370 protein-coding genes, 2 tRNA genes, 1 rRNA gene and 4 pseudogenes (1 of these 377 only partly in view) are annotated in these 461,373 nt (G+C 40.8%); 245 read left to right on the top strand and 132 right to left on the bottom strand.

Going from position 1 to position 461,373, the window contains the following annotated elements; all coding sequences use genetic code 11:
* The 3 genes from J2X77_RS04260 to J2X77_RS04250 form a co-directional block, all read left to right on the top strand.
* Positions 1 to 1,553, top strand: partial view of an ABC-F family ATP-binding cassette domain-containing protein gene (locus J2X77_RS04260; RefSeq protein ID WP_310079265.1) — the 3' portion only. The gene continues 313 nt to the left of window position 1, outside the view; the window shows 1,553 of its 1,866 coding nt (coding positions 314–1,866); the start codon falls outside the window, past its left edge; it ends in the stop codon at positions 1,551 to 1,553.
* Between the two features lie 92 nt (positions 1,554 to 1,645).
* Positions 1,646 to 3,505 carry a tRNA uridine-5-carboxymethylaminomethyl(34) synthesis enzyme MnmG gene (gene mnmG, locus J2X77_RS04255; protein ID WP_310079263.1) on the top strand — a complete coding sequence of 620 codons (1,860 nt, stop codon included), beginning with the start codon at positions 1,646 to 1,648 and terminating at the stop codon, positions 3,503 to 3,505.
* A 168-nt stretch (positions 3,506 to 3,673) separates the two neighbouring features.
* Positions 3,674 to 5,263, top strand: coding sequence for an Ig-like domain-containing protein (locus tag J2X77_RS04250; RefSeq protein WP_310079262.1), 1,590 nt, complete (start codon positions 3,674 to 3,676; stop codon positions 5,261 to 5,263).
* Positions 5,264 to 5,309: 46 nt separating this feature from the next.
* Here J2X77_RS04250 and J2X77_RS04245 read toward each other — a convergent pair whose 3' ends face one another.
* Together J2X77_RS04245 and nadB are read right to left on the bottom strand one after the other, a co-directional pair.
* On the bottom strand, positions 5,310 to 5,816 hold the full coding sequence (locus tag J2X77_RS04245; RefSeq protein WP_209576959.1) for a gamma carbonic anhydrase family protein: 507 nt from the start codon (positions 5,814 to 5,816) through the stop codon (positions 5,310 to 5,312).
* A gap of 5 nt (positions 5,817 to 5,821) precedes the next feature.
* A complete protein-coding gene (gene nadB / locus J2X77_RS04240; RefSeq protein ID WP_310079260.1) occupies positions 5,822 to 7,414 on the bottom strand; it encodes an L-aspartate oxidase in 1,593 nt (530 codons plus the stop codon).
* Positions 7,415 to 10,486: 3,072 nt separating this feature from the next.
* Between nadB and nadA the strand changes: the two genes are divergently transcribed.
* Positions 10,487 to 11,482 (top strand): quinolinate synthase NadA, encoded by a 996-nt coding sequence (gene nadA / locus J2X77_RS04235; RefSeq protein ID WP_209577375.1) that lies wholly within the window; start codon positions 10,487 to 10,489, stop codon positions 11,480 to 11,482.
* A gap of 218 nt (positions 11,483 to 11,700) precedes the next feature.
* Positions 11,701 to 12,753: a thiamine-phosphate kinase gene (gene thiL / locus J2X77_RS04230; RefSeq protein ID WP_209576961.1), complete on the top strand. Its 1,053-nt coding sequence runs from the start codon at positions 11,701 to 11,703 to the stop codon at positions 12,751 to 12,753.
* Between the two features lie 29 nt (positions 12,754 to 12,782).
* Here thiL and J2X77_RS04225 read toward each other — a convergent pair whose 3' ends face one another.
* On the bottom strand, positions 12,783 to 13,571 hold the full coding sequence (locus J2X77_RS04225) for a ScpA family protein (RefSeq protein WP_209576962.1): 789 nt from the start codon (positions 13,569 to 13,571) through the stop codon (positions 12,783 to 12,785).
* A gap of 158 nt (positions 13,572 to 13,729) precedes the next feature.
* Between J2X77_RS04225 and dxs the strand changes: the two genes are divergently transcribed.
* Together dxs and dnaA are read left to right on the top strand one after the other, a co-directional pair.
* Positions 13,730 to 15,658, top strand: coding sequence for a 1-deoxy-D-xylulose-5-phosphate synthase (gene dxs / locus J2X77_RS04220; protein ID WP_209576963.1), 1,929 nt, complete (start codon positions 13,730 to 13,732; stop codon positions 15,656 to 15,658).
* 539 nt (positions 15,659 to 16,197) lie between these two features.
* A complete protein-coding gene (dnaA, locus tag J2X77_RS04215) occupies positions 16,198 to 17,622 on the top strand; it encodes a chromosomal replication initiator protein DnaA (RefSeq protein ID WP_046672557.1) in 1,425 nt (474 codons plus the stop codon).
* A gap of 95 nt (positions 17,623 to 17,717) precedes the next feature.
* Here the strand turns inward: dnaA and J2X77_RS04210 are convergent, their stop codons facing one another.
* The 5 genes from J2X77_RS04210 to J2X77_RS04190 all read right to left on the bottom strand — a co-directional run bounded on the left by J2X77_RS04210 (position 17,718) and on the right by J2X77_RS04190 (position 22,323).
* Positions 17,718 to 18,080 carry a hypothetical protein gene (locus J2X77_RS04210; RefSeq protein WP_209576964.1) on the bottom strand — a complete coding sequence of 121 codons (363 nt, stop codon included), beginning with the start codon at positions 18,078 to 18,080 and terminating at the stop codon, positions 17,718 to 17,720.
* 145 nt (positions 18,081 to 18,225) lie between these two features.
* Entirely contained in the window at positions 18,226 to 19,275 is a 1,050-nt protein-coding gene (gene lpxK / locus J2X77_RS04205) for a tetraacyldisaccharide 4'-kinase (RefSeq protein ID WP_310079254.1), read from the bottom strand.
* A complete protein-coding gene (locus J2X77_RS04200; protein ID WP_293880237.1) occupies positions 19,272 to 19,742 on the bottom strand; it encodes a gliding motility lipoprotein GldH in 471 nt (156 codons plus the stop codon). The genes lpxK and J2X77_RS04200 overlap by 4 nt, the downstream gene beginning before the upstream one ends.
* 52 nt (positions 19,743 to 19,794) lie before the next feature.
* Positions 19,795 to 21,171: a regulatory iron-sulfur-containing complex subunit RicT gene (locus tag J2X77_RS04195; protein WP_209576966.1), complete on the bottom strand. Its 1,377-nt coding sequence runs from the start codon at positions 21,169 to 21,171 to the stop codon at positions 19,795 to 19,797.
* Between the two features lie 6 nt (positions 21,172 to 21,177).
* Complete coding sequence (locus J2X77_RS04190) at positions 21,178 to 22,323, bottom strand: hypothetical protein (protein WP_310079251.1); 1,146 nt, start codon at positions 22,321 to 22,323, stop codon at positions 21,178 to 21,180.
* Between the two features lie 209 nt (positions 22,324 to 22,532).
* Here J2X77_RS04190 and dnaN point away from each other — a divergent pair, with 209 nt between their 5' ends.
* From dnaN to J2X77_RS04145, 9 genes are all read left to right on the top strand, one after another.
* A complete protein-coding gene (dnaN, locus tag J2X77_RS04185; protein WP_088159749.1) occupies positions 22,533 to 23,654 on the top strand; it encodes a DNA polymerase III subunit beta in 1,122 nt (373 codons plus the stop codon).
* A 13-nt stretch (positions 23,655 to 23,667) separates the two neighbouring features.
* Complete coding sequence (locus tag J2X77_RS04180) at positions 23,668 to 24,330, top strand: DedA family protein (protein ID WP_209576968.1); 663 nt, start codon at positions 23,668 to 23,670, stop codon at positions 24,328 to 24,330.
* A 24-nt stretch (positions 24,331 to 24,354) separates the two neighbouring features.
* On the top strand, positions 24,355 to 25,002 hold the full coding sequence (locus tag J2X77_RS04175) for a DedA family protein (RefSeq protein ID WP_209576969.1): 648 nt from the start codon (positions 24,355 to 24,357) through the stop codon (positions 25,000 to 25,002).
* Between the two features lie 289 nt (positions 25,003 to 25,291).
* Positions 25,292 to 25,855, top strand: a complete 564-nt coding sequence (locus J2X77_RS04170) for a CAP domain-containing protein (RefSeq protein WP_310079247.1) — start codon at positions 25,292 to 25,294, stop codon at positions 25,853 to 25,855.
* 84 nt (positions 25,856 to 25,939) lie between these two features.
* Positions 25,940 to 26,815, top strand: a complete 876-nt coding sequence (locus tag J2X77_RS04165; protein ID WP_293880227.1) for a YicC/YloC family endoribonuclease — start codon at positions 25,940 to 25,942, stop codon at positions 26,813 to 26,815.
* Positions 26,816 to 26,817: 2 nt separating this feature from the next.
* A complete protein-coding gene (gene gmk, locus J2X77_RS04160) occupies positions 26,818 to 27,387 on the top strand; it encodes a guanylate kinase (RefSeq protein WP_209576974.1) in 570 nt (189 codons plus the stop codon).
* A 4-nt stretch (positions 27,388 to 27,391) separates the two neighbouring features.
* Positions 27,392 to 27,967 (top strand): nicotinate (nicotinamide) nucleotide adenylyltransferase, encoded by a 576-nt coding sequence (gene nadD / locus J2X77_RS04155; RefSeq protein ID WP_209576976.1) that lies wholly within the window; start codon positions 27,392 to 27,394, stop codon positions 27,965 to 27,967.
* A gap of 186 nt (positions 27,968 to 28,153) precedes the next feature.
* A complete protein-coding gene (locus tag J2X77_RS04150; protein ID WP_209576978.1) occupies positions 28,154 to 28,909 on the top strand; it encodes a hypothetical protein in 756 nt (251 codons plus the stop codon).
* Between the two features lie 97 nt (positions 28,910 to 29,006).
* On the top strand, positions 29,007 to 29,870 hold the full coding sequence (locus tag J2X77_RS04145; RefSeq protein WP_209576980.1) for an SUMF1/EgtB/PvdO family nonheme iron enzyme: 864 nt from the start codon (positions 29,007 to 29,009) through the stop codon (positions 29,868 to 29,870).
* An 82-nt stretch (positions 29,871 to 29,952) separates the two neighbouring features.
* On the opposite strand, the gene J2X77_RS04140 is transcribed toward J2X77_RS04145, so the two are convergent.
* From J2X77_RS04140 to kduI, 3 genes are read right to left on the bottom strand one after another with little or no spacing between them, the layout of a single operon-like run.
* Entirely contained in the window at positions 29,953 to 30,717 is a 765-nt protein-coding gene (locus tag J2X77_RS04140; RefSeq protein ID WP_209577379.1) for an SDR family oxidoreductase, read from the bottom strand.
* A gap of 5 nt (positions 30,718 to 30,722) precedes the next feature.
* Positions 30,723 to 31,844: a DUF4861 family protein gene (locus J2X77_RS04135; protein WP_209576982.1), complete on the bottom strand. Its 1,122-nt coding sequence runs from the start codon at positions 31,842 to 31,844 to the stop codon at positions 30,723 to 30,725.
* A gap of 1 nt (position 31,845) precedes the next feature.
* Positions 31,846 to 32,691, bottom strand: a complete 846-nt coding sequence (gene kduI, locus J2X77_RS04130) for a 5-dehydro-4-deoxy-D-glucuronate isomerase (RefSeq protein ID WP_209576984.1) — start codon at positions 32,689 to 32,691, stop codon at positions 31,846 to 31,848.
* Positions 32,692 to 33,157: 466 nt separating this feature from the next.
* Between kduI and surE the strand changes: the two genes are divergently transcribed.
* From surE to J2X77_RS04090, 8 genes are all read left to right on the top strand, one after another.
* Positions 33,158 to 33,958 (top strand): 5'/3'-nucleotidase SurE, encoded by an 801-nt coding sequence (surE, locus tag J2X77_RS04125; protein WP_209576986.1) that lies wholly within the window; start codon positions 33,158 to 33,160, stop codon positions 33,956 to 33,958.
* Positions 33,948 to 34,208, top strand: a complete 261-nt coding sequence (locus tag J2X77_RS04120) for a hypothetical protein (protein WP_209576988.1) — start codon at positions 33,948 to 33,950, stop codon at positions 34,206 to 34,208. The genes surE and J2X77_RS04120 overlap by 11 nt, the downstream gene beginning before the upstream one ends.
* Positions 34,209 to 34,254: 46 nt before the next feature.
* Positions 34,255 to 35,124: a 1,4-dihydroxy-6-naphthoate synthase gene (locus J2X77_RS04115; protein ID WP_209576990.1), complete on the top strand. Its 870-nt coding sequence runs from the start codon at positions 34,255 to 34,257 to the stop codon at positions 35,122 to 35,124.
* A gap of 256 nt (positions 35,125 to 35,380) precedes the next feature.
* Positions 35,381 to 38,668 carry a preprotein translocase subunit SecA gene (secA, locus tag J2X77_RS04110; RefSeq protein WP_209576992.1) on the top strand — a complete coding sequence of 1,096 codons (3,288 nt, stop codon included), beginning with the start codon at positions 35,381 to 35,383 and terminating at the stop codon, positions 38,666 to 38,668.
* Positions 38,669 to 38,688: 20 nt separating this feature from the next.
* Positions 38,689 to 39,147 (top strand): SPOR domain-containing protein, encoded by a 459-nt coding sequence (locus J2X77_RS04105; RefSeq protein ID WP_209576994.1) that lies wholly within the window; start codon positions 38,689 to 38,691, stop codon positions 39,145 to 39,147.
* Positions 39,148 to 39,162: 15 nt separating this feature from the next.
* Positions 39,163 to 40,353, top strand: coding sequence for a M20 family metallopeptidase (locus J2X77_RS04100; protein ID WP_209576996.1), 1,191 nt, complete (start codon positions 39,163 to 39,165; stop codon positions 40,351 to 40,353).
* Positions 40,354 to 40,362: 9 nt separating this feature from the next.
* Positions 40,363 to 40,941: a hypothetical protein gene (locus tag J2X77_RS04095; RefSeq protein WP_209576998.1), complete on the top strand. Its 579-nt coding sequence runs from the start codon at positions 40,363 to 40,365 to the stop codon at positions 40,939 to 40,941.
* The gene (locus J2X77_RS04090) at positions 40,938 to 41,438 is read left to right on the top strand and encodes a GNAT family N-acetyltransferase (RefSeq protein ID WP_209577000.1); all 501 of its coding nucleotides are present in this window, start codon (positions 40,938 to 40,940) and stop codon (positions 41,436 to 41,438) included. Before J2X77_RS04095 ends, J2X77_RS04090 begins: the two co-directional genes overlap by 4 nt.
* Here the strand turns inward: J2X77_RS04090 and J2X77_RS04085 are convergent.
* A complete protein-coding gene (locus J2X77_RS04085; protein WP_209577002.1) occupies positions 41,435 to 42,739 on the bottom strand; it encodes a M20/M25/M40 family metallo-hydrolase in 1,305 nt (434 codons plus the stop codon). The two genes, J2X77_RS04090 and J2X77_RS04085, sit on opposite strands and share 4 nt — an antisense overlap.
* Positions 42,740 to 42,837: 98 nt before the next feature.
* On the opposite strand from J2X77_RS04085, the gene J2X77_RS04080 reads away from it, so the two are divergent.
* From J2X77_RS04080 to J2X77_RS04070, 3 genes are read left to right on the top strand one after another with little or no spacing between them, the layout of a single operon-like run.
* Positions 42,838 to 43,152, top strand: a complete 315-nt coding sequence (locus tag J2X77_RS04080; protein ID WP_209577005.1) for a rhodanese-like domain-containing protein — start codon at positions 42,838 to 42,840, stop codon at positions 43,150 to 43,152.
* Between the two features lies 1 nt (position 43,153).
* The gene (locus tag J2X77_RS04075; protein WP_209577007.1) at positions 43,154 to 43,453 is read left to right on the top strand and encodes a hypothetical protein; all 300 of its coding nucleotides are present in this window, start codon (positions 43,154 to 43,156) and stop codon (positions 43,451 to 43,453) included.
* A 1-nt stretch (position 43,454) separates the two neighbouring features.
* On the top strand, positions 43,455 to 43,691 hold the full coding sequence (locus tag J2X77_RS04070) for a DUF6358 family protein (protein ID WP_209577009.1): 237 nt from the start codon (positions 43,455 to 43,457) through the stop codon (positions 43,689 to 43,691).
* Positions 43,692 to 43,726: 35 nt separating this feature from the next.
* Here J2X77_RS04070 and gcvT read toward each other — a convergent pair whose 3' ends face one another.
* From gcvT to J2X77_RS04040, 6 genes are all read right to left on the bottom strand, one after another.
* The gene (gcvT, locus tag J2X77_RS04065; RefSeq protein ID WP_209577011.1) at positions 43,727 to 44,809 is read right to left on the bottom strand and encodes a glycine cleavage system aminomethyltransferase GcvT; all 1,083 of its coding nucleotides are present in this window, start codon (positions 44,807 to 44,809) and stop codon (positions 43,727 to 43,729) included.
* Between the two features lie 80 nt (positions 44,810 to 44,889).
* Positions 44,890 to 45,708, bottom strand: a complete 819-nt coding sequence (locus tag J2X77_RS04060; protein ID WP_209577013.1) for a DUF6929 family protein — start codon at positions 45,706 to 45,708, stop codon at positions 44,890 to 44,892.
* Positions 45,702 to 46,394 carry a pseudouridine synthase gene (locus J2X77_RS04055; RefSeq protein WP_209577015.1) on the bottom strand — a complete coding sequence of 231 codons (693 nt, stop codon included), beginning with the start codon at positions 46,392 to 46,394 and terminating at the stop codon, positions 45,702 to 45,704. The genes J2X77_RS04060 and J2X77_RS04055 overlap by 7 nt, the downstream gene beginning before the upstream one ends.
* 1 nt (position 46,395) lies before the next feature.
* On the bottom strand, positions 46,396 to 46,764 hold the full coding sequence (locus J2X77_RS04050) for a DUF4359 domain-containing protein (RefSeq protein WP_209577017.1): 369 nt from the start codon (positions 46,762 to 46,764) through the stop codon (positions 46,396 to 46,398).
* A gap of 138 nt (positions 46,765 to 46,902) precedes the next feature.
* A complete protein-coding gene (locus J2X77_RS04045; RefSeq protein ID WP_209577019.1) occupies positions 46,903 to 47,394 on the bottom strand; it encodes a DUF4112 domain-containing protein in 492 nt (163 codons plus the stop codon).
* Between the two features lie 2 nt (positions 47,395 to 47,396).
* The gene (locus tag J2X77_RS04040; RefSeq protein ID WP_209577021.1) at positions 47,397 to 48,113 is read right to left on the bottom strand and encodes an SIMPL domain-containing protein; all 717 of its coding nucleotides are present in this window, start codon (positions 48,111 to 48,113) and stop codon (positions 47,397 to 47,399) included.
* A gap of 162 nt (positions 48,114 to 48,275) precedes the next feature.
* On the opposite strand from J2X77_RS04040, the gene J2X77_RS04035 reads away from it, so the two are divergent.
* Positions 48,276 to 48,467: a cold-shock protein gene (locus J2X77_RS04035; protein WP_209577023.1), complete on the top strand. Its 192-nt coding sequence runs from the start codon at positions 48,276 to 48,278 to the stop codon at positions 48,465 to 48,467.
* A 171-nt stretch (positions 48,468 to 48,638) separates the two neighbouring features.
* On the top strand, positions 48,639 to 48,833 hold the full coding sequence (locus J2X77_RS04030; protein WP_209577025.1) for a quinol oxidase subunit 4: 195 nt from the start codon (positions 48,639 to 48,641) through the stop codon (positions 48,831 to 48,833).
* A gap of 61 nt (positions 48,834 to 48,894) precedes the next feature.
* Here the strand turns inward: J2X77_RS04030 and J2X77_RS04025 are convergent, their stop codons facing one another.
* The 3 genes from J2X77_RS04025 to J2X77_RS04015 form a co-directional block, all read right to left on the bottom strand.
* On the bottom strand, positions 48,895 to 49,422 hold the full coding sequence (locus tag J2X77_RS04025) for a DUF805 domain-containing protein (protein WP_209577027.1): 528 nt from the start codon (positions 49,420 to 49,422) through the stop codon (positions 48,895 to 48,897).
* 164 nt (positions 49,423 to 49,586) lie between these two features.
* Positions 49,587 to 50,309 (bottom strand): DNA repair protein RecO, encoded by a 723-nt coding sequence (gene recO / locus J2X77_RS04020; RefSeq protein WP_209577029.1) that lies wholly within the window; start codon positions 50,307 to 50,309, stop codon positions 49,587 to 49,589.
* On the bottom strand, positions 50,293 to 50,544 hold the full coding sequence (locus J2X77_RS04015) for a signal peptidase (RefSeq protein ID WP_209577031.1): 252 nt from the start codon (positions 50,542 to 50,544) through the stop codon (positions 50,293 to 50,295). The genes recO and J2X77_RS04015 overlap by 17 nt, the downstream gene beginning before the upstream one ends.
* A gap of 217 nt (positions 50,545 to 50,761) precedes the next feature.
* Here J2X77_RS04015 and rpmB point away from each other — a divergent pair, with 217 nt between their 5' ends.
* The 7 genes from rpmB (at position 50,762) to J2X77_RS03980 (ending at position 59,281) form a co-directional block, all read left to right on the top strand.
* Positions 50,762 to 50,995 (top strand): 50S ribosomal protein L28, encoded by a 234-nt coding sequence (gene rpmB / locus J2X77_RS04010; protein WP_046672597.1) that lies wholly within the window; start codon positions 50,762 to 50,764, stop codon positions 50,993 to 50,995.
* Positions 50,996 to 51,070: 75 nt separating this feature from the next.
* Positions 51,071 to 51,253, top strand: coding sequence for a 50S ribosomal protein L33 (gene rpmG, locus J2X77_RS04005; protein ID WP_002998409.1), 183 nt, complete (start codon positions 51,071 to 51,073; stop codon positions 51,251 to 51,253).
* 51 nt (positions 51,254 to 51,304) lie between these two features.
* A complete protein-coding gene (locus J2X77_RS04000; RefSeq protein WP_070562566.1) occupies positions 51,305 to 51,466 on the top strand; it encodes a DUF4295 domain-containing protein in 162 nt (53 codons plus the stop codon).
* Between the two features lie 138 nt (positions 51,467 to 51,604).
* Positions 51,605 to 52,567, top strand: coding sequence for a signal recognition particle-docking protein FtsY (ftsY, locus tag J2X77_RS03995; protein ID WP_209577034.1), 963 nt, complete (start codon positions 51,605 to 51,607; stop codon positions 52,565 to 52,567).
* An 18-nt stretch (positions 52,568 to 52,585) separates the two neighbouring features.
* Positions 52,586 to 53,923 (top strand): 30S ribosomal protein S12 methylthiotransferase RimO, encoded by a 1,338-nt coding sequence (gene rimO, locus J2X77_RS03990; protein ID WP_209577035.1) that lies wholly within the window; start codon positions 52,586 to 52,588, stop codon positions 53,921 to 53,923.
* A gap of 327 nt (positions 53,924 to 54,250) precedes the next feature.
* Entirely contained in the window at positions 54,251 to 55,840 is a 1,590-nt protein-coding gene (gene bshC / locus J2X77_RS03985) for a bacillithiol biosynthesis cysteine-adding enzyme BshC (protein WP_209577036.1), read from the top strand.
* Between the two features lie 261 nt (positions 55,841 to 56,101).
* Positions 56,102 to 59,281 (top strand): carboxypeptidase regulatory-like domain-containing protein, encoded by a 3,180-nt coding sequence (locus tag J2X77_RS03980; RefSeq protein ID WP_310079193.1) that lies wholly within the window; start codon positions 56,102 to 56,104, stop codon positions 59,279 to 59,281.
* Positions 59,282 to 59,441: 160 nt separating this feature from the next.
* Here the strand turns inward: J2X77_RS03980 and ctlX are convergent, their stop codons facing one another.
* Positions 59,442 to 60,392 (bottom strand): citrulline utilization hydrolase CtlX, encoded by a 951-nt coding sequence (gene ctlX, locus J2X77_RS03975; RefSeq protein WP_209577038.1) that lies wholly within the window; start codon positions 60,390 to 60,392, stop codon positions 59,442 to 59,444.
* Between the two features lie 545 nt (positions 60,393 to 60,937).
* Here ctlX and gcvP point away from each other — a divergent pair.
* Both gcvP and J2X77_RS03965 read left to right on the top strand, forming a co-directional pair.
* The gene (gcvP, locus tag J2X77_RS03970; protein WP_293880126.1) at positions 60,938 to 63,811 is read left to right on the top strand and encodes an aminomethyl-transferring glycine dehydrogenase; all 2,874 of its coding nucleotides are present in this window, start codon (positions 60,938 to 60,940) and stop codon (positions 63,809 to 63,811) included.
* A 254-nt stretch (positions 63,812 to 64,065) separates the two neighbouring features.
* A complete protein-coding gene (locus J2X77_RS03965; protein WP_293886946.1) occupies positions 64,066 to 64,893 on the top strand; it encodes an N-acetylmuramoyl-L-alanine amidase in 828 nt (275 codons plus the stop codon).
* Between the two features lie 200 nt (positions 64,894 to 65,093).
* On the opposite strand, the gene J2X77_RS03960 is transcribed toward J2X77_RS03965, so the two are convergent.
* The 6 genes from J2X77_RS03960 to J2X77_RS03935 form a co-directional block, all read right to left on the bottom strand.
* Entirely contained in the window at positions 65,094 to 66,407 is a 1,314-nt protein-coding gene (locus tag J2X77_RS03960) for a nicotinamide mononucleotide adenylyltransferase (protein ID WP_209577041.1), read from the bottom strand.
* Between the two features lie 78 nt (positions 66,408 to 66,485).
* Positions 66,486 to 67,028: an NUDIX hydrolase gene (locus J2X77_RS03955; RefSeq protein ID WP_209577043.1), complete on the bottom strand. Its 543-nt coding sequence runs from the start codon at positions 67,026 to 67,028 to the stop codon at positions 66,486 to 66,488.
* On the bottom strand, positions 67,028 to 68,764 hold the full coding sequence (locus tag J2X77_RS03950; RefSeq protein WP_310079190.1) for a phospho-sugar mutase: 1,737 nt from the start codon (positions 68,762 to 68,764) through the stop codon (positions 67,028 to 67,030). Before J2X77_RS03950 ends, J2X77_RS03955 begins: the two co-directional genes overlap by 1 nt.
* Before the next feature lie 32 nt (positions 68,765 to 68,796).
* On the bottom strand, positions 68,797 to 69,480 hold the full coding sequence (locus J2X77_RS03945) for a hypothetical protein (RefSeq protein WP_310079188.1): 684 nt from the start codon (positions 69,478 to 69,480) through the stop codon (positions 68,797 to 68,799).
* A gap of 17 nt (positions 69,481 to 69,497) precedes the next feature.
* Entirely contained in the window at positions 69,498 to 70,262 is a 765-nt protein-coding gene (locus tag J2X77_RS03940; protein ID WP_310079187.1) for an enoyl-CoA hydratase/isomerase family protein, read from the bottom strand.
* A gap of 35 nt (positions 70,263 to 70,297) precedes the next feature.
* Positions 70,298 to 72,982: a TonB-dependent receptor plug domain-containing protein gene (locus J2X77_RS03935; protein ID WP_310079185.1), complete on the bottom strand. Its 2,685-nt coding sequence runs from the start codon at positions 72,980 to 72,982 to the stop codon at positions 70,298 to 70,300.
* Positions 72,983 to 73,103: 121 nt separating this feature from the next.
* On the opposite strand from J2X77_RS03935, the gene purD reads away from it, so the two are divergent.
* The 3 genes from purD (at position 73,104) to J2X77_RS03920 (ending at position 76,162) form a co-directional block, all read left to right on the top strand.
* A complete protein-coding gene (purD, locus tag J2X77_RS03930; RefSeq protein WP_310079183.1) occupies positions 73,104 to 74,378 on the top strand; it encodes a phosphoribosylamine--glycine ligase in 1,275 nt (424 codons plus the stop codon).
* A gap of 87 nt (positions 74,379 to 74,465) precedes the next feature.
* Positions 74,466 to 74,537 (top strand) — tRNA-Glu (locus J2X77_RS03925).
* Positions 74,538 to 74,851: 314 nt separating this feature from the next.
* Positions 74,852 to 76,162 (top strand): site-specific integrase, encoded by a 1,311-nt coding sequence (locus J2X77_RS03920; protein ID WP_209577054.1) that lies wholly within the window; start codon positions 74,852 to 74,854, stop codon positions 76,160 to 76,162.
* Positions 76,163 to 76,251: 89 nt separating this feature from the next.
* Here the strand turns inward: J2X77_RS03920 and J2X77_RS03915 are convergent, their stop codons facing one another.
* Positions 76,252 to 76,863 carry a hypothetical protein gene (locus tag J2X77_RS03915; protein ID WP_158656030.1) on the bottom strand — a complete coding sequence of 204 codons (612 nt, stop codon included), beginning with the start codon at positions 76,861 to 76,863 and terminating at the stop codon, positions 76,252 to 76,254.
* A 318-nt stretch (positions 76,864 to 77,181) separates the two neighbouring features.
* Here J2X77_RS03915 and J2X77_RS03910 point away from each other — a divergent pair, with 318 nt between their 5' ends.
* Positions 77,182 to 77,529: a helix-hairpin-helix domain-containing protein gene (locus tag J2X77_RS03910; protein ID WP_070561039.1), complete on the top strand. Its 348-nt coding sequence runs from the start codon at positions 77,182 to 77,184 to the stop codon at positions 77,527 to 77,529.
* Positions 77,530 to 77,684: 155 nt separating this feature from the next.
* Here J2X77_RS03910 and J2X77_RS03905 read toward each other — a convergent pair whose 3' ends face one another.
* Positions 77,685 to 77,885, bottom strand: a complete 201-nt coding sequence (locus tag J2X77_RS03905) for a hypothetical protein (protein WP_158656029.1) — start codon at positions 77,883 to 77,885, stop codon at positions 77,685 to 77,687.
* A gap of 446 nt (positions 77,886 to 78,331) precedes the next feature.
* Between J2X77_RS03905 and J2X77_RS03900 the strand changes: the two genes are divergently transcribed.
* The 3 genes from J2X77_RS03900 (at position 78,332) to J2X77_RS03890 (ending at position 80,432) form a co-directional block, all read left to right on the top strand.
* Complete coding sequence (locus J2X77_RS03900) at positions 78,332 to 79,288, top strand: helix-turn-helix domain-containing protein (protein ID WP_104384698.1); 957 nt, start codon at positions 78,332 to 78,334, stop codon at positions 79,286 to 79,288.
* Positions 79,289 to 79,479: 191 nt separating this feature from the next.
* The gene (locus J2X77_RS03895; protein WP_104384697.1) at positions 79,480 to 79,950 is read left to right on the top strand and encodes a MauE/DoxX family redox-associated membrane protein; all 471 of its coding nucleotides are present in this window, start codon (positions 79,480 to 79,482) and stop codon (positions 79,948 to 79,950) included.
* Positions 79,951 to 80,090: 140 nt separating this feature from the next.
* Positions 80,091 to 80,432, top strand: a complete 342-nt coding sequence (locus J2X77_RS03890; RefSeq protein WP_104384696.1) for a hypothetical protein — start codon at positions 80,091 to 80,093, stop codon at positions 80,430 to 80,432.
* Positions 80,433 to 80,508: 76 nt separating this feature from the next.
* Here J2X77_RS03890 and J2X77_RS03885 read toward each other — a convergent pair whose 3' ends face one another.
* Genes J2X77_RS03885 through J2X77_RS03875 form a run of 3 tightly spaced genes read right to left on the bottom strand, consistent with a single transcriptional unit; the run spans position 80,509 to position 85,853 of the window.
* Positions 80,509 to 81,843 (bottom strand): RagB/SusD family nutrient uptake outer membrane protein, encoded by a 1,335-nt coding sequence (locus tag J2X77_RS03885; RefSeq protein WP_104384695.1) that lies wholly within the window; start codon positions 81,841 to 81,843, stop codon positions 80,509 to 80,511.
* Positions 81,844 to 81,852: 9 nt separating this feature from the next.
* On the bottom strand, positions 81,853 to 85,050 hold the full coding sequence (locus tag J2X77_RS03880) for a SusC/RagA family TonB-linked outer membrane protein (protein WP_104384694.1): 3,198 nt from the start codon (positions 85,048 to 85,050) through the stop codon (positions 81,853 to 81,855).
* Positions 85,047 to 85,853, bottom strand: a complete 807-nt coding sequence (locus tag J2X77_RS03875; RefSeq protein WP_310079178.1) for a redoxin domain-containing protein — start codon at positions 85,851 to 85,853, stop codon at positions 85,047 to 85,049. The genes J2X77_RS03880 and J2X77_RS03875 overlap by 4 nt, the downstream gene beginning before the upstream one ends.
* Positions 85,854 to 86,519: 666 nt before the next feature.
* Here J2X77_RS03875 and J2X77_RS03870 point away from each other — a divergent pair.
* Both J2X77_RS03870 and J2X77_RS03865 read left to right on the top strand, forming a co-directional pair.
* A complete protein-coding gene (locus J2X77_RS03870; protein ID WP_310079176.1) occupies positions 86,520 to 86,903 on the top strand; it encodes a helix-turn-helix transcriptional regulator in 384 nt (127 codons plus the stop codon).
* A gap of 295 nt (positions 86,904 to 87,198) precedes the next feature.
* Positions 87,199 to 88,407 carry a hypothetical protein gene (locus tag J2X77_RS03865; protein WP_310079173.1) on the top strand — a complete coding sequence of 403 codons (1,209 nt, stop codon included), beginning with the start codon at positions 87,199 to 87,201 and terminating at the stop codon, positions 88,405 to 88,407.
* 251 nt (positions 88,408 to 88,658) lie between these two features.
* Here J2X77_RS03865 and J2X77_RS03860 read toward each other — a convergent pair whose 3' ends face one another.
* The 5 genes from J2X77_RS03860 to J2X77_RS03840 all read right to left on the bottom strand — a co-directional run bounded on the left by J2X77_RS03860 (position 88,659) and on the right by J2X77_RS03840 (position 91,670).
* Complete coding sequence (locus J2X77_RS03860) at positions 88,659 to 89,639, bottom strand: DUF5712 family protein (protein WP_310079171.1); 981 nt, start codon at positions 89,637 to 89,639, stop codon at positions 88,659 to 88,661.
* A gap of 8 nt (positions 89,640 to 89,647) precedes the next feature.
* Complete coding sequence (locus J2X77_RS03855) at positions 89,648 to 90,202, bottom strand: BfmA/BtgA family mobilization protein (RefSeq protein WP_209577065.1); 555 nt, start codon at positions 90,200 to 90,202, stop codon at positions 89,648 to 89,650.
* The gene (locus J2X77_RS03850; protein ID WP_209577067.1) at positions 90,195 to 90,512 is read right to left on the bottom strand and encodes a hypothetical protein; all 318 of its coding nucleotides are present in this window, start codon (positions 90,510 to 90,512) and stop codon (positions 90,195 to 90,197) included. The genes J2X77_RS03855 and J2X77_RS03850 overlap by 8 nt, the downstream gene beginning before the upstream one ends.
* Positions 90,505 to 90,783 (bottom strand): helix-turn-helix domain-containing protein, encoded by a 279-nt coding sequence (locus J2X77_RS03845; protein ID WP_209577070.1) that lies wholly within the window; start codon positions 90,781 to 90,783, stop codon positions 90,505 to 90,507. Before J2X77_RS03845 ends, J2X77_RS03850 begins: the two co-directional genes overlap by 8 nt.
* 134 nt (positions 90,784 to 90,917) lie before the next feature.
* A complete protein-coding gene (locus J2X77_RS03840) occupies positions 90,918 to 91,670 on the bottom strand; it encodes a hypothetical protein (RefSeq protein ID WP_209577072.1) in 753 nt (250 codons plus the stop codon).
* A 121-nt stretch (positions 91,671 to 91,791) separates the two neighbouring features.
* Here J2X77_RS03840 and J2X77_RS03835 point away from each other — a divergent pair, with 121 nt between their 5' ends.
* Positions 91,792 to 92,487 carry a hypothetical protein gene (locus J2X77_RS03835; RefSeq protein ID WP_307184356.1) on the top strand — a complete coding sequence of 232 codons (696 nt, stop codon included), beginning with the start codon at positions 91,792 to 91,794 and terminating at the stop codon, positions 92,485 to 92,487.
* 433 nt (positions 92,488 to 92,920) lie between these two features.
* Positions 92,921 to 93,946 (top strand): LacI family DNA-binding transcriptional regulator, encoded by a 1,026-nt coding sequence (locus J2X77_RS03830; RefSeq protein ID WP_104384684.1) that lies wholly within the window; start codon positions 92,921 to 92,923, stop codon positions 93,944 to 93,946.
* 127 nt (positions 93,947 to 94,073) lie between these two features.
* Here the strand turns inward: J2X77_RS03830 and J2X77_RS03825 are convergent, their stop codons facing one another.
* The 12 genes and pseudogenes from J2X77_RS03825 to J2X77_RS03770 form a co-directional block, all read right to left on the bottom strand.
* Positions 94,074 to 95,273: an endonuclease/exonuclease/phosphatase family protein gene (locus J2X77_RS03825; RefSeq protein WP_104384683.1), complete on the bottom strand. Its 1,200-nt coding sequence runs from the start codon at positions 95,271 to 95,273 to the stop codon at positions 94,074 to 94,076.
* Positions 95,274 to 95,327: 54 nt separating this feature from the next.
* Positions 95,328 to 96,152, bottom strand: coding sequence for an endonuclease/exonuclease/phosphatase family protein (locus tag J2X77_RS03820; RefSeq protein ID WP_199768726.1), 825 nt, complete (start codon positions 96,150 to 96,152; stop codon positions 95,328 to 95,330).
* A gap of 47 nt (positions 96,153 to 96,199) precedes the next feature.
* On the bottom strand, positions 96,200 to 97,531 hold the full coding sequence (locus J2X77_RS03815; RefSeq protein WP_209577076.1) for an IPT/TIG domain-containing protein: 1,332 nt from the start codon (positions 97,529 to 97,531) through the stop codon (positions 96,200 to 96,202).
* 19 nt (positions 97,532 to 97,550) lie between these two features.
* Positions 97,551 to 98,357 (bottom strand): endonuclease/exonuclease/phosphatase family protein, encoded by an 807-nt coding sequence (locus J2X77_RS03810; RefSeq protein WP_158656028.1) that lies wholly within the window; start codon positions 98,355 to 98,357, stop codon positions 97,551 to 97,553.
* A 40-nt stretch (positions 98,358 to 98,397) separates the two neighbouring features.
* A complete protein-coding gene (locus J2X77_RS03805) occupies positions 98,398 to 99,102 on the bottom strand; it encodes a DUF3823 domain-containing protein (protein ID WP_310079166.1) in 705 nt (234 codons plus the stop codon).
* 26 nt (positions 99,103 to 99,128) lie between these two features.
* Complete coding sequence (locus J2X77_RS03800; protein ID WP_199768724.1) at positions 99,129 to 101,027, bottom strand: RagB/SusD family nutrient uptake outer membrane protein; 1,899 nt, start codon at positions 101,025 to 101,027, stop codon at positions 99,129 to 99,131.
* 13 nt (positions 101,028 to 101,040) lie between these two features.
* Positions 101,041 to 104,187 (bottom strand): TonB-dependent receptor, encoded by a 3,147-nt coding sequence (locus tag J2X77_RS03795; RefSeq protein ID WP_104384680.1) that lies wholly within the window; start codon positions 104,185 to 104,187, stop codon positions 101,041 to 101,043.
* Between the two features lie 72 nt (positions 104,188 to 104,259).
* A complete protein-coding gene (locus J2X77_RS03790) occupies positions 104,260 to 105,435 on the bottom strand; it encodes a glycoside hydrolase family 130 protein (RefSeq protein WP_233789471.1) in 1,176 nt (391 codons plus the stop codon).
* 162 nt (positions 105,436 to 105,597) lie between these two features.
* Positions 105,598 to 106,875, bottom strand: coding sequence for a sugar porter family MFS transporter (locus J2X77_RS03785; protein WP_104384679.1), 1,278 nt, complete (start codon positions 106,873 to 106,875; stop codon positions 105,598 to 105,600).
* Positions 106,872 to 107,732 (bottom strand): ROK family protein, encoded by an 861-nt coding sequence (locus J2X77_RS03780; RefSeq protein ID WP_104384678.1) that lies wholly within the window; start codon positions 107,730 to 107,732, stop codon positions 106,872 to 106,874. Before J2X77_RS03780 ends, J2X77_RS03785 begins: the two co-directional genes overlap by 4 nt.
* Before the next feature lie 126 nt (positions 107,733 to 107,858).
* Positions 107,859 to 108,629: pseudogene (locus tag J2X77_RS03775) on the bottom strand (IS1595 family transposase); the annotation flags it as partial.
* A gap of 352 nt (positions 108,630 to 108,981) precedes the next feature.
* Positions 108,982 to 109,599 carry a hypothetical protein gene (locus J2X77_RS03770; protein ID WP_209577078.1) on the bottom strand — a complete coding sequence of 206 codons (618 nt, stop codon included), beginning with the start codon at positions 109,597 to 109,599 and terminating at the stop codon, positions 108,982 to 108,984.
* A 695-nt stretch (positions 109,600 to 110,294) separates the two neighbouring features.
* Between J2X77_RS03770 and J2X77_RS03765 the strand changes: the two genes are divergently transcribed.
* The 3 genes from J2X77_RS03765 (at position 110,295) to J2X77_RS03755 (ending at position 111,241) form a co-directional block, all read left to right on the top strand.
* Complete coding sequence (locus J2X77_RS03765) at positions 110,295 to 110,780, top strand: DUF4385 domain-containing protein (protein WP_209577079.1); 486 nt, start codon at positions 110,295 to 110,297, stop codon at positions 110,778 to 110,780.
* Positions 110,767 to 110,907: a DUF2256 domain-containing protein gene (locus J2X77_RS03760; protein ID WP_209577080.1), complete on the top strand. Its 141-nt coding sequence runs from the start codon at positions 110,767 to 110,769 to the stop codon at positions 110,905 to 110,907. Before J2X77_RS03765 ends, J2X77_RS03760 begins: the two co-directional genes overlap by 14 nt.
* Positions 110,908 to 110,998: 91 nt before the next feature.
* Positions 110,999 to 111,241 (top strand): DUF3253 domain-containing protein, encoded by a 243-nt coding sequence (locus J2X77_RS03755; RefSeq protein WP_209577081.1) that lies wholly within the window; start codon positions 110,999 to 111,001, stop codon positions 111,239 to 111,241.
* A 140-nt stretch (positions 111,242 to 111,381) separates the two neighbouring features.
* On the opposite strand, the gene J2X77_RS03750 is transcribed toward J2X77_RS03755, so the two are convergent.
* Both J2X77_RS03750 and J2X77_RS03745 read right to left on the bottom strand, forming a co-directional pair.
* Positions 111,382 to 112,326, bottom strand: coding sequence for a class I SAM-dependent methyltransferase (locus J2X77_RS03750; RefSeq protein ID WP_209577083.1), 945 nt, complete (start codon positions 112,324 to 112,326; stop codon positions 111,382 to 111,384).
* A gap of 315 nt (positions 112,327 to 112,641) precedes the next feature.
* Positions 112,642 to 113,313, bottom strand: a complete 672-nt coding sequence (locus tag J2X77_RS03745; RefSeq protein ID WP_310079156.1) for a DUF6624 domain-containing protein — start codon at positions 113,311 to 113,313, stop codon at positions 112,642 to 112,644.
* Between the two features lie 693 nt (positions 113,314 to 114,006).
* On the opposite strand from J2X77_RS03745, the gene J2X77_RS03740 reads away from it, so the two are divergent.
* From J2X77_RS03740 to J2X77_RS03720, 5 genes are read left to right on the top strand one after another with little or no spacing between them, the layout of a single operon-like run.
* Positions 114,007 to 115,464 carry an IPT/TIG domain-containing protein gene (locus J2X77_RS03740; RefSeq protein WP_310079154.1) on the top strand — a complete coding sequence of 486 codons (1,458 nt, stop codon included), beginning with the start codon at positions 114,007 to 114,009 and terminating at the stop codon, positions 115,462 to 115,464.
* Positions 115,465 to 115,475: 11 nt separating this feature from the next.
* Entirely contained in the window at positions 115,476 to 118,589 is a 3,114-nt protein-coding gene (locus J2X77_RS03735; RefSeq protein WP_310079152.1) for a TonB-dependent receptor, read from the top strand.
* Between the two features lie 11 nt (positions 118,590 to 118,600).
* Complete coding sequence (locus J2X77_RS03730; RefSeq protein WP_310079150.1) at positions 118,601 to 120,658, top strand: RagB/SusD family nutrient uptake outer membrane protein; 2,058 nt, start codon at positions 118,601 to 118,603, stop codon at positions 120,656 to 120,658.
* Between the two features lie 15 nt (positions 120,659 to 120,673).
* A complete protein-coding gene (locus tag J2X77_RS03725) occupies positions 120,674 to 121,657 on the top strand; it encodes a DUF4973 domain-containing protein (RefSeq protein ID WP_209577092.1) in 984 nt (327 codons plus the stop codon).
* 56 nt (positions 121,658 to 121,713) lie between these two features.
* Entirely contained in the window at positions 121,714 to 122,460 is a 747-nt protein-coding gene (locus J2X77_RS03720) for an aspartate/glutamate racemase family protein (protein ID WP_209577094.1), read from the top strand.
* Between the two features lie 233 nt (positions 122,461 to 122,693).
* On the opposite strand, the gene xseB is transcribed toward J2X77_RS03720, so the two are convergent.
* Positions 122,694 to 122,915 (bottom strand): exodeoxyribonuclease VII small subunit, encoded by a 222-nt coding sequence (gene xseB / locus J2X77_RS03715; protein ID WP_209577096.1) that lies wholly within the window; start codon positions 122,913 to 122,915, stop codon positions 122,694 to 122,696.
* 40 nt (positions 122,916 to 122,955) lie between these two features.
* Entirely contained in the window at positions 122,956 to 124,242 is a 1,287-nt protein-coding gene (xseA, locus tag J2X77_RS03710) for an exodeoxyribonuclease VII large subunit (protein ID WP_209577097.1), read from the bottom strand.
* Positions 124,243 to 124,471: 229 nt separating this feature from the next.
* Here xseA and J2X77_RS03705 point away from each other — a divergent pair, with 229 nt between their 5' ends.
* From J2X77_RS03705 to radA, 3 genes are all read left to right on the top strand, one after another.
* Positions 124,472 to 126,196: a serine hydrolase domain-containing protein gene (locus J2X77_RS03705; protein WP_310079145.1), complete on the top strand. Its 1,725-nt coding sequence runs from the start codon at positions 124,472 to 124,474 to the stop codon at positions 126,194 to 126,196.
* Entirely contained in the window at positions 126,193 to 127,353 is a 1,161-nt protein-coding gene (locus J2X77_RS03700) for a dipeptidase (protein WP_209577101.1), read from the top strand. Before J2X77_RS03705 ends, J2X77_RS03700 begins: the two co-directional genes overlap by 4 nt.
* A gap of 142 nt (positions 127,354 to 127,495) precedes the next feature.
* Complete coding sequence (gene radA / locus J2X77_RS03695) at positions 127,496 to 128,881, top strand: DNA repair protein RadA (RefSeq protein WP_293880081.1); 1,386 nt, start codon at positions 127,496 to 127,498, stop codon at positions 128,879 to 128,881.
* 185 nt (positions 128,882 to 129,066) lie between these two features.
* Here the strand turns inward: radA and J2X77_RS03690 are convergent, their stop codons facing one another.
* Positions 129,067 to 129,750: a peroxiredoxin gene (locus tag J2X77_RS03690; protein WP_209577105.1), complete on the bottom strand. Its 684-nt coding sequence runs from the start codon at positions 129,748 to 129,750 to the stop codon at positions 129,067 to 129,069.
* Between the two features lie 72 nt (positions 129,751 to 129,822).
* Here J2X77_RS03690 and J2X77_RS03685 point away from each other — a divergent pair, with 72 nt between their 5' ends.
* Positions 129,823 to 130,971: a methionine aminotransferase gene (locus J2X77_RS03685; protein WP_310079142.1), complete on the top strand. Its 1,149-nt coding sequence runs from the start codon at positions 129,823 to 129,825 to the stop codon at positions 130,969 to 130,971.
* Between the two features lie 145 nt (positions 130,972 to 131,116).
* Positions 131,117 to 133,045, top strand: a complete 1,929-nt coding sequence (gene nagB, locus J2X77_RS03680; protein WP_209577109.1) for a glucosamine-6-phosphate deaminase — start codon at positions 131,117 to 131,119, stop codon at positions 133,043 to 133,045.
* A gap of 136 nt (positions 133,046 to 133,181) precedes the next feature.
* On the opposite strand, the gene J2X77_RS03675 is transcribed toward nagB, so the two are convergent.
* Positions 133,182 to 135,698, bottom strand: a complete 2,517-nt coding sequence (locus tag J2X77_RS03675; RefSeq protein WP_310079140.1) for a family 20 glycosylhydrolase — start codon at positions 135,696 to 135,698, stop codon at positions 133,182 to 133,184.
* 139 nt (positions 135,699 to 135,837) lie between these two features.
* Between J2X77_RS03675 and J2X77_RS03670 the strand changes: the two genes are divergently transcribed.
* Both J2X77_RS03670 and J2X77_RS03665 read left to right on the top strand, forming a co-directional pair.
* Positions 135,838 to 135,909 (top strand) — tRNA-Glu (locus J2X77_RS03670).
* 203 nt (positions 135,910 to 136,112) lie between these two features.
* Positions 136,113 to 136,751: a carbonic anhydrase family protein gene (locus J2X77_RS03665; RefSeq protein WP_310079139.1), complete on the top strand. Its 639-nt coding sequence runs from the start codon at positions 136,113 to 136,115 to the stop codon at positions 136,749 to 136,751.
* A 118-nt stretch (positions 136,752 to 136,869) separates the two neighbouring features.
* Here the strand turns inward: J2X77_RS03665 and J2X77_RS03660 are convergent, their stop codons facing one another.
* The 3 genes from J2X77_RS03660 to prfB form a co-directional block, all read right to left on the bottom strand.
* The gene (locus tag J2X77_RS03660) at positions 136,870 to 138,171 is read right to left on the bottom strand and encodes a nucleotide sugar dehydrogenase (protein WP_293937272.1); all 1,302 of its coding nucleotides are present in this window, start codon (positions 138,169 to 138,171) and stop codon (positions 136,870 to 136,872) included.
* A gap of 34 nt (positions 138,172 to 138,205) precedes the next feature.
* Positions 138,206 to 139,651, bottom strand: coding sequence for a glycosyltransferase family 2 protein (locus J2X77_RS03655; protein WP_293880066.1), 1,446 nt, complete (start codon positions 139,649 to 139,651; stop codon positions 138,206 to 138,208).
* Between the two features lie 420 nt (positions 139,652 to 140,071).
* Positions 140,072 to 141,155 (bottom strand): peptide chain release factor 2 gene (prfB, locus tag J2X77_RS03650; RefSeq protein ID WP_293937275.1). Its coding sequence is split into 2 segments (ribosomal slippage): positions 140,072 to 141,094 and positions 141,096 to 141,155, totalling 1,083 coding nucleotides; the frame shifts between segments, so codons are not numbered across the junction.
* Between the two features lie 215 nt (positions 141,156 to 141,370).
* On the opposite strand from prfB, the gene pgi reads away from it, so the two are divergent.
* On the top strand, positions 141,371 to 143,038 hold the full coding sequence (gene pgi, locus J2X77_RS03645) for a glucose-6-phosphate isomerase (RefSeq protein ID WP_293937278.1): 1,668 nt from the start codon (positions 141,371 to 141,373) through the stop codon (positions 143,036 to 143,038).
* 169 nt (positions 143,039 to 143,207) lie between these two features.
* On the opposite strand, the gene J2X77_RS03640 is transcribed toward pgi, so the two are convergent.
* Positions 143,208 to 145,124, bottom strand: coding sequence for a heavy metal translocating P-type ATPase (locus tag J2X77_RS03640; protein ID WP_310079136.1), 1,917 nt, complete (start codon positions 145,122 to 145,124; stop codon positions 143,208 to 143,210).
* A gap of 169 nt (positions 145,125 to 145,293) precedes the next feature.
* Positions 145,294 to 145,635, bottom strand: coding sequence for a phage holin family protein (locus J2X77_RS03635; RefSeq protein ID WP_209577166.1), 342 nt, complete (start codon positions 145,633 to 145,635; stop codon positions 145,294 to 145,296).
* Between the two features lie 257 nt (positions 145,636 to 145,892).
* Here J2X77_RS03635 and J2X77_RS03630 point away from each other — a divergent pair, with 257 nt between their 5' ends.
* From J2X77_RS03630 to J2X77_RS03590, 9 genes are all read left to right on the top strand, one after another.
* Positions 145,893 to 146,318 (top strand): DUF2147 domain-containing protein, encoded by a 426-nt coding sequence (locus J2X77_RS03630; protein WP_209577168.1) that lies wholly within the window; start codon positions 145,893 to 145,895, stop codon positions 146,316 to 146,318.
* 155 nt (positions 146,319 to 146,473) lie between these two features.
* A complete protein-coding gene (locus J2X77_RS03625; protein ID WP_209577171.1) occupies positions 146,474 to 147,721 on the top strand; it encodes an ABC transporter permease in 1,248 nt (415 codons plus the stop codon).
* 259 nt (positions 147,722 to 147,980) lie between these two features.
* Entirely contained in the window at positions 147,981 to 149,171 is a 1,191-nt protein-coding gene (kbl, locus tag J2X77_RS03620) for a glycine C-acetyltransferase (RefSeq protein WP_209577173.1), read from the top strand.
* Positions 149,172 to 149,249: 78 nt separating this feature from the next.
* Complete coding sequence (gene typA / locus J2X77_RS03615) at positions 149,250 to 151,055, top strand: translational GTPase TypA (protein ID WP_209577176.1); 1,806 nt, start codon at positions 149,250 to 149,252, stop codon at positions 151,053 to 151,055.
* A gap of 146 nt (positions 151,056 to 151,201) precedes the next feature.
* Positions 151,202 to 154,003 carry an excinuclease ABC subunit UvrA gene (gene uvrA / locus J2X77_RS03610; protein ID WP_310079133.1) on the top strand — a complete coding sequence of 934 codons (2,802 nt, stop codon included), beginning with the start codon at positions 151,202 to 151,204 and terminating at the stop codon, positions 154,001 to 154,003.
* A 56-nt stretch (positions 154,004 to 154,059) separates the two neighbouring features.
* Positions 154,060 to 155,703 (top strand): alkaline phosphatase PafA, encoded by a 1,644-nt coding sequence (gene pafA, locus J2X77_RS03605; RefSeq protein WP_310079131.1) that lies wholly within the window; start codon positions 154,060 to 154,062, stop codon positions 155,701 to 155,703.
* Between the two features lie 144 nt (positions 155,704 to 155,847).
* Positions 155,848 to 156,288 carry an Rrf2 family transcriptional regulator gene (locus tag J2X77_RS03600; protein ID WP_209577387.1) on the top strand — a complete coding sequence of 147 codons (441 nt, stop codon included), beginning with the start codon at positions 155,848 to 155,850 and terminating at the stop codon, positions 156,286 to 156,288.
* 212 nt (positions 156,289 to 156,500) lie between these two features.
* Positions 156,501 to 159,287 carry an outer membrane beta-barrel protein gene (locus J2X77_RS03595; RefSeq protein WP_209577183.1) on the top strand — a complete coding sequence of 929 codons (2,787 nt, stop codon included), beginning with the start codon at positions 156,501 to 156,503 and terminating at the stop codon, positions 159,285 to 159,287.
* The gene (locus J2X77_RS03590; RefSeq protein WP_310079128.1) at positions 159,284 to 160,189 is read left to right on the top strand and encodes a GLPGLI family protein; all 906 of its coding nucleotides are present in this window, start codon (positions 159,284 to 159,286) and stop codon (positions 160,187 to 160,189) included. The genes J2X77_RS03595 and J2X77_RS03590 overlap by 4 nt, the downstream gene beginning before the upstream one ends.
* 136 nt (positions 160,190 to 160,325) lie before the next feature.
* Here the strand turns inward: J2X77_RS03590 and metG are convergent, their stop codons facing one another.
* Positions 160,326 to 162,395: a methionine--tRNA ligase gene (metG, locus tag J2X77_RS03585; protein WP_310079329.1), complete on the bottom strand. Its 2,070-nt coding sequence runs from the start codon at positions 162,393 to 162,395 to the stop codon at positions 160,326 to 160,328.
* Positions 162,396 to 162,635: 240 nt separating this feature from the next.
* On the opposite strand from metG, the gene J2X77_RS03580 reads away from it, so the two are divergent.
* Entirely contained in the window at positions 162,636 to 163,538 is a 903-nt protein-coding gene (locus tag J2X77_RS03580; RefSeq protein WP_209577185.1) for an LD-carboxypeptidase, read from the top strand.
* A 39-nt stretch (positions 163,539 to 163,577) separates the two neighbouring features.
* Here J2X77_RS03580 and J2X77_RS03575 read toward each other — a convergent pair whose 3' ends face one another.
* Positions 163,578 to 164,408: a universal stress protein gene (locus J2X77_RS03575; RefSeq protein ID WP_310079126.1), complete on the bottom strand. Its 831-nt coding sequence runs from the start codon at positions 164,406 to 164,408 to the stop codon at positions 163,578 to 163,580.
* Between the two features lie 227 nt (positions 164,409 to 164,635).
* On the opposite strand from J2X77_RS03575, the gene J2X77_RS03570 reads away from it, so the two are divergent.
* A complete protein-coding gene (locus J2X77_RS03570) occupies positions 164,636 to 165,043 on the top strand; it encodes a DoxX family protein (RefSeq protein WP_310079124.1) in 408 nt (135 codons plus the stop codon).
* Between the two features lie 119 nt (positions 165,044 to 165,162).
* Here the strand turns inward: J2X77_RS03570 and J2X77_RS03565 are convergent, their stop codons facing one another.
* From J2X77_RS03565 to J2X77_RS03560, 3 genes and pseudogenes are all read right to left on the bottom strand, one after another.
* The gene (locus J2X77_RS03565; RefSeq protein WP_310079123.1) at positions 165,163 to 165,993 is read right to left on the bottom strand and encodes a universal stress protein; all 831 of its coding nucleotides are present in this window, start codon (positions 165,991 to 165,993) and stop codon (positions 165,163 to 165,165) included.
* 177 nt (positions 165,994 to 166,170) lie between these two features.
* Positions 166,171 to 166,368: pseudogene (locus tag J2X77_RS23675) on the bottom strand (transposase); the annotation flags it as partial.
* A 15-nt stretch (positions 166,369 to 166,383) separates the two neighbouring features.
* Complete coding sequence (locus J2X77_RS03560; RefSeq protein ID WP_209577191.1) at positions 166,384 to 166,740, bottom strand: transposase; 357 nt, start codon at positions 166,738 to 166,740, stop codon at positions 166,384 to 166,386.
* Between the two features lie 362 nt (positions 166,741 to 167,102).
* On the opposite strand from J2X77_RS03560, the gene J2X77_RS03555 reads away from it, so the two are divergent.
* The gene (locus J2X77_RS03555) at positions 167,103 to 167,276 is read left to right on the top strand and encodes a hypothetical protein (RefSeq protein WP_209577192.1); all 174 of its coding nucleotides are present in this window, start codon (positions 167,103 to 167,105) and stop codon (positions 167,274 to 167,276) included.
* 20 nt (positions 167,277 to 167,296) lie between these two features.
* Positions 167,297 to 168,910 carry a fimbrillin family protein gene (locus tag J2X77_RS03550; protein WP_209577193.1) on the top strand — a complete coding sequence of 538 codons (1,614 nt, stop codon included), beginning with the start codon at positions 167,297 to 167,299 and terminating at the stop codon, positions 168,908 to 168,910.
* Between the two features lie 118 nt (positions 168,911 to 169,028).
* Here J2X77_RS03550 and J2X77_RS03545 read toward each other — a convergent pair whose 3' ends face one another.
* From J2X77_RS03545 to J2X77_RS03530, 4 genes are all read right to left on the bottom strand, one after another.
* Positions 169,029 to 169,931: an IS3 family transposase gene (locus J2X77_RS03545; RefSeq protein ID WP_209577194.1), complete on the bottom strand. Its 903-nt coding sequence runs from the start codon at positions 169,929 to 169,931 to the stop codon at positions 169,029 to 169,031.
* A complete protein-coding gene (locus J2X77_RS03540; protein ID WP_307184320.1) occupies positions 169,909 to 170,418 on the bottom strand; it encodes a transposase in 510 nt (169 codons plus the stop codon). Before J2X77_RS03540 ends, J2X77_RS03545 begins: the two co-directional genes overlap by 23 nt.
* A gap of 39 nt (positions 170,419 to 170,457) precedes the next feature.
* On the bottom strand, positions 170,458 to 172,608 hold the full coding sequence (locus tag J2X77_RS03535) for a carboxy terminal-processing peptidase (protein WP_310079120.1): 2,151 nt from the start codon (positions 172,606 to 172,608) through the stop codon (positions 170,458 to 170,460).
* A gap of 174 nt (positions 172,609 to 172,782) precedes the next feature.
* Positions 172,783 to 173,886, bottom strand: a complete 1,104-nt coding sequence (locus tag J2X77_RS03530; RefSeq protein WP_307184318.1) for a lipopolysaccharide assembly protein LapB — start codon at positions 173,884 to 173,886, stop codon at positions 172,783 to 172,785.
* A 214-nt stretch (positions 173,887 to 174,100) separates the two neighbouring features.
* Here J2X77_RS03530 and J2X77_RS03525 point away from each other — a divergent pair, with 214 nt between their 5' ends.
* Complete coding sequence (locus J2X77_RS03525; RefSeq protein WP_209577200.1) at positions 174,101 to 175,381, top strand: replication-associated recombination protein A; 1,281 nt, start codon at positions 174,101 to 174,103, stop codon at positions 175,379 to 175,381.
* Between the two features lie 164 nt (positions 175,382 to 175,545).
* Here the strand turns inward: J2X77_RS03525 and J2X77_RS03520 are convergent, their stop codons facing one another.
* Positions 175,546 to 177,372, bottom strand: a complete 1,827-nt coding sequence (locus tag J2X77_RS03520; RefSeq protein ID WP_310079117.1) for a PepSY-associated TM helix domain-containing protein — start codon at positions 177,370 to 177,372, stop codon at positions 175,546 to 175,548.
* A gap of 289 nt (positions 177,373 to 177,661) precedes the next feature.
* Positions 177,662 to 177,994, bottom strand: a complete 333-nt coding sequence (locus tag J2X77_RS03515; RefSeq protein WP_310079115.1) for a hypothetical protein — start codon at positions 177,992 to 177,994, stop codon at positions 177,662 to 177,664.
* Positions 177,995 to 178,338: 344 nt separating this feature from the next.
* Between J2X77_RS03515 and J2X77_RS03510 the strand changes: the two genes are divergently transcribed.
* The 3 genes from J2X77_RS03510 (at position 178,339) to J2X77_RS03500 (ending at position 183,639) form a co-directional block, all read left to right on the top strand.
* Positions 178,339 to 180,747 carry a TonB-dependent receptor domain-containing protein gene (locus J2X77_RS03510; RefSeq protein ID WP_310079114.1) on the top strand — a complete coding sequence of 803 codons (2,409 nt, stop codon included), beginning with the start codon at positions 178,339 to 178,341 and terminating at the stop codon, positions 180,745 to 180,747.
* A gap of 23 nt (positions 180,748 to 180,770) precedes the next feature.
* A complete protein-coding gene (locus J2X77_RS03505; protein ID WP_209577210.1) occupies positions 180,771 to 181,979 on the top strand; it encodes a hypothetical protein in 1,209 nt (402 codons plus the stop codon).
* Between the two features lie 154 nt (positions 181,980 to 182,133).
* Positions 182,134 to 183,639, top strand: coding sequence for a S41 family peptidase (locus J2X77_RS03500; protein WP_310079112.1), 1,506 nt, complete (start codon positions 182,134 to 182,136; stop codon positions 183,637 to 183,639).
* A 55-nt stretch (positions 183,640 to 183,694) separates the two neighbouring features.
* Here the strand turns inward: J2X77_RS03500 and J2X77_RS03495 are convergent, their stop codons facing one another.
* The 4 genes from J2X77_RS03495 to J2X77_RS03480 all read right to left on the bottom strand — a co-directional run bounded on the left by J2X77_RS03495 (position 183,695) and on the right by J2X77_RS03480 (position 186,073).
* Positions 183,695 to 184,609, bottom strand: a complete 915-nt coding sequence (locus tag J2X77_RS03495) for a hypothetical protein (protein ID WP_310079110.1) — start codon at positions 184,607 to 184,609, stop codon at positions 183,695 to 183,697.
* 173 nt (positions 184,610 to 184,782) lie between these two features.
* Positions 184,783 to 184,998, bottom strand: coding sequence for a hypothetical protein (locus J2X77_RS03490; RefSeq protein ID WP_310079108.1), 216 nt, complete (start codon positions 184,996 to 184,998; stop codon positions 184,783 to 184,785).
* 388 nt (positions 184,999 to 185,386) lie between these two features.
* A complete protein-coding gene (locus tag J2X77_RS03485) occupies positions 185,387 to 185,857 on the bottom strand; it encodes a hypothetical protein (protein WP_310079107.1) in 471 nt (156 codons plus the stop codon).
* Between the two features lie 87 nt (positions 185,858 to 185,944).
* Complete coding sequence (locus J2X77_RS03480) at positions 185,945 to 186,073, bottom strand: hypothetical protein (protein WP_310079105.1); 129 nt, start codon at positions 186,071 to 186,073, stop codon at positions 185,945 to 185,947.
* A gap of 594 nt (positions 186,074 to 186,667) precedes the next feature.
* Between J2X77_RS03480 and J2X77_RS03475 the strand changes: the two genes are divergently transcribed.
* The 19 genes from J2X77_RS03475 to J2X77_RS03385 all read left to right on the top strand — a co-directional run bounded on the left by J2X77_RS03475 (position 186,668) and on the right by J2X77_RS03385 (position 207,422).
* On the top strand, positions 186,668 to 187,252 hold the full coding sequence (locus J2X77_RS03475; protein ID WP_310079102.1) for a helix-turn-helix domain-containing protein: 585 nt from the start codon (positions 186,668 to 186,670) through the stop codon (positions 187,250 to 187,252).
* A gap of 658 nt (positions 187,253 to 187,910) precedes the next feature.
* The gene (locus tag J2X77_RS03470) at positions 187,911 to 189,110 is read left to right on the top strand and encodes an OmpA family protein (RefSeq protein ID WP_310079100.1); all 1,200 of its coding nucleotides are present in this window, start codon (positions 187,911 to 187,913) and stop codon (positions 189,108 to 189,110) included.
* Positions 189,111 to 189,140: 30 nt separating this feature from the next.
* Positions 189,141 to 189,692 (top strand): thioredoxin-like domain-containing protein, encoded by a 552-nt coding sequence (locus J2X77_RS03465; protein ID WP_310079097.1) that lies wholly within the window; start codon positions 189,141 to 189,143, stop codon positions 189,690 to 189,692.
* 6 nt (positions 189,693 to 189,698) lie between these two features.
* Positions 189,699 to 190,847, top strand: a complete 1,149-nt coding sequence (locus J2X77_RS03460; RefSeq protein WP_310079094.1) for an MraY family glycosyltransferase — start codon at positions 189,699 to 189,701, stop codon at positions 190,845 to 190,847.
* A 16-nt stretch (positions 190,848 to 190,863) separates the two neighbouring features.
* Complete coding sequence (locus tag J2X77_RS03455; RefSeq protein WP_310079093.1) at positions 190,864 to 191,865, top strand: NAD-dependent epimerase/dehydratase family protein; 1,002 nt, start codon at positions 190,864 to 190,866, stop codon at positions 191,863 to 191,865.
* Positions 191,852 to 192,739 carry a polysaccharide pyruvyl transferase family protein gene (locus tag J2X77_RS03450; RefSeq protein ID WP_310079091.1) on the top strand — a complete coding sequence of 296 codons (888 nt, stop codon included), beginning with the start codon at positions 191,852 to 191,854 and terminating at the stop codon, positions 192,737 to 192,739. Before J2X77_RS03455 ends, J2X77_RS03450 begins: the two co-directional genes overlap by 14 nt.
* Before the next feature lie 13 nt (positions 192,740 to 192,752).
* Positions 192,753 to 194,210 carry a lipopolysaccharide biosynthesis protein gene (locus J2X77_RS03445; RefSeq protein WP_310079088.1) on the top strand — a complete coding sequence of 486 codons (1,458 nt, stop codon included), beginning with the start codon at positions 192,753 to 192,755 and terminating at the stop codon, positions 194,208 to 194,210.
* A 19-nt stretch (positions 194,211 to 194,229) separates the two neighbouring features.
* On the top strand, positions 194,230 to 195,165 hold the full coding sequence (locus tag J2X77_RS03440; RefSeq protein ID WP_310079086.1) for a capsular polysaccharide synthesis protein: 936 nt from the start codon (positions 194,230 to 194,232) through the stop codon (positions 195,163 to 195,165).
* Between the two features lies 1 nt (position 195,166).
* Entirely contained in the window at positions 195,167 to 196,072 is a 906-nt protein-coding gene (locus tag J2X77_RS03435; RefSeq protein ID WP_310079084.1) for a beta-1,6-N-acetylglucosaminyltransferase, read from the top strand.
* A complete protein-coding gene (locus J2X77_RS03430) occupies positions 196,069 to 196,947 on the top strand; it encodes an SP_1767 family glycosyltransferase (RefSeq protein WP_310079081.1) in 879 nt (292 codons plus the stop codon). Before J2X77_RS03435 ends, J2X77_RS03430 begins: the two co-directional genes overlap by 4 nt.
* Positions 196,910 to 197,965, top strand: a complete 1,056-nt coding sequence (locus tag J2X77_RS03425) for a glycosyltransferase family 2 protein (protein WP_310079079.1) — start codon at positions 196,910 to 196,912, stop codon at positions 197,963 to 197,965. The genes J2X77_RS03430 and J2X77_RS03425 overlap by 38 nt, the downstream gene beginning before the upstream one ends.
* A gap of 4 nt (positions 197,966 to 197,969) precedes the next feature.
* Complete coding sequence (locus tag J2X77_RS03420; RefSeq protein WP_310079077.1) at positions 197,970 to 199,262, top strand: hypothetical protein; 1,293 nt, start codon at positions 197,970 to 197,972, stop codon at positions 199,260 to 199,262.
* On the top strand, positions 199,228 to 200,367 hold the full coding sequence (locus tag J2X77_RS03415; RefSeq protein ID WP_310079075.1) for a glycosyltransferase family 4 protein: 1,140 nt from the start codon (positions 199,228 to 199,230) through the stop codon (positions 200,365 to 200,367). The genes J2X77_RS03420 and J2X77_RS03415 overlap by 35 nt, the downstream gene beginning before the upstream one ends.
* Positions 200,364 to 201,470, top strand: coding sequence for a glycosyltransferase family 1 protein (locus tag J2X77_RS03410; RefSeq protein ID WP_310079073.1), 1,107 nt, complete (start codon positions 200,364 to 200,366; stop codon positions 201,468 to 201,470). The genes J2X77_RS03415 and J2X77_RS03410 overlap by 4 nt, the downstream gene beginning before the upstream one ends.
* A gap of 35 nt (positions 201,471 to 201,505) precedes the next feature.
* Complete coding sequence (locus J2X77_RS03405; protein WP_310079071.1) at positions 201,506 to 202,615, top strand: glycosyltransferase; 1,110 nt, start codon at positions 201,506 to 201,508, stop codon at positions 202,613 to 202,615.
* Positions 202,602 to 203,693: a nucleotidyltransferase family protein gene (locus tag J2X77_RS03400; RefSeq protein ID WP_310079069.1), complete on the top strand. Its 1,092-nt coding sequence runs from the start codon at positions 202,602 to 202,604 to the stop codon at positions 203,691 to 203,693. The genes J2X77_RS03405 and J2X77_RS03400 overlap by 14 nt, the downstream gene beginning before the upstream one ends.
* A 56-nt stretch (positions 203,694 to 203,749) precedes the next feature.
* Positions 203,750 to 204,544 carry a polysaccharide biosynthesis/export family protein gene (locus tag J2X77_RS03395; RefSeq protein WP_310079067.1) on the top strand — a complete coding sequence of 265 codons (795 nt, stop codon included), beginning with the start codon at positions 203,750 to 203,752 and terminating at the stop codon, positions 204,542 to 204,544.
* A gap of 6 nt (positions 204,545 to 204,550) precedes the next feature.
* Entirely contained in the window at positions 204,551 to 206,950 is a 2,400-nt protein-coding gene (locus J2X77_RS03390; protein ID WP_310079065.1) for a polysaccharide biosynthesis tyrosine autokinase, read from the top strand.
* 76 nt (positions 206,951 to 207,026) lie between these two features.
* On the top strand, positions 207,027 to 207,422 hold the full coding sequence (locus tag J2X77_RS03385; protein WP_310079062.1) for a hypothetical protein: 396 nt from the start codon (positions 207,027 to 207,029) through the stop codon (positions 207,420 to 207,422).
* Positions 207,423 to 207,432: 10 nt separating this feature from the next.
* Here J2X77_RS03385 and J2X77_RS03380 read toward each other — a convergent pair whose 3' ends face one another.
* From J2X77_RS03380 to J2X77_RS03360, 5 genes are all read right to left on the bottom strand, one after another.
* Entirely contained in the window at positions 207,433 to 209,061 is a 1,629-nt protein-coding gene (locus J2X77_RS03380; RefSeq protein ID WP_310079060.1) for an ABC transporter ATP-binding protein, read from the bottom strand.
* Positions 209,062 to 209,064: 3 nt separating this feature from the next.
* Positions 209,065 to 209,334, bottom strand: coding sequence for a PqqD family protein (locus tag J2X77_RS03375; protein ID WP_310079058.1), 270 nt, complete (start codon positions 209,332 to 209,334; stop codon positions 209,065 to 209,067).
* Positions 209,335 to 209,502: 168 nt separating this feature from the next.
* Positions 209,503 to 209,967: a S24/S26 family peptidase gene (locus J2X77_RS03370; RefSeq protein WP_310079056.1), complete on the bottom strand. Its 465-nt coding sequence runs from the start codon at positions 209,965 to 209,967 to the stop codon at positions 209,503 to 209,505.
* A gap of 2 nt (positions 209,968 to 209,969) precedes the next feature.
* A complete protein-coding gene (locus J2X77_RS03365; protein ID WP_310079054.1) occupies positions 209,970 to 210,887 on the bottom strand; it encodes a DUF5106 domain-containing protein in 918 nt (305 codons plus the stop codon).
* A gap of 78 nt (positions 210,888 to 210,965) precedes the next feature.
* Positions 210,966 to 212,444 carry a hypothetical protein gene (locus J2X77_RS03360; RefSeq protein WP_310079052.1) on the bottom strand — a complete coding sequence of 493 codons (1,479 nt, stop codon included), beginning with the start codon at positions 212,442 to 212,444 and terminating at the stop codon, positions 210,966 to 210,968.
* Positions 212,445 to 212,682: 238 nt separating this feature from the next.
* Between J2X77_RS03360 and J2X77_RS03355 the strand changes: the two genes are divergently transcribed.
* From J2X77_RS03355 to J2X77_RS03260, 20 genes are all read left to right on the top strand, one after another.
* Positions 212,683 to 215,211: an SLBB domain-containing protein gene (locus J2X77_RS03355; protein WP_310079050.1), complete on the top strand. Its 2,529-nt coding sequence runs from the start codon at positions 212,683 to 212,685 to the stop codon at positions 215,209 to 215,211.
* A gap of 1 nt (position 215,212) precedes the next feature.
* Positions 215,213 to 216,286, top strand: a complete 1,074-nt coding sequence (locus J2X77_RS03350) for a Wzz/FepE/Etk N-terminal domain-containing protein (protein ID WP_310079048.1) — start codon at positions 215,213 to 215,215, stop codon at positions 216,284 to 216,286.
* Between the two features lie 5 nt (positions 216,287 to 216,291).
* Complete coding sequence (locus tag J2X77_RS03345) at positions 216,292 to 216,693, top strand: FdtA/QdtA family cupin domain-containing protein (RefSeq protein ID WP_310079047.1); 402 nt, start codon at positions 216,292 to 216,294, stop codon at positions 216,691 to 216,693.
* A gap of 4 nt (positions 216,694 to 216,697) precedes the next feature.
* The gene (locus J2X77_RS03340; protein ID WP_310079045.1) at positions 216,698 to 217,123 is read left to right on the top strand and encodes an FdtA/QdtA family cupin domain-containing protein; all 426 of its coding nucleotides are present in this window, start codon (positions 216,698 to 216,700) and stop codon (positions 217,121 to 217,123) included.
* Positions 217,104 to 217,637, top strand: a complete 534-nt coding sequence (locus J2X77_RS03335; protein ID WP_310079043.1) for an acyltransferase — start codon at positions 217,104 to 217,106, stop codon at positions 217,635 to 217,637. The genes J2X77_RS03340 and J2X77_RS03335 overlap by 20 nt, the downstream gene beginning before the upstream one ends.
* Positions 217,630 to 218,748, top strand: coding sequence for a DegT/DnrJ/EryC1/StrS family aminotransferase (locus J2X77_RS03330; protein ID WP_310079041.1), 1,119 nt, complete (start codon positions 217,630 to 217,632; stop codon positions 218,746 to 218,748). Before J2X77_RS03335 ends, J2X77_RS03330 begins: the two co-directional genes overlap by 8 nt.
* A 157-nt stretch (positions 218,749 to 218,905) precedes the next feature.
* Positions 218,906 to 220,384, top strand: a complete 1,479-nt coding sequence (locus J2X77_RS03325; protein WP_310079039.1) for an O-antigen translocase — start codon at positions 218,906 to 218,908, stop codon at positions 220,382 to 220,384.
* Positions 220,377 to 221,303: a glycosyltransferase gene (locus J2X77_RS03320; RefSeq protein WP_310079038.1), complete on the top strand. Its 927-nt coding sequence runs from the start codon at positions 220,377 to 220,379 to the stop codon at positions 221,301 to 221,303. The genes J2X77_RS03325 and J2X77_RS03320 overlap by 8 nt, the downstream gene beginning before the upstream one ends.
* 36 nt (positions 221,304 to 221,339) lie before the next feature.
* On the top strand, positions 221,340 to 222,311 hold the full coding sequence (locus J2X77_RS03315; RefSeq protein ID WP_310079036.1) for a glycosyltransferase: 972 nt from the start codon (positions 221,340 to 221,342) through the stop codon (positions 222,309 to 222,311).
* Positions 222,312 to 222,338: 27 nt separating this feature from the next.
* Positions 222,339 to 223,406, top strand: a complete 1,068-nt coding sequence (locus tag J2X77_RS03310; RefSeq protein ID WP_310079033.1) for a glycosyltransferase — start codon at positions 222,339 to 222,341, stop codon at positions 223,404 to 223,406.
* Positions 223,407 to 223,418: 12 nt separating this feature from the next.
* Positions 223,419 to 224,507, top strand: a complete 1,089-nt coding sequence (locus J2X77_RS03305) for an EpsG family protein (protein ID WP_310079031.1) — start codon at positions 223,419 to 223,421, stop codon at positions 224,505 to 224,507.
* Positions 224,504 to 225,400 (top strand): glycosyltransferase, encoded by an 897-nt coding sequence (locus tag J2X77_RS03300; RefSeq protein WP_310079029.1) that lies wholly within the window; start codon positions 224,504 to 224,506, stop codon positions 225,398 to 225,400. Before J2X77_RS03305 ends, J2X77_RS03300 begins: the two co-directional genes overlap by 4 nt.
* 143 nt (positions 225,401 to 225,543) lie before the next feature.
* A complete protein-coding gene (locus tag J2X77_RS03295; RefSeq protein WP_310079027.1) occupies positions 225,544 to 226,617 on the top strand; it encodes a glycosyltransferase in 1,074 nt (357 codons plus the stop codon).
* Positions 226,617 to 227,810, top strand: coding sequence for a glycosyltransferase (locus tag J2X77_RS03290; RefSeq protein WP_310079025.1), 1,194 nt, complete (start codon positions 226,617 to 226,619; stop codon positions 227,808 to 227,810). Before J2X77_RS03295 ends, J2X77_RS03290 begins: the two co-directional genes overlap by 1 nt.
* Positions 227,811 to 227,994: 184 nt before the next feature.
* Entirely contained in the window at positions 227,995 to 229,116 is a 1,122-nt protein-coding gene (locus J2X77_RS03285; RefSeq protein WP_310079023.1) for a UDP-GlcNAc--UDP-phosphate GlcNAc-1-phosphate transferase, read from the top strand.
* Positions 229,117 to 229,184: 68 nt separating this feature from the next.
* On the top strand, positions 229,185 to 229,706 hold the full coding sequence (locus J2X77_RS03280) for a 3'-5' exonuclease (protein ID WP_310079020.1): 522 nt from the start codon (positions 229,185 to 229,187) through the stop codon (positions 229,704 to 229,706).
* Between the two features lie 108 nt (positions 229,707 to 229,814).
* On the top strand, positions 229,815 to 230,279 hold the full coding sequence (locus J2X77_RS03275; protein WP_293937431.1) for an adenylyltransferase/cytidyltransferase family protein: 465 nt from the start codon (positions 229,815 to 229,817) through the stop codon (positions 230,277 to 230,279).
* Positions 230,280 to 230,315: 36 nt separating this feature from the next.
* On the top strand, positions 230,316 to 230,738 hold the full coding sequence (locus J2X77_RS03270) for an adenylyltransferase/cytidyltransferase family protein (RefSeq protein WP_310079017.1): 423 nt from the start codon (positions 230,316 to 230,318) through the stop codon (positions 230,736 to 230,738).
* Positions 230,739 to 230,743: 5 nt separating this feature from the next.
* Complete coding sequence (locus tag J2X77_RS03265; RefSeq protein ID WP_293879944.1) at positions 230,744 to 231,742, top strand: mannose-1-phosphate guanylyltransferase; 999 nt, start codon at positions 230,744 to 230,746, stop codon at positions 231,740 to 231,742.
* 229 nt (positions 231,743 to 231,971) lie between these two features.
* A complete protein-coding gene (locus J2X77_RS03260) occupies positions 231,972 to 232,463 on the top strand; it encodes a hypothetical protein (protein ID WP_310079015.1) in 492 nt (163 codons plus the stop codon).
* A 61-nt stretch (positions 232,464 to 232,524) separates the two neighbouring features.
* Here the strand turns inward: J2X77_RS03260 and J2X77_RS03255 are convergent, their stop codons facing one another.
* Together J2X77_RS03255 and J2X77_RS03250 are read right to left on the bottom strand one after the other, a co-directional pair.
* The gene (locus tag J2X77_RS03255; RefSeq protein ID WP_310079012.1) at positions 232,525 to 233,136 is read right to left on the bottom strand and encodes a DNA-binding response regulator; all 612 of its coding nucleotides are present in this window, start codon (positions 233,134 to 233,136) and stop codon (positions 232,525 to 232,527) included.
* A complete protein-coding gene (locus tag J2X77_RS03250) occupies positions 233,133 to 235,052 on the bottom strand; it encodes a 7TM diverse intracellular signaling domain-containing protein (RefSeq protein WP_310079011.1) in 1,920 nt (639 codons plus the stop codon). The genes J2X77_RS03255 and J2X77_RS03250 overlap by 4 nt, the downstream gene beginning before the upstream one ends.
* 180 nt (positions 235,053 to 235,232) lie before the next feature.
* Between J2X77_RS03250 and J2X77_RS03245 the strand changes: the two genes are divergently transcribed.
* The 22 genes from J2X77_RS03245 to J2X77_RS03140 all read left to right on the top strand — a co-directional run bounded on the left by J2X77_RS03245 (position 235,233) and on the right by J2X77_RS03140 (position 256,483).
* Complete coding sequence (locus J2X77_RS03245; RefSeq protein ID WP_310079009.1) at positions 235,233 to 235,727, top strand: hypothetical protein; 495 nt, start codon at positions 235,233 to 235,235, stop codon at positions 235,725 to 235,727.
* A 222-nt stretch (positions 235,728 to 235,949) separates the two neighbouring features.
* Positions 235,950 to 237,332, top strand: coding sequence for a nucleotide sugar dehydrogenase (locus J2X77_RS03240; protein ID WP_310079008.1), 1,383 nt, complete (start codon positions 235,950 to 235,952; stop codon positions 237,330 to 237,332).
* A gap of 83 nt (positions 237,333 to 237,415) precedes the next feature.
* Positions 237,416 to 237,934: an ArsR family transcriptional regulator gene (locus J2X77_RS03235; RefSeq protein ID WP_310079006.1), complete on the top strand. Its 519-nt coding sequence runs from the start codon at positions 237,416 to 237,418 to the stop codon at positions 237,932 to 237,934.
* A 12-nt stretch (positions 237,935 to 237,946) separates the two neighbouring features.
* Positions 237,947 to 238,915, top strand: coding sequence for an SDR family oxidoreductase (locus J2X77_RS03230; RefSeq protein ID WP_310079004.1), 969 nt, complete (start codon positions 237,947 to 237,949; stop codon positions 238,913 to 238,915).
* Positions 238,916 to 238,945: 30 nt separating this feature from the next.
* Complete coding sequence (locus tag J2X77_RS03225; protein WP_310079003.1) at positions 238,946 to 240,229, top strand: nucleotide sugar dehydrogenase; 1,284 nt, start codon at positions 238,946 to 238,948, stop codon at positions 240,227 to 240,229.
* A 10-nt stretch (positions 240,230 to 240,239) separates the two neighbouring features.
* Positions 240,240 to 241,292 (top strand): dTDP-glucose 4,6-dehydratase, encoded by a 1,053-nt coding sequence (gene rfbB / locus J2X77_RS03220; RefSeq protein WP_310079001.1) that lies wholly within the window; start codon positions 240,240 to 240,242, stop codon positions 241,290 to 241,292.
* Between the two features lies 1 nt (position 241,293).
* Positions 241,294 to 241,848: a dTDP-4-dehydrorhamnose 3,5-epimerase gene (gene rfbC, locus J2X77_RS03215; protein WP_310078999.1), complete on the top strand. Its 555-nt coding sequence runs from the start codon at positions 241,294 to 241,296 to the stop codon at positions 241,846 to 241,848.
* 3 nt (positions 241,849 to 241,851) lie between these two features.
* A complete protein-coding gene (gene rfbD, locus J2X77_RS03210) occupies positions 241,852 to 242,700 on the top strand; it encodes a dTDP-4-dehydrorhamnose reductase (RefSeq protein WP_310078997.1) in 849 nt (282 codons plus the stop codon).
* Between the two features lie 22 nt (positions 242,701 to 242,722).
* A complete protein-coding gene (gene rfbA / locus J2X77_RS03205) occupies positions 242,723 to 243,580 on the top strand; it encodes a glucose-1-phosphate thymidylyltransferase RfbA (RefSeq protein WP_310078994.1) in 858 nt (285 codons plus the stop codon).
* Between the two features lie 10 nt (positions 243,581 to 243,590).
* Positions 243,591 to 244,484 (top strand): hypothetical protein, encoded by an 894-nt coding sequence (locus J2X77_RS03200; protein ID WP_310078992.1) that lies wholly within the window; start codon positions 243,591 to 243,593, stop codon positions 244,482 to 244,484.
* Between the two features lie 9 nt (positions 244,485 to 244,493).
* A complete protein-coding gene (locus tag J2X77_RS03195; RefSeq protein ID WP_310078990.1) occupies positions 244,494 to 245,897 on the top strand; it encodes a lipopolysaccharide biosynthesis protein in 1,404 nt (467 codons plus the stop codon).
* A 59-nt stretch (positions 245,898 to 245,956) separates the two neighbouring features.
* Positions 245,957 to 247,051: an EpsG family protein gene (locus J2X77_RS03190; protein ID WP_310078988.1), complete on the top strand. Its 1,095-nt coding sequence runs from the start codon at positions 245,957 to 245,959 to the stop codon at positions 247,049 to 247,051.
* A gap of 11 nt (positions 247,052 to 247,062) precedes the next feature.
* Entirely contained in the window at positions 247,063 to 247,941 is an 879-nt protein-coding gene (locus J2X77_RS03185) for a hypothetical protein (RefSeq protein WP_310078985.1), read from the top strand.
* A 28-nt stretch (positions 247,942 to 247,969) separates the two neighbouring features.
* On the top strand, positions 247,970 to 249,136 hold the full coding sequence (locus tag J2X77_RS03180; RefSeq protein WP_310078982.1) for a glycosyltransferase: 1,167 nt from the start codon (positions 247,970 to 247,972) through the stop codon (positions 249,134 to 249,136).
* Positions 249,137 to 249,156: 20 nt separating this feature from the next.
* Complete coding sequence (locus tag J2X77_RS03175; protein WP_310078980.1) at positions 249,157 to 250,191, top strand: polysaccharide biosynthesis protein; 1,035 nt, start codon at positions 249,157 to 249,159, stop codon at positions 250,189 to 250,191.
* A gap of 13 nt (positions 250,192 to 250,204) precedes the next feature.
* Positions 250,205 to 250,627: a WxcM-like domain-containing protein gene (locus J2X77_RS03170; protein ID WP_310078978.1), complete on the top strand. Its 423-nt coding sequence runs from the start codon at positions 250,205 to 250,207 to the stop codon at positions 250,625 to 250,627.
* 12 nt (positions 250,628 to 250,639) lie between these two features.
* A complete protein-coding gene (locus J2X77_RS03165; RefSeq protein ID WP_310078976.1) occupies positions 250,640 to 251,755 on the top strand; it encodes an NAD-dependent epimerase/dehydratase family protein in 1,116 nt (371 codons plus the stop codon).
* A 31-nt stretch (positions 251,756 to 251,786) separates the two neighbouring features.
* Entirely contained in the window at positions 251,787 to 252,926 is a 1,140-nt protein-coding gene (gene wecB / locus J2X77_RS03160; RefSeq protein WP_310078974.1) for a non-hydrolyzing UDP-N-acetylglucosamine 2-epimerase, read from the top strand.
* Positions 252,927 to 252,930: 4 nt separating this feature from the next.
* Positions 252,931 to 254,124: a glycosyltransferase family 4 protein gene (locus tag J2X77_RS03155; protein ID WP_310078972.1), complete on the top strand. Its 1,194-nt coding sequence runs from the start codon at positions 252,931 to 252,933 to the stop codon at positions 254,122 to 254,124.
* A gap of 3 nt (positions 254,125 to 254,127) precedes the next feature.
* On the top strand, positions 254,128 to 254,733 hold the full coding sequence (locus J2X77_RS03150) for a sugar transferase (RefSeq protein WP_310078970.1): 606 nt from the start codon (positions 254,128 to 254,130) through the stop codon (positions 254,731 to 254,733).
* A gap of 5 nt (positions 254,734 to 254,738) precedes the next feature.
* A complete protein-coding gene (locus tag J2X77_RS03145; protein WP_293879904.1) occupies positions 254,739 to 255,335 on the top strand; it encodes an acetyltransferase in 597 nt (198 codons plus the stop codon).
* A gap of 11 nt (positions 255,336 to 255,346) precedes the next feature.
* Positions 255,347 to 256,483: a DegT/DnrJ/EryC1/StrS aminotransferase family protein gene (locus J2X77_RS03140; protein WP_293879902.1), complete on the top strand. Its 1,137-nt coding sequence runs from the start codon at positions 255,347 to 255,349 to the stop codon at positions 256,481 to 256,483.
* A 70-nt stretch (positions 256,484 to 256,553) separates the two neighbouring features.
* On the opposite strand, the gene J2X77_RS03135 is transcribed toward J2X77_RS03140, so the two are convergent.
* Positions 256,554 to 257,657 carry a nucleotidyltransferase family protein gene (locus J2X77_RS03135; RefSeq protein ID WP_310078967.1) on the bottom strand — a complete coding sequence of 368 codons (1,104 nt, stop codon included), beginning with the start codon at positions 257,655 to 257,657 and terminating at the stop codon, positions 256,554 to 256,556.
* Between the two features lie 337 nt (positions 257,658 to 257,994).
* Between J2X77_RS03135 and J2X77_RS03130 the strand changes: the two genes are divergently transcribed.
* The 6 genes from J2X77_RS03130 to J2X77_RS03105 all read left to right on the top strand — a co-directional run bounded on the left by J2X77_RS03130 (position 257,995) and on the right by J2X77_RS03105 (position 265,571).
* Complete coding sequence (locus tag J2X77_RS03130) at positions 257,995 to 258,777, top strand: polysaccharide biosynthesis/export family protein (protein WP_310078965.1); 783 nt, start codon at positions 257,995 to 257,997, stop codon at positions 258,775 to 258,777.
* 8 nt (positions 258,778 to 258,785) lie between these two features.
* Complete coding sequence (locus J2X77_RS03125) at positions 258,786 to 261,179, top strand: polysaccharide biosynthesis tyrosine autokinase (protein ID WP_310078963.1); 2,394 nt, start codon at positions 258,786 to 258,788, stop codon at positions 261,177 to 261,179.
* A gap of 131 nt (positions 261,180 to 261,310) precedes the next feature.
* Positions 261,311 to 262,003 carry an outer membrane beta-barrel protein gene (locus J2X77_RS03120; RefSeq protein WP_310078962.1) on the top strand — a complete coding sequence of 231 codons (693 nt, stop codon included), beginning with the start codon at positions 261,311 to 261,313 and terminating at the stop codon, positions 262,001 to 262,003.
* A gap of 27 nt (positions 262,004 to 262,030) precedes the next feature.
* A complete protein-coding gene (locus tag J2X77_RS03115) occupies positions 262,031 to 263,326 on the top strand; it encodes an SUMF1/EgtB/PvdO family nonheme iron enzyme (protein ID WP_310078960.1) in 1,296 nt (431 codons plus the stop codon).
* Between the two features lie 31 nt (positions 263,327 to 263,357).
* Positions 263,358 to 264,341 carry a gliding motility protein GldN gene (gene gldN, locus J2X77_RS03110; RefSeq protein ID WP_310078959.1) on the top strand — a complete coding sequence of 328 codons (984 nt, stop codon included), beginning with the start codon at positions 263,358 to 263,360 and terminating at the stop codon, positions 264,339 to 264,341.
* 267 nt (positions 264,342 to 264,608) lie between these two features.
* Complete coding sequence (locus J2X77_RS03105) at positions 264,609 to 265,571, top strand: sugar phosphate nucleotidyltransferase (RefSeq protein ID WP_310078957.1); 963 nt, start codon at positions 264,609 to 264,611, stop codon at positions 265,569 to 265,571.
* Between the two features lie 49 nt (positions 265,572 to 265,620).
* Here the strand turns inward: J2X77_RS03105 and J2X77_RS03100 are convergent, their stop codons facing one another.
* Complete coding sequence (locus J2X77_RS03100) at positions 265,621 to 266,721, bottom strand: nucleotidyltransferase family protein (RefSeq protein ID WP_310078955.1); 1,101 nt, start codon at positions 266,719 to 266,721, stop codon at positions 265,621 to 265,623.
* A 207-nt stretch (positions 266,722 to 266,928) separates the two neighbouring features.
* Between J2X77_RS03100 and J2X77_RS03095 the strand changes: the two genes are divergently transcribed.
* A complete protein-coding gene (locus J2X77_RS03095; protein ID WP_310078953.1) occupies positions 266,929 to 268,842 on the top strand; it encodes a nucleoside-diphosphate sugar epimerase/dehydratase in 1,914 nt (637 codons plus the stop codon).
* Between the two features lie 141 nt (positions 268,843 to 268,983).
* Here J2X77_RS03095 and J2X77_RS03090 read toward each other — a convergent pair whose 3' ends face one another.
* Together J2X77_RS03090 and J2X77_RS03085 are read right to left on the bottom strand one after the other, a co-directional pair.
* The gene (locus tag J2X77_RS03090; RefSeq protein WP_310078951.1) at positions 268,984 to 269,244 is read right to left on the bottom strand and encodes a helix-turn-helix transcriptional regulator; all 261 of its coding nucleotides are present in this window, start codon (positions 269,242 to 269,244) and stop codon (positions 268,984 to 268,986) included.
* A 102-nt stretch (positions 269,245 to 269,346) separates the two neighbouring features.
* Positions 269,347 to 269,718, bottom strand: a complete 372-nt coding sequence (locus tag J2X77_RS03085; RefSeq protein ID WP_310078950.1) for a hypothetical protein — start codon at positions 269,716 to 269,718, stop codon at positions 269,347 to 269,349.
* A 363-nt stretch (positions 269,719 to 270,081) separates the two neighbouring features.
* Between J2X77_RS03085 and J2X77_RS03080 the strand changes: the two genes are divergently transcribed.
* The 3 genes from J2X77_RS03080 (at position 270,082) to J2X77_RS03070 (ending at position 273,139) form a co-directional block, all read left to right on the top strand.
* The gene (locus J2X77_RS03080; RefSeq protein WP_307184246.1) at positions 270,082 to 270,297 is read left to right on the top strand and encodes a Fic/DOC family N-terminal domain-containing protein; all 216 of its coding nucleotides are present in this window, start codon (positions 270,082 to 270,084) and stop codon (positions 270,295 to 270,297) included.
* A gap of 399 nt (positions 270,298 to 270,696) precedes the next feature.
* The gene (locus tag J2X77_RS03075) at positions 270,697 to 271,653 is read left to right on the top strand and encodes a hypothetical protein (protein ID WP_310078947.1); all 957 of its coding nucleotides are present in this window, start codon (positions 270,697 to 270,699) and stop codon (positions 271,651 to 271,653) included.
* A gap of 547 nt (positions 271,654 to 272,200) precedes the next feature.
* On the top strand, positions 272,201 to 273,139 hold the full coding sequence (locus J2X77_RS03070) for an Abi family protein (protein WP_310078945.1): 939 nt from the start codon (positions 272,201 to 272,203) through the stop codon (positions 273,137 to 273,139).
* A 111-nt stretch (positions 273,140 to 273,250) separates the two neighbouring features.
* Here the strand turns inward: J2X77_RS03070 and J2X77_RS03065 are convergent, their stop codons facing one another.
* Entirely contained in the window at positions 273,251 to 273,748 is a 498-nt protein-coding gene (locus tag J2X77_RS03065; RefSeq protein ID WP_310078943.1) for a helix-turn-helix transcriptional regulator, read from the bottom strand.
* Positions 273,749 to 274,732: 984 nt separating this feature from the next.
* Between J2X77_RS03065 and J2X77_RS03060 the strand changes: the two genes are divergently transcribed.
* The 4 genes from J2X77_RS03060 to J2X77_RS03045 are packed head-to-tail and all read left to right on the top strand — an operon-like array spanning position 274,733 to position 280,294.
* Positions 274,733 to 275,113, top strand: coding sequence for a hypothetical protein (locus J2X77_RS03060; RefSeq protein WP_310078942.1), 381 nt, complete (start codon positions 274,733 to 274,735; stop codon positions 275,111 to 275,113).
* 10 nt (positions 275,114 to 275,123) lie between these two features.
* Positions 275,124 to 275,756: a TlpA disulfide reductase family protein gene (locus J2X77_RS03055; RefSeq protein WP_310078940.1), complete on the top strand. Its 633-nt coding sequence runs from the start codon at positions 275,124 to 275,126 to the stop codon at positions 275,754 to 275,756.
* Complete coding sequence (locus J2X77_RS03050) at positions 275,740 to 278,916, top strand: SusC/RagA family TonB-linked outer membrane protein (RefSeq protein ID WP_310078938.1); 3,177 nt, start codon at positions 275,740 to 275,742, stop codon at positions 278,914 to 278,916. The genes J2X77_RS03055 and J2X77_RS03050 overlap by 17 nt, the downstream gene beginning before the upstream one ends.
* Positions 278,917 to 278,926: 10 nt before the next feature.
* Complete coding sequence (locus J2X77_RS03045; protein ID WP_209579319.1) at positions 278,927 to 280,294, top strand: RagB/SusD family nutrient uptake outer membrane protein; 1,368 nt, start codon at positions 278,927 to 278,929, stop codon at positions 280,292 to 280,294.
* Between the two features lie 58 nt (positions 280,295 to 280,352).
* Here J2X77_RS03045 and J2X77_RS03040 read toward each other — a convergent pair whose 3' ends face one another.
* Together J2X77_RS03040 and J2X77_RS03035 are read right to left on the bottom strand one after the other, a co-directional pair.
* A complete protein-coding gene (locus J2X77_RS03040) occupies positions 280,353 to 280,718 on the bottom strand; it encodes a hypothetical protein (RefSeq protein ID WP_310078936.1) in 366 nt (121 codons plus the stop codon).
* A 322-nt stretch (positions 280,719 to 281,040) separates the two neighbouring features.
* Positions 281,041 to 282,012 carry a helix-turn-helix domain-containing protein gene (locus J2X77_RS03035; RefSeq protein WP_310078934.1) on the bottom strand — a complete coding sequence of 324 codons (972 nt, stop codon included), beginning with the start codon at positions 282,010 to 282,012 and terminating at the stop codon, positions 281,041 to 281,043.
* 491 nt (positions 282,013 to 282,503) lie between these two features.
* Between J2X77_RS03035 and J2X77_RS03030 the strand changes: the two genes are divergently transcribed.
* The 4 genes from J2X77_RS03030 (at position 282,504) to J2X77_RS03015 (ending at position 285,791) form a co-directional block, all read left to right on the top strand.
* A complete protein-coding gene (locus J2X77_RS03030) occupies positions 282,504 to 283,451 on the top strand; it encodes a hypothetical protein (RefSeq protein ID WP_310078932.1) in 948 nt (315 codons plus the stop codon).
* A gap of 158 nt (positions 283,452 to 283,609) precedes the next feature.
* Positions 283,610 to 284,638, top strand: coding sequence for a hypothetical protein (locus tag J2X77_RS03025; RefSeq protein ID WP_310078930.1), 1,029 nt, complete (start codon positions 283,610 to 283,612; stop codon positions 284,636 to 284,638).
* 26 nt (positions 284,639 to 284,664) lie between these two features.
* Complete coding sequence (locus J2X77_RS03020) at positions 284,665 to 285,438, top strand: LytTR family DNA-binding domain-containing protein (protein ID WP_209579324.1); 774 nt, start codon at positions 284,665 to 284,667, stop codon at positions 285,436 to 285,438.
* 74 nt (positions 285,439 to 285,512) lie between these two features.
* Positions 285,513 to 285,791: a hypothetical protein gene (locus J2X77_RS03015; RefSeq protein WP_115045852.1), complete on the top strand. Its 279-nt coding sequence runs from the start codon at positions 285,513 to 285,515 to the stop codon at positions 285,789 to 285,791.
* Positions 285,792 to 285,884: 93 nt separating this feature from the next.
* Here the strand turns inward: J2X77_RS03015 and J2X77_RS03010 are convergent, their stop codons facing one another.
* Complete coding sequence (locus J2X77_RS03010; protein ID WP_209579325.1) at positions 285,885 to 286,064, bottom strand: hypothetical protein; 180 nt, start codon at positions 286,062 to 286,064, stop codon at positions 285,885 to 285,887.
* A 78-nt stretch (positions 286,065 to 286,142) separates the two neighbouring features.
* Between J2X77_RS03010 and J2X77_RS03005 the strand changes: the two genes are divergently transcribed.
* Genes J2X77_RS03005 through J2X77_RS02995 form a run of 3 tightly spaced genes read left to right on the top strand, consistent with a single transcriptional unit; the run spans position 286,143 to position 287,481 of the window.
* Entirely contained in the window at positions 286,143 to 286,721 is a 579-nt protein-coding gene (locus J2X77_RS03005; RefSeq protein WP_310078924.1) for a hypothetical protein, read from the top strand.
* Between the two features lie 3 nt (positions 286,722 to 286,724).
* Entirely contained in the window at positions 286,725 to 287,177 is a 453-nt protein-coding gene (locus J2X77_RS03000) for a DUF5675 family protein (protein ID WP_310078922.1), read from the top strand.
* Between the two features lie 25 nt (positions 287,178 to 287,202).
* Positions 287,203 to 287,481 (top strand): hypothetical protein, encoded by a 279-nt coding sequence (locus J2X77_RS02995; protein ID WP_310078920.1) that lies wholly within the window; start codon positions 287,203 to 287,205, stop codon positions 287,479 to 287,481.
* 426 nt (positions 287,482 to 287,907) lie between these two features.
* On the opposite strand, the gene J2X77_RS02990 is transcribed toward J2X77_RS02995, so the two are convergent.
* Positions 287,908 to 288,966 carry an AI-2E family transporter gene (locus J2X77_RS02990; RefSeq protein WP_310078918.1) on the bottom strand — a complete coding sequence of 353 codons (1,059 nt, stop codon included), beginning with the start codon at positions 288,964 to 288,966 and terminating at the stop codon, positions 287,908 to 287,910.
* Positions 288,967 to 289,160: 194 nt separating this feature from the next.
* Here J2X77_RS02990 and J2X77_RS02985 point away from each other — a divergent pair, with 194 nt between their 5' ends.
* The gene (locus tag J2X77_RS02985) at positions 289,161 to 289,808 is read left to right on the top strand and encodes a hypothetical protein (RefSeq protein WP_310078917.1); all 648 of its coding nucleotides are present in this window, start codon (positions 289,161 to 289,163) and stop codon (positions 289,806 to 289,808) included.
* A gap of 80 nt (positions 289,809 to 289,888) precedes the next feature.
* Positions 289,889 to 290,206: a hypothetical protein gene (locus tag J2X77_RS02980; RefSeq protein ID WP_209579332.1), complete on the top strand. Its 318-nt coding sequence runs from the start codon at positions 289,889 to 289,891 to the stop codon at positions 290,204 to 290,206.
* A 105-nt stretch (positions 290,207 to 290,311) separates the two neighbouring features.
* On the opposite strand, the gene J2X77_RS02975 is transcribed toward J2X77_RS02980, so the two are convergent.
* Positions 290,312 to 291,316: a hypothetical protein gene (locus tag J2X77_RS02975; protein ID WP_310078914.1), complete on the bottom strand. Its 1,005-nt coding sequence runs from the start codon at positions 291,314 to 291,316 to the stop codon at positions 290,312 to 290,314.
* Positions 291,317 to 291,676: 360 nt separating this feature from the next.
* Here J2X77_RS02975 and J2X77_RS02970 point away from each other — a divergent pair, with 360 nt between their 5' ends.
* Positions 291,677 to 293,272, top strand: coding sequence for a TlpA disulfide reductase family protein (locus tag J2X77_RS02970; protein WP_209579334.1), 1,596 nt, complete (start codon positions 291,677 to 291,679; stop codon positions 293,270 to 293,272).
* 176 nt (positions 293,273 to 293,448) lie between these two features.
* Here the strand turns inward: J2X77_RS02970 and J2X77_RS02965 are convergent.
* Positions 293,449 to 293,709: pseudogene (locus J2X77_RS02965) on the bottom strand (RagB/SusD family nutrient uptake outer membrane protein); the annotation flags it as partial.
* A gap of 133 nt (positions 293,710 to 293,842) precedes the next feature.
* Here J2X77_RS02965 and tnpC point away from each other — a divergent pair.
* Positions 293,843 to 294,978 (top strand): annotated as a pseudogene (gene tnpC / locus J2X77_RS02960) (IS66 family transposase).
* Here the strand turns inward: tnpC and J2X77_RS02950 are convergent.
* From J2X77_RS02950 to J2X77_RS02895, 12 genes are all read right to left on the bottom strand, one after another.
* On the bottom strand, positions 294,932 to 295,411 hold the full coding sequence (locus tag J2X77_RS02950) for a type II toxin-antitoxin system death-on-curing family toxin (RefSeq protein ID WP_209579337.1): 480 nt from the start codon (positions 295,409 to 295,411) through the stop codon (positions 294,932 to 294,934). The pseudogene tnpC and the gene J2X77_RS02950 sit on opposite strands and share 47 nt — an antisense overlap.
* Positions 295,412 to 295,413: 2 nt before the next feature.
* Positions 295,414 to 296,439, bottom strand: a complete 1,026-nt coding sequence (locus J2X77_RS02945; RefSeq protein WP_209579338.1) for a hypothetical protein — start codon at positions 296,437 to 296,439, stop codon at positions 295,414 to 295,416.
* A gap of 503 nt (positions 296,440 to 296,942) precedes the next feature.
* Positions 296,943 to 297,158 carry a hypothetical protein gene (locus J2X77_RS02940; RefSeq protein WP_209579339.1) on the bottom strand — a complete coding sequence of 72 codons (216 nt, stop codon included), beginning with the start codon at positions 297,156 to 297,158 and terminating at the stop codon, positions 296,943 to 296,945.
* A 74-nt stretch (positions 297,159 to 297,232) separates the two neighbouring features.
* A complete protein-coding gene (locus J2X77_RS02935; RefSeq protein ID WP_209579340.1) occupies positions 297,233 to 297,604 on the bottom strand; it encodes a response regulator in 372 nt (123 codons plus the stop codon).
* On the bottom strand, positions 297,579 to 299,846 hold the full coding sequence (locus J2X77_RS02930) for a PAS domain S-box protein (protein WP_209579341.1): 2,268 nt from the start codon (positions 299,844 to 299,846) through the stop codon (positions 297,579 to 297,581). The genes J2X77_RS02935 and J2X77_RS02930 overlap by 26 nt, the downstream gene beginning before the upstream one ends.
* Positions 299,847 to 300,101: 255 nt before the next feature.
* On the bottom strand, positions 300,102 to 300,593 hold the full coding sequence (locus J2X77_RS02925) for a DUF3347 domain-containing protein (RefSeq protein WP_310078909.1): 492 nt from the start codon (positions 300,591 to 300,593) through the stop codon (positions 300,102 to 300,104).
* Between the two features lie 65 nt (positions 300,594 to 300,658).
* Positions 300,659 to 303,172: a zinc-dependent metalloprotease gene (locus J2X77_RS02920; protein ID WP_209579343.1), complete on the bottom strand. Its 2,514-nt coding sequence runs from the start codon at positions 303,170 to 303,172 to the stop codon at positions 300,659 to 300,661.
* Positions 303,173 to 303,191: 19 nt separating this feature from the next.
* Complete coding sequence (locus tag J2X77_RS02915; RefSeq protein WP_310078907.1) at positions 303,192 to 304,616, bottom strand: RagB/SusD family nutrient uptake outer membrane protein; 1,425 nt, start codon at positions 304,614 to 304,616, stop codon at positions 303,192 to 303,194.
* A 12-nt stretch (positions 304,617 to 304,628) separates the two neighbouring features.
* Positions 304,629 to 308,237, bottom strand: coding sequence for a SusC/RagA family TonB-linked outer membrane protein (locus J2X77_RS02910; protein WP_310078904.1), 3,609 nt, complete (start codon positions 308,235 to 308,237; stop codon positions 304,629 to 304,631).
* 30 nt (positions 308,238 to 308,267) lie between these two features.
* Complete coding sequence (locus J2X77_RS02905; RefSeq protein WP_310078902.1) at positions 308,268 to 309,431, bottom strand: FecR domain-containing protein; 1,164 nt, start codon at positions 309,429 to 309,431, stop codon at positions 308,268 to 308,270.
* A gap of 56 nt (positions 309,432 to 309,487) precedes the next feature.
* A complete protein-coding gene (locus J2X77_RS02900) occupies positions 309,488 to 310,072 on the bottom strand; it encodes an RNA polymerase sigma-70 factor (RefSeq protein ID WP_310078901.1) in 585 nt (194 codons plus the stop codon).
* A gap of 175 nt (positions 310,073 to 310,247) precedes the next feature.
* Complete coding sequence (locus J2X77_RS02895; RefSeq protein ID WP_209579347.1) at positions 310,248 to 310,589, bottom strand: helix-turn-helix domain-containing protein; 342 nt, start codon at positions 310,587 to 310,589, stop codon at positions 310,248 to 310,250.
* 274 nt (positions 310,590 to 310,863) lie between these two features.
* On the opposite strand from J2X77_RS02895, the gene J2X77_RS02890 reads away from it, so the two are divergent.
* The 8 genes from J2X77_RS02890 (at position 310,864) to J2X77_RS02855 (ending at position 324,257) form a co-directional block, all read left to right on the top strand.
* Positions 310,864 to 311,418 carry an RNA polymerase sigma factor gene (locus tag J2X77_RS02890; RefSeq protein ID WP_209579348.1) on the top strand — a complete coding sequence of 185 codons (555 nt, stop codon included), beginning with the start codon at positions 310,864 to 310,866 and terminating at the stop codon, positions 311,416 to 311,418.
* A 46-nt stretch (positions 311,419 to 311,464) separates the two neighbouring features.
* Complete coding sequence (locus tag J2X77_RS02885) at positions 311,465 to 312,505, top strand: FecR domain-containing protein (protein ID WP_310078898.1); 1,041 nt, start codon at positions 311,465 to 311,467, stop codon at positions 312,503 to 312,505.
* Between the two features lie 159 nt (positions 312,506 to 312,664).
* Positions 312,665 to 315,871 carry a TonB-dependent receptor gene (locus J2X77_RS02880; RefSeq protein WP_310078896.1) on the top strand — a complete coding sequence of 1,069 codons (3,207 nt, stop codon included), beginning with the start codon at positions 312,665 to 312,667 and terminating at the stop codon, positions 315,869 to 315,871.
* A gap of 5 nt (positions 315,872 to 315,876) precedes the next feature.
* The gene (locus J2X77_RS02875) at positions 315,877 to 317,472 is read left to right on the top strand and encodes a RagB/SusD family nutrient uptake outer membrane protein (protein WP_310078894.1); all 1,596 of its coding nucleotides are present in this window, start codon (positions 315,877 to 315,879) and stop codon (positions 317,470 to 317,472) included.
* Positions 317,473 to 317,484: 12 nt separating this feature from the next.
* Positions 317,485 to 318,360 carry an endonuclease/exonuclease/phosphatase family protein gene (locus J2X77_RS02870; RefSeq protein ID WP_209579351.1) on the top strand — a complete coding sequence of 292 codons (876 nt, stop codon included), beginning with the start codon at positions 317,485 to 317,487 and terminating at the stop codon, positions 318,358 to 318,360.
* An 8-nt stretch (positions 318,361 to 318,368) separates the two neighbouring features.
* Entirely contained in the window at positions 318,369 to 319,169 is an 801-nt protein-coding gene (locus tag J2X77_RS02865) for an endonuclease/exonuclease/phosphatase family protein (protein WP_209579352.1), read from the top strand.
* 385 nt (positions 319,170 to 319,554) lie between these two features.
* Positions 319,555 to 322,605, top strand: coding sequence for a SusC/RagA family TonB-linked outer membrane protein (locus J2X77_RS02860; RefSeq protein WP_310078892.1), 3,051 nt, complete (start codon positions 319,555 to 319,557; stop codon positions 322,603 to 322,605).
* Positions 322,606 to 322,610: 5 nt separating this feature from the next.
* Positions 322,611 to 324,257, top strand: coding sequence for a RagB/SusD family nutrient uptake outer membrane protein (locus J2X77_RS02855; RefSeq protein WP_293938646.1), 1,647 nt, complete (start codon positions 322,611 to 322,613; stop codon positions 324,255 to 324,257).
* Between the two features lie 115 nt (positions 324,258 to 324,372).
* Here the strand turns inward: J2X77_RS02855 and J2X77_RS02850 are convergent, their stop codons facing one another.
* The 3 genes from J2X77_RS02850 to J2X77_RS02840 are packed head-to-tail and all read right to left on the bottom strand — an operon-like array spanning position 324,373 to position 330,367.
* A complete protein-coding gene (locus tag J2X77_RS02850) occupies positions 324,373 to 325,299 on the bottom strand; it encodes a hypothetical protein (protein ID WP_209579354.1) in 927 nt (308 codons plus the stop codon).
* 2 nt (positions 325,300 to 325,301) lie between these two features.
* Positions 325,302 to 327,161: a RagB/SusD family nutrient uptake outer membrane protein gene (locus tag J2X77_RS02845; RefSeq protein ID WP_293938645.1), complete on the bottom strand. Its 1,860-nt coding sequence runs from the start codon at positions 327,159 to 327,161 to the stop codon at positions 325,302 to 325,304.
* Between the two features lie 11 nt (positions 327,162 to 327,172).
* Positions 327,173 to 330,367: a SusC/RagA family TonB-linked outer membrane protein gene (locus J2X77_RS02840; protein ID WP_310078888.1), complete on the bottom strand. Its 3,195-nt coding sequence runs from the start codon at positions 330,365 to 330,367 to the stop codon at positions 327,173 to 327,175.
* A gap of 335 nt (positions 330,368 to 330,702) precedes the next feature.
* Here J2X77_RS02840 and J2X77_RS02835 point away from each other — a divergent pair, with 335 nt between their 5' ends.
* The gene (locus tag J2X77_RS02835) at positions 330,703 to 331,704 is read left to right on the top strand and encodes an Rpn family recombination-promoting nuclease/putative transposase (RefSeq protein ID WP_209579357.1); all 1,002 of its coding nucleotides are present in this window, start codon (positions 330,703 to 330,705) and stop codon (positions 331,702 to 331,704) included.
* A gap of 110 nt (positions 331,705 to 331,814) precedes the next feature.
* On the opposite strand, the gene J2X77_RS02830 is transcribed toward J2X77_RS02835, so the two are convergent.
* On the bottom strand, positions 331,815 to 332,879 hold the full coding sequence (locus J2X77_RS02830) for a glycoside hydrolase family 43 protein (protein WP_293938641.1): 1,065 nt from the start codon (positions 332,877 to 332,879) through the stop codon (positions 331,815 to 331,817).
* Between the two features lie 242 nt (positions 332,880 to 333,121).
* Here J2X77_RS02830 and J2X77_RS02825 point away from each other — a divergent pair, with 242 nt between their 5' ends.
* Entirely contained in the window at positions 333,122 to 336,298 is a 3,177-nt protein-coding gene (locus J2X77_RS02825) for a two-component regulator propeller domain-containing protein (protein ID WP_293938639.1), read from the top strand.
* 2 nt (positions 336,299 to 336,300) lie between these two features.
* A complete protein-coding gene (locus tag J2X77_RS02820) occupies positions 336,301 to 337,065 on the top strand; it encodes a response regulator (protein WP_209579360.1) in 765 nt (254 codons plus the stop codon).
* Between the two features lie 88 nt (positions 337,066 to 337,153).
* Here J2X77_RS02820 and J2X77_RS02815 read toward each other — a convergent pair whose 3' ends face one another.
* The 5 genes from J2X77_RS02815 to J2X77_RS02795 all read right to left on the bottom strand — a co-directional run bounded on the left by J2X77_RS02815 (position 337,154) and on the right by J2X77_RS02795 (position 346,422).
* Complete coding sequence (locus J2X77_RS02815; protein ID WP_209579361.1) at positions 337,154 to 338,692, bottom strand: family 43 glycosylhydrolase; 1,539 nt, start codon at positions 338,690 to 338,692, stop codon at positions 337,154 to 337,156.
* A gap of 70 nt (positions 338,693 to 338,762) precedes the next feature.
* Positions 338,763 to 339,764 carry a DUF4973 domain-containing protein gene (locus tag J2X77_RS02810; RefSeq protein ID WP_209579362.1) on the bottom strand — a complete coding sequence of 334 codons (1,002 nt, stop codon included), beginning with the start codon at positions 339,762 to 339,764 and terminating at the stop codon, positions 338,763 to 338,765.
* A gap of 80 nt (positions 339,765 to 339,844) precedes the next feature.
* The gene (locus tag J2X77_RS02805) at positions 339,845 to 341,863 is read right to left on the bottom strand and encodes a RagB/SusD family nutrient uptake outer membrane protein (protein WP_209579363.1); all 2,019 of its coding nucleotides are present in this window, start codon (positions 341,861 to 341,863) and stop codon (positions 339,845 to 339,847) included.
* A gap of 10 nt (positions 341,864 to 341,873) precedes the next feature.
* Positions 341,874 to 344,942, bottom strand: coding sequence for a TonB-dependent receptor (locus J2X77_RS02800; protein WP_310078884.1), 3,069 nt, complete (start codon positions 344,940 to 344,942; stop codon positions 341,874 to 341,876).
* A gap of 88 nt (positions 344,943 to 345,030) precedes the next feature.
* Positions 345,031 to 346,422, bottom strand: coding sequence for an IPT/TIG domain-containing protein (locus J2X77_RS02795; protein WP_310078882.1), 1,392 nt, complete (start codon positions 346,420 to 346,422; stop codon positions 345,031 to 345,033).
* Between the two features lie 359 nt (positions 346,423 to 346,781).
* Here J2X77_RS02795 and J2X77_RS02790 point away from each other — a divergent pair, with 359 nt between their 5' ends.
* Positions 346,782 to 347,876, top strand: coding sequence for an ATP-binding protein (locus J2X77_RS02790; RefSeq protein ID WP_310078880.1), 1,095 nt, complete (start codon positions 346,782 to 346,784; stop codon positions 347,874 to 347,876).
* 147 nt (positions 347,877 to 348,023) lie between these two features.
* Here J2X77_RS02790 and gldM read toward each other — a convergent pair whose 3' ends face one another.
* Both gldM and gldL read right to left on the bottom strand, forming a co-directional pair.
* The gene (gldM, locus tag J2X77_RS02785) at positions 348,024 to 349,559 is read right to left on the bottom strand and encodes a gliding motility protein GldM (protein WP_209579367.1); all 1,536 of its coding nucleotides are present in this window, start codon (positions 349,557 to 349,559) and stop codon (positions 348,024 to 348,026) included.
* Between the two features lie 30 nt (positions 349,560 to 349,589).
* Positions 349,590 to 350,402 carry a gliding motility protein GldL gene (gene gldL, locus J2X77_RS02780; RefSeq protein ID WP_209579368.1) on the bottom strand — a complete coding sequence of 271 codons (813 nt, stop codon included), beginning with the start codon at positions 350,400 to 350,402 and terminating at the stop codon, positions 349,590 to 349,592.
* Between the two features lie 323 nt (positions 350,403 to 350,725).
* On the opposite strand from gldL, the gene J2X77_RS02775 reads away from it, so the two are divergent.
* From J2X77_RS02775 to J2X77_RS02760, 4 genes are all read left to right on the top strand, one after another.
* Entirely contained in the window at positions 350,726 to 351,811 is a 1,086-nt protein-coding gene (locus tag J2X77_RS02775) for a mechanosensitive ion channel domain-containing protein (RefSeq protein ID WP_310078877.1), read from the top strand.
* A gap of 86 nt (positions 351,812 to 351,897) precedes the next feature.
* A complete protein-coding gene (locus J2X77_RS02770; RefSeq protein ID WP_209579369.1) occupies positions 351,898 to 352,980 on the top strand; it encodes an endonuclease/exonuclease/phosphatase family protein in 1,083 nt (360 codons plus the stop codon).
* A gap of 103 nt (positions 352,981 to 353,083) precedes the next feature.
* A complete protein-coding gene (locus tag J2X77_RS02765; protein WP_209579370.1) occupies positions 353,084 to 354,226 on the top strand; it encodes an acyltransferase family protein in 1,143 nt (380 codons plus the stop codon).
* The gene (locus J2X77_RS02760) at positions 354,223 to 355,401 is read left to right on the top strand and encodes an aminopeptidase (RefSeq protein ID WP_209579371.1); all 1,179 of its coding nucleotides are present in this window, start codon (positions 354,223 to 354,225) and stop codon (positions 355,399 to 355,401) included. The genes J2X77_RS02765 and J2X77_RS02760 overlap by 4 nt, the downstream gene beginning before the upstream one ends.
* Here the strand turns inward: J2X77_RS02760 and J2X77_RS02755 are convergent.
* The gene (locus J2X77_RS02755; protein WP_209579372.1) at positions 355,398 to 356,654 is read right to left on the bottom strand and encodes a tyrosine-type recombinase/integrase; all 1,257 of its coding nucleotides are present in this window, start codon (positions 356,652 to 356,654) and stop codon (positions 355,398 to 355,400) included. The genes J2X77_RS02760 and J2X77_RS02755 overlap by 4 nt on opposite strands.
* Positions 356,655 to 357,124: 470 nt before the next feature.
* On the opposite strand from J2X77_RS02755, the gene J2X77_RS02750 reads away from it, so the two are divergent.
* On the top strand, positions 357,125 to 357,571 hold the full coding sequence (locus J2X77_RS02750) for a response regulator (protein ID WP_209579373.1): 447 nt from the start codon (positions 357,125 to 357,127) through the stop codon (positions 357,569 to 357,571).
* Positions 357,547 to 358,383, top strand: a complete 837-nt coding sequence (locus J2X77_RS02745; RefSeq protein WP_209579374.1) for an AraC family transcriptional regulator — start codon at positions 357,547 to 357,549, stop codon at positions 358,381 to 358,383. Before J2X77_RS02750 ends, J2X77_RS02745 begins: the two co-directional genes overlap by 25 nt.
* A gap of 10 nt (positions 358,384 to 358,393) precedes the next feature.
* Here the strand turns inward: J2X77_RS02745 and J2X77_RS02740 are convergent, their stop codons facing one another.
* Positions 358,394 to 359,008, bottom strand: a complete 615-nt coding sequence (locus J2X77_RS02740; protein ID WP_209579375.1) for a helix-turn-helix domain-containing protein — start codon at positions 359,006 to 359,008, stop codon at positions 358,394 to 358,396.
* Between the two features lie 343 nt (positions 359,009 to 359,351).
* Between J2X77_RS02740 and J2X77_RS02735 the strand changes: the two genes are divergently transcribed.
* The 10 genes from J2X77_RS02735 (at position 359,352) to J2X77_RS02690 (ending at position 375,859) form a co-directional block, all read left to right on the top strand.
* On the top strand, positions 359,352 to 362,330 hold the full coding sequence (locus J2X77_RS02735) for a histidine kinase (RefSeq protein ID WP_209579376.1): 2,979 nt from the start codon (positions 359,352 to 359,354) through the stop codon (positions 362,328 to 362,330).
* Position 362,331: 1 nt separating this feature from the next.
* Positions 362,332 to 363,084 (top strand): hypothetical protein, encoded by a 753-nt coding sequence (locus J2X77_RS02730; protein ID WP_209579377.1) that lies wholly within the window; start codon positions 362,332 to 362,334, stop codon positions 363,082 to 363,084.
* 33 nt (positions 363,085 to 363,117) lie between these two features.
* Positions 363,118 to 363,771 (top strand): response regulator transcription factor, encoded by a 654-nt coding sequence (locus J2X77_RS02725; protein WP_209579378.1) that lies wholly within the window; start codon positions 363,118 to 363,120, stop codon positions 363,769 to 363,771.
* A gap of 108 nt (positions 363,772 to 363,879) precedes the next feature.
* Positions 363,880 to 364,629 carry a PleD family two-component system response regulator gene (locus tag J2X77_RS02720; RefSeq protein ID WP_209579379.1) on the top strand — a complete coding sequence of 250 codons (750 nt, stop codon included), beginning with the start codon at positions 363,880 to 363,882 and terminating at the stop codon, positions 364,627 to 364,629.
* Between the two features lie 26 nt (positions 364,630 to 364,655).
* Positions 364,656 to 365,672 (top strand): ParM/StbA family protein, encoded by a 1,017-nt coding sequence (locus J2X77_RS02715; protein ID WP_209579380.1) that lies wholly within the window; start codon positions 364,656 to 364,658, stop codon positions 365,670 to 365,672.
* 3 nt (positions 365,673 to 365,675) lie between these two features.
* Positions 365,676 to 366,755 carry a HEAT repeat domain-containing protein gene (locus tag J2X77_RS02710; protein WP_209579381.1) on the top strand — a complete coding sequence of 360 codons (1,080 nt, stop codon included), beginning with the start codon at positions 365,676 to 365,678 and terminating at the stop codon, positions 366,753 to 366,755.
* 10 nt (positions 366,756 to 366,765) lie between these two features.
* Entirely contained in the window at positions 366,766 to 368,274 is a 1,509-nt protein-coding gene (locus J2X77_RS02705) for a glycosyltransferase family 2 protein (protein WP_209579382.1), read from the top strand.
* A gap of 6 nt (positions 368,275 to 368,280) precedes the next feature.
* Positions 368,281 to 371,151, top strand: a complete 2,871-nt coding sequence (locus J2X77_RS02700) for a tetratricopeptide repeat protein (RefSeq protein WP_209579383.1) — start codon at positions 368,281 to 368,283, stop codon at positions 371,149 to 371,151.
* Positions 371,152 to 371,171: 20 nt separating this feature from the next.
* On the top strand, positions 371,172 to 373,580 hold the full coding sequence (locus J2X77_RS02695; protein ID WP_310078867.1) for an aminotransferase class V-fold PLP-dependent enzyme: 2,409 nt from the start codon (positions 371,172 to 371,174) through the stop codon (positions 373,578 to 373,580).
* A gap of 11 nt (positions 373,581 to 373,591) precedes the next feature.
* Entirely contained in the window at positions 373,592 to 375,859 is a 2,268-nt protein-coding gene (locus tag J2X77_RS02690; protein ID WP_310078865.1) for a DUF4838 domain-containing protein, read from the top strand.
* A gap of 399 nt (positions 375,860 to 376,258) precedes the next feature.
* On the opposite strand, the gene J2X77_RS02685 is transcribed toward J2X77_RS02690, so the two are convergent.
* The gene (locus J2X77_RS02685) at positions 376,259 to 378,211 is read right to left on the bottom strand and encodes a fimbrillin family protein (protein WP_209579386.1); all 1,953 of its coding nucleotides are present in this window, start codon (positions 378,209 to 378,211) and stop codon (positions 376,259 to 376,261) included.
* Positions 378,212 to 378,254: 43 nt separating this feature from the next.
* On the bottom strand, positions 378,255 to 378,422 hold the full coding sequence (locus J2X77_RS02680; RefSeq protein ID WP_209579387.1) for a hypothetical protein: 168 nt from the start codon (positions 378,420 to 378,422) through the stop codon (positions 378,255 to 378,257).
* 1,302 nt (positions 378,423 to 379,724) lie between these two features.
* On the opposite strand from J2X77_RS02680, the gene J2X77_RS02675 reads away from it, so the two are divergent.
* The 20 genes from J2X77_RS02675 to J2X77_RS02580 all read left to right on the top strand — a co-directional run bounded on the left by J2X77_RS02675 (position 379,725) and on the right by J2X77_RS02580 (position 403,733).
* Positions 379,725 to 380,555 (top strand): AraC family transcriptional regulator, encoded by an 831-nt coding sequence (locus J2X77_RS02675; RefSeq protein ID WP_209579388.1) that lies wholly within the window; start codon positions 379,725 to 379,727, stop codon positions 380,553 to 380,555.
* Between the two features lie 250 nt (positions 380,556 to 380,805).
* Positions 380,806 to 383,049 carry an LruC domain-containing protein gene (locus J2X77_RS02670; protein WP_209579389.1) on the top strand — a complete coding sequence of 748 codons (2,244 nt, stop codon included), beginning with the start codon at positions 380,806 to 380,808 and terminating at the stop codon, positions 383,047 to 383,049.
* A 122-nt stretch (positions 383,050 to 383,171) separates the two neighbouring features.
* Positions 383,172 to 383,537, top strand: coding sequence for a PleD family two-component system response regulator (locus J2X77_RS02665; RefSeq protein ID WP_075994586.1), 366 nt, complete (start codon positions 383,172 to 383,174; stop codon positions 383,535 to 383,537).
* Positions 383,537 to 384,733: a sugar transferase gene (locus J2X77_RS02660; protein ID WP_209579390.1), complete on the top strand. Its 1,197-nt coding sequence runs from the start codon at positions 383,537 to 383,539 to the stop codon at positions 384,731 to 384,733. Before J2X77_RS02665 ends, J2X77_RS02660 begins: the two co-directional genes overlap by 1 nt.
* A 47-nt stretch (positions 384,734 to 384,780) precedes the next feature.
* Positions 384,781 to 385,494 (top strand): TolC family protein, encoded by a 714-nt coding sequence (locus J2X77_RS02655; protein WP_209579391.1) that lies wholly within the window; start codon positions 384,781 to 384,783, stop codon positions 385,492 to 385,494.
* Between the two features lie 4 nt (positions 385,495 to 385,498).
* Entirely contained in the window at positions 385,499 to 387,655 is a 2,157-nt protein-coding gene (locus tag J2X77_RS02650) for a hypothetical protein (protein ID WP_209579392.1), read from the top strand.
* A gap of 6 nt (positions 387,656 to 387,661) precedes the next feature.
* Positions 387,662 to 389,107 carry an O-antigen ligase family protein gene (locus J2X77_RS02645; protein ID WP_209579393.1) on the top strand — a complete coding sequence of 482 codons (1,446 nt, stop codon included), beginning with the start codon at positions 387,662 to 387,664 and terminating at the stop codon, positions 389,105 to 389,107.
* Positions 389,088 to 390,002, top strand: coding sequence for a glycosyltransferase family 2 protein (locus J2X77_RS02640; protein WP_209579394.1), 915 nt, complete (start codon positions 389,088 to 389,090; stop codon positions 390,000 to 390,002). The genes J2X77_RS02645 and J2X77_RS02640 overlap by 20 nt, the downstream gene beginning before the upstream one ends.
* Positions 390,002 to 391,183, top strand: coding sequence for a glycosyltransferase (locus J2X77_RS02635; RefSeq protein WP_209579395.1), 1,182 nt, complete (start codon positions 390,002 to 390,004; stop codon positions 391,181 to 391,183). Before J2X77_RS02640 ends, J2X77_RS02635 begins: the two co-directional genes overlap by 1 nt.
* Positions 391,152 to 392,285, top strand: coding sequence for a glycosyltransferase family 1 protein (locus J2X77_RS02630; RefSeq protein WP_209579396.1), 1,134 nt, complete (start codon positions 391,152 to 391,154; stop codon positions 392,283 to 392,285). Before J2X77_RS02635 ends, J2X77_RS02630 begins: the two co-directional genes overlap by 32 nt.
* Positions 392,266 to 392,871, top strand: coding sequence for an acyltransferase (locus J2X77_RS02625; RefSeq protein ID WP_310078855.1), 606 nt, complete (start codon positions 392,266 to 392,268; stop codon positions 392,869 to 392,871). The genes J2X77_RS02630 and J2X77_RS02625 overlap by 20 nt, the downstream gene beginning before the upstream one ends.
* Positions 392,868 to 393,809: a glycosyltransferase gene (locus J2X77_RS02620; protein ID WP_310078853.1), complete on the top strand. Its 942-nt coding sequence runs from the start codon at positions 392,868 to 392,870 to the stop codon at positions 393,807 to 393,809. Before J2X77_RS02625 ends, J2X77_RS02620 begins: the two co-directional genes overlap by 4 nt.
* On the top strand, positions 393,802 to 395,247 hold the full coding sequence (locus tag J2X77_RS02615; RefSeq protein WP_209579398.1) for a lipopolysaccharide biosynthesis protein: 1,446 nt from the start codon (positions 393,802 to 393,804) through the stop codon (positions 395,245 to 395,247). The genes J2X77_RS02620 and J2X77_RS02615 overlap by 8 nt, the downstream gene beginning before the upstream one ends.
* A gap of 118 nt (positions 395,248 to 395,365) precedes the next feature.
* Entirely contained in the window at positions 395,366 to 396,508 is a 1,143-nt protein-coding gene (locus tag J2X77_RS02610) for a glycosyltransferase family 4 protein (RefSeq protein ID WP_209579399.1), read from the top strand.
* Positions 396,509 to 396,535: 27 nt separating this feature from the next.
* Positions 396,536 to 397,387: a glycosyltransferase family A protein gene (locus J2X77_RS02605; RefSeq protein ID WP_209579400.1), complete on the top strand. Its 852-nt coding sequence runs from the start codon at positions 396,536 to 396,538 to the stop codon at positions 397,385 to 397,387.
* A 38-nt stretch (positions 397,388 to 397,425) separates the two neighbouring features.
* Positions 397,426 to 398,610, top strand: a complete 1,185-nt coding sequence (locus J2X77_RS02600) for a glycosyltransferase family 2 protein (protein ID WP_310078850.1) — start codon at positions 397,426 to 397,428, stop codon at positions 398,608 to 398,610.
* Positions 398,611 to 398,623: 13 nt separating this feature from the next.
* Positions 398,624 to 400,441, top strand: a complete 1,818-nt coding sequence (locus J2X77_RS02595) for a HAMP domain-containing sensor histidine kinase (protein WP_209579402.1) — start codon at positions 398,624 to 398,626, stop codon at positions 400,439 to 400,441.
* Between the two features lie 10 nt (positions 400,442 to 400,451).
* Positions 400,452 to 401,510 (top strand): endonuclease/exonuclease/phosphatase family protein, encoded by a 1,059-nt coding sequence (locus J2X77_RS02590; RefSeq protein ID WP_209579403.1) that lies wholly within the window; start codon positions 400,452 to 400,454, stop codon positions 401,508 to 401,510.
* 120 nt (positions 401,511 to 401,630) lie between these two features.
* Positions 401,631 to 402,761, top strand: a complete 1,131-nt coding sequence (locus J2X77_RS02585; RefSeq protein WP_209579404.1) for a hybrid sensor histidine kinase/response regulator — start codon at positions 401,631 to 401,633, stop codon at positions 402,759 to 402,761.
* Between the two features lie 27 nt (positions 402,762 to 402,788).
* Positions 402,789 to 403,733 carry a UDP-glucuronic acid decarboxylase family protein gene (locus J2X77_RS02580; RefSeq protein WP_209579405.1) on the top strand — a complete coding sequence of 315 codons (945 nt, stop codon included), beginning with the start codon at positions 402,789 to 402,791 and terminating at the stop codon, positions 403,731 to 403,733.
* Positions 403,734 to 403,760: 27 nt separating this feature from the next.
* On the opposite strand, the gene J2X77_RS02575 is transcribed toward J2X77_RS02580, so the two are convergent.
* Positions 403,761 to 404,555, bottom strand: coding sequence for a tyrosine-protein phosphatase (locus tag J2X77_RS02575; RefSeq protein WP_209579406.1), 795 nt, complete (start codon positions 404,553 to 404,555; stop codon positions 403,761 to 403,763).
* Between the two features lie 493 nt (positions 404,556 to 405,048).
* Here J2X77_RS02575 and J2X77_RS02570 point away from each other — a divergent pair, with 493 nt between their 5' ends.
* From J2X77_RS02570 to rfbA (J2X77_RS02550), 5 genes are all read left to right on the top strand, one after another.
* Positions 405,049 to 407,049: a nucleoside-diphosphate sugar epimerase/dehydratase gene (locus J2X77_RS02570; protein WP_293879691.1), complete on the top strand. Its 2,001-nt coding sequence runs from the start codon at positions 405,049 to 405,051 to the stop codon at positions 407,047 to 407,049.
* Between the two features lie 197 nt (positions 407,050 to 407,246).
* Positions 407,247 to 408,302, top strand: a complete 1,056-nt coding sequence (gene rfbB, locus J2X77_RS02565) for a dTDP-glucose 4,6-dehydratase (protein WP_209579407.1) — start codon at positions 407,247 to 407,249, stop codon at positions 408,300 to 408,302.
* Between the two features lie 2 nt (positions 408,303 to 408,304).
* Positions 408,305 to 408,859 carry a dTDP-4-dehydrorhamnose 3,5-epimerase gene (gene rfbC, locus J2X77_RS02560; protein ID WP_209579408.1) on the top strand — a complete coding sequence of 185 codons (555 nt, stop codon included), beginning with the start codon at positions 408,305 to 408,307 and terminating at the stop codon, positions 408,857 to 408,859.
* Positions 408,860 to 408,864: 5 nt separating this feature from the next.
* Positions 408,865 to 409,725, top strand: a complete 861-nt coding sequence (rfbD, locus tag J2X77_RS02555; RefSeq protein ID WP_209579409.1) for a dTDP-4-dehydrorhamnose reductase — start codon at positions 408,865 to 408,867, stop codon at positions 409,723 to 409,725.
* A 67-nt stretch (positions 409,726 to 409,792) separates the two neighbouring features.
* The gene (gene rfbA, locus J2X77_RS02550; RefSeq protein ID WP_209579410.1) at positions 409,793 to 410,659 is read left to right on the top strand and encodes a glucose-1-phosphate thymidylyltransferase RfbA; all 867 of its coding nucleotides are present in this window, start codon (positions 409,793 to 409,795) and stop codon (positions 410,657 to 410,659) included.
* A 36-nt stretch (positions 410,660 to 410,695) separates the two neighbouring features.
* On the opposite strand, the gene J2X77_RS02545 is transcribed toward rfbA (J2X77_RS02550), so the two are convergent.
* On the bottom strand, positions 410,696 to 412,630 hold the full coding sequence (locus J2X77_RS02545) for a tetratricopeptide repeat-containing sensor histidine kinase (protein ID WP_310078843.1): 1,935 nt from the start codon (positions 412,628 to 412,630) through the stop codon (positions 410,696 to 410,698).
* A gap of 369 nt (positions 412,631 to 412,999) precedes the next feature.
* On the opposite strand from J2X77_RS02545, the gene J2X77_RS02540 reads away from it, so the two are divergent.
* The 3 genes from J2X77_RS02540 to J2X77_RS02530 all read left to right on the top strand — a co-directional run bounded on the left by J2X77_RS02540 (position 413,000) and on the right by J2X77_RS02530 (position 416,491).
* A complete protein-coding gene (locus J2X77_RS02540; RefSeq protein ID WP_310078841.1) occupies positions 413,000 to 413,611 on the top strand; it encodes a response regulator transcription factor in 612 nt (203 codons plus the stop codon).
* 85 nt (positions 413,612 to 413,696) lie between these two features.
* Positions 413,697 to 415,793: a hypothetical protein gene (locus J2X77_RS02535; RefSeq protein WP_310078839.1), complete on the top strand. Its 2,097-nt coding sequence runs from the start codon at positions 413,697 to 413,699 to the stop codon at positions 415,791 to 415,793.
* A 23-nt stretch (positions 415,794 to 415,816) separates the two neighbouring features.
* The gene (locus J2X77_RS02530; protein WP_310078837.1) at positions 415,817 to 416,491 is read left to right on the top strand and encodes a carboxypeptidase-like regulatory domain-containing protein; all 675 of its coding nucleotides are present in this window, start codon (positions 415,817 to 415,819) and stop codon (positions 416,489 to 416,491) included.
* Here J2X77_RS02530 and J2X77_RS02525 read toward each other — a convergent pair.
* The 3 genes from J2X77_RS02525 to J2X77_RS02515 are packed head-to-tail and all read right to left on the bottom strand — an operon-like array spanning position 416,488 to position 419,229.
* Positions 416,488 to 417,873 carry a hypothetical protein gene (locus tag J2X77_RS02525; RefSeq protein ID WP_293938579.1) on the bottom strand — a complete coding sequence of 462 codons (1,386 nt, stop codon included), beginning with the start codon at positions 417,871 to 417,873 and terminating at the stop codon, positions 416,488 to 416,490. The two genes, J2X77_RS02530 and J2X77_RS02525, sit on opposite strands and share 4 nt — an antisense overlap.
* A 10-nt stretch (positions 417,874 to 417,883) precedes the next feature.
* A complete protein-coding gene (locus J2X77_RS02520) occupies positions 417,884 to 418,687 on the bottom strand; it encodes a hypothetical protein (RefSeq protein ID WP_293938577.1) in 804 nt (267 codons plus the stop codon).
* 20 nt (positions 418,688 to 418,707) lie between these two features.
* Positions 418,708 to 419,229 (bottom strand): hypothetical protein, encoded by a 522-nt coding sequence (locus J2X77_RS02515; RefSeq protein ID WP_209579418.1) that lies wholly within the window; start codon positions 419,227 to 419,229, stop codon positions 418,708 to 418,710.
* A 102-nt stretch (positions 419,230 to 419,331) separates the two neighbouring features.
* Here J2X77_RS02515 and J2X77_RS02510 point away from each other — a divergent pair, with 102 nt between their 5' ends.
* Positions 419,332 to 420,414 (top strand): acyltransferase, encoded by a 1,083-nt coding sequence (locus J2X77_RS02510; protein WP_209579419.1) that lies wholly within the window; start codon positions 419,332 to 419,334, stop codon positions 420,412 to 420,414.
* Positions 420,415 to 420,442: 28 nt separating this feature from the next.
* Here J2X77_RS02510 and J2X77_RS02505 read toward each other — a convergent pair whose 3' ends face one another.
* Positions 420,443 to 421,792, bottom strand: a complete 1,350-nt coding sequence (locus tag J2X77_RS02505; protein WP_310078834.1) for an amidohydrolase — start codon at positions 421,790 to 421,792, stop codon at positions 420,443 to 420,445.
* A 115-nt stretch (positions 421,793 to 421,907) separates the two neighbouring features.
* A complete protein-coding gene (locus tag J2X77_RS02500) occupies positions 421,908 to 422,804 on the bottom strand; it encodes an AraC family transcriptional regulator (RefSeq protein WP_293938573.1) in 897 nt (298 codons plus the stop codon).
* Between the two features lie 283 nt (positions 422,805 to 423,087).
* On the opposite strand from J2X77_RS02500, the gene J2X77_RS02495 reads away from it, so the two are divergent.
* Positions 423,088 to 426,144, top strand: coding sequence for a beta-L-arabinofuranosidase domain-containing protein (locus J2X77_RS02495; protein ID WP_209579421.1), 3,057 nt, complete (start codon positions 423,088 to 423,090; stop codon positions 426,142 to 426,144).
* Between the two features lie 56 nt (positions 426,145 to 426,200).
* Here the strand turns inward: J2X77_RS02495 and J2X77_RS02490 are convergent, their stop codons facing one another.
* The 3 genes from J2X77_RS02490 to J2X77_RS02480 form a co-directional block, all read right to left on the bottom strand.
* Positions 426,201 to 427,220, bottom strand: coding sequence for a DUF4625 domain-containing protein (locus tag J2X77_RS02490; RefSeq protein ID WP_209579422.1), 1,020 nt, complete (start codon positions 427,218 to 427,220; stop codon positions 426,201 to 426,203).
* A 44-nt stretch (positions 427,221 to 427,264) separates the two neighbouring features.
* Entirely contained in the window at positions 427,265 to 427,741 is a 477-nt protein-coding gene (locus J2X77_RS02485) for a DUF4625 domain-containing protein (RefSeq protein ID WP_310078830.1), read from the bottom strand.
* Between the two features lie 114 nt (positions 427,742 to 427,855).
* Positions 427,856 to 430,024, bottom strand: coding sequence for a TonB-dependent receptor (locus J2X77_RS02480; RefSeq protein WP_293938569.1), 2,169 nt, complete (start codon positions 430,022 to 430,024; stop codon positions 427,856 to 427,858).
* 188 nt (positions 430,025 to 430,212) lie between these two features.
* On the opposite strand from J2X77_RS02480, the gene J2X77_RS02475 reads away from it, so the two are divergent.
* The 18 genes from J2X77_RS02475 to J2X77_RS02390 all read left to right on the top strand — a co-directional run bounded on the left by J2X77_RS02475 (position 430,213) and on the right by J2X77_RS02390 (position 459,601).
* A complete protein-coding gene (locus J2X77_RS02475) occupies positions 430,213 to 432,690 on the top strand; it encodes a tetratricopeptide repeat protein (protein ID WP_293938567.1) in 2,478 nt (825 codons plus the stop codon).
* A gap of 7 nt (positions 432,691 to 432,697) precedes the next feature.
* Complete coding sequence (locus tag J2X77_RS02470; RefSeq protein WP_310078826.1) at positions 432,698 to 434,488, top strand: HSP90 family protein; 1,791 nt, start codon at positions 432,698 to 432,700, stop codon at positions 434,486 to 434,488.
* An 87-nt stretch (positions 434,489 to 434,575) separates the two neighbouring features.
* On the top strand, positions 434,576 to 435,637 hold the full coding sequence (locus J2X77_RS02465) for a hypothetical protein (RefSeq protein ID WP_310078824.1): 1,062 nt from the start codon (positions 434,576 to 434,578) through the stop codon (positions 435,635 to 435,637).
* Positions 435,638 to 435,751: 114 nt separating this feature from the next.
* Complete coding sequence (locus tag J2X77_RS02460) at positions 435,752 to 436,225, top strand: hypothetical protein (protein WP_209579428.1); 474 nt, start codon at positions 435,752 to 435,754, stop codon at positions 436,223 to 436,225.
* 213 nt (positions 436,226 to 436,438) lie between these two features.
* Complete coding sequence (locus tag J2X77_RS02455; RefSeq protein WP_293938564.1) at positions 436,439 to 437,167, top strand: hypothetical protein; 729 nt, start codon at positions 436,439 to 436,441, stop codon at positions 437,165 to 437,167.
* A gap of 35 nt (positions 437,168 to 437,202) precedes the next feature.
* Positions 437,203 to 438,780, top strand: a complete 1,578-nt coding sequence (gene lepB, locus J2X77_RS02450) for a signal peptidase I (protein ID WP_293938563.1) — start codon at positions 437,203 to 437,205, stop codon at positions 438,778 to 438,780.
* A 516-nt stretch (positions 438,781 to 439,296) separates the two neighbouring features.
* The gene (locus J2X77_RS02445) at positions 439,297 to 442,230 is read left to right on the top strand and encodes a SusC/RagA family TonB-linked outer membrane protein (RefSeq protein ID WP_293938562.1); all 2,934 of its coding nucleotides are present in this window, start codon (positions 439,297 to 439,299) and stop codon (positions 442,228 to 442,230) included.
* Positions 442,231 to 442,251: 21 nt separating this feature from the next.
* Positions 442,252 to 443,769, top strand: a complete 1,518-nt coding sequence (locus tag J2X77_RS02440) for a RagB/SusD family nutrient uptake outer membrane protein (RefSeq protein WP_293879672.1) — start codon at positions 442,252 to 442,254, stop codon at positions 443,767 to 443,769.
* 14 nt (positions 443,770 to 443,783) lie between these two features.
* Positions 443,784 to 444,455 carry a hypothetical protein gene (locus J2X77_RS02435; protein ID WP_293879671.1) on the top strand — a complete coding sequence of 224 codons (672 nt, stop codon included), beginning with the start codon at positions 443,784 to 443,786 and terminating at the stop codon, positions 444,453 to 444,455.
* A gap of 1 nt (position 444,456) precedes the next feature.
* On the top strand, positions 444,457 to 445,494 hold the full coding sequence (locus tag J2X77_RS02430) for a DUF5007 domain-containing protein (RefSeq protein ID WP_209579433.1): 1,038 nt from the start codon (positions 444,457 to 444,459) through the stop codon (positions 445,492 to 445,494).
* A 29-nt stretch (positions 445,495 to 445,523) separates the two neighbouring features.
* Positions 445,524 to 448,685, top strand: coding sequence for a SusC/RagA family TonB-linked outer membrane protein (locus tag J2X77_RS02425; protein WP_209579434.1), 3,162 nt, complete (start codon positions 445,524 to 445,526; stop codon positions 448,683 to 448,685).
* Between the two features lie 13 nt (positions 448,686 to 448,698).
* Complete coding sequence (locus J2X77_RS02420; RefSeq protein ID WP_209579435.1) at positions 448,699 to 450,201, top strand: RagB/SusD family nutrient uptake outer membrane protein; 1,503 nt, start codon at positions 448,699 to 448,701, stop codon at positions 450,199 to 450,201.
* 11 nt (positions 450,202 to 450,212) lie between these two features.
* A complete protein-coding gene (locus tag J2X77_RS02415) occupies positions 450,213 to 450,968 on the top strand; it encodes a hypothetical protein (protein WP_209579436.1) in 756 nt (251 codons plus the stop codon).
* A 9-nt stretch (positions 450,969 to 450,977) separates the two neighbouring features.
* Positions 450,978 to 452,585: a DUF5008 domain-containing protein gene (locus tag J2X77_RS02410; RefSeq protein WP_209579437.1), complete on the top strand. Its 1,608-nt coding sequence runs from the start codon at positions 450,978 to 450,980 to the stop codon at positions 452,583 to 452,585.
* 20 nt (positions 452,586 to 452,605) lie between these two features.
* Positions 452,606 to 454,339, top strand: a complete 1,734-nt coding sequence (locus tag J2X77_RS02405; protein WP_209579438.1) for a LamG-like jellyroll fold domain-containing protein — start codon at positions 452,606 to 452,608, stop codon at positions 454,337 to 454,339.
* A gap of 15 nt (positions 454,340 to 454,354) precedes the next feature.
* Positions 454,355 to 456,364: a M60 family metallopeptidase gene (locus tag J2X77_RS02400; RefSeq protein ID WP_293938557.1), complete on the top strand. Its 2,010-nt coding sequence runs from the start codon at positions 454,355 to 454,357 to the stop codon at positions 456,362 to 456,364.
* 9 nt (positions 456,365 to 456,373) lie between these two features.
* Positions 456,374 to 458,143 (top strand): alkaline phosphatase family protein, encoded by a 1,770-nt coding sequence (locus J2X77_RS02395; RefSeq protein WP_293938555.1) that lies wholly within the window; start codon positions 456,374 to 456,376, stop codon positions 458,141 to 458,143.
* A gap of 54 nt (positions 458,144 to 458,197) precedes the next feature.
* Positions 458,198 to 459,601: a discoidin domain-containing protein gene (locus J2X77_RS02390; RefSeq protein ID WP_209579441.1), complete on the top strand. Its 1,404-nt coding sequence runs from the start codon at positions 458,198 to 458,200 to the stop codon at positions 459,599 to 459,601.
* Between the two features lie 483 nt (positions 459,602 to 460,084).
* Here the strand turns inward: J2X77_RS02390 and J2X77_RS02385 are convergent, their stop codons facing one another.
* The gene (locus J2X77_RS02385) at positions 460,085 to 460,270 is read right to left on the bottom strand and encodes a hypothetical protein (protein WP_310078815.1); all 186 of its coding nucleotides are present in this window, start codon (positions 460,268 to 460,270) and stop codon (positions 460,085 to 460,087) included.
* Positions 460,271 to 460,729: 459 nt separating this feature from the next.
* On the opposite strand from J2X77_RS02385, the gene J2X77_RS02380 reads away from it, so the two are divergent.
* Positions 460,730 to 461,373: ribosomal RNA gene (locus J2X77_RS02380) — 16S ribosomal RNA — on the top strand; the annotation flags it as partial.

Genomic DNA, 461,373 nt, shown 5'->3' with positions numbered 1-461,373 from the left:
TTTCGGAAAGTAATATCGATGAAAAGAAGCTAGAAGATCTAACGGAAAAAATAAGCTCTTTGAATGCGTGGGAATATGAACATAATATAAAGACGATTCTCAATCGGCTAAATATTATGGATTTTCATCAGGATATTAAAAGTCTTTCAGGGGGTCAACGAAAACGGCTGGCATTAGCCAAACTTTTAATCGATGAACCTGATATCTATATCCTCGATGAACCTACCAACCACTTGGATATAGAAACCATTGAGTGGCTGGAAAAGCTGTTGACAACAGGAAGCAAAACCGTTCTTTTGGTCACTCACGATCGGTACTTTTTAGACAATATCTGTACAGAGATCCGCGAACTGGATAGGGGTAATCTCTATAATTATAAAGGAAACTATTCGTATTTTCTAGAGAAAAAATCAGAAAGAGAAGCTATCGATGCAGTAATGGTAGAGAAGAGCAGAAATCTTCTTCGTCGCGAATTGGAATGGATGCGACGTCAACCTCAAGCACGCGGTACCAAATCAAAATCGCGTATCGATGCATATTATGAATTGGAAGAAAAATCTAAAGCTATTAAAGGAAACGACTCGGTACAACTTAGTGTAAAAGTGAGTCGACAGGGATCGAAAATATTGGAATTAGATAAAGTTTCGAAACGTTATGGCGCAAAAGAAATCATACAGGATTTTTCCTATACGTTCAAAAAAGGAGATCGTATCGGTCTAGCTGGAAAAAATGGAACGGGAAAATCTACCTTTTTAAACTTGATCGCTGGTGAAGAATATCCTGACGCTGGAGTTATCGCTGTTGGAGAAACAACAGTATATGGATATTATAAACAAGGCGGATTGGAAGCAAATGAAAATGACCGTGTATTGGATGTTGTGAAGAATGTAGCAGATTATATTGAGATGGCAAACGGAGAGGTAATCACAGCTTCCCAGTTACTAACTCACTTTTTATTTCCTCCTGAAAAACAGTTTGGTTTTGTAAACAAGTTGAGTGGAGGAGAAAGAAAACGGCTACAGCTCATGCGTGTGTTAATGCGGAATCCAAATTTTCTTATACTCGATGAGCCTTCAAATGACTTAGATATCGACACCTTAAATGTATTGGAAGATTTTCTCGATAACTACAAGGGGGTACTCATCCTGGTATCACATGATAGATATTTATTAGATAAACTAACGGACCAACTTTTTATTTTCGAAGGAAGAGGGAGAGTCCAAATCTACAATGGAAACTATGCTGACTTCAAACTCGAACAAGATGAGATCCAAAAGGCAGAGAAAGAAAGACAGAAAAAAAACATTCAAGAACAGGTAAAGCCAATTTTAAAAGAAGAGAAGAAAAAGCTTTCTTACAAAGAACAGCTGGAGTATAATAAACTCGAACAAGAGATAGAAAATCTCGAGCAAAATATAAAATTGAAAACGGAAGAGCTTAATCAGTTAACAGATCATCTAAAGCTTTCCACACTTGCAGAGGAAATTGAATCGATACAAAAGAAGATAGATGAGAAATCAGAGAGGTGGTTATATCTTGCTGATTTTATGTAAAATTTCATAAAGCGTTTCACGTGGAACGAAGAGAAAGCTTAAATTTGTAAACAAATAAAACACCACGTTTCACGTGGAACAAGAATAGGAAAATGTTTAAAAAATATAATGTAATAGTAGTTGGTGCAGGTCATGCTGGCTGTGAAGCTGCAGCCGCTGCTGCCAACTTAGGGTCGTCAACATTACTCATCACGATGAATATGGGGGTAATAGCCCAAATGAGCTGTAATCCCGCTATAGGTGGAGTTGCGAAAGGTCAAATTGTACGGGAGATTGATGCGATGGGTGGATACACAGGTATCATTGCGGATAAATCTACAATCCAGTTCCGCATGCTTAACCTATCCAAAGGACCAGCTATGTGGAGCCCACGTACGCAAAATGACCGGATGCGATTTGCAGAAGAATGGAGGTTACAATTAGAGTCTCTACCTAATTTAGATATGTGGCAAGATACGGTCAAAGAGGTCATCGTAAAAAATGGTAGAGCCTGTGGCGTCATCACTTCAATGGGAATTGAAATAGAATCCGATGCTGTCGTATTAACCAACGGGACATTTTTAAATGGCGTTATCCATATCGGCGATAAGAAATTTGGTGGCGGTAGAACAGGAGAGAAGGCAGCCACAGGATTGACAGAACAGCTTGTTTCACTCGGCTTCGAATCAGGTAGAATGAAGACCGGAACTCCACCAAGGATAGATGGAAGAAGCCTCAACTATGCGCTGATGGAAGAACAATGGGGTGACGAAAAAAGAGGTAGATTTTCTTATACAGATGTAGATATACCCACAGAACAACGTTGCTGTTGGATCACCTATACCAACGATAAGGTACACGAAATGCTACGGACAGGTTTCGAAAAATCGCCTATGTTCACTGGACGCATCAAAGGACTAGGACCACGTTATTGTCCATCGATAGAAGATAAAATTAATCGCTTTGCCGAACGTGACCGGCACCAGATATTCGTCGAACCCGAAGGTTTTAAAACAGTAGAGATTTATGTAAATGGATTTTCCACATCTCTACCGGAAGATGTGCAGCTAAAAGCATTGCAACTAATTCCTGGTTTCGAAAATGCCAAAATGTACCGTCCTGGCTACGCCATAGAATACGATTACTTTCCACCAATGCAACTAGATCTCACACTCGAAACGCAATTGGTAAAACACCTGTTCTTTGCAGGCCAGATTAATGGAACCACAGGATATGAAGAAGCAGCTGCTCAAGGTTTCTTAGCCGGTATTAATGCGCACCAACGTATCAATGACGATAAGGAACTTATTTTAAAAAGATCCGAATCCTACATCGGCGTATTGGTAGATGACCTCGTAACAAAAGGAACAGAAGAACCTTACCGGATGTTTACTTCTAGAGCGGAACATCGTTTGTTATTACGTCAGGACAATGCAGATATTCGCCTTACCCCATTAGCTTATAAATTGGGACTGGTAGGAGAGGAAAGACTAAAGAAAGTAGAGAACAAAATAGAAAACTCTAATAATATTATCGAGTATCTGAAACAAAACTCCACTAATCTCGAAAAGATGAATAACGTGCTAGCAGAAGTAGGCTCAAGTGCGCTTGCTCAAAAAACTAGATTAAGCAATGTACTGGCAAGACCACAGGTCAGCATTCAAGACATTATAAAAGGAGATGAGAGCTTTGCACAATTTGTATCACAATTCGACAACGATACCATAGAACAAGCAGAGATCAATCTTAAATATGAAAGCTATTTCGAAAAAGAAATAGAGATTGTAAATCGCATGAAAAAGATGGAAGATAGAGAAATAAATCCGGACTTCGATTATAGTTTGTTAAATTCACTGTCCATCGAAGCAAGGCAAAAATTATCGAAGGTTAAACCACGTACACTTGGTCAAGCTTCACGAATCTCGGGCGTTTCACCTTCGGATATCAGCGTATTGATGGTTCATATGAGTTAAATAACTGATTTACAGATTTTTAATCTAAATACATATATAAGCTTAAAATAAGCGATTTAAGACAATATTCTATTTTTTATGACAACTTCTTCAAAAGAAAATAAAAGTAGCTCAGAAAGGCTAAAAAACAGCTTTACGCCAAGATTACTTATTTTAAGCTTGTTTATCATGCTTATTGCCTTATCAATACAGTGTGCTAGTATACAGCAACCAACTGGAGGGCCAAAAGATTCTATTCCGCCTAAGATTCTATTGGAAAATCCGCCGAATTTCTCGAAGAATTTTACAGAAAAAAAAATAGTCATCACTTTTGATGAATACATTAAACTCGCCAATCAACAAAAAGAATTTAGTGTGACGCCCGATATGGGGAGCAATCCGGAATTTAAAGTCAAGAAAAAAAATCTTGAAATCACCCTTCCAGATTCTCTTGAAAAGAATACCACATATAGCATCTACTTTGGTAAAGGACTTGTCGATTATAATGCAGGAAATGCATTGGTCAATTATGCTTACGTGTTTGCTACCGGAGACAAAATCGACTCGCTCAGCATATCTGGTAATGTAAAAAGTGCAATAACTAAAGAGGTACAGAAAGAAGTTAAAGTCTTATTGATCCCCATTAGCCAAGATTCTATTTTTGGTAAAAAGAAGGCAAATATATTTACGACAACAGATACTGCAGGCAATTACAAACTAAATAATCTAAGGGAGGGAACATACCGCATTTACGCACTCCAGGAAAAAAATAATGACAGAATCTATAACGGTGCCGACGAAGAAATAGGTTTCTTAAAAGATTCTATCGTACTAGAGCGGGATCTGAGCAACATTAATCTTGAAATATTCAAGGCCACTCCAAAGAAGTTTAGAACGTTAGAAAAGAAATTTGAAAAAAACGGAAGTGTACTCCTTATTTTTAATAGAAGAGTAGAAAAACCCAACTTAAATATTCTTGATGATGAAGTAAATAATAAAGATAAAATCATACGCTTTGCAAAAACCTCTGATTCTGCGACCTTGTTTATTCCAAATTTAAAAATAGACTCTTTAAAGTTGGTCTTAACGGAAAATGAGAAGCCACTGGATACTATCCTGGTTAGAAAAGGAAACGTAAAAATAGAACAAACAATAGACCCTATTTTTACACCAAATAACGGGAGGGTCGATCGCATCACTCACCTTCAAGTGTCCGCTTTCACACCAATAAAAAATATAGACAAGACAAAATTAAAATTCAAGGAAGATTCGTTGGTGCGGACCAATTATCAGCTGGCTGTGGATACAGCGAATTCAAACATCTACCACATTCGATATAATTGGAGGAAGGATAAAAAGTACCAAATTGAATTTGCAGAAGGCGCTATTACAGGCTATTTTGGAGAACAAAACAAAGAAAAAAAACTGGATCTTACTTATGATGATAGTGAAAACTATGGGGATCTTACCTTTGATTTCACGGACCTCGATAGCAATACAACATACTTAGTCGAATTGATCAATGAGAAAAAAGACAAAGTCTATCGCTTAGACAAAATAAGCACAGATAACCCAGCAGTAGTGTATAAACAATATCCAGGCGGTAAATACAGTTTGCGTGTAATCCGAGACGATAATGATAACGGTATATGGGATACCGGAGATGTAGAAAAAAAGACTTTTCCAGAGCCCGTTGTATACTTAAACAAAGTATTCACGATACGAGCAAACTGGGAGCAAAAAGACAGTTTTTCATTAAGTGGCCTAAAGAAAGAATAATCTAGGCCACTAAAAGAGCCTTTTACATATTGCTAAGTCGTTTACGCTAAAACCAAGAACTGTATAGAACATAATTATGCGGTAACTGTAGTAACAGATCCTTCTGTTCTTCAGTTAGCGCTTTTATTTTTTTTGCTGGCACACCGGCATATAGGAATCCGGACTCACAGCGCGTATTTTCTAAAACGACAGCCCCAGCAGCAATAATTACATTCGATTCGATTACAGCATTATCCATTACAATAGCGCCCATACCAATAAGTACGTGATCTTCAACAACGCAACCATGTACCATAGCTTGGTGTCCTATGTTTACATAACTGCCAATTGAAGTACCACATTTCTTATAAGTGCAATGTAAAACAGCTCCATCTTGAATATTTGTATAGTTTCCTATTCGAATATAATTGACGTCGCCACGTATAACAGCATTAAACCAGACCGAACAATGATGTCCAATCTCAACATCACCTACAATCGTCGAATTAGGCGCTAAGAAGCACTCTTCAGCAATTAGCGGTGACTTATCCAAAACGGGTAAAATAAGTGCCATATCTCTTAGAAAATTGTATCCTGTAATATTTCGGAATGCTCGGGATGGTCAGTTGTATAATGCAATCCTCGACTTTCCTTTCGCAACATCGCCGATTTCGTAACAATGTAAGCTACTTGAATCACATTTCGTAATTCACAAAGTTTGACAGAAAGCCTGGTATTTCTATAAAACTCCTCTGTCTCCTCATATAATAAATGGAGCCGCTTAAGCGCTCTTTCAAGCCTAAAATCAGAACGGACGATACCAACATAATCGCTCATGATCTTTTGGCATTCGCGCAAATTGTGAGTCACCAAAATATCCTCATTAGAACGCGAGGTCTCAGAATCATCCCATTCGGGAACATCACTTATATGACTGATTGTTTCAACCAATTGCGTCGCATCTAAGAATATACGATGGGCATATACAAGTGCTTCAAGCAGCGAGTTGGAAGCCAGTCTATTTGCGCCATGCAAGCCTGTAGAAGAACACTCTCCGCAAGCATAAAGATTGAGAATACTGCTACGCCCAAAATCATCCACATAAATTCCACCGCAAAGATAATGCGCTGCAGGTGTCACCGGTATAAAGTCTTTGGACATGTCAAGTCCAATAGAAAGACATTTCTCATATATATTCGGAAAGTGTTTGATAATATCGTCCTTATCCCTATGCGTGATATCGAGATATACATAATCAATACCAGATTTCTTCATCTCCGCATCAATAGCTCTAGCCACGATATCTCTCGGAGCCAAAGAAGCTCGCTCATCATAGTCTTCCATAAAAGACTCTCCATTGACTCTTCTTAAAATACCTCCAAATCCTCTCACTGCTTCGGAAACGAGAAACGCAGGTGAGTCCTTAGGGTTATATAGTGACGTGGGATGAAATTGCATAAACTCCATATTACGCACCTTCCCTTTGGCTCTATACACCATCGCAATACCATCGCCAGTAGCAATGGTCGGATTAGTTGTGCTTGAATATACATGCCCAGCTCCACCGGAAGCCATTACCGTAACCTTACTCAAAATTTTATCTACGTGATGAGAAAATGTGTTGAAAGCATAGATACCATAACACGTGATATCCGTTTTATTCTTATCTACATATTCACCCAAATGGTGTTGTGTGATTAAATCAATGGCAAAGTAATGTGTTACGATTTCAATATTTGGATCAACATGCGCCTGCTCTAATAATGCCCGTTCTATTTCGTAACCGGTGATATCCTTGTAATGTAATATGCGATGCGCCGAATGCCCTCCCTCCTTTGCTAAGTCATAAAGTCCAGATTCTTCCTTATCAAACGATGTTCCGTAGGAAATCAACTCTGCAATACGATCGGGAGCCTCGCGAACGACGTTTTCCACAATTTCAATATCACATAATCCGTCACCAGCTATCTGAGTATCAACAATATGCTTTTCAAAGCTATCGGACTTATCCACAACAGCAGCTACCCCCCCTTGCGCATATTTTGTATTTGACTCATCCTCATTAGACTTCGTGACTATCAACACTTTACCGAATTTAGAAGCTTTTAATGCGAAGCTTAATCCAGCTATACCTGATCCAATGACCAAAAAATCGACCTTTCTATCTGCCATATATTTTAAATTCACAAACTATCCCCAAAAGTGACGATTCAAATTAACGAAAAATGTGGAAAACGTGTAAATAAAAGGTTAAATAAAAATGAAAAGTATTTAACAATTTCCAAGTCCCCAACTTTCCACCTAAATTTTTGAAACTTTTCCGCATAAAACTCTTGGGATTTCCACAATTTTTAAACACAAACTATTCAACAAAAAAATATGGAAAATAAAAAATGAATAAAATTACCGTTTTAAAAATCAGCTATTTAATCTAAAAATACTGTTGAAAAATTGTTGAAAACTCTATAAAAACCTAAAATCAAAATGAAAGCAACGCTATTTATACCACTTTTCCACACCATAATAAACAATAAGAGATCTTCTATTTAAAATAATTAGTATTTATTGAAAAAAAAGATTGTGGAATACGTTCGAAAATCTTTGTTTAGTTTTGTAAAGTTCAATCAGACGCTTCTACGTTTCGATATTTGGAAATTGTAAAAGATCCCATCGAAATATTCGAATGTGATTGAGTTTGTTTAATTTTTATTCATTCTACTCGCTTTTTAAAGTGGTTTAGAAAGCAATATTTACTTAATTTTTTTTTGATATGGTTTTAATGTGATTTTAAGAGGCTTAATTTCAAAATCTTTTGCACTTTTTGCAATCGAAAGCTTATATAATTCGATATTTTAAGTTTTTAATTTTTATTATGGATTTTATGCAATTCTAAGGGGCTCAAATTGTTAAAAATACTATTTGTAAATTTAGCTTAGATGCTGTTAGGTTTCAATATTCGCTATTTTAAAGAAAATAGTGCATTTTATTGGATTGTAAAGTGCCTGGATCTGTTCCAAATAGTTTATTTGTTGACTTTTTGCTTTAGAAAACTAGTTTTAGTGTGCTTTAGATTTGTCTATTTGTATTTTTATAAAAATGGAAATTTAGTAACTCATTTTGAGCTATTGGATTTTTTGGTATTGCTTTTTCAAGCAATCAAATCATTGAAATTCTTCCAGATTGATAGATTTGAGGTGTATTGATAGAAATTTTTGAGCTTTAAGCACTTTTTAGTTAAGATATTTAACTGTTTTCTACGATGTAGATTTTATATTCAAATCTATAGACATCAAATTTTAATATAAACGCTTTTACAATTGAGTATTTAGTTATAGTCTGATTTAAATACTTTCTGTAAGATTGTAGACGACTTTATTTGAAAATTTGATTTTAAAAGCTGAGGTTGATAATTAAAGGGATTGAGATTTTTAGATAAAATAATTTGTTCGAATAATTTATTGTAGTACAAACAATCTTGTTATATTTGTTGCCCAACGTCAATTTGTATTTGGAATTAGTGGATGCTGGCTTGTGAGATTTGAGTATTCTCAATGATGATTTAGAAGTTTTATTATAAAGAATTCTAAAGGGGTTTATTTTTTAAATAAACGCTTTATAGATCGAATAGATTAATAATAAATGATAATTTTATCCCCTATTCAATCCTAAGCGATTAAGTGTATTTTAGAATTTTAAAAAGTGTTTTCGAATTGCTATTTATTTTAAGTCTAAAATTTATGTATTTAACTTTATATTATTTTTTTAGGTTATTATTTTAAAGCTGCTTTATTTATAGATTTTGGTAAGTAATTGGTGCGCTATAATATTTAATTCCTTTTAATAGCGATTCTATATTTATGTCTAACAGTTTTAGCAATAACAAGCTGCGCCTTTCAGCATGATTTTATAATTCGAGTGCCAGAATAAGCCATTGATCTACAGATTTTGGATTGATTTAGCTCATTTTTTATAATAAACCTCTTTACAATTGATTAATTACCCATTTATTGGATTATATCGTTAATATTCGATTCTCAGAGGGTCTGTTTAGAAAACACACAAAATCGATTTTGTGTAAAAAGCGAGTATCCACTTTTATTTTTGAGAAATAGGCTTTGAGATTAGTTTATAATTGAATTCGTTTTATTTATTTATAAATATTCAATTCTTATCGAGTTTATTATAAATATACATTTACTAGATCCAGTTCCTACCTGGTTGCAATTGATTTGTCCTTATAAGATTATACTATTTACCACACCGCGAGTTTTTTTTCAAAATATGCTCTTTTAGCGCCCTTACTTTATTGCGTAAATTTTGATTGTATAGTATGCAACTAGTTGAATGTGTATTTGCAGTTCAACAGTTGTTAGCGCTGTGTTTAATATTATCTGGAATTTGTTCGAATTACAAAGCACTAATAAATCTGCAGCGCTTAATAGGCAGCTTGCGGTAAACGGAAGTTAGAATGAAAAATAGAGCTACAGACGATTGTCAAGCGCTTTATTCTCCATTTTGCTACACATATTCAGTATTCTTTCTTTTCACCGTTTCAAATTCATAGCGTATTGGCTGATTTAACCCCCTGAGAATTCAATAAAAATTTATTGATCAAGTCCTAGACCATAAATCAGTTTTATAATGACTTTAAATCCGCAAGTCGTATTAAATGTTAATAAATAAAGCTTCGTTTTGTGGCATATTTTTCATTGTTTTGTAATGTGGCGAACAACGTTCCTTAGGCTCCGAAAGAGGAATATTAGCGAAACTGATTTTCTAACATAGAAATAGTTTACAATAAACCCGCTGAGCTTTTGATAAAGGATATATGTCTTAATTACATGCTTTATATTCGATTCTAGAAGGGTTTATTTTGAAATGATCTTTCTTTATTATTTTTTAGAGATAATAATTTAACTATTATTTTTAAATATAAAAGCTTTATGGTTGAAGAACCATTCGGTTTTCTTTCTTGTTTGCTAATACAGATCATAAATGGGAGCAATTATCGGATCAGATTTCGGAATTGGTACCATCCAGTAACCCGGATAATTAATACAAATCAGTTGTAGCCGAAAGAATAATTGATATTTTCATTATCAACGATTAATATCCGAATGCTAGATACTATTTCCTGTTGATATGAAGGGTAAATTGCGATCATTAGATTAATTTGCTTTTAATTGACTTTTATATATGCAACAATGCTTATTTTTGTCATTCACAAAAGTTGAAACTACCCGCATGGAAATTGTAAATTATGAGCTTCAGGCCAAAGGTTATATCGATGCTCCGATCGATCCTTCATTGGATTTGGTTGAAGAAATCCAACGATTGAAGAAAGAAAAAAATGCTGTAATATTGGCTCATTATTATCAAGAGTCTGAAATTCAGGATATAGCCGATTATATTGGAGATAGCCTAGGACTATCACAAGAGGCAGCCAAGACGGATGCGGATTTAATTGTTTTTGCTGGCGTGCATTTCATGGCGGAAACAGCCAAGATACTTTCGCCTACAAAAAAGGTTATTTTACCTGATGCCAAAGCTGGTTGTTCGTTGTCGGATTCCTGTCCACCACATCTTTTTGCGAAGTTTAAAGAACAATATCCAGATCATCTGGTCATCACTTATGTGAACTGTACCGCTGAATTGAAAGCGCTTTCAGATATTGTATGTACATCAAGTAATGCTGTTCAAATTGTGGAGAGCTTGCCTGAGGACCAAAAAATCATCTTTGGTCCCGATCGTAATCTAGGGACATACGTTAAAAAGAAAACTGGCCGGGATCTAGTCCTTTGGAACGGCGCTTGTATGGTGCATGAGATTTTTTCCCAGGAAAAAATTGAACGTTTGAGAGCCGAATATCCGGATGCGAAATTTATTGCCCATCCAGAGTGTGAAGATCATATTCTAGCGAACGCAGATTATGTCGGATCTACAGCTGGAATGCTGAAATTTACTCAAAATGATGCGGCTCATTCCTATATCGTTGCTACAGAATCAGGCATTCTCCATCAGATGCAGAAAGCGAGTCCTCATAAGACTTTTATACCAGCGCCACCCAACAATGCTTGTGCATGTAATGATTGTCCACACATGAAGCTGAATACGCTTGAGAAGCTCTACAATTGCCTTAAGTTTGAATCGCCTGAAATTCTTCTTCCTGAAGATGTTATTTTTCGTGCCCAGCGTCCGATTGAACGTATGCTGGAAATATCGGCGAGCTTGGGACTATAGCGATTAGCATAATCTGGTTATTAGCGATAGAAGAAAAGACTGGTTTTCGATAGCTAGCATGAGCTTTTCTTTTTTCCATAGCAGAAACGAGAATTACGACTCGACAAGTGCGGAAAACTGTTGGATTTTATTGCGACAACTGTTTTGTAATGTCAGTACGATCAATCTTTGAGATGATTGTTTGGCATTATCGATAATAAACTTTTAAACTTTTTAACATGTTTGATTTTGACAATACCGAGCGAACCAATTTGGAAGAAATGGGTGAGTTCGGACTGATTGATTATATAAGCAAAGCTGTGGAATTAACAGAGAAGTCTACCATTAAAGGTATAGGTGATGACGCTGCTGTTTTGGATTTTGAGGGTAAGAAAACTTTGATATCCACTGACTTACTTTTGGAGGGAATTCATTTTGATCTTCGTTATGTTCCTTTAAAGCATCTAGGTTACAAAGCTGTTCAGGTCAATTTGAGCGATATCTACGCAATGAATGGAATAGCGTCTCAGATTACCTTTTCAATAGGCTTGTCCTCAAAATTTCCATTGGAAGCCGTCGAGGAGATTTATCAGGGAGCTTTAATTGCGTGCAAGAAATATAACGTTGATTTAATTGGAGGCGACACGTCTGCTTCAGCACAAGGATTAGTAATTTCTGTCACGAGTATAGGTTACGCTGATGCAGATCAAATCGTTTATCGTAGTGGCGCTCAGGAAGGCGATTTATTATGTGTCTCTGGCGACCTGGGGGCAGCTTACATGGGCTTACAGCTGCTTGAGCGTGAGAAGGATATTTATCTAGAAAATCCAAATGTACAACCTGATCTGGAAGGAAAAGATTACATCGTTGAGCGGCAATTAAAACCTGAAGCCCGTAAAGATATTGTAGCTTTATTTGCTGATCTGGGAATTAAGCCTACAGCGATGATGGATGTTTCAGATGGGCTTGCTTCAGAGATTCTTCACATCTGCCGACAATCGGACAAAGGCTGTCGGCTATACGAAGAAAAAATTCCGCTTGATCAGATGACTTACGATACTGGACGAGAATTTGGAATTGATCCGACTGTAGCGGCGTTGAATGGCGGTGAAGACTACGAATTATTGTTTACAATCGCGCAAGCAGATCACGATAAAATTAAGAATCTGCCAGACATCAGTATTATTGGTTATATGACTCCCAGATCCGAAGGTTGCGAGATGATTTCTAAATCTGGAAATCTTTATCCGATTACAGCGCAAGGATGGAATGCTTTTAAGAAGAAAGATTAAAAAAAAGACCTGTCTTAGACAGGTCTTTTTTATGCTTCTTCAGTTTCTAAGATAAATTCTTCCTCTTCATTTGGATCTCTTCCACCAACGTTGAAATTGTTGTAGCCCAAGCCTACTTCAATCTGTAACAATCGCTGCTGAAGCATTTCAAGAATGGCCAAAAAGTTATAGACGAACTGAATTTTATTTTCTGAGTTTTTAAGAATTTCCTGAAAATCCAATTTTTTGTTAATCTCAATGAGTTCGGCTATTGCTTTCTTTTGTTGTTCAATCGTGTAAGGGTATTTGACAACTGTATGGGTTACTTCTGGCGGACGATTACGGAATTGATACATCATTTGCTCGTAGATCATCATTAGGCCATAAAGGTCGAAGTTATCCAAATTTTCGCCGCTAGAATCTAGCTTAAGTCTTTGCTGGATATCGAAACGTATATTGCCTCGGCTATAGCATTTTAGACGATCCTCTTCCAATATTCTAAGATCTTCACAGGTTTCTTTAAATTGTTTATAGAGAATAAGTTTTTGAACAAGATCTTCCCTAAGATCAATTTCATTCTCATTATCGTCCAAATCTGGACGAGGCAATAGCATTTTAGCTTTAATACGCATCAGCGTTGAGGCAACGAAGATAAATTCACTTGCCATTTCCATATTGAGCGCTTGCATTTGGCTCACATAAGACAAAAAATCATCTGTAATCTTTGAAATTGGTATATCATGGATGTTTAGTTCATCCCGTTCGATAAAAAATAATAGTAAATCAAAAGGTCCCTCAAATTGAGGAAGCTTGATTTCGTAGCCTTCTTCTACTTGCATATCTTATACAAATTTACATATAAAATCTTTTGCAGTAACGCTTATGCAAACTATTCATTATTTTATTTGTTGTACCTCAATATGTAAATGCGATTTATTTTAAAGATTAAATAAATTTGTCGTTACTTTGTGAGTATACATCATGTAAATAGCATACTATGCAGTTTGAGACTGGAGAACTATTAAGTAAAATAAACGATCCCTCTGATCTTAAAAAGCTAAAGGAAGACCAATTAGAACAATTAAGTCAGGAATTACGTCAATTTATTATTGATCAAGTTTCGGTTAATGGTGGTCACTTTGCAGCAAGTTTAGGAGTTGTCGAATTAACGGTAGCATTACATTACGTAATGAATACCCCCTATGATCAATTAATTTGGGATGTCGGTCATCAGGCTTATGGGCATAAAATTCTAACGGGTCGTCGCGATATATTTCATACCAATCGAATTGAGAACGGAATCTCGGGTTTTCCCAACCGTTTTGAATCCCAGTACGATGCATTCGGAGTTGGTCACTCATCGACTTCTATTTCCGCTGCGTTGGGTATGGCAGTTGCATCTCAGATAAAAGGTGAAAAAGACCGCCAGCATATCGCCGTGATCGGTGATGGCGCGTTAACAGGAGGAATGGCATTTGAAGCATTGAATCATGCAGGAATTTCTAAATCTAATCTTTTAGTAATTTTGAATGATAATTGCATGTCGATAGATCCCAATGTTGGTGCGTTAAAGGAGTATTTGACAAGTATTACCACCTCAAAACGATACAATAGATTTAGAGACGATATAGCAGCAGTATTAACTAAGATTTCCGAAGTTGGTCCCAATGCTTTGGGGATTGCCAAGAAATTGGAAAAAAGTATAAAAGGAACTTTACTGAAGAATGCTAATCTCTTTGAATCTCTAAATTTTAGATATTTTGGCCCAGTTGATGGGCACGATGTTAAGAAATTAGCAAAAACGCTTGAAGACCTTAAGCATATACCAGGCCCCAAATTATTACATGCTGTTACTGTTAAAGGAAAGGGCTTTGCGCTGGCTGAAAAAGATCAGACAAAGTGGCATGCCCCTGGTTTATTTGATAAAATTACAGGTGAGATCAAAAAATCGCTCAGTGATAAACCTGTAGCTCCCAAGTTTCAGGATGTCTTTGGACATACCTTAGTGGAGCTCGCAGAACAAAATGATAAGATCGTGGGGATAACGCCGGCAATGCCTTCAGGATCTTCTATGAATATCATGATGAAAGCCATGCCCGAACGTGCTTTTGATGTGGGTATTGCTGAACAGCACGCTGTCACATTCAGTGCGGGACTCGCAACTCAGGGACTATTGCCATTCTGTAATATCTATTCGTCGTTTATGCAACGAGCATATGATCAGGTGATCCATGATGTTGCATTGCAGAATCTGAACGTCGTTTTCTGTTTGGACCGCGCGGGCGTTGTAGGCGCAGATGGTGCGACACACCATGGGGCTTATGACATCGCATTTATGCGCTGTGTGCCGAATATGACTGTCTCTGCTCCGATGAACGAGGAAGAATTACGTAATTTGATGTACACAGCTCAATTGCCGGACAAAGGACCCTTTGTCATCAGATATCCTAGAGGAAATGGTGTTATGCCAGATTGGCGCCGCCCATTTATGGAAATCGAAATTGGAAAAGGACGTCTTATAACGGAGGGAGAAGAACTTGCTATCTTAAGTTTTGGAGCTATAGGAAACGAAGCTGTTAAAGCTGTACAGCATTTGAATGAATTAGGTATACATCCAGCACATTATGATCTTCGGTTTGCCAAACCATTAGATGAATCCTTACTCCATCAAGTCTTTAAGAAGTTTAATAAGATTATTACAGTGGAAGACGGAAGTTTACAGGGGGGCATAGGCTCGGCTATATTAGAATTTATGGCTGATCATGGTTATCACAGCCAAGTAGTTCGTTTAGGTATTCCAGATAAGATCATTGAACATGCTGAACAAAATGCTCAGTGGAAGAACGCACGCTATGATGCAACTGCAATCATCGTAGAAGCTAAGAAACTTTGCGACGGAAAATTGACCAGTTCAATGGTCGGATAAAACCTATGCACTTGAAAAATAAAAAAAGGAGATCCATCTGGATCTCCTTTTTTATTTTTTAAGTTTTAAGTTCATCAGGAACATCACATGTTACAATGTGTTTTTTCTTTCAGGTTATTTATACGGATTTTTATTTTATAGATCTGTATTAATTTGTTGAAATGTACATGAGCAATGATGTTAAGTTGGCTTTAAATTATTATGAATTTATTATTAAAAATATATGAACCAAAGATTGTAAATAGCTATTATTTTGGTTAATTTAGATCAGCATCTTAGGAAGCGAGAAGTAGTAAGTTTACACGTCTTTTGGTTCTTTTTTTTAAATAAATTTGGAATGTTAATAATTATTTTTAGAGATCAATTTTAGCGCTAGTTTTCCACAATTTTACAATGTAAATTGCTGACATATAATCGTTTATTAATTATTTTATATTTTAGTTTTTTAGCTGATATTTTTTTGTCATCTTCGTTCTCAGAGAAAGTTATCAACATATTTTTTGTCGCGTATTGTAAATCAACTTATTAACAATTTTAGAATGGAAAAAACGTATTCAAGTGTCTGGAATAATTGTCTTTCGATTATCAAAGATAATATACCAGCACAAAGTTTCAAGACCTGGTTTGAACCTGTGAAAGCAGTCCGTTTGGAGGGTGACGTTTTGACTATTCAAGTGCCTAGCTTATTTTTTTATGAGTGGCTAGAAGAACACTATGTGGGAATTCTTCGCAAGACCGTAAAGAAATTTTTAGGAGAACAAGGTAGATTGGAATACAATATTGTAGTAGAGAAGTCTTCAGCTTCTCATCCTTATACGACTAATCTTCCATCGAATGGCAATGGAGCGGAGGGGAAAAGGCAATCGATCCCTGTACCGGTATCTTTAAATAGAGATATCAAAAATCCATTTGTTATTCCTGGATTGAAAAAATTGCAGGTTGATCCGCAATTGAATCAAAACTATACATTCGAAAATTTTATCGAAGGTGAATGTAACCGTCTTGCTCGATCAGCAGGATATGCTGTCGCTAATAAGCCTGGCGGCACTTCATTCAATCCGTTGATGATTTATGGAGATGTTGGTTTGGGAAAGACACACCTTGCCCAAGCAATCGGAAATGAGATCAAAAGAAATCTTCCCGATAAACTGGTCATTTATGTGTCGTGTGAGAAATTCTGTCAACAGTTTGTGGATTCATTGAAAAATAATACGATCAATGATTTCGTTAACTTTTATCAGGCAATGGATGTCATTATTATGGATGACGTACACAACTTTGCTGGTAAAGAAAAAACACAGGATATCTTTTTCCATATTTTTAATCATTTGCATCAATCTGGTAAGCAGATTATTTTGACATCAGACAAAGCACCTAAAGATTTAGCTGGTTTGGAGGAGCGTCTGCTTAGTCGTTTTAAATGGGGATTGTCTGCAGATATTCAGATTCCGGATCTTGAGACAAGGATGGCAATTTTGAAGAAGAAGATGTATTCCGATGGTATTGACTTACCAGAAAATGTCGTTGAATACGTCGCAACACAGATCGATAACAGTGTTCGTGAATTAGAGGGGGCAATGGTTTCACTTTTGGCTCAGTCTACATTGAACAAGAAAGAGATCGATTTGGGGTTAGCAAAATCGATGTTGAAGAATTTCGTAAAGAATACACACAAAGAAATTTCAATGGATTTTATTCAAAAATTAGTTTGTGAGTATTTCGAAGTTCCTGTGGATATGGTAAAGTCGAAAGTTAGAAAGCGAGAAATCGTGCAGGCCAGGCAAATTTCGATGTATTTAGCAAAGGCACATACCAAATCTTCACTCAAATCGATCGGAGCATTCTTCGGAGGAAGAGATCACTCAACTGTTATTTATGCCTGTCAAACCGTAGAGGATTTAATTGAAACTGACAAGAAATTTAAAACTTACGTGAGTGACATTATGAAAAAATTAAAATCTTAATGTCGATTACTTTAAGTAGAAAGCAGAAAGGGCTATCCATTTAGGATAGCCCTTTCTGCTTTTTTACCTAAAAGCTCTGTATTACATTAAAAACTCTAGCGTTTAGACATTCTTTCTTTCATTTTTTCTTGTTGTTCATCAAATAACTTAACTTGTTCAGGAGTTAGCCATGATTTGATTTTGGCAGATTGCATCTCTTGAAGTTGCTTAAATTTCTCCATGTTCGCTTTTCTATCCCCACCATCATTTCTTAGTGCAGCCCGTTGTTGAGCCTGACTTAGCGTAAGATTATAGATCGAATCTTTTTGTGTTTGATTGAGGCTTAATAATTTGTCTAAATGCTCTACACGCATTTTAGCTTGTTCTTCCGGACTACGTTGCTGACGCTGTTGAGCGGAAACAATACCTGTAGCGCTTAAAAATAAACACGCTACTGCCATTAAAATTTTCTTTTTCATCGTTGTATAGTTTATATCATGAGTGCTTGTCGTGGCACAATCATTTGTTCATTAAAGACCGAGAAGAACTTTTGAGCTTCTCCGCTTTCATATAGAATATAAATTTGATGAAAAGGTTTAGTATAGCATCTGCTCTTAACAAAATTTAAGGTTGATTAACACTTTGATTCACTGTATCATGCAGTCTTTTACAGAATAAGTCCTGCTGGAGCGCGTCGTGAAATCGAAGTCCTATCGGTAAGTATACCAAATTGATAGCAGCAAAGTATTTTCTAAAAGGTTTTAAACGTTGAAAGTCTTTTTCAGTTGTCAATACTATTTTGTTGCTACTCGTCGAACTGTGGTAAGATTTTACAATGTGATTAATATCAGATTCGTTAAAAGAATGGTGATCTCCAAAGGAGATATGTGTAATTGAATTCGTTTTGTCTTGGAGATAATCTACCATCGGTTCAGGTTTCGCAATACCAGTGACCAAAATAATGTCTTTGCCTTTGATATCAACTACACTTCCCTTACTATCAATGGGTTCGAGATAGTCAATATAACTAAATACGATTAATGCTTCTTTGTTATAATACCTGATTTTGTTTTCTATTTGTCTTTTGTCTTCGGTTGGAAGTTCAATTGGACATTTCGTAATGGCTATGATCTGAGCACGCTTAGCCTCAATAAGCAGATCTCTAAAATTTCCTGTAGGAAATACGAGCATGGGATGTGAAAACGATAGAAAATCAAATAATAATATATTGAAAAGCGGTGATAATTTTCGATGTTGATAAGCATCGTCCAAAATAATGAGTTGATGAGCGGACTCAAGTTTTTCAATTCCGGTGCAACGATCCTCACAAACCGCAACTGTGACATCTGGAAATTTATTTTTGAATTGTAAGGGCTCATCGCCGACATCCATGGCCACTGAATCCGTCTGTACTAGATAAAAACCTTTTGTACGGCGTCCATACCCTCGGCTGAGTATAGCTGTTTTATAGCGACTCTTAAGGATAGAAACCACAAATTCAGTCATTGGGCTTTTCCCCGTTCCCCCTACGGCGAGATTTCCTACAACAACGGTTGGAATATTGAAAGAGCGCGACGCAAGCAGCTTATGATCATATAATCTATTTCTTATCCAGACTACCACGGTATAGATCATAGTAAAAGGAAATAATAGATATCGTAACAAGGTTATCATTTTGGAACAACGGTTAGCCCTACGTCTGTAATTTCTTTCAACGGATTTTCTTTCATGTGCTGTTCGATAGCAATAGTATAAGTTCCTGTATCCGGAAATAGGTAATCTTTATGGATTACGGATTGATTATTGTACAAGCTGCCAGAAGATTTTCCTATCCATTTTCCATCAGCTCTGGCCATTTTTATTTCTTTACGAAAAGTGTATTGCTTTTTATCTGGACCGAGTTGATAAATAAGCACAAAAAGGTTGGAAAAAGCATATTCTGGCGTATGACGGACATCCATTAATACATCATATCGTTTGTTTTTGTCGGCGATATGAAATTTAAAACTGGGCAATGATGTATTTAGCCAAGCTTTATTACCAATAGGTTTATTTTCATTTATAACAAACGGTTGGTCACAAGAATACCCTATGCCAATACATAACAAACCAAGGAGAAGAGGAGTGCGTTTGAGTTTCATGTCTATTTATATAAAAGAATATGCCTAATGGGTTAAAATTAGGCATATTCTTTTATTCTGCTTTCGGTGTATTATTGTTATTACTGCCTTTGTTTTTATTCCGATGACGATTGAAACGCTTTTTTGGTCTATTATTAGATCCTTCTTTGCTGTCTTTATTCACGATTGGGCTAACGGCATCGGTCGCTAGCTGAGGTTTACCACTTTGTTTTGATGGACTCTGTTCGGGTTTTTCAGCTTTTTGTCCAGTCTTATTTTCAGGTTTACCAGTATTGCTTTTGGATTTTCTCTTTTTCTTTCTTTTATTCCGGTCATCAAGTCGAGTTAAGCTATCCTGTCCGACTACATTCTCGTAATCATGCTTGATATTTTTTTCTTCTTTGATTTCATCAGTATCCATTACACTTGAAATTGCTTCCGGTTTAATGCCCTGTTTATTCATTTCTACAAATTCTCTGACTTGTTGAACGGGTAATGCAATCCAATTTTCTGCTCCAGGAAAAGAGAACCACATCAGTTTTTTGAAGATATCAGTTTTTTGAAGATAGGCAACTCCTTTTAGGGTTTCGATGCGATCTATGTTATTAGGAATATCCTTAAGTGCATCCATATAGCTATCCAATTCATAATTGAGGCAACATTTTAATTTTCCGCATTGTCCTGCTAGCTTCAATGTATTCAGGGATAAGTTTTGATAACGTGCAGCCGATGTGGATACCGTTTTGAAATCTGTTAGCCAGGTTGAACAGCAGAGTTCACGTCCGCATGAACCAATCCCACCAAGACGACTGGCTTCTTGTCGCATACCGATTTGGCGCATTTCAATGCGTATTCTAAACGCTTCAGCCATTTTTTTAATTAGCTCCCGGAAATCGACACGACCCTCAGCGGTATAATAGAAGGTAGCCTTCGTTTTATCCCCCTGGTAATCGACATCGGAGATTTTCATCGATAAACCCAAATCCAGGGCGAGTTTGCGCGCCTTGTGCATTGTTTCCCATTCGAGATCTTTTGCTGCGTTATACTTCTCGACATCAACCTCATTAGGCTTCCGATAGATTTTTTTTGTCACCATCTCAGGGGTAACATTATTCTTTTTGAGTTGTAGTCTAACCAATTCACCTGTTAGGGATACATGGCCGACATCATAGCCCCCTGTAGAGGGCTCAACAACAACCATCTCACCCATTTCAAGGTAGATATTGTCTACATTAATAAAGAAATCTTTTCGCGATCCCTTAAATCGTACTTCGACGATATTAAATGGTTTATAGTTTGATGGCATATCCATATCGGAAAGCCAGTCATATACATCTAATTTATTACATCCGCTAGTCATGCAAGAGCCATTGTTCTGACATCCTGCCGGTGTACCATTTGCCGTGGTAGTACCGCAACCTCCGCCGGATGAGCAACTGCCACATCCCATAGTTTTCTATATTATATATTGAGTTCCTTTCGGAAACGTTTTGTACTTGTATATTAATGTTAACTGCAAAGATAAATCTAAAAATAATATTTTGGGATTTGCATTTCTTTCTATAAAATAATGTGTTTCCTCCAATAGATTTATGGTTGCTTCAATTTGTTCAAGGGTATAATGTACTGCAAATTTCTGAACAAAATCCAGTTCTTTTGCCGGTAAGAATACGAGATTGGAAAGTCCCTCTTTGATCAATATGATTTGACGCATCATATTGATTGCATAAAAAAGAAAGCTTTTTTGGTTTTCTCTACCAATTTTTGATAGCTCTTCTTCTACCAAGGAAATCATATTGGTGCCAGCATCCGAGACAATAAAACGGAGCCAGTTTACTAAAATCCCAAAATGATTATTAGTCTGCGCGTGCAATAGGTTCATTGCTTCCTGAAGATTTCCATCTGCAATAAAAGCAATTTCTGCTGCCTCTTGATCTGAAAGCTGATGTGCTTTCTTTAGATGCAGCGTGACCTCACTATGATCTAATTTTTTAATTTTGACTAATTGTGTACGCGATATGATTGTATTTAATATTTTGTCCTGATTTTCTGCAACGAGGATAAAGAGCGTCTTTTCGGGTGGTTCTTCGATCAACTTCAATAAGGCATTGCCTTGCGTATCGAGGTATTCAGGAAGCCACATAATTAGAACCTTATAATCAGCTTCGAAAGATTTAAGACTTAGCTTCTTGATGATAGCATGGGCTTCGGCAATATTGATATTGACTTGTTTATTGTCTGCATCCAATCGGCTGCGCCAATACTCCAATCCCATGTATGGATTGGATAAAAAGGATTTTCTCCAATTGTCTGCATAATCTGTTGCTGTATCTTCCTTATGTTTGGCTATAAAAGGGTACGACATGTGTAGATCTGGATGGATCAGCTTATTATATTTTCTACAGGAGGGGCACTCGCCACAACTATCGGTTTCCTGTCGATTTTCACAATTTAAAAACTGCGCATACGCATAGGCTAAAGCAAGACTGCCCGAACCTTCGGGACCAAGAAATAATTGCGCATGACTCACACGATTGTCCTGAACCGTGCGAACTAAATGTTCTTTGATGTCTTTATGCCCAATGATCTCTTTAAACTGCATACAATACCGCTATTATACAAATGTAATAAATATTGTGATTTATCCGGCCGAATTTGCTTTCTATACTTGTGGCGCTGTGCTTATTGATTGAAATACAAATGCTTATTTGAGCCACTGAAATCTGTTTATGTGGAAAGAAAGCAGCCTATAAAACTGAAAAATATTGATTAATTTGTGTATTATTGCACATAATAATTAGTATTCAGGAAATGAGATTCATTGTATCAACATCAATTTTATTAAAGCAGTTACAAGCTATCAATGGCGCATCCAGTACAAGTACTGTTTTGCCTATCTTGGAAAACTTTCTTTTTGAAATAAAAGACAATAACTTGACTATTTCTGCTACAGATCTGCAAACAAGTATGGTTACTTCTTTACAGATCGAAGCAAAAGAAGAAGGAAGAGTAGCCATGCCTTCGAAGATATTGATTGAGACATTAAAAACCTTGCCGGACCAACCTGTGGCATTTTCAGTAGACATGAATACCTTGGCTATTGAGATCAGTGCGGGTGATGGAAAATATAAATTGAGTGGAGAAAATGCTGATGATTTTCCTAAAATTCCTTCCATCGATAATGGTTCGGTTATTCAGATGCCAGCACCTATCTTGTCAGAAGCTATCAGTAAAACAATCTTTGCTGTTAGTAACGATGAATTAAGACCAGCTATGTCTGGTGTATTGGTGCAATTAGCAGAAAAAAATGTGACGTTTGTTTCTACTGATGCGCATAAATTGGTGCGCTATTCGAGAACTGATATTGGTGCAGAAAAGCCAGCATCCCTTATCTTACCGAAAAAGGCACTCTCATTGCTTAAATCGTCGCTACCATCTGACGATGTTACAGTATCTATAGAATATAATCAAACTAACGCGTTCTTTAGCTTTGGCAATATTAATTTGATCTGTCGTTTAATTGATGAACGTTATCCAGATTATGCCGCTGTGATTCCTCAAGTCAATCCTAACAAATTGACCGTAGATCGATTATTGTTTTTAAATACCTTGAGACGCGTGGTGATTTTCGCTAATAAAACCACACATCAGGTGCGCTTAAAGATCTCGGGAAGTGAATTGCATATCTCAGCAGAAGATTTAGATTTTTCTAACGAAGCGCATGAACGTTTGTCGTGCCAATTTGAAGGTGATGATATGGAAATTGGTTTTAATGCCAAGTTCCTCGTCGAGATGTTAAATAACCTGGAGAGTGAAGAAGTTGTTTTGGAAATGAGTACGCCAAATCGTGCCGGTTTATTGATTCCAGCAGTATCGGAAGATCATGAAGATATTTTGATGTTGGTGATGCCCGTTATGTTAAACAACGCTTAATCTTTATCACGGTTTGGAACTAATTACACATCTCATTGATTTTATTCTCCATATTGACAAACATTTGGTGGAAATAGTCAATGATTATCAGACGTGGACCTACCTTATTCTGTTTCTTATTATTTTCGTGGAAACGGGTGTGGTTGTGATGCCTTTTTTGCCAGGAGATTCTTTATTATTTGCAGCGGGTATGCTAGCCGCACAGCCAAATGATCTCAACGTATGGCTGATGATTTTTATCTTGTTAGTAGCTGCAGTTTCAGGTGATTCCCTGAATTATTCTATCGGAAAGCATTTTGGTATGCGCCTAACAAAATTTAAACTCTTCGGGAAGCAAGTTGTCAAAGACGAGCAGATTGCCAAAACGCACTCTTTTTATGAGAAATACGGTAGTAAAACTATCGTTATAGCGCGCTTTGTACCAATTGTTCGCACGCTGGCTCCTTTCGTTGGTGGTATTGGAAAGATGAATTATGGTACCTTCATCACCTATAATGTTGTAGGAGCTGTATTGTGGGTAGGTGGTATAACCCTTGCTGGATATTTCTTGGGGAATATTCCCATTATCCGCGAAAACTTCTCGAAGGTGGTGTTGATCATTATTTTTTTATCTGTATTGCCCATAATCTTTGAGCTAATAAAAGAAAAAATCAAATCAAAAAAAGGAGTCTTATAAGACTCCTTTTTTTATACATGGAAAATGGAAATCGTTTCACAATTCATTGATTTCATATTGCATATTGATCAGCATCTTTTGCAGCTGATTAATAGTTATGAAAACTGGACCTACCTGATTTTATTTTTAATCATCTTTGCAGAGACAGGATTGGTGGTTACCCCATTTCTACCCGGAGATTCTGTTTTATTTGCTCTGGGAGCTATAGTCGCTCGTCCGGATTGTCATATCTCTTTGTTGTTGATTGTTTTGATACTAATTCTTGCGGCTATTTCCGGAGATTTCGTAAATTATGAAATTGGTAAATATGTTGGAATGAGGGTCTTTAAACCAGGATCGAAGATATTCAGACCTTCTTATCTTCAAAAAACACAAAATTTCTATGCGAAGCACGGAACGAGGACCATCATTTATGCGCGATTTGTTCCCGTTGTCAGGACTTTTGCACCATTTGTAGCAGGTATTGGCAAAATGTCCTACAAAACCTTTGGTAAATACAATATTTTGGGCGGCGCATTATGGGTTTTAGTTTTTACGCTTTCAGGTTATTATTTTGGTCAGATCCCATTTTTCAAGCATAATTTTTCGCTAGTTATTTTGGTCGTTATTTTTATGAGCCTAATACCCATGCTTGTACAGTTTTTATCGGCTAAAAATTCAAAAAAAGATTAAACGTTGGATACTAAATAGCGTCTTTTAAGGTTAAAGGGTAAGGACGAATTATTCTTACTTGAGAAGTACTCAGGTTGATGGACGAGCCATTGTTCTAAAAAGCTTTCAAGTAAACGAAGCAAATAAAATTGCCAGTATATTCGTATCTACCATTGAAAGGGCACTTTTTTCGGTATGATTGGTCCATGTTCGCATCTAAGTAGGGCGATGTGAATGATCTAGATCTTGCTTTATACAAGAAAGTTGTGCATCACGCGCTTATGAAAATAACTATTTAGGCATGAATTAGTTGGTTTTAGCATTTACCTTGTTTTTTACACAGTTCGCTTTAGCACAGCGTGTCGTTGTCGATCATCGTCAAGCCCGGGAGGCCTATGAACTATTGAACAATATTCGTACAAATCCAGAGAAGTATACGAAAGAACTGAACCTTTTTAATTTGCAGAAGATAAAACGAACTAAGCTCAATTGGAATAAACAGTTGACAGAGGTTGCCGTTTATCGCGCAAAAGATATGGCCAAGCGCTCCTATTTTGACCACGTATCACCGGAGGGCTACGGACCTAATTATTTCATAGAAGAGGCCGGTTATAAACTTAATCCCGAATGGTTGTCAAAACGAAGCGCAAACAATTTTGAATCGATTGCTGCCAATCGAGCGAGCGCTATAGCTGCCGTTAAAGCTTTGATTATAGGGAAAGAATCTCCAGGCTATCACCACCGTACCCATTTATTGGGTATGGATCAGTGGAATGCTTCTTTATATGATATTGGAATTGGTTATGTCGAATGCAAAGGGGCAAAGCCCTATGAAAGTTACTTAGTCGTTATCATTGCTAAACACGATTGGTAAATAAGACGAGCCCTAATTTAAGGAGTATCAGCAATTAATCCCTGTAGGGTATTCAATTTTTACTGAAAAGTCATACCTTTGCATATGATAAAATCCATGACAGGATATGGCACTGCGTCTGCCGATAACGGTAAAGTCAAATATAGTGTCGAAATAAAGTCCTTAAATTCAAAATTTCTTGAATTAAATCTTCGCTTGCCCAAAATCGTTTCGGACAAGGAATTGACCCTGCGTACTGAATGTAGTAAACTTATTGAGCGTGGTAAAGTCAACCTGACTGTGATGGTTGAATACACGGATCAAACCGCTAAAGCTTCTTCCATTAATGCTGATTTACTCAAAAAATACTATAGTCAGTTGCAGCAAATTGCTGTAGAACTCAATGATACGAATGTCAATCTGTTTGAACTTGCATTAAATATGCCGGAGGTAATTACCAACAATGATGATTCGGTCGATGATGAAGAGGCTAAAGTATTGATGGATGCTTTTTATGACGCCGTCAAACGTTTCAATACCTTCCGTGAGGATGAGGGAAATGTACTAGCCGGAGACCTAAAAAAGCGCGCAGAGCTAATCTTAACTTATCTTGAAGAAGTAGAATTGTTGGAAGTTGAGCGTATACCTTTGATCAGACAGCGTATCGAGCAATTTTTGAATGATACCATTGGCAAAGAAAATGTTGATCAAAATAGATTCGAACAGGAACTGGTGTACTACATCGACAAATTGGATGTGACCGAAGAAAAAGTTAGACTGCGTTCCCATTGCAACTACTTTTTAAAAGCGTTTGATTCAGCCGATTCAAACGGAAAAAAATTAGGTTTTATTTCACAAGAAATGGGTCGGGAAATCAATACCCTTGGTTCTAAAGCCAATCATGCCGGCATTCAGCAGATTGTGGTCAGAATGAAAGAAGAATTGGAAAAAATAAAAGAGCAATTGCTCAACGTATTGTAAGAATGAGCGGTAAATTAATTATTTTCTCAGCACCATCGGGGGCTGGAAAAACAACAATAGTAAGAGATCTTTTAAGTAAACATGGTGATAAGATTGAATTTTCCATCTCAGCAAGTACACGTGACCCAAGAGGACAGGAAGTGAATGGAAAAGATTACTATTTTATGTCCAAAGAAGAATTTTTACATAAAGTAGCGAAACAAGAATTCATTGAATTTGAAGAAGTATATTCAGGAACATTTTATGGAACTTTGCGTTCGGAAATAGAACGTATCTGGAAAGAAGGTAAACATGTTATTTTTGATATCGATGTTGTCGGTGGTTTACGTTTAAAATCAAAATTTCCTGAACAGGCGATTTCTATTTTTGTCCAACCGCCGTCACTGGAGGTTCTTAAAGAACGTTTGACAGGACGAGGAACGGATTCTGAGGATAAATTAAAAGAACGCTTTGCTAAGGCCGAATTGGAACTTACCTATGCCAATAAATTTGATGTTATCTTGAAGAATTTTGATTTAGCTACAGCCTGTGCAGAAGCTGAAGATATTGTAATGGAATTTATCAATAAATAAATTCATGCGAAAGATTGGTTTGTTCTTCGGATCTTTTAATCCAGTGCACATAGGGCATTTGATTATAGCCAATTATATGGCCAATTTTACTGGGTTGGATGAAGTTTGGTTTGTGGTCTCTCCACAGAATCCATTTAAAAAGAAATCCACCTTGGCAGATCCCTACGATCGATTAGAAATGTTAAATCTAGCATTGGAAGACTGTGATCATCTGCGGGTCTGTGATGTTGAGTTCCATTTGCCAATACCGTCCTATACAATTGATACATTAACACATCTTAAAGAAAAATATCCAAACAGGGAATTTGTACTGCTCATGGGACAAGATAATTTGGATTCTTTAGCGAAGTGGAAGAATGCAGATATTATCTTGCGTGATTATCAGATTTATGTTTATCCAAGGCCTGGGTACGATACCGAAAAATTTAAAGATCACCCCGCTATCACACTGACGGATACTCCATTAATGGAATTGTCATCTACTTTTTTACGAAGAGCCATTAAAGAAAATAAAAATATTCAATTTTTTACACCCCAAAAGGTGATTGAGTTTATCGATAAAAAAGGTTTATATTCTTGATATATAAACGTATACATAAAATATACTATCCCCGGGTTTCATGAAACCCGGGGCTTTTTTTTATGCAGCATGGGATCATTGTAAATACGGTAGGCGGAACCGGAACCTAGCAGATAATAGCATATAAAAGGAATAGTTTTTGTAGCAATAATTTCTTTATTTTTAAAATACAACAAATTATACGTTATGAAAAGGGGACTTTTATTTTTTATTTCTTTCTTGTGTTGGATGAATGTTTCTGCGCAAACGGCTCAAGAGGATGAAAATGGGCTTTATATGGATCCTGCTGCGATTGAAATGCGTAGTAAAATGACCATACCACCCTATGGTCTGACCAAAGTAAAAGCATTAATTGCCAAGATTATTCCTCAGGAAGATAACGAAACAACCGATGCCAGTATAAATGCCATTCCAGCAACAGATTTCAGCAGGTTATCACTGCGCGAAAAGTTTACCTATACCATGATTCATGCAGAGCTATATGCGCAGAATTGTGCTATACCTGAATATCAGACTCAAGTGGAAAAAAAAATATTTGGAACATTATTGGACGGTTTTAATGAAACTTCCTGGTCACAAAGGCAGACCGATTTTTTAAATGAAAATAGGGATTCCGTAATGAAGCTTATCCAGGAATCTGTGCTCCGGAGCAAACGAATGGGAGTAAATTATAAGCATGCACTAGCGGAGATCAATGCTTGGGAAATGATACCTTTTATTATTGATTATGCCAAGAAAACACCAAAAGATAAAGATGCGTTGACGTTGCTGATGTTACTCATGAAGCGTGGCGAATATCAGGAATTTACAACATCTACTTCTTTTACAAAGCTATATGGTGAAAATAGCAACTATTACGCTTATCTAAACTATAATAAAGAGAATGAGGCTTTGATCTTTAAACGGGCCCTGAATTATTACAAAGATAGAAAAGGTAAATAAGCGATTCGGTTTTAAAAATCGCAGTATGATAAATAAGGTCAAATAAAAGGTATAGTATAGAAGCAGTGAAAGTATGTTATAACAAATGCTAAGGAGTATGAAAAAGCTGTGCTATGTGATCGCTTTGATTTTTTTATATCTCCGTTGTGAAGCGCAAGCTGGAAAATATATCCAAATTCCAGCAGGAAATTATCATTTGGGTGAAGTAAGCAGTGTAGAAAATCCCAAAAGGGTTGTACATATTGATTCCTTTTGGATCTCGGAGTTTGAGCTGACGAATGCTGAATTTGAGAAATTTATTCTAGCTACAGGCTATAAGACCTTAGCGGAACGTTATCACAATGCCATGGTCTTTGAGCCTGGCTTGGCGGAGTTTCGTTGGCTACAGGATAGTACGGCTTATTGGCGCTTTCCTAATGGTATAAGTCGCGGCGGAATCGAAACCAAAATGGATCATCCTGTTACCTGTATCTCCTATAAAGATGTGCTGGCCTATTGTACATGGGCAGATTGCAGATTGCCCTCTTTTGACGAATGGGAGGTGGCGGCTAGGGCAGGAAGCGAAGGCCCCTATTTCGACGGTTTCACTAAGGAGAATATGGCCGATTATGCCAATGTTTGGCATGGAAAAGATCATTTGAAAGCCGATTATTCCGATGGTTATCTTTATACTTCACCTGTTGGAAAATTCAAACCCAATCCATGGGGGCTTTATGATATCTTCGGAAATGTTTTTGAGTTTTGCACCGGAAGGCTTGAAAGAGATGGCGACCGTTCTGTTGCCCACGCCCGTGGAGGCTCTTGGTGGTGTAGTAAAAATAGCTGTGCAGCTTTCAATACCGTTTATATAGGTTCTGTACATCCAAATGCATCGTTTAGCAATCTGGGATTTAGAACCGTAAAAAACTCTCATGAATCCTTTGGATCAAAGACGGGCATGAAAGTTCTTTATAGCCGTTGAAAACAGACACTTTAAGGAAAAAAGCCTTTATCCCGAGAGATAAAGACTTTTAAAACAAACTAATCTACTATTGATTGATCATTTATCTCCCCATCCAACCACCATCTACGGTAAGAATGGTTCCATGGACATAGTCGGAAGCTCTGGAAGCTAGGAATACAGCCGGTCCTTTAAAATCATCCGGTGTTCCCCAGCGGCCTGCAGGGATACGACTCAAAATGGACTTCGAACGTTCGGGATCTTCTCTAAGGGCCTCGGTATTGTCCGTAGCAATATAGCCTGGGGCGAATCCGTTTACATTGACACCTTTGGATGCCCACTCATTAGCAAAAGCCTTGACCATAGATCCTATGGCACCTTTCGAGGCAGCATATCCTGGAACATTGATACCTCCTTGGAACGTTAATAAAGACGCTGTAAATATGATCTTTCCAGTTCCACGTGAAATCATATCCTTCCCAATTTCGCGGGTTAATATAAATTGCGCATTTTGATTGATTTCGATGATTTCATCCCAGTATTCATCCGGATGTTCAGCGGCTGATTTTCGGAGTATATTTCCAGCATTGTTACACAGAATATCGATCGTTGGATGGTCTGATTTTACTTTCTCAATAAAGCTGTAAAGCGCTGTCCGCTTAGAAAAATCGCACTGATAGGCATAGAAATTTTTGCCCAATGCTTTTACGGATTTTTCTACTGCAGAGCCTTCAATTTCTAAGGTCGCTGAGACCCCAATAATATCTGCTCCGGCTTCAGCCAATGCCTCGGCAATTGCCTTGCCAATTCCTCTTTTGCAGCCAGTCACCAAGGCTACTTTTCCGCTCAAATCAAAAGATTGCAGTATGGACATTATTTTGAATATTTTATTGTTAATGGTTGATCTAAATTATTTCTGAATGTTTTGACATAGGACTGCCACTGGTCAAAACTTGTTATTTTACCAGCTTTGTTGAAAGCAGCACCTGCAAAATAAATAAGGGGTTTATTGTTTTTCACCGTTGTTGCTAGTAAAAATTGTTTTGGGCTATCCTTAAATACATACTTTACACCTGGAAGAATAACTGCAGTGCCTGTAATCTTGTCCCCTTCGGCAAGCTCCCAATACGCTAAAATCCCATTTTTTTCATCGTTTAAAACTTGAGGTTTTTCCTCTTTTCTTTTAGCGATTCCCACCACAACTGGAGTGGAACCCGACGTTGTGTTTTTGATCGAATAGCTTATTTTATTTAACTGGCTGCCAGCGTCTAAAGAAATCGTTTTTTCAACTTGTAACTGCTGGCCTTTTACACGCTCAGGCTCATGAATAAGCTTGAATGTAGTGCGTAATGGACCATTATCTAATACCTCGTAATGGCGATAATGTTTATGGTACACGACCTCTTGGCCAAAGAATGGCGTTGCGTCGCCAACCCCTAATGTTTGTCCGACGGAATAATAGTCTAAGCCTTTTCCGTGATCAGCGTGATAATCGCCGGTTTTATACCATTCATCAATAACAAGATCATTGGTCCTTTTTGCCCAAAAATCAAAACCTTGTGCATCTTCGGAACTACCCTCTAGTGCCTTTCCATAGGCTCTGAATGCTGCAATGTCATTTTCCCAAGCAAAATCATCCTTCCGCTCGGGGATATATCTTGCGTAGGTTTTGGCAGCAAATGCTGTGGGCTTAATGCCATTCACACCAAATGTCAAGGAACTTTTGGGTGCGATGGCCACCTGGATCAATACGTTTTGTACAGTGGTCTTTCCTAATTTTTCAAGCTGATAAGCGAATTCTTTTTGATCCTTATCGACAATTGTAAACACAGCACCCTTTAGATCGAAATGTTTTTCGAAGGTTGCATAGGGAATACTGATCAGCTCCGTTCTAGTGCTAGCACTGGGGTTGCTTACGGTAATTGTTTTGTTATTCTGCGATAAGGCAACCGTTGAAAGCCCAAGCGCTAAACTTAATACGAATAATTTTTTCATATCACTTCAATTCGGTAATAGCACATTTGTCCATATCATCATAATCTAGATTTTCGCCGGCCATGCCCCATATGAAGGTGTAATTTGAAGTGCCCGCTCCTGAGTGAATAGACCATGGCGGTGAAATGACAGCTTGATCGTTTTGCATCCAAATATGTCTTGTTTCATCAATAGGCCCCATGAAATGCGATACAGCCTGTCCTTCGGGTAATTCAAAATAGAAATAAACTTCCATACGGCGATCGTGTGTATGCGATGGCATGGTATTCCATACGGACCCAGGCTTCAACTCGGTCATTCCCATCTGTAACTGACAAGTTTGTACCACTTTGTTTAATAACATCTGATTAATTGTGCGGTGGTTGGACGTTTCTAATGATCCCAATTCTATTTTATTTGCATCTTCTTTCGTTACTTTTTTAGTAGGGTAACTGCAATGTGCAGGTGTCGAGTTTAAATAGAACTTTGCGGGCTGCGCCGCATCTTTACTTGAAAAATATACTTCCTGAGCTCCCTGTCCAATATAGAGCGCTTCTTTGGTATTGAGATCGTAGGTAACACCGTCAACTTCGACCTGGCCGTTTCCTCCGACATTGATAATACCCAATTCTCTTCTCGAAAGGAAGTAAGTTTCTTTTAATAATGCCGAGATGGTCTCTAATTTGATTTTTGAACTGACAGGCATTGCCCCTCCAGCCATATAGCGGTCATAGTGGGTATAGACAAAATGAATTTTATCTGCCTCAAAAACTTTTTCAATTAGAAAATTTTCTCTTAATCCTTGTGTGTCTAAAGTTTTGTATTCTTTTGGCCCTATTGCATAGCGGGATTCAAAATTAACGCTCATAACTGAATTATTTTTTTGTTTGAATGCTAAATTTAAGGCTAATATTTATCAATAACGATACAATGTTACGCAAACGATGTCGTAGCACCTTTAGGTTTTATTTTTGCTCAGTATGCTTCTATTTAACGCCGGGATGTTTGTATAACAACTTGCCACCAATTCCTATATTCACAAGGAAATAACAGGGGGTTTGCAGGGGGATATCAGGGGGTTAACAGGGGCTTACCCCTGTTAACCCCTTGCTACTACCCTATAAAGATGATTGAATAGCGGGGTTAATGGTAGATTTGCTATTATTTTGATAGGATGTTGGTAGTATTCGCATAGTTAGAAAGAAGAATTGGTGGTTGTATGAATATTATTTACATCTCGGTTTCAGATTTACTAACTTCGTAAATGGGAATAGAGAAATATCGCAATGAGGTAGATATACACCCTGACCCGATGAATAAAAAATAATTTACATATGAAGCCCAATATTTTAGTTGTTAATGACGATGGTATCACAGCGCCAGGTATCAAGGTGTTGTTGGAGGAAATGCAGAAAATAGGAAATGTTGTCGTCGTTGCTCCAGATTCTGCACAATCTGGTATGGGGCACGCCATCACACTTGGCAGGCCGTTACGTTTAGATAAAATCAATTTATATGAAGGGGTTGAAATGTATCAGTGTTCAGGGACGCCGGTAGATTGTGTTAAGCTTGCTGTCAATAAAGTTTTCAAAGGTCAAAAGCCGGATATCTGTGTATCGGGCATTAATCATGGTCTCAATAATTCCATTAATGTTTTATATTCCGGTACCATGTCTGCTGCGGTAGAAGGAGCGATCGAAGGGATTCCTTCCGTTGGCTTCTCGCTGGATAATTTCTCCCGTGATGCTGATTTTAGCCCTTGTAGGCCTTATGTGATATCTATTACTGAACAGGTATTGGCAAACGGGCTTCCTAAAAATACCCTGTTGAATGTCAATTTTCCACAAACTTCGGGTTTTAAAGGCATTAAAATTTGTAGGCAGGCTGGAGGGCATTGGGTCGAAGAGTTTGATGAACGAATTGATCCACATAATCGCGATTATTACTGGACAACGGGTAAATTTGTGTTGCAGGACAGAGGGGAAGATACCGATTGTTTTGCTTTAGCCAATGGCTATGTATCTGTCGTTCCTACACAGTTTGATATGACGGCGCATCATGCCATTCCTGAACTGAATTCGTGGAGTTTTGACCATCTTGAAGAAAAGAGTAGCAGTCGGAAACGTGAAAAATAATTTCTGGATAGGTTTGGGTATCGGTGCTGCATTTCCAGTATTGGCTCATGTATTGGTACGTTTCACGAATATTGCACTTCACTTTTTACCCGAGAAGCCTATGGCTATCTATACCATAGCCGTACTGATAAATTTAGTGCTATTACGTTTTGCTTATCGGTCGGGAAGCGATCATCTTGGAAAGGGAATTATTGCAAGTACTTTTTTGGCGATGATTATCTATCTGATAACGCATAAAATTACGGTTTGATTAAATTTGTAAAACTCATCGGATTGATGGGAAAAATTTGTACAACATGAAATTAACATTAGGATTTTCTCCATGCCCCAATGATACATTTATTTTTGATGCATTGATTCATCATAAGATAGATACTAAGGGATTGGATTTTGAAGTGGAATATCACGATGTGGAGACCTTAAACTTAAAAGCTTTTCAAGGCGAGCTTGATATTACCAAACTAAGTTATCATGCTTTCGCCTATGCTGTTGAGGACTATGAATTACTTGATGCGGGAAGCGCATTGGGTTTCGGTGTGGGGCCTATGCTGATTACCAAGGATCCCAAATTAGCAAAATTGCTGAAACAAAAATTGGAACGGGCAGAAAGCATGGAAGCATTCGATCAATTGAAAGTTGGCTATCCAGGAAAATATACAACAGCTAATTTTTTATTGAGCTTGGCTTTCCCTGAATTGAAAAATAAAGTTGAACTGGTTTTTTCTGATATCGAAGGCGCCTTATTGGATGGTTCTATTGATTTAGGATTGATTATTCACGAAAATAGATTCACCTATGCGGAAAAAGGATTGCATAAAGTTGTCGATCTCGGGGACTATTGGGAGAAAACGACAAAATTTCCGATTCCTCTTGGCGGAATTGTTGTAAAACGTAGTCTACCGGAAGAAGTGAAAGATACATTGAATGCAATCTTGAAAGATAGTGTGGAGTTTGCATTTGCCAATCCAAAGTCTGGTCTTGAGTTTATTCGCGCACATGCACAGGAAATGAGTGAAGAGGTGATGTACAAGCATATCGAACTTTATGTCAATAAATATTCAGTAGCGTTGGGCATTGAAGGACGTAACGCAATTACCAAGATGTTTGAAAAGGCTCAGGAACTTGGCTTTATACCGCATTCGGAAAAGAAATTATTTTTGTCATAAGTTAGCTGCTACCAGTAGGTCCTTATATTGTGTTCAAAAAAGCCTGTAAAAAGCACTAAACGAACACAAATATATCTTAGCCTCCTGATAGCGTTGGGGAACTGACATATTCAAAAAAATAACGTAAAAAAAATGGGTCTAAGCTGTTAGATATCATATCTAATAACTAAATTTGCCCGATTAGTGTCAAATTGTCTGCAATTTTACTTTGGAGTCATTATTGTACAAAATCTTAAGTTGAGATAGAAAAAAAATTATGTTAAAGTTTTTAAGTAAATTATTTGGAAGTAAATCCGAGAGAGATATCAAGGGAATTCAGCCTGTGGTAGACCAAATCAAAGCTGAATATGAGAAGCTTTCAAATCTAACCAATGACGAGTTACGTGCCAAGACCGTTGATTTCAAAGAAAGAATTAAGAATTACCTAGCAGATATTGATCAAGAAATTGATTCGCTAAAGAAGGAAGCGGAGGAAGATGAGGATGATATGGCAAAGAAAACTTCTATTTACGAGCAAGTGGACAAACTGTCCAAAGACCGTGATAAGAAGTTGGAAGAGGTATTGAAGGATATTTTGCCGGAGGCATTTGCCGTGGTTAAAGAAACTTCCAGACGTTTGACGGAAAACGAAGAATTAGAGGTTACTGCCAACGATTTTGATAGAGAACTGGCTGTTTACAAACCTAATATTGTCATCAATGGAGATAAAGCAATTTGGAAAAACAAATGGATGGCAGCTGGTACTGAAGTCACTTGGAACATGGTTCATTACGATGTCCAATTGATTGGTGGTATTGTCTTACATAGCGGAAAAATCGCTGAGATGGCCACGGGAGAGGGTAAAACCTTGGTAGGAACGTTACCTACTTATTTAAATGCTCTTTCTGGTCAAGGCGTGCACATCGTAACGGTGAACGATTACCTTGCTCGTCGTGACTCGGAGTGGAATGCTCCATTATTTGAGTTCCACGGGCTATCTGTTGACTGTATCGATAAACATCAACCAAATTCTCCGCAACGTCGTAAAGCTTATCAATCGGATATCGTATATGGTACGAATAACGAGTTTGGTTTCGATTATTTACGTGATAATATGGTTCAGACTCCGGACGCATTGGTGCAAGGAAAATTACACTTTGCCATGGTCGATGAGGTTGACTCCGTATTGATTGATGATGCCCGTACGCCTTTGATTATATCTGGTCCAATTCCACGTGGTGATCAACATGAGTTTTACCAATTGAAACCACGTATTGAGCGCTTGGTGCACGTTCAGAAAGCATATATCAATACCGTTTTGAATGATGCTAAAAAAGCATTGGCCTCCGGTGATTCTGATGTTGAAGGCGGTGGTTTAGCATTATTGAGAGCTTATAGAGGTTTACCTAAAAATAAAGCTTTAATCAAATTCTTAAGTGAGGGTGCAAACCGATCTATCTTGCAAAAAGTTGAGAATTACTATATGCAGGAGCAAAATAAAAATATGCCTAAAGTAGATGCAGAGCTTTATTTTGTTATAGACGAAAAGAACAATCAAGTAGAATTGACAGAGAAAGGTATCGAGTTGATTACAGCAACTGGAGAGGATCCTTCCTTCTTTATTTTACCAGATGTTGGTACTGAAATTGCTGAAATTGAAAAGTCTTCGTTGACTTTGGAAGAAAAGGCAGCTCAGAAAGAAGACATGTTGCGTGATTATTCAATCAAAGCAGAGCGTATTCACTCGATCAACCAGCTGTTAAAAGCTTATACCTTGTTTGAAAATGACGTTGAATATATCGTTGATGAAGGTAAAGTAAAAATTGTTGATGAGCAAACAGGTCGTATCATGGACGGCCGTCGTTACTCGGATGGCTTGCACCAGGCGATCGAAGCAAAGGAAAATGTGAAAGTAGAAGATGCTACACAAACTTACGCAACGATTACATTGCAAAACTATTTCCGCATGTACCACAAGCTTTCGGGTATGACTGGTACGGCATCAACCGAGGCTGGTGAGCTTTGGGAAATTTACAAACTTGATGTAGTCGAGATTCCAACCAATCGTGTGGCTCAACGGGATGACCGTCAAGATTTGATTTATCGTACTGCGCGTGAAAAATACAATGCAGTAGCCGAAGAAATTCAACGATTGACAGATGCAGGACGTCCAGTATTGGTCGGAACGACATCTGTAGAGATTTCGGAGTTGTTAAGTCGTATGCTCCAACTGCGTAAGATCAAACATAATGTTTTGAATGCTAAGTTACACCAAAAAGAAGCTGATATCGTTGCTGAAGCTGGACGTCCCGGACAGGTGACTATCGCTACAAATATGGCTGGTCGTGGTACGGATATTAAATTGACCGAGGAAGTGAAAAAAGCTGGAGGTCTTGCCATTATCGGTACCGAAAGACACGAATCTCGTCGTGTTGACCGTCAGTTACGTGGTCGTGCTGGTCGTCAGGGAGATCCAGGTTCATCGCAATTCTTTGTTTCACTTGAAGACAACTTGATGCGTTTATTTGCTTCGGAGCGGATTTCTAACATCATGGTGAAAATGGGAGTCGAAGAGGGCGAAGTGATGCAACATAGTATGTTGACCAAATCCATCGAGCGTGCGCAACGTAAAGTGGAAGAGAATAACTTCGGGATCCGTAAACGCCTATTGGAGTATGACGATGTCATGAATTCACAACGTACCGTCATCTATTCAAAGCGAAAAAACGCCTTGTTTGGAGAACGTTTAGACGTGGATTTGAACAACATGATTTTTGATGTAGCCGAAGAAATTGTCGTTGAAGCAAAAGAACAAGGTAACTACGAAGATTTTCAAATTGAAGTAATCCGTATTTTTGCAATCACACCAGAAATTACCGCAGAAGAATTTGCTCAAGGTAAAATTGAAGCCTTGACCGAACGTCTTTTCGAGCATGCACTCGATGCTTATCATCATAAAATTGAAGCCGTTGGTGCTTTGACGGTACCTGTTCTGAATAATGTATATGCAGAAAGAGGTCAAATTGTCGAAAACGTAGTCATTCCATTTACCGATGGTATCCGTGGCATTCAGGTTTCGGCCAATTTGAAAAAAGCGATTGAAAGCAACGGTAAAGAAGTTTTTAAGTCTTTTGAAAAAGGAATTGTTTTGGCCTTAATCGATGAGGCATGGAAAGAGCACCTGCGTGAAATGGATGATTTGAAACAATCCGTTCAGAATGCTGTTTATGAACAGAAAGATCCGATTATCATTTATAAAATGGAGGCATTTGATTTGTTCAAAGGAATGTTGGCTTCCATGAATAAGGATGTGGTAAGCTTTATTTTCAAAGGGGAGATCCCTGGTCAAGAGCCGACTTCAATGCAAGCAAGACAAGTGCAACAGGCTCCAGTTAAAACTGTTGAAACAAAAGCGGAGTTGACATCACCTACAGGTGTCAGTGAAGAAGATGTGAACGATGGACCAAAAGAACCTGTTCGTAATGAAAATACGTTAGGACGCAATGACGAGTGTCCTTGTGGTTCAGGAAAAAAATATAAAAATTGCCACGGCGCAAATAACTAATCGATAAGAAAGGTTAAACTATGCTGAAGAGAGGATTGATTTTCGTACATGTACTTGTGTTGTTTTCTGTTGTTCAATCGAACGCGCAGGAAAAAGGTGGAGTAATTGTAACCAAAGATACGTTGATTACACAGCTTCAAAATTTCAGGGCAGCTATGGGAATCAATCCTGTCGAAAGCAAAGCGACAGTAGTACCTTCTAAGCCCATTGTCCGATCTGCGGCATCGCGGGTCAAAGTAAGAGGCTTCCGTGTCCAGATATTTGCTGGATCGAGCAGAAATCAAGCGTTTTCGGAACAGACACGTTTCCGAAACATGTATAAAGATATTGATACTTATATCACCTATGATGAACCCAATTATCGCGTCAAGGTAGGAGATTTTAGAAGTCGATCGGAGGCAAATGCCTTCATGCGCGAGTTACGTCAATATTTTAGCAATGTCTTTGTATTTTCGGAGAACGTTTTTGTCTATCAATAAATCAATCAACCTTTTATGGCAAGTACGAAAGAAAAAGTCCTGGCCCTAGCTCATCAATATTTTGAAGATACGGTTTCCAATCGTAGACATCTTCATCAGAATCCTGAACTTTCCTTTGAAGAATACAATACCTCGGCCTTTGTAAAATCGCAGCTGGATCAATTGGGAATTCCCTATGAGACTAAAGCAGATACGGGGATTGTCGCTTTAATCACGGGTAACCTATCTTCCAATGAAGTAATTGCATTGCGTGCAGATATGGATGCTTTACCCATTCAAGAAGTGGAGGGGCGTTCATATGCATCCAAAAACCCAGGAGTAATGCATGCCTGTGGCCATGATGTACATACATCTTCTCTTTTGGGGACAGCTAAAATATTGCATAGCCTAAAAGCTGAATTTGGAGGAACCATCAAATTGATCTTCCAACCTGGCGAGGAGCGCCTACCAGGCGGTGCCTCTTTGATGATAAAAGAAGGGGCATTACAAGATCCTGCTCCATCGGCAATTATAGGACAGCATGTAATGCCTTTTATAGAAGTGGGAAAAGTTGGATTCCGTGAAGGTAAATATATGGCTTCATGCGACGAACTATTTATGACTGTAAAAGGAAGAGGCGGACACGGAGCTCACCCACATCAGAATATCGATCCCATTGTGATCACAGCTCAGATTATTACCGCTTTGCAACAGGTAGCCAGTCGCTTTGCAGACCCGCGTACACCAACGGTATTATCTTTTGGAAAGATAATGGCTAATGGGGCTACAAATATTATCCCCGATCAGGTTTATTTGGAAGGTACATTTCGCACATTTGACGAGAAATGGCGGGCTGAAGCCCACGAAAGAATGGTGAAAATTGCTGTTGGAATCGCCGAAAGCATGGGGGCGACCTGTGAATTTGAAGTTCGTAAAGGATATCCCTTTCTAATCAATGAGCCTGAACTCACTAAAAGTGCGCGTGCTTTTGCAGAGGAATATCTTGGAAAAGAAAACGTTGTTGACTTGGATCTGTGGCCTGCGGCGGAAGATTTTTCGTATTATTCGCAGGAAATCGACGCTTGTTTTTATCGTTTGGGTACAGGTAATGCGGCACGAGGGATATCTTCTGCTGTACATACGCCCACATTTGACGTGGATGAGGCTTCTTTGGAGATTAGCACGGGATTAATGGCTTACATCACCTTGCGTAGGCTCGGATATTAAATTCATCCCATGTCATCGCACCATATTGTCCGAGAAAATCAGGAACCGGCATTGCTGATCGAAGATCTTTTCCTTATTGATGGAGAGGATTTGGGCCAGCTGTTGGAATGGAGCCCAACCATTATAATCGAAGAAGGAACAATGGATTTACTGGATGCAAGAGGGTATAAGTTCGATATTGTTTTTACACAAAATGCCATTAACGCGTCTCAGGAAAATCTGAAGGTGATTTCTTATGATGTTGCTTTTCTAAAAGATGCGATCGAATACCTTATAGCACATCATTATAAAGCGGTAAATATCGTTTCGGATCAGTTGGATTTAGGTTATTATCGGGCCTATCTTGAGCAGATAAATATTGTCCTTTTTTCCAACGGCTTTCGTTATTATTTTGTGAAAACAGGGTTTACCAAATGGAAGGCAGAAGGCGAGCGAATTTTGATAGTTAGCGCTGATAAGGACGAAGATATTAAGTATACGGGATTGACTAAGATAAACGATGAGGAATACGAAATGGAAAATGATGGCTTATTTATTCTTGAATTTTCCCATGTAAAATACATTTTAATAGGAGAGAAGATCACATGATAACAATCGAACTGGCGGAGCAAAGTGATATCAGAAGCATTTCCAATATGGCTTTTATCATTTGGCCGCTTACTTATGGTGAAGTACTTTCGCAAGATCAAATAGACTTTATGCTGGAAAAAAATTATACGGTGGAAGCACTTGCGGAAAGTATGGTCAATGGTCAGTTTTTTTATGTATTGAAGGAAGATGGTATTGGGCAAGGATTTATTGCATTGAGGACTCACGAAGATCGCCTCCGTATCGAAAAACTCTACTTGATGCCTGATGTACAGGGTAAAGGGTTCGGAAAAGCTCTGATAGACTTCGCTTCAGAAAAAACAGTCTTAAAAGGCAGAGGTATTCTTGAACTGAATGTCAACAGGAATAACCCTGCTTATCATTTTTATTTGAAGCAGGGCTTTAAAGTGGTTCAAACTGTCGATATTCCTTATTATGACTATGTACTAAACGACTACGTTATGCAAAAGGAAGTCAAAGCGACGGCTGTTTCTTAATCCTTTAGTTTTTCGACTCGGGAAGGAGTTTGCCTGCCTTCTACAATTCCTGAGGCACCTATCGCGATAGCCTCTATACTGGAAATGATATTTTGAACATTTAGCGTAGATACTTCATCTTTTACGGTGTGATAGTATTCATCCTTGTCCATTTGGGAGGTTGAGAACGAATGCGCCGGGACGCCCTTGGCCGCTAGCACTGCATTGTCACTTCGGTAAAACAGATTCTGTTTAGTATAAGGATCGGGGTAGAATTTAAAGGTCGTATTTTTCAGATTCTCCTGCATCAATTCGCCCAGATTGGACTGATCGTATCCGGTAATGTACACTGTATTAGGGCCGAATTTCGAATCTTTTCCAATCATTTCCATATTGATCATGGCAACTACTTGATCGGCATCAATATGGTTGGAAAAATATTTTGAGCCATACATGCCCAGTTCTTCTGCGGTAAAGGCAACGAAAATAAGAGTTCTTTCATTCTTATTCTGCTTTTTGTAATAATCTGCTAGGGTCAGCATTGCTGTCACGCCGGAGGCATCATCATCTGCTCCATTGGCAATCGAATCTTGACCAACAGCCGGAAGAATACCAATATGGTCGTAATGGCCCGAAAAGATGACGTATTCGTTGGGCTTACTTTTTCCGGGAATAATGCCCGCCACGTTGAACAGTGGAAATTTTTGAAGTGCCCTTTTAATTTGAATTTTATAGGTTGTCGGGATTTCCTTTGTCAGGAGATAGACAATTGAAGGTTTCTGTACAGTAGGATCTTCGAGAAATTTAGGAGTGTTAAGCATTTGACCAAAACGGACAAAATAGTTTTCAAAAGAGGGATCTACCAATACAAGTGTATTTTCTTTGGACAAAGAATGTTCTCTAAATACTTTCGAAAAATCATCACCCGATTTTATTTTCACAATAGTTATAGCGCTTTTATTATCCCATTCCAAATCCATCTGGTGGCCAAGTGAAATAATATGATCTACAGGAATAATCTGGTTATTTACCGTTGCAGATTTGCTCACTGGAGAGATTTTATCTAGTTCAAAAGATTGTCTATAGTTTTGTTCCGCATAGGGTGTGAGACCTATTCTTTTCATCTCGCCGGCAATAAAATCTGCTGCTTTTTCAATGTCTTTGGTGAGCGCAGACCTACCACGCATATCGTCAGCAGCCAAGGTAGTGAGTATACGGCTAACATCTTGGCGTTCCTGGTTGGAAATAACCTGTTGTCCATAGGTAATTGCCGAAATTGCCAGCAAAGATAAGGACAAAATAATTTTAGGTATTGAATTCATATAAAGCTTAGTAATATCTGCATGAAGATAAGGAAAATTCTATAAGTGGACAGAGGGCGGAAAAAATGTAGTATATTTGACTATTAAATTGTTTGAAAATGAAAGAAGTATCTGTAGAAGAATTAAAGAATAAAATCGATAACAACGAGGATTTTCAATTGATTGATGTTCGGGAACCTTTTGAATATGAAGTATCAAATCTCAATGGATTGAATATACCCCTTTCGGGCATATTGATCGAGGCGGATAAGATCGCAAAGGATAAGCCAGTTATCGTACAATGCCGTTCAGGAAAACGTTCTGCGCAGGCAATCATGTTATTGGAACAACAGGGTTTTGACAACCTGGCAAATCTAAAAGGCGGTATACTGGCTTGGAAAGAAGAGATCGATCCCGAGTTAGACGTTTATTAAGATGAAGAATTTAGAGCATCAGACTAAACAAGCTTTCCTGTTTAGTCTTGCTTTTTATATCGTCGCTATGTTGGCGCGAATATTTAACCTTGGTATTTTCCCTATGCTAGGGAGCCTTTCGATCTTATTATCGCTGTTATGGGTAATTTTGGTTCTACGGGAAATCATGCTTTCAAGAACGATCTCCAATACTGAAAGGATGGTTATGGCTTTGACGATTGTTTTATTGAATATTGTTGGTGGGGCATTCTATTTCTTTGGTGGATGGAGAGAACGGGTATTAGGAGTAATAAAAAAATAATATGTTAAAGTATTTTTTTCTAAATATAGTTTTAAGTTTAGCCATTGTATTTTTAATCTACAGTGGTTTTGAAGGGTATAAGGCCGGAAACATGCTGGTAACAGGATTGTCTATCGCCTTTTTGGTCGTATTGATCTATCTGCGTGTGGTTTTGAGCAAAAGAGTTCGGTCGCTTATTCAACAAAAGGAGAGCGGTAAACAACAGCCGGCTACAAAGCAAAAGCAAAAGAAAAAGTAAGAAAAAGAAGCCTGCGTCAAGCAGGCTTCTTTTTCTTACTTCACAAATGGTGGTTTTGTTACTTTTGCTTTGATTTTTTGATTACGGATCAGAATGAAGATTTCACTACCATCTTTTGAAAAAGCTGTATCCACATAACCCAATCCAATTGATTTTTTTAATGTTGGTGATTGCGTTCCCGAAGTCACACGTCCAATTACATTTCCTGTGGCATCGACAATTTCGTAATCATGACGTGGAATACCCCTATCAATCATTTCGAAACCAACAAGCTTTTTCTTCAAACCAGCCTCTTTCTCCGCTTTGAGTGCTTTAGAGTTCACAAAGTCTTTTGTAAACTTCGTTACCCACCCCAAGCCACCTTCTAAGGGCGATGTATTATCATCGATATCATTTCCATATAGACAGAAGCCCATTTCTAAGCGTAGGGTATCGCGGGCACCCAAACCAATTGGTTTGATTCCATAAGGCTTACCCGCCTCAAAAATAGCGTCCCAAACTTTCTGAGCATCTTCATTGGCCACATAGATTTCAAAACCACCAGCGCCAGTATATCCTGTTGCAGAGACCAAAACATTCTCTACACCTGCAAATGTACCTTTTGCAAAAGTGTAATATTCCATGGGAGCTAATTCGATATCCGTAAGCGATTGAAGTGCATCAGCAGCCTTAGGGCCTTGAACAGCAAATAAGGAAGTTTGATCTGAGATATTTTTCATCTCTACACCATCCGTATTATACTTTGATATCCAGTTCCAATCTTTTTCAATATTCGATGCGTTTACAACCAAAAAATACGTTTTATCGTCTATACGGTAAGTTAGGAAGTCATCAACTACACCGCCAGTTTCATTTGGGATATAAGCATATTGAACTTTGCCATCGTATAATTTTGACACATCATTGGAAGAGATTTTTTGAAGTAGGTCCAGGGCTTTTTCACCTTTTAGGATGAATTCACCCATATGGCTTACATCAAAAACTCCTACACCTGTACGAACTGTTTCGTGCTCATCATTAATGCCCGTATATTGTACCGGCATGTTGAAGCCTGCAAAGGGAACCATTTTTGCTCCTAAAGCAATGTGCGTCTCCGAAAGGGCAGTATTTTTTAACATAAAAATTAAGTTTTAGTCAGCTGCAAATTTAATAAAATATACGTGATTCCTCACTGTGAATCTATTTTAGAACAATCGATTTAATTGCTTAGCTGGAGCGAATAGATGGTCATATGATCATCTTCGCTATCGGTATCCTCACACAGCAGGAAAACAAGGCCTTGGGCTGTCTTCTCTTTTAACGTGATTCCTTCAAATTTATGCTTTTCAGGAATTTCGAATGTCTCGGGTTTGCCAGAAAGATCTGAAGGTATTTTTCCAAGAAGGGAACCACCGATTTCTCCATCCAGATAGGTCGATTTTGCGTCTTCGGCGGTAGCGATAAAATAGATTTCATTTCCAACCAGTGTCGCATCTGAGAAACCTGTCGAGATGCCATTGAGCTTGGGTAGTTCAATCGGGATACATCGGGACTGGCCAGGAGAAAGCGGGTGATACTCTAAAATGGCATTTGTGCCTTTAGGACCATTTCCCCGGTTAAAAAATAAGATCTTATCTTTTAAATGAACAACGCCTTCAATATTGAAGTCTTCTTTGGAAATACTGAATTTTTCCATTAAGGAAGAATAGATTTTACTGTAGTCTTCCTGAAGGACTGTTTTGCCGTCCCAAATAAAACGATTGTTTCTGTTTGGGGTAGAACCAGAGCCGTAAAGGTAATAGTGGCTTCCATCGAAAGTGATCGATTCCAAATCCATTTTAGCTGCTTTAGCAATGTTTTCCATCGGATCAGACCGCAGTAGTACGGTTTTAGACAACTTTTGGTCTGCGATATTATAGCTGTAGATGTAATTGCTATTGTCAGAAACGATATGGATCTGCCTATCCTGATAGACAATACCAGAAGCTGCGGTAATACCTGAAATGCTTATGAAAGCTTCTAGAATCAATTTTAACATACTTCATTGAGGTTTAATATTTCCAATACCCTGATGAAATCGGGTTGTAGGGGCGCTTTGATATGAACGTCTTCGCCCGATAAAGGATGTCTAAAGGTCAGCTCCGAGGCATGCAACAGCATGGTATCCATTTGGTACGTATCTTTCCAAAACTTGTTTTGCTTATTGCATCCATGCGGACGATCGCCAATAATAGGATGGAAGATATGCGCAAAATGGCGACGCAACTGATGCATACGTCCCGTAATGGGATTGGCCTCAACGAGACTATATCGCGATGTCGGAAATTTTCCCCAAGGAACGGACAGCTCACTTTGAGCAAGCAAACGAAAAGATGTCTGTGCTTCCTGAGTTGTACCATCGTCTCTTTTCAAGGGATAATCAATCAGACCTTCTGCTGGCGCGAAGCCCCTCAGGACGGCGAGGTATTTTTTGTCTACCTTACGCTCCTGAAAACTTTTTTGTAAATATTGGTCAGTCTCCTTATTGAGGGAAAATAGCAGTATGCCCCCGGTCTTCCTGTCCAAACGATGTGCAGGATAAACTGTTTTCCCTAACTGATCCCGAAGTAGCTGTAGCGCAAATTCTGAGGCATCGCGCGCGATAGAAGACCGGTGTACCAATAGTCCATGCGGTTTATTGATGGCAACGATGGATTCGTCTTCGTAAAGTATTTCTAAAGGCATATTAGATCTTTTTGAGCGCTGCAATAATTTCGTCTGCTTTTTCATCAATTTTTGGACTCAGCCAAATATATTTGAAAGCTCCTCCACCGATGATCTGTTCGGTACCTTGCCATTTGATTTTTGTCAAGGAAAATAAATAGTAGTTGTCTACCACGACTGAGGTTTGAATGAATTTATCGACAATATCATTACCAAAGAGCTGCATCCCCAATCCGAAGAACTGCTGATCTTTTGCGTGAAGCTGGCTTTTCAACAGCTGTTCAGCTTTAGCCCGTACAATCTTTTCGTGTTCTTCTTTGCTTGGGTTAGTCAAAATAGCGGTCAACATGACGGCGATTAGAATCAGTGCAAATATTCTTTTTTTACTCATTTTAAAATCGGGATTAAGTTTTTGACAGCATACGAGATGACTATCGACATCAAAATTATTAAATAGATATTGGATATATGCAATTGTTTCCCCAGAAAGGAATCCGTTTTTGCTGGAATGTGTTAAGAATAGCAGTTTCTAGCCGCCATTAAGAAGTGAGAAAGCCCAAGAAAAAAAGGTCCAAATAAGATATAATGTAACCGAGATGAGGAGCAAAAAAACAATTAGTATACTGATGATGATTCCAATGCCCGATCCGGTATGTTTTCCTTCGTAATAGTGTTGTCTGAGTAATTTGATGTTCTTTTCGTTGGCCTTGCTAAAAAAATCGAGCAAGTTTCCGAGAAGTGGAATGCTACCAAGAATCGCATCCAGCGAGATGTTTAAAAGCATCCGTATAACGAGCTTGGGGCTGGCGCCGTTACGCCACATGGCAAGTACAAGGATTAAAGATGTACCAAAGCCTGCTATCGCACCGCCTAGGGGAATAAGATTTAACAGCGGATCTAGGCCAAACCGAAAACCTCCAATTTTAAACTGATTATCCATTAACCAAGATATTCGGTCTATCCAACCGAAATCTTGGTCAATTTGTTTTAATTTATCTGCTGGAGTTTTCTCTCGGTGCATGATTACAATAATTCGAACGAAGCGCTGATCTCACTTGTTACTTTCATCGGTCTGATATTTAAGTCAAGTCCGCCACTGCCAGCACTATCTGCAGCTTGCTCCATCGCACCTTTATACATCGCATTGCGCATCATTGGCTGAACGCCAAAGATAATCTGCTGCGGTGTTTCAGACAATACAATAGCCTTTCCGATTTTTTGCCCTGCTGCTTCTGCTAAAATCTGTGCATTAACTTTGGCATCCAATACTGCTTTGGTTTTTAAGCTTTTTTCCAGTTCTTTTTTCTTCGAGTAATCGTACTCACTGATATAAGTACTTTGGATACCCGCTTTGTCTACGCCATCGAGTAATTGATCCAAATTATTCAAGTTGGTTACCTTAATACGATACTGTCTAGAAAGCAGAATATCGGTGTCTTTTTTCTTTTTGTCCGGTACATTGTAGCTCCAGATGTTTTGGATGGTAAAATCTTCTTTTTTGACACCAGCTTTTGTTGCCGAATCAAACAGATCTTTTTCTAATTTGTCTATTGCCGCTTTTTTCTTGGTGTTACCGTTTTCATAAAACTCTTTTAGCGTCACATCAATATAGATGATGTCGGGAGTTACTTCCTCTTCTGCACGTCCCACCGTGGATACAAACTCTTTATTAACCATTTGTTGCGCATTTAATTGAGTCATAAAACCTAAAAAGGCCAGTCCTAACACTATTTTTTTCATATTTTTTGTCTTAAAGTTTTTCTAATAATACGATTGCTATTACTGCATTGCTACAAGATTGGAGCCAAAGTTGATGAAAAAGTTTAACGGGTAAAAAAAATAAAAAGGTTAAAATTTTTGATTTTATTTCTATACCTTTAGGGAAATTAATAATATAGTGCCATGCAAGAAGGTAAAGTAAAATTCTTTAATGAAACCAAAGGTTTCGGTTTCATCATCCCTAACTCCGGCGAGAGCGAAATTTTTGTTCACGTTTCGGGATTAGTAGACAAAGTTCGTGAGAATGATAGTGTATCTTACGAAGTTGAACAAGGCCGTAAAGGTCTTAATGCGGTAAATGTAAGAGTTATCTAATTAGATTGAAGATATATTTATTGTGAAAAGGCCTATGCGAACAGCATAGGCTTTTTTATTTTTTAGCAGATATTGTTTAGGGTTTTTGTAGCAAAAAAATGAGACTGAGGCTTTGATAATTGAGTTTGGACTGATAATTGTTTATAAAGCACTTAAATTTTCAATTTAAAAATGAAGCGTACTTTAGCATTAGTTCTTTCTGCGGTCATCATGATTTCGATGTCGGCATGTTATTCAACACACCATAGTCACGGTCATGGACGTGGACCGAAAAAAATGCCTCCTGGGCAAGCAAAAAAATACTATGGAGAACGATCTGCACGGGAATTTGCTCCCGGGCAGCAAAAGAAAAAGCATAGACATTAGCAACACAGCATAAAAAAAGCTTCCACATTCCTGTGAAAGCTTTTTTATAAGGTTTTAGAATCTAAGCGAAGGGATCTTTGTCGGGTGCCGGCGGTGTTGGATTTGAAGGCTGCGAACTTCCAATTTGTGAACTTCCAAATGGATCTTGCGTACGAGCAGAACCAAATGGATCTTGGCTTTGATTAAAAGGATGGTTTGAAGCATTTTCAACAGCCTTAGGATCTGGTCCATATTGATTCGGACCTTTATCACCCTCTAGAATTTCTAAGTAAAGTAAATATAGACTTCCAACAAACGGAATTAAGGAAACCAGGATAAACCAACCCGATTTATTTGTGTCATGAAGTCTTCTTACAGTAACGGCTATCGCAGGAATCAATAACGCTAAATACGCTAGCCCCATGATACCGTAAAACAAACTCGCTAAAGTATCGCTTACAACCGACAAAATACCGCCAACGATACCGAGTGCAAAAAATAAAACAAATACAGCTAGAACGAACATCCAATATTCTTTTCGACGGGCTCTACCCTCAAAATTTGCATAGTTGTCTCGAACAACTTTTAAAAAGGCTTCTTTAAGTTCCATATTATTAATACTTTTTTTGGTGAAAATTATGTTAGTAAACTACATGTTATTTCAGCTTTGTTACAATAAATGTACCAATAATTTATCCAAGAGATCAATTATTGTAGACAAGTCGATAGCTAGCTGGAGTCTATATGCTAAATATTCAGTTAAATCGTACACTCTTATCGAAAAATCTCTTCGAGAATGTAGAGCGATTTTATTTCTTTAAAATTTGTACGGTGCAAGCGATAGAAATCAAGTACTTTCTCCAACAAAAATTGTCTATCTGAGCTGCTCATCTTAATTCGATCGCAATTTGAATATTCGGAATCAATTAAATTTCTAAAAATTGACGTATGTGGTTCTTGTAAAACAAGCGGATGTTCGGGGAGACTATCTGAAAAGGTTGCTTCGTGAAGATTGAAATAGGGGAGTACTTGTTTAGATTTGGCCGGATAGAACCCAAGGAAGCGTGTGAGTTTTATTAAAAAGACGAGATGAAAATTGGCCAGGTTTGAATGACTTTGATCCAGCCAAAGTATGGATTGATGAATAAATTCAAAAAGGTAGCTATCATGTTCTTGTTCCTTCAGTATTTTATAAAGTATTTCATTCAGAAAAAGGGCCAGCGAACTTTTGACGATATCGTAAGGTATTTCTTGCAGTGCAGGTGCTTGACGTGCTTCGGAGATCCGCTGTAGCGAACCATTATCTTTATGTGTGGCGACTATTTCCAATAAATGTAAAGGTTGGAGAATATTGGCCTTGATTTTTGCTTTAGGCTTCCTTGCTCCGGTAATAAGATAAGATTGCATGCCAAAATGTTCGGTATATAGCTGGGTAACGAGGCTACTTTCCGAATAGTTTGTTGTTTTTAAAACTACAGCTCTAGTTTTGTTCAGCATTCCCTTCTTTATCTTTTTTATGTCCTTCCCCGCGCATCTCAATAAGGGCATCTCGGTCTACCTTACGAATCATGCGATAGATTAAAGTCAGGAAGCCGACACTAAATACAATGACTCCAATCAGCATAGCGAGCTTATACCAGTTGGAACGTTGTTCCATGAGATAATATCCCCCTATCACCAGTACGACGCCGATGATTATTTCCCTTATACCCTTGCGAAGATATTTGTTCATAAATGTGAATTGTTGAAAACTATTTTTCTTTACAGAGCAAATATAATACAATAAAATCCTTTATTTTTGTCGATACCCATCCTATGTAGAACTATTTTTAAAAATAATTCCAATCATCTTGTTGCTTATCTAAAAAAAAATATAGATATTTGCAAACTCTTTGCAGAGAGTGCAAAGTATTAACATATTGTAATAAAGACAACAAAAAAATAATATCATGTCAAGAATTTGTGATTTAACAGGCAAAGCGGCGTTAACAGGGAATAACGTTTCTCACTCAAACGTTAAAACTAAACGTAAATTCTATCCAAATTTACAAACTAAACGTTTTTACATTCCAGAAGAAGATCGTTGGATTACGTTGAAAGTATCTACTTCTGCTATCAAGACTATCAACAAGAACGGGATTACAGCAGCGATCAATAAATTTATCGTTAAAGGCTCAATCTAATTGATTGTCGCGCCTGTTACATTAAGATTATTCATGAAATTTCAATCCTAATAGGATTCAAAATAAAGTAAAACAATGGCTAAAAAAGGAAATAGAGTACAAGTTATCTTAGAATGTACTGAACACAAAGAAAGTGGTCTTCCGGGAATGTCTCGTTACATCACTACTAAAAACAAAAAGAACACAACTGAGCGTTTAGAGTTGAAAAAATTCAACCCAGTATTGAGAAAAGTTACTGTTCATAAAGAAATTAAGTAAGTCACATATCTTGGCACTTGAAAGAGATGCTAAGTAAAATATTAATATACCATGGCAAAGAAAGCAGTTGCATCGTTACAAAAAGGTGGCGGTAAAGAATTTACAAAGGTTATTATTACTACTAAATCTGCAAAAACTGGCGCGTATACTTTCAAAGAAGGTATGGTTCACAACGATAAAGTGAAAGACGTAGTTGCAGCAGCTCAAAAATAACGAGTAGTATTTTCCTTTTTTAAAGTTTTTCTTTAAAAAGAATTCGATAAAAATAGCCGTTTTGGTATCCTACCGAAAGGGCTTTTTTTGTTGAGGACATTTGTTTATATTTGGACATCAATTTTCACTACACATTCCATGGGATTATTTGATTTTTTTAAGAAAAAACCACAAACACAAGAAGAAGAACAGGCCTTAGATAAGGGTTTGGAAAAAACAAAAGAAGGCTTTCTATCCAAGATTACAAAAGCTGTAGTTGGTAAGTCAACTGTGGATGACGATGTATTGGATAATCTGGAAGAAGTTTTGGTTACTTCTGATGTGGGGGTTACGACGACTTTAAAAATCATTGATCGCATACAAGCCCGTGTTGCCCGAGATAAGTACGTTTCCACTTCGGAGCTAAATAATCTCTTGAAGGAGGAAATTCAAACGTTACTGGCAGAAAACAATAGCGCTGATTTCGAACATTTCAATTATGGTGAGCATAAGCCCTATGTTATTATGGTTGTGGGTGTTAATGGGGTTGGTAAAACAACAACTATTGGCAAACTGGCTCATCAGCTGAAGCAAGCTGGCAGCAAAGTTGTATTGGGTGCTGCGGATACCTTTCGTGCTGCAGCCGTTGATCAACTTAAATTATGGGGCGAGCGTGTTGGCGTTCGTGTTGTCGCTCAAGCCATGGGTTCAGACCCCGCTTCAGTGGCTTATGATACCGTAAAATCCGCTGTCGCTAATGGTGAAGATGTCTGTATCATAGATACGGCAGGGCGGTTGCACAATAAGGTTGGCTTAATGAATGAGCTGACTAAGATCAAAAATGTTATGCAAAAGGTTGTTCCGGGGGCTCCACATGAAATCTTATTGGTTTTGGATGCGTCGACAGGACAAAATGCCATTGAGCAGTGTACACAATTTACGCAGGCAACAGATGTGAATGCCTTAGCATTAACGAAGCTCGATGGAACAGCTAAGGGTGGTGTAGTTATCGGTATATCCGATCAATTTAAGATCCCCGTGAAATATATTGGTGTAGGAGAGAAAATTGGTGATCTTCAGTTGTTTAACAAAAAGGAATTTGTAGACTCCCTTTTTAAATAGAGTCTGCCTTCTAATCATATGAAGACAAAATACGCGAAACCAGCGCCTTTGATCGATAAACCACGTGTCAACGTGGTGACTTTGGGCTGTTCGAAAAATATTCACGATAGTGAAGTTCTGATGGGCCAGTTGAAAGGCAATCAGATGGAAGTTGTTCATGAAGCATCCAATATACAGGCGAATGATATTGTCGTGATCAATACCTGCGGTTTTATTGATAATGCGAAACAGGAATCAATTGATGCCATCTTGCAATATTCAGATCTAAAAGAACAGGGAAAAATCAATAAAGTGATCGTTACTGGCTGTCTTTCAGAACGGTATAAACCAGAGTTGCAGTCTGAAATCCCCAATGTTGATGCTTTTTTCGGTACGAACGATTTGCCGGATCTATTGACGTCCATTGGTGCCGATTATCGGCACGAATTGCTCGGTGAGCGACTATTGACAACACCTTCTCATTTTTCTTATTTTAAAATTGCCGAGGGGTGTAATCGCCCATGTTCTTTCTGCGCAATTCCTTTAATGCGTGGTAAGCATGTTTCCAAATCCATTGAAGATCTTGTGAAAGAAGCTAAATTCCTTGCTTCGAACGGTACCAAAGAATTGATTTTAATAGCGCAGGATCTAACTTATTATGGCCTCGACATCTATGGAAAGCGTAATCTTTCTGATCTCATGCGTCATTTATCTGATGTCGATGGTATCGAATGGATCCGACTGCAGTATGCCTATCCTTCGGGGTTTCCAATGGATATTTTGGACGCCATGAATGAACGTTCAAATATCTGTAATTACTTAGATATGCCACTGCAACATATATCTGATCCGATGTTGAAGTCTATGCGCAGAGGTACAACAAAACAGAAGCAGATTGATCTTGTCCATGCAATACGTGACAAAGTTCCGGATATCGCCTTGCGTACAACATTAATTTGTGGTTATCCAGGTGAAACTGAACAGGACTTTCAGGAGATGTTAGACTGGGTTGAAGAGACTCGTTTTGACAGGTTAGGTTGTTTTACTTATTCTCACGAAGAAAAAACACACGCACATACTTTGGAGGATAATGTACCTCAGGAAGTAAAAGAGGAGCGTGTCGAAGCGATTATGGAGTTGCAGCAAGGGATTTCGTATGATATCAATCAGTCTAAGGTTGGTCATACCTATAAAGTGCTGGTTGATCGTATAGATGGTGATTACTTTATTGGCCGCACAGAATACGACTCCCCAGAGGTTGACAATGAGGTCTTGATTCCTGCTGCAGATTCTTATGCACGTATTGGTGATTTTGTTCAGGTAAAAATTGACCGTGCCGAAGATTTCGATCTATATGGGCAGATTGTAAGGAAATAGTTTTATTAGCTTATATTTGATATTAAAACAAATGGGTCTCCTTTGAATAAAAGGGAGACCCATTTGTTTTTCACGGCAATTGTCAGTAAAATGATATAATTTAAAAGCAGCACAGGCTTTTTGTGAAAATTCAGTATTTTGTCGGGGCAAACTCGATACATTTGTACGCATACAATCCCGATTTAAAACGCTATATAGCTGTTTAAAATCAGGGTCATGACAGCCTGTTGGCACTATTGGGACGATAAAGAGAACCTGCTATTTCAGGTTACTTTAGGAGATTTTCTTTATCGATTGACAATAACAAAAGATTAACACAATTTGCAGATGAAGGCAACTTATATTGAATATAGTGAAACAAATAGTTTCTCCAAGACTTTATTGGCTTATTTAGCACATGATGAAACATTAAAACCTTTTGTTGGAAATTGGCCTACCTGGGCTGGTTTTGAAAAGCAACTGGACGAAAAGAGGCCATTTGAATACAGGAAGATTCTCGTTGAACGCCTTCAAAAGCAATATGGCGAGCTATTAGAGAATTCTCCTAATGTGGCTGCCAATATAGAACTGTTGCTCGACCAGAATTCCTATACGATCACTACGGGGCATCAGCTCAATATTTTTACTGGACCCTTGTATTTCATTTTTAAAATCATGACAGCGATACGTTTGTCAGAAGATTTGAAGGAGAAACATCCCGATAAAAATTTTATTCCAGTCTATTGGATGGCGACTGAAGATCATGATTTTGAAGAAATCAATCATACCAAAGTCTTTGGGAAGAAAATCAGTTGGGATACCCCGGCTGTTTCTGCTACCGGAAGAATGGATACAACGACGATTGTTGACGCCGTGAAGCAGTATACAAATATTTTAGGGCTTTCAGAAAACTCTACTCGGCTTACACGCATTGTGGAAGAAGCCTACCTAAACCACAATCGTTTAGCAGATGCAACCCGATATATGGTCAATGAGCTGTTTAAGTCATACGGTCTTTTGATTATTGATGCGGATGATCGGGAATTGAAGGAACTGTTTAAGCCGATTATTAAGGAAGATATCTTCTCTGAAAATAGCTTTAAGGCAATAACTTCTCGATCGGAGGAGTTGGAGTCACAAGGTTTTTCTACTCAAGTACATGCACGTGAAATTAATTTCTTTTATTTAACGGATGAATTTAGAGAACGCCTAGTGCTAACTGCTGACGGTCGATACGAAGTATTGCATCAGAATATTTATTTTACAAAGGCGGAGCTGGAGCAGGAAATCGAGCATTATCCCGAGCGTTTCAGTCCCAATGTGGTTATGCGGCCGATGTATCAAGAAATTATACTTCCTAATCTTGCTTACATTGGCGGTGGGGCCGAAATGGTCTATTGGATGCAATTAAAGTCTAACTTTGACCAATATCAGATCGATTTTCCAATTTTGATACCACGCAATTCTGCGATGATAACAGACGATAAAATAGCGGCTAAATTATTTCGCGTTGATCTTACGTTTAAGAGTATCTTTCGTTCAGCAGATGTGCTGAAGAAGGAATATGTACGGCGCCATACCAAAGAACGTCTGAATCTCAATGACGAATGGATGGAGCTGAATGCCATTTTTGGTAAGATAAAGTTGCGAACCCATAAAATTGATCCAAGTTTAGGACCGAGTACAGAGGCGGTAAAAGCACGGTTAAAAAAAGCGATCAATAATTTAGAAAAAAAACTGTTGAAAGCCGAGAAACGAAATCACCAACATGCTTTAACCGACATCGATCATGTTAAGGAAAAACTCTTTCCGGGCGGAGGACTGCAGGAAAGATCTGAGAATTTCGCTTTACTTTACATTAAACATGGTGATAACCTCTTTAAGGATCTTTACAAATATTTTAATCCTTTGGATTTTAAGTTTACGATTTTGTATTAGGAAGTCAGCTTCGGCTGACTTTTTTCTGAAGTGTTTTTATGTTATTGGCGACAAAGAACCTTCCATTTAATTTCTGTTGGTATTTGCGTGATAAGGAAGGTTTTACTGCACGTTCCGATAGCACTTTATTTGTTGGAAAACTGATTGCATTCTAGGTATACATCCTTTAAAATGTTTTGTTTATAATTTCATAATATTTCGTTTAGTTTCTGTTAATAGTTTCAGTTTAGTTTTGCTTTCATTATAAAAATCAACAACTAAATGAAAGAATTTCTACTCACAACTTGTGCTGTTGCGCTTGGGACCGGTCTTTATGCCCAAACGACGCAAGCAGGGTTTTCCGGAAAGATCACAGACGAGCACAACAAAGGGGTTCATGGTGCTTCAATTGAAGTGCGTAATGAATCAACAGGCTTTACAACGAAGACATCCACCAATGCAAATGGCGATTTCAACTTTAAGGAATTACCTTTAGGTGGTCCATATACAATTAAAGTCACTTATATAGGATATGGGGAACAGGTTCGTTCGGGATTTAATTTAAATCAAGGAGATATTGTCCGCCTGATCATTCCTATCCAAAATACGTCAAATGTATTAGAAACGGTTGAATTAACAGGAATAAGTACGCTAAAGAATAAAATCGAGAACCTAGGTGCTGCTACCGCGGTTACAGCAAAAGATATAGCGAAATTGCCTGTCAACGGTCGCAATTTTACTTCGTTGATGGATCTATCTCCTTTAAGCAAGGGAGATAATATAGGAGGCCAGCTGGGGTCATCTACCAATTTTACCATTGATGGTATGAATGCCAAAAATCCGACTTCTGCAGGTTCGACAACCAGCCGTAGTGGCGCTCCTTTCTCCATTTCAATAGAAGCCGTTCGTGAATTTAAAGTGGTTACCAATCAGTATGATGTGACTTATGGAAGAGCTGGAGGGGGAACAGTGAGTGCGGTGACTAAACAGGGGACAAATCAAACGCACGGAAGTGCATGGCTTTATTCGAGGGCGGATTGGTTATCCAGTCCATACGATATTAGAGGGAATAAACGGAGTAATGATTTTTCAACGTATCAATATGGGTTTACATTAGGCGGTCCGATCATTAAAGACAAATTGCATTATTTTGTAGCTTGGGATCATCAGCGCGATGCCCGCCCCTTGATTATTGCCGATATCAATTCTGAAGCCGATGAGAAGAGATTTAATGTGACAAACTCGACCTTGGATGAGTTTGTCTCTATTGGACGTAAAAAATACGGATTGGGGAATGAGCGTCAATACGGCGCATTTGATAAGAAGCGAGGGTCTGATGCGATTTTTGGACGAATTGACTGGCAGATCAATGAAAATAACCTATTGACGGTCCGAAATAACTTCACAAGTGACAACAATAAGTTGGGCTTGCAGGATAATAAACCAATAACCTTGTATGAGTCTTATGGGAATGACAAAAACATTGATAATAGTCTATTGGCAACTTTGCGTACGACCATTTCCCCTAAGGTAACTAATGAATTGAAAGTACAGCATCTCTATACCTATCAGAAAAGTAGTCCGGGAGATCTTTTACCAAGTCAAAATATTCCCCGTGCAATTGTAGAAGATGCAGTCTCAAAAATAGCTGGAGAAGATAAAAAGACCACACTGCAATTGGGTGGACATCGTTTTGCGCAGGAATCATTTAAAAACAATGTATTTCAGCTCGTTGATAATATTTATTATAGTACCGACAATATCAATTATACCTTCGGTGTCGATTTGATGTATACCCATGCAAACTCCATTTATGGAAGTGAGGTTAATGGTCGCTTTCACTTTAGACCGAGTGATGGAAAGACGGCCATGCAAAACTTTGACGACATGAAGCCATATGCTTACTATCGTGAGGTTCCTTTGGTAAGTGACCCAGCTGTGGCCGGTAAGATATTTAATGCCGGTGTATATGGGCAATTACAAACGAAGTTGGCGCAGGGATTGGATCTAGTTGCTGGCCTAAGGTTGGATTACGGACATTATCCGACTTCTCCACTAAACGAAGAATTGCTGAAAGAAGTGGGTATTCGTACAGATCATAAGTTAAAATCCTTTGTGGTACAGCCTCGTTTCCAGATGACTTGGGATGTGAATGAAGAGCGAAAGGACTTTTTCCGGGTAGGAGCAGGTGTCTTCGCGTCTGATATTAACAATTATATGACCATCAACAATTTGACTTTCGATGGGAAGCATTTTGCGACGGTGGATGTTCGTGGAAGTGATGTGCCCGCACCTGATTTTGTGGGGTATAGAAAAGATCCGTCAAAAACACCAACCTTAGCACAATTTCAGGTGCCTACGATCAATACCTATGGACCTGATGCTAAAATTCCAGTAGTATACAAGGCCAATGTATCTTATACACATTTCTTTACTGAAAAGTTGAAAGCGAGTCTTTCAGGGTATATGAATTTAGGGCGTAACAACTACATGTATGTGGATCGTAACATGGTTCAGGATCCGTTTTTCAGATTGACGAATGAAGATAATCGTGGTGTGTTTGTTCCCGCAGCATCGATTGTTGACGGAGCACCGGATTGGAAAAAAGGACGGATTTCCAATAAATTCGGACGTGTACTGGAATTAAACTCTGAAGGAAAAGTGAATCAGTTTGCGGTTGTATTGGATGCAAGTTATCAATATTTCAAAGATGGATCTATATCCGTGAGCTATACCTGGAATGATGCCAAAGACAATACTTCTTTCAACGGAAACGTGGCGAATACAGCGACCTTATCGTTGGCTGTGAAAGACGATCCGCGCGATCTGAGCAAGATGAGTTATTCGAATAATCAGTTCCGCAACAAGATTGTAATCTATGGTACCTTGCCAACATTCTATGGCGTTAGTGTGGGGGTACGTTACTCAGGTATTGGTGGTACACGATATAGTTTATTGGCCGGAGGAAATATCAATGGAGACTTTGTGGCGGGAGACAATGATCTGGCCTTTCTCTTTGATCCCAACAGTCCCAATACGTCAAAACAGTTGATTACAGGGCTGAATAATTTGTTGAATAATCCAGAAGCGAGTCAAAGCCTTAAAGATTATATCAAAAAATATGAAGGAAAAATAGCCGAACGTAATGGTGGCGTAAATGGTTTTTACGGTTTAATTGACCTGAGAATTGCGAAAAAATTCAGTTTATATAAAAACCACGCATTGGAGATATCGGGCGATCTTTTCAACGTTGCCAATTTATTCAAAAAGACTTGGGGCGTCAATGAGTCTTTGGGTAATCAAAATCTATATGCTTTGGGCGGAAAGGACGCCGCCGGAGAGAAATTGATTCCTTTTGACGTTACGAAGCAACAGTTTAATTATAATGTAAACAACTCTGGTATCGTATCACCTTCGGGTAACCCGTATCAATTCCAATTGGGATTAAGGTATTCGTTCTAAAAGAATGAAAAATAGGGAACACTATGTTTTAAAAATAAAACGCACCTAGGGGCCGCTGATTGCTCCTAAGGGGCGTTTTATTTGTTTATTAAATAATCCTGATCAGGCAACAAGGGATTACTTAAAACGATTTGCCTTGGTGCATCATTATGCTCGAGGGCTAGCTCAGGACTTTTTCTTTTGGAAGAAAAACTTCGGCCATCATGTGGCGTACACTTCCGCCACCACATGTTTCGATCACGTGGAGATCCTGGTGAATAATTTTACCATGCTTCTCTAACTGCGCGGTTTGGTACAACGTCAGTGAGGATAATGCCTGATTGCTCAGGACAATAAAGCGATTCCCATATTTATTTCTCACCTGGAGGCAGTTTGCCGCAAAAGATTCAAGCTGGTTTTCATTGATCTCGATAATCTCCTTGCCTGTGTCTTTTAAACTCTTCAAGAGGGTGTTTAGTTCAGACGGATCGTCAATTGCCTGTGGACATAAGATGGCAAAATCTTCACCTACCGCGAGCACTACATTGGTGTGATAGATCGGTCTGCGCTGTCCATTGACCGTTTGAAAAGCATGGAATACAACCGGTGTATAGTTTTCGGTCCGGCAATATTCATCGAGCATATCGCGATCTGCCCTTTCTGACAAAGCGCAGTAGGCTACACGGTTGGCTCGGTCGAGGACAAGTGCGCCGGTACCTTCCAAATATTGTTTATTGTTTTCGGCATCACTCAAATCTTTGGTCAGTTTTACATAATAACCGTTCTGTTTCAATGGACCTTCGAAATCCAATAAATGTTCTTTTCGGCGATTTGGAGCGAACATGGGATAGAAGATTATTTTTCCATCCTGATGAAAGGATACAATATTGTTGGGAAAGATACTGTCGGGACTTTCTGATTTTTCGTCGTCCTGAATGACTGTCACTAATATGCCGTGTGACTTCAACTCATTTACTAGCGCATCAAACTCTCCTTGGGCTTCTTTATTGACCTCTTCGATGCTGAGATTTTCAATATCCCTTTGGAAGAAATTGTTGACTGTAGTCTGTTCATTTTTGCGGAAGACAGAGGGCCTTACCAAAAGGACGCTGTCTGTTACCTGTTTTCTCATGATTTATAATCGTTACTTCGCTGTTTATAATTGTTAAATAGAAATGATATTCATTTTTTTTTGATTATTTATCATTTGTCAAAAGAGGGGCTTCCCTCGCTGGATAATGGTTTCTTTGTTAAGATTTCTTGGCAAAAATTACCTATCGTTATTTCCAAGCCACTTTACAATTGGTACATATACTAATTTATTGAAAATTCATTGGCATTGCAAAAAAGAATAGGAATGTAGAGGAAAAAATTCATGGAGATTGCAGCAGATAATAGCACTTTTTTTAAAATTGTAGCAAGTGATCGGGCGGTTGTTTGTTATATTTATAATGATCAATCTTTATTGTTGTGTTTATTCTAAAAATAACGTATTAAACACAATCGATTGCATTTTAATAGTCGAGTAAAACTGACTTTTTATCCACTTTTTTGCTTCGTTTTCAGTCATTTATTTTGCTATCTTTGCTCATCCAAAAAACGACTGTTTATAAGAGAGTTAATTGCCTAATTATTATGTCGCTAACTATCATCTATAAGCGTTAACTTTTTGCACACATGAGCAATATACACTTCCAAGAAAAATTCGAAAATCGCCACAATGGCCCAAGTCCAGTTGAAGCGAATGAAATGTTGGCCAAATTAGGCGTTTCGTCAATTGACCAACTTATTGACCAAACGGTCCCTTCTCAAATTCGTGCTCCAAAACCTTTAAATCTTCCTAAAGCATTGTCTGAGGTCGCCTATTTAAAGCGTATTGCGGAAATCGCTGAGAAAAATAAAGTTTTTAAATCTTTTATTGGTCAAGGTTATTACGATGTAATCCTTCCGGGCGTAATTCAACGAAATGTATTTGAAAACCCGGGATGGTATACGCAGTATACTCCTTATCAGGCGGAGATTGCACAAGGTAGGTTGCAAGCATTGTTGAATTTCCAGACTGTAATTTGTGATTTCACTGGTTTAGAAATAGCAAACGCATCTTTGTTAGATGAAGCAACAGCTGCAGCTGAAGCTATGTTTATGCTGTATTCAGCCCGGAAAAATAAAGATGCAAATGTATTCTTGGTTTCTGATAATGCCTACACGCAGACGGTCGATGTATTGAAGACCCGTGCGTTGTCTTTTGGTATCGAGCTGAAAATTGCGGCTATTGCTGAATCAGAATTGACAGATGATGTATTTGCCGTATTTGTTCAATATCCTGCAGCTGACGGTTCCATTGTTGATTATAAGTCGTTTACAGCATCAGCTCACAGTAAAGACATTACCGTGTGTGCGGCGGCTGATTTGATGAGTTTAGCCTTATTGACGCCTCCGGGAGAATGGGGAGCAGATGTTGTTGTTGGTAATTCGCAGCGCTTTGGTGTGCCGATGGGATTTGGTGGTCCTCACGCAGCCTATTTTGCAACACGCGACAGCTTTAAACGTAACATCCCTGGTCGTATTATCGGTGTTACTTCCGATTCGAATGGCAAATATGCGTTGCGTATGGCTTTACAGACGCGTGAACAGCACATTCGCCGCGATAAAGCATCGTCAAATATTTGTACTGCACAAGCCCTTTTGGCCATTATGGCTTCTTTTTATGCCGTGTATCATGGACCTCAAGGAATTAAAAATATAGCATCACGCATCAATGCGTTGGCCAATCTGTTGGATCAAGCGTTACAATCATTGGGCTATAGCCAAATGAATACAGCTTATTTTGATACATTACGGGTAGACTTAGGTGCTCATGCAGGTGCACTGAAGTCAGAAGCGTTAAACAATGAATTGAACTTTTATTATAATGGTCCAGAAGTTTCAATTGCTATCGACGAAACAACGACTTATGAAGATATTAAAACGATCGTCAAAGTATTTGCTAAAATTCAAGGTAAAACATTGAATGATGTCGATTTCGATACATTGGAAGAAAACTTAGGTTCTTCAATCCCTGCCGATCTAGTACGTACTTCCGCCTACTTAACCCATCCAAACTTTAATAGCTATCACTCTGAACACGAGATGTTACGGTACATCAAATCGTTGGAAGCAAAAGATTTATCACTTTGTCATTCGATGATTCCTTTGGGTTCATGTACCATGAAATTAAATGCTACAGCGGAAATGGTACCCGTTACTTGGGCTAGATTCGGTGGTTTGCACCCATTTGCTCCAGCAGATCAAACTTCTGGATATATGCAAATGATTGGCGAATTGAATGATTGGTTAGCTGAGATTACAGGTTTTGCGAAGATGAGTTTCCAACCAAACTCAGGAGCGCAAGGGGAGTATGCAGGTTTGATGGTTATTCGCGCTTACCATGAGAGCCGCGGTGATCACGGACGTAATATCTGTTTGATCCCTGCTTCAGCGCACGGAACGAACCCTGCGTCTGCTTCTATGGCAGGCTTGAAAGTGGTTGTCGTAAAATGTGATGAATTTGGAAATATTGATATATCAGATTTAAGAGCGAAAGCAACTGAACACGCTGCAAACTTGAATTCACTGATGGTAACTTACCCATCTACACACGGTGTATTTGAAGAGTCTATTATTGAAGTCTGTGAAATTGTGCATGCCAATGGTGGACAGGTTTATATGGATGGAGCCAACATGAATGCACAGGTTGGATTGACAAGCCCAGGTCATATTGGGGCCGATGTTTGTCACTTAAACCTCCATAAAACATTCTGTATCCCTCACGGAGGTGGCGGCCCAGGTATGGGACCTATTGGTGTTGCAAAACATCTGGTTCCTTTCTTGCCTAACCACGAAGTGGTTTCTACTTCCGGTGAAGAAGGTATCTCTGCTGTTTCGGCAGCCCCATTTGGTTCGGCTTCGATCTTACTTATTTCGCATGCTTACATCTCCATGATGGGGGGCGAAGGTCTCACAAATGCAACTAGAACCGCGATATTAAACGCTAACTATATCAAAGCACGTTTGGAAAACGCCTATCCAGTACTTTATTCGGGTAAAAATGGACGTTGCGCACACGAAATGATCTTAGATTGTCGTGGGTTTAAAAACTTTGGTATTGAGGTTGCAGATATTGCAAAACGTTTGATGGACTATGGTTTCCACGCACCGACCGTTTCTTTCCCTGTTGCGGGAACATTGATGGTTGAACCTACCGAGTCAGAGTCTAAAGCTGAATTGGATCGTTTCTGTGACGCCTTAGTTGCTATTCGTGAAGAGATCGCTGCGGTTGAAACCGGGGCGGTAGACCGAGCGAATAATGTACTGAAACATGCACCACATACCGCTTCGGTTGTAACGGCAGATGAGTGGGATAGACCTTACAGTCGTCAAACAGCTGCATATCCGTTGGAGTATGTAAGAGAACGTAAATTCTGGCCTTCAGTGGGACGTGTAAACGATTCTCAAGGTGACCGTACATTGATCTGTTCGTGTCCCTCCATTGAAGAGTACGCCGAAGCATAATTTCGGATACTATATGAAAAAGGGCAGTCCAAAATTTTGTTGGACTGCCTTTTTTTATGCCATTTGATATGTAAGCTCAAATAACAGCCTTAACTTTTTACAACAAGCAACCATTTTTGTTCCTCAGGAGGAGAAGAAGGAGAAGGAGAAGGAGAATAAAATAAGATGTTGTGCGTCTGCAGCGCAACTGGATAAGGGGAATAAATTTGGTTTTGTTGGCAAATTTGTCTTAGTTTGTGCTGAAACATTTCAATATGAACATACTAAAGTTATCCCTCAATTTTTGTGTCGCGGCAGTATTCTTGACTTCCTGTGCAGGAGGAAAATACGCGAAGACTGAAAAGGTATATAAGAAGCAGGCAAAGGAGTTTTCAAAGCTGTACAAACAATCGCCTGTAACCGGTCAATTGGAGAAGGTGAATGTCAAAGATCAACAATGGATTGCATCGATTAATTTTGGTATCCGTAAACCCAATTTTGTCGTTATTCATCATACAGCTCAGGATTCATTAGGGCAGACCGTCCGCACATTTCATTCCGCGAAAGCAGGCGTAAGTTCCCATTATGTGGTCGGTAGAGATGGAAAAGTAGTGCAGATGGTCAATGATCTCTTTCGTGCGCATCATGCTGGATTAGGAAAATGGGGCAACGATACAGATCTTAATTCTTCTTCTATTGGCATTGAGCTGGACAATAATGGGACCACTGATCCTTGGACTGACGCACAGATAAATGCCTTGACGCAGTTGTTGACTTATTTAAAGACGACCTACAGAATTCCGCAGGCCAATTTCATAGGACATATGGATCTAGCACCAACTCGGAAAAACGATCCATCGCGTTTCCCATGGAAAAAGTTGGCCGATCAAGGCTTCGGTTTTTGGTATGAAGACTATTTAGAGACGCCACCAGCAGACTTTAATCCAAAAATGGCATTACGTATCATCGGATACGATGTGAGCAATGTCGATGCAGCAATTAAAGCATTTAAGATTCACTATGTCCAGCAGGATGTAAATACGGCGTTTTTGGGTGATAATGATCTTAAAATCCTTTATTCCATCTATAAAAAATTCTTATAGTCAGTGCCTAAGCATTTTTCTGACTTTTAGCTCGGAGAGCAGCCATTTGTATAAAATCGGACCGAATGATGTTGCTATTATCCACTTTGTCCGTTGTTGTCCTCCAATGATACATTTATTAGCGTCATGAAGGTTCAAAATAAAATAGCCCAATTGAATAAATTGGGCTATTTTATAACTTGTAATTAGTAGAACTCTTATTATACGGTTTTTACAAATTTCTCATCGTAATTTTCAATATCAATGATGTATCCATTTTTAATTAAAAATTCAAAAAGCGGTTTCGCTTCTTCAGAAACTGGCATATTATGCGTGGTAATAATCTTATTTTCTTTTTTAAGGAGGTAAGGATAGGCGTAGAGTTTCACATTTTTATTGAACATTCCCGAAATATAGGAAAGAAGCTCATTGGTGTATAGTTCTTTATTATAATTATCGGAATTGAAAATATTCTTTAAATTGTAAACGTTTGTTGCAATACCGATATTTTTGGGTTTAAAGTTACTTATAAACTCTGCCAAGTGATTGTTTCTTCTAAAGTTGCTGACGATAATATTGTTTCCTGTAGCACATAATTCATCCGCCCTAGAAGCAAATTCTTGCAGATCTTCATCAGTAATTTCATGTGTATCTTCCAAAACATTTCCCATCAGTACCTCAATTAATACAATAGTATCGGTGTCTGTTGCGCCGGTATTTTTTTTGAACTGTTCAACGGCAAGATTGAATAGATCAAAGTTTGGAAGTGATTTTTGACGGTATTTGGTACGGAGTAAAATAATGTTCTTTTTGTACAGGTAATCTTTGATTTGTACTGCTTTGCCATCTGGTTGAAATATTGCAGCTTTGGCAAACCCTTTTGCAATCAGATATAAATTGATGAGACGTTGGTTGACATTTTCAAAGAGTGGGCCGTTGAGTTTAACCAGGTCAATTTCTACAGATCCAACAGAAAGATTGTCAACTAATGATTCAATCATCGTCTGCACATTCTCTGCGTAATAATAAGCAGCAAATAATAGATTGACACCAATAATGCCTAAAACTTTTTGTTGCAATTGGTTGTCGCTGTCTAGCAGTCTGACATGGACAATGATATCATTCGTAGGACCTCCAACTTCATGTTGGAAGCGAAGTCCGATCCAACCGTGAGGTTCATTTGTCTTCGTGAAATTGAGTGTTGTTACGGTATCTGCAAAGGCAAAGAACTTTTTGTTACAGTATTTATCGCCATGAAGCCTTTGTGTAAGAAGATTGAACTCATGGGAGAGCATTTTTTTTACACGCGTTCTGCTGACATATCGGCCATCCGCTTCCTCACCATAAATTGCGTCACTAAATGCCATATCGTAAGCTGACATTGTCTTAGCAATTGTGCCTGAAGCGGCGCCTGCGTTGAAAAAGTTGCGTGCGACTTCCTGTCCAGCACCGATCTCTGCGAAAGTACCATAAATCTCTGGGTTTAGATTTATTTTCAAGGCTTTTCGCTTAGTTTCAAAAATTTCTCTTGCCATGATGCAAAGGTACAAAAATCAAAAGGCTAGTGAAAATTAAAGTATGAACGAAAAAAACAGAATAAAATTAGGCTTGTTTTATAACAAGCCTAATTTATTGAAAGCGTAGAATAAAGCACTAGCGTGTAATGCTTGACTGAATTTATTGTCCAGCAGCATTTCTTTTGCTTCTTCAAGCGGGATAAGGTAAACATCGATTTCTTCGTGTTCATCCAATGCCTGTTCCTGAACTTTTTTACCTCCTGTCATCAGATAGGTATAGGTAATATTGCCACTCGTTGCGGGGTTGGCATAAAGCGTGGCGATCTCTTCAATCTGGTCAAATGCATAGCCTGTTTCTTCAAGCATCTCACGCACAGCTGCATTCCTGGGGTCTTCTTCCGGCTCTGTAGTGCCCGCTGGAATCTCCAACGAAATGATGCCTGCTCCGTGTCGGTACTGTTTAATGACCAAGAGCTCATTCTCCTCAGTAATTCCGACCATGTTTACCCAATCGGGGTATTCCAGTACATAATAATGGTCGTTGATTCTTCCATCAGGGAGCTCACATGCATCTCTTCGCAACGTCGCCCAAGGTTCTTTACAGATATATTCAGAAGATAATAGCTTCCACTTTTCCATTAGTTTACAATATCTTTCATCATACGGTCGACCTTCTCTTCTAAAGCTTTTTGTACATCGGCATAGTCTGCGGTGTCCTTTAAGCTTTCTTTTACAGAACAATAAAATTTGATTTTAGGCTCAGTCCCCGATGGGCGTGCCGAAATGACATCACCCGCGACTGTTATGAACTGCAGCACATCCGATTTAGGCAACGAGATCGCAGTTTTCTCGCCGGTACGCATATCGGTGGTTTGGGACAGTTGATAATCACGGATCTCCTTAACCTGAACACCTCCGAGGCTAGTCGGTAAATTAGCGCGTAATCCCGACATCATCGCCTGAATTTCTTCGGCTCCAGCTTTTCCTTTTTTTGTCAAAGAAATTAGTTTTTCCTGGTAGCAGCCAAATTCCTTATAGATATCCATGAGTACCTCATAGACTGTTTTGCCTTTTGATTTGAAATAGGCGGTCATCTCGGCGAGAAAAGCACAGGCGTTGGGAGCATCCTTGTCGCGTACAAGATCACCGACAAGGTAACCATAGCTTTCTTCCCCGCCCGCCAGATAGTGTGCCGAATCGCCTAATTTGGTCATCAGTTCGCCAATATATTTAAAACCGGTGAGCGTTTCATAGCAGGGCACACCAAAATGTTCTGCAATGTCTGCCTCCAGGTTTGTTGTTACAATCGTTTTAACAATATATGGATTTGATCCCAGCTGCTTAAGATCACTTTTAGCGCTAAGGACGTAGTAGATCAATAAACTACCGATCTGATTACCGTTGAGCAGCTGAAACTGTCCCTGGTTATTTTTTACGGCAATTCCCACACGGTCAGCATCCGGGTCTGTTGCCAATACAAGATCAGCATCAATTTCTTCCCCTTTTTTCTTCGCTAAGGCCATGGCATCTTCCTCTTCGGGATTCGGATAAATTACCGTTGGAAAGTTGCCATCAGGCGTAGCCTGCTCAGAAACAACGGACACATTTTCAAAGCCCCAGGCTGCTAGCATTTTAGGAACAATGGTAATGCCGGTGCCGTGTATTGGAGAGAAAACAATTTTTAAGTCTTTTTGCGCTAATACAGCTTCAGGATGAATGCTTAGTTTTTTATTGGCGTCGATGTAGATCTGGTCGATTTCTTCCCCGACGGGAATGATATTTTGTGTATTTCCGTCAAATTTGATGTCATCGACTGAGCGGATTGCATTTACTTCATCGATTACATTTTTGTCGTGCGGGGCAGTTAGCTGGCAGCCGTCATTCCAGTAGGCCTTATAACCATTGTATTCCTTTGGATTGTGCGAAGCCGTTAGCATCACACCGCTCTGACAGCCAAAATGACGGATGGCAAAGGACAACATGGGAGTTGGTCGTAAAGACGTGAACAGATGCACTTTGATGCCGTTGGCTGCAAACACGTTGGCAACCAGCTGCCCAAAAGCCTGTGAATTATTGCGGCTATCATAAGATACCGCTACCTTGATCTCCTGGTCTGGGAACTGTTTTTTAAGGTAGTTGGACAGGCCCTGCGTTGCTTTACCAATCGTGTACTTATTCATCCGATTGGAGCCTACGCCCATAATGCCCCTCAAGCCTCCGGTTCCAAACTCTAGATCTTTGTAAAAAGAATCGGTAAGTTCTGTCTCCTCATTACTATCGATTAAATCCTGAACTTCCTTTCGAGTTCTTTCATCATAACTGGGGGTTAACCAATCTTCGATTTTCTTTTGTATGTCTTTATCTAAATTTTTCATTATCGTTAAGTTTGGCTAAAATGTACAAAGTATTATGCATCACATCCGGCATAGGCGCGGTCTATCACTGTAATAAACCATTTTTCGCCTTCTTTTGTTACATGAAAAACAAATGGTTCTTCGTGTTCATCAGAGGTCATGATGGCTCTATAACTTCTGGATTCTAAATTTCTTAGGCGCTGCATTTCAGTATTATTTATTTTGGCATCAAGAATTTCATTCATGAATTTTGCCGTTTGCGACAATTCATTCGGTCGAGTTTTTCTATCATAATAGAATCCGAGTTTGTCCCATTTCATCGTACCACAATCAAAAATAGGTAGTTTTCCTGACTTCAATGGTCCCTTGTATATTAACTTTTCATACGCGTGGTATTCCGGTACGGGTTTAGAAAAATTGAAACTGTTTTGATGGACATAAGAGTCTAGTGCGCCTGGGCGATAGATAATGTAAATCCCCAATTTGGGATGTACATACGAATTTATTGTTTTGCTGTCTTGTTCTGAATAAGCCTTTGCAAGTTTTTCGAGCACTTCTTCCAATGTTTCTGAGTTCTGTTTCTTTACTTCTTTTTCAAGAGTATCGCGTTTTTGTATCGTATCCACAGGAACTGAATCCTGAATGATTTTTACAGCTTTATCTTCTTTTTTGTTATTTCTACAGGAGATAGTTGCTGCTGTGAAACAAATAAGAATAAAGAAAAAGACATTTCTCATGATGATTTTGTTTTAAATTACTTCTTTGAAGTCAAGTTTTCGATGATTGACTTTAAAATAGAGCGTGTTGACGGAAGCCACCACTGTTCGAGAATACGCTGGATTGTCTCTTCTCTATTCTCGCGCAATTTAAGGATTATTTCCTTTCGGAAGTTCAGTTTTGATGTCGTCCAGGTTTTTTGGTTGAACTGTGTAATCTGTTTTATTTTTTTTGTTGCTGTATTGAAGAGTATATTTGACGGAACAATATCGTCTACAAGTCCCTGATTTTTGGCTTCTACCGGAGAAAGCAATTTCCCTTCGAGCAAATTCTGATACGCATCCCTTTTTCCGATCCAAAAAGCATATAGCTCAAATATACTTTCGGGGACGATGAGCCCGACAGGAATTTCATTGAGGCCAATTACAAAATTACCTTCGGCCATAATCCGGTAATCGCAGCAAAGGGCGAGTACGCACCCTCCAGCAGGGCTGTGGCCTGATATTGCAGCAACGAGCGGTTTTGGAAAGGCAGCTAAAAGTGATGTCGCTTCTAAAAATAAATTCCAGAACTCCCTAATTTGTTCTTCATCATATTGGAATAAAGTGATTAGATCGAGGCCTGCGCTAAAGAAGTTTTCCTTTCCAATCAATATGGTGCCATAGATAGCTTCATTCTGTTGGGATGCTTCCAATGTATTTATCAGCTCCTTCAGTAGTTGCGTGTCGATGGCGTTAGACTTTCCTCTGTCGAGGAAAATACTTAAAATATGATCGTCTATTGTGGTTTTAATATGTTGCATATTCTTGTTTTAAAGATAACGATTTGTATGCGCTGCTATTGTGGTTTTACCTCTATCAAATATTCGAAGTGCGCAATTTTTCCATCCATGCTTATTCCTTCTACAATTATTTTATAGTTCCCCGGTTCATCCGATGTGAAAAATTCAAACTGTGTTTTTCCGTCTTTGGAAGTAATCAGATTGGGTTCCCAGGCGATTGTCGTTCTTAGATCACGTCGTAGTTCATTTTTGTTTGTCACATCGTATTGAGGTTTGAAAAAAGTTCGGTTTACATGTAATCCCTTGGGTACAATTGTGACGATTCCTGTGGGGGTATAGGATGAAGAAAGCGCATCACCCGATTTGCTTGTTATCACAATCACACCATTTGCGCCATACATGCCATATATGGCCGTATTGCCGATACTACGAAGCACTTCTATACTTGCGATATCTGCCACATTAATCATATTAATTTGATCAGCTTCAATATACATGCCATCAAGGACAATTTGCATAGGGTTACCGCCATTTAATCCCATAGACCTTGTGCTATACGGAACACCATTTCGAAACATAACACCGACTAATCGTCCTGAAAGGCATTGTTCCAGTGTTGTACATGCGGAAAGATCTTCAGCGGATATGACTTGATCGGCGTTTCCCGGACCATTCAGGTTTCTGGAATTCTTGTCAGCTTTAGTTTTTCTTACCCTATTGACCTGAACCTCTTCCAATCGGATACTCTTCTGGATAATGCCTGCTGCTTCTAATTCGCCAAGAAATTGTTGACTATTTTTTAGTTGTGTAAGCAGATTGGTATTGATGTCATTAATCAACAGTGGTTGATCTTTACTTTTATTTATTGAAGGGTTAAGCGGTTCGTCGATGATAATATCCACTCTTTTTTTCTCCTTGGGACCATCGCCTGTTACAATAAACTTGACACTATCAGCAAAGAATAGCTCGTCAAAAGCAAACCGTCCATTTCCATCGGTCAGTGTATCTAAACTTAGCAACATGTTGCTTGTGGGTATAATGGTTACTTTAGCGTTTGGTACAACAGCCTTACGCGCCGTTTTCTTGACGGTTCCCGATACCGTAAGTCCTTTTTCTGGAAGAAACGATGTGGGCGCGGTATTTTCATAGCCTTTCCAATCCAATTTGCGCCAGCCTTGAATCAACATGAGATTGTCCAAATCATTAATTTTGATATTTGTTAAATCCTCGAAATAATAATTAGGGCGTTCGATAAAGCCGCGAAGATCAGCTTTCAGCAAGAGTTCAGAGACAATAGACGAATAATAGCGGTCTGTTGTAGAATCCACCTTATTCAGGTTGACAACCGAAGCCGAGAGTGCGGCAACTTTTGATGTGTCACGATCGTCGTAGTGGACGTTGAGGTTTGCGGTTACCTTATCGCGCGTCGTGAAGCTAGATTTATTGAGAGCTATTGAAACGGGCAGTAAAGTTGATTCGGTATTGTAGTTAAATACAAGCCTTTCTGCAAGGGGCGCCATTTGCGCGCTCAAAATGGTTAGCTGTAATACACCGGACGGAAGGTTTTTCTTCGGAATATTAAATAAGACCTCTGCTGCATTTAATTTTTGTTTGGCAGCATGGAAGACAAGACCATTATATTGCGCGACTAAATAAATTTCTTCGCCATTGACTAAATCATCCGTCGTGGAAAATTGGGCAGCAATCTTATCCTTTAGTGCTGAATTTACCGTTAGCACATACCCCGAGTTTAATACAGCGGGCAAAGAAGTGCTCGTTGAAGATCCGTCTTCAAAAAATGCCGTGGCTATGTATTTTTTTCCTGTCTGCAGCAGTAGGGGGATACTTCCCATTCCCAATGAATTAGTTTCAAATTCGGCAATGGTCGTTTGGTTTTCCTCCTTTACGGTTATTTTTGCCTTTTTTCCTAAGCCTTTAGGTGTGAGAGTTTTGAAGCCTGTTTTGCATAAGATGTTATTGACGAAATCACCACTCTCGGGGAAAATCTGTAGGCTATTTTGGCTGTTTGGGTCAGGGATAATAAAACTTTTTAACACACGTCTTTTGTCTAGAGAAAGGAATTGTAATGATAGCGTTCCCCCCTTAAAGTCATCTTTCAATTCCAGTGATATGGTGCCATTTTCATTTGATTTTAATCGCCCAGATTTTTCTTTGTTATTATTTTGTTGTAGGGTATAACTAATGTTGTTGTTGATTAGGGGCGCTCCTTGGATGGTTTTGAGATTGATCTGGAAGATGTTTTCAGTTCCGTTTTTAATGAGGCTACTTTTCGTCATTACATTATCCGATCGGCCATTTGTGACAGGAATGACACGCTCATAGAAATTAGCTGTCGAGTCATTTTGCATCCATCTGGTGAATGATCGAATTCGATAGGAGCCTTCCTCCAGTGTATCCGGCAAGTTGAGGTCTCCTATGCCAAGGCCGATTGTGACCGGAATTTTGATGCTTTTAATAATTTTATCTGTGGGTGAGATCAATTCTATATTGGCTATTTTACTGATATTGCTCAAATAGTTAAAAGGAGCTGTGGTGCAGTATAATTTGAACCAGATCGTTTCTCCTGCCGAATAGTCATTTTTATCGACATGGAGATAGATTTTTTCCTTCACATGATGTTCGTGGTAGGTTTCTAGCTTTTGTAGCGTTTGGTCGATCTGAGCCGGTGCCAATAAAGCGAATAATAGGAAATTTATTAAAAGCAGTAATTTAGGATACATATGACTAATGTTTTATGAAAATTAGAAAATATTTTTCCTTTAATCAATTTATAAATTAAATATTAGTCTTATTTAAAACCACTGATACCTTAAATTAGCATAAAAAAAATATCTTTGTGTTATGAATATCCTAATAATCGGTTCAGGAGGTCGTGAATCGGCCTTTGCCTATAAATTGTCGAAAAGTCCACGTTTAGATCAATTGTTTATTGCTCCAGGCAATGCAGGAACGGGTGCGTATGGTCAGAATGTAAATATTAAGGTTACTGACTTTGCAGCTCTTGCTACCTTCGTTCTGGAAAATAATGTGCACATGGTGCTGGTAGGTCCGGAAGAGCCTTTGGTCAAAGGTATTCATGATTACTTCTTAAACCGGGAAGATTTAAAGCATATCCCCGTTATAGGGCCACAACAAGAGGGTGCTCAGTTGGAGGGCTCAAAAGATTTTTCAAAGCAGTTTATGGATCGCCATGGTGTACCTACAGCAGCTTCGAGGTCCTTTGATGCGACATCATTGGACGAGGGGCTGGCGTATCTTGAAACGCAAAAATTGCCTATTGTGCTGAAGGCGGATGGTTTGGCTGCTGGTAAAGGGGTACTGATTTGCGAGACCCTCGAGGATGCTAAGGCTGAGTTAAAGGCGATGATTGCAGAGTCTAAATTTGGGGAAGCGAGCCGGGTTGTGGTTGTTGAAGAATTTTTAAAAGGAATTGAATTGTCAGTTTTTGTTTTGACAGATGGCAATTCGTATAAAGTGCTTCCTTCTGCAAAAGATTATAAACGTATTGGGGAAGGCGATACAGGTCTAAACACTGGAGGCATGGGGTCGATATCTCCTGTTCCTTTCGCGGATGAGACTTTTTTGAATAAAGTTGAAGAGCGCATTATCAGACCAACAGTAGAGGGACTTAAAAAGGATGGTATTCCTTATAAAGGGTTTATCTTCATTGGGCTGATGAATGTGGAGGGTGAACCTTATGTGATCGAATATAATGTTCGTATGGGGGATCCGGAAACTGAATCCGTATTGCCACGAATTGAATCGGATCTGTTGGATTTATTGGAAGGTGTTGCTCAAGGCAATTTGGATCAACGCTCTTATACCGTATCGCCTCAAACAGCCGTGACAGTGATGTTGGTTGCCGGTGGTTACCCCGGAGATTATGAATCTGGAAAAGAGATCACCAATATTGAAAATGTCAAAGAATCCATCGTATTTCAAGCAGGTACGAAAGAAGTAGACGGCAAGATCGTTACTGCAGGCGGACGTGTCATTGCCGTGACCACATTGCAAGATACGCTGTTTGAAGCCCTTCAACAGGCTACAGCAGATGCGGGCAGGATCTATTTTGAAGGAAAATACTTCCGAAGAGATATCGGTTTCGACCTTATTTAAAAAATATTTAATTTTTTTTTGGAATACTGATTTTAAGGTCTATATTTGCAACTCCAAAAACAACAATGTGATTGGAGTTGCCTAAAAGGCCCGTTCGTCTAGGGGTTAGGACGCAAGATTTTCATTCTTGAAACAGGGGTTCGATTCCCCTACGGGCTACACATCTAAAAGTCAAAACATACAAAAGCCTGCAAATTAAACATTTGCAGGCTTTTTTGTTTTTCAGTATCTACAAAACTTACACGTATTCCCAAGAAAAAAGTGAGTCATTCAGTGAGTCATTTTCGCTCGTTTGCTTACTCACTGAAATGGCGATAACATTCTAATAATCAGGATGTTTAAAAATCAAACATCTTGATCCGTTTTAGTTGCAAGGCTAATTTTGCATCGAGTTTCATTGTCTTTTTTCAATGGCGATGCAGAGCCTGTCCCGAAAGTCGGGACAGGGTTTGTTTCACTTAAATGATGTTGTCATGAGTACAAATTATTCCTTGCTCTTCTACTTGAAGAAACCAAAAAATCATGTTAGTGGCCCCAAGCCAATTTACATGCGGATTACTGTTGGTGGTATCCCAAAAGAAACTTCCACGGGACGAGAATGCGAGCCATCGAAATGGAATTCTAAAGCCAACCGCGCAAAGGGTACAACAGAAACTGTAAAGACCCTGAACAGTTACCTTGATACACTCGTAACTAAAGTAAGTGCGATCCATACTGCTATGGTGGCGGCAGGAGAAGAAATTACAGCGGAGTCCATTAAGTTGCGGTTTCAGGGAAAGGATATCAAACGCAAAAACTTCTTAGATGTATTCAGGGAGCACAACAACCAGATGGAAGCGCTTTTGGGCAATGGGTTTAAGCCCAATACGCTCAAAGGGTATAAAACCTCCTTTTCCCATGTTGGTGGGTACCTGGAAAAAGAATACAGGTCGCAGGATATCAACACAAGAAGGATTGACCATGCTTTCGTCACAGGATACGAGTTTTTTCTGCGTTCCACAATGGGCTGTTCAGCCGTGTCGGCTGCAAAGTACATGAAACACCTGCGCAAGATCATCAAGATCTGTATTGCACACCGCTGGATCACAGATGATCCATTTGCATTCTACAAGATCAAAGCGAAGGCGAAAGAGAAGGAGTTTCTAACAGATGCTGAACTTCGTAGGATAGAAGAAAAGGAATTCAAAATACCACGTCTTGCGCATGTGCGTGATATTTTTGTCTTCTGTTGTTATACAGGTCTATCTTATGCTGATGTAAAGAAATTAAAATGGATAGATATCGCAGAGGGTGTGGACGGGAAACTCTGGATCTTCACGAGCAGAGAGAAGACTGAAACATCATCAAATATTCCTCTATTGCCAAAGGCACTTGAAATTATTGAAAAATATCGTGATTATCCGCCCTGCGTAGCGAAAGATATGGTATTACCTGTTCTTAGTAATCAGAAAATGAACAGCTATATGAAGGAAATTGCCGATTTATGCGAGATTACCAAAGAGCTAACATTTCACAAATCACGCCATACGTTCGCTACCTCTGTTACACTTGCCAATAGCGTACCTATCGAAACTGTTTCCAAGATGCTCGGGCATACCGACATCAAAACTACGCAGCATTATGCGAAACTCTTGGACAATAGAGTTGCTGTGGATATGGACAGACTGGAAAGAAAGATCGAGAATAAACCGGTACCTGCAAATCAGGCTAAAATGGCTGAGCTATGTACTCCACAGGTTTTTACTTTCATAAAAGCAGGCCATAACGGAAGAAATATTGCTTAATCACAAAGTGAAGCGATACATCAGGTATCGCTTCTATAATAAAATAAAAATATGTTATCCTCCCTTAATAAAGAAACAGCTGTACTTGTTTATTCTTTTGAAAACAGCATTGTCACCTTGGACCGAAAACTATCCTTGTCGCCATAGCTGATTTCCTGCTGTAATTTTAATAAATTTCCATCGAGGAATATGTCCCACCAGTCAATATCTGTCCTGAGCTTTGGGTAATAATCGGCAAGAGAATCAATAATTCCTGTTGCGGAGGTTCCCCATTTCTCTGCCCAAGCGGATGGGTTAAATGTATTAGTTTCCTTTAGCAGAAGTTGGTTTGCTGTGATACGATAATAGTATTTTCGGAAATAGATAGGTTCTCCAATATGGATCCCCCCATCTTTAATACTTACATCTGCACCTGATGGATTCCAATTAGTACCATTCGCGGTAGAGCTGACAAAGTAAGGGGTTGTCAAGCGCAGGGAAGCACTGTCAGGTCCATCAAAACTCAGATATTCGTAAGGAAGATGCTCATTCTGAGCAATACTGTTTTCATTTTTGTCTCCGGTGGACAGGATCGTTTCATAACTGGTTAACTTCCATTTACCTTTAAGGCTGTTGGCCATGTGCTGTCCAGAATTCTCCTTCTTGCAGGAAACAAACAATAGGAGGAAAATGAATAAAATAATCAATCGGTTTCTCTTCATGGCCTGTTATGGTTTGAGTGGCTAAAATAAATAATTTAAATCTAATTTTACAATCTATGAGGGTTTAAGTGTCGGACTGTGATAGCCCGCATATAGAACTTTATCATGAGGCCTTCTTGTCGGTAAAATTTGTGGTGGGTTTGGCCTACAAGTTTAATTAATCGAGCGTATTAAATGCTTGGGCATGGTCAAATGGGAGTTGGTCGAATAATTTTTGAATTATTATCCGAGTTTATCTAATTTGAATATTGTTTTTTTGAACTGGACAACGGTCAGAATAGATAGCCATAATTACAGAACTGGACAGCCCGAATAACCATGAAAGAATTCGAAATTGATATTTATCTAGAAGGAGTGAAAACGAGGATCAATCTTCGCAAGATGGATTATACCTCGCTTCGGAACCTTTCCCTGAAATTGCAGCGGCTATTGGGAGATAACAGGTATATCCATGAGTTGGTCCTTGAAAGCGACCTCTTTTATTTCCGGCAGGAGCTCAGCGGAAAGACCGTCAGTGCCCTTCACAAGAATGGAATAATAACTGTTGCGGACCTGATGGCCTGTTCGTATGGGGATCTGGCTGCTATAGGCGGATTGGGAAACAAATCCCTTTCAGAAATATCCGGCTTTGTTAAGGAACTTGGAAAATGGCCCATCGAATTTTGAAAGATCTTCCGAAAAGTGTAATTTGATATTGTTTTTCAAACAAATCCCATAAACTAATCCTTAAGCGGCTGCCCCGAAAGGGTGGCCGTTTTACTATGGATACCCCTCAGTGGACAGTCCATCGGATATAAGGATCATGGTATGGGGCGACGCTTTTATAGGTCTGGATTTTCTTCCCCTTTATCCCTTCTCCATTTTTTCTCGGTAATGGAGTTAAAATTTGATTTTTTCCATTTGGTCAGGTGGTAGCCCCCGCAATGTGTACAGTAATATGCACGCCGCTGTACAGGCCGTCCCTGCCTGTGCTTGATGCGGCGGCCTGTTTCGTTTCGTCCCTTTTGAAAAAGTAGTTCCACTTAATGTCGAGCATGACGAGCCGGGCCTCTATCGAGGAAGCAAATATCACCTTTCCGGTTTCCCTGCATTTTTTATTGGTCGCCATAGAAATAAGTTTTGTTTTTCAGTATTCCCTTCGGTTATATTTTGGTCCTTTGAGGCAATAGACTACGAAAATATTTCTCTGCCCGTTAGCATGTCCAGATCGCTCCCTATTTTGACCGTAGGTATTGACCGCTTCTTAAAGCTAACCAATTTGCTGCTGAAAACGAGGCAGACAGCTATCTGGTCAGGAGAAAGGCTGTACGAAAAAGTCAGATATCGAGGAAATCGTAGAACTTATAGTGGTCAGACCTCTGTTTGTCGAAAAAATTTGCTAATGTGAAATGTAACACCCTACATTTAATGTATTTCGTACCCCTAAAGTAGTCCAAGTAGAACAGTATACAATTATTTTTTTGCGTTTATGACGGATCATTTTAATATTATTTTTCCCACTGAGCCCCTTTCCGTACTTGATTTAGGTAGCTGTCCTGCTGACTGGACGGAAAATGCTTTGAAGTCAGCAACTTCGTCCTTAAGGTATTTTTTTCCGAAAGCAGAAGTCCTCCGTGAGAAGCTACTCCTAAAAAAATACCATATTGAGCTTTTACAGATCCGTACAGAAGAACCTTTCAGACTTCGATTTCAGTTGGACCGTGACAGGCTGTTCCTTTTATTTACGATGCAGGGAGATCTCAGGTTTTCAACAGAAGATGGTACAGAAGTTACCACGGCAAACGAAAACAGTTTTTATCCCTCACATAGTAGGGCCGGAGTCTACCGAGGAGAAATTGTAGAAGAGTCTGTAGTAAAGGCTCTCATTATTTCATTTGATCCGAAATGGACAGAAAGTATTGTCCGGCCCTATAGGGTCCTATGGGAGGCGTTAAGTGAAATAGCGCTTTCCGATAGACAGTTCAGCATCCTTCCGCGCCTTAGGATTGATCATGTGCTGGGAGAAGAACTTGACGAGATACTGGACTTCAATGATGCCAATATCGGGATCGTCAAGCTCAAAATGCGCAAGAAGATTGCTATGGTCTTGAAGTCTTACCACGAAATGCTGGTCAGCTCGGGACTGGACAGGATCTATCTGGCAGGATTATATATAATGAAAAATTTTACAGATCCAGAAATTGATATCCAGTCGCTGCTACAGGATCTACCGATGAGCGATAAAACTTTTCGCAGAAAGTTCAGGGTCATATTTGGAACTACGCCCTATGACTATTGTGTAAGGCTAAGAATGGAGAGGGCCCGAAAATTCATCGATGAACAGGGACTGACCCAAAAAGAAGTATTTTCCCTGGTTGGCTACACGGATCTTGGTAGCTTTTCACGTATCTATCGTAGCTACTACCGAAATGGAGGAAAGAAATAACCTCATGTAGATCTTTTCTATTGTATCTCTTTTGTTACCCAGAAAGAGAATAAACGGACATTTTTGATCAAAAGTCTCCAAAAATTGTCCGTTTTTTCCTTTTTCAGGCTATACCCAAACCTGAACTTTGTATTAAAGGTTTTGTAACCGGCTATCCCTGAATAGGGAACAGCGATATAAACAATAAGGAAATGAGAACAAAAAAGAAAATAGAGACTATCGCGCAATACGGCTTTTTACTGCTCTGGGGAGTTACAGCTGCTGTCAAGCTCAGTAGCTGGGATACGACCAAAAGTGAAATGGCATTGCAGTCATTTCCCTACTGGATGGAGCAACTGCTTCTTTGGGGACTCCCGGCCTTGTATATAGGCCTGACCTTAATTTTGCTATATAGACCTACAACGAAACTGGGCCTGAGGCTGTCTACGGTCGTGATTGTTATTTTTACTATCTATCTTTTGGTTGGAGTTTCGGGGGTACTCGGTTATACGCCCTGCGCCTGCGCTGGGATATGGCCGACAAACAACCACTGGCTGCATATTGCACTGAACAGCATATTTATTACCATAGGTATCATATATTGGGTGTCGGCCCACAAAAGCCATACGGAAAAAGACGTCGTTTCCGATCTCGGCAGGAAGGAGGATACCATCTTATCATAACTCAGCCGATAAGGCAGGTTGAAGGTCTGCCCTGCCAAGATCAAGGAATATCCCCAGGCCAAGACCTCGGATGGTATATGGGGCAGGCCATGCAATGGGCCTGATGAAATCAGCGCATGCTAACCATTAAATTTTTTGTTATGAAATCATTATTTAAAAATTTGAACTTTGGCGCATTAGTGGTACTTCTATCAGTTGTGGCCCTGACAGTTTCCTGGAAAAACCATGAAAGCAAGCGATTGACTTTCCAATGGTTTGAGGTTTCCGATAATGGATCAGGCAATACCAACAAGGTTATTGACGGTCCTTATCCCGGAGGAACACCCGGAACTGAATGTCAGGAGCCTGAAGGTAACATGTGTGCCGTTCCTATCGACAGACAATCCTATACCGGCCCGATCAATACGTTGGCCCATGCTTACCAGCTACAGACAGAAGGTAAGATCCTTGTAGGTGAACCTGTTTATAGAGAAGAGGAATAAGCAAATTAACATATTTTTTCACAGGGCCCGATCCTTTAGATGGCGGATATAGCTATCCGCCATCTATCATTTCTGATCAATAGTTTTTCTCACTGTCCGGCCATTGCCAAACCCATCGGGCATCATCAGGGAGCAGTGAATACGTTTTTCCGCCTGCCTGACGTGTCAGGGTGATCCCATCGTCACCTGTTAAGTTCTGTTTCCTGATGTCCGACCATCTGGTTCCCCGCATATAAAGTTCTTTTATCCGTTCGTCATCGATGCGCTCCCGAAGGGAATTTTCATCTGAGGCGATTGAGCCAAAATCGCCGTTCCTATACCGATGGGACAGTAGAAACTCCAGGTCATCTTTTGCTTTTTCGGGCAGGCCTTTTTTGAGATAGGCCTCAGCACGGATCAGGACAACTTCATCCAGGGCCAGTCCGTTAAAGAAGATGCTTCCCGCATAGGAACCATAAAACCGTCGCCCATTCTTAAAAAATAGGGCTTTTCTCAGATCATTTTGTTCATAGGACCTCAGGATATCTTCACTGACGATCCCCTTGCTCATAATGGGAGCTCCGAAGGACTGGCAATAGAAAAGGATCTCGCTGTTTTTCATTCCTTTTTTCATGGCGTCAAAAGGATATGAAGGGGATCCGCTGATCTTGTTATAGTCAAGCAGGTCTTTCTTTACCGAAAGGATCTTTTCACTATATTCAAGGGCCTGATCCCAACGGTCCATTTCCCTGAAAATTCTGGCCAGCAGTGCGTACGATGAAAGTCTCGACGGTCTATAATTATTAGCTGCTGTTTCCGGTAGCAGGCTGGCTGCTTCCAGCAGATCCGATATTACTTTATCGTACATATCTTCAAGGTTGCCGTATTGCGGACTGACCGCTACATCATAATCCAGACGTAATGGAATGGCCCTGTCCAGCTTTGCTGTTGCAGGGACATACGGTCTGCAGAATGCCTGCGCCAGTTGATAATAGGCAAAGGCACGATGAAATAGCGCCTGTCCCTGAATATTTTTCCAGCTCTCAAGGTTTTGGGCATCAGGTTTTAGTTTCTTTATGTCCAGTGCGAGATTGGCATACATAATCACCTGATAAGCATTGTTCCAGTCTGCAACCTGTTTTCCTTCATAGACATCATCGGCCCAGATGTATCCGTTTTTATAATAAAAATAGGATATTGGGCTCAGCGTTTCCCATGCGTCGTCGGGATAAATATATTCATCAGACCCGATGGACACCAGACGGAATGCTGCCTGTTTGTTCATCACGGTACTGTTGTCCAATATCGCCTGATAATCGTTTATGTTGCTTGGTATAACCTGATTGGTCTCCCTTTTCTCATTCAGAAAATCCTTTCCACAGCCGGCAAAAAAAAGAAAGCAGCAGGGGAATATAAAAAGTATCTGTTTCATAATGTTTTATTAAAAGTCCAATTGCATTCCCAATGTGATTGTTTTTGGCGCTACATATTCCGCTCCGGAATAATCGGGATCAACACTGCGGTCACCGGACTGCCATAAAACACCGAGGTTACGTGCCATTGCATAGAAGCGCATATTATTGAATTTAAGCTTTTTTGCCACCGAAATCGGCAGGTCATAAAATAACCGGATATCCTGAAGACGGATCTGGTCTCCCCTTTTGATCAATATGGCAGAATTGCTATATATGATATTCGAATAGGGAATGGTTTTGCCGATCTCCTGAGTGGCAGGAACATCGGTACTGTTTTCGTCTCCGGGTTTCTGCCACCGCTTAAAATAATCCATATTATAGTCAAGCGTATACTCGCCCCCGGAATTCATTGAATTTGCACGAAAGGAATGGCCTGTTTTCCAGCTCAATGTAAATTCCAGGCCAACCCCGTTATAGTTAAGGGCATTTCGGAGCGTTCCATAGAATGGGGGCACACTTAGGCCCGCTGCTGTTAGGTCATTAAAAGCCAGCCCCGAATAAAATTTGGTATAGTCCCTGCTTTCCCTGCCATCAACATATACAATGGGCAGACCGTCCGTATTGCCCAGTCCATACCATGGAAGAGTGAACATGGCGTCCCTGCTCATGCCGGCTACGGGAACCTTTCCGTCCAGGTAATCGGAAATCACCACATTATTGTTCTGCGCATATCTGGTGACACGGTTCCTGACAAGATTCAGCAGAAGTGCAGAGGTCCATTTTAGCCTGCCATCCGTATTTATGGAATTTAGCTGCAGTTCATACCCGTTTGTAACCAGATCCGCATAATTTATAAGCCTGGAATTATTGGCGCTCCCACCTTCAATAATACCAGTGTTGGGGGGGAGTATATCTTCGCCGATCAGGTCGGAAGCGTTCTTTCTGAAATATTCGGCAGTACCGGACAGCCTATTTCCAAATGAACGAAAATCAATGCCCATATTGAATGTATTGACTCTTTCCCACCGGAGCGACGGGTTCCCGACAGATAATATCTGAGCATTGTCCACCCCCGTTGTCAGGTCGGCCCCCATGTGCCTGACCGTTGGATATACGCTCACGGATTTATTGACATTTCCGGCACTGCCATAGGTTGCCCGTATCCGGAGATATTCCAGATTTCTTACCGCAAACCAGTTTTCCTGCGAAATGTCCCAGCTCGTACCAAGGGAATACAGCGGTGTTCCTTTCTGATTTGTCTTTACACCAAAAAGATTGGAGCCATCCCATCGCAGCGAGGCTGAAAGGATATACCGTTTTTTAAAGGTATATCCCACATTCCCGAAATAGGAAAGATAACGGTCCACAAAAATTCTGTTTGTATAATCGGGAGACGATATATAGCCGTAGCTGTCAGGACGCAGGTTGTAGCCCTGCGAATAGTCCAGATTTGTCAGGCCCATTGCTATATCGGGATTGTAGCCATAAAGTGTTGAGCCCGGTGTAATGGTCCGCCTGAATTCCCGTATCTCGCCGCCGATCAGCCCGGAGACCTGATGGTCTTTCCCATAACTGCCGTTATAGTTCAGCTGTCCCCTTGCCGAATGGCTCAGAAGCGATTCAGGGGATTCATTTATGAATATCCCACCATAGGGTATGATTTTTTTTCCGTCATCCTGCGTGAAACGATTGACCATATCCCGCACAAAATAACTGTCCCTGTCGTATAACACACTGCGAAAAGAACTTCCTTTTGTGTACTGATAAGTAATGTCCAGATGGAAATCTTGAAGAAAATCATACCGGAGGCCGGCATTTAACCGCAGTTCCTCACTTTTTCTACGTTTATCTATCAGGTCACGCTCCCGTAAAGGATTGTACTCCCAGTCCAGCAGTCCATCAGCTTTGGCCCGATCAATATAGCTCTGGCGATATTCCTTTATCAGGGTCAGGCGATTCCCGTTTTCGTCCATCAATCTTGTATAAGGAGACAGGCCTACGCTTGTTACGTGTCCTTTTAGGTCGTTCAGGGTGATCCCGTTTTCTTTTCCATGCTGCTGACTATACCACACCGAACTCATCACCTCGAGGTTCCTCAATGGCCTGAACGTGTTCTGTGTACTAAAGCTGACACGGTTCCCTGTATTTCCGATTACTTCGCCCCTATTTTTGTCATAGCCTCCCGATAGGAAATAAGTATAATTTTCTCCCCCTCCGCGGGCATTCAGCGCATATTGCTGGACGACTGATGGCTGGTACAAGTACCGCATGGCCTCTTTTCTGACTTCCGTTTTCTTGAGCATATTCTCCTGGCCGAGAAACTCCTCTTCCGTCATGGAACCATTGTCCCGGGCGATCAGCATTTCCACGTACCTGGGGAATGGTACCTGATTATCAGTATCAATATAGAATCCGCCATGAAGGTATTTTTCCTTTTCTATCTGCATTACGGTTTCACTCGGCAGCCGGTTTCGGCTGTACATCAGGTCGGGTTTCCGGCCGATGGACAGATTGCTGTTAACGGAAAGTACTCCCTTCTGATTATACCGCCCTTTTTTTGTTGTAATCACGATCACTCCATTGCCGGCACGTGCTCCCCAGATAGAAGCGGATGCTCCATCTTTTAGAACTGTAATATTATCTATGTCATTCGGATTGATGGATGTGATATCGCCATCGTATGGGAAATTATCCACGATGATCAGTGGACTGGCATCCGATTGGATCGTTGCGAGGCCCCGAACACGGATATCCGAAGGTTTTGTTCCGTTCGGTGTGACAAACTGAACCCCTGAGGCAACACCGTCGAGCCTTTCAAGTATGTTCGCTCCCACAGAGCGGTTTAAAAGCTCATTGTTTATGGTAGTAAATGATCCGGTAGCTCTTTCTTTGGGGATCTGGTAAAACCCTGTGTTTACGACCTGTACTTCACTTATTGCCTGCGTTGCATGGACCAATCGGATTTGCAGATTCCGGCCTGCCGAATTTACCGCGACTTTCTGTTCAATGTATCCAACAAAGCGGACGGATAATGTATCGGGAAAGGATACTTTGCCGAAAGAAAAATGGCCATTTTCATCAGACAGCATCGTTTGCCTAGCCTCTTTGAGGGCCACAGTCGCTCCAGATAGCGGAATATTATTTTCTCCGATGATCTTTCCGGCTATCTGCGCTTTTCCTTCCAGAAAAGAGATTAAAAAAAAGAAGAGTATTATTTTTTTCATAGCTCCTCCTTTCCCTTCTTTAGTTTGCGGTCTCCATTTTCCGAGAATGAGGGTGGTAGACCGAGCAATAGGTTATTGATAATTTTTTCGCTGTCAGCCCTGGCATCAGAAAGGCCAATGAATTTGCCTTTGTTGATCCAAGCTGACGGACCGGTAACTGGCGTTCCGCAGAAATAGTAATTCAGTAAATATACCTCCGGTCCGATCAGCTGCGGCATATTCCAGCCCATTTTATGGATCATCAGTTCGGCTTTGTAATCCCAATCGAGCATCAGCCCGACCACCTGGACCTCCCCTTTATATTTTGGCTGTAGTTCTTTCCACTTATTCATGGATTTCAGGCAGGGAGAACACCATTTCGCCCAGAAATCGAGCACGAGGATCTTATCTGCCGCAAGTTCCCGCAGGGTTATACTATCTCTTCCCCGGATGTCACCAACAATCCTGACCGGCAGATCCCATATTTCGTCGGGGACATTTTTACCGACCTTTAAAGGTCTTATTCTATCTATTTTTGCGCGATACTGAAATACCGGATACTTCTCCAGATCGGCATTTGGATAGTACATTAACTGTTCCCGTGAATTTTCCTTTTTGTCGATTATATCGACGAAAAAAGGAATGTTCTCCCGTGTTATTTTCTTAGCGGATTGCCCGGCATCAGCCCGTGTTTCCACGGACTGTGCGGAACATAAACTAAACATAGAAACGAAAACCGCCGTTAACGTCTTTAACAGGCTGTTTCCCTTATAAAGACCTGTTTTTAGAATATCTTTTATTAGTAATAGTATGATTGTGAACATAATCTGGTCTGTTTATGATCGAAAAATTACCGATACGGAAAGGACGTATTTATCCCATTACGCTATTTTGCGTTTATTTTTCGATAGAAAATGGGTTTGTTTTTGGCTTATAATATAAAAAATAGCCGCTCCCAGCCCTTGGAAAATTTATGACGGATTCGGTCGGGACAAAGAGGGAGCGGTATATGGTTACTATACCTCACTATTCGGGTGGGCACGCTAAATTTTGAAGTAATTGTTTTTTTTGATTCATGGCTCATTAAGTTTTGAGCCGTATCAATACCGATCAAAAAACATTGGGTCGGGGCTTATTGAATTGCCCAAGCTCCCATGTAGGAATGGGGAGTGATCCGAAGATCACCCTAGACGCAACCAATAAGTGCCCCGACCCAATGCAAATGCCTTGGCGTCGGGTGTTCACTTACTCCTCGCGTCCTTGAAATTTCCTACATTGCTTGGACGAGGCTCTTTATTGTGAACACCCTCTAGAGAGTGCAAATATAATATTTCTTTTTTTTTGCTACTTTTTTAATATTTCATTTATTCAATATATTTTTAACAGGAATTTTATCCTTAATAAAGGTAGGAATTTGTATTTCGGAATTAAGCCTACTTTTAGTATCTTTAAGGATACTTTTAGTGTCTATTTGATTAAATATGTAAGAGATGGGAGCTATACAGTCAAAAATTAAGCGGTTCAGAGAAGCTGAGGGTATTACACAGCAAGAGATGGCAGACAAACTGCATATCCATGTGAAAACTTGGCAAAAAATCGAAAATGGAATTACGCGTCTGGATTTGGAAAGATTAAAACAGATTGCTAATGTTTATGATATACCAGTTGAAGATCTAATCAATACTGATGATAGTATTTATATTAGTGAAATAAAAGATAATAAAGTCGGTTTTAATAATTCACATGTAACCATTCAAGATAAATCGGAAAATGAAACCAAATTATACGAAAAATTATTGGAAGAAAAAGATCGCATGATAGATATGCAATCCAAATTTATCGCAGAATTGGAAGAAAAACTAAAAAATAAATAGATTATATTTAATTAAAAGCTGAGAACTTGGTCTCTATCCTCCGGGATGGGGGCCTTTTTATTTTCAGTTTTAAACAAACACTGTAAAAGGTTTAGACTCATCTTGCCAATTTTGAAATTGAGAGTCTTTTTCTATGATATATGCTTCACATTCTGATTACAGATAAACTGATGGACCCAACTTCAAATCTTAATTGTTGATAATATATCTTATTTTTATTAACTTAAGGAATATTTAAATTCTCTATTGATAGGACAGGGGGCATATTTGGAGGATTTAAGTCAAATGGAAGGGTATGACTAAATCGAGCCATCGAAAAATCAGTTACGGCCAGAAGGAACAGGCCCGCCGACAGGTGTTTTACCACAGGTTACGCATTATCTGTGAGAAAATGGTTGGCAAGGGATATTTTGAGCTTCTTCCTGAAAGTAGCCTCCGACTTTTATATCTATATAGATATCCCGATATCAAGGTGATCGTACGTGGTAAACGTGTCATGAATGAAGAGGAACTCAAAGATTATAAGCAGACTTTGGCCGAGCTGCTCAGCGGTCAATATATCGAAACCCTATTGGGAGAAAAGATCTCTTATGCACGCTTTCTGACCGATGCGCTTGTCCTGATCCATTATATACAATATAGGGTGGGTACGAGAATCAAAGGGTTTTCTAAGTTACGGGAGGTGTTCGCACCTTATTTTACCACTACAGAGTGGTTCAATCAGCAGCGCACGAACATTATACAGATCATGAGCATCAACGATCTACAGCTCTATGATTTTTACAGGGGTACAGTACGGTTCAGTTTTGACCGGATGGCGATAGAACAATTCGGTGGGACCAATGAAATCTATATTCACCGTCTGGCCCATAGCACAGCTTTACAGGAAATAGACGGAAAGAAAAGGATAATTGTCCGTATGGGTGTTCCCTCTGCGGCCAAAATAGATGAATTTGACTGGATTTCTATCAGACCGAGCCAGTTGGGACTGACCAATGTTGATGACGATATGCCTCTTCCAATCTATGCCCAGCAGCATGCCCTCGACCGCTTTGAAGAACGCGCCGTGTTTTGGAGAGGATATGTACAGGCCTATATTGGATACATAATACGGGAAGGAAGTGCCCGTACCATTGTAAAAAAGGATTATTTGCTGCTGGAATGTTATCTCGCTACCCACAAGGTGGGTTACTTTGTCATATCGCTCCAACGGGACAAGTGGCTGATCCGGACTTTCCTGTTCCTGACCAACTCAGGAACACCAGAGGGCAATAAACTTGAAGAGATGACCAACCTGAAATTGCTCGACAGGAAGCACCTGATGATAGACTGCATGGACGCTTTTTTGCTTTACGATATTGCAGGAGATAAAGGGCTACGCAAACTCTTTAACAAAGCTGGATGTGGATCCTTGATGAAATATGCTGATCAGATCAATAAACATGGAAAGGAGAGCCTCAAAAGTCCTGATTTTATATACCGTTATATGGCTATGCTGAAATAAAGAAAATACCAGAGTTTTTCTTCTTAACGGTACTTTGATTTGAACATACGATCCTATTGCCAGCGCTTAGGCCACCAAAAGGCAAGATGGTACAATTGGGGCAGGGGCGCTAGCAGGGCCAGTGTGACTGGGCGTTCACTATACCCTAGACCTTTGGACCATCTTGGATAAATTCGCCCAGGCGGTGACAATGGATATCCACATGTACTGTTATCTATATTTGCTGATATATAGAATAAAATTCTTTATTGTTAGCGCATACCGCGACCCCTGTTTTTCTTTTTTCGCTTTCTTTTTCTTTCCTCCTCAGCAGCAACGGTATCATGTCCTCCGAAATCCTGAGCTGGAGCAAGTAAAATATCCAATAGCCCCCAACCGGCTTCTGCAAATGAAGGTACCCGTCCTGTTAACTGCGGAAATTTCTCTAAATCAACCTTTGAAAGAATCGGTTCCTTCTGTTGATTTTCTCCTGTTGTATCTGCTCCGTTCTTCAATTGTCTGTCAAGTGTATGCAGTGCCGCCTGCTGGTCAATATTTCCGTTCTTCATCGTATTTGCGTAGAGCAGTGTATCTTTCAATTTTCGGTCAAAGCCGAACATCCTATCGAAAACTGTTTCACCTGACTGTTTGAAAGCCATCTGGTCAAACTGTCCCATTTTTTTTGAATGTTCCACATTCCTTCCACGTGACCTGTTCTGGGGACTTAACTTGATCCTGTTTGTTAAATCTTTTCTGCTAACGATGACCTGTACATGGAACTGCGGTCCTTCTTTACGATCCCTCACTTTTTTTGTGCCATTTTTTACCTCTCTGTCCTTATGGATGTAATACCGGTAGTTTTCCAGTTTGCCAAACCACAAAAGATCCTTATTGTTTTCTATTCCCGGGCGCCTGAAATTGCGTGCATATTCATCCATGATCCTTACGGCATATTCTTTCAGCTTTTCCCTTGCGCCCTGCTCGCCATAGGTAGCCAGTAGAAAGTCGATCTCTTTCCTGCTGGGGCTGATGTTGATCAGGAAGAATTTACTGTCATCTTTTCCCAGCTTGGCGACATTGCCATCTATACCGATACGGACTTCATGAGGCCTGATGTTATTGCTATCCCCATTGAACCAATGCTGGGGTACTTTGTTTTCGGCAAGGCGGTTTTCCTTTTCAAGATAAGAAACTAAATTCCCGCAGCTTCCTTTGTTGTCTCCCGTCGCTGAGTCTGTGATGTTGATATACATAGCAATGTCTAAAGATTATCCAGTGCTTCCCGGACCTGTTTGGCCAGTTCTTCCTTTCTGGCGGCGGATACTGGCCAGCCAAGCGTTTCCCGCTGACTGATGTAATGTTCAAGGATCTTTCTGAAATTATCTTTTAGCTCCTGCTTTTCTGCGATCCCCAAAAGTAATTTCTTAAGGACTTTATCGAGGCTCCCGAGATACTCCGTATTTGCTTTCAGAAATTTTGACGATTGCTGCTGTTCATCAGAAATGACGTCTATCGTTCCTGATTGCTGTTTGTTTATGGCAATCAGCTCATCCAGCATGGAATAGACAGGTACCAACAGGTCGGTTTCCTGCTTTCGGATAAAGGAAAGTATACGGCTTACTCCACTGGAAAGTTCCTTTTTCAGCACCTCATCGTTCAGATCGGCCGGATCCTTCTTGTTCCTGTAGAAATAATCGACCATCTGTATCACCAGCAGGCGTTTTGTCCGACCGAGTTTAAGGGAAAGATGTTCGAGTTTGCCGTCCACTTCCATGGGGAAGCGGACGGACCTTGTGTTTTCATCGGACCTAGCCATTGCTGTCGGGAATATTGTCCATGATAAACCTGAACCTGCTTGCCCTGGTCGGATGCCATGAGGGGATATACTCAAGATAACCAAACCTGACAAGTTCGGAAAGGCATTTATGATAGGTAGCAATGGAACGTATGCGCGAAAAATGCATCAGTTTCCTGCGGCTAGAATGAAAAAAATCATTGTAATTATCCTGCTGCTGAAAATAGCATAGGGCCATGACAAGCCCGATATGTGAAGGCAGTAGTCTATCATCCTGCGTGATGTATTTAAAATAAGCGCTAAAGTTATGGTCATGCTTATTATTAACCATTGCCGTCACCTCCTTCCATCATCATATCTACATCACTACTGCGATAATACATACTGCCGCCGATCTTTTTGAAGGGCAGTAACCCGGTTATCCGAAGGTTCTGCAATGTTCCGGGGGATATGTTCAGTTTCTTTCTAACCTCCCGGCTACGGAGCCATTCTCTTTCTCCGTTTTCCGCTAAGGTCTTTCCTTTTACGATCTGTCTGATTTCATCGAGCAGCTCTTTTTTAAATACCTGTAAATCTTCTTTTGTCAGAATGTCTAGTAGCATAGTAAACCAATTTTATGAACAATATGGGATCCAGCTATATGCCGGGCCAGTGCTACAAAATTGGGGGCTGGGAGAGGGGTTTGGATGACCATTGGACTGCGCTGGTCATGTTTATTAATCGGACAGGACTGTCATTAACTCTGATTTTTGGGAATAATCTCGAACAGTTTTTTTTCCTCCGGGATCCTGACTCCTTTCATGGAATCTTTCGGGTCTTTCTGTACAAAATAGTTTCGGGCGGTATTGACCGGTATATCTTTGCCATTGTAGACAAAATATTTTGAGACCATTTTATAATATGGGCTTTCGTGGTCACTGACCAGTAGTTTTCTTCCGTTGGGAAGGGACAGGTTTTTCATCTGTTGCAGCAGATCGATAAATGTGGGAAGATGGTCGTCCTGTATCATTGGCTTTACGGAGACTTCATATTTCTCCAGATCGGCAAGTTTGTTCCGTAAGATCTCTTGCTCTGAACGTAGTTTTACGATCTCTTCGTCTTTCTCTTTTAGCAGCATGTCATTGGGCCGGATGTTCCATTTGTCGAGCGGTGCGAGGAAATCCAGGAATTCACCCAGCTTCTTAATATTTGAGATATGGAGCGCGTGCTTTGATGAAAACGGATCCTTTCCCTTAAAATAATCTATCCTATCCGAAACGACATGCCAGGCATGGGAAAAGAACTCCTTTTCTGAGCGGTTGCTACCGGAGAGATAAAATTTCAGATGGTATCGGTAATAGTCACTAAAAGCCCCTTTCTCTAGACCATAGATCTTCAACAGGAAGTGATTGTCTTCATAACCCATTTTGAGTCCCAAAATATTTCCTAAATCAAAAGGGTTCGGATTGAAATCAAACGCTTTTCTTGCTTTAAAGTAAGTTGCTGTCATATAACTAATTTAATAAAATCATCACAATAGATATGAATCAATCCTTTGGATATGGATAATATTATCTGGTGACGCTCTTCTAACGAGAAACAATAAGTAAATTTGGTAAACGACCAATACTATGCATGATTTAGACAGATTAAAAATGTTGATCGGATTGTACCAGAAGGAAGCAAGGGACTTGAAAAAGTTAATTTCTACCAGCATTAAGGAATGGGAGTATATGATGGCAGATTATTATGCACAGAGGTTGCGACAGGTCAATAGGGAGTTACAGATATTGCAGACAATCCTTGACCCCGATTATGGTGAAAAACAGATCCTGATTAGGCAGATTACCCACTATAAAAAGAATCGCTCATTGGCGGGTCAAAAAAAATTAAGGGAACTTTACGAGCAGTGGATAGGAGATGCCGAGAAGAAGTTGGAGGGACTGAATAGTAATGTGAACCCAGACTCGCCCTTTTCCAGGGTTTTGGCTGATCTACTAGAGAAATTGAAACGGAAGGAAGTTCAAAAAGTCGTACTGATGTTCGATAGTGAACAGGATCTTGGTATCATAATTACCAGCGGTAGAAAGTTATACCTACGAATTCCCAAAATAAAAACTCTCAGAAATAGAAACGCTATCGGAAACCATCAGATCAGCCTTCTGCAGCGAATGGGGTTCCAATGGGATGCAAGAGAAACTTTGTTGTATTTGGGATTGGAGCTTAACACCTTAACCAATCAAGTGATGGAATTATTGTCAAAAATTGTGTTCAAAGTTTTCATATTCGAAGAGATGGGGGGTAAAAGCTACATCAGATATAGCTAAATGAATGCTTATTCAGATAACCAGCGATATATTTATCTATATTGATAGCCTAATAGATATATTGTCTATTCTATATACAGCCTATTATTTCCCATGTTGGATTGAATTATAAACTATACTGCGCAGTATACTAAAAAAGGGCTTAATGAAAGTATTAAGCGAAGAGAGTATCCCCGGAGGATACTCTAACCCCCATTTCTAGAGAATGGGGCAAGAAAAGTAGGGCTCTGCCCAACTTCTGCTTGCTCTAATGTCTCGTCCTACTATGGGGTTTACAATTGTTTAATAAGATAATTGAATTCCTTTACAATTTGATTAGCATTCAAATTATATATATTTATCTATTGAAATGTTTCTGCAAAATTAATGGGTGTAAATGCAACTCAACTTCCATTTTTGAAATAAAAATGTATATTTTTAAGCTTCAGAACTTATGGAAAATAAAAAGATCTCAATAAATGACATTGCGAAACACTTAAATATTGCAAAGTCAACCGTGTCATTGATCATTAACGGAAAAGCTGATGAGAGACGCATCAGTAAAGAATTACAGACTAAGGTATTAGATTATGTCAGAGAGGTTCGTTTTTATCCCCATCACTTAGCGCAAAGCCTTGCAACAGGACGGAGCAACAGTATCGGACTTATTGTTGAAGATATTTCTGACTCATTCTTTGGACCAATAGCACTTATGATCGAAAATCTAGCCAAAACGAAAGGTTATAGAATAATGTATAGTAGTACGCTCGGTGACACCAATACAGCCATTGAGATTATCAATTTTTTCAGACGGAGCCAATTAGATGGTTATATTATTGCGCCAACCAAAGGAATAGAAAATATAGTGAAAGAAATGGTCGATGAACATATCCCAATTGTTCTATTTGATCGGGATCCGGTCGAAGGGGTAGATTTCGTCGGAACGAACAACAAGGAAGCAACGATAGAAGCTTGTATGCATCTTTATGATAGGGGTTTTCGTCAGATTGGATTCGTTACACTCGAATCTACACAAAGCCAAATGCATGAGCGATTATCAGGTTATGAACAGGTTATGGTGAAATTAGCTATTGATTCTAAAGTGGCCTTTATACCGTTTGAATCAAAAAAAGCAATCAAACAGCAGCTTATTAAAGATTTTCTTGAGAATAATCCGGAACTGGATGCTATCATCTTTGCAACCAATTATCTTTGTCTAGCAGGATTGGCTGCAATAAATAACCTAACGACTAACACGAAAACGGATTTCGGAATTGTGTCCTTTGACGATCATGAGGCGTTTAACCTGATCTCTCCAACGATCACCGCCGTACGCCAGCCGTTGGAAGAACTAAGTAATAACATCATAAAATTATTGCTAAAGCAAATAGAAAAGCCAACAAGGGATAATGCTAGTCATGTGGTATTGCCCTCAGTGATAAAAACAAGAAAATCATCTGAAAGAAAAAGTTTTACATAGAATCGTATTAAAGGGAAAAAAAGACTCCTCAAATTTAAGATATCATGAGTACTAAAATAATCTTCTTCCGATAGGTAGCAATAACTAATCGAAAGAAGATTATTAAAAAAAAGAGTGTAATCAGTTATTATTGCACTTTCATTGAAGAGGCCTTATCATTGCCCGATGGTGTTAATTGAGAAAACAGTGGTGTATCCGTCGTCAACACCCAGTTGATCCCTAAGAAATTCTGGTGTTCATAGATCGTCAAAGTAAGCCCATTTGGTACTCTAGCCGAAGATGCCCAGTCATTTTCAATGCCTCGGGCATTGAGATCAGCTAAGTTATAAGTCCCTCTCGGTAAGAAAACTCCCTTACCACCATAGTGTGCATCTTTGAAAATACTTACCCCGTCTACTTGTAGTCGCGCAATAACAGGAAAATGATCAGAAGGCAATATTCCTCCGGGATCTTTATGGTACCAATCGACTAACCTGGAGGAAACTGACCATTGACCGGTAACAAAGATATGGTCGATCTGACTATCCCCGCTTGGGCTAATGTTCCATCCATTACCGGTAACACGTAATGCAGGCGACTTAGAACCAGCGATATTCCAGCTTTCTTCTAACCATGACGGACTATTAAGCACACTATATGCGGCAGAATTTTGATTTGCATTTAGGTCGCCCATCAGTACCGCCGGAAGATCGCCGATTTTGTTTTGCATATAGGTTAACAAAAGATTCGCACTATTAACCTTAGCATCAGCACCTTTATGATCAAAATGCGTATTAAATACATAAAAGATCATTGCCGTCTGTTTATCCTGAAGCTTTATCCAGGTACAGATGCGCTTGTATGCAGCATCCCAGGCTGGTCCGGCCGGAGCTGTAGGTGCTCCAGGCGCCAGCCAAAATGTACCGCTTTCCAAAGCATTAAATTTTGTGTTTTTATAAAATATGGCAGAGTGCTCAGAAGAACTATTTCCTTCTCGTCCTGTGCCCACTTTGCTGTAGCCTTGCAGATCTGAGGCCATATTGTCCATCTGATTTCCTAAAGCTTCCTGAACTCCGACTATATCACAGTCATGTTCCAAGATTCTTTCTTTGACCAAAGATCGCCTGACCGTCCATGCACGGTTTCCCGCATCGGGTGCATCCTGCCGGATATTAAAAGTCATCATGACGTACCCCCCGCTTCCGGCTATTGTTGCTGAACTTTGTACTTCGGTTGGTAAGGACAGCGTTTCGTCAGCCGGTGATGACTTTGCTAAATCTTTCGCACAAGCTGCAAAGATGCAGCCGGACAGAAGTGCCAGCTGCAGTCCATAAATTAATTTTCTCACAATTTATATCTTTTGGTTAACATGAAACAATTACGACGATAGCGTTCACTAAGACTATTTCAGATTAAATGTTCCCACAACTGGATAGTGGTCTGACTCTTTGTCCGCCCAAAATTGAACCGCGTAGTCCTTAACTTCAAAAGCCTGGTGAGGTGCATATATTAACCAGTCACAGGTATATGTAGGCTTTGGAGTCGGTACGGTCCATTCACAATTTGAGATTTGACAAGGCAAAGTAAACCATTTCTGCAAAGCCGGCATCGTCTGCGAATTAGGCCGAGAATTCAAGTCAGCCCCTAAAATGATCGGCTGCTTTAAATTTTTAATTTCCTTCAAAATCTCGTTGATCTGTTTTAAACGGGTGGCATCGTCCTTTTTATAGCCCAGGTGAGTCGTGGCGAAATAAAACTGTTTACCATCCTTTTCCAGCAACGCATATCCAAAAGATCGCGTATCATCCCCATCATCAGCAACCCCCAAATGAATGGACTTTGTTTGCAAAAGCGGATATTTTGAAAGGATAACATTTCCATAGTCTCCTTTCTTCAGGGTGAGCGCATGTGCAAAAAAATAATATTTCATTCCCGTCAACGCCGCTATTTCCTTTGGAAAATCCATCGGATTCACATCGGTATTGCGTTCTACTTCTTGTAGAGAGACCACATCGGGGTTGACCTTTCTGATTACCGCTGCAATAGCTTCAATACCCATTTTTCGAGCACTGTAGATGTTGTAGGTCATCGTTTTGATCTCAACTTCACCGCTCAATTTTTGAGCAGAAGTTTCATTCGCGCTTACAGCCACCAGAACAGCAGTGATTAAAGCAAACAGTAGAAGACGCAAGTTTAGATTTCTTGCTTTAGACAAAGCTATCATCATGATCCTATTCTTTAATTTAAGTAAGAATTTGGTAAAACATATTTTAGTTATTCTATAACTATTTTTCGAATAACGTGATTCCAGGTGTCAGCGACGTACAATGCGCCGTCAGGACCAAATTGCAGGCCTTCGGGCTCATAAAATTTTGCTGATAAAGCGTTTCCGTTCTGCAGGCCATTTGTACCCGCAATACCCGCGTAAGTAGTTACCGTACCGGTGGTCGTAATTTTTCGAATGCAATGGTTTTTACGATCGGCAACATATAAGTTTCCTTCGTTATCCAGATCCATCTGTGCAGGAGTGTTAAACCGGGCAGATTCTCCATTTCCCACCGCATTCCCTGTTGTATTGGCATTTGGTCCAGCAAGTACCTGTACTGTTCCAAAACTCTTGGTGCTTATGTCATAAGGAACACGATAAACACTGTGTGCATTGTAAGCGCCAGAAATATACATGGTTTGACCATCCTTAGAGAAAATGATGTCCATGATATTCACGTTTTTTGAATTGACACCAAACAGTCCCTCCAGACTACCATCGGGTTTTAATCGACATATCTTTCCCCCGGAATATACTCCCACGAATACCTCATCTGTCACTGGGTTAGTTGCGACAGTGGTTAATCCCCCTTGCGCTGACAAAGCTGTCAAATTGTTGTACTTACCTGAAGATTTCGTCATTTTGCCCAGGCCCATGGAGCCATTTGCGTTATTGTCATTAGTAAGAAACAATGTACTCTGATCCATTGAAAAGTCAAAAGCCCGGAGGCGTTCAAACAGCGTACTTTCAGAAGCCTTGAGTAAGGTCGTCACATTGTTATTTGATGCTACACGGAGTGCTGCGAAGTTATCTCGGCTGCTTGCCCCCTCTTCGACAAAATAAAGCGCATTATCCTTGCTCCATTTCAAATATCGTGGCCCCGACAATTTGGCTTGGGCATAGTCCCCATCCATATCGTCCTTGGTACTTCCCAAGTACGTATAGACTACAGTCTGGTAGCCATATTCAAAAGCCTGTTTGTAAATATATTCTTTCCCGCCAATGGTCAATTTGACTTTTCCAGAACCGGCATTCTGTGGAATGCGGGCCGTAATGATACGTCCATTCGAACTCAATACCGCCGCTTCCTTATCATTTATGGTCACCTTAATTTTTGTCAGATCTGTTTCAAAGTTGCTTCCGTACAGCGATATCTCAGTTGCGGACCCTCCGGAGATCGGCGTATACTGTGTAATTTGAGCCCCATCAGTTTTATCAGGGTAAGACATGTCACTGCCTTGATCTTTATTACAGCTCACAACGCCCATGCTGAATGCCATCAATGCCGCAAAGCAGAGGTTTCTGGCACCTGACCGTTTAAAAAAACTAATTATTGTCATGGTTTGTTAGGTAAAAATTTTATGGATTTTTGATCAAAAAGTTTGCAACGACCGGAAAATGATCAGATTGCGAATAAGAACTATAATCAACATCATATGTCTCTGTCACTGCTGCATCTGTAGGCGCATACATCAGATAATCTATGGTTCCATCAGGCTTAGGCGTCCCAGCCGTAAAACCGCAATATCCATTGAGGCACCCAGATGTAAACCATTTGGTCAGCACTTTATAGGCTTCTTCCGTAGGTTTGGCATTTAAATCTGCGGACAGAATGACCGGCAATGCAAGATCTTTGGTATATTGGCGGATCAGATCAATTTGATGGAGCCTATTTGCATTATCGGACAAATGGTCCAGATGGGTTACGGCGAAATAAAAGTCCTTATTTTCTTTGCTTACCTTGACAGTTCCGAGCGCCCTAATGTATGCATTGGCTTCCGATGTAAGTACATCCAGCAAATATGTTTTCGTTTCTTTGAGGGGAAATTTAGACAGGATCAAATTTCCATACTCACCTTGTGCCAAGTTACGTGCCTTAACAAAATAATAATAAGGCATTCCCGTGAGTTCCGAAAGTCGTTTACCAGTATCAAAATTCAGATTGGTAGAATTTACCTCTACCTCCTGTAGTCCTACGAGTTCGGGGTCATTTTTCTTGATCACTTCGGCGATGGCCTCAATGCCTCTTTTTTGCGCCGCATAGATGTTGTAAGTCATAGTTTTGACAGAAACACCAGTGACAGGTGGCTCTTCCACCTTGGTATCATTTTTACTGCATGATGCCAATAAAAAACCTAGGATACTTAATGTTATAATTTTTTTCATCAGTGACTTTTTTGTAGGTTTCACTTTGCGTGTTATTTGATCAGTCATTTGCTATCAATTCTATGGTATCACTATAATTCACGACACCGTTTACCGTCGCACTTACCCTGACGTAGATTTTGTTGCCATTTGCCTTGATTTTGTAGAAGTTCTCGACAAATTGTTTGTCATTGGCCAGTTCAAAGACATGTGTACCTTCTTCTATTTTGCCTTTCGCGGTCTTTGTGACATAATTAGCATTATTTTCATCTACTCGCGGTGTATAGTTCCACATGACAGATACATTGGTAAACGTAAAGGATTCATCCGCCTTATTGACTTTAAATGCTATTTCGACCTGATTTCTTGCGGAAATGGTCGCCGACGCTGCAATACGGGAAAAAGGGGTAGCTTTCAAATCGTACTGCGTCTGCCCATTAACCGTGGTATAGCCTTCACAAACCCCTATAAAAGGACCATTTACGAACACCCTATACTTCCCGTTAAACACTTTATTATTGGTATAAGATCCGTCTGCATTCGCTCTGAAATCGACAGAAGCAGTCGCATTTGTCCCTATTTCAAATAAAGAAACCAGTACGCCACCCGATCCCTCCACGGGCAGCGGAATAGGCTTGTTTGTTTCCATATCATAAACGGTTCCGTGCAGTCCGCCATTTGGAGCCTCCAGATTATCGATCTCATTTTCACAACTGTTCATGACAGCAATCAGCATAACACCGAGCATAAAAAAAATATTCTTCATATTTATCATAATTTTATACATCTCAATTAATTACCGTATCCCGGATTCTGAACCAGTTGCGGGTTTGTGCTCAAGTCCGTCGGACTGATGCGGATATAATAGTTTCTTTCCAGAAATAATCTCTTTTGCTTAGGAGGAACTCCGGTTTCGAAAGTAAACTTCTTACTTTTGACATTGAACCAAGGGTATAATGCGGTCCCCCTATAGTTGGTAAGTCCGCCCTGAGATTCATCCAAATGGGCCACCCGCCATCGTTTGAGATCCCAAAAACGCAGCTTTTCAAAAGCGAGCTCTACCTTTCGCTCCTGTCTTACTTTAGCGGTGGATATCGCTTCAAGAGGCTGGATCCCGGCCCGCGAACGAATGGCATTAACCGCCTGGAGAGCCTCTGCGTCTCTTCCGCCGAGCTCTACACAGGCCTCGGCAAGATTGAGGTAAATTTCACCAAGGCGAAATACTACCCAAGGTGTTTCCGAGCGTTTGGCATCAATATTAGTCATATCCGTAAGCGTTTCATCAAAAAACTTTCGCATATAAAACCCCGTTTTTGAAGCATCTCCCACGTCTGCACCACCATCTTTACCTGAAGTATTGTACCTCACGCCATCGATTGTAGCCACATTATCTTTGTCCGGCTGATTCTGTGCCTGATATTTTTGTCCCGAGCCATTTTGTCCATTGATCACCCCCCGTATCCATTCGACCTTGCTGCCCTTTAAAGGAGCTCCGGGTACATAGATGGAAGCAAATAGACGCGGATCCTTGCCAGCGAAAAGATCATAGGGACTATCAAAACTACGTGGTGTCCCATCCGTATTTTTTAAGGCCAATTTACCGGGGCTTCCATCGCTGTATTCAAATGCTTCGACCATTTCAAGCGTAGGAGTTACACCACATCCCCATCCGTCACCACGATAGGAAAAAGGAGCATTCATCTTATCCCACATGTGACCTTTTCCCGCTGAAACATTGAATGTTTTCTGAAAGATATATTCCCCATTATTACCATTAACACTTTTGGAAAACAGTTCATAGAAATTCTCCGCTTTGTCGGCATTTTTATTGTAAAGGCTATAGGTACCTGCGTCCAGCAATGCTTTTGAAGCATTGTATGATTCCGTAAAATACCGCATTGCCTCACTGGATGCTATTCCCACGTATCCACGTGTGACCGCCTCACCGCTTAAATTGGCGTTCGAACCATATTTTGCAATTGAACCAGCATAAAGCGCAGCTCGCGAACATAGAGCAAGCGCGGCACCTTTAGATGCCCTATATTTACTTTCAGCAGTTCTGGATGCGGGAAGGATATCACTGATTGCCTTACACTCAGCGATAATAAAATCATACACTTCTGACTCCTTATTTCTAGGTACCTGCAATCCTTCAAAATCTCCGGGCACATATTCCTGCGGCGCTGTCAGCAGAGGAACTCCTCCATAGCGTTTAACCAGTCCGAAATATTGCATTGCCCTTATCCAGCGTGCTTCAGCGTCGATCACACGTTTTTCTTCCGTACTCAGGACAGCAGTCTCGTTCAGCTTCTTGAGGAAGTCGTTGGTGCGGCGTATCTGTACGTATCTGGTCGCAAACGGATCTTCAAATACATAATCACTATAGGTATATATCGAATTGGCATTACTGAACGCATAATCCTTCTGGTACGCCCCTGTGGCTTCGTCCGACAAGGAAGTCAAGTTGAGCAGATTAGATTTTCCTGTAAACCAGTCGTCAAATTCATCTAATCTTAATCCTTCATCGTACATGGTGACCAGCACGGACTGTATCGCCTGCGGGCTTTCCCAGATCAAATCAGAAGTTATGACACCGCTAGTGAGTTCCCGATCCAGATAATCATTACAGCTATATAAACTCAGTGTAAGTGCACAGCTCACAAAGAGAGGACTGAAATATTTCATTTTCATAGTATAACGGTTTTTATAAAACTAAATTAACACCCAAGTTGAATGTTCTCAATTGCGGATAATAACGTAATCGGCTTTGATTGCTTTCAGGGTCGATATTTTTTAATAATTCATCGCTTCCCGTAAAAGTCAGCAAGTTATTGGCATTGAAATAAATTCTGCACCGGTCAATTTTTAAAGACTGTATCCAGCTTTTTGGGAGCGAGTATCCGACTTCCAAAGTTTTTAAGCGCAGATAATCCGCTTTATGTAAGGACCATGAGTTATCGGATCTGTTGTCTACCTGCCCTGTTACACGAGCAGCCGGCATAGTTCCGGGGATCCACTCACTATTGGGATCCGAAGGATCTGCTCGATGCCATCGGTCGGTCATAAAAGCAAAGCCATTGCCGAGTCCCTGCTGTATAAATGGATCGAGGATATCACCGCTGATGTAGATGTCATGACCTGCGGCCCCCTGAAAGAATAACGTCATGTCAAAGCCCTTATAATTAGCTCCTAGATTAAGACCATAATACATTCTTGGCGTTGCACCGTGCCCAATTGGTTCCACATCGTTGCCGTCTATGATCCCATCGCCATTTACATCTTTGAACTTTAAATCACCCGGAAGCAGAGAACGGTTGCCATTATTATCCTGAACGGGAGAGTTTAAGATATCCTCATAAGATGAGAATTGGCCTAAGACCGTCTTTCCCCATCGGATATCTTTATTTCTATCGTTATTATTTTTCTGCCAGTTATCGTAAAGATTGGTTGACGCGGCACGTTCAACATAGCCATATCGAATCCGTGTAACGGAAAAATTAGCCGAAACATTATAGGCAAAATCAGCGATCTTGTTTTTATGGCCGACAGTCCATTCAAATCCAGTATTGATATCAGAATTTAGATTTTCCTGTGGCATAGACTCGCCAAATGTTGTCGGAAAAGTACCTTGTCTTGTCGCCGGTAATCCAGAACGTTCCCTTCTAAACCAGTCGAACTCGGTATTGATCAATCCATTTTTAAAAGAAGCTTCAAACCCTAAATTCATGATATTAGATTCATACCATGTCAACCAAGGATTAGCCATCCCACTGCTTCTCAGCCCCGAAGATAAGCCACCAGTCCCAAGTACATAACTTCCGCCATAAACATATCCATCCAGATATTGGAATGCAGAAAAATCTCCCTCATCGCCGACTTTGGCGTATGAACCCCGGATTTTTACATTGTCAAAGTGGGAGAGGTTTTCCTTGAAGAATTTCTCTTCCGAAATCCGCCAGCCGGCCGATACCCCCGGGAAAAAACCCCATCTCCGGTCGCGTCGAAATTTATAAGACCCATCATAGCGAAAATTCAGTTCAAGCAGATATTTTCGATCATAGGCATAATTAAACCGTCCCACAAGACCAGCGTGAGCCGTTTCCACACTTTTGCCGCTTGTATTCTGGTTCTCGGTGTCCCCCTTACTGATATCGTCAATGATACCGATGGAAGATTCCCTAAATCCTAGAATATCGGTCAAGCGGTCATGATAAGCCTCCCATAACAGTAAACCGCTTACATCATGTTTTTGTCCAAATACACGGTTGTAATTGATCGAATACTGCTGTGTGGGCATATACAGATTTTCCATCTTGGACTCTAGACTGGCCTTTTTTCGCAAAGCGACCTCCGTATACTGTTCATTCGTCTGATTATACTGGTAATCGCTCAGAGCTTTTTGCCAGGTTTTCCATTCGCTATTTTTGTAGTCATAAGCCACCATGGCGCGCAATGAAAGACCGGATACCCAAGGCAGCTTCCAATTGAGGTCCAGCGAGCCATTGAACTCTCTTCTCAGGCGTGACTCATAGCCACTATTATCAATGTAGGAACTATGGATAGGATTGGCCATATTTCCGATTGCCTGCCAGTAATCCGGATTATTGTTGGCATAAATATTATAAATCGGAATAGCCATCTGAGCCTGGGTAAACAGATCATCAGCGCCATATGGTTTCTCACGGTCTTGAAGACGCCCTGTCAATTTAAATCCGACCGTAAAATTTGGCGCGACATTCAGGTCTATATTGGAACGTAAATTATACCTTTTGAAGTTCCAGTCATCTGATCTCAAAATCCCCCCCTGATCTACATATCCGACGGAATTATAATATTTGACCTTATCATTCCCGCCATAGATGCTGACATTGTGCGAACTCTGTGGAGCATTGTTCCGTACCATGGCATCCCACCAGTCGGTACCTTGCGATCCGCTTTTATAACTATCGAGCTGTTCTTGGCTATAGGCAGGCACCCCTGTATACGGATTGGTGTTATAGATCGCTTCATTATACAGTGATGCATATTCGTAAGCGTTCATCATGCGTGGATAGCGGGTTACCTGCTGGATGCCATAATACCCATTGTATTCCACTTTGGTTTTCGCGTTAGTCCCTTTTTTGGTGGTGACCAGTAATACTCCGTTTGAGCCTTTAAACCCGTACACCGCAGCAGCAGCGTCCTTTAATATCGATATAGATTCAATATCATTTGGATCGACCTGCGCGAAATCCCGTTGTACACCGTCGACGATAACAAGCATGCTGCCGTATCCACGGATATCCACCGAGGCACCATCATCGCCCGGAGCACCGCTGCGCTGTACAGCGCGGATCCCCGGCAGTCTGCCTGCCAGCATATTTGTTACATTCGGTGTTTTCACCTTGATCAGTTCATCGGCCTGTATCGAAGCAACAGCGCCTGTTACGGAAGCACGTTTCTGCACACCATATCCCACCACGACCACCTCGTCCATCATCGCTACACTATCCTGCAATATAATGGATAAGTTTGTTCTTCCCCCCAGCATGATTTCCTGACTTTTATAGCCAGTGGCAGATATCAGCAGCGTTTCATCGGGTTCTGCTGCAATGGAAAATTTCCCAGTACCGTCCGTACTGGTTCCGATGGATGGCGTACGCTTTATTTGTACAGTAGCTCCTGCAATCGGATTATTGGCGGCATCCACAACTTGTCCGTTTATCTGGACGGGAGCTTTGGCAATGGACACGTGTATGGGACTATTGTCCCAACGCTCATGTCCGTAAGCCGCGGATGTCATTAGTGCAATCCCTAACAAGCTCGCTTTTAAAGCTTTTTTGTAGGGTACATTCAAATCACGCTGTATCATACTATAAGATTTCTATATGGTTATTATTTTGTAAACGTAGATGTTCTTCAATTTGGCGATATACATCTAAACTTATTTCACTTTAGGCAGCGGATCCAGAGCAGCTGGCTTCTCAGGATCAAAAATGGCCACTCCTACTTTTGAGTCAGCGCAGCCATAGTAGAGAAACCATTTCTGCTGAAAATATACAAGACCTTCAATAAACACTGTACCGTCTACATACTGTCCGCTTTTTTCAAACGCTTCCATGGGCCTTAAAAAAGGCACGTCCATCCTTGCCAATACTTTACCCGGATCTTTGCTGTCGAAAAGAACCTGCCCCGCCGAATAAGTGCCTCTGTTAAACCGCTTATCTCCTTTTTCAGGATGGTTTTTACCGTTGTACAATAGCAGGATTCCTTTATCTGTCAGGATGGCTGGCGGGCCGCATTCGGTTAAAGAACTATCAAAATACCCCTCCCTGGGAGAGATGAATGCTTTCAGTTCACCCCTTTCATCGACAATCGGTTCCCAATCTACCAGATTGTCTGAGGTGGCGCCATATACCCCATGCTCGCCCCAATACATCCAGTACTTCCCGTTTACTTTAGCAATCAGCTGCTTGCCGTGCTCCAGTTTGGTGACGATCGACGCTGATTTATGCGATCTGTTGACCAGGTCAGGCAGTACTTTCGATTTTTTAAAAATAGGGCCATATTTCGTCCAGTTTTTAAGATCCCTTGAGGTGGCCACACCCAAGCGGGGTACTTTTCGGTTCCACTGCGTATAGAACATCACATAGGTGCCATCCGCAGCTTCTGCTATCCGGGGATCCTCAGTTCCGCCTGGCCACTCAAATTCACGCTGACTATCATTTCCGGGATAAAAAACAGGCGTATGCCGGCGATTAAAATGTGTCCCATCCGCACTCGAGGCAAGTCCAAGCCGGGAAGTCCGATGTCCGATTTTTATACCAGTTTTATCTTCGGCCCGATAAAGCACATAAATGCTATCGCCTTTTACAACGGCCGCAGGATTGAAAGTGTCATTATTCTCCCAGTGCACTGCTTTTCCATACATGGGATCCATAAAAGTTGTCGTACTATCCGGCTCAATGACTGGGTTTACTCCTATTGGACGAACAAAACCGCCCATCACCCAGTCTTGGGCAGGATGGGTTTGTTGTTTTTGCGTGCTGCAGCCCCAAAAAGTGAACATAATCGTCATTATGGATAGGGGCTTGTACAGATTTTTAATTTGTTTTATCATATTTCAGCTAATTTAATATAGGGTGTTATTGAAAATATATTTATCGTCATCAAAACAAGTAAACGACTATAGAAAACCGGTTTTGCAAAGCGAAACTAAGAAGTTTATACTACACTATCGCATCATGATGGAGAATTAATAATTATTTAATATGGATAGGGCTCAATTTATTTCCTCAAGTGCTTTACCTTTCGTTTCGGGCATAAACAGGATAAAAACGAACGAAGCAACGACCATCAGTGCATAAAAAAGAAAAACATAATAACCGCCGAGCACGCTCCCTTCTACGATAATGGGAAACACCCAGGATATAATGGCCGCGAACAGCCAATGCGTCGTACTTCCCAGTGAAGAGCCTTGTGCGCGGACCTCATTGGGGAAAATTTCGGCCAGAAACACCCAGATAACAGCCCCCTGTGATAAGGCAAAAGATGCTATAAAGCCCATGATATAAAAAAGTAAAAACTGCGGATTTACTCCTTTTAGGCCAAATGCAGCCAATAGCAGGAATAAGAACATGCCGATTGCGCCCGTCAGCAGCAATTTCTTCCGGCCAAAACGATCGATAATGCTCATGCCGGCCAAGGTGAAGAGCAAATTGGTACCGCCGATAAAAATAGGCTGAAGGTAGGCCAGCTCTGCATTAAAACCAGCCATTTCAAAGATCCGCGGGGCATAATATAAGATCGCATTGATCCCTGTCATTTGATTGAAGAATGCCAGCAGAACAGCAAAAAGTATCGGCCTGGCATATCTTTTTTGAAAAAGGCTGACATTTTTAGCTGGTATTTGGGACTGGTTGCCCAACATCTCAGCCGGCGTTTCTAGCCGCAGATAACTTGCACGCGCTTTATCGGCCTGTCCCCGCTGCAGCAGCCATCTGGGACTTTCGGGAATGAGATTCAATAAGAGCACAAATAATAGGGCAGGAACCGCCATGATACCGAGCATGTATCGCCAGCCGCCAGATTCAACGCTCATAAAGAGAAAATTGGTCAGGTAGGCAGTAAAAATGCCAAGTACGATCATAATCTGAAAGGTTCCTGTAAGTTTGCCCCGGTCTTTTGCTGGTGCTATTTCAGACGTATATACCGGTCCGACCACAGAGCTGATGCCGACAGCAAGTCCGCCCAGCAAACGGAAGAGCAGGAAAAGTTCCCATATGGAAGCTAATGCACAGCCCAATGCCGAGAGCAGATATAAAGAGGCAACAAAATAAAGCACGGGTTTGCGCCCATAACGGTCGGCCATACGTCCGGCGACTATGGCTCCTATAATGGTCCCGATCAGGGAGATCGATACGGTAAGTCCATGACGGACAGCATCCAGATGCCAGAGTTTCTGTATAATCTGTTCTGCACCCGAGATGACGGCTGTTTCAAAACCGAACAAAAAGCCGCCCAAAGAAGCGATTAATGTAAATTTCCAGATGGGTTTCATATACTAAATGTCTTAAGGGTTAATCCAAGAAATAAGTTGCGTTCATCAAATGATGCAATGGACAGATCCACATCAAGGGCAGACCGGAGCTTATCAAAAAAATAGATGTGTGCTTTGGCAATACTGCCTCCAATGATAATTGAGTCAGGGTTTAATGGACAGATATATTCCTTAATGAAAGCAACCAGCTGCTCGCTTAAGAAACCAAAAGCTTCCTTTCTGTACTCATCCAGGCCATCCAGGTGTACCAAGTCTTTTATATTGCTTACCGGCGCGGATCCAAATACTTCTTTTAAATGCGACAGCATCCCGCGGGTTGAGAGCACATCTTCAACGATACCTGTATGAAATATTGCTGATCCTAAATTGAGATCTACGATTGTCCCATTTTCATAAAGCGAAGAGCCCAGTCCTGTTCCTAAGGTCAGGCCTACAACCCGCTTAGTTTCGATTTTTTTATTGACAACTTCACCCAGCAGAAAGGCCGAAGCGTCATTATAAAAGTAGATCGACGCTACATCAACACCAGTGATAGCCGAAAAAAAATTTTTTAGATTAACATGTAGCAGGGCTTGATATTTATTCATGCCGTCCATTAAAGATATGCCATTTTCATAATCGAAAGGACCGGGACAGGATATAAAAATTTTGGATGGACGAACCGTGGCTGCTCTCAGCGTCTTATCAATCGTTTCTTTTATCTCAGACAAGATCTGCCCTCTTTCCGCATGGCTATTTACATTCCCCCGGAAATAGGATCCGTCAATGACATACCCAGATGACACCTGCACAAGACCCGATGAACAATGTGTACCGCCTAAATCAGCACATAAAAATAAATTGTCAGTATGAGGCATTTTGTTTTTAAAATTGGTTATTAGTAAAAGATATAGCAAAACCGGTTTTGCTATATATTGCGAATATAGTATATAAATTTTAAAAACAAATATTTTTTATTTTTTTTAACGATTTTTATAATATTCCTAACTGATTCTTCGTTTAGCAGCATTAATATTTGCCACAATGAGTCTATCAAAAAGTATATCACCAAAATATTTTCTGTTCAGCTTGTAAATAAACTCATCCAAGTGCAGCTGTAGATACTTTTGATTATTTTATGATAGTTTCCTAACAAATTTCCTTTTTGCGTTAACGATCGCTATGCGCACATATTTAAGTGTTTCTTTGATGGTTTTGGCATCCGATTTTTCAGTGATATGTAATTCAACAAAACTAGGGATATCTACATAAGAAGAACTTTTATCCGTAAATACGATACAGGATCATTTATTGATTCTTTGACGACTTCATTGATCTCTTTTCCAAAATGGCTTTCCATCACTTTAGCCTTGAAAAAACGGACGTTTCTCTTTTTTGCCTGTAGAAAGATCTTCTAAAGTTACACTTTCCGCCATGATAGCCACGTTTTGCTTGCCCGCTTACCCTGTCCCTTTTTATTTCCTTGCTCGCAACAGAAAAATATCCTTCGTCAAATTCTATCCTACCTTCTAAGGTATATCTTGAATCTCGGTTACGCATAGTTCTACGTATTTCGTGAACCATGGCCCAGACTGGTTTGTAACGCTTTAGCACCAGTTGCTTCTGAATCTCATTGGTCGAAAACCCCTTCTTGGTACAACTCATCAAAAACATCGTCTTGTACCAAATCAAGAAGAATAACTTCAAACTCTCCATTATCGCACTGCTTCGTAATGAGGTCCTAAAATGGCAATCTTGCACTCATAGCTCCATTTGCCTAAACGCTAATATTGATTTACCTTTAAGATCTAAATTATAGTCTCTTAGTAATAGGCTGCAAAGAAAAATTCATTATAAATAGTTTATTTATTTGAATTTTCTTAATTTTAAAGTTTAAAGCGCTTGCAACTAAAACGTATGTCAAACCAGTGAGTTATTCGAGGAGTTAGATCTTGATAGGTTTGTAAATTATTGATAAATAGATTAATGTAAGTAGGGTTCGATTCCCCTACGGGCTACAGATCTAAAAGTCAACACATACAAAAGCCTGCAAATTAAATATTTGCAGGCTTTTTGGTTTTTCAACTTCTTCTTGCAGAGCATACGGGTAGAAATAGTGGCCCTTCTCTAATCTCTTGAAAAGACCATTATTACTTTGGAACGAAAGCTATCCTTGCCGCTATAGCTGATTTCCTGCTGCAATTTTAATGAATTTTCATCGACGGATATATCCCACCAATCTATATCTTTCCTAAGCTTTGGGTAATAATCTGCGAGGGAATCGACAATTCCTGTCGCAGGGTTTCCCCATTTCTCTACCCATGCGGATGGATTAAATGTCTTGTTTTCCTTAAGCAAGAGATGGTTTCCTGCGACCTGATAATAATATTCGCGGTAATAAATAGGTTCTCTGGTCTGGATGCTACCGTCTTTAATGCTTACATCTGCGCCTGGTAGATCCCATTTTCCGCCATCTTCGGTACTAATTGAACCGATAAAATACGGCTCCATCAACCGTAATGAAGCACTGTCACGACCATCAAAAATCAGATATTGGTAAGGCAGGTTGTCTGTCTGAACATTACTGTTTCCATTTTTATCACCGGTGGAAAGGGTAGTTTCATAACTTTTTAAGTTCCATTTTCCTTTCAGGAGGTTAGTCATATCCTGTCCAGAATTTTCTTTTTTGCAGGAAACAAACAATAGGGCAAAAACGAACACAAGGATCAATCGGTTTCTCTTCATGGCATAATAACGGTTTTTGAATGGCTAAAATAAGAAACTTAAATATGAGTTCAAAATCTATGGAGACTTAGCTTTTGGGCTGCGGTAGTGGGGATAGAAGATTTTTTAATTGGGACGCTTTTGGTAGGTATAATTTTGAAATTTATTATTTAATTTATCGATTAGAAAAGGGAAGCCATGCCATATCTGCGATTAAAACCTACAGTCAACCAATACCCGACCAATTCCTGCTCTTTTCCCAGCATTGCTCGAACTTTCTTCGGGCGGGCTTCGGATCTGCCTCGGGAAAAATTCGAGGAAAAGCCGATTAAAAGCCGAGTCCAATTCGATAAAAGGTAGAAGTTAATAGGGAGTTAGTGATGAAACAGTCCCCTGAATGTGATATCGCTACCCCGTCGGATAGCCGTTGAAACCGCCTCTGGATTTCTTTGAGAAGCGTTCGAGACAAGGTTGGCTCACCTTGTTCTGTAGAGATTCCCGTATATCAATGTTCTGGTTATAGGAGCTGATTTTGTTTGCAAAAAAATGAGCAGAATCAAAATAAGGTAGCTCTAGCCAAACTATTTGGGCCGAAATGCAGTTTTTTACATAACTAAATAGGGGTAGCTTTATGAAATGAGCATAATATAGTGAACATAAACTTGCACAAAACACACAGCCCTATTAAAAGAAAGGTAAAAATCTAAAATATACGTATGAGCACCCCAAAGCCGAGCTACCTGAACTTTGATAAAAAGCACTACCCGTGGAAGCCCGATATTGATTATCGTTTGAAACCAGCCGAATACCGAGTTGGTAAAGGAGAACAGGGAGTGTTGATATGTGAACCGTATAAATCGGAAATTGGTCGTTATTGGCGCTTTAAAACTGAGGCCATTGCCGAGGAAAGCAGTGAGAAGATTTTCAATTTGTTCGAAAATTATCTAAAAGCGGATGACTTTGTTGGAGCAGACATGGCACGCAAGTATCTGCAGATGGGATACACGCGTGCACGTCGCTACGCCAACTATAAAGGAGGGAAAAAGTACGATAAAGAAGATGATTATGCGCTATTGGAACGTGGAACGGGTGATAGGGAGAAGGCTGCAGCGGCAGAAGTGTTCTATAAACGATGGAAGCAGGCAGAAGCCAATGTGCAATACGGTTCGATGAAAAAACGATGGAAAGATGAAAGGGGTTAAAAAGCAAAATCTACCGCAGAAGATTTGCGCGGCCTGTGGCAGGCTATTCACCTGGCGTAAAAAATGGGAGAAAAATTGGGAGGACGTCAAATATTGTTCAGAGCAATGCAAAAAAAAGAAGACATAATAACTTGTCTATTCACTCTACGACATACTTAAAAACGATACCTAAAGTGTTCTATTAAAAACTTCAAGAAGCTTTTGTCTGTTACTACACTATGAAGCAAGAGGCAATAATTGAAAGCATCTTATCAGCTGCCGAAGCCCGTGGTCGCGAAAAGACATTCTGTCCTTCTGAAATTGCCAGGGAACTTTTTCCAAAGGATTGGCGTGCACATATGCAAGAAGTTGTTGATGTAGCAATTTCATTGCAGAAGCAGGGGAAAGTTTTAATCACCCAAAAAGGAAAGACCATTGATATCAATCATATAAAAGGTCCCATTCGTATAAGAAAAACTTAGCGTAATCAAACTCAATCTGCCTCTAGAATGACCCATTGCCCGCAAATGGTTCTTCTCCTTTTTACATGAATTCGCTAAACAAAAATCACTAATACCAAAAATAATATAGAATAATCTTTCATAGCTCTCTTTCTAAGGTATTAATACGGCAGGTTTTTAATATATGGGTTTTTAGGGATCTCGATCAATCTATATCCTTCGTCGATAAGTGATTTCTTCAGGGATTCATTCGGCATATTCTTAAAAACGGCAATGGAAAGTGTCTGACTAGGCATTATACCCCAACGGGAAAAAAAATCACGTATTTTCTTTCGGAAAAGAATACGCCTGAAAGCCTTCTCTTTTCTATCAGCTTTGATATGTTCGCTTCCGGGAAACCAAAAATTTGGATTAAGTTTTTTTATAGCAATCATGGGAAGATTGAGTCCGGCAGCGAATTTTTCAAATTCCCGTTCTGAAACTTTGTAGACAAAGTTTCCCACCCTTTCATAAGAAAACCTATTTTTCCAGATCTTATTGATCTTTTTGTCGTTGATTCTTGCCAGCAGATTGGCTAAATACAATAAGGTTGGCATTTTTGATATCGGGTCCTGCGGTTCTATAATTATGATGGCTTTGCTGGCTACTCGGATCATTTCGTAGAGTGCTGCGTAGGGGCGGGGAAAGTGGTGGTAGCTTTCCTTGCAGAGTATATAATCTACGCTATCGTCTTCCAATGTTAATGATTCAGCGTTTTGGGCTGAGAAATCCTTAATAAATTCTTGTTCATGGGAGATTTTCAGGAAACTGTCATCTAGATCACTGGCGGTGACATGGTGGATATTTTGGTCCAGGAGGTAGCGCGCGTCATGTCCATAAGCATCACCAAGAGTAAGCCATTTCGCATTTTTGTCCTTCGTGAAAGGAGTGAGGCATTTGAAAAAAAGTTCCTGCAGCCAGTGATTTATACTTCCTTTATAGTTATTTAGTGAATTGATTACTTTTACCTTTTGTTCTTTTTCAGGATAGAGGTTGTTGTACCAATTGGCATGAAGGTCATAGCTATGTTCATTGAATAGATCCTGTTTTTGTAAATTATTTTCCATAATAAAGTTTATAGTAGTTACATTATCTGATATTGATCAGACAAATAAATGATCCCCTCTTGGTCTTAACCTTATTTTAGGTTTATTTATTGTAACGGATAATTATTTGAAAATGCTACAGGCGTATTAAAATATTGTAAACAATATAAAATGTAGGAGATATCGTGGGTATATATTCCGTTTATTTAGCTAAAGTGCTATAAATTTGCATAATGAGCGTAATTAGAACATTTAAAGGTCACAAACCATAATTTTTGGAAACGAAAATAACATTGTTTAAAAGAGAATTGTATTTTTCAATGCATTGATTCAATTTTAATATTTACCAAACATGTGTGAAGGAACTTTATAAAGCCAAGGTTTTTTGACCCCGGATTTTAGATTTATAGAGTCCCTTAGTGCAAAATGTGATTCTGTTGTGGTATTCAAATAAATTTCGAGAGCTTCTAAACCCACAGCTTTTCTTCGCTTATTAACTGTTTTGATATCTACAATTGGATATGGAAATGTCCTGTGATATCTGACATCATACCAAATCTGCGTACCATATATTTGCAATTCCCCCTTGTTAAGATTTATTCGGTCCAATAAATATGCGTACTTATCCGGTGAAGCATTTTTTTTCTTTACTTCAGCTTCCATCTTTTTTAGTACCAATTTTTGAAAATCCGGCCATTTATTCAAGTGTTGTACGACCAGCCAAAACTTATCCGATCCGTCTTTCCCGACCCTATTATATCCCGGAAAACCAAACTTTGAAAAAATCACTTTTGCGTCGTCATAGTTTTCTTGATATATCTCTTCCATTCTTTGAAAGAATTGACTGTTATCATGAACATTTTTCGGTGGATTCATCATCCAGTCTTGATCTTTATTGGCCATTTGAATGATTTTGTCTCTTAAAACAGTATCTATTTGACCGTAAGCATTTATGGTCGCAAATATTAATGCAATAAACAAAACAATTAGTTTACCTAAATTTTTCATCGTGATCTTGAGAGGCCGAATTCTTAAAGCTTAAATAATCCAGTTTTTGGCAGATATAACACTGTTGATTTTGAAAGTGCTTAATAAATTATCTCCGAAAGCTTAATATAAAACAAATACAATAATTAATCAAAAAAAACATTTTTTAACTACCCCGCTTAATGTAGTCATGATACAAATCCGCATATTATTGAGATAATTCTATCCTATCAGAATCGTTACAATATCTAAATTTGATTAATCAATTATAGAAAGAAAAAAACCTTAGAGAAGCAGTTAGAAAATCGAGTTATAAATTAATCATCCATCTTCTTTGTGAAGAAGCTAATGCAGACCTTGGGAAAGGTATTGTTGGAGGTCAATATGAATAGCGGGAATCAAATAGAAAATTATTAGAACTATAAATTTAAAAAACCAAAAGACTTTGAAACTATTGTCGTAAAGTCTTTTTTTAGCTTAGGATAGCTAATACCATTTAGCTTTTTAAAAAATAACCAATTATGTATACGTCAAAATTAAGCGTTCGCCCAATGATGGGGCGGGCATCAATCCGTTCGTCCTAAAATTACCCTAGAATAGCTGGTATGTATTGCTAAAAAACGAATGAATATGTGTCAAATCGGTGAGTCTAGGATTCATGGAAGGTGATATACTCATGTTTATAAAAATAAACTCTAATCAATTAACAACCTTATGAGAACTAAACAGATAGCGGCTAATAATGGATTCCTAAATCGGTTGATTTGCGCCATTACAGTGCTTATTTTGGGCTTTGGAAGCTGTAAGAACGATAATGTTGGCAGCATTTCAGAGGGTATGCCCTTTGATCCTTCACAACCTGTTGTTGTCTCGGACTTTGCGCCTAAATCAGGTGGTATGGGGCAACGACTGGTGATTTACGGGAAGAATTTTGGAAACGATCCAAAAAATGTACAGGTATTTATCGGGGGTAAAAAGGCTGTGGTAATCAACACTTTGGGTGAATCCCTTTATTGTCTGGTACCAAAACAGGCGTTTAAAGGGGATATCGAAGTGCGCGTTGGAGCTCAAGAAAAGCCTGTTATCGGTAATGCACAAGAGCCTTTTGACTATCAGCGTAAATTGGTGGTGTCGACCCTGGCAGGTTATCGAAATTCACGTGGCGATGAGCCTTGGAAAGACGGGAAGTTTAAAGATGCTGATCAGACCAAGATGGCAAGTGGTTTTTGGCTTTCTTCTTTTATGAAGTTTGATCCCCTAAACCCCAAGCATCTTTGGATGACCTTCGATAATAATAATGGCCTATACCTGATCAATTTCGAGGATAGCACAATTACTAAAAAACGTTCGGATTTTGATCGCCCCCGTAGTGTCGACTTTTCTGTAGACGGCAACTATATGATTGTTTCGCAGGACCGTGGTGGGGAAAATGATGAATCTACCTTGTTGTTTTCGCGAGCAAGGAATTTCCTCGATAAGGAAGTCCTGACAAGAAGTAAACAATGCAACGGTGCATCCATTCATCCCGTGAATGGTGAAATGTACTTTAATAGCTACGCAAAAGGGGAATTTTACCGCTTTGACCTCAATCAATATTTCACAGATAAGACAACGAAGGCAGAGTTTCTTTATGTTATTCAGGATCCACAATGGGAGTACCGGGCTATTATTCATCCCAGTGGAAACTATGCTTATATCTTGGTGATCAACCAGGGCTATATGATGCGTGCCGATTACAATTGGGAAAAGAAACGTTTTAATCAGCCTTATCTGGTTTGCGGAAAAGTTAGGGAATCGGGGTACAAAGATGGTGTGGGGTCGTCCGCTCGTGTCAATGAACCATACCAAGGTGTATTCGTGAAAAATCAAACCTACGTAGAAGCGGGAAAACCTGATCAGTATGACTTTTATTTTACGGACCAGATGAATCATGCGATTCGTGTGCTTACACCAGAGGGAGCTGTAACCACATTTGCTGGTCGAGGAAGCTCAAGCCTCAATAGCAACCCTTATGGTTATGTCAATGGTGATTTGAGAGAGGAAGCGAGATTTGACCGTCCATCAGGTATCGCTTACAATGAGCAAGAGGGAGCTTTTTATATTGGCGACCGCGAGAATCGACGCATCCGTAAAATCGCGTTAGAGGAGATAGATGAAAATAACCAAGATTAACCTGTGATAAGATGATGAATAAAATAGTATTTACATGTATGTTACTCCTCTGTGCCACTTTCGGTGCGCTGGCACAGGATGTTTTGGAAGTAACGGGTGTCGTTGTCGACGCCCAAAAGGCACCAATTGTTGGTGTTAGCATCTTTGTGAAGGATGCGCCAGGTTTAGGAACAACAACAGATAATAAAGGGAGTTATCGGATAAAAGTAGAGCGATACAAGACGCTGGTCTTTTCATCTGTTGGTTACAAAAAGCAGGAAATACTGGTGAAAGATAATCGCGTTATCGATGTGACACTGAATGAATCGGAGACCAGTGTGCTCGATGAAGTTGTCGTAACCGGTACGGGTACACAAAGAACACTGACATCGACTGCAGCGACCAGTAGTGTTGACGTCAACACGATGAAAGGAAATCCAACATCGAGTATTAGTAACGCTTTAATTGGAAATGCGCCTGGAGTTTTAGGTATGATGCAGTCTGGTCAGCCAGGAAAAAATATTACCGAGTTTTGGATCCGCGGTATTTCGACCTTTGGTGGAGGTGCTTCTGCTCTTGTTTTGGTCGATAATATCGAGCGGAATATCAATGACATTAATATCGAAGATATTGAAACCATTAATATCCTGAAAGATGCCGCTGTGACCGCAATCTACGGTTCCAGAGGGGCAAATGGTGTCATTTTAATTACAACAAAGCGCGGTAAAGATGGTAAGATCAGTATTAATTTTAAAGATGAGAATATCTATAATAGCCGTACCATTACACCTGAATTTGAAGACGGCGTTACCTATGCAAATCTATTGAACGAGGCACGTATTACACGAAATTTTGCCCCGATTTATCAACCTGAAGAATTGGAAATACTACGTTTGGGATTGGATCCGGATCTCTATCCCAATGTAAATTGGAAAGATTTATTGCTCAAAGACGGAGCGATGACTTACCGGGCGAATCTGAATATGACAGGCGGTGGAGCCACAGCGCGTTATTTTCTGTCGGGAAGTTATATCGATGAAGGTGGTATGTATAAGACCGACGAAACGCTACGGAATGATTACAATACCAACGCAAATTACAAAAGGTATAATTATCGGTTGAATACAGATATTAACGTAACTAAAAGTACCGTGTTAAAAATAGGTATTGCAGGCTCCCTCAATAAAAGAAATAGTCCAGGTTTAGGAGACGATGATTTTTGGGGTGTGTTATTCGGATATTCTCCTATTCGCACGCCGGTAATCTATTCAAATGGTTATGTTCCTGCCATTGGAACAGGAAATCAGACCAATCCTTGGGTAGTTGCTACGCAGACAGGATACAATGAAAATTGGCAAAACAATATACAGACCAATATCTCCATTGAACAAAATTTTGACTTTATAACTAGGGGGTTACGTTTTAGGGGAATTATTGGATATGATACCAATAACGATAATACAATATCGCGACGTAAATGGCCTGAACAATGGCGCGCAGAACGCGCCCGTGATGAGAATGGTAATTTGATCTTTACACATATTTCAAATCCGCGAGAGTTATATCAGGCCAGCAGTGCCAGTGGCGAGCGACGCGAATTCTATGATATGATGTTTAACTATGATCGTAGTATCGGGAATCATACTGTTGGTGCCGTGGCCCGTTTTACCCGTGATGCACTTATTCGCACAGTCAATCTTGGCGATGATATCAAAAATGGAATTGCAAGAAGAAATCAGGCCTTAGCTGGCCGGGTAACCTATAATTGGAAGTCACGTTACATCGCTGATTTTAATTTTGGCTATAATGGTTCGGAAAATTTTGCCCCGGGTCGACAATATGGTTTTTTTCCTGCGGTTTCTGCAGCCTGGAATATCGGCGAAGAGCCATTTGTGAAAGATAATATTTCGTGGATGAATATGTTCAAGATCCGGTACTCCTGGGGAAGAGTAGGTAACGATCAGTTATCCGGTGGCGCACGCTTCCCTTATCTATCGACAATTAGTGAAATCGGACGTTTTGAAGACCAGGTATGGATTCCCGAAGGGGGGTATCAGTGGGCAGACTATGGTTTCGACCGATACTATGGCGGAATGAAATATAGTCAGGTATCTTCCTCCAATGTGACCTGGGAGATGGCGACTAAAAAGAACCTGGGATTTGATCTGGCGCTTTTTAAAGATAAGATAGTTGCTAATTTAGATTTCTTCAATGAGGAACGCACGGGCATATATATGGCTCGAAATTATTTGCCTGCACTGGTAGGATTAGAATCTATACCAAGCGCGAATGTGGGAGCGGTAAAATCAAGAGGTTTTGATGGACGCCTACTATATAACCAGAAAGTGGGCGAAGTCAATTTAACTGCCAGAAGTAATATTATCTATAGTAAGAATGAAATCACGGAGATCGATGAGGAATATAACGTGTATGGCTATCAAAACCAAAAAGGGTATCGGGTTGATCAGGCAAAAGGACTCATTGCTTTAGGCCTATTCCAAGATTATGATGACATACGCAATAGTCCTAAGCAAACATTTGGCAACTACCAACCAGGCGATATTAAATATAAGGATGTTAATGGTGATGGCATCATCGACGACGGTGATCGTGTCGCTATCGGAGCAACAAGACGTCCTAACCTAGTTTATGGTGTGGGGGCGTCAGCAAGCTGGAAGAACCTGGATATTAGTGTGCACTTTCAGGGATCTGGTAAATCGACGTTCTTTACCTATGGGAAAACAGTTTATGCGTTTAGTGAAGGTGAATGGGGACAAGTGTTGAAGGGGGTAATGGGCGATAACCGTTGGATTTCGGCTGATATATCCGGTGATCCATCGACAGAAAACCCGAATGCTTCTTATCCGAGGTTGAGTTATGGTCCTAATCCGAATAACTTTAGAGAGTCAACATTTTGGTTGAAGAATGGGCAATACCTTCGTTTGAAAACCTTGGACATCGGGTATACCCTGCCAAAGCAAATGACCAACCGGATAAAAATCAATAGCATCCGTTTGTTTTTAGTTGGTTCAAATTTGCTGACCTGGTCAAAATTCAAACTTTGGGATCCGGAGCTAGCGACGCCGAGGGGTGAAGACTATCCATTACCTAAGTCGTTTACATTTGGTATCAATGTCAACCTATAAAATCAAGAAAGATGCAAAGAAATAAAATATGCATGGCCATGTTGCTTGTGCTAGGAGCAAGTTTTGTCTCATCCTGCAAAAAGGATTATTTGAAATCGGATCAATATTTTAAGGATCGACTTAATATAGAGAAGACCTTTAAAAGTAAGGTATATTCGGAAGAATGGCTAGCGCATGTATTTGAAGAGTTTAAAGGAGAGAATGCTGATGTTGCCAGTAAAGGAATGACGCCGCATTGTTATGCAGACGACATGTATTACGGTGATCGAGATAGAGATTATGATCCCTCAAAAAATGAGCTCTCTTACAATATGTTCAAAATGGGCCAATATACTGAAAGTGATAAACAGGGTACATGGACGCAATCCTACCGGGGCATTCGTAATGCGTCGACCTTCATTCAGAACATATACATGAACAGTGAGATGTCGGCAACTGAAATTTCGGATTATCGTGGGCAAGCACGATTTGCACGGGCATACCTTTATTGGCTGTTGCTCCGTAAATATGGCCCCATTCCGCTGTTGCCGGATGAAGGACTGGATTATACGGATAGCTATGATGATCTGGCGATTCCGCGAAGCACCTATGAGGAGTGTGCAAGCTATATCAGTGATGAATTGCTACAGGCAGCTAAAGAAATGGAGTCTTTAGGGATGAAGCGCGGACAAGACGGCTCTGCTCGGCCAACTGTTGGGGCGGCTTTAGCTGCCCGTGCCAAAGTGTTACTTTATGCCGCTAGTCCATTGGCTAATGGTAATAACTCCGGTTATGCAGCATTATTGGTCGATAAACAGGGCAAACGCTTGCTTTCCGCAGAATTCAAGGAAGAGAAATGGGCGAAAGCTGCAGCTGCCGCACGAGACGTAATCGAGCTCGGCGTGTATAAGCTGTATACAGCACCTTTTCAGGAGACTGGTGACGATGCCACCGTCAAACCTCCCGAAGATCACAATTTTTCAGCTAAAAGCTGGCCCGAAGGGTGGGCAAATATTGACCCCATGAAATCATATGCACAGGTTTTCGACGGTACGTTGTCTGCCTCAGGCAATCCGGAACTGATATTTACCCGTGGTAGTAACCAGCCCAATGAAGGGATTGACCAAATGGTTATTCATCAATTGCCACGCTCGGCGACAGGATGGAATACCCATGGACTGACACAGAAACTCGTTGATGCGTATTATATGAGTGATGGTACAGATGTACCGGGTAAGGATAAGGAAATAGGTCGAGGTAATGGCTCAAACAGAAGTACGGGATATGTTACCCAGGACGATTATAATGCAAAAAAATACCGACCACTGCGCGCAGGAGCTTCTCTGCAATATGCGAATCGTGAACCCAGGTTTTACGCTTCAGTAGCTTACAGCGGAAGTTTTTGGACGCTGCTGAATGAGACAAAAGAGGAAAATCGTAATAAGCAAGTTTTTTATTACAGTGCAGATCCCAAAGGCAATGGCTTTAACTCTGCCAATGGATATTGGTTGCGTACGGGGTTTGGTGTTAAAAAGTTTGTTCACCCGAGTGATACTTACGAAGGTGGTGTAGGATCACGTGTGGTACCCAAGGCAGAGCCTGCAATCCGTTACGCAGACATATTATTGATGTATGCCGAAGCATTAAATGAATTAAGTGGTTCTTTTACAATTCCATCGTGGCGGGGGGGAAGTTACACTTTAAGTCGTGACATCGCTGAAATTAAAAAAGGTATTCAGCCTGTACGGATCCGGGCGGGAGTTCCGGATTATTCGGAAAGTGTATATGGCAGTAAAAACGAATTGCGTCGTACAATTAAGCGTGAACGTTTTATAGAGCTGATGGGCGAGGGACAACGTTATTATGATTTACGTCGCTGGATGGATGCTCCAGTGGAAGAAGCCCTGCCGGTTTATGGCTGTAATGTCTTAATGAATGAAAAAGAACGTGATCTCTTTTACCAACCCGTTGCGATTTGGACACTGAAAACGACCTTCGCAGACAAAATGTGGTTTTGGCCAATCAGTCATACAGAACTTAAACGCAACAAGAATTTAACACAAAATCCTGGTTGGACTTATAATGATTAATCAATTATAAAATTTATGAAAAAGTCATCTATACAGCTTTTTTTCCTGATGGTGTTATTCGTCTGCAACGCCTGCAACGACGAATGGAAAGAGGAGCAATTTGAACATTATGTCTCATTTAAGGCCCCTCTGGAAAGTGAGGGAGTCGCCAATATTTATGTCCGTTATAAAGACGGACAAAAAACTACATTTTTACAGCCGCTGGAAGTGAGTGGATCGACAACAAATGATATGGATCTTTCCGTACGCGTTGGGGTAGATGCTGATACATTGGGCATATTGAATTATGAACGTTTTCAGAACAGGCAAGATTTTTATTACAAGCAGCTGGATAATAGCTATTTTTCTATTCCCGAAACGGTGAATATAAAAACAGGAGAGAATACAGCATTGATGGCTATTGATTTTTCGTTGAAAGGAATTGATATGGCCGAAAAATGGGTGCTTCCGCTGACGATTTTGGAGGATCCTGCTGCGCAATACAAAATCAATCCCAGAAAACATTACAAAAAAGCATTACTACGTGTCAATCCATTTAATAATTATTCAGGAACGTATAGCGGGACAGCCTTAAAAGTTGTGATGGATGGGCATGAAAGTGAAACACCGATTGTGAAAAGTCAAATAAGAAGTTACGTGGTTGATGAAAATACGATTTTCTTTTATGCGGGAAATATCGATGAAGATCGTAAAGACAGGAAGAATTATAAAATCTTTGCAACCTTTAGTGAAACTGGAGGGGTTACTTTTCGAGCCGAAAATCCAAATATGAAGTTTGCTGTTAAAAAAGATGCAAGTTATACGATTTCGGAACAAATGGATGCTGTCCGTCCTTATTTATTACATCGTTATATTACTTTAAATAATGTCGATTATGAATTTACCGATTATACCTTAGTTTCTACCACAGCAATTAAATTTAAAGTTTCAGGATCATTAATCTTAGAGCGGCAGTTAAATACACAAATTCCTGATGAAGATCAATCGATAGAATGGTAATTTCTCCAAACCATTTTTGATGCTATTGGTTATATCATCGATATAATAATAGCATTATGATTGGTATAGTCGGTGGACTTGGCCCTTATAGCGGCCTAGATATTACAAAGAAAATTATTGATGAAACAGCGGCAAGATCCGATCAGGAACACTTGCCGCTATTATTGTTCTCATGTCCTCATTTAATCCCGGATCGGAAAGCCTATTTATTGGATACATCCAATGAAAATCCTGGAAAGGCCATCGCTTCGGTGCTACAAAAATTGGAAATGGCGGGCGCGACCATCGCAGCAATTCCATCAAATATCGTACATGCAGAGCCTATTTTTTCTGTCGTTAAAGAGGAAATTGCACGCACCGGGAGCACGTTACAACTATTGCATATTGTTCATGAGACTGTGCGATTTGTGGACGAGAACTACCCTGATAACATGGTGGGTGTTATTTCTACTGCAGGCGAGCAGCTATATAGTTTATATCGGCAGGCTTTTATTGAAAAGGGCTTTGATGTCGTCACACCAGAAGGAACGGAACAGGAAAAGGTAAATAATGCAATCTATGATGCTGAATATGGAATAAAAGCGCAGCCTGTACCGATTGCGAATAAGGCGAGGGAGGATTTATTATCGGCCATGGATGACTTGAAGAAAAAGGGCGCACAAGTCATTATCTTGGGATGTGCGGAGTTACCTTTGGCTATTCCGGAACGAGATTACAATGGTATGATCATCATAGACCCGAATAGAATTTTAGCGCGTGCACTCATTCATGCGGTTGCTCCCGATAAATTAAAGCCCTTGTAGTCTATTCTTTGGTTCGCAGAAAAGTGTACATCAAATGGTTGAAGGTCTTCTATAATCTTATATAATTTTGATGAAATTTCTTCTTTAATAGAGAGGTCATTTGATAGATCTCTCTATTTTTCTTCAATTGGATGAAGAAGAAATGAACGTATGGATAGCCTATTTCAACTGCTTGAAACCCGCGATGTCATACTTATTATGGTATTATCAGTATTAATAGGTCTGCTGGTTGGCTATTCCTCTTCATTGGTCTCTTCTGCTGGTGATATTTTCTGTAATAAACTATTCACCTCTTCCTCTGTCGCCGTTAATTTGGCTTTACAGACCTGAATAAGGTCTGATGCTCTTTTAATCTTTTCGGCGAGTTCATCAATGTTTGTTGAACCATTCTCAATCTCCCTTACAATAGTTTGTAACTCGTTAAAGGCATCTGTATAGGTATAATTCTGTTCCATTATGATATGCTTTCTTTAATTTTTTTTGCCAATCGCTAAATTATGCATCGTCTTCGTCCAATTCCGGTTTTGGAAATTTATCCGTCACTGTGCTTAGCAATTCTCCATCTTCGAGTATGGTTTGTATGACATCGCCGGGTGATACTTGTGTAATCGACTGCAACAGTTTTCCATTAACTTTTGTAATTGAAAATCCCTGTTTTAATAATCGAATTGGATCAGCCAGCTGAATAATTCGCTCGGTATGCGCCAGCGCTGTCTTATGCTCGTAAAAGCGCAATTTTATCAAGGAGCTAAGTTCATGCTGAAATTGCTGAATGGCTGTTCTAGCGCTTTGTATTTCTCTTTTTCCGATCCATTGAATGTGCGTTGCGGTTTGAGATAGCATGTTGCGCTCTTCTTTAAACCGAGTAGCAATAAGTTGCTGTATTCGCTCCGCTGCCTTATCGACCGGAATAGCGAAATTGTGAAACTTTTGGATCAAAAAGTCGGCGAGCTCACTGGGGGTGATCGCATTCTTATAAGCGACCATTTCGCTGACCGTATAATTTGTCGAATGTCCAATACCGGTTAATACTGGAATGGGAAACATCGCGATAGCCCGCGCCAGTAAATAATTGTTATAACTAGAAAGACCGACTTCACCACCCCCGCCCCGGATAATGGCAACGACATCGTACAAGCTGATTTTTTCGGCAATAACGGCGAGTTGGTTGATAATGGAAGGCACTGACTTGTCACCCTGTAATAATGCGGGGAAGAGTGTGCATTCGATGCGGTAACCCCAAAGGTTTTGATTAATAATCTTGTAAAAATCAGAAAGCCCCTTACTTGTTTCTACCGAAATGATCGCTAGTCGTTTGGGAACGGCTGGAAAGGCCAGCAACTTATTAGACTCATAAATGCCTTCTGCCTTCAGCTTTCGAATACTGTCCAACTTCTCCTTTTCAAGTTCGCCTAAGGTAAATGTCGGATCGATGTCAACAATGCGCAGGCTCAATCCGTACATCGGATCATAGGAGATACTTGCCTGAAATAACATCGTAATTCCTTCTCGTAACGGTTCTTGAGCAATCTTAAGAAAACTGTTGTTGATACGGTTGTAATCGGTTTTCCATAAGATAGACCGCATTTCAGCGACAATTTTACCGTCCTGTTTTTCTACTAGCTCGGGATAACAATGGCCAGAATGGGTATAATGATTGAGCTTGTTCATTTCCGCTTTAATCCAGTACAAACTCTTGTACCGCTCTGCAAGTGTCTTTTGGATACTGCGGCTAACTTCCAGTAAGGAAAATATGGTTTTATCTTGAATCAATTCTGGCATTAGTCAAACTTACAGAAAAAACCTTCAGGATGCAATCGGGCCCTGGCTAATCAAAGGCTATTTGAAATTCGCTTAAAGATTACTTGTACCTCTAAAGTTAAAGGAAAAAGACATTTTAATTCGAAGACAGTTTAACGTAACAAAATTGATTTTTTTTAACCGTCCTGTATTCCTTGTGTATTTAATTCGTATTTTTATTTGATAGAACCTAAAAAACGATAAAAGCAGAATGAAAAAAGGACTTTTTAGGGTGTTATTTGCAGGTTTGTTCTGTATTAGCCCCCTGTTTGCTCAATATAAATCCACCGTTAAAAATGAAACGATACTGTTTAATAACCGCGATCAGTTGCTGCCTTTGAAAAATCTAGATCGGCTTCGCATCGCTGTTGTTGTTCCCAATGCAGTAAAATATAATGTGTTTACAGAGCAGTTGGCCCGTTATGCAGACACTAAAGTTTTTGATTTTAGTAAATTCGATGAAGATATAAAATACTATAATACAATTATTGTCGCTGGAAAGGAAGATGACTTGGATGCAGATTGTCTCGCCCAGTTGAAACAGGCGGTATTAAACAATAAAAAAGTCATCCTTTGTCATTTTTTCGAAAATGAAAAAAGCAAAAAGGCACTAACTGAACACATATCGTCTGACTTGATCGAATTATTAGCCCCTTTTTCAGAAACTGGACAACGTCACGTCGCAATGTCAGTTTTTGGTGGAGTTCCCATCACTGCTGGTGATGTCAAAACTACACAAACAAGACTGCAGTACGGCTCTGCGTCAAGCGCTCATCTGAATCTGGCGAAATTGACCAAGAAAATTGATGCTATTGCCCAAGAAGCCATTGATAAGCAAGCAACGCCTGGAGCTGTTGTCATGATCGTAAAAGATGGACAGGTTCTGCTGGAGAAATCTTATGGATTCCACAGCTATTCGAAAGCTATTCCTACAAAAACAAATGATATTTTCGATCTGGCATCTGTCAGTAAGATAGCAGGCACAACACCTGTAATTATGCGCCTTACAGAGCGGAATGTGATCAATTTGGATAGTACCATGGGCCATTACTTATGGCAGGCCAAGTATACCAATAAAAAGGACATTAAACTGCGTTCCGTCATGTTGCACGAGGCCGGTTTTACACCCTTTATTCCCTTTTATAAATATCTGAAAGCTGGAGACGTCGTTTCAGTTCCGGATGCTAACCATCAAGTAAAAATGGCGGATAATAGCTATATCCTCAACGATTATTACCGTGATTTTATGTGGCCAGAGATGTTAAAATCTCCCGTAAAGCCCACAGGAAACTATGTATATAGCGATATCAGCATGTATGTGATGAAGGAAGTTGCAGAACATCAGACGGCTGAGCCGATGCAAGATTACGTGCAGGAGAACTTCTATAGACCATTGGGCATGACGCGTGCTGGTTATCTTCCCAGAATACGTTTTGCAAAAGAAGAAATTGTTCCTACCGAACAAGATACCTCTTTTCGAAAAACATTGTTAGAAGGCTATGTACACGATCAAGGTGCGGCAATGGCTGGAGGTATTGCCGGGCATGCCGGACTATTTGCTACCGCAAACGATTTGGCGATCTATGGTCAGCTCTTACTCAATAGAGGAGAATACGGTGGAGAGCGCTACTTTAAAACGGAAACAATAGACTTATTTACATCCAGGCAATCGACAAGCAGTCGCCGGGGGTTGGGTTTTGACCGTTGGGATCCCAATCCTAAAAATGAATATCCATCGAAGTTAGCAAATAGTTCCGTCTTTGGTCACACAGGCTATACTGGAACATGTATCTGGATTGATCCACAAAATCAATTGATCTATATCTTTTTGTCCAATCGGGTACACCCTCAAGTGACGACCAAGCTTTTGGATCTGAATATCAGAAGCAGAATTCAGGATGCTATTTATGAATCGATCAATGAAAGTCAACGATGATTAAGAGCCTCATATTACTAGGGCTAGCAATGACAGCAGGTACCTCTATTGGATATAGCCAAAACTATAAAAAAATCCACCAGAATATGGTCGTCGTCGATGGACACAATGATGTGATTTATGCATCCATTTTTCAGGGGAAAGATATTGGCCAACGGTTAAAAACAGGTGCTACTGATTTGCCGCGGCTGCGGGAAGGGGGTGTCGATGTGCAGGTATTTGCGGTATGGTCCGATGATGCTAAATGGAAGACCGGTGCATTCAAGCACGCAAATGACCAGATAGATGCCTTGGAAAAAATGATTGCGGCAAATACCGATAAAATAAGTCTGGCAAAGTCTTCACAAGCTATCGATTCGATAGTAAAAACAGGGAAAATAGCCGCTTTGATCGGTGTGGAAGGTGGAAATATGATTGAAGAAAGTTTGGATAATCTTGAGCGACTTTATGCCCGTGGTGCCAAATATTTAACCTTGACCTGGAATTATAATTTGTCTTGGGCAAGTTGTGCCGCGATGGAATCGGACAAGATGGATTCCAAGGATAAAGGGTTGACGGAGAAAGGTCGAACAATTATCCGGAAGATGAACGAACTGGGCATGATGGTTGATTTGTCCCATGGTGGCGAACAGACCTTTTATGACGTATTGGCGGTATCGACAAAACCGATCTTGGTTTCCCATAGTAATGCCTTTGAATTATGTCCACATTTCCGAAACCTGAAAGACGCACAGTTGGAGGCGCTGAAAAGCAATGGGGGTGTGGTTGGTGTAAATTTTTATTCGGGTTTTTTGGATCCTGCCTATGAAGCTAGGCTTAAGAGTTTGTATCTAAGCAAATTTGGTGATGATGGGACATCAAAACTGAGTACTTGGTCTATGTATGAGAAGTTGCCAAAGAAACTTCAGCGACAGGCGGATGCTCCATTGTCGAAATTATTGGATCATATCGATTATCTGGTCAAAAAAGTTGGTATTGATCACGTTGCGGTAGGCTCAGACTTCGATGGCATAGAATCCTCACCGCAAGGTCTGGAAGATGTTTCTAAATTTCCGCTATTGACTAAAGCACTGCTGGAGCGAGGGTATTCACATGTGGATATAGCGAAAATTATGGGACAAAATTTCTTGCGGATTTTGAAAGAAAATGAAGAATAAACACTTCTTTTTTTTAAGGCTTTTCAGTACGTTCCGGTATACATGCCGCATTATTGAGGGATGTGTAATGGCTTGGGTAAGATGTAATGCGTGCGGCCATGTGATTACGCTTTTAACAGCTATAAATTTGTAAATTCGTAGCATGGCAAAATCAAAATCAGCATACTTCTGTCAAAATTGTGGCTATGAATCTCCCAAATGGATGGGACAATGTCCTTCCTGTAAGCAATGGAATAGCTTTGTTGAAGAAGTGGTCGAAAAAGGGAGTTCAAAAGTCCCCGAATGGCGTAGTTCTACAACTGGAGGCAATACGAAAAGGGCGAATAAAGCGGCTATTATTCACGAAATTGTTTACCAAGATGAGTCTCGTATATCCACGCCTGATCAGGAGTTTAATCGGGTTCTTGGTGGCGGGATTGTTCCGGGGTCACTGGTGCTTATCGGTGGAGAACCTGGGATTGGAAAGTCAACGTTAATGTTACAGTTAGCTTTATCCATTCCACAAGTCAAGACACTTTATATTTCCGGGGAGGAAAGTGAGCAGCAGATCAAGATGCGGGCCGAACGACTGTCACAGTCATCCAAAGCTAATTGCTATATCCTGACGGAAACATCCACGCAAAATATTTTCAAGCAGATCGAGACGGTACAGCCCAATGTCATTGTTATTGACTCGATACAGACTTTACATTCCGCACAGATTGAATCCGCTCCGGGTTCGGTTTCTCAGGTTCGCGAATGTACCGCTGAATTGTTGCGGTTTGCCAAGGAGACAAGTACTCCCGTCTTTATTGTGGGGCATATCACCAAGGATGGATCGATTGCTGGTCCCAAGGTATTGGAGCATATGGTGGATACCGTACTTCAATTTGAAGGCGATCGTCACCATGTCTACCGCATTTTGCGAGCCGTAAAAAATCGCTTTGGATCGGCTTCAGAACTGGGCATTTACGAAATGCAGGGGTCAGGACTGCGGGAAGTGTCCAATCCTTCTGAGATTATGATTTCGCAACGCGACGAGCCAGTCAGTGGAGTTTCCATTGCGGCAATGCTGGAAGGGATGCGGCCGATGATGATTGAGGTGCAGGCGCTGGTGAGCAACTCAGCATTTGGTACAGCACAGCGTTCTTCTACGGGGTACGATACGAAACGGTTAAATATGCTTTTGGCCGTTTTGGAGAAACGCTTTGGCTTTAGGCTGAGCGCACAAGATGTATTCCTGAATATCGCCGGTGGACTGCGCGTAGAAGATCCTGCAATCGATCTGGCCGTAGTGGTAGCGATTATTTCTTCACAACAAGATATACCGATTCGCTCTAATCTGACTTTCGCAGGTGAAGTTGGATTATCGGGCGAGATAAGAGCTGTAAATCGGATTGAACAAAGAATACAAGAGGCTGAAAAGTTGGGTTTTGATGGTATATTTATTTCTAAATTCAATACCAAAGGCCTGGATGCGAAAAAATATACTATTGCAATTCGGCCTGTCGCCAAGTTAGAGGATATATTCAGTGCCTTATTTGGTTAGTAGAAGCGCCTTGTTTGGCTGGTAAATAAGCGTCTAGTAAGGATTACGGGATGTGTTTTACGCATCAGTTTGTGCAGAAAACCTTTTGCTGTAGTTTGCGTTGAGAAACACCGTCGTCATTAAACCTAAAAAGACCATGCGCTTTTAAAGGCATGGTCTTTTTATTGGAATTGATCATCTATAGGTTACTTTTTCAATACTTCTTTCAATTTTGCACGTAAAGCATCACCGTGTAAATTTTTCGCCACAATTTTTCCATTGGGATCAATCAAGACGTTCTGGGGAATAGATTTTACACCATATAGCGTTCCGACATCATTCTGCCAACGTTTTAGATCCGAAACATGTCTCCAGTGTAGTTTATCGGCATGAATGGCTTTAATCCAGGAGTTGCGGTCCTTATCAAAGGATATTCCCAATATTTCAAAGTTTTCACCTTTGAATTGTTGGTATGTATTTACAAGATCTGGACTTTCTACGCGACAGTCCGGACACCAGGAGGCCCAAAAATCAAGAAGCACATATCTCCCTTTAAAATCCGAAAGTTTGACGGGGTTTCCGCTGGTGTCATTTTGGGTAAATGCTGGTGCTATTTTTCCAATTTGAACGGTTTCTAACGTATTTAAATAATCTTGAAACTCTTTCCCTTCACTTGAGTTTTTTACAGTATTACTCAAGGAATTATAAAGTGCCTGAAGCTCTGTGTAAACAGGATCATAACCTCCGACTCTACGCAAGTCAACCAACGTAGAAATAGAATCGGGAGCAGCCTTAACACGAGCAATATACTCTCCTTTGGTAAGTTCCTTTTTTTGCGCTGATCCGAAGAATGGCAGAATCAAAAAAAGTAGTGTGATGTATTTTATCATATTACTATTCTTATATATATTTACAAATATAAGAAAATCCACTAATTTAGTAGATTAATAAAATGTCAAAAAATGAACTTCAACCTAACCTCTAAACTTCCGCATGTTGGTACGACGATTTTTACTAAGATGACCATGTTGGCCAATGCGCATCAGGCCTTAAATCTTTCCCAGGGTTTTCCCGATTTTGAAGCCGATCCGAGGTTGGTAAAATTGGTTACTGAGGCGATGCAAAAGGGATACAACCAATATGCACCAATGATCGGAGCACAGTCTCTACGGGATGCAATCGTCAAAAAATATAATCAGATTTATAACGTTGAGGTCGATGCAACGGAAGAATTAACCATTACCTCAGGGGGGACGCAAGCCATTTTTACAGCTATTGCTACCGTAGTTAGACCGCAGGATGAGGTTATTATATTTGAACCTGCATACGATTGTTATGCACCAACCATCGAACTGTTTGGCGGTAAGGTTGTGCCCGTCCGATTATTGGCGCCCGATTTTCAGATTGACTGGGATTACGTAGCAACATTAATGAACAGTAAAACGCGACTGATTATTATCAACAATCCGAATAATCCAACGGGGAAAGTATTGGGTAAGGAAGAACTGATTAAGTTGGGAGCGCTATTGGAGGGGACTAGCATCCTGTTGCTGAGCGATGAGGTATACGAGCATATTGTGTTTGACGGGGCATCGCCGCAGTCGGTACTGGAAATACCTACTCTGCGCGAACGAAGTTTTGTTGTCGCCTCCTTCGGTAAGTTGTTGCATACTACAGGCTGGAAAATTGGTTACTGTATTGCCCCGCCGAAATTAACCCACGAATTCAGAAAAGTACATCAGTTCAACGTATTTAGTGTCAATACCCCTATGCAATATGCTATAGCAGAGTATCTAGCCGATATAAGTTATGTAAAAAGTCTATCGGGCTTTTTTGAGCGTAAAAGAAATCTACTGAAAGAAGGATTAAAAGATTCACGTTTTACGATTCTCCCTTGTGAAGGGACTTATTTCTTGAATATAAATTATAGCGGCATTAGCAATGAAAAGGAATTTGAATTTGCCTGCTCCTTAACAACACAACATAAGATAGCAACAATTCCACTGTCCGCATTCTATAAGGAGGTTACAAATCAGCAGGTTTTACGCGTTTGCTTTGCGAAGAGGGAGGAAATATTATCAAAAGCGATAGCGATTTTGAATCAAATTTAAAGGTATTTGAGTCGCTAAAAATGTAGCTAAAAGGTTTTATTTAAAATATTGCTAAGAAAGAAGTACTTTATTAAAATTTTACTTCAACTTGAGTCACTAATTTTATAAATTTGTAATTCACGTTTATCAATATACCCATAAAAAAATGGCTAGATTAAATTTATTGGAAGAGACACGCTTCGAAAGAGTCCCTGTGAGCGTCTATCCAGATCAAAATTCAGCTTCGAAAAACGTTGCAAATCGTATAGCTGAAATTATTCGTGCAAAGCAAGAGAAAGGTGAGAAGGCTGTTCTAGGCCTTGCTACTGGCGCCACACCGGTAAAGGTCTATCAAGAGCTGATTCGCTTGCATAAAGAAGAAGGTTTAAGCTTTAAGAACGTGATTACCTTCAATCTTGACGAATACTATCCTATGCAACCTGATGCCGATCAGAGCTATGTTACATTTATGAACAAAAACTTGTTCGACCACGTAGATATCGATCCGGCAAATGTAAATATTCCAGATGGTACCTTAGCTCCTGACCAAGTAAATGCATTCTGTGCGGCTTACGAGCAGAAGATTACAGCGGCAGGAGGTTTAGATATTCAATTACTAGGTATCGGCCGTACAGGCCACATTGGGTTCAATGAACCAGGCTCTGCGCCTAATTCAGGCACACGTGTGGTCACCTTAGATGATTTGACTCGTCGTGATGCTTCCCGTGCTTTTGGTGGAAAGGAAAATGTACCAACAAAAGCAATTACCATGGGAGTGGGAACAATCTTCAAGGCAAGAGAAATCATTTTAATGGCATGGACTGAAACAAAAGCTGAGATTATTAAAAAAGCCGTTGAAGGCGAAATCTCCGCAGAGATTCCTGCAACTTATCTTCAATTGTCTGACCATGTTGAATTTGTATTGGATGAAGCCGCTGCTTCGTTGCTGACACGTTTTGATCTTCCTTGGTTGGCAGAAGACGTTACTTGGACACCTTCGCTCATAAAAAAAGCCGTTGTTTGGTTAGCGTTAGAAATCAAAAAACCAATCTTGAAACTTACCGATGAGGATTATAATGCACATGGTATGGCGAAGTTGGTTACAGAGACTGGCCCTGCATATAATATTAATATCCGTATTTTTAATGAACTTCAGCATACGATCACTGGATGGCCCGGGGGCAAACCCAATGTCGACGACTCACAACGTCCTGAGCGTGCCAATCCAGCGAAGAAAAATGTGATTGTATTTTCTCCACACCCTGATGATGATGTGATCTCTATGGGGGGGACATTTATTCGTCTGGCAGATCAAGGACACAATGTCCATGTTGCCTATCAGACGTGTGGTAACACGGCGGTTTGGGACGATGATGTGATACGTTATCTGGAGTTTGCCGAAGATCTCGCTAAACAGATCGGAGCGGACTCAGAGGCGGCCCAGATTGGTCGGATTTATGATGAGGAGCGAGCAATTTTTGCAACAAAAAAACCGAATCAGATTGACACCGAATTGGTCCGTAAAATCAAAGCATTGATTCGTAAAGGAGAGGCTATCGCGGGAGCTCGTTTGGTAGGTTTGCCGGATGAAAATATCCACTTCCAGGATCTGCCTTTCTATGATAGACAGAAGTTTTCGAAAAATGTATCTTTCGAAGACGATATTCAGCAAACAATGGAGTTATTGCGTCATGTAAAACCACATCAGGTATTCGCTGCAGGTGATTTTGCTGATCCACATGGTACACATAAAGTATGTTTTGACATTTTGTTTGAAGCATTAAATAGGTTGAGCAAAACAGATGAGTGGACCAAAGATTGTTGGTTATGGTTATACCGAGGAGCATGGCATGAATATCCTATTCATGAAATCCAAATGGCTGTTCCTTTATCTCCACAAGAAGTTTATCGTAAGCGTTTGGCTATCTTTAAGCACCAGTCTCAAAAAGACTTACCTGTATTCCCTGGTGATGATCCACGTGAATTCTGGGTACGTGCAGAAGATCGCACGAGCGAAACAGCAGCTTTATATGATCAATTAGGTCTAGCAAATTACGAAGCCATTGAAGCATTTGTAAGATGGAAATTTGATTAGATTAACACGTTAGTTTATACGCAAGACTATCTATAAACAAAATCCCTGTTTCAAGATCGAAGCAGGGATTTTTGTTTATGTGACCATTAGTATTGGTTCAAAAGTACGCTACAAGTGGAATAGGGCACATTGTAAACTAGTAGCTGATTACATCGCCGGATCGTCCTTTGGCGTCATATACTTTAAATACGTATTTCTTACCAGTCTGGAATGGTATCGGGCCATTCACTGTTTTGGATTTTTGTGTTGGTGTACTGCCGTTGTCGCTATAATAGACTTTAAAACCAGGATAATCGGTATTGATAAGGAGTTGGTTGCCCTCTTTCTTAATTCCAATTTTGGGAAGTCGATAAGTATAGCCTCCATTTATCCTATCCAGTTTTCTCAATTCATCCTCGCCCAGCTTTTTGATAAAGGCAGTATACGATTTGCGATACGTAGCTTCGTCAAAAGAATTCCCTTTTTCCCAAGCTTGTTCTGGGGCCCAGGCGCGATCGGCGATGGCTATTAAACGTGGAAATATCATTTCTTCGAGACGTTGGTCAGTAGAGATCTTTTCTGACCATAAAGCACCTTTGATCCCGAGGAGATTTTTCTTCCCTTCCGCTGTAAGCTGTTCTTTATTGGTGTATGCCTCTGGTTTAAAGTCTTTTCCCGTATCATCCTTTCTTAAGTTGATGAAGAAATTTTCAGGGGAGAAGGAATAAGTTCTATTCAGATTGACAGTGCCCACCCAACTATGTCCGGGATCTGCAAAGTCACGATCCCATGACATATCCAGGTAGTTATTTGCTGCACTCGTATAAACAACTTTATAGCCAGCATTGGCCAATCGATAGGCGAGGTCTTCCTGTCCTTGTCCGGGTAGATTGTTCCATACATTTAAATGGATGCCTGATTTTCCCAGATCCGCATTTACAACCATGCCATTACCTTTGTTGCGCATGCCCATCTCTTCCCATCCCGACATCGTCAGTCCTTTTTCTTGAACCAGGGCATTAATCTTGGAAATATACAGTGGCCATACGTCGAGTACATTTGCGATATTATTTTCCTTCATAAAGGCCAATATTTTCGGCGATTTCTCCCAAACACCACTTGGAGTCTCGTCACCTCCCAAATCGATAATTTTCAGTGGAACCCCTGCTTGATCGTGTATCGCTTTAATTTCATCGATCACCTTGCTTAGGAAGCGGTATGTTGAAGGTAGCGCTGGGTTCATAACGTTATCATTCCAGTTTTGTGCAGAATTGTAAACGGATTTGTCTTCTGCATCATCCAGTAAATATTCTTCTGCCTTTTGCTGATCGCCAAGTTTTGAATAATGGGCAAAACGTGCACGCATGGCTTTGATCGCTGCGCGAGCATGGCCGGGGGTTTCCACCTCTGGAATCACATCTATGTGTCTTTCCTGAGCATATTTTAAAATTTCGATGTAGTCGTTCACACTATAGAATTGATGCGGCTTGGCTGTTGCTCCAGATCCATAAGCAGGTTGTATTGCTTTACCATCTTCAAAATTAGCCGAACGGTTGGCTCCGACAGCTGTGAGTTCAGGTAGGGATGGAATTTCCAGTCGCCACCCTTCGTCGTCAATGAAGTGAAAATGGAACTTATTCAACTTATAAGCAGCCATAAGATCCAATATTCTTAAAACCTCGGCCTTACTATGAAAATTACGGGCAGCGTCCAGCATAAATCCACGGTACCCATAACGTGGGCTATCTTCGATATTGCTGTGCGGTAAAGCAATGGATTTTGTAGCTTTATTCCACTGATCATGATTGATAAATGATTTTAAAGATTGAATGGCATAGAAAGCACCAGCTTTATCTGAAGCTTCTATTTTTACACCATCAGCAGTAATCGATAATCGATAGGATTCGGGCTTTAAGGTGTTAACTTTTACGATTTCAATACCGCGCTGCGGGCTAGTTGAAGCCGTTAGCTTAATACTTGAATATGTTGAAAAGAAATCTGTCAGGAATCTCGCTTCGCTAGCAAATTCATTATCTACAAAAAGTTTTGCACCTGTTGATAAATTAAACTTTTCGTTGATGTTGACATTAATGTGGCTTGGTAAGGGGATGATACTTTGTGCGGTGACACCTTCTACGAGCTTGTTTTGGTCGTATTTATATGCGAAGTAGTCTGTTTTTTCAGCTTCTGATTGAGGAGCAGTTTTAACAGCAGAATAATCTGAAATAGTGGTGGCAAGCCCAGTCTGGTTATTTTTTAGATATAGACCAATGGGTCCATCTGTGTAATTGACTAGCCCCGTCGTTATAAAATCGATGTGGACACTATCCTGAGCTTGCAGTACAAAGTTGTTTTTCTTAAAGCTTACCTGAAAAAGATCGCCGTTTCGGTGGTCTATTGCGAAACGTTTGTCGACCTTGCCGGGATCAATTGATCGGATAAAATTAAACCAAAGGCTCCAGTCGTTGAGTTGAACAGCACTTGTTCCTTTGTTTTTTAAGATAATGGTGGATACCGGATTTTTACGGATATGGTGTCCTTCCTGAACCCTCCAGGTGAGTTGCAGCTGATCTGCGATTGCTCCCGTTTTTTGGGCATAGGCTTCCTGACTTAATAGAGCCAAGCCCAGTCCAGCATAGAGTAGCGGTTTTTTAATTTTTTTAAAATTAGTCATGTTGGTTACTTTTTCAATGACTTTAAATATAGCTATTCTAGGGAGTTTAATCATCTATTTCAAAAAAATGAATAAAAAAAACAGAATAATTTTGGCAGATTTATAAATATTTCTATATTTGCACACCGAAACAAAAATCGGCCCGTTCGTCTAGGGGTTAGGACGCAAGATTTTCATTCTTGAAACAGGGGTTCGATTCCCCTACGGGCTACGAGTCGAAAGATTAAAAATTAAAAAAGCTTGCAAATTATATTGCAAGCTTTTTTGTTTATAGCACTTTTATTAAATCCTTTACTTTATTTTCGCACTATAGTGCGGTGGAAAGAACCGTAAAAATTACACGTATTTAGCCCTGTTGGTAATTAAAATGTAACATATTAATTTTACTTTTAATATTCCAAATAATAAAATCTTATGAAGGCACATACGTACGAAACACAATCGACGATTACACCGGAAAAGGCATTGGATTTCTTGAAGGAGGGAAATCAACGCTTTGTTAATAACCTAAAAGCAAACCGCGATCTTCTGGAACAGGTGAACGCTACTCGCGAAGGGCAGTGGCCATTTGCTGTCGTGCTGAGCTGCATCGATAGCCGCACATCAGCAGAACTTATATTTGATCAGGGATTGGGCGATATCTTCAGTATTCGTATTGCAGGAAATTTTGTCAATCAGGATATTTTAGGTTCGATGGAATTTGGTTGCAATGTAGCGGGCTCAAAACTTGTTGTTGTGCTTGGTCATACCAAATGCGGGGCATTAAAAGGAGGATTAGATGCTGCGAAAATCGAAGGAATGGGGATGGATAATCTAAACCACCTAATTAATCATTTTGATCCAATCATCAATGAAGTGATAGACGAGGGTGAAGAGCGTTCGTCAAAGAATAGTGAGCTGCTTGAAAAGCTCAATCAACAAAACATTAAACATGCGATTAGAGACATCCGTAGACAAAGTTCGACACTCCGTAAATTAGAAGAAGAGGGTAAAATTAAAATTGTGGGAGCAAATTATGATGTTGAAACCGGTAGCGTAAGCTGGTTATACTAGCTGGCCGCCGGTTTTTTATGATACTGAGTAGAGTAGCGCCTTATCTAACTAATGGAAGGTTAGATAAGGCCTACTTGAATTGAAGTTGAACTATTCAACGATCTTCTGCAAAAATTTCTTACAATCGTGCATCTACCAATTTTCGATCAAGTATTCCCTTGATATCAAATACAACAGAATTCTCTTTTTTCAGGTTGCTGAGGTCTAAATGTAAGAATTCTCTATGGCCTACGGCGAGTATAACAGAATCATAGTCACCAATTTCTGGAAGAGTTGATAATAATTCAATATTGAAATGTGATTTTACTTCCTCTACATTCACCCACGGATCGTAGGCGTCTACCTTTAAACCGAACTCTTGAAGGTCGTGGATCATGTCAATAACCTTACTATTTCTTATATCAGGACAATTTTCTTTGAATGTAACACCTAATACCAAAGCTTTGGCTCCATCAAATTTGATGTTTTTCTGAATCATCAGCTTCACAACTTTTGAAGCAATGAAAGAAGCGATCTGATCGTTCACCTCCCTTCCAGATAATATAACGTGTGGATGATAACCCAGTTGTGTAGCTTTTTGAGCAAGATAATAGGGGTCTACCGATATACAGTGCCCACCGACTAATCCTGGCTTGAAGCGGAGGAAATTATATTTTGTGCCCGCTGCATCCAATACATCCTGCGTATCTATACCTACACGATCAAAAATCAGAGCAAGCTCATTCATAAATGAAATATTTACATCGCGCTGTGCATTTTCGATCACCTTGGCAGCTTCTGCTACTTTAATTGAGGGCGCTAAGTGGGTTCCGGCCTCAATAATTTTTTTATATAGTCCATCCACTGCTAACCCCGCTTCCGGAGTGCTTCCTGAGGTTACTTTGACCACTTTCTGAAGCGAGTTAACCTTATCGCCCGGATTAATCCTTTCAGGAGAATAACCAACATAAAAGTCTTGATTGAACGTTAATCCCGAATATTTCTCCAAAACCGGTATGCATTCCTCTTCCGTACAACCAGGGTAGACTGTGGATTCATAAATAACTAGATCGCCAGCAGTTAATAATTCGCCTATCATTTTTGATGCTCCGATCACTGGCGATAGATCGGGTGAATTATAGCGGTCTATGGGAGTTGGTACAGTAACGATATAGACATTTGCATCTGCAATGTCTGCAGTTGAGCTACTTGCATCATAGCCCTTACTTTGATTTGATGTAGCATATAAATCTCTAACGCGAGCCAATTCTTTTTTATCGGTCTCTAGTGTACGGTCAACCCCCTGCTTAAGTTCCTCAATACGTGTTTTATTGATATCAAATCCAATCACCGGGAAAAAATCTGAAAATGCTATTGCCAATGGCAACCCAACATACCCCTGGCCGATGACGGCAATCTTTTTTACCTGAAAATCTCTCATATATAGCTATAAATATACGTTCTTTGCATTAATTTTATCCCCTTGTCAACCAACCTCTACGTCCTGCTGTTGCTATCGCATATGGTGTAATCCAAAATAAACTGAAAGCATAGAATATACTGTAGCTATAGGCCCAGAAAGCTTCTTTGGCGTTTGCATTTTTAGAGGCAAAGAAATATGCCTGGATACTGGAGAATATCAAGATACCAACCAATGTTGAACTTAAGAACATCAGTGGATAATGAAATACAGTCCACAGCATAAGTAACAGCATTGGATAAGATAACAATACTTTTTTCCATTGCATAAGCAATAAGATACGCGCCCCCCATTTAGGACCTTGACGAAAATTCTTAAATGCGAATTTACTCATGGCGATGTTCTCGCGAACGTTGCTTCTTTCCCAACGGATAAACATCTTGTATAGATTTTTATAACGTACAGGTGTGTCTGTGTAAACATATGCATTTGATTGAAATAAGACATGATATCCTTGTTTCAAAATCATATTGGTCATCGCACGATCTTCACCGATATCAGAAGGCTGCCCCATAAATGTTTGGTTGATCCAATCTTCTAAACAGTTCATAACAGCTTCTTTGCGGTATCCCGAAAGGGCTCCTGGTGTACACATGACAGTACCAAGCATACTTTGTGCAGAACGTACAAATTCAAAGCTAAATACGAAGCTAACATTTAGCATACGTGGAATGATCGCTTTTTTGGTATTTAGTACACGCACATTTCCAGCTACTGCCCCACATTCCTTGTTTGTTACAAACGGGCTTGCCATATTACGTATGGTGTCTTTTTTTACAATAGAGTCACTGTCCACTGTAATAAAGATTTCTCCTGTTCCTAACTTAAAACCACGGTATAAGGCATGTCTCTTACCCATATTTTTAGGCTGTTTGTAAATCTCAACACGCTCGCCCAGTTCCAATTTGGCACGTTGTATCCATTCAAAAGTATTATCCTTACTACCGTCGTCAATCGCAATAATTTGCAGCTTTTTTTCTGGATAATCGCTGCTTGCTAAACTATGTAATGTATCATAAACCAGTTGTCCCTCATTATACGCCGGCACAATAATAGTACACGTTGGCAATTCTTCATCCGACACCGATGCTATGGGCTTGTATTTACGGTGAAGTACAATCAGAAAAATCAAAAAGCTGATTGCAATAACGGCAAGAAGTATACCGAAACCGATCAAAAATGTTCCTCCAATACTATCTAAACGTTGGAAACGTAACGCATCAAAGTCGGGCTGAAGCATATATACGCCAAAGACCGACGCAAATAAAATGAAAAATGTTGCTCCAACAATACCATACTCTTTAGGACCAAAGTTACTTTCTTCCTCTTTGCGAACTTTATTTTCAGATCGCTTTTCTGCTGCATTTACATCGTATACAGCAGGCTGCCATTGCTTGGTCATCTGCTTGGATACGATCGAGTTTTCTTTCATGTAATTCATAACCGTTCTATTTTAGATACACATTCGTTTTTTCAATCTTTAATTTAATATCGCTTTCGATATCTTTTGTAATGAAAATATTACGATTCCATAAACGCAAAACACATGCCTTTATTTCATGCCAAAAACATTATGCAATCCATAATTGTAACGTTATTGATACAAAAAGATTATATGTAAGATATTGGTTATTAGTTGTTTGATTTTGAATTGTAAAGGAAATTACTTAAAATGTGACTTCATTCTAATGGATGGATTTTTAAGATTTTTTAACATTTGCTACCTTTTTGTTAAACGAAATTGACAGTTTTTGTCACTAACTGTGTAGGAAAACGGCCACCATTATAATGGAAAGAAGAAGGAAAAAAAAAAGACGCTCGCTAATGCGGGCGTCTTTCGGATCATCAATTTTTAATTTTTTTATCCGCCAAATTCCATCAGGTAATTTTTCAGAAAATCATTGAGATCACCGTCTAACACAGCTTGTGTATTGGATGTTTCGTAATTTGTCCGTAAATCTTTAATTAACTTATACGGATGTAGGACATAGTTTCGAATTTGGGAACCCCATTCGATTTTCTTTTTGTTTCCTTCAATAGCAGCTGTAGCTTCCTGACGTTTACGCATTTCAATCTCATATAACTGTGATTTCAATAAACGCATCGCATTTTCCTTATTTTGTAATTGCGATCTGGATTCCTGATTCTTAATAATAATGCCCGTGGGTTTGTGGTGTAATCGAACTGCGGTTTCTACTTTATTTACGTTCTGCCCACCTGCACCACCAGAGCGGAAAGTATCCCATTCAATTTCAGAATCCTTCACATCGATCTCAATATTATCATCGATCAATGGATAAACGTAGACTGACGCAAAAGAGGTATGGCGTTTTGCGTTAGAATCAAATGGGGATATCCGAACGAGCCTATGTACACCATTTTCTCCCTTGAGGTAGCCGTAAGCAAAATCACCCGATATCTGCAGGGTAACACTCTTGATGCCGGCTACATCACCTTCCTGAGAATCTTGCTCGGTTACTTTATAACCATTTTTCTCGCCCCACATAATATACATCCGCATCAGCATGGCAGCCCAGTCGCAGCTTTCAGTACCGCCTGCACCGGCAGTAATCTGTAAGATTGCATCCAGCTGATCCTCTTCAGCACTAAGCATATTTTTAAATTCGAGCTCCTCGACTTTTTCTAAGGCGAGTTGATATTGGTCGTCCACTTCCTTTTCGCTGGCGTCGCCCGATTGATAGAATTCATACATGACATAGGCGTCTTCAACCGCCGCTGCAACTTCGTCGAAGTGGTCTGTCCATACCTTTTGGGTTTTTATGGCCAGAAGTATTTTCTCTGCCGCTTTGGAATCGTCCCAAAAGCTTGCTTCAAGCGTAATCGCTTGATCTCTCTCTATTTCTTCTTTGCGTGCATCGATGTCAAAGATGCCTCCTCAGGGAAGTCACACGATCCCTCAAGTCTTGAATTTGTTCTTTTGTCATATCCGCTAAAGTATAAATTTTAATTAATAAATTCATGCCTCTACCGAAGAACTTAACGTTGAATATCCGTTGGTAAATAGGGATATGTGACCTTTTTTTTTTAGTTTTGGTATTGTCAGCAGAATAAACCTTCATGTGAGGATCTACACTCGGTGCAATATTGCGATCTAGAAGACTTTTGTTGACGTTTAAAACAAATATTTTAGTAAAAACAGATGTTTCCAAAAATTAACTTTACACAGACGCAAGCCTATAAGGATCTCACCCAGCATTTTGGATCTTTATTTGGGCCATATAGTAATGAATTCAAAGATTTACGCCAACTTTTTGCAGAAGATCCTGCACGCTTCGATAAATTTTCAATAGCATTTGAAGACATTCTTTTAGATTATTCCAAGAATAGCATAACGGAAGAGACGAGAGCACTCTTGGTGCAGCTGGCTAAAGAATGCGGTCTTGCTGAGGCAATAGAGGCGATGTTTTCGGGCGAGCGTATTAATGTCACCGAGAATAGGCCCGTGTTACACACGGCCTTGCGGAATCAATCTGATCAACCCGTTTACGTGGATGGTCAAGATGTGATGCCTGATGTTAAACGTGTATTGGCGCAGATGAAAGCTTTCACAGAAAACATCCTATCTGGTCAGTGGAAAGGATATACGGGCAAAGAGATTACCGATGTGGTCAATATCGGGATTGGCGGTTCAGATCTTGGTCCCGTGATGGTAACAGAGGCCCTTAAGGCTTATAAAACACGTTTAAATGTACATTTTATTTCTAATGTGGACGGGACACATATTGCTGAAACTTTGAAAGCTGTAGATCCTGAAACCACGTTATTTTTGATTGCTTCAAAGACGTTCACCACACAGGAAACGATGGCCAATGCCCATACAGCCAAAGACTGGTTTTTGGCAAGTGGCGCTCTTGAGGAAGACGTCGCTAAGCATTTTGCGGCATTGAGCACCAACACACAAGCAGTACAAACCTTTGGAATTGATACTCAAAATATGTTTGAATTTTGGGACTGGGTTGGCGGACGTTATTCGCTTTGGTCTGCAATAGGTCTTTCTATCAGTCTGGCAATAGGTTTTGACCGTTTCGAGGAGCTGCTAAAAGGTGCCTACGATGCCGATGTTCATTTCAAAGAAACTGCTTTTGAATCCAATATTCCGGTCATATTGGCTTTGCTTGGCGTATGGTACAATAATTTTTTCAAATCCGAAAGCCATGCAATTCTTCCCTATGATCAATATCTACACCGTTTTGCTGCCTATTTCCAACAAGGGGATATGGAAAGTAATGGAAAATATGTAGATAGGAATGGCGAACAAGTGCAATATCAGACCGGCCCAATTATCTGGGGTGAGCCCGGTACAAACGGACAACATGCATTCTATCAATTAATCCATCAGGGAACCAAGTTGATTCCATGCGATTTTATTGCGCCTGCAAATAGCCTTAATCCAATTGGAAATCATCATCAATTGTTATTGTCCAATTTTTTTGCGCAGACCGAGGCGCTAATGAATGGTAAAACAGCTGAAGAAGTGGTTGACGAATTAAAGAAAGCTGGGAAATCAGATCAAGATATAGAAGCGCTTAAAGCTTATAAAGTTTTTTCGGGTAATCGCCCGACGAATTCCATCTTATTGAAAAAAATGACTCCACGCACATTGGGAAGACTTATTGCATTTTATGAACATAAAATCTTTGTCCAAGGTGTGATCTGGAACATCTATAGTTTCGATCAATGGGGCGTTGAACTAGGTAAACAGTTGGCCAACCAAATCCTTCCGGAATTAAATGATGACAACACGGTGTCAAGCCATGATTCTTCTACTAATGGATTGATCAATGCGTACAAGGCTTGGCGGAATTAAAATTTCTTACTCGATCTGAAGTAGATCATGGATGAAACATAGGAAGCGGGGCTGTTCAATTTTGGACAGCCCCGCTTTTTTTTCAATTATGGATGTATTACACTACAGTATTTTTCAGTGCTCTAATTTCTACAAGTGTTACGATCTGATTTTTTGGATAACGTCATTTTCATACTTTTTTATGCTGTATTCGGATAGCATTTAAAATCGCCAAAAGGGCGACTCCCACATCCGCTATGACCGCTTCCCAAAGTGTTGCAACACCACCGGCCCCAAGGATCAAAACAATGACCTTTACTCCCATTGCCAAGATTACATTCTGCCAGACAATATTTCGGGTTATTTTTCCGATTTTGATGGCCGATAAGATTTTCTTGGGCTCATCGTTTTGGATTACGATATCAGCTGTCTCTATCGTCGCATCAGCGCCGAGTCCGCCCATTGCGATGCCTACCTGTGCTAATGCAACTACTGGAGCATCATTTACACCATCACCGGCAAAGGCAACATGGCGTCCTTGATCGAGCAGTTGCTGTACATGGCTAACCTTATCCTCGGGGAGGAGGTCGCCATATGCCTCGTTTATCCCCAGCTCTTTGGCTACCTTGCTTACTACCGCTGTTTTATCGCCAGATAACATGACCGTATAAAGACCTTGCGCACGCATTGCCTGAATAACGGCCTTCGATCCTGCTTTGATCCGGTCTGCAACGGTTATATAACCGGCATACTTGCCATCGATGGCAAGCATCACAATGGAATATACCATTTTCCTCAAATCATCCGGGTAGCTAATGTTGTATTTGTCCAATAGCTTGCTGTTGCCTGCTAGTGTTTGCTTTCCATTCACCGTGGCACAAAGTCCATGGCCTGCAATTTCCTGAATATTTTCCGTTTTTAGGGCTGTGCTGCCTGGATTATAATTGGCTATCGCCTTCGCAATGGGATGTGTGGAATGTACCTCTATCGCTTTCGCATAATCCAATAATTCTTGTGGCTCTCCATTGACTGCAACAACCTCCGTTACTTCAAATACACCCGCTGTGAGTGTACCTGTTTTATCCATTACTACAGTATCAACAGCGGTAATGGCATCGAGGAAGTTGCCTCCCTTAAATAATATTCCGTTTCGCGAGGCTAAACCTATTCCGCCAAAATAACCCAAGGGGATAGAAACAACTAGGGCGCAGGGGCAACTAATCACCAAGAAAACCAAACTCCGGTAGAACCAGTCTTTAAAACTATAGTCTTGCACAAAGCATAGGGGCACAATAAGCACCAATAGTGCAAGACCAAAGATTATGGGGACATATACTTTAGCAAATTTGGCAATAAACAACTGCGTTTTGGATTTACGCGCTGTAGCATCTTGTACCATTTCGAGGATTTTGCTCAACTTGCTATCCTCAAATTTGTTGGAGACCTCGATTTCTACAACCGTTTCCAAATTAATCATCCCCGCAAAAACCGTTTCACCCCTATATTTTGTATCAGGTTTACTCTCTCCCGTCAAAGCGGCGGTATTAAATGCGGCTTTTTCTGTATTCAACTTACCATCAAGAGCCACTTTTTCACCCACTTTTACAAGGATTATTTCGCCAGTTGTGACAGTCTTTGGGTTTACCTGTCGCTGTTGGCCATTTCGTAATACAGTAACGGTATCGGGACGGATATCCAAGAGTGATTTGATCGATTTCTTGGCATTGTCTACGGCGGTGTCCTGAAACCATTCTCCGATTTGGTAGAATACCATTACCGCAACACCCTCTTCAAATTCTCCAATAGCGAATGCACCTAAGGTTGCCACAGTCATCAAAAAGAATTCATTAAAAATATCAGCCCTTTTTGCCTTACGGAAAGCCATCAGGATAACAGGTATTCCCGCAAGCAGGTAAGCGATGCTATTTAGGGCTAAACTGATGCCAAACGGAAGAGTGATCTTGAAAGCATATTTCAATAAAAGTAAAGTAAGCAGGATGACAAGAGCGATGAGCAACTTGCTCTGGGCAATCCACCAAGGCTGCTCCTTTGTGGTAAGGGAGTGCTCTTGTGTGGCATTGCTATGCTCATGGTTGTGTTCACACATATATCAGCGTTTCTTTTTAAAAAATTAAATTTAACGATTTCTGCCGTAAATAGCGAGAGGAATGCGGATGGGTGTGTAATGTCAGTATGCTGAGGTAAGGAATAAGAAATAAAAAAGGCGTTCGTATCAATTGATTTGAACACCTTTAACTACGTAATATAATGTATCTTTAATCTTTTGACATACTGCCAACGATCATCTCTAATACGGCAACGACAATGGCAAACAGCGCGGCAGTCCAAAAACCATCTACATCAAATTTTGAACCAAGTAGCCAATCGGACAGCAGAACCATTAATACTGTAATAATAAAGGATACCAAACCCAGTGTTAGCCAATTTAAGGGGAACGTAAATAACCGTAAAATCGATCCTACAGTTGCATTGACAACTCCAATCACGAGTCCGGTAACAATGGCCCAGCCAAATCCAGCAACATGGGCTCCAGGTACAAGCCAGCAGGCAACCGCCACGACCAACCCGGTAAGTAAAAGACTAATAATAAATTTCATAATATGTGCTAATTTTTGTAAATAGTTAAAAAAGAAATAATATGATTATAATGTTGCAAACCCAATGCCAAACTTTATTGACGTATGAATTCTAGGTATTACGAAAAAAAGGCTTTTTGCAGGTTAATGGCCAGATACATTAAGGATATTTTGTTGTTAAATAAATGCAGTTTTGATATTAAATATATGCGAGCATAGTAAATATTTCTTATCTTTATTTATAACGAGCTTCACATGCTCATAAAACTAATAAACCCATGAAGAAAATTATGATGTCATTCTTAATGTTGCTGACTACAGTAACATTATTTGCGCAAACAGATCCCATCATCGGAAAATGGGAAAATCCAAGTGGCGAAGGTCGTGTTGAAATTTACAAAAAAGGCGATAAGTTTTTTGGTAAGCTCTATTGGCTGAAATTTCCTAACAACGAAGCAGGTCAGCCAAAGAAAGATATAAAAAATCCAGATAAAGCCCTGCAGGGCAGGAATGTGCAAGGACTGGAGATCTTGACCAATTTTGAAAAAGATGGCAGTACTTATGTCGATGGAAAGATTTATGATCCAAAGTCAGGCAAAACATATAGCTGTAAGATGACGCTAAAAGGAGATAAGCTTGATATCAGGGGCTATATGGGCGTGAGCCTGCTCGGACGTACAGAGACATGGAAAAGAATTCATTAAGAACTATAGCAGCTGCTAAAATGGTGTAATCCGCTAGCATGCACAGCTGAGGTCACACCCAAAAAGGCAATTTATTCCATAGCAGTAAATTGCCTTTTTGGTTTTGTGCGGGAATTACAGTATTTTCATCCCTACAAATCATACATATTAGCTTTATGGCCGTAAAAATGTCTTATGTTGAGAATGTCAAGCTTGCACTACAGTCTATTGTAGGGAATAAGCTGCGTACATTTCTAACAGCACTGATTATTGCCATAGGAATGATGGCTCTTATAGGGGTGTTGACCTCGATAGATGCCATGAAGAACTCCCTGACAGACTCCTTTTCATCGATGGGGTCAAACTCTTTCAACATCCGCAACCGCGGGCTCAATGTTCGCATCGGGAATGAGGGGACGCGATCCAAAGTCTTCGCTAATATAACGTATGCACAGTCCGTTCGATTTAAACAAGATTTTCACTTTAATGCATTGACATCAGTCAGTGCCAATGTGAGCTGGAATACGACTGCAAAATTTCAATCCAAAAAGACAAACCCCAATATTGGCCTGATAGGCACCGACGAAAATTATCTGCAGACATCGGGGTATGTTGTCAACGAAGGCCGTAATTTTTCCACTAGAGAGGTAGAAACAGGTAGTGGTGTTATTATCATTGGCAGTGAAGTCAGTAAAATGCTTTTCAATGAAATCATTGATCCGATAGGGCAGTTTATTACCGTTAACAATATCCGTTATTTGGTTATCGGCGTATTAAAAAGTAAAGGTTCTTCTGCGGGGATGGGTGGCGATAGGGCATGTTTTATTCCGCTGATCAAGGCAAGGGCAGTGATGCAGGGTGCTGAACCCTCCTATGTGATAACAGTTTCATCCAACGATCCTATGCGATTGGAAGCGGCGATTGGTGAAGCTACTATCGTATTTAGAAATATCCGCGGATTGGCCTCAAGGCAAACCAATGATTTTGAAATTACCAAGTCCGATGCGGTAGCCCAGATGCTGATGCAAAATATGGCAATGGTGACTTTAGGGGCTGTAGTGATTGCTTTTATCACCCTGGTGGGCGCTTCAATTGGATTGATGAATATTATGCTTGTTTCGGTCACGGAGCGGACACGCGAGATTGGTATACGTAAGGCGATCGGAGCAACACCGAGTGTTATCCGTAAACAGTTTTTGATGGAAGCGATTGTGATTTGCATGATCGGTGGTGTTGCCGGGATCTTTATAGGTATTCTGATCGGTAATATCCTGGCCCTGCAGCTCGGTACATCTTTTATTATACCGTGGGGAGCAATTATTATGGGCTTTGCAGTATGCGGACTCGTCGGTATGCTGTCGGGTTATTACCCAGCTTCAAAAGCATCTAAACTGGATCCGGTCGATGCGCTCCGATACGAATAACCTTTGCCTCTGCTTTCAGTACTTTAATTACTTTTAAGAAAGATAAGACCTGTTGTTACACGATGGCTTGTATGCGTATTCGTGCTTTTTTTAATTGGAGATGCAGAGATGGGACAAACGCGTATTTTGTGCAATCGGTTTAATGTTACCAAATCATTGATTTGGGATAAATTCTCCGTGAATAACGTCCATCAGGGAAGGTAACACAAGTTATTCCAATGAAAAAACTGTAATATTGTATAAAAATTAAAATCGAATTATGTACACAACATTACAACCAGTTTTAGCAAAGGAATTGGAAGCAATCAAAGAAGCGGGATTGTATAAACAAGAGCGAGTGATCGTTACTCCGCAGGGAGCAGATATCAAAGTAAGTACAGGGCAAGAAGTTGTCAATTTTTGTGCTAACAATTATTTGGGTCTGTCTTCGCACCCAAAAGTAATCGAGGCTGCTAAGAAAGCGATTGATACGCACGGTTATGGAATGTCCTCAGTACGTTTCATCTGTGGTACCCAAGATGTGCATAAAGAATTAGAGGCAAAAATTTCTAAATTTCTCGGAACAGAAGATACTATTTTATACGCGGCTGCATTTGACGCTAATGGTGGAGTGTTTGAACCCTTATTTGGTGCTGAAGATGCCATCATTTCAGATGAATTAAATCATGCCTCCATTATTGACGGTGTCCGTTTGTGCAAAGCTCAGCGTTTCCGCTATAAAAATGCAGATATGGCAGATTTGGAAGCTCAGTTGCAGGCAGCATCTGGTGCGCGGCATAAGATCATTGTTACAGATGGTGCATTTTCAATGGATGGGTCAGTAGCTCCATTGGATCAGATCTGTGATCTTGCAGACAAATATCAAGCATTAGTGATGATTGATGAGTCGCACTGTACTGGATTTATCGGAGCGACGGGACGTGGTACACATGAGCTTTTCAATGTGATTGATCGTGTAGATATCATTACGGGTACGTTGGGTAAGGCATTAGGAGGAGCATCAGGTGGTTTTACATCCGGTAAAAAAGAAATTATCGATTTGTTACGTCAGCGTTCACGTCCTTACCTATTTTCAAACACACTAGCACCGGCTATTGCTGGAGCTTCCGTTGCGGTATTGGACATGCTGAGTGAGACTACTGCATTGCGCGACAAGCTGGAATCAAATACCATCTACTTTCGTGAAAAAATGACGGCTGCGGGTTTCGATATCAAGCCAGGTTTCCACCCGATCGTGCCTGTTATGCTCTATGATGCGAAATTAGCGCAGGAGTTTGCATCAAAAATGTTGGAGGAAGGAATTTACGTGATTGGCTTCTACTATCCCGTTGTACCTCAAGGAAAAGCTCGTATTCGGGTGCAGATTTCAGCTGGACATGAGCTTGCACACCTAGATAAAGCAATTGCCGCCTTTACTAAAGTAGGTAGAGAATTAGGTGTAATTAAATAAAATACACATAGTTATAAAATTTATGGTGCAAAATGTTTATCTTTGCACCCTGAATTTAAAAACAAATTTACTTGCTAGATGCAAAATATTAGAAACATAGCGATTATCGCTCACGTCGATCACGGTAAAACTACGTTGGTAGACAAAATCTTACACTTCACAAATCTTTTTAGAGATAATGACGGTACAGGTGATTTAATTCTGGATAATAATGATTTAGAACGTGAACGCGGTATTACTATCGTCGCTAAAAACGTTTCTGTAGAATATAAAGGTGTAAAAATTAACGTTATTGATACACCTGGTCACGCCGATTTCGGTGGTGAGGTTGAGCGTGTATTGAAAATGGCTGATGGTGTTGTTTTGCTAGTGGATGCTTTCGAAGGTCCAATGCCACAAACACGTTTCGTTACTCAAAAGGCATTATCATTAGGTTTGAAACCTTTGGTAGTTGTGAATAAAGTTGATAAAGAAAACTGTCGCCCTGAAGAGGTGTACGAAAACGTATTTGATTTATTCTATAGTCTGGATGCAACAGAAGAACAATTGGCATTCCCAGTATTATACGGTTCATCCAAACATGGTTGGATGTCAACAGATTGGAAAGAAAAGAAAGAAGATGTATCTGAATTATTAGATGCTATCATCAGTCATTTCCCACCTTCCCCATTTGTTGAGGGTACATTGCAAATGCAGATCACATCGTTGGATTACTCTACGTTCGTTGGACGTATCGCTATCGGTCGTGTAGCACGTGGTACAATCAAAGAAGGTCAACCTATTTCGTTGGTAAAACGTGATGGCAAAATCGTTAAATCACGGGTAAAAGAACTGCATACATTCGAAGGCTTAGGTCGTCGTCGTGTGGAAGAAGTTAAATGTGGAGATATCTGTGCAGTAGTTGGTATTGAAGGTTTTGATATCGGTGACACCATTGCAGATTTCGAAAACCCAGAGCAATTGGAGGTTATCAGCATTGATGAACCGACAATGAACATGTTGTTTACGATCAACAATTCTCCATTCTTTGGTAAGGAAGGTAAATTGGTTACTTCAAGACACATTCACGATCGTTTACAAAAGGAATTAGAAAAGAACTTGGCTTTACGCGTTGTTCCTACGGAATCTCCAGATGCTTGGTTGGTATACGGACGTGGTATTCTTCACTTATCTGTATTGATCGAAACAATGCGTCGTGAAGGTTACGAATTGCAAGTAGGTCAGCCGCAAGTAATCTTGAAAGAAATTGATGGCAAAAAATGTGAACCTATCGAGGTATTGGTAGTTGATGTGCCTGCAGAGGTTTCTGGTAAAGTTATTGAATTAGTCACGCAACGTAAAGGTGAACTTCTAGTGATGGAGACGAAAGGCGAAATGCAACATCTTGAGTTTGAAATCCCTTCTCGTGGTATCATTGGTCTACGTAACAACGTATTGACTGCTACTGCTGGTGAAGCTGTAATGGCTCACCGTCTGAAAGGATACGAGCCTTGGAGAGGAACAATTCCTGGACGTCTGCACGGTGTATTGATCTCCTTAGATAAAGGTACAACTACAGCATACTCTATCGATAAATTGCAAGATAGAGGTAAGTTCTTTGTTGATCCAGGTGTCGATATTTATGAAGGCCAGATCTTAGGCGAGCATATTCGTGACAATGACTTAACGATCAACATCGTTAAAGGTAAACAGTTGACAAATATGCGTGCATCGGGTACAGATGATAACACACGTATCGCACCAGCGATTAAATTCTCTTTAGAGGAGTCTATGGAGTATATCCAAGCGGACGAATATATTGAGGTTACACCACAATCTATCCGCTTACGTAAAATCTATTTGACTGAAAATGAGCGTAAAGTAAACGCGAAGAAATTCCAATAGTCAATCGTAGAACAGGATACATAAAAAAGCCATCGAATATTTAGTTCGATGGCTTTTTTATGTACTAAAGAAAACCGAACTGCTTTTTAATTCGCAGGAATATAATCAGCCAATAATACGTAACTTTGTGTGAGATAAGGATAATTATGAGTAAAAAGGTGGAGCATACTCCAAAAGAATATATTCAGATAAAGGGAGCAAGAGTTAACAATTTAAAGAATATTGACGTTGATATCCCTAAAAATAAATTAGTTGTTATCACTGGAATGTCGGGCTCAGGAAAATCCTCCTTAGCTTTTGATACACTATATGCAGAAGGACAGCGGCGCTATGTCGAAAGTCTTTCTTCGTACGCCAGGCAGTTTATGGGGCGTATGAACAAACCTGAGGTGGATTACATCAAAGGCATTGCTCCAGCAATTGCCATCGAGCAACGTGTCATTACCTCCAACCCGCGCTCGACGGTAGGCACATCGACGGAGATATATGACTATCTTAAATTGTTATATGCCCGTATTGGAAAGACAATTTCTCCTATATCTGGTCGTGAGGTGACTAAAGACAGTGTGAGCTCAGTGGTGGATTTTGCGCTGAATTTAGGTGATGATACCACCGTGACGCTTCTTGCACCGCTTATTCCCTCTCACGGGCGTAAATTAAAGGAAGAACTTTCTTTACTCTTGCAGAAAGGTTTTGTGCGTATTTTCTACGAAGACCGTATGCAGAAAATTGAAGCTGTGATAGAGGATAAGGCCATCGCCAATAAAGACCTCCAAGATGGAGAAGTCCTTATTGTTGTCGACCGCGTGCGTATTGAACAGGATGATGATACGGTAAATCGGCTTTCTGATTCTATCCAAACTGGTTTTTTCGAAGGTAAGGGTGAACTCTATATGGAAGAAAATGGTCAGCGACATCATTTCTCCCATAAATTTGAACTTGACGGAATAACATTTGAGGAGCCTACTCCAAATTTCTTCAGTTTTAACAACCCTTATGGTGCCTGTCGCCGATGTGAAGGTTATGGGAAAATCATTGGTATTGATCCGGACCTTGTTATTCCCGACAAAAGTCGGTCGGTATACGATGGCGCAATAGCACCTTGGCGAGGAGAAAAAATGGGCGAATGGCTACAAAAGCTTGTTAAAAGTTCATTGAAGTTCGATTTTCCGATACATCGTGCCTACATGGATCTGACCAGGGCTCAAAAGGAGCTCTTGTGGACAGGAAATAAATATTTTGCTGGTCTTACACAGTTCTTTGAAGAGCTCGAATCCCAGACCTATAAAATTCAATACCGTGTAATGCTTTCCCGCTATCGCGGGAAAACAGATTGCCCAGACTGCCGTGGCACCCGATTACGGAAAGATGCTACTTACGTCAAGGTAGGCGGAAAATCCATCACAGATGTTGTATTGATGCCTTTGGAAGAGGCGCTGGAATTCTTTAAAAATTTGCCACTGGTCGGTAATGAGCTGGTCATTGCAAAAAGACTTCTTGCCGAAATTAATAATCGACTGCAATTTCTTTGCGATGTTGGTTTAAGCTATCTGACTTTGAATCGGCTGTCAAATACGCTTTCAGGCGGAGAGTCACAGCGAATCAATCTGGCGACTTCCTTGGGAAGTTCGCTCGTAGGTTCTATTTATGTGTTGGACGAACCGAGTATTGGTCTCCATCCGCGTGATACACAGCGCCTGATTTCGGTGCTGAAATCATTACGCGATGTCGGTAATACAGTGGTTGTAGTCGAACATGAGCAAGAGATGATGGAGTCTGCGGATTATCTGATTGATATCGGCCCTGAAGCAGGTATCAACGGCGGGGAGATGGTCTTTGCGGGTACATATCAGCAGATTCTACAAGATGCTAAAAGCTTGACAGGTCAATACCTGAGTGGAAAAAGCCGGATTGAAGTACCTAAAAAACGCCGTTCGTGGTCGAGTAGCGTTACCATTAAGGGAGCCCATGAAAATAACCTAGAAGGAATTGATGTACAATTTCCATTAAATACGTTCGCTGTCGTAACCGGTGTTTCGGGATCCGGTAAGACCTCATTGGTTAAGCGTATCCTTTATCCTGCATTGCAGAAGTCTATCGGTAATTACTCCGGTGAACAAACGGGGATCTATGATGCGATTGAGGGAGACATTGCCCGAGTTGAACAAGTTGAAATGGTCGATCAAAATCCGATTGGCCGTTCGTCGAGATCCAATCCGGTCACCTATGTCAAAGCCTGGGATGAAATCAGAGCTTTATATGCCAGCCAAGCACCAGCTAAAGCTGCTGGATTGAAACCTGCCGCATTTTCATTTAACGTTGAAGGCGGACGATGTGATGTCTGTCAGGGTGAAGGTGAAGTTAAAATTGAAATGCAATTTATGGCTGATATTGTTTTACCCTGCGAGGCCTGTGGTGGAAAACGATTTAAGCAGTTTGTACTTGATGTACAGTACAAAAATAAGTCAGTAGCGGATGTTCTTGAGTTGAGCGTGGATGAAGCCATCACATTCTTTGCAGACCAGCCTAAAATATTGGCCAAACTGCAGCCTCTACAGGATGTTGGACTGGGCTACGTTAAACTCGGTCAATCGTCGAGTACGCTATCGGGAGGTGAAGCCCAGCGGATTAAATTGGCTTCTTTCTTAATTAAGGGAAATAATAGCAAGAAAACACTTTTTATCTTTGATGAGCCAACGACAGGCTTGCATTTTCAGGATATCAAAAAGCTCTTGAAATCATTTGATGCACTGATTGCCTTAGGGAATAGTATCTTGGTGATTGAACACAATATGGATATGATTAAATCGGCAGACTGGGTCATTGATATTGGTCCCGAAGGCGGAAATAAAGGCGGTAAACTTGTTTTTGCGGGGCTTCCTGAAGAACTTATTCATTGTAAAGATTCTTATACAGGGCAATTTTTAAAAGCACATTTAAAAGATTAAACCCTACTTTAGCCTGTGAAATTGATAAAACAAATATTTTAATACTTAATACGATTATGATTAAAAGATTTTTTTTAAGCGTCGTCCTTGGAATAGCAGCGCTTTCGTCCATGGCGCAACAGCCAGAAAAACCAAAATTGGTTGTCGGCCTGATGGTGGACCAAATGCGGTGGGATTATTTGTATCGTTTTGCAGATCGATATGGCAATGATGGTTTCAAACGACTTTTGAAAGAAGGATTCTCCTGCGAAAATACATTGATTAATTATATCCCGACCTATACGGCTATTGGGCACAGTTCGGTCTATACAGGTTCTGTTCCCTCCATCCATGGGATTGCGGGTAACGACTGGATTGAAGAGCAGACCGGAAAGAATATGTATTGTACGCAGGACGACAATGTTGTCGGTGTAGGTACTACCGCAAAGGAGGGGCAACAGTCTCCACGCAATTTGCTTGCATCTACTGTAACCGACCAATTGAAATTAGCCTCTAACTTTAAGTCCAAAGTGATCGGTATCGCGATTAAAGACCGCGGTGGGATCTTACCGGCAGGGCATTTTGCGGATGCGGCCTATTGGTTTGAAGCAAAATCCGGTGATTGGGTTACTTCCAATTTCTATATGGACAAACTTCCAAAATGGGTGGTGGACTTCAATAAGAAAAAGTTAGCCGAGAAATATCTGAAAGGCGACTGGAAGCCGATGTACGACATCAGTACATACGCTGCCAACAGTATTGCAGATGACAATATCTATGAAGGCAAATACCCGGGTGAAGAGAAACCGACACTGCCTCGCGCCACTTCCAAGTTGATGAAAGACGAGGGCTATGAGCTGATCAAAACCACGCCAATGGGCAATCAGTTTACATTGGATATGGCCATGGAGGCAATCAAAAATGAACAGATGGGTAATAACCCAACTAACAATACCGATTTTCTTTGTGTGAGTCTCTCTGCGACAGATTATGTGGGACACCGCTATTCATTGACAGCCGTGGAGATTGAAGATATGTATCTGCAACTTGATAAACAACTTGCTGAATTCTTCAAATACCTCGATAACACCGTGGGCAAGGGTAATTATACGTTCTTTATGACGGCAGACCACGGCGCTTCTTATAACTCTCGGTTCTTTATGGATATGAAAGGAAACGGTGGTTATTTCTATTCCCGTCAGATTATCACCGGACTTAACAAAACCCTTAAAGAGAAATTTGGACAAGAGAAGCTTGTAAAAAGCATGATGAACTATCAGGTTCATTTAAATAATCAGTTGATCGATTCTTTGCAGCTGGATCGTGATAAAATAAAAGAGACCATCATTCGTGAACTTCGTCATACCGAAGGTGTGGCCTATGTTGCTGATATGGAGAAGGGGGAAAGCCTAATGATTCCAGCGCCTATTCGCGAAAAAATGATCAATGGTTATAACTTTAAGCGTAGTGGTGCTATCCAGATTGTTTGCGAACCACAATGGTACGATGGTACGCCTCGCTCGACCGGTACTACCCATGGAACATGGTCTGCCTACGATTCCCATATTCCTTTGGTATTTATGGGCTGGGGTATCAAGCCAGGAGTATCCAATACAGAGGTACATATTGTGGATATTGCACCCACAATTGCAGCACTTTTGCACATTACCGAACCAAATGGTAGTATTGGAAAACCCATCACGGCGGTATTGGGGCAATAAGGAAATGCAGTAGATACGTTTCCAGTATAGGGAGGTGAAGCTTCCGTTTGGGGTGTTTACAGCTGGTATAGGCATGAAATGGTGCGGGTTTTATTCTATTGAATAAAAAACGTAAATTTGCGATTCAACAGGGGGTTAATAAGTATGCTTTCCAAAAAGACAAAATATGCAATAAAGGCACTAATGGTGCTTGGTCGTAACTACGGTAATGAGCCTATGCAAATCGTAAAGATTGCACAGGAAGAGAATATTCCCAAGAAATTTTTGGAACAGATTCTGCTCGAAATGCGAAATGCCGGAATTCTCTATAGCAAGAAAGGTGCTGGGGGCGGGTATAGCCTCAATAAGGCACCAGAAGACGTTTTCTTATCGCAGGTTATGCGCTTGATCGATGGGCCTATCGCGTTGCTACCCTGTGTAAGTTTAAATTTCTACCGCTCGTGCGAAGAGTGTACCCAAGAGCATGCCTGTGGCATACGCGATACGTTCGTTGAGGTAAGAAATGCCATGTTGCAGATATTGAATGATACGAGTATTGCCCATTTAATCAATAAGGAAAAAGAATTGAATTTAAATGTAGAATAAAGAAAATAAAAATTTTTTTTCATTTTCAATGGAGGCCTGACAAATAAGTCAGGCCTCTTTTTTTTGTCATGATATTTTGGTATCCAGTGTCTTAGCTTGATCTTTTTTTTAATGTTAACGTGTTTTTTAATTATATAATTATTTAACATTATTTTACGAATTTTCCGTAGCATTAGCGTTATATTTACCCGACAATATATAAACGTTAATTTATGAAACTAACCTATTCCCTAGTTTTGTTTCTTTTGCTAGCTACCCTAAGTTCAAAGTCCTATGCACAACATAAGCTTTCGGGGTCGGTTGTGGATGGCAAGGATCTTGCAAAACTACATCAGGCTTCAGTCGCACTGCTCAACCCGAAAGATTCGGTCTTGATTACCTTCGGTCGGACAAAAGAAAATGGAACGTTCCAAGTAGCAAATCTGGATACAGGAACTTATAAAATGGTCGTTTCCTATCCCCAGTATGCAGACTTGGTAAAGGATATCAGAGTGAGTGCTGGAGATTTAGACATTGGATTGGTCAAACTATCCAAAGCAGCCCTACTATTGGAGGAGGTGCAGGTGAATGGCAAAATTCCGGTGGTTATTAAAGGGGACACGATTGAATACGATGCCGGTAGTTTCAAAGTTGATAAAGATGCCAAAGTGGAGGACCTGTTAAAAGTATTGCCCGGCATTACGATGGATGGATCTGGCAAGATTACCGCTCAGGGCAAAGAGGTGAAAAAAGTACTGCTCGATGGGGAGGAGTTCTTCGGTGATGATCCAACGTTAATTACTAAGAATATTCGGTCCGATATGGTCAGTAAAGTGCAGGTTTATGAAAAGAAATCAGACCTAGCCGTTCGAACGGGGGTGGATGATGGAGAGCGTACGCAGACCATTGATATCAAACTCAAAGAAGATAAGAAGAAGGGACTATTTGGGCAAGCTGTTGCCGGAGCGGGTACGGATCACTATTACGGCGGTAAAGTGATGTTCAATAAGTTTAAAGGTTCGCAAAAAATTGCCGCGTATGGCATTCTTGCCAATGACGGTATGGTCGGACTGGGCTTTGAAGATAGCCAGAAATATGGCGTTGGCGGAAGCAGCAATGTGCAGATGATAGAAGGTGGAGGTATTATGATTACCTCGGGTGGCGACGGTTCTGATGGCGACTGGGACGGTACGTATTCCGGTGGAGGAGTACCTAGAGCGATCAATATGGGAGCTAGCTATTCCGATAAAACTAAAGATGATAAGCACAAAATCAATGTCAACTTTAAGCGTAATCAGATCCGTGTAGGCAACACCAGTACCTACAATGCACAAAATAATCTACCTGAGCGGGCGCAGGTAGACAATAACGTGACGCGGTCGGAGAACGAAAGTAAATCCAATACTGCTAATTTGAGGTATGATTTGAAGTTGGATTCGATGTCCGATTTGACCGTTAATATGGGATTTATGAAGTCTAGCCGTGATAATTTCTCTGGTTCTGAAGCTGATCAACGTACACTGGATGGAGTCTTGATCACAAAGACGACATCAAAAAATGATTTGAATGCTGATCAGGATCGCTTTAATGTCAATGCGATGTTAACACGCCGCTTCAGAAAAGAGCGCCGTTCTGTCACCTTTAATATGAATGCAAATACGGATCAGAATCGTTCCAAAATCCAATATTTTTCTGAAAATATTTTTCAAAATTCAGGTGATACCACCCTGATTGATCAATTTAAAAATGATAAGCTGGCCAACAATACCTACGGCGCCTCTGTAACTTATTCGGAGCCCTTGTCAAAACGGCTGACTGCCGCCGTTGGATATGCATTCAACAGCAGTAAATCGGAAACGCTGAATCAGTCTTTTGATAAAGATCCCGTTACAGGTGAATATACTGTGCTAGATCAGAATCTATTAAATGATTTCGATTACACCAGCTTGAAAAGTGCAGTGAATACTTCGCTGAATTACAAATCTAGTACGTTGACTGTCAATGTAAGCAATAGGGTGGATTTTGAGGATGTGAAGAGGACGTATAATAATCTGAATACAACATTACAGCGCAATCAAACGTCAGTTAATCCAGTTTTCTCGGTGAATTATAAAATCTCTAAAAGTAAAAATATCAATTTCCGTTACAGTGGACATACCAGTCAACCTTCTTTGACACAGATAGAACCCCTAAAGCAAAATGCACAGCCGCTTATTGAATATCTGGATAATCCAAACCTAAAAGCCGGTTTTAACAATTCGTATTCAATTGATTACAATAACTATAAGCAGTTGAAAGATCAGAGCATCTATTTTTATGTAAATGCAGATCAAGGTAAAAATAGCATCAACAATAGTGTGCGGTACGATTTGGATAGAGGTACACAGCAGATTTCCTATGTCAATATTGACAAGGACAATTGGCGGATGTATGGCGGTAGTGGATACAGTTTTGTATTACAAAAAAAATGGGGGTTGAAAATGAATCTAGGGATGCAGGTGCAGTACAATAGCCAATTTAGTTACCTATCATCGTATACCGAAGAGCCAAAGCTCAATAGAAATCAAACGTGGAGTGTTTCACCGAATATCGGTTTTAGTCGCTATAAGGCGAATAAGATGGATTTCTATATTTCCATCAGGCCAGGTGTTCAGCAAATGAATTCCTATTTGCAGCCCGAGTTAAATCGTTCCACTTTTACGTTGAGGACCTACTCCGAGCTCACGTATTACTTCCCAAAAGATTTCAAAATCTCTTTAACGACCAATCAAAATTATCAGGCTGCTACGAAAACATTACAGTCGATTAACATTGTCAATATGAATGGTTATGTTTCCAAAAAGCTATTGAAAGATAAATCGTTGGAAGTGCAGGTGTTCGTCAATGATATTTTAAATAAAAATAATGGCGTGTACCGATATCAAAATGGAACGTCATTTATTCAGACGAGCAACGACGTATTGCGCCGTTATGGCATGCTAAAAGTAATCTATAATTTTACATCAATGAACCGCCCATGATAGCAATATCCAATTTTTTGTCCAAAGTTAAGGTGAATATTAATTCTGATAAGCTCCATCTGACCAATGGAAAAAATATTTTGTTTACAGATGAAAGGAGATACCAAATGAGTAAATATACGAAGTTGATGATTTGGGTTTTGTTGCTGTGCATGAGCACAGCCCAGGCGCAGCATGCCTATTTTCCGAGCAGCGGAATAGTGACCTATGAACGGAAGTTTCATGTGCAGAACTTCTTGAAGCGTAATTACCTCAACAAACCAGATTTAGATACCTGGGACAAGTTAACGGTCGACAATGCCGTCAAAAATGGTCCTACAGAGGTGGTGACACATCATATGTTGAAATTTTACGATCATGAAACCCTCTTTGAGACTATTCAGGAAGACTATCCTCCGAGTTACCGCAATGTCACACGATACCAGTCCATCCTTGCAGATTCAAAAACTTATATCAATTTTCAACAGCAGGAGTTTCTCAAATTGCTTCCATTTGGTGATGATCAACTTTTACTTAAAGATTCATTGCCTGCTGTAAAATGGAAGTATACCGATGAATATCGAAATATTGCCGGATACGACTGCCGAAGAGTCAATGGAATTGTGCAAGATTCAGTGTATGTCGTTGCTTTTTTTGCAGGACAAATTCCTATTTCCGGAGGTCCGGAACTTATTCATGGGTTACCAGGGCTAATCATGGGGGTGTCCATTCCAAGTATGAATGTCAATATGTTTGCAACCAAGGTGGAGATCACGAATGCTCCGGTCTCAAATGTGCTCACCAAAAAGAAAAAAGTGGTGGCCGAATCTCGAGCAGAGATCCTAAAAAAGCTAAAAGATACCGTTTATGATTATTTGGATGAAAAGGATTTTAAGAAACGTATGCAGAGCATATTCTTTTAATCAGCCAACTATGCTAAAGGAAAAAAGATAGGCTACTACCAGAAAAGCGGTGGCCTCGAAGTACCTATCAAAAATAGCCTATAAAAAAGCCTGTCCAGACGAACAGGCTTTTATTATCATGGTATGACGTTTGGTATTAACGCACCGTACTCCCTACTTTAATTGTTGTATCTGGTTTTACGAAATCCAGTCTTCCATCGGCATCTTCTGCCATAAGGATCATTCCCTGCGACATAATCCCTTTTATTTCCCGGGGTTCAAGGTTGACCAATATGGACACCTGACGCCCTACAATTTCTTCAGGGCTAAAGAATTCTGCAATACCCGAAACTACCGTCCGTGTATCAATACCCGTATCGATGGTCAATTTCAATAATTTCTTTGTTTTGGCAACTTTTTCAGCTGCTGTAATGGTTCCGACACGGATATCCATTTTAACAAAATCGTCGAAGCTGATATTTTCTTTTGCAGGAGCAACCTTGGCATTGTCGGCTATGTTTTTGGCTTTTGCTGCTGTAAGTTTATCGAGCTGAAAGTCGACCTGTTCATCTGTTACCTTTTCAAATAACAATTGTACTTCACCCAATTGATGGCCCACTTCAATCAACGCATCTGAACCCGCGTCATTCCAGTTTCCTTGAGGAAAATTGAGCATTTCAAATAATTTGGTTGCTGTTTTAGGCAAAAACGGCTGCGCAAGGACAGCGAGGTTTGCAACGATCTGTGCCGCGACGTTTAATATTGTTTTAACCCGTTCTTCATCCGTTTTGATGATTTTCCATGGTTCCTCATCCGCAAGATATTTATTGCCAAGGCGGGCAACATTCATAAATGCTACCAAAGCTTCGCGGAAACGGAATTGTTCCAAAGAAGATGTAATGGCAACCGGAAATGATTTTAATTCATCCAATACCGCTTGGTCTACCGTAGACAAAGCAGCTCCCTTCAATACCTGACCATCGAAATATTTGTGAGAGAGTACCATTACCCTGTTTACAAAGTTGCCCAAAATAGCTACCAGCTCATTGTTTATGCGTGCCTGGAAATCCTTCCAGGTAAACTCAGCATCGGAGGTTTCCGGTAATATCGACGTTAATACATAACGCAATTCATCCTGTTTGTCAGGGAATTCCTGTAGATATTCATGTAGCCAAACCGCATGGTTCCTAGACGTAGACAACTTATCGCCCTCCAGGTTAAGGAATTCGTTGGCTGGAATATTTTCAGGCAAAATGTAATCGCCGTGAGCATGAAGAATAGCGGGGAAAATAATACAGTGGAAGACAATATTATCTTTTCCGATAAAATGAATCAACGTAGAATCATCGGCAGGGTTATCATGCGTTTTCCAATAGTCCTCCCAGTTTTTGCCATGGTCTAATGCCCACTGTTTGGTTGCTGAGATGTAACCGATAGGCGCATCCAACCAGACATAAAGTTTTTTACCCTGTGCTTCTTCCAGCGGTACATCCACACCCCAGTCAAGATCACGGGTCATTGAACGCGGTTGTAAACCCGATTTAAGCCAAGACTGGCATTGCCCAAACACGTTGGATTTAAGGATATTTTTCTTTCCTTCGATCAGCCATTTTTCAAGCCATGGCTGGTATTTATCCAAAGGGAGGTACCAGTGCTTTGTTTCTTTCAATACCGGTGTCTTTCCGCTCAATGTCGAAATCGGATTGATCAGATCTGTCGGGCTCAGGGATGTTCCACATTTTTCGCATTGGTCACCATAGGCACCTTCGGACTTACAATTTGGGCAAGTACCTGTAATATAGCGGTCGGCCAAAAACTGGTGGTACTCCTCATCGTAATACTGTTCGGAAAATTTCTCGACAAATTCACCTTTGTTGTAAAGGTTCAAGAAGAAATCCTGCGATAACTGGTGATGTATGGGCTCCGATGTGCGGTGGTATATATCGAAGGAAATGCCAAACTCTTCAAAGCTCTCTTTAATTTGTTGATTGTATTTATCAATGATTTGTTGTGGGGTAATGCCCTCTTTTTTTGCACGGATGGTAATCGCCGCACCATGCTCATCTGAACCACATACATAAACGACATCTTTTTGATTCAGACGCAAATAGCGGACAAAGATATCCCCAGGGATGTATGCTCCAGCAAGGTGTCCAATATGTAAAGGACCATTGGCATACGGTAATGCCGATGTGATGGTATAACGTTTTTTATCTAGAATACTCAATGCTTGAAAGATATTAAAGTGTGTACTTGTTTTCTTTGGCAAACTTAGATAAATTGCTGTTTATATGCAATATAAATGCGTATCATATCAAACAATCGCAAAAATATTATTCCAAATAGCGGTAGAAAACTCAGATAAATTTACGTTTATTTGTAGGGATAAGCACATCGTTTTCCCATAATTTTTTTATTGGAGACTAGCCTTTGTGCTTCCGGTTGTTTGATCATTAGCGATAAAAAGATGTCCAAAATACCTGATTTTCTGAAAGTAGGCGATAAAGTTGCGATCGTCTGTCCTGCGAGTTTTATCCGTGGATCTATTGATGTAGGCCTAAAAACATTGGAGGGCTGGGGATTGGAGGTTGTGGTCGGAGAGACTGTCAGCACATCGTACCACCAGTTTGCCGGACAAGACAGTTTACGAGCAGCTGATCTGCAGTGGGCACTGGACGATCCATCGATTAAGGCGGTATTCGCCGCACGTGGCGGCTATGGTTGTGTTCGAATTGTCGATGAAATCGATTTTTCGAACTTCGAAAAACACCCCAAATGGCTGGTGGGTTTTAGCGATATTACCGTATTGCACAGTCATATTCAACGGAATTTTAAAGTAGCCACAATACATGGACAGATGCCCAAGTCTTTTGAGACGGGCACAGAGGCCTCTTTGGAGACCTTGAAAAATGCATTGTTTGGTCATAATATGGACTTTGCCTACGAGCAAACCTTATTTCCCAACCGTGCAGGCAAGGGGGAGGGAAAACTGGTGGGTGGAAATCTGGCTATCTTACTTTCTGTACTGGCGTCCGATTCGGATGTCAATTACAAGAATAAAATTTTATTTATAGAGGATGTAGGGGAAGCCTATTACTCCATAGACAGAATGCTATGGGCATTGAAGCGTGCGGGAAAATTAAAAAAATTGAGCGGTCTTATTGTCGGCGGTTTCTCTGCCATGAAGGACAACGACCCCGCTTTTGGCCAAAGTGTGGAAGAAATTGTGTGGGATAAAGTTAAAGAATATGATTTTCCGGTAGCGTTTGCCTATCCGGCAGGTCATATTGATGACAATCATGCCCTCGTACTAGGCCGAAAAGTGGAATTGAAAACCACGGCTAATGCTGTTCAGCTAACTTACTTGTAGGTATAGCTGAACAGCATTTAGCTGCAACGCCTATTCTGATTAGCCGGAATGTACCGGAATGACCATCATTGCCGCCTGACTCTTCCAAGCCATCTTCTGGGCTAAACTGGTGTTGAAAATTCGGCTTAACAAGCCCTTGTCGCGGTGGAAAGTAACCATCATATCGATATTATTTTCGTTAATGTATTGGTTAATCCCAAGGGCGATGTCTGTATGAAGGATATAACTATACAGGGGATTGTAGGGCGCCAGCAGATCTTTCATGATCGTTATTTCAGCATTTACAGCTTTATTTGCAGGATCTTCTTTGGTGACATGTACCACATATACCTCACTTTTGCGCAATACTTCAGATGCATTGACCAACAGGCGGTTCAATTTTAGTTTTACTTCCTTAAGATTTGAGGCTATCAGCATCTTTTTCGGTACCCTAAGTTCAGCCCGTGCCGGGACCACCAATAAGGGCGTGTGACAATTTTCGATCAGCTTGAGCGTATTGCTTCCGAGTAGTAGTTTCTTTAGGCCACTTTTGCCCGCGGTGCCGACGATGACGAGGTCAATATCCTCCTCTGCACAAGTACGGTTTACGCCGTAGCTTAGTTCATATTCTTCAAGCACAGATTTCCAGGCTATCCCTTCCGGGAAAAGCAGCATGAGCTCCTGTTGCCAGGTATTGAGGTCTTTTTGTTTCTCTTCTAGAATTTCTGAATTGCTGATGACAACAGGCTCGGTACCTACGGTAGGGATTACTTCGTACGTATGGTACAAGACAACCTTTTCAATACCCCATAGCGGAGCTAATTGCGCGGCGTATCGAGCAGCGGCGTAGGCATTGTCCGAAAAGTCTGTTAACAAGAGTAGGTTTTTCATCCTTATTAGTTATTTGTTTATGCTATAATCCGTCGCTAAGCTATACCGGACTTTTCTGTTGCAGCTCACAGAATTATCATCGGTTCTATAGCTTTTAAATTACGCATAAAGTATTAAAAATGCAATAAATTTATTCCTAGAATAGAAGCTACAGGACTTTCAATTTAAATAATTTCATTAATTTAGGCCGAGTGGTAATTCATTTATTAATAATTTAACCGTTTTATATGGCAATTTGGAATTCATTGGGTAAGTATAGAGATACAGGACTTTTGGTCTTGCGCATTGGATTGGGCGTGATGATGATTATGCACGGTTTGCCCAAGTTACAGGGCGGTCCCGAGCTTTGGTCAGGCGTGGGCAAGTCAATGGGGAATATTGGTGTTCATTTTATGCCTGCTTTTTGGGGTTTTATGGCTGCTGCTACCGAAACTGTGGGCGGACTATTTTTATTACTTGGTCTTTTTTTCAGACCAGCAGCACTATTGCTTGCTTTTACAATGGTTATCGCCGGATTAATGCATCTTTCCAACGGAGATGGTATCTCTGGTGCATCCCATGCGATTGAGCTCTGTTTTGTGTTTTTAGGACTCATTCTTATCGGTCCCGGTAAACACTCCGTTGATAAAAAGTAAACGGTTTTTCCTAGAAAGATATACGTTATTGAAGCCACGGTTCCTGAAGGATTGTGGCTTCACCATAACAAGCACCTTTCACTTTCATTGCGAAGGTTTTTTGTAAAAATATACTGTATTTATGATCTATCCATGGGAATAACCAATAAGTTGGCGGCGCCATTCCAGGCGATCTTTTTTGAGATGCTGCTTTTGAATAGGCTAGATAATAGGCCCTGCTTTTTATGGAATGAAAGTATGAGGTCTATATGTTTCTCTTTTGCATATTCTTCAATACCGACTGCAACATCATCGTGACTAATGTAGTCATAAATAGGATGGTATTTGTCCAGGCGTTCATGGAGGTGCTTTAATTCCTGCGCCAGGTCTGCAGCAGACGCCTCTTTTTTCGCGACATTCAGGACATATAATTTTGCTTGGAAGGTTTCCAAAACTTGGTCCAAATTAAATAAATCCAGTTTGCGATCTACCTCTTTCAGATCCGTAGTTGCCAGTACATTTTTGGGGACGGCAGGATCTACCTTATGCGACACGATAAGCATCGGCTTGGGGCATATATCCATTAACGTAATGGCATTGCTTCCTACCAGGATTTTAGCAAAGCCTGTTTGACCTGTAATACCCAATGCCACAAGATCAATAGCTTGGGCACGACATATTTCTTGAACGCCCATCGGTAAATCCACGTCTTCCATTTGATAGGATAATGCTACTTGTGGTGGGAACAACAGTCTAATTTCGTCGAACCAGTCCGCAAGTTCCTTTTCTTTGGCCGCTTTTACTTCTTCATTGACAACAACAATAGGTTCATTGTCGACGACGGTAACACTATTGTACGTGTGATATACAATCACCTTTTGCGTTTTCCATGCTTCTGTACATAGTGCAACTTGCTTTGCTGCTAGAAGAGCATTTTCTGAAAAGTCAGTTAACAGGAGGATATGTCTCATGATATTCTTTTTTATACGTTTAACTTGATAACCCACTGCTATGTCATCCCGATCCTTCGCTTAAGTGGATCTATAGGGTCTCGTATAGCGGCGGTATATTACCAAAACAATCAATCTAGCGATAAGTTACAAATAAAACGTGAATTTAATGTTAAGATCCCTCCACAGTGATGAGTATCATAAAAAACGATGCTGTCCAAACACTGTTTCTACCTCTATCGGGCGTTTACTTCGGTGATCCAGTCCTTTTTCACTCTTAAAAAGCCCTCTTGCGCTCGTTTTCAGTTCTCTAAGACGGTGATTTAATGCTATTCTGCGATTCCCTTCTGCCTGGTGGCACTTTCCGCGTAGCGAACATCCTTCACAACTTTTCGCCTGATAATAAGCGACCTAGAATTCATAACCATTGCTCGAAGTTCGTTTTCCCATGTGGATATTTTCCATTTTTGCCCCCATCGGACAGACGTAGAAATCCTCCATGGTGTTATAGAACAGGTTCTGGACAGAGAATGGATCATTCTTCATCTTTCTTTTCTGTTCCTTATGAAAATAATTGTACTTCACATAAGTTTCGATCTCCTTGTCCTCAAGCATTTCGTAGTTTTCTTCGCTGCCATAACCGGCATCGGCAACAACTTCAATGCTCTGTTTACTGTAAGCTTTCTCAAACCCATCCAGATGAAGTTTTAAGGTAGTGGTTTCAACCGGCTTCTGATGGATGGAAACGTGCGTGATAAACTTCCCCATATCTAGCATCTGCTAGATTGATTTCCACAGTGGATGGTTTTCCATTTCCCTCTTCGGCAAGCTCATTTACACGTTTACATGATTGAAAACTTGGGATGGTCAATAAAGGTATTGTCTATTTTATAGATATTCAGCATACGCGTCTTTGTTTTATTATTTGAGCAATATTTTTAATCGGACAATATATATATATATATATATATATTTAGGTAACTCTACATTATGTAGTAGCCTAGCTACAGGTATTTTTATATTCTAGTATTTGTTTGTATATGAAATATTTGGGGGATAATTTTGGACTGTTTAAGAACCTCGTTTATATATATCTTAGATTCTATTAAATCCTTTTAACATCATTTATCATGAAAAAGCAATACGTAAAACCAAAAATCGAACTATTTTTAATCGATCTTGAATCGGGTATAGCCGCTGAGTCTGCGACTGTACAGCCTCAAAACTCTAATGGTCAGGTAGTTGAACAATGGACGAAAGATAATGATGATATTAGAAACTTAGACTGGGGAAGTTATAATTAATCAAAAATATCATGAAAGGAATGGATTTAACTATAAATAGATTATTGTTTGGGCTTTGCATGGGTTTAGTTCTTTTGCAATCCTGTACCAAGTCAAACAATGTGCCTGTCGCAGAACAGGAAGGATTGGCAATTGTTACCGTAGGAGTATCGGTAGGGGATCCCGAAGAAGAAACTGTGGTATTGGCATCCAACAGAAAAGTCACAAATAGTAAATTAGCCGAGCAGGTGTCAGAAGTGGCTGTTTCAGAACACATGACATTGGGCGTAACATTAAGAGATCAACAGAACTCCCAATTAGATGCTTCCTTTAAAAGAAGCGATTATGTCGATCCTGCTCTTAACACGCGATCATTGAGGGCAGCTTCTCAGGTGATCACTAAAACGCTTGATACTAATGTAAAATATCGAATTGTTGTTTACGATGCCTCTGGTAATTATTTGCAATCAACTGACTATAGCTACGGATCTAATGCGCCACAGCTCAATTTGGATGCTGGAAAAACTTACACGTTTGTGGTGTATTCTATTAATAGCACTTCTGTCATTCCAAATGTAGACGGTATTTCCAATTTGTCAACCGCTAAATTGAAAGATGTCAATGGCGATCTGATGTACTTTAAAAAAACGATGCAGTTAGCATACGGAAATAACAACTTAGCTGTTATACTGACGCATCAGTTTAGTCAGATTACTACAACAGTGCAGATGGACAATAGTATGACTGGATCTATAGCGGCTTTATCAAATATGGTTGTCAGTCCTGCTAAAAGTTCTGCAACATTTAGCCTAAATGACGGTAGTCTTGTATATGCCTCTACCAATTCGAGCGCGGCAATTACATTTGCAGCGATCTCTTCTGGATCACGTTCAGTGACGGCTTTTCCAACGCTAGTGATCAGTCCGAATACAACTACGGCCAGTCTCACCATAGGTTCCATTACACTTGATGGTGATACGAAGAATAATATTGTTGTCCCAAATATTAAGATTATACCTGGGCACAAATATAATTTAGTATTGAATTTCAAAGCCTGTACGCAAAGCGTAACCTCAGATGCGCTTAATTGGAATTATGAGCGGGCGACTTGGACGGCTAATGGCAACTCATACAGTGGCATTATTAAAGATGGTACGCGCTATGCTAATAATGAGGTAATTACAAATACGTTTAGCGCGCCGCAGGCAAATTACGGTTTTCAATTTGATATTACCGAATTCGACAACGCTTTCAATATGCGCGTAAATGGGCAATATATATTTGGAAGCAGTACGAACGATCAGGTTCAATTTCAGACCAATACTAGTCTTGGAACCGTGCGGAATATTCAGTTTGTAGATGGTACGGAGTATGCTGTAAATGGTATACCTGAAGTTTATGATATGAAGGGTACAAGTAATGCGCCATTACTCCGGATATTGATTAGCCGATATGGGGAGGTAACATTACTGGGAAGTAAAAGTAGTGGAGGGCCTCTGGTTCCGCTAAAATTGAAAAATGGATTATCGTTCAATACCGTTAATTGGAGTGCATCGGGAAATAATAGTGTTGTCATCAGCCAAAAGGTAGACGGAAGAACGGTGATTATTGGCCAAGGAAATGGTCGAAAGCTGATTTCCTGTTCAGGGTCTTAATTGCGAATTTACTTAAGCTGCAAAATTTAGAAGAGGCTTTCCGAAAATGGACTGCCCCCAAAAGTTGGACAAATTTAGTTATTAGATTTTTAGAAATGAGCTCGATATTCTGTCGGGCTCATTCCACATTTAAATTGAGTTTGATCCGCTTTTTATTGTAGTAGAAGATGTAGTCTTTTATATCGTTTTTTAACTGCTCAGTTGATTCATATTCTTTCATATAGAAGAGCTCTGACTTTAGTGTTCGAAAGAAATTTTCAATCACAGCGTTATGCAGACAATTTCCTTTTCTGGACATACTTTGGGTGATTCCGTTTTCCCTGAGCAATTGTCGATACTTATGCATTTGATATTGCCATCTTTGATCTGAATCTAAAACCAACTCTGAGGATACTTTTGCACAAGGAAGAGATTTTTTCAACATGTCCATTACAACCTTGAAGACCGGTATGTCAGTAAGCTCATAACGGATAATTACCTGATTGAACAGATCAATGATCGGGTTAAGGTAGAGCTTTCCTTCCCTGACTTTGAACTCTGTAACATCAGTAGCCCATTTTTGGGATGGTTTGTCAGCCTTGAATTCCCTATTAAGGATATTGAGAGCCATCTTGCCCAGGTCACCCCTGTAGGATCGGTATTTTTTCACCCTGATCAGGCTCTTCAGCTTCATTTCTCCCATCAGAATAAGCACGACCTTATGGTGGTTAATACCTACTCCATATCGTTTGATCATCAGCACGATACGGCGATAGCTAAAGCGCCCCTTTTGATCATGGTATATTCTGCTGATTAGGTTTCTTACCTGTTCATATTTGTCCGGTTGTCCAGATTTCCCGGAGTAATAATAAAAAGTACTCCTTGCCATTTTAATACAGTTCAACATGGTAACCAGGTCGAATTGATGCCTTAGCTCCATTATGGCTTGCGCCTGTTTTCTTCTTGAGCAAAGGCTTGGAGCTTTTTTAGCAAAGCATTTTCCGCCCGTAAATACTCGTCTACTGCAAAAATTCCTCTTCACGCGTGAGTGGTTTATTCGTTTTCCTGGCCTTTCTCTTGATCTGTTGGTTTGCTTTTTTAGTCATAGGTTGTCTTCCTTTAGCCTGCGGCTCCAATCCTGCCGGACCAAATTCATCCAGTCTTTTTTGCCAGTTGATGATGTGGACATACGAGAAAAGGTCGAAGCGTAAGCGGGCCTCTTTCAAAGATAAACTTTCTTCACGGATTGCGCTAAGGACTGACAACTTAAAAGACGGGCTAAAGATCCTTTTCCCTTTTTTGGGAAGAAGTCCTGCATATCCATGATACTTATATATCCTATGCCTAGTGTCAAGTAATGAATAGGTGATTCCTAATTCTCTACCAAGAGATTTTGCAGAGCGATAATGCTCATCCATCTGTTTAACACAGCTCTGCTTAAATTCAAAACTGTGCTTCTTTTTCTTATTCATAAAAAAATACCCCCAGAAAGTGGTTAACTTTTTGGGGGCAATGCACTTTTTGGACACCCTCTTGCTATTTACGTTACAGTTTTAGTTTTGGGCAAATTACATCGGTTTTTTTGTGCCAAAGTTGATGATATAATCGGTCATCACTTTTGCACTTTCGTCTTTCACGAAATCCAGGTCGATTTTAGGCTGTGATTTGCCTTCTTCCCAAGCTGGTTTCCCCTGCAATTTCAATAAAGCGTTGATGCGGTCTCTATTTTTCTTGAGGTTGTCATCTTTATCTTTCTTGAATTTGTTAAATTCCAATGGAATTTTAACATCCTCATCCTTTTGAGCTTCTTCGATGTCCTCTTTCAGATATTTATATTCCAATGAGTTTTTGATGCGTGCCTCATGCATCGCTTCCAATTTTTTATCGATTGCACTCAGATCAGCTACTTTTTTGAAGTTGCTTGATTGGATTTGATCCCAAGGGAGCGCTGATTTTTCTGAGCTTTCACCAAATTTCTCTGCAGAAAACTGAGAAGGGAATACGATATCTGGTGTCACACCTTTATGTTGTGTACTACTTCCGTTAACCCGATAAAATTTACCCAATGTAATATTGATCTGTCCATACTGAGGAGCGCCTTCTGGGGTGTCTGGATCTTTTTCACCCGATGCCTTTAACAGCAATCGGCTGGTTGGGCTGATGACACGCGACATGTCTATTGCCGATTGCACCGTTCCCTTGCCGTAACTTTGAGATCCTAAGATAATCCCTCTTCCATAATCTTGTATAGCACCAGCAAAGATTTCAGAAGCCGAAGCCGAGAAGCGGTTGATCATGATGCCCAGTGGACCATCCCAGGACACACCCGCATTTTTATCTTCTTCAACATCAATGTTGTTTTTTGTATCTCTCACCTGTACAACAGGACCTTTATCGATAAATAAACCGGTCAAATCAATTGCTTCAGGTAAAGAACCACCACCATTAAATCTTAGGTCGATGACCACCGCATCCACTTTTTGTTGTTTCAGCGTGTCTAATATCATCCTAACATCTCTCGTGGTGCTCTTATAATTCGGATCGCGTCTTCTGTAAGCCTCAAAATCCATGTAGAATTTAGGAATGTTGATGATACCTACTTTATACATTTTTCCGTCCGCTCCTTTGACGTTCATGATCTCTTTTTTCGCAGACTCTTCTTCAACGACGATTTTCTCCCGTACCAGGGATACAATACGTGGATGAGAGTTCATGGGCTGGCCGGCAGGAATAATTTTCAGACGAACGATTGTTCCTTTTGGACCTTTGATTTTTGCTACAGCCGCATCAAGTCTCCAACCAATAATATCTTCAAATTCACCATCTTTTCCCTGCGCTACAGCAATGATTTTATCATTGACGTGAATGCTCTTGTCTTTGAAAATAGGTCCACCGGGGATAATTTCAAAGATACTTACGGCTTCGTTATCGATAGATAATCTTGCACCGATCCCTTCAAAAGTATTGGCCATTCCTTCGTTAAATGCCTGGGCAAAAGAGGGATTAAAATAAGAAGTATGCGGATCTACAGCATCTGTCAGCGCTTGCATCACGATCTGAAAAGCATCGTTTGCGTTGCTTTTTTTGGCTTGAGAGATCAAATTGACATAGCGTTTTTTTAATGTCTCTACCTGTTTGGTCTTTGCACTGTCGGTAGATTTGCCACTGGCAGTTTCTAAGTTGAGCAAGTCGTATTTCACACGTTTTCGCCATTGGTCATTGGCCTCCTCTGCCGTTTTGAACCAACCTAATTTTTCACGGTTAGGCTGGTAATACTCGTCTTTCGTATAATCCTGTTTTTTGCCGATTTCGGAAAGCGCATATTGCATTCTGTCCAGGTATCTCTTCGAATACACGTTGAAAATATGGAAAGCGGCCGATAGATCCCCATTTTTAATGTCCTGGGCAAGATTATTTTTGTAAGACTGAAATTCATCAATATCTGACTGAAGCAGGTAATTTTTTCCTTGATCCAAACTTTTGATCAGATTATCGTATATAATGCCCGATATTGAATCGTTCATTTTGACCTTTTTGTAGCTTGCATTTTCCAATAATCCAGAGACTTCCTTAGCGATGATCTGATGCTGTGTGCTTGGTTTAAGCCCTTCGTCATCAGGAAGTGCGACTCGTGGTTTTGAACCACAAGATACAATGGATACAACAAAAAGTGCAAATATGAGTTTCCTAAACATATTTTCGACGGTTTTATTAATCATTCTTTTTAAAAAATATTCAGCTCTTTTTGATAAGCGTGCTAAATTTAGTGAAATTCATAGCACATTACCGCAGAATCTAAAAATTAATTTGATTTATCTTTCAATATTTACAAAAAGCTTAAAGTCGCTCTGTAAACTGCTCTTTCAGTAGACCAGCAGAAGGGGTAGATTGTTTTATTTATACAGTTCATTTTTTAACTGTGTATAGGCTTTGTAGGTCTGATCAGCCGATGGATAGTCTTTTAAGACCAGATATACTTCTCCGAGTTTGTCCAGTATTGCCAACGACAGTTGCTTATTATTTTCCGCTGCGGCCAACTCTGCGGCCTGCACAAACTCTTTGATTGCCACCTTAAAGTTACCATCCTTTTGTTTGGAGGAGGCCAGCAAATATTCAATTTCTGCAAGTTCGCTACTTAGTTTTTTGGCATTGGCCAGGTCACGGGCCTGCAGCAGAAACCATTGGGCCTCTGTATATTTATGCTGATTAAAATAGATTTCCGCAAGCATTTCCCAGGCAAAAATCTTTCCTTCATAAGCTTTAGCCTTATTGAATAGCGGTATCGCACTGCGAATGATGTTGTTTTCGGCTGTTTTATATTTTCCCTGTCCCGCTCGCGCCATAGCAATTAAAAGCCAGGCGTTTGCCTGCTCCACATAACTTTTGCTCTTCATCACGTACGTATGATAGTTTTGTGCACTTTCTTCGGCTCGCTCAAAGTCCCCGCTGTACAGCTGAAAATTGCTGATATTTAAATTGATGGTTGCAATATCATCCCTGTTATCGGTGCGGTTAGCCAAAGAAAGTGCCTGATATAAAAATGCTGACGCATTGCTGCTGTCGTTATTTTTAATGGAAAATAGGGCGGCTTCATTTGATAAAGCATAGCCTGCCGTCCAATTTTCCGCTTTCTTTTGCCCTTCAATTGCATCGTTCCAGGCGTTGGCAGTCGCTGGCATCGGATTCATTAAGTAGTTGAAATGCCCAAGGTTATTGGTGCTTCGCAGCTGCAGTAGCAAACGTTGGAGTAAGAGTTGCCTCGCAATTTCTTTGCTAAAAAATTTCTTTTCAGCATAGTTTTCTGCAAGTATTTCATTGGCTGTTTTAGGTGGAGGTAAGAAGTACACTTCTGGTCCGATACCCTTAAACGAAGCATCGTATTTTTTAATCGCGCCCGTATAATCTTTTTCTGCATTTTGTGCCACGGACCGACGCGGTATATTCATGAATATGGTCAGGGTGGTCAAGATATAAAACCAGTATTTTGTCATTCTCATTGATGATTACATCACAATTAATGCTTACTATAAACTTCACTATCGGAGCAATTCAGCGTTGTTTTTGCACAACTTTCAATACTGCTCATGCGTTGTGAAAAGCAATTTACATAAATAATAGAGCAAATATGACGAAAAATTGTGTGAAAAAATGTTAAAGCGTTAAACTAAAATATTTAGTCCCTGTGCTATTTTTAATTTATAACTTTGTACTATGGCGACACGAATTCCATTAGCAGAACGACTTAGACCGCGGCAATTGAGCGCTTATGTAGGGCAGCAGCATATTGTCGGTCCCGACGCAGTGCTTTATCATGCAATCCAGCAAAAGAATATTCCTTCCATGATTCTTTGGGGACCACCGGGGGTGGGTAAAACAAGTTTAGCCTTGCTGATCGCCAAAGAACTGGATCGACCTTTCTTTTCATTAAGTGCAATTCAGGCAGGGGTGAAGGATATTCGTGAAGTGATCGAAAAGGCCGAAAGGCTGATGAACTTCAACCAAGACCAGCCAATTTTATTTATCGACGAGATTCACCGTTTCTCCAAATCACAGCAGGACTCCCTGTTAGGAGCAGTTGAGCGCGGATTGGTGACACTTATTGGTGCCACCACTGAAAATCCATCGTTCGAGGTTATTTCAGCCTTGCTCTCGCGGTGTCAAGTGTATGTATTGGAGCATCTTTCCGAGCAAGATCTCATTGGTCTGATCGAGAAAGCATTGCATGAGGATGAATACCTGCAGAAACAGACGATCGTTGTTGAGGAGTATGAGGCACTCTTGCGGCTGTCCGGTGGCGATGCACGTAAATTATTAAATGTGCTGGAGCTGGTTGTCAATGCGGCCATACTACACCGAGAGCCGATCACAAATGCCTTTGTACTGAAACAGGTACAGCAGAATATGGCGATTTATGACAAAGCAGGAGAGCAGCATTACGATATTATATCCGCCTTTATCAAATCCATCCGTGGTTCGGACCCAAATGCAGCGGTATATTGGTTAGCGCGGATGATTGAAGGCGGCGAAGATCCATCCTTTATTGCACGGCGGCTGTTGATTTTGGCCTCGGAGGATATTGGTAATGCCAACCCGAATGCCTTATTGTTGGCCAACAACTGTTTTCAGGCGGTTAACGTGATTGGATGGCCCGAATCGCGTATTATTCTTTCGCAGACGGTGATCTACCTGGCTACCTCGGTCAAAAGCAATGCTTCTTATGAGGCCATTAATAAGGCACAGGCTTTGGTGAAACAAACCGGCGACCTGTCCGTACCCTTGGCTATCCGTAATGCCCCAACAAAGTTGATGAAAAACCTAAATTATGGTGCTGAATACAAGTATTCGCATGCCTATCCAGGAAACTTTGTTGTCCAGGAATTTCTTCCGAAAGAAATCAGCGGCGTCAAATTATATGAACCTGGTAAAAATCCACAGGAGGAGAAATTAAGGCAGAGTTTACGGGACAAGTGGAAGGAGAAATATAACTATTGATTCTGGTCCAGATTTAAACACACGGGCGGCGCTGTGCGAGATTTCATCAATAGAATTGTCGGACGATAGGAAAAATTTAGCGTCAATAGAATCATAAATTAGCGTCAACACTATAGCAAAGGCGAGCGATAAAGCTCGCCTTTGCAACGATGAACATCGTAACTTTAGTATTTTGTAGCAGGTTTGTTTTTAAGGGCAAATGTGCTCTTAAGCGGCATGCGACTGGCTGTGCCCGTCGTACGGCCAACAACGCTGTCATCGGATGAGTCCGTTTTACCATTCGCATTTTCCTTTTTTTGGTTTTGCAGCATCTTTTTAAAGATGAGTAGGCCGATGATGCCCAAAGACAACCAGAGGAGATCCACCAGTAAAATATCGTTTGCTCCTGAGCGATAAGTTTCCCAGATCCAGTTCCCCGTTTTTACACCATTCGCAATTGGGATTGCAAGAGACAATATCGAGCCGAGTAGGAGTGTTTCTAAGTTTGTTTTTGCGATGTTGCGCCGGATCACATAAAAAACAGCCAGGGCCAGCCAGCTATAGAAGTAAACATGGAATATAAACGACTGATCTACTTTCGTCGCCAGCTTGACTGCAATAAAGCACATTGCTGTGATTGGGAACATCGTCAGGCAGCTCGCCATAAATACATTGGCCGCCCAGAAATTAAAGATGCGTTTGCGTTTGGGGATATTATTTTTATCCCTTGCGACGAGCCAGATCAGAATACCCGATATGATCACAAAGCAGCCCATGATACCCAATACAAAATAGATAATCTTGACGGGATAGCCACCAAAATCTGCTAAATGGAGTCGGTAAATAAACCCCTTCATATAATCTAGATAAGAGCCATTTTCTGCCGTCGATTTTTCAAAGAGGATTTTATCATCGGCCACCCGATAGATAATTTTCCCCGAACCGGCAAAATTTTTATCGATATCGGCATCATATAGCGCTACCACATGCATGCTTTTGTCTCCATAATTTTTGATAAAGATGCGGTTCATATGGCTATTTGGCCATTTGCTTTCCAGCTTGTCCAAGAAGTTACCCATGTTGAAGCTTGTCTTGAGCGGCTCATACAAATACGTATATTGTGTATTGTCGCTATAGCCAAGGGCTTCATATACTTGATCCTCCTTTCCATCATAGAGATATTTGCTAAACGGAATAATCAATACGGAGTTTACGATCAGTACGATTCCCGTCAGGGCATACATAAACTGGTATGGAAAGCCGATCACACCCAGGGCCGTATGCATGTCTGTCCATACCGTTTTCCATTTGTTGCCGGGCCGGAAGACAAAGAAGTTGGATTTGATTTTATCCCAATGGAGCATCAGACCAGAGATCAGCGCAAAGAGGAAGATAAACGATACCAGCCCAGCAAGGGTGTAGCCAAAGGGTCTGCCAATATTGATCCCAATTTGGTTGAGCGGCGCTAAGAAGTGAAGGCGATACAAAAATTCACCCATGGTATAGCCATCGCTATAATCTGACGATTTTTTAGTAGCCAGGTCATAGGAAAAATACATCGAATCTTCGTTTCCACGTCGGCCGCGGCCACGTCTTTTCTTTTTTTCATCTTTGGCCTTTGCATCTTTTACCGCTGCACCTTTATTTTCCGTCGCGAGTCGTTTCTTTTCGGCCAATTCTTTTTGCGCCGCTACCGCTTTCGCTTTATTGGCCACCAGGGTATCCTGCGATGCGCCGATATTGACATAACTCGCATGACCGTTGTGCTGCATGTAAAAGGTAATATCTCTTCCTTTTAGTTCTTTAATCTGTGCAATAGAATCTAGGAGATGATCAAAAACCATATTTTGGTAGCTTCCACCTTTGTCGGACTCGTTTTTTTGCCAGGCATTGATTTCATTTTTAAAAAATGAAAAGGATCCCGCGAAAAAAATCACATACAAAATAGCACAAATGATTATCCCAGAGATTGTATGCGTATTGAAGTAGATATTATAACGTCTTAAATTCATGATAAGGATATTATAGGTACATAAAGATGCTATAGAATACAGCGATCAGAAACAGGTATATGCCCCATATCAGCCAACCACTTTTTGAAAGAAAGGCGACGAGCAATAATATTGCCCATGCGATAAACCCCGTGACGTAAGCCGTAATCAAAATGTCTGTTTTATCGCATATTTTCGTTAGGCAAAGATGGAAGTATAGCATCACAAAATAGCCCCCAAAGAAACCAGCGGTCAATTTGAGGAAACGTTGTAAAGGAGAGCTTAGGTATTTTTTATTGGCAGGCATGTCTTAAAACACAAAAAATTCAAAAAACAGAGAAAGAAGCAGGATAACGGTCAGTTGTTTCCATTTAAAATACCGATAGGGCCACAAAAGTACGATGAGGCTAAAGAATCCCATGGTATAGGCTCCAAAAGCCAATGTTCCCGAAAGAGCACCCTGCAAGTACATGGTCCATAGCCATGAAAGACCGAGCACAGCCATGGCCAGTAACCTCGCACGGCTCTTATTTTGTATAAGAGCGATCATGAAAGATGAACCTGGTTTGATATGGACCTTTGCCGAGGAACAGTACCAAAAAAAGCTACCGGTGAAAATAAATAGGAGTAAAAGCGTATACATTGTTGACTATTTATAGTGATTAAATATCACTTCTTTTATTTAGATTCATTTTAAACTATGCAAATATATCAATTTTATTTATTCTTACAACTTGTCTAAAAATTTATCCGCTTTATTAATCACCACTCTTTTATATGTGTATATATCTCAGTATGAGTTTACTTGTTTTCAAGTGAAAAATAGAGGTTAATTGAAATTATTATTTGTAATAAATCTAAATAAATCTATATTTGTGCCGGCGATGAAAATAGTCTCCTTCTAATGATCGAGATGGCTTCGAGATTTTTCAATGAATAGACTATTTAAACGTCATGATAAACAACTGAAATTATTACCAAACGAACATGTTTAAGTCTTCCTACATCGTTTTTATATTGTTATTAGTTTTTACGAACTCAGTCCAAGCACAGCGCATCCTTACAGGTTATGTAAAAGATTTGTTTGGAAAAGGAATTGAAGGTGCTACCGTTAGTATACTGGGCACAGAAAACCGAACCTCTACTGATTTGGATGGGTTTTATAAGTTGCGTGTAGACGCTAAGCCACCCTATAAGCTAGAAGTAACTTCTATCGGGTACATTGCACAGAGCGCACTTTTAAAAGGCAATGAGAATTACAAAGATATTCAGCTCAAGAGAGATGAACGTGTTCTTGAAACGGCCAATGTTAGGGGGCAGACCGAAAACCAACGCCGAGTTAACGAAATAAAAAGATCCGGGTTTAATGTCAGCGTGATTGATATGAACCGATATGCCAATCAGACAGCCAATGTCAATCAGATTTTACGTACTGCGCCCGGTGTCACCATCCGAGAAGACGGCGGACTGGGATCCAATTTTGTTTTTCGCATTAACGGGTTGGCTGCAAAAATTTATATAGACGGTGTTCCGATGGATGATTTTGGGCCAGCTATGTCGTTGAATAATATCCCTGTCAATCTGGTGGACCGGGTGGAGATTTATAAGGGGGTAGTTCCGGCATTTTTGGGATCAGATGCTCTTGGTGGTGCCGTCAACATCATTACTAAACAACGCAATAGGCACTTTCTTGATCTGAGTTATAGTTATGGATCCTTCAATACACATCAAGCATCATTAGTAGGGATGTACACCAATCCCAAAAGTAAGCTGTCGATTCGTACCAATGCTTTCTATAATTATTCCGACAACGATTACAAGATGTATACGGAGGAGAAGTATGGAATTCTTATTCAAAAAGTAATCGATAATAAATTTGTCACTATTGACGAAGCAAGACGATTTCATGACCGTTATTATTCAAGCATGGGTCAGATTGAGGTGGGGCTGCGGGATAAAAGCTGGGCCGATCAGTTTTTCGTAGGACTGACGTATTCAGGTAACAATAAGCAAAATCAACTCGGCGCCACAATCAACAAACCTTTTGGTGGCAACTGGACCGAATCGGCTTACATTATGCCGACCATTAGTTACAAAAAACAAAACTTTCTAATAGACCGCCTGTACGCCGATATGTATGCCAACTATGGTTATGACGTCACCCGCAACAGGGATACGGCAAAATATAACTATGAGTGGGGTGGTCGTCCAATTAGCAATTCCACTGGAAATACCCCTAACCGAGAGAAATATATAAGAGATAATACCAGTAGTTTACTTGGAAGAATAAACTTGAATTACGATTTTGACGAGAGCCGCACGCAGAGCTTAAACCTGAATTATAATATCAGTACCAATGACCGTCAAACCTATGATAAAATCTTAAATCACAATACTTCGGGATTACCAAAGAATATGATTAAACATATTGCGGGTCTAGCCTGGCAAAGTCAATGGTTTGACAAACGACTGGTTGCCAACCTTGCCTTTAAATACTACGGTATTGATACCTACCAAAAGATTGACGAACGAAAATACGACGATAATAATCAGTATTTGAGTGGTGACATCGTGACACAAACAAACTATTTGGGCAATACGGGCTATAGTATCGCTGCCCGTTATCGGATATTCAAAGATGGTGGCGTAAAGTTCTCTGCAGAAAGAGCCTATAAATTGCCTGAGATGACAGCAATATATGGTAATAATTTTAATATTCTTTCCAATTGGGATTTAAAGCCCGAGAATAGCGATAATCTCAATGGCGGTTTTTACTACAATACCTTTTTTGACCAAAACCATTTTATCAATATAGATCTTTCCGGTTTTTATCGCTTGGCAAAAGACTATCAAAATACACGCATTGTAACAGACAATGGACAGGACAAATTTCAGTACTACAACATTCCGGGTGTAAAGATCTACGGCGGAAGTTTCGAAGCACGCTACGGGTATAAAGATGTTATTACTGTCGCCTTCAATGGTAGTTATGACCGAGCCATCGATAATCAGAAATACACCAATGAAAATAATCAACAAGTGAGCGCGACTTATGGGTACCAGATCCCAAACCGGCCATGGGTCTATGGAAATTTGGATTTGGGTTTTGCACAAAACGATTGGTTCAGTAAAGGCAGCCGTACACAGATCAACTGGACGACACAGTATACCAAATGGTTTTACCTAAGCGACAGCCATTTGGGCTCGCTGGCTTCCAAGAATTATATTCCCACACAACTCGTACACAGTTTGCTGCTTAGCTATTCCTGGAACCGCAACCGCTATAATCTCTCGGGTGAGGCGCGTAATATCTTTGACGAACGCGCTTACGACAACTTTCGTCTTCAAAAACCGGGGCGTGCATTTTATGTAAAATTTAGAGTTTCAATCCTATAATTAATAAAATAACATTTATAATCATGAAAAAAAATAGATTATTTGGTTTTTGTGCATTCGCTGCACTACTGCTATCTTCCTGTAAAGATAGTCCAAATGTGCCTGAGGTAACAACGCCCGAACCGACAGAATATTCGGTATGGGTTGCTACGGCAAATGGCTCCTATCTTTTAACGACGGATGAGATCATGAAGGATACCTTGTTATCGCCAGCCAACAATAAGGGCGTAGACATTACCGGCAACTTACCTCAAGCTCGCTATGCTGGTTACGCGTACATCTTTAATGGTTATTATTACCTGTCCAACGATGGTACACGTTTCAGTAAGCACCAATTGGTACAAACCCCTCAAGGGCTTTTATTCAAAGAAGTAGATAATTATGCGTTTCCAAGTGATTTTTACCTTGGAAAAGTTGCCAGCCAATTTAGCACAAACGACGAAATTGTCTTTACAAGTACAGGAGCCAGTGATGCCAACCTAGAGAAAAAAATATTTGAAAAAGATATTTACTTTATGAACACAAAGGATATGACGCTGAATAAGACTTTAAAAGCGCAGATCCCGATGTTGGATTACACCGTATATAAGAAAGATGGAACGGTCGATCCGACGATCCTCAATGTGACCAGTATGCGCGTTGCTGGAGGCAAGGCCTATTTTGGATTTTTCTACTACGATTCCGATTATAAACCTGTCAACAAAAAAGCTTATGCCTATATCTGTGATTACCCAAGTATGGCCAATGGTCATATCATGAGCGACGACAGAGCGAGCTACGTAGCTGGTCACTGGCAGCGAGAAAACTATTCTTTCCTTGATGATAACAACAATCTTTACCTTTTGACGCGTGGTAAAACAGATGGTACTTTTGCGATCTTGCGCGTCAATAATGGACAGACGGAATTTGACAAAAGCTACTTATACGATCTGAAAGATTATGCCGTAAAAGGTGGTGATCTCGCCTGGTTGGGTGATGGTAAAGCGTATATCAGGCCCTATGTTATCGATGTTGCCAATAAGAGAATCGTCGCCAACTTAGCCGAGATGACAGGTGGCGACCCTACGACTACCATTAATTTGATTCAAGACGGCAATCTCTATACCGCAGTGAAAACGCCCGCATCAAAGTGGTTTATCTACGAATATAACATTAAGAACAATAGCGTTAAAAAAGGTGCTGAAATTGATCCTGGAGTTACGCAGGTCTATCACATCAATAAATTGAAATAAAGTACAAACTTTTTAAAACCTTTCCCTATGACAGATTGTTATTATAACGTTTTTCAATAGGTAGTAAACACGCTGGCACTCCCCAAGGCTAGCGTGTTTTTTTTATTGCAGATAGGATTAAATTTTTTATGTTTGTTTTACAAATGTTTCAACTATGAAATTAAAGACTTTAATCTGCGCAGGACGTTTGGCTGCCATAGCGCTGACAGGACTGGTTGTCATTTCCTGTAAAAAGGATAACCCTAAACCCGAGCCAGAACCCGAGCCCGTTGTGACCGAGCGTACCGAAGCGCAGCTAATTAAGGATGATATTTACAAGTATTATAAATTATATTCCCTTTGGGAGACATCCATTCCTGACTATAAAGCCGATCCTTCCAAGTTTACCGATCAGTATTCCTCGGCGGGTCAGGTTTTAAGTGCGCTTAAAAAAATGACTCCTTCATATCCAAAATATAAAGAAGGTGTAATAGATCGGTTTTCATATTTTGTAGGAGCAAATGGATATAATATTAGCAGTTTTGCTTCAAATAAAATAAAAATGGATACGTACAATGGTTATGGATTTGAGATGTTTAATGTCCATTTTGGTACTAGTGATAACAAGACGGTACAACCAATAATAGATTTTGTAGAAGGGGGATCTCCTGCTTACTTAGCTGGATTCAGACGTTCTGACATTGTGACAGCAATTAATAATGATAATAAATTCTCAGTGGGGATTGATGATTCTGAAGCAAAAACTGATATGTTAAATCGTCTTTCAAGCGCTTTAAGCTCACCTAAATTTACTTTGGAAGTTATTCGTAATGATGGAAGCGTGCTAAAAAGAGAGTTAACTTATGGAGAATATGTTATAGATCCTGTTTATAAAGAAAGTATTTTTAATTTCTCCAATAATAATATTGGGTATCTCGCTTTATCTTCCTTCGAGGAAATTGAAGAAGAAACTACAGGAGGAAAGATAAATAAGAAAAATATAGACGCTGTATTTAAAAAATTTCAGGATCAAAATATTAAAAGTCTTATTGTTGATTTAAGATATAATGGAGGAGGATATGTAGATGCAGCAGTATATATAGCAGACAAGATTGGAGGTTCAAAGCTTAAATCTAAACTTATGCTGACTTACGAAACCAACAAATACCTACAATCTGATGCTACGTCAAGTTTAAGAAAGGAATTGAATATACGGGATACATACTTTCAAGGGCTTAGTACATTAAATCTAGATAAAGTGTATTTTTTAGTAAGCGAACACACAGCGTCAGCAGCAGAAATGTTAATCAACGTTATTAGACCTCATAATATTGCAGTCAAAATTATAGCGTCAGGAACACATACATTTGGTAAGCCTGTCGGTTTCTTTAGACAACTCATACAAAACAAGGTTTATTTCTGGCCCGTATCTTTTAAACTCAGAAACAAAGATGGAGTATCAGATTATTGGGATGGTTTATTAGCAGATGAACAAAATATTATAGATTACGTATTTGCAGATTTAGGTGATCCAGAAGAGAACATGTTGGAAGCTGCTTTGAATGATGCTGTTCCAAACCGGCAGAGTAAAGCATCATCACGTAAAAAAACCAGTTTTAAATATTCATTACCAATAGGAAAAGTTTATTCAAGACCAGAAATCGGAATGTTTAAAAAGTGATAAAGTGTAAAAATCCCCTAAGCAGCGCAAACATCTTAGGGGATTTTTTAGGGTATTAGTCGTTCGGAAAGATAGCCGAATGGCACAGCTCAGCCGCGGCAGCATTTGGCAAACATTTCAAATAACCGACAGGAACCTGTGCAATGATTTTCTCCAAGATGGTGTTCATGCTTGCGAAAAGGTCTTTGTTCCACCGGATGGATGTACAGCTTGGCAACACGGCAATAAAACCCTTCAGCCCCGTTTGCCATTCAAACTCATTTTCAGGTGCCTGTTGTAACCGTACCAGACCCTGTAGCGGCAAACATTCGTTCTTATAACACGAGGTTTTGCCACTCCATGGAGTCCCATAGATCACAATTCCTTCAGGTTTTATTTGGATCGCAGGATTATCATCATTGAGCAAAACACTGTCTGGAATGTATTGTAGCCATAGACGGCTATGCGTACTTTTACCAGTTCCACTCTTGCCTAAAAAGGCCACGCCTCTACCCTGATGGTTCACTACAGATGCGTGGATCATGATGGTGTCATGTAAGAGGCTCGCTTGTCCAAAGATCATCATGGCCATCCAGGTGATCACCGCACCTTGTTCTGCTGCAGCACTACTCGGTATATACAGTATGGACTTTTCAAAATTACGTTCACTATGGAGATACCATAGGCCGTCGCCCTTTTCGTTTACGATTGTGGTGACAAAACCATCTTCCCTTTCATAAAAGCGAAACCGGTTCCCCCATGCGATAGACTCATCTGTGCGGAGCAATCCCATATCCTCCGGTATCGGCGCTTGCGCAAAGCTGATCGCGACGCTAATGTCAGTTTTCTCGGTGGAGGCTAGCCATTGGAAGTTCTTAAAAGAGGGGAGAAGGTTTACCAGCGGATAATCTACGGGATGTTCAAATTCCAACACTAATTCGGCAATGCGGTAGCGCGTTTGGGATAATGTCGTTGAAGCTGGTATCTGCATAGTGCAATATAAATAAAATTTGTCTCTAAGAGTTGTAATAGAATAGGTTGGTCGCGAAGCACAACATATTCTGTAAAGGGCAAATTACGAAAGAATATTAAAATTCTCCATCAAAAAAACATATTATCAAAGCGTATAGGCTCAAAATAAAGACAATTTTTTAGACGCTTAAACTATTTATTTTTCTTTTTTGGCGGGCACGATGCTTTTTTGAGTTTTTGTATCCTTCGTAGTTCTTGAATGATACTTGATGGAAGTATGTTATATTGTTCTACCGCTTCTTCGATAAAAAATCGACCTTCAAGTATACTGGACACCGCCATCTGAAGCCGTTCTCTAAAAGGAGGCTTTGGCTCGCCAAGGTTTTCCGTTTCTCGCTTAGTTTTCATTTTTTTAGACAACAATGTGTTTTTATTTAATTAATCATTTTATCAAAAAGACCTTATTTTTCTTTTAAAGAAACATTAGAGGTTCTAGTTTAGATGAATTCGTTTATTTTCAATTCGTAACACATCTATCATGATGTAGTGTGAATAGCGGTTTTAATGTTAGTATACTAATCGATAGTCTATCGTACTATTTTAGGCTATCCAGTTTTTACTTACTCCATTTTTACATGCGGCTAGTTATTGACGATTTGTCTTACACAATGGATATTTCTTCCTTCATTTTATCCAGGTGAGGATAGGTAACATTTCCCCAGGAGAAAAGCCAGGCTACTCGGCTAAACGATGATTTAACGGAATACGCTTTGTTAATGTCATAATTATCTGCCGTTCAATAATGGTATTCACCCGCTGCCAAAGCAACTAATAGCACTCTGGCGGGACTTCCCGATACCGAACTGCCGCCAACAGAGTATGCCTTTGTTCGGTAACCTCCAAAGGAAAGCGTAAGATTATCTTCATCATAAGCGGAGTTTGCTGTATTCTCTGCTGTCTGTATGGTGGTCGAAGTCTGCGAAGTTGCCGCTATATTTCCTTTTCGGGATTTTATGAGCGCGTCTACTTCAACCCGTGAGACAATTGATTGTGCAGGTGTACTTTCCGTATTGTTTCTGCTCGCTTTGATGGAAGACATAACCTGGCTTTTTGAAACGACTTCTTCATTACCTTTGACGCCCACATTTAATATGGCACCATTGGTTGAGGGAAATTGCTCTTCCTTTGATGAGCAGGAAGCAAACGCCACCGTTATGCCGAGCATAAGCCGGGGCTTAAATTGTTTATATATGTTTTTTAATGACATAAGTGAAATTTTCTTTAGATTAATATGCCTATATATCAAAAATCCTTACTGTTGTTGCTCTTATCAGTCCAGTCCTCGGCTGTAGGGTTATTTGCTGTGGTGAGCTTCCAGGATTGATCGTTCCTGTTGAAGTCGCTGCAAAGCTCCTTTCCTGTCAATCACCAAAATAAACAGAAAAGTAGTTTTGTAACGTTTACGTGTTAGTTTTCTTTTCATTTATTAAAAATTTAAAATGATCGTTAGCTTATCGCTCTGTATTAAAATGGCCGTTATTGTTTCGAAAGTATTAATATATCTCTTGAATCAATTGTTAATCAATGCTTTTAATTTTTTTGATAACTGATCGGCTACAAGTTGTAGCGGGACAACTACAATATGAGGGATAGCTGCCATCTATCTTTAAAAATGAATTTAACAGTTCTTTAATCTTTCAATTACATTTTCTTCTTGGGTAATATGGTTAAGGAATATATCGTTTAGCATAGCGACTAACTAGCCGATTTGGGCAGACAAAATCCTTTTGTTCGCTTTATAAATTAATCCATTTACATGATAGACAAGAAAAAGGCGTGTAAATAAAGATTAGACGTCTTAGCTCGCGTTGACCGTAAGTGGTAGAACTCTTTTTTGTAGCTATTCAGCTACAGCATAGTAGCGTATCTACTACAAGATTACCTGTAAATAAAAAAATCTATGCTGGTATTTCTTATTTAGTGCAAATTAGTGTCGTCTATATTATTTTGATTGCCCTTATGCAGCTAGTTAAGGTCATTCAATGCTACTAATCAGGAGCCAAATTGACGTCAACGCATGAACTTGAAAATGGATTATAATGACCTATTTACGCTGATCAACTGTATTCTCTCGGTTGTGAACTTACTGTTATTGCTATTTTTTGTATTACGGTACAGGCAATCGCGGAAAAGCGCACAGGTGATTGCCTTGCCATTAGATGATGATATAAGGATTGAAAATAACGACGGAGAAGAGACTATCTGTTCAAAAGATGAGCTGAAGTGTGCAGATGTGCTGATGAGTAAAATAACGGAGGATCGTTTGGTAGAGCAGTTTGAAAGGGCTCAAGCGGCCCGATTTTTCTTAAAAAAGGGCGTTTCTCTACAAGATTTGGCAGATCTGCTCGGTACTAATCAACGTTATGCATCTTATATTTTAAATCGCCATGTTGGATTGGATTTCAATAATTATATCCAACAGGCGCGAATAGAATATTTAATAAATAGTGTAGAACTGAACCCAGATCTGCTTAACGTGAAATTTTCTGTCTTAGCTGAAAAGGCCGGTTTTTCAAGTATCAGCAAATTCTCCTCTGTATTCAAAGCGGTAAAAGGTATCCCCCCTTCTGAATATTTTCAACGCTTACGGATGACCCTTTGATTGTTATCTTCTTCCTTTATACAATTTCTATTTTTATCTCTGGATAAGAAAGTGTCTATTAGATTTCTATTCGATACTCTAGGCTACCGTACACTTTACAATCAACATTAACCCTCGCTCACATCCTTTTTAGGTCATATTCTCAGGCTTCTATCTCCTATTGGTATTGTGTACCCAGCCGATTGCTGTGAATTTCATGATATGATACAGCATTACTGACTACATCCTTGCATTTTATTGAATTCTTTTTAATTCCTGCTTTATTGTTCGTTTTAAATTTCTCTATTATAAAATAACGCACTTACCGAGAAGTCGTGCATACGCTATGTTTTTAACTTTTGTAGTGTAAGCACTACATCTTTAGTAAGTTACATTTTTTTTAAAGTCACCTTTACTTATCATTTGTAGAAATTTGATTTCCATTAAAGGAAAATGTGTTTTTTTTATCCTCAAATTACCATTCCGAATCTCTTTAATCTACCGTTAGATCATGCTTTCCTTTAAATTAAAGCCTATACGCTTTATTTTTTCGGAAAATGGAAAGTCTCAGGTATACATCCCAATAGTATACCCAAAGTTTGTTTTATCCAATTTTGTTGAAGCTAACAAAGCAATATTATCAACTATCATTCAACAACAATTTTGACCGATCATGATTTTGAAAAAGACACTTTTACTACTTACAGCTGTAGCAGGAGCCCAGGTTGCCCTGGCACAGCAAATTGATGTAAAGCCAGATACAGTCGTTTCCGTATCTAAAGATCGCTATCGAACCGAGAGCAACCGCTTTTGGGACAACTGGTTTATCAATGCCGGCGCAGGTGCCCAGATTTATTTTGGTGACCACGATAAGCAGATGAAATTTTCCGAACGCCTTACCCCAAGCTTTGAATTTAACCTAGGAAGGTGGTTTAGTCCCGGCATAGGTGTGCGTGCAGGTGTTACAGGGTTTAAAGTCAAAGGATTGACCCAGAATGGAAGCCACTCTACCGGGGTACAGTATACAGGTAAACCCTGGGATGGTTACTGGCTATACAATCAGGAGTTTAACTATTACCACATCCATGGGGACGTATTGTTCAATCTATCCAATATTTTTTCGGGCTATAAAAAAGATCGTTTTTATACCATCAGTCCTTATGCTGGCTTGGGTTGGATGGTCACGAATGACGCTCCATCGCAGAAAGAATTAAGTGCCAATATCGGTATCTACAACAGTTTTCGTTTGGGCGATGCGGTGGATCTAACGTTCGATGTACGCGGAGCGATGGTCAACGATCGCTTCGATGGTGAAACGGGAAACCGGAAGCAGGATGGTAATTTAAGTGCGGCGCTCGGGCTGACATATAAATTCAAAAAACGGGGCTGGGAAAAACCAAGTTCTGTCGTGATCAGCTACAGTGATGCGCTATTGAACAGTTTACGCGAAAAGGTACAACAGCTTGCTGAAGACAATGAAGCGTTAAAAGCACAATTGGCTTCAGCCCAAGGTAAAACGATTACCGACATTCGGGTAGAAGAAAAAATATTGGCAGCACCTATCCTGGTGACCTTCCCGATCAATCAAAGCACCGTCAGCAATGAGGCGCGTGTTAACTTGGGCTTCTTTGCTAAAGTGATCCAAGCCGGCAATATAGACATTACCTATAAAGTAACGGGCTATGCCGATAAAGGAACCGGTACCAAAGCCATCAACGATCGTCTGAGCCGTGAGCGCGCCCAGGCTATTTATGATGTATTGGTGAAAGAGTTTCATGTATCGCCGCAGCAGCTTGAGCTGGCTTATAAAGGCGGAGTCGACAATATGTATTATGATGATCCTCGTCTTAGCCGTGCAGTCATTACCATCGCTAAATAATCTGTCACTTAAGTAGCCACCCACGATCAAATGAAGTCCATTTATTTATATCTCGCTTGTCTGCTGTCAATTTCCTTGTTCGCCTGTCAGGGCAATGGCCGTTATCCTGATGCGCAACAGGGAAAATTGATTGCATCAGCATCCGCGTATGAATTTATAGACATTGATGGTACCCGGCATCTGTTGAAGGATATGAAGGGGGCGTACAAAATCTTGGTTTTTTATGACTCCGAGGCGGAGGAAAGCCTCAGGTTGATTGCCGCCATGAAACAATCTGTGCCTTTGGCAAAAGGGATTGCATCGGGCAAGGTCAATGTGGTGGCCATCTGCGTTAACGGCGATTTAAGCCAATGGAATACCTACCGAAAGCATATTCCTTCGCAGTGGATCAACGGGTTCGATCTGAAAGGGGAGAGCGGGGTAGAATCCTACTTTATTCTGCCATCGTTTCCGAGGCTCGTGTTATTGAACGATGCCAACGAGGAGGTGAAAACAGCGGTGGGATTGGATGCGCTTATTCCATTCCTAGAAAAGTCAATATACCCTAGGCATGGAGCGAAAATTTTACAACAACTAGATTAGATTACCATGAACAGTTTGGATTTGATGAAGTATGGCACTGTACTATTGCCTTTTCTTTGTGCGATGTTCTTGAGCTGGGGGATGCTCCCCTATATCTTACTGATTTCCTACCGGAAGCGTCTGTTTGATCCGGTCGATTCCCGCAAACTCCACCAGCATATTGTCCCGAGACTCGGTGGTGTTGCTTTCGCCCCCATTCAATGCTGCATCCTGGTCATTACTTTTGTCAGTTTATACAAACTGAATATTGGCAATATCGATCTTCAGGTGGCGTCGTGGATTATCCTGCCGAGTATGGCCTTGCTGGTCTGCGGTCTTGTGATCTTATTTATGATCGGTATTGGAGACGACCTGATCGGGGTGAGTTACAAATGGAAATTTGTCGCCCAGATTATGGTGGGTTGCCTGTTGCCCCTGAGTGGTGTATGGATCAATGACCTGTATGGACTGGGCTTCGTTATTGGTATCCCAGCCTGGCTGGGTATGCCGCTTACGGTATTTGTCGTGGTGCTGATTATCAATGCTATTAATCTGATTGACGGCATCGACGGTCTCTGTTCGGGCGTGGTAACGATCGGTTTGGCTGTTTTAGGCGCCTTGTTCGCTTATTATGGCGCCTGGTTGCATGCCATTTTCGCTTTTATCACGGTCGCCGTGTTGCTTCCATTTTTTTATCTCAATGTCTTTGGGACGACACGCCGGCGGCGGCGCATCTTTATGGGCGATACCGGAAGTATGACACTCGGTTTTTCCATTGCTTTCCTGGTGGTCAGTTTTTCCATGAATAACCATTTTATCAAACCCTTTTCGGATGGTGCTATTGTGGTCGCTTTTTCCACCCTCATTGTGCCGGTGCTGGATGTGGCCCGGGTCATGTTTGTGCGCTGGCGCATCGGCAAGCCAATTTTTAAACCCGATCGCAATCACCTGCACCACAAGTTGCTGCGGGCAGGATTGAGCCGGCATAGTGCCCTGCTCTTTATCCTGCTGATGACACTGCTGTTTTGCCTCTTTAATATCATGGCTGTACGGTACGTCAGCAACAACCTGGTTGTGCTGGTCGATCTGCTCTTCTGGGGGGGCTTTCATTACCTGTTCAACTTACTGGAAAAAAGACAGCTCATCGCCAGACTGCAATTATTTATCAATCTATAACAAGTAAACACTCGAGATGAAAATAGCTTTAATTGGAGGATCCGGTTTTGTAGGAACAAGACTGACCGACCTCTTGCTCCATACCACAGCTCACGAAGTCGTGATTATCGATAAAGTCATCAGTGAAAGATATCCGCAGTTGTCCCGTATCGGGAATGTGCTGGATCGGGATACGCTGTGTGATCTGCTCCGAGGGGTAGACCAGGTGGTACTTCTGGCCGCAGAGCACCGGGATGACGTTACTCCCATAGCCAAATATTACGAGGTCAACGTCAACGGGATGGAAAATACATTGTACGCCATGCAGGCCAATGCGATCACACGTATTGTTTTTACGAGCTCTGTTGCTGTGTATGGACTGGGGAAAGAAAATCCGAATGAAACGACGGCGGTAGCGCCCTTCAACCACTATGGAAAGAGTAAGCTACAGGCCGAGCACGTGTTGGAAAAGTGGCACGCTGCCCATGCCAACTGGAACATCCAGATCATCCGGCCCACGGTCATTTTCGGTGAGGGCAACCGGGGCAATGTCTATAACCTGTTGCAACAGATTGCTTCGGGTAAATTTATGATGATCGGCAAAGGAGACAACCAAAAGTCAATGTCCTACATCGGCAATATTGTGGCATTTATTGCCTACCTGATTGCCGACCAGTCAACCGGATACAATTTGTACAATTACGGTGATAAGCCCGATCTGACCACCAACGATCTGGTGTATTATACCGGCAAAGTACTTGGTAAACCTATTCCTACACTGCGGATACCCTATTCGCTTGGCCTCTTGGGCGGTTACGCTTTTGATGCCCTTGCTTTTATCCTCCGCCGCAAATTGGCGATCAGCTCCGTTCGGGTCCGCAAATTTTGCGCTGTTACGCAGTATGATTCTTCAAAGGCCCTAGCGACCGGATTCCAACCTCCTTTTGCGTTGCAGCAGGGGCTTCGCCGTACGCTAGAAAGCGATTTTTTAGCCTATATAAAAGTTAATAATCAGTTCGCGAGCTATGAAAACGGTTAATCTGATCTACTGGGATGGAAAGAATTTTGGCGATGCACTCAGTCCTCGTTTGATCGAAGAGCTGACAGGTCTTCCCGTGCAATATAAAAGCTGGAATCCTTCTGCGATTGACCGATTGAAAAAACTGAGCATGCAACTTATCCGTTTTCGCTTTTCGGCGTGTCGCGGCATTCTTTGGCCTTCACAGGATTCTTTGATTGCGGTGGGATCTGTTATCCGCTGGGGAAATCGTAAATCGTCGGTTTGGGGTGCAGGGTTTATGAATGCCGACGATCCATTTGGAGTTGGACGCGTGTATGCCGTCCGCGGCAAATATACCAGTCAGAAGCTGGAGGCCATGGGGTATCCGCGCTGCGATACCTTCGGTGACCCGGCGGTGTTGCTTCCGCTCTGGATTCGGGGTAAGGAAAAGAAGACCAAGCAGCTCGGTGTGATTCCGCATTGGAAAGAGGTCGATGCTTTTCGCGAAAAGTTTGGAACCGATATCAATCTAATCGATTTTCGGACGGTCGATGTGGAACGTATTATCGACGAGATTACAGACTGCGCGTATATCCTTTCCTCTTCTTTGCATGGGCTGATTGTTGCCCACGCCTATGGGATACCGGCATTGTGGATCAAAATGGGCTATATCGATACCGACGGATTTAAGTTTGACGATTATTTTAGTTCCGTTGATATCCCTTCCTACAATGGATTTGATCAGCTGGATGACATTTTGACCAGCGAATCGGGTTGGAGGAGCTTGTTTGCGTCCCATTGGGAAAAAGCACACTGTCAGGTAGATCTTAGCGCGCTGCAGCGCCGGCTTTTAGCGGCTTTCCCCCTTCCTTTAAAACCAAAGTACCAGGCGCTGACCAAGCAACTGGCTTAATGACCGATTTCACATGGAGCTAAAGAAACAAGTCGCAACGGGAGCAATCTGGGTATTTATGGATCAATTTGGCGTACAGCTGGTGTCCTTTGTGGTCAACTTGGTGTTGGCCCGCTTGCTGATGCCGGCAGATTTTGGGACGATAGCACTGTTTAATGTGGTGATCAATATATGCTCCGTTTTGATCAACGGCGGAATGAGCAGTAGCCTCGTACGGACGCAATCGGTAGACGAACGCGATCTGTCCACCGTTTTTTGGTTCAATATGGCAACGACAGCCTTATTGTACCTGCTTGTATTTATTGCAGCTCCCTGGATAGGTCAGTTTTATCAGTTACCCATTTTGGGCCCCATCATTCGGGTCTATAGTATTGTGCTCATCATCGACAGCTTTGTGCATGTACAGGCCGTGCTATTTGATAAGAAACTGGATTTTAAAACCACCTTCAAGGTGCGTTTACCCTCGGTCATTGTGGGTGGGTTGGCAGGTATTGGCTTTGCGCTGGCCGGAATGGGGGTGTGGTCATTGGTCTATTCAGCCTTGCTGCAAAATCTGCTGTATACCCTGCAGTATTGGTTTTACAGCGAATGGCGGCCTACCTTTACATTTGACCGCGATAAATTTAACACGCATTTTGCTTTTGGTATCCGGCTGACCCTCTCTGCGCTGCTCAACGTTATTTTCAATAATGTGTATTCCATTGTCATCGGCAAACGATTTTCGGAAACAACCTTGGGCTACTATAACCGGGCCGAGTCGCTGAAAAATCTACCGATCAACAATATTTCGACCGCATTGAACAAGGTAACGTACCCCTTGTTTGCCAAGTTCAGCAACGACGATCAGCAGTTGCGCCATGCCTACCGGCGTGTGCTCAAGCTGGTTATCTTTATTATTGCCCCTACGATCTCGCTGATGGTCATTGCGGCCGAACCCATTATCAGGCTCTTGCTCGGTGCAAAATGGCTACCTGCGGTCCCTTATTTTCAGCTGATGGCCTTGGGAGCCCTCTTTCAGCCCATTCACAACTACAATCTCAACGTATTGCAGGTCAAAGGACGTTCAGACCTTTATCTCAAGCTCGAAATCATTAAAAAGATCTGCATTGTCGTTGCTGTGGTGGTGGGGTTGCGGTATGGCGTTTATGGTTTAATATGGGGGCAGGTGGCCGTGTCTGTGGCCTCCCTCTTTATCAATACCCACTACACGGCCAGGTTTCTTGATTACTCGATGCGCCAGCAGCTGTATGATCTGCTGCCCAGTATATTCCTATCGTGCGCCCTTGGCTGCGCAGTCTGGTGGGGCACCACACTGCTGCCCTATGAGCTCACGGACGGGATGGAAGCCTTCCTGCTTTTCTCCAGTTATATCGTGGCATTTGCAACGGTATGCTGGCTCATTCAATTGGAGGAATACCGTTTTTTTTGCGGCATACTCCGCAGTGTATGGAAAAAACGAATTAAGATTTAACTACTAGCGCACCTATATCATGAAGAAGTCGATCGTAAAAACAGCCTGGAGCATGCTCCGTGAACAGAAGATCTTGCGAAAACACCGCAAGGTGGCTGCTTTCTGGAATCAGATGATCGCGCGGGAAGCGGCCGGGCAGCTCGAACATTTTCCACTTCGGGCCAAGATGGACCTCCCTGCCAATAAAGTGATCTGGCAATATTGGGGACAAGGTATACAGCCCGACCGCCTGCCGGATGTCGTCAAGCTCTGCTTTCAGTCGGTGGATACCTACCGGGGTGACTACACCGTCATTCGGGTAGACGATAATACGTTGCCACAGTACCTCGATATACCCGATTTTATAGGGTCAAAACGGAAGGCAGATATCATCAGCCGGACATTTTTTTCGGATATCATCCGTCTGGCGCTGCTGCAGGTTTATGGCGGTGTGTGGCTCGACGCCACGATTCTATTGACGGATGAGTTGCCCGCCGAGTTTTGTGAACAGGACTATTTCGTGTACCAGCGGGACGCGCAGGAACCGTACACCGATTATTGGAAAAATAGTTATGCCTACTATTGGGGCTGGCACGAAGATCATCAAGTGAAGATGCTCAACAGTATTATTTTCGCCAAGAAAGGGCATGCACTGCTCGGTCAGCTGTGTCAGCTGCTTTTCAATTACTGGAAAGCTGCAGACGGGGCACTCGACTATTTTTTCTTTCAGATTCTGCACGAGCAGCTGCTGCCCGCTGGAAAATCGGCAGGTGAGGGCCTCCATGTGAGTGATGTTTACCCCCATCTCTTGCAGACCAAGCTGTCGGGCGGCAATTACCCAATGGCCTATCCGGATATTTTTTTGCGGACCAGCCTGCACAAGCTAACGTATTTCCCCGAAGATACCATCGCTCAACTCCAGCAGATTCTGCGCCAGACTAAAACGGCAGCGCCCGCTAGAAAGGAGGATAGTTAATATGGACAGCTTAAAACACGCTTACCTTATTTTGGCGCATAACGAGTTTGATGTCCTCCAAAAATTGGTGCACTGCTTAGACGATAAGCGCAACGATATCTACATCCATTTTGATCAAAAGGTAGCGCAATTGCCCGAGCTCAGCACGCAACATGCACGGCTTTGTGTATTGCACGCACGTGTTGATGTGCATTGGGGCGATGTTTCTGTGGTGGCAGCAGAATATCGGCTTTTTGAAACCGCGGCTGCACAGCAGCAGTATGCTTACTACCATGTATTGTCGGGCGTAGATCTTCCGCTCAAAAGTCAGGATGAGATTCATGCTTTTTTTGCGGCACATCAGGGGCAGGAGTTCATCGGTTTCCAAAAGGGTAACTGCGACAAGGAGATCGACCGAAAAGTACGGCGGATCCATTTTTATCCAAACCGATTTAGAGCCGGCAAGGGTCTTTCTGCCTACTGGTACCGGGCTGCGCGTGCCTTCAGTTTGCGCTTGCAGGGACTGTTTGGCCTATACCGCAACCAAGATGTGATCTTCAAAAAAGGTACCCAATGGGTCAGCGTGACCGATGCATTTGTCCGTTATCTCCTGACCCACAAAAGTGCAGTGCTCAAGATGTATCAACATACCTTCTGTAGCGACGAAATCTTTATCCAGACCCTTTGCTGGAACTCCCGTTTTCGGTTGAAGCGGCACCATACCAACAGCGAATATCACGATTGCCAACGGATGATCGGCTGGCATAAGGGCGAACTGATTGAATGGACCGACGCCGACTTTGATCGCCTGATTGCTTCCGATCTGCTATTTGCCCGCAAGTTTAGCGGAAAGAACATGGCGCTCGTGGATCGGATGGTCGAACGGGTATGTGGTAAACAGACTTCAAATTCAACTGTAGTACAATGAATATAATAAGACGTTGCTATTTGACCATTCGGTATCGCCTGTTCAGGTTGCTATTGCCTTTTCCAAAGATTCACACCCCTATGGAGACTTTGGATAAGCTGCTCCAGTCCAACCTTTCGATGGCCCGATTTGGCGATGGCGAATTTCATATGATCAATCAGACCGAGCACCTGGGTTTTCAGGATATGGACGACGAGCTCTCGCAGCGTCTCCGTGCTATTCTGAGCAGCAACAGTGCGGTATGCATGATCTGCATCCCTTATGGCCTGCGTTCGGTACAACATCTCAATGCGCAGGGAAGTTTTTTCTGGCGGCAGTTTGTGGTGTTTCATTACCGAAAATATATCCCTTACTTCAATTACTCGAGGCCCTATTACGATGCTTGTGTGACACGGCCTTATATGGATTGGCAGGATAAATCGCATTGCGGTAGCTTCTTTTCGAAGCTTAAGCAACTCTGGCAAGACAAGCGCATTTTAATTGTCGAAGGTGAGATGAGCCGCCTGGGCGTGGGCAACGACCTGTTTTCAGGGGCATCGGCTATCGGCCGTATTATTACCCTGTCGCAGCAAGCCTTTAGCTGTTACGATGCCTTGCTACTGGAAACGGAGCGCGTAGGCAGAGCCTATGACCTGGTGCTGCTGGCACTTGGCCCCACGGCTACGGTGCTTGCTTATGATCTTTCGCACTTGGGGTTACGCGCGCTGGATATTGGGCATGTGGATATCGAATACGAATGGTTCCTGCAGCGTGCTTCCAAAAAAGTAGCTATCCCCGGCAAATATGTCAATGAGGTCAAGGATGGAAACACGCAGCATGACCGGGCAGATCAACGGTATGAGCAAGAGATTGTTAGCCGAATTTTTACACCCTAATGTATCCAACACGCATATGATGAAAATTTTACCCTTAGTCAGCATTATCACACCCGTCTATAACGCACAGGACACCCTCGAACGCACGTTACTGTCTTTACGCCGGCAGACCTACGGGCATATCGAATTTATCTGTGTAGACGATGCCAGTAGCGACCTCAGTTTGGCGATGCTCAAGGTTTTTGCCCATGCTGTGGACGGTCGAGAGGGGTTTACAGCCAAAATTATTTCCCATCCGCAAAACAAAGGCGTGTCTGCAGCCCGTAATACGGGGTTGGATCATGCTTCGGGCGAGTTTATTCTATATGTCGATGCCGATGACAGCCTGGAGACCGATGCGGTAGAAAGTTGTGTGCAAGAAGCCTTGCGTACTGGAGCGGACATTGTATACTTTCAGTGGTGCCTTGCTTTTCAAAACAGCGAGCGTACCATGCAGCAGCCCACATGTGCAACTCCTTTGGAAGCCATACAGGCCATGCTGGCGGGGCGTATGCGCTGGAATCTGTGGTTATTTATGGTGCGTCGATCGCTTTATGAGGCGTATTCCATCCGCTTTATACCCGGAGCCAATATGGGCGAAGACCTCTTGGTTACGCTAAAATTATTTGTCCATGCCGCGCACATCTGTTTGCTGGACCGCGTATTGTATCATTACCGGCAGGATAATACCGGCTCGATCAGCAAAACGTTCTCCACACAGCATATGCGCGAAGTGGAAACCAATATCGGCGAGATTGAGCGCTACCTTGGGGCAAGTCAGTATGCATCGGCTATCGGGCCTGGAATCGACTTTCTCAAATTGACGATCAAATTGCCTTTGCTGGTGACGGGGCAAAAATCAGATTATATCCGCTGGACCAACTGGTTTAGCAGTTCCGACCGCTATATCCTGCAAAACCGCTCGGCGTCGCTGCATACACGCCTCTTACAATGGTTTGCCTCCAAACGGCAATATTGGGCAGTACGGATGTATCATCTGCTGTTGCTACGGGTTTTCTATGGTATCATCTATAAATAGCGCTATGATAAAAGGATTACTGATTTTTTTTGTTGGCCTGTTGGTCAGCGGCTATTTCTTCTCGTTCGGTTTTACATTTCTACCGCCCAGTGTCAATACCAAAATTATTTTGGCCGGTATTGGTGCACCCTTGCTGTTTGTGCAACTGTTTCGCGCCCAACGGGTCGAAATTAGCCGGCCACTGTTTTCGGCGACTGGCTTAGCTCTCGTTTTTTCGCTGGTCTGTTACATTGCTACCGATGTCAACCGCACCGATGACTTTGCCTATGCTACCTACTACCTCAGTTTTGCGATATGGCTTCTTGCGGGTTATACCGTCGTTATGGCCATCCGTCAGGTGCATGGCTATATCAATTTTCATATCCTCACGTATTATCTCGCGGCTGTTTGTCTGGCGCAGTGTATACTGGCCTTATGGATCGATAGCTCGCCGGGGGTGCAGTCGCTGGTCGATCGCTATATCGAGCAGGGGCAGGCTTTCGCGCAGGAGGTAGACCGCCTGTATGGCATCGGTGCTTCCCTCGATAATGCCGGGGTGCGGTTCTCGATCGTTTTGATCATGCTTTCCGCGCTGTTTACACGAGACCTGTTTCAGAAAAAGCCCCTATTGCTGACGGCCCTTTTATTGATTGTTTTCTTTGCCATCTTTATTCTGGGCAATATTATGGCGCGGACCACGTCCATTGGCGGGGTGATGGGGCTGCTGGCGATGTTTTTTTCCACGGGGCTATTCCACCGTATTATCCGGATAGAGTTTGTCCGTTTTTTTACCGTTCTTACTATTCTGCTGCTGGTGGCTATTCTGATCTCCATGTACTTCTATGCGCACAATGAGCTTTTCCGGGGATATATGCGCTTTGCTTTCGAAGGCTTCTTCAATTATTACGAGACGGGGGAGTTTCGAACCGATTCGACCGACAAACTGAGCATGAACATGTGGGTATGGCCCACAGATACCCGCACCTGGCTCATCGGTACCGGTCTTTTTGACGGGTGGATCTTTAACACCGACATTGGCTATTGCCGCTTTATACTCTATTGTGGCCTAATTGGATTTAGTGTCTTTGCCGGTTTTTTTATTTTTCATGGATTGTCATTCCTGTCGAGGTACCGCCAATATAAGCTGTTGTTTCTGTCTTTATTTGCCTTCTCGTTTGTCATCTGGTTTAAAGTCTCTACCGATATATTTCTGATTTATGCCCTGTTTTATTGCGTCGAAGGCGTGCAGGGCGCTTTGTTTACTTCCAAATCTACTGTCGAAAATGAAAATAGTCTATTGCATCTTGGGAACATATAATGCTGGCGGCATGGAACGCGTATTGGCCAATAAGGCCAACTACCTGGCACGGATGGGGCATGAACTGACTGTTGTAACGACAGACCAAAAAGCACGTGCACCTCATTTTGAACTCGATCCTTTGATCTGTCAGGTAGACCTTGCGATCAATTATACCGACGATGCGGGACTGGGCATTTTTCGTAAAATACTTTCCTATAAGCGTCGGCAGCGTATCCATCGGGAGCGGCTTGAAGCACTTCTTATGCCCGTGAAGGCCGATATTGTCATTTCCATGTTTGATCACGATGTCAGTTTTCTGCACGACATCACCGATGGGAGCAAGAAAGTCCTTGAAATTCACTTTTCAAGATTTAAACGGCTGCAATACGATCGCAAAGGACTCTGGAAATTAGTCAATACCTGGCGCAGTGGCCATGATCTGGCCTTGGCCAAAAAATACGATCGTTTTGTGGTGCTCACCCATGAAGACCTGACCTATTGGAAGGGATTGAAAAATAGTGTCGTTATCCCCAACGCCAATACCTTTTCGTTACCCCGGCGGGCAGCGCTTACCGAGAAACGCGCTATTGCTGTGGGTCGGTTTGATTATCAGAAAGGATTTGACCAGCTGATCGCGATCTGGAAGGATATTCAAGCGCGCTGTTCCGACTGGAAGCTCGATATCTATGGGCAGGGTCCCTTGAAAGCCGATATGTTGGCCCAGATCCATGCTTTGGGATTGGACGGGCAGATTGCACTCCACGCGCCGGTCAAGCACATTATGGACGCGTATATGCACAGCTCATTAGTCTTGATGAGTTCGCGCTACGAGGGGTTGCCCATGACACTGCTGGAGGCTCAGGCCTGCGGTCTGCCCATGGTCGCCTACGCCTGCAAATGTGGGCCCCGAGATATCATTAAACCCGGCAAGAATGGCTATTTAATTGCCGAAGGCGATCGTGCAGATTTTGCCAATAAGGCCTGCCGGCTGATGGAAAAAGGTGCGCTCCGGCAGCAGATGGGCCAGGCAGCATGGGAAATGGCCGAAAATTTCGATGCGGAACGTATTATGCGCCAATGGCTCTTATTGTTTGAGCGCTTAGTGAAAGGAGATAGGCGATGAGCAAAACGATCGTTATTTCTGCCGTCAATCTGGTGGAGGCAGGCCCATTGGCCATCCTCAAGCAATGTTTGGCTTGCCTTTCTGTGCTGGCTCAGTCGGGCGACTACCGTGTTATTGCACTTGTATACAAGCGTTCACTGGCCGATTTCCCGCATATCGAATATATCGAAACGCAGTGGCCCAAAAAACGCTGGGTCAACCGCCTCTATTATGAATATGTGTCCATGCGCTCGATATCAAAAGAGATCGGTCCCGTTTACCTTTGGTTTTCGCTGCACGATACCAGTCCGTCGGTGATTGCCGAGCGCCGGGCCGTATACTGCCATAATGCATTTCCTTTTTATCGCTGGAAGGCGCACGATCTATTTTTTGCACCCAAGATCGCGTTGCTTGCGCTCTTCAGTACGTATATCTACAAGCCCAATATTCGGCGCAATAATTATCTGGTGGTGCAGCAGCATTGGTTGCGCAAAGCCTTTCATCGGCTGTTTGCAGTGCCTACGGCTCACATTATTGTTGCCCCACCCGAGATGGCGAACAAGCAGGTTGCGGTTTCCCAAAAAGAGGAAGCGCCGGGCGGTTTCACCTTTGTATTTGCCGGGTCGCCCAATAGTCACAAAAATTTTGAGGTGATCTGCCGGGCAGCAGCACTGCTTGAGCAGCAGGACACGGTGCCCTTTAAAGTTCATCTTACGGTGAAGGGCGATGAAAATGCATACGCCCAGTGGCTGCACCGCAGGTGGGGACATCTGCAATCCCTGCATTTTATGGGCTTTGTGAGCCGCACGCAGCTCGAAGATTACTATGCCGGCAGCGACTGTCTGATTTTTCCATCAAAGGCCGAGTCCTGGGGACTGCCCATTACCGAGTTTTCCGCTTATGACAAGCCGATGCTTTTAGCCGATTTACCCTATGCACACGACACGGCGGCAGGGAGTAAATGCGTGTCATTCTTTGATCCCGACGATCCGAAGGCTTTAGCAACACAAATGGGTGCACTGATGCGCGGCGACCGGTCTTTTTTGAAGGCTGTGGCTAAGGAACCATTGGACCAACCCTTTGCGCTAAACTGGACGGATCTCTTTCATACGCTTTTAAAATAATAGCTATTCATAAACTGTTAAACGCAAAAAAATTGATGAGAATATTACAACTTGGAAAATTTTATCCCATACGCGGCGGTGTAGAGAAAGTGATGTACGACCTGATGCTCGGTTTATCCGAGGGCGGCGTATGCTGTGATATGCTTTGCGCATCGACCGAAGATCATCCTGCCGCCGAAATACAGGTAAATCCCTATGCGCGGTTATTTGTTGTGCATACCTCCGTTAAAATTGCAGGCACCATGTTGGCTCCGGCAATGATCGCCAAACTCAGGAATATTGCTGGGCAATATGATATCATTCACATTCACCATCCCGATCCGATGGCCAGTCTGGCGCTTTACCTGTCGGGCTATCGGGGGCGGGTTGTGTTGCATTGGCATTCGGATATTTTAAAACAAAAGAACCTGCTCAAACTGTATAAGCCCTTACAAAGCTGGCTGATCAACCGTGCCGAACAGATTGTGGGTACCACCCCCGTTTATGTCGAGCAGTCGCCCTTTTTACAACAGGTAAAGGCCAAAATCGACTTTATTCCCATCGGTGTCAACCCGATAGGCTACGACGGGGCAGCCGTTGCAGCACTCAAAAGCCGCTATCCGGGCAAGACCATTATCTTTTCCCTGGGTCGGCTGGTGGAGTACAAAGGCTATGCTTACCTCATCCAGGCGATGCAGCAGCTGGATGCGCGTTTTCACTTGATCATTGGTGGTAAGGGGCCGTTGGAGGAGCAGCTTCATCAGCTTATCGCGGACCTCAACCTGCAGGACCGTGTCAGTATGGTTGGCTTTGTGTCTGATGATGACATTCCGACCTATTTTGGCGCTGCCGATATCTTTTGCCTGAGTTCCATCTGGAAAACCGAGGCTTTTGCCATTGTGCAGATCGAGGCCATGTCTTGCGGCAAACCCATTGTGTCGACCGCAATACCGGGCTCCGGTGTCAGCTGGGTCAACCAAGATCAGGTATCGGGACTCGTCGTTGCCCCCGAAAATGCAACAGCGCTGGCTGCAGCCATTCAGCAGATCGGCACCGATTCGTGGTGTTATCAAACCTATGCCGAGGGGGGACGGAAGAGGTATCTAGCAAATTTTACACGCGAGAAAATGATCGCAAAATGTAGGAGGATTTATGAAAAATACTAAAATTCAAGCGGCCTTCTTGTTCCTCTTGCGCAGCGGACTGTGGGGCAAGAAGCAGCAACATAACGAAAAGCAATTCTTTCCCTTATCCGATGCGGAGTGGAGCGGGCTCTATCGCCGGGCGAACGAGCAGACCGTCCAAGGGATTGTTTACGACGGACTTTTGTGCCTAGACAAGGACCATTTGCCGCCGCGTCAGCTGCAGATCAAATGGTCGGTGCAGATTGACCGGATCGAACGGAGCCATCGCCGTACCAATAGCCAGATTGCCGAGCAGTATGCCTTTTTCAAAAAGCGTAAACTCAGGCCACTGCTGTTGAAGGGGCAGGGCGTCGCGGAGAGCTACCGATTTCCCGAGCATCGCGTCTGTGGCGATATCGACTGGTATTTTGAAACCACGCGCCAGTGTACCCTGGCGGGCCTCCATCTCATCAAAAACCGCATCCCTCGCGTCCATGTTGGCGGGCAGGTGTATCGTTGGACAGCGAGTGAAATGGATCTGCATGACCGGCTTTTCGATCTCCACAATCCTTTTTGCAAGCGATTGTTGAACCAGTACAGGAAGGATTTCCCGGATACCACCCTGTCTATATCAGGGCAGGATGTCGCCGTGTTGGCGCCACAGGTTCAAGTTGTACAGGTGACGGCGCATATTCTCAAGCATTCCCTGGCTTTTGGCATTGGGCTTCGTCAATTCTGCGACCTGGCATCACTTTATCACCGTTACCGGCACCTGCTGGACGGCGTGCGGTTAGAGCAGCTTTACCGCAGGATCGGCCTGTTGCGCTGGATTGCTCCGGTGCATCAGTTTTTGGTCAATGAGCTTGGCTTGGCAAAAGACAAACTTCCGTTTACCAGCCCTGCTGGCGGCTCCGGAATGGATATCCTTCAGGAAGTGTGGCAGAGCGGCAACTTCGGTTTTTATGATGAAGCTTATGTACAACGTATTGACGGTACTTTTTTGGGGCGTAAAGGACGTACCGAAGCCATACTGCGACGTATTGTCCGCTATTTTCCCTACGTTCCGAAAGAAGCTTTCTGGTTCCCGATTATTCATTTTTTAAACCGACTCGGCGCATAATCCAATTTAGAAGCCGCGTACGGCATATGCATATAAAAACAAACGATTATTACGATATGAAAAGACAAATTTTAGCAATGATTTTACTTGGTGTTAGCCTACTGAGTTCGTGCATGTCACCCAAGAAAGTGGTCTATGTCAATGACATGGTACCCAATATAGCCTACCGGGCGCTGGAAGTACCGATGTTAAAATTACAGCAGAGCGATCGGCTTAGCATTTCCGTGAGTGCGAAAAATCCTGAGCTCGCCGCACCTTTCAATGTGATGGGCGGTAGCTACACGGTTGTAGAGAAAGAAAATAGCTTGAGTGGCGGCTCGGCCGGTAGCGGCGGTCCAAGTTACCTCATTGATCAGCAGGGCAATATTACCTTTCCGATCCTGGGCAACCTGCACCTCGAAGGGTTGACGCTGGAGCAGGTCCGCGATCTGCTGTCCCAGCGCTTGTCCGACGGTGGCTATATCAAAGATGCCATTGTGAAAGTCGAACTGCTCAATCTTAAGGTTAACGTCATGGGCGAAGTCAACCGTGTAGGCATTATCGATGTGCCCGACTCCCGTATCAATTTGCTTGAAGCCATTTCCAAAGCTGGCGGGCTCACCCGCAATGCTGCTTCAGACCGTGTAACGGTGATTCGGGAAGAAAATGGCGTCCGAAAAAAGATGCTGACCAATGTGGGGTCGCAGGATATTTTTGATTCCCCGGCCTACTACCTGCAGCAAAATGATATCGTGTATGTAGAGCCTATCGCTGCGGAGAATACACCGCGCGAAGATCGGAGCTGGCGCTTCACCACCATTGCTACAGGTATCGTTACCGTGATCTTGACCGCCATAAACCTGCTTAAATAGTCAACGATGAAAACAACACACTATAATCAGTTACAGAAAGACAAATCGATCAATGTGCTGGATGTTTTGGCACATCTGCTCTACCATTGGAAATGGTTTGCACTTTCCATTCTTGTTTTTGGGTCGTACTACTATTATCAGTATGCCAAATCACCGTTTATCTACCGCAGTGCCGAAACGATTATCATCAAAACACCGATGAATACCCCGCGTACGGCACGCATCTCGCGCACCAATGAAGCCTATAATTCCATTAGCGTGGCCAGTGAGATCCTGCAGCTCAAGTCGAAAGAATTGATGCGGCAGACGGTTACCCGTATCGGGGCCGAGATGAGCTATTCGGTTGCCGCAGGATTGCGACGCAACGAGCTTTACACGGCTAGCCCGATCAAGGTGAGCGTACCCCACACAAAGCCTGAGGATTCCTTTTCCTTTACGGTCACACCAGTTGGCGGTACGGCAGTATTGTTGAGCAATTGGAGCCACGGTGAAGCCACGTTGGAGGTGAAAGCCACCTTAGGCAAACCGGTTAACACCCCCCTTGGGCAGGTTACGGTGCAGTCGGCCCTAACCCCCGGCAAAGCACTTCCGGAGCAAGAGATCAAGGTAGAGAAGTTTGCGCTGGAGCGTATGGTCAATTATTTTATCTCGACCATTACCATTACCCAGATGGAAGAAGATGCCTCCCTGCTGCAGGTGGTTGCCGAGGATACCAATCCGCTGCGTGCCACCGCCCTTATTGGGGAGATGATCAATGTGTACAATGAAGTCGCCTTGCAGGACAAAAACCAGATTGGCGTAAACACCGCTAATTTTATTCGGGAGCGGCTGGCCATCATTGAGCAGGAACTGGGTTCCGTGGAATCAAATATTGAAAATCTGCGGACACAAAATCAGGGTATGGATGCGTCCACGGTGGGCACAGCCTATTTTGAAGACAGCCGATTGTATCAGGCCGAGCGCAGCAAAGTAGAGACCGATATCAACCTTGCGCAGATGATGCGCGGCTATCTGGCCGACGGCAGTAAAAAGAATGAACTGATTCCAAACAATACCGGACTGGTAGATGCCAATGTAGAAACCCAAATCAACGATTACAACACGACCTTGCTTCGTCGCAACCGCCTTATTGAAGGCAGCAGTGATGCCAATCCGGTGGTTCAGGATCTGGACCGGGCCTTGCAGTCCATGCGCGGCAATATCGGGCGGGCAGTGGACAACGCCATCGGCGGATTAAGGATCAAGGCCGGCAATATGAAGAAAGAAGAGCAAGCTGCACGCGGCAAAGCGATGCAGGTACCGCAAAAGCAACGGGTGATGCTCTCTGTAGAGCGGCAGCAAAAAGTAAAAGAAGAACTTTATCTGTATTTGCTGAACAAGCGCGAGGAGAATGCCATTAACCAGGCCATGACCGAAGACAACATCCGCGTTATCGATCCAGCCATAGTGACGTACGATCCCGTTGCCCCGAGCAAGATGCGCAAGTTGGGCTTAGGGATGGGCATAGGCCTGATATTGCCCGCGATTGTGATTATGACCCTGTCCATTCTCGACACCGGTGTTCGGCGTCGGCAAGATATCGAGGAAGCCATTGATGTACCGCTGTTGGGCGAAATTCCATTGGTGAACAATCGGCGTTTATCTCAGCACAACATTTTGGTGAGCGGTATGGGCAGAGACCCCCTCACGGAGGCTTTCCGCATCCTGCGTACCAATATGAGCTTTATGTCGCGGGAGGGTAAGCATCCGCAGACCATTACCCTGACCTCCTTTATTCCGGGCGTGGGGAAAACCTTTACGTCGCTGAATCTATCCAGCACCTTATCTTTTTTAAATAAAAAAGTGATCGTTGTGGATATGGATCTGCGTAAGGGAACATTGAGTGACCGCATGGGCATTATACACGGCAAGGGGCTGAGCCACTATCTTTCCGACATCAACCTCGAACTGGACGCCATTATCCATTACAATTTGCATGGTGAAAACGTAGATTATATCTCCATTGGCATGGAGGCACCCAATCCAGTAGAGCTCTTGCTGAGCAAGCGGCTGGACCAGTTGATTGCCGATTTGCGTAGCCGCTATGATTACATTATCATCGATGGCGTACCCACCGGCATTGTCGCCGATGCCACAGTGGTAGACCGTGTTTCTGACCTGACTTTATTTGTTATCCGGGCAGGTAAAATGGATAAGCGGCAGTTGCCGGAGATCCAAAAAATCTATGCCGAGAAGCGACTTTCCAATGTGGCGATTATTCTGAATGGCCTCAAGTTGGGGCAGTCCGGTTACGGTTATGGCTACGGTTACGGCTATGGGTATGGCCGGGATGAGCGAAAAAATGGCTGGGGTAAACTGCTTCGTTCCATTCGAAATAGCTTTACCGGCAGCAAAAAGCACCGATAAATATGCGCACCGCGACCGTACCCTACCGGTCGGTTGCGGCTTTTTAGCACATTAGACAGTAAAAGAAACCATGCTAATGAAAGATAGAAGAGCATTTATGTTACAAGTTGCCCGTGAAGTGCTCACGGGGCGGATTTCCGTTCAGGAAGCCATGCAGCGAAGCCACGTTAAAGATAAGCGTACCATTGTGAGCTGGCTGAAACGCGCGATGAAAGAGCATCCGGCGGAGCAAGAGCTGGACCTGACGCTCGATACGGATTGCTGTGCAGCCGATATCAGCAGTAAGTCGACCGAAGAAAAAATCACAAAACTCGAATCCGAACTGGCGGGTGCCAAGCAGCGAAATGTAGAGATGCTGCATTTTCAGAAGATTTTGACCAATAAAATTAACGATCTTGAAGTATTGATACAGCATGCCGAAGAGACCTATCAGATCGATATCCTTCCGGGCAAACAGAAGAAAGTCAAATGACTGCGCTGTTTTAATCCAGGTAAATGCGCTGCTGGCACCGCTCTGCCAAATGAAGGTCGTGTGTCACAAAGAGGCACAATTTATTTTTGCCATACTCCAATAGGCGCTGTATCAGTGCATCAGCGGTTGTGCGGTCTAAGGCCGAAGTGACCTCATCGAAGAGCCAAATATCGCCATCATGCATCAGGCCACGCGCTATGGCAATGCGTTGCGCCTGTCCTTCCGATAGGCCGATACCAGACTCGCCGATGTGGGTGTTTATACCATCGGGGAGATCAAAGACAAATTCAGCCCCTGCAATGCGTAACGCCTCCTGCATATCCAAGGAACTATTTTCGTTGGCGTGTAGCATTATATTTTCACGAATTGTGCCGCTAAAGAGCGAATTGCCCTGCGGGATATACGCAAAATTGATGCGGTGGCTGGCAGACAGCGGCCTTTCGCCATCCCCATCCCGAAGTGTAATCTGCCCCTTTTCCGCTTTCAGTAGGGCAAGCAGCAACCGGATCAAGGTTGTTTTTCCCTTTCCACTAGGCCCGATAATCGCGGTAGGTTCACCTGCTTTCAGGGAAAGATTTAAATTTTGCAGCACCCATTTATCTTCATAGCGGAACGACAGATTGTTGATGCGGAGCTCCTGCGTATGCTGCAGACGTTGCTGTGGCACTTGCGGTTCCATTTCACCTGCCTGCAGTTCCAGTAGGCGATCTGCGGAGACGCGGAACCGGACGAAGCCCGGGATATAAGCGATCAAAGCTAGTATGGGCGACTGTATGCGGGCCACCAGCTGCAAGAAGGCCGTCATGGTACCAAAAGAAATCAGTCCCGATTGCAAGCGGTAGATTCCCCAACAAAAAGCCACGAGGTACCCGGCGTTCATGGCCACCTTCATGGCACCCTGTGTGTACGTGGAGAAGTTGATCTGGCGCATTTTTAGCGCGAAAAGTTGCTGTTGGCTCTCGGTTAATTTTGCCCTTCTTTTCGGAAAAGCGCTCATCGCCCGGATGAGCAGCCGAAAGCGTAGATTTTCCTGCAGCACGTTCGCGAAGTTACTTTCCTCCGCTTTGACTTCCTGGCTGAGCTTGCGCATTTTGCGGAAATAAAGCTTCGAAAAGACAAAGAGCGGTGATATGGCGAGGATCATCAGGGCCAGCATCGGATCCATATACCATAGAAATCCGACCGAGGCCAGTAACTGGATTGCAGTTAATACAAAAGACAGTAGGGTATTGGCGATGGTATTGGCCACTTCCTCGCAGTCCGTCTGAATACGGATCTGTATATCGCCCGTATGCCAGTTTTTGATCAGCTTCCAGACGGACAGCATTTGTGCGTCGAGCATGTGGCGCTGCAGTTCGAGCGTCAGCATCAGTTTGATTCGCTCCATCAGTCGCCCGGAATAACCTTTGATGACAACGTTAAGGGCAATAGTGCCTATGATGCCGATCAGCAGCCATTTTAGCGGAAGCTGACCCGGCGCTGTTGCCGTATCGACCGCTTTTTTGGATAAGTACACAAAGAGCAAGGAGAGGATGATGCAGATCAGCTCCAATATAAAATAAAGCGACAAGCGGCTTCGATACCCTTTGCTGATGGACCATGCCCAGTGCAGGTGCTGTTTCAGGCTGCTGCTGATCATTTGCTATTCTTCGAGCAATCCCTGTTTTTGAAAATCCTGGAGTAACACTGCTGCATCAGATGCAGCCTGATCTTTACTGACCTCATAATTTTCAAGGAGTAAGTCTACGATGGTGTCCGTATCAAAATCTTTTCCTTTGAGTTCTTCCCAAAGCCAGGCCGCCGAACTGTTGAGTGTATATACGGTTGACAGGTCTACCATGTCCTGGCTGGGGTCAACTATCAAATGATCTGAACCTATGGTTCTTAAAATTAAATCTGATCTTAATTTCATAACTATTTATTTTGTATTCGCATAGCAGATCCAGGCAATTTAAGGCTTGTGCATACTTTATACCTGGATGCTGTTAATTAATTCTACTGCTTAAAGTAAGCATATTCATTCAAATATAGGCGAATTTCGATGCTTTTTTTATTTTTTTTAAGCTAAAGTTAATGCTTTTTATATCATCCTTTTCAGTTTGGCAACAATTCGGCGTAGCAAGCGGGTGTGATACCAGGCCAAGCCCCGCAGTCTTGGCCAGGGCCGGTGTATTGCTATTGCCGCCTCACTATCTTTTGGATAATGCATATAGGCAACTGCGATGATGTCGGATTCCGCTATGTATTCGTGGAGGGCAAGATTTCCATCGCCGGCCAATAGATATTCGCCCTTTCTCTTTGCTACCAAGCGGTGAAAGACAAATTTTCCTTTGTCTTTGGCGAGTATATTACTGCCCAGTGGGAGCGGTTGCCCCCGGTAGGCCCGTAGCATGACCGTATCTCCGTCATCTATAAATGGACGCATACTTTGCCCCTTAATGCGGATGCGTACTTCTTTGCCTTCCTGCAGCATCCGCTGCACTTCAGCGAAATAATCTGCGTTGGAGACAATTTTTGATTTACTTTTTCCGGTCTGGTCTTCCATTACTATTTGGCATTGACAAAATACTGAATTACGGGTTCCAAATACGTATCTTTCAATAGGACTTTTTTGTTTTCATCCAAAAGATAGATCGTTGGCGATGCTTTGAGGTCATATAGGTTGGCCGACAAAATCTGGCGATCAGTATCCAATCCATTGATCCATTGATACGACAACTCCGATTGGTACTGTTTCCATTTGTTGTGGTCACCCCACGGGTCTATGGCCAACACCTGTATCTGCAGCTGTGTAAACAGCTGGACGAGCTGCGGATTGTCCCGAAGCTGGTGGATTGTTTCTTTACAATGCGAACAGTCCGGATCGTAGAACATTAACAGCATAAATTTTGCATCCGTCTCCGACAACTTTTGCTTTTGGCCGTTGGGCAGTTCAAAGCTGAAGTCAGTTGCTGTATGCCCAACGTTATTTTGGCGTACGAGTGTATAGATTGGGCGGTAAGCCTCTTTTTCCAGATCAGTGAGCCTATCTGTGCTGATCAAGTAGCGCAATACCGATTCATAGGCCCTATCGTTTCGCATGGGCGAATTGCCATCATATAGGTAGTGTTCGTATTGTTTGATGAAATAGTCAAAACTCGTACGGTTGACTTTGGCTTTGTCAAGCATCATCGCCACCGCCTTATCCCGCGTGGCCGAGTCAGGTGTCTTTGTCAAAAGCCCCAGAAAATCGGCCAGTTGCTGTTCCCCTTTTTCCGGATTCTTGACCAGCGCCGTATCCTGCATGTCAAATTGATCCCAAAAATGAAACAAGGCGCTATCTGCCGCACTGATCGATGTTACATTTTGGGCGCCTGCTTCCTTCTTTTCCTTGATGGTACCCGCACAGGACCAGAATAATAGGGCGAGTGCGCCAATCGCTAGGAAGAGTGTAGTCGATAAACGTTTAAAATTAATCCTATCCATGTATTTTAATCCCAATGCTATATCCGTTTAATACAATATAATCATAAATTTTCAGTGCGCCGCAGCTGGCACCTCTCTTTACTCAGCTCCGAGCGCGCGAAGCAGGTTTTTCTTCCCTTCCGAATCTTTTAGCGCATTGACATGATACTTTGCATCTAACAGGTTTGCGGCAGATTTTTTGGCGAGATAGCGATCGACATAGTGTGTCGCATGTTGCTGTATAAATCTGCGGCAGTCTATATTAACGCTGATGCCCTTGTCAAAATTGCCATAGGTAAGGCCTGTTATGGTTTCATTCGACGAGATTGATTTTATGCTGTTCGTATTCAATCCATTGATATTAAGGGTGAGTGCCGGGTAGTAGAAGTCAGATTGATTGGGAAATTTGACTTTCACGATCAATTTATTCCCATCGATACGGCTGCTGATTCGGCTGTTTTGTCGGTTGTAATTGTATTCGTAATATTCCTCTTGCGAAGGAAACCACAAGATGTCCTTGCCGTCTTTTCCATAGGTATCGTTGAGCCAGAGCAGGAGCTGGGCCCAGTCATGATCCGTTTCGTGCACACCAATGTGGACTGCCTCGCGGAGAGCGACATCTTTTGCTGCAGCATCGTTGACCAGTTTTTCTACCTCGGCGGCGCGATTGACAAATACCCGGGCCAAGGTCTTATGCTGCAAGGGTGAGTTGACCTGATACGGGATGAGCTTATCGGCACCGGTCTGTGCAGTCATGGTTTGGATCGTCGGAAAACCAAGCGCAGCCTGCAGGTATGATTTATTTCCATTGGGCTCGGCCAAAAACTTGATGTTTCGCCCATTCAATCTTTTTTTTGTGATTTGTTGTGCCAGGTCAAAATGCTTGATCAGCGAGTCGACATTGTTGACAGCGGCGGTATTGAGGTCGTGGAACGCAATCGCATTGCCATCGTTAAGCATTTCGATCACATTGTTCCATCGAAGACCAGATTTCATGTAGAAGCGAAAGAAGTTTTCCGTAAAGCCTTTCTTTACGACAGTTGGGTCGTTCATAAACTCCCATTCCGGGGCCAGCGTGGTGGTAAAATGGAACCTGACCTCATTGCCAAAACCATCCGTACTGCCCAGTGTTTTGCCGAGCAGGTAACTGTTGGGTGGAATATCATCAGCCTCCAGGTGCTCAATGTCAAAATAATATTTCCGTTTAATGTCCGATCGATCAATCGGTTTACCATTAATGGCTGCCCAGGTCATGCTGAATGCCGATTGCTTACAGTCGTCCTGTGTGAGCATAAATAATAAGCTCTTGTTATATTTTAGTGGCGGAATGTTTACAATTGGCGTTTCTGTTATCCCTTGTCCAGGTTGAAGTTCGATCATGATCTCCGCTTCTTGTCCGGTCTTTTCCTCAGCAAAAGGATAGGTATACCGGGTTGTATTTCCGCCATTATCTGGCGGTGATACCTCTTTTCCATCTCCGTTTTTACTGCCCGGGTAAAGATCTTTTTTTAGGCAAGAAGACAATAGGCTACATCCTAACGTAAATAGGATAGCTTTTGTGTAAATAATTTGGCGCATGCGCAAATATAGGCCTTATTAATGGATTAGCTATTTCGCCAAATAAAAAAAATAATCAAATGATTCCCCGCTACACTATTGTGTAGCAATCGGAACAGATTTTACGTATTGTTACAATAGACTTTTTCGAAGTCACGTTGAATAACAAATGAATTGCCCTAGAAAAGCCGATTCAGGAAATATTTCAATCATTTAATTAAATAGTTTTACTAATTTTGCGGCAAATACCGCAGTGTCGATGAAAAGAATAATATTATGGTTATGCATAGCAGGATTTGTGAGTACAGTACACGCACAGACCAATCCTGCGAATATAAAAGTAGACAATCTAAGTGACGCACAGATTGAACAGTACATTAAACAGGCCGCTTTAATGGGGTATGACGAAAGCCAGTTAGATGGCTTTGCACGTGCACAAGGCGTTTCAGCTGTCGAAGTCCAAAAATTAAAAGAACGTCTGGCGAATATCAAACGTAAAAAGCAGCAGCCAAATCCGTCACAAGGATCTTCCAACCAGTCGCGCAATACGCGCAGCAATGGCCGCCAGGTGGATGGTTACTCCAATGCAGATTCTTTGCAAAATAAGCAGACGAATAGAAGGGATTCGACGGATAATGAAGAGGGTAAGCTCAAGATTTTTGGCTCAGACCTCTTTAAGAATAACGCCATTACCTTCGAGCCCAATCTGCGTATGGCTACACCTAGCTCCTATATTATTGGTCCAGACGATGAAATCCTATTAGATATCACAGGCGATAACGAAGCCTCTTATCAACTTCCTGTAAGCCCAGATGGAACGATTAAAGTTGAATATGTCGGCCAGATCAATGTGGCTGGTTTATCCATTGCTGCAGCCAAAAGTAAAATAGAACAACGTTTGAGCGGTACCTATCCAGCAATACGCTCAGGAAGAACGCAGGTGAGCGTTAATATTGGTAACATCCGTACTATCCGTGTTACTTTAACGGGGGCTGCCACCAAACCGGGCACCTACAGTTTACCATCGTTGGCGACTGTGTTTAATGCACTTTACGCCGCAGGCGGTCCCAATAAAAATGGTACTTACCGTAAGATCCAGGTGATCCGCGGCAACCGCGTGATCAGTACGATTGATGTATACGATTTTTTAGCCAATGGCATTCAACAAGGAAATATCCGTTTACAAGATCAAGATATTATTCATATTCCCGTTTACGGTGCCAGAGTGCAATTTGAGGGCGAAGTCAAACGTCCTGCCATTTTTGAGACTGTACCCGGAGAATCCCTTTCCGATATCTTGCGTTATGCCGGCGATTTTACCGAAAATGCCTATAGCGCCAAGGTTAAAGTTTTGCAGACCACAGGCCGCGAGCGCAGTGTACAAGATATCTACGCCGACCAGTTTGCAAACTACACCCCCAAAAGTGGCGATCAATATATCGTAGAACCTATTTTGGATCGTTTTGCCAATCGTATCAGTGTTTTAGGAGCAGTGTTTCGTCCCGGTATATTTGGTTTAGAGCCAGGCATGACGTTAAGACAAGTGCTGGAGATGGCCGATGGCGTGCGTGAAGATGCTTTCTTGGAACGCGGTATTATTAATCGTCTTAAGGCAGATAATACCTCCGAATTAATCAATTTTAATGTACGCGATGTCCTTGCCGGAACTGCAGCAGATATTCCATTAAAAAGAGAAGATAAGATTGAGATTTCGTCCATCTTCGATTTAAGGGACGAATATAAATTTACTGTGCAGGGAGAAGTGCGTTTTCCCGGTGATTTCCCATTTGCCAGCAATGCGACACTGGGCGATCTTATTCAGAAAGCAGGCGGATTGACGGAGGGTGCTAAGAATGCCAGGGTAGAAATCGCCCGACGCATCAAAAATTTGGACGTAACCGATCACCGCTCATCGAAGACCATTTTGGTGGATATTAAAGAGGGTGTATTGACCGATCCTAATATGACATTACAGCCTTATGATGTGATTTCTATTTTAGGTGATGCCGGTTTCCGTACGCAGCGTCAGGTGAAAATTGAGGGCGAGGTGCTTTATCCTGGTTTCTATACCATCTCACGGGAAGACGAACGCATTTCCGATATTATACAACGTGCTGGTGGTTTAACTCCCTATGCCTATACAGAGGGTGCATCATTAAAACGCACAGGTATGTCTAAATTACAGGCAGCAGAGAAAAAGGAACAAGAGCGATTGAAAAGGGAGCTTGAGAAAGACAGGCTGGATGAAGAAGGCAATCAGAAAGATACAAGCTTAGATCAAGATACTGAACGAAACTATGATGGTACGAAAGCAAAAAGTGCGGCTTTGGCAAAAGTATCACAACAAGGCACTTCAGAATCTGATATCGAGCCGAGTGACCTTGTGGGTATTGAATTGAATAAAATCTTAGAAAAGCCTTACGAGAAAGGTGACCTTTTGGTTTTGGATGGCGATATAATCAATGTTCCAAAGGAATTGGAGACAGTTAAGGTTGTGGGTGAGGTGTTGAATCCAAACAATGTGGTCTATGTGAAAGGCAAGAATTTAAAGTACTATGTGAACCAAGCTGGAGGGTTTACTGATAATGCGTTAAAGAAACGTGTTTTTGTACAATATGCGAATGGCGCCGTAAAAGGGAAAGCCGGAGGATATCCAGAAGTTAAACCAGGCGCTGAAATTGTGGTGCCTAAGCGTGCGCCAAGAGAAAGGTTAAGCTCACAAGCGTGGATTGGTATTGGTACAGGTATCGCTTCCACTTTGGCTATTATTATTAGTTTATTCAAATAGTATGAACGAGATAAATAATCCTGAGAAGATTAGTTTAAAGGAAATACTTTTAAAACTTAGAGCGATATTTCGCTATCTTGTTTCTAAATGGTACGTAATAGTGATTGCGGGTGCTATGGGCGGAGCGTTAGGTTTTCTTTATTCTTATTCGAAAGATCCAATTTATACGGCTACTACAACTTTTGTTTTAGAAAATGGAGATCAGGGGGGCAATATTGGTCAAATCGCTGGTTTAGCTGCATTAGCAGGCGTCGACATATCGGGGGGAAGCAATAATTTATTCCAAGGTGATAACCTATTTGCGTTATATAAGTCTCGTGCAATGTTGGAAAAAGCTCTGCTCAGTCCAAATCCATTGGATACAACAGAATTATTAATAGATCAATATATTCGGTTTAATAAATTAGAGTCTGTAGAGGGAAAGAATAATAGTATAGCAAAAATTGATTTTAAAATTGCTCCAGCTGTTTTTAACCGTTCTCTATTGAGGCAGCGTGATAGCTTGTTACGCATCTTTACCCAAAATATTTCTAATAATAATTTAACGGTGGACAAAGCGGACAAGAAATCAACCATCATAAAAGTTGAGGTGAAATCAAAAAATGAGGATTTTTCCAAGTCGTTTAATGAAGTTCTTGTCAATGCGGTCAATGAATTTTATATCAAAACCAAAACAAAAAAGTCTTTGGATAATATTGCTATCCTACAACATAAGACAGATTCCGTCAGAGCGGTGTTGAATGGAAGTATAAGTTCAGGAGCAATTGCTATTGATGTAACCCCTAATTTGAATCCAACACGACAGGCACAACGAACGATCCCAATTCAGCGTTCGCAGTTCTCCGCTGAAACGAATAAGGCGATTTTAGGACAATTGGTTCAAAATCTTGAACTGTCAAAGATGAATCTAATGAAAGAATCTCCATTGATTGAAAAAATTGATGAACCTATATATCCTTTGCCGGTTTTAAAAATTGGAAAAGTTAAGGGCTTTGTAATAGGCTTTATACTTTTTTCCTTCATCACATTAGCATTGTTATCTTTCAGAAAGTTTCTTTTACAGGTTTTAAGATAGAAAATATGAATTCAATTAGAATAATTGATTTACCCCAAGTACTAGATAAAAGGGGAAATCTCTCTTTTTTTGAAAATTGCGATCAAATTCCTTTTGAAATAAAAAGAACATATTGGATATATGATGTTCCAGGTGGAGAAACACGAGGAAGCCATGCTTTTAAAGAACAGCAGGAGTTTATTGTAGCACTATCCGGAAGTTTTGATATATGTATTCATGATGGAAATAAAGAGTGTAGGTATGCTATGAATAGATCTTATTACGGATTATATATACCGCGTATGATGTGGAGGAAGATCGATAATTTTTCTACGAATTCGTTGGCATTAATTGTGTCTGATCGGCAATTTGATGACACTGATTATATCAGAGATTTTGAAGAATTTTTGAAAATAAAATTAAAATAAAATTATGCATAGTGTTTTCGATTGTTCGATAGTAGATTTACCAGTTGTACATCGCGAAAATGGAAATATTTCGGTGTTAGAGAATAACCAAAATATTCCTTTTGATATCAAAAGAATATACTACCTATATGATGTTCCTTATGGATCGGAGCGGGGGGGGCATGCACATTATGAACTCGAGCAATATATCATAGCAGCGTGTGGCTCATTCACATTTATATTAAATGACGGGAATAATATCCGAGAAGTTTTCTTAAATAGTCCTCAAAAAGCATTACATATTAAGCCTGGAATATGGAGGGAAATTAAGGATTTTTCTGGGGGTAGTATCTGCTTGGTTTTAGCTTCTCATCAGTATTCTGAGAGTGATTATATGAGAAATTATGAAGATTACTTAAAATATGTAAATAATGATTCATCCATCAGCTGAAGTTCAGACTAATCATATCGGTGAGGGCACAATGGTTTGGCAATACACTATTATACTTGCCGGTGCAAGAATCGGAAAAAATTGTAATATTAATTTCAATGTGTTTATAGAAAATAAGGTCAAAATTGGGGATAATGTAACCATAAAATCAGGTGTTCAAATTTGGGATGGCGTTTCTATTGAGGACAATGTGTTTATCGGACCCAATGTTACTTTCACCAATGATCTTGTCCCACGCTCAAAACAGTATGATACAGTTTTTCAGGATACAAAAATTTGTAAGGGTGCTTCTATCGGAGCGAATTCGACAATTATAGCTGGAAATACTATAGGCGAATATGCTTTTGTTGGTGCAGGAAGTGTGGTCACGAGATCAATTGCTCCATATCATTTCTATTTTGGTAATCCTGCTAGACACAAAGGTTACATAACAAAAGATGGAATACTTTTAAATATGGATTTCAAAGATAAACAAGGTGTTTTACATAAAATTAAAGAATTAGGTAATGATTAAGTTTCTTGATTTGCAAACTGTAAACATGCAATATAAAGCTGAAATTGAAGAAGCAATATTGCGAGTTTTCCGTAACGGATGGTATTTATTAGGAGAAGAAGTAAAGACTTTCGAAGAGAATTTATCTAATTACATTGGTGCCCCGCACGCTGTAGGAGTGGCGAATGGTTTAGATGCCCTGCGATTAATTTTTAGAGCATATATAGAATTGGGTATAATGAAGCCCGGCGATGAGGTAATTGTTCCTTCAAATACTTATATCGCCTCGATCTTAGCTATTTCAGATAACGATTTGATCCCGGTATTGTGTGAACCAAATATAGAGACATATAATATTGATATTGATCATATTGAAAAGCTAATTACGCCTAAAACAAAAGCTATACTTATTGTGCATTTATATGGGCGAGCTGTATTTTCAGAAGATTTGATCGATTTAGCTGATAAATTCCAATTGAAGATTGTTGAGGACAATGCCCAAGCTATTGGGGCGGAATGGAAAGGCAGGAAAACGGGGAATCTTGGGGATGCAGCAGGTTTTAGTTTTTATCCTGGGAAAAATCTGGGAGCATTAGGGGACGGCGGTGCGGTAACCTGCAGAGATAATCTCTTAGCAAATACGATTAGAACTCTCGCTAATTATGGTTCTAATCAAAAATATGTCAATATTTATAAGGGGTTAAATTCCAGATTGGATGAAATTCAGGCTGCTGTACTTGATGTAAAGTTAAAGTATTTGGATGGAGATAATAATGTAAGAAGAGCGATCGCTAAACGATATGTCAAAGAAATAAGCAATGACAGAATAATACTTCCTAATGTTCCGGAAGATTGTAAAGAACATGTATGGCATCTTTTTGTAATTCGTTGCCAATCACGAGATCTGCTTCAGAAATTTTTGCTTGAAAATGAGGTCCAAACATTGATACACTATCCAATACCTCCACATAAGCAGAATGCTTATAAGGATTGGAATAATTATGATTTTCCTTTAAGCGAGCTTATTCACGGTGAAGTTCTCAGCCTGCCAATTAGTTCAATATTAGAGGATTCAGAAGTAAGTAAAATAATTAGTTTGTTGAATTCATATAATTTGAGCTCTGTATTTTAAGTATTTTAAATGCTTTATTATTCGATTTTTTTGTAAGGTAATTGGGTCTTACGTAAAGTTGTGGAGAAGATTTAGTATTTTTTATGATATCATAAATCATACTAATTATGTTAAGAGAGTGGAAGGTTTATATAAAAAACTTGCGGGAATATAGATAATGAAAAGTAGCTATAGATCTATGCTTAAGGGGTCTGTCATCTTTGGCGGATCACAACTTTTTACCATAGTCATTGGTCTCCTGAGAGCCAAGTTGGTCGCAGTTTTCTTAGGTCCGGCTGGGATGGGAATCTCATCATTGTTGAACAGTACAGTTGCAATGTTACAGCAGTTTAGTTCATTTGGTGTGAATTTAAGTGCTGTTAAAAGTATTGCACAAGCAAAGGAAGACCAATCCTTGTTGAGGCGGCTAGTATTAAACTATAGATTTCTTTTGGTGCTATTGGGTGCATTAGGATCGAGCTTGTCTCTTTTATTTTCCCCACAGCTAAGTTTGTATACTTTCGGAAACTATGACTATACTTCCTCATTTCGCTTTCTTGGTCTTTTTATTTTTTTTACCACCTTATCGGGCGGTGAATTATCAATTTTACAAGGAAAACGTGAACTCAAAAAAGTCGCACTATCTTCAATCATTGGATCTCTAATAGGAGTGATACTCGGTGTGCCATTTTATTATTTTTGGGGCATGGGTGGGATTGTTCCCGCTATGATAGTTATGGCAGTATGCAATTATTTAGCTAACAGGCTTTTAAGTTTTAAAAGTTCTTTTAGTTCAGAAGTTAAATTTGAATGGAATTCTTTTAAAAGCAGTTCAAGAGACATGATGGCTTTAGGTATTGTTTTAATGATATCCACCTTACTGGGTACCATTGCGACATATCTGTTAAATGCATATATCAGTAGGCAAGGAGGATTTGTTGATGTTGGATACTTTCAGTCTGCCAACTCTTTAACCAATCAATACACAGGTATCGTATTTACCTCGATGGCAATCGATTATTTTCCTAAGTTGGCGGCCAAATCAGATTCAATTATAGATGTTAATCGTTTGGTAAATGAGCAGCTAGAAATAGCCCTTTTATTGATTGCTCCTATCGTAGTTTTGTTTATAGTATTCTCTTCTCTAGTAGTTCACCTACTGTTAACAAAAGAGTTTCTAGTAGTGGTTCCATTATTAAATTTAATGGCTTTGGGTGTTTTTGTCAAAGCTGTTTCGTACCCTTTGGGTTATATTTCCTTCGCAAAGGGGGATAAGAAATTATTTTTCTGGTTGGAGGGAGTTTTTGCAAATACTTTACAGTTGTCATTAAACATTCTGTTTTACAATTATTATGGATTAATGGGATTGGGCTTTTCTTTTATCTTAAATTACTGTATATATGCCATTTTTCTGTTTTTTGTCGTAAGAAAAAGGTATAGCTTTAAGATTCGTAGAGAAGTCTTAAGTATTTTATTTATTTTTTTGTTTTTCATTATCTCTGTTTTTTCAGTAAACTATATTGATTATTTTCCGTTAAAGCTGGGTTTACTCTTAATATTATTACCATCATTATTTTATTATGCCATTGGTGAACTTGATAAGAGAATCAATATTATCGGATTAATAAAATCTAAAATATCTAAGCGAAATGGATAAAACTTTAGTTTCCATAGTTGTTATTACCTATAACTCATCCAGATATATTTGTGAAACTTTAGACAGTATCCATTGTCAAACGTACCAAAATATAGAATTAATAATTGCTGACGATTGCTCAACAGACGAAACGCTTTATTGCTGCGAAAAATGGATTAGCAAATATGGAGAGAGGTTTAGCGCTGTAAAATTACTCCCTTCCCATGAAAATTATGGCATTCCGGCGAATTGTAATAAGGGTATAGTTGCTTGTGAAGGCGAATGGATAAAACTAATTGCTGGTGATGATATCCTTTTAAAGGATTGTATTGAATTAAATTTGGACTTTATTCAATCAAATAGGAATCAAGGAATACTATTTCTTGTTTCAAATATGATTTCTTTTCTTGATTGGGATTATTTAAGCGAGGAAAATGTGAATGTTTATAATTCTCGTATTTTTAGCGGTAAATATAGTGCTAAAGAACAGTATAATGAGGTTTTGAAGGGTTTCTTTGGGAATTCACCAACATTCTTTGTGAATCGGTCAGTATATGAACTAATTTCTTACGATGTTTCTTATCCCTATATGGAAGACTATCCTTTTGTGTTGAATGTATTAAAAAATGGAATCAAAATTCATCTTATGGACTCGGTTACCGTACGTTATAGAATAAGAAATAATTCTGCATATAATGAAGATGTTAAATTTATTTTCTCTCGCTTTTATAAAAAGCAGAGAAGTTTTGATAAAAAAGAGCGGCTTCCTTTTATGAGTTTCAGTCAAAGGGCGTATGAGAATTGGATATATTATAAAAAATTGTTTTTTGATAAATTTAAACTAAATGTAAAAAATCGTTTCAACGTTTTTCTCTTTTTATATATCGACCTTCTCAACCCATTTTATATATACAATAGATTTAAAGAAATTTTGAAATAATCCATAATTTCTATTCATTTAATTAAACTTTTTGACATGAAGCCCTTAGTTTCCATCATCATTCCTGTTTATAATGTTGCTGAATTTTTACCAGCGTGCATCGATTCTTTGGTTTGTCAAACTTATGAAAATTTAGAAATTCTTTTGATAAATGACGGCTCTTACGATAATTCTGGCGACATTTGTGATGAATACGCCAAGACGGATTTCCGTATTAAGGTTGTGCATAAGGAAAATGGTGGGCTTTCAGATACTCGAAATATTGGATTAGATATCGCAGAAGGAGAATATATCTCATTTATCGATTCAGACGACGTAATCCACAAACAGTTTATTGATACCTTATTAGGGATTTTAATAGCTTCAGAAGCAGAGATTTCGATGTGCGATTATACTAAATTTTCAAGCATTTTGCCAACAACGCTGCGTGATAATAAGGTCGATTTTGAAACCTATTCAGGCGAGTATATGTTAAATAACTTGTACAACAAACATTGGGTTCCTAAAAATGTAATTGCTTGTAATAAATTGTATAGTAGTAGAGTTTGGGAGGATTTACGATATACTTCGGGAGTATTACACGAAGACGAATATATTATTCATGAATTGTATGCTAAGGTAAAGAAAGTAGCATATTGTCAATTGCCCCTTTATTATTACCGACAGCGGCATTCAAGTATTACGAATGAAATTTCGCCAAAGCGGATCCATGACACACTAAATATTTTTAATAACCGTGAAGCATTTTTTAGACAGCATGGATATAACCACCTCATTCAAAAAAATATCCAAGCAAGATTGTTGAATATTATACTATTGGCAATAAGTTACAACAATAGTGAAACCGAGCGTCTTTTAAGGAAAAATTTAACGAGCATACTAAAGCAGCCAAATATTTCGCCCCAACTGAAATGCTCCAGCATGATTTTGGCAGCATTTCCAAAACTATTTTGGGCTGCCAAAAGGGTGAAACGAGCAGTTTTTAAAAGTCGTGAGCATTCTATTTAAATATGTTATTAAAGAGCGAAAGATATAATGAAATTTTACATTAAACATTTTAGAGGCGTTGTTTCGGAGGGTGGAGCTGTTCGTAATGACGCTTTCTATAAACATTTTAGACTTCTTCCCAATGTAAGAATAATGAATATTGCTTCGGATAATTTTCTTTATAGGATTGTTTGCACAATAAAGTTTGTCTTTTATTTTGCCTTTAGACGCAATGATCAGATTTATATGCATATTGCCGCAATTTTTGTACTGTTCCCTACTATCTTGTTTCGGTTGGGTATGGTGGGTATTATATTTAAATTTATAGGTCAATTATCGAAAAGACACACTTTGCATATTGAAGTTAACGACTTACCATTCGAACAAAGTCGCGACTTGGAATTGCCTAACTTTTCCTACTATCGCTCGTTACAAGAAAAGCTTTTCAAGCTTGAAAATGTTGGATTCGATTTTGCTTCCTATGGTATGCGAAACTATGCAATAGAAAAATACCATTTAAAGCCACATCAAGGTCAAGTTGTACTAAATGGAGCGAATCAAGTGATGGACTTCGATCCATCCGTGTATACAGCATTGCTGGGCAGGAACTCAACTAAATTGAAGTATGTCTATGTTGGAACTTTAAACAAGGGACGCCAAATTGAAGATTTGATCCGTGCTTTTGAAAAGTCCCCAAATGAGTTGTTTTTGTTGGGGCCAGGTGGGGAGTGGATAAATGATACTGTGCAATCTTTAGGCATGGAACATGTCCGATATTTAGGTGCTTTTAGTGATATGGAGGCATTACAAATTTCTTCACTTTGTGATGTTGGCGTAATTCCATATGACGAAAGTAGGTTTTATTACAATATATGCTACCCTACAAAAGTTTCATTTTATTTAGCAGCGGGTCTCCCAATTCTATCAACAAGATTAGAAGAAACTCAACGAGTATTAAAAGATAAAGATGTAGCTTGGTTTTTACCCATGTCATCTTGGAAACATATGATTATCAAATTGAAAAAAAATGATGTTCGTGAATTGAAACATAACGTACTTTTGCATAGGCCGCAGTTCTATTGGTACTCTCTTTTAAGTAAGCTAAAATTTAATTAGTCAATTGCAAATATGGCGGTATATTACATTATTTTTGCAATAAGTTATCTACTTTGTATTTTTGATTTCGCGGAATCAAAAACGACTAAGTTTTTGATTTATTTTTCCTTTTGTACATGTATTACTTTGATAGTTGGATTTCGAGCTGTTAACGTAGACAATGATAGTGCACTCTACCAAGAAATGTTTGGTTCATATTCTGAATCGTCTGTCAGTCAGATTCTTGCGGGCGGATATGGGTATGTTGAGAAAGGATATGTCTTTTTAAATAAGATAGTGGCTGTTTTAGGAGGAAACTATAGAGTGCTTTTCATTGTTATGGCAGCGGCTACGGCTTTATTTAACTATATATTTTTCTGGAAAAAATCAGATTATATATTTTTAAGCTTGTTATTTTACATTAGTTTTTTTTATCTATATAGGGATTTTACTCAGATCCGGTATGGTTTGAGCGCTGCTATATGTATGTGGAGCTTGTATTATTATTTCAATAGGAAATATGTATATTCAATTTTAACATTTATCCTCGCAGTGAGTTTTCATAATGCTGCTGTGATTCTTCCCGTTGCAATTCTCATAACTTACCTTTTTAAGCGTCATATGTGGTACGTTATTGTGCCGATACCCTGTATTTTCATTGGAAAAATACTAACTTTACAATTACTTTTTTCCATTTTCGGTAATGGAACCGACCATATGAACATTTACTTAAAAGATGAGAGTTTGGGAAGTGCTTCGATTTCTTTAGTAGGGTATTGTATATGCTTATTTTATTACTTTTTAATAAATTATAAAGCGGATTATTTGAATAATGACTCTTTGCTTATTCAAACAGGAAATTTTTATTTTAAATTAGTTTCTATGGCGATTGCTATAAATTTTCTTTTTATAAATATTTCGGTTTTTCAGCGATTTTCTTTCATTCTATTTCAGTTCTCGAGTATCTTAATTTCCATCTCTATAAGTCTGATGGCTGAAAGGGTAAAAGAAAGATACCTGTTTCTTATTTATTACTTTTTGATCGCATCATTTCTACTATTTTATGGTATAAGAATGATAGATGTTGAATTGATTAGACCTTATGAATTTACGTTAATATGATTGATATATTACTTGCAACTTATAATGGCGAAAAATTTTTAGAGAATCAACTACTCTCAATTATTAGCCAAAATTTTAAGGACTGGCGTCTCGTGGTCCATGATGATGGTTCATCGGACAACACCATAGCAATATTAAGAAAATATCAGTCACTTGACTCTAGAATAAGTATCATTGAAGATGGTGTTGTCTGTGAATCTGCGGCGAAAAACTTTTTGCATTTGTTATCCTATGTAACTTCAGAGTATATTATTTTTTGCGATCAGGACGATATTTGGTTTGAATCCAAACTTCAGGTACTATTTGATTTAATTAAGAATGAAAGTGGACCAGCAGCTGCATACTGCAATGCTTATGCCTACAACGGTATAAACATTACAAAAAATAAAATTACACTTTATGAACGAGATTCTTTAGAAAATAGTTTGTTTCTTAATGGGGGCATACAGGGGTGTTCACTAATGTTTAATCGAGCTCTTTTAGATGAAGTTATTGATTTTCCTGATGATATTTTTATGCATGATCATTTTATTACGATGGCAGCGGTTTCTTTCGGTAAAGTTATCTATAGTGACCATTCATTAATGTTATACCGACAACATGCAAATAACGTTACAGGAAATGTACCGATTACGACATTAGATCGTATTCGTAGTTTTATAAAAAAGGATGTACCCATAATTGACCGTCATCATTATGAAGCGAACAAATCTTTTTATATAAAATATAGACAAAAATTGACGCCAAACCAAGATATTATTTTTAAAGCTTATTTAAGATTTCCTGATATGAATTTTATGCGTAAGATTTTTACTATTATTAGGTATAACTTCCGGATTGGTGATCATAAAGCATTTCTGTTGCTTAAGATTTTTTTCAAGCGTGCGATATAATTATCTTTTAATTCCTTAACTATTGTGGATTTAAGAAAAGTGGAAATCATATTTCGATTGAATCGTGTATAAATTTATGATTTAATATTTGAATAATTAAAGGTCAATTTTTACAAAACTATAAGGAAGTTAGAATAGTTAGTATGAAAGTATTGCATATTATAAACGGTTTAGTGGTGGGCGGGGCCGAAAGTTTACTTGTCGCGTTGTTGCCTCTATTGAAAAAGCAAATAGAAGTGGAGGTCTTATTGTTGGATGGTAGTGAGAGCCTTTTATTGGATACGCTTAAAAAATATAATATTAAGATTATTACATTATCGAATAAGGGATTGTACGATCTTTCAATTGTTTTCAAACTATATCCAATTTTAAAAAACTATGACCTGGTACATGTTCATCTTTTTCCGTCAATGTACTATGTAGCACTCGCTAAATTATTAAGTAGGTCAAAGGTTAAATTAATATTCACCGAACATAGCACAAGTAATCGACGATTGAAATCTTGGTTTTTTAGAATTATTGACCGACTTATCTACTTAAATTACGAAAAAGTTGTGTGTATTACTCCCGAAGTTAAGGATGTGCTAATACATCTTGGAGTTAGTAAAGAGAAGTTATGTGTTGTTTATAATGGTATAGAGCTATCTAAGTTTTCCGAGGCAGAAGCGTATGATAGAGCTCAATTTGGACTTAATGAAAATGATATTATTCTCGTTATGGTAGCTGCATTTAGAAGAGAAAAGGATCATAGTTTGGTTTTTAAGAGTTTACACAAATTAGATGGTAGATATAAATTGATGCTTATCGGGGACGGTTATTTGAGAAGCCAGAGAGAGTCGGAAGTGAGGGAATTGAATTTGATTGATAGGGTTGTTTTTCTTGGAGCTCGGGATGATGTGAGTAGACTTTTAAAGACTTGTAATATTGGTGTTTTAAGTTCCCATTGGGAGGGTTTTGGATTAGCAGCTGTAGAGGCAATGGCTGCGGGTTTGCCAGTTGTTGCTTCTAATGTGCCGGGACTTTCTGATGTTGTAAATGGTGGCGGAATATTGTTTAGAAAAGGGTCTGCAGCAGATTTTTCTGAAAAAATCTTAGCATTAGAAGACGGGAGTTATTATAATAAGATTAAAGAAAGGTGTATTAATAAAGCCAAAAATTACGATTTGCAAAGCACAGCCGACGAATTAATACGGTTGTACAAAAATTTGGATAGATAATGATGGAATATAATTTTAGAAGTGATAATGATGTGATGAAAGTTGTGTTTATCATAACAGATTATGGTGGATTTAACAATTTTTTAGGGGAGTTAGCCATTGCCATAGTTAGAAAATCTGTTTCAGTAAATGTTATTTGTTCTTCGAACAAGGTTATTGATATTAATGATAAATATAACTACAAACAAGAAGGAATCAATTTCTTTTTTGTAGATTTTCCAAGGGGATTCAACATCTTCAAACATATTCTTATATCAAATAAGATTAAACGAATTTTGAACAATATAGCTCCATCATTCGTATTTATTCACTTTACAACGGGTATTTTCACAACGACCTTTACGGGCAGACTCAAGTTTTACACAGCAGGGATGTTTCATGGTCTTGGATATCCTGCAATGGAAGGTATGTTTAAAAGATGGATGTACAAATTTATCGAAACGCGTAGTGTTAGGCGTATTGATGATGTATGGGTGCTAAATCGTTCTGATCGTGATATGTTGAAGTTGGAATTTCCCAAACGTGATGTTAATCTATTGCCGACAGCGGGTTTAGGATGTGATTTGGAAAGGTTTGACCCAAATAAATTTTCAAATGAGTTTAAATGCCAACTGCGTAAATTATTAAATATTTCTGATAACGATTTTGTAATAGCATTTACAGGAAGATTTGTTTTTTTTAAAGGTTTCGGAAAGCTTGTAAAATCTATACTACAGCTCGTAGAAGTCGGTGGCTATCATCATGTCAAGCTTTTATTGATTGGTGGAGTTGATCCTGCGCATAGTACAGGATTGTCTGAAAAGGAGATGGACAAGATGAATAGCTGTAAAAACATAATAAGGCTTGGATTTGAAAGTGCGGTAGAAAATTTTTTGAGTATAGCGGATCTATTTGTTTTTCCTAGCGAGAAAGAAGGTATGCCAGTCTGTATTATCGAAGCTTTGGCTATGGGAATTCCTGTCATAACGAATAATTCGAGGGGATGTAATGATCTTGTTAAAAATGGTGTTAATGGTATGATTCTTGAAGAGAGTTCATCAGAGGCAATTTCGAATGCTATTTTATCAATGATGAATAATTTGCCTCTCTTGGATGAGATGAAAATAAATATTCTACAAAATAGACATTTATTAGGACGGCAGAATTTTGTAGATAATCAGGTAGAATATATTATTAAAAAGACTATTAATTAAATGAAAATATGATAATTATTTTTCCGTTATGTTAGAATCATAAACTATTGTATATTCAGTATTATTGAAAGTTTTTGTAATTAATACACAAAAGTGTAGCGTTTATAATACCATTTACGTTTGTTGAATAAAGATTAAAATTATTATATTTGCACATCTTTATGTGACTCACTAATTATATTTTATGACTTATATTTTTACGCTGATAATCCTTTTTTTGCTAGAGCTATTGTATCTGAGGATTGCTAATAAGTTTAATATTATTGATAAACCTAACGAACGTTCTTCGCACACGAAGATTACCATACGCGGCGGTGGTATTATTTTTTATGCCGCATCGATTATATATTTTATTTCTTCCGGCTTTCAATATCCTTGTTTTTTTTTAGGGCTTAGCCTCTTAACCTATATTTCATTCGTGGACGACATCCGAGGGGTACATCCCACTTGGCGTCTAGCAGTGCATTTTACATCTGTTTTGTTAATGGTATATGAGTTTGGTGTCTTTAACTATCCTTGGTATTATTTGGTGTTGGCTTTTGTTTTTACAATAGGTGTAATCAATGCCTACAATTTTATGGATGGGATAAACGGTATGACTGCTTTTTGCACTTTGGTGATGGGAGGGCTATTAACATACGTAAATACCAAGATCAACTTTATCGAGCAGGACTTCCTTATCTATACGTTATTGGGAGTTGTTGTTTTTGGATTCTTCAATTTCCGCAAAAAGGCAGCGTGCTTCGCTGGCGATGTTGGCCCTGCAGTATTATCTTTTATGTTGTTATTTGCCTTGGGCAAATTGATTATGAAAACTGGTGATTTTACCTATATCCTTTTTCTAGCCGTCTATGGTATAGAAATAGGTTGGTCGGTAGCGCGCCGCGTTTATCAGGGTTACCATATTTTCGAGCCACACCGCACGTTTTTGTTACACATGCTAAGCAATGAAGTGGGACATAGTAGCTTAAAGGTTTCTGTTGGATACGGCCTAGTCCAATTGGCTCTTGGGGCTGCTGTGATTTATATTGTACAGTTTGGTGCCTCCGTCCAATGGTCATTCTCTATTACTATACTTTCTGGTTTAAGTGCCTTTTATCTTACCTGGAAGCAACATATTTTCAATACCTATTATATCAAAGGCGAGGAGCGCCATGCCATTCGACACCGTCGGTTAAAGCAGCTTAAAGCCCATAGAAGAAGGAAGAAAGTTCTTGCGCCCCAGGTTAAGTTGACACCAGAAGCAAAAGTTATTGAAATGCCGCAAAAAGAGGTTGCAGGCAACTTGCTGCAACGTGGTGTTTGATTTAGCGCACGAAGTTTGGGTAGAATGAAAAAAGTAGTAATTTTACCTCAACTTTAGAAGAGGGGACTATGCAATCTGGATTAAGTTTTACCGCAATAGATTTCGAAACAGCTACAGCGAATCAGAATTCAGCATGTGCCGTAGGGCTGGTCGTTGTTGAGCAGGGAATTATTGTGGATGAATTTTATTCTTTAATACAGCCACCTCAAAATCACTATATGTGGCAGACCACGCGCGTTCACGGCATTCGGCCTAGGGATACAGCACAATCGCCTACCTTTAAAGATATATTTCCTCAGATTTATCCGCTGATCAATAATCGGGTTATGGTTGCTCACAATGAGCTGTTTGATCGCGGAGTGCTTCGCAAAACCATGAATTATTACAACTTACCTTACGACCACCTTGGTTTGCAGGAAAAATGGGAATGTACCTTTAAAATTTACCAAGGAAAAGGTTTTAAGCCCGCTCGTTTAAATGCCTGCTGCGAGGTACTTGGTATTGAACTCAACCACCATGAGGCACTTTCTGATGCGCGCGCTTGTGCGCACTTGTATATTCGGCATCATGAGATCGGAATGGTACTATAAATAAACGATAATTATTGAACCAAATATCCCTCCGTTTGTTATTAGATATATCTTATCTTTGATAGATGAATACAATAAATTTTCTATTCCATTAAAATCAATGTGACTATGATGAATATTCCAGAAAAAGGGATGCGTATCGGTATTACGTTCAGTGCATTCGATCTGCTGCATGCAGGGCATATCAAAATGTTGGAAGATGCAAAAAGACAATGTGACTATTTGATTTGTGGATTGCAGACAGATCCAACACTTGACCGTCCAGAAAAAAATAAGCCTGTTCAGACCGTTGTTGAGCGTTATGTACAGCTTAAAGGATGTAAATATGTAGATCAAATTGTCCCTTATGCTACTGAACAGGATCTCGAAGATATCTTACGCTCCTTTAATATTGATGTACGGATTGTCGGTGATGAATACCGCGAGAAGAACTTTACGGGAAGAGCATACTGTGAGGAAAAAGGGATTGAGCTTTATTTTAATAGCCGAGATCACCGCTTCTCAAGCTCTGGCTTGCGACGGATTGTGGCAGATGCCAGCTCAGACCATGAACCTGCCCTCAAAACTATCTAATGCACGCGCATCAACCTTTTAAGAACTGATTGTAAGATGAAAATTGGAATTACCTTTGGCGTGTTTGACTTACTGCACGCTGGCCATATTATGATGCTTGAAGAAGCAAAAAGAAATTGTGATTACCTGATTATTGGTTTAAATACGGATCCATCAGAAGTTTTTCCCGAGAAAGCAAAACCAACACAGACCATTGTAGAACGTTATGTACAATTGGAAGGCTGCCGTTATGTGGATGAAATTATCCCCTATGAGACCGAGCAGGATTTGATTGATATCATCAAAGCTTTTCCGATTGATATCCGTATTATCGGTGAGGAATATCGGGATAAAGATTTTACGGGGCGTTCTTATTGTGTGGAGGAAAATATTGAGATCTATTACAATAAGCGGACACACCGTTTTTCCAGTGCAGGTCTGCGCCGGGTGGTTGCTGAAAAAGAAAGTGAGAAAAAATAAAGATTATGAGCAATATCATTCACGTTGTTTTAACAGGTGGAGTAGGGAGCCGTCTATGGCCACTTTCACGGAAAAGTTACCCCAAGCAATATCTTTCGCTTTTTAAGAATGGATCGTTGTTCGAAATGACTGTAAAGCGCAATCAATCGTTGTGTGGACAGGTGATTGTGGTTGGAAATCGCGACAATCATAACTTGAGTAGAGAAGTGATGGAAAACAATAAGATTGATTACATCGATATTGTTGAAGCGACTCCGCGTAATACCGCTGCTGCAATTGCCTTTGCTGCCTTTGCTGCGCAGCCAGATGATATTTTGGTCGTTACACCGTCCGATCATGTCATTGTTGGGGATGAAGCGTATGCTGCGGCCATAAAAGAGGGCGTTGAAAAAGCCAATAAGGGGTATATTGTTACCTTTGGTATTCAACCAACTCGCCCTGAAACGGGGTATGGCTATATCGAATATAAGGAGGACAAAGTATTGTCTTTTCGTGAGAAGCCAAACCAGGATACGGCGGAGGATTTTATAGAGCGTGGCAATTTTCTTTGGAATTCGGGAATGTTCTGTTTTCGGGCAGATACCTTCTTAGCTGAACTTCAAAATTTTGAGCCTAAAGTGTATGCAACAGCCTATAACGCTTGGAAGCATCGCCAGAATGGCGAACTCGATCTTCAGCTTTCGAAAGATATTCCATCCATTTCCATTGACTATGCAGTGATGGAGCGCTCGAAGAAAATTCGCGTGGTTGCTACAAGCTTCCAATGGTCAGATTTGGGCTCTTTTGAATCGATGTATGATTACTTGAAGCAGACAGGTCACTCTGTAGATGAGAACGGCAACATGGTTATCGGTACGGATATCTATACTGCATTTGTGGGATTGCGCGATAGCATTTTGGTACATACCAAAGATGCGATTTTGGTGTTGCAGAAGGAAAAATCCCAAGATGTTAAAAAGATTTATAACACATTAGAGCGTCATCAGTCGAAGTTGATTGATTAATGGGCGCCATTATTTTCAATTTTCGAATTATACTCACGTTTTTTGTCAATTAGTTGAGCTAGTATAACAGCTTAAATCACTAAAAGGCCTGTCCCTCGGATAGGCCTTTTTTGCTCTGTTAAAGCCTAATTTGTAATTGTCCCCTTTTTGTCCCCTTTCCATTTTCGTGTGCTATAGGCGATTACCTTATTTTTGGGTTCACCTATTCCTATTCATTAACTATTTTATTATGGTAACTTTTATAGCACTTACGGTATTTCTTTTGAGTTCCATTTATCTAATCTTAAAGTCAAAACAAAAGCAGAAGCTCTTTAACGAGGCTGTTTCGATGGAGGTCAATTACCTGTTTCAGGATAGACCGGGGCAATATAGCGGCGACTATCGGACAAAAAGTGGTGTATTTGTTTTTCGTACGGAACCCAAAGACAGCGAACTTAAAAATTTAGTGATCAAGGAGGTAAAGCCTAGCCATCCCGCTTTGGTTGTCAATCTGGAACAGATTGTGGTGGTGCCTTTTGAGCAGAAGAAAATAGGTGACTCGGCTGTTTCTGTCCGATTTAAATTGCTCAAAAGGAAAGGTGAAGTCACCGCGTTGGAGGGTAAGCGGATACGTGTTGCTGGTGTATTGAATTATGCCAACAGAAAGCCCAAAACGTTCAGTACCTTGTTAAAGATCGGGGAGCTTTATCAATCTAAAAGTCAGCTTGATCAGACGACATAATTTGCGTAATTTTTATTTTATGGGAAAGGGTTTGCTTCATTGCAAACCCTTATTTTTTGTCTCAGAATTTGAGTAGATGCTGATGTTCAATAGCCCAGGATAAGAGGGCATTGTTTTCTTCATTGAGATCCAGTTTTCGGCAGATGCGGTGTCTTGTATTTTTGATGGTATATGGACTCAGGAATAGTGATTCGGCAATATATTTGGTGGTATGGCGGAGTGCAATCAGCTTAAGAATATTTAACTCGGCCGGAGTCAATGTTTTCAGCTTTTCCACGGCCTGACTTTTATTCTTTTGTTGCTGCAGCCGCTGGATCACCATGTGCGTGCCTGCATAGAGTCGGTTTTCTCCCAGCGGTTTAATGATGTAATTTTCAGCATTTAGGGCTGCTGCGCGATCTATACTGCTTTTCGACTGATAAGAAGTGATAAAGATTAGACTGAAATGCTTCGTGGCTGTATATTTCTCCATTAACTCAATGCCATCCAATCGATCATTGAGCTGAATATCACAGAGTACCAGATCGGGTGAATTTTGCGCCATGTACTGGTCCACCTCGTCAACAGTGAGTGCAATATGCAATTCCAAACCTGTATAAAGGGTGTGAAGCTGATATTCAATAAATCGGGCAATAATCATTTCGTCTTCTACAATTAATACTTTAAGGCTCATATCATGTTGTTAAATTCAAATATATACTGAAATCCTGGCTTTTGCTGGATTGTCACGGATCCCTTGATCTGCCTGGTGAGATCTTTGACCAGGCCGATTCCAAAAGAAGTGGATAAAACGGCTTCGGATGCTCCCACGCCGTTATCTTCAACGTACATGGTCGTCACGAATTTTTTCTTAATGATACGCAGATTAATAACTGGAGCGCTTATACTTCCTTTTGGAAAGGCATATTTATAACTATTGGTCAATAGCTCTGTGATAATCAATGCTAACGGAATTGACGTGTTTGTGGAGATAAACCTGTCCTGTTCAATATCGACGTTGACGCGGACTGTTTTTTCCGGATCATGCATCTGGCGGAGATAATTGACTGTTTCAATCACCAATGCTTTTAACTTTAACTGGCTATTCTGGTTATAGACCAGGAGCTGGTTGACCAGCATCATGGCGTGAATGCGGTCCTGCATCGACTGAATGGCCTGGTGATATTGTAACCCATGGTTTTCTCCCGTTTTATACAGACTACCAAGGCTGTATAAAAGCTGAAGATTGTTTTTGACCCGATGATTGACTTCGTCAATCAGGGTTTCGATATAGCGATTTTTTTGCAGTAATTGGATTTGCTGTTCATAAAGCGCATTGTTTGCTTTCTTCAGTTCGGTTGTTCTTTCCAGCACGATTGATTCGGTCGATTGATGGTAGTCAATTTCATTTTTACGCAGTTTTAAGCGTATTCCGATCAATAGCAGCATGGTAACACACAGCGCAAAAAACTGCGTCAGCATAGATACATACTGTATGGCCTGTTCCTGTAGCGTAAGCGCACAGTACACCATTGCAGTAATGCCCGTGACAAAAAATACACTCCCATAGGCCAGGAAGCGCTGCATCAAATCGATCTTTTTCCATAAGGAAATAAAGAGGTTCGAAAAATAAAGCATGTGGATAATACCCAGCGTAATATTGATCCAGTTGCTCTGTTTATAATTGACAAAATAAAAGTTATTGACAAATGTAAATAGTGCTGTGAGGCCAATGGCCGCAATAATATAACAGGCGGCTTTATAATAACGGGTGTGCAGTTTTCTCAATTGGAGAAAATCGATGGTCAGCAAGTAGAAGCTGATGGCAGCAAACCGGCTAAAAAACGATACGGTGCTCCAGCCCAGTTGGGGTCTGTTATAGAAGAAGTAATCGACAAAGAAGTTTTGAAGTGCTACGCTATATAGGCCAATGGATAGCAAGAATAGAAAGATCCAGATATAGGGACGATAGCGCGATACCATCCAGGCCAATGCCATATAGAGCAGCAGTACGATAATGGCTCCTTCCATAAAGGCGTGGACAATACGGCTACGCTGCTTCTTTTTTATATAATTCAGTTCCGTCTGCAAATGGAAATTATATACGGGTGTGTAGCCTTTATTGTGTTTAACCCGGAGCAATAGGGTATACGGCGTTCCAGCTTCCAAGTTTAACACAAAATGTTCACGTCCATCCCGCGGTGCGAGTTCGTAACGTTTACGGAATAGACCCGATTTTCTGCTATACGCTATTTTCCCTTTGGCATCGATCACGGTAAGATTGACATAGGTTAAATAATCGAAGGATAGTACATAACTGCCTGATGATAAGCTGTCTGAAGGGTATATCTGTTTTTTTAACCAGAAAATGCCCTTTTCTTGATCGACATCCCTCTTTATCTGGTTGAGGGGAACAAAGAGGTCCGGATGGTTATAGTAATATGCTGGATGGGTATAGGCTGGATTTTCTTTTGTAATGCCAATAGGTGAGTGGTTGGCCACGCAAGTCTTTATTGACGCCAGATTATTGGCTACCAGCGCCTCCCTTCCGAAGCGGATGGTTGCTATGCTAAGGAGCAACAGGATGGTTACAATAATATTTGGCTTCATAAGGCAAACAAAAGTGCATTATTTTCATTAAATCTAATAAGGTTTTATTTTCCTAATTGTAAATAAGACCCTAGGGTCTCTGTTCGCATAAACATTTACTTTTTACATTTGCTTCACGCACTTAAACAAATATCTACGAACGCAAGGATATTGACATTCAGATAGAATGATGAGTTGACTATGATGTATTTATATATATTCCTGTTAGTTGCTTTTATGTACGCGCTATTTCGGTTATTTTCTTCTAGAAGGAAAAGACCTACAGATGTCTCGATGAATGTTTACTACCGTTTCCAGGAACATCCTGGGCAATACAGCGGCAGTTTGCGGGCGACCCACGGGGCGCTGGTGTTTCGTGGAGAACGATTTCGGGACGACGTTAGCAATATTGTGGTGAAAGACGTCCGATCGACAGATGCCAAAGTAGAGATCAAGCTGCAGCAGATCTTGGTGCTACCTTTTAAGGAGAATGAAAATACTTCTTATGAAGTTTCGGTACGGTTTCGGATCGGAACAGATAGAGGGAAAGAAGTTGATCTGACACATTATAAAGTCAGAATACAAGCGGTAATTAACTACCAAAATGGGGAGAAGAAAGCATTTAGTACGGTTCTTCCCATGATGGGGGTATATCATATTCATTCCGAAAAGTCGGACGATTTAATAAATAAATAATTTACGTGTTTTTATTCCATATTACATACCTATTTAACCCGAAGGGACCCTGCTTGCCGGGGTTTCTTCATTTTAATGGGAATGTTCCACGTGGATATACACCATGCTCATGTACTGAAATTTCTTTTTAACAGCTAATTCGGCGCATATTCCTATCTTTAACGGTATAAAGCTAAGGGAAGTTAAAAGAAAAATTGATAAGTAATAATTTGAGCTGATTATATGAAAGAAATAAAAAAAATAGCTTGCATTGGAGCAGGGTACGTCGGCGGGCCAACGATGTCTGTGATTGCACAGAAAAATCCAAGTATTCAGGTTACCGTTGTTGACTTGAATCAACAACGTATCGATGCGTGGAATAGCGAAGATTTTGCGCAGCTTCCGATATATGAGCCTGGACTTGATGCGGTGGTGGCAGAAGCACGCGGAAGGAATCTGTTTTTTTCGACCGATGTTGAAAAGGCGATCGACGAAGCGGATATGATTTTTATATCCGTCAATACCCCGACGAAAAACTATGGTAAAGGGAAGGGGCAGGCAGCAGATTTAAAATATATCGAATTGTGTGCGAGGCAGATTGCCCAAGTGGCCAAAGGGGATAAGATCGTTGTCGAAAAATCGACCCTTCCTGTCCGTACGGCTGCTGCATTAAAGAGTATTTTGAATGATACCGGGAATGGGGTGAATTTTGATATTCTATCCAATCCGGAGTTTTTGGCAGAGGGAACAGCCGTAGCAGATCTACACCATCCCGATCGCGTATTGATCGGTGGGGAGAATGAGGATGCTATTCAGGCGCTCGTGCAGATTTATCAATCGTGGGTGCCGCAAGAGCGGATACTCACCACAAATCTATGGTCTTCTGAATTATCCAAATTGGTGGCCAATGCTTTTCTCGCGCAACGGGTTTCTTCGATTAATGCCATATCAGAGCTGTGTGAAGTGACAGGTGCCAATGTCGATGAAGTATCGCGCGCCATTGGACACGATAGCCGTATTGGCCCTAAGTTTCTAAAAGCATCGGTGGGTTTTGGAGGATCCTGTTTTCAAAAGGATATTCTCAATCTGGTTTACATCGCGCGGAGCTATAATTTAACGGCTGTTGCCGATTACTGGGAGCAGGTGATTATTTTAAACGACCATCAGAAGCTGCGCTTTGCTGAAAAGATCATTCAGACCATGTACAATACGGTCAATGGGAAGAAGATTGCCTTGTTGGGCTGGGCATTTAAAAAAGATACCAACGATACACGCGAGTCTGCCGCAATATACGTAGCCGATCACTTGCTGGACGAGGAAGCGCAGCTTGTGGTTTATGATCCGAAAGTAACTGCAGAGCAGATTTATAAAGACCTGGATTATTTAAAAACGCGATCGCCAGAAGAAAATCGTCGCTTAGTAGCCGTCGTCAACGACCCTTATGAGGCGTTGCAGGATGCGCATGCTGTGGCTGTATTGACGGAGTGGGACGAATTTAAAAGTTATGACTGGGAGGCGATTAAACAGATGATGAAAAAGCCTTCGTTTGTGTTTGATGGGCGGAAGTTATTGGATAGCGAGCAGTTGAAAAACTTAGGTTTTGACTATTACGCGATTGGTAGTTAGTGAATTGATGATTGTTTAACACTAATTTAATTTGATAAATAAAAGCAGATTGAGTACTTTTGTTACTCAATCTGAACTATACCATGCTAGATACGTTAATTACATCGAAGACGCGATTGAAATTACTGATTAAGTTTTTTGTCTCCGCTAGCAATCAATCCCATTTACGGGGGCTGGCTGACGAATTTCAAGAATCGACCAATGCCATACGAAAAGAACTGAACCAACTGTCCGAAGCGGGCTATTTAGAAAAGACTACAGCTAAAAATAAAATACTATACCGTGCCAATACAAAACACTCTTTATTTGGCCCCCTTCAAAAATTAATTCATACCTATTTGGGGATTGATGACATTGTAGATAATATCCTACATCAAGCGGGCGATATACAGGAAGTTAGTCTAATTGGCGACTATGCGGAGGGCATAGATTCGGGTAAAATAGATGTGTTAATTTTAGGGGAAAATCTAAATCAGGCATATTTATTGCTGTTAGCGGACAAGGTTGGAAAAAAATTGGGAAAGCAGGTCAATCTTTCTTTTCAGAAGACTATTGAAGAACAACGTTATATTATTTTATATACAAATCATTCTACCATATAATTACTTCAAAAGATGAGTAAAATATTAATCACCGGTGGGGCCGGTTTTATAGGTTCAAATCTCGTAGAGCATTTTTTAGGTAAAAACCATCAAGTGGTCGTATTGGATAATTTTGCTACAGGCCATCGCCACAATATCGCACAGCATGACAGCAATCCAAATTTCACCTTAATTGAAGGTGATATTCGGAATAATGAAGATTGCCAGAGGGCTGTCGAAGGGGTTGACTATGTATTGCACCAAGCTGCTTTAGGGTCAGTTCCACGTTCGATTAAAGATCCTCAAACTTCCAATGAGGTAAACGTGACGGGGTTCTTAAATATGTTGGTTGCAGCGCGCGATGCCGGGGTAAAGCGTTTTATCTATGCCGCTTCTTCATCCACGTATGGCGATTCTGCAAGTCTTCCGAAAGTGGAAGATGTAATTGGTAAACCATTGTCACCCTATGCCATTACCAAATACGTCAATGAATTATATGCGGATATTTTTTCGAAGACCTACGGTTTGGAGACGATTGGTTTGCGCTACTTTAATGTATTTGGCCGACGTCAAGACCCAAATGGTGCCTATGCTGCAGTGATTCCATTATTTGTTAAGAAATTTATGAATCACGAGAGCCCTGTTATAAACGGTGCTGGTGATTATTCGCGTGACTTTACCTATGTCGATAATGTGATCCAGATGAACGAGCGTGCAATGACTACATGCAATCCAGACGCCATTAATACGGTGTATAATACCGCTGTTGGCGACCGTACCACCTTAAATCAATTGGTTGGCTATCTAAAAGAATTTTTGACTGAGTACGATGCCGCAATTGCAAATGTAGAAATTGTGCATGGACCGAATAGACAGGGTGATATTCCACATTCGTTGGCGTCGATTGACAAAGCCCGTCAATTATTAGGCTACGAGCCTACACACGTAATCCGTGAAGGTCTTAAAGAGGCAGTAAGGTGGTATTGGGATAATTTAAAATAAAGATTTAATCATTATAAACTCAAAATATAAATGAAAAAAATTGCTGTCATTGGATTAGGCTATGTAGGCTTACCCTTAGCGAGACTGTTTGCAACAAAATTTCCAGTATTAGGATTTGATATCAACCAAAAACGTATTAATGAATTGCGTTCGGGTAAAGATTTAACATTGGAGGTGGAAGATGATATACTTCAAGCTGCATTGGTGAGTGAAAACCCTTTTTCAACCAATACAACTGGTTTATACTGTTCCAATCAGTTAGCTGATATAGCAGACGCAAATTTCTATGTGGTTACTGTCCCTACACCGGTTGATAAAAATAACCGTCCGGACTTGACACCATTATATAAAGCGTCAGAAACAGTCGGTAAAGTATTGAAGAAAGGTGATATTGTCGTATACGAATCTACTGTTTACCCCGGTGTTACAGAAGAAGAGTGTATTCCAGTTTTAGAAAAGATTTCCGGCTTAAAATTCAATGAAGATTTCTTTGCAGGTTATTCCCCAGAGCGCATCAATCCGGGCGATAAACAACACACTGTTGAGAAAATATTAAAAGTGACATCGGGTTCGACTCCTGAAATCGGGGCTGAAGTAGACGCCGTTTATAAAGAGGTGATTACGGCAGGTACACACTTAGCGCCTTGTATTAAGGTTGCCGAGGCCGCTAAGGTGATTGAGAATTCACAACGTGACATTAATATCGCTTTTGTGAATGAATTGGCAAAAATCTTTAATATTTTGAATATTGATACCCATGCCGTATTGGAAGCAGCAGGTACCAAATGGAACTTTTTACCATTTAAACCAGGATTGGTTGGTGGACACTGTATTGGTGTAGATCCTTATTATTTGGCGCAAAAGGCACAGGAGCATGGCTACCATCCAGAAATTATTTTGGCTGGCCGTCGTTTGAATGACTCGATGGGCGAATATGTAGCTTCTCAGGTTGTTAAAACAATGATCAAAAAGGGAATTAATGTAAATGGTGCCGAAGTATTAATGCTGGGTGTAACATTTAAAGAGAATTGTCCTGATGTTCGCAATACGAAGATAGTAGATGTAATCCGTGCGCTAGAAGATTATGGAATTAAAGTAACGACTTATGATCATTGGGCAAACCCTGCTGAAGTACATCACGAATACGGTATTGAAAGCGTTAGTGAGTTGCCAAATAAAAGATTTGATGCCGTTGTATTAGGAGTAGCGCACAATGAGTTTCTGAATATTGATTTTGAAAAATTAAAAAAGGAAAACTCCATTATATATGATGTAAAAGGAGTAGTTTCAGAATTGGCTGATTCCCGTTTATAAGCTTGTGCAGATGAAAAAAACAATTATAATTACAGGCGGAGCCGGGTTTATAGGTTCACATGTTGTCAGGGAATTTGTACTTAAATATCCTGATTACCATATTATTAATCTTGATGCATTAACGTATGCGGGTAATTTAGCTAATTTAAAGGATATTGACCAACTACCCAATTATACTTTTGTAAAAGTTGATATCACCGATGCAGAGAAAGTTTTAGCTACATTTAAAGAGTACCAACCTGATGGCGTCATTCATTTAGCCGCTGAATCACATGTAGATCGGTCGATTACCGATCCGTTAGCATTTGTAATGACCAATGTCATTGGAACCGTCAATCTATTAAATGCAGCGCGAGCTATTTGGAAAGGTAACTTCGAAGGTAAGCGGTTCCATCATGTGTCTACAGATGAAGTTTATGGTACATTGGGGGAAACAGGACTATTTACCGAAGAAACCTCTTACGATCCACATTCACCTTATTCCGCTTCTAAGGCTTCTTCAGACCATTTTGTACGTGCATACCACGATACATACGGCTTACCTATCGTTTTAACGAATTGTTCAAATAACTATGGGCCAAACCATTTTCCTGAAAAGCTAATTCCGCTGTGTATTCACAATATTTTAAATAATAAACCCTTACCGATATATGGTGATGGGAAATTTACCAGAGATTGGTTATTTGTGATAGACCATGCCCGAGCGATCGATTTGGTATTTCACAATGGCAAGAATGGAGACTCTTATAATGTTGGTGGCTTCAATGAATGGAAGAATATTGATTTGGTGCAAGAACTGTGTAAGCAAGTGGATGAAAAGCTTGGAAGAGCACAGGGTACTGCTGCGCAACTGATTACTTTTGTTAAAGATCGTCCGGGGCATGATTTGCGCTATGCTATTGATGCATCGAAGATCAATCGAGAGTTGGGTTACCACCCATCCGTTACGTTTGAGGAGGGGCTTTCCAAAACCATTGATTGGTACCTAAATAATCAGGAATGGTTAGATCAAGTCACTTCGGGAGAATATCAACATTATTACCAACAACAATACCAAGGTTAATATGAAGGCTACAGAAACAAAATTGAAAGGATGTTTTATCTTGGAGCCAATAAAGTATGGCGATAGTCGAGGGTATTTTTTCGAGAGTTTTAATGATAAAACCTTTCGTTCGCTTACTGGTACGGAGACAACATTTGTGCAAGACAATCAGTCCTTTTCTTCTAAAGGTGTTTTAAGAGGGCTTCATGCGCAAAGTGGAGAACATGCACAAGCAAAATTGGTTCGCGTACTTAGCGGTAAGGTATTGGATGTTGCGGTTGACGTCCGTCCGAATTCACCTACATTTGGTGAGTATATTGCTGTAGAGCTTTCGGAAGAAAATAATCTTCAGCTTTTTGTTCCTCGAGGTTTTTTACATGGATTTGTTGTTCTGAGTGATACGGCTACGTTTTTTTATAAATGTGATAACTTCTATAACAAAGACTCTGAGTGTGGGATTCACCCTCTAGATTCAACTGTTGGCGTTAATTGGCAACTGTCGGAGGAAGAATTGATCCTTTCAGATAAGGACAAGGATGCTCCAAGTTTCCAAGAGATATTTGGTGCTAAAATATAAAATATGAAAATACTTGTTACAGGTGCATCTGGTCAATTAGGATCGGAAATTAAAGAGCTTTGTGTCAACTATACAAATGACACTTTTATTTTCGTAGATCGCGAGGAAATGCCTTTGGATAATTTGACACAAGTTTTGAGTGTTATCGAAGCTATTGATCCAGATTTAATCATAAGTGGCGGAGCGTATACAGCGGTAGATAAAGCAGAGTCGGAGGCCGAGTTGGTGGATGTTATTAATCACCAGGCTGTAGCAACAATGGCGAAATGGGCCAAGCAAAATAATAGGAAGCTTATTCATATCTCTACAGATTATGTATTTCAAGGGACTAGTAGCACAGCTTTGAAAGAAGATGAGCCAACAAACCCGATCAATGTATATGGTTTAAGTAAACAAAAAGGTGAGGAAGCTATAATCACTTCTGGTGCTGATGCTATTATCATTCGTACCGCTTGGGTTTACTCGAGCTATGGGGCAAATTTTGTAAAGACAATGATCCGATTAATGACCGATCGGGAAGAAATTTCTGTTATTGGAGACCAAGTAGGATCGCCGACTTATGCGCATGATTTAGCACAGGTTATTTTGGAGATTGCACATAGTGAAAAGTGGGCTAAAGGTATATACCATTTTTCTAACGAAGGAGAAATCTCCTGGTATGATTTTGCCGTTGCTATCAAAGAATTGAAGAATTTGGCGTGTGATATTAGACCAATTACGACGGCGGAGTATCCTACTGCTGCAAAGCGTCCTAGTTACTCATTACTGGATAAAACAAAAATTAAACAAACTTTTGGAGTCGCTGTGCCCGAATGGAAGCAGAGCCTATCCAATATGTTAGCGAAAATATAAATTACAACAAGCATAAAGAAACATGAAAGGAATAATTCTAGCAGGGGGATCAGGTACCAGACTACACCCATTGACATTGGCTGTTTCGAAGCAATTAATGCCGGTGTATGATAAACCAATGATTTATTATCCATTGTCTACTCTTATGCTTGCAGGAATAAATGAAATCCTTATTATTTCTACTCCGCAAGATTTGCCAAATTTTCAAAAGTTACTTGGCGATGGGTCTCAAATTGGTTGTAAGTTTTCATACAAGGAGCAACCGAGTCCAGATGGCTTAGCGCAAGCTTTTATTTTGGGTGAAGAGTTTATTGGGAAGGATAAAGTTGCACTGATCTTAGGGGATAATATATTTTATGGATCTGGCATGTCCAAGTTGTTACAATCTTGTGCAAACCCTGAGGGAGGCGTAGTATTTGCGTACCCGGTGCACGATCCGGAGCGATATGGTGTAGTCGAATTTGATCAGAATAAGAATGTGGTTTCTATTGAGGAGAAGCCAAAAGAACCTAAATCAAGTTATGCTGTTCCTGGTGTCTATTTTTATGATAATGACGTTGTAGAGATTGCGAAAAATATTGAACCATCACCAAGAGGAGAACTTGAAATTACCGACGTGAATAAGGAATATTTGAAACGCGGGAAGTTGAAGGTTGGAGTTTTTGATCGAGGAACAGCATGGTTAGATACAGGTACAATACAATCGCTCATGCAGGCAGGGCAATTTGTTCAAGTTATTGAAGAGCGACAAGGTATGAAAATTGGCGCTATTGAGGAGGTTGCATACCGTATGGGATATATCGATGCTGATCAATTGAGGAAGATCGCCGAACCATTGAAGAAATCGGGTTATGGGGATTACTTATATAAGATATTATAAAAGCTAAGGCATGGATAATAATAAAACCATAGTAATATATAATTCAGTAAGATATTTCTTGCCTTTCTTTAATTCAAAAGGGATAAGGACATACATGATCTATAAAGATACTGGATTTGTTTCTCGTGCATTTAGAAAATTATTTGGCTATTTTGGACTAAATCGCACCCATTGGTATGGAGAGTGGTATAAAGAGTTGAAAAAAGAGAATATTTCCCGGGTTATCTTGTTTGCAAATGATGAACAAGATTTATGGTCATGCATTAGAAAATCTGGGGCTTCTGTGATTTTTTGGTATTGGAATCCGACAAAGATATATTCCAAGGGTACACCTAACAATTTGCCCGAAAATTTTAAGCCATACTCTTTTGATCCTGTCGATTGTAAAGTGTTTAATATGAAATTCAATACAACACTATATTTCGATAACATCATTTTGCCTAATAGATCAAAGAAATATGATGTGTTATTTGTGGGTATGGATAAAGGAAGGAAGAGCCAATTGGAAGATTTAGAGGCTTTATTCAAAAAAATGGGTATTAGTAGTTTGATTTATATTGTTGGTAACAGAAATTTATTAGGTGATCATTCGGGAAATAAACCTATAGAATATAATGATTATTTAGGTCATATTGCTGAATCAAGTGTTATTTTAGATTTATTACAGGAAAGGCAAAGCGGTTTAACTTTAAGAGCAATGGAATCACTTTTTTTTAGTAAAAAATTGATAACAAATGATCATACCATTGTTGAGCAACCATTTTATAATGAACATAATATATTTATAATAGGCAAAGATAGTCTCGATAATTTGAAGACATTTATTCAAACACCTTTTGTGCCTGTAGATACTGAAATTGTAAGATATTATGATGTAACAGAATGGTTAAAAAGATTCAAATAATGTGCTAGTATGAAAGATCTTCTTAAAAATTTCTTTTCATTTGGACTTGCTACAACCATAGAGAAGTTATTATTATTTCTTTTTATACCCATATATTCGAAGTATTTACTTCAAGCTGAATTGGGGGTTGTTGACTTACTTCAGGTTTTGGCGGAAGGTGGTACCATATTAGCTCTACTTCAGATAGAATCGTCGTTTCAGAGATACTATCTTGATTTCAAAGGGAGGTTAAAGAATATATTTATTTCCTCGACATTTATTTTTGTAGGAATATCATCAATTCTTATAACAATTTTATTAATGGTATTCTCTAAAGAACTTTGTTTTTTATTATTTAAAGATTATAAATATGTCGAGGCCTTCAATTGGTCCGTAGCTAAGATTCCTTTATCAAATTTTAGTGTTTTAATTTTTGTAATGCTAAGATTCGAAAATAAAACAAAGCTATTCTTTTTTTATGTACTCTTTCGTGCTCTTAGTTTGCTTATTTGTACATATGCTTTTTTAAACTTTATGGAAGACAGTGTAATTGCGATATCGTCAAGCCAATTTGCTAGCGTTGTGTTGACATTTATCGGCGCTTTATTTTTTTTGAAAAATTATTTAGCGAAAGGTTTCTCATTGCGTATTATCAAACGTTCTTTGAATTTTTCATTACCAATGGTTCCTGCCAGAATAGGAAGTTTTACTGTAACTTATGCTAACAGGTTTTTTTTGGTTTCACTTCTTTCTTTGTCGGCAATAGGGATTTATTCTCTTTCTTTAAAGTTTGCCTCTTCTGTACAAATTGTTTATACTGCTTTTATAATGGCTTGGCCGCCATTTTTATTCAGTACTGTAAAAAAAGAAAATTCCAAAGATATTTTTAAAAGTATACTACCTTTAATTGCATGTCCAGTTTTTCTTATAGTGTGTGGGATATCGATTTTCTCGGCTGAATTAGTGAAATATTTTTCTACACCTACCTATTCTGAGTCTTCCAAGTATATCGGTGGCTTATCACTATTTTTTTGTCTCTTAATTTTTAAAGAGGCTGTAGATATTGGTCCAAAAATTAAAAATAAAACACAGTATATTACTTATAGCTTCTTTGTATCGGTAATTATTAATGTTATTTCTCTTTTAGTCTTTACAAGATATTTAGGTATTCAAGGTGTGGTTTTGTCGATGATATTGACTAATACTGTACTATTAATCATGAGTTGGGTAATATCAAATCGACTATTTTATATTTCCTTCAATGTATTCCAATTTATTTTGTACGCATTTCCTGCATATTTTATTTCAATTTTTTTTATGTTTTATTCTGTTGGTCTAACAGTCAGATTTCTAATTTTGGTAATTATAAGCGCTTTTTATATCTATAATTTTTTGGAAAATATAAAGCAAAGTAAAAATTTGATTAAAGTTTAGAAAGGATGATATATTTTTTTCTGTCAATATTAATTCTGATGTTAATCTTAACATATGACTTGAAAAGCAATAAAGCAGGTAGAAACCTTTGGTATTGTATCACATATGTTTTTTTTGTATGTATCTCTGGATTTAGATACAAAGTTGGGGGAGACTCCTTGGAGTATTTTAATTCGTTTGCAAATCAGATCCCTACGTTAAAAGACCTAACAATAGATCATTTTTTTACAATTCGATATGAACCATTTTGGATAATTTTAAACTCAATATGCAAAACAATTCTAAACGACTTTGCCATTTTACAACTTATACATGCTATTTGGATAAATCTTGTAATTTTTAGATTTTTTAAAAAAAATACAAAATTTCTATTTACTGCAATATTGATTTATTGGCTGTTTTTCTATTTCTATTTTAATATGGAGATCCTGAGGGAATCTGTAGCTATTAGTTTCTTTTTACTAGCATACCCATATTTATCTAGTAAAAAATGGGTTAAATATTATTTACTAGTGATTTGCGCTATAATGTTTCATACCTCTGCATCCTTTCTTATTGTTTTACCTTTATTTCGTAATCAAGTTTTAAATAAAACGAATTTTATAAAAATTGGATGTATTGTAATCGGAATAATAGCTTTATTTGGAGTCGCTCCAAATTTGATATTGGGGGGCGCACTTCAACAGAAATTTTTAATTTACCAATTATTTACCCCAACTTTCGCGGGCTTCACATATTATGTATGTTTATATTTTTTTGGTCCCCTTTTTATTTATCGACATTATACAAAGTATAGAGTCCCATTATTCCGTGACATAGCGGTCGCTTACTTCGCCATTGCGGCAATTGTTAGCTATCTCACAGGATTTTCTCGCTTTGTAAATTATTTCACACCATTTATGGCTGTCTTTTTAACAAATTATATTGTGTTGATATTTGAAATAAAAAAATTCCGACAAGTCAGATCAGCAGTGATTTTTTTTATAATTCTAATCTCTTTTATTCCAAAGCTTCTTTATTATACCCAAGATACTTCTGACTTAGTTTCAGATACGCACAAATATGATTTATGGTTTCCTTACAACAGTATATTTGACAAGGAAGAAAATATTAAAAGAGAACAACTGTTTTATCGATCGTTCAATAAACAATAATATCATGTATTATGAGAAACAAGCTAATAAAAAAAGGAACTATTTTCGCATCGATAATTATTTTAATTTCAATATGTATTTCATTTGGAGCAATAAAGGCTAGGAATGTTAAGAACAATAGTAAATCAAATTTTAGTATTATCAATAAGAAATTCGTGATTTACGATGGGATTATGCATTCAAGGCCGGACTTGACAAAATTTGGACTAAAAAATATCAATATCATTTACGAAGATAGCTTGTTAGATGCAGGGGTGATTAATTTTAAAAAAATGGATAGGGCTATTTCAAGAGTTTCAAGAAATAATGATCCTATATGTTTGGATATCGAAAGCTGGGATTTAAGAGATGAAAAGTATAAGATTAACGCGAAGAAATATATTGAGGTATTGAAATATTTTAAAATGCGGCTTCCAAAAAGAAAAATTGGTTATTTTGGAATGTTGCCGTATCGGGATCTTTTATTATATCAAGAAAAATTAACTCCAAATAATTTATCAAAAAATAGCTATCTCGAAAAGTGGGGGAGAATGAATGATCATATATCATATTTTACCAAAACTCAAGACATAGCATTTCCCTCATTTTATACAAGAAATAAAAATATGGAACTGTGGAACTGGGTTAAAGAACAACAAATATCCAAGTTAAAAGCATTAGATCCGAGTATTCCCGTTTATGGTTTTATGTGGCCCCAATATTGGAATAGTGAGTTTCTGTCGGGTAGTGATTGGGCTTATCAACTGGAGAGTCTTTATAAGATATGCGACGGAGTTGTTATTTGGAGCCCTCCGTTTAATTCAGACGATAGAAAGACCATTAAATGGGACAGTGGAAGGGCATGGTGGAAAGAGACGCTTAAGTTTATCAGAAGACATAATATAAACTGATAGTCGGAATTTTATTTTAATTATTATTATGAATGTATTGATAGACGCATCAAACATTATTTCAGGCGGAGGCCTTTCGCATTTGATTGAAATTTTAGAAGCAACAAGTTTAGATTTGTTAAATTCTAACGATATCGATAAAATTTATGTTGTGGGGATAGATGCAACTTTGAAGGTGCTTCCACAGCGAGATTGGTTAGGGGTCATTTCGATGGAAAATAGTGATGCTAATTTTCTGAAACGATTTCTTTGGAAACAGAGAAATTTTAAAAGGCTGTTTAGAGATTATAATATAGATATTGTATTCAACCCTGGAGGAAGCTATTTTGGCGGGCCATTGCCATATATAACCATGTGTAGAAACATGTTGGTTTTTGAAACAAAGGAAGCTAATAGATTTGGTTTTACATTTTACAGATTGAAATTCTTTTTTTTAAGGATGTTTCAGTCCATTTCTATGAAAAATTCCTTAGGAACAATTTTTATTTCGGAATATGCTTACAATTATATCTCAACTTTCTATCCTTCTATTCGTCTCAGAAATTATGACGTTATAAATCATGGGGTTTCAAACCGCTTTAGAAGTGAAGTTAAGGAACAACAAGAAATTAAAGATTATTCAATAACTAAGCCTTTTAAGATATTATATGTATCAATCCTAGATGTCTACAAACACCATGACAAAATAGCAAAGGCTATTCTAAAATTAAGACTTAACGACGCCTTGCCTGTTGAATTTATAGTTGTTGGAGGAAAGGCCGGAGGATACAAAAAATTTGATATTATTAGATCTCAACATCCTAATATTATAAAATATCTAGGAAAAATTCCTTTTGAACAAATTCAAGCGCAATATAAGGAAGCAGATCTATTTGTTTTTGGATCTACTTGCGAAAATATGCCAAATATCTTAATTGAAGCAATGTCTAGTGGCGTACCCATTTGCTGTAGTGAAAAACAGCCTATGCCTGAATTTCTTAAAGATGGTGGCTTGTATTTTAATGTCGAGGATTCGGAATCAATATATAATTGTATTCGAGGTGCCATTTTAGATAAATTACAAAGAGAAAATATAGCTAAAATCTCAAGCAAATTGTCGTTACAATACTCGTGGGAAAAATGTGCTAAAGAGACTTTTAATTTCATAGCAACTTGCTACAAAAAGCAGTTAGGTGGTTCAAATAAGGAGCTTTAATAAAGAATAGTTTAAATAAGATGAAGATAGAAAACAAAATATTATTAATTACGGGCGGAACCGGTTCGTTTGGCACAGCGGTGTTAAACAGATTTCTGCAAACAGATCACTTTAAGGAAATCCGTATCTTTTCTCGCGATGAGAAGAAACAGGATGACATGCGCAACCTTTATAGAAACGATAAAATCAAATATTACATCGGCGATGTACGTGATTTTACTTCGGTTGAGCCCGCTACTAGAGGCGTAGACTACATCTTTCATGCGGCTGCATTGAAGCAAGTTCCATCCTGTGAATTTTTTCCAATGCAGGCTGTGAAGACAAATGTTGAGGGCACGCAAAATGTGATCCGAGCCGCAGCCTCTAATGGTGTAAAAAAAGTGATTTGTTTAAGCACCGACAAAGCGGCTTACCCTATCAATGCGATGGGTATCTCTAAAGCCATGATGGAAAAAGTCGCTGTTGCGGAAGCTCGCAATTTAACAGATACTGTAGTATGTTTAACACGCTACGGAAACGTTATGGCCTCTAGAGGTTCTGTAATACCTTTATTCTTAAATCAGATTCAAAAGGGCGAACCTATTACGATAACTGATCCAAATATGTCTCGTTTCTTTATGTCTCTGGAAGATGCAGTCGACCTAGTATTGTTTGCCTTTGAACATGCTAACCCAGGTGATTTATTCGTAAATAAAGCGCCGGCTGGTTCTATTGGTGATTTGGCAAAAGCTTTAATTGAGTTGACAGGTAAGGAGGTCCCAATTAAAATTATCGGTACCCGCCATGGAGAGAAGCTTTATGAAACGCTTTGTACACGTGAAGAAATGTTGAAAGCGGAAGACATGGGAGATTTCTACCGCGTTCCGGCGGATAACAGAGACCTAAATTATGCGAAGTATTTTTCCGAAGGCGAAGAGGACGTTTCAAGAATTGAAGATTACCATTCTCACAATACTGAACAACAAGGTGTTGAGGGACTGAAGAATCTTGTCTCACAACTTCCTTTGATTCGTAAAGAAGTGTTCGGTGAAGATGTAATGCAATATCCATACTAAGTCGTTTTTAATTATGTTAGATTTTATTCAAGGCGGGATAGCTCAGGATCACCGTGGCCACATTCGATTTGTCAATGATTTTGACATGTCCCAAGTAAAGCGTTTCTATATTATTAAAAATACGGATCTTGACCTTGTAAGGGGATGGAGGGCCCACCGGATAGAACAACGCTGGTTTTATGTGTTGTCTGGAAAATTCTCAGTTGACGTGGTTCAAATAGATGACTGGGATCAAGCATCTACCGATCTTCCAGTAGAAAAAATCATACTTGACAATACAGAAAATAGGGTATTGCACTTGTCGTCAGGTTACGCGACTGCCTTTCAAGCTTTGGAACCAGAATCTGAATTATTGGTTTTTGCAGATTATGGTATTGAAAATGCTAAAAATGACGACTATACATATCCGCTAGATTATTTTATAAATAGAAAGTAACTTGTTTTAAATATGAAAATCGGGATAACTGGCCAAAATGGATTTGTAGGCCGCCATCTATATAATACAATTGGACTGCTTGATACAGAATTTGAGCGAATAGAATTCGATAAAAGATTCTTCGAAAGCGATGCTGAACTGGACAAATTTGTAGCGCAATGTGATGTAATTGTTCATTTAGCAGCAATGAATAGACACGAAAGCGAACAGGTAATCTATGAAACCAATGTTGGTTTGGTAAAGAAACTGGTGGGAGCATTGGAAAGGACAGGATCTAAGGCGCATGTATTGATTTCATCTTCTACACAAGAAGAACGCGATAATCTTTATGGACGTTCTAAACGAGAGGGACGCGAGGCATTAAGATCTTGGGCAGAAGGAAATGGTGGTAAATTGACAGGGTTATTGATTCCAAATGTATTTGGTTCTTTCGGTAAACCTTTTTATAACTCATTTATAGCAACATTCTGTTATCAATTGACACATGGAGAAACACCTAGCATCGCCACTGACGGTCAGGTAGGTTTGATCTATGTCCAAGAGTTGGTCGATTTTATTATTGAAGAGATTCGTAAAGGAATGCATAGTCCTTTATGTATTGTCGAGCCAACTTCGTCAAAGAAGGTTTCTGAGGTATTAGAACTTCTGGAAAGTTATAGAAATTTATATCTAGAAAGAGGTGAAATTCCCACATTGAAGGATCGCTTTGAACTAAACTTATTCAACACATATAGATCTTTCATGGATCATCGTGCGGTTTATCCGCGCAAATTTCAGTTACATACAGATCCAAGAGGAACATTTGTCGAAATTATTCGGATGGGTATAGGTGGTCAATCTTCTTACTCCACAACAGTACCCGGGATTACAAGAGGTAACCATTTCCATACGCGCAAAATAGAGCGTTTTGCTGTAATACAAGGAAAGGCACGCATTCAGTTACGTAAAATGGACAGTGATGAGGTAATGGATTTCTACCTGGATGGAACTGAGCCTTCTTATGTTGATATGCCCATTTGGTATACGCATAATATAACGAATGTGGGTGAGGAAGAATTGATAACAATGTTCTGGATTAATGAACCTTACGATCCAGCAGATCCAGATACCTATTTTTTAGAAGTGTAGAAAAATAAAAGCTTTTTAGCTCAATTAGTATATGAAAAAATTAAAAGTAATGACGGTTGTGGGGACACGACCAGAGATTATCCGATTGTCAAGAGTGCTGTCAGCGTTAGACGCTTCAGATGCTGTAGACCACATTATTGTACATACGGGACAAAATTATGATTACGAATTAAATCAAATCTTCTTTGAGGATCTCGGATTACGCAAACCAGACTATTTTTTAGATGCGGCAGGGAAGACGGCTACTGAAACTGTCGGTAATATCCTAATAAAGATAGATCCGCTATTAGAGGAGCTTAAACCAGATGCATTTTTGGTATTAGGGGATACAAATTCTTGTCTATGTGCAATTCCTGCTAAAAAACGTCATATCCCTATTTTCCATATGGAAGCGGGAAATCGTTGTTTCGATCAGCGTGTGCCCGAAGAAACTAATCGCAAAATAGTAGATCATACAGCAGACATTAACTTGACCTATTCTGATATTGCAAGAGAATATTTGTTGCGTGAAGGTCTGCCGGCAGACCGGATCATAAAAACTGGTTCTCCTATGTTCGAAGTACTTAACCATTATTTGCCCCAAATCACTGCTTCTGACGTATTGACTAAATTGGGTTTAGAAGATCGTAAGTTTTTTGTTGTTTCTTCGCATCGTGAAGAAAATATAAATAACGAAAAGAATTTTAAGGGATTGATGGAATCACTGAATACAATCGCAGAGCAATATGGTTACCCTGTAATTGTGTCAACTCATCCGCGTACACGTAACATGATTGACAAAATGGGGATTCAGATGCGGCCTGAAATACAATTTTTAAAACCGTTGGGTTTTCATGATTATAATGCATTGCAAATGCGATCTTTTGCTGTTCTTTCAGACTCCGGTACAATCTCTGAAGAATCATCAATCTTAAATTTCAGAGCGCTAAATATTCGTCAGGCTCATGAAAGGCCAGAGGCTATGGAAGAAGCTTCGGTTATGATGGTCGGATTGTCTCCAGAGCGTGTATTGCAAGGCTTAGTTCAAGTACTAAGACAAGACGTGGATGGCCAGCGAAATTTCCGTCAGGTCGTCGATTATTCAATGCCTAATGTTTCTGAAAAGGTGGTAAGAATCATCATTTCCTATACGGATTATATTAAAAGAACGGTTTGGTCAGAAGAAATCTAATAAAATGAATATTGTCTTTTTAACGCTAGTAGAGATTAACTCCATAGAAGAACGTGGGATTTATCAAGATCTGTTACGGAAATTCCGTGATGAGGGGCACAGTGTTACCATAGTAACTCCTGTGGAAAGAAGACGGAATATTGCGACTAATTTCAAAAAAAAGGACGGGGTAGAAATTCTGCAGGTTAAGACGTTGAATATTCAAAAAACAAATATAATTGAAAAAGGTATTGGTACGCTTGCCATAGAATACCAGTACCTTTCTGCAATTAAGAAATATCTTTCCGATAGAAAATTTGATTTGGTTTTCTATTCTACTCCTCCTATTACTTTTGCAAAAGTCATTGAATACATTAAAAATCGAGACCATGCTAAATCTTACCTTTTGTTAAAAGACATATTTCCGCAAAACGCAGTGGATATGGGAATGTTAAAAAAAGGAGGTATTATACATCGCCAGTTTCTAAAGAAAGAAAAGAGATTATATCAGATATCTGATACGATCGGATGTATGTCTCCCGCAAATGTTAACTTCTTATTGCAGCATAACCCCGAAATATCTTATGAAAAAGTCGAGGTTAATCCAAATACGATCGAGCCTGTCACTGTGGATTATACAGATGAACAAAAGGTGAACATAAGAGAAAAATATGGAATACCAATAGATAAAAAGGTATTCGTATATGGGGGTAATTTGGGCAAGCCACAAGGGTTGGGTTTCTTGTTGGAAACAATAGAGGCTACAAAAAATGAAGAAGTGTTCTTTTTAATTGTGGGAGACGGTACCGAATTTCCAACGATGAAAGCTTGGTTTGATAATCGTCAACCAAACCATGCGAAATTGCTGCAAAGATTGCCAAAAGAAGATTATGATAAATTACTTGCTGCATGTAATATCGGATTGATTTTTTTAGATAGAAATTTTTTAATTCCCAATTTTCCATCGAGATTATTATCATATCTTGAAATGAAAATGCCGGTATTAGTGGCTACAGATCCAAATACAGATATCGGCGATATTGTAGAGAAGGCTAATTGTGGATACAAAGTATTGGCTGGTGATCAAATCGATATGCAGGCCAAAATTAGCAATTTATTAAAAGCTGATTTGAAAGAAATGGGATCTAACGCTGAAAAATTGCTAAGAGATGAATACCTAGTCAACCGGTCCTACCAATTAATCATAAAAAAAATATGAGATATGTATAAGCTATTTTTAAAAAGATTGATTGACTTTATTGTAGCATTTCTAGCGCTCTTGATTTTGAGTCCTGTTTTTATGATTGTAACTATAGGTTTGTATTTTGCTAACGATGGAAAACCTTTCTTTTTCCAATCTAGACCAGGCTTAAATGAAAAGATCTTTAAGATCATCAAGTTTAAGACAATGAATGACAAAAAGGATGCCGATGGAAATCTTTTGCCGGACGCTGACCGTCTAACTCCGATTGGCGCATTCGTTCGAAAAACTTCGCTGGACGAAATTCCTCAACTTATCAATGTACTTAAAGGAGATATGGCGATAATCGGACCAAGGCCATTATTGATACAGTACCTACCGCTATATAATGCAGTACAGCGGAGACGTCATGAAGTTCGGCCGGGGATCACGGGTTGGGCCCAGATTAATGGACGAAATGCAATTTCATGGAGTAGAAAATTTGAATTAGATATATGGTATGTTGATCATGTTAGCTTCAAAACAGATTTAAAAGTTTTCTTTTTAACCTTCAAAAAGGTATTTAAAAGTGAAGGAATATCTGCCGAGGGACACGTGACGATAGAACCCTTCAATGGAAAGAATTAAGTTTTATGTATTTATTTGGCGCAAGTGGACATGGCAAAGTAATTGCTGAGATTTTGGAGAGCAAAGGACTTGGGGTCGATGGTTTTATCGATTCAGACCCGAATAAGTCACTTGTATTAAATTATAACGTGGTAGATAGTATTCCATCGAAAGAAGTGGAGTTGATTATTGCCATAGGGAATAACCACATTCGAAAGAAAATTGTTAACGAAAACCCAGATCAGTTATATGGTATAGCTTTCCATAGAAATGCGAATATTTCGCCAAGAACGACTATCGGAAACGGGACCGTAATTATGGCGGGTGCAACTATTAATGTGGATGCTTTAATTGGAAAACATTGCATTATCAATACGAATGTGTCTGTTGACCACGACTGTATCATTGAAAGTTATGTTCATCTATCGCCCAATGTCGCTTTAGCTGGGAATGTTTCAGTGGGAGAAGGTACACATATTGGTATAGGAGCATGTGTCATTCAAGGCGTTAAGATAGGCTCTTGGTGTACTGTCGGCGCCGGAGCTGTCATCATAAGAGATATTCCTGACGGTTGTACCGTTGTAGGGAATCCCGGCAGAATTATTAAAAATAGCAAGAATTAATTTTATATATCATGTCAGATAAAATATGGTTATCTTCTCCTCATATGGGGGGGAATGAATTAAAATACATTCACGAGGCATTTGATGAAAATTGGGTTGCTCCTCTTGGACCTAATGTGAATGGATTTGAAGAAGATCTTGAACGATTCTTAAATGAAGATGTTAAAGTGGCCGCACTTTCTGCTGGAACTGCAGCCTTACATTTGGCTTTGATAGAGTGTGGGGTAGGGTATGGCGATGAAGTCATTTGCCAGTCGATGACTTTTTCTGCTTCGGCCAATCCAATTGCCTATCAAGGGGCGACTCCTGTATTTATTGATTCTGAAGAAGATACCTGGAACATGTGCCCAATCGCTCTGCGTGAGGCGATAGAAGATCGAATTAAATTAGGAAACAAACCGAAAGCAATAATAGTAGTTCATCTATATGGTATGCCTGCCAAAATGGATGAAATTATTGAAATAGCAAGGGAATTTGATATTCCTGTCATCGAAGATGCAGCGGAAGCATTGGGATCATCATATGACAATCGCTCTTGTGGTACGTTTGGACGTTTTGGTATTTTAAGCTTTAATGGGAATAAAATCATTACAACTTCTGGCGGTGGAGCGTTAGTTTGCCATACAAAAGAGGACAAAGATAAAGCGGTATTTCTTTCTACACAAGCACGTGATAACGCACCACATTATCAGCATTCACATATTGGATATAATTATAGAATGTCGAATATCTGTGCTGGAATTGGAAGAGGGCAAATGGAAGTGTTGAAAGATCGTGTGTCTGCGAGACGTGCAATGACAGCATTCTATTTGAATTTGTTTACTAATATAGATGGAGTGGAAGTATTATCTGAGCCAGATGATAAATTTTATTCTAATCATTGGTTATCGGCAATATTAATTGATCCTGATAAAACCGGTGTAACACGTGAAGATCTTCGCCTAGCCTTATTGGAAGATAATATAGAATCCCGTCCTTTATGGAAACCGATGCATCTTCAGCCTATTTTTGAAAATGCTCCTTATTATGGCGGACAAGTTGCCGAGAAACTTTTTGAAAACGGCCTATGCTTGCCGTCGGGTTCTAATTTGACAGATGAGGAAAAGCAACGCATACAGACAGCAATCTTAAAGGTGTTTTCTAAATAAAGATCGTTTTTAATTGAGGAAGGAGTTTTTGGACCATGATCAAAAACTCTTTCTTTATTTTATTGAACTATTAATCCTTGTCAATTCCAAACCATTTGGAATAAAGATACGTAGTTTGCATAAACAATGCCTCCTGAGGTGCATAGGGGAGGTAGCGAAAAAGGTTATTCCATAATCTCTTTAGTCCATTAGGATGACTCGATATAGCAGAAATTACTTTTCCATTACTATGACGATCATCATAATAGCCAAAATTCCCGCCATGCCATATTTCTTCCAACATCCAGTCAGCCTCTTTTCCTTCAAGTAATGGAAATGGCAGTGATGATTGGGGTAGGCCTAAATATTTTACCAAGAGGATATGAAGCAAATGTATCCAATTCAATATGCCGGATCGTTTATAGATTGTTTTCAAAGCATCAGTGTCTATAGCAGATATCGTTTGCGCATAGAGGCGTGCAGAATCACAAAGTTGTCGTAACCCCACGCCATAAAAAAGTAAATGTTTTAATATGTGAGCATTAATTTGAAATAATTGGAGCTCCGGAGCGAGAATCTTAATAGGAGTTTCATTTATAAAAATAATCTGTTGTTTGTCACGAAATGAAACCTGTAAATTTTTCAAGTACCTACTCTTAAGTGGGCTTGAAATATCAAAAAGGTCTTTGTGATGTTCGATTGATACATGATTTAGGAAATAATCCAAGCTGAATCCAGATTTGTCATTTATAGTGATTTCTTTCTCTTTTAAGAATTTACGGGCTTTGTCGTAGGTGTTATTTTCAAAATACCAGTCGATGTCTCCGCAGATCCGATGCTTTGGATTGTTGTAAAAATAGGCCACGCCTTGGCCTTTCATCAATAGGGGATGGATATCTTTCGCGGTAAACTCCTTATATTGGGAAGATAAAACACTATTCATTCGCTCATTTTCCCGCTCGATTTGATCAATTCGAACGGTCCATTTTAATAGTAAACTTTGGGGCGGAAGCTGATCCTCATTTAAATAATTGAAACTGTCGAAAATAATCCCCTCTATGGTATGTTTACTAGCATAGAATAAAATTTGTGACCAATCTTCCTTTGTCAATGGTTTTTTAAGAGACAAGGTTCCTTTTTGCCATAATCCAATACGTAAAAGCTGAAACAGAATCTCTCTAAGCAGTTTATCCATCGGTGTAAGTAAAGTTTAGTCTCAAATATAAAGATAATTGTAAAATGAATGCTTGTATAATACTGAATTTATGTTGAGCTAATATAGTTTTGCAAAACCTTTCGTATATTTAAAAACAAATTCATGTATTTAGTATAACATTTGCAATAAATGATTAACCTCTAAATTTAGAAAAGTAAAAAATAAAAAGTATGAAAACATGAATTTAGGCATAAATATTGATGTCGTGATGCCATTCGTTAGATAGCTATTTAAAATTGGCTGTTTTCCGTTGTTTAAAGGAAAATGTATATTTTTGTCCCGGGTGAAAAATCAATTTTGTAATTTAAAATAGAACATGCGATTATTTTTTAAGTATGGTTTTACATTAGCATTTTGTGTATTTATGCTAATGATGTTGAATTCCTGTGGATCACGCAGGAGTATGGTGTATTTTCAACCAGACTCGAGTCAAATTAATACCGTGTATGAGCAATACGTCCCAAAGATTCAACCCAATGACATCTTGACGATAGTAGTCACAGCAGCTGATCCAAAGGTGACTGCCCCATTTAATCCTTTAAGTACAATGATGTCAACGAATCTGACACAACAGACTGACTTAGCTCTTCGTCCAACATATACTGTAAATGAAAATGGAAACATTTCATTTCCCATTCTTGGAGAAGTTCACCTAGCTGGTATGACACGGACTGAAGCTATTGAAAAGTTACGTAATGACTTGGGGCAGTATATTAAGGACCCTGGGGTAAATATAAACTTCAATAATTTTAGAGTTTCAGTTTTAGGGGAAGTTGCAAGGCCGGGTTCATTTGTAATGCCTACTGAAAGAGTCACTGTTTTAGAAGCATTAGGCATGGCTGGCGATTTAACTATTCGCGGAGTGAGAGAGAATGTTTTGCTGATCCGTGAAGTTGATGGACAAAAGACTATGCATAGGTTAGATCTTACTCAACAGAAGACTTTAAGTTCACCCTATTATTATTTGGCTCAAAATGATGTAATATACGTTGAACCAAATAAAGCACAAATCAATAATTCTAAGCTAGGCAGTAATACAAATGTGATTATTTCTATTGCTGGACTACTAATTACTGTAATTTCAGTATTGACTCGTTAATCAAATTCATGGAACATAAAACTATACCTTCAAAAGAAAATCAAGAAGAAGATATTAATTTAAGACAGCTCTTCGAACAATATATGTACTATTGGAAATGGTTTATCATTTCAATAGTTGTTATGATTGGCTTGGCTGTAGTTTATTTGCGTTATGCTCAAAAGAGTTATAGCACAACTGCCAAAGTTCTATTGAAAGACGAAAAAAGTGCTTCTGCAGGTGAGCTTGCTGGAATAGCAGAGCTTTCTAGTAGTCTAGGTCTTGGAGGAACGAGAGCGGCTTTTGTCACAGATCAGATTGAGGTTCTTTCTTCAAGAAGATTAATGCGCAAAGTGGTTGATCAACACCATTTGAATATAATTTATGCCGTAAAAGGTAATATTCGAACATCTGAAGTGTTGGAGCGTGACATGCCATTTACTGTTGAACTTGAAGGAAATGCTGACAGTGCAAAAGTCAATATCCAAGTAACGTTGAAAGAAAATCTTAGTATTACTGATCTTATCTCTGGAAAGAAGTCAGCGGCTGGTTTTGACAAAGCCATCAAAGTTGGGAAAAGCACTCTTATTTTTAGAAAAAATGGAGGAAAGTCAATCTCTCCAGAAAACGAGTATGTAATTAAGATCGTACCTACGGATTGGGCTATTGATGAAAACTTAAGTGCTATCGCTATTGCACCAAGTAAAGAAATGCAATCTTATATAGTCAATTTTTCCATGGTATCAACCACCAGGAAAAAGGCAGAATTAATTATAAATACGCTGATCGACGTTTATAATGCAGATTTGACTAACGATAAAATGCGGATGACCAGAGCAACATCCGACTTTATCAATAAGCGTTTAATGCTGATCTCCAAAGATCTTTCTGGTGCCGACGAACAAGCTGCTGAGTTTAAATCAGCGAATTCGATGGTAGATATGGCGACAGAGGCAGGTGTCTTTTTAAACACGGCTTCTGATAACGATAAGAAGGTGTTAGAGTATCGTACGCAGTTACAGTTGGTAGATCACATGAATGATTACCTGAAAGGCCAAGAAGTGGGAAAATTGCTTCCTTCAAACATCGGTTTGCAAGATGCTTCCATTGCAGGATCTATTGAGGCTTATAACAAGTTGGTCTTGGAGCGTGACGATTTATTGAAGTCTGCGTCTGATCAGAACCCTACTGTTATAGCTTTAAATGAAAATATAGCAGAAAGTAGTAGCAATATTCGGAAATCACTCCAAAATTACCAGCGAGTAACCAAATTGGCCCTGAATAGTATTCAACAAAAAGCTAATGAAATAAAAGGCCGGATTAGCTCTATTCCTAATCAGGAGCAAGGTTTCAAAAAGATTTCAAGACAACAGCAAATAGTAGAATCATTATATTTGCTTTTATTACAAAAAAGGGAAGAAAGTGAAGTTAGGGCCGCTGCCACTCCAGATAATTTAAAAGTAATCGATGCCGCATATGAAAATGGTGTACCTGTAGCACCTAAAAAATCATTTATTCTTGTCGGTGCATTAGTATTAGGTTTTTTAATTCCATTCATAATTCTCTATCTGAAATTTTTGCTCGACAACAAAATTCACTCGCGTAAAGACATTGAAGATATTGTTAAAATTCCAGTTTTGGGGGAAATCCCTACGGCCGAAGATACAATTGTGCATCTAAATGACCGTTCGTCGCTGGCAGAAGCATTTCGGATTTTACGCACCAACATGAGCTTTATGTTCGGGGCTGAAAATAAAGATGCGTCTAAAGTTGTTTTCGTAACATCTACGATCTCTGGAGAAGGAAAATCATTTGTGACAACTAACCTTGCTCAAATTCTATCCATGTCTGGTAAAAAAGTGGTTTTGATCGGTGCCGATATTCGAAGCCCAAAAGTATTGGATTATTTGGGCCTGTCACACCTACAGCATACTAATGTGGGGATTACACAGTTTTTGATCAATCCGGAGATGGATGTTGATAATATTATTATTAAAAAGCCCGGAAACTATGATTTTGACGTGATTTATTCTGGCTATATCGCACCAAATCCGGCAGAATTATTAATGAATGGACACTTTGATGATGTGATCAAGTATGCGCGTGAGCAGTATGATTATGTATTGGTGGATACAGCGCCAGTGAGTTTGGTAACAGATACCTTATTAATTGCCCATAATGCTGACTTAACGTTGTATGTATCCCGAGTAGATTATCTAGACAAACGCCTACTTCAAGTGCCACGCGAACTATATGTAGATGGCAAATTGAAAAATCTTGCATCTGTCGTAAATGATGTCGACTTTGCGCGTGGTTATGGTTACGGTTACGGTTATGGCTATGGTTATGGCGACAAAGGGTCTAAAAAAACGGGCTTTGCAAAAGTTTGGCAAGGTTTGAAAGATCGCTTAAATATAAAATAATGGTCTATATAAACTAATTTTGGCCTTATTGTTGTTCAATCCCAAGTCGTAGAAATCGGCTTGGGATTTTTTATTTGATACTATTATAAAGGCTAGGCCGTTCTTATTAATATCTTAATACATTCAACCAAATGAAAAAACTTCTATTATTTAGTTTTATTGCTGTGTGTTGCCTTATATCCAGTTCTGTTTCTGCACAATTCTCCAAGCCAGTAAGCATTGGAGCAGGTGCTGGTGGAACAATCAATTTGACAGATTTAGGTAATGTAGAATCTAAATTCGCTTTTTATGGGGAATTGGACTATTTGATCACGCCATTTATTTCAGTCGGGCTGCATGGCGAGAAAGGAACTTTAGCAGGGAATGGTTACGAGAGCGATTTCAAAAATCGCTATTTTGCAGGTAACATCAACGGAAAAATCCGCGTGGGTCAATTTTTGGAAGGTGCAAAAAATTATAGCTATTACACCTTGCAGGCAAACACACTGTCTCGTATCCTTTCAAACGTGTATGTAGGCGCGGGAGCTGGATTGGTTAAAAACCGAATCTCAAGAAATATTTCAACGCTTTATGCCAATTATCTGGAGTCGGTAGGAGGAGAGATCAGCAAAGATGCAGGTGAAATTCATTTTGTGGTCCCATTAAATGTTGGGGTCGATATTCCTTTCGGACGTACATTATACGGACCGCAATGGGCAATTAATGTGAATTACCAGCATACATTGACATTTAACGATAACCTGGACGGCATAATAAATAAAAATAATGATCAATATGGATTTGTTTCTGTGGGAGTGAAATATGCATTGTTCAATCGTAAATAGGCCAGTTTAAATCTAAATAAAATAATAATGAACATACTAAAAAGTTATAACGGGAATCGTTTCCTCGCGCTTTTTTCTTTTGCTATATTAATAGGTTTTACAGCGTGCAAATCGAATACAGCGATTTATAAAGCGCCAAAAGTAAATGCTTTTAAAGGCGGAAAATTACCACCCCCTCCTGGAATGGTTTACATTCCGTCAGGAACCATTTTGTTCAAAGGATCGTTGGATAGCGGCAACGTGGGTAAAAATGTAAGTGTGAGCGCCTTTTTTATAGATGAAGCGGAAGTAACGAATAAACAATACCGTGAATTTGTTAACTGGGTGGCAGACTCGGTTGCTGTAACCGATTATCTAAAAGATGACCAATATTTTTTGGATATTGCAGGCGAACAGCTGGGACAAAAGCGGATCAACTGGGCGAAAGTAAAGAAGATATCCCCAATTTGGAAAAGTAACGATCCTGCTATCCAAGAGCGTATCGTTCCGATGCTTGAAATGCAGGGGAATAGACGAGCACTCAATCCAGAGATGATCAGATATCGTTTCTCTTACCTTCAATCGAAAGGGAATGTAAAAAAGAAATATGTAACGGATACTGTGGCCGTAATGCCGGTTGAAGATATTTGGACTAAAGATTTTCCGAATGCTCAACTAGCGTCCTTAGATGCAAATTACTTTACCCATCCCTCTTTTGATTATTATCCGGTAGTGGGGGTTACTTGGAGACAGGCGCGTGCATTTACGGACTGGCGCGCAAATGAGATGGCGGCTACCGTATTGAAAAATTCCTATCTTAATGGGTATCAGCTGAGCTTGAGCCTGCCAACAGAAGCGCAGTGGCAATATGCGGCATCGGGTAAGTTGGATCCGCAAGATACGATTGCGGGATCGCGCATGACGATTGATGGAACAGAGGGTAAAAAGAAATTGGCGGTCAATTTTAAACAGGGTGAGGGAACGTATTCGCGTGACGGTGCCACGTTTACGCTTCCGGTGAAATCGTATATGCCGAATGCATTTGGTGTGTATAATATGGCTGGTAACGTATCGGAGTGGACGCTAGATGCGTATAGCCCTTCGGCAGTTGTTTTTGTAAATGACTTAAATCCGGCGCTACTGTATGATGCTGATGAAAAGGATGGCGATGCTCTGAAACGTAAGGTGGTGCGCGGTGGATCTTGGAAAGATAACGGTGAACAGTTAAATAGTGAAACCCGAAACTACTCAGTAGATTATGAACCGCATTCTTACATTGGTTTCCGTTGTGTGATGTCGGCTTTTGAAATGCCAACCGTACAAAGTAAAACACGTAAATATTAATTCGCTGTTCTATATATAAATATCGATAACGATGAAAAAAGAAATAGTATTGATAGCGGCGATGGCTTTTGGAATTGGGTCATTGTTCGCGCAACAAGAAACCACAATAGATACTGTACCTGCGCAGCAGCGGATGTTGCAAACGGGTACCTCGACGCCTATCCCTGCAGGAGAGGTAATCCAAGACACCATTCCGCTAACGGATGGCTTTTACCAGGCCAATAGTATGGAAGATGCAGTACCGTTTGCGTACCCCGAGGTAAATAAAAAGAATATCCGGTTTTACAAGCGTGTATGGCGCGATATTGACCTTAAGGATGAAAAGAATAATCTATTGGCCGTACCGGGCAACTCATTGATTGAAGTGATTATGAAAGCCATTGAAAAAGGAAAATTATCCCTCTACAGTCCGGATGATGATTCGTTTAAAGGGCGGTTAAGTGCTCAAGAAGGGATGGCTCGCTTTGCAGATAGCGTGCTGGTTCCAATTTTTGATGGCGAGGGTAATCAGATTGATTCGAAAATGGCGCTGAATGAATTTGATCCTGCGCGCGTAACCAAATTTAGAATAAAGGAAGATATTTTCTTTGATAAACAACGCAGCCGTTTGGAGACACGCATCATTGGAGTAGCGCCCTTAATGAATATCACTACTTCAGCAGAATTAGCAGAATCTGTGGGGGCAACGCCGGCATTCTGGTTGTATTTCCCGCAATTGCGTTATAGTTTGATACAGGTCGATATTTCTGATCCGGATAAGGGTCTGTATGATATGACCATGGACGATTTCTTTGTACAGAACAAATTTGCAAGTACAATCGTGAGGGAATCATCGCCTGGTATGTTGCAAAATCTGAAAGATACGGAAAATGGGGGCCAGCAGCTGGACGGTAAAAAAGTGGAGGAGAAGCTGGATGCCTATAAGAAAAGACTGTGGAGCAATCCGAAAGGTGTAAAGGCGGAGGAGCTTGAAGGAAATAAGGCTGAAGGAAAAACAACAGAAGAGAAACTGTAAATATAAAAAGGTTCTTTGGGGATGCCTCTCTTTACAAAAGATGAGGCATCCCTATTTTAGGGTCCTATAGGGTCCTTTTTAATCAATTATTCATAGTTTGTTAACGGGAAAGGACATATAGTGGCATATGTTTTGTTATTTTATGCTGCTATTTATCCTATAAATTTTCAAATACAAACAAATAAAATAATCGTGTATTATAACGTTCATCGTGTAGTATACAAAGTGATATTTAAAACAACAAACAAACAGAAAGATCAAATCGTCATGCTAAGAAATGAAATGTATTCCAAGAAGCCAATTTTAGTCATCTTGGCTGCCGGGATGGCCAGCCGCTATGGTTCGGCAAAACAGGTAGAGTGCTTTGGCCCCTTTGGTGAAAAAATTATCGATTATTCAATTTATGATGCGATAAAGGCTGGCTTTGGGAAAGTCGTTTTTGTGATTCGGGAGGAATTTTTGGAGGTGATGAAAACGAATGTAGGGGATAAGCTCCCAGACTCCGTTGAAGTTGCTTACGCCTATCAGGATTTTGACTTAAAAAAATTTGGTGTGGATCGCGTTGTCGAACGTCAAAAACCTTGGGGAACAGGTCATGCTGTAATGAGTGCCGAGCAAGAAGTGGATAGGCCGTTCTGTGTGATCAACGCTGATGATTTTTACGGCTATGATGCCTTTCAGAAAATGGCTACTTTTTTACAGCATCAAGCGAATGATACGGAAATGGCATTAGTTGGATTTGAGGTTGGAAATACCCTCTCAGACTTTGGGTATGTGTCTAGGGGTGTCTGTGAAGTAAATGCTACGAATCATTTACAAAGTGTTACGGAGAGAACGAACATTTATCGAAAAGATGAGGCTATTGTCTACGCGCAAGAAGAGGAAGAAACTGTATTACCCGACAATACACGGGTTTCGATGAATTTTTGGGGATTTACGCCTAAAATATTTGAAATTGCACGTGCCTTATTTCCTGACTTTGTGGAGCAAAATCATGATAACCCGAAGGCGGAATTCTTTATTCCTGATTTGCCAGATTATATGGTGAAGCAAGGTATCGCGAACTTTTCTGTGCTTCCAACCGATGCAAAGTGGTTTGGTGTGACGTATAAGGAAGATAAGGATCAGGTGCAACAAAGTATCCATCAATTAATTGAGCGCGGTGATTATCCGCAACGCTTATGGCCGGAGAAGAAGGTTGTCGATGAAAGTATTTATTTAGACTTTTAATACAAAATGGTAGCGTCTCTGGTTCTAGTTTTGCATCGGAGACGCTTTTTTAATCACTATCTTTTCCTAGAAACTTGGAATATGCTTGAACGAAGGGAAATGCGATAGCTTCCTGTGGAGCATATTTAAGATACCTTTTAAAATTTACCCAAAGACGTTTACCAGAATCTGGTCGATAGAAAAACTTTGATTTTTCCCCTTGCTTAAATCTTTCATCATTGAACCCAAAATTTCCGGAGTGCCATACTTCATCTAGCATCCAATCGACACGGATGTCTTTGGGATAAGGAAATGGAATGGCAGTTTGTGGAAGCCCAATATATTCGACAAGCAATTTATGAAGCAAGTGAGTCCACTTGAGCATCCCGGTTTTCTTATAAATCGCATACAATGCCTGACCATCAATACTGGGAAGCACACTATAATATAATCTCGCGGAATCGCAAAACTGACGCAAGCTAATCCCATAAGTAATCAAATGTTTTAAAATATGGATATTAACCTGAAGTATTTGAAGCTCTGGAGCCAGCACACGAACATTTACGTTGTTTATCATAACTATTTGCTGTCGATCTCTATATAGAGATAAAAGTTTCTTTAGATAACTGCTTTTTAATGGACTTCTAAAATCAAATGTTTTCTTGTGATGCTCAACGTGAATACTTTTCCAATAGTAATGAAGACTGAAGCCTGCTGTATCCTCAAAATCAGGATGATTTTCCTTGAGGTAATTTCTTGCTTTACTATAATCATCTTCTTCAAAACACCAATCAATATCACCACTGATCCGATGCGTAGGAATGCGGTAATAGGATGCGACACCCTGTCCTTTTTGTAAAATTGGGCGGATACCATTTTGCGTAAACAACGAAAACTGTTCGGCAATCACTGCATTCATCTTTGCATTATGACGTTCGATCTTGTCCACACGGACAGCCCATTTTAAACGTAAAGAAGCTGGTGGTAATTGATCTTCGTTTAAAAATGCGAAACTGTCATAGATAATTCCTTCAACCGTGTGATTATTCGCATATTTTAGGATAGTATTCCAATCCTCATCGGACAATAGTTGGGTGAGGGAAAGTTTCCCTTCTCCCCAAAGACCGATCCGTAATAATTGAAAAAAAATATCCTTTAGTTGATTGTCCATTTGGTTTTATAAATAGAGGTTATTCCAAATATAATAATTTATAGGCTATACTTAATGAATTACTAGTAATAATTAAAAGCAATTTAAAGCTACTAAATCTCGAATTAGCGAGATCTAGATTGACAAAATCTTTTCATAAAACATCACTTTTATTTTGGTACATTTACGCAAACTTGAACCTCGGAAGGGAATTTTAATAGATTTTAAATGAGTAATTTATGGAGGGAGGGCTTGTCCATTAACAAGCCACGTTGGGTTATTCTTTTAATAGATATGATCATAGTAGTGGTGTCCTTTCTTGCCAGCTATGTGCTCATCTTCAAACACAGGGGTGGCGTTGAGCCTGATGCGCTGCGCATACAACTCATTTTGGTCTCTACCATTTATCTGATCTGCTTTCTTGCGCTCGGAACATTTAAGGGGGTTATACATAAAACCGGCCTCCGAGAATTACAACGGATGGTATTTGCGATCGGACTGGGCTATTTTTCTTCTGTCCTTGTATGCAAGCTGTTAGAGTGGACGCAGCCTTCTTTCTTGCATGAAGCCTTTCCTTTTTCTGATACCCAGCTGCTTTTTCATGCACTGATAGCGGGATTCGGAATGACGTTTAGCCGCGTGCTTTACCGGGCATTGTACCATGAGCTGATGTGGGGAGGTAAAGATAATCGTATTCCCGTAATCCTTTTTGGCGCCGGAAATATGGGCAATACCACCTTTCACTTTATCCATACAACATCACGTACCAAATACCGTATTGTGGCCATTATGGACGATAATCCGCATCGCATTGGCAGCCGTATCCAAGGATTTAGAATCCACGATATCAATAAATTGAATAAGGAATTTGTCAATCGGCATGGAAATGCAGCTGAGCTTATTGTTGCGATAGACAATAGAGCGCCTGAAAGATTAAATAAGGTATTTAAACTGGCTGAGCCGATTCCTTTGGTTGTTAAGATTATACCAGACACGGCTCGTCTGTTGGCTGGCGAAGTAGCGACAAGACAAATACGTAGTCTGCGCATCGAAGATCTACTGGGGCGAAAAGCCATTGATCTGAACAACCCGTCCATTGCGGCAGAGATGAAGGATCAAATTGTATTGGTAACGGGCGGTGCGGGTTCAATTGGTGGTGAACTGGTGCGACAGCTTGCACATACGGATCTCAAACAGCTGATCGTGGTGGACCAGGCAGAATCTGCGCTGTATGATATTCAGCAGGAACTGAGCGCGTCGGCAAATTTTGATCGGTGCCTGTTTATGGTAGGTAATGTCAGGGATGCGCTATTTATGGAAACTTTGTTCCAGGTTTACGGACCGACTTACGTCTTTCATGCTGCAGCATATAAGCATGTTCCGCTGATGGAGGCCAATCCTTACGAATCAATTTTAACGAATGTATGGGGGTCTTATAATGTGGCACAATTGGCGGACAAGTATGGGGTATCTAAATTTGTGATGGTGTCTACGGATAAAGCCGTGAATCCGACAAATGTGATGGGAGCAACAAAACGTGTCGCTGAAATTGCGATATCCACCGTCAATAGCAACTCCAAAACGAACTTTATCGTGACACGCTTTGGCAATGTATTGGGGTCTAATGGTTCGGTCATCCCGCTATTTGAAAAGCAGATGCTCAAAGGAGGGCCACTCACCATTACCGATCCAAATATTACCCGCTATTTTATGACCATACCCGAAGCTTGTCAATTGGTACAGGAAGCTGCAGTAATGGGTAAAGGTGGGGAAATATTTGTTTTTGATATGGGTGAGCCGGTCAAGATCATAGATCTCGCCAAACAGATGATTCGTTTAAAGGGCTACAACTACCCTGAAGATATTGATATTAAGTTCGTCGGTCTGCGCCCGGGAGAGAAAATTTTTGAGGAGCTGCTGGCGAATGGCGAAAACACCGAGAAGACCTATCACGAGAAGATCATGATCGCAAAGGTGAATACACCCGATTTGGATGTGCAAAAGGCGAGAGTAGAGCAATTGTGTGCGCTGGCAAAAACCGCCGATCCGAATACTGATAAAATGAAATTGGTGCAGCTGGTGAAAGATATCGTGCCGGAATACCGTTCTCAGAATTCTGTTTTTGAAACGCTGGACAAATAGCCATTCCGAAAAGGAATGGCTTTAATGCGACAAATTTCAGCTATAACAGCATTTAGTGCAGCTGGTATTTAAACAGTATCTTTTTTGTATAGTTCCTCATAGAGTTGTATAATCTTCGTCTGAATTTGCTTGATTTCTTCTTCACGTTGTCGTATTTTTTAAAATTTCAGCACACTCATCTCTTTCGTTTGCGGTACCTGTGTTATGTTGAGCTAATAACTGTGCAGTTGTCAAATTAAATACGCTTGCAATCTGGTGTAAATGAGAGAGCGTAATCGTGGTAAAGCCTGTTTCGATCTTTGAAACAGCGGGATTAGATAAGTTCAATTTTTTGGCAAATTTTACTTGTTCCCAGCCTTGCTGTATCCGAAGTAATCTAATTGTCTTCCCTATGTTTTTCATGAAAAAAATAATTTATCGTTAACTTATAAAAAATAGCTTTGACGCTGTACAGCTCAAAAAGCAATACCTCTGACGCTGATCGGAAAAACCGCAAGCAAATAGCTAGAAAATATAGGTTGGCATCCAATTATAGCCCGCTATTAGGTCAGGATGTTCATTCCAATCGAGATGAGGATGATAATATACGAAAGTCCTAAATAATACATGCTTATAACCAAATCCGTAACGATAGGGAACTTTGTGCGCCTTTAAAATGCCGTCAACAACGATCTTTCTTAAAATGGAGTTAATCCGTTCAGCTGTAATTTCGAAACTATATTCCTTCGAAAAGTCCGCAGCCATTTGATAAATTGTCCGTGGCCGGAAGAAATAATTGGTTTTTGTAGCGACAAATAAGACAAATTCATTTTCTTTTTTAAACTGCTCTCGTTTCTTTTTATTAATACTATTTTTCTTTTCAAGCTTCTTTTTCATATGTTTAGGAACTGCGCGTTTTAAATTGGAAATAAATACCTCAATTTGCTCACAGCCTTGTTTAGCCACCACCTTTTTGGGTTTGACATAAATCGTGTGCATAGTAACCACGAACCAGGTATCGTCGATAGGACACTCCGGATCCGGATCTGGATGAGCAAGTACGGTAATTTATAATCTAAGAATAATTTTAAAGATAGTTATAATAACTGAGAGTTATTATATGCTTGATTATTTATTTTGTTAACCAGTATTCTTTTTAATACCATCTTCCTTTTTGAGACCAAAGAGTACTTAATTTAGGCGTTATGATTAGCGTTTAGTTCTTAGTGCAATCTCAATCCTTTCTATGGCATTATTAGCATGTATGTGGCTAAGGAAGCAACACAAAGTAGTAAGATTGAAGGTACACAAACTAATATAGAAGATGCTTTTTTAGATAAAGAAGATTTAGTAGTTGAACGTAGAGACGATTGGGTAGAAGTTCATTATTATATTGATGCAATGAACCAAGCAATGGTTGAAGTTTTTTCTGGTAGGCATCATAGAAACTGCAAAGAATGGAATTGCAACATTTGATGCAATTCTCAAATTAAAAAAAGAATTCAGAAAGGAAAGCGGGAAGAAGCTATTGCCATTGCACTGGAGTTTAAGAAAATGGGTTTACCTATTGCTGATATTGCTAAAGGAACCGGGCTTTCGATCGAAGAAATCGAAAAACTGTAATCAAATACTTTTAAAGTTTATAGATATTTATTTTGAGCCATTTCCGGAAGGGAGTGGCTTTTCATTTTAAAGATCAACAATAATCCTCTTTTACCGATTATAAAGGGAAGCCAATTTTAAATACTAACTATATTATGAATGATTACATCTAGCGGTTCATGTTATTGAAAATAGCTAAAATAATGCTAACTATATTAGTATTTTGTGTTGATAATTCCTATCTTTGTGCTGTTAACCAGTTGATAAATAATTATGAGTCCAAGAAGAAGGCGTATAGATGATCCCTTGTGGAAATCTATTTTGGAGCAAACATTTTCGCATTTTCTACGATTTATTTTTCCGGATGCAGATGCTGTTTTTGATTTGAATAGACCCTTTGATTATCTTGACAAAGAGTTTGAGCAATTATTCCCTCCGGAAAGTAACGGTAAGGGAGTTCGTTATGTCGATAAGCTCGTCAAAGTCTATTTAAATGATGGGAGCGAACAGTTTGTGCTCTGCCATGTGGAGATACAGAGCAGCAAAGGAAATGGTGATTTGGCCGAGCGCATGTTTCGTTATTTTTATAGAATATGGGATCGTTATAAAGTTCCTATTACGGCTATAGCTATTCTGGCCGATGAAAATGGACGCTATCGGCCGGAGGTATATAGGCAAGAATTTATGGGCACGTCATTGCGCTATGATTTTAACAGTTACAAGATCATGGATCAGCAAGAGTCGGTATTGCGATCAAATAAGAATCCATTTTCTGTAATTGTTCTTACTGCTCTTTTGGCTATCAAGAACAAGAAAATAAGCGACGAAGGCCTGAAAGCGATTAAACACGATCTTTATGATGAAATGATAAACCGGGAGATGGATAAGGATACGCGACAAGGGTTATATGATTTCCTAACTTACTACGTAAGTTTTGATAATGAGGAAGTTTTGGGTATATTTGAAAAAGAAATAGAAACAAAAATAGGAAGGAGCGATACTATGGGCACTCAAGAATATTTATTAGATAAAGCTGAAAAAAAGGGAATTCAAAAAGGCATTGAAAAAGGTCTTAAAACTGGCATTGAAAAAGGTCTTAAGACTGGCATTGAAAAAGGAAAGCGGGAAGAAGCTATTGCCATTGCACTGGAGTTTAAGAAAATGGGTTTACCTATTGGTGATATTGCTAAAGGAACCGGTCTTTCTATCGAAGAGATCGAAAAGCTGTAATCAAATACTTTTAAAGTTTATAGATATTTATTTTAAGCCATTTCCGAAAGGGAGTGGCTTTTTTCATTTTAAACTGCGGAGTCTTAAAAAAGCTCTCCTTTCCTCAAGGGATGTGAGAGGAGTGTCCTTTAAAACTAAATATATTATGAGAAAATCTTATCACTTATAATAAAGCCTCCAAATGTAACTCAGGAGGCTTAGCTAGAAGTTGGTTATACTTTAACCGGCAAGACTAATTTAAGGATAAATATGTAAAAATCAAAGCTTGTAAAGGCTTTTCTGCTTAATATGTAATATCAGAGACAGCGTTTACTTGGAAGAAATAATGCCAATCATTGGGCGTGGGCCATCGCCGTAAAAGTAATTGAAAAGTTTATTAGCCTTGAGTCTAGCTGGAATACTTAGCTGAAAGGCTTTGAAAGCAATGTTGTTAAAATTATTTTTATATTTTTTGGAATATATTGCTTTGTTAGTATATTTGTTTCGTTATACCCTCGCACGCCTCTGTCTCAAGCGCATCTTGCGAGGTTTTTTTTTGCCTAATTTTATGAAATACACCAAGAAAGCTTGTACTATAGATGAGCATTTAAAGATATTAATTGATCGTGGATTAACTATTGATGATACCGATAGAGCAAAAAGGTATTTGGGAAGCGTTAGTTATTATCGTCTAAGCGGCTATATGTTCCATCTTCAAGATAAGGGCAACGCATCGAAATTTTATGAAGGAACTACATTTAGTGATATTATAAATTTATATACTTTCGACAAAAAGCTAAGATGCATATTCCTGGAGTATTTGGAACGCGTTGAAGTGTGTCTAAGAACACGCATACTTAATGCATATTCTGAACTCAAGGGTTTTTACTGGTCCGTGCATCCGGGGAATTTTCTGGATAGAAAAGATTTGAGAGATGATGGAAGTGAAGTTTTAACCTATCATTCCTATGTTTTAGAGTCAGTAATTACGGATTTTGAGAAGCCAAAAGAGCAATTTTTGAAAGCATTTAAGTTAAAATATACGGATGAAACTTACCCTCCTGAAAATATGTATTTTGAAACATTATCATTTGGTAAGTTAATTAAATTATATACTTGTCTTAAAAATGACAATACTAAAAATTCGATTGCTACAGCATTTAAACTACCCTCTGGGAAAACCCTTGTTAATTGGTTACTTTTTCTGAACGATGTACGCAATGTTTGTGCTCATCATTCTAGATTATGGAATAGAAAATTTACTGCAAACAAATTGATTTTTCCTTCACGGAGGGATCATAAGATCGATGGTGAGATTCCTGAAGCCTCTAATAGTAATATTTATGGTGCCATAATAGCTATAAATCAATTATTGTTGACTTTTAATCCTCATAATTCTTTTGTTGATAAACTTGAAACTCTTATTGAATCGCATGCAATGGATGAAAGAAATTTAGGTTTTCCTCCAAATTGGAAGGATCAGGCTCCTTGGCGGATAAAAAAATAAAGCCTCCAGACGTAGGTGAGGAGGCTTAGCTAGAAGTTGGTTTTACTTAAACCGGCATACCTAATTTAGTAATAAATAATTTAATATCAAAAGGTTTTGAAATTATCTAAGTTATTTTTCTTTGTTAGGATCTATTAGTTCCAGCTTTAACAACAATTCTTTGTTTTCCCCATACAAATATTCGAAAAGTAAGCTAGGTGATATGTTGAATGATTTGGCTAGAGCATATACTTCATCAGCATATATTTCTTGAACCTCTCCATTTTGAAGTCTACTAAACCTAGATTTCTCTATTCCTGATGCTCGAGAGATATGATTGTTTGAATTTGCATAAATCATAATAAATGCTTGTAATTTAGTCTTGGCTGTTGAAAAATCAATCACTAAATTAAATTTATTATCTTTAAATACGTTATTGCAGAGGCTTTCAATCTCTATATTAACAATTTGTGCGACTGTATAAAAGGCTCGCCCCGTAACAAATTTTCGATCACCTATTATTGAATCAATGCGACCCTTAACATTCGATAGTTCATTATTTTTATTTTCTTCTATTAGAATCCTTTCTAATTTATTTTTAAAATCTGTGGAATCGAGATGTTCAGTCATTATGATTTTTGTTGTTTAAAAAGTGCAACGTTTGTTGTTGTTTTTGTTTTTGTTTTGTATCTTTGTTTAGATCAATAAAATGATTGAGTCTTGTCATCGAAAACGACCAAAATTCAGAAGCACAAGACGTAGGGTTTCCTGATCCCCTCATTTTTTGTATTTTTACAAAAAAGGGGAAGGTCCCCTATTGGAAACTGTGCTATGGTGCTTGGTCGTGCCACGATGACGGTGGAAAATAGTGGGCCTTCCTCTTCTATATTTTAGAGATTGAACTCTACACCCCACGAGACTCTTGTTGATAACCCAACTATTAAATTATGAGACAAAAAGAGTCATTAACCACAACAAAATCACGGCAGATCAAGGATCAGCTTCGGCAACATGCAGTAATCCTGCTTATCAAGAACAAATACTCTCCACCAGAGTAGTATCAAAGAGCTTAAAACCAACAACACGCAATACCTATAGTATTAAAATGCTCATTAAGAAAGGCCCAAAAAGCCGTTCTTATTGGCACAATGTTGTTGATTTTGCCGACCTAATTTTTTCAAGATCAATGCACGACAATTGCCTGATCCTCCATTCTATTAAACTCGCACTTTAAAAGTACGGAATTCGCAAGTCAGATGCAAAGTTTTAGAAAAAATAGATATAGATTTTCTATAACAAAGGTCGGTTTTTCATTTTTCCAACGGATGCGGTATCGTCTCTATCAAATCACGTGTAATTGTCCTGCACCGCATCTGAAGACCTATTAATAGTTCTATTTATTTATCGGAGTGGCTCAGGTCAGACCCTGGGATGAAATTGCTGATTCCGATCGGACAGGAATACCTCGGCCTTAAACCACTCCATTAACTCTTGAAAAATGAAATATTTTTTTAGGGCAGGAGAGATCTTGCCTAATTCTGGGCTAATCACGGGAATAGCATTTTGCTTGTCGGCTATCACAACCGCATTATTTATTATAAAGGCTAAATTGATATGGAAAAAGTAAATATCCCTTTGTTGCCGATCGAGATTGCATTCTACGAACTTAATGATAAAGGGTATGATCCTCTCGACGTTATAAATGAGTTTTGGGCAAGCTACCATATCAATATGTGCCATGATAATATAGAGGATGTGATGCAGGGGTTTTTACAGAACACAGAGGTGTTCAATGTATTTGAGAAAAGCAAAAAGTATGCTTTTTTTCTGGATATGTTACGTTTGTTAATCGCTTATTTTCAAGTTCATTATCATAAAATAAAGATTGATGACCACAAGTTTTCTCTTTTTAAAATTCCTGAAGAACAGGAAAAGGAAATGGGAATAAGAAATATCATCTATGATTTTTTCGATAGAATATCTCAACAACCTTAACGACTATATTATGAAAAATAGAATTTTACAGATTTCCCTGTTTGATAGGGAAATATTCAGATTTACAATAAAAGTATTGATTTTATTGATACTATTTTTAGTTTCTATGTTTAGTTTATCTGCTCAGACGCCCCGCAAGGACAGCGGGGCCAATGGGTCTGATACCGTGGAGCCGGTGCTCGTCGGAAATAAATTACCTCAAGATTTCTGGTCCCGAAAAGTGAAAATCTATAATCAAGGGGATACAGCATCCTTAGAACTATCTAAGTACAAAGGCAAATCTTTTATTCTTGACTTTTGGTCTACTACCTGTGGCGCCTGTATAGCTGCTTTTCCAGACTTAGTCGAGCTACAAAAGCAGTTCGGGAATGAATTAAATATTTTGTTAGTAAACTCCTACGGTGAAAAAGATACTTATCAACGGATACATAATATGCCTAATGATATCCTTCGAACAAATGACCTTACCTCAATATACGCTGATGATTATTTAATTAAGCTGTTTCCGCACGATGTATACCCATTTTATGTTTGGGTAGATGCCAATGAAAGAATAGCGGCAATAACACTAAAAAGATTGATTGGTCGGGCATCTGTTAACTCCTTTCTAAAAAATTATTATCGCTATGACACGAATAATTAGCTCCATCTTGGCAACTCTTTGTTGCTTTACTTTATTTGCTCAGGGTAGGTACAGTGGGAAGGTTATCGACCAGAAGATGCATCCAATTGCTGATGCGAATATTAAATTGGTGGGTTCTACATCAATTTATCGAACGGATTCATTGGGTAAGTTTGAAATAAGCAGTATAGTTACTCCACTTACGGTCTCCGTCTCAGCAATCGGCTTTGAAACCCAAAAGGTCAGCTGGAATAGTTATAGTGCAAACTTGATAATTTCGATGCAGACTAAAGAAAATAAACTGAATGAAGTTCAGGTGAACACGGGATATCAAATTATGCCGAAAGAACGGTCCACGGGTAGCTTCGGAGTGGTATCGAATAAAGACTTCAATAAAATCCCGAGCAGAGGGATCTTGGACCGTATAGAAGGTAAAGTTTCCGGACTGCAGTTTGATAGAAGGAGCGGAAAATCGGTGTTAAATATACGGGGGATAAACACCTTTTCTGAAATAGCGGCTCAGCCCCTCATCGTGGTCGATAATTTCCCTTACGATGGTACGTTGGACGATCTTAATCCTAATGATGTGGAATCTGTCTCCGTATTGAAGGATGCGGCAGCTTCCAGTATATGGGGATCTCGAGCAGGAAATGGAGTGATCGTCGTGACCACCAAAAAGGGAAAGGTGGGCGGTAAGCCTACTATCAATTTCACAACAACAACAATGGTCAGCAGCAAGCCTGACCTATTCTATAACAAAGTGATCAATAGTAAGGATTTTATCGATGTGGAGCGTTTTCTCTTTGATAATAAGTATTACGATGATGCATACAATAGCGCCTACAATCAGACGACGATATTTTCGCCTGTTGTGGATATGTTGTATGCCAATAAGGGGGGGCGCTTGTCGGATATTGATCTGAATACGCGATTGACAGCGCTAGAAGGTAACGATTATCGAAATGACCTGATGAAATATGTTTATCAAGCTACGGTCAATCAGCAGTACTTTTTGGATATTTCCACAAGTAATGCAACCAATAGAAACCGCTATTCGGTTGGCTATGATCGTGGTAAAGGTGATACGAAAGGGGCAAATAATGACCGGTTAACCTTGCGGGCCGTAAACAGCTGGCAATTGGGGCAAAAGTTATCCATAGAGAACACGCTTTCCCTGATCAATGGTCGAGACCGAATTTTCTCTTCAACGCCACGTTATCCTATGGTGCCCGGTGGTGGAAGAAATACGTTATACCCTTATGCTTCATTGGCTGATGCGGAAGAAAACTTCCTGTCGATTCCGAGATTTTATAATTCATCTTTTCTCGAAAAGGCAAATGCTGACGGTCTATTGGACTGGAACTACCGACCTTTAGCGGATCGGGATAAGTCGACTTACAAGGCCTGGAATAGGCATCTTTATTTAAATTTTAACTTGCATTATGACATCCTCCCGTTCTTAAAGGCCGATTTGATATATGGTTATGAGCATAGTAATACCAAATCAGAATCGCTTTCGGGAGAGAATTCTTTTGAGGTGCGGGATTTGATCAATAAGTATACGCGAATTGTCAATGGGGCAAAGTTGTACGATTTTCCATTTGGAGCTATATTGCGCAATACTGACAATGAGATGCAATCGCATCGTGGAAGGGTACAAGTGAGCTTTAACAAGTCTTTTGGGGGCGACCATGTTTTGAATGCACTGATCGGTACAGAGCTTTATACCAGAAATGCCGACCAGCGCTCTTCGGGATCTTATGGTTACAATGCCGAAGTTCTCAGCCGCAAAAGCATGGATTATAATACTATCTATCAGCTCTACGGTGGGCTCGGCTACGGGTTTGTGACGCCCTTGGATTCGTATGCAGGAACATTGTCGAGAACCGTTTCCATATATTTTAATGGCTTATACGAATATAAGGGGAAATATGGGCTTTATTTTTCTGCGCGAAAGGATGCCGCGAATTCCTTCGGGACGAATGTCAACAGCCAGTGGAATCCACTATGGTCGGCAGGACTTTCTTGGCAGATAGCAAAGGAAAAATTTATGAAAGAGACCGATTGGATAGATCATCTTAAAATGCGGTCAACCTTCGGTTACGGTGGTGTACAACCTTATGGGGCACTCAATAAAACTGTGATCGGCTACGTCGGTAATTCAAATTACAGCAATTTGCCTTATGCTCTGATTGGAAGCCCGCCAAACCCGGGACTCAAATGGGAAACGGTACGTACCTTAAATTTCGGAATGGACTTTTCAATCTATGGTGGAAAATTAATGGCTAATCTAGATTATTATCGGAAGAAGTCTTTTGACCTGCTTTCTGATGATCCCTTAGATCCGACTTCGGGTTATTCGCTGTTGACAAAAAATGTAGGTCAAATAGCAACGCATGGCATTGATTTAACGCTCGCATCAAGCGGTAGGTTCGGAAAAGGTTATTGGCAATCTTCCATTAATTTTTCCTATAGCAAAAATAAAGTGACTGATTATAGAGGGACAATCGGAGCGACAAACCTGTATCTGGATGGTGGGAGGACGCTTATGCCGTTATTGGGTAAATCTCTGTACCCAGTTTTCTCTTATAAATCCGCTGGGCTGGATCCCGTCAATGGCGATCCGAGGGGATATAAAAATAGCGAAATATCGAAAGATTATCAGGCGCTGACGACAGATTCACTGCAATACCTAAATTATCATGGCACTGCCTTACCTCCAATATACGGAGCATGGAATAATACCATAGGTTATGGCAAGTTTTACCTAGATTTTAGTCTACTCTTTAAACTTGGCCACTATTTTAAGAAGAAATCCATTGTCTATGGTAGTCTATTTGACTCCTGGGATGGGCATGCTGATTTTGCTAAAAGATGGCAGCAACCGGGGGACGAATTGGCGACAGCAGTTCCATCGATGCAATACCCCAACGATAGTTATCGCGATCTTTTTTATCAGCATTCTTCCAATAATATCGTCAAAGGTGATCTCATTAGGATGCAAAATATTAGACTCGGCTACAACTTTGGCCTAAACGACAAAAAGATCAAAGGCCAACTTTACATTGGAGCAAATAACGTGGGATTGATCTGGCGAAAAAATAAGGAAAATCTCGATCCTGATTATTTGGATTTGCCTGCTCCGCGCGTAATTTCAGTTGGTGGGAATATTAATTTTTAATACTTGTGTCATGAAACAATATATTTACAAACTACTCATAGTAAGCCTATTTTGTATGGCTTCCTGTACTAAATTTCTAGAGGATAAAACAAATAAAACAAGCACAGTGCCATCCACATTGGAGGATATGCAGGCACTTCTTGATGCAGGTAATCAGCTCAATTTGGGGAGTTACCCTTTTTTGCTCGAAGCTTGTACAGATGATTTTTTCGTTTCGGATGCGGGTTACAATAGGCTTTACAATTTTGAACAACAGGTGTATACATTTCAAAATCCGGCGCTCTATGGAACAATTGAAAACATGGTTGTGTGGCGCAACGCGTATAAGGCTATTGCTGTAACAAATACGGTGCTGGATGGACTTCCTGATATTAAAATTTTGAAAGGACTTGATCCTTCTAACATCAAAGGACAGGCGCTTTTTCATCGGGCATTGATGCATTTTACTCTTTTGCAGCTATATGCTGCGCCTTTTGATCAGAAAGGTGATAATAATGGGGCTGGCATACCGCTCAAGTTGACTGCTGATATCAATGACAAAACCAAGCGGTCAACAGTTGGGGAATGTTATGGTTCGGTTATTGAAGATTTGGAACAAGCGAGTGACTTGCTGCCACATGAACTGGGTATACTGACAAGACCCAACCGGATTTCAGCCTTTGCTGCACTTTCACGCGTGTATTTGGCGATGGAAGATTATGTGCAAGCAAAAAATTATGCGGATAAGGTATTGGGCAGTTATAAGACTTTGATGGATCTCAATACAATGAATGTCGATGCAGCTTATCCTTATCCAGCGATGAATGCTGAAACGTTATTTTTTGCATACTCAAACGGCTCGACCATGTTTATTGGGAGTCGAGGGTCGTACTTGACAATGGATTTACTTCAACTATATGAAGCGCATGACTTGCGACTTCGGGCAAACTATAAAAAAGGAACAGATGGCTTCTCTACATTTAAAGGGCAGTATATGGGAACGGGGGCAGGGCTCTTTTTTGTAGGTATGACGACTTCTGAAGTATTATTAAATGCCGCTGAATGTAACGCACGATTGGGAAATGTTACCAGCGCATTGGAACAGTTAAATTATCTGTTGCAAAATCGGATTGAGAAGCAATTCTTTGTGCCTGTAACAGAAACTAACTCAGAAGCTTTGTTGAAAATAATAATTAGGGAGCGGCGTAAAGAGTTGGTTCGTAGAGGGCTAAGGTGGTCGGATTTGAGACGGTTGAATAAAGACGAACGTTTTAAAAAGGAAATTGTCCGTGAGGTGACCGTTGACGGTAATACTGAACAATTCAAACTCTTGCCCAATAGCAGCGGTTACATTTTTAATATTCCAGCTGAGGTTAAAAATATGACCAATATGGAATAATCGTAAGAAAATAGCGAAGGATAGTTCCCTCGCTAATTTCTTTGAGCTATAGCTTGAATTAAAACGGCCTGAAATCAGTGACAGTTTCATTCGGTGTTTTACTACTGTTGGCAGTGCTGATGCGAAGGGCGATCGTTGTTGGGGTCGATGATCCCGGCGGGGTAACCAGCGCCGTCATATCGGGTTGTGATGGATTTGATGGATTTGCAGGTGCATTGATCTGGCAGATGGTCTCGCTTAGTGTTCCGCATTCATCACTTGGTCCCAGGCTGTATTTGCTGGGATCCGTAGGAGAGTCTGAGGATGTGCCATGGTATGACCACACCTGATTCGCCGCTACTGTATTTACTTCTTTCTCTCCTTTAACTTCTTTTTCACTTTTAATACTTTGCGCATTCGCGCTGAATGAAATTCCTAACGCCATCACACCAATACTCATGGTGCTGATGAATCTTTTTACTAATGTTCTCATGTTTTTGTTTTTATATGGTTATACTTTTGCTTATCCTTATTATCCTCCTGGATCGGCCGTGGAGTTGTTTTCTGTTGTCTTATACCAAAGTTACTGCAGTGATCAGCTTAAGATGTATGACTTTTGGGGCGCTCGTTGTATGATTTTTTGTGCGATGGCGCCCCGTCTCTTCTTTAAGGGTTGTATTTCTATTAATGAATGGTAGCGCTCATTTTTGGGACGAGAGGTCTAATTTCAGGGGCGAATGCCGAATATGGGGGATGGATAGGGATGTTTATTTATAAGCGCTAGGACAGATGCCCGTCTGTTTCCGAAAAAAAGCTGAAAAATTCTGCTGGGACCCGTAGCCGCAATAGTTTGAAACTTCCTTGACCGAATGCCCTGCAAGAAGTAGATCTTTTGCTTTTTGAATTATAAGCGTGTTCCAGGTCTGTCTGGGAGTCTCACCATAGACGGTTTTGTACAACTTATCCAATTTACTAATGTCAATCTGTAGCTGGTCGGCAATAACCTGTATGGAACAAGTGCTAAAAGTCTGCGTTACCTGATCCCTAATCATTCTCTTGGCCCTTTCGGCCAGGAACTGATCGGGATCTATCTTTTCATAGTGTTCAAAATTTTTGTAGATGGCGATATCAAATAGGTCATAGATAAGTTTTACAGCCATAGCTTCATTGTCTTTGTGATAATTGAAAAAATGCTCTTCAATTCTAGATAGCTGATAGCTTGTCTTTTCTTTGATTGGCCATGCGGCACTTTGATAGAGTCGTTTCTTGTCGCGGAGATGTGCTGTACTGAATTTGAATAGAAAATGGTCTTCTTTAAATATGGCTGACCGGATATATCCTATATCGACCAGAACACCGTAGATCAAATATTCTCCCTGCACCAGAAGCGTTTGCATCTTCCCTTTGGGAATGTAGGCATAAGTGTCATATCCAGCAGGCAGTTGCAGGTGACTATTATTTGCTGCATGTTCTATTTTAATGGTCGAAACGGAATGTCTATTATACAGCAGATGATAATCGGGTTTATTGGTTTGCACGGACAAATGAAATGTTCTTTGCACCTGAGCCTGCACGCGATAAAATATGACGCTATGATAATCAATGTATTCTTCTATCAATTGGATGTTCGCATCCTCATAGCGCTGTAGATGGGAATCGGGCAACTTAGGTGAAAAGGCTTTTACTTGCCTGGTAAATTGGGCCACCTTGGGCAATATAAAATCAAAAGTTTTGATCATTGGATATACGGTCAATCAGGTTTTATAAAGGGCTCAATCCATGTTTATAAAAGTAATATCGAGGTTTGAGAAGTAGCTAAAAAAATGATATATGACGTATTTCTGAGGAAATCATGCACCAAATTAGGGATATCTGACCTGTTCTCGTGTTCTTTATGACATCACTGTCAATTTGCTTTCTTTTTTTGTAACCTATCATTCTTTTTCTTTTTTTGAAGGATTTCAGCCACATTTGATCGTTAGCTTATACAATTTTAGTGGATACACAGCCAGCGGGAGTGGCCTGACCCGTATCGTTGCAGGCCGGTATTTAATTCAAATCAACATGAACGAGAACATGCAGACAAGTGATCAGATCGTCAATGTAGGGTTGATTTTGTCTCAGATGATGCAGCTATTTCCGGAAATGGGGGATGTCGTTGACGATGAAAAATGCTGATGCTGTTGACTGATTGAACAAGAACCTAAATTTTTTTTTAACCACAATTTAAATGAACAATAACCAATTGACCAAACCGTTTTGGTTTGCCAACGTATGGAATTTTTTTCCGGAATTTACTGTCGAAGATCTTGAACTGAATTACCTGAGATGGAGCGCTTACCGACAGTCTTTTGCCAAGATGCTGCACCCCGTCCACCTGGACCAAATGCTGGATGCCACGTGTCTTGAAAGGCTTCCAACTGATCTTACCGGGATTGTCATCTCTTTCCATTATGGCCCATACCGTCTGATACCGCGCTATCTGCTTGCGGCAGGCTATAAAATTACTGTACTCGCTTCGCCTAATATTATTAAAGAGGAACAAAAAGAGACTGAACAGCTGCTGCTGTATAACAATCTCGAAGCAGACAGCCTACGCTATATCGATGCTTCAAGACGTACAGTGCTCAAAAATATACTTTCGGCCCTAAATGAAAAGCGTTTGGTCTTGGTATACCTTGACGCGGACGAAGGGGCAAATCGCTTGGCTGTCAAAGAGCCCCGGGCCCTGTTAAAGGTCCCCGTTGCAGCTAGTAGACTGTATTTCCACGCGAGTATCGCCGAGCTTGCCTTCCGGTTTCATATTCCCCTCTCTTTTCTGCTGATGGAAAAAAATGTGAACAATGGCCTGTGGAATCTGGCTTTTTCAAAAAGGCTGCGCTGTAAAAGAGGGGAGCAACCCAACGGGTTTATGAAGAGGTTTAAGGGACAATTAAACAAGGTGATCACTAGGATCGTTATGAAGGATTGGACGGCATGGGAAAACTGGCCCTTGATTCATATTTATCATCCGGATTTTGAGGATAGAACGGTCGTTTTACAAGATGCACTGAGGTGGGTAATGCCTATATATGTACAAGAGCGTGCTTTCTTTTTCGACGTGAAAAACCGGGAATTTTTCGAATTAAAAAACGAGAAATTTGCTGAAAGGGTAAAAAGTATAAAATCAAGTAAATGAGGTGCTGTATAATTTCTTGATAAGGATTATGTTTCCTTTTAGCGAAATATTATTTTTAATTAATTTATTATTTATGTTTTGTTTTTTGTAATTTAAGTGTTCAAAGTACATTAATTATAGGGGAAAAATAATTTCGCCAACATTTTAAAGAGGATATCATGGAAGATAGACGGACCAAAATAACCCAGTTTTTCACGCGTAGATACATCTTATTTTTTATCGGAACAGGATTCTTGGTGCTGCTGCTGCTCAAAATGAATATTCATGTATGGCATCGATTGACCATGCGACATCTATTGGCCTTGACCGGACCCTACCTGTTTTCATTTACGCTCTATTGGCTTGCCATAAAAGTATTCCAAATGAGCGGTTTATATGGCAAGCTGCTCGTGGTCTTGTTGACTGGTGGTTGGTACTACCTGAGTATGGACTTTTGGGTCTATTATACCTATTCATGGCTCCCAGCGCATAGTATTTCTTTTATCGGTAAACTGACCGATTACCATTTGATGAAATTTCATGATCGTATAGCGATAGGCAATTTATTGGCACTGGAAACAGCCTTGCTTGTACATATCGTTTATAAATATTGTTCCTTTCGGCTAAGATTTCAATTGCTCACAATGGAATTGGAGGTCGGCAGGCTGGCAGGACGTCTTTCTAAGCACTTTGTGAAAGAATGGATCAAGATCGCGCAGCAGAATAAATTGCTGAACCGAAACGATACACTGGAACTATTCCGATATATCATCGCAGTGACAGCAAACCGAAAAGTCAAAGTAGCTATTGCTGAAGAATGGAAGCAGCTCAAGGTGATGGCCTCGTGTTTTACGGACCGCCTCATGCTATTTAAAGGGGAAGAAGTGCTCCTTGCGACCGATTGGAGCCGCTCTATCATTGCTGCATCGATGCTCTCGTGGTTTGAAAATGCGCTGAACTACAGTCCGCCGGGAACACAGGGCCAAATTATCATGGAATGGACCCGGGTAAATGGTCAGTTGCATTTCCAGATGATCAATCATGTCTGCGGAAAGCGCTCGGAAGGGCATACAGGGGAGGGCAATAAGTTGCTTCGGGAACTATTTGCTGCGGTATTGCCCGGAGCCTATCGGATTGAATATCGGGAACAACATTCCATTTTCAGTGTCCAGCTAACGCTGCTCCACAACTACCGGAAAGCGATTTAACGGAGTATTTTAAAAAATAATAGCGTATGCCAATAATCCCTATTCTTATCGTTGAAGATTTTCGACCTGATGCTGAGAAACTAAAAGCTCTTTTAGAAAAAACAGATTTGGATCTGCTAATTGATGTGGCGGATAATAAAAAAGATGCGTTGCGAAAAATCCACTCAGGCAAGTATGATGTACTCTTTATGGATATTGTGCTGAATCGGAGCGCTGAGGATATTGTGCTCAATGGAATGGATCTTTATGAGTCTATTGATGCGAAGAGAAGACCCGAGGTCGTATTTGTGACGGAGCATGAAGCGTTTTCGCTGCGCTCTTATCGTTTGGATGCGGCGGACTTTATGCCCAAACCGGCTACATTTGCGATGGTCTGTAGAGCGCTAGAAAATGCTTTTCGACGTTTGGCTGTTCCGATCAATCTCACGTTTAGGCCACAACCTGAATTTGCCTTTATCGAAATGTCTGATAAAATGTGTCAAAGAGTACAGTTCAGTGATATTTATTTCGTGCAGAAAGTGAAAGGGGACAATGAACTGGCTTTTTTCGAAAGAAATATGCGATTGGATGGGTTTGGCAAACCAGTGCCGAGAAAGGCAAAAAAGACCATAAAAGAAATTGTCGATTTTCTACCGGCAACCGAATTTGTTCAGGTGGATCAATCGACCCTAGTCAATATGAACTTTATTGTTTCCTTTTTGAAGAATAAAATTGTGATGAGTGAGGGTCCTCAGCGCTCGTTTGCCGTGACCCGTAGCTATATCAAGGAACTTCGGCAGAAGCTGCACGTGTTTGAATGAGCAGACGGATAAGTAGGGAGGGATGAATTAAACTGAATTAATAAACCGAATGATAGTCCAAATAAACAAAGATTATGGAAAAATTTTTTGAAGAAGTTCGATCCGAATTACGCGCGCTCGTACAGGCTGTGCAGGTAATCGCCACGGAAGCGCAGCATTTAAGCCAAAACCTGGCCGATAGCGCGGTGGAAATATTGGATAATACCGATCTTAAGGCATTGCTGCATATACGGGATACTAAATTGGGGCAAATCAAAGCCCAGCTCCCGATTTACAATCTCGACGGCAAAGATTATTACTTTAAAAATGAGATTGCAGCTCACATCAGGGCAAACCCCAAAAAGCAGAAATAGCAAAGGAGATCTAATTGCCCGGATTTTATATGGACCGGATCTGGGCAATTATGTGCTTCACCCTAGCCTCGCACAAGAAACATACTACAACAACTAAACGATGACCCTTTCTAAGCCCTTGTTAAGCACAAGGATAACATAAGCCAGGGGCATCTCGCCGCCACATACCGTTGGATTCATCTGTTTAACCGTTTTTAAACATTTTCCGTCAGATTTAACCGTATTTCCCCGCATCTGTTTGACGCTATTGACATCGCTTGATTTCGAGTGCATATTTGTATCGTCAAGGCAATGATGGGCGCCCTTCGTTTTGACATTAGACAGATTATTTAACATTTAGAAACAAACGTAATGGCAAAATCAAAAGGTAATATCGTCATGGAGGGAGCATCGGGGACAGTAGGCAAAATGCTCGTATTCCGGCAACGTGGCAATCAGACAATCATTGCCCGCAGACCGACTTTTCAAAATAAGAAAGCACCCACAATTAAACAGCTTGCTGTACAGAATCGCTTTATTGATGCATCGTTGTACGCCCGTACGGCGATACAGGATCCTGACCTAAAGGCGGCCTATCAGGCCAAGGCAAATATTAATCAGACGGCCTATAATGTAGCCTTTAAAGATTACTTTACGGCACCGGTGATTCGTCGTTGGGACGATAGTAGTTATCAAGGTAACGAAACGGATCAGATCTTTTTTATGGTGAAGGATGTGATGAAGGTGGTGAAAGTAGAGGTCGGAATTTTCGATTCAAATGACTTGGAGCTGGAGGTAGGGATGGCGCAGGACATGGACGGACAAGGGATATCGTGGATGTACCAGGTGCAGACCGATAATCCGAATTTCGAAAATGCGAAGTACCGGGTTACACTGACGGATACGCCCGGGCATGAATATACGTATGAATTAGTATATGGCAATCCGTAAGGTATGGAGCTGACACTAAAACGTTTTCGGCAGGGGAATAATAGTACCCTGTCCGAACTCTACATCGACGGAACCTTCCAGTGTTATGGTCTTGAGGACACCGTGCGCGATGTAAAGATAAAAGGTCGGACAGCTATTCCCGCGGGAACCTACAAACTCGGGATCAACAGGAACGGCGGGATGAATACCGCTTACAAAAAGCGTTTTCCGGATATGCACGAAGGTATGATCGAAATTAGGGCTATTCCCAATTTCAGTCTCGTTTACATCCATATCGGCAATACGCATGACGATACGGAAGGCTGCCTGCTGGTTGGAACCTATTTTCATAAAAGTTATGACGACTGGGGGGTATATCAATCGGCCGAAGCGTATAAACAGTTGTATAGGACAATTATTGAACGGGTAAAAATTGGGCAGGTCACTTTAAAAATCGAGAATAAATTTTCGCGATAAGGCTGACCAAGAACACGTAAGATCAATGAAAAGAATCGTAAATAAAATCGCAAAGGTGCTGCAGGTAATTCTGCTGGCACCTGTTAAATTGCCAAATAAGGCGTTGAATGTTGTTAAATATATCGCGCTAGGGCTTGGCATTGTGGAGTCCGTTCTAGAAAAAGATACGGACAGACCGGCGAATGAAAAGACAGCTGCTTCGGCAGATTTGCTGGACGGGAGCCGACAGGACGACGATCCGGATAAGGATAAAAAAGCGGTCAAACGGATCCGCAGGAAGGGGGGAGCCGATGCGCTGGAGTGATATTAAACTTTCTACCATTGGTGGAACCGTTTGTGGGGTCTGGGCATCATTTTCAGTGGGCGGGCTACTGTACAGTGCATTGACAGCGCTTGTAGGGACACTAGCCAGCTTTTTGTTGAGCCGGTTGTTAAATCGTATGTTCAGGAAGAAATAGAATTTAGGCATCTGCATAAGCAGGTGCCTATGCCTTTAAAATCAGGTACCCTTACCTCATTTTGTAAATCGCTGTATTGGGAAATGATTGTATTAATTCATGAAGCTCATTCCTTAAAGAGTGACCAGAGGAAATTTTATCATAGTTCAAAATGACATTCGTCAGATTTGATGGCCAAGCGTACCTTGTTATCAAAATTCTATCAAACGCTTTTATTGAGGCAAAAAGGAGACTAAATTGATGCGCTAAGATTACCTGATACTTAAACCAGATCAATTTTCCTGTTTCAGATGTTCGATTTCTTCGATCAGCTCGCCTGCTGTCTCTTGCTTCAATACCCTCATGACATAGATCTCATTGACAAAATTGACGATAGCGACCAAGATCGGGGTAGCAAAAAGTAGGCCTAAGGGGCCTGTGAGTGTGCCCATTAGCAACTGAAAAAAGAGTACCATAGCAGGCGGTAAGGACAGCATTTTCTTTTGGACAAAAGGTGCGAATAGGGCAGATTCTATAATTTGAACGCCAACAAAAATGGCTATAATATACAAGGCCGTTGCGGGGCTATCCAGCAGACCGACCAATGCAGCGGGTACCAGTGCCAGTGTAGGACCTAAATTGGGAATGAAGGTCAACATTCCTGCGATCAAGGCCAAAATTAACCAAAGGTCGATACCTAAAATAAGCAATGAAATCGCGGTGAGTGTAAAAACAAAGAGCATATCCAACAGCTGTACTTTCAACCATATTTTCAGTTGCTCTCCTACTTTATCTAACACCGTTTCGACGGTTTGCTTGTTTTGATCTGGAAAGAGGCTGAGGATGCCGATCATATATTCTCTGGGGGAGATCATAATAAATATGCCCAAAAATAGGAAAGCGTAAAGGTCTCCAAAAAAGCCAAAGGTGCCGCTGAACACCTGGGGCAAATGCTGAATGACGGTATTCACCTGATCTTCGGCACTGTCAATGTTGTCGATGAGATAAGAACCCCAGTTTGTATTGGCAAGGTAACGCTGTAAATTGTCAATCATTTCGGGTAATGTGGCAGCAAGTTCTTTATACTGGGTTACCGCAGTATTGCCAATAAAATAGGATATGCCACTACAGAAGACAACCACCCAAACGATAGCGAGTAACAAGGATACCTTGGTATGGCAGCCTGTCCATTGCCTTATTTTGGCAGAGATGGCATGAAAAAGTATAGAAAATAGTATTCCACCAAATAGCAAGAGTAATAACGTGGTTGCTTTGACGAATAGAACGGTCATCATCAAAAAGAGTAAAACAACGATACATACAGCTGCAGTTTTTTTGTAAATATAAGTCATAGGCAATTTGAGCATAAAAATGAATTTGTTTTCTACGAAATACGGATGATTGAAAAAAAGGTGAACTCTACAGATAACATGCTACCGTTAGGATTTGTTTGAATAGATCGCAAAACGCAGTGGTTTGCTAAATATATTAGTTTTTTTTATTGTTATTTGTTATCTTAGTATTGTTAACCAGTTAATAAATCAAGATGAGCCAAAGATCAAGACGGGTAGATGATCCCTTGTGGAAATCTATCCTGGAGCAAACATTTTCGCATTTTTTACGATTTATTTTTCCGAATGCTGATGCTATTTTTGATTTGAGCAAACCCTTCGATTATCTGGACAAAGAGTTTGAGCAATTATTCCCTCCGGAAAGTAATGGCAAGGGGGTCCGTTATGTAGACAAGCTTGTAAAAGTTTTCTTAAAGGATGGCAGGGAACAGTTTATACTGTGTCATGTAGAGATACAGAGCAATAAAGGCAGGGGCGATTTGGCCGAACGTATGTTCCGTTATTTTTATAGAATATGGGATCGTTACAAAGTTCCAATTACAGCTATTGCAATCTTGGCAGATGACAACAAAGGTTATCAGCCGGAGGTCTTTACCCAGGAGTTTATGGGAACATCATTGCGCTACGACTTTAACAGTTACAAGATCCTCCATCAGGAGGAGTCGGAATTAAGAGCCAATGAGAACCCATTTTCTGTGATTGTCTTAACCGCACTTTTGGCCATATTAAACAAGAAAGTGACCGATGAGGGATTGAAAGAAATCAAGCATGATCTCTATGATGAGATGATGAAAAGGGAGATGGATAAGGACACTCGGCAGGGGCTATATGATTATCATTGATTTAATTTTTTTTAATAGGAAATGATGCTGTTATGAGCTAAGCTCATAACGGTTTCTAACTTACTACGTAAGTTTTGATAATGAGGAAGTTTTGGGTATATTTCCTCAAAAGATTAGTTCAAAATGGCAGAGGAGAGATCGATAAATTACTTTTTGTATGCAATTTATCTAAGTTTGAACAAGAGATAAAAACAAAAATAGGAAGGAGCGATACTATGGGCACTCAAGAATATTTATTAGATAAGGCTGAAAAAAAAGGCATTCAGAAAGGCATTCAGAAAGGTAAGATTGAAGGTAAGATTGAAATGCTTAGAGAGCTAGGTTTTACTATTGCTGAAATATGCCAAAAACTTGGTCTTTCCAATGGTGAGGTTGAGAAATATTTCAAAGGAGCATAGAAACTGTATTGGTCTCCATCTTTCAGTTAGATCAGATGTAGGGCTTGAAAAAAGTAGATAACGTAGGCATAGAGAAAGGCAATATGTAACGAGATCTGGAAAGCATCATTGAGATGCTTTCCAGCTTTGAAATAATTTAAATTTTTCCGTTAAAACGGTAGAAATATCGCTATACAGCGTTTCATCAAATAAAATATCATTTAGAAACTGATCTGTGGCGCTAAAATTCTGCTCATAAATCTGTTCAAACACTTCATCCTGATTTAAAATATCTAATATGATAGTGCGAATGTAAAGCGATACACGATTACCTTCAGGATCTTTTAGTATTCTATTTGTAGTAATATGATATAAAAAACTGGAGAGCTGATCAATAGCTACCAATTGATTTTTCCAAAGATGACTCTTGAGATCATGTTCAACAAAATCCAAAATAGTTTCTGCATCTCCTTTTAGTGGCAACTGATATACATCATCAGTAAGTCGTAGAAACCGGCTGTCAAACAACCATTTGATAATCGAAGTGTGTGCTCGTCTTAAAAATGGAAAGTTCTCAAAATTATTTTTTCGATCATAGAAAACTCGGCTTACAATTTCTGATTCTTGACGTATCGATATCCAGCTATTATAGGATAGCTGGTTTTTTGAACTTTTAGTATAGTTCAAAACAAGGATTTTTTCTTCCTCTATGGACAATTTATAGCTCCAGGTGTCATCATTAATATGCACTGGTGGACCCATTGACATTTCTGTCTCTTCCCGAGATGCGCTCGGTGGAGGGAGTACATCCCAAAATTCTTCAGGTTTGGGATCAGGATGTTTATCAGAATGTTCTCTATGAGTGAAAATGATGCTGGATAAGTAAGCTTTAAATTTATAATTGTCGTTACGAGGGCTAATTGGTGGCTGATAATGATCATTAATAATATCGTAAGCAAACCAAAATGATATATTTAATGATTTAGAAATAATGCTTTTTGTCCCCTGATTGCTAGTGATTGTTTTTGGCAACTTTCCTAAACCATGATGTTCAAAAAACTGTACCAAAGAGGTATCTGTTGAGGCTAGCCCAACTAATTTGATTAACTCGCTCTGTTTAAATCCACTCATAAATATGTTTATATTTTTAAATCAATACATTATTTAACATAAGAGCTTAATGATTTGCAGCGGATACACTCATCATATGGAGTGTGAAGACACGCAAGCTCTTTATCTGAGTAATACAATAATACAAAATGGCAAGTTTATCTGGGCTTGTTAATCTACAATTGGTAAGGTTGAATTTGTATTTGGTATATCCCAAGCGATTTTCTCGAGCATGCTAATAATATTGAGAATTTTGAAGGTTATACGTAAGCTGTTAAAACCATCTCCGAAAAGGAGTGGCTTTAATGAATTCAAGCTTCTGTAATTTATATTGCACATAGGGATTAAATGATTAACTTTAGGAAAACCAACAGCCTAGATATGAAACTTACATTACTTTCTTTTTTTTATTTGTTCTTTTTATCTTTTGCTACGGCACAATTATCTACTGAAAAAACGCCGAAGGCCGATCCAAATGGCTGGATAACGCAGCAGTTGGCTAAAGCTAAAGTGAAAAAAAGTCTTACTTCGTATAAAAAGAATTTCTTTCAATTTGATACTGTGCGCATCATCGGATTTATCGAAGATTATAGTCCTGCATTAGAATTTACAAGTGGTATTATTTATAGCAGTAATGAGCTGACGCGGGAAGATTATCCTACCACTGTAAAGATTCATCCAGATGGCCGTTTTGAAGCGAGTTACTTAGCGACCAACCCAAAGCTCGCTTATATTCGGTTTAAAGATAACCTATTTGATTATTATATCGAACCAGGGCAAACACTAGCCTTGCGATTTAAAATGACTACAGATCAAAATGTAGCACTAATAGGTTATGAAGGTCCGCTTGCTGCTGATAATCAGCAGTTCAAAGATTTCAATTGGGGAAAGAATCCACGCGCCTTTTATCAAGGTCTGGAAAAAATGTTGAAAGAGCATACTATTTCAGCAAGCAAAAAGCAGGTTGTTGCGGAATGGGATTCGGTGCAAAATGATGTAAACAAGCGTTTGGCAAAATCCAACTTCTCCGTCAAGTTAAAAAACCTGATCCGAACGGATGTTGCGCTCTATTATGCGGTTCAATTAATGAATATGGATATGTATCGAAGTAGTTATTTAAGGAGCAATCCGACAAATACCTTCCTGCAAGAGCCACTCCCCAATGATTATTTTGATTTTATAGGGCGCTTAGACCTTAATGATCCGGCTATTTTGTCACAAAATGAATTTTCTACCTTTATCAACCGATTCGAGTATTCAACACTATTTAGTCGTGATGCCTTAAATGGTAAACGCCAAAAGGCTTTCTATTTTGTATTGGATTCGGCAAATCGAAAAGCAAACCTTACTATAGCCAATACGTTGGTCTCTGAAGTAGCAAAACTACGTACATTACAATCTGCACTAAATGGGGCTACCGATGCAGCCGCGATAGCAAAAACTACTGATCAGTTGCGGGCCATATTGACGAACGAGGATCTACAAGGTGAAGCGCTCAGTCTGGCAGACCGTGTATGGAAGTCCAGAAACGGCTATGTACTGCCCCAAACCGATGCCGCCTCCGTTTTTAAAAAAATGACAGATAAGTATCGTGGTAAAGTCGTTGTTGTGGACTTTTGGGCACAGTGGTGCGGTCCCTGCCGATCGGGTATCGAATCAATGCAGGGGAAACGCCTAAAACTCAAAGATCATCCGAATGTGGTGTTTGTTTTTATAACAGATAGTGAAGGTACTCCTGATATGGAGTTTTATAAAGACTATATTGTTAAAAATAGTATGTTTGAATCTTATCGGGTTTCTGCCGATGAATATAGGGCATTACGCGAATTATTTAAATTTAACGGAATTCCGCGCTACGTACTCATGGATCCGGATGGCAGAATTAGAAATGATAATTTTCAAATGCATAACCTGACAACTGAGCTCCCAAAAAACTATCCGCAGCTGTTTACGTATCAATTCATGGAAGGGATTTGATTTCCTGTTTTTTATTATGGGCCATTTCCCAAACGGATTGGCTTTGCCTACATCATGACTTGCTCAGAAGAAACAGGGATGATTGAATCAAGGGTTGAACGTAAAAACGACGAAGAGCCCAGTTGTACTTAAAATCAGACTGGGCTCTATTCGTTTAAATCGGTTTTTTACGTCCTTTAATAACCTGGATTTTGTGTCAGACTATTATTGCCGGCAATGGCTTGATTGGGTACGGGAAAACGATTCAGATGTGCCGAAGTACTTGGATTATGATCCCACCATTTTTCTGTGGTGAATGCTTTCCATCGGATCAAATCGGTACGCCGGCGTCCTTCGCCTAAAAATTCAATACTCCATTCATCCAGAATACGGTACTTGTCTATATTGGCTACAGTTACGGGATTAGGATCCTGCTCTTGCGCAAAATTCCGTTTTCGGACGGTATTGAATAGTGCTGGAAAATCTCTCGAAAGAAGACCTTCTCAAGGTCATTTCCAGTCGTGACCACGCTCTTTCCGAGCGAGACGAAAAGATAGATTATCTGGAAGCGCAGCTTGCCATGACAAACGTATGCAGTTCGGTCAGAAGCGCGAACGTTTTGAGCCTGATCCCAATCAGACGATGCTTCCATTTGAAGCTCCATGTGCAGAAGTAGAGCAGCAAGAGCAAGAAATCAAGGAAAAAATCGAATACTTACGTAAACGCCCTAACCATAAAGGACGTGCGAAATTGCCCGCACATCTTCCTGTGGAAGAAATTGAGATCCACCCAGAAGGCGAGCTGTCTGAAATGGTGTGTATCGGCAAAGAAATCACCGAAGAGCTGGAGTGTGAACCGGCAAAGTTCTATATCAAACGTTATATCCGTTATAAATATGCAGCCAAAGATAAATCTGGCGTATCCATGGCAGAACTTCCTGAGCGGGTAACCGATAAAGGCATCCCCGGGGCAGGCCTGCTGGCGATGATCCTAACACATAAGTATATGGATCACCTCCCATTATACCGCCAAAAGCAGATCTTCGCAAGGGAAAACATACAGATCCCCTCATCAACGACCGAGGGTTGGACAAAACAGGCACTCGAAAAACTAGCCCCCCTCTATGAGCAGCTTATCTTCCAGAGCAAAACACAGGGATATTTACAGGTTGATGAGACACCGATAAAAGTACTGGACAGCGATAAAAAAGGAGCTGCCCATACCGGTTATTATTGGGTCTATCACGCTCAATTGGATGGTATCGTGCTATTTGATTATAGTCCCACCCGTGGTGGCGCTGCTGCCGTGCCCATGCTTGGAAACTTTAAAGGATATCTCCAGACGGATGGATATGGTGTTTATGAAAAGTATGCCAAAAGAAAGAGGTGACACACCTGGCCTGCTGGGCACACGCGCGCCGTGAGTTCGAAAAAGCTTTGGAGAATGACAGACCCAGAGCAGAAAAAGCGCTGTTGATGATACAGCAGCTATATACTATCGAGCGAAAAGCAAAACAGGATAATCTTTCCCCAGAAAAGATAAAGGAACTACGGCTGGAAGGATCCTTGCCTATAATCAATGATCTGGGCAAGTGGATCTTTGAAGAGACAAAGAATACGCTCCCTAAAAGCCATTTCCGAAAAGGAGTGGCTTTTTCGATGCTCTTATTTATTGGGGTATTTAAAATTCATTCCCTTCTAATGAAGACTCATTATCTTCTTGATTAGTAATAGTTTGTAAAGCACTTAAAATTTTGAGTTTCAGGGATTCATTATAATCGTCTTCAAATAAAATTGATTGAATTATTTCTTCCAAAAAATCACGGTCGATTATGTTGTCTGCAACGCAAACCGCTATATTTTCCATTTCCCTTATAAATTTCGTGACTATATGGTCGAAGCCATTTAATTCTAAAAAACTAGCCCCAACTCCTATAGAAGTTCTTTTATTTCCATCATGGAAGGCATGTAACTTATTGATTGAAAAAACCAAGTGGGTAAGTTTGTTCTCAAATTCTGGGTAATATAGGTCGTCTTTCACCTTTTCTATTACGCTAGCAATATAGCCTATATTTTTTACTCCAGGTAATCCGCCAGAAATTGATATAATTGTATCATGAATGCCGATGACTTGTTCGATAGTCTCAATGTAAATATACATAGTTAGCGATCTTTTAGTCTCTTAAATACGTCCTGATTTTCTTCTAGTCTTTTTGTCAAAAAAGCACTCTGCTCTCCAAGAAATTTATCGAAATCTTCCTCCGAAACTTCCTTGACGTATTCGATCAACCTTTCGTGTAATGCATCACGAAAGGCAAGATCCCTACTCGCCATTTTGCTCCGGGCTTCACCTATTGAAGCTTCCATCATATCTTCTGCTCTTTCAGCAAAATCATTGAAGAGTTCGTGGGCTTCCGTTAAACTTAATTTTTCGCCTTTTTTATTAAATGCTCTTTCCAATTCTTTTGCAAAGGCATTTTCATAATCTGAAACAATTCTTAAGACATCTGAATAAAACGTTGATCGGACGCTTTCTTTTGATCTTAAGCGTAAAATTTTTTTATATTCACTGGCATTCTCCTTAAATATGCTCTTATATACTTTATCTGTTAATTGAGAATATTTGAAGTTGTTTGGGTGAATATAATGATCTATTGCATCGGTGAATTTTTGCCTGTAGTTAAATTCATCCATTGCAGTTATAATGTATTGTTGCTCTCTTTGATTAATGTATTTTGTATGACCATTAGTTTTTTGATATAGGACATCGATTACAATATCTAGAATCATAGATCTAATTTGACGGGCTTTATCAGAGTCATTTAGCAACATGCCTATATTTAAAAATGCTTTAAAATTAAAGATACCTAATGACGGGGATTTGTTAATTTCGTCTTTATTTTTAACATTTTGGGTACCTAAGTATTGAGCCTTGAATATGCGTAACCGCTCGTTAGTTAATACCTCATAGCCATTTTCTGTGATTTCCCCCTCATTATTTTCCAAAATTCTTTCAATTGTTCGTATATCAACTTCATAAAAATCAGAAACTTGTTGTTTTGTGAATCTATACTTTTTTTCAAACATAATTCCTGGATAATCTATTTGTTGATAGATCTCTTTTATGGCGACGTTGTTATTAAGTATATTTCTTCTTTGAATCAGAGATGTTGTTAAGTCGGATATCATGTGAAATCAATATTAGGATATAAAAATACGGTTAAAATATTGGAAAACAAGTTATTGTGTCATTTGGTTGGGGGATGTCTCCGACATCTGTGTCGGGGACATCATTGTTTTTAAGTGTAAGATGCTAATTTTCAGATGATTAATTGGAGCGTCGTCACACTTCTATTCTCTTACTAATATCTCTTCAATTGAGCGTTCTTAGGAATGCTAAAATACCCATGTCAGGATGAAAGATAAAAAGCCTATTTCATTGAGATAATGTTGAGCAATTGTTCGACATATGTTTAATTATAAAGCGCTCTAATTGATTAAGTTGCTTCGTTGCATTTTGTGTATTTCATCCAGCTAAAATGATATAGGAACAGTTTGCTGAAATTGAAAAATTAAAAATATCTTTTTGGAGTTTGTTTTTCCTCGTTTTTGGGGCTGTCTTAGCTGAGTCTAATTATTGGGCGCTTACTGTGCAGTACATATAGTCGAAAAAGTTGACTAGGGGACGCTTGCTAATCTATTTCACCTAAATAGCATAGAGCATGTTGTGTCGCGAAATCAATTAAGCATTTTTCTTCTTCACCTTTGAAATACTCTTGTTTTTCAATTCCTTGGCTTGAGATCGCATTTTCTCTAAGGAAATGTTGGACTTGCTTGAGTTTGCTTGAACTGCCAATTGGTCCATCTCCAAAAATGATATTTTGTAGTTCATTTTTAATATTTTTCATTTGTATCTTCCTCAAAGATACGAATTTGTATTCAAACTTGTGCTTGTTAGGATATATCCATTCTTGACCAACAGCTACTGTTCAACAGGTATCGATCGTAAAACATCCTTTGTTAAAGGCTTTGGTAGATAAGAGAGCACCATGGTATTGTCTGCTGCGCGACTCTGGTCTCGTAAATCTACGGAAGAGGTTAACATATGTATGCGCAGGTTGTCCTTGTTTGGAAAATCTTGCATCGCTTCCAGAAATTGCCAGCCATCCATAATGGGCATATTGATATCCAAGAAGACGAGATAGGAATTTTGTTGGTTTTGTTGTATGTAATCCACCGCTTTCTTCCCATTTTCTAAAATAACCACAGTCGCATCTGGATAGACACTAGCAATGATTTTGGTATGTATAAAATTGATGACAGCGTCGTCATCTATGAGTAGTATCTGTTCCATGTTCGTGATGAATAAGGTTTGTTTTAACGGTGATCTGCGCAATCACATCATCTAATTCTTGTGCGGAATCCATAATCAGATCCATAATTTCATCGGGCGATTTTCCGCCACCATCTAATTCCTTTGATAGGTAAATTAGGCTCATGATCCGTGTTAGTGGAGCGCGGATACTGTGAGACTGCAGCCAGGCGATTTCACGGAGTGTGTCATTCTGCTTCTTAATTTGATCCATAGCCTGACGGGAAGCTGTAATGTCTTGTATCGTGCCTTCAATTTTAACGACATTCCCCTGCTCATCGGTAACTAATAGTACTTCCTGATGCACCCATTTCAGCCTTCCCGACCGGGTAACGATTTTATGCTCAAAGCTCTTGGTCGTTCCGGGCTGGAGATGAACGGAGGGGTCTTCTTCCATCAAATGCCGATCGTTGGGCAGTAAGGCTTGTTTTACATTTTCTACGGTGGGAATAAAAGTGTCCGGTGAGCAGTCATATATCGTATAAACCTCCTCACTCCATTCGGAGATATCGGAATCTATGGGTCTAAACCAATAGCCTAGCTTAGCGATTTTTTGTGCTGTCTTTAACTTTTCATAGGCCGTTTGTAACGCTTGTTCTGCAAGCTTTTGCTTGGTAATATCCTTTCCGACAGCGACAATCGTTTTAGATTCTGCTGCGACAGTGGCCGACCATTGTAACCATTTAATTTCGCCCTGAGCAGTTAAAAACCGACCCGAAAAACGTTCGGTTAAATGACCGCTTATTAATAATGATAGCGCTTCAGCTGCACGTGATCGATCATCGAGACAAATGAAATCAAAAATTGCTGTAGCATATAAATGGGATTTTTGATACCCCATTAGGTGGGCAAAGGCTTTATTACATTTCTTGATATAGCCATCAAAACCAACGATGCAAAGCGGATCTGAAGATATATTAAACACATTACGATATTCTTCTTCTGTCACTTTTTGTTTGACAATTGGGCCAAGTTTTTCACTTAAATGGGTCAATAAAGTGATCTTCTCCGCAAGGATCTCGGGTGGCGATGTAGAAAAGCATACGATGCAGCCCAGAAATTCATCGCCATACATGATCGGTAGACCGATGCCTGTGGAAAGACCCGTCATTTGGGCGGCTTCAGCGCGTAGAAAATGTTTATTTTGGACGAGATTGTCCCAAACAATTACCTTTTTTTCTTTCCAAACGCTACCTGCTAACCCTTCTCCTTCTGTACAGGAAGTAAATTCTTGTGTGTGTTGATAAAATAGGTCGAATTTACGCTGCTGCAACGATGTCGAGACTAGGTGTAACTCACTGTGGTCTGGAGCGACTAACCATATTTCGCTCACGCGTATTTTGGGGAGCAGGACAAGTCGCTGAAGGGCTTTATCCAGCGAGGATACCAAGGAAAAAGACTTCGCAAATGTTAGCGTCAGTTCGGTAAAAAGATCGCTGACGATTTTCTCTTTAATTTCGGCGGTAACTTCGTGTGTGTTGGCAATAATACCTTCAATCAGCGGTATGTTGAGATGGTTTGATAACTCGGTTTTAAACCAGCGCAGATCGCCGTTTACATCAGGAAATCGATACGCTTCAATGGATACGGACTTTGACTCCTGCATTTTGCCAAGTTGCTCCATTACACGCGGAGCATCTTCTTCATAGATAAAATCAAACGCATTTTTGCCCAAGAATGCCTCGGGCTCAATTCCCAATACTGTTGTGGAAGTCGGTGCCACATATTTATAGTTGCCTGCTAGATCGATAATGGCAACCAGATCGCGACCATTTCCGATTAACGATCTATACCTTTTCTCGCTGAAGGACAGTTCCTCGTAAGCCTTGTTTAAATTGCGTTCTTTCTCATAGAGCTCCGTTAAATCTGTCGCGGTAACAATTTCCGCTTTTTTGCCCTTGAAATTGATGGTGTTGCCCTTAATCTGGACATACATGATAATTCCATCGCGTCTTTGGTGTCTAAAGATACTTTTCTTGAACTTCGTACGTCGACTTTTGGTTCTTTCTACGGCTTCCTCCAATTTGGGTACATCCTCTTGCGGACGAATATCTCTGATTGTCATCTGCTTAAACTCTTCCTCGCTATATCCGTATTGATGAATGGCTTCTTTATTTACTGCCAGAAAATGCAATGTATCCAGGTCGTATATCCACATGGGAAGAGGCACAAGGTCAAATATGGCTCGGTCAAAATCAGATTTTTCGTTAGTTACACTAGGCATATAGATCGTAAGTAGATGTTTTAGACAGTAAAAAGTCGTGTTGCTAAATATAACAAAAAAACGGCCACAATTAAATGACATGCCGAAAGTAAATTATCAGCCAAGTTTAGAACGCTTTAGCGTCTGTTTTGATAAAAGGGAAAATGTTGGTTGGAAGTAGCGGTTGGAAATGTACGGACATCAAAAAGAAAGAGGCTATAGAGGCTATCTTGGATAGCCTCTAATTGGAATCTTTATAGGGCTTTTAAGATACCATTAATGGCAGGCCACTGGCTCGGGATAATCGGCTGTTGCCATTCCCTTGACCACTTGGCCACAATTGCGCATCGAGGCTGCGTACGGATTTTCTATCGTCTTGTCGTAGCTTAACCAATAGCCTTTTTCCATGGGGCAGTACTGTAGGTAGAGGGCATCATCTGTACATTTCATGGTCTCCATAATGGTAAATAGGGATTGTGTGACTGCAGAAAAAGACGCTTTCATGGCCGTTAGATCTTGTGCGGCTTTGAGGCTGGCAGCATCGGCCTTCATGGTTTGACTTACCTTCTTGAGACGCATCATGTCGTCGAGCTGCAATCCTTTCAGCCGAAAGTTCTGAACTTCTTTTTCCAACTGAACGGCATGTGCTTTGCCGCTGTCAAAGTTTTCATCCTGGATGTCCTTTTTTACCTCCATGTAGTTTTTAAATAATCGGTCACGTTGTGCCTGTGCGACATCTTGTCCGTGGCTTGATTGACAGGAAATCATGAGAAGACTGATCAAGCAGGTGATGTAAATTCCTTTTAGTTTATTTTTCATGTTCTTATTTTCTTTTAAATATCTGATGAGCGCTCGAGTAAGCTTTGATTTTGAATGCGTTTTATTTCGAGCAGCATCAGCTCGAGGTGTTGCTTATTTAAAGGATCTTTTTGTTTTGCGACAAGCTGGTTAATTTCGGGTACTAGAGCGATCAGGTAATTCCGTACATACAATTGGATATCACTGCGCTGTGCCTGTGAAATGATATCGGATCCCTGTCCAACTTTGGGATTGATGATCTGATTGACTTTTTCGAGAAAAAAGCGTTGTTGTGCACGTTTAAAGACGGCAACCCGGGGATCTCCAGCAGGTAAGGTCCAGATCGCTCCGCCCATATCGTTTAAATATTCGTTGAGGCCATAGGGATTTGTACTGTTGAAGGACTTCATGTACACATTGTAGAGCATGCCTGGACTCATCAACATGTTCAGCATCTGTTCGTGCTGCTCGACGATTTCCTTGTTGGCATCTTTGCCGATCAAATCCTGGATGTCCTGCGGATATAACCATAGGGGTGGGGTGAATACATGGTCATTCACATACTGCATGGCTGCTTTGACTTTCTCTCTCGGAACTGCTGCATAAACGGCTCCCTCCTGGCCGCGTACTTTCTTGGTTATTTGCTGACTACCGATGTTTTTGAGGACATGGTAAAGATAACGGTCAAACTGTGCGCGCACCGATTTGTGCATATCCTTTAGGTTGCTGTAATCATCGCCGGGTTCATTCGTCCATTCGACCAAATTGGAAACGACCCGTTTTAAATTCTTAATTCCATAGTTGCTTGCCAATACGGCATCATCGCCAAGGTCTTCCCGTTGTGACCGTGGATCCTCATCGTTCCCTTCGCCGCCAAACCATAGCTTGGGGTTGGCGCTGAGGCTGTCTGTTACTTGTTTGCTGAGGTAGAGTTGCTCGTCTTCACCGCTGGTAAATTGTGGGAGGTATTGGTATCCCCATTGGATGGCCCATTTATCGTAGCTGCCGATGCGTGGATAGATGCCTGCCAGGCCAACACCGTCTTCGGGCTGCGCCACATAATTGAAGCGCGCATAATCCATAATGGATACGGTATGCCCATTCTTTTCGACCCACTTTTTGTCGCGCAATTTTTCTACTGGCGTTTGGCTGCTTGCTCCCATATTGTGACGGAGGCCCAAACTGTGCCCTACTTCGTGCGACGACACAAAGCGGATCAGCTGCCCCATCACTTCGTCATCCAACTGCATTTTTTGTGCAGCTTTGTTCAATGGGCCCACTTGGACCATAAACCATTGCTGAACGAGTTTCATGACATTATGATACCAGCCTACATGGGCTTCGATAATCTCGCCACTTCGCGGATCGGATATGCGTGGCCCATAGGCATTCGCTTTTTCGGAGGCAAAATACCGGATCACCGAGAATCGGGCATCCTCGAGGCTCATGGTGGTATCTTGCTCAGGCCATTCTTTGCCTACAATGGCGTTTTTGAATCCGGCTTGTTCGAATGCCTGGTTCCAGTCGTTGATGCCGGCAATCAGATACGGGCGCCATTTTTTTGGGGTCGCCGGATCGATATAATAGACGATCTGCTGTTGAGGCTCTACCAGTTCGCCTTTTAAGTAGCGTTTTAGATCTTTCGCTTTGGGCTCGAGACGGTAGCGCTGTATAAAATTCAGGGCTTTGGACCGCTGGTTTTTATCGGTGAATAGAATATACTTGTTGGCAAAATATCCTACGCGGTCATCGTAAATCCGTTTGTTCATCGGTACTTTTGGCAACAGGACCATGGAGGTGTTGGTGGTAAAGGTCAATGAACCGGTTGCGGTTGCTGCGGGCGTACCTGATGTGGAGCTGTAGGTTTTGGTGGTCTTTACTTCCAGATTGATGGGGAATACCTTCATATCGGTAATGAAAGAACGGTCATCTGCCAGGGAGGATAGCTTATTTTCGCTTTTTATTCTGCTGTCAAAGGAAAGTGCGGCGTTGTCTTTTCGGAAAAGGTCGGTCACCTCCACCAAATAACTGTTGCCCCCTGCTTGTAGTCCTTTGATATCCAAAATAGCGATAATGGGATCTTCCTGCGACTGGATCAATGCCGTACGAATGGCATCGTTTTCGGGCGCGTCCTGCTTGTAAATCGCTGCCCGCAGCTGGATACGGTCGCCCAGGCCTTTTTCGAAGTAAAGTGTCTGCTCATTCAGCTTTTCGCCTCCATACATCGTAAATCCCTGTGGAGCCGACACCAGACGCGTTACGGTCAGAAAATAACGGTTCAATATACTGTCGGGTATTTCCAGGTACCACTTCTTTTCGGATTCGATGACATTAAAAACGCCTGAGCGGGAAATTCTTTTTTTATTTAAAATTTTACTGTAGGCCTCATAGAGGTCATTTTTTGTTTTCAGGGTATCTGTTTTAGCCGCTGTCTTCGTATCGGTCTTACTAGCCGTTTTATCGGCTTTCTTTTCCACGGGTTGCTGCGCTTGGATTATACCGGCAGACAAAAGCAGGGCGAGGGTACTAAAGATAATTTTGTTTTTCATGTGTTTGTTATAGCATCTATTAAAACGGTACGGCTTCGTCTGTATTTAACCGTAAGTTTGGGTTTAACTTCATGGCATCCAATGGAAATGGAATGATGTACATCCTGGAGTTTGGCGCCAGCGTATAGGTCTTTTGCTCGACCGTCTTATTGACAATCGGGAAGACACGGACGAGTGTTTTGGCATATTCTTTTTCGAGATTTAAGCGTTTCAGATCAAAGAAACGGTGGTACCCGATCGGCAGCTCGCGACGGCGCTCGTTAATAACCAGATCCATCGCTTCCTTGCGTGTCGTCGGAACTGGCAAGATCGCCTTGTCGCCTTCAATGCGGGTTTTGCGTAAGCTATTCAATAGGCTGATGGCTTTGGCATATTGATCTTGACGGGCATAACATTCGGCCAGCATCAGGTAGATTTCCGGTGTTTTTAATCCTACGGTAGGGAAGAAAAATGCGGTATACCTGACATTGTAATAACTTGCTCCGGCCCCGATATCCAGAAAGCTGGCATTGGTCTTGGTATAGAATAGGCTAAAGCGCTTGTCTTCTTTATCGAACATGCTCGTCAGTTCGGGGCTCAACATGTAGCTGTACCCAAAGTTCATTTCGGTGTACCCGTTGATATACATGTAGCTCAATACTTCGGGATTATTTTCGGCGATGATAGGCGTCTTGCTTGGTCCGCCTAATTTTTCGTACTGCACCAGGTCAATGAGCTGCCCATTCAGCTGCATGGCTTTTTCGGCAGCCGCCTGTGCTTCGGCAATTTCCCTTTTAAAAAGGTGCACCTTGGCTTTCAGTGCATAGGCAAAGGCCAGCGATGGGTGATAGGGATTGGCGGGTTTTTCCTGCAGATGGGGTATAGCGTCGTCAATATCCTTTTGGATAAAATCGTATACCTGCTGCACGGTTGCTTTGGCTGGTTTGGCCTCCAGGTCATATTTGTCCATAATGCAGACACCGCCGTCCTGCGCTGCGGTGCTGGCATCATAGGCCTTGGCGTAGACATTGATGAGGTGGAAATAATCAAAGGCCCGAAACATCTTGGCCTCGGCTTTGGCCAGGGTTTTCAATTGGCTATCACCTGTACTCTCGTCGACCAAAGAAATAATCATGTTCCACTGTGCAATGTATTTGTAGCACTGGTTGTAAAAGCTCGATGAGTTGAGTTGACTGACCCTGTCTTCCTTTTCTTGAAACAAAAAGTTGATGGTATTGATGTTCGGCGTCAAACCGATCACATTGGATTCTTTGAGGTATTGGTCATCGACCAGGTACTGAAAATTATTGACGGGGTAGCCTCTATTGGGATAGGCCACCAAATCGTAATAATCTTGCGTAGTGCTTACCAGTTGGGATCCTTTTGGTGTAATGTCGAGGTATTTATTGCAGGCGGTAAAGACTGCCAGAGTCGCACATGCCGCCATTATGGTTTTTATAGTCATCGTAGATTCGGGTTAAAAAGTTAATGAAAGTCCCATCAGGAATGATTTTGCCAGGGGCAAGGTGCGTGTTCCACTATTGAGCGAATAGGATTCTGGATCGATATCATTGCCGGCAGCGCTCCATGTCCATAAATTGTTGACCTGCGCCGTTAATCTGACGTTTTGCATGCCGGCTTTATGGGCCAATTGCTTAGGCAATTGATAGCCTACGGCTATATTTCGCAGCTTGATGTAATCTGCCGAAACAATCTGCTGATCGCTATAGCGCCATAATTTTGATAGGGTGCTCGCCCCACTCCGTAGGTTGTCTGGATAATCGACCAGTAACCGGGGATAGTCGTTATTGGCCCCTTCTGCCCAGCGGTTCACCAAACCCGCGTTGGTCAGTTCATCGCTTGCGAAGTCGATGGCATCTTTGCGCAATTTATGTCCACCGGAGAAGACAAACATCGCCGAAAGATCAAACGCTTTATAGCGCAGACGCTGATTGATGGATCCTGTATATTTTGGAAACAATGTCCCTAAGTTGACCAATGCATCGGGTGAATTGATATCATTGATCTTTGTAGGGGTGCCATTTTCATCATAAACAACATTGGAGTCGCCGTTTTGATCCAGAAAATAAGGGTAACCATTCATCATGCCGGCATAGCGATAGGCGAGTACAGCATTATAGCTGTTGCCTTCGAAAAAGTAATTGCTAGGTGAGCCAACATAGGACTGCGCGGTCGCTGTTAATCCGTTTACTTTCTCGACCTTGTTTTTGTTGAAGGAGAATACCAGTTGGGTGCTTGCTGTTAAATTTTTCTTTTTGAGCCACACGCCATTGATGTTAAACTCGATCCCTTTGTTGCGTAAGGCCCCATTGTTGATAACACGTGAATTGGCTCCGACGGTTGGGTCAAGTATAGCACTGATCAACAAATCGGAGCTGTAGCGATTATAGGCATCGATAGTCGCGGACAGGCGGTTGTCTAAAATTGAAAAATCTACACCGAAGTTTGTCGTTGCTGTTTTCTCCCAGCGCAACATGGGATTGGGCAACGATTTTTGTTCAAGATACTGTAGGTAGGGAAACAGCTTATCCGATTTCCAGGTGGCCGTACCATAGCTGGAACTTTCCTGGTCGACGTTGCCGGTAATACCGTACGTTGCGCGCAGCTTGAGCGAGTTTAGCCAGTCGCTGTTTTTCATAAAGTCTTCGTTGCTGACATTCCACCCTGCTCCGACAGACCATAAAGGGCGGTATCTAAACTTTGGATCTACCCCAAAGAGATCAGCCTGATCGACACGTATGCTTCCCGTAAGGTTGTATCTGTTGTTATAGGTATAGCCGGCATTGGCATACAGCGAGGTATAGCGGTGTAAAGTTTCTTTTTGTGCACCGCCGTTTAAGTCGCCCAAGCGGACATTGCCCCCATAGATATAACTCGATATACCGGTTTTACTCAATGTGGCCCAGTCGATGGTGGTGGAGGTCAATGTAACGGGATTGTACCCCACAAGCAATTGTTGGATAGGACGCGGTGTATGCGACTGACGCATCTCGAAGCCGGCCAGGGCGGTTAGCTGATGCTGGCCATATTGGCCAAAGGTATTATCATAATTAAATTGATTCCGGAACGTATAGTTGTACCGTTTGGATTCGAATTGATAGTAACGGCCTCCGGCTGGCAGGTTTTTGGTGTATACTCCCGTCGCCGCATTGTAGCTGACCATTGCATTTGAGGCAACACGCATCATGTAGCTATCTTCGTCGTAGAAGCTTTCACGGGATGTTTGCCCCAGTTCATAGGAAAACTGTGTTTGAAAAGAGAGTCCTTTGTAAATAGTGGCCCGCAAAGCCGTAAATGCGCGAAGATTCAAATTCTTTCTGCTCTCGATGCCTTCGCCTAAGGCTTCAAGCACATTAAAGGCCGTACTTTTTAAATTTGGGTTTGCAGCAATCTGTTCTGCTGTCTCGCCGTTAATGGCCGATCCGGGTCCGACGGAACTTGAAAGGTCAACGTAAGGCGCATACACGAGGTTGCCATTTTCATCTTTGATGCGTGTATACCGTGGCTGTAAAAACAGATCATTGTAGACACCATCAGTTTGTTTGTTGACACCGTAGGTACCATTCAGTCCCACTGTCGCATTTAGCCATTTGGTGACGTTGAAGCTGGATTTCAAATACAGGTTGAATTTCTCATTCTTCTCATGGCGTACTAGACCTTTTCCTTTATCGTAGTTGAACGAAACAAAGGTGTTGCTTTTGGACGAATTCTGTGAAATGCTGGCGTTATACCGTTGGCGTGATTCATTCTGCCAGATATTGTCGGTAAATTCTTTAATATAATCGTTGTTGCGCCAGGTATTGATCGTAGCGTCGCGTTCTTGCTGGCTAATGGCCCCGGTAGATTCTTTACGGAATAGATCGTACAGTGGCGAATAGTATTTTAAATTGCCGCTGCCCAGCTTTCCATAGTAATTGAATAGCGATTCGGTGTTTGCGTAGCGTGAACGTTCTTTGTTGTAGACATCGATTTCGTAATCGATCAGATCGGATGTGCTGGCGTAATGCATCTTGGCGATATCCGGTTTTTGCGTGATGAACTGATCGACATTGAAGTTGACGGAAACTCCTTGGCCTTTTCCTCTTTTTGTGGTGACGACTATAACGCCATTGGCTGCGCGGGCGCCATAGATGGATGCTGCCGTTGCGTCTTTGAGTACGGTAACGGACTCGACGTCATAGGGGTTGATGTCGCTCAGGGTGAGTTCGGTGGGTAAGTCGTCCACGACGATAAGCGGATTGGTAGTGACACTATTGGAGTAGGTACCGATACCACGAAGGATAGGTTTGTCGGCGTCAGAACGTGTTGGGTTTTTGATATAGGTCAATCCGGCCACCTGGCCTTCGAGCGCAGAAACTAAGTCGACGTTGATCTGTTTGTTTAACTGATCATTGTTGACCATGGTATATGCTCCAGGGCTACGCTCTTTGCTGATGCGTTGATATCCTGTGATCATAATTTCGTTGAGCATAGACTCTTTTGCGCTCAGCATGACCCGCACAGGCCGCGCCATTTGCTCTGGACTGAAGCGCATGACCTTTTCATTAAAAGACACATGGCTAAAGGACAGCTGGATGTCGGCGGAGCTGGCAACATTCAGTTCAAAATCGCCATCTCCGGAACTCATCGTCTGGCTATTATCCTGTAGATTATGAATAGACACGCCGGGAATAGTATGGCCCAAACTGTCGATTACTTTACCGCGTACAAGCTGACCAGTGGTGGATGCCGCTTTGCGATAAAGGATGATGCGCTTGTTTTCCAGACGGTAACTGAAGGGTTGATCCTTAAACAAAATGGACAACGCGTCCTCAACGCTCGAGAGTTTGAGGTTGACACTGATTGGACGGGCTGATTTTAACAGGTTGCCGTCAAAAACAAATTCGTAGCCGTAGCGATCCGATAGGCTTGTAATCACTTCTTTGACCTCGGCATTTTTAAAATTTAATTGAACCTGTTGAGCATGTAGTTCGTAGGGATCAATCATGCTCATCAGGGCAATTCCAGCGACCAAACTCAAGTATTTCCGCAAAAATACCGGTCGCTTTGGGGTTAGGTAGGACATGGTAGATGTAGGTTAATGTAAAATTTAGTTTTATTTTTTATACGTAGTTTTTAAGGTGATTTTTTTATTGTTCAATTGAAAATGGAGGCCGCTTGCTTCGTTTAAGAGGTTCAACATTTCCTGTAACGGTATATTTTTTCGGACCTTCATATAGATCGATTGATCGGTAGGTAGTGTGATGGTATCGACTTCGACGCCATACCATCTGGACAAATCAGCGAGGATGACACGGAGCGACTGATCGCGGTAGTCAAAGTAGCCTGCGGTCCAGGCGGTAGCTTGCTTTGGCGCGACCTGCTCCCGATGTATGCCATTGTGGTCGGTGATGGCTGTTTCCCCGGGATGAAGCACAATGCGCTGAGCCGTTCCGGATTTGCTCAACGCGATCCGGCCGGACAGCAGGGAGGTGGTGACCTGTCCGTCGCTCGCATAATTTCGTACGTTGAAAACGGTGCCCAGCACTTCGACGTTTGCGGCTCCAGCGTGTACAGTAAATGGTCTTTGTGCTTGGTGAGCTACATCGAAATAACCTTCTCCTTCTAAAGAAACTTCTCTTTTGACAGCATCAAAAGGAACCTGAAAGGTGAGGGTAGATGCTGCATTCATCGTAATCTTGGTGCCATCTTCCAAAATAATCCTAAAGTCGGAATTGGGGGTGTAGATGGTTTGCAGACTTGGGGTTTTTCCTGTTGCGGTGACTTTTACCGTTTGGCTGTCGATACGAGCAAATGCGATTTCGCCGATCTGCCATGCCGAATCTGTTTTTGGTAAAATGGCGATTTCTTTGCCAGACTTATCTTTAACATATAAGGTAGGTGCTGATGGTGCAGCAATATCGGAAGGTGCCACGTGCTGTGCGAGGTAAAACCAGGTGGCCAATCCGGCAACCAGTAGAATAGAAGCGGCAGCCCACGACTGCTGTTTGTATCTTAAACGAAGCGGTTGTTTGTTCGTTTGGTTTAATCCTTCTGATTGGTTTAGCCTATCTTCCAATCTTTCTTTAATACGGGCGATATGGGACGCAAAAGGTTGATCGATTTGATGTTCGTCAATATCGATCGAGGCCAAAGAAGTGAGCTGTTCGAGCTCTTCGTCGCTGGCACGTTCAAAATAGTGGAGCAGTCTATCGAGGTCGACACGATTGATACTTCCATCTAAATAGTTCTTGTAAATATTTTCTATTTTTTTTGCCATATCTATAAGTTAATACGCAACTTATTAGCAAAAACACTATCGTTGTGGTGTTTTTTTTAAAAAAAATAGAATGTGACAAGAATTGCTAAAATCTCTTCATAATGGTCTTGCACAAATTGGCGGATATGTTGGTTGGATTTGACCATGGCATTACTCACGGTGGATACTGAAATATGCAATTGCTTAGCTACCTCTTCGTAGCTTTTTTGCTCTATTTTGCATAGCACAAATATTTCTCTTCTACGCTCACTTAGGGTGTTGAGCGCTTTTTCTAATAATGCGGATTGTTTTTCTTCGATATCAACCTCTTTTTCCATCAGGTAGAGCTGCTCAAAATGCTGGTATAAATTTTCCTGCATCGCGGCTTCCTTCGCTAATTTTCTATACCAGGAGATCACATCATTTTTAGCAATTGTAAAAATCCAGGATTTAAAACTTCGAGTGGGGTCAATGGTCGATCTTTTTTGCCAGACTTTTAGAAATACATCCTGCACGATCTCTTCACTGACCTGCCGATCTTTGACCATTCGAAAAATAGTGGAAAATAGGGCATGGCTATACTGATCATATAAGGCAAAAAAAGCTTGTTCGTCGCCATGGGAAAGCGAAATCAATAGCTTATTTTCTGCAGTAATATCCATAGTAAACTTTTCAACGGTCAGATCCTATGCGGTTTAAATCTGAAGCCAGCTGTCAAATTTACAACTTTTCGGCTTAATACTTCCTATTGCTGGCAATAGTTTTCTGCCGACAGTACTATGCTGTAAAATGTGGATGGGCTGGCTGGAGAGGACTGTTGACTTCCTTTACCGGAGCTTATGGCGTTGGATTATCTTTTTCTAATTGCTCATAGAGCGCAATGATTTTTTTGCGGAGCTGGATAACCTCATCGCCTTTTTGTTGTAGCTTTTCGTTCAGGAGTCTTATTTCTTTGGTGTAATCTTTAACGTCGTCTGTCTCCGAATTGGATACCAGCTGCACCAATGTCAAATTAAATAACTTGGCGATTTGATTTAATCGAGAGAGGTTAAGATCTGTAATCCCTGTTTCCATTTTTGAAAATGCAGGAATTGAAACGTCCAATTTCTTTGCTACATCTTGTTGCGTCCAACCTTTTTGTTGCCTGAGCAACCTGATCTTTTTGCCTAGTGTTTTCATTTGAAGATTTGTGGAGGGGTAAGATACGAAAAAAAATGCATAAACAATTTTTTTGGTGCGGTATTAAAAAAGTAAGGGCTTAAATCTGGATAGGGAGCAGACACTCGGCAGGGCTTATTTTTAGTTTGATTATTGATTTTAAATTTGTTATACTTGCCATGAGGGTTTCCAGCTCTTGTCTTGATGAAATAGACCTAAGTGATAACATAACCATTATTTCATGTAAGATTAATATTAAAAAGAGGAAATTAGCGAAAAATTTCTACCAGCTTTTATGTCTTGGATTGGATTTATACAGGGTAACCGAAGTTCATTTGAGGAAATCTACGATACTTATATCGATGATTTGTACAGCTATGGTAAGCAGTATCATTATGATAAGGATACCGTGTTGGATTGTATCCACGACCTTTTTGTGCACTTATTTGATAATCCAAAAATAGCGAAGGACGTTCAGGTGAAATATTATCTTTTCGCGGCGTTGCGGCGGAAGCTGCTGCGGCTGAAGGTGGAGACTGTGGCTATCGACTCGCTTTCGGAAGACATGTATTGGACGAATAGCCACGAACTTGATCTCATCAACGATGAGGTGGAAGCCGGTGTCGTGAAAGTAATCAAAGAAAAGGTAGATGCATTGCCGAAGCGGCAGCGGGAAGTACTTTTTTTGCGCTATTACCTCGATTTTTCCTACGACGAGATTGCGCAGATGATGGGGGTGAATGTGGAGACCTGCAGGACATTGACCTTTCGGGCTATCAAGCAATTAAAAGTGGAATTGAAGCCCATTGAACTTTTTACTATTTTTTATATTTTTTTTAATAGATTTTAGTCTATGTTTTTGAAAATTATGCTCTATAGTTATAAAAGCATAGTTTGTGAAAACCAAGAAAGAAAAATTTAAGCACATATTCAACCTCACGCCAGAGCAGGGCCTGTCGAAAGAAGATAAGGCCAAGCTCTTTGAGCGGATTGTCCGCAGTACAGCCAAAAAACGTACTCGTAGGTTGCTATTCTATATTGGGCCGCTCGCCGCTGTGGCGTGCCTGTTAGTCTGCTTCAAGCTGTTCTTTCCAAGGGATGCAGCAATGGAGCCGAAGCTTGATATCGAAAGGGTAGCATCCATCAGCCAGACGTTGAATACACACAAAGATAGCCTCCAGCTTATTTCTGTTGATCCGCATACCGAAAGCCATGCGATTTCATTTTTGAACGTAAAAGGTTCATCTGACATACTCGATTTGATGGAGCCTGAGCCTAAAGCAGCTACACCTCAATACCATACCCTATTTGTTCCTTACGGAAAAAGGCAGGAGTTTACGTTGCCAGACCACTCCAAGGTATGGCTCAATGCAGGTTCATACCTCACCTACAGTCCAGATATGCTGGGCAAACCCCGCGAAGTATACCTCAATGGCGAAGGATATTTTGATGTTGCTCATACGGGTACAACGTTTATCGTTAGAACAAAAAACGCATCCGTAAAAGTTTTGGGCACCAGCTTTAATCTATCGTCGTATGAAGAAGATAAAAAAATGGCTATTGAATTGATTACGGGCAAGGTCGAACTGAGCAGTCCGCATTTCAAAGACATCACCATGGTGCCAGGTCAATTGATTACATATGATCTGCACCGGCAGAAAGTCATCGTGGATAGTAAAGCGGAAGGGAATGAAATTTTATGGACTAAAAAACAGCTTGTACTAGACCGTCTGTCTACGAAAGATCTGATCAAAAAATTGGAACGTATTTATAATGTGCGCATTCATGCTGACCCATCGGTGCTGGAAAATGCAACGGTCTATTCAGGCAGGATCAATCTGGATGTTGATATACTGACTTCGCTAAGTACGATATATGCGCTGAGAAACTATAGGATAACACAAGTAGAAAAGGAGGTGTGGATAAAGAACAATTGATTACTAACCATAAAATTGGATAAAGAGGAATTGCGGTCCCCTTTATCCGTTTAAATTAAACGTTTCTAAAAATTTAATTTCATCAAAATTATGAAAAAAAAACAGGTGGGACAAAATCTCTCCTCTAGACAATTATTGTCACCTAAAATTAGGTATAATATGAAGATAGGATCCCTTGCCATTACAGGAGTTTTACTTTCTGTCAGTGCACTCGCGTTTCCCCAGCGAATAACGCTCAAAATGAAAAATGTACCCTTGAAGCATTTTCTGCAGTCTGTTCAAAAACAGACTGATATTGCGCTGCTTTACCCTGAAAATTTATTGGCCGACAAACGGATAAACGTCGATATTGACAAAGAGGAGCTGGTGCCAGCGCTAAGGCAGGTGCTCCGGAAATTTAATTTGACGATTGCACAGGGGGCTGGGCAAATCACTGTAATACCCGACCTGACTGCCCGCAGTCAGCAATTTAACAGACCGGTTGTTTTCCAGGGAAAAGTAACTGTCAAAGGACGCATTTTTAATACGGCTGAACCCCCTGTTCCTCTTTCGGGCGTTACGGTAGCTGAAAAAGGCGGGATGGCCACGTCGGTTTCGGACGATGAAGGCTATTATTCGATCACGATAGCTAAAGGGAGCAGGTTGTCGTTTTCGGCAGTTGGCTTCTTGACCAAAGAGGTGCTGGTGAATAAGACCGAAGCGAACCTTACGGTATCGCTTAAGGAAAATGTCTCGGATCTGGATGAGGTGGTGGTCGTGGGGATGACGGAAATGCAGCGAAAACATATAGCCAGTTCTGTCGCTTCATTGGATATTAAATCCAATATCGAAGGAAAACCTATTACCAATCTTTCGCAGTCGCTGCAGGGCGGTGTTACAGGACTTACCGTTCAGCAAGGCTCAGGCCTGCCGGGTGGTGATGCGGCCAGTATTAAAATACGGGGTATTTCGACGTTAAATAATTCGGACCCGCTGGTGCTTGTCGACGGCGTACCCATGGATATGAATCATATCGATCCGGTAACGGTGGAGAGTGTAACCATATTAAAAGATGCGGCTGCAGCAGCTATATATGGTGCCAGGGCAGCGAACGGTGTTATTTTGGTGACGACCAAACGCGGAAAAGCGGGGCAGATCAATGTGCTCTACGACGGTTCCTACGGACAGCAATCGCCGACAATCCTCCCTGAATTTGTGGACGCGCCTACTTACATGCGTATGTATAACTATGCGCAGGTAGCCTCCGGAGGACAAATATTGTATACGGATGAGCAGATTAGCAAAACCGAATCTGGGGAAGATCCCATCAATTATCCGAATACCAACTGGACGGATATTGTTATCGATGATTATAGTCCGCTAACCTCCCATTCTTTAGCTGTGAGCGGTGGAAATGATGTTGCGCGATTTGCGGTAACGGGCAATTACATGTACCAGAAAGGGATGTTGCCGCTCAACAAGATGGATCGCTTTAATATCCGAGCGAATACCTCCGTATCACTTTCGAAGCGGTTTTTGATTAATCTGGATGTCTTGGGTATCAGACGGAATACGTTGTACCCAAACCGAACCATCGATAATGGGGGGAGCAGAATCTTGGACGACCTTTATCGGCTGCCGCCTACGGTACTGCCCAAATATCCACAAGAGGAGGGATGGCCAACCATCTATGGTCGGTATGCGGATATTGTCAACCCACTGGCTTATGAAGAGGTTGGCGGTACCATTGGGTATCAATATGATCAGGCAACAATCAATCTACAGCCAAAATGGTCTATTACTGACAATTTAAACTTGCGGGGGCAGTTTAGCTATAGGCTCAACAGTGATGTTTATAAGCAAAACCGGGATAATTTCTATTTCTTCGATTATTATACCAAACAGTTGGTACAGACCTGGGCGGTACAGCGGAATGCATATTCGGAGACCAGAAATACCTATTATTATTTGAGCGGCGCGCTGGATTACAACAAGACGTTCAAAAAGCATAATCTCTTTGCCATGGGTGGATTTTCTGTTGAAAAATTTAATGAGGGTTATTGGAAAGAATCGTCGTTGGTGTCGAGCTATGCGAAAGCAAATTATTCGTACGACAACCGCTATCTTGCCGAACTATCCTTTCGTGCAGATGGTTCTTCCAAATTTGGCCCTGGAAAGAAATATGGTTATTTCCCGTCCATCGCATTGGGATGGAACCTACATAATGAAGCCTTTTTTCATGTGGATGCGATCAGTAATCTGAAGCTGAGGGCTTCGTATGGACAGCTGGGCAATGAGAATATTGGTTTATATCTGTACCAAAATCTTATCAATGCGACCAATGGAACAGAGTCTGTATGGGGTAATCCAAACATTACCTGGGAAAAGGTGAATATCCTGGATGTGGGCTTGGATCTGTCGGTTTTCAAAAATAAGCTTTCTTTGACCTTTGATTATTACGACAAAAAAACGAAGGATGTGCTTCTGAAACCTACTGTGGCACCCTCCGGCGCTATTGGTTCGGCTCCTTTGAATGCAGGTAAGGTGAGCAATACCGGAATGGAACTGTCGCTGAATTATAACGATAAGCTCGGCGATGACTTTAGTTTTTCGATAAGACCGGGTATCTCTTACAATAAGAATAAGATTACTGAACTATTGGGTGGTCCGTACTATTCGGGTATCTCGACGAATGAGGTGGGGTATGCTATAAAGAGTCATTATGGTTATGTAACGGATGGTATTTTGCAGTATGCTGATTTTGCTGCTGATAAAAAAACAGCATTGGTTCCGGCGCTCGCAGGCGAAGGCCCGGGCGATATCAAGTATGTTGACCTTAATGGCGACGGTATGATTGACGAGAGCGACCAAAAAGTGATCGGTGACCCTACGCCGAGGATCAATTATTTTAGTAATGTAAGTTTCAGTTACAAGAACTTCGATTTTGAGTTTTTGTTGCAGGGGGCAGGTAACCACGATTATTCGGCAAATCTCGGGGGTAAATCTGCCGGTTACTTATGGCATCCGCTGAATTTGAGTGCCTCGGGTGGTATCCCGACAACCTATCGGGCGGCGAATACCTGGCGCGAAAATAACCAGGATGCCATCTATCCTCGTTTGCTGGCAAATCCGGCAAATAACGTGCTGCGCAGTGACTTTTGGTTGTTTAATGCGAAGTACCTCCGTGTCAAATTTATTCAGGCTGGGTACCGATTGAATAGCGCCTACCTCAATAAATACGGAATTAAAAATGCGCGCTTTTACATCAATACGCAAAATCCTTTTCTCTTTACCAAATTGAAAATGGCTGATCCGGAGTCGCAAGGGGGATCGTGGACCTATGGTATGATGCGTATATTTTCTGTTGGGTTAACGGCTAATTTCTAATAAACATGAATACAATAAAAACTAAGATAAAATTACTGAGCCTACTTGTGGTGGTCTTGTCAACTAGCTCATGTGAAAAATTCCTGACTATCGACAGTCCGGACGGTGTATCGGACGAGCAATGGTGGAATACAGAAACAGATGGGTATAATGCCTTGGGAACTGTTTATGCGGGAATACCGGGGGGCAGCTCTGGGCGGAACATCATGTATTATGCTGGACTTACGGACGAAGCCGTGCAGCGCGGTGACTTTAAGGGTGATTACGACGGTTTCACCCGCGGTCTGGCCTCTAGCCGCTGGGGGGTGTCGAATAGCTTATGGGCAGATGATTATACGTGTATCCGTCGGGCCAACAGGTTTTTGGAAAACATAGACGGGGCTTATATTGATACCGAACTGAAAGAAAGGATGAAGCTGGAGGCTAGGGCATTGAGAGCGTATTATCACATGGAATTGATGTTGGTGTTTGGTGATATCCCCTTATTGACCCAGTCTTTGACGCCGACGGAAAATCAATCTTTTCGAACCGCTCAAAAAGAGGTATACGATTTTATTGTAGCCGAATTGAAGGACTGTGCTGCCAAGCTGCCGGCAAGTTATGTGAATGCTGATCGGTGGCGGATGACAAGCGGTGTTTGTCTGTCGCTGCTGTCGCGACTGGGATTGTACTATAAAGATTTTGAACTTGCGAAGGCTTCGGCAAAGCAGGTGATCGACTCCAAAGTATATAAACTCTGGATCAGTACGGCAAATAAAAATGACAGTTATTCGGAGCTCTTTAGCTACGCGGGTGAACTGAATGATGAACGGATATTTTTTAAAGAAAATGGCTGCGCGAATGCCTGGACATCTTTTGCTCCTTTTGGTATCGGTGGCGAAACTTATCTGTCGCCCACCAATACGGTAGTCAATAATTTTGAAACCAAACAGGGCAAGACCATCCAGGAGCTTGGACGTGACTCGGTGCTGATCTATCAGCGTAATCCAAATTATAAAAACAACAGGGATCCACGGTTGGCAGCGTCGGTTTTTTCACCGAATGATAAATTTCAGAACCAATATACCCTTGATCCTTTTTATAATCCGACAGATAAAATCGGTGAAACGAAGTCTACTGCCACAGGGTATTGGATAAAGAAATATATTGATGCCAGAGATCGTCAGGCTAAGAGCGGAAGTCTGGATTTTATGATCATACGCTATGCTGAAATATTGCTCAACTATGCGGAGGCAATGATAGAGACGGGGCAGTGGAGCAATGCTGAAACGCTTGCTGCGATCAATGAAGTGCGGGCAAGGGCAGCGATGCCTGCGGTTAACAGTGGGATATACGGCACGCAGGCAAAAATGCGCGAGCTCATCCGTCGGGAGCGGCAGGCGGAACTTGCTTTTGAAGGAGGCCGTTATTTCGATATCCGCCGTTGGGGGATCGATGAAGCTGTAATGAACGGTGAGGTCTTTGGGGCAACAAACCCTAAAACAGGAGAACTTGTGCGGGTACAGAGCCGGACGTACAAAAGAAATCGCGAGGGCCTGTGGCCTATTCCAGAGGCTGAGATCATTGCAAATCGCAATATGGTGCAAAATCCAAATTATTAATATTTGATACTGATGAAAAAGAAAATAAAGATCGTTTTGTTGGGCTTGCTCCTACTGCAGGCTATCGTGGGTTTGCAGGGATGCCGCAAGACTTATAGTCCGGGTGATTGGAATTTGCTGCCAGCGAAAGAGCCGGAGCAACCTCAGGAACCGGATGATACGCCAGCTAAAAATGTGAAAGTGATGTCACTGAATATGAACGTGGGTACAACTGTTGCTAACTTTGATGCTATGTTGGATCTGATTAAAGAATATGATCCTGACCTATTGTTTTTGCGGCAGGTGGATAGTGCGACGACCCGGGCGGGGAAGGTAGATCGTCCGGCTGCCATTGCTAAGGCATTGGGTATGGTATCCTATTTCAAGAAAAATATAGATTACCAGACGGGGGGATTTGGGAATGCCGTGTTGTCCAAATTTCCGGTGAAGGAGAAATATAGCCAATTGTTGAGTCGTGAGGAGGGGAGTACGGCCGAGCTTCGGAGTATGGTGATGGTTAAAGTGGAGGTGCAGGAAGGGCATGCACTGTATTTTGCGGGCACTGAGCTGGATCCATCGGTTGCCAATAACCGAGCGCTTCAAGTCGTTGACTTGCTCAATGCGACGGAGAAATTGATGCAACCCGTGATTTTGGTCGGTAATCTCAATGAACAGGAGTCGGGCAATGGTCCTGTACTATCTTATCTTAAGGGCAGCTTTACCTTTGCGTGTTTAGGTACTGGGTGCCCCTGGAATGCACCAAAAGATAAACCCACAGGTGTATTTGACTATATCACCTTTAAGAATACGGACGATAAGCTCCAACTCAGTAAATATGGCCCTTTTTCTAAATCGGCCAATAACTTTCTGCCGATGACTGCTGAGTTCAAATTAAAACTTCCTAAATAAATTATACCATGAAAAAAATAATCCTTGGGGCTATGGCCCTGTTAAATTTAATGAGCTGCAGTGGGGATGAGAAAATAGATCTTACGCCCCCTGCAAAGAAAAAGTTGGTCACCATGACGTACAATATTCACCATGGGGCACCTGAAAATTCGGAGGTGGTCAATCTGGCTAATATTGCTGCGGTGATAAAAAGCAGTGGAGCGGAAGTTGTTGCACTTCAGGAAGTGGATGTCAATGTGGCACGTTCGGGTAAAGTGAATCAGGCTGCGGAGCTGGCAAAGCTACTGGGAATGGAATATCATTTTTCGAAGTCCATTGATTATAATGGTGGTGAATATGGTGTGGCTATTTTAAGTAAGTATCCAATGACCAACAAGCGGCGGGAGTTGCTGCCCATGCCGACAGCGGGCGAACAACGCAGTATTGCTGTGGCCACGGTGACTCTTCCCGATGGTAAAAGCATTGAATTTGCATCGACGCATCTGGATCTGAATGTGCCTAATAGGACCGCACAGGCTGAATTTTTGAACCAGCTGAGCACTTCGTTAAACAAGGCGCTTTTTGTAGGGGGAGACTATAATGCAATACCGTCGAGCAGCGAAATGCTCAAACTTAAAGAGCGGTTTACTTTTTCTTGTATGAGCAGCTGTCCGCTTTCATTCCCGGTTAAGACACCGACGAAAGCCATTGATTTTGTTTTATTTAATGCTCAGGCCGCCAGTAGCTATACCTTGGTTTCATCCGTTGCGCTGACCGGTCAATATGCATCAGATCATTTACCTGTATCGGTTGTATTTCAATACGATTAAGAAACAGCCAAGAACGCTGGATAACAAGAAAGATGTGGCGTCAGTAATGAGCAAGATTAGGCCTTGATAAAGAGAAGATTGAGACGTTGCTCATGAGGAATTGGCGGCCTAGTAAAAAGGGTGCAGTAAGGGAGTCTTGTATTGGACTCCCTTTTTTATGTACTGATGTAGACTGCTTTTTTCTATAAAATTTTTCATGCAAAACCGATTTTGCCAAACGAAATGGATTTGAGATTTGTTTAATTCATTGTTGTAAACCTGCAAAACAGGCGGCGCAGATGTGCCTGAGTTATTCCAACGAACTATTTATATATAATGCTAACTATTAAACAAGATGCGATTTTGGCTAAAAGCTAAAACGTTTTAAAACCAACAATTATTAGACATGAGCAATGTTGATTTAAAGACAATGGTGCGCTTGACCGGGAAATCCAGGTTGTTTTTCTCACTGATTGTGCTGGCCGGTACGATCACTCACGCACAATCAGCTCCGAGAGCCATTTTGGAGAGCAGTTTCCTGAAGGAGACACAAACTAACCAACAACAATTAACAGGTAAAGTGCTGGACAGCAATGGGAAGCCAATTGCAGGTGTGACTATCACCGTCAAAGGAACTGCTAAAAGTACACAGTCTGACGCATCGGGAAATTTCACGCTGGATGCGAAGGCGGGGCAAGTACTGGTGGCGACTTCCATCGGCTACAAAACCAAAGAAGCCTTTGTGGAGGACAGCAGTGTTTCGATTCAACTGGAGGCTGATCAGAGTCAATTGGATGAAGTGGTCGTTGTCGGATACGGTACACAAAGGCTAAAGGAGGTCACTTCCTCCGTTGCGCATGTGAGCGCAGACCAATTTCGTCAAAGTGGTGCGCGAAATCCCTTAGATCTTATACAGGGTAAAGTGGCGGGTTTACAGGTGTCCAGAAGCGGTTCTAACCCAAATTCAGGTGTAGCGACGCAATTGCGCGGAGCAATTTCTGTGACCGGAAGTGCAAGTCCTTTATTTGTAATTGATGGAATACCTGGCGGAAATCCGGATCTGCTCCAACAGGATGATATCGAGTCTGTGGATGTTTTGAAAGATGGTTCGGGCGCGGCGATCTATGGTACCAGTGCCAACGCAGGTGTCATATTGATTACGACCAAGCGAGGAAAGCCGGGAAAATCGGTATTTAACTATTCCAATTATTTTCGAAAGGAATTTTTGTATAATAGACCCGATTTTTTGACTCCACAGGAATTCAGGGATAAGATTGCATCGGGCGAATTAAAGCAGCCGGATTTTGGCCACTCAACTGACTTTTTTGAAGATTTGATCAACAAGGATAATTTTTCACAAAATCACAATCTATCCCTTTCTGGTGGCAATGAATCGACCACATATCGTGGTAGTGTAAATTTCAGAAATCTGGAAGGTATCGCCAAGGAAAATTCGCGGAAGGAATATACGGTGCGCGCCAGTATTAATCAGAAAGGTTTGAACGACCGATTGAATGTGTTGATGAACATCGCGACGAATACCAACAATGCGAATCTGCTGGGCGGGGGGGGCTGGGAGAGTGAGGCGACTAAAAATCCCACCTTGTCAAATTTTAATGACGATGGATCGTATCGTTACGACCGCACAAGCACAAATGAATTTGCACGCTTATTTACGGAAACCAGTTACCGGAAGCAACAAACATCGTCGCTGGATGGAAAGGCGGATCTTACCATCATTGAGGGACTAAAAGCCAGCGTGTTTGGATCGGTGCAACGCAACTCGTATATCGATGGTTCGTATCGGGCATTGAACAGTGAAGCGTCTATGGAAGATGAGGATTATCCGGGTGGAGGCTATGCTTCGAAATCGAACTTGCTGAATGAGCGGTATGCGTTTGAGCCCACGCTCCAATATAACACAACCCTTGCTGAGAAGCATAGCATAACAGCATTAGCTGGCTATAGTTATCGTTATGAGAAAGATGAGGGGCAGAGTGCAGATAATAGGGGTTTTATAAATGATCGTTTTCATGAGGATAACCTTTCGGAAGGGCAAGCATTACGCGATGGTCGTGCTAATATGGACAGCTACAAGAATGACAATACGTTGATTGCTTTTTTTGGAAGGGTAAATTATACGTATTCCGATAAGTATATGGCTCAGTTTATCCTTAGACGAGAAGGTTCTTCTAAATTTGGTGCAAACAATAAGTGGGGCAGTTTTCCTGCCGTATCGATAGGATGGAATATCAGCAATGAAGACTTTATGCAGGATGTTGATTTTATCAACAATTTGAAACTTCGTGCGGGTTATGGAGAAACGGGAAATACAGGGTTTTCCAACAACGCTTCCCGATTGACATTAGGGGGCGGCGGAAAGTACCTATACCCCGACGGAGCCTACCGGGAAACTTACGGTCCTGATCGTAACCCCAACCCTAACTTGCGTTGGGAGACAAAAAAGGAGACGAATATCGGTGTCGATTTCACGCTATTCAGCAACAAACTTTCGGGTTCGATTGATGTTTTTCAGCGTAAAACCGTTGACCTGTTGGATACGTACACTACACCTCAACCTCCTTACATACGAAATAATATCTATTCTAATGTGGGTACGCTTTCTTCCAAAGGTATCGAATTGGCGCTAAGTTATCGCGCTATTGAACGTGACAATTTCAAATGGAATATGGACTTTACAGCGAGTACGTTGAAGAATGTAATGGATAGTTACTCGAATGATATTTTTACGGTTAAGTATAAGGAGTTTGGGGACATCGGCGGAGCGGGTGCCCTCGGCAACGCATTTACCACCTATGAAGGACATCGCATCGGGGAGTTTTTCGGTAAACGATTTGCCGGATTTGATGCGGATGGGAAATGGCTGTTTTATAACCGAAATGGTGAGGCGGTAAGAAATGATCAGATCAATAATTCGCGGGATGATCTCAACGCTTCGGATTTATCGGTGATCGGAAATGCTGTACCCAAATATTATCTTTCGTGGACAAATAACTTTTCGTATAAAAACTTTGACCTCAGGGTGTTTATGCGTGGGAAATTTGATTATGACATCTTAAATACGACTGCGCTTTCGTATGGTAATAAAGTGTGGTCGGGCAACCTGTTGAGAGATGCTTTCACCAAATACAAAGATATCAACGATACCTATATGTATTCGGACTACTACCTCGAAAGTGGAAGTCACTTAAAAATTGACGAAGTCACCTTGGGGTATCGATTTAAATTAAAAAATGACAGCTGGGTAAACAACCTGCGTGCTTACATGACTGTACAAAACCTGGCGACGATAACCGGTTACTCGGGCAACGACCCAGATTTTGTATTGGATACGGGTTTGGGGAATGAAGTGAATGGGCAGCGCTTGGGGATTGACAGCCGCGGTCCTTATCCGAATACGCGGTCGCTTTTGTTTGGTGTAAATTTTAGTTTCTAATTCCTATGAAAAATATTTTTAAAATTTTAATGCTGGCATGTGTCGTCAGTGCGTCAAGTTGTACAAAATTGGATGAAAATGCTTACGATGTTATTGTCGCAGAAGATTTTTATGCAAATAAGAATGAAGTAATTTCTGCTGTATTGCGACCGTATACCCATGCCAACGCTTGGATATCGCCCTCGGGACAGGATGGCTGGTGGCGTCCAGCCGAATTATCGGCCGATCAATTGGCCTGGCCAACAAAAGGGCGGCATGGAGAAGATAATGGAAAATGGAAACGCCTTCATTACCATACCTGGACGGTCGATGAAGGTGGGTTGAATCAAGCCTGGGTACTGATGTACTGGGGGGTAGGTCTATGCAATAGCCCCATCGATATTCTTGAAAAATCTGACGTGGCCAGTATGGGGATTACAACGGAAGAAAAGAATCAATACATTGCCGAGCTTAAGCTTTTACGTGCGTTGCACTACCTGAAGCTGATGGATCTTTTCGGAAATATTCCGATAACCACAAAAGCGCCGACCACTGCTGAAGAACCTCTTCCGGAGCCCTCTTCTACCAAAGAAGTGTTTGAATTTATTGAGAAAGAAATTCGAGATAATATTGACTTAGCCCCAAAATTATCGCGGGCGATGTTGGGTCGGGTGTCGCAGGCTACAGGGTACGCGATGCTAGTCGAACTATATTTAAATGCTGAGAAATGGTATGGACAGCCGAGATGGGACGACTGTATCGCGGCCGCTGATAAGTTGATATCGGGTGACGGGGGTGGTTTGAATGGCGCCATGGAATTAGATCCGAATATTAAGGACGCTTATGTTCCGACGAATGATCTCTCCAAGGAAACCATTTTTTCTATCGCGTACGATTATAAAAAAGCTGATTTTTCGGCGGGTTTTCCGAGTGAGTTCTATCATTTTGTGCAGAGTGAAATCTATGGTGGCGGCAGAAACGGAAATAATGGGATTGTATTGGTTCCCGGTGTTTTCGGTCAGTATGCAGCAAATGATCTACGGAAAAAGGAATGGTTTTTAAGTGGCCCAATGGTGAAATTTGTGGACGGTAAAATGGTTGAAGGATCGGAAGAGTATAAAGGTGAACAGCTTGTCTTTGTGGATTATATTCGTCGGGCAAAATCGGGGGGTACATCGTCTACCATGAGCGACGGTGAAGAAAACAGTGGGATCCGATTTAATAAATATAAAATTGGAAATAACGTCGAAGGGAATGTGAATGGCGTTGTTATACCTGTTAATGAAAATTACAACAATACCGATTGGAATGTGTATCGCTTGAGCTGGATTTATTTTGCGAAAGCCGAAGCGCTGATGCGCAAAAGCGGCGGTACTGCTTCACAAGTTGCAGTAGACTTAATTAATATGTGCAAAAAAAGGGCATTTGCTGATGCCGACTGGGCGGCAGCACAATACAATACGAGTACGCTGACGTTAGATGAGCTTTTAGCGGAGCGTGGGCGTGAGTTTATTTTTGAGGGGTTCAGAAGGCGTGATTTAATCCGTTTTGGTAAATTTCATACCGCAACGTGGTGGGATCATAAACCTACTGCTGAAAACAAAACGGTGTTTCCGATACCTCAACAGCAGATATCGATGAATCCCAACTTAAAGCAAAATCCTGGTTACTAAGATGCTTTGGGTTAGGAGCGGTTAGGGGGGTAATTTACATTTGAATAATGTTATTATGTTAGGGGTACCAGCAGAGCTGCGGTACCCCATACTATAAAGGGATAAAAGGGACAAATTAGTTTTGACGTTTAATGCTGATGTTTAGATAGCGACTGTTGTCATATCCGCTCAAAGCATTGACGATAACGACACCATATTTTTCGTCTGGTGTCTTAAAGTAGAACATGCTGCCCACTTTAAGATCATTTAGCGAAAGGTTGGTCGTTTTGCGGGAAATTGCATTGTTCTGAATAACTGTTCCAGATGTTAAGGTGTTTAGAAATGTGGAGGCCTGATTGGTCTGTATACCGGAAAAATAGGTTGCCCGGCCTTTTCCGGATAGATCCGTAAAGTCGAAAGCTTTAAAGGGAATTGGACTGGCTTGTAGCGAATAGATATTATAGGAATAGGTAATGGCTCCATTGGCTTCTACTTTATAGGTGCGATACATCCCCAGATCGATTTTTCCTGCATTCGCTTTGGCTTCAGCATAGGTATATGTTTTCCCTTCCATCAGATCAATAAAGCAAGCGCTGCTTTGCGCTGTGCTATCTGGCATATAGAGCACGCGATTGTTCAGATGGGCGTAATCTGATAGCACATTATAGGTCACTGAAGTATAGCCATCGCCCATAAATACGCCTTCGCTGTCCACCGCCATTATTCGAAAAGTGGTAAGACCCACCTTATCGGCCTTAATTTTATAAACATAGCGGAGGCTTCTTTTTTCGCCGTCTGCCAATGGGATTTTGAGCGCTGCTGCACCGGCGCCATTGTAAAAGATCCATACCTGATGCATGTCTTTGGAAGCTGAGCTAATCGTAAAATCGACATAGATGGAGTCTCCGGAAGCAACATCCTTGTAAGTACCAATACTAAATTCATTTTCTTGGTGCAGCGTCACTTTAACATCCGTAAACTGATTGAAAATATTGTCGCCTTCCCGTTTGCAGGAAAGCAATATGCTGAAGAGGATAAGGAGCAATAAATATTTCTTTTTCATAATTAGTTGTTTAGTGGATCGAATGTACCGCCTTCATAACCGATTGTTTGTTCGAGCAATGGAGAGGAGCTCATAAAGGTATTTGGCAGTGGGTAGAAATAATAATAATCACGGAAAGCAAAGGCTCCATTCGCGCTTTCTGCGCGTAAATTATAGGGATATTTGAAGTAATTCAATACGGTATCTCTATTGTTCATGTCCAAACGCTCGCGATGCATGATCCCGGCAGCGTTCTTTGCTTCTAATATTTTCTTTAGAGCATCGGATTTGGTTTCGAACAGATACGTTTGGATCGTTCCTTCGAGGGTATGCATGCGACGCGTCCGTCGTAGGTCGTGATAGCGCTTGCCTTCAAAAGCGAATTCAATTTGCCGTTCGTTCATCAGTAGATCGCGCATCTGTTCTTTGTTGGCAGCAAGGGACAAACCGTAATCGTATTTCCCCTGTTCGATGCCGGCGCGTTGCCGGATACTACGGATCAGTTCTTTAGCGAGCGCCAGATCGCCTGTTTCATTTGCTGATTCAGCATAATTCATCATGACTTCGGCAAATCGGATTTCAATCCAGTCCATACCATTGCCGCCTATGTCATTGAAAATGCCCACAGATGCAGATGAAAGTGATGGATTGACAAATTTTTTGCAATAAAAGGATTTTATGGAGGATTCTCCGTCTGCATTGGTGTAGTTCCACTGTTTTCGTCCTGTCTTGCCGCTCAATGGCCAGTCTGCACCGTTATAGACGATGGTGTTTTTGAACCGTGGATCTCTGTTTTTCCAAAAAAGCGCATCATCATACAGGAGGTTATCCCCGTTGGCGGGTGTGCCATCTTTCATGCGATAGGCTTTGAGCAAAAGGGTGGTCGGAACATAATAATCTGCTGGTGCTCCGCCTTCGGAGGCGGGGCGCGATGCGCGTTCGACAATAGTGTAACGCTTAGGTGATGTGGCAGAATAGGAACGAAGTAGTACCGCTTCTGTATTGGCTATGCCTTCTTTTAAAAAGATTTCATTATAGTTGGGCATTAAGGCCCGCCCAGTAGCTTGACAGAGTTCATAGGCTTCTTTGCTTGCCTGAAAAGCAGTTTGCCAACGTTGTGCTTCGTAGGGATGCGCTGCATTGTCGGTTGGATTAAACTGTGGACTGGCCCAGTATAGCAGCGCTTTGGCTTTCAGCGCTGCTGCTGCTGCTTTGGTAATTTTACCGCGGCCAGTGCCATCGTCCCAGGTTACGCCATCTAAATTCGTCATTGCAGCATCCAAGTCGCTGACGATTTGTGTAAAGCATGCTTTTGCGGATACCCGACCACTTAACTCCAGTTTGTCTGGATTTTGAGGGTCGAGTACAAGGGGCACGCCACCGTAGAGCCGTGTAAGCTCAAAATATACTATGGCGCGTAGGGCATAAAACTGTCCTAAAAATTTCTTCTTGACCTCTGGTGGCAGGGTTCCTGCTGGAATATAGGCGATCGCATTGTTGCAGCGTGCAATGTCAAAGTAGCGGTTATCCCCAATATTGGTACCCTGGTATTTGGTGGCAATGTATTTGACATCATTAAGTGTGATTTCCCCACTCAGACCCAATACTTTTTTGCTGGCTGCATTCGTTCCCGAAAAGTAGTTTTCGTCACTGGCATAGTGCATCTGCATATCGTTTGTTGTGACTTCATGCGGATGGGTAGGCATGATCATGCTATAGGTACCAGCCAGATAGTATTCAATGGCACCTTCGTTGTCCCAAATGCGGGCGTCCAGACCACCATGATCTACGAGCTCAAAAAAATCATCTTTACAGCTCTGTGTCATCAGGGCTGTACTCGACGCCACCAATAAGGCTATTATGTATGTAAAATGTCTTTTCATGTCTTAAAATTTTAAATACCAAAGTTTAAACCAAAGGAAATCGTACGGATTGTGGGATAATTGTACAAAGAAGAGGAATAGGGGTCGCGGTGTTTAAATGGTGCGACAATGGTCCATAGGTTATTACCCGACAGCATCAGCTTGAGCGAGCGTACATTGATCTTATCTGTAAAGGTTTTAGGGACACTCCAGTTGAACACCATATTGTTGATCCGGATGGTTGTACCATCTTCTGCCCAGAAGGTAGAATTCCACTTTTTCATCATCGCAGCATCGTCATATCGTGGGAATTTTCCATTGGGGTTTTCCGACGACCAATGGTCTTCCCAAAAACTTGGAACATTCACGAATGCAGTAGGAGCGGTCATGGCTTGGGACTCATAGAATACCTTTCCGCCAAATACGGCCCTGAAATTGGTGTTTAAGGAGAACGATTTATAAGCCAAGCCAACGGTGATCCCTGTTGAAAAAACCGGCGATGTATTATCAAACATGGTGGTTAGGTCTTTTTCGGTGATCTTGCCATCGCCATTGGTGTCTTCGTATACGGTCCAGCCGACCTGTGGTACTTTGCCGTCGATGGTATAGTTGGGGTTTTTGGCCAAGAAATTATCCACTTCCTGTTGTGTACGTAACATATCCTGATAGATCAGTCCATAATTTGAACTGTTGTATTTACGGGAGTCTGTTCCCATTTCCACCTTCCAGTCTGGATAGGAGAAATCCCATAGCTGGAATTTGTTGAAGTACATTTGGGTCGTGTAACTTGCCGAATAGCCAAAGTTCATATTGGTGGAAAGTTTGAATCCGTTGGAGAAGGTGTTTTGGTAACCCAAGGAAAATTCGGTACCCCAGCCTCTTCGTTTCTGGTAGTTGACGACTGGTGCTTTGAATCCGGCGTACATCGGAAAATTCTCGTCGTTACCTTTGTCAAATACATCGTACGAGTTTCGGAGATAGTATTCGAACCCAAAGCTCAGTTTGTTGTCAAACCAGCGGGATTCTATTCCGAAGTTGAAGGTACGGTGTTTCTCCCAGGAGATATCGGGGTTGGCAATAATGGTTGGGTTGAGTGATGCGACCGGTGTTTCGCCGTAGAGATAGCCTGTATTAACGAGGTCGACACTGAACCGTTCTTGCCATAGCCGCGCTAACACACGGTCTTCACCTACCAGTCCATAGTTAGCCCTTAGTTTTAAGTAGCTGATATAATTGAGGTCTTTAAAAAATTCTTCGTCACTGACCACCCAACCAGTCGCGACCGTGGGGAATACCCCCCAGATATTACCTTTCGCAAAATTGGAGGAGGCATCGACACGGGTAATCACTTCAAGTAGATACTTTTTCTTGTAATCGTAATTGAGCCTTCCAAAGAAGGATCGTTTGACGGCTTCGGTGATTGATCGGTCGGACCGCGTGAAAGTCGATTGGTCGAATGCCCAATATTCATCTAAATTTAGCAGCTGTTGATTGGTCCAGTAAGCGGATAATCCTTCTGCATTGGAAGCCGACTGCTCTGCACCTACCATGAGATCAAGGCTATGCTTTCCAAAAGTATTTGCATATTGTAATACGATATTTCCCTGGTAACTATTCCCTTTACCCAAGGAGGGTAAAATCCTTGTCTTGCTACCATCCATACGAAACACTTTGTCTACGGTGTTGGTGTAGAGCTTGTTGTTGTTGCCTGTGCGTACAAACTCGTATAGATCGTAAGCCGGGAGGTATTCTTGGCCACTGGAAGATGTTCCCGAATTGGAGATCTGTATGCGGGCGCTGAATCCTTTGAGGTATTCTGGCGCATAATTTAGGGAGGCGTTAATGTTATAATTTGCGTTGCTGCGTTTTTGGTAGTAGCCTGAGTTGATGATTGCCAGTGGATTGGTATTGCTATTGGCATTGATGTTACTGAAGTTTACCGGTAGGCCATCGATCTGTATGGGTACCCATTGCGGCGTCGTAATCAGGGTTTGATAGAAGTTTTGATCGCGGTCGTCGGATAGGCTGTTTTGGCTATTGGTCTTTGTATTATTTACATTAAAGGCAATATCAGCTTTTAAACCGTCAATAATTTGTGTATTGAAGCCGGATCGGAATGAATATTTCTGTTGGCTCATACCTGCATAGTTACCGTCTTCTTTTTGATAGCTTCCGCCTGCAAAGAAGGTTATCTTTTCACTTCCACCGGAAATGGATAGGTTATGGCGTTCCATTTTAGAGGGTTTCCAAAGTTCATCATACCAGCTTTTATACGGATTTGTTTTTAAATAGGCTAAGTCTTCATCCGAAAAGAAGTCTGTGGGTTGGGCATTATTGAGTGCGTAGGTTTCGTTCAGTAATTTGGCGTGTTGATAGGCTGAAAGCATTTTTGGCTTTACCGTAGCGTCTGAGATACCGAGGTAACCGTTGTAGGTGAGCTGTGTCTTTCCTGCCTGCCCTCTTTTGGTGGTGACTAGGATAACCCCTTTTGCTCCGGAGGCTCCATAAATGGCTGCGGATGCGTCTTTAAGAATCGAAATGTTTTCTACCATGGACGCATCTAGGTTTTCAAAGACATCGGATGATGAAATAATACCGTCAATAACATACAGTGGCTCATTGGTTACCCCTTGCAATTTGGCTTGGTCTGAGGCGAAAGCATTACGAACATTGAGGGTAACTGCTGCTCCTGGCCTGCCCGAAGACTCGCTTACGCCCAATCCTGCGACGCGGTCGCGTAGGGCTGCGGCAATATTGGCTGCCGGGATGTCCTGGATTTCTTTTGGGTCAACAGAGGCCACGGCACCCAAGACTTCGCGCCGTTTTTTTGTGCCGTATCCGACCACGACAACCTCATCTATGCTGGTATTGGACTCGAGTCGGATTGTGATATTGGTTTTGCCCTTCGTGTCTATTTCTTGTACTTTATAGCCCACATAGCTCACAACAATAACTGTATTGTCTGCAGGAAGGTTGATATGGAACACCCCATCTTCTCCTGTTTTTACGCCGGCTTTGCTGCCTTTGACCAGAATAGTTGCGCCGTGGACAGGCTTGCCGTCTTGATCAAGCACACGGCCGGTGACACCAGCAAATTTTGTGGAAAGCAGAAGTGGAGAATTTGTTGTTGGCAATGCAAAAACCGGGGCTGGCGAGAGCGCAAGCAGGGGGCAAAGAAGCTTGATACTCCGCTTTAGCAAAGATTTTTTGAAAAATGGATAATTCATACATTTAACTTGTTTATAATAGGTTTTAAAAAGCGTTTTACGGCAGATTAATTGGTTATCGTGCAAACCTGAACAAGTTCGTATTATCCACTATTTTGCGTGGACGATATTCCATTAAAGAATTGCTTTGTAACAGGTTTGTTGGGTAATGATAGGGGTAATTTTTTAATCAACTGTCCTGAACTGTTGGCTCGGCTGTAAATGAAATGAGCGCAGCTACTTAAAACATTTTTTGGAATGGCCAAAATAAAGGAAGTGATATATTAAACTTATTTACTAAATATTTTAGTTTTTTTTTGTTATATTTGTATTGATAACCAAAAACTTAAATTATTATGGCAAGATTAAAATCGATTGGTAAATATGTTGATCCCCGTACTGACTTTGGTTGGAAGCTTTATTTCGGGCGAGAGGAAAATAAGATTCTTTTAATCGAATTCCTCAATAGCTTATTTGAAGGTGAGAAAATAATTTCCGATTTATTTTATAAGTCTATAGAGTATGACGGTGATCAAGAAGATATGCGAAGGGTTGTTTTTGATTTACATTGTATCGGTACAGATGGAGAGATATTTATTATAGAGATGCAGCAGTTATTTCAGGAATATTTCAAGGATCGCGCTGTCTATTATACGTCACGTTTGATTAATAAGCAATTGTCAAAGGGGAAGAAGGGTAATGATTACTGTTTACCTGTGATTTATTTTATAGGGGTTTTAGAATTTAAACTTCATGGGGAGGATGAGGCTTTTCTTTTGCGCAAGACTGATCGTCCTTATTTCTATGATGTCGCATTATGTGATAAGACAACGCATGAAATCTTTTATAATAAGCTGGGGTATAAACTAGTGTCTTTGCCGATGTTTAATAAAAAGCCCGGGGAGCTTCAATCAGTCATGGATCAGTGGTTATATGTACTTAAACACTTGAGTACCATGGATAAATTACCGTCTTTTTTGGATAAAAGGATATTTGGCCTTATCTTTGAAATAGGAGAAATAGGTAAATTAACAGAGGAGGATCGCATGTCATACGAATCGAGTTTAAAACATAAGCGTGATGCAGAGAGCGTTTACAATTCAGCTATTCGGTCTGGCGAAGCAATGGGTCTTAAGAAAGGTCTTGCTAAAGGTCTTGAGAAAGGTCTTGCTAAAGGTCTTGAGAAAGGTCTTGCTGAAGGTCTTGAAAAAGGTCTTGCTGAAGGGCTCGCGAAAGGAGAGCATAAACAGGCTTTGGAATCTGCTCGAAAGATGCTAGTGAAGGGTTATAACAAAGCGGATGTTAGTGATATTACAGGTCTTTCTATTGAAGAAATTGAAAAACTTAAAATGGTTTAGTCATTTTGATCTAATAGGTGCATGATTTTTAAATCCAGTTAATAAGAGATTTTGTCTTTATATAAGCGATGTATTTCTACTGTGTAGGAATACATCGCTTTTTTGTGTTATCACTTTTTTAATGTGGGTCCATGTACGATAAGCTTGCCGTCAGCGGTAATTTCCATCGGGTCTATAAAAACCAGTCGTTGATGCCCCGTTGCTTCGGTGCGACCGTGATAGACACAATACCGCTGCTTGCCATCCCGCGAATAGGCTATGCTATTGTGACCAGTACCTGTTACCAGCCCATTTTTTTGTAAAATGGGATTGTTTGAGGCTTTTTTAAATGGGCCTAATGGACTTTTCGAAGTGGCATAACCGATTGCATAATTTTTGCCATCGAAATTATTCGCCGAATACATCATATAATACGTGTGGCCTTCTTTAAAGAGATAAGAGCCTTCTGTCCACCGCCGATTTACTTCTCTGCTGGTTACCGATCTGCTCTCCCAATCGTCGGAAACGCCCATTGTTAGTGGCGGACGCAACAGTAATTTTGGCTCGCCAATGATACCGGAAAAATCAGGTTTAATTTCTACGCCGTATACCCAGCTTTCTTCCACCTTATCATACCAGCCTTTCTTTTTTGCCCAGGTGGCCACCTCGCTTTCGACCGGATGTTTGTAGCAACATCTGGAATAATAGAGGTAAACCCGGCCATCTTCAAACCAAAGATTGGCATCGATAATGGGATAGCCTGGATCAAAAATTGGCCGATCGTAGCAGTCGATAAATGGCCCCGTGGGCTTATCTGATACGGCAACACCGATCCTGAAATTCTCAAGTTCTCGCGTCGGATTATCTTTCCACTGGGCGCTATACAGCATATAGTAACGACCATTTCGCCGGTATACTTCAGGTGCCCAAAATGCATCTATTCCCCATCCGTTTTTATTGTCATGATGATAAACCTGCCCTTCAAAAGTCCAGTCTTGCAGGTTGGTGGATGAATAGGCTCCAAAGCCTTTGTGTACATCGCCGCCGGTGCCATACATATAATATTTCCCATCGGAATCCGTCAGGACGAAAGGATCACCGAAAGCGATTGGTAAAGGATTTTGTATTACGGTCTGTCCCTTTAACACAAAAGATAATAGTAGGATAAATAACAATAGGGGAAATGGTCTTTTCATCGTCATGTATAATTGGTGTTAAATTCTTCAAAAGAAGTCAAAATTTCATTCCTTTTTTGCTCAATCTTTTGTCGTTTTGTCTCAAAGTGAATAGACTTAGCTAACATTTTCTTGATTTAGACCGCGCTGTACCATTTTTTGTTTCACACGGCTATTGGCTGTCCGTAATGTCATCATATGTGCTCTTGTCATTTTTTGGTACATTTGATTATATTTGAAAGAACCGATTGCCAACATAGATTATGTCTTATCCTACTTTTTTTGTTTGGCTGATCCTGCAGTTTAGCGTGGTTGTTTGTCATGCCCAATATTATTTCAAGCACTATCAGACGCAGGATGGACTTCCTCATCAGGCTGTTCGCTCCATCTTACAGGATGGCAAAGGCTTTATGTGGGTTGGCACGCGTGCTGGTCTGTGCAGATTTGACGGCTACAATTTTAAGCTTTGCGAAAATAAAGATGATCCTTTTAATAACATCGGCAACAATGTAATCAATACATTGACCGAAGGGCAGCCAGGAATACTATGGATCGGCACAGGAAAGGGAATGTACCGGTACGATACCATTGGTGAGGTGATATCGCCGGTTGATCTGATTCCGCAGGTGTATATCGAACAGGTAATTGCCAATGGGGATGATATCTGGTTTATTGCCAATTCGTCGCTTTGGCGCTATAGCATAAAAAAGAGCATGGTCAAAAATTATCAGATACAGACTACTGCCTTATTTTTGGATGGTGCCACAAATCTGTGGACGGGTAATAAGCAGGGGGAACTCCGTATTTTCGACTCGCGTGGGGTGCTTGCGAAAACCATGAAAACGGTGAACTTTAACAGGCCTTCGAATATGAATACCATTAGTGCTATTTTCCCGCTTGATGATGGTGCCGTACTCGTTGGATATTTTGGAGCTGGGCTTAAGCGCTATGATTTGGATAAGCAAACAACGACAACGATTGTGCTTAGTGAAAAGGAGGATAGCGCTATTTTTGTGCGGGATATCTGTAAGGGAAATAATGGCGATTATTGGGTCGCAACTGAATCTGGGGTGTATATCTATAATGCCAATATCAAAAAATGCCGGCATCTTGGTAAGCGTGCTGATGACCCGTATGCTATGACGGATAACGCGGTCTATAAAGTGTGCAGAGATAAAAGCGGGGGGATGTGGCTGGGTACTTTTTTTGGTGGCCTGAACTATTGCTCGCTTGAAAACGCACGTTTTCGGAAATACTACCCTATTGTGGGACAGAATTCGATATCAGGATATGCCGTCCGTGAGCTAGTTCCTGATCGGGATGGTCACCTCTGGATTGGCACGGAAGATGCCGGTCTCAATAGGTTTGATCCACAGAGGCAATTTTTTAGGCACTATCCAACAACAGGTGAAAATGCGCTTTCCTATCCGAATATCCACGGTCTGCTCGCTGTGGGAAATGATCTTCTTGTGGGGCCCTTTCATCGGGGATTGGAGATTATGGATATTCGGACAGGGCTAATCCGTCAGCAGCATCGTGCTATCGGTCTACCCGCCGAATCTGGCAACGATTTTGTGTTGAGCATCTTTCAGACAAGTGACAGCACGGTATTAGTGGGTACTGCTTATGATGAGAACGCCGGCCTGTTCAGGTACGACCTCAAAAGAAAGACTTTTGATCGCATCAATCATATCCCTGGTCGTCCTTATGTGCTGAGCATCCGGGAGGATAGAAATGGGTTTATTTGGGTGGGCACCATGTCGAACGGTGTTTATTACTATCATCCCAAGTCGGGTGTACAGGGGAATATTCGATTTGGGAGCAGCACTAAAATAGGTCAGATTCCCGAATTTCCGGTATATGGTATCCATGAAGATAGCATGGGGGCGATCTGGTTTGCCACAGAAGGTGGTGGGCTGATCCGCTTAAGTCGAGACCGAACGTCAACTAAAAGATACGACACTGCTGCGGGCTTTCCGACCAATGTGTATTTTAGTATACTGGAAGATGATTTTCAAAACCTTTGGATAAGTTCGTTGAAGGGAATTTTGTGCCTGGATATTAAAACGGGGGCCTTTAAAAACTATCAGCAAGCCAACGGATTGATCACTGATCAGTTTAATTTTTGTTCGGCTTACAAAGACAGGTCTGGTATCTTGTATTTTGGGTCAGTGAAAGGGCTGATCGCCTTTGATCCCAAAGATTTTTTAAACACTGGACCTCGCCCGGCTTTATTTATTACTGGCCTGGAGATAGACAATAAAGCTATCCATCCTGGTGTGGATAAAAGTCCAATCAAGCGTTCGGTAGTGTACCTCGACAGTATTTGTTTAGCTTATAACCAAAATAACTTCAGTATTGAATTTGCTGCGCTCAATTATGCTTCTCCGGCCGTTACCAGATATGAATATATATTGGAGGGGTTAGCTCAAAAACGCACAATTCTTGCTAGCAATAGAAAGGCTTATTTTACGGATATACAACCGGGTAAATATATTTTCACTGTGCGGGCGAAAAGTAATACGGGCAGCTGGAGGAGTATTGAACGTAGGCTTGTGATTATTATAACGCCGCCATTTTGGAAAACTTTTGCCGCATACAGCTTCTATACTTTGCTGGTGATCGTTCTTTTGGTTTTGATTGCTTTTTATTACCATCGATGGACCATTCGAAAAAATGTGGCTAAACTTATGCGGTTTGAACATGAAAAGGAACGTGAAATCTATGCGGCTAAAATTGAGTTTTTTACGCATATCACGCATGAAATACAAACGCCGTTGACATTGATCCTCGGTCGTGTGCAAGGCATGCTACGAAAAATTACGGATAGCGACACTATCCGTAAAAACTTGTTACAGGTTGAAAAAAATACATTGAGACTGACCGAACTGACAGCGGAACTGCTGGATTTTAGAAAAACAGAATTGCATCAATTTGGGCTCAATTTTGTGAAAACAAATATTGTTGATTTGTTAAAAGAAGTGATGTCTTCTTTTGAACAGATCGCCGAACAGAATAATATCCGTTTGAACAGTGCTTATCCGGAGGATGATGTCATCGCTTTTGTCGACCGTGAAGCTACGGTAAAAATATTGAACAATCTACTCTCTAATGCTATAAAATATGGTCTCACCTACGTGAATGTGCGGCTGGCAGATCCAGATATCGAAAAAAACAGTTTTAACATTACGGTAGAAAATGATAGTGAACCTATTCCTGATAAATATGCAAAAAAGATCTTTGAGCCGTTTTTTAGGATAGAAAATAGTCTTGGGTTTGGAACCGGGATTGGTCTTTCGCTGGCCAAGTCGCTCAGCGAGCTGCACAAGGGTACGCTCCAGCTTATAGAAAATGGTGGTAGCCTTGTTGTATTTGAATTGGTGCTGCCGCTACGGCAGGAAAGGGAGTTTGAACTTAGCAGTTGGAAAAAAATCAGATAATTATGAGACAGCACATATTGATTATTGACGACAATTTAGAAATTCTGGAATTCTTGTCTGAAGAATTGAATGAAAATTATTGTACACACACCGCTGACAACGGTGAAAGTGCAAAACTTATCTTAGATAGCGAAATGATTGATCTGGTTATCTCGGATATTATGATGCCGGGAATCGACGGTTTCGAACTCTGTAAATTCATAAAATCGAATCTGAACTATTGCCATATACCGGTACTATTGCTGACTTCAAAGAACAGTTATACTGCGCATATCGAGGGGCTTGAAGTGGGTGCCGATGCTTATGTTCAGAAACCTTTTCCTTTGGAACTTTTATTGGTGCAGGTGGACAATCTGCTAAGAAATAGGGTGAATGTAAAAACTCATTTTGCTCATGCGCCGTTTGAAGATGTCCGTTTGCTGGCGCCTTCGAAGCTGGACGCTGAGTTTTTGCACAAGCTGGATGCTTATATCAAAAAAAACTTTAGGTATCCGGAACTTGGTATTGATGAACTTGCTGAACATATGTTGATGAGCCGGCCTACATTTTACCGAAAAATAAAGCAGCTTTCTGCGCTTTCGCCCAAGGAACTTGTCGATAAAACGCGTTTAAAGAAAGCGACTGAACTCATGGCGCAAAATGAATTTAGTTTACAGCAGATCGCTACCCTGGTCGGGTATAGTTCACAAAGTATCTTTAATAAGAACTTCCAAAAATATTATAAGGTATCTCCATCGGCTTACCTGAAGTCAATGCCGAGATCCTGATTCGATGTAACGATAGGGGATTAAAAAGGGGCAATCCAATAATTTTGGACTGCCCCTATAGTTTTCAGTAATCATCGTTTAGGGTATACTAATCGCTATTGCGGAATATACCGACTTCCGCCAGGCCGGGCTGCTGTTGATTGTCGTAGCCTGACTTTGGTACGAGTTTAAAATAGCGAAATTGCTTGGTCTGCGCCAGGTCGATAAACTGCCGCAGGAGATTGACATCGCTCAAGGTAAAGGTGCCCAGATTTTCCCAGTTTTGATTGTCATTGCCGACATGGATTTCCAATTCTTTGATCTTTCTGTCGCCATCTTTCTGATGGATTACAAAACCATCTACGGGTTGGGCTGCTCCGATGTCGATGGTGAGGTAATGGTCGGGGTACTTTGTTGGATTGACTGAATAGCGGGTTATCCATATGGAGTTGATATTGTCATCGATCACTGCTGCAGCCGACCGGTTGTTATTGGGTTCTTCGGAACTGAAGTCAGCGACCGTCCACCCTTTCTTGGTATACATTTTCCGCCATTTTTCTCCTGCTGGACGCTTTTGTTTGAGTGCAGGATTGGCCGGTAGACCGAAGTTTGGGGAGCCATCTGTATGCCAGGAAAATCGCTGGATATAGGGACGTCGTGTGGCATTGCCGTCGTTGGCTACATTACGTGCGTGATAAATCATCCAGTCTTCTTTTCCATCAGGAGATTTAAAAAAACCGTTGTGGCCGGGACCATAAATGCTACTTTCGGGTCTCATGGAAAATACGGGATGGTTGCGTTTTGTCCAATCTGCTGCCTGTAGTGGGTCTCCGTCATCTTTTAGCGTGAGCAGGCCGAGGCAATAGCCGTCAGACCAGTAACCGCTGCCCGAATAAACGATATGGACTTTGCCCTGTGGATTGATCAACACCTGGGGGCCTTCGTTGATTGGATTTCCGTTTTTCTCCCATGCATAGTTGGGCGTGGCAATCATGACCTTTGGTCCGGAAATGGTCCAGGGGTTGCTCATGGGCGCTATATAAATGTTTTGGGGCGGTGCACCGGCATTCCCGCCCGACCAGATCATATACATCTTTCCGTCATGCCGCAAAATGGTTCCGTCAATGGCCCACTCGCTTGCACTATCGGAAATCTTACCTTTCATTTCCCAGTTGCCCTGAACGGGGGTGGGAGAAGAATTTTCGAGCACATACATTCTGTGGTTGGCATTGCTGCCATTATCTGCTGCAAAATAGAAATACCATTTGCCATCGATTTCATGCAATTCGGGCGCCCATAAATTCTTTGAATAGGGCTGATCTGCAGGAGGGGTATAGACTTCATATCGCCGTGCGGAGGCAAGTTCGGACATGCTTTTGGTTTCGAGGATGACGAGCTTGCTTCCCTGGGTATAGGTATAATAGTAAGTACCGTCTTTTTGGATTACCCAAGGATCGGGACCACCTGGCATGAGTGGATTGGAGAAGGTACTATCTACCACTACTGTATTGTCTGTAGCAGAATCTACGGGTTGGGTATTGCTTTTTGGGATGGGATCTAAATCGTTTGTGGGATTGTTTTTTTGACAGGCAGATACCCATAACATGCTGCTCATCATAAAATAAAAGGTCACTGTCATTCTTTTCATGGATGTGTTTGTTTAAAGATTTTCAATTGGATTGCATCGCTTGTTTGATCAGCATTTACCTGGACGTATGCTACCACTGTATTGCCTGGTCTTCATCTGGAATAAGGGTGTTGCGTGAGCGTTCCATCGTCATGCTTCCTTCGGCGCGGTAGCGCACGGGCACACCGGGCATGGTGGTGATATCGTCATATTTGTATTTTAGGTTGACGGTGCAGTACTGTTTGACCAAATATTTTTTGGTGGCATCTGCGATTTCCCTTAATTGATAGGTGGGCTGCCCGAGCATTTCAAAGTTGATGGATTTGTCGGCGGCATACACATGAAGGGTACCCGATTTTATACCGTTAACATCCTCCGAGGGTTCCATAAACTCCATGATAATCTTGTAACGGCCTCGATCTTCTGATTTCTCTTCCAGAACTCCGGCGTAGAAAAATACCGCTTTTTCGTCTACCACCCACGATGTTCTGACGCTAGATACAAGTGGGTTTTTAGTTTGCCCGTCGGCATAGACATTCATGGATGTGGCGGAATAATTGCCCGAATAATTATTAAATGGTTTGACATAGAGCAATGCTTTGCGCCATCCTTTGCGCTTATTGGTCACATAGGAGGGGTCTTCCTGAATGGACAGTGGAAGTACATAGCGTTCGACAAGATCGAGGTTGTCAAACTTAAATTTGATCGGATAATTTTCGGTATGTGCTCCTTTGGGAATTAGGCAGCTCTCGTTGGGCAGTGCAAAAAACTGTTCGGGAAGCTGTTTAAAATATAAATCTTTGCGGTACTGATATTTTTCCTGGTTAAAAGTGGCTAGTGTATCGCTATCCACAGCCACCTTGACATAGCGGTCTTTATCGTTCTCGCGGGAGCCGCTCAGTATGATAGGCAATTTATAGGTGACTTCACCGGTCTTGTTGTAGCGCAGATAGACTTCGGATACACCTTCACTTCCAATTGGGGCTTTAAAAGACACCATCTGTGTATACAATTCTTCTTCCCATTCATCGTTGCACCCCGTTTGGAACAAGGCCAAGACTAGGGTTAAAATATAGATATAAATCTTTTTCATGTGTTTTTATTTCTAATGCTTAAATAAGTATGCAATGTTTATTGCGGTATTTTCTATCTAATTCTTTCTGGCTGGTTTCATTAATCGAAAGAAGGCCATCCCGGTGCCTGCGTCATGCGTCTGTTTTTGCGGAGCTCATCCCAGTCGACGGGCCAGAAGTACATTTTTTTAGAAAATATAGTCTGGAGTTGCGGTACGCGCACAGGGGTGTAGAATAGGTCCGCATTGTCTTTGGTCATATATACATTGTAGCCGTAGATCTGTTCTGCCTCATCTATTGGAGCATCTTTCCATCGGCGCAAGTCGTAGTAGCGCTGATTTTCGCCCAGCAATTCGATCTGCCGCTCACCTTTGATTTGGCGGCGTAACGCTGCCTGATCGGTATATATGGCGTTGTCATAATTGGGCACTCCCGCGCGGATACGAACCATACCTATACTGTTTTTCATCTGATCAATATTTCGAGTGATCTGATGCGTAGTTTTGCCGTCCCAGCTGGCAATCATATGGGATCCATTGATCTCATTGAGCGCTTCAGCATACATGAGCAGCAGGTCGGCATACCGTATGGCGATTTCCACTTTGGGGTATATCTTGCCGCCATTGCCTGTGGCATTATCTTTTGGGTTGACAAATTTCATCATGCCTATCCCCGTAGGTAGCCAGCGGTCACCATTGATCATGCCCTCATTTTCACCCCGATAATAGAAGATCTGTTTGTTCGTGACATTGGATAAGTTGGAGGTGGCGCTAGACATGGTCCACAGCGTGCCACTATAGGCCACTGAAGCATAAAATCGTGGTTCTCGATGGGCAAAGTCTTTCCAGACATTTTCCAGGAGTGGCTTGAATTGATCAAGTTCAGCCTTTTGCACAAACATATTTGCTCCGTATTTCTGCCGGATTTGCTGTCTATTAAATGTGGTTCCGTCATTCATGGCGTACGCATCACATTGTTTTAAGGTAATGCCATGGCAGTTGTATCCGCCGCCCACCTGGGGCATCTGGTGCCTTGTCAGCGCGATAATACCATGGTTTTCATCGGTTTGATTTTCCCCTCTGGTAAAGATCATCTCTGGATTTTCGGACGCATATAGATCACCGTTAAATACGGCGCGATAGGATTCGAAGGGATCAATATTGGCCCACCCTTCCGGAAAGTTCTTGTCGGAGTATTCTGGATGATGTGGGGGTGTGATGGTGGCTGGATAGTCGGTAGTACCTTTGGCTTTAAAATCGGCTGTATAGAGCTTGTAAGCATTTAAATCGATCACATCTTTGGCCGCCGCTGCTGCGCGTGCCCATTTATCTTCGTTGTATTGTGCCGAAATCAGCGCACGGCCTTTATCGTCGGTAAAGTCGCTCATTTCTGCGTTACCATTGGCCAGGGGGCTTGCCGCAAATAATAATGCTTTGGCGCGTGTGGCCAATGCTGCTCCACGCGTAGGACGGGCGATATTGCGATTGTCGCGTTTTAGGGGTAGATCTTGCGCTGCCAGGGCCATTTCTTCGGCAATAAAGGTGGCTACTTCATCGTAGGTGTTGCGCGGGTAGGCTAGTTTGTCGTAGCTTTCGTCGTAGTCTACGCCTTTGTCTGGCATAATTGGTACTGGACCATACTTGCGTAGGAGTAGCCAGTACAGGTAGGCACGGATAAAGCGTGCCTGCGCCTTGTAATCTGTTACCTGTTTTGGTGTGAAAGCTCCGCCTTCAGCCATGCTGTGTATCATGACTGAGGCTTGACGGATTCCGCCATAGGACTGTGCCCACGATTGACGCTGCCAGGTATAATCGTACTCTCCAAATTTAAATCGCCGGTACTCATCGCCGTTGCCCCCGGCGGATTCATTGTAGAACATATCGTCCGAGTAGTTGGAGATGGTATAATTTCGATGGCCCATTTCGAGGTTGTAGTCCAATAGTTTGTTGTAACAGTTTCCGAGCCATTGCTCGGTATAATCCTTGCTTTTAAAAATGCGATCTTCGCTCTGTCGGTCATCAAAAAAATGCTCAACATCCAGGTATTTGGAGCAGGAGCTGATGGATAGACATAAACTGACGCTGAGCAGCAAGGGTGCGAGTAGTGTTATTTTCTTCATGTTTCTATCGTTAGAGGTTGATGGTAAGTCCGAGGGTGATTGTTTTGGCCAGTGGATAGGCTTGACCATTGGAACTGTTCATTTCGGGGTCCCACAATTTAAATTTGGAGAAGGTCAGCAAGTTGGTGCCCATGGCATAGAGTCGTGCCGATTTGACGCCTATTCTTTTTGTGAATCCGTTGGGTATGGCATATCCTATATCGAGGGTTTTGAGCCGTAGGTACGAACTCTCGCGGAGCCAATAGGTTGAAGCGCGGTAGTTATTGGCGCTACCGCTGTAACTGAGTCTGGGGTATTGGGCATTTACATCTTCGTTGACGCCAAGTATCCAGCGGTTGGATTCGACAACATCGGTCAGAATATTTCCCCAGTCGCCCTGGCTGAATGGGTATACTGTATACCCGTTAATAAAGAAGGAGGATTTTCCGGCACCCTGGAAATGTACGCTGGCATCAAATGATTTGTAGTTTGCTGATAAGCCAAAGCCATAGACGAGGTTAGGGTAACGCGTAGCGCCGATGGGTACGATATCGGTGTCGTCGATTTTCCCATCGCCATTAATATCCTTGTATTTGATATCTCCGGGGGCAGTACGGCCAAAGTTTTGGGTAGCACTGTTTCGGATATCTTCATAGTCTTTAAAAAGTCCTAAGGCGATGAGCCCTTTGTTCTGATTGACCCGAAAGCCGGAAAGGGTGGTGTATGGATAGTTGCTGAACTGATCGTCGGCTTCGAGGATGGTGTTTTTACTGTAGGTCAGGGTGCCACGCGCCGTTAGACTGAGCTGATTGATCTTTTGGGTAAACCGCATCTGGCCATCAAAGCCTTCGGATCGTGTAGAACCGACGTTGGCCCTGGGATCTTGTCCTTGTAGGCCGACCACAAAAGGGATATATTTACGTTCCATGTATATTCCATCACGTTGTTCATGAAAGTAGTCGAGCTGTCCACCGAATTTGTCATTGAAAAAAGAAAAATCGAGTCCGAGGTCGTGTTTGGTGGCAATTTCCCAGGTAATGGAATTGGAGGCTATACGGGAATAGGTGAGTCCAGGGTAAAGGTTTTTGCTTTCGATATCGCCCCAATTGTAGCCGAGATTTTCATCGGTGCTAAAAGAAGCTAGATAGGGGAAGCGTACGGGCATGGCGTCGTTGCCGACCTTACCAAAAGAGTACCTGATCTTGAGCATATTCATCCAGCTAAGCCGCTCTTTGATGAATTTTTCTTCTGCTATATTCCATGCTCCGGAGACGGCTGGAAAGAGGTCAAACTGATGGCCTTTGGCAAAATTCTCTGATCCGTTGTAACCGAAATTGAAGTCGAAGAAGTAGCGCGACTGATAGCCATATGTAAACCGACCTGCGAGCCGCTGATTTCGGCGTTCTATGCCCTGCATAATATCCTCGCCATAATTGGAGGTGTTGACGCGTTTTTCTTGTGTATACTGTACTACTCCGCCGAGGGTATGATCTTTGAGTTGTTTGTTATAGTGTAATTCACCTTGCATGGTCTCAAAGCGGTCGCCGGTGGCATTGGAGCGCTGTGTGAGAAGCTGCTCGGTAATTGTTCTTTTGAGTACAAGCTCGCCGTCGGAGTTGCGCAGCCGTTCGGCCATCCAGCCTTCTGGCCATTTCATTCTGCGGATATTATTGTTGTTGTTGATGTCGTAACCAAAGCGTCCTACAAAACGTAACCCCTTGGTCAGCACATCGAGGTTTTGCTCTAGTGTAACGTTGGTCTGCAGTTTGTTTTCCCAATTTTCGATATATCCCTGCTGTGTGATCAATACCCAGGGGTTCTGCTTTTCTGCCCCACCTCTGGATGCAACACGTCCATCGCTGTATTTAATGGGAATAGAAATGGGATTCTGCCCCATGAGCGAGGCCCAGATTTCATCATATGTGCCGCCGGGAAGGTTTTGTTTGCCCAGCGACCCGCTGATACCCACGCGTAGCAAAGTGGATTTGGTGAGGTTCATATCGATATTGGCGCGGTAATTCCATCTTTTATAATTGGCGTTGGTATTATAATTTTTGAGGTTTTCGTCGGTTTCGTACATTCCGCCTTCGTTGATGTAACTTCCGGAAACAAAGTATCTTGCCAGTGAGCCGCCACCGTCGAAATTGAGCGAGCTACGTTGTGTAAAGGCACCGTCCTTTAAAAACATGTCCATCCAATTGATGTCGGGGTATAGATCAGGATCGAGTCGATTTTTTATGAGGAAGAGTTCCTCGTTGTTGTAAAATGGCTCTTCGTTGCGGGTGATACGTGATTCATTCATGAGGCTTGCATAGGTATGCCCATCGACATAACTCGGTGTAAATGTTCGTGTATTGTAGGAGGCCTCGTGTTTGCCGTTGATGCTCACGCGATCCGTTTTTCCTTTTTTTGTGGTGATCAAAACAACACCATTGGCTCCCCTAGAACCATATATCGCGGTTGTGGAGGCGTCTTTGAGGATCGAAAATGATTCGATATCCTCAATACTGATTTCGTTTAGGCTACGCTCGAATCCGTCGACAAGGATTAAAGCTGAGGTGCCGGCGCCAAATGTGGAGATACCTCTTATCCAAAATTCGGACATGTTACTTCCGGGCTGACCACTAGACTGCATCGCCATTACGCCCGCCACATTTCCTGCTAGTGCGTTGGTAATACTCGAGGTTGGTGTCTTTAGCTGGGAGAGATCGACAGTAGTGACGGCACCGGTGACTGTGGCTTTCTTCTGTGGTCCGAGCGCGGTGACGATGACCTCGTCCATGGCTCTATGGTCCGCTTCTTTTAGTATAATATCTATTTTGAGGTCATCTTTGATTAATATTTCCTGTTTTTCGTAACCGAGCATGGCAAAGACCAGCCATTGGTATTTGGATGCTTTGATGGTATAGTTTCCTTTGTTGTCGGTGGCTGTTCCGAGTCCGGGTTGGTCTTTTATGGTTACCGTGACGCCGCTAAGCGGTTCCTTCGCCTTGTTGCTGACAGCTCCGGTGATGGCGACCGGAATGCGCGAGCCATTTTGCGCATGGTTGAGCTTAACGGCGATCAGAGCCAGTAGGAGCAGTAGAATTCTTTTTTTCATTGGTTTATTATTGGTCAATACGCCTTTCGGACGCTATCTTTAGATTATAGCGTACGGAATGGATCTGTTTGTATGCTTTTAAATTTTTTTATTCGATCGATATGGTGCGGATACGTTTATTATTGCGCTCGGCAATGTAAAATATCTTACGTTCTTCGTCGTAGGCGATTCCGGTGGGATCGGCAAACCGGGCTTCCTTGCGCGGGTCGCCATCAATATAGCCGCTTTTACTACCATCGGGGGTGGGGCTACCCTTGCCTGCGAAAGTGCTGACCACACCTGTGGGGGCTAACGTGCGGATACTTTGATTGTACTGGTCGCAGAAGTAAAAATCATATTCATCGGCCTGTCCTGCATAGTCGGGATTCTTGACAAATACACCTTGATAAGCACGCTCGATCCTGGCGGAGGTGCCGATGGCATCGACATCGCCTTTGGCTGTAGGACTACCGGCAAAGATAATGGGCGGTTGTAATTCTCTGGTCGTCCAGTCGTACACGCTTTTATAGATACAACCGTAGGAAACGATGTATGCGTAGTTACCTGTTGGATGAAAAAAGATCAGGGAGCTGTTATTGGTATTTCCGCCGATTTTAAAGAGTTCCTTGGGTCCGAGTTCGTTGAGGAAAGGGTCAAATACAGCCTTTTTGATGGCTATACCGGCATATCCATTGTAGAACATGTTATTGTGAATGGGGTGTGGGGCGCAGGAATAGGCGGCAGGATCATAGAGATATGGATGTACCCGGCGGTAGTTTTCGGAGCGGAGGGAATAGGCAATGGCGACCTTGGTTCTGGCCGTCAGATTCTGGTTGTCGTCGGTGAGGAATAGGGTATCTGTATTTGCACTCAATGTGGTGGTCTGCATTTTCGTGAAGCCGGCCTGTCCATTGGTAATCAGTGTGGAAACTGTTTTTGTTTGCAAATCTACGCGGCGGACGGCTCTGTCCAGTTCGGTTACGAAGAGTGCATTGCTTTCGGGCTCGTAGGTGATATAGGCTGGATAGGCAAATCTAGCCTCATCAAAATTACCATCTATAATGGATGAATTACCGTTTTCATCCACATTGCCGACAAGGGTGCCGACAGCGGTACTTTTAGCATACTGGAATTCCTCGGGGAAAATGTGTTCAACTGCTTCTCCTGCGCTGCGGGTAATAACCACTTTTACTTTTCCGGAGCTGGTGTACCGCGGGATCATGCAATAAATCTGGCTGCCATTTGACCCAACAACTTTGAGTTCCTGCTCACCAATAAAGACCTTGATTTTGTTGACATCGCTGCCGAAATTACTTCCTTCAATATACAGCCTTGTGCGGACGGCTCCTTTTTTTGGGGCGAAATCGGTAAAAACGGCCTTGCCTGAGATGCCCTTGTCTGGATCTTCACTGGCACCTTCTTTTTCCTTGCAGGAATTAAAAAGGAGACCGAAAATCATAGCTAAGCTGAGGTACATGAAATGCTTTTTATACTTTTTCATCATTCATTCGGTTAAATTCTGCCGATTTTCAAACTACGTGAAGTATGTGTTTGATTTTCTCTAGATTCGCGTTTGTGGACAGCGAGAATTAAGAGTAATCGTGAATTTGGTTTATAAATTGGTTTATCTAATACTGCTAATTTCGGCGAATGCGCAATATCAATCCATTCAATCTTTTGTTGATTTGTCTCAGGCCGCGCGCGCGGCTAATTTGTTAGGATGCTGGTATATGCGTTTTTTGCAGCTATTTTTTAATTTTTCTTTGTGTACAGGAGTGCAATAATGGCATTATTTCTGTTGCGTAAATTTGTTTAGAATTCCCATATATTTATTGATACACGAACATTAAATTTTTGTTTATGCCTTTTGATGAGCACCTTTTGCTTTCGGTACTGGAGCAGTCTCCGCTAGCTACGGCTATCTATGATAGTGCGGACTTGAATATTGCCTTTGCCAATCAGGCGATGTTGAATACCTGGCATGCAGACAGCTCGATTATAGGACGTACTTTAAGCGCTTGCTTTCCCAGTTTTGAAAAAGAAGGATTTTCATCTATTTTAAAAAATGTATGGAAAACCGGAATTAGCTATCGGGCCAAGGACACACCTGCCGATATCGTATCCGGGAAAAATATTATCAGACGATACTTTGATTTCGAGTATAAAGCGTTGCTGGATGAGAAGGGAAATACCTATGCTATTTTACATTCGTCGTGGGATGTTACCGAAAGAAAGCTTGCCTATGAGAAAGCCGAAAGCCAGAAGGAGCAAATCTCTTTCAATAGAAAATTGGATCTCCTGTCCAATACGCTTTCCCATGATTTAAAAAATCCCTTGTCTATTTTGAAGATGGGAAACGATATGTTGCGTCAAAAGGATATCACTTTACCGGAACATGTTCAGCAAAAGTGGTATGAAAATATGCGCGGTGCGATAGAGAATATTCAGTCTATCATTAACCAAACGCTGCAGATCAATAAAATACGTGCTGTCAATCCCGTTAAGGAATGTATCGAGATGGATAAGAAACTTGTTGAATGGGTTGCTGAAGCGAAGCTTATTTATCCGGCTTCGCAGCTGGCATTTAGGTTGGGGAATCTCCTCAAGTTGGAAGCAGACTGTGGTGTGGTGTATCAGATTTTTTTTAATTTGATTGTTAATGCTGTAAAATACGCCAAGCAGACAGAGCAGGATTATCTTGCTATCTATAGTGAAAATACGAGCAAAGGGACTGTCTATTATTTGGAAGATAATGGGATTGGTATTCCGGAAGAAGATTTGGAGCTTGTATTTAAAGCGCATGAGCGTGCGAGCAACACTGTTGAAGCGCAGGGATCGGGAATAGGGCTTTCATTGGTAAAGGAGTTGATGGAGCGTTTGAACGGTACTGTTAATCTCTCCAGTAAGCCAGGTAAGGGAACGGTTATTCGCTTGTTTTTTCCGCATCATTCATAGAAACTATGGTATTAACAGAAACAACTATTTGATATAGTTTTTCGCGTTCAATCTTTAACATAAAAACAGGGCTACCTATTTTTGGCAGCTCTGTTTTTGTAGTGTTTAATAGCTAAAAAAATTTAAATGCAAGTATATTTGGCGACTTTAGTTTGCCGTTAACGCGACAGCATTCAGCTGGCGCGATGTACCGTCAGGACCTACGGCAACAATATTGTCGAAGATCACGCGGGTGCCAGGTACAATACCATTTAGTGCCGAAGACATGCTAGAACTCAGCTGCCCTCCGGACGTCGATAATACGATGGCATCGGCCCGTGGCTTAGCAATGATCATCGTAAATTTGGTCACCCTGAAGGTAGCGTCGAAGTCAAAGTTATCCAATTTTGCGAACAGTGCATTTTGCGCTTTAAGGGCCACGGTAGCCATGGATCCACCTGTTTTGCCCGCAAATTTGGCAATGGGGTCTGGAATGCGTTTTACACGAAATTCGGTCGAACTCAATGTCTGTGTTTTTCCAGGTGCTACCTCAGCAGAGACTGAAATATGTGCTGTGCCCGGAGAGCTTACCTTCACATTGTATTTGCCGCCACCAGCACTAGAAATGCTGCCTCCGCTCATGCTGACACGGATTTTATCGGCTGGCGTTCCTGGGGCTGATACCGAAATGGGGTTGTTTACACCGATATATAGTACATTCATCTTGTCGGGCGATACGACGGCCGATGGACGTGCTACTTGATAGGTCTGTACAGGGGTGCGATACTCTTTATATGATCCGTCGGTCTGTTTGACTTTGATCACGCCGGTCCAGGTATAGATTCCTTCACGGCTGGTATTGACTGCATATACCCCTTTTCCATCAACTACTTGAAGTGTCGATCCATTGACCGAGATTGCGGGTTGAGATTTGGAATCGGATGCTGTCAGAAATACTTCTGCTTTGTAGGGCTGGCCCTGTACTAAGTAGGATGTTGGGGCAACAGCAACTGCTGCAAATTTATCTAGATTGACCACCGCCTGATCCATTTTGCCCAAGATAAGTTTAACTACATCAGATTCTGCATTCTGCGCGTCTGTTTGTATTTTCGTTAAAATGGTCATCGCAGCGGTTAAAGGGGTGCCGCTACCGAAATTGATTTCCTCCCATGATTTTTTGCCATTGACGGCTTTTTCTGGATCTTTTGCCTCCAAGGAAAATGATACCATCTTTTGTTCTTCAGGTGTGAGCAGGGCGAGCAATTTTGTGCGCGTAGCATTGATTTTGTCTTTTAACACGGTGCCTTTTTTCTCATTGATCATAAGATTTGGGGAGATGTCTTCGTTTTCACGCTGGGCTAGATCGCCTTTTTCTTCGTCATATCCACCGCCCTGTTTGACAAATTCTTCTTTTAAGGAGGCGATATACTGGTTGAGTTCGCCGATAATTGCCTGAGCTTTTTTTGCCTTGTCATAGATGGGCTTCGCACGTGCGGGCTCTTCTTTCAGTTTGGTGTTTTCAAATGCATTGAACAGTTGCTGTACTGCTGTGCTGACATTCGATTTGGATGTTTCGAGACTGTTGTTGATATTTTTGAATGCATCCAAGATAGAATCCGGTACATTGAGCGCCAATAAGGCGAGCAGGACCAGATAGAGGATGCCTATCATCCTTTGTCTTGGAGTTTCTCTTCCTAATGCCATTGTTTTTGATTTAAGTAATACAAGAATTAATTACACACGCGGCTGATTCATCGCGCTCAACATATTTCCATAGATGGCATTCAAGGCATTGAGGTTTTTCGCAAGTTTGCCTACTTCATCTTTAAATGCTTTGGAGTCATCCAGTGATTCATTGAAGTTTTGCATGGTAAAGCTTAGATTCTCATAAAACTTGTTCATCGATTGTAAATGGGAGGCCGAATCGCGCAATTCGCGTTCGTACATCTCATTCAGCTGGCTTAGGTTTGTTGTCAAACTTTTTACCTGCTGGTGGTAGTTGGACGTATCGCCTGAAGTATTTGACATTGCGACCAGGTTTTCGGATGCTTTTTCGAAGGCGAGGCTTAGGTTGTCAAACTTAGAAGTCGCTGTTCGTAGCTTATTGGTGAATTCTTCTGTTGCTAATGAGACATCAGAAAGCTTGTTTATGGCAGCTACTTTTTCACTAAAGTCACGTAGGCCACGGCCTAGGTTTTCAATGCTTGCTGGTTCGATATTGGCATCGGCAAACATTTTATCTAAAGCTGCAGTTGCTGAGGGGCCGGCCGGCTGGGCGACAACAGTTGTTGCTCTTTGTGGCAGTTCACCATTAAATTTTTCGTCCAATTCAGGATAGACACGGGTCCAGTCGGGCTCGGGTGGGGGCGGATTGAACCCCATTAAAAAGAAAAGGAAAGCCTCTACGCCCAAACCGATTCCTATCATATAATTGGCTGTGGTGCCACCGATATGCAGGATCTTAAACAGTACTCCAATGATGACGATACTTGCTCCCCAGGATATGGCCACATTTAGCCATCTTGAATTGTCTTTTTTCTTGCTCATTTTTTTATTAGTGTTTGGTTTAATTTTCTTGGAAAGTTAATTGTGCTAACCTATTTCCATCATCAATAAACGGTAAATGTGTTTTCTGTAGTATATCTTCTTGCTGATGTACATATTTTGTTAGTTGCCTTGCAATAGGCTGTCTAGACTCAAAAAACATACCAAAAAGAGTTTCCGAGCTGCTGCAAATTTAAACAGAACGATGGTGTTCAAAACCGACATGAGAAGTCTGAATTGATCTTTCTCAAATTAAAGCAAACGTTAGCCCTTCTTAACAGTTATTCTTTCATAAGAATAAAACATAAACACAAAGATAGAACAGCATGATGAACGAAACATTAATTCAACTTTCACAGCAATGGCCTGCCTGGCTCTGGAATATTGCATTAATTCTATTTTCATTTTTAGTAGGTTTTTTGATTAAACTGATTTTTATACCGCTTTTGCGACGACAGGCCATTCAGCAGGAGTCTTACAGTGTGTTCCGTTCCTTTGTCAGAAGATTTAACCGTGTACTGAGTGTTTTTATACCTTTGATTTTATTTAACAGTTTGTTGCCTTTTGCTCAATTTAACGACCGGACGCTGCGTGTGGTGAGTAAAACAAATGAACTTTTGCTGGTGAGTTTCTTTGCACTAGTATTGATACAGGGGATTAAGGTTTTTGAAGACTATCTTTACCATCGTTTTGATATCAACAAAGAGAATAACCTGCGCGAAAGAAAGATCAGAACTCAGATTGTCTTTATCCGAAAAGTGGTTGTTACGCTGATTATTGTGATCTCTCTGGCGATTATTTTGCTAAGTTTTGATAGTATGCAAAAAATTGGTGCTGGTCTGTTGACGGGCGTGGGAGTGGGCGGTATCATCATTGGGTTTGCAGCCCAGAAGTCTCTAGGGAATCTACTGGCAGGCTTTCAGATTGCTTTTACACAGCCCATTCGCATGGACGACGTACTTGTTGTTGAAGGCGAGTGGGGTCGTGTGGAGGAAATTAACCTCACTTATGTGGTTGTTAATATCTGGGACAAGCGCCGCTTGGTATTGCCGATTACTTATTTTATTGAAAAGCCTTTTCAGAATTGGACGCGGACTACTTCTGAGATATTGGGGACTGTATTTATCTATACAGATTTTACTGTACCTGTACAGCTATTACGTGAGAAACTCACAAGCCTACTCAGCGGCCACCCGCTTTGGGATGGTCAGGTCAATGTACTACAGGTGACCGACTTCAAAGAGCGTACCATGGAGATCCGGTGTCTGATGAGCTGCCGCAATTCGGGCCAGGCTTTTGACCTACGCTGTTACATCCGGGAAGAAATGATTGCGTATATCCATACGAACTTCCCTCATACGTTAGCCAAAACGCGGGTGGATTATCAGGAGGGTTTGCGCAAAGATTCCTAATTTCTGCGGAGCAGTCGAAGATGATGGTCTCTTGAAAAAATATGCATAATTTGTTTAAGTTTGTTTAAAATGTTAGTGCTAGCGATATGCTGATTTTCTATATTGTAGTCTCGAGTATATTGATTATACTGAGTGTATTGCCCTTTATCCAAAGCCAACACTGGATCTTTCGGGTAGCTGAGTTTGTGAAGTTGCAGCTGTTGGTCTTTCAGGTGCCCGCCCTTGCGTTGGGCTTTTATTTGGTAGGCGATGATCCTTGGATTTGGTGGCTTCAGGGTATACAGATCACTTTGGTTGTATACCATAGCTATATATTGATACGCTATACCAAATTTTGGCGGAGGGAAACGTATCAAAAGGGCGAGGATGCATCGGATAGCATTAAGGTGATCTCTTGTAATGTATTGCAATTCAATACAGCGTATAATCGCTTTATCGAGCTGATTCAGAAGGAGAGGCCACATATTTTTTTGACCATGGAAAGTGATGCTGGATGGGAAAGAGCCCTGCGTGTGTTGGAAAAGGATTACCCTAATTATGAGAAGGTAACATTAGACAATACCTATGGCATGCATTTTTATACTAATCTGAAAATCAATAAAAGTCAGGTACATTATTTTGTAGCTGATGATATTCCTAGTATTGAGGCCGAACTGGAAACTCCTGATGGGCATCGGTTTGTTTTTTTTGCTGTTCATCCACCGCCACCAAGTCCTACAGAAGAAGAAAATAGCAAAGAGCGTGATGGCGATCTGCTCAGTGTGGCGAAACGGGTAAGAGATTATAAAATGCCGGTGGTTGTGACCGGAGATTTTAACAATGTAGCCTGGGCTAAAACTTCACTGTTATTTAAGAAAACCAGCAAATTGATTGACGCACGTATTGGTAGGGGCATTCTATCTACTTTCCATGCCAATTATTGGTTTTTCAGAGTGCCATTGGATCTTTTATTTCACAGTCCAACGGTATTTATCGATAAACTGTTTATTTATCCGTCTGTAGGCTCGGATCATTTTCCAATGGGCTGTTCATTCTTTATCGACCGCTATTCTGAGGAACAAGCTGAGGCGATCGAGCATCTGGAAGCTGGGGATATGGCCGATGTTAAAGAAATGATTGCTGCTGGAAAAGAGGAGGAGAGCGATAATCGAGTTCCTGATGAGGGATAATGAAGTTGCATTTGGAACGGGTTTCTTTTAATGAAAAAAAGGATGGAAGTTGCCGGAAAATGTTTAATTTAACGGTAATAATCAAAATAACCGAATCCAATTTATGGAAAGAGAACATTCTCCCCCTTCGACTTTAGGTTATTTGACTTCAGAGCAGCTGTTGTCGAAAACAATCGATTTTTTGCGTTTTCCGTTGATTGTTGGGGTTGTCTTTATTCATACAGATTTTTCAAACATTATCATTCAAGGCTCGAAGCAGGTTGATTTGCGTCAATTTGCTGTTTTTGCGCAGGTTTTTCTTCTCTTTTCGAAGCTCGTGTTTGAGGTGTGTGTACCTCTTTTCTTTTTTATCTCCGGTTTTCTTTTTTTTTATGGTACAGCGTCTTTCACGTTTTCGGTTTATTTTAATAAGTTACGGAGGCGGGTACATAGTTTGCTGATTCCATATATTTTTTGGAATTTGGCGGTACTACTTTTTTTCTTTTTGGCACAGACTTTTTTTGGAGGCCTTTTGTCGGGTGTCAATAAACCTATAATCCAGTATAATTTGACCGATTGGCTTTGGTCTTTGTGGGACACGTCACATGTGCATGTGAAGGCAGCAAAAAATTTACCTATCAATTCGCCTTTTTGGTTTATCCGTGACCTTATGGTGGTTTTACTGCTATCTCCGATCATTTACTTTTTAATTAGGAAAGTGGGTGTATTTGCCGTACTGATACTTGGGGTAGTCTGGCTTTTCAAACCCTATTTTTATCTGCCTGGATGGAGTACTGTATCCTTTTTTTTCTTTTCGGCAGGGGCTTATTTTAGTTTACATAATAAGAACTTTGTGCTCGTTATGCAGTCATTTTTACCCTGGTCTGTTTTATGTTATGTGCTGCTGATCATAGCAGCATTTTATGGTTTTGGAAAAGGTGGGTGGAGTTATCTGTATTGTGCCAATGTATTATTGGGATTGCTATCTGCGGTTGCAGTGACAGGCTACTTTATTGAAAAGGGTAGCTGGCGGCCAAATCACTTTTTGGTTAGTGCGAGTTTTTTCATATTTGCTTACCACCGTTTGCCGCTGGTCTTTATTATCAAATTTTTGTTTATTCAGGTTAGACCGCAAACGGATGTCGCTCTGCTGTTTTTGTATTTCGTTTGTCCAGTCTGTGTTATTCTTTTGGGCTTATTATTTTTTTGGGTTATAAGCATGCTATTTCCCCGCTTTACTGCTGTTATCTGTGGAGGTAGATTATGAGAAAAAAACTAAGAAAACGGATCGTATTAGCCATCGCAGCTACTATTTTGGTAGGTATTGGACTTTTTTATAGATTTTATTATCTGCAAAGTTCACCATTATTGCGGTCAGAATTTGTCTTTACTGATTTGATCCGGTTGAAAAGTACAGCAGTAAAGAACCAGGGTGCCTCCAATACCTGTTGGTCTTATACTGGGAATTCCTTTCTTGAATCAGAAATGATCCGAATGGGTAAAAACCCTGTGGCGATTTCGCCGCTATTTACGGTCCGGATGGCTTATCTGGAACGTGCGCGGAATTATCTTCGCCTGCATGGTGGATTAAAATTAAACGAGGGCGGGCAGCTTCATGATGTGATGGATATGTTGCGTTTACATGGGGCGATGCCGACAGCTGCCTATACTGGTATTAAAGCGGGGAAAAGCCCGGGGGATTTTAAGCGCATGCGCGCTGTTTTGAATAGCACACTATCTGGGATGGTAAAGACAAGGATATTGAAAAGCAGTTGGGAGCGAGAAATTGATGCTGTGATGGACGACCATCTGGGGAAGTTGCCTGTTCATTTTGACTATCAGGGTAAAGAGTTTACAGCGCGTAGTTTTGCTGATCAGGTTATTGGGATTGATCCAGATCAATATATCCATATTGCTTCCGTTATGACCGCACCTTACTACAAATCTTTTGTGTTTTTGATTCCCGACAATTGGTCTTTCAGTCAATTTTACAATATGCCTATGGAAGATCTATCCACTGTCGTTGATGGGGCTTTAAAAAAAGGTTTTACGGTAGCGTGTACGATCGACATCTCGGAGCCAGGTTTTTCTTGGCCTTATGGCATCGCTTATGTCCCCCAGAAATCAGTGTCAATGATGACAGCGGAAGAAAAGAGGTATCAATTTGTGCGGCCTCAACCTGAACGCAAAGTCGACGCTATGATACGTCAAAGAGCATTTGACGCGTGGGAAACAACAGATGATCATGCACTACATATTATAGGCTTAGCAAAAGATCAACATGGGAGAGCATACTATGTCGCTAAGAATTCTTGGGGCAGGGGCAATGCCTTCCGGGGGATTGTTTACCTCACGAAAGAATATTTTCGCTATAAAAGCACAGCCTTAATGGTTCATCGAGATGCCCTTGATGCGTCTCTGAAAAGCAAATTTTACAATTAGCTGCTTGGATGTCTTTGTTGCAATCTGCTTCGATCTTGATACATGTTTTCTAGGTAAGTTCCTAGGGAGCGGGTGCGTTCGGTATCCACATTGCTAATATACCGTTGAAACATTTGTTCGGTACTATGTCCTGTGGCATCCATCAGCAATGCTGTCGGAATTTTACCATAAAAGTTTGTGGCAAAGCTTCTTCTTCCGATGTGGCTGGTAATTGCATCACATTTTGGGATGAGTTGTTCTGACGCCCGGAATCCTTTGCGCTTCCTTACCTTGACGAGTGTTGTAATGCCTGCAAGGCGTGTCACCTCTTTGATTTGCTCATTATATTTTTGGGCGGTCATTTTGTGAGGGAAACTATGCCCATTATTTGACATAATGATTAATGCAGTAGGGTGAAGTGGGAGTAAGATGTTTTTCTGTGTTTTCTGCTGGGTAAAGGATAAGCAGGGTTTGCCATCAAGAATTTCCATCATATCGAGATTGAAATTCATAAAATCAGAGACACGTTGTCCTGTGTAACAGCTGATTATCAGCCAATCTTTAGCGGCCTTTAGATGGACGGGTACGTCCACATTTTTTATTGTGCTAATTTCGTCTTCATTGAGGCTGATAGCACGGTTTATTTTTCTGACTTTGGGTAGTTCCAATTCGTAAACAAATGTTCTGACGCCTCGTTTCTCCAAAAAATTAAGCACTGTTCGCACAAAATGTATCGTGCGGTGGATGGTGCTGATACTATAGTTTTCAGCTTCCCCATATGCAATAAATTGTTGTACAAATAAGCTATTCACTTGCTCTAACATAAGATGTTTCTGCTGAAATCCTTCAAATCGTTTCAATAAACGAAAGAAGACCAGGTAGCGTTTGTGTGTGGTTGGGGTAATCAGGTGTATTCGGCTTTTAATAAAATTGTCGACACTTTGCAAGAGCCCTCCTGCTGGCAGTGAGGGTTCGTGGTCTATACAGCATTTTTTGACGAAACGGTTGACTGTCCGAAGGGAAAATTCTTTTTTATTGGACTTTAATTCAGAAAGATACATTGCTATTGAAATCTTTAGTTCGTCCAGCTTTGTATTGAGCTTTTTGAGACTTTTTAAATAAATATTACTGGGTCTTTGTTTTTCTTGATCCCATTGAGACGGCTTAATTTTTAAAGGAGTTTTAATAAGGATTTGCTGTTGTTGCTCGTCAACGAATGCAAGGTAGATGAAAGATATTGAAGTAGGATTCAATAAGATAAAATTAAAAATCATGAGGTAAACTTTTTGCTATTGTCTGAGCATAAAGATACTAGATTATACAGATTAGTCTAATTCAGACTACAATTCTATCTATTCAAATATAACTATTTTTTTTTAACTAATTACAAGATATGCCTTTAAAATAACCATTTGGTCATTGAATGTTTTTAATTGTATAAAATACACGTTGAAAATCAAAAAGTTTTCCACGTATCTTATTTGTAATCAGATTGTAATGTTTTTTTTCTAGTCTGAATTAGACTAATAATTTACAATTAAAATAGCTCATATAAGCTTGTTGAATAAATTGATAGACCGAAATATGAACAGTAAACAGAGATATGTCGCGCCGAAAATTGAGATGCTTTTAATTGTACAGGAAAGTTTTGACAAGACGATAAACATGTATTTCAATAGTAGAGCAAAGTACAGCCAAAGTATAGATTATAAGGCGTCAAATTTATAAAGTAACAATTACCTCCATGGACAAGAAACTAAAACTTGCATTTGTAGATGATAATGTGTTGCACCTAAAAGTAATCGAACATTTGGCCAGGGAAATGGGAAATTATGAGATGTTATATTCTTGTCACAATGGGAAGGAGCTGGTTCATTTCCTTGATAAGAGTATCGATCACCCAGATGTATGCATTCTGGATTTGCATATGCCGGAGATGGATGGTATGGAAACGGCTCGTTTATTACGACGTCGATATCCGATGATTCGTTTATTTGGCTATTCTGCTAGCGAAAGTGCAGATGAAAAAAAGAGATTTCTGGATAGTGGCGTCAAGCTTGTCTTTTCAAAACAATCTCCCCGAAAAATGTTAACATCCATCTATCATTATACCATGCTCTGTGAAAATCTGGATATTATTGATTTTGAGAAAAATTTATTTAGGAAATGGAATTTTGTAAGCCAATTATAGGAAAAGAAGAGCGACAGTTTGATGTGCTTCATCTCGCTGAGTATCGTGGTGAGCAAACTAAAAGGCTACACAATGCGTCGGTATTTTCAATCATTCGAACCTGTTTGCCTGTCCGTATAAAAATTGGTCCCATGTTATATGATTTTGATGCAAACGAACTCATATTTATCGGACCACAATACGAAGTTGAGCTTGCTGAAGCTAATGCTGCTGACGGATATTTGCTGTGGTTCACCGCAGATTTTTACGAAAGGTCCAAAGCTGATACAGAAATACTACATTCGGGATTATTTTTTGGAAATTATCCTTTTCTGTCTATGCGTGAATGCAGATCGGATCTGGTTTTTAAGCGACTCATCGTGGAGCGTTTGAAGGAATGTGCTGCGGATTGTGGAGTGGATATGATGATTGCGCATCACTGCTTTGAATCGTTGTTACTGGATGGGTATCAAAAAATGTTAACGTTGAATACATCGACGTCATCTGTAGAAACTCCTTCCATTCAGTTATTTAACAGATTTTCGATTCTGCTGCATAAGCACTACCGCGAATATACCAGTGTACAATATTATGCAGACCGTCTACATCTTTCGCCACGGAAGTTGACGGAACTGTGTTTGTCAGTTACCGGCAAATCGGCTAAATGTGTGATATCTACTGTGGTGACTCAGCAGGCATTGCGCTATATACAGCATACTGATCTATCGATATCTCAGATTTCTTATGAAATGGGTTTCTCGGATGAGTCGAATTTTCGCAATTTTTTTAAAAGACAGACAGGGAACAATCCGCTTTCCTTTCGTCAGATTTAATTAGGGGAATCTATTCTTGCTTTTTCGACTCTTTTTTAAAGTAGAGGTAAGGACGTTTACTGGCGGGCATTCTTTGAGTTACTTTCGGTAAAGCCTTTTTGTCGAGCAGCCCACTGCCTAAATGTTTCAAAAGTAAGGCGTACAATCTGTCAGTCGTGAAGGTCATCTGATAATCTTTTCTGAAATCAATGATCATTGCATCAATTGTCTTTGGGCTATCAAAATAGTCTGATTCGTGGACGATCTTGGCAATTAAATCACGCTGCTTGCGATGGTATTCGCTTCGATTAACCCTTTCATCCATCGGTAATTTTAAGTGTTTTAATTCTGTACTCGCTGTGTAAGCCTGTTTAAGTCGCTTTAAATGGGACAGGTTTTCTTCTTCGATTTTTAAAGATAAAGCTGGATCAAAAAAGTCTGTAAGGCTAATAGTAAATGGCGTGCAGATTTTTGAAAGACTGTCTACGGATAGCGAGCTCGTTTTGCGGTAAGCACTCCTAATCGTGGATGTGGAAACGTTTGCAAAGCTTGCTAGGCTTTCTATCGTCAATCCAGTTAAATCAATAATTTCAAGTATTCTTTTTGAAATTAATTCTGCTAATTGCTGATCTGATATTTTTCCCATACTTAATCTTTTCTCTGCAATTTTATCTCAAGAGCGTATTATAATACTATTTAGTCAATAAGTTCAATAGGTACACTAGGGTCTAATGTGGCATGTTTTGAAAACTAATGGACAAAGCTAGTTGAATTAAATGAATAACAGCGTGTAAAAATTGGGGATTATCGTGTGTAAATTCCCTATTGTGAAAAGATTCTGGGTATTATAACCATCATTAGCTCTGATTTTGTTATTTCTACAGATTTTTAAAATCTCTTTGGAGGAAAATTTTATGTCGATTATTAATATATAATTATTTTCAAAATAGCTATATTTGATTTGTCCATATTATTGAACTTAGTCTATTGTGTTTGAAAAAGCGCTCAAAATTCTATTGCTGTTAAGCACTTATTTTGCTATGCCTGTGTTTAATATGGCATGGGCATCGGGCTATCATGAAATTGAAATTATTTCAGGAGTCGATCCCTTTCACCGTAATATCGAGTCCGCGAGTCGCGATAAGCAGGGGTTTATCTGGTTTGTTGCCGGAAGTGTTCTTTATCGATATGATGGTGTTGCAATAAAGCCTTTCCATGAACTTTATATAGGGCCGTTAGCTTTTACAGAGGTGAACAAACTTACCGCTGATAATCGTGGGAGGCTGTGGTTGGAGACGCGGGATGGTCTGTTTATCTTTGATACCCAGCAATGGCAATTTATCAGGCAAAATGCGTTTTCAAAAGGATTGTGCGGGGAGCATGTTATCGCCATTTTTAACAAGGGTAATACTCTTTATGTGGCCACCCGATCGGGGGTTGTCTGGCAGATTATCGGTTTTAAGAAACGGAAAGTTCTAGAATTTAAACCTGCATTATCGGAGTTGCGGCGGCCGGTGGGGCACTGTATGCTCGCCGATGAAAATAGGCTTTGGTTTGCTTACAACAGCTCACTTTATTGTGTAGACTTAAAAAAGGGTGAAACGCAGCGTTTTCAAATGCCTAAAACGGTATATCAGGGCTTAGATGATATTTTTTTATTGCAAAATGGGCTGTTGTTGCGGAATTATGGTTTAGGTTACATGACTTTTGACGGGCAGCATTTTGCTAAAACTCATCTGAAAGGGCTCCATACAGGCGACATGCGCGATTGGGCGCACTGGTCGTTTGCAGATGGGGAAAAGATTATATTCGTTTTTGGTGACGGCCGTTATTTTGAGTTTAAAAACAACCAAGAAATGACTGCTTTGCGTCAAGATCGGCACGCTATCCGTAAGGATCTGTTTAAGTCTAAACTCAATCAGCTTGATTTCCATGATCATGAGGGCCTTTGTGCTACGGAGCATGGCTTGTATAGCCTGACAAGAATTGCTTTCGACCTGAACTATTGGAACACTGGTACGGCTAGATCAATTGTCAAACAGCAGCATGTGTATTATGTGGGTGGCTATGGGCCGTTGAAATATTTTACACTGAATGACTTCGCTATTCATGAATCGGCTCCGTTGAATAATTATTATGCTTTCCTGCCTTTGAGCCGCGATACGACGCTAGTAGGACTGGAGGGTAATTTTCTTGGTTTGTTGGTGCACGGAAAATTTAGCTCTTTATATTATAAAAAAGCCAAGGGCGTTATCGAGGACTTGTCCACCATGGTGTACAGCCTCTGTCAATATCGGGATGGCAACTATCTGGTGGGGACATCCTGTGGGATTTGGGTTTATGATCGGGATACGGGAATTGTGAGTCCGTTAAGGGATAAAATGGGAAAGCTGGTCGGCATGGGTGAGCGGATCAATTCCATTCAGCTACGGGGACAAATCATCTCCTTCACTACTGAAAATGGTTATTTTGAATATTTAGCGGGTGGACTACGTAAAATCTATCCGAATAAGCGTGAGAAAATCCAGGTATATAGCCATTCCTTTCGGCACAACAAGGTCTATCTGGCAACGAAAGGAAAAGGGCTTGTAGCGATTGATGCTATTACGGGTCAGGTTGACAACTACAACATGCGTATTGGTCTGGCACATAATGTGGTCTATAATATGGCTTGGGTAGATGACTTACTATTTTTGGGAACATTCAGGGGCTTGTCGGTTTGGGACGGTAAAAATTTTTATAATGCTTATGCCATGCACGGTCTTCCATTTGAGGAGTTCAATCAGCCTTCCATATTAGAAGATAGACCGAATGGACAGTTGTTTATCGGTGGGGTATTGGGATGCATTTCCATTAGACCTCAGCAATTTTTGTATAGTTTGAAGCAGCAAACTGTACCGCAACCGGTATTGGGTACAATTTCTATGGGCAGTGGCTCGAGCAATATCATTCGTTCATATACTCCAAATGCTGGTCAGGATACTGTGCTGTTAGACAAGCAAATTGAATTTGTCAACCTCCGGATAGCCAAAATAGATGCTTATAAGCAAAATTACAAAATTTACTTTCGCCTTCGCCCCCTCATAAAATCCTATCAGGAATTGTCGGCATCGGGGGAAATCAGTCTTTCCGATCTGAAAACAGGGGAGTATGAACTTGACGTAAAGACGGTAAGTGACAATGGGCTCAGTGTGAAAAGCAAACGATGGCTTTTTTATAAAAAGCCGAATTTTTATGAGACACAGCTTTTCTATGTGCTGATTACTTTGGGGCTTGGAGTCCTACTTTATATTCTTGCCATTATGCGATCATCCCAACTCAAGAGAGACAAAAAGCTACGGCTGGAACTTGCACGCGATTTGCATGATGAGGTTGGAGGCTTGCTTACTGGAATCGCTATGCAGACAGATCTGATGACGATGGATCAGCAGATTGGAGGTCGACATCGGTCTTTGGAAAAAATTGCAGTTTATAGCCGGGAAGCGGTTCAGACGATGGACGATGTAATCTGGGCGATAGACTCACGCAATAATGGCGCAGGAAGTTTAGAAGACCGGATGAGGTTTTTGGTCTCGCAGATTTTACCCATGCAAGATGTGGATGTACAATTTGATATCAACTTGCACAGTGCTGGACAACTGCCCCAATATGTTCGGCAGAATGTATACCTTATATTTAAAGAGGCTTTACATAATATATCTAAGCACAGTCCCGAGGGGAAAGTGGATGTATTTTTAAAAATTGATGCTCATCAGCTGATTTTAAGACTTTCCAATACCCTGCAATTTACGGGGGGAGCTGCATCGGATACGAGGTACCCTCGGCGTGGTCAGGGGATATCCAACATGAAACGCCGGTCTGAGGCTATAGGTGCTAAATTAGATGTGGAAAGGAGCGGCAGCTATTATCATCTGCAATTAGTTGCGAAGCTGAATGTGAAAAAACTTTTTTTTAACCTATTTAATTGATATGATGCAGCATAATCCTCAATTCTGGATAAGTTTAGGCTTTGCTATGCTTGGGGGATTGTTTTGTGCATCAGCCCTATTATTCCGTCTTTTTCGCTTCATCAAATACCGGGAGGTGGGGGAGTTGCTGCTCTGCGTGGGTGTGATGGCCTTGATCTGGCATGTGTTGATTTATTGCATGATCTATACCGGAGAAATTCAATATTATCCGCGAATTTATAACAAAGGTATTCCTTTTTACTACTTGGTGGGGCCTTGTTTTTATTTCTATGTTTGGCTCAAATTTACGACGAACGCAACTTTGCCGAAATTTTGGATCCTGCATTTATTGCCATTTTTCTTTGGATTGGTTGATATCATCCCTTATGCACTAGCACCTGTAGCGGAACAGAAGCAACTGCTCAAGATGCTTGTGGAGGATATCCCTTTGGGTTTTAAGCACCACTATGGTTTTGTAGATCAGCAATTACATTATATGTTACGATTTGCACTCGCGATAGCCTATGCTATCGGGCAATGGCGGATGTACTATATTTCTGATGCCGCTTCTAAAGCAGTAAAAAGAGAAGTGCTGATTTTTAATTGTGTATACAGTACCTATCTTTTGCTTCAATGTAGTATGGTATTGGCTATTATTTTTAACAGCAGTCAGGAAGCCTATATTCTTAAGAGCCTGGATAAGCTGGTGTGGGTAAGCTTTTGCTTTCTATTGTTTAGTCTGTGGTTTGTAGTGGATGGCATAAAAAAAAAGTAACTTATTCAACTCATATATACCGATATTATTCTTATGCCGAACACAAAATTTAGATTAGCTATCATTGAAGACCGTATGCCGGTACTTGAATCATTACGTTCTTATTTTGATGATAATAATACGCAATTTGATCTATTGATTGCTGCCCGTGAATTTGATGAGCTGGTGTATGCCGCCTGGAGTCCTGAATGTTTGGATGTGTTGCTTTGTGATATTGGATTACCGAATAAAAGTGGTATCGAAGTGACTTGGTATATAAAGCGTAAGTTTCCGCATATACAGGTGGTCATGTTTACTGTGTTTGATGATAAGGAACATATCTTTCAGGCACTTTGTGCGGGTGCGTCCGGTTATCTGCTTAAAAGTACGCCTTTACCTGAGATGGAACAATTGTTGGTGGAAGTGATGAAAGGAGGCTCTGTGATGAGTCCGCAGGTGGCTCGGCTTGTAATTTCCCATTTTAACCCTGCACTCGACCATAAAATTGATTATCGGCATCGGGAACAGCTTACTCCGCGTGAGATCGAAATTGTTTCTCTGTTGCAACAAGGATATACCTATAAAAAAGTTGCTGAAACTGCGTTCATAAGCGTGGATACGGTAAAATTTCACATTAGAAATATCTATGGAAAATTACAAGTCAACAGTAGGTCCGAGCTTATGCTGAAATATAATAAGCCAATTTGACGGTTATTTTTTTCTGAAAAACCACCCGAATGGGTAGGTAAATACTTTGCTTGTATTTTTAAGTTTGTGATGCCATTTTAAAGCAACTTAATCTATTTAATTAAAAGTATGCAAATTCATGATGTCAAACCTAAGCAAACCAGGGTGTTTTCGGTATTGCATGCAGATAGCGATCTGCTTATGCGAAAAATAATTTCCAATGTTTTTTCTAACGAAGCATTTCAGCTGGATTCTGCTGCGAATGGAAAAGAAGCATTCGCTCTTTTGGAAGCGCGGGATTATCAGTATGATATTATCATTACCGAAATGCATATGCAATATGCAAACGGGTATGAGATTATCAATAAGGTGATGAAAGAATCTCCCCGGACGCGGACAATTATCACATCGAACATGAGCTACCTTCATATCCGTGAAGGGCTGGAGATTGTGCGGGAAGACTGTTTTAAAAAGCCACTCGTGGTGGGCAAACTACTCGAGCGGGTGAAGCATATCCTGGGGGGAGATCCGGAGGTCATTCCTGCACCTGAGATGTGCTACAAATCGACCGAGGTGAATCAAATAAGGTTGGAAACTTGTGATGAAGCGCAAGAACTAATGGATGTGCCCGTATCAGGAAATGTACAAGATATAGTAAATGTGCAAGAGTTAGCTCCTGTATTGGAGCTTCTGGAAGAGCAGGATTTCGTTCATGTACAGGAGCGGTTGGATGCGCAAGAAGCTGTCATGAGTGAGCTTTTTGTGGCTGAATTTGTGGCGAAGGAAGAAACTTTAGCTATAGATGTCGCTACAGAGCCGCATGTTCTGCTTGCTTTTGAGCCGAAAGCACAGGTGACTTCAGGTAGAAGATGGTGGTAAAATAACGCTTATATACGAAAAATTATATGTATACAATACAGTCTTTCTCAAGCCTGATGCAGGCGACCAATTCACCATTGGTAAATACGGCCAACTCGCTATTGACGGGATTAAAAATAAGGATGGGCGAGCAATGGTATATATGTGGTAAATTGGCCCTAAACGAAGGGAACAGCCCAAGGAGGCCATTAAATGCATCTCCGGACTCATTGGAATGCCAATTGCTTTTTAAAGCAGCAATTTTGTCGAGCGGTGTGAGTGCCAACACCCCGCTGATGGTTACCGTAGGCCTGCCCAATAGTACCTACCGCCTGTATCGGGAAACTGCAGAACAAACGCTTCGTGGAAAGCATATCATCCAGTCGGATCCTGGAGTGTATGGTGAGGAGGGATCTGGCACGTTGCCGATAGATGTTACACAGGTGGATGTATTGCCTGAGATTGTGAGCTGTATGGTAGCCCTGCGCAGAGGTGAAAGCTGTGAAAGGGGTGCTTTTTTTATTTTTAGCTTTGGCTTTGGGACATTGGAAACAGGGTTGAGTACAGATGAGGGCGTGGTGGAAAATGCTATGGGAAGTGCTCCGGGGATGCATTATGCTGTTAATATACTACGCGAACAACTTCAGCAGACTCATGATTTATCCTTCCAGAGCATGCAGCAACTTGATGAGGCTTTTCGAAATGGCTATCTCTATATCAACCGCAGAAAGTATGATCTGCAAGAATTGCGTAAAAAAGCTATACAGACGTATTATGCTGAAATTGTTTCACCCGCTTTAGGAGAGGTGGTCAATGATAGAAACCTCGCTAAATCAAATCGCATATTTTTATGTGGGGGCGGTGCCCACTATGGCGATCTGATCGACTGCATTTTGGAAGAGTTTGGCGATATTGCAGGGGTTAAAATTGTCGAGCATCCAGAGTCGCTGGCTGTCAAGGGTTATCTGCTGAACTCCATGCGTTACATTCAGGATCAGTCCAAACTGCCGATGGGTATTGATATTGGGAATATCCAAACACGTGTAGCCCTAGCTGAAAACTAAGGTATGACGGTAGACCAAACATTTATTGCAGTAATTCAGGGGATTGTGGTCACTTCCTTTATTGGAACTTTTGTTGCTTATGCAGTGATTATGATTCTTCGTTTTCGAACAGCAAAAGCACAGCGTCGTCAGGATAAGCTGGACCAGCTGATTGAAGATCGTATCTTGCCGCAGTTTATCCAGGAAATGGGCACAGAAAGTGTACAGGTGTCCATTGACCAGTCCGTTTTGGATGAGCTTGCGCTGATGGACAAAGGGAACCGTCAAACCCTAATTGATACCTTGATCCGGCTTCGATGGCATGTGGCCGGAACAAATGCGCTGATGCTGCATCGCATTTATGTTTTACTTGGGCTGAATCTGGATTCGCTCCAAAAGATGAAATCGCGGAAATGGTATCGAAATGTTCAGGGGTTGCACGAACTGACGCTTATGGACTATGCGATTTCGGACATTGATATTCTCCGATTCAATCTGAGTGAAGTGTCTGAGCTGCGTTCTGCAGCCCGAAGCGCATTTATGCGTTTTAGTAAAAATGAACCTTTTCGCTTTTTTGATGAAGTTCGGGATCCATTGAGTATCTGGGAATTGATTGGATTTTTTCGGATTCTCGAACAATCCCGCGATACGGTAAAATCAAACTTTGCAAATTGGATCCGTTATTCGCGCAATAAAACGGTTGTTATTTGTTGTATGAAGCTTGCGGCACACGAGCAGAGTGTGGAGGCTATCGATAGTATTGAAGGTTTGCTGAATGTGAACGATCATAGCTTGCGCTCGCATGCCATCAATGCGCTGGGACATTTAAGAGCTGTGCATACACAAGAAATACTGATAAAAATGTATCCTAATCAGCCGGTAGACTGCCAGTGCGAAATCCTGTTTTCACTTGGCATGTTCCGGACGCCACGAGCGATGGAATTTCTGACGGAACAATTTCAGTCGGCCTTTGATTTTGAAATCGAAAATCATGTTGCGGCAATACTCGCCCGGTTAGTTCGCAACAATCAATTGGTATGGAATCCGCTCAATTTGCCTTCCCGCAAACAGCGTATTCTAAACTATTATCTGCACGAACAATAACTTATACGATATGATCCAAGACATAATTGACGTTTTCCAACTTTTTATATTTTCCTACAGTAGCCTGACCATGGTGATCTACGTCATCATGGCGGTGCTATCGTATAAGGGAATTATGCTGTATAGGCGTAAAAATAGAGAGCATTATACGCAAAATGTGATTTCGAGTCCACTCTCGCCCGGGATTTCGGTCATTGCCCCGGCTTACAACGAGGGTTTGACGATCATAGATAATGTTTATGCGTTAATGCATCTGAATTATCCTTTGTACGAAGTCATTATTGTTAATGACGGTAGCACGGATGATACCTTGGAGAAGTTGGTGGCGCATTTTGAACTTAGGGAGGTAGATCTGCCCTACAATGAAAAGATCAAGACGAAAACTGTGAAGCGTTTTTTTCGCTCTACTGAGCGCGCTTATGAAAAGCTGCTAGTCATTGATAAGACGAATGGAAAAGGCAAAGCAGACGCTTCGAATGCAGGTATCAATGCCTCAAAATTTGATTATTTTCTCTGTACAGATGTGGATTGCATTCTGCATGAAGATACTCTTTCCAGGCTTATGCGCCCCATTTTAGACGAAAAGAGCCGGAGCCGCTTAAAAGACATTCAGGTAATTCCCGATACGGGGTATATCCATGTGGAGAACAATCAACGCCGTGTCATTGCAGTGGGTGCACCCTTGCGAATGATCAATTCTTCTGAAGTGGATAATGGTGTGATCACCCGTTTTAAACCGCCCCATAAGGTGCTCCCACGTTTTCAGGAGCTGGAATACATTCGGGCTTACCTGCTTTCTAAAATGGCTTGGAGTTCAATTAATTGTGTTCCAAATGTTTCGGGGGGACTTGGTCTTTTTGATAAACATATTGCGGTTAAGGTTGGTGGGTATGATCCACGTTCATTTGCGGAAGACATTGATATGGTAACCCGCATGAGTGTTTATATGATACAGAATAATCACAAATATGCAATTCGCTATATTCCGGTCTCACTTTGTTGGACTGAAGGTCCCCAAACCTTACCGGTTTTTAGCCGGCAACGTGTACGCTGGGCACGGGGACTGATCCAGATCATGCTGCTTCATCGGCATGTTTTGTTTAATTTTAAATTTAAAAGGCTCGGTCTTATCGTCTTTCCTTACAACTTTTTATTTGAATTTTTGGCGCCTATATTCGAAGTATTGGGATTATTGTTTTACATCTATCTTATTGTTATCGGTGCGATTAATTGGGAAAATACATTTACATTACTGGCTTTTCTTTATATGTTTTCTGTACTGGTAAGTTCGATTGCTGTGCTGTGGGATCAATTAATTGAAAGGCATTATCGGAATACAGGTGAGGTGATGGGACTTTGCCTCACGGCATTTGCCGAGCCGTTTATTTATCATCCGCTCATCGTTTTTTTTAGTATCAAAGGCTATATTCAGTCGATGTTCCGACAAAAGCTGGTATGGGGGAATATGCAGCGTAAAGGTTTTGCAAACCAAAAATCGACCGTCAAAAATCAAGTTTAAGCTACCATGAATTTCCGTTATCCTATTTTTATTCTTTTGCTACTGTCGACTCAGTTGTTGCGAGCACAGACCTGGAATTCTGTACGTGCCGAAAAATTGTACCAACAGGCTGTTATAGAAATTAAATCTTCCCAACAGCATAAGGCATTAAAGTCACTGGAAGATGCAATAAAGCTAAATCCGGCGCATATTGATGCGCAGGTTCAACTTGCTCGTATTTATATGGCCCAGAAACGCTATGATCAGTCCATTCGTACGGCACAGCTGGTACTGCGCGCGTCGCCTGGATATGAAGATGTATATTATTATATCATTGGTTCTTATTTATCGAAAAATAGACCTGGGGAAGCCTTGCGGTACGTCGAAATGGGATTGTCGCGTTTTGCTGCCAACAAAGATTTCGGAATCAAAAAGCTCAATATATTGGATATGCTCAAGCGCTATCAGGATGGAGACTCTTGGGCGGAGGTGCTTATGCGGCGGTTTCCGACTGATCGGAACGTAAGGCTCGCCATGGCAGGGCATTATGAAGCAAAAGCGGACTGGTATAAAGGGAATAGAATGGATAATCTGGCCAATTCTTATTATGAAAAGGCGCTCGAGCTTGCACCAAAGAATACTGATCTCATTGAAAAAATGAACAACCTTGTATCTCAGGGTGGCGACTACGACGCTCGTATTGCCAGGGTAAATGCGCTATTGAACAGCGACAGTAAATCGTACAATGCGCTATTTCAAAAGCTCAGCCTATTACAGGAATCACATCGTTATGCTGAGGCTTTAGATGTGATTCGCGTGATCTTACGCTATTATCCTAAAGATAAAAAAGCCCTTGACCTCAACAATAGTTTACGAAAAGAAGCCGCTGGTTATTATCAGAATACGGATACTTATGCGCTTTACCAGTCGATTTTGGATCAGAATCCGGGAGATCGCGAAGCCTTGGAAAAGGTAGTTGGCATTGCTGCTTCTCGTGGGGAGACGACGCAGGCGCTGTATTGGGTAGACCGTGCCTTACAACGAAATATAGGTGATCGTGTACTGCTACGTCGAAAAATGGATTTCGAATATCAGTTGCACCGTTATCAAGCCGCGGCAGATATTGCTGTTAAGCTTTATGGAAACAATAGCGATAAAGCTTTCCGGTCGGAAGCCATACAGATGATCAACGCCTGTGGTCATTATTACCTGCAACAGCAACAAGCGGATAGCGCCATGGTTTACTATGATCGTACGCTTGGGCTGGAACCTAAGAATATGGCTGCTCTGCAAGGACGTATTTCGGCGCTCCTTGTTCAAAATAATATGGCGGAGGCCTTGCGGGAGCTGGACCAAGCGATCAGTTATTATCCCAACGATATCGATTTGCAGTTGAAAAAGGCCGGTTTTCTGGCGCAGTCCGGTAAAATACAACAAGCTGTGGCTTTAAGTGAAAAATTGTACGTCCGATATCCCGAGAATTCGAAACTTAAATCACTTTACCTGGAACAACAGTTGGCCGCAGCCAATGCCTGTATACTCGTTGAGGAGTACGGTGAAGCGGAAACGCATCTTCGCCAACTGCTGGGTGAAGATCCTGATAATAAAGAAGCCCTACACTACCTGTCTAATATTCTTGACCTTAGACGACGCTATCCGGAAGCTTTGCTCGTTGTCCAGCGGTCCCTGCAAAGTTATCCGGGTGACCGTGACTTTCTTCAGAAGAAAGCTTCTATACTCTACAACAGTGCACAGTATATGGCAGCTGCTGAGGTTGCCACCATGCTTCGGACAGAATATCCCTACAATCAAAAATATCGTGGTATGGTACAGGACGCCTGGATGGCGGCTGGATTGGTTTTTCAAAAAAAGGCATTGGTCGATAGCGCGATTTTCTGTTACAACCGCGTGCTGGAGGGGAACCGGACAGATTCGCTCGCCCACATGAATAAAATAGGTCTGTTGATGGGAAAAGGAGATTTTGCGTATGCCCTGCGTTGTGTGGATACGGCGTTACAGCGTTTTGAATATGCCGAACCTTTTCTACTAAAAAAGGTAATTGTACTTGATAGTTTAGGGCGATTTGCTGAGGCTGCTCAGTATGCCGACACCCTTTCCAAGCGCTTCGATCAGCGAAAACATAGGGAATATGCTGCTTTTTTGCGCAGTAAGACTATGCAGCACGCTTTTGGACTTTCTTTGCTGAACAGCTCCTTTTCGGGTGTTGATGATAATCCGGCGCCTCCTGCTTACCGTATTGCAACTTTATATTACACCCGTCGTTTGTCGCCAAAAATAAGTTATGGTGCACAGCTATTATTCACAGGAAGGCAATCGGGTACGGGAATTATGGGCGAGGGAGACCTGACATATACGGCGAGTAAATTGCTTTACTGGAAGGCTTCGATCGGTATTTCCAACAATGTGTTGCTTCCTAAATATAGGTTAGCCTACTCGCTTTACCGGCAGTTAGGAAAAGGTTTTGAAGGGGAGATTGGTACTCGTTTTCTCGAAGTTGTGGAGGTCAAAGCTTTATCCCTTGTGGCGGGTGTGAGTAAAAGTTTTGCCCCTTTTCTGCTAAATGCAAGAATATTTGCCATCAAGGAAGAGAAGGATTTTTACCTAGCTTTTCAGGCTGGCGCAAAATATGAGCTTACTGAGGCTGATTTATTACAGGCAAATTTTGGAATGGGAACGTCGCCTGATGACAGAAGCAGGCTTATTCTATTACCTGAATTGGGTGGTGTTATGAGCCGAAGTTTAGGGGCAGGGTATAGGCGTACGATAAACTATCGCACTTCCTTAGGTCTCAATGGTACTTATACGAGTCAAAAAATTGGTACGGCAACATTCCGTAATCAATATGATCTACTGTTGGCTTTACAGGTGAAATTTTAACTCTAGCCGATAATTGAACAATGAATGGTACAATTTTAATTTTAGGTGCCGAAGGGTACTTGGGTTGGCCGTTGGCCATGAAAGTTGCCCTGCATCATCCTGACCAAAAAATTATATTGCTAGATAATGGCTGGCGCAAAAGCACGGTTGCCCATCTGGGATTTGGTCCTTGGCTGCAGATTGGAGACCTTTCCAGTCGTATTGAAGCATTTGGCCGAAAGTACGGTTTAGGGAATATGTGCGGTGTGCATATTGATGTTTGTACGGATGAATTGACGGATCTGATTCGTCGCGAAAGACCGCATACAATCTATCACTTGGCTCAACAGTGTTCGGCCAGTTACTCGATGTTGGGGTTACAACAAGCGCTTTACACGATACGAAACAATGAAGAAGGTAATATGCGTCTGCTTTGGGCAGTACGTGAATATGTTCCGGAAGCGCATATCATTAAGCTTGGGTCTTTTGGCGAATATGCTAAGGGTGGGTTACCAATAGCTGAGGGGTACTTTAAGCCGGGTTATAAAGGACAGCTTGCTTCCACGCCATTGCCTTACCCCAGAGCGGCCAATGATATTTATCATGTTTCGAAAATCAATGATTCAAATTATGTGGCAATGGCTGCACGTACCTGGGGGCTTCGTATCACCGAGGTAATGCAAGCAACAGTTTTTGGTCTGTTAACGGCAGAAATGGATGCTTCGCCAGATCTATTTACTCGTTTTGATTATGATCCGATATTTGGGACTGTAGCCAACCGTTTTATCGCGCAGGCAGCTTCTGGGGCTCCGATGACAGTATACGGAAGTGGAAAGCAACGTACAGGGCTGATGGCTCTGACCGATGCGGTTAACTCGCTGGCCCGATTTGTGAAAGATATTCCATCGCTGGGCGAGCACCGTGTGGTGAATCATGTTACAGAAACGCACTATTCCATTCTTGAACTTGCCCAGGATATTGGTGACATCGCTGGGGCTATGGGTTTGGATCCTGCGATTTCTTTTGTAGCTGATCTTCGGGGAGAAAGTGCTGTTAAAAAGGCTGTATATACGATTGAAACAAGCTTGCAGGGAAGTAGTTTATATCATAGCAATTTTCCTACGGTAATTGAACAATCCATCTGTCTTTTGCAACAGTATAATAATAGGCTTCAATCGCATCATTTTACACCGCATAGATCCTGGAACGAACATGTTTATGGGCGAAATTGTTGTTCCGAAACGCAAGGTCTGGCAAAAAAAATAGCGGATGAAGCGTATTGGGATCAGATCAGAGTGAATATATTTTCTTCGACCAAGGTAAATCTGAATCCGGGCTGCCTGGCTACCTTGCCTCAGGATCAGCTCGAAACGATTAGTTATCAGGTCAATGGTAGTCCACTCGCTTTATATGCTTTGGGAAGGGAAGCTTTTGATTCCATACAAGATGAATGTGCGCAATTGTTTCCATCTGATGGATATCGCTGTAATGTGACTTCTAGCACATCTCAGATGATGAATTTATTGGCATTGGCGCTTTTACGAAGACTTCGAGTGGATGGGAAGGGAAGTTTTCAGGTACTGACGAGTGAGCATGAACATCCGGGGGGGATTGGCCCCTTTGAACAATTGCCAGAATATCAGCTCACTTATGTATCTGATGTTATCCTTAATGATGCTGCGGAATTTGAGCGATTTTTGCACGAGATGAAACCAGATGTCGTTTTCTTGTCGCATGTCTATTATCCTACAGGACAACTGATGCAGGATAAGCAGCGTCTGAGCAGTATAAAAAGGGTTGTCCCGAATGCAATTCTAATTCTTGATATTGCTCAGTCATTGGGTATTCAGCAACTTCCTTTTGGGGATGCTGATGTGTTGATCGGAAGTACACATAAATGGCTACACGGTCCTTTGGGAGGAGGCTTAGCTTGGTTCAAAGAGGAATTTGCACGTTGGCTGGGCGCTTTATACTGGAATAAGCAGCATCTTTTTGAACATCCGCAAACACATGGCTTCAGTATTCCAGGGGGGCAGGATTTCTTATTGTATGAAAGGTTGAGGAAAAGTCTAAAGCGTTATGGGGAAATTGGACCAAAAGCTATTTTCGATCGTAGTACCTATCTGGCGACTTATTTTAAAAGTGAGCTTGACAGTATTCTGAACGATGCAGACATTACGCATTGTTTTAAGGGTGATGATGTATCTCCGGTCGTATGTCTGTTTTTGTCCGCTTATGATCCTTATCCGCTATACGAATTTTTGAGAAAGAAAGAAATCCATATAAAATGCATTAAGCATTGTATTATAGAGGGGCAATCTGGGCATTTGCTCCGGTTTGGAATACCTTATTATGAAAACTTGCGCCGGCTGCGCATGGTGCTTGATACGATAGCTTCTTTTGTGCACTGTGTTGTTATGGACAAGCGGGCGGAAGATTTTGTTGTTTAGTTTAATGACAAATGATGAAAGATACGAATTATAGACTGAGCTTGTTCATTGTTGTTGCTGTGTTTTTAATCAGCAGCTGTATGGCACAGCAACTGGACATTGTACGGGATAGGAAAGCTGAAACTGAAATTGTTATTTCTGAGCATCCCTCAGTTTTGGAGCGTAAAGCTGCGCAGGTACTACAGGATTATGTCAAACGAATTACTGGCGCAGAGTTAGCGATATTTTCGAGCCCTTCTGGGACGAAAAAACACGTAGTATATATAGGGAATACTTTTTATCAGGAGGCGATGGGAAAGAAGGTTGTGCTTGGTCGGGAAGGTTTTGAAATTATTGTTCGGGAAGGTCAGATTTACCTAACAGGAGGTTCAGGGAAAGGTTTACTTTATGGTGTATATGAGCTTATTGAAAAACAGTTTGGTGCACGGAAATATGATCAAGGGCCAGCTTGGGTTCCTAAGCGGTCGAACCTGTCGCTTCCTCTGAATTTCCATTTTTGCTATGAGCCGCCACTACGTTATCGGGAATCCTATTATCCGGCTTCCGCCGACAGTGAATATCTAGATTGGCATCATTTGCATCGATTTGAAGATTTGTGGGGCCTTTGGGGGCATTCTTTTTTTAAAATTATACCACCAGAGAAGTATTTTCGTCAACACCCTGAATTTTTCGCTTTCACAAATGGAAAGCGTAGCGCAACGCAACTCTGCCTGACAAATCAAGGAGTGCAGAAAATTGCACTAGACTATTTTCGGCGTGCAATTGCTGATCATCCTGATGCGGTCTATTGGTCTATTGCACCAATGGATGGTAGGGGAGGCTGTACCTGTGATCGCTGTAGGAAAGTCGATCAGGAAGAGGGAGGCCCCCAAGGCACGCTGATCCGATTTGTGAATGGCGTGGCAGCCCAATTTCCGGACAAATATTTTACAACGTTAGCCTATGGCTATACTGCGGAAGCTCCCAAAATCACAAGGCCATCTTCCAATGTTTATGTGATGTTGAGTACGATAGACGCAACTCGGGAGCGGGGGTTGGGGGATAATCCAACAGCTGCATCTTTTCGGAGGCAGCTCAACGACTGGTCAAAAATTTCTTCCAATATTTTTGTGTGGGATTATACTACACAATTTACAGCATATTTAAGTCCTTTTCCGATGTACGATCATTATCAGGGCAATATTGCCTTTATGCATCAGCATGGGGTGAAAGGTGTTTTTGAGCACGGATCAGGACATACGCTGGGTGATATGTCTGCATATGCGAGTTATGTGCAGGCTAAGAGTCTGTGGAATCCTGAGGTGGATCCGATTGAGGTTGAAAATGATTTTCTGGAGGGGTATTATGGTCTAGCTGCAAAAAGTATTAAAAAGTATCTCAATCAGCTATTGAATGCACGAAATACGAGTCGCTCCACTCTCGATATATACGGTAACCCGATTCTTTCTCGCCGTGGATATCTAGGGCCGGAAAAGATGACAATGTATAAAGATCTTGTGGATGACGGGCGGAAAGCGGTAACTGGAGATCCGAAATTGTTAAGCCGTGTCAATTTGATTGCCTTAGGTCTGGAGTATGCATCGTTGGAGCAGGCAAAGGCGTATGGAGAGCATCCACTCGGCTTTTTAAGCAAGAAAGATGCTAATCAGTGGATGGTTAATCCCAATTGGATGAAACGGATTGATCTGTTTTTGGACAGTGCACTTCGCGGTGGAGCTATCGAGTTGGCTGAAGTTAACGGCAGCCTCGAGCAATATCGGAAGCAATGGTTAACACTATTAAATAAACCCTATCTGCCTTCCTTGCTGCAGGGTGTACATCCCTTTTTCAAACCGCTATTTTTGCAGGATTTCCCCGCTAACGGAAAAACAACATTGAATGATGGACTATCTGGTACGATCGATTACAGTTACAATTGGCTCTTGTTTGATGGCAAGGAGGTGGAGATTACCTTTCCCTTCTCGCGGGAATCACAGCCCGCGCAAGTTCATCTTAATTTTCTGTTGGATCCAGCACATTATCTTTTTCTGCCGGATGAAGTAAAGGTGGAGAGTTCAAACGATAATGTATCTTATGGGCGCATCGGAACGCATAAGATCGATTCCAGTTTAATCCGGGAAGGTCCAAAGTGTTACCCCGTTTCATTTGGATTGAAAACGCAACCTGCACGTTTTTTAAAGGTAAAACTTTCTTTTTCACAAGAATTTCCAGCTTGGTTTGAAGGTTCTCGGCATCGTAAGCCGCTTTTTGCTATAGATGAAATTCGTGCGAGCGATTAGATGTAGCTGGGCTAAAAATTTATTTAACCACTAAGCTAACCTAAGAAAAGCTATGATGTCATTAGGGAAAAGTTTTCTGCCGGGGTATTTTGTGTTTAGAATTTGATCAGTCGGATGTATGTAAAGGCAGGTGCTGTACAGGCGGGTGAAAAATAAATGGGGCGAACGCCTTCGCCCCATTCTATCCATTAATATTATCAAGTCGAACGCAAAAAAAATGACTTGATGGTGTAAATTTAAAAAAATATTGCGGAATTGCTCCTGTTAAAAAATGCTAAAATCATGTAATAATTTTCCGGGTAGTCTAAAGACTACATTTTCAAAAAAAAAAGACGGCTAGAATTTCTAGCCGTCTACATTTGGTCGCCGAAGCTCCAAAAATTATCCTGTGCTTATTTTTTAGTTTACACGTACGCAGCGAACATTCTTAAATGATGTACTCAATACATTTGCTCCTAATGCACTCACACCATTGAGAAGTTGTCCTGTATTGTTTGCCATATGGAACCGAGTACCTAATGAAAGAGGAACTAGGCTTAATCCCCGGCCGGCATTACCATAATATCCCCAGGTACCCGCGCCTACTAAGCCGACGATATTTGTACCTTGTTCATTTGTCCAAAGTGTAGTCGCTCTGCCGTAACTACTGAGTAAGGGGAGATTTAAGTTTGCCACTTGGAAGTTTGCAATGTCAACACTAAGATCATTCAAACCAACATTTGCTAGCCCTCCATTTCCAAGTAGGGGCAAGATATTGACATTTGAAATCTCACCATTGTAGTAGAAGCGCAATCTATTAGAAGCGCTATTTACGTCGCCAAAGGCATTAGATCCTGAAGTAGGAGCTCCATTTGCACCAGATGCTAATGTGTATTGACCGTAATTGTATGGACTAGATGGTGTTAAAGATGAATTCGGCGCTGCAGTATTTACCAGCAAAGATGTTGTATTCGTCAATAAATTTGTAATGATGTTTAAAAGTCCAGTTGTTCCTGTTGCATCAACCACCTGGCCCAGGCCTCCTAATGCACCCGTGAGTTGATTTACTTCAATATCCCCGCGAACCATATTGGTAAAGTCTGCTTTAGCCGGTTGTTTCCAGAGACCTGCGGGATATACCAAGGCGCAAGGATCACCATTATTGGTGGTGGTCGTCGCAAATTGTCCGGGAACAATACTTCCAAAAGCGAAATATCCATTAGCCCTAGCCGTCAATTGATTATTTGCATAGAATGCGTAGTTGCGACCATTGCCATTGTTGCCTCTGTAAAACAGGTTAGACCGAGCCCATTTTACAGTGCGGCCCCCGTAATTTGTGACTAATGGAGATTCCACCACGTTCAACAACAAGCGATGACTGTTTCCTAGTTGCGGTGTTACCGAAAAGGGGAAGTTAGAAGCGGTAGCAAAATAGGTGCGAGCTAGGCTTCCGTCGACATGGCTAATATTTAAATTTTGGACTTGTACATTAATTGCATTTTGAGCAGCAGTAGATACTGTATACACGTAAGCAATTTTTGCATCATTAAATGCCGGATCGATGTTTGTAAAGTTGGCGTAAGTTAACGTTGGGGTGAAGCTCGCGCCTGCTGTGATAGTTCCATCAAGCAATGCAATGCTACCTGTGGCTAAGTTTAATCCGGTAACATTAACTGTAGGATTACCTGTGATATTACCAAAAACCCCTTTGGTGTTCAATTCAATTCCAATGCGTGAAAACTTATGGCTGAATTGGATATTGATGTTTGAATTTGTCGCCAGATTTACTGTTCCGGAAGCATAAAGCACATCTTTATTTTGTGCAAGGGCAATCGATCCATTTGTTGGTGTAAGTGCAGGTTGATCGTTATCTGAAGTGTTGTAAGAAAGGGCTATCCATGTGTAAGATGTGGCGGGATTAAGCCCTTCGATAGTACCTGCTGTACCTGCTACCAGCTGTTTGGCGGTAACCAGTGTTGTTCCCGAATAGATATAGACAACATATTTTGTACCTGATACCATATTTTCAGTAACGCCAGGGGCGACATCCGCGGCTAATCCGCCAGATCGCTTTACCGCTATCGCATCGTTGGTAATGGTTGGTAAATTGTTGTCAGTGGAAACAACCATGTCTACATCGGAAAATGAATGGATTTTGCTCGTCGTTGTGCTCGGTTTCGCCGAGCCAACTTTCACTGTGCCATCATTTCCGCTGGTTTTGATGCCTCCCACCGCGACAGTGAGGACATTTGTTTTGTTGTCGACATTTTCAGTCTTGTTGTCCTTGGAGCAACTCGTGATTAATGTACCGGGGATTGCTAGCATTGCCATCGCAACAACCCAGTGAGCTCTTTTAGTCAGATGAAATCTCATTTTAGTGCTTTTTCGTGTTGTTAAGTAATGTGATGATCATACGTTAAGCACCCTCTCCGGTAGTAGTACCGTCTGGACCTGCTCCCCAACCGTCGGTTTGTGGTGTTGAACCTGGTTGTGCCTGAGAACCTGCAGCAATGCCTTGCTCAAGTTCAACTACGTGCTCTTTAATGGACGGAGCTACGTACATTTTTTTTGCGTTCTTATTCATGATGATATTATTTGGATATTCCGCACTATTACTAGTGCGGGTTTAAATTTAATGGACAATTTAACCCTGATATCTTCAGAAATGCCTAGGATCTAACGGCTTGCCTTTGCGTATAGGCAATTATATTGCTATTGTAGCCTGGGTATTTCTAGTTATTTTTCTGTTTTTTTGGTTTCTAATTTAATTGTTAATACTTTAATTGCTTATATGTTAGTTGTACTTTTTTGAATCGAATTGTAATATTACGACTTAATATCAACTTGTGCAAAAAAAAATTGTAAACTTTTTATAAATCTCTGTTGATTGTACAATAAAACAACTTTCTTCATCGTTATGTATGTATCTGTTATTTATGATAAATTATTATTTTAAGGCAATATGTCTTCATTTTTAAACAGATATGGCCAGCTTTCTTTATGCTAACTTTCCATTGAACAACTTGTTTTATATTTTGTTTGGTGCTTTATTGATTTATTTTCACCTATTTTTTTTTCTGTAATTAATTTGTTTTAACATTAATGCTGTTTTAAATGCTTTGAGTCTTTTTTTTCTGTAATTGTAGGCATATATTTCTCGTGTTGATATTTTTAGTGTGTTTTTTATTTTTTCTTGACAAGTATAAATACGCGTTTTCAGCACTTAACTTAACTGGGTGGGTTTTTTTATTATGTAATAATTGTTATTTAGTTGTTCTTTTATAAAATAATATAATTTTTGATTTAAATTTGAATAGTCTATATTCTCTTCTGTGCTGTTTCATTTTAGGAAAAATTGTATTGACAACCAATCTGTTTTTCTTTTTTGCTTATTATTATGCGTGTTAGAACAATAGTCGTTCTGTGCCATTATACTTTTTGAAATTCACCTTAGATTCGCTGATTTTTGGAGGTTTCGTTACTTTTTTGTTCATTTTACAAGTGTTTATCTTTTAAATTATCATGCATATAGGTCTCTATATCCTGGCTAATACAAGTCGTGCAAAATAAGGATGGGGGCGGTGATAGGTTTGCTTGATAGATTAGTTGGTTAGGAAACAATTTGCGGATATATCTGCATGTCAAAACCAATTTTAACCATTACTTGTTTCTTGCTGTAGCTACACCTTTTGTAGTTTTCTAAATGTAGTTAGTGATTGCCTGCTTAGGAAGATGTTTCAGGGGGATGTTATATAGCAAATGTACTTGAAATGCGTTTCATGATTTGAAAATGCATTTTTTTGTGTTCCGGATTTATTTGCTAAATTGCTCCCTATTTCAGCATTACGAAATGGTTGTCAGGCCTTATATGCAGTAAATAATAATTATGGAATTTGGAGTTCAGCGGGTCATTGGTGTAGCGCAGGAGCCTTCGGAGGTGACGGATGCAACAGCAAAAGAAAATTATGTGGTTCTTTTTGTATCAAAGGGCGGTTGTAGTATGCGGATTAATAAACAGATTACGGAAATTGAAGAATACTGTTTGGTTTTGATTCCGAGGGGAATAAAAATTGAAGCTAACCCAGATGAGTCGCGACCTTTTCTAATTATTTATTTTTCGGAAAGCTTTTTTGCCCGTACAGCGGTTGATACTGCGTTTCTGCGGAACTTCAAATCGTTTAATACAAACGAATATAACTACCATGTGCTGCGTGTGCCTATGGAATATGCGACCTACTATGAATTTGTGGGTATGCAACTTAAGCTATCCAAGCAGAATTATAATCAGGTGATATATCGCGATTTGGCTCACAATATTGTTAAGCAAATTGTACTCTTGGCGGCAATATATGCTGAAGACAGACAGTCGGATGAACTGGTGGGACAGAGTGAAGATATTAAGCTCGTAAGGCGTTTTCAGGAGTTGGTGGAGCAGTATGTAAAAAAAGAAAAACGTGTAGCTTTCTATGCTGAAGAGCTAAATATCGCAACTAAAAAATTAACTAACTTAACGAAAGAGTTGCTGGGGGCTACGCCAAAAGAACTGATTACCGAAGAGTTGCTTCGAGTGAGTAAAAAGCTGATTACCGAATCATCACTCAGTATTAAGCAGATTGCTTGGGAACTCGGTTATGCAGACGTTAATAACTTTAGTACATTCTTTTTGAAAGAAACGGCCTTGACGCCAACTGAGTACCGTAAACGTTGGCATGGATAATATTCCTAACTTATTATCTTTCTGTTGCTATAACCTAATTTTGTAGTTTGTTATGCGACAGTGTAGTTGAACCGCTACAAGATTTGCAATTTATACTGGAGTTGCGCATTTTGTCATCTACTCACTAAAATTAGTTATATCTTTGCTTCAAGCAGTTCGGCATTAATAGTATTGTATATAAGCCAAATATTAAAGTCCTGTTTCGGTCAACCGATAGAGCTGTTTGATATTGATCTATTATTATTTAATTATGTATAACATAAAAAGCTTTAATCTCTTCTTGGTGGGTCTTGCAGGGATTACGCTCTTCGGGGCAAGTTGTTCAAAAGTGAAAGATTTGTACAACGACACTGCTGCGGCCTCCGATTCTTCATCCTTATTTCCTGGTGGCGTTAAGGTGCCAACTGATTTTATGTGGAATTCGACACGTGCTGTGGATGTGCGCGTTGCTGTAGACGATCAATTTAGCGGTAAATATTTTTATCGGGTTGAGATTTTTGATAATGATCCGACTTTGTCTAGTGGAGCAAATTTGCTGGCTGCCGGTCAGGCTAAATCAGGTCAGGATTTTGTTGGCAAGCTGATGATTCCGACAATTGCGAAATATGTCTATTTGAGAGAAACTAGTCCTCTGGGTATTGCGGCTATCAGCATGATTGAAGTTGGACAACAAAATACAATCACTGTCGACGGTGCGAAAGCGGGATCAAGCAGCAAAGCGAGTGTTTTGCGTGCTGCGACCACGACGAGTGCGTTGGCTAGTAGTAGCTTAAAGGCAGCAGCGGTTGAAGCTACACCAGTAGTGGTCCCTTCGGACGCGATCGCGCTATCGGGCAACTCGACAATTTCGGTCGAGTCGAATAAATCTTATGTAGTCAAATCTGGTGTTACTTTTACAGGTAAGATCGATGCTAACAACGGTACAAGTAATGTGAAGATTTACATTCAGGGATCTTGGAAAAATACAAGCTTTGAGCTAAACCTTGGAAGCAATAATGGATTGTATATTATGCAGGCGGGTTCTATCGACCTCGTGAATGTAACGCAGAACACAGTGGGAGGCTTTATTAATTATGGATCGGCTTCGCTTTCCAAAATGGAAACAAAAAACAATACCTTGTATGTGAACTATGGTACTCTTACAGCTGATAAAGCGGATATCACAAATGGTAACTTTACCAATTATGGGGTAGCGACAATCCAAAATCTGAGCAGTACGACAAACGGTACAGTCGTGCGCAATGAGGGGACTCTTACTGTACAGAATGCGACTTTGACCAATGCGACTTTGGAAGCTGTTTGTCATACGGTGATCAATTCATTAACAACCAATGGAGCAACTATTTCGGTTTCTCAAGGAGCTTTATTGAGTTTAGATAAATTAGATGCGGGGGGCACAAAAATTAATTTGGCCGCATCGTCTATTTTAGATGTCAATACCCTGGCCAAATTTAACAGCCAGTCGAGCACCATGACTGGACCAAGTTCAGGTCAGGCTTTGGCCCGTCTGAAAAAGGTTGATGTAAATAATCAATGGATGGCTATTACCTATGGTGGCAACTTAGAGGTGGCTTGCTCAGATCATACTGCTAATGCTCAATGGAGCACCTATTATGTAATCAATAGTCCAGCAAAATTGGTCCCTTACGATAAATCGACAGTGGTGATTGCGGGGACTTCTTGTAACGCTGGCGGAAATAACTCTTCAGGTGGTAATCCAACAGACCAAACCGTAACTGAAGTTAATTTAGGAACGTATTCTTATATCTTTGAGGATAAATGGCCGAGTAAAGGTGATTACGATATGAATGACTGTGTGTTGGATATGAACATCACCAAATATCAAAATACCGCAAATAAGGTGACAAAAGTGGCTCTGAAAGCGAAATTGCGTTCGATTGGTGCTTCGATCCGTTTTTCAACCGCAGTACAGCTTGATGGTATCGCAACAGGAAATGTCAAAAATGTGACGTATTCTCGCAAAGATTTGGTTGGTACTGCCTTGCCTCTCGGAGCAAATGGTACGGAATCCGGACAAACGTATGCAGTGCTTCCATTATGGGACGACGCGCATAAAGCTTTTGGTGTGTCGGATACACGTTTTATCTCGACTCAATCGGGCCAATATGCACCAGTAGAGGTGATCGTAACTGTTGAGTTTAATACACCAATAGATAATTTTACCTATGGCACATTAAATGCCTTTATTGTCAACTTCAATCAAAACCTTGCTGGCCGAAATGAGGTGCACCTGGTTGGTTATAAAGCGACCGATAAAATCAATAAAAGTTTGGTGTTAAAGGAAACAGGTAGCCTGCTGTCAGCTACGGATCCATTTAAGACAAAAGCGAATGAGCCCTTTGGTTTGTTAGTTCCTGTTTCTTTTGTGTATCCATCCGAAGGACAGGCTATTACCGCTGCGTATCCGCTCTTTGAGTCTTGGGCAACAAGTAGTGGTATTCAAAATACAGATTGGTATCTGCATAAGAAATAATAAAAACAGCAATATCTCCATGTACCAAAGTAGTAAGTCTAATAGGAACGAATGCTCTGGTATATGGAGATCGCCTAAATAACGCAATCCATACGCCTAAACCATTATATTCTAAAGACGTCATGAAAAAAAAGATTCTAATAATTGATGACAAACCAGCAATTGGTCAGTTAATTACACTTTATTTAAGTGCAGATTATGACTTTCGTTTCTTTAGTAATGCGATGGACGCCTATAATTGGCTGAAGGAAGGGAACAGTGTTGATTTAATTTTATCGGATTATACCATGCCGGAGATGAATGGATACGATTTGCTCATTATGATTAAGCAAAACGAGTTTCTAAAGAATATTCCGGTTATCTTTTTGTCTGGTGAGGATAATTCCAATACACGTATCAGTCTGCTCGAAGCTGGTGCCGATGATTTTATCTTAAAACCATTTAATCCCCTTGAGTTAAAATTACGGATTAAAAAAGCATTAAAATAATGCCCCAATATAGCGATTATATATACTTTGGCGATAATCTCGAAACTTTTGATTGTTTTCATCAACAAGTCCAAGACATCTTGGGTGTTGACTTGAGGTTTTTTGATTCATTTGAAGCCATGGATATGTATTTTCAAGAACAAGAAGGGCAGTTTTTTTCTGTAATATTCTATGAAAAAAGTAAAAGTCTAAGTAAAGACTTATCACGGTTGAAAAAGCTTGTCCAACATGGCAAAGATACATTATTGATCTTGATTGGAAATGATCTTTCACGTTTTGAGAAACAATCTTATTTTGAGGCTGGTATCACAAATACCATTAGTCCACGCGCCAATGCAGATGTTTTTGAGTCAATTAGAAAATACATAAGGCTATATTTTGAGGCGACAACGCAGACTGAAAAATTTGAAACAGCAAACACTTCTTTTCCTCAAATAGGAATTCCGCTGGGAAAAAGATTGTTTGATATTGCAGTTTCTTCGATTTTAATCCTCCTACTTTCCCCGATACTGGCAGTCGTTTATATTGCCATCAAATTGGAAAGTAAAGGTTCGGCAGTATATAAGTCGAAACGGATAGGATCTGGCTATTGTATGTTTGATTTTTATAAATTCAGATCCATGTACCCGGATGCTGACAAGCGTCTAAAGGAATATATGGCGCTTAATCAATATGCGGATGCATCGTTGAGCGTTAATCGTAGCACTGTCGCGACTATGATAAGCGATGGTGATGCGCAACTTTTTACGACAGATGAGCTACGTGATGTACTTATTGATGATGAACGTGTTGTAAAAATTTCTGATAGCGCTGGAAGGCAAAAAAAAGCGGCTTTCTTTAAACTTGAGAAAGATCCACGTGTAACCAAGGTAGGGCGTATTCTACGTAAATATAGCATTGATGAACTGCCCCAGTTGTTTAATGTACTTAAAGGTGATATGTCTATTGTGGGAAATAGGCCCTTGCCACTCTATGAAGCCGAGATGCTGACGACAGACGATAGCGTTGAGCGATTTATGGCTCCGGCAGGTATAACGGGCCTATGGCAGGTAGAAAAGCGGGGCGATAATGGAAGTATGTCCGATCAGGAAAGAATAAAACTAGATATTGACTATGCACAGCATTATTCGGTCTGGATGGATTTAAAAATATTGTATAAGACTTTTTCCGCATTCATCCAAAAGGCGGATGTTTAATAACATAAATATTAATTTCGATGAACTTATTGCTTAAAAGGGCTTTTTTGCTGTTAAATTTAGTTACAGCAAGCCTATTGCTAAAAGCACAATCTGTGATGGACCCAACGGATATGGTTGATTTTACAAAGCTTAAACTTCCGCCTTTGGAAATCCTTTATCAAAATGCCAAGCAAAGTCCAGGAGTGGAAATGTACGAGGCAAAAATGGAGGCTCAGGCTAATCAGTTGATAACAGAAAAGAGAAGCTGGTTAAAATATTTCAGGGTTGGTGGATCTTGGCAGTATGGCAATATCGCGATTAATTCAGCGTTTACGAATGAATATACTCCTCTTTTTTATCAGTCTTCTGGCGTAACCCAAAGCTCCTATTACGGAACTGCCGGAGTGAATATTCCTTTGGATGATCTCTTCGATCGAGGCAATAAAATCAAACGTCAGAAGATGGAACAGCGGTTTACGCAGCTGGAATTGGACAAATGGCTTGATGAGCAACGGATCCGTATCGTCAACTCCTATACGAAAGTAAAAACAGCTCTTTCTACACTCAAGAAAAAAATTGAAGATTACAATATCGCCTTAGCGAATTACAAAATGACTGAGAATGAATTTAAGTCAGGCAATGCAAATATAAGCGATCTTAATACAGCAAAGAAGTTGGAGACAGAGGCTTATGAAATTCTGAAAACCAACGAATCTATTATTACCAATGAAATCCTTACCTTAGAAATCCTGAGTAAGACAAAAATTATAAGCCAATAGCATCATGAATATTTTCCATTATATCTTTCGGGCCATTTTCAGAATTAAGTGGTGGCTGTTGATTTTGCCGCTAGGTTTTGCCTTGCTGGCGATCTACCTGACTCGTCAAATGGACCGGCAGTATAAGACTGATATTACAATCTATACAGGTGTTATTTCAAGTTATGGAAGTGATCCGGGCGAATCCAATGCTTCGCAAGACTGGAACGTATTAAACAATTCGATCCAGAATATTATCAATACCATTAATTCGAAGGAAACGATCAAAAGGCTTTCCATGCAGCTTTATGCACGGCTTATGATTCACGGTGATCCCACTAAAGATAATGTATATATTACCGCAAAACATTATAAGGAGCTCGTCGCAATTACCCCAAAAGACGTACAGAAGTTGATTGACAAAAGTTCGGAAGAGAATACGGTAAAGAATCTGGAAAAATATGAGAAAGCAGACCGCAATAATTTTGTCTACGGTCTTTTCAACTGGAACCATCCTTATTTCAGCTATAATGCTCTCCGCGAAAATATTAAGATCAACAGGGTAGACAATAGCGATATTTTACAGATCAACTATCAGGCAAACGATCCAGGGGTTGCTTTTCAGACATTGGATATTTTGAGTAAAGTTTTTGCGATCGAATATACCAATTTGCAATTCGGCAGTACCAACAATGTCATCCGGTATTTCGAGGCTGAGCTTGAACGTATAGGCCGGGAACTTCGCGGACAGGAAGATTCTTTGACAATGTATAACGTTGAAAACCGGGTGATCAATTACGATAAACAGACGGAAGCAATTGCTTTATTGGATAAAGAGTATGAACTACGACATCAGGATGTCTTATTTGTTTATAACAGTGCACAAGCAGCTATAAAACAATTGGAGTCGGGAATGGATGCCAATATGCGTGCGATCAAAAATAATACGGAGTTTTTGGCACGCATGAATCAGATTGCAGACATCAACTATAATATTTCAAAGATACGGACGTTGAGTGTAGATTCTCTTAAGCAAAAACAGGGCGGAGCTGATCTAGATGTACTGTCGCATGAATTGGATCAAAAGGAGAAGGGCTTCCGTTCGTTTATGGATCAATATACAGCGGAAAAATATACTAAAAACGGCTATCCAAATGCAAATTATGTAAAGCAATGGGTAGAAGAACTTCTACGTTTCAAACGCTCGGAGGCGGAACTTAATGTCGCCCGTGATTTTAAGCAGGAACTGGATCATAAATACACCCAATATTCACCTATTGGCTCTGTCTTAAAACGTAAGGAACGTGGTATATCCTTTACCGAGCAGTCTTATTTGTCAATCTTATCCAGTTTAAATGCCGCTCGGTTGAGATTAAAGAGCTTGGAAATGAATTCGGCTACGCTAAAAGTGATCAACCCGGCAAGCTTTCCGTTAAATGCACTTCCGCATAGCAGAAAATTGATTGTATTTGCTGTCTTTTTTGGGACTGTGGCATTTATACTTGGAATATTACTTATTATTGAACTTTTTGACCGTACGCTAAGGGATAAAACACGAACCGAACGGATTACAAAAGGAAAAGTGATTGCAGCGCTACCTAAGCTTGGGAAAAGTGGTGTCAAACAGACTAAAATTGAAGAAAGAGCGATCCATGTTTTGGCCAATAGATTATATGGTTTTTACAACAACGCAAATCCTATAAATTTTATCAATATCGTCAAGTTCTCTTCAACACTAGATTTGGGCTCACTGACAGACATTTTAACAGCCTACTGGCAGGGATTGGGTATTAATGTACTGGCCTATAAAGAAGGAACTGATTTTAGTGCAGAATCGAGGGAATATTTAGTGGATGGTGCCTGGGCTGAAAAACTCGGTAATTATGATATTTCATTAGTCAAGCATGGCTCTATGGCATTGCGTCCTATCCCTTCTCTATTTCTAGAGCGGGGGATGGCTACGTTATTGGTATTAAGGGCTGACTCGGTATGGAAAACAGAAGATGAGTTGATGTTCGCAGATCTATTGCAACGTTCTGCCGGTAAACCAATCGTAATTTGCCTGATGAACGCTGAAAAATATGTTGTGGAAGAGTTTACAGGAATGTTGCCTCCGTTTACCTTTTTGAGACGCCTGGAATATCAATTGGGTAATTTTGGTCTGACATCGCTGGGAAAATAGTTGGATATGATGCAGTATGATCATATAAAATCGATGATAACCAGTCGGCATTTGCTCCTGCTTTTCCTCATACTCGGGGGATTGGCAGGAACTTGCATTTTTATTTTTGCCGGTGTGTCAATGGCTATGGCGTTCTATATGTTGCCGGTATTTCTGTTGGTTATTATGGTCCTGTTATCTTCACCAATAAGTTGTTTCTTTCTTCTGTATATTGTATCCTACCTGGTGATGGGTTTTGGGCGTTATATTACATTTCCACTTCCCGTAGGCGTCATACTCGATCTTTTGATCTTATTCAATTTTCTCTCATTAGCTTTACATTTTATTCGGGGAAATCCCTTAGGCAAGGTTTACTTTAATACTTTTCTCCTGCTTTCCATCCTTTGGATGCTATATTGCATGTTGGAAATTGTAAATCCTATGTCCACTTTTGCAAACTGGATTACGACGGTCCGTAGCATTGGAATGCATATTGTCTTATTTCAATTATTGGTTTTTATTAGTCTGGATAACATTCCCAAATTGCGTTTATTTTTTAGAGTTTGGGGTATACTTGTTCTATTGGGAGCTTTAAAGGCGATAGGCCAAAAATATATTGGTTTAGACCGATTCGAGTCTGCTTGGCTATATACATTCGGCGCTCATACGCATGTTATTTATAGTGGGATCCGTTACTTTTCATTCTTCAGTGATGCAGCAAACTTTGGCTGCCATATGGGCTTGGCTGTGGTAGTTTTTACGATCTTAGCTATTTATGAGAAGCAGGCAAAAAGACGTTTTCTTTATATTTTTGTTGTCGCTTTTGCGGCTTACGGGCTAATGATATCCGGGACAAGGGCCGCTATTGCTGTTCCTTTTGCAGGCTTTGCTTTTTTCATTATTCTTGTGAAGGAGTGGAAGTGGATAATCTTTGGTCTTTCTTTATTAATAATGGCTTTTGCTTTCTTTAATTTAACGACCATTGGCAATAGCAGTTCCGATATCCGTCGTATGCGGACAGCTTTCTCTTTTTCAAAGGATGCTTCCTTTAATGTTCGCTTGGAGAACCAGAAAAAAATGCGAACCTTTATGGGCGACCATCCGTTTGGTATAGGATTGGGCGGGTCTAAACATGCGAATGAAGGAGATGCAATACATGGTATCGCAACAGATTCTTCCTTCGTTTTTATATGGGTAGAAACGGGGATCTTCGGTCTTTTTTGCTATATTATTTTATGTCTCACGATATTGGGATATGGCACATTTTACGTGCTCTTTCGACTGAAAGATAGGCGGATCAAGTCTATTGCGATGGCGGCTACATCTGGTCTCGCAGGAATTATGGTCGCGGGCTATGCAAATGAAGTGCTCCATCAAATGCCTACTGGGCAGACCGTATACATTCTAATGGGGGTTATTATGCTTTCGCCTTATTTGGACAAAAAACTGAGCGATGACATCAGAACCGTATAAAATATCTTTCATAACGGTCAATTATAATGGATTGGCTGATACCATTTCCCTATTAGAAAGTATTCTGAATGCAAGACTATCTTTTGCATATGAGGTTATTGTCATCGATAATGGTTCGTTAAAAGATGAATATAGTCTGATCAAACATCAATTTCCTAATATCAAAGGCTATTATAATCGAATGAACCTGGGATTTGCAGGAGGAAATAACTTGGGGCTGGAAATAGCTACTGGCGAATTTATTTATTTCTTAAATAATGATACACTGCTTCCAGAAAACGCCGATAGCGAAATTTTGGGCATGTTAGAAGTATTTGCGCTAGATTCACAAGTAGGTGGAATTTCACCTAAGATAATGTATTATCAACCCAAGGGAATGATCCAATTTGCCGGCTGTACACCGCTGACATCAATTACCCTACGTAATAAACAGATCGGTTATCGGGAAATGGATAAAGGTCAATATGATACAAGCATCGAGATCCCCTATTTGCATGGTGCAGCTATGGTGGTACCCAACAGAATTATCAGAGAAATTGGTATGATGTCGGAGCTTTTCTTTCTTTACTATGAGGAGTTGGACTGGAGCTGTCGGATCAACAAAAAGTATAAATTAGTGTATTTTGCAGCTGCCCATATCTATCATAAAGAAAGCGCTTCCACGGGCCAGGACTCCCCATTAAAAACATTTTATCTGACACGTAACCGCTTGTTATTTGCTTATCGAAATAGGTCGGGGATAAGCCGGATTTTGGCTGTTTTTTATCTTATTGGGATAGCGAATAGTACAAGATTGATTAAATTTGTTTTTTCGGGTATGTGGAGTCATATTGGTGCAGTATGTTCAGGGACATGGTCTGGGATTAAATTATTTTCTAAAAAGAATCTAAGCTGATGGAGACGGTTTTGTTTATTATTGAAACATTGATTTTTATTCCTTTCCTGGTCTGGATCATGTATTTCTTTGTTTTTTCAGTCGGTTATCGCATTCCTAATAAATTATTCTTTGAACGATCGAATATTCAACATCGATTTCTTATTATATTTCCAGCATATAAAGAGGATGCAGTAATCGTTGATAGCATACGCTCGTTTTTAAAACAAGACTATCCTCAACAGCTTTTCGAAATTATCGTTGTTTCTGATAGTATGACGAGAGAGACAAACCAGGAACTTGAAGATTTAGGCGTTCGAGTACTTATTCCTACGTATGAAAAAAGATCCAAAGCCGCTGCTCTAAATCTGACAATGAACGTTATCAAAGAAGAAGATTTTGATGGCGTGGTTATATTGGATGCTGATAATTTAGTTTCTCCAAATTATCTAGCACTTGTCAACGATTGCTTTGCATCTGGCGCGGTTGCCATCCAAACACATCGCATAGCAAAAAACAGCAATACCGATACGGCCTATCTGGATGGGATCAGTGAGGAAATAAATAATTCAATTTTTAGGCAGGGGCATGTGAACCTGGGGTTACCCGCCGCATTGACGGGCTCGGGCATGTTGTTTGAAATTAAGTGGTTTAAAAATACGATGGCTAAAATAAGCTCCATGGGTGAGGATAAAGAGCTGGAGTATTATTTGCTCTTAGATAAAATATTTACGGTGTATTTGGAAGATGTGTATGTACTAGACGAGAAAGTACAGAACCGTCGCGATCTGTCCAATCAGCGAAAAAGATGGATTGCTGCTCAAATTGACACTTTTTTGATTACTTTGAAGCGATTTCGCACAATAATTCGTACCCGTAACTGGCCTATGCTCGACAAACTGATCCAATGGTCGATTCCACCCCGTATTATTTTGCTCGGAATGGTTCCTATTTTGGGCTGTATCGTCTATTTGGTAGCTCCAGCATTGGCCTATAAATGGCTTATACTCTATGGCTTGTTTATCGTGTCACTTGCTCTAGCCATACCAAATAAATTTTATACGAAGAGGACTCTGCTCTGCTTTTTAAAATTACCATTTATTTTTATGGCAATCTTACGTAGCTTTATGGGAATCAAATCGGGACGTAATACTTTTGTGCATACACCGCATGGCGAAAAAAAAGAAGACTATAGTAATTGAGGCACAACGAATCTTTCGCCTTAATAAACACGGAATGGATTTTGTGGCTTTGGAAGTAATCCGTGCGCTTCAAAAGTTGGATACCTTTAACCGGTATATTATTGCTGTCGGACCGGGAGAGGACCGCTGTTTGGAAGGTTCAGCAAATTTTGAGATTAAAGTTTTGGAAAGCTCTAATTATTTTATTTGGGAGCAACTTCTCTTACCTAAACTTATTAAAACCAGCAATGCGGATATCCTGCACTGTACCTCCAATACTGCCCCATTGGGGTTATCTATTCCACTGGTACTTACGTTACACGATATCATCTTTATGGAGAAAAAGATTGGTAGTAATTCGTCCATGTACCAAAATTTGGGACGTATCTATAGGCGTTGGGTCGTGCCGCGTGTATTGAAAAAGGTTCATACCGTGATCACTGTCTCTAACTTTGAGAAAAGAAATATCGAAGCGGCCTTTCCACATCTACATAAAAAAATTATCACGGTCTATAATGGTGTAAGTTCAAGATTTAAATCGATGGATATACCTTCAGAAAGCACATTTTTAAAGCTTGAGAAGGGGGCTTTTTGGCTTCTTTTAGGTAATACCGATCCCAAAAAAAACCTGAGGAATACCCTGATGGCTTATGCTTTTTATTTGGAGAGAAGCAAATACAAAAAAAGGTTGCTCCTAGCCGATTTAGATCACATATATTTGGAAAAACTATTAAAAGAACTTGATCTGTTGACAATAAAAGATTTTATTGTAGTCGAAGAATACATAGCTCATGACAAATTGGTTGAGGTTTACAATGGTGCTTTTGCTTTTTTGTATCCTTCGGTCCGGGAAAGTTTTGGACTTCCGTTGCTTGAAGCTATGGCTTGTGGCACACCTGTAGTTACTTCCAATACATCTGCTATTCCTGAGGTAGCCGAGGATAATGTGGTATATACAGACCCGATGGATATCAAATCCATTGCAGCAGGCATGTTGAAATTGGAAGATGAACCGCAGTTATATAGCTCGCTTGTTAGTAAAGGTTTGGCGCGAAGCGAAGCTTTCAGTTGGCAACATACAGGGAAACATACATTAGCAATATATGAAAGCGTACATTCATAATCATCCTAAATTTAAGCGCTTACTGCACTGGTTTATCATGAATCCTGTGCGTACACGGCCGCGCTGGTATGTTCGCATGCTGCAGTTATTTTATGTTAAACGGGGGGCTGGTTCAGTCATTTATCGTAGCGTAAGACGGGATCTTGTTCCTTTTCGTACATGTATTATAGGATCACGATCCGTGGTCGAGTCATTTGCTGTATTGAATAACGCTGTCGGCGACTTGTTTATCGGCAACAATAGTCGAATAGGAATTTCGAATACGATCATAGGGCCAGTGACGATTGGTAATAAAGTGAATATCGGTCAAAATGTTCTTATTTCAGGATTAAACCACGCATATCAAGATGTGACCAAAGCTATTGCAGACCAAGGAGTCAGCACCGCTCAAGTGACGATTGCTGACGATGTCTGGATCGGCGGGAATGTCGTTATTTTAGCAGGTATTAACATAGGTGAACATGCTGTTATAGGTGCGGGCTCCGTGGTAACAAAAGATGTTCCGCCATATAGTGTTGTCGTTGGAAACCCCGCAAAAATTGTGAAAAAGTACGATTTTAATCTTAATGTCTGGATCAAACCATGAATGAAAGACCGTTGATTAGCATTATAATGCCTGTTTATAATACAGCTATGTATGTTGATCAGGCTATACAGAGTATTATTCATCAGGAATATGCTGATGTTGAACTTATATTAATCAACGATGGTTCGACCGATCAAAGTCTCTCCATACTGGAAAAATGGAGTTCATGTGATAACCGTGTCAAATTATTTTCCCAGGAAAATCAAGGTCTATCTGCTGCCAGAAATAGAGGCCTTTCTCTTGCGAACGGCCAGTATATTTATTTTATGGATAGTGATGACCTGCTGCGTGCAGATGCACTATCCATGTGTTTGGATTATTGTGAAAAGAAAGACCTCGATTTTGTTTATTTTGATGCTTCGGTTTTTGCGGATAATTCGGATAGCTCAATACTAAATGATTTTAATTATTCCCGACAAAAAATGCCGGCTTATACTGTTTTAAGTGGGCCGGACGCATTGCAACAGCAACTGAACGCAAATGACTTCTTCTCTTCAGCTTGTATGTATTTAATTCGTAAAGACATACTTGATCGTAATGGATTTGGATTTGAACCCGGTATTGTGCATGAGGATGAGTTATTTACAGTCTTATTGTATCTAGCGGCAGCTCGAATTGCTTATATTCCAGAGCAATTTTTTCAGCGGCGTGTCAGGCCGGATTCCATTATGACAAGCCGATTAAAGCTTTTTAATATAACATGTTACTTCACAGTTGCCCTGCGTTTGAGGAAGTATGGGCAAAAGCATTCGGATAGCAGACAAATTATTGAGTTGTATCTGCATCGTATGTTGGACGCAGTGGTATGGAAAGCACATGTGCTATCGATCGCTGAGCGCTCGAAAGTATTTCTCTTGGTTTTGAAGCATTGGCGAAGATATGTTTCATTTAAAACTATGGGAGTTCTACTGTTTAAGAAAGGCTTTTTGCATGGATAACATAAAAAAGGAAATCGTTTCTGGAGTATTTTTCACGGCATTGGCCAAATACGCGAATTTGGTGATTTCGCTGGTCGTTACCGCAGTTTTAGCACGATTGCTCGCACCAGATCAATTTGGTGTAGTGGCCATAGCTACGGTGGCCATTGCTTTCCTAAATTTAATAGCCGATTTCGGACTGTCTCCTGCAGTTATACAGTACAAAGAGCTGGATCGAAAGGTATTAGGCTATTTATTTTCCCTTTCTGTATATATTGCTATCACTTTGTCAGTACTATTCTTTTTGTCTGCTGAAATTATCGAAAAATGGTATGCACAGCCCCAGTTGAAACCAATCTGCCAATTACTGGCGCTAAGCCTATTTTTTTCGGGAATTACCGTAGTTCCTAATGCCTTATTTTTTCGCGATAGGTTATTTAAATCGATCGCTTTACGAAGTTTGGTTGTTCAAATTATCGGCGGCGGTCTATCTATAATTGCTGCCTTTAAAGGAATGGGGGTCTACGCGCTTATCTTAAATCCGATATTCTCATCACTATTGATTTTTATTATTTCATATTTAAAGTATCCATTAAAATTTAGCCTACGTTTTCCATTTCAACCTCTTCGGCCTTTATTTTCTTATTCTATTTTTCAGTTTTTATTTAATATTATCAACTATTTCAGCAGAAATTCGGATACCCTATTAATTGGTAAATACCTGGGCATGGTACCGCTGGGGTTCTATGATAAATCTTATCGACTAATGTCCCTGCCACTTCAGAATATTACGCAGGTAATTACACCGGTAATCCATCCGATATTAAGTCAGAAGGGAAAGGATAATGAATATCTTTATGAGGCAAATCTAAAATTAACCAGTTTATTGTCGCTGATCGGATTTCCGCTTTCTGTTTTCCTTTTTTTTTCGGCTGAAGAACTCATTTTATTATTTTTTGGACCGCAGTGGGGATTAGCTATTCCTTCCTTTAAAATATTGAGTCTAACGGTCGGGATCCAATTGATACTATCCTCATCGGGCTCCATTTTCCAAACAGCTGGTGATACCAAAAGTCTGTTTATATGCGGTTTGTTTTCGGCCGTATTAAATGTTGCGGGAATACTATTTGGTGTATTTTACGCTAAAAGTATTGACGCAGTGGCCATGTGTTTATTGGTTACATTTAGTGTCAATTTTGTACAGGCCTACTGGCTAATGTATCGCGTGGTTTTCAAACGGAGTATGGTTGGCTTTTTTTATGGCCTATGGCGCCCGATCTTTTTTGCACTCCTACTTGGGCTCATTTTTCATTTGGTCATAGGTTACCAGTTGCCCGATAGTTTGGGGTTTCGCTTAGCACTCAAAACAGGTATCTATGTTTTTTCTATGATATTAATGATTTGGTTCGGAGGGTATCGCAATCTGCTGTTGGCATTTTTACGTAAGTCATCACTTTAACAAGATTAAAATAGCTTACTACGCATTTTAATCAAAGCATTTTGATCATTTTTTCTTGTATTGATATTCTTTTCGTATTTTCCAGTCCAGCAGCAAAAGTATTTAACAACAATCGAACGTGAAGGTTCCAGTGAAAGATAAATCGTATAAGGTACTTTTTTTAGTATTCCATGGTTTTAGTGAACATAATGGTGTAAGTAAAAAAATATGGGGTCAAATTAATGGTTTGAAATCCAATGGCGTCGATGTGCAGCTTTGTTATTACACTGTAGAGAGGAATGGATCACGTGTATGGAAGATCGGAGACGAGATTCTTATGGATTTCGGTAGAGGTCCAATAGCAAAAATACGTAAACGTATAGACTATCGGGCGATTTCAGAATACGTACGGAAAAATAAGTTCCAACTGATTTATATCCGGTCTGACCATAATGCCAATCCTTTCACATTAAACATGGTGAAGATGATGCGGCTTTCGGGCGCAAAGGTGTTATTGGAGATTCCGACTTATCCTTATGATCAGGAATATGTAACCTTGCGCATGCGCCTCGAATTGGCAATCGATCGTCTTTATCGTAAAAAGCTTGCAAAGCAATTGGACGCTTTGGTGACTTTTTCTGATGCCCGAACAATTTTTGGGCAGCGAGCGATACGTATCTCCAATGGGATAGACTTCAGTGCCATTCCAGTTCGTAAACCACAGGAAGGAGTAGAAAAACGAATTATCCATTTGCTTGGTGTTGCGGAAATACATTATTGGCACGGATTTGATCGACTGGTTCGCGGACTTGGTATTTATAAACAAAGTCACCCTGATTGCCAAGTCATTTTTCACTTGGTTGGCCGATTCAGCGGCGAACGTGAACGTTCATCTATTTTGGAGCCGATAACGCAATTCAATCTTCAGCAAGAGGTAGTCTTACATGGCCCGCTTTGGGGTGACGAATTGGATGCCATGTTTAATCTGGCAGACTTTGCAATCGGTAGTTTAGGCCGTCATCGCAGTGGTATACAGGTCATAAAAACCTTAAAAAATAGAGAATATGCAGCGCGTGGAATTCCCTTTATCTATTCGGAAACTGATGCTGATTTTGACGGCCGACCGTATGTGATTAAAGCGGGTCCTGATGAGTCCGCTATTAATATCACTAAAATACTGGAATTTTTAAAAAAGGAAAAATTTGACCCAGCCTGTATTCGCAATAGTATTTTGGACTTATCATGGGCCGAACAGATGAATAAAGTGCTGCAAGCAATTTAATGTTTTAACAAAATAATTGACGCTAGGATGGCTAAATGGTATACACAATATGCGAAGGTCTATGACCAAGAAGTGGGGTCTGTAGATAATGATGTTATCGAGAAAGTTCGGGCACAGATCGAACTTTCTTCAAGTTTTGACCCGATTATAAGTATTGTGGTCATCGCCTATAATGAAGAAAAGAAGCTTTTGGCATGTCTCTGGTCTTTAGCAGAACAGCATTGTTATTTGCCCATGGAATTAATTGTCGTTAACAATAATTCGACGGATCAAACAGAATCAATTTTGAAACGACTTGGTGTGACTTATCACAATGAACTAAAGCAGGGTCCGGGCTTTGCTAGACAGTGTGGTCTTGATCAAGCACGGGGCAGATTTATACTTTGCGTAGATGGAGACACCATGTATCCCCCAAGTTATGCTGAAACGCATATGAAAGTATTAGATAGGCCAGGGATATCCGCCACATGTAGTTTGTGGAGTTTCTTGCCCCGAGCTGGGCAGTCGAGGACTTTGCTTTGGTTTTATGAAGCACTTCGGGATATTTACCTGAACCTGCAATTTATAAAAAGGCCTGAATTGTGCGTGCGGGGGATGGTCTTTTCCTTTAAGACCGAGCTGGGGCGAAAGGTTAATTTTAGGACAGATATAAAACGTGGCGAAGACGGGTCAATGGCTTTGGGACTTAAGGCCTATGGAAAGATTCATTTTATTCGAAGTCCAAAAGCGCGGGCGATGACGGGACAGAATACAATCGCTGCCGACGGATCTCTTGCAAATAGCTTTTTTGTCAGGTTGCGTAAAGCAATAACATCCATGGGTGGGCTATTTTCAGGGAAAAAGCATTACCAGGATGAAGATTCCAACAAGATTCAGTAAAAATAATTGTCTATTTTTGTCTAAAATCTATCAGGCCTATGATTCAATTTGTCTTCTGGACTTGTATATTCTTGGTGCTATATACCTATATCGGTTATGCTATCGTCATTTTTATACTAGCTAGGTTATTTCCATACCCCATTCAGAGAAAGGAGGGCGAGCAAAACAGCGAGGGAAAGCAGTTTCCTCCGTTGACGCTATTTATTACCGCTTATAATGAGGCGGAAATTATCCCTGAAAAAATGTCAAATTGCCTTGAACTTGATTACCCAGTAGACAAGTTACACATCCTATGGGTTATAGATGGAAGTACCGACCACAGTCGTGAGCTATTGAAGCAGTATCCGATGGTAGAGATTGTCGGGTCACCCCTTAGGAGAGGCAAAACCGCTGCCGTTAATCATGGCATGGAATATGTGAAAACTCCAGTTGTTGTGTTTAGCGATGCAAATTGTTTGCTGAATGCAGAGGCTTTGAAGATTATTGCCGACCAATTTAGTGATCCAACAATCGGTTGTGTCTCTGGCGAGAAAAGGGTGGCTTTTAGCAGTGATGATACTGTTTCTTCAAAAGGAGAGGGAGCTTATTGGAAATATGAATCGCTGCTAAAAAGGCTAGACTTTGAGTTCTATTCTGCTGTAGGAGCTGCGGGAGAACTATTTGCAGTGCGTAAAGAATTATTCGATTCAATGGAAGAAGATACCTTGTTGGATGATTTTATGCTATCGATGCGTATTGCACAAAAAGGGCATCGGATTGCCTATACATCGAATGCCTATGCTGTCGAGTACGGGTCGCTGAACATGGAAGAAGAAGGAAAGCGGAAAAGACGTATCGCTGCAGGTGGATGGCAGTCTATAGGAAGGTTACTTCCGTTATTAAATGTGTTTAAATTTGGGAAGCTGAGTTTTCAATATATTTCACATCGTGTGCTGCGGTGGTCTGTCACACCTTTTGCCCTTTTTGCGCTCTTCCCCCTGTCGGCCATTCTTGGATACCGAAGTTCATCATCTTTCAATGTGTTTTACGTCATTTTTGCGCTTCAGTGTCTCTGCTATCTTTGTGCGGCTTTGGGATATGCGCGGCGAAATAATCCCAATAGTTCGAAATTATTTTATATCCCGTACTACTTTTTGTTTATGAACATCAATGTGATGCGTGGAATTTACTATTTATTTAGCAGGCGCTTTGTTGGCGGGTGGGAGAAATCTCAAAGAAAATAAACCTATGAATGTTATGGAGAAAAAAATATTACATGATTTAAAGTTCTTGGAGAAGATACTGAATATAACTTGCGATACGTTATTGTTAATCAACCGTGATAACATTTGCGTAGATGCAATAATGAAAACAAATAATCCAATTTTAAACCCCGACGTCGATGTAATTGGCAAGAATATTTTGTCCCTTTTGCCTCAACCGACATCGAGGCTCATTGAACAGGAATTTGCATTTTGTCGTCAAACAGGGGAAACCTCCAATCTAAATTACGATCTTCCAACAGATGAACAGATGTATTATTTCAAATTTCTGATTCACAAATTTGATGACGAACATTTAATTTGTCAGTATCGGGATATTACTCAAAGGAGTAATATGAAGTACCGTCTTAAATCGGCACTTACCGCACAGCTTGAGGTAGGAAAGGTCGCCATGATTGGCCATTGGACCTATGATATGCAACATCAGGAATTAACACACAATGGTTATTCTAATTTACTTAAAAGGAATCTGGAAACACCTGAGAAGATCACTTTGGCGGAGCTGCTCACTTCTGTCCATCCAGATGACAGAAAGGGAATGGAGGCATTTCTACATAATGATTCCATTGATTATAGTACATTTGAATACCGTATAAAGCAATCTGGTGCTCCCATAACCTATGTGCGGGCGACAAAATATGATAAACGCCTTGAAAACAATGTATATATAATAGAAGGTTTTTCGCAAAATGTAAGTGATTTTATTAAGAACAGAAATGAACTTGAAATGGTGCTTGCAGTTGTTGACAATGCACCGTATAGTATTTTTGCATGTCATAAAAATGGAAATATGGCTTTCGCAAATAAAGCATGCCGGCAGCAAAACGGTCTTAATGAACTGGAAGATATTACTGGCTTAAAAATCTTTGAATGTCTGCGTGAGTTCACAACACAAGAAGCTTGGGATTTATCGGTACAAAAAATCATTTCAGCTTCGGGTTATTATCAATACCGCTGTGATACGCTATATCCAGAACTTGATATTATCGGCTCAGAATGCAGTTCGCTGATGATCAAAAATGGCAATGGTGAAGATATTGTCTGGACCATCAAGCGCGATATCTCTGATCAGTTACGTTATGAAGAGCAACTCTTGCGTTCAAAAGAAGCAGCAGAGGAATCCGAACGGTTAAAGTCTGCCTTTATCTCCAATATGAATCATGAAATCCGTACGCCGCTTAGCGCAATCATGGGATTTGGAAGTATTATTGCAGATACGCCAGATCCTGAATTGCGAAAGGAATATGGTGAGCTCCTCAACGCTAATAGTAGCCAGTTGCTGCGATTGATAACCGACGTACTTGAAATGTCACAAATGGATGCAGGTAGAGTTAGGCTAAGGAATTCGGATGTGTCTCTTAAAGGAATATTGAATGAATTATCATTGAGTTTTCTGCCCAATGATGAGCAGCCTGCTATAATTTTTGACATTCCTGAAAGGGAGGTCGTGGCGAGACTGGATCGTGGTCGGGTCATTCAGGTCCTGGTCAATCTTATTAATAACAGCTTAAAATTTACACCGCCAGAAGGTGCTGTCCATGTTGGTTATACGTTAAAAGATGATCATATAGAATTCTATGTAAAGGATAATGGTATAGGAATAGCCAAGGAAAATCATGAGTTGATCTTCAATAGGTTTTATAAGATTAACTCGTTGGATAAGGGTACGGGTTTGGGTCTGGCGATTTGTAAGGGTATAGTTGAGCAAATGAATGGGCAGTTAAGTGTCGAGTCGGAGCTTGGAGAGGGAGCTACTTTTAGCATAAAATTTCCCCTATTTGAACAGGTTTAAATAACATATTATGGCGCAAGAGTTTGAATTTAGACCGTTTAGTATATCCGGCGCGTTAATTAGAATTGTAATTGTTATCGTGTCACTGCTTACCTCATTGTCCTTTTTAGCGTTGTTTATCTCGCCACAGACCACTGTTTTTTTTCAATGGATTGGTGTGTTATTGCCAGCACTTGTCTGTGGTAATTTGCTTTTCCTTATTATTGGCCTTTACAGGCGTGGTTGGTATAGTATTTGTCCGTTAATAGCACTATTGGCCAACTTTCATTATTTCGCAAAGATAATTCAAGTAAACTCAATGGAACAGAATGAAACGGCAGACATACGCTTAGCGTCGTATAATGTCCGTGAATTCAAAATGATTTATAATTTATCTTCCATGGAACAGATTGCTTCCTATATTGAATCACAGCAAGTAAATACGTTATGTCTGCAGGAGGTACCGGCCGAGTGTTCGGCGTCGGAATTGAAGGAGGTATTTGGCCAGTTTCCATATTTAATAATGACGGAAAGCAATTCAGGAAACAATCAGCTTGCTATCTTAAGCAAGTTTCCGTTGGAATCGGTTCAGACTGTATCATTTGAGGAACGTCCGAATTGTGCGATTTTCGCCGATCTTTCCTTTAAAGGTGAAAGGATCCGCATTGGAACTTGCCATTTGCAAACGACAAATTGGAACCAGGTGAAAGGAAATCTATTGGCTGCCGAAAATATAGGGGTAAAATGGTTGAGTGCGATTAAAACAATGTCTGGAAATTTCAGATTGAGGGGTGCTCAGGCAGATCTTTTACGGAGTTTAATCGATAAATCGCCTTTTCCTACACTTATTTGTGGAGACTTTAATAACAGTCCTAATTCATATAGTTATCATAAAATTAAAGGAAATCTAAAGGATGCGTTTTGCGAAGCGGGTAATGGATATGGCTATACCTATGCCTATTTAATGAAGCTCTTCCGGATTGATTTTGTCTTCTTTTCCGGCAATGAATTCCGGGCTATAAATTATAGTACTGGCAATGTTGATTATAGTGATCATCTTCCTGTACTGGTTGATTTAAAGGTAAATTGATATTGTATAATATTTTTGCTACACAAATTATTGCAGCAATTAATAACGTAATATTGGTTTATGAATGGTAAAAAATGATTGGATCCTTCTATATAATATCTAAGTAAGTTATAATGATCTATGGAAATTGATTTTTCAACGTATAATATTCTCGTCGTAGAGGATTCTGAGCTAAATCTTTTTGTATTAAAAGAAATCTTAGAACGCGAACATTTCAACGTCTTCTCTGCCTCGGGTGCTAGAGGAGCATTCGAAAATTTGGAAAATAATCGAATCGACCTTATTTTAATGGATGTTGTCATGGGCGAAACAAATGGATTTGATCTGACAGCGGAGTTGAAATCCATGGAACAGTATAAACATATTCCAGTATTGTTTATCACGAACTTAAAATCTGCTGATGATGTTGTGCGTGGATTTGACAGCGGCGGTGTTGACTATGTTTCGAAGCCCTTTAATAAGAAGGAATTGCTTCAACGTATCAAACATCAGGTTAAGCTGATTGAATCGGGCAATACCATTTCCAAACAGACGGCACAGCTTCAGGAAGCAATATTAAATCGGGATAGAATGTATGCTATTCTGGCACATGATCTCCGAAGTCCAATATCTTCATTAAAAATGATTTTAAATATTTTGACCATGAGCCCCGAAAGCAGCAATACTGGGTATGCAGATATGGTCAATACGGGTAATGATATCGCTGAGCAACTTTTTAGTGTTTTGGATAATCTGCTCAAATGGACTAAAAATAGTTTGGGTGTGCTAAGTTACATGCCCCAGGAAATTGAGTTTGATGAAATGATCAAAGGTGTAGTGGAGACGCTTCAACCGACAGCCAAGTTGAAAAATATCGACATACAATTAACCTTACAATCCAGTTTGCAGATCTTTTTTGATGTGGATATCATGAAAAGTATGTTGAGGAATCTTTTGATCAATGCTGTGAAGTTTAGCCACGAAGATTCCCTGATCAAGCTCAATTTATATCGCGATAAAGATGATGCTGTTGTCGAATTTATTGATACAGGTGTGGGAATGAGCTTGGATGCACAGCGTCAGCTACAAGCCCAAATTATGGAAGAAGGTAAGATTACGCCTATGCGGGAGAAAGGTAAGGGTTTGGGACTGTGGGTTGTTTACCATTTTATCCAACAAAACGGTGGGGTCTTCTTTTTCGAGTCGGAAGAGCATATTGGCTCACGTTTCGGCTTTCGTGTGCCACTTTTGAATAAGCCGTCTAACCATTAAAAATTCGACAGTATAAATCACTAATTTATGTATAACCTAAAAAAAAGAGTACTAGTCTCGGGAGGAGCTGGATTTATAGGTTCACATCTTTGTGAACGTTTGCTTAAGGACGGGAATGAAGTCATCTGTATGGATAATTTCTTCACTGGGGATAAATCTAACATCGTTCACCTGTTGAAAAACCCGTATTTCGAGCTTGTGCGGCATGATGTGACAGAACCTTTTTTGGCTGAGGTGGACGAAATATATAATCTTGCCTGTCCCGCCAGCCCAGTTCACTATCAGTATAATCCGATAAAAACGATTAAAACATCCGTTATGGGGGCAATCAATATGCTTGGACTTGCAAAGCGGGTAAATGCACGTATTTTACAGGCTTCTACAAGTGAAATATATGGCGACCCACACATCCATCCACAGCCCGAGAGCTATTGGGGAAATGTGAATCCTATTGGTATCCGTTCCTGCTATGACGAGGGAAAGCGATGTGCCGAAACGTTGTTTATGGATTATCATCGGCAACATCATATTGCGATAAAGATCGTCCGGATTTTTAATACCTATGGTCCACGCATGCATCCGCAGGACGGGCGAGTAGTATCCAATTTTATTATGCAGGCCTTACAAAATAAAGATATTACCATTTATGGCGAAGGAAATCAGACCCGAAGTTTTCAATACGTAGATGATTTGGTGGATGGAATGATAAGAATGATGGCTGCAGAACCATCTTTTATAGGGCCAGTAAATATAGGTAACCCCAATGAATTTACTATACTTCAATTGGCGGAACAGGTGATCTTACAAACCGGTTCAAAATCGAAGATTAAGTTTTTGCCATTACCTCAAGATGACCCACAACAAAGGAAGCCTGATATTGAAGTTGCCAAGAATTGCTTGGACTGGAATCCCACGATCCAACTGGAAGAGGGATTGTCAAAGACAATAGATTATTTTAAAACATGTTTATAAATAATTTATAGTGATTGTATCTGCCGTTTATACAGCGATCACTTGACCTTTATGTTGATCGATATGATCAAGAAGTGTTTCATTTAAGATGGGTGAAGTTCTTAACATCTCACGAATGGGGTATTTTTCAACTATATTTTTTAAAGCATCAAGATGACGTTGATGATGGAGGTCGGTACCGACAAAATCATACATACCGGATTTTAATAGGGTCATCGCGATGGCTTTAACATCGACCCCATAGTATCGGCTCAAGGAAAGTAGATTTAATTGGAGTAAGCAGCCTGCATCTTTGATCTGCTTATAAATGTTAAAGTTGCTATGGTAATAATTATAACGTTCAGGATGAGCTAGAATAGGTTTGTAACCTAATTTTTGAATATTTAAGATGGTATGAAACAAAGCTTTCGATTCGGATAGATAAGACATTTCAATCAATACATAACCGCCTGGCATCACGCAGAGCTCATTTTCACGGATCAATAAAGAAAGATTTTCATCAATCATATGTTCAGCTGCGCCGAATATATCCACATCATTGCCAGATTTCTTTAATCCCGCCACCAGTGAATCTTTCGCGTGTTCAATACTAAACTTGGTGTTTTGATGTACGCCGGCCATGATATGTGGGGTACAGATAAACTTTTTAAGGCCTAAACGCTGCAGCTCTTGGATATAATGTAAGGATTGTTGCACAGAATTACTTCCATCATCAATACCTGGTAACAGGTGGTTGTGCATGTCTACTTCTAAAAATTCCAACTGCGCTAAAGAGCGGATTGATGAAGTCTTTTTCCCAAACAAATTACTAAAAAATCCCATGATGCAAATCTTATTATTGTTGTGCAAATAGTGCAGTAAAGGAGTGGCGTTTCAAGCTATATAAAGTGAAGGGTAAGTTACAAATTCCTTTCCATGACTACGAGGTACCTATTACAAACAATATGCCAATAATTATATTGATATGCATAAGGTCGAATGGTATGCTATAAATTTCCGACAAGTGATGTTAGAGAATTATTTTTTGTAAGTCTAATCTGTTAAATATGATGCGCTGTTCTATGAATTATAATCTATTCATGTTATTATTTTTTGAATGTAACAGTTTCGGTATAATAGTTGCTTAGTCCACGATGATAAATTGATCGAATGAATAGGGTTCTTTTTAATGATATTTTATCGTAGGAGCAATTTGAGTGCGAAAATTTAACTATCTTGCATTTCCTTTATAAAATATTATAACAAAGCCATATCAGATAGTGTCCGTTTGTCGCAGACACGGTCAGTAACATTTAATAAAATAAGAGAAAAAGCTATGATGGGTTCTCTAGGAGATTTAAGAAGGCGCCTGAGAAAGGACAATCCAAGATGGGTCATTTTAATGATCGACATGTGGTTTGTGTTTGCAAGCTATGTGTTTTCTAATTATGTGGTCAACAACTTCAAGGGAGTATTTGATATCGAATTGATGTTAAAAAAAGTTGTCGTTATATTGCCAATTTACCTCTTGATGTTCTTGTGTTACGACACCTTTCGAGGGATTGTTCGACAAACAGGCATTCGTGACACTATTAAAATATTTAAAACGGTGGGATCCGCCTATATCCTGTTGATGATTTTCACGTTTATTATCAAAACTATCTTTGATAAAGGAACTTTGGCGGGAGATTATCTTAGATTGTCGTATGGCGTATTGACTATGCAGGCTACAATTTTGCTGGTCATTATGGTGGGGGCGCGTGTAATCTATCGGACTATATATGAATATCTTTTTTTGCCGGGTAGGAAAGGGGAGAATGTGTTGATATTTGGTGCTTCGAGACCAGGGCTAGTATCGTTTTCTCTCTTAAAAGAAGACCAGCGGACGAAGTATCAGGTGGTCGCTTTTGTCGAAGATAAAATATCACGGATAGGTAAGCGCTTGGCAGGTTTAAAAATTAAAGATATTACCGAAATTACGAAAGAATATGTTGAGAAATGCCAGATTACTCAGGTAATCATTGCGGTTGAAAATAACGATCCCGAACGGCTGGAATACGTCTCAGATTGGTTTCAAAATCTTGGGCTTGAACTGAAAATAATGCCACCAGCCCGGATATTACTTAACTCCGGCGCCAAACGTGAAATTCGGCCGTTAAAGATAGAAGATCTATTGGGGCGTAAACCGATTAAGTTAGATCATCCAGAAATTGAAGACGAAATGCGTGGTAAAGTTATTTTAGTAACAGGTGCAGCTGGATCTATTGGTTCGGAACTAGCTCGACAGATTGCAAGAAGGCATTATAAGAAGTTGATCCTGCTTGATCAGGCAGAGTCCGCAATTTATGATGTACAGCAATCTATTAAGGCTACCTTTGCAGAGCATTTGCATTGCGTCGTTGGGGATGTACGGAATTTTGCATTTATGCAACGGATATTTGACGAGTATAAACCTGATTTGGTGTTCCATGCAGCGGCTTATAAACATGTGCCGTTGATGGAAGCTAATCCTTACGAGTCCATCCAGACTAATGTATTAGGGAGTAAAATCGTTGCGGATCTCTGTATGCGATATGGTACAAAAAAGATGGTCATGGTATCCACAGATAAAGCGGTAAACCCCACAAATGTTATGGGAGCCACCAAACGTATGGCTGAGATTTATGTGAGTAGTTGTAGCGGTAAGTCTGATACAAGCTTTATTATCACTCGGTTTGGTAATGTACTCGGGTCAAATGGTTCGGTTATACCGCTATTTGAAAAGCAGATGGCTGAGGGAGGTCCGTTGACGTTAACTCATCCAGACATCACACGTTTCTTTATGACTATTCCTGAAGCTTGTCAACTTGTTCAAGAAGCGGGTGTGATGGGGAAAGGAGGTGAGATTTTTGTATTCGATATGGGCAAGTCTGTTAAAATAATCGATTTGGCCAAACGGATGATCAAATTAAAGGGATATCGTTACCCTGAGGATATTGACATCAAAATTGTTGGATTGCGCCCCGGAGAAAAGATTTATGAAGAACTTTTGGCAAACAATGAAAATACTGTGAAAACACATCATCCAAAAATCATGATCGCAAAAGTAAATCATGATGAACTTTCACTTAAAGCGGATCGTATTAATGCCATCTGCCAACAGATTTTGGATGCCGATACACTGCTGCCCGATTTTATGGGCCTTGTCGCTGCGATGAAGGAAGTAGTCCCAGAGTTTAAATCTCAGAATTCGGAATATGAAGTGTTGGACACGGTCGCGGATAAGAAAGAAATCGAATTAGTTCATGGGGAACCTATAGAGGTACCCGTATATTCTTTGGTAAAGAATGTGTTGTAAATTTTATTTTAGGCAGTTAACATTTTAGTTTGCTGATACGATATCAAAAAAGCTCTCTTATTGAGAGCTTTTTTGGTTTATTCGGTTTACTTATGGATTAAAACTTGTCAATTCACAAAAATCATCCTAATTTTAACGAACTATTTAGCGAAGTTATCACTTGTAGGCGAATGGTCTAAACTATCGAGAGTCATTATATGAATAAAACAGTTTTAATTACCGGGGGGGCCGGATTTATAGGTTCACATGTTGTACGTGGGTTTGTGCTGAAGTATCCAGAATATCAAATTATCAATCTGGATGCATTGACCTATGCCGGCAATCTAGAGAATTTAAAAGATATCGAGCACTTACCAAATTATACTTTTGTTAAAGCAGATATTACGGATCAGCAGCTCATTTTGGATATTTTTCAAAAATATCAGCCAGATGGAGTTATCCATCTGGCAGCGGAGTCTCATGTTGACCGTTCGATTGTTGATCCAACGGCTTTCGTGATGACCAACGTGATTGGAACTGTCAATTTATTGAATGCAGCCAATGCAATTTGGAAGAATAATTTTGAAGGGAAACGTTTTCATCACGTATCTACCGATGAGGTATTTGGTGCGCTTGGCGATACGGGATTTTTTACGGAAGAAACAAAATATGATCCCCATTCACCATATTCCGCTTCGAAGGCAAGTTCGGATCATTTTGTCCGGGCTTATCATGATACTTACGGTTTACCTATTGTTTTAACAAACTGTTCAAACAATTATGGACCTAATCATTTCCCGGAGAAATTGATTCCTCTTTGCATTCATAATATTTTAAATAATAAGCCTCTCCCGGTTTATGGTGATGGAAAATATACCCGCGATTGGTTATATGTGATTGATCACGCAAAAGCTATCGATCTCGTTTTTCATGAGGGTAAAAATGGTGACTCTTATAATGTCGGTGGATTCAATGAGTGGCAAAATATAGATCTGATCAAAGAGCTATGTAAACAAATGGACGAGAAATTGGGACGTGAAGAAGACTCTTCGATGCAATTAATTACTTTTGTTAAAGACCGTCCCGGACACGATTTGCGTTATGCAATTGATGCAACCAAGATCAATAAGGAATTGGGATGGTATCCTTCAGTAACTTTTGAAGAAGGTTTGTCGCGGACGATAGATTGGTTCTTGTCTAATCAGGAATGGCTGGAGCATGTGACATCGGGCGATTATAAAAAATATTACGACAATCAATATAAAGACGCATAAGCATGACGTATACGGAGACAAAACTGAAAGGATGTTTTATACTTGAACCGACAGTTTATGAAGACGAAAGAGGTTATTTTTTTGAGTCATTTAATGAAACAAAGCTAACAGCAATACTTGGTTATAAACCTCATTTTGTGCAAGACAATCAATCCAAATCACAGTTTGGTGTCGTGAGGGGGCTACATTTACAGGCCGGCGATCATGCTCAGGCTAAGTTGGTTCGAGTCGTTGAAGGAAAAGTGCTGGATGTTGCTGTCGATGTTCGCCCGGGATCAATCACCTTTGGACAACATATTACTGTAGAGCTTTCAGCTGAAAATAGAAAACAGCTATTTGTTCCGAGAGGTTTCTTACATGGCTTCTCTGTATTATCAGAACATGCAGTTTTTTTCTATAAATGTGATAATAACTATCACAAAGAATCGGAAGATGGCGTAAATCCATTAGATTTTGAATTGGGTATAGACTGGCAAATACCCCATGAAGAAATGATTCTCTCACAAAAGGATCAGGAAGCACAATCTTTTGAAAAATTGCGCCTGAAATTAATTTAGATGATATGCGAATTGTTATAACAGGAGCTTCAGGTCAACTTGGTTCGGAACTAAAAGATCTTTTACTGTATAATACAGTAGATGAGTGTTATTTCTTAGATCGAAAGCAATTGCCATTGGATCAAATTCAGATCATACAGCAAATTTTGGGGATGTATCAACCCGATTTGATTATTCATGCAGGAGCATACACAGCGGTGGATAAAGCTGAGACGGATCAGGTTACGGCAAATTTGGTCAACCATTTAGCTTGTGAAGAGATTGCTCAATACTGCCGTATCCATAATGCCAAACTTATAGCTATTTCTACAGATTACGTTTTCGATGGATCATCTGCTTCTCCTTTGACTGAGCATGCGACCACTAATCCCATCAACGTATATGGACAAACTAAGCTTGCAGGGGAACTGGCCATTCAGAAATGGCATCCTGAAGCAATCATTATACGGACTTCCTGGGTGTATTCCTCCTACGGTAAAAACTTTGTAAAAACCATGTGCCGTCTAATGACCGAGCGACATGAAGTTAACGTAATCAGCGATCAAATAGGAAGTCCCACTTATGCAAAAGATCTAGCCCTAGTAATTTTGAAAGTTTTGGATTCTGCCGAATGGAAAGCTGGTATTTACCACTATAGTAACGAAGGCGAAATTTCGTGGTATGACTTTGCTGTAGCAATACGTGACTTCCGTTCGTTCGACTGTGAAGTCAGGTCAATTCCAACAACTGCATATCCGACGCCTGCTCGTAGGCCGATGTATTCCTTGCTTGATAAATCAAAAATAAGAAGTACGTTTGGAATACAAGTTCCAGACTGGAAAATAAGTTTGGGCAACATGCTTACTGAAGAATTTAAAGATAAATAGATTGACGATAACAAGAGGCTTTGTCGACATTAGTATCGTAAAGTCTTCTTCCCTAAATAACATTAAAATGAAAGGAATTATATTGGCTGGCGGCTCAGGCACGCGATTGCATCCGCTGACGCTTGCTGTAAGTAAACAATTGATGCCCGTATATGATAAACCCATGATATATTATCCGTTGTCTACCTTGATGCTGGCCGGAATACGTGAAATTTTGATTATATCCACTCCACAGGATCTACCTAACTTTGAAAAGTTATTAGGTGATGGATCACAATTAGGGTGCCGTTTTGAATATAAAGAGCAACCTAGTCCAGACGGGCTTGCACAGGCATTTTTGCTGGGAGAAGAATTTATTGGTGATGATAAAGTAGCCCTGATTTTAGGGGATAATATATTTTACAGCTCTGGACTTTCAAAGCTATTGCAGTCTTCTTCAGACCCTGATGGCGGAGTGGTCTTCGCCTATCCAGTGCAGGACCCGGAACGGTATGGAGTAGTTGAATTTGATGAAACAAATAATGTGATTTCTATTGAAGAGAAGCCGCAATCACCCAAATCGAATTATGCTGTTCCGGGAATTTATTTTTATGATAACGAAGTGGTTAGTATCGCAAAAAATATAGCACCTTCCCCCCGTGGAGAACTGGAGATAACAGATATCAATAAAGAGTATCTACGCCGCGGTAAATTAAAGGTCGGAATTTTTGATCGTGGTACAGCTTGGTTGGATACCGGAACGATCCAGTCTCTTATGCAAGCAGGGCAATTTGTGCAAGTGATAGAGGAGCGGCAAGGAATGAAAATAGGAGCAATAGAAGAAGTTGCCTACAGAATGGGTTACATTGATAAGCAGCAGCTACTGAAAATTTCTGCGCCACTCTGTAAGTCAGGTTATGGAGAGTATTTGAAAAGAATTGTTAAAGGCTCTTAACTATCCCTAAATAGCATTCTGCTACATAGCACAATGCTATTTAGGGATATGAAGGGTAAACGTACTTCCAAAACCTTCGCTGCTCTCCACTGTAATCGAGTAGCCCATTCGGTTTGCAAACTCATGACAGAGCATTAAACCGATACCAGCACCCTTTTCTTCAAATGTGCCTTCTAAACTAGTTTGTTGTTTCTGCATACTTTTAAGTGCGGTAATTTTTCGCTCGTCCATTCCTACACCCTGATCTGTAATCGATATAAGAACTTCACTATCGGTTTCACGCTGATTAAAAATAATGGATTTGCCACTAAAGCTAAATTTGATTGCGTTGTTGAAGATATTTCGAATGATAAATTCAAATCGTTTAAGATCACTACGAATGGTCAATTGCGGGGAAATACGGACATCTATAACTAAATTTTTTAGATTAATCCGATCAATGAACAACTCCTCACATTCTTTTACAATTTGAAACGGTACAATTTCCTGCATGTCAAGCTTTTCATTCGCCATCTGCTGTGAAGACCAAACGAGTAAACTGTCGAGCATTTTGGACGCTGTAGTGACTTGATTACCAATAGTAATCAACATGCTTTTGATTTCGTGAGCTGGAAGATCGACAATTTTTGATACAGAAAGTAGTGCTTGAAAAGTTGATAAAGGACTTCGAAGATCATGGGATACGACGGAAAATATAGTGGATCGAAATCGGTCTGCTTGAACCAGTTCTTCATGTTGATGCCTGATCTCAGCAGCTTGATCATCGACCTTTTGTTTTTCTTTTCGTAATAACCGGTTCTTTTTGACCAATAGCAGAACCAACACCAAAAAGATTAATAGAACAAAAAAGGTGGCCAGCCACATTAATTTTACCCAATGTGCTTCACGTTCGATGGAAGCGTTTTCCAATATTAGATTTTTATTTTCGAGCTCTTTCTTTTCGCTTTCATATTTCTCCCGAAGTTCTTCCCTAATTCTTACACGTAAGACTTCAGCATCTTCATGGAACTTTCGATCCGAACTATCTTGATCGCTGAGAATTAAATGTTCATCTTGCTCTTTAACAGCCTTCGCTATTTTATCAAAATCAACTTGAAGTTCTTCAGTTAGATTGCTAAGCCCACTTTTAGCAATGATGCTTTTAATGAGGGTAACTTCTTGTGTAGCCAAATCAAAGCGTTTTTCTTTGACGTAGATATTTGCACGATTGATCCTGGCATAACTTTCACCTACGGGATCTTTTTTCTTTGAAGTAATGTTGATGGCAAGATCGGTATAGTATGTGCTCCATTCGAGTTTGTCTGCTTTTAGGTAAAGGTAGCTCAATAAAATGTAGGTATTGAACAGGTCAACCTCAGGGGCGTTTGCTTTACAGAATTCAACTGTTTTAACTAAATAATCGATCGCATTGGATACATCTTTCTTTTGCTCACCATTTAGTGCTTTCTGCGCATAAATATTGCCTATATTGGTCGATATGTTTGCACGATTTCGATTATCATGAATTTCTTTGGCCAGATCTAATGCGCGTTGGTAATATTTTAAGGCTTGTTCTGGATCATAACTCTTATTGAATACATTGCCAATATTCAAGAAAGAAAGCATCATCCCCTTTTTGTCATTTCGCTCTTCTCGTCTTTTGAGCACCCTAAAGTGGGTTTTAATACTTTCGTCAAAGTTGTTTAATTTCAGGTAAATAACTCCTTGGAGGTTGAGCAGGTCAATTGCCAATGCCTCAAATTTCTTTGTTTCCGCCAGATCTAGTCCCTTGGATACAATCTCCTGCGCGTCTTGAGGGGTACTCTTATAAATTTCTGATGCGACTTTGTAATAGACTAATATGCGTGCAGAATCACCACTAACTGTTTCAAGCTGTTTGTTTACTTTTTCCCATCCAGTGCTTTGTGCATAAAGACAATTGGGTATTAAAGTTAAAAAATTAATAAACAGAAAGATATAGATGTGGTTCATTGGATTTTTTTTGTCAAATATAAATAAGATTCTTAAAAATACAACCTACGATTTATGGTTTTAAAAACCCCTGAAATATGAAATATTGATATTTTTCTTAGAGTGAAATATGAGTTCTTAGAAAATAAATATTATATTGTAGGCGCTCGTTTTCTCTTTTTGTTTTTGCTTAGAATATAAATTATTATTAATTTTATATCTAAATATCAAAATTTAATTCTTTTTCAAATTTTATTTTAGGTGTAGTTTTTCTTTAAAAATAATTAAAGGTTGCAATTGTTTATATGTTTGACAATTGTTTTTTGGAGTTAGATTATGATATTTTAAAAGAGATCCTATAATTTTCAGTTTAATAAATTGTAAAATATCATGATTACAGTTGGGATAATTGACATAGATAAGCAAGAACGGGCAGAGACAAAAAAGATCATCTCGAAAAAAAATAAATCTGAATCAGCTATACCAATAGAGGTGCTTTTCGATCAGGGGACACTTGCAACTACAGCATGCGATCAAGTGCCGGATGTGATGATTGTGGATATTGATCATCCGGATAGTTTAATTGTTGAACGTGCTAAAAGTGTATTTCCAAGTGCTGAAATACTAGTGTTGACCAATAATTGTGATATCAAGAAGGTACGTAGTTGCTTTAGGCAGGGCGCTGTGGGTTATATGTTAAAGAAGACATGTCTTCAATCTTTAAAAAATCCAATAGCAATGACTCTGGGAAATGGTTCTTTTATTAGCCCTTTTGTGAATCGCGCTTTAATTGAGCAGGCTTTTAGTGCCAAACAATCGGAAAATTTACTTACTGCGCGGGAATTACAGATCGCCAATGGTATTCTTGAAGGCCTCAGCTATAAAATGATTGCCCAAAAATATGCCATATCATTGGACACTGTCCGTATTTACATCAAACGAATCTATAGAAAGTTTCAGATTAATAGCAAAGGTGAATTGATTGCGCAATTGAATGCTTGATAATTCATTACATGAACATGTGACTGCCTAAATTTCGATCTCAATAATTTTAGCCTCATTTTTATGGTTACTTGAATGATATGCTATGTCAATAAGAAGCCATTTGATTTTTGCGTTTCTTTTCTGCAGCTCGGCTTTTTTCTTATCCATAGCTAAAAGTCAGCAACGATATGATGTTGCCTACCATTTCGAATACGACTCCATCTCTATCTCAGCATCCAAAACCTTTTCCAATAAGTTAACCATTGTCAACTACATGGATAGAGCCATTGAACTCTATCCCGAGGCTAATGATACGAAAGTTTTGCAGGGATTAATAAAATTACCACCATTTATACCGCTGAAACCCCATGAAACTAAAACTTTTCCGTTAAAATACATAAGTGATAGGCAGACGATCTCCGAAGCAAGACAAGAATTTAGCATCAAGCTCAATTCGGAGGAGATTTCATTAAATATACAACCAGGCCGAGTTTTTTTTACAAAACTGGATCTTCAGGCATCACTATTGATTCAGCCTGAACAACCAGAGTATTTTATTGATCAGTCAACGGGACTGACACAGTTTATGGTGCGCATCGTCAATACAGGTTTAATACCGCTTACTTTTCAGCTGCAGTTTGCTAACTTGCCTTCCGAAATGGAGATCGTGGGTGAAACTTTACCGATGACATTGCCTGCTGGAGAACAGTCGTTATTGACCTTTACAGCCCGTATGCGGACAAAAAGGATTGCCACAGATGTTAACCTGACGGTAACAGCGCTCGAAGCAGGGGGCAAGCAGCTTGCGACCTGCAGTATACATATCCTGACCGTAGGAAACGTAACGAGGTTCGGCTCAGCGATGAGCTTACAGAATCAGCCTTACAACAATATGTTTGCCTTACGCTATCTTAATATGGATCAGAATATAGCCATTTACCAGCTTCAGGGATATGGAAATCTTGGGCTAGGTAATGAGAAATCCTTGACCTATCGTATGAACATGGACTATTTTAGAAGCCAACGCGTGTTCAATATATATGATAGTTATTTGAATTATCAGACGGAAAAATGGGGGGTGAAAGCTGGTAATATTTACGAAAATCTAGATCAATATGTGAACGGTCGTGGAGTGAGAGCAAGCTATAAATTTGATAAGTTGCGTTCGATTAGCGCATATGCAGTTCAAAACAATTATTTCCTTTGGAATGAGATGAACACTTTTTCCCACCGGGGTGGGGTTTTAGGACTTAAGTATGCTTTTAAATCAGAAAAAAATCAAGAAAGTAGCTTGGTCTATTTGCACAGCAAAGATAATTACCGAACTGTCCGAAACCATCTGTTTAGTGGAAAAGGCTATAAAGACTGGAGCGAAAAACAACACCTCCTCTGGGAAGGTGGGGTTAGTATCGAACAGCTGGATGCTGACGGGCATCAGACGGGTTTGGCCGCCGGCATAAATTATACTGGAATATTCGCCGGCTTCCAGGTTTCCAGTAACAATTACTACAGTTCTCCCTATTATGTAGGCCTCAGAAGAGGGCTCTTGCAGTCGGACTCACGTGTCCTCATTCCGCTCGAGGAAACGAAGAGTGTCTCCGTTAGGATGAGTTTTATGGATAATAGGCCCAGTTACCAAGCTGGAGATAGGAATTACTTTTTTAGCAGCAGCAGTCGAATTGAAATTTATGAGCTTGGATATCGTACTGCGCTCGGGCGAATAAAGGTTGATTTAAGACCTTATTGGATGAATCAATTTGCAGATTACCACAGTTGGTTGGAATTGGGAACTGATGCGGCAAACTGGAAGTCCAGTTCGTTAAGAACTGTTGCAGATCTTAATTTTTTTACCAAGAACCATCGCTTCTCGCTGCATACAGATTATGGTTACACCTATAAAAATACAGCTGAACTGCCTATCGCTCCTTTTCATTCATTGCGTGTATCAGGTAATTATGATCACGCGCTTTTTGGGATTAACACGTTTGTGCAGATCAACCCCTATTATTTGAGTGATCTTTTCGCTACTTATGCGAATGCTAACTATAGGATGTATTCACTAGGACCAAACACGCACTTTGACGCATTTGCACATAATTTACAAGTTCAGCTTGCAGCGATGTATAGTTATTACGGCTTTTCGAGAAGTAATAATTTTTCCTTAAATGGGAACGTCCGTTGGCGGATGAAGAATAGCTGAAGCTGCTTTTTAAGACCGATCCAGTGACTTCTCCTGTGCAGCAGCCACTAGATCGGTATTCATTTAATAACAGACAAATCAGAATTGGAATTGAAAAGAGTTTTGGTCATAGGGGCCACGTTAGTGGGTATCGTTTGCAGCTGACCTGTTTTGATGATAGAAATAACAATGGCATTCGAGAGAATGACGAACCACTCGTAGAATCTATGCTGATTCGCGTCGGAAAGGAAGTTGCCATAACAGATGAAAAGGGACGAGTCAAGTTTGTTGACATGGAAGCGGGCTCTTTTTCCATTCGTACAGAAAACCATCAAGGCTGGATTTTTCAGGGACCATCGACCATTGTACTGACGAAAAATCAGTCGATGGACATCCCGCTGGTCAAAACAAAATCTGTAAAAGGGAATATACAATTAGTTGCCAGTAAATACTTGGAGTCTAAGCCTGATTTGAGCGGTATCAGAATTACGGCGAATGATAGGCAGGGCAAGAAATATAACACCTTGACCAACGAAGCGGGAGAATATGTTTTTTATCTGCCTATCGGTTTTTATAGGCTGACGGTCGAAACAGAAGGAATGCCTTTTGTCATTGAAAATTCGAATTGCGAAGTAGAAATAAACGCCGAAGGATTGATTGAGCTACCATCCTTGCGCTACCGGGATCAGAGGCGCAAAGTCGGTATTAAAAGATTTTAGGGAGCGACAAAGCTATAGACGATGTTCGCGGTATATGTGCCGGCAGGTTTGCCCAGAAGATTGCTAGTCTGCGATGCGGGGATGCTGTACTGCATATCGAGTGTTCGATCGATGATAGGATCGGCATTTTGGATAAGCTGTTGAGCTGTTGTGGATAGCGTAACTGTATTTACTCCAGTTTGCCCAGCCATTGGACCGATACGCAAAACACTTAACGGGATGCTATTGACTCCTGAGGTAAAACTAGAAGAAGTGGCCCGTACATACAAGTTGTAGGGTGTGGTCTTACTCAGCTTTAAGTGGGTAGCCATATTCGTACTGACACCGTTAATATAATTACTGGTCGTAGTAAAAGGAAGATTAACGGATTGCTGATTTGCGATTATTTCTCCGAGGTCGCTGACCACAATATTCAAGCTGCCAGTAGCCTGCGCCTGCACTGGAGCTGTAGGATAGGCTGAAGATAATTTGTTCCAAGTGTAGGTGAGAGGAACTGTGTAAGTTCCGGCTTGTTTAAAGTTATTTTTTAGGGACGTGTTGCTAATGGTGTATGTGTGTGTGATTGAGCTGCTGTTATTGGTAGGGACAGCTATTCCGGCAGCGCTTGTAAGCGCCTGATCGTTGGTCGACAAATTGGTGGCAGTTGCTGTTCCGACTCCGCTGAGTGCGGCGCTCACTGTTGAGACAGGTGGAACAGGCAAGGCGTTGTAGGGAAAGGTTGTGTTAAAATTAAATTGGGCGTTACCAGTCCTGACACTAGGAATATAAGGTACGGTACTTGATACCAGTATAATTTGACTGGCAGTGATTCCATTAGCAGAACGATAAAAATTAAGATTGTTTACCATGATAGTTGTTTTTCCTATGTTGCCTGGAGGACTGATAAATCCGGGTACGTTGATGGATAGCGTGAAGCTGGCGGGAGAGATTGACCCCGCCAACAGGCCTTGCGTGTAAAAGCTGACAGCATCAGTAAATACCCCTGCCGTCCAAGTCTGCCCTGCTGTAAAAATGCGTGCATTGGCGGCTATCGCACCGGAAGCAACACTTGCCACCGCCGTATAGAGTAAACCGCCCCCGGGTGATAGGGCAACTTCATTGTTTCCTGTTAAGCCAAGTAATACAAGGCTACCAATACTCGAAAGTTTCATATGCACTGCACCGACTGGAAAACTGCCACTAGTGGTGCTGTTAAAAATTGAGGTATTGGATTTTACTGAAAAAGAAGGAAGTAAGGTAATTACACTGGTATAAGTGCCAGCGTTGATAGCTGTATTATAGTCGGTTCTAGCCTGTATATTGGCTTGAGGCAGCGTGAGAGATGTCGTCTGCCCATAAGTACTATATCCATATAGGCTTAATAAGCCTAGGAAATATACCACAAAATTCCACTTAATATGTAATCTCTTTTTCTGCAATTTTCAAATCATATTGGCTACCGGCATCTAATATTGCAACGGCGAGATAATTTCCTGCGACAAGTTTCTCTGGAAGGTCGATTTGCACCCATTGATCCGAGTGGGGGAGCATCGCAATAGCGACAGTCTTAACGGGTATTTCTTCGCCTGTCTCTGTATTGGTCAGCTCAAAGCGCACATAGGCATCCTTATTAATCTGCCCTGTGTTTTTAACGTGTATGTCCATCCGGCGAACCGGCTGACCTGTCTGACCTGGAATGACATGCCTGTCCTCGAAAGCAAGGAATTCCAGATCCCCGGGGTTTAATCCTGAAGGGGTATGGTAAATTTGGATGCCTACTTCGATTAGTACGTTCATATGAAGACCATTTTGGAGTGCAGCTTTCTGTTCCTTCACCTGTGTAAAGAAGAGCATCGTGTTGGTTAGCTGCAGGGAGCCTGGGTTTTTTGGGATAGTCATGGAAAGATTTACCGATTTGGTCTCTCCTGGAGCCAAACGTACCGTATTTTCCGATAGCGTGAGCCAAGCCGCATTTGATTGCGGTTTTTGGCCTTGAGAATAATATTTTTTTACCCCAATCGAATCGCGATCCCAATCTTTAAGATGGGCGACAAAATAGAGTTCAGTGTTCGAGGTGTTGCTAAATGTAATGATCTGAGAAACTGTCTGCCCTGGATCGCCAGTAAAAAAAATGCGGGATGGAGAAATCGAAATACCCTGTCCATAGATCAGGGTATTACAGATACAAATGACGAATAGTGTTAAATAATATCTCACGGATAAAATTATCTTTCCAGTTAGAGTTGTGTTGCGGTATAAGTGACTGTTGTACTATAGGCCGATGCACCAAGATTTAAAAGCGATGCAGGATCTGCTATAGTATAATCCACGGTATAGCTAGCTCCCGTGGTTGCAGTCGAACCGTTGACTAAAGCGGCCGGGGTTGTACTTAATGGTACATTCGCTTCTGGAGTACCCCCATTGGCCGAAGCGGAAGGTACATTCACCGTTACAATATCCAAGGCGGGCCCCCCTGCAGGCGTAAATGCGGCAGTTGCCGCAACAGTGAGGTTATACGGTTTATTGCTCACGACCGTAAAATGACCTGCTTTCTCAATAGTTTTTGAAGCAGTATAATCAGCCGCAGTTGTATACGTAAAATTAACTGTTGGGGTTGCACCTAGGGTGATTGAAATGGCATCTGTCAAGTTGATATTTACAGTAACAGGTTGGGAGGTTGCCGTCACTTGGGCTTTGGCTTGATTTCCAAAACATATGGCTACAAGCGCAGTGAGGGGTATAAATAGGTTCTTTTTCATAATTTCCTCTATTTTATTGGATTAAACTCTAGTAAAGTTAATTAGCAACTGCGCTAAATGCAATGAGCAGAAGTCACATGATGATGTTATAAAGTTGAGTAGATGGGAGAAACCGCGTATATTTGCAGCCAAATGTTGGAGTCCAAAAGAATTTATCAAATCGATCTGTTTCGATTTATTGCAGCATCAGCAGTAGTGTTTTATCATTATATGTATCGCGGGGCTGCTGCTGGAAATATGTCTCTTTTACGTTTTGATGGCGTTGGTGACTATGTCAAATATGGTTATCTGGGCGTCGACCTATTTTTTATCATCAGCGGTTTTGTGATCGCTTTCTCTATCAAGCATCTATCGTTGCGTAAATTCTGCTATTCTCGATTTAAGCGCTTGTACCCTATGTATTGGATCTGCTTGCTGCTGACCTGTGTGATTACCTATTTTTTTGGCGCGCCGCGTTATCATGTAACATTTACTCAGTTACTGGCCAATCTGACGATGACGCAGAAATTATGGGGACAAGGCGATGTAGATGGTGCCTACTGGTCACTTTATGTTGAGTTGAAATTTTACCTGGTCATAGTCTTATTCCTGATTCTAAATCAATTTAAAAGAGTAGGATTAGATTACCTTGTTTATTTTTGGCTGCTATTGTCAAGTCTACGTTTTTTTTTCGGACCGTCCGAAATGTATGATGGACTCCACGAGTTTTTTTTACTCGATTGGAGTGCCTACTTTATTGCGGGAATTATATGTTGCCAAATTTTTTTGCATGGAGTAAAAGCAAAGCATATGATCGCCCTACTTTGGTGCTTGTACATTTCGATCGACAGCGCTATTGGTCGGATTCACTGGCTGGAGCGTACTTTTCATAGTGATTTTTCTCCTTATATCATTGGGACCGCCATTGTCGTGTTTTACTTACTTATGTTACTGGTTTCCTGTAAAAAACTTCAGTTTATTAATTCGTCCAAGTTTGTTAAAATTGGCATGTTGACCTATCCCCTGTATTTAATCCACCAGCATATAGGGTTTATCATTTTTAATCAGCTCTATCTGTATATCAATAAATACGTGCTCCTTTCGGCTGTTGTAATGCTGATGCTAGCACTTGCTTATTTCTTAAGTGATCGTATTGAACCGTGGATTATAAAACGTTTTAAGAAATTAATAGGCGGCCGAGCGTAGGATCTATAAAGGAAATATTGTCTTCCAACTAGAAGACAATATTTCCTTTATAGATCAGCGATTTCACTGGCGATATTCTTGAAACTGCTTCTGCGGAACAGCTGGCTTCGAGTAAGGCAATATCTGCACTATCTCCGACTTTGGGCCATTGCATATTGCCTTTGTCGTCCAAAGGAGTGGGGCCAGCAGTGGCAAGCTTGAGCATGCGAGATAAGCCAAATTCAGTTGTTTGGCCATAAACCTGAGCTGCAAGATTGGCTTTTTGTAAGACACTACCCGTACCAAATGTGTTCCAATGGTCTACAATACTGTCATTTCCCGTCATCACTTCAACGTTGTTCTCTAGTAAGGTTGGGATTGGCATAATTAATCCACCGAATGGAATTGTAGAAATAATGCCAATTTGTGCGTCGCCTAGTTTTACTGCCATTTCTTGTTGTTTGGATTTTTCCAATCGACCCAATACAAAACAATGGCTGATGTAGGTCTTACCTTTAAGAACTGGATTCTCGTTCACTTTGTTAATTAAGTATTCTACGGTTTTCAAGCCTGATTCACCCGATTCGTGCAAATGAATGTCAATTCCCTTGTTATGATCTAATGCCAGCTGAACCGTAAAATCCATTGTTTTTTCAATAGCTCCATCAATGGAAAATGGATCGACTCCACCGATAAAATCAATATTGGTTTTGGCGGCTTCCTTAAGGTAGCGAACCGAGTCAGTATAGTATACACCGTGCTGCGGAAAAGCAACCAGTTCAGCCCCGAATCCATCTTTCTTGTTTTCCAGTGCCAGTTGTAGCTTACTTAAAGCGTCTAGTTTGGATGTCGGTTCGATATTAACATGACTGCGTGCGAAAGTAGTACCGTTACCTTGTAATAGTTCGATCAGCTTTTCTGCTTTATAGGTTGCATTTTTTAATAGTTCGGGCAGAATTTTCTCTTCGAGGGCAATCATGCCTTTTACACCTCCGGTCCTTTGCCTTACTGCCTGCCACTTGTCACCATAATAGGTTTTGTCCAAATGGATGTGCATATCGCGGAAAGAGGGTAGCATCAAAAGCCCTTTTGCGTCGATAGCATGGAAAGCATTAATATTGGAACTTATAGCCTTGATCTTTCCGTTTGCAATCTGAATAGAAAATAGGCCTGTCGTTGTTGAAATCACATGGCCATCAGTATCGTACTCAAAGCCCGTTTCTAGCAACACATTTTTTAATGTATAGTTTTTTTGAATTGCGGAGTCGCTCAATAGGTTTTGGTTCACCATTTTATGGCGGTTTTCTGCAAATAACATTGCTGGTATAAGTGTAGAACCCGCAAGTGCTAACGTAGAGTTTCTAATAAATTCCTTGCGGGTAAAGGCCATTGATTTCATAAGCGCATAGTTGTCTAAAAAAAAGCATCTGGTATTGTAGGTTACAAATTTATAGGACTGTCGTGCTATTTTTGCTGGGAGATATCTGCCATTTCTTGTGTAATTTATCTATTTTTCATTTTCCTCTTAACAAACTTATTGTCTCCCCAGCTTGACGATTGTCTCTAAAGTCACTGGGACTGGTACCTATCTGCAGTTTAAAGAAATTTGAAAAATAAGCTTGATCTGCGAAACCCAACTCAAAGGCAATTTCTTTGATGGAGCGTTCGGAGCTTTGTAAAAGCCGTTTTGCTTCAATGTTTATTCGTTGGTGGATAAGCTGTGTAGCAGATATTTTTAAATGCTTTTTACATAGAATATTAAGATAATTAGGTGAAATATTAAGTTTTTCGGCATAAAATGCCACCATTTTCTGTTCCCTGAAGAATTCGTCAATTAGCATATTAAACTTAGCAAGTCGCGGAACAGATTGATAAACCTTGAATTCGGTGAACGCAGACTCTGCCTCTCGACTTACAATCGCGGCAATGACGCCCGCTCGGGCACTAATTAAAGGAATAAGTGAGTTTTCTCTTTTCAATTCTTGTTTGACGGATTCAAATTCATAAAGTAATTGTGCAAAGGAATCTGCAGTGAGATCAATGACAGGATGGTTTTGATAATTGGTAAAAGAAAAGCGAAAAAAAGGTGCAAAATGTTCAAACAGAGGGCGCTCAATCATGAGTTGGTAAGCTATAGTATCGGCATAGATATGCCACTTGTGCATTTGGCCTGGAAAGAGAATATGGACCTGATGATCTTTTATCCTATAATCGATAGAATCGATGGTATGTACGCCAGAAGCTTTATGGAACAGATTAATGATAAAAAAATCATGCTTATGGGGTTTTTCGATAAGCCGTTCGCCATGGAGTTCGTTAAATAGGAGTTCTTCCCGTCCTGCTGTCTGTTCTTTTCGGAAACCATCCAGACCAATAACTGGCACCCAAATTTTTGAATTTCGCTTTTCCATAGAATATCTTATCAAATCTAAAATACAAAATACCGTCGAGTATTTGGGAATACGTGGTATTATTGCGTTTTCTTTCAATTGAGGATAGCGTTATTAGAAGGAGTGTTAGTTAAAATCGGGAGAATATCGGCTAAAATAAACCTATATATAATGAGCTTTTGTGATTAATTTTAAAAAGTCAGGGAGACATCAATGAAGAGTGTCCGTCATGTAGCTAAGCACACTCAATTGGGCCGGGCAATACGTAAACCGAAGATTATGAATACACGAAATAGATAATATTATGAAAAGATATAAATTACACGTCGCAATACTTTTTACGATTTTTATCAAAACGATAGATGTCGCGGTAGCGCAAGGTGGAGATCAGATATTGGATGGAATTGGTGAGACAGGAATGGTGGCCCGTTATGTCTTTGATGAGGATTTAAAAGATTGGTCAAGAAATGGTCTGCATGGTAAATTTCAAGGAGAGAAAGCATTATTTGTAGCTGATAAGCAATTTAAAAAGGTATTGTCTCTAGCCGGGGGAAAAGATGATTTTGTCGTATTACCGTCGCAAGTACTCTCGGATTTGGAGTCTATTAGTATAACAGGCTGGTTGTACTTGAGGGCAGCGCAGCCTGAACAATATCTTTTTGACTTCGGACAAGATCTTGCGAGGCATTTTGCAGTAACACCGACAGGAACAGCGCAAAAAGCTGGATATTTGGGTGTTATTTCCCAAAAGAAGACTGAAGTAAAAAGTGCAGCGTCTCCTTCGGTTCCGTTGAACAAATGGGTGCATCTGGCCATTGTGGTCGATGTTACTACAGGGTCTTTACAAACGTATTTGGACGGAAGGCCCGTTGGAGAAGTCAAAAATATTCCGCAAGAACTGAGCGCAGTTTTTGGACAGCCGGGAAGCAAAAAGAAATTACAGATTGGAAAGCCCCTATTAGGCGGCAATTCGAGTTTAAATGCTTTGCTCCATGATTTCAGGGTCTATCGGGTGCCACTTAGTCGAGCCCAGATTGCCACGGTATATGGCAATGCATTGAAAGGCGTACACGAAGATACAAGCACCAAAGGCAAGCCCGAGGATGATTTACCTAGATTTCCGATGAATAAAGCAGAATTGTATAATGCTTATTTAATTGGAGTCGCAGATGTCAGCGTAGAAACGGAGGTTGGGGAATTGCCACGATTGCCTAATTATGTCGTCGGTACTTATAAAGATGGTATGGTAGGGCCGAAAGTACGGGTGCTATGGCCGTCTCCAACAGATAATAGCACAGTTTTACAGCAGACAGCCTACACGATAACTGGACGTATCCCCGGAACGGATCTTCAACCAAAAGCAATTGTTAGTGTCAAGGGAAAGATAAAGTCTAACATCCCTAACTTAAAATTGGAACCCTTCCATTTGGATCAGGTGACTCTTAATGTAGACGAAGGACATCATCACACCAAGTTTATTGAAAACCGTGATAAGTTTATGGATACATTGGCTACATCAGATCCCAATTCTTTTCTTTATATGTTTCGTCACGCTTTTGGACAAAAGCAACCAAAGGGTGCAAGGCCTCTGGATGTATGGGATAGCCAGGATATCAAATTACGAGGTCATGCAACTGGACATTACCTAACAGCAATTGCGCAAGCTTACGCCAGTACAGGGTATGACAAAGCCCTTCAAGTAAAATTTTTGGGTAAAATGGATACGATGATCAATGAACTTTACGCTTTGTCAAAATTGTCGGGTGTACCGAAGCAATCGGGGCAGGCATATGTCGCTGATCCAGCGGCAGTGCCTATTGGTCCTGGTAAATCAGCGTATGACTCTGATTTGAGTGATGAAGGAATTCGTACAGATTATTGGAACTGGGGGCTGGGATTTATTAGCGCCTATCCTCCCGACCAGTTTATAATGCTTGAACATGGGGCCAAATATGGGGGGCAGAAGAACCAGGTTTGGGCACCTTATTACACCCTGCACAAGATCCTGGCCGGTCTGATGGATGTTTATGAAGTAAGCGGAAATAAAAAAGCATTGGAAATCGCACAAGGCATGGGCAACTGGGTGTATACGCGTTTAAACAATATCCCGACCGAAACATTAATCAACATGTGGAATACCTATATCGCAGGTGAGTTTGGAGGGATGAACGAAGTGATGGCAAGGTTGTATCGTGTTACGGGGGAACAAAAATATTTAAAAACCGCCCGTTTATTTGATAACATTGATCTGTTTTACGGTAATGCAGCACATACACATGGACTGGCAAAAAATGTGGATACTTTTAGAGGATTGCATGCCAATCAGCATATCCCACAAATTGTAGGCAGCATGGAGCTATACCGTGTATCAAATGACCCTCAATACTATAAGGTAGCCGACAATTTTTGGTATAAAGTCACCAGCGATTATATGTATAGCATTGGTGGTGTGGCGGGGGCGAGGAATCCGGCCAATGCCGAATGTTTCATCAGTCAACCTGCAACATTATATCAAAACGGATTTTCTGCAGGGGGCCAAAATGAAACCTGTGCAACCTATAATATGCTGAAATTGACGAGTGATTTGTTTATGTTCGATCAGCGTGCAGAGCTGATGGATTACTATGAACGTGGACTATATAATCACATCTTAGCTTCCGTTGCGGAGAATAGTCCAGCAAATACCTATCATGTTCCTTTGCGTCCTGGTTCAATCAAACAATTTGGAAATGCAGATATGCACGGGTTCACCTGTTGTAATGGGACGGCTATAGAGAGCAGTACCAAATTGCAGAATACGATTTATTTTAGAAGTAAAGATGATCAATCATTGTATGTTAATTTATATATCCCTTCTACTTTGCAATGGAAAGAGCGGGGAATCAGGATTGAACAACAGACAAATTTTCCAAAAGCAGATCATACATCGTTGACCATACGCGGTAATGGCAAATTCGATCTTCATGTTCGGGTACCAAGTTGGGCGACAAAGGGATTTTTCGTTACTATAAATGGAGTTGACCAAAAAATTGCCGCCGATCCTGGAACGTATCTTAGCATAAACCGTAACTGGAAAGATGGTGATGTGGTTAAGCTAAAAATGCCCTTCGATTTCCATCTCGACCCGGTTATGGATCAGCCGAATATCGCAAGCCTATTTTATGGCCCCGTTCTCTTGGCGGCTCAGGAACGTACCGCAAGAAAAGATTGGCGTAAAGTAACTTTCGACGCAAAGGATATTGGTAAATCTATTAAAGGAAACCCAGAAACATTGGAATTTTATATAGACGATGTGCTTTATAAACCGTTTTATGATACCTATGGGCGTCATTCGGTTTACTTGGATGTGAGTTTAAAGTAACGGTAAAAAGGTACACCTTGTCATTTCGCAAGTTGACAAGGTGCGTTTTTATGTTATTAATCTTCCCCTGCCTCTGCATGCAGTTCGAAAGATAGCTTAACGAGGTCTTGACCTGCAAACTTGGCTTCATAATTAGACAAGTTCCAGTCTGTGCGTGTAATGGTTGCTTTGGTGGAAGCATCTTTTAATTTCCTTAATACAAAGAGCACTTGCTTTTCGCCAGCATTGACGATACCGGCGGTAAAGTAGGTGATTATTCCGGTTGTTTCTGTAGCATCACTAATTGTTGTTCCATCGGCATATTTTGTTTCACGCGTCTGAAATATCGCACCATTTTCACCAGTGGTGTTGGGATTTAAAATAAATGATCCGCCTAATAGGAATGCTTTGTAGTAATCTGCAGTAGCCTTATTGAGGATGTACTGATTTTGAATCTCCTGCGCTGATAAATCGTATTGTTTAAATTCAATCTTATAAATTTTGGATGGATGCAGGTGCGCATGACCACCGGATAGGGCTTGACCTTTTTCGTTGAAGTTGATGGTCATAGGTTCTGCATTGCTCTTGTCAGCTAGATCGTGAAAATGGTTTCCATGCGCTGTCCCAGTTACTTCTGTGAAGACAAGTTTAAAGCTCGGTTTTACATCGGCGGCCGTAATCGTTAATGCTGATTCTGCTGTAGTAGCATTTCCGGCTTTGTCGGTGACAGTAAGATGAAAATGATAAGCCCCAGCAGGAGCACCGGCAGGAACATCAATGTGTTCATGGAAGGTAACATTTTTTACGCCGATATATTTACCGTTAGTAAAGGCTTTTGTGAACTTATAAGAGCCACCACCTTCTTGATGAACCTCAATGTCGATTTTAGCAATCAGTCCTTCGGCGACAATTTCACCTTCTAGGTGCAGATCTGAACCTGCTTGCACGGTTTTAGTGTTTCCACTCCCGATTTCGAGTGCGCCTATCTGAGGTTTTGCAAGTGCTGAAATTTCCTCGTTATCTTTCTTACAGGACGATAGTAAGCCTAAAAGAACAGTACTTAACAGGAAGAGGAAGCGAATGTTTCTAGTTTTCATGTAAAATGGATTTAATTAATTTGAGTTGATAAATAAGTATGGTATTATTCGAGTATACGGATGCTAATTCCCTTTTGACTGCTCCATCCTGTGAGGTCGGTCACCTGGATCATAAAATGATAATTGCCCGGATCGATATCAGCAGGGACATCAATTTGTAACTCGGCATTATATCGCTGTGGCTGCGCGGGAATATTAACTGTTTTAACCAAAACAAAAGGCTTTACGGGCTTTTTGATAGCCTCTATTATACACTCTCCGATTTCGGTACTGTGTGAATGATGGTCAAAGTTATGGTGTATATTGATGCTATAACTTCCTAACGCCACATTGTCGGATAGTGTGCTGCTAAAAGTAAAACTGGTGCCTCGCTTAATTGTGCTACATTGTTTTGGGAAAGCATTTTCGGTATCGATGGCAATGGTCGGTTTTTCGGTATCGATGTTTTCCTTATTTTTCCTACAGGCCACAGTCATGGCAAATATGACTGTAATGATTGTGTACTTTTTAATTGTTTTCATGTATGAATAGTTATTGTTCTATCTTCCTCAATTATCTGTTGTGGTGTACTTTCCGTAATCGGCTATTGACTGACGTTGGTTCATTGCGGAGAAAGATTGTAGTTGTTGATAATCTTAAGAGCGAGGCTTTTTCCCGAATGGTATTCCGATGGACAGCATAAAATTTCGCCCTTGTTCTGGTAATGCTATCAGACGATAAAAGCTGGTATGATCCATATATTTTTTATCAAAAAGATTTTGAATCTGCAGGCGTAGTTGGATGTCAGAACCCGAAAGATTCAGCTGCGTTCCTGTCCGAAAGTTAAACACCTGATATGCAGCTGTGATCTCCTCTGGAGGAACAATGTGATGCTGAGCTGCCGTCCATTTACAATCAAGGGAAAAGTAAGTATCTTTAAAACGCTTGCTATTTTTTGCTGTCCAGCTGATGTCTATCAAAGCGGAAGGCGCAGGAGAAAAGGGAAGTGTATAGCCTTTCTTTGCTCCCGATAGCTGTTCCGAACGGATGTATTCAGCCAATAATTCTAATTTCCATTGTTTCAGCGGCCGGTAGCTAAGTTTGAATTCTGCACCATGACGACGTACCCGACTCTCCGTATATTCAAAAATTTGATTGCCAGCCCCGTAGTATTGATCGTAGCTTGAGGTCGGATTGAGGTAGATATAATTCGCAAAGTAATTAAAAAATGGTGTGAAGGCAACATTGGCCTTTTTCCCACTCCATGTTAATGATAAATCCATCTGATAGGACTGTTCGGGCGACAATGAGCGATTGCCTTTTTCATAACTGAAGTAATGATAATTGACTCCATTGGCAGCGAGTTCCTGCGCAATTGGAGCCCTAAAACTCTTGCCTATATTGATTTTTGTCTCCAAAGAACCAAATTGACGAGCCGCCCCAAAAGACCAGACCAAGCTATTGAAACTTCGGCGGAGTGCCGATGCCCTAACAATCCTTGTGGTCATGTTGCCTTCCTGCTGCGAATCGAACCAATCTTGATAGGATGACGTATGAATATGGCTATAATCGTACCGCAATGCACCAAACAAGGTGGTATAATCGGCCACTACAAATTGATCATAAACGAATAGACCCATTGCTTTTTGCGTAAAGGATGGAATCAGGAAACCCCAACCGTCAATTTGATTGTCCTGATATTCTCCGTTTAAGCCAATCGTTAGCCGATGCGCCGCCAAATCAAATTGATCTTTAACAGTAATATTATAGATCTGTTTGTCATATAATCTTTCCAAACTAGCGGGGATAGTCATATCTTTTGGATAGACGGGGGGCATATAGCCATGTGCCGTGTAATTATTGAATTCTTGACGATAGTTCTTTTGATACCCCAAGTCAACCCAAAGTTTATGCTTGTTTAGGTCGATAAAGTTGCGGTTAATCAGCTTCAAATGATTCACAGTCTGTTTTGGAAAACCAATGTCCCGGCTCGATCTGTCATAGAAAGCTGTATCTACACCCCGAGGTTCCAAGCCGTGCGCATTCGCAAAGAAGCCGAACTTAGTATGGTAATTACTCAGATACAACATGGAGGAAAAACGATCTGATATGTAGCCTCCGCGTAGTTGAACATGTGTTTCTCTTCCGGCTGTATTGCGTACATGGCGATCTTTTAGACGTACCGCATAATTATAAACATAAACAGTGTCTGTAGGGACGCGATAATCTCCATAGTCTAAATGTGTAAAGCCTCCGCCGAAGACCCAATTCCCCTTTCGGCCTTGTGCTTGAAGCGATCCGCCAAAGGTAGCGTTGTTTGATTTGGTCAATAAGTTAAAGTGCCCCCTAAAACCTGTGTCCTGTAGTTCCGATGGTGGCAATAGTCGGATGACGCCACCAATGGCGTCTGAGCCATACAAAAATGAGCTGGAGCCTTTAATTACCTCGGCACTTCCTACGCTGAATTGATCGATTTCCAATCCATGATCCAATCCCCACTGTTGTCCTTCATGTTTAATTCCGTTTTCTACCGTAGCGACACGATTGAATCCGAGTCCTCGAATCTGAGGTTTGGACTGATTGGCACCTATGCCTATGGCATTGACACCAGAAAGTCGGCTTAATGTCTGCATTAAGCTTCCTGCTTGATATTTTTGTATAGAGTCGGCATTGAGCATCTGGATCGCTAGTATCCCTTCCGCTGCCCGATGGTAACGTCGCCGGCCAACTTTAACTTCTTCAAGCTCGATGCTTTTTTCCTGCCCGTAAGATGGGAGGCACATGTGGTGTGCGACTACAAGTGAAAAAATGATGTACCTATTCATCGGGTTGGATTTATTTGTTGCAATTAAGTTGCAACAAATATAGGTAAAAAGATTTTAAAAGCAATTAAGTTGCGTTGTTGTTTTGTGTTATTCTCGTCGTTCCCTCTACAGTGGCAAAGTTTTTGTTACTTTTTAGCGCCTTCAGGGCACAAAAAAGCTTATTTTACCACATACTACAACGATTATATATGAAGTTAAGTGAAGAATATTTCAGTAAAGTTGCTGCATTGCAATCCGCTGAACCTCAATTGACAATTGATCTGTCGAAACCCATTACACCTGATATATGGCTTGATGCTCTCATTCATTTTGAGTATAATATGCAGCAGCCCAGTGCAACCACTCTTTACGATGCATTGTTTGAAAAAGGAACTGATTTTGCTGCAAATGTCTATTTAAACGATGAGGATTATACTTTTTTTATCGATAAAATCAGGGCAATATTGGAACGCTATGCCACTATAAATCCGCAAGCATGGGTCGAGTTGGGGCTACAACATGTTTTATGTCGCCGGCATGCTGTAGAAAAGGAAAAAGCGTCGTTGTATTTAAATAGAGGTATGGAGGCTGGGGTTAAATGGGCGAGACCTCTTTATTTATATTATAATTATTTAGGTGTGTTGGCTGATATTGACCGGGAAACCGCCAAAGCTGAACTTGAATCGCTTGCTTTGGGAGGCGATCTTTATGCAACCGCGTATATTGCCCATATCGATGTATGGACCGATAAATTTGAAGAAGTCTTTGATCGAATTCAGGTGCTTAGACACGCTCAGGAGAAAAAACTATTACGCCATTATTATGAAGCGTTACAATTTTACTACGCTCGTAAAGACAATAAAGCCAAACGCCTGGAGATCCTGGAAGAGGGTATCGCCTTGACCGATTCCCGATACTGCAGGTTTGTTCTGAATGATATAAAACGCGCAGATGCAACTTCTTCCGTTGAACTGGAACGTCTTATACCAGAATATCACGAATTATTTGAATATGGAATGATGGACGCTGCAGTGCAGATAGCGCTCATCAAACTTCAGGGATTAAGTAACACTAATCAGGTAAAGGAGGATTTCGAGCAGCCACTATGGTATTTGCAGAAAGCATACGACTACAATAATATTTATGCAGGCTATCGTCTAGCTTGTCTTTACCTCTATAATGACACACTTCAGGATATCGAAAGGGGCCTATCTTTATTGCAGCTACTCGACCAGCGAGATGATTATGTCGAAGCGCAGGTTGAACTTGCGGAAATACTGTTAGAAGGAAGATTTCTGCCGAGAGATGAAAAATCTGCCTTCCAGAAATTTAGTGCACTGGCACAAAAAAATATTGCCTATGCAAAGTTGCGCATGGGCAATATGATAGAATCTGGCTATGATGGAATAGATCCCGATTACAAGGTAGCTTTTGCCTATTATCAAGATGCCGCAAAAGATAAACTCCCGCAGGCTCTATATCAGGTCGGCAGGTACTTGAAATATGGCATTCATGGCGAAGAACCTGATTTGGCAGCTGCAATCCCTTACTTCGAAGAAGCGGCCGCTTCTAATAATGTTACAGCACTAACGGAAATGGGATTAGCGTCCGAATTGAAGGCCGAACCAGACTACAAATTGGCTTTTGATTATTTTTCACGTGCAGCTGATCTGGGTTACCCATATGCTTATTATCTGAAGGGAATTTATTTAGAAAATGACTATCACCAGACAGGCGCTCCTCAGCCAGCAGCTGCTTTTGCCGCCTTTGAAGCAGGTGCTAGCATGCAGGATTTAAATAGTATATATGAACTAGCTCGATGTTACCGTGGTGGCATAGGTACGGAAATAAATCTAGATCGGATGATCGATTTATACCAAAAGGCTGCCGAGCGAAACCATGTGCAGGCGTTGACTGATCTTGCCCTTTGTTATGAATATGGTTATGGGCTGAGTAAAGATGCTTTTAAAGCACAAGAATATATTAAAAAGGCGGCTGATTTAGGTTTTCCGTATGCAATCTACGTGATGGGAAGATACTATTTGACCGGCCTTGTGAAACAGGATGTGCCCCTTGGTCTTCAATTGCTGGAAGAGGCTGCACAAAAAAATGTAGGTGAAGCATTGTTGCTGCTAGGCGACTATTTTTTCTTCGACTATGATCAGCGTGAAGAATATGATAAAGGCTTTGATTACTATACGCATGCTGAGAAGCTTGGATATTTGACAGATGGACTGGGTATGTGTTATGAGTTTGGTATCGGAATAGAAGCACAGCCAGCAAAAGCATTTGAGTATTATAAACAGGCCGCAGAACGAGGAAATCAGGAAGCGATCTATCGACTGGGTCGCTGTTTGTATTTCGGAATAGGTGCCGAGATCGATAAAACAGCTGCTTATAGCCAATTTATTGAAGTAGCACAACAAGGAAATGTTTATGCCTGTTATTTTGTTGGCTTACAACTGCTGGACGGAGAAGGTGTACCGACAGACCTTCATGACGGTATTGAATGGCTGATGAAAGCTGCCGATGCTGACCATGCTGATGCGCAATATAAACTGGCCAACTGCTACCTCATGGGAGATGGCGTGGAAGAAAATGAAACGCTTGCCTTGGAGTGGTTTGAACGAGCGGCAGATAATGGACATGAAGAAGCTATTCGATTGACAAAGAAAACGAGAAAGTAACAAAAACATGCAGGAAGAGAAATCATATTCCTTTCAGGTAAACTTGAAAGGAATGATCGCGCTGCTCTCAGAGCACCTATATAGCGATCCCAACACATTTATTCGGGAACTGCTTCAAAATGGGGTGGATGCAATTACAGCATTGAAACACTTGGATGAACATCATCAAGGAAAAATCAAGATAGAATTACCAAACGTTGAGCAACCTAAATTTATGTTCCAAGATAATGGAATAGGTCTCAAGGAGTCTGATATCCACCAATTTTTGTCGGTTATTGGCGAGAGTTCGAAAGGTAAGGACATCAAGGATGCACAGGATTTTATTGGAAAGTTTGGCATTGGACTGCTCTCTTGTTTTGTCGTCAGTGATGAGATTATTGTGGAAACAAAATCGGCGCTTGAACAGCAGCCCTTACGCTGGACGGCTAGAGCTGAAGGCGACTATAAGATTGAGCGCCTGAGTGATGATGATATTCCTGTGGGAACGAAGGTAATTTTAAGCCCCAAAAAACAATACAATTATATTTTTGAAGCGGACTATTTCGAGAAGAAAATTAAGTTTTATGGAGATGCACTGCGAGAATCCATTTCAATCGTGGTAGGAGGTGTTGAAAAGATCATCCATAAGGATGAACCTAAATGGCTTGCTTCATCGGTTTCGAAAACAGATTTGTTAGCGATAGGGAAAGAGCTATTTCATGTCAACTTTTTGGACGCAATTCCATTTGAAACGACTGCGGGAAAAGCAAAGGGCGTGTTGTATGTTTTACCTTTTCGTACGCAATTTAGCAGCAAGCAGCGTCACCGTATCTACTTGAAGCGCATGTTTCTCGCCGAAGAAGATCAATCGATTTTGCCAAACTGGGCATTCTTTGTCCGTATGCTTGTCAATACGGAGGAACTTAGTGCCACCGCATCGCGGGAGTCTCTGATGAAAAATGATTTGCTGCGGCAGGCGAGAAAGGAAATTGCTGCCGTTTTGAAGACGTACCTGCAGCAAGTGAAGAAGATTGATTACGATATTTATATACGTATTATCCAAACGCATTATCTTCATTTAAAAGCATTCGCCCTAGAAGATCCCGATTTCCTAGCAATCTTTTTGGCGGATATCCCATTTGAAACCAACCGTGGACAACGAAGCTCTCAAAATATAATTGATTATCAGCAACAACTCTATTATTGCGCCGACTTTGAAGATTTTAAACAGATTGACCGAATGGCTGATACGCAGGGGATAATGCTTATTAATGCTTCTTATACGTTTGATACCGAGCTACTCCGTAAGATCAAACAAAAATATCCCGAGTATAATATTACAGAGATGTCGCCAAATCAGCTACTAGAGACCTTTCAGCCGATTCATGAAGACGAGCATCATCAATATTTTTCTTTTCAGAAAGATGCACAACGCATTTTGGACGACTACAACTGCATTTTGGAAATTAGACGGTTTAAACCAGTTGATACGCCGGCCATTTTTACAAAAATGGACCAAAATAACGTGGAAAATACGATTAGCCAATTGAAAGAAGATGCAAATCCCTTTGCGCAGGTACTCAAGACATCCAGGCCAAATAAGATCCAGAATACATTATGTTTAAATGCCGATAATGCATTGATCACCACGCTAATGGATATAAGGGATGGGTATATGCTCCGTTCAGTGATGGAAGTCCTGTATGTGCAAGCGTTGATTTTAGGCAAGTATCCGGTACAGGAACGTGAAATGAAAGTCTTGAACGAGGCCCTGAAGAACCTCATTGTCATGGGACTGGATAATTTCGTGAATCTTTAAGCCGTTTTTTTACGTTTCTCATCCGGCCATTAGAAAAGTTGTTTATAACGGAACTATAATTCATTAAAAGAACACAATAAAATAGAAATGTATACACTTAAAATTCAGAAACTTCGCAATCAAGTTGCGCGAGTAGATAATACATTGGAGAAAGTCAACCTATTGACGCAGGCTATTCGGATTGCCGATGAAAATCAAGATATTGAATGGGGATATGAGCTCCGTTTAGATTTAATTAGCGAAGAGATCGATCTTGCTTTTTCGACCGAATCTTTACCTGCTTTTGCTTGGATACTGCAGGCGTATGATGAAAATCCAGAACGCTTTAACGAAGAGGATTTCTTATGGCAGTATAAATGGATGATGGCCGAACTATATGACAATCCCGCGGTCAGCCGTGAACAGATAGAAGCTGCTCTAGGCGACTTTGAACAACGGTTGATCCGTAATGGTTATGGTAAGCGCGCCATATACAACGAGGAACTCAGTGATGCCCTGGCGCAAAAGGATCTGGCTGCTGTTGAAGTGGCATTGACGAATGTGAATGCTTTGCAAAGAGATGATATGAGTGACTGTGAAGCATGTGAAATGGATGCAGAAGTATCAGCAACATTATTGCAGTATGGCTATGCCCCAGCAGTAGAAAAAGCTTTGCCACTCATTGAAGGACAGTTCACCTGTTCACATGTTCCTCTGCGTACTGCCGTAAACCTTGCATATGAAGGTTACAAGCATGGAGATGCTGAACAAGCAGACAGAATGGCAAAACTCGCAGAAACGGAGGTGTTTAAGAAAGAGAAAGATTCCGCAATATTAATATCAGCTATTAAACTAGCAACATATTTCTCGTATACCGACCTCGGTAAATCCAAGGAATGGATCGAACGATTTTTACCCTGGGCCGATGGACCCGAAAATAGATCCATGTTTCAGTTGGCGTGCTACGTTTGTGAAGCCATGAAAAATTTTAGAGCTGACGAACATTTTATGCTTGAGCTAGGGCAGCAGCATAATCTTTTCCAAGGTAAAACTAGCTACACAGCTAGCGAACTGGCTGGGCATTATAGGAAATTGGCGCATCAACTTGCGGATCGGTTTGATCAACGTAATGGCAATAACAACTTTCGCAATCAACTAGCAGCCTTATAGGTTTCAATAGCTTCTATAAATCCCTGATTTCCGTGATGGGATTGCGCTATGTTCGAAGCTATCTTTGTGTAAATGAGTTCCAAATACTAAAATTTAAAATAAAAATAGATCAATATGATTAAAAAGATGATTACCGGCGTTTTGACCATGGCGGCTCTGACTATGTCGAGTTGTGGGGCGGGAGTAAAAGATCCTGCAGCATACAATAATTCGATTATTACCGTGATCAACGGAAGTGAAAAACATGTGACGGACATGAATGCAGCAATGAATAGCTCCGATTATACCAAAGCTGAACAAGTGCGCACAGAATGGGAGAAGTCTTTAAATGATGACATCAAAAAAGTAGAAGACCTTGGTGATTTTAAAGGTGATGCAACATTCCAAAAAGCAGTGCTCGATGGGTTAAACGGCTACAAGAAGATCGTTACGGAGGATTATCCGAAATTGATTGAGCTTCGCAAAAATAAAACATCCGATGCAACGACAGAATCTGCATTACTTGATAATATCAATAAAGCATTTGAAAATATGGGTAATGGAGTCAATAAAGCTTCAGCAGAATTTGAAAGTAAATATACAAGTTAAAAGTACTCAATCAGCAAAAGCAAAAGCCACATCACAGAAAAATGATGTGGCTTTTGCTTTGTGGGGTATGAATTTCATATTTTTATGTAGTTTTACACTAAGTGCGGAGAAGAAATTCCATTTCAAGCTAATGTAACTCAAAGGTAGCTTTAGCTTGTATAAAAAAAGCGTGTTCATTTCATTTCAAAAGTTATTTATAGCATATTGCCTTGTATGAAAGTCATATCAATCTTATTCAATGTGATTTTATTCACCTTATTGGGGACGTCAATTGTGCGTGCTCAAGAAACTGCAAAAGACCAGGACTACTTGGTACTTATGAATGCCGATACGATTTATGGAAAAATCTCATCTATCAAAGATCATAGACTAAAATTTGAGAATCAGCAAAAAGAAAAGTTAACTTTTCAGCCCGGCGATGTATACCGGGCGTATTGGCAATCGAAAAGGAAAGTTTATGCACCCTCTTACGTGGAAAACGGACTAGAAGTGGTTCCGGGTACATCTCCAGAGATGTATCGCATTCGGAAAGGACTCAGTCAGGGACCCACTTTTGCTGAGGTACTCGTTGACGGAGAAATTATGGCCTATTATGTTTCCGAAACCAAGGTCGGCGCTGGGGCTGGGGTGGCTATCGGTGGAGGCGGAGGTACAATGGGAAATATCATGGTCACAAAGTATAAACATGCTTATGCATTAAAAAAATCAACCGGTGAGGTCATCGAGATAAATAGCAATCACAATGGCTTATTTAGCGATGTGAAAAAGAAAAGACCCATCATTTTTGGTAAGCTAATTAATGACGAACCGGAGTTGTTCGCTGAATTTGAAAATGAAAAGGAGTATGATTACGATCTTTTTATAACATATATCATGCGATATAATGAACTGCAAAAAGCGAAGGATTCTTCAGCATCCGCGGCCAGATTATTTATTTATTGAGAATTACTCACTATTGTTGCAATTAAAACAAACTTATGATACTTATCGTTTTTATTGTATTGACCCTCATTGCAGCTTATGGTTTTTGGCTGCTATTTAAAAAAGCAGGCCGTAAAGGTTGGGAGGGTGTTGTTCCCGTTTATAGTCAATGGATACAATCGAAGATACTGGGCAAAAAGGCCTGGCATCTTATTCTATTGATCGTACCAATCGTGAATGTCTTTGTCTTTTATAATCTTTATCTCGATTTTATTCATTGTTTTGGAAAGAGAAGATTTTGGGAGAACTGCGCTGCTGTATTAGTTCCGTTTATTGTTTTACCACTTTGGGGTAAGGATAAAAATGTGCAATTTTTGAGCGGGCTATATGCCAAAAATTTGAGAGCAGCTCACGCCGAAGGTCGCGGAACGACAAAGGAAAGTGAATTGGAAATCGCACATGAGTCTTATGTAGATTATAGCAAGAAATACCCCTATAAAAAGTCGATGGTGCGCGAATGGGCCGATGCCATTGTTTTTGCCACTGTTGCTGCCACGCTGATTCGTGGTTTTTTATTGGAGGCATTTATGATTCCTTCAGGTTCTATGCAGCAGTCGCTCCTGATTGGAGATTATCTCTTTGTCAGCAAATTGAATTATGGACCCCGTATTCCAAATACACCCATAGCTTTCCCTTTTGCACATCATACCATGCCACTTATAGGCGGAAAAGCATTCTCTGAGCTTATTAAAATTCCTTACAGGCGATTGCCCGGATTTCAAGAAATAAAAAGGAATGATGTGATCGTATTTAATGCCCCTGCCGGCGATACGGTTGCGGTGGAAAATCAAGACATACCCTATTACGATTTGGTACGTAGCATGGGGCGTGAGGCTGTACATCAACAATTTACGATTCAAACTCGTCCCGTTGACAAAAGAGAACATCTAATTAAGCGATGTGTGGGAATGCCCGGAGACAAAATCAGTATGAAAGAAGGTGTCTTGTTTGTAAATGATAAGCTAGGCTTTGTAGCGCCAGAAAGTCAAATGGATTATACCGTGGTCACTGATGAGACAGGGCTCGACGAGCAGCGCTTGAAAGATATGGGAATAGAAGTTTCTGCCATTCAGCCCGGTGTGTATCTCATCTTTTTAACAACTGGCCAAGCGGCTATGGTAAAATCTTGGTCCAATGTTAAATCCATGCAAATGAACTTACGCAAGCCTGGAGAAGCCGAAGCAAATACTTTTCCGAATGATCCTCAGTATAAATGGAATTACGATAATTTCGGACCTTTTGTGATTCCAAAAAAAGGAATGGCGATTTCCTTGAATGCTCAGACGTTGCCGCTCTACACGCGAGCCATAAGCGTGTATGAAAAGAACCAGTTAGAGCAGAAATCGGATGGCGTGTATATCAATGGTAGGCGTACAGATTCCTATAAATTTAAAATGGATTATTATTGGATGATGGGCGACAATCGACACAATTCGCTCGATGCTAGAGACTGGGGATTTGTTCCTGAAGACCATATTGTCGGAAAAGCACTATTTACCTGGATGAGCTGGAATGCAGATGGTAATGGGCTTTCAAAAATACGTTGGAATAGAATTTTTAAAGGTATTCATTAACAAAGAAGGAATACTCAAAGCAAAAGGGGAAATGAAATACTACAATCATTTCCCCTTTTATTTTTTTACTGGTGTTTGTAAAGCAACGAAAAACTAATCTTTTGCTGAAGGTATTGATGCCCTTCAGCTGCTTCCTACCACTATTAATCCCACCGATATCTCTTTGCATAGGCAACTGATGGTCGACTGAGCAGAGGCAGGCTCCATTGTTCGAGTCAAGGTTAAAGCCAGCAGTCTAAAGGCCACCAACCGGGACGAGAATTGCTTCGACCATCAATTTTCCTTGAGCCATTGACGAATGTTTTGTGCAATCGTTTGTTTCGATTACGCAATCGATTTCGTGCCTTTAAGCATGTCTGACTTTAAAAATATTATTATATAATTGTTACATACTATCAATTATTAATAGGACGAAAAGTCCGGAATTACTTAAAGCCGAAACTAATTTTATCTGAGCCCAATACCATTTTTTCTAGCCGAATAGTACCAATTTTTAATGCCTAAGACATAAATCGAATGAAAAGACTATTTTGTTTTTTATTTCTTGTCCCCATGATTCCAAATGCGAAGGCTAACCACCTTAATTTTTGGGCTTCAAAACAAGATACTTCTGAAATCAGTGAGGTTGACAAGCGATTACTTAAAGGTCGACTGGCCACCTTATTGCAAAAACAGGGTGTCAAAGACAGTCTCAATTTAAGAAACGTTGAAACACTGCCAGTTGTCAGTATCCCCGAGTTTTTGAAAGGGCAAGTTGCCGGTCTCTACGTACAAGAAGCGACAGGTGAACCAGGAGCGCCAAAGAATATGGTGCTGCGGGGACTAGGATCGCCATTGTTCGAAATCAAAGACGCGGTTAATGTACAACCAGCAGTATTTGTCAATGGAATACCGATGGCGAGAGACAACAACTTTGCTTATTCTATTCAACAGTACCAATTCAATCGTATTGGTCCAGGGACAGACAACTTTGCTGGAATTGACCTTGCAACAGTTGAGTCTATTGAGGTGATAAAAGATCCTGTAAAATTGGCAAAGCTCGGTCCTCTAGCTGCTAATGGAGCGATTTGGATCCTCACCAAGCCAGGGCGAGAAGGAGAACGTGAAATCTCTATTAACACTTACGTTGGTCTGGCAACAACGCCCGTAGTGACGCCAGTTAATGCGCAGTATGAAAACATGTTTCGGTCGATATTTTATAACAAATATGGATCGGTTACTGACCGCTTGAACTACCCAGGTTATCTAAGCGATTCGACCAACGCAAATTACTATGGACCAGCGAACTGGAATGAGGAGTATTATAGAAATACACCCATTTATAGTGGAAATATAGGTATCCGCGGAGGTAACGATCGTGCAAATTTTTCATTCGTAGGTGGTTATACCAAGAATGCGAGCTCAGCTGACGAAACAAACATTGAGCGGTATAATGCCTTATTTAATGTGAATATGGCGCCGTTTAAATGGTTGAATTTTGGAGCCACAGTCAATGCAAGCCGAAGTTTGAGAGATCGGAATCGCAGCCTCAGAGATCGATTTGGTGAAGCATCTTACGTGCCCGATTTGTCTGTCCCAATTTCGCCGAATAAGGAAATGTATGGACAATATCTAGACATCTATAAAGCCGCCTTGGATAAGAATACGGTCAACTATTTGAATTCCCTCGTCACTTTGGATCTTTATTTTCTAAAAAATCTAAAATTTAATACGTCATTGGGAATAGATTATTCTGAAGGTGCAAGACAAGCTTTTTTTCCGGGGTCATTGATGGAGACCAATAACTATATGTCAAGTTACTTTGGTTTTAATCAGCGTTTGGTATATAACAACCGATTAGAATATAATTTGGAGTTCCAAGAGATACACAAGTTGGATTTGACTTTAGGATCATCTTATACACAAGATCTTTATCGGTATAATTATGCACGTGCCTATGATGGCCCCAATGATTTTATCAAAGTAAACGTAGTCAATGGTGATCCTAATAAAGCGGGCTATTTGACCCCAATAGGTGGGTTATATGTAAATCGATACAATAACCGTGAAGATTTTAGATTACATTCCCTGTATTTGGCTGCTGGCTATAAATACAAAAATCTCCTCGAATTAAATACCGTATTGCGTTATGACGGCTCTTCGACAATGCAGCCCGATTCACGTTGGTTGATGACCCCTTCATTTGCGGCGAAGTATCACTTAATTCCCGAAAATGAAGACAAGTTGTTTAACCATTTAGGGATAAAAGCAGCTTGGGCGAGAATTGGAAAACCAATATTTACAAGCAAGTTTGCCATCGGTCCCAATTATACGGCTGATCTAAATTGGGGATCAGAAAAATCTCTGGTATCCTATAATGGCTTTGCTGTTGCTTCCAGACCTTACTCAGAGGGTTGGGTAGGCTACGATATCAAGTGGCCTTATACAGACCATGCCGAATTGACCGTTGATGGAACCCTAATGGATAGGAAAATTGATGTGGAACTTTCCTTGTATCAAAAGAAAGACGTAAATCAATTGATTAATTCACCCATTCCCGCAGAATACGGCTATTCAGGAGAGATTGTGAATGGGCTGAATGTAGAAAATACTGGGGTGGATCTAAATCTCTCGGCCAATGTGCTTTCTAATCGCGAAAAGGTTCAATGGAATACATCACTTAATCTAAATTACAATCGAAATAAGTTGACAGCGCTCCCCGGAGGACGTAAGCAATTGAAAGTGGGTAACCGGTTACTGAAAGTAGGTAGTCCTATTGATCAGTTTTGGCTGTATGAAAATCAAGGATCTTTCGATACTGAAGCAAGTATTCCTGTTCAAAACGGGCAAAAAATACAGTTTGACGGTGTGGATTTCGCTGTGGGAGATCCGATTTGGAAAGATCAGAACGGAGATTTTAAAATTAATGATGACGATCGTGTCCTAAAAGGAAATGCAATGCCAAAGCTGAGCGGTTCGTTTCAAAACTCCTTCAAATACAAAGGTTTCGACCTGAATATGCAATGGTATTTTGCGCTTGGGCATAAAGCGCTAAATCAACGCGCTTCCAATAAATATAACTTTATCAATACTGAAAACACCAATTCATTAGATGGAATTCGTGAAGTATTCCATTGGCAGCAAGATGTTGATCTAACTAAATACCCGATTTATAATCCATGGAGTCCGATTGTTGCCTATCGTGTGGACCAGGACCTGTTTTTAGAAGACGCATCTTTCTTAAAGTTACGATCCTTGACTATAGGCTATGATCTAGCGCAATTGAACAACGTAAAGGACAAAATTAAGACGATTCGTAGGGCTTATGTTTACGTATCAGGAACCAATTTATTAACAATATCCAAGTTTTCAGGAACGGATCCCGAACTGATAGATTTTAATGGATATTATACAGGTTACGGACTGCCGTTGTCCCCAGTAGTTTCCTTAGGGGTTAAGTTAGATCTGTAATAATTTAATAGTAGAAAGATTATGAAAAGATACAATCGATGGGCGGCGCTGTTCCTGATGGCACTGGGAATCACTGCTTTTGCGAGCTCATGTAATAAAAAACTGGATATTGTAGCGTCTAACCTCGGCTCAGAGAAACTGGAGTGGCAATCCATATCTGATACGCGCGCACATTTAATGGGCATATACGGTCTGATGCGTGCGGCACTAGTTGACAATTATGGACACTGGATTTATGGAGAGATGCGCTACGGAGACTTTACACCTTATTCGCGTGCGGATCTTCGTGTGGTACAAGAAAACAAACTAAGATCAGCTTATCCTTTACTAAAGGACCTAACAGATTGGCGTAGATTCTATGCAGTGATCAATGCTGCTTCACTTTTTATCGAACGAGCCCCCGAAGTTATGGCGAAAGATAAGCGATATACTGAGCGAGATATGAAATTCGATGTGGCGCAAGCCCGCACGATCCGTGCCCTGATGTATTTCTATATGGTGCGTATCTGGGGCGATGTTCCGCTGCTAAAAGACTCTTATGATAATGGTTCCTTCACGGAACTAGCAAGATCTACCGAAGCGACAGTTTTAGCTTTCGCGGAAACCGAACTATTGGCAGCAGCTCAGGATTTGCCTTATCGATATGCGTTCGGAACACAAACTTATTATGGAGAGAGTTATGGGACTTGGGTTGGCGTACTCGTCAACAAAATTACAGCATACTCCCTTTTGGCCCACGTGGCGGCTTGGCAAGGCAAATACATCAATGCGGAGGTCTACTCTCGATTTGTTATAGACAACTATTCGCAAGCGAGCCTTGAACTATTGGCAACCCCAGCATTGGTGAATCCGACAGACGGCTTATTCGGACCAAGCACGCGGGCACAGATCTTAGCGATCCGCGCTTCTTACGAATTAGGTGAAGCAACAAATACGGGCCATATCGAATCATTGACGTTGGGGTATCCAATTGTGACCAAAGCCAAACCGGATATTTATGTCAGCCGAGATACGATCAACAAATTGTTTGATGATGTCAACGATACGCGATTTGGTATTGACTCTATCTCGGGATTGGTACGAACCAATTACTTCACCAATTACAACGGCGATATTCCAATTTTCAGTAAGATAAAGGTGATTCGCAACGGTAATGGCGATTCTGATTTTTCCATTTTTGGATCAAACTTAGTGTTTACCCGCCTTGAAGAAATTTATTTACTGCAAGCAGAGGCTAAAGCGGTGCTTAATCAGCGCGATGACGCCATCAAATACCTAAACGTCATTAAAGAGCGCCGTGGTCTAAAACCTTATATCAACAACTCATCTAAGGATTTATTGGAAGAAATCTTCTTGGAAAGAAGACGGGAGTTAATGGGCGAAGGCTGGAGATGGTACGACCAAATACGTCTGGCAAAGATCAAGAAAAATAACCCTGTCATGAATGATTTGATTCAGAAAGGAGGCATCTATTGGCCTATCTCTTCGGATGTGTTGGAAAGAAATTCCAAACTGGTTCAAAACGCATACTGGAAATAATAGCATAGATAATCATGAAAAACAAACATATTTTTTTAGGCTTATCGCTCATTGTGATGCTTCTAGCCGTCGCTAGTTGTAAAAAAGGCAATACCTATTACGAAGATTTTCAAGTCAAATATACCGAATTTGATGGAACCTCATTGGAGTTTTTAGAATCACAGGGTAGTACCTATGACTCCTTATTATTAGTATTGGATCGTGTTCCTTCGGTACGCGCCAAATTGAAAGATCCCAATACAAAAACTACCTTTTTCGCGATGACCAACAGTAGTTTCACCAATGCCTTGGAAGCAATGAATGGTGTGCGTAGAGCGGGAAACAGGTCTCCTCTTTATCTTGAAGAAATTCCGCAATTGGTACTCGATTCCTTGACCTATCATTATGCCTTTGAAGGGCAGTATGATACTCCCTATTTACGGGATTTCATTGAAGGTAAAGTAATCAAAGCCATTGATAACTATGATATGACCTTAAAATATAAAGTGACGTCCGCTTCTGGCATTATAGGTGGAGGGCAGCAACAGATCATATTGAGTGATATGAACAAGTCTATTTTTCAACGCTACTGGCAGGAAAGTGCGACCTCTGTGGTGAATATCCGTACACGCAATGGGATGTTACATGTTCTTGCTCCAAGCCATAATTTCGGCTTTAGTAAACTGGCTAAATTATTAAACAAATAGCATGGAAAAGAAAATATTAAAATTCGCAAAAATATTGGCGTTCGGGATGGGACTTTTCATGTTGGCTTCATGTAATAAATATATTCCGGATGATCAAGATTCTTTGGGTACTGATGTGGTCTATAATACACAAGAGTTTATGCCACTGTTGGGAAGGAATACCTTTTACAATAATATCGTCAATATTGGACAGAATACATCACAACCACTTCATTTCAAAATTGTAAATGTGCGTGATATCGATGGACAGCCTTCAACACTTTTTGAAGATAAATTTCCGGTAAAAGTTTGGAAAGGTGCCTATACCGGTGAGGAGAAGTCTATCGCCGAGATTGAAAGTAAGCGTCAGATCGAATATCGTCCTGTTCTCGAGATTCTTGAAAAGTCAGGTAATATAAATTTTTGGGGACAGGCGGTTAATTCAAATTTTGTCAAAGCACAGCCGGACGCTGGATATCTATTTGATATTGAAGTTAGCAACACAGGCGGGCGCCGATATTTGCGGGATTTCAAGTTAAGACCTTATCGTGAACGAGCCTTTGAACCTAGCATAATGGATCCGGTGACAGGCTTGTCGCCCTTACCCTATACACATCCAAGCAATACCACCAATTTATTTGGAGAACGAACGAATCTATATATTTTTCCGAGTGAAATCAATGTGTATTTCAATAAATTGGAAAGCAAAAGCTCAGGCAGTAGAACGTTGACCATAAGTTTCTTGGATTCTTTAAATCGCCCAATCGATGTGAAGAAATTTGCAGCGACAGAATGGGATAAATTAGTTCATGGTTTTAACCACAGATTTGAAAATGGCAAGGTCATTTATGATGTTGCTTATCCTATCCCCTTAGCTCCAATTCAAACAGATTATACTTCCGCAGGTGGTTCATCTGCTGTAATGAATTTTAAATTTCGTAGAAAAGGTCAGTTTGGTACAATAGAAGACTGTGGCATCCGGATGCCATTTGCGATTTACGAAGAAGGCGATTGGGAGATACAGTTTCGTTTCACCAATGAAACGCCAAAATTTGACTGATGATGGACGCACTAATTAGCTTTAAAATTATGAAACAATTTTGCATACTATTCACTTTCATTTGCGCCCTTTTTGTGGGGGAGGCCTGGGCTCAAACCATGGTCAAGGGTATTGTGAAAGGAAACGATAATAGGGCGCTTGGGGGCGTTTCTATCCGGTTAGAAAATCCTAAACGCGATCTGGGGAAAACCGGAGAAGATGGGCGATTTGTAATTTCAGTACCGAACAGCGGAGTGATGGTATTTTCCTATCAGGGCTATCGTACCGAAAAATATACGATTGTTGCAGGAAAAAAAGAGTACAATGTGACTTTGGAAATGACTACACAAGAACTGGAAGAAACAGTAGTCGTCGGTTATCAACAGCGTAAAAGAGAAACCTTGACGGGATCGGTGGTTACAATTTCTGGTAAAGAAATTCAAGATATTCCTTCAGGTAACTTCGTAGATCTCCTACAAGGTAAAGTGGCGGGTTTAAATATCCAGAACAATACCGGTAGTCCAGGTATGCGGGGAACGATGGCAGTACGTGGGATGTCCAATTTCAACGTTTCAGGGAGTGGAGATAATACATTTGTGACGCCAACTTCACCTTTGTTTGTCATAGATGGAGTACCTATTGATGATAACTCGGGGTACGAATATGGATTTGAAACAGCAGGACCTGGAGTATCTCCAATTTCCATGATTCCACCAGAAGATATTGAAGATATTACCGTGATGAAGGATGCACAGGCGACTGCAATGTATGGATCGCGAGGCGCTTATGGTGTTATCCAGGTACGCACCAAACGTGGAAATTCGAAGGTTCCCATCGTAAATTATCAAGGCCAGTTTTTCTTGTCCGCAGTGCCGCAATTGCGACGCGTTATTGGTGGTAAAGGCGAGCGCATGGTACGTTTAGAACAGATCTTGATGAACGATACAACATTGGCGGCAGCATTGCGACGTGTCAACGACTCACCGATATTGGCCGATTCCCTGAATCCGTACTTTAATAATTCAACCGATTGGCAGTCTTATTTTTACCGCAATACCATGAACCAGACACATAATGTTGGGATCTCGGGAGGCGAGCGTACATTCAATTATAAAGCCAATATGAACTATTATGATGAAAATGGTATCATCGCCAATACGGGGTTTAAACGATATACCTTGACCTCCAATATGCAATATGAGCCGAGTGACCGTTTCAGGATGATGACCAATATCAATGTCAATGTGGCGCAAAATAAGATGGGCTCGGGGAATGCCCTGATGCAGACAGGGGTAGGGAAATCAGTCAACACAACCTCACTGTATCCTTCGCCTTCCTTATTTTCTGGAAGCATGGGTGCATTATCAGCATTGGGCGTGGATGACCAAAATAAAACAGGAAATTATTTGGGACAATTGGAATTGCAGTATGTGCCCATTAAAGATGTACGAGCGTCTGTTACCCTAAATTATAACTATACAACAGCAACAAAAGATCGTTATACTCCTGAGATACTCTTAGGAAACTCTTCGGAAGTATACAATTATTATAGCAACAGAAGTAAAGTCTATAACCGGAATCAACTGTCTTATGTGAAGGCAATTAAAGAAAAGCATCTTTTTAATGTCTACGGATTCACGGAAATGGAAATAACAGCCTATTCCGAAGATTTATCGAAGATTCGCGGAACAGCAAATGATCAATTTCAAACGGGCATTAGCTACAATACAAGAAACTCGCTCGGTGGATTGTTGAATTCATTGAATAATTTTAGATCGGTTGCGTATGCGGGAAGTTTCTCCTATAACTACGATTCCAAGTATATTCTTGATTTAACCTATCGAATTGACGGTAGTTCATTGACCGGGGGGGCAACACCTTGGACCCGAAATCCATCAGCGGGTTTGCGGTGGAATTTCAAGAAAGAGAAGTTTATGGAAAATATGGATTGGTGGGACACAGGTTTCTTAAGAGGATCGGTCGGACGAACGATCTCTCCTTCGGGATCCCTCTCGGATATTTATGGTTGGTATAAGATTGATGACGGTCGCTACAATAATAGACCAACAACCTCTTTGGATTTGGACGTAGCTCCCAATACCGGATTGGTTCCACAATCGACAACGCAGTGGTCCGTTGCTGCCGAACTGGGCTTTTTTAATAGCTCGCTCTATGTAACTTATGAAACATATTATAAGCAATCGGATAAGATACTCCGTAAAAAACCAATTGCAAATCATAACGCATTCTCCAATGTCTTGACCAACGAGTCAGCTATGGTGAATAGAGGGCATGAATTGAGTATCCAATATAGACCAAGACTAGCGAGCGCTGATTGGGAGCTGAATGCCAATGCAACGTTTGCGATTAATAGAGATTATGTAACATCATTGCCAGATGGAGCACGTCAATTGTTGCAACCGGATGAATCAGGATACGACCTTCCTCAATTTTATCGTTTGGGTCGTAATGCTTTTACCTTTGTGTTGTATGATTATAAAGGAGTTTATACAGCCGACGATCAAGTACCGGTCAACCCATTAACTGGATTACGCTACCGCGCAGGGGGCCAAATGAGTGAAGGTAAATTCTTCCGTGCCGGTGACCCTATCTTCACTGACCTAAATGGTGATTATGTACTCGACGAAAATGATTTAGTGTATGTCGGTAATTCACAACCTGCAATCACAGGAGGTCTATATCTGTATACGCGATATAAGAACTGGTCTTTGCGTACGCAATTATCCTATACCATAGACCGTGATATTCTTAATACAGCATTGACTGATCGTTTCCGGAATTATTCAGACCCAAGTGGACAAAATTATGGCGATGGAGCGCCGGGGGCTTATGTACCATTGGATGCCTATAATGTGTGGCGCCAATTGGGAGACAACGCAGAATATCCGAATGTTTCTGATTTTACACGTCTGTCCTTGTACAATCCGTATCGTTATAATTCGACTATGTTTATGGAGGATGGATCCTATGTTAAAATTAATTCGGTTACAGTGGGATACAATTTTGACCGAAGATGGGCACGTCGCTTTGGCGTATCATCTGCCCGAATCAATTTGACGGCAAACAATGTATATACGTTTAGTAACTACTCCGGGCCAGATCCCGAATTGGTAACAGGTGTAGGACGCGATGGTTCAAACGGTTATCCAAGCAGAAGAACCTATTCATTGGGGGTAAGTGTACAATTCTAAGTTCGAAGACAACATGAAAAAGAAATTATTATATCTATTTATACTAGGGGCCTCTCTAGGATTGAGCTCCTGTGGAAAGGGTTTTCTCGATATTACACAGATTGATAAGTTGACAGGAAATAATTACTGGACAAGACAGGCCGATGTGGATCAGTATATGGGGGGAATTTATTCCACCTTTCGGGAAGCAACGATGACGAACATCTTTTTTCCGGCATCGGGTGATTTGCGTTGTGCACCAACGAACCGAACAAGTGCGACCAGTGGATCAGAAAGGGATTATATCGATTATCTTAAATATAACGATCTGAACGGTCTGATGGCGCGGCAAGGGGAGTTCTCCTATTTTGGCTTTCCAAAAATAACACAATGGAATAGCTTCTACAAGATGGTGCAGAATGCGAATATTATGATCTATCAACTCGAAAACAAAGACATGCCATTCCTCAATGAAAGCATGAAAAAATCGTATAAAGCAGAAGCCATTTTCTTAAGATCGTTAGCTTACTTTTTCATGGTGCGTTTATATGGTGATATTCCTTACTATACGGATATAAATACCAATCCATTGCCTAGGACAAATATGTTCACTGTACTAAAGAGCCTCTCTTCCGATTTAGATGCAACTTATGGAGATTTGCCTTGGACCTATGATGATCCTTCCATTGTTGCTGTTAAAGCTATGCGGGGAGCTGCAATCGCACTGAACATGCATATCAATATGTGGATCGCAGGATTAGGTACCGAAGATAAGACCGTTGTCTATCAGAAAGTAGCCGATTTGGGGAAAGAATTAATGGAAGAAAATGGTGGCGCTTATGCGCTGTTAGACCTTAGTAGAACAAAGGAAATTTTTAAAGGACGCACAAAAGAAGGCTTATTTGAAATTGTGCAGAACTTCAACTATGGCGAAAGTTTTCACTTATCAGCATCTTATTCAGATTATGTCCTCCACGCACCAAATAAAGTGACAACCAAATCCTATATCTTTTACGATCCAAAATTTATGGAAAATATGTATCCACCATCGGCGGACGATCAACGAAAGGTATATTGGTTTGATAAAGACATCTATGCAACAAATGGCGATTTTCAATGCCTAAAATTTTCGAACGTGTTTATGGAAGAGGGCGAAGATAATAATCCCGACGATAACCAGATGGTTTTTCGCTATGCCGACCCCATTTTATTGCGGGCTGAGGCATTGGCTGAATTGGGAAAAGATGAAGAAGCAAGAACTGTTGTCAACGTCATCCGTACGCGGGCCAAAGCTGCTCCAATACGAGATGGTGGGGAGGATCTGAAAGATGCGATCTGGTGGGAACGTGTCAGAGAACTCTTGGGCGAGGGTAATTTCTACTATGATTTGGTTCGAACAAAAAAGGTTATCAATTCCGAATATACCCAAGTGCCTATGTCAGTAGCTGCCTTCAATGCAGGTGGTTGGACGTGGCCAATCGACAAAGCTGCGCTGAACAATAATCCTTATATGCAATTAAATAATTATTGGAACTAAAAGAATAGATCATGAAAAAGATTTGGAAATATACTTTTTTAGTCTTGATGGCAGTTTCACTGTTCTCGGCTTGCAAAAAAGAAGATTATATCGATACAGGAGTTTATGAAGCAAAGTTTAATGGTACGATTTGGAATTACCTGGAATCGAGACCAGATTTGTTTGATACATTGATGGTAGCATTGAAAGTTGCTAAGCTGGATGATGTCCTCAAAAATGATGAAGTTACTTTTTTTGCTCCGCCTGATCCCTGCATTTTAAAGTCTGTATGGTTGCTGAATCAGACGTTATTCCGTTCAGGCCAAGACTCCATAACCAAACTGGAGCAGATTAGGCCCGAAGTCTGGCGAAAATACCTGTCCAGATACATTTTTAAAGGCAAGAGCGTTGCCAAAGATTATCGCCAGATCGATACGTTAAACCTGGCCGCTTTCTCGGGTGGGGTATACAAAAACATCGCCGGTGAAGATATGAATATTGGTGTACTTTATAATGATGTGGTCAGTAAGAATGAAAGTTCTGGAGGAACTCAGGTCATTAAATATGCTGGGTATCGCCAACTGTATTTAAACTTTCCGTATACCGTGAGTGTGCCGGAGGAATTGAAGGATTTTTTGGTCCCCTATATTACCGCACCGATAGCCACATCGGATATTCAACCCACCAATGGTGTGTTACATGTACTGAAATTTTCGAAACATTCATTCGGCTTTCAGAGCTATAATTTTGCAAATGAGGCTTTTTTATTGGGAGTACTACCGAAATAACGATATGATATGAAAAGAAATTTAATAACCAAAATACTTGTCCTGATAATCGTAGTAATTACCTTGGCTGCGTGTAGCAAGGATATTGTAACCGGAGCCGATCCCTATGCTGGAGGCAAAGAATCGCTGGGCATTGGATTTTATATTAATTACCCAGATCCGGGAACTGCCAAACCTGGCGAATTAGTAGACTTTTATGTAAAAGGTCTGAAAGGAAAATTGGATCAGATCAATTTTTTTGTAAATAATACTGCTGTCGAAATTGTATCGGCTAAAGACTCTTTAATCACGATTAAAGTACCGCCACAGATTACATCAGGAGATGCCAAGGTGGTGGTCGGTGAAGAAGTTTTCTATGGCCCACGCCTCGAAATAGAAGGTAACACCTCCGTAGATGAAAATTATGGAATGGTGAACGGATTTAGAGGTGCTGTATACGATATTTTACCAAATGCAGGTGGCTTTATTGTGGCTGGATCCTTTTCCAATTTTGAAAATGAGTCAAATTATGAGAATGTTGCAGCGGATAAAAGAGTGTATCGAAATGGAGTCCACTTTATTGACGCGAATGGCAAATCTAACAATAATATGAATTTTCGCCAAGGTACATTTGGAGGAGGTTATATTAGAAGCATAGCAAAAACAAATGATGGTAAATTTATTTTTGCCGGTTCTTTGGGGAGTTTTGCAATGCGATCAGTAGGTAATATTGTCCGCGTCAATAACGATGGAAAAATCGATTCTATGATCGTGGAAGTAATCAATACAGGCAACGATCCTAAAAATTCATTGGACACGGTATCCGCATTTAATGGCGGCGTAAATAGCACAATTATTAGAACGTTTGCCACAAGCGACAATAAAGTGATTGCTGTAGGGAACTTTACTTCGCATTTTAAAATTGATTATAACTATTCTTCTCGCGACACGCGCAGATATATTCTCTCGGCTGCAAAAGGGGTCATTCGTATGAAGGAAGACGGTTCTCTAGACTCCACATTTGCATTGAACAACGCAGGCGCGAACGCACAGATTTTCGATGCAGCGATGATTGATAATGAACGTATTGTTATCGTGGGAGCTTTTACCACCTATAATGGTAAAGTCGCCAACGGTATTGCTTGCATCAAAGCAGACGGTTCTTTGGACGAGACCTTTTCCCTAAAAGGAAACATCACCAGACTATTTGCCCTGAATTATAACAGTAGTCTGAAAAAATTGGCTGTTTCAGGCATATTCACCGGCGCTGGAGCTTCAGGAAAAGTCAATAATGTCGCCCTGATGAATACAGATGGTACCGTTGATGATACTTTTATCTTGCGTGATTTAGGTACGGGTGTTCCGAATTATGCTCAAATTCTAAATAATGGACAGGTGTTGATCGACGGAACACAAAATAGTTATGCGGGTATTCCCAGATCCAATTTATTGATTTTGGAAAAAAATGGTGAACTCCTACAAAAATATAACTCATTGGGACCCTTTGTCGGTTCAGTATCCAAGGTTGTCGAGACCAAATCTTCTTTAGGAGAACCGGCATTGCTGGTGGGAGGAAGCATACTCCAGTTTGGACAGAAAACATACGGAAACTTCTTTCGCCTGGAAATTAAGAACTAACCCAATAAATGAAACTGGTTATGATTAAGTATTTAAGAACTTTTAAACATATATCTTTAGCACTTGGCGTCTTCGTGTTGTGCGCAGCATGTAACAAAGATTTCCCCAACTTGCTTCAAAATTTCAACGAGGCAAAAGATAGTCCCGAGAGCCGCGATAAAGTACTATTGGTGATTGTTGACGGACTTTCAGGTCCTGCGATGCAAAGCATTGCACCCGCAAATATCGACTTGATGGCGCGTAATGGTTTGGTTACCTATGGTAGTCTGGCCGATCCAACAACTGATTTTGAAGTAACCAATCAATCGGTTACTGCCGCATTGCTGACGGGGGTTAATAGTGCTAAAAATAAAGTGGTCGGTACAGATTTAAGCCCGATCGATTTGAATAAATATCCAACGATTTTTACAAAACTGAAAGAAGATGCCATAAGCCGTAAATCGAGCCTTTTTACTTCTGATATAAAGTATGGTAACACACTGGGTAAAGATGCTGAAGTAAAGATAGAAAGCAATGATGGGACAGTAGTCAGCGCGGCAAAGATAGCGTTGTCAACAACCGAATCCGATCTAAATGTAGTTCATTTAACTGAAGTTGATCAAGCGGGAAAATCGTCAGGTTATACTGCTGATGATACAAAATATGTAGCTGCGGTTAATGTATTGGACAAACAAGTTCAGTCCTTGTGGGAAGCGATCAAAAAGAGAACCAGCTTCAGTACAGAAAACTGGATCGTGATTGTGACCTCAGCTCAGGGCGGAGAGTCTACCGATCCTGTGGTCGACTTTACACCGTATGGTGACCATAAACGAGATACCTATACGCTTTTTTATTCACCAAAGTTTGCCCGAAAAGTTATTCCGAGGCCCAATGCTAAAGATATCCCTTTTGTTGCTAATGCAACGCGGTATACCTACGCCAGCAACAATCAGGTTGTTGGGAAACTTGCGGATGCGAATAAATTCAACATGGGTACCGGAAGCGATTGGACGATGACCCTCTTTTTGAAATATAATGTAGCAAATTCCAATTACTATTACCCGATATTTTTTGCTAAACGTGCTCAAGGTTTTACGGGGGCTGGCTGGAATTTCTTTTTGGAAGGAAATTACTGGGGGTTTAATAGTTCAATTGCAGGACAAACATTTGGCCCAAGTATCAATGACGGAGAGTGGCATGCACTGACAGCGGTCATTAAAAGAAGCGGTAGCCAGGATTCCGTGTACGTCTATACCGATGGAACAAATGCGACAGCTTCAGGAAAGATCTCTCAAGCTGGGGCCAATGGCAATAACCTCGATAATACAAGTCCTTTGACCTTAGGCTTCAATCCAGGGGATGGAAATACAGACTGTAATATTTCGATCTGTAATGTACAGATTTATAATCGTGCGTTTTCTGCAGAAGAGGTAAAGCGTTATGGCGGTGTAACAAATATTGATGAAACTTCTCCATTTTGGAATAATCTGCAAGGATATTGGCCAGGCTATGACGATGTCAACACGTCCATACTGACTGAAAAAACAGGTAAGGGAGCGGGCAACTTTAGATTGACAGGTCCGGTTGCTTGGACAAGCTTCAATGAATTGGTGCCGTTTTTTCAACCGCCAATTGCGGAATCGTTTTACCGTTTAGTACCTAATGCCGTAGATGTTCCGTTTATGATTTACCAATGGTTGGGCGTATCAGTAGAATCGTCATGGAATTTGGACGGCAAGAGCTGGACACCAAATTATACACAGATTAGAAAATAACCAAATTTTAACCTAATGAGAAAGAGATATTTAGTTTTTGGATTATTGGTCGGGTTGATGGCTTTTGCCTCGTCCTGCAGTAAATATGGTATGGAGTTTCCAGACGGTTATCAATCTGGTGATTCTACAGAAACTCCCTTGTTGACGGATACGACCATGGGCAAAGCAGATAAAAGCTTGTACCATAGAGCTAGGATATATCCCGGATTGGTTGGGGAAAATGTGGCGCGCATTAAGGATACCACAATTGCTATGGTTATGAACCGGAAGTATGTATCGTCCTTTGAATATAAAGTGAGCGTCACACCAGCGCCAATTTACACGACCGGCTTGTATGCACCTGCAGGCGAAGTTATTCGGATCACTGTACCTGCAGGTAGTATTGGCATGACGGTGCAGATTGGCGTGCATACAGATAATATAACGGGTAAAGATGCGCCGCGTAGAGATCCTATTCTGTACACGAGAAAGGAATTATTTCCTGGAACAAACTATATTAAGAACCTTTATGGTGGAACCATATGGATTATTAATCAGAAAGCAAGCACATCTCCTGTCACTATTAAAGTAGCGGGTGCTGTCAAGTCCACAGACTTTATTTTAGGAAAGTCTACCGTGGCGGATTGGAAAAAGCAGGTCCTGTCTCAGGATGTCCCTTGGATGGATCTTATCGGAGAGCGTGTTGCCTTTTCCGTTCCGCGTTCATTGGTTGTCAAATTCATCCAGTCCGGCAAAATGGATCAGGTGGATGAGGCTTTACGCCTGTGGGATGATACCTATGTCAAAGATTATTACCAGTGGATGGGACTGTCCGCAGATGCGGCCGACCCAAAGAATCGCTATCCAGAATTTTGGGAAAGAGGTGTGATGGATATTCATCCCTCCTTAGGATATGCCCATAGCGGTAATCCGTGGGTGATGCAAGAAGATGAATATTGGCTAGATGAATTGACCAATCCGAATACAATCAGGAAAGGAACTTCATGGGGATCATATCATGAGGTCGGACACAATTACCAAGCGAGCTGGGCCTGGAGCTGGTCTGATTTGGGGGAGACGACAAATAACTTGTTCATATTTAATGCTGCACGAAATCGGAGCATTACCTCTCGGATCGATTTCCATCCTGCTTTGAAGACATCGATTCCCGCGGCTTTAAAATTTGCAGCACTGACTTCTGCAAAGAACTTTTCTAATTTTCCAGTAGAATTGGGTATTGATGCCGACGATCCTTTTGCGCGACTAACGCCATTCCTTCAGATTTTCGATAAGACAACAGGTAAAAACGGCGAGTCTGGCTGGAATTTCTTTCCATATATATATAGTAAAGCACGGAATGAAAATTTTTCCAGTTCATTGGATCAAGGAAAACGGGATTACTTTTATCGCCAGCTATGTAATTTTACCGGGAAAGATTTTAATCGTTTTTTTATTGCATGGGGCATACCGGTAAGTAGTTCAGCCAAACGTGAAATGCGGGAGAAGTATCCGCCGATGGACCGTGCGATCTGGGAATACAACCCATTGACTTTTGCTGGTGGAGACGGTGTATTACAGCCCCGTTATTTCTTGCCAAGTGGCCTTTTCGAATTTACGGCCAATGTTGCTACAGCAACTAACGAAAGCACGGGTAAGTTTAATGCTATGACGGATGGTGATCCAAACACCTATTGGCATACATGTTATTCAGGTTGCAGTATACCGACTAACCTTCCCGTAGAGCTTACCATGAATATGAAGGAAGTGAATGTGTTTAAAGGATTCTATTATAAAAATAGAGCGAATGCGACCTTCGCGACTAAGGTTAAAGTTTTAATCAGTAAGGATAATAAAAACTGGACCGATATGGGCCAATTTGCACTGGCGAGTAGTTCCCAAACAACGGCGCAAAATGCTGCGATGAAAGAGTTTACTTTTTCGAATCTCGTGGAGGCCCAATATGTGAAATTTGTATTCCCGGATCCAAATACCGGTGGTGCAGTTCACGTTGCGATTGCTGAGTTAGGGGTATTTTACGATATATAAACTGATGTTATGAAAAGATTATTCAATATAAAGAAAGTCTTAGTTCTTGTCCTGAGTGCGGCTTTTTTACTTGTTGGCTGTACAAAATATGCCAACCCGCCTGCAGTGTATGAAGAATATGAGCAAAATTTGCAACAACCCGTCAAACGTAAGGTGCTTTTTATCTCTATTGATGGACTGGTGGGGCAAGAGTTGAAGAAGAGTTTACCAACTAATATCTCAGAATTACTGAAGACAAGTAAGTACACGTTCAATGCTTTGGCCGATGAGAATACCAGCAACGCTTCTTCCTGGATGACGATGATGAGTGGGGTGACATACGCAAACCATCATATTACCGATGAGTCTTACATTCCAAGACCAAACGAGGACGATCCCCATGCAAATGTTGCTGGTTATCCGTCTATGTTGTATCGTATAGCAACAGTAGCTCCTTCGATGAAGACAACTGTCGTGTCGCGATCAGTTACCTTGAATGATAAACTGCTTGTGAGTGCAAATGAAACTTATAATGGCGCAACGGATGAGGACGTAAAGACTAAGGTATTGGACTTGTTGAATACGAAAAATAGCGATTTTATGATCATACAATTTACGTCTTTATTGGAAGCTGGAGAAAAAGGCGGCTTCACACGAAGCAATAGTGATTATGAGAACGCCCTAAAAAAAGTCGACGGCTATATCGGCGAAATAACCAAAGCATTGACTGCACGTAAAAATTATCCCAATGAAGATTGGTTGATAATCTTAACATCAAATCATGGCGGAATTGGAAATTCTTACGGAGGGAGCACCTTACAAGAGCGAAATACCTTTGCTCTATTTCAAAATAAAAGCTTTAAAGGTGCGGAGTTGACGGGCAAACCAATGAGTTACGTGCGAATGTGGGGTTATGATGGTACTGGAAATAAACCACTGGGTGTAAGGGCTGTTAGTGATAATTTGGGGAATTCAAGCGATTATGATTTGGCAACCACAAAAGAATTAACGATTTCTTCGCGTTTTCGGTTTAATTTGAACAACACCATTATTTCATCGACCTATCAGCCCAATACTTATAACTATTGGTATTCAGGTATCTTCGGTAAAGATTCGAATACGTCGTTGGGTACTCCGGGATGGATGTATTATACCTGGGGAAATGATTTACAAGTGAAGATCAGTGACGGTGTGAAGGAGGCTACTTGCCAAACGGCAAAAGTAAATGGTGAGTGGTATACGATGACCACTGTTATCAAAGTCATTGGAAATGATCAGGTTAATATTAAGATCTACAACAATGGTACATTGGCGCAAGAAACGAACACTTCGGGAATGAACGTTGCCAATATTAAGACTAATGATCCTTTGATCTTTGGGTATCGTCCAAGTATATCTTATGATCTAGTCGATTTTGATATTTCAAATGTGTCGATCTTTAATAAAGCATTTACTCAAGATGAAATCCGTAATTCTTTATGTTCTTCAGAGGAGTTGACAAATTCAGCTTTCGCTGATAACCTAAAAGGTTATTGGAAAATGTCACCAGCTGAGGGCGGTTCGATTAAGAATGAGGTATCAGGCAAAAGTGCCATGGGGCTTAGTGGAAATTTTCAATCCAGAATAACCTCCGAAGTGGTGCCTTGTGATTTAGGCGAAAATGCTGTGTTTATTCAAGCAGCAGACTTTTTTCCGCAAATATTTTATTGGTTGGAAGTGCGGACATTAAAAGATTGGAAATTAGAAGGACAGGTATTTTTAAATAAATATGAAGTGGAATTTCTCTTGCCAAAACAATAAAAATAGATTTTAAACTAAGCTCCATCGACGTGGTGGAATAATCGTTATTTAAAGATGAAAAGGAATTTTAAAATGAGCTGGGCATTTAATGTCATTTTAGGAGCTTTTTTGCTGAGCGTGGGGAGTTGTAAAGAAGAAGAGCTTGTATTTCCTCCGAAAGGGGATCAGGAAGCCATTGTCACCGAGACACGGCCTACGGCAAAACCAACAAATTTGACCTATGTTTCAGCCTTTAATCAAAATATAGAAGTACATTGGCCTGCTTTATCAGATCGAGTTATAAAAGCTCAGGTCAGCTATAAAGATGGGACTTCAGATAAAGTATTGGATGTGACGAAGTTTAATGAGCCTACTATTATTCACTTGAGTGAGTTGAAAAGCTATGACTTCTCCTTGCAGTATTTCACTTCGGACGGTACGGGGTCTAAGATTACCAAAACCTCGTTAAGTCCAAGGGCGTATGAGGTAGATTATAAAATAGAAAATGTTACAGTTCAATCAATTCCAGGTGGGGTCACATTTATCTTTCCCACTACATCACAGCGTGAACTTCCGGGGAAATTGTCATATAGTGTTGCTGGCAAACCTTTTGAGGTAGACTTGAAGGGAAATAATGTAGATACGGTAACAGTGTCAAATCTGACGGACGAGACTCAAAAGATAGATTTCTCATTGAAATTCCAAGATGATCAATGGAAGAGAATAGCGACAGCACAGCCCAAAATGGCTCCAGGTTTGCTGACCTACAAGTTGATTCTTCCTACAGTTGTGCCATATATGGAAGGTACCAATCTTGTTTTGACTTGGGAAAATGAAACTAGAGATCCAGTAACGGTCAATGTGCAGTATGAATTAAATGGGGTAAAAAAGACGGCTGTAATAGAAAAGAGTACAGATGTGAAGGGTAAACTATCGTTTGACGTGCAAGGTAAGGCTACTGAAATAGCCTATACCATGGAAACAGAGGGAATAGCTTCTCCTGTGCAGAAAACTCAAGTAAATCCATTAGGATTGCTAAGTAAAACGATGTGGTCAGCAGAGACTTCTTCAATAGAGACACAGGAAGGCGCTGCAAATGGTAAACCTCAGAGCCTTATTGATGGTGATATTACTACCTTTTGGCATTCGACTTGGTCTTCGGGCAATAATCCGGTATTTCCACATTGGTTTATCGTGGATATGTCAAAGATAGAGGTTTTTGGCCGTTTTGGTATGATTCGTCGCCATAACAATACAACAGGAGGGTTTAAAACTTTCAACATTGAGGTATCGTTGGATAAGATCAACTGGAAGATAGTGGGGAAAGATTTGACATTCAACTCGGCTGATAGTCCAGCTGCATGGCAAGACTACAGTCTAACTCCTGTTAAAGCACGGTACATTCGAATTACGATGACAGCGCCTATGAATAGTGCAACATCTACTCACTTAGCTGAATTTAGAGCATACGCTTATTAAAAGACTTCGTTCGTTTCAGGAAAAAATCGAATAGGTTGAGATAGATTGGATAAGAAAGATGTGCGATCTTGAATTTCCCCAGAGAGTGAGTAACTTTTTGGGGATTTTTTTGTTTCAAGCAGCTCGGCTCGTTTTCGACCTAGATTAGCCTTGATTCGATTGTAAATATCTTGAGCGCATCTCGATTGCGTGCCTGAATCGGATTCGGTGTGGAGCTAATACAAAGATAACAACGTTACCACCTTCTTATTCCTTAGTGTGGTTTTTGTTTACCTATAGCTTAGCCTTAAGTTAGGTTTAGTATAGCTTGTACCTATACTAAACCTAAACTAACCCTAACTAAACCCTAACTAAACCCTAAACTAACCCATGATATGATGCAGGTTTAAATGCCCTCCATTGGCCGCCCGATACGACCATGTTTGCGGCCGTTTACGTCCAGCTCGGCGCTGCCTGCTGCATGCAATTTGGGCAAGATACCGGTCATGAGCCCCGGCAGTGTGCCTTTCCACATACTTCGTCCTCTCCAGTCATTCCGTCAAAGCGCAGCTGCCGGCCGCCCGCCTCCCCGCGCGCAGAACCTTTCACCGGCCAACTGTACCTGCAATTCCGCTCTGGGAGGGCCGTTTCGAAAAAGAATCTCCCATCTTTCCAGGCAGTTATGCCCAAAATGAAATAAATAAGAACAAAAGGCTTGGAAGTTTGTTCCTAAACTTCCTATCTTTGCACCACTCCGCAAGGGAGGAACGGTTGCTTCGAGAGAAGAAACCCTGAAAAAAGAAGGGTTTAACGCGAGTTAAACGCAGAAATCGAAAAAAGAGGAAAGAAAAAAAACTTTAAAAAGTTTTTGGAAGTTCAGAAAAGATTTCTACCTTTGCAGTCCCAACGGAAACGGAGGGAAAACAAAAAAAGATAAAGAGGGCGCAATGCCATCGGAATATAGCGGATACGGAAGTTGAAGCGCAGAAAGTTCTTTAAGAAAACACAATCATGTAAGCGTGACGAGTAGGCAGACGAAAGTCGAAAGTCATGAACAAATTCAAGAATTGTTCAATTCGGTCCAAGATCAGAGATATAAAAAAAGAATTCTGATTATTTATAAATAGTTGGAATCAAAAACTTCATTTTACAATGGAGAGTTTGATCCTGGCTCAGGATGAACGCTAGCGGCAGGCCTAATACATGCAAGTCGGACGGGATCCGTTGGTAGCTTGCTACCAATGGTGAGAGTGGCGCACGGGTGCGTAACGCGTGAGCAACCTACCTCTATCAGGGGGATAGCCTCTCGAAAGAGAGATTAACACCGCATAACATCAACAGTTCGCATGTTCGGTTGATTAAATATTTATAGGATAGAGATGGGCTCGCGTGACATTAGCTAGTTGGTAGGGTAACGGCTTACCAAGGCGACGATGTCTAGGGGCTCTGAGAGGAGAATCCCCCACACTGGTACTGAGACACGGACCAGACTCCTACGGGAGGCAGCAGTAAGGAATATTGGTCAATGGGCGGAAGCCTGAACCAGCCATGCCGCGTGCAGGATGACTGCCCTATGGGTTGTAAACTGCTTTTGTCCAGGAATAACCCCAGATACGTGTATCTGGCTGAATGTACTGGAAGAATAAGGATCGGCTAACTCCGTGCCAGCAGCCGCGGTAATACGGAGGATCCGAGCGTTATCCGGATTTATTGGGTTTAAAGGGTGCGTAGGCGGCCTATTAAGTCAGGGGTGAAATACGGTGGCTCAACCATCGCAGTGCCTTTGATACTGA

Source organism: Sphingobacterium sp. 2149 (genome assembly GCF_031455655.1).
Classification (GTDB): domain Bacteria; phylum Bacteroidota; class Bacteroidia; order Sphingobacteriales; family Sphingobacteriaceae; genus Sphingobacterium.
This window is presented reverse-complemented; position numbering and strand designations above follow the sequence as displayed.

Coding starts and splice junctions, on each gene's coding strand:
- J2X77_RS02815 (WP_209579361.1), bottom strand. CDS start 338,692: ATGAAAAGAATGACAGTGACCTTTTATTTTATGATGAGCAGCATGTTA.
- J2X77_RS03265 (WP_293879944.1), top strand. CDS start 230,744: ATGAGCAATATCATTCACGTTGTTTTAACAGGTGGAGTAGGGAGCCGT.
- J2X77_RS04250 (WP_310079262.1), top strand. CDS start 3,674: ATGCTTATTGCCTTATCAATACAGTGTGCTAGTATACAGCAACCAACT.
- J2X77_RS02400 (WP_293938557.1), top strand. CDS start 454,355: ATGAGAAAGAGATATTTAGTTTTTGGATTATTGGTCGGGTTGATGGCT.
- J2X77_RS03335 (WP_310079043.1), top strand. CDS start 217,104: ATGATTCATCCATCAGCTGAAGTTCAGACTAATCATATCGGTGAGGGC.
- J2X77_RS03840 (WP_209577072.1), bottom strand. CDS start 91,670: ATGACAGCAACTTACTTTAAAGCAAGAAAAGCGTTTGATTTCAATCCG.
- J2X77_RS02500 (WP_293938573.1), bottom strand. CDS start 422,804: ATGGAAAAGCGAAATTCAAAAATTTGGGTGCCAGTTATTGGTCTGGAT.
- recO (WP_209577029.1), bottom strand. CDS start 50,309: ATGCTGAACAAAACTAGAGCTGTAGTTTTAAAAACAACAAACTATTCG.
- rfbC (WP_310078999.1), top strand. CDS start 241,294: ATGAAGGCTACAGAAACAAAATTGAAAGGATGTTTTATCTTGGAGCCA.
- J2X77_RS03270 (WP_310079017.1), top strand. CDS start 230,316: ATGAAAATTGGAATTACCTTTGGCGTGTTTGACTTACTGCACGCTGGC.
- J2X77_RS02820 (WP_209579360.1), top strand. CDS start 336,301: ATGAGACAGCACATATTGATTATTGACGACAATTTAGAAATTCTGGAA.
- J2X77_RS02405 (WP_209579438.1), top strand. CDS start 452,606: ATGATTAAGTATTTAAGAACTTTTAAACATATATCTTTAGCACTTGGC.
- J2X77_RS03100 (WP_310078955.1), bottom strand. CDS start 266,721: ATGGACAATCAACTAAAGGATATTTTTTTTCAATTATTACGGATCGGT.
- J2X77_RS03850 (WP_209577067.1), bottom strand. CDS start 90,512: ATGGTTAATAATAAGCATGACCATAACTTTAGCGCTTATTTTAAATAC.
- J2X77_RS03185 (WP_310078985.1), top strand. CDS start 247,063: ATGAGAAACAAGCTAATAAAAAAAGGAACTATTTTCGCATCGATAATT.
- J2X77_RS02755 (WP_209579372.1), bottom strand. CDS start 356,654: ATGATTTTTAATTTTATCTTATTGAATCCTACTTCAATATCTTTCATC.
- J2X77_RS02515 (WP_209579418.1), bottom strand. CDS start 419,229: ATGAAAAAGAACCTATTTATACCCCTCACTGCGCTTGTAGCCATATGT.
- J2X77_RS03490 (WP_310079108.1), bottom strand. CDS start 184,998: ATGAAAACTAAGCGAGAAACGGAAAACCTTGGCGAGCCAAAGCCTCCT.
- J2X77_RS04135 (WP_209576982.1), bottom strand. CDS start 31,844: ATGAAAAAATTATTCGTATTAAGTTTAGCGCTTGGGCTTTCAACGGTT.
- gldN (WP_310078959.1), top strand. CDS start 263,358: ATGAAAAAAGAAATAGTATTGATAGCGGCGATGGCTTTTGGAATTGGG.
- J2X77_RS04195 (WP_209576966.1), bottom strand. CDS start 21,171: ATGGGATGTGGCAGTTGCTCATCCGGCGGAGGTTGCGGTACTACCACG.
- gldL (WP_209579368.1), bottom strand. CDS start 350,402: ATGAGCAAGAAAAAAGACAATTCAAGATGGCTAAATGTGGCCATATCC.
- J2X77_RS02660 (WP_209579390.1), top strand. CDS start 383,537: ATGCCCCAATATAGCGATTATATATACTTTGGCGATAATCTCGAAACT.
- J2X77_RS02860 (WP_310078892.1), top strand. CDS start 319,555: ATGAGCAATGTTGATTTAAAGACAATGGTGCGCTTGACCGGGAAATCC.
- J2X77_RS02510 (WP_209579419.1), top strand. CDS start 419,332: ATGGGAGAAACCGCGTATATTTGCAGCCAAATGTTGGAGTCCAAAAGA.
- dnaA (WP_046672557.1), top strand. CDS start 16,198: ATGGAAAAAACGTATTCAAGTGTCTGGAATAATTGTCTTTCGATTATC.
- J2X77_RS03150 (WP_310078970.1), top strand. CDS start 254,128: ATGTATAAGCTATTTTTAAAAAGATTGATTGACTTTATTGTAGCATTT.
- J2X77_RS04070 (WP_209577009.1), top strand. CDS start 43,455: ATGTTAAAGTATTTTTTTCTAAATATAGTTTTAAGTTTAGCCATTGTA.
- J2X77_RS02750 (WP_209579373.1), top strand. CDS start 357,125: ATGGACAAGAAACTAAAACTTGCATTTGTAGATGATAATGTGTTGCAC.
- rfbB (WP_310079001.1), top strand. CDS start 240,240: ATGAAAAAAACAATTATAATTACAGGCGGAGCCGGGTTTATAGGTTCA.
- J2X77_RS02705 (WP_209579382.1), top strand. CDS start 366,766: ATGATCCAAGACATAATTGACGTTTTCCAACTTTTTATATTTTCCTAC.
- J2X77_RS03300 (WP_310079029.1), top strand. CDS start 224,504: ATGATTGATATATTACTTGCAACTTATAATGGCGAAAAATTTTTAGAG.
- J2X77_RS04210 (WP_209576964.1), bottom strand. CDS start 18,080: ATGAAAAAGAAAATTTTAATGGCAGTAGCGTGTTTATTTTTAAGCGCT.
- J2X77_RS03495 (WP_310079110.1), bottom strand. CDS start 184,609: ATGCAGATACCAGCTTCAACGACATTATCCCAAACGCGCTACCGCATT.
- J2X77_RS03200 (WP_310078992.1), top strand. CDS start 243,591: ATGGATAATAATAAAACCATAGTAATATATAATTCAGTAAGATATTTC.
- J2X77_RS03870 (WP_310079176.1), top strand. CDS start 86,520: ATGGGAGCTATACAGTCAAAAATTAAGCGGTTCAGAGAAGCTGAGGGT.
- J2X77_RS03725 (WP_209577092.1), top strand. CDS start 120,674: ATGAAAAAGTCATCTATACAGCTTTTTTTCCTGATGGTGTTATTCGTC.
- J2X77_RS03455 (WP_310079093.1), top strand. CDS start 190,864: ATGAAAATAGCTTTAATTGGAGGATCCGGTTTTGTAGGAACAAGACTG.
- J2X77_RS03595 (WP_209577183.1), top strand. CDS start 156,501: ATGAAACTAACCTATTCCCTAGTTTTGTTTCTTTTGCTAGCTACCCTA.
- J2X77_RS02625 (WP_310078855.1), top strand. CDS start 392,266: ATGAAAGCGTACATTCATAATCATCCTAAATTTAAGCGCTTACTGCAC.
- J2X77_RS03835 (WP_307184356.1), top strand. CDS start 91,792: ATGCATGATTTAGACAGATTAAAAATGTTGATCGGATTGTACCAGAAG.
- J2X77_RS03965 (WP_293886946.1), top strand. CDS start 64,066: ATGAACATACTAAAGTTATCCCTCAATTTTTGTGTCGCGGCAGTATTC.
- J2X77_RS03370 (WP_310079056.1), bottom strand. CDS start 209,967: ATGGAAGACCAGACCGGAAAAAGTAAATCAAAAATTGTCTCCAACGCA.
- J2X77_RS03040 (WP_310078936.1), bottom strand. CDS start 280,718: ATGGCGTTAGGAATTTCATTCAGCGCGAATGCGCAAAGTATTAAAAGT.
- J2X77_RS03945 (WP_310079188.1), bottom strand. CDS start 69,480: ATGAGAAATGTCTTTTTCTTTATTCTTATTTGTTTCACAGCAGCAACT.
- J2X77_RS02465 (WP_310078824.1), top strand. CDS start 434,576: ATGTATACACTTAAAATTCAGAAACTTCGCAATCAAGTTGCGCGAGTA.
- J2X77_RS03855 (WP_209577065.1), bottom strand. CDS start 90,202: ATGGCTAGGTCCGATGAAAACACAAGGTCCGTCCGCTTCCCCATGGAA.
- J2X77_RS03005 (WP_310078924.1), top strand. CDS start 286,143: ATGGCAAAATCAAAAGGTAATATCGTCATGGAGGGAGCATCGGGGACA.
- J2X77_RS02805 (WP_209579363.1), bottom strand. CDS start 341,863: ATGAAGAAAATAACACTACTCGCACCCTTGCTGCTCAGCGTCAGTTTA.
- J2X77_RS02665 (WP_075994586.1), top strand. CDS start 383,172: ATGAAAAAAAAGATTCTAATAATTGATGACAAACCAGCAATTGGTCAG.
- nadD (WP_209576976.1), top strand. CDS start 27,392: ATGCGAAAGATTGGTTTGTTCTTCGGATCTTTTAATCCAGTGCACATA.
- J2X77_RS03075 (WP_310078947.1), top strand. CDS start 270,697: ATGAGTCCAAGAAGAAGGCGTATAGATGATCCCTTGTGGAAATCTATT.
- J2X77_RS02635 (WP_209579395.1), top strand. CDS start 390,002: ATGGAGACGGTTTTGTTTATTATTGAAACATTGATTTTTATTCCTTTC.
- J2X77_RS02925 (WP_310078909.1), bottom strand. CDS start 300,593: ATGATTTCCTGTCAATCAAGCCACGGACAAGATGTCGCACAGGCACAA.
- J2X77_RS04175 (WP_209576969.1), top strand. CDS start 24,355: ATGGAAATCGTTTCACAATTCATTGATTTCATATTGCATATTGATCAG.
- J2X77_RS02975 (WP_310078914.1), bottom strand. CDS start 291,316: ATGAGTGGATTTAAACAGAGCGAGTTAATCAAATTAGTTGGGCTAGCC.
- J2X77_RS03765 (WP_209577079.1), top strand. CDS start 110,295: ATGAGCACCCCAAAGCCGAGCTACCTGAACTTTGATAAAAAGCACTAC.
- J2X77_RS03035 (WP_310078934.1), bottom strand. CDS start 282,012: ATGATCAAAACTTTTGATTTTATATTGCCCAAGGTGGCCCAATTTACC.
- J2X77_RS02570 (WP_293879691.1), top strand. CDS start 405,049: ATGATGGGTTCTCTAGGAGATTTAAGAAGGCGCCTGAGAAAGGACAAT.
- J2X77_RS04045 (WP_209577019.1), bottom strand. CDS start 47,394: ATGCACCGAGAGAAAACTCCAGCAGATAAATTAAAACAAATTGACCAA.
- J2X77_RS02410 (WP_209579437.1), top strand. CDS start 450,978: ATGAAAAGAAATTTAATAACCAAAATACTTGTCCTGATAATCGTAGTA.
- J2X77_RS02745 (WP_209579374.1), top strand. CDS start 357,547: ATGGAATTTTGTAAGCCAATTATAGGAAAAGAAGAGCGACAGTTTGAT.
- J2X77_RS02970 (WP_209579334.1), top strand. CDS start 291,677: ATGAAACTTACATTACTTTCTTTTTTTTATTTGTTCTTTTTATCTTTT.
- J2X77_RS04085 (WP_209577002.1), bottom strand. CDS start 42,739: ATGAATTCAATACCTAAAATTATTTTGTCCTTATCTTTGCTGGCAATT.
- J2X77_RS03705 (WP_310079145.1), top strand. CDS start 124,472: ATGAAAAAAGGACTTTTTAGGGTGTTATTTGCAGGTTTGTTCTGTATT.
- J2X77_RS02775 (WP_310078877.1), top strand. CDS start 350,726: ATGATGAACGAAACATTAATTCAACTTTCACAGCAATGGCCTGCCTGG.
- J2X77_RS04150 (WP_209576978.1), top strand. CDS start 28,154: ATGAAAAGGGGACTTTTATTTTTTATTTCTTTCTTGTGTTGGATGAAT.
- J2X77_RS02435 (WP_293879671.1), top strand. CDS start 443,784: ATGAAAAACAAACATATTTTTTTAGGCTTATCGCTCATTGTGATGCTT.
- J2X77_RS03960 (WP_209577041.1), bottom strand. CDS start 66,407: ATGGCAAGAGAAATTTTTGAAACTAAGCGAAAAGCCTTGAAAATAAAT.
- J2X77_RS02685 (WP_209579386.1), bottom strand. CDS start 378,211: ATGAGATTTCATCTGACTAAAAGAGCTCACTGGGTTGTTGCGATGGCA.
- J2X77_RS02995 (WP_310078920.1), top strand. CDS start 287,203: ATGAAAAGAATCGTAAATAAAATCGCAAAGGTGCTGCAGGTAATTCTG.
- J2X77_RS03195 (WP_310078990.1), top strand. CDS start 244,494: ATGAAAGATCTTCTTAAAAATTTCTTTTCATTTGGACTTGCTACAACC.
- rfbB (WP_209579407.1), top strand. CDS start 407,247: ATGAATAAAACAGTTTTAATTACCGGGGGGGCCGGATTTATAGGTTCA.
- J2X77_RS03810 (WP_158656028.1), bottom strand. CDS start 98,357: ATGAAAAAAATTATAACATTAAGTATCCTAGGTTTTTTATTGGCATCA.
- J2X77_RS03665 (WP_310079139.1), top strand. CDS start 136,113: ATGAAGGCACATACGTACGAAACACAATCGACGATTACACCGGAAAAG.
- J2X77_RS02940 (WP_209579339.1), bottom strand. CDS start 297,158: ATGAAAAATATTAAAAATGAACTACAAAATATCATTTTTGGAGATGGA.
- J2X77_RS02460 (WP_209579428.1), top strand. CDS start 435,752: ATGATTAAAAAGATGATTACCGGCGTTTTGACCATGGCGGCTCTGACT.
- J2X77_RS03880 (WP_104384694.1), bottom strand. CDS start 85,050: ATGAAAAAAATAATACTCTTCTTTTTTTTAATCTCTTTTCTGGAAGGA.
- J2X77_RS03250 (WP_310079011.1), bottom strand. CDS start 235,052: ATGAAGCCAAATATTATTGTAACCATCCTGTTGCTCCTTAGCATAGCA.
- J2X77_RS03935 (WP_310079185.1), bottom strand. CDS start 72,982: ATGTATCCTAAATTACTGCTTTTAATAAATTTCCTATTATTCGCTTTA.
- J2X77_RS02695 (WP_310078867.1), top strand. CDS start 371,172: ATGAATGGTACAATTTTAATTTTAGGTGCCGAAGGGTACTTGGGTTGG.
- J2X77_RS03515 (WP_310079115.1), bottom strand. CDS start 177,994: ATGTATACGCTTTTACTCCTATTTATTTTCACCGGTAGCTTTTTTTGG.
- J2X77_RS03635 (WP_209577166.1), bottom strand. CDS start 145,635: ATGAAATTTATTATTAGTCTTTTACTTACCGGGTTGGTCGTGGCGGTT.
- J2X77_RS02850 (WP_209579354.1), bottom strand. CDS start 325,299: ATGAAAAAGAAATATTTATTGCTCCTTATCCTCTTCAGCATATTGCTT.
- J2X77_RS02710 (WP_209579381.1), top strand. CDS start 365,676: ATGACGGTAGACCAAACATTTATTGCAGTAATTCAGGGGATTGTGGTC.
- J2X77_RS04090 (WP_209577000.1), top strand. CDS start 40,938: ATGATAACAATCGAACTGGCGGAGCAAAGTGATATCAGAAGCATTTCC.
- J2X77_RS02630 (WP_209579396.1), top strand. CDS start 391,152: ATGGCGAAAAAAAAGAAGACTATAGTAATTGAGGCACAACGAATCTTT.
- J2X77_RS03245 (WP_310079009.1), top strand. CDS start 235,233: ATGATGTATTTATATATATTCCTGTTAGTTGCTTTTATGTACGCGCTA.
- J2X77_RS03895 (WP_104384697.1), top strand. CDS start 79,480: ATGAGAACAAAAAAGAAAATAGAGACTATCGCGCAATACGGCTTTTTA.
- J2X77_RS03910 (WP_070561039.1), top strand. CDS start 77,182: ATGAAAGAATTCGAAATTGATATTTATCTAGAAGGAGTGAAAACGAGG.
- J2X77_RS03140 (WP_293879902.1), top strand. CDS start 255,347: ATGTCAGATAAAATATGGTTATCTTCTCCTCATATGGGGGGGAATGAA.
- J2X77_RS03875 (WP_310079178.1), bottom strand. CDS start 85,853: ATGTTCACAATCATACTATTACTAATAAAAGATATTCTAAAAACAGGT.
- J2X77_RS04115 (WP_209576990.1), top strand. CDS start 34,255: ATGAAATTAACATTAGGATTTTCTCCATGCCCCAATGATACATTTATT.
- J2X77_RS02700 (WP_209579383.1), top strand. CDS start 368,281: ATGAATTTCCGTTATCCTATTTTTATTCTTTTGCTACTGTCGACTCAG.
- J2X77_RS02395 (WP_293938555.1), top strand. CDS start 456,374: ATGAAAAGATTATTCAATATAAAGAAAGTCTTAGTTCTTGTCCTGAGT.
- J2X77_RS02605 (WP_209579400.1), top strand. CDS start 396,536: ATGGCTAAATGGTATACACAATATGCGAAGGTCTATGACCAAGAAGTG.
- J2X77_RS03055 (WP_310078940.1), top strand. CDS start 275,124: ATGAAAAATAGAATTTTACAGATTTCCCTGTTTGATAGGGAAATATTC.
- J2X77_RS02875 (WP_310078894.1), top strand. CDS start 315,877: ATGAATACAATAAAAACTAAGATAAAATTACTGAGCCTACTTGTGGTG.
- J2X77_RS03095 (WP_310078953.1), top strand. CDS start 266,929: ATGAGTAATTTATGGAGGGAGGGCTTGTCCATTAACAAGCCACGTTGG.
- J2X77_RS03015 (WP_115045852.1), top strand. CDS start 285,513: ATGGAAAAATTTTTTGAAGAAGTTCGATCCGAATTACGCGCGCTCGTA.
- J2X77_RS03315 (WP_310079036.1), top strand. CDS start 221,340: ATGAAGCCCTTAGTTTCCATCATCATTCCTGTTTATAATGTTGCTGAA.
- J2X77_RS02870 (WP_209579351.1), top strand. CDS start 317,485: ATGAAAAAGAAAATAAAGATCGTTTTGTTGGGCTTGCTCCTACTGCAG.
- J2X77_RS04105 (WP_209576994.1), top strand. CDS start 38,689: ATGCTGAAGAGAGGATTGATTTTCGTACATGTACTTGTGTTGTTTTCT.
- rfbD (WP_310078997.1), top strand. CDS start 241,852: ATGAAAATACTTGTTACAGGTGCATCTGGTCAATTAGGATCGGAAATT.
- J2X77_RS04040 (WP_209577021.1), bottom strand. CDS start 48,113: ATGAAAAAAATAGTGTTAGGACTGGCCTTTTTAGGTTTTATGACTCAA.
- J2X77_RS03425 (WP_310079079.1), top strand. CDS start 196,910: ATGAGCAAGAGATTGTTAGCCGAATTTTTACACCCTAATGTATCCAAC.
- J2X77_RS03700 (WP_209577101.1), top strand. CDS start 126,193: ATGATTAAGAGCCTCATATTACTAGGGCTAGCAATGACAGCAGGTACC.
- J2X77_RS03180 (WP_310078982.1), top strand. CDS start 247,970: ATGAATGTATTGATAGACGCATCAAACATTATTTCAGGCGGAGGCCTT.
- J2X77_RS03445 (WP_310079088.1), top strand. CDS start 192,753: ATGGAGCTAAAGAAACAAGTCGCAACGGGAGCAATCTGGGTATTTATG.
- J2X77_RS02490 (WP_209579422.1), bottom strand. CDS start 427,220: ATGAAAACTAGAAACATTCGCTTCCTCTTCCTGTTAAGTACTGTTCTT.
- J2X77_RS03465 (WP_310079097.1), top strand. CDS start 189,141: ATGAAGTCCATTTATTTATATCTCGCTTGTCTGCTGTCAATTTCCTTG.
- J2X77_RS02540 (WP_310078841.1), top strand. CDS start 413,000: ATGATTACAGTTGGGATAATTGACATAGATAAGCAAGAACGGGCAGAG.
- J2X77_RS03690 (WP_209577105.1), bottom strand. CDS start 129,750: ATGATAAAATACATCACACTACTTTTTTTGATTCTGCCATTCTTCGGA.
- J2X77_RS03235 (WP_310079006.1), top strand. CDS start 237,416: ATGCTAGATACGTTAATTACATCGAAGACGCGATTGAAATTACTGATT.
- J2X77_RS03580 (WP_209577185.1), top strand. CDS start 162,636: ATGTCCAAAATACCTGATTTTCTGAAAGTAGGCGATAAAGTTGCGATC.
- J2X77_RS02945 (WP_209579338.1), bottom strand. CDS start 296,439: ATGATATCCGACTTAACAACATCTCTGATTCAAAGAAGAAATATACTT.
- J2X77_RS03785 (WP_104384679.1), bottom strand. CDS start 106,875: ATGAAACCCATCTGGAAATTTACATTAATCGCTTCTTTGGGCGGCTTT.
- J2X77_RS03630 (WP_209577168.1), top strand. CDS start 145,893: ATGAAGAAAATTATGATGTCATTCTTAATGTTGCTGACTACAGTAACA.
- J2X77_RS03170 (WP_310078978.1), top strand. CDS start 250,205: ATGTTAGATTTTATTCAAGGCGGGATAGCTCAGGATCACCGTGGCCAC.
- J2X77_RS03770 (WP_209577078.1), bottom strand. CDS start 109,599: ATGAAGAGAAACCGATTGATCCTTGTGTTCGTTTTTGCCCTATTGTTT.
- J2X77_RS03390 (WP_310079065.1), top strand. CDS start 204,551: ATGAAAACAACACACTATAATCAGTTACAGAAAGACAAATCGATCAAT.
- J2X77_RS03070 (WP_310078945.1), top strand. CDS start 272,201: ATGAAATACACCAAGAAAGCTTGTACTATAGATGAGCATTTAAAGATA.
- J2X77_RS03305 (WP_310079031.1), top strand. CDS start 223,419: ATGGCGGTATATTACATTATTTTTGCAATAAGTTATCTACTTTGTATT.
- J2X77_RS02440 (WP_293879672.1), top strand. CDS start 442,252: ATGAAAAGATACAATCGATGGGCGGCGCTGTTCCTGATGGCACTGGGA.
- rpmB (WP_046672597.1), top strand. CDS start 50,762: ATGTCAAGAATTTGTGATTTAACAGGCAAAGCGGCGTTAACAGGGAAT.
- J2X77_RS03080 (WP_307184246.1), top strand. CDS start 270,082: ATGTATGTGGCTAAGGAAGCAACACAAAGTAGTAAGATTGAAGGTACA.
- J2X77_RS03800 (WP_199768724.1), bottom strand. CDS start 101,027: ATGAAAATGAAATATTTCAGTCCTCTCTTTGTGAGCTGTGCACTTACA.
- J2X77_RS03310 (WP_310079033.1), top strand. CDS start 222,339: ATGAAATTTTACATTAAACATTTTAGAGGCGTTGTTTCGGAGGGTGGA.
- J2X77_RS03530 (WP_307184318.1), bottom strand. CDS start 173,886: ATGAGAATGACAAAATACTGGTTTTATATCTTGACCACCCTGACCATA.
- J2X77_RS02670 (WP_209579389.1), top strand. CDS start 380,806: ATGTATAACATAAAAAGCTTTAATCTCTTCTTGGTGGGTCTTGCAGGG.
- J2X77_RS03625 (WP_209577171.1), top strand. CDS start 146,474: ATGGCCGTAAAAATGTCTTATGTTGAGAATGTCAAGCTTGCACTACAG.
- J2X77_RS02765 (WP_209579370.1), top strand. CDS start 353,084: ATGGAAAGAGAACATTCTCCCCCTTCGACTTTAGGTTATTTGACTTCA.
- J2X77_RS03155 (WP_310078972.1), top strand. CDS start 252,931: ATGAATATTGTCTTTTTAACGCTAGTAGAGATTAACTCCATAGAAGAA.
- J2X77_RS03755 (WP_209577081.1), top strand. CDS start 110,999: ATGAAGCAAGAGGCAATAATTGAAAGCATCTTATCAGCTGCCGAAGCC.
- J2X77_RS02800 (WP_310078884.1), bottom strand. CDS start 344,942: ATGAAAAAAAGAATTCTACTGCTCCTACTGGCTCTGATCGCCGTTAAG.
- J2X77_RS02620 (WP_310078853.1), top strand. CDS start 392,868: ATGAATGAAAGACCGTTGATTAGCATTATAATGCCTGTTTATAATACA.
- J2X77_RS02990 (WP_310078918.1), bottom strand. CDS start 288,966: ATGACTTATATTTACAAAAAAACTGCAGCTGTATGTATCGTTGTTTTA.
- thiL (WP_209576961.1), top strand. CDS start 11,701: ATGTTTGATTTTGACAATACCGAGCGAACCAATTTGGAAGAAATGGGT.
- J2X77_RS02855 (WP_293938646.1), top strand. CDS start 322,611: ATGAAAAATATTTTTAAAATTTTAATGCTGGCATGTGTCGTCAGTGCG.
- J2X77_RS02935 (WP_209579340.1), bottom strand. CDS start 297,604: ATGGAACAGATACTACTCATAGATGACGACGCTGTCATCAATTTTATA.
- J2X77_RS02740 (WP_209579375.1), bottom strand. CDS start 359,008: ATGGGAAAAATATCAGATCAGCAATTAGCAGAATTAATTTCAAAAAGA.
- J2X77_RS02575 (WP_209579406.1), bottom strand. CDS start 404,555: ATGGGATTTTTTAGTAATTTGTTTGGGAAAAAGACTTCATCAATCCGC.
- nadB (WP_310079260.1), bottom strand. CDS start 7,414: ATGGCAGATAGAAAGGTCGATTTTTTGGTCATTGGATCAGGTATAGCT.
- J2X77_RS04190 (WP_310079251.1), bottom strand. CDS start 22,323: ATGCAGTTTAAAGAGATCATTGGGCATAAAGACATCAAAGAACATTTA.
- J2X77_RS03060 (WP_310078942.1), top strand. CDS start 274,733: ATGGAAAAAGTAAATATCCCTTTGTTGCCGATCGAGATTGCATTCTAC.
- J2X77_RS03830 (WP_104384684.1), top strand. CDS start 92,921: ATGGAAAATAAAAAGATCTCAATAAATGACATTGCGAAACACTTAAAT.
- uvrA (WP_310079133.1), top strand. CDS start 151,202: ATGAGTAAAAAGGTGGAGCATACTCCAAAAGAATATATTCAGATAAAG.
- J2X77_RS03385 (WP_310079062.1), top strand. CDS start 207,027: ATGAAAGATAGAAGAGCATTTATGTTACAAGTTGCCCGTGAAGTGCTC.
- J2X77_RS02880 (WP_310078896.1), top strand. CDS start 312,665: ATGAAGATAGGATCCCTTGCCATTACAGGAGTTTTACTTTCTGTCAGT.
- J2X77_RS02980 (WP_209579332.1), top strand. CDS start 289,889: ATGAGGAAGTTTTGGGTATATTTCCTCAAAAGATTAGTTCAAAATGGC.
- J2X77_RS03420 (WP_310079077.1), top strand. CDS start 197,970: ATGATAAAAGGATTACTGATTTTTTTTGTTGGCCTGTTGGTCAGCGGC.
- J2X77_RS02615 (WP_209579398.1), top strand. CDS start 393,802: ATGGATAACATAAAAAAGGAAATCGTTTCTGGAGTATTTTTCACGGCA.
- J2X77_RS03640 (WP_310079136.1), bottom strand. CDS start 145,124: ATGTGTGAACACAACCATGAGCATAGCAATGCCACACAAGAGCACTCC.
- J2X77_RS03295 (WP_310079027.1), top strand. CDS start 225,544: ATGAAAGTATTGCATATTATAAACGGTTTAGTGGTGGGCGGGGCCGAA.
- J2X77_RS03950 (WP_310079190.1), bottom strand. CDS start 68,764: ATGAAAAATTTAGATAAAGACATACAAAAGAAAATCGAAGATTGGTTA.
- J2X77_RS02585 (WP_209579404.1), top strand. CDS start 401,631: ATGGAAATTGATTTTTCAACGTATAATATTCTCGTCGTAGAGGATTCT.
- J2X77_RS02495 (WP_209579421.1), top strand. CDS start 423,088: ATGAAAAGATATAAATTACACGTCGCAATACTTTTTACGATTTTTATC.
- J2X77_RS03510 (WP_310079114.1), top strand. CDS start 178,339: ATGTTTAAGTCTTCCTACATCGTTTTTATATTGTTATTAGTTTTTACG.
- gmk (WP_209576974.1), top strand. CDS start 26,818: ATGAGCGGTAAATTAATTATTTTCTCAGCACCATCGGGGGCTGGAAAA.
- J2X77_RS03375 (WP_310079058.1), bottom strand. CDS start 209,334: ATGAAATTAAGATCAGATTTAATTTTAAGAACCATAGGTTCAGATCAT.
- J2X77_RS03655 (WP_293880066.1), bottom strand. CDS start 139,651: ATGAATTACATGAAAGAAAACTCGATCGTATCCAAGCAGATGACCAAG.
- J2X77_RS04055 (WP_209577015.1), bottom strand. CDS start 46,394: ATGCCTTTAGAAATACTTTACGAAGACGAATCCATCGTTGCCATCAAT.
- J2X77_RS03845 (WP_209577070.1), bottom strand. CDS start 90,783: ATGCTACTAGACATTCTGACAAAAGAAGATTTACAGGTATTTAAAAAA.
- J2X77_RS03550 (WP_209577193.1), top strand. CDS start 167,297: ATGGATTTAACTATAAATAGATTATTGTTTGGGCTTTGCATGGGTTTA.
- J2X77_RS02720 (WP_209579379.1), top strand. CDS start 363,880: ATGCAAATTCATGATGTCAAACCTAAGCAAACCAGGGTGTTTTCGGTA.
- J2X77_RS03000 (WP_310078922.1), top strand. CDS start 286,725: ATGGAGCTGACACTAAAACGTTTTCGGCAGGGGAATAATAGTACCCTG.
- rpmG (WP_002998409.1), top strand. CDS start 51,071: ATGGCTAAAAAAGGAAATAGAGTACAAGTTATCTTAGAATGTACTGAA.
- surE (WP_209576986.1), top strand. CDS start 33,158: ATGAAGCCCAATATTTTAGTTGTTAATGACGATGGTATCACAGCGCCA.
- J2X77_RS02505 (WP_310078834.1), bottom strand. CDS start 421,792: ATGAAATCAATGGCCTTTACCCGCAAGGAATTTATTAGAAACTCTACG.
- J2X77_RS03050 (WP_310078938.1), top strand. CDS start 275,740: ATGACACGAATAATTAGCTCCATCTTGGCAACTCTTTGTTGCTTTACT.
- J2X77_RS03130 (WP_310078965.1), top strand. CDS start 257,995: ATGCGATTATTTTTTAAGTATGGTTTTACATTAGCATTTTGTGTATTT.
- J2X77_RS03750 (WP_209577083.1), bottom strand. CDS start 112,326: ATGGAAAATAATTTACAAAAACAGGATCTATTCAATGAACATAGCTAT.
- J2X77_RS03820 (WP_199768726.1), bottom strand. CDS start 96,152: ATGATGATAGCTTTGTCTAAAGCAAGAAATCTAAACTTGCGTCTTCTA.
- J2X77_RS03520 (WP_310079117.1), bottom strand. CDS start 177,372: ATGAATTTAAGACGTTATAATATCTACTTCAATACGCATACAATCTCT.
- J2X77_RS02390 (WP_209579441.1), top strand. CDS start 458,198: ATGAAAAGGAATTTTAAAATGAGCTGGGCATTTAATGTCATTTTAGGA.
- J2X77_RS03260 (WP_310079015.1), top strand. CDS start 231,972: ATGGTAACTTTTATAGCACTTACGGTATTTCTTTTGAGTTCCATTTAT.
- pafA (WP_310079131.1), top strand. CDS start 154,060: ATGATTAAAAGATTTTTTTTAAGCGTCGTCCTTGGAATAGCAGCGCTT.
- nadA (WP_209577375.1), top strand. CDS start 10,487: ATGGAAATTGTAAATTATGAGCTTCAGGCCAAAGGTTATATCGATGCT.
- wecB (WP_310078974.1), top strand. CDS start 251,787: ATGAAAAAATTAAAAGTAATGACGGTTGTGGGGACACGACCAGAGATT.
- J2X77_RS03735 (WP_310079152.1), top strand. CDS start 115,476: ATGATGAATAAAATAGTATTTACATGTATGTTACTCCTCTGTGCCACT.
- J2X77_RS03090 (WP_310078951.1), bottom strand. CDS start 269,244: ATGAAAAACATAGGGAAGACAATTAGATTACTTCGGATACAGCAAGGC.
- J2X77_RS02680 (WP_209579387.1), bottom strand. CDS start 378,422: ATGAATAAGAACGCAAAAAAAATGTACGTAGCTCCGTCCATTAAAGAG.
- J2X77_RS02535 (WP_310078839.1), top strand. CDS start 413,697: ATGTCAATAAGAAGCCATTTGATTTTTGCGTTTCTTTTCTGCAGCTCG.
- gldM (WP_209579367.1), bottom strand. CDS start 349,559: ATGGCATTAGGAAGAGAAACTCCAAGACAAAGGATGATAGGCATCCTC.
- J2X77_RS04095 (WP_209576998.1), top strand. CDS start 40,363: ATGTCATCGCACCATATTGTCCGAGAAAATCAGGAACCGGCATTGCTG.
- ctlX (WP_209577038.1), bottom strand. CDS start 60,392: ATGAGAAAACAGGTAACAGACAGCGTCCTTTTGGTAAGGCCCTCTGTC.
- J2X77_RS02690 (WP_310078865.1), top strand. CDS start 373,592: ATGATGAAAGATACGAATTATAGACTGAGCTTGTTCATTGTTGTTGCT.
- purD (WP_310079183.1), top strand. CDS start 73,104: ATGAATATCCTAATAATCGGTTCAGGAGGTCGTGAATCGGCCTTTGCC.
- J2X77_RS03135 (WP_310078967.1), bottom strand. CDS start 257,657: ATGGATAAACTGCTTAGAGAGATTCTGTTTCAGCTTTTACGTATTGGA.
- J2X77_RS02770 (WP_209579369.1), top strand. CDS start 351,898: ATGCTGATTTTCTATATTGTAGTCTCGAGTATATTGATTATACTGAGT.
- J2X77_RS03345 (WP_310079047.1), top strand. CDS start 216,292: ATGAATTCAATTAGAATAATTGATTTACCCCAAGTACTAGATAAAAGG.
- J2X77_RS03085 (WP_310078950.1), bottom strand. CDS start 269,718: ATGAAAAAGAAGCTTGAAAAGAAAAATAGTATTAATAAAAAGAAACGA.
- J2X77_RS03730 (WP_310079150.1), top strand. CDS start 118,601: ATGCAAAGAAATAAAATATGCATGGCCATGTTGCTTGTGCTAGGAGCA.
- J2X77_RS03030 (WP_310078932.1), top strand. CDS start 282,504: ATGAACAATAACCAATTGACCAAACCGTTTTGGTTTGCCAACGTATGG.
- J2X77_RS03020 (WP_209579324.1), top strand. CDS start 284,665: ATGCCAATAATCCCTATTCTTATCGTTGAAGATTTTCGACCTGATGCT.
- lpxK (WP_310079254.1), bottom strand. CDS start 19,275: ATGATAACCTTGTTACGATATCTATTATTTCCTTTTACTATGATCTAT.
- J2X77_RS04000 (WP_070562566.1), top strand. CDS start 51,305: ATGGCAAAGAAAGCAGTTGCATCGTTACAAAAAGGTGGCGGTAAAGAA.
- rfbA (WP_310078994.1), top strand. CDS start 242,723: ATGAAAGGAATAATTCTAGCAGGGGGATCAGGTACCAGACTACACCCA.
- J2X77_RS02415 (WP_209579436.1), top strand. CDS start 450,213: ATGAAAAAGATTTGGAAATATACTTTTTTAGTCTTGATGGCAGTTTCA.
- J2X77_RS03780 (WP_104384678.1), bottom strand. CDS start 107,732: ATGCCTCATACTGACAATTTATTTTTATGTGCTGATTTAGGCGGTACA.
- J2X77_RS03815 (WP_209577076.1), bottom strand. CDS start 97,531: ATGACAATAATTAGTTTTTTTAAACGGTCAGGTGCCAGAAACCTCTGC.
- J2X77_RS03565 (WP_310079123.1), bottom strand. CDS start 165,993: ATGAGACATATCCTCCTGTTAACTGACTTTTCAGAAAATGCTCTTCTA.
- J2X77_RS03065 (WP_310078943.1), bottom strand. CDS start 273,748: ATGACTGAACATCTCGATTCCACAGATTTTAAAAATAAATTAGAAAGG.
- J2X77_RS02890 (WP_209579348.1), top strand. CDS start 310,864: ATGTCTTGGATTGGATTTATACAGGGTAACCGAAGTTCATTTGAGGAA.
- J2X77_RS02795 (WP_310078882.1), bottom strand. CDS start 346,422: ATGAAAAAGTATAAAAAGCATTTCATGTACCTCAGCTTAGCTATGATT.
- rimO (WP_209577035.1), top strand. CDS start 52,586: ATGAAGACAAAATACGCGAAACCAGCGCCTTTGATCGATAAACCACGT.
- J2X77_RS02950 (WP_209579337.1), bottom strand. CDS start 295,411: ATGTATATTTACATTGAGACTATCGAACAAGTCATCGGCATTCATGAT.
- J2X77_RS02730 (WP_209579377.1), top strand. CDS start 362,332: ATGATGCAGCATAATCCTCAATTCTGGATAAGTTTAGGCTTTGCTATG.
- J2X77_RS03025 (WP_310078930.1), top strand. CDS start 283,610: ATGGAAGATAGACGGACCAAAATAACCCAGTTTTTCACGCGTAGATAC.
- J2X77_RS02580 (WP_209579405.1), top strand. CDS start 402,789: ATGTATAACCTAAAAAAAAGAGTACTAGTCTCGGGAGGAGCTGGATTT.
- J2X77_RS03435 (WP_310079084.1), top strand. CDS start 195,167: ATGGACAGCTTAAAACACGCTTACCTTATTTTGGCGCATAACGAGTTT.
- secA (WP_209576992.1), top strand. CDS start 35,381: ATGTTAAAGTTTTTAAGTAAATTATTTGGAAGTAAATCCGAGAGAGAT.
- J2X77_RS02825 (WP_293938639.1), top strand. CDS start 333,122: ATGTCTTATCCTACTTTTTTTGTTTGGCTGATCCTGCAGTTTAGCGTG.
- J2X77_RS03795 (WP_104384680.1), bottom strand. CDS start 104,187: ATGATACAGCGTGATTTGAATGTACCCTACAAAAAAGCTTTAAAAGCG.
- J2X77_RS02480 (WP_293938569.1), bottom strand. CDS start 430,024: ATGAATAGGTACATCATTTTTTCACTTGTAGTCGCACACCACATGTGC.
- J2X77_RS03240 (WP_310079008.1), top strand. CDS start 235,950: ATGAAAGAAATAAAAAAAATAGCTTGCATTGGAGCAGGGTACGTCGGC.
- J2X77_RS02835 (WP_209579357.1), top strand. CDS start 330,703: ATGGCAAGATTAAAATCGATTGGTAAATATGTTGATCCCCGTACTGAC.
- J2X77_RS02590 (WP_209579403.1), top strand. CDS start 400,452: ATGGCGCAAGAGTTTGAATTTAGACCGTTTAGTATATCCGGCGCGTTA.
- J2X77_RS03720 (WP_209577094.1), top strand. CDS start 121,714: ATGATTGGTATAGTCGGTGGACTTGGCCCTTATAGCGGCCTAGATATT.
- J2X77_RS02420 (WP_209579435.1), top strand. CDS start 448,699: ATGAAAAAGAAATTATTATATCTATTTATACTAGGGGCCTCTCTAGGA.
- J2X77_RS02830 (WP_293938641.1), bottom strand. CDS start 332,879: ATGAAAAGACCATTTCCCCTATTGTTATTTATCCTACTATTATCTTTT.
- J2X77_RS02455 (WP_293938564.1), top strand. CDS start 436,439: ATGAAAGTCATATCAATCTTATTCAATGTGATTTTATTCACCTTATTG.
- kduI (WP_209576984.1), bottom strand. CDS start 32,691: ATGAGCGTTAATTTTGAATCCCGCTATGCAATAGGGCCAAAAGAATAC.
- J2X77_RS02910 (WP_310078904.1), bottom strand. CDS start 308,237: ATGTCCTACCTAACCCCAAAGCGACCGGTATTTTTGCGGAAATACTTG.
- dxs (WP_209576963.1), top strand. CDS start 13,730: ATGCAGTTTGAGACTGGAGAACTATTAAGTAAAATAAACGATCCCTCT.
- J2X77_RS03125 (WP_310078963.1), top strand. CDS start 258,786: ATGGAACATAAAACTATACCTTCAAAAGAAAATCAAGAAGAAGATATT.
- J2X77_RS03745 (WP_310079156.1), bottom strand. CDS start 113,313: ATGAAAAATTTAGGTAAACTAATTGTTTTGTTTATTGCATTAATATTT.
- J2X77_RS02640 (WP_209579394.1), top strand. CDS start 389,088: ATGACATCAGAACCGTATAAAATATCTTTCATAACGGTCAATTATAAT.
- lepB (WP_293938563.1), top strand. CDS start 437,203: ATGATACTTATCGTTTTTATTGTATTGACCCTCATTGCAGCTTATGGT.
- J2X77_RS04015 (WP_209577031.1), bottom strand. CDS start 50,544: ATGAACAAATATCTTCGCAAGGGTATAAGGGAAATAATCATCGGCGTC.
- J2X77_RS03920 (WP_209577054.1), top strand. CDS start 74,852: ATGAGTACAAATTATTCCTTGCTCTTCTACTTGAAGAAACCAAAAAAT.
- J2X77_RS02485 (WP_310078830.1), bottom strand. CDS start 427,741: ATGAAAACAATTAAAAAGTACACAATCATTACAGTCATATTTGCCATG.
- J2X77_RS02475 (WP_293938567.1), top strand. CDS start 430,213: ATGAAGTTAAGTGAAGAATATTTCAGTAAAGTTGCTGCATTGCAATCC.
- J2X77_RS03525 (WP_209577200.1), top strand. CDS start 174,101: ATGGCGACACGAATTCCATTAGCAGAACGACTTAGACCGCGGCAATTG.
- J2X77_RS03560 (WP_209577191.1), bottom strand. CDS start 166,740: ATGGGGAAGTTTATCACGCACGTTTCCATCCATCAGAAGCCGGTTGAA.
- J2X77_RS03115 (WP_310078960.1), top strand. CDS start 262,031: ATGAACATACTAAAAAGTTATAACGGGAATCGTTTCCTCGCGCTTTTT.
- J2X77_RS03010 (WP_209579325.1), bottom strand. CDS start 286,064: ATGCACTCGAAATCAAGCGATGTCAATAGCGTCAAACAGATGCGGGGA.
- J2X77_RS03480 (WP_310079105.1), bottom strand. CDS start 186,073: ATGAAAAGAAAACTAACACGTAAACGTTACAAAACTACTTTTCTGTTT.
- gcvT (WP_209577011.1), bottom strand. CDS start 44,809: ATGTTAAAAAATACTGCCCTTTCGGAGACGCACATTGCTTTAGGAGCA.
- J2X77_RS02790 (WP_310078880.1), top strand. CDS start 346,782: ATGCCTTTTGATGAGCACCTTTTGCTTTCGGTACTGGAGCAGTCTCCG.
- J2X77_RS03980 (WP_310079193.1), top strand. CDS start 56,102: ATGAAAGAATTTCTACTCACAACTTGTGCTGTTGCGCTTGGGACCGGT.
- J2X77_RS03290 (WP_310079025.1), top strand. CDS start 226,617: ATGATGGAATATAATTTTAGAAGTGATAATGATGTGATGAAAGTTGTG.
- J2X77_RS03415 (WP_310079075.1), top strand. CDS start 199,228: ATGAAAATAGTCTATTGCATCTTGGGAACATATAATGCTGGCGGCATG.
- J2X77_RS03045 (WP_209579319.1), top strand. CDS start 278,927: ATGAAACAATATATTTACAAACTACTCATAGTAAGCCTATTTTGTATG.
- J2X77_RS04165 (WP_293880227.1), top strand. CDS start 25,940: ATGATAAAATCCATGACAGGATATGGCACTGCGTCTGCCGATAACGGT.
- kbl (WP_209577173.1), top strand. CDS start 147,981: ATGTACACAACATTACAACCAGTTTTAGCAAAGGAATTGGAAGCAATC.
- J2X77_RS03740 (WP_310079154.1), top strand. CDS start 114,007: ATGAGAACTAAACAGATAGCGGCTAATAATGGATTCCTAAATCGGTTG.
- J2X77_RS03340 (WP_310079045.1), top strand. CDS start 216,698: ATGCATAGTGTTTTCGATTGTTCGATAGTAGATTTACCAGTTGTACAT.
- J2X77_RS03790 (WP_233789471.1), bottom strand. CDS start 105,435: ATGATAAAACAAATTAAAAATCTGTACAAGCCCCTATCCATAATGACG.
- J2X77_RS03285 (WP_310079023.1), top strand. CDS start 227,995: ATGACTTATATTTTTACGCTGATAATCCTTTTTTTGCTAGAGCTATTG.
- rfbA (WP_209579410.1), top strand. CDS start 409,793: ATGAAAGGAATTATATTGGCTGGCGGCTCAGGCACGCGATTGCATCCG.
- J2X77_RS03330 (WP_310079041.1), top strand. CDS start 217,630: ATGATTAAGTTTCTTGATTTGCAAACTGTAAACATGCAATATAAAGCT.
- J2X77_RS02645 (WP_209579393.1), top strand. CDS start 387,662: ATGATGCAGTATGATCATATAAAATCGATGATAACCAGTCGGCATTTG.
- J2X77_RS03915 (WP_158656030.1), bottom strand. CDS start 76,863: ATGAAGAGAAACCGATTGATTATTTTATTCATTTTCCTCCTATTGTTT.
- J2X77_RS04025 (WP_209577027.1), bottom strand. CDS start 49,422: ATGGAACTTAAAGAAGCCTTTTTAAAAGTTGTTCGAGACAACTATGCA.
- J2X77_RS03890 (WP_104384696.1), top strand. CDS start 80,091: ATGAAATCATTATTTAAAAATTTGAACTTTGGCGCATTAGTGGTACTT.
- J2X77_RS03450 (WP_310079091.1), top strand. CDS start 191,852: ATGAAAACGGTTAATCTGATCTACTGGGATGGAAAGAATTTTGGCGAT.
- J2X77_RS03485 (WP_310079107.1), bottom strand. CDS start 185,857: ATGTCATTAAAAAACATATATAAACAATTTAAGCCCCGGCTTATGCTC.
- J2X77_RS03860 (WP_310079171.1), bottom strand. CDS start 89,639: ATGTATATCAACATCACAGACTCAGCGACGGGAGACAACAAAGGAAGC.
- bshC (WP_209577036.1), top strand. CDS start 54,251: ATGAAGGCAACTTATATTGAATATAGTGAAACAAATAGTTTCTCCAAG.
- J2X77_RS03600 (WP_209577387.1), top strand. CDS start 155,848: ATGCTTTCCAAAAAGACAAAATATGCAATAAAGGCACTAATGGTGCTT.
- J2X77_RS02985 (WP_310078917.1), top strand. CDS start 289,161: ATGAGCCAAAGATCAAGACGGGTAGATGATCCCTTGTGGAAATCTATC.
- J2X77_RS02595 (WP_209579402.1), top strand. CDS start 398,624: ATGGAGAAAAAAATATTACATGATTTAAAGTTCTTGGAGAAGATACTG.
- J2X77_RS03175 (WP_310078980.1), top strand. CDS start 249,157: ATGAAGATAGAAAACAAAATATTATTAATTACGGGCGGAACCGGTTCG.
- J2X77_RS04060 (WP_209577013.1), bottom strand. CDS start 45,708: ATGTTAAAATTGATTCTAGAAGCTTTCATAAGCATTTCAGGTATTACC.
- J2X77_RS03865 (WP_310079173.1), top strand. CDS start 87,199: ATGACTAAATCGAGCCATCGAAAAATCAGTTACGGCCAGAAGGAACAG.
- J2X77_RS02920 (WP_209579343.1), bottom strand. CDS start 303,172: ATGAAAAACAAAATTATCTTTAGTACCCTCGCCCTGCTTTTGTCTGCC.
- J2X77_RS03380 (WP_310079060.1), bottom strand. CDS start 209,061: ATGATCAGCAGCAGCCTGAAACAGCACCTGCACTGGGCATGGTCCATC.
- J2X77_RS03230 (WP_310079004.1), top strand. CDS start 237,947: ATGAGTAAAATATTAATCACCGGTGGGGCCGGTTTTATAGGTTCAAAT.
- J2X77_RS03805 (WP_310079166.1), bottom strand. CDS start 99,102: ATGAAGAATATTTTTTTTATGCTCGGTGTTATGCTGATTGCTGTCATG.
- J2X77_RS03500 (WP_310079112.1), top strand. CDS start 182,134: ATGAAATTAAAGACTTTAATCTGCGCAGGACGTTTGGCTGCCATAGCG.
- J2X77_RS03365 (WP_310079054.1), bottom strand. CDS start 210,887: ATGGATAGGATTAATTTTAAACGTTTATCGACTACACTCTTCCTAGCG.
- J2X77_RS02810 (WP_209579362.1), bottom strand. CDS start 339,764: ATGAAAAAGATTTATATCTATATTTTAACCCTAGTCTTGGCCTTGTTC.
- J2X77_RS02895 (WP_209579347.1), bottom strand. CDS start 310,589: ATGAAAACACTAGGCAAAAAGATCAGGTTGCTCAGGCAACAAAAAGGT.
- J2X77_RS03505 (WP_209577210.1), top strand. CDS start 180,771: ATGAAAAAAAATAGATTATTTGGTTTTTGTGCATTCGCTGCACTACTG.
- rfbC (WP_209579408.1), top strand. CDS start 408,305: ATGACGTATACGGAGACAAAACTGAAAGGATGTTTTATACTTGAACCG.
- J2X77_RS03355 (WP_310079050.1), top strand. CDS start 212,683: ATGAAAAGAATAATATTATGGTTATGCATAGCAGGATTTGTGAGTACA.
- J2X77_RS04225 (WP_209576962.1), bottom strand. CDS start 13,571: ATGCAAGTAGAAGAAGGCTACGAAATCAAGCTTCCTCAATTTGAGGGA.
- J2X77_RS03570 (WP_310079124.1), top strand. CDS start 164,636: ATGGCAATTTGGAATTCATTGGGTAAGTATAGAGATACAGGACTTTTG.
- J2X77_RS03475 (WP_310079102.1), top strand. CDS start 186,668: ATGAACTTGAAAATGGATTATAATGACCTATTTACGCTGATCAACTGT.
- J2X77_RS03225 (WP_310079003.1), top strand. CDS start 238,946: ATGAAAAAAATTGCTGTCATTGGATTAGGCTATGTAGGCTTACCCTTA.
- J2X77_RS04200 (WP_293880237.1), bottom strand. CDS start 19,742: ATGAAACTCAAACGCACTCCTCTTCTCCTTGGTTTGTTATGTATTGGC.
- J2X77_RS02840 (WP_310078888.1), bottom strand. CDS start 330,367: ATGAATTATCCATTTTTCAAAAAATCTTTGCTAAAGCGGAGTATCAAG.
- J2X77_RS03555 (WP_209577192.1), top strand. CDS start 167,103: ATGAAAAAGCAATACGTAAAACCAAAAATCGAACTATTTTTAATCGAT.
- J2X77_RS03405 (WP_310079071.1), top strand. CDS start 201,506: ATGAGAATATTACAACTTGGAAAATTTTATCCCATACGCGGCGGTGTA.
- J2X77_RS02715 (WP_209579380.1), top strand. CDS start 364,656: ATGTATACAATACAGTCTTTCTCAAGCCTGATGCAGGCGACCAATTCA.
- J2X77_RS03395 (WP_310079067.1), top strand. CDS start 203,750: ATGAAAAGACAAATTTTAGCAATGATTTTACTTGGTGTTAGCCTACTG.
- J2X77_RS03360 (WP_310079052.1), bottom strand. CDS start 212,444: ATGCGCCAAATTATTTACACAAAAGCTATCCTATTTACGTTAGGATGT.
- J2X77_RS02675 (WP_209579388.1), top strand. CDS start 379,725: ATGGAATTTGGAGTTCAGCGGGTCATTGGTGTAGCGCAGGAGCCTTCG.
- J2X77_RS03105 (WP_310078957.1), top strand. CDS start 264,609: ATGCTAAGAAATGAAATGTATTCCAAGAAGCCAATTTTAGTCATCTTG.
- J2X77_RS03430 (WP_310079081.1), top strand. CDS start 196,069: ATGAATATAATAAGACGTTGCTATTTGACCATTCGGTATCGCCTGTTC.
- J2X77_RS02425 (WP_209579434.1), top strand. CDS start 445,524: ATGAAACAATTTTGCATACTATTCACTTTCATTTGCGCCCTTTTTGTG.
- J2X77_RS03350 (WP_310079048.1), top strand. CDS start 215,213: ATGAACGAGATAAATAATCCTGAGAAGATTAGTTTAAAGGAAATACTT.
- J2X77_RS03660 (WP_293937272.1), bottom strand. CDS start 138,171: ATGAGAGATTTTCAGGTAAAAAAGATTGCCGTCATCGGCCAGGGGTAT.
- J2X77_RS03120 (WP_310078962.1), top strand. CDS start 261,311: ATGAAAAAACTTCTATTATTTAGTTTTATTGCTGTGTGTTGCCTTATA.
- J2X77_RS04035 (WP_209577023.1), top strand. CDS start 48,276: ATGCAAGAAGGTAAAGTAAAATTCTTTAATGAAACCAAAGGTTTCGGT.
- J2X77_RS03145 (WP_293879904.1), top strand. CDS start 254,739: ATGTATTTATTTGGCGCAAGTGGACATGGCAAAGTAATTGCTGAGATT.
- J2X77_RS04050 (WP_209577017.1), bottom strand. CDS start 46,764: ATGAGTAAAAAAAGAATATTTGCACTGATTCTAATCGCCGTCATGTTG.
- J2X77_RS04080 (WP_209577005.1), top strand. CDS start 42,838: ATGAAAGAAGTATCTGTAGAAGAATTAAAGAATAAAATCGATAACAAC.
- J2X77_RS02470 (WP_310078826.1), top strand. CDS start 432,698: ATGCAGGAAGAGAAATCATATTCCTTTCAGGTAAACTTGAAAGGAATG.
- typA (WP_209577176.1), top strand. CDS start 149,250: ATGCAAAATATTAGAAACATAGCGATTATCGCTCACGTCGATCACGGT.
- J2X77_RS02725 (WP_209579378.1), top strand. CDS start 363,118: ATGCCGAACACAAAATTTAGATTAGCTATCATTGAAGACCGTATGCCG.
- J2X77_RS03280 (WP_310079020.1), top strand. CDS start 229,185: ATGCAATCTGGATTAAGTTTTACCGCAATAGATTTCGAAACAGCTACA.
- J2X77_RS02845 (WP_293938645.1), bottom strand. CDS start 327,161: ATGAAAAGACATTTTACATACATAATAGCCTTATTGGTGGCGTCGAGT.
- J2X77_RS03940 (WP_310079187.1), bottom strand. CDS start 70,262: ATGCAACATATTAAAACCACAATAGACGATCATATTTTAAGTATTTTC.
- J2X77_RS03900 (WP_104384698.1), top strand. CDS start 78,332: ATGACGGATCATTTTAATATTATTTTTCCCACTGAGCCCCTTTCCGTA.
- J2X77_RS03885 (WP_104384695.1), bottom strand. CDS start 81,843: ATGAAACAGATACTTTTTATATTCCCCTGCTGCTTTCTTTTTTTTGCC.
- J2X77_RS02930 (WP_209579341.1), bottom strand. CDS start 299,846: ATGCCTAGTGTAACTAACGAAAAATCTGATTTTGACCGAGCCATATTT.
- J2X77_RS02900 (WP_310078901.1), bottom strand. CDS start 310,072: ATGGATATTACTGCAGAAAATAAGCTATTGATTTCGCTTTCCCATGGC.
- J2X77_RS03320 (WP_310079038.1), top strand. CDS start 220,377: ATGGATAAAACTTTAGTTTCCATAGTTGTTATTACCTATAACTCATCC.
- nagB (WP_209577109.1), top strand. CDS start 131,117: ATGGCTAGATTAAATTTATTGGAAGAGACACGCTTCGAAAGAGTCCCT.
- gcvP (WP_293880126.1), top strand. CDS start 60,938: ATGAGCAATATACACTTCCAAGAAAAATTCGAAAATCGCCACAATGGC.
- J2X77_RS02865 (WP_209579352.1), top strand. CDS start 318,369: ATGAAAAAAATAATCCTTGGGGCTATGGCCCTGTTAAATTTAATGAGC.
- mnmG (WP_310079263.1), top strand. CDS start 1,646: ATGTTTAAAAAATATAATGTAATAGTAGTTGGTGCAGGTCATGCTGGC.
- J2X77_RS04245 (WP_209576959.1), bottom strand. CDS start 5,816: ATGGCACTTATTTTACCCGTTTTGGATAAGTCACCGCTAATTGCTGAA.
- J2X77_RS02445 (WP_293938562.1), top strand. CDS start 439,297: ATGAAAAGACTATTTTGTTTTTTATTTCTTGTCCCCATGATTCCAAAT.
- J2X77_RS03675 (WP_310079140.1), bottom strand. CDS start 135,698: ATGACTAATTTTAAAAAAATTAAAAAACCGCTACTCTATGCTGGACTG.
- J2X77_RS04075 (WP_209577007.1), top strand. CDS start 43,154: ATGAAGAATTTAGAGCATCAGACTAAACAAGCTTTCCTGTTTAGTCTT.
- J2X77_RS02915 (WP_310078907.1), bottom strand. CDS start 304,616: ATGACTATAAAAACCATAATGGCGGCATGTGCGACTCTGGCAGTCTTT.
- J2X77_RS04030 (WP_209577025.1), top strand. CDS start 48,639: ATGAAGCGTACTTTAGCATTAGTTCTTTCTGCGGTCATCATGATTTCG.
- J2X77_RS02905 (WP_310078902.1), bottom strand. CDS start 309,431: ATGGCAAAAAAAATAGAAAATATTTACAAGAACTATTTAGATGGAAGT.
- J2X77_RS03590 (WP_310079128.1), top strand. CDS start 159,284: ATGATAGCAATATCCAATTTTTTGTCCAAAGTTAAGGTGAATATTAAT.
- J2X77_RS03760 (WP_209577080.1), top strand. CDS start 110,767: ATGAAAGGGGTTAAAAAGCAAAATCTACCGCAGAAGATTTGCGCGGCC.
- dnaN (WP_088159749.1), top strand. CDS start 22,533: ATGAGATTCATTGTATCAACATCAATTTTATTAAAGCAGTTACAAGCT.
- xseA (WP_209577097.1), bottom strand. CDS start 124,242: ATGCCAGAATTGATTCAAGATAAAACCATATTTTCCTTACTGGAAGTT.
- J2X77_RS02430 (WP_209579433.1), top strand. CDS start 444,457: ATGGAAAAGAAAATATTAAAATTCGCAAAAATATTGGCGTTCGGGATG.
- J2X77_RS02760 (WP_209579371.1), top strand. CDS start 354,223: ATGAGAAAAAAACTAAGAAAACGGATCGTATTAGCCATCGCAGCTACT.
- J2X77_RS03400 (WP_310079069.1), top strand. CDS start 202,602: ATGAAAAATACTAAAATTCAAGCGGCCTTCTTGTTCCTCTTGCGCAGC.
- J2X77_RS02650 (WP_209579392.1), top strand. CDS start 385,499: ATGAATATTTTCCATTATATCTTTCGGGCCATTTTCAGAATTAAGTGG.
- J2X77_RS03410 (WP_310079073.1), top strand. CDS start 200,364: ATGAGCAAAACGATCGTTATTTCTGCCGTCAATCTGGTGGAGGCAGGC.
- J2X77_RS03325 (WP_310079039.1), top strand. CDS start 218,906: ATGAAAAGTAGCTATAGATCTATGCTTAAGGGGTCTGTCATCTTTGGC.
- J2X77_RS04100 (WP_209576996.1), top strand. CDS start 39,163: ATGGCAAGTACGAAAGAAAAAGTCCTGGCCCTAGCTCATCAATATTTT.
- pgi (WP_293937278.1), top strand. CDS start 141,371: ATGTTTCCAAAAATTAACTTTACACAGACGCAAGCCTATAAGGATCTC.
- J2X77_RS02545 (WP_310078843.1), bottom strand. CDS start 412,630: ATGAACCACATCTATATCTTTCTGTTTATTAATTTTTTAACTTTAATA.
- J2X77_RS04145 (WP_209576980.1), top strand. CDS start 29,007: ATGAAAAAGCTGTGCTATGTGATCGCTTTGATTTTTTTATATCTCCGT.
- J2X77_RS03255 (WP_310079012.1), bottom strand. CDS start 233,136: ATGAGCCTTAAAGTATTAATTGTAGAAGACGAAATGATTATTGCCCGA.
- rfbD (WP_209579409.1), top strand. CDS start 408,865: ATGCGAATTGTTATAACAGGAGCTTCAGGTCAACTTGGTTCGGAACTA.
- J2X77_RS03955 (WP_209577043.1), bottom strand. CDS start 67,028: ATGGAAAAGTGGAAGCTATTATCTTCTGAATATATCTGTAAAGAACCT.
- J2X77_RS03535 (WP_310079120.1), bottom strand. CDS start 172,608: ATGATTAATAAAACCGTCGAAAATATGTTTAGGAAACTCATATTTGCA.
- J2X77_RS03440 (WP_310079086.1), top strand. CDS start 194,230: ATGAAGAAGTCGATCGTAAAAACAGCCTGGAGCATGCTCCGTGAACAG.
- J2X77_RS03165 (WP_310078976.1), top strand. CDS start 250,640: ATGAAAATCGGGATAACTGGCCAAAATGGATTTGTAGGCCGCCATCTA.
- J2X77_RS03275 (WP_293937431.1), top strand. CDS start 229,815: ATGATGAATATTCCAGAAAAAGGGATGCGTATCGGTATTACGTTCAGT.
- xseB (WP_209577096.1), bottom strand. CDS start 122,915: ATGGAACAGAATTATACCTATACAGATGCCTTTAACGAGTTACAAACT.
- J2X77_RS03575 (WP_310079126.1), bottom strand. CDS start 164,408: ATGAAAAACCTACTCTTGTTAACAGACTTTTCGGACAATGCCTACGCC.
- J2X77_RS03685 (WP_310079142.1), top strand. CDS start 129,823: ATGAACTTCAACCTAACCTCTAAACTTCCGCATGTTGGTACGACGATT.
- ftsY (WP_209577034.1), top strand. CDS start 51,605: ATGGGATTATTTGATTTTTTTAAGAAAAAACCACAAACACAAGAAGAA.
- J2X77_RS03460 (WP_310079094.1), top strand. CDS start 189,699: ATGAACAGTTTGGATTTGATGAAGTATGGCACTGTACTATTGCCTTTT.
- radA (WP_293880081.1), top strand. CDS start 127,496: ATGGCAAAATCAAAATCAGCATACTTCTGTCAAAATTGTGGCTATGAA.
- J2X77_RS02600 (WP_310078850.1), top strand. CDS start 397,426: ATGATTCAATTTGTCTTCTGGACTTGTATATTCTTGGTGCTATATACC.